General features: G+C 36.8%; 458 protein-coding genes, 17 tRNA genes, 3 rRNA genes, 1 other RNA gene, 1 pseudogene, 3 riboswitches and 1 other annotated feature (2 of these 484 running past the window's edge). Of the genes and pseudogenes, 119 read left to right on the forward strand and 361 right to left on the reverse strand.

Annotated features, from left to right (window positions below; translation table 11 throughout):
- Positions 1–642, forward strand: the 3' portion of a protein-coding gene (locus MKY76_RS17975; protein ID WP_004233792.1) for an MgtC/SapB family protein. It extends 81 nt beyond the left edge of the window; 642 of the gene's 723 nt are visible here — the last part of the coding sequence; the start codon falls outside the window, past its left edge; the stop codon is at positions 640–642.
- A gap of 14 nt (positions 643–656) precedes the next feature.
- Positions 657–1,640, forward strand: coding sequence for a cation diffusion facilitator family transporter (locus MKY76_RS17980; RefSeq protein WP_342556916.1), 984 nt, complete (start codon positions 657–659; stop codon positions 1,638–1,640).
- A gap of 53 nt (positions 1,641–1,693) precedes the next feature.
- Here MKY76_RS17980 and MKY76_RS17985 read toward each other — a convergent pair whose 3' ends face one another.
- From MKY76_RS17985 to pruA, 5 genes are all read right to left on the reverse strand, one after another.
- Entirely contained in the window at positions 1,694–2,392 is a 699-nt protein-coding gene (locus MKY76_RS17985) for a hypothetical protein (RefSeq protein WP_048395809.1), read from the reverse strand.
- Between the two features lie 360 nt (positions 2,393–2,752).
- Positions 2,753–3,916, reverse strand: coding sequence for an iron-containing alcohol dehydrogenase (locus MKY76_RS17990; RefSeq protein ID WP_048395807.1), 1,164 nt, complete (start codon positions 3,914–3,916; stop codon positions 2,753–2,755).
- 367 nt (positions 3,917–4,283) lie between these two features.
- Complete coding sequence (locus tag MKY76_RS17995) at positions 4,284–5,528, reverse strand: Glu/Leu/Phe/Val dehydrogenase (protein ID WP_004233781.1); 1,245 nt, start codon at positions 5,526–5,528, stop codon at positions 4,284–4,286.
- A gap of 83 nt (positions 5,529–5,611) precedes the next feature.
- Positions 5,612–6,805: an ornithine--oxo-acid transaminase gene (locus MKY76_RS18000; RefSeq protein WP_004233780.1), complete on the reverse strand. Its 1,194-nt coding sequence runs from the start codon at positions 6,803–6,805 to the stop codon at positions 5,612–5,614.
- Positions 6,806–7,054: 249 nt separating this feature from the next.
- Positions 7,055–8,599 carry an L-glutamate gamma-semialdehyde dehydrogenase gene (pruA, locus tag MKY76_RS18005; protein ID WP_279495853.1) on the reverse strand — a complete coding sequence of 515 codons (1,545 nt, stop codon included), beginning with the start codon at positions 8,597–8,599 and terminating at the stop codon, positions 7,055–7,057.
- A 145-nt stretch (positions 8,600–8,744) separates the two neighbouring features.
- Between pruA and MKY76_RS18010 the strand changes: the two genes are divergently transcribed.
- Positions 8,745–10,052, forward strand: coding sequence for a sigma 54-interacting transcriptional regulator (locus MKY76_RS18010; protein ID WP_103118704.1), 1,308 nt, complete (start codon positions 8,745–8,747; stop codon positions 10,050–10,052).
- Between the two features lie 41 nt (positions 10,053–10,093).
- Here MKY76_RS18010 and yugI read toward each other — a convergent pair whose 3' ends face one another.
- The 3 genes from yugI to MKY76_RS18025 all read right to left on the reverse strand — a co-directional run bounded on the left by yugI (position 10,094) and on the right by MKY76_RS18025 (position 12,751).
- Entirely contained in the window at positions 10,094–10,471 is a 378-nt protein-coding gene (gene yugI, locus MKY76_RS18015) for a S1 domain-containing post-transcriptional regulator GSP13 (RefSeq protein WP_004228409.1), read from the reverse strand.
- An 86-nt stretch (positions 10,472–10,557) separates the two neighbouring features.
- Positions 10,558–12,210 carry a hypothetical protein gene (locus tag MKY76_RS18020; RefSeq protein ID WP_103118705.1) on the reverse strand — a complete coding sequence of 551 codons (1,653 nt, stop codon included), beginning with the start codon at positions 12,208–12,210 and terminating at the stop codon, positions 10,558–10,560.
- Positions 12,203–12,751 carry a sigma-70 family RNA polymerase sigma factor gene (locus tag MKY76_RS18025; RefSeq protein WP_048394469.1) on the reverse strand — a complete coding sequence of 183 codons (549 nt, stop codon included), beginning with the start codon at positions 12,749–12,751 and terminating at the stop codon, positions 12,203–12,205. Before MKY76_RS18025 ends, MKY76_RS18020 begins: the two co-directional genes overlap by 8 nt.
- A gap of 200 nt (positions 12,752–12,951) precedes the next feature.
- On the opposite strand from MKY76_RS18025, the gene MKY76_RS18030 reads away from it, so the two are divergent.
- Positions 12,952–14,292, forward strand: a complete 1,341-nt coding sequence (locus tag MKY76_RS18030; protein ID WP_054549427.1) for a sodium-dependent transporter — start codon at positions 12,952–12,954, stop codon at positions 14,290–14,292.
- Between the two features lie 77 nt (positions 14,293–14,369).
- Here MKY76_RS18030 and MKY76_RS18035 read toward each other — a convergent pair whose 3' ends face one another.
- Positions 14,370–14,630 (reverse strand): DUF1871 family protein, encoded by a 261-nt coding sequence (locus tag MKY76_RS18035; RefSeq protein WP_004228396.1) that lies wholly within the window; start codon positions 14,628–14,630, stop codon positions 14,370–14,372.
- Between the two features lie 72 nt (positions 14,631–14,702).
- On the opposite strand from MKY76_RS18035, the gene MKY76_RS18040 reads away from it, so the two are divergent.
- Entirely contained in the window at positions 14,703–15,875 is a 1,173-nt protein-coding gene (locus MKY76_RS18040) for a MalY/PatB family protein (RefSeq protein WP_342556917.1), read from the forward strand.
- A gap of 110 nt (positions 15,876–15,985) precedes the next feature.
- Positions 15,986–17,413, forward strand: a complete 1,428-nt coding sequence (locus tag MKY76_RS18045) for a hypothetical protein (protein ID WP_342556918.1) — start codon at positions 15,986–15,988, stop codon at positions 17,411–17,413.
- Positions 17,414–17,463: 50 nt separating this feature from the next.
- Here MKY76_RS18045 and MKY76_RS18050 read toward each other — a convergent pair whose 3' ends face one another.
- Complete coding sequence (locus tag MKY76_RS18050) at positions 17,464–17,676, reverse strand: hypothetical protein (RefSeq protein WP_004228391.1); 213 nt, start codon at positions 17,674–17,676, stop codon at positions 17,464–17,466.
- Between the two features lie 22 nt (positions 17,677–17,698).
- The gene (locus MKY76_RS18055) at positions 17,699–18,286 is read right to left on the reverse strand and encodes a peptidylprolyl isomerase (RefSeq protein ID WP_004228389.1); all 588 of its coding nucleotides are present in this window, start codon (positions 18,284–18,286) and stop codon (positions 17,699–17,701) included.
- Positions 18,287–18,523: 237 nt separating this feature from the next.
- Here MKY76_RS18055 and MKY76_RS18060 point away from each other — a divergent pair, with 237 nt between their 5' ends.
- The gene (locus MKY76_RS18060; RefSeq protein ID WP_103118708.1) at positions 18,524–20,374 is read left to right on the forward strand and encodes a transglycosylase domain-containing protein; all 1,851 of its coding nucleotides are present in this window, start codon (positions 18,524–18,526) and stop codon (positions 20,372–20,374) included.
- 341 nt (positions 20,375–20,715) lie between these two features.
- On the opposite strand, the gene MKY76_RS18065 is transcribed toward MKY76_RS18060, so the two are convergent.
- Positions 20,716–21,279: a DUF5366 family protein gene (locus MKY76_RS18065; protein ID WP_048394459.1), complete on the reverse strand. Its 564-nt coding sequence runs from the start codon at positions 21,277–21,279 to the stop codon at positions 20,716–20,718.
- Between the two features lie 155 nt (positions 21,280–21,434).
- Between MKY76_RS18065 and MKY76_RS18070 the strand changes: the two genes are divergently transcribed.
- The 7 genes from MKY76_RS18070 to mnhG are packed head-to-tail and all read left to right on the forward strand — an operon-like array spanning position 21,435 to position 27,190.
- Positions 21,435–23,846, forward strand: coding sequence for a Na+/H+ antiporter subunit A (locus MKY76_RS18070; protein WP_342556919.1), 2,412 nt, complete (start codon positions 21,435–21,437; stop codon positions 23,844–23,846).
- Entirely contained in the window at positions 23,833–24,255 is a 423-nt protein-coding gene (locus MKY76_RS18075) for a Na(+)/H(+) antiporter subunit B (protein ID WP_004228380.1), read from the forward strand. Before MKY76_RS18070 ends, MKY76_RS18075 begins: the two co-directional genes overlap by 14 nt.
- Positions 24,255–24,596, forward strand: a complete 342-nt coding sequence (locus MKY76_RS18080) for a Na(+)/H(+) antiporter subunit C (protein ID WP_004228379.1) — start codon at positions 24,255–24,257, stop codon at positions 24,594–24,596. The genes MKY76_RS18075 and MKY76_RS18080 overlap by 1 nt, the downstream gene beginning before the upstream one ends.
- Positions 24,589–26,076: a Na+/H+ antiporter subunit D gene (locus tag MKY76_RS18085; protein WP_342556920.1), complete on the forward strand. Its 1,488-nt coding sequence runs from the start codon at positions 24,589–24,591 to the stop codon at positions 26,074–26,076. The genes MKY76_RS18080 and MKY76_RS18085 overlap by 8 nt, the downstream gene beginning before the upstream one ends.
- 4 nt (positions 26,077–26,080) lie before the next feature.
- Entirely contained in the window at positions 26,081–26,560 is a 480-nt protein-coding gene (locus MKY76_RS18090; RefSeq protein ID WP_048394455.1) for a Na+/H+ antiporter subunit E, read from the forward strand.
- On the forward strand, positions 26,557–26,838 hold the full coding sequence (locus tag MKY76_RS18095; protein ID WP_004228375.1) for a Na(+)/H(+) antiporter subunit F1: 282 nt from the start codon (positions 26,557–26,559) through the stop codon (positions 26,836–26,838). Before MKY76_RS18090 ends, MKY76_RS18095 begins: the two co-directional genes overlap by 4 nt.
- Positions 26,822–27,190 (forward strand): monovalent cation/H(+) antiporter subunit G, encoded by a 369-nt coding sequence (gene mnhG / locus MKY76_RS18100; RefSeq protein ID WP_004228373.1) that lies wholly within the window; start codon positions 26,822–26,824, stop codon positions 27,188–27,190. Before MKY76_RS18095 ends, mnhG begins: the two co-directional genes overlap by 17 nt.
- Before the next feature lie 44 nt (positions 27,191–27,234).
- Here the strand turns inward: mnhG and cysC are convergent, their stop codons facing one another.
- The 4 genes from cysC to MKY76_RS18120 all read right to left on the reverse strand — a co-directional run bounded on the left by cysC (position 27,235) and on the right by MKY76_RS18120 (position 30,813).
- Positions 27,235–27,828, reverse strand: a complete 594-nt coding sequence (gene cysC / locus MKY76_RS18105; RefSeq protein WP_048394453.1) for an adenylyl-sulfate kinase — start codon at positions 27,826–27,828, stop codon at positions 27,235–27,237.
- Positions 27,825–28,964, reverse strand: coding sequence for a sulfate adenylyltransferase (gene sat / locus MKY76_RS18110; protein WP_313870395.1), 1,140 nt, complete (start codon positions 28,962–28,964; stop codon positions 27,825–27,827). Before sat ends, cysC begins: the two co-directional genes overlap by 4 nt.
- A 70-nt stretch (positions 28,965–29,034) precedes the next feature.
- On the reverse strand, positions 29,035–30,099 hold the full coding sequence (locus MKY76_RS18115) for an inorganic phosphate transporter (RefSeq protein ID WP_048394449.1): 1,065 nt from the start codon (positions 30,097–30,099) through the stop codon (positions 29,035–29,037).
- 12 nt (positions 30,100–30,111) lie between these two features.
- Complete coding sequence (locus tag MKY76_RS18120; RefSeq protein ID WP_342556921.1) at positions 30,112–30,813, reverse strand: phosphoadenylyl-sulfate reductase; 702 nt, start codon at positions 30,811–30,813, stop codon at positions 30,112–30,114.
- A 462-nt stretch (positions 30,814–31,275) separates the two neighbouring features.
- Here MKY76_RS18120 and MKY76_RS18125 point away from each other — a divergent pair, with 462 nt between their 5' ends.
- Genes MKY76_RS18125 through MKY76_RS18140 form a run of 4 tightly spaced genes read left to right on the forward strand, consistent with a single transcriptional unit; the run spans position 31,276 to position 35,145 of the window.
- On the forward strand, positions 31,276–32,328 hold the full coding sequence (locus MKY76_RS18125) for a sulfate ABC transporter substrate-binding protein (protein ID WP_066038180.1): 1,053 nt from the start codon (positions 31,276–31,278) through the stop codon (positions 32,326–32,328).
- Positions 32,329–32,339: 11 nt separating this feature from the next.
- Complete coding sequence (gene cysT, locus MKY76_RS18130; protein WP_048394444.1) at positions 32,340–33,173, forward strand: sulfate ABC transporter permease subunit CysT; 834 nt, start codon at positions 32,340–32,342, stop codon at positions 33,171–33,173.
- 10 nt (positions 33,174–33,183) lie between these two features.
- On the forward strand, positions 33,184–34,059 hold the full coding sequence (gene cysW, locus MKY76_RS18135; protein WP_066038181.1) for a sulfate ABC transporter permease subunit CysW: 876 nt from the start codon (positions 33,184–33,186) through the stop codon (positions 34,057–34,059).
- A 15-nt stretch (positions 34,060–34,074) separates the two neighbouring features.
- Positions 34,075–35,145 (forward strand): sulfate/molybdate ABC transporter ATP-binding protein, encoded by a 1,071-nt coding sequence (locus MKY76_RS18140; protein ID WP_066038182.1) that lies wholly within the window; start codon positions 34,075–34,077, stop codon positions 35,143–35,145.
- Between the two features lie 43 nt (positions 35,146–35,188).
- Here the strand turns inward: MKY76_RS18140 and cysI are convergent, their stop codons facing one another.
- The 7 genes from cysI to MKY76_RS18175 form a co-directional block, all read right to left on the reverse strand.
- The gene (gene cysI, locus MKY76_RS18145; protein WP_066038183.1) at positions 35,189–36,904 is read right to left on the reverse strand and encodes an assimilatory sulfite reductase (NADPH) hemoprotein subunit; all 1,716 of its coding nucleotides are present in this window, start codon (positions 36,902–36,904) and stop codon (positions 35,189–35,191) included.
- Positions 36,905–37,027: 123 nt separating this feature from the next.
- Complete coding sequence (locus MKY76_RS18150) at positions 37,028–38,821, reverse strand: assimilatory sulfite reductase (NADPH) flavoprotein subunit (RefSeq protein ID WP_103118716.1); 1,794 nt, start codon at positions 38,819–38,821, stop codon at positions 37,028–37,030.
- A gap of 43 nt (positions 38,822–38,864) precedes the next feature.
- Entirely contained in the window at positions 38,865–39,014 is a 150-nt protein-coding gene (locus MKY76_RS18155; protein ID WP_004228347.1) for a YezD family protein, read from the reverse strand.
- Positions 39,014–39,754 (reverse strand): sirohydrochlorin chelatase, encoded by a 741-nt coding sequence (locus MKY76_RS18160; RefSeq protein WP_112116472.1) that lies wholly within the window; start codon positions 39,752–39,754, stop codon positions 39,014–39,016. The genes MKY76_RS18155 and MKY76_RS18160 overlap by 1 nt, the downstream gene beginning before the upstream one ends.
- Before the next feature lie 12 nt (positions 39,755–39,766).
- Complete coding sequence (gene cobA, locus MKY76_RS18165) at positions 39,767–40,540, reverse strand: uroporphyrinogen-III C-methyltransferase (protein ID WP_342556922.1); 774 nt, start codon at positions 40,538–40,540, stop codon at positions 39,767–39,769.
- A gap of 352 nt (positions 40,541–40,892) precedes the next feature.
- Positions 40,893–41,096 (reverse strand): hypothetical protein, encoded by a 204-nt coding sequence (locus tag MKY76_RS18170; protein ID WP_016991509.1) that lies wholly within the window; start codon positions 41,094–41,096, stop codon positions 40,893–40,895.
- A 135-nt stretch (positions 41,097–41,231) separates the two neighbouring features.
- Positions 41,232–42,740, reverse strand: coding sequence for a leucyl aminopeptidase (locus MKY76_RS18175; RefSeq protein WP_257962020.1), 1,509 nt, complete (start codon positions 42,738–42,740; stop codon positions 41,232–41,234).
- 123 nt (positions 42,741–42,863) lie between these two features.
- Between MKY76_RS18175 and MKY76_RS18180 the strand changes: the two genes are divergently transcribed.
- Positions 42,864–43,346, forward strand: coding sequence for a divergent PAP2 family protein (locus MKY76_RS18180; protein ID WP_048394429.1), 483 nt, complete (start codon positions 42,864–42,866; stop codon positions 43,344–43,346).
- 89 nt (positions 43,347–43,435) lie between these two features.
- Here the strand turns inward: MKY76_RS18180 and MKY76_RS18185 are convergent, their stop codons facing one another.
- From MKY76_RS18185 to MKY76_RS18210, 6 genes are all read right to left on the reverse strand, one after another.
- Positions 43,436–43,765: a YuiB family protein gene (locus tag MKY76_RS18185; protein WP_004228336.1), complete on the reverse strand. Its 330-nt coding sequence runs from the start codon at positions 43,763–43,765 to the stop codon at positions 43,436–43,438.
- 234 nt (positions 43,766–43,999) lie between these two features.
- Positions 44,000–45,793 carry a carbon starvation protein A gene (locus tag MKY76_RS18190; protein WP_004228334.1) on the reverse strand — a complete coding sequence of 598 codons (1,794 nt, stop codon included), beginning with the start codon at positions 45,791–45,793 and terminating at the stop codon, positions 44,000–44,002.
- 117 nt (positions 45,794–45,910) lie between these two features.
- Positions 45,911–46,654 carry a LytTR family DNA-binding domain-containing protein gene (locus tag MKY76_RS18195; protein ID WP_054549438.1) on the reverse strand — a complete coding sequence of 248 codons (744 nt, stop codon included), beginning with the start codon at positions 46,652–46,654 and terminating at the stop codon, positions 45,911–45,913.
- Between the two features lie 6 nt (positions 46,655–46,660).
- Positions 46,661–48,412: a sensor histidine kinase gene (locus MKY76_RS18200; protein ID WP_257962018.1), complete on the reverse strand. Its 1,752-nt coding sequence runs from the start codon at positions 48,410–48,412 to the stop codon at positions 46,661–46,663.
- 25 nt (positions 48,413–48,437) lie between these two features.
- Positions 48,438–48,935 carry an NUDIX hydrolase gene (locus MKY76_RS18205; RefSeq protein WP_036078588.1) on the reverse strand — a complete coding sequence of 166 codons (498 nt, stop codon included), beginning with the start codon at positions 48,933–48,935 and terminating at the stop codon, positions 48,438–48,440.
- A gap of 326 nt (positions 48,936–49,261) precedes the next feature.
- A complete protein-coding gene (locus MKY76_RS18210; RefSeq protein WP_269897702.1) occupies positions 49,262–49,636 on the reverse strand; it encodes an iron-sulfur cluster assembly accessory protein in 375 nt (124 codons plus the stop codon).
- A gap of 186 nt (positions 49,637–49,822) precedes the next feature.
- Here MKY76_RS18210 and MKY76_RS18215 point away from each other — a divergent pair, with 186 nt between their 5' ends.
- Positions 49,823–50,515 (forward strand): DUF2225 domain-containing protein, encoded by a 693-nt coding sequence (locus MKY76_RS18215; protein WP_342556923.1) that lies wholly within the window; start codon positions 49,823–49,825, stop codon positions 50,513–50,515.
- 50 nt (positions 50,516–50,565) lie between these two features.
- Here the strand turns inward: MKY76_RS18215 and MKY76_RS18220 are convergent, their stop codons facing one another.
- Positions 50,566–50,802 (reverse strand): NifU family protein, encoded by a 237-nt coding sequence (locus MKY76_RS18220; protein WP_004228295.1) that lies wholly within the window; start codon positions 50,800–50,802, stop codon positions 50,566–50,568.
- 83 nt (positions 50,803–50,885) lie between these two features.
- Between MKY76_RS18220 and MKY76_RS18225 the strand changes: the two genes are divergently transcribed.
- Entirely contained in the window at positions 50,886–51,221 is a 336-nt protein-coding gene (locus MKY76_RS18225; RefSeq protein ID WP_054549443.1) for a YuzD family protein, read from the forward strand.
- Positions 51,222–51,275: 54 nt separating this feature from the next.
- On the opposite strand, the gene MKY76_RS18230 is transcribed toward MKY76_RS18225, so the two are convergent.
- Positions 51,276–52,340 carry an NAD(P)/FAD-dependent oxidoreductase gene (locus MKY76_RS18230; protein ID WP_004228288.1) on the reverse strand — a complete coding sequence of 355 codons (1,065 nt, stop codon included), beginning with the start codon at positions 52,338–52,340 and terminating at the stop codon, positions 51,276–51,278.
- 269 nt (positions 52,341–52,609) lie between these two features.
- On the opposite strand from MKY76_RS18230, the gene MKY76_RS18235 reads away from it, so the two are divergent.
- Positions 52,610–52,846, forward strand: coding sequence for a YuzB family protein (locus tag MKY76_RS18235; RefSeq protein ID WP_004228286.1), 237 nt, complete (start codon positions 52,610–52,612; stop codon positions 52,844–52,846).
- 79 nt (positions 52,847–52,925) lie between these two features.
- Here MKY76_RS18235 and MKY76_RS18240 read toward each other — a convergent pair whose 3' ends face one another.
- Positions 52,926–53,678, reverse strand: coding sequence for a TIGR01457 family HAD-type hydrolase (locus MKY76_RS18240; RefSeq protein WP_066038189.1), 753 nt, complete (start codon positions 53,676–53,678; stop codon positions 52,926–52,928).
- The gene (locus MKY76_RS18245; RefSeq protein WP_048394413.1) at positions 53,675–54,127 is read right to left on the reverse strand and encodes a DUF86 domain-containing protein; all 453 of its coding nucleotides are present in this window, start codon (positions 54,125–54,127) and stop codon (positions 53,675–53,677) included. Before MKY76_RS18245 ends, MKY76_RS18240 begins: the two co-directional genes overlap by 4 nt.
- Positions 54,128–54,215: 88 nt before the next feature.
- Between MKY76_RS18245 and MKY76_RS18250 the strand changes: the two genes are divergently transcribed.
- Positions 54,216–54,482 carry a DUF3055 domain-containing protein gene (locus MKY76_RS18250; protein WP_009371988.1) on the forward strand — a complete coding sequence of 89 codons (267 nt, stop codon included), beginning with the start codon at positions 54,216–54,218 and terminating at the stop codon, positions 54,480–54,482.
- 83 nt (positions 54,483–54,565) lie between these two features.
- On the opposite strand, the gene MKY76_RS18255 is transcribed toward MKY76_RS18250, so the two are convergent.
- The 15 genes from MKY76_RS18255 to sufC all read right to left on the reverse strand — a co-directional run bounded on the left by MKY76_RS18255 (position 54,566) and on the right by sufC (position 68,543).
- Positions 54,566–54,760, reverse strand: a complete 195-nt coding sequence (locus MKY76_RS18255) for a hypothetical protein (protein ID WP_175400780.1) — start codon at positions 54,758–54,760, stop codon at positions 54,566–54,568.
- Between the two features lie 51 nt (positions 54,761–54,811).
- Entirely contained in the window at positions 54,812–55,339 is a 528-nt protein-coding gene (locus MKY76_RS18260) for an HAD family hydrolase (RefSeq protein ID WP_054549444.1), read from the reverse strand.
- A 114-nt stretch (positions 55,340–55,453) separates the two neighbouring features.
- Complete coding sequence (locus MKY76_RS18265) at positions 55,454–55,801, reverse strand: YutD family protein (protein ID WP_004228271.1); 348 nt, start codon at positions 55,799–55,801, stop codon at positions 55,454–55,456.
- A 33-nt stretch (positions 55,802–55,834) separates the two neighbouring features.
- On the reverse strand, positions 55,835–56,752 hold the full coding sequence (gene lipA / locus MKY76_RS18270; RefSeq protein ID WP_004228269.1) for a lipoyl synthase: 918 nt from the start codon (positions 56,750–56,752) through the stop codon (positions 55,835–55,837).
- A 107-nt stretch (positions 56,753–56,859) separates the two neighbouring features.
- Complete coding sequence (gene yunB / locus MKY76_RS18275) at positions 56,860–57,657, reverse strand: sporulation protein YunB (protein WP_048394406.1); 798 nt, start codon at positions 57,655–57,657, stop codon at positions 56,860–56,862.
- A 23-nt stretch (positions 57,658–57,680) separates the two neighbouring features.
- Positions 57,681–58,790, reverse strand: a complete 1,110-nt coding sequence (locus MKY76_RS18280; RefSeq protein WP_066038192.1) for an HD-GYP domain-containing protein — start codon at positions 58,788–58,790, stop codon at positions 57,681–57,683.
- 33 nt (positions 58,791–58,823) lie between these two features.
- Positions 58,824–60,191: a bifunctional UDP-sugar hydrolase/5'-nucleotidase gene (locus MKY76_RS18285; protein WP_048394403.1), complete on the reverse strand. Its 1,368-nt coding sequence runs from the start codon at positions 60,189–60,191 to the stop codon at positions 58,824–58,826.
- A 20-nt stretch (positions 60,192–60,211) separates the two neighbouring features.
- On the reverse strand, positions 60,212–61,036 hold the full coding sequence (locus MKY76_RS18290) for a sulfite exporter TauE/SafE family protein (RefSeq protein WP_054549446.1): 825 nt from the start codon (positions 61,034–61,036) through the stop codon (positions 60,212–60,214).
- Positions 61,036–61,893: a DUF72 domain-containing protein gene (locus MKY76_RS18295; RefSeq protein WP_054549447.1), complete on the reverse strand. Its 858-nt coding sequence runs from the start codon at positions 61,891–61,893 to the stop codon at positions 61,036–61,038. Before MKY76_RS18295 ends, MKY76_RS18290 begins: the two co-directional genes overlap by 1 nt.
- Before the next feature lie 156 nt (positions 61,894–62,049).
- The gene (locus tag MKY76_RS18300) at positions 62,050–63,048 is read right to left on the reverse strand and encodes an ABC transporter substrate-binding protein (RefSeq protein ID WP_342556924.1); all 999 of its coding nucleotides are present in this window, start codon (positions 63,046–63,048) and stop codon (positions 62,050–62,052) included.
- Positions 63,049–63,290: 242 nt separating this feature from the next.
- Complete coding sequence (gene sufB, locus MKY76_RS18305; protein ID WP_016993620.1) at positions 63,291–64,688, reverse strand: Fe-S cluster assembly protein SufB; 1,398 nt, start codon at positions 64,686–64,688, stop codon at positions 63,291–63,293.
- A gap of 99 nt (positions 64,689–64,787) precedes the next feature.
- Positions 64,788–65,213, reverse strand: coding sequence for a Fe-S cluster assembly sulfur transfer protein SufU (gene sufU / locus MKY76_RS18310; RefSeq protein ID WP_016993621.1), 426 nt, complete (start codon positions 65,211–65,213; stop codon positions 64,788–64,790).
- On the reverse strand, positions 65,203–66,432 hold the full coding sequence (locus MKY76_RS18315) for a cysteine desulfurase (protein WP_257962013.1): 1,230 nt from the start codon (positions 66,430–66,432) through the stop codon (positions 65,203–65,205). Before MKY76_RS18315 ends, sufU begins: the two co-directional genes overlap by 11 nt.
- A complete protein-coding gene (sufD, locus tag MKY76_RS18320; RefSeq protein ID WP_048394394.1) occupies positions 66,432–67,739 on the reverse strand; it encodes a Fe-S cluster assembly protein SufD in 1,308 nt (435 codons plus the stop codon). Before sufD ends, MKY76_RS18315 begins: the two co-directional genes overlap by 1 nt.
- 18 nt (positions 67,740–67,757) lie before the next feature.
- Complete coding sequence (gene sufC, locus MKY76_RS18325) at positions 67,758–68,543, reverse strand: Fe-S cluster assembly ATPase SufC (protein WP_088364074.1); 786 nt, start codon at positions 68,541–68,543, stop codon at positions 67,758–67,760.
- 635 nt (positions 68,544–69,178) lie between these two features.
- Between sufC and MKY76_RS18330 the strand changes: the two genes are divergently transcribed.
- The gene (locus MKY76_RS18330; protein ID WP_048394390.1) at positions 69,179–70,081 is read left to right on the forward strand and encodes a LysR family transcriptional regulator; all 903 of its coding nucleotides are present in this window, start codon (positions 69,179–69,181) and stop codon (positions 70,079–70,081) included.
- A 29-nt stretch (positions 70,082–70,110) separates the two neighbouring features.
- On the opposite strand, the gene MKY76_RS18335 is transcribed toward MKY76_RS18330, so the two are convergent.
- The 19 genes from MKY76_RS18335 to MKY76_RS18425 form a co-directional block, all read right to left on the reverse strand.
- Complete coding sequence (locus MKY76_RS18335) at positions 70,111–71,157, reverse strand: glycosyl hydrolase family 18 protein (protein WP_342556925.1); 1,047 nt, start codon at positions 71,155–71,157, stop codon at positions 70,111–70,113.
- A gap of 22 nt (positions 71,158–71,179) precedes the next feature.
- A complete protein-coding gene (locus MKY76_RS18340; RefSeq protein ID WP_269897706.1) occupies positions 71,180–72,931 on the reverse strand; it encodes a polysaccharide deacetylase family protein in 1,752 nt (583 codons plus the stop codon).
- Positions 72,928–74,796, reverse strand: coding sequence for a glycosyltransferase (locus tag MKY76_RS18345; protein WP_342556926.1), 1,869 nt, complete (start codon positions 74,794–74,796; stop codon positions 72,928–72,930). The genes MKY76_RS18340 and MKY76_RS18345 overlap by 4 nt, the downstream gene beginning before the upstream one ends.
- Entirely contained in the window at positions 74,793–76,226 is a 1,434-nt protein-coding gene (locus MKY76_RS18350) for a polysaccharide deacetylase family protein (protein ID WP_342556927.1), read from the reverse strand. The genes MKY76_RS18345 and MKY76_RS18350 overlap by 4 nt, the downstream gene beginning before the upstream one ends.
- 17 nt (positions 76,227–76,243) lie before the next feature.
- The gene (locus MKY76_RS18355) at positions 76,244–77,569 is read right to left on the reverse strand and encodes a nucleotide sugar dehydrogenase (RefSeq protein WP_342556928.1); all 1,326 of its coding nucleotides are present in this window, start codon (positions 77,567–77,569) and stop codon (positions 76,244–76,246) included.
- Between the two features lie 472 nt (positions 77,570–78,041).
- Positions 78,042–81,221 carry a hypothetical protein gene (locus MKY76_RS18360; protein WP_342556929.1) on the reverse strand — a complete coding sequence of 1,060 codons (3,180 nt, stop codon included), beginning with the start codon at positions 81,219–81,221 and terminating at the stop codon, positions 78,042–78,044.
- On the reverse strand, positions 81,218–82,639 hold the full coding sequence (locus MKY76_RS18365) for a glycosyltransferase (protein ID WP_054549456.1): 1,422 nt from the start codon (positions 82,637–82,639) through the stop codon (positions 81,218–81,220). Before MKY76_RS18365 ends, MKY76_RS18360 begins: the two co-directional genes overlap by 4 nt.
- Complete coding sequence (locus MKY76_RS18370; RefSeq protein WP_342556930.1) at positions 82,640–83,683, reverse strand: HEAT repeat domain-containing protein; 1,044 nt, start codon at positions 83,681–83,683, stop codon at positions 82,640–82,642. It lies immediately after the preceding gene.
- Positions 83,680–84,552 (reverse strand): response regulator, encoded by an 873-nt coding sequence (locus MKY76_RS18375; protein ID WP_342556931.1) that lies wholly within the window; start codon positions 84,550–84,552, stop codon positions 83,680–83,682. Before MKY76_RS18375 ends, MKY76_RS18370 begins: the two co-directional genes overlap by 4 nt.
- Before the next feature lie 202 nt (positions 84,553–84,754).
- Positions 84,755–85,606, reverse strand: a complete 852-nt coding sequence (locus MKY76_RS18380; protein ID WP_281217205.1) for a MetQ/NlpA family ABC transporter substrate-binding protein — start codon at positions 85,604–85,606, stop codon at positions 84,755–84,757.
- A 68-nt stretch (positions 85,607–85,674) separates the two neighbouring features.
- Positions 85,675–86,343, reverse strand: coding sequence for a methionine ABC transporter permease (locus MKY76_RS18385; protein WP_004228234.1), 669 nt, complete (start codon positions 86,341–86,343; stop codon positions 85,675–85,677).
- Positions 86,333–87,361 (reverse strand): methionine ABC transporter ATP-binding protein, encoded by a 1,029-nt coding sequence (locus MKY76_RS18390; protein ID WP_004228232.1) that lies wholly within the window; start codon positions 87,359–87,361, stop codon positions 86,333–86,335. Before MKY76_RS18390 ends, MKY76_RS18385 begins: the two co-directional genes overlap by 11 nt.
- An 82-nt stretch (positions 87,362–87,443) precedes the next feature.
- Positions 87,444–87,547: riboswitch (SAM riboswitch) on the reverse strand.
- Positions 87,548–87,603: 56 nt separating this feature from the next.
- The gene (locus tag MKY76_RS18395) at positions 87,604–87,915 is read right to left on the reverse strand and encodes a thioredoxin family protein (RefSeq protein WP_054549461.1); all 312 of its coding nucleotides are present in this window, start codon (positions 87,913–87,915) and stop codon (positions 87,604–87,606) included.
- A gap of 14 nt (positions 87,916–87,929) precedes the next feature.
- Positions 87,930–88,271: a hypothetical protein gene (locus MKY76_RS18400; RefSeq protein ID WP_004228229.1), complete on the reverse strand. Its 342-nt coding sequence runs from the start codon at positions 88,269–88,271 to the stop codon at positions 87,930–87,932.
- A 91-nt stretch (positions 88,272–88,362) separates the two neighbouring features.
- Positions 88,363–88,743: a glycine cleavage system protein GcvH gene (gcvH, locus tag MKY76_RS18405; RefSeq protein WP_004228227.1), complete on the reverse strand. Its 381-nt coding sequence runs from the start codon at positions 88,741–88,743 to the stop codon at positions 88,363–88,365.
- A gap of 81 nt (positions 88,744–88,824) precedes the next feature.
- Positions 88,825–89,181: an arsenate reductase family protein gene (locus MKY76_RS18410; protein WP_004228225.1), complete on the reverse strand. Its 357-nt coding sequence runs from the start codon at positions 89,179–89,181 to the stop codon at positions 88,825–88,827.
- Positions 89,182–89,364: 183 nt separating this feature from the next.
- Positions 89,365–91,149: an acyl-CoA dehydrogenase family protein gene (locus MKY76_RS18415; protein ID WP_066037171.1), complete on the reverse strand. Its 1,785-nt coding sequence runs from the start codon at positions 91,147–91,149 to the stop codon at positions 89,365–89,367.
- A 126-nt stretch (positions 91,150–91,275) separates the two neighbouring features.
- On the reverse strand, positions 91,276–92,448 hold the full coding sequence (locus tag MKY76_RS18420; protein WP_342556932.1) for an acetyl-CoA C-acetyltransferase: 1,173 nt from the start codon (positions 92,446–92,448) through the stop codon (positions 91,276–91,278).
- Between the two features lie 49 nt (positions 92,449–92,497).
- Positions 92,498–94,882, reverse strand: coding sequence for a 3-hydroxyacyl-CoA dehydrogenase/enoyl-CoA hydratase family protein (locus MKY76_RS18425; RefSeq protein ID WP_342556933.1), 2,385 nt, complete (start codon positions 94,880–94,882; stop codon positions 92,498–92,500).
- A 353-nt stretch (positions 94,883–95,235) separates the two neighbouring features.
- Between MKY76_RS18425 and MKY76_RS18430 the strand changes: the two genes are divergently transcribed.
- A complete protein-coding gene (locus MKY76_RS18430; protein ID WP_081010969.1) occupies positions 95,236–95,580 on the forward strand; it encodes a thioredoxin family protein in 345 nt (114 codons plus the stop codon).
- Between the two features lie 56 nt (positions 95,581–95,636).
- Positions 95,637–96,140, forward strand: a complete 504-nt coding sequence (locus tag MKY76_RS18435; protein ID WP_115672953.1) for a C39 family peptidase — start codon at positions 95,637–95,639, stop codon at positions 96,138–96,140.
- A gap of 90 nt (positions 96,141–96,230) precedes the next feature.
- Here the strand turns inward: MKY76_RS18435 and MKY76_RS18440 are convergent, their stop codons facing one another.
- From MKY76_RS18440 to MKY76_RS18480, 9 genes are all read right to left on the reverse strand, one after another.
- The gene (locus MKY76_RS18440) at positions 96,231–97,118 is read right to left on the reverse strand and encodes a 5'-3' exonuclease (RefSeq protein ID WP_004228212.1); all 888 of its coding nucleotides are present in this window, start codon (positions 97,116–97,118) and stop codon (positions 96,231–96,233) included.
- A 116-nt stretch (positions 97,119–97,234) separates the two neighbouring features.
- A complete protein-coding gene (locus MKY76_RS18445) occupies positions 97,235–98,221 on the reverse strand; it encodes an agmatinase family protein (protein ID WP_342556934.1) in 987 nt (328 codons plus the stop codon).
- A 391-nt stretch (positions 98,222–98,612) separates the two neighbouring features.
- Positions 98,613–99,605: a polysaccharide deacetylase family protein gene (locus MKY76_RS18450; protein ID WP_103118738.1), complete on the reverse strand. Its 993-nt coding sequence runs from the start codon at positions 99,603–99,605 to the stop codon at positions 98,613–98,615.
- A gap of 4 nt (positions 99,606–99,609) precedes the next feature.
- Complete coding sequence (locus tag MKY76_RS18455) at positions 99,610–100,356, reverse strand: hypothetical protein (protein WP_231595696.1); 747 nt, start codon at positions 100,354–100,356, stop codon at positions 99,610–99,612.
- Positions 100,337–102,010, reverse strand: coding sequence for a GNAT family N-acetyltransferase (locus tag MKY76_RS18460; protein WP_342556935.1), 1,674 nt, complete (start codon positions 102,008–102,010; stop codon positions 100,337–100,339). The genes MKY76_RS18455 and MKY76_RS18460 overlap by 20 nt, the downstream gene beginning before the upstream one ends.
- 1 nt (position 102,011) lies before the next feature.
- Positions 102,012–103,142: a glycosyltransferase family 4 protein gene (locus tag MKY76_RS18465; RefSeq protein ID WP_199768277.1), complete on the reverse strand. Its 1,131-nt coding sequence runs from the start codon at positions 103,140–103,142 to the stop codon at positions 102,012–102,014.
- A gap of 10 nt (positions 103,143–103,152) precedes the next feature.
- Positions 103,153–103,788 carry a sugar transferase gene (locus tag MKY76_RS18470; RefSeq protein ID WP_048394351.1) on the reverse strand — a complete coding sequence of 212 codons (636 nt, stop codon included), beginning with the start codon at positions 103,786–103,788 and terminating at the stop codon, positions 103,153–103,155.
- 141 nt (positions 103,789–103,929) lie between these two features.
- The gene (locus MKY76_RS18475) at positions 103,930–104,379 is read right to left on the reverse strand and encodes an SACOL1771 family peroxiredoxin (protein ID WP_054549471.1); all 450 of its coding nucleotides are present in this window, start codon (positions 104,377–104,379) and stop codon (positions 103,930–103,932) included.
- Between the two features lie 68 nt (positions 104,380–104,447).
- The gene (locus tag MKY76_RS18480) at positions 104,448–106,049 is read right to left on the reverse strand and encodes a Na/Pi symporter (protein WP_342557919.1); all 1,602 of its coding nucleotides are present in this window, start codon (positions 106,047–106,049) and stop codon (positions 104,448–104,450) included.
- A 224-nt stretch (positions 106,050–106,273) separates the two neighbouring features.
- On the opposite strand from MKY76_RS18480, the gene MKY76_RS18485 reads away from it, so the two are divergent.
- The gene (locus tag MKY76_RS18485; protein ID WP_259949670.1) at positions 106,274–106,891 is read left to right on the forward strand and encodes a 3-ketosteroid-delta-1-dehydrogenase; all 618 of its coding nucleotides are present in this window, start codon (positions 106,274–106,276) and stop codon (positions 106,889–106,891) included.
- A gap of 38 nt (positions 106,892–106,929) precedes the next feature.
- On the opposite strand, the gene MKY76_RS18490 is transcribed toward MKY76_RS18485, so the two are convergent.
- Together MKY76_RS18490 and MKY76_RS18495 are read right to left on the reverse strand one after the other, a co-directional pair.
- The gene (locus MKY76_RS18490; protein ID WP_342556936.1) at positions 106,930–108,543 is read right to left on the reverse strand and encodes a GNAT family N-acetyltransferase; all 1,614 of its coding nucleotides are present in this window, start codon (positions 108,541–108,543) and stop codon (positions 106,930–106,932) included.
- A gap of 133 nt (positions 108,544–108,676) precedes the next feature.
- A complete protein-coding gene (locus MKY76_RS18495) occupies positions 108,677–110,365 on the reverse strand; it encodes an FAD-dependent oxidoreductase (RefSeq protein WP_342556937.1) in 1,689 nt (562 codons plus the stop codon).
- Between the two features lie 655 nt (positions 110,366–111,020).
- Here MKY76_RS18495 and MKY76_RS18500 point away from each other — a divergent pair.
- Positions 111,021–111,707 (forward strand): zinc transporter family protein, encoded by a 687-nt coding sequence (locus MKY76_RS18500; protein ID WP_231595704.1) that lies wholly within the window; start codon positions 111,021–111,023, stop codon positions 111,705–111,707.
- A gap of 40 nt (positions 111,708–111,747) precedes the next feature.
- Here the strand turns inward: MKY76_RS18500 and MKY76_RS18505 are convergent, their stop codons facing one another.
- Complete coding sequence (locus MKY76_RS18505) at positions 111,748–112,806, reverse strand: S-layer homology domain-containing protein (protein ID WP_066037160.1); 1,059 nt, start codon at positions 112,804–112,806, stop codon at positions 111,748–111,750.
- 432 nt (positions 112,807–113,238) lie between these two features.
- Between MKY76_RS18505 and MKY76_RS18510 the strand changes: the two genes are divergently transcribed.
- Positions 113,239–114,138: a 3-hydroxyacyl-CoA dehydrogenase gene (locus tag MKY76_RS18510; protein ID WP_054549488.1), complete on the forward strand. Its 900-nt coding sequence runs from the start codon at positions 113,239–113,241 to the stop codon at positions 114,136–114,138.
- A 50-nt stretch (positions 114,139–114,188) separates the two neighbouring features.
- Here the strand turns inward: MKY76_RS18510 and MKY76_RS18515 are convergent, their stop codons facing one another.
- Together MKY76_RS18515 and MKY76_RS18520 are read right to left on the reverse strand one after the other, a co-directional pair.
- The gene (locus MKY76_RS18515; RefSeq protein WP_004228187.1) at positions 114,189–114,380 is read right to left on the reverse strand and encodes a hypothetical protein; all 192 of its coding nucleotides are present in this window, start codon (positions 114,378–114,380) and stop codon (positions 114,189–114,191) included.
- 3 nt (positions 114,381–114,383) lie between these two features.
- Entirely contained in the window at positions 114,384–114,932 is a 549-nt protein-coding gene (locus tag MKY76_RS18520; RefSeq protein ID WP_281217218.1) for a sigma-70 family RNA polymerase sigma factor, read from the reverse strand.
- Positions 114,933–115,105: 173 nt separating this feature from the next.
- Here MKY76_RS18520 and MKY76_RS18525 point away from each other — a divergent pair, with 173 nt between their 5' ends.
- Positions 115,106–115,261, forward strand: coding sequence for a YvrJ family protein (locus tag MKY76_RS18525; RefSeq protein WP_281217219.1), 156 nt, complete (start codon positions 115,106–115,108; stop codon positions 115,259–115,261).
- Positions 115,262–115,682: 421 nt separating this feature from the next.
- On the opposite strand, the gene MKY76_RS18530 is transcribed toward MKY76_RS18525, so the two are convergent.
- Positions 115,683–116,180: a GNAT family N-acetyltransferase gene (locus tag MKY76_RS18530; protein WP_279495972.1), complete on the reverse strand. Its 498-nt coding sequence runs from the start codon at positions 116,178–116,180 to the stop codon at positions 115,683–115,685.
- Positions 116,181–116,288: 108 nt separating this feature from the next.
- On the opposite strand from MKY76_RS18530, the gene MKY76_RS18535 reads away from it, so the two are divergent.
- Positions 116,289–116,867, forward strand: coding sequence for a DinB family protein (locus MKY76_RS18535; RefSeq protein ID WP_279495974.1), 579 nt, complete (start codon positions 116,289–116,291; stop codon positions 116,865–116,867).
- 76 nt (positions 116,868–116,943) lie between these two features.
- Here MKY76_RS18535 and MKY76_RS18540 read toward each other — a convergent pair whose 3' ends face one another.
- The 4 genes from MKY76_RS18540 to MKY76_RS18555 form a co-directional block, all read right to left on the reverse strand.
- Positions 116,944–117,864 carry a DMT family transporter gene (locus tag MKY76_RS18540; RefSeq protein ID WP_342556938.1) on the reverse strand — a complete coding sequence of 307 codons (921 nt, stop codon included), beginning with the start codon at positions 117,862–117,864 and terminating at the stop codon, positions 116,944–116,946.
- A 37-nt stretch (positions 117,865–117,901) separates the two neighbouring features.
- Positions 117,902–119,188, reverse strand: a complete 1,287-nt coding sequence (locus MKY76_RS18545; protein ID WP_342556939.1) for an McrC family protein — start codon at positions 119,186–119,188, stop codon at positions 117,902–117,904.
- Positions 119,172–120,668, reverse strand: a complete 1,497-nt coding sequence (locus MKY76_RS18550; protein WP_342556940.1) for an AAA family ATPase — start codon at positions 120,666–120,668, stop codon at positions 119,172–119,174. The genes MKY76_RS18545 and MKY76_RS18550 overlap by 17 nt, the downstream gene beginning before the upstream one ends.
- Before the next feature lie 261 nt (positions 120,669–120,929).
- Complete coding sequence (locus tag MKY76_RS18555; RefSeq protein ID WP_342557920.1) at positions 120,930–121,778, reverse strand: pyridoxamine kinase; 849 nt, start codon at positions 121,776–121,778, stop codon at positions 120,930–120,932.
- A 178-nt stretch (positions 121,779–121,956) separates the two neighbouring features.
- Here MKY76_RS18555 and MKY76_RS18560 point away from each other — a divergent pair, with 178 nt between their 5' ends.
- Together MKY76_RS18560 and MKY76_RS18565 are read left to right on the forward strand one after the other, a co-directional pair.
- On the forward strand, positions 121,957–122,511 hold the full coding sequence (locus MKY76_RS18560; protein WP_004228177.1) for an ECF transporter S component: 555 nt from the start codon (positions 121,957–121,959) through the stop codon (positions 122,509–122,511).
- 132 nt (positions 122,512–122,643) lie between these two features.
- Entirely contained in the window at positions 122,644–123,084 is a 441-nt protein-coding gene (locus tag MKY76_RS18565) for a cell wall hydrolase (RefSeq protein WP_004228176.1), read from the forward strand.
- A 153-nt stretch (positions 123,085–123,237) separates the two neighbouring features.
- On the opposite strand, the gene MKY76_RS18570 is transcribed toward MKY76_RS18565, so the two are convergent.
- From MKY76_RS18570 to MKY76_RS18580, 3 genes are all read right to left on the reverse strand, one after another.
- On the reverse strand, positions 123,238–125,460 hold the full coding sequence (locus tag MKY76_RS18570; protein WP_269897724.1) for a 5'-nucleotidase C-terminal domain-containing protein: 2,223 nt from the start codon (positions 125,458–125,460) through the stop codon (positions 123,238–123,240).
- A gap of 200 nt (positions 125,461–125,660) precedes the next feature.
- Positions 125,661–126,947 carry an MFS transporter gene (locus MKY76_RS18575; protein ID WP_342556941.1) on the reverse strand — a complete coding sequence of 429 codons (1,287 nt, stop codon included), beginning with the start codon at positions 126,945–126,947 and terminating at the stop codon, positions 125,661–125,663.
- A 134-nt stretch (positions 126,948–127,081) separates the two neighbouring features.
- Positions 127,082–128,542 carry an amidase gene (locus MKY76_RS18580; protein ID WP_342556942.1) on the reverse strand — a complete coding sequence of 487 codons (1,461 nt, stop codon included), beginning with the start codon at positions 128,540–128,542 and terminating at the stop codon, positions 127,082–127,084.
- Positions 128,543–128,672: 130 nt separating this feature from the next.
- Between MKY76_RS18580 and MKY76_RS18585 the strand changes: the two genes are divergently transcribed.
- The gene (locus MKY76_RS18585; protein WP_333880544.1) at positions 128,673–129,404 is read left to right on the forward strand and encodes a helix-turn-helix transcriptional regulator; all 732 of its coding nucleotides are present in this window, start codon (positions 128,673–128,675) and stop codon (positions 129,402–129,404) included.
- A gap of 164 nt (positions 129,405–129,568) precedes the next feature.
- On the opposite strand, the gene MKY76_RS18590 is transcribed toward MKY76_RS18585, so the two are convergent.
- From MKY76_RS18590 to MKY76_RS18615, 6 genes are all read right to left on the reverse strand, one after another.
- Positions 129,569–130,465: a hydroxymethylglutaryl-CoA lyase gene (locus MKY76_RS18590; protein WP_342556943.1), complete on the reverse strand. Its 897-nt coding sequence runs from the start codon at positions 130,463–130,465 to the stop codon at positions 129,569–129,571.
- Between the two features lie 19 nt (positions 130,466–130,484).
- Positions 130,485–131,840 carry a tripartite tricarboxylate transporter permease gene (locus MKY76_RS18595; RefSeq protein WP_016995237.1) on the reverse strand — a complete coding sequence of 452 codons (1,356 nt, stop codon included), beginning with the start codon at positions 131,838–131,840 and terminating at the stop codon, positions 130,485–130,487.
- The gene (locus MKY76_RS18600; RefSeq protein ID WP_131521180.1) at positions 131,837–132,277 is read right to left on the reverse strand and encodes a hypothetical protein; all 441 of its coding nucleotides are present in this window, start codon (positions 132,275–132,277) and stop codon (positions 131,837–131,839) included. Before MKY76_RS18600 ends, MKY76_RS18595 begins: the two co-directional genes overlap by 4 nt.
- A 3-nt stretch (positions 132,278–132,280) precedes the next feature.
- A complete protein-coding gene (locus MKY76_RS18605) occupies positions 132,281–133,537 on the reverse strand; it encodes a hydroxymethylglutaryl-CoA reductase, degradative (RefSeq protein WP_342556944.1) in 1,257 nt (418 codons plus the stop codon).
- Positions 133,538–133,675: 138 nt separating this feature from the next.
- Entirely contained in the window at positions 133,676–134,224 is a 549-nt protein-coding gene (locus MKY76_RS18610) for an XRE family transcriptional regulator (RefSeq protein WP_342556945.1), read from the reverse strand.
- 336 nt (positions 134,225–134,560) lie between these two features.
- Positions 134,561–134,938, reverse strand: a complete 378-nt coding sequence (locus MKY76_RS18615; protein WP_342556946.1) for a DUF3221 domain-containing protein — start codon at positions 134,936–134,938, stop codon at positions 134,561–134,563.
- A gap of 378 nt (positions 134,939–135,316) precedes the next feature.
- Here MKY76_RS18615 and MKY76_RS18620 point away from each other — a divergent pair.
- Positions 135,317–135,681, forward strand: a pseudogene (locus tag MKY76_RS18620) (IS3 family transposase); the annotation flags it as partial.
- A gap of 557 nt (positions 135,682–136,238) precedes the next feature.
- Here the strand turns inward: MKY76_RS18620 and MKY76_RS18625 are convergent.
- From MKY76_RS18625 to MKY76_RS18650, 6 genes are all read right to left on the reverse strand, one after another.
- Positions 136,239–136,388 carry a hypothetical protein gene (locus MKY76_RS18625; protein WP_004228154.1) on the reverse strand — a complete coding sequence of 50 codons (150 nt, stop codon included), beginning with the start codon at positions 136,386–136,388 and terminating at the stop codon, positions 136,239–136,241.
- A 540-nt stretch (positions 136,389–136,928) separates the two neighbouring features.
- Positions 136,929–137,642, reverse strand: coding sequence for a hypothetical protein (locus MKY76_RS18630; RefSeq protein WP_342556947.1), 714 nt, complete (start codon positions 137,640–137,642; stop codon positions 136,929–136,931).
- A gap of 130 nt (positions 137,643–137,772) precedes the next feature.
- On the reverse strand, positions 137,773–138,711 hold the full coding sequence (locus MKY76_RS18635) for a hypothetical protein (protein WP_342556948.1): 939 nt from the start codon (positions 138,709–138,711) through the stop codon (positions 137,773–137,775).
- A 319-nt stretch (positions 138,712–139,030) separates the two neighbouring features.
- Positions 139,031–139,789, reverse strand: a complete 759-nt coding sequence (locus MKY76_RS18640; protein ID WP_342556949.1) for an HNH endonuclease — start codon at positions 139,787–139,789, stop codon at positions 139,031–139,033.
- Between the two features lie 132 nt (positions 139,790–139,921).
- Positions 139,922–140,053, reverse strand: coding sequence for a hypothetical protein (locus MKY76_RS18645; RefSeq protein WP_342556950.1), 132 nt, complete (start codon positions 140,051–140,053; stop codon positions 139,922–139,924).
- A gap of 758 nt (positions 140,054–140,811) precedes the next feature.
- Positions 140,812–142,350: a hypothetical protein gene (locus tag MKY76_RS18650; protein WP_342556951.1), complete on the reverse strand. Its 1,539-nt coding sequence runs from the start codon at positions 142,348–142,350 to the stop codon at positions 140,812–140,814.
- A gap of 430 nt (positions 142,351–142,780) precedes the next feature.
- Here MKY76_RS18650 and MKY76_RS18655 point away from each other — a divergent pair, with 430 nt between their 5' ends.
- The gene (locus MKY76_RS18655; RefSeq protein ID WP_342556952.1) at positions 142,781–143,251 is read left to right on the forward strand and encodes a hypothetical protein; all 471 of its coding nucleotides are present in this window, start codon (positions 142,781–142,783) and stop codon (positions 143,249–143,251) included.
- Positions 143,252–143,812: 561 nt separating this feature from the next.
- On the opposite strand, the gene MKY76_RS18660 is transcribed toward MKY76_RS18655, so the two are convergent.
- The 7 genes from MKY76_RS18660 to MKY76_RS18690 all read right to left on the reverse strand — a co-directional run bounded on the left by MKY76_RS18660 (position 143,813) and on the right by MKY76_RS18690 (position 150,697).
- A complete protein-coding gene (locus tag MKY76_RS18660) occupies positions 143,813–144,637 on the reverse strand; it encodes a Shedu anti-phage system protein SduA domain-containing protein (protein ID WP_342556953.1) in 825 nt (274 codons plus the stop codon).
- A 27-nt stretch (positions 144,638–144,664) separates the two neighbouring features.
- On the reverse strand, positions 144,665–145,759 hold the full coding sequence (locus MKY76_RS18665) for a phosphatidylserine/phosphatidylglycerophosphate/cardiolipin synthase family protein (protein WP_342556954.1): 1,095 nt from the start codon (positions 145,757–145,759) through the stop codon (positions 144,665–144,667).
- Between the two features lie 41 nt (positions 145,760–145,800).
- Entirely contained in the window at positions 145,801–147,489 is a 1,689-nt protein-coding gene (locus MKY76_RS18670) for an RES domain-containing protein (RefSeq protein WP_342556955.1), read from the reverse strand.
- A gap of 94 nt (positions 147,490–147,583) precedes the next feature.
- Positions 147,584–147,751, reverse strand: coding sequence for a hypothetical protein (locus tag MKY76_RS18675; protein WP_342556956.1), 168 nt, complete (start codon positions 147,749–147,751; stop codon positions 147,584–147,586).
- A gap of 357 nt (positions 147,752–148,108) precedes the next feature.
- On the reverse strand, positions 148,109–148,909 hold the full coding sequence (locus MKY76_RS18680) for a GIY-YIG nuclease family protein (protein WP_342556957.1): 801 nt from the start codon (positions 148,907–148,909) through the stop codon (positions 148,109–148,111).
- A gap of 201 nt (positions 148,910–149,110) precedes the next feature.
- A complete protein-coding gene (locus tag MKY76_RS18685; RefSeq protein ID WP_342556958.1) occupies positions 149,111–149,638 on the reverse strand; it encodes a hypothetical protein in 528 nt (175 codons plus the stop codon).
- A 528-nt stretch (positions 149,639–150,166) separates the two neighbouring features.
- Positions 150,167–150,697: a hypothetical protein gene (locus tag MKY76_RS18690; RefSeq protein ID WP_342556959.1), complete on the reverse strand. Its 531-nt coding sequence runs from the start codon at positions 150,695–150,697 to the stop codon at positions 150,167–150,169.
- A 381-nt stretch (positions 150,698–151,078) separates the two neighbouring features.
- Between MKY76_RS18690 and MKY76_RS18695 the strand changes: the two genes are divergently transcribed.
- Together MKY76_RS18695 and MKY76_RS18700 are read left to right on the forward strand one after the other, a co-directional pair.
- On the forward strand, positions 151,079–151,936 hold the full coding sequence (locus tag MKY76_RS18695) for a DUF559 domain-containing protein (RefSeq protein WP_342556960.1): 858 nt from the start codon (positions 151,079–151,081) through the stop codon (positions 151,934–151,936).
- Between the two features lie 68 nt (positions 151,937–152,004).
- Entirely contained in the window at positions 152,005–152,592 is a 588-nt protein-coding gene (locus tag MKY76_RS18700; protein WP_342556961.1) for a hypothetical protein, read from the forward strand.
- A gap of 161 nt (positions 152,593–152,753) precedes the next feature.
- Here the strand turns inward: MKY76_RS18700 and MKY76_RS18705 are convergent, their stop codons facing one another.
- Positions 152,754–154,448: a DUF262 domain-containing protein gene (locus MKY76_RS18705; protein ID WP_342556962.1), complete on the reverse strand. Its 1,695-nt coding sequence runs from the start codon at positions 154,446–154,448 to the stop codon at positions 152,754–152,756.
- A gap of 181 nt (positions 154,449–154,629) precedes the next feature.
- Here MKY76_RS18705 and MKY76_RS18710 point away from each other — a divergent pair, with 181 nt between their 5' ends.
- Positions 154,630–154,755, forward strand: a complete 126-nt coding sequence (locus MKY76_RS18710) for a hypothetical protein (protein WP_342556963.1) — start codon at positions 154,630–154,632, stop codon at positions 154,753–154,755.
- 168 nt (positions 154,756–154,923) lie between these two features.
- Here the strand turns inward: MKY76_RS18710 and MKY76_RS18715 are convergent, their stop codons facing one another.
- The 17 genes from MKY76_RS18715 to MKY76_RS18795 all read right to left on the reverse strand — a co-directional run bounded on the left by MKY76_RS18715 (position 154,924) and on the right by MKY76_RS18795 (position 175,830).
- A complete protein-coding gene (locus MKY76_RS18715; RefSeq protein ID WP_342556964.1) occupies positions 154,924–155,703 on the reverse strand; it encodes a hypothetical protein in 780 nt (259 codons plus the stop codon).
- 399 nt (positions 155,704–156,102) lie between these two features.
- Positions 156,103–156,318, reverse strand: a complete 216-nt coding sequence (locus MKY76_RS18720; protein WP_342556965.1) for a hypothetical protein — start codon at positions 156,316–156,318, stop codon at positions 156,103–156,105.
- A gap of 452 nt (positions 156,319–156,770) precedes the next feature.
- On the reverse strand, positions 156,771–156,935 hold the full coding sequence (locus tag MKY76_RS18725; RefSeq protein WP_342556966.1) for a hypothetical protein: 165 nt from the start codon (positions 156,933–156,935) through the stop codon (positions 156,771–156,773).
- Between the two features lie 171 nt (positions 156,936–157,106).
- Complete coding sequence (locus tag MKY76_RS18730) at positions 157,107–158,555, reverse strand: protein kinase (RefSeq protein ID WP_342556967.1); 1,449 nt, start codon at positions 158,553–158,555, stop codon at positions 157,107–157,109.
- 1 nt (position 158,556) lies between these two features.
- Positions 158,557–159,162, reverse strand: a complete 606-nt coding sequence (locus tag MKY76_RS18735) for a hypothetical protein (RefSeq protein WP_342556968.1) — start codon at positions 159,160–159,162, stop codon at positions 158,557–158,559.
- Positions 159,155–160,843, reverse strand: coding sequence for a DUF87 domain-containing protein (locus tag MKY76_RS18740; RefSeq protein ID WP_342556969.1), 1,689 nt, complete (start codon positions 160,841–160,843; stop codon positions 159,155–159,157). Before MKY76_RS18740 ends, MKY76_RS18735 begins: the two co-directional genes overlap by 8 nt.
- The gene (locus MKY76_RS18745; RefSeq protein ID WP_342556970.1) at positions 160,840–162,000 is read right to left on the reverse strand and encodes a hypothetical protein; all 1,161 of its coding nucleotides are present in this window, start codon (positions 161,998–162,000) and stop codon (positions 160,840–160,842) included. Before MKY76_RS18745 ends, MKY76_RS18740 begins: the two co-directional genes overlap by 4 nt.
- Positions 161,981–162,790: a hypothetical protein gene (locus MKY76_RS18750; protein ID WP_342556971.1), complete on the reverse strand. Its 810-nt coding sequence runs from the start codon at positions 162,788–162,790 to the stop codon at positions 161,981–161,983. Before MKY76_RS18750 ends, MKY76_RS18745 begins: the two co-directional genes overlap by 20 nt.
- Positions 162,787–166,836: a hypothetical protein gene (locus tag MKY76_RS18755; protein ID WP_342556972.1), complete on the reverse strand. Its 4,050-nt coding sequence runs from the start codon at positions 166,834–166,836 to the stop codon at positions 162,787–162,789. The genes MKY76_RS18750 and MKY76_RS18755 overlap by 4 nt, the downstream gene beginning before the upstream one ends.
- Positions 166,837–166,850: 14 nt before the next feature.
- Positions 166,851–167,930, reverse strand: coding sequence for a hypothetical protein (locus MKY76_RS18760; protein ID WP_342556973.1), 1,080 nt, complete (start codon positions 167,928–167,930; stop codon positions 166,851–166,853).
- The gene (locus MKY76_RS18765; protein ID WP_342556974.1) at positions 167,930–169,012 is read right to left on the reverse strand and encodes a hypothetical protein; all 1,083 of its coding nucleotides are present in this window, start codon (positions 169,010–169,012) and stop codon (positions 167,930–167,932) included. The genes MKY76_RS18760 and MKY76_RS18765 overlap by 1 nt, the downstream gene beginning before the upstream one ends.
- A gap of 15 nt (positions 169,013–169,027) precedes the next feature.
- A complete protein-coding gene (locus MKY76_RS18770) occupies positions 169,028–170,491 on the reverse strand; it encodes a restriction endonuclease subunit S (RefSeq protein WP_342556975.1) in 1,464 nt (487 codons plus the stop codon).
- A 30-nt stretch (positions 170,492–170,521) separates the two neighbouring features.
- The gene (locus MKY76_RS18775; protein ID WP_342556976.1) at positions 170,522–172,405 is read right to left on the reverse strand and encodes an N-6 DNA methylase; all 1,884 of its coding nucleotides are present in this window, start codon (positions 172,403–172,405) and stop codon (positions 170,522–170,524) included.
- Positions 172,406–172,419: 14 nt separating this feature from the next.
- A complete protein-coding gene (locus MKY76_RS18780) occupies positions 172,420–172,779 on the reverse strand; it encodes a hypothetical protein (protein WP_342556977.1) in 360 nt (119 codons plus the stop codon).
- A 103-nt stretch (positions 172,780–172,882) separates the two neighbouring features.
- Complete coding sequence (locus tag MKY76_RS18785; protein ID WP_342556978.1) at positions 172,883–173,530, reverse strand: hypothetical protein; 648 nt, start codon at positions 173,528–173,530, stop codon at positions 172,883–172,885.
- Positions 173,531–173,545: 15 nt separating this feature from the next.
- Positions 173,546–175,459, reverse strand: a complete 1,914-nt coding sequence (locus MKY76_RS18790) for an N-6 DNA methylase (protein WP_342556979.1) — start codon at positions 175,457–175,459, stop codon at positions 173,546–173,548.
- 50 nt (positions 175,460–175,509) lie between these two features.
- The gene (locus tag MKY76_RS18795) at positions 175,510–175,830 is read right to left on the reverse strand and encodes a DUF2325 domain-containing protein (RefSeq protein ID WP_342556980.1); all 321 of its coding nucleotides are present in this window, start codon (positions 175,828–175,830) and stop codon (positions 175,510–175,512) included.
- 308 nt (positions 175,831–176,138) lie between these two features.
- Between MKY76_RS18795 and MKY76_RS18800 the strand changes: the two genes are divergently transcribed.
- On the forward strand, positions 176,139–176,342 hold the full coding sequence (locus MKY76_RS18800; RefSeq protein ID WP_342556981.1) for a hypothetical protein: 204 nt from the start codon (positions 176,139–176,141) through the stop codon (positions 176,340–176,342).
- Positions 176,276–176,710: a hypothetical protein gene (locus MKY76_RS18805; RefSeq protein WP_342556982.1), complete on the forward strand. Its 435-nt coding sequence runs from the start codon at positions 176,276–176,278 to the stop codon at positions 176,708–176,710. Before MKY76_RS18800 ends, MKY76_RS18805 begins: the two co-directional genes overlap by 67 nt.
- 1,920 nt (positions 176,711–178,630) lie before the next feature.
- On the opposite strand, the gene MKY76_RS18810 is transcribed toward MKY76_RS18805, so the two are convergent.
- A complete protein-coding gene (locus MKY76_RS18810; RefSeq protein WP_342556983.1) occupies positions 178,631–179,239 on the reverse strand; it encodes a hypothetical protein in 609 nt (202 codons plus the stop codon).
- A 485-nt stretch (positions 179,240–179,724) separates the two neighbouring features.
- Between MKY76_RS18810 and MKY76_RS18815 the strand changes: the two genes are divergently transcribed.
- The 3 genes from MKY76_RS18815 to MKY76_RS18825 all read left to right on the forward strand — a co-directional run bounded on the left by MKY76_RS18815 (position 179,725) and on the right by MKY76_RS18825 (position 182,631).
- Positions 179,725–179,937 carry a helix-turn-helix domain-containing protein gene (locus MKY76_RS18815; RefSeq protein WP_342556984.1) on the forward strand — a complete coding sequence of 71 codons (213 nt, stop codon included), beginning with the start codon at positions 179,725–179,727 and terminating at the stop codon, positions 179,935–179,937.
- A 23-nt stretch (positions 179,938–179,960) separates the two neighbouring features.
- Positions 179,961–181,139, forward strand: coding sequence for a site-specific integrase (locus MKY76_RS18820; RefSeq protein ID WP_342556985.1), 1,179 nt, complete (start codon positions 179,961–179,963; stop codon positions 181,137–181,139).
- Positions 181,140–181,464: 325 nt separating this feature from the next.
- The gene (locus MKY76_RS18825; RefSeq protein ID WP_342556986.1) at positions 181,465–182,631 is read left to right on the forward strand and encodes a site-specific integrase; all 1,167 of its coding nucleotides are present in this window, start codon (positions 181,465–181,467) and stop codon (positions 182,629–182,631) included.
- A gap of 145 nt (positions 182,632–182,776) precedes the next feature.
- Here the strand turns inward: MKY76_RS18825 and ssrA are convergent.
- The 5 genes from ssrA to secG form a co-directional block, all read right to left on the reverse strand.
- Positions 182,777–183,132: a transfer-messenger RNA gene (gene ssrA, locus MKY76_RS18830) on the reverse strand.
- 344 nt (positions 183,133–183,476) lie between these two features.
- Complete coding sequence (gene smpB, locus MKY76_RS18835; protein WP_016994795.1) at positions 183,477–183,944, reverse strand: SsrA-binding protein SmpB; 468 nt, start codon at positions 183,942–183,944, stop codon at positions 183,477–183,479.
- Between the two features lie 71 nt (positions 183,945–184,015).
- Positions 184,016–186,490 (reverse strand): ribonuclease R, encoded by a 2,475-nt coding sequence (gene rnr, locus MKY76_RS18840; RefSeq protein ID WP_258860342.1) that lies wholly within the window; start codon positions 186,488–186,490, stop codon positions 184,016–184,018.
- Positions 186,491–186,527: 37 nt separating this feature from the next.
- The gene (locus MKY76_RS18845; protein WP_004228103.1) at positions 186,528–187,274 is read right to left on the reverse strand and encodes a carboxylesterase; all 747 of its coding nucleotides are present in this window, start codon (positions 187,272–187,274) and stop codon (positions 186,528–186,530) included.
- A 188-nt stretch (positions 187,275–187,462) separates the two neighbouring features.
- A complete protein-coding gene (gene secG, locus MKY76_RS18850) occupies positions 187,463–187,690 on the reverse strand; it encodes a preprotein translocase subunit SecG (RefSeq protein ID WP_004228101.1) in 228 nt (75 codons plus the stop codon).
- 205 nt (positions 187,691–187,895) lie between these two features.
- On the opposite strand from secG, the gene MKY76_RS18855 reads away from it, so the two are divergent.
- The 7 genes from MKY76_RS18855 (at position 187,896) to dltD (ending at position 195,456) form a co-directional block, all read left to right on the forward strand.
- Positions 187,896–189,143, forward strand: coding sequence for a DUF5050 domain-containing protein (locus MKY76_RS18855; RefSeq protein WP_342556987.1), 1,248 nt, complete (start codon positions 187,896–187,898; stop codon positions 189,141–189,143).
- Positions 189,144–189,291: 148 nt separating this feature from the next.
- On the forward strand, positions 189,292–190,938 hold the full coding sequence (locus MKY76_RS18860) for an alkaline phosphatase (protein WP_342556988.1): 1,647 nt from the start codon (positions 189,292–189,294) through the stop codon (positions 190,936–190,938).
- A gap of 279 nt (positions 190,939–191,217) precedes the next feature.
- Positions 191,218–191,355: a teichoic acid D-Ala incorporation-associated protein DltX gene (locus tag MKY76_RS18865; RefSeq protein ID WP_004228095.1), complete on the forward strand. Its 138-nt coding sequence runs from the start codon at positions 191,218–191,220 to the stop codon at positions 191,353–191,355.
- 17 nt (positions 191,356–191,372) lie between these two features.
- Positions 191,373–192,848: a D-alanine--poly(phosphoribitol) ligase subunit DltA gene (gene dltA / locus MKY76_RS18870; RefSeq protein ID WP_342556989.1), complete on the forward strand. Its 1,476-nt coding sequence runs from the start codon at positions 191,373–191,375 to the stop codon at positions 192,846–192,848.
- Positions 192,845–194,008 (forward strand): D-alanyl-lipoteichoic acid biosynthesis protein DltB, encoded by a 1,164-nt coding sequence (dltB, locus tag MKY76_RS18875; protein ID WP_288579799.1) that lies wholly within the window; start codon positions 192,845–192,847, stop codon positions 194,006–194,008. The genes dltA and dltB overlap by 4 nt, the downstream gene beginning before the upstream one ends.
- Positions 194,009–194,050: 42 nt before the next feature.
- Positions 194,051–194,284, forward strand: a complete 234-nt coding sequence (gene dltC / locus MKY76_RS18880) for a D-alanine--poly(phosphoribitol) ligase subunit 2 (RefSeq protein WP_016994756.1) — start codon at positions 194,051–194,053, stop codon at positions 194,282–194,284.
- A complete protein-coding gene (dltD, locus tag MKY76_RS18885) occupies positions 194,281–195,456 on the forward strand; it encodes a D-alanyl-lipoteichoic acid biosynthesis protein DltD (RefSeq protein WP_048390889.1) in 1,176 nt (391 codons plus the stop codon). The genes dltC and dltD overlap by 4 nt, the downstream gene beginning before the upstream one ends.
- 418 nt (positions 195,457–195,874) lie before the next feature.
- Here the strand turns inward: dltD and MKY76_RS18890 are convergent, their stop codons facing one another.
- From MKY76_RS18890 to MKY76_RS18935, 10 genes are all read right to left on the reverse strand, one after another.
- The gene (locus MKY76_RS18890; RefSeq protein ID WP_342556990.1) at positions 195,875–196,405 is read right to left on the reverse strand and encodes a DUF6241 domain-containing protein; all 531 of its coding nucleotides are present in this window, start codon (positions 196,403–196,405) and stop codon (positions 195,875–195,877) included.
- A gap of 310 nt (positions 196,406–196,715) precedes the next feature.
- Positions 196,716–198,008 (reverse strand): phosphopyruvate hydratase, encoded by a 1,293-nt coding sequence (gene eno / locus MKY76_RS18895; RefSeq protein ID WP_342556991.1) that lies wholly within the window; start codon positions 198,006–198,008, stop codon positions 196,716–196,718.
- A gap of 2 nt (positions 198,009–198,010) precedes the next feature.
- Positions 198,011–199,552: a 2,3-bisphosphoglycerate-independent phosphoglycerate mutase gene (gene gpmI / locus MKY76_RS18900; protein ID WP_319839552.1), complete on the reverse strand. Its 1,542-nt coding sequence runs from the start codon at positions 199,550–199,552 to the stop codon at positions 198,011–198,013.
- The gene (tpiA, locus tag MKY76_RS18905) at positions 199,545–200,306 is read right to left on the reverse strand and encodes a triose-phosphate isomerase (RefSeq protein ID WP_048390882.1); all 762 of its coding nucleotides are present in this window, start codon (positions 200,304–200,306) and stop codon (positions 199,545–199,547) included. The genes gpmI and tpiA overlap by 8 nt, the downstream gene beginning before the upstream one ends.
- A gap of 19 nt (positions 200,307–200,325) precedes the next feature.
- On the reverse strand, positions 200,326–201,510 hold the full coding sequence (locus tag MKY76_RS18910; protein ID WP_342556992.1) for a phosphoglycerate kinase: 1,185 nt from the start codon (positions 201,508–201,510) through the stop codon (positions 200,326–200,328).
- A gap of 525 nt (positions 201,511–202,035) precedes the next feature.
- Complete coding sequence (gene gap / locus MKY76_RS18915; RefSeq protein WP_004228061.1) at positions 202,036–203,052, reverse strand: type I glyceraldehyde-3-phosphate dehydrogenase; 1,017 nt, start codon at positions 203,050–203,052, stop codon at positions 202,036–202,038.
- Positions 203,053–203,178: 126 nt separating this feature from the next.
- Positions 203,179–204,231 (reverse strand): sugar-binding domain-containing protein, encoded by a 1,053-nt coding sequence (locus MKY76_RS18920; protein ID WP_054549559.1) that lies wholly within the window; start codon positions 204,229–204,231, stop codon positions 203,179–203,181.
- Between the two features lie 175 nt (positions 204,232–204,406).
- A complete protein-coding gene (locus MKY76_RS18925) occupies positions 204,407–204,529 on the reverse strand; it encodes a hypothetical protein (RefSeq protein WP_004228055.1) in 123 nt (40 codons plus the stop codon).
- Between the two features lie 261 nt (positions 204,530–204,790).
- Entirely contained in the window at positions 204,791–205,024 is a 234-nt protein-coding gene (locus tag MKY76_RS18930; RefSeq protein WP_328012882.1) for a glutaredoxin family protein, read from the reverse strand.
- 52 nt (positions 205,025–205,076) lie between these two features.
- A complete protein-coding gene (locus MKY76_RS18935; protein WP_342556993.1) occupies positions 205,077–205,994 on the reverse strand; it encodes a DMT family transporter in 918 nt (305 codons plus the stop codon).
- A gap of 122 nt (positions 205,995–206,116) precedes the next feature.
- Between MKY76_RS18935 and MKY76_RS18940 the strand changes: the two genes are divergently transcribed.
- On the forward strand, positions 206,117–207,487 hold the full coding sequence (locus MKY76_RS18940; RefSeq protein ID WP_342557921.1) for a PLP-dependent aminotransferase family protein: 1,371 nt from the start codon (positions 206,117–206,119) through the stop codon (positions 207,485–207,487).
- A 54-nt stretch (positions 207,488–207,541) separates the two neighbouring features.
- Here the strand turns inward: MKY76_RS18940 and MKY76_RS18945 are convergent, their stop codons facing one another.
- The 3 genes from MKY76_RS18945 to MKY76_RS18955 all read right to left on the reverse strand — a co-directional run bounded on the left by MKY76_RS18945 (position 207,542) and on the right by MKY76_RS18955 (position 211,293).
- Positions 207,542–209,815, reverse strand: a complete 2,274-nt coding sequence (locus MKY76_RS18945) for a S9 family peptidase (protein WP_342556994.1) — start codon at positions 209,813–209,815, stop codon at positions 207,542–207,544.
- A gap of 147 nt (positions 209,816–209,962) precedes the next feature.
- Positions 209,963–210,712, reverse strand: coding sequence for a TPM domain-containing protein (locus MKY76_RS18950; RefSeq protein WP_257961928.1), 750 nt, complete (start codon positions 210,710–210,712; stop codon positions 209,963–209,965).
- On the reverse strand, positions 210,712–211,293 hold the full coding sequence (locus MKY76_RS18955) for a LemA family protein (protein WP_048390866.1): 582 nt from the start codon (positions 211,291–211,293) through the stop codon (positions 210,712–210,714). The genes MKY76_RS18950 and MKY76_RS18955 overlap by 1 nt, the downstream gene beginning before the upstream one ends.
- 133 nt (positions 211,294–211,426) lie before the next feature.
- On the opposite strand from MKY76_RS18955, the gene MKY76_RS18960 reads away from it, so the two are divergent.
- A complete protein-coding gene (locus MKY76_RS18960; RefSeq protein ID WP_004228038.1) occupies positions 211,427–212,041 on the forward strand; it encodes a spore coat protein in 615 nt (204 codons plus the stop codon).
- A gap of 51 nt (positions 212,042–212,092) precedes the next feature.
- Here MKY76_RS18960 and MKY76_RS18965 read toward each other — a convergent pair whose 3' ends face one another.
- The 7 genes from MKY76_RS18965 to MKY76_RS18995 form a co-directional block, all read right to left on the reverse strand.
- Positions 212,093–212,815, reverse strand: coding sequence for an amino acid ABC transporter ATP-binding protein (locus tag MKY76_RS18965; protein ID WP_048390865.1), 723 nt, complete (start codon positions 212,813–212,815; stop codon positions 212,093–212,095).
- Complete coding sequence (locus MKY76_RS18970; RefSeq protein ID WP_004228035.1) at positions 212,812–213,522, reverse strand: amino acid ABC transporter permease; 711 nt, start codon at positions 213,520–213,522, stop codon at positions 212,812–212,814. The genes MKY76_RS18965 and MKY76_RS18970 overlap by 4 nt, the downstream gene beginning before the upstream one ends.
- Before the next feature lie 86 nt (positions 213,523–213,608).
- Complete coding sequence (locus MKY76_RS18975; protein ID WP_004228033.1) at positions 213,609–214,406, reverse strand: basic amino acid ABC transporter substrate-binding protein; 798 nt, start codon at positions 214,404–214,406, stop codon at positions 213,609–213,611.
- 725 nt (positions 214,407–215,131) lie between these two features.
- Complete coding sequence (locus MKY76_RS18980; protein ID WP_342556995.1) at positions 215,132–215,452, reverse strand: DUF1827 family protein; 321 nt, start codon at positions 215,450–215,452, stop codon at positions 215,132–215,134.
- 2 nt (positions 215,453–215,454) lie between these two features.
- Positions 215,455–215,799 (reverse strand): aconitate hydratase, encoded by a 345-nt coding sequence (locus MKY76_RS18985; protein ID WP_342556996.1) that lies wholly within the window; start codon positions 215,797–215,799, stop codon positions 215,455–215,457.
- Positions 215,792–216,109: a YolD-like family protein gene (locus MKY76_RS18990; RefSeq protein WP_342556997.1), complete on the reverse strand. Its 318-nt coding sequence runs from the start codon at positions 216,107–216,109 to the stop codon at positions 215,792–215,794. Before MKY76_RS18990 ends, MKY76_RS18985 begins: the two co-directional genes overlap by 8 nt.
- Positions 216,110–216,145: 36 nt before the next feature.
- A complete protein-coding gene (locus MKY76_RS18995) occupies positions 216,146–216,418 on the reverse strand; it encodes a YolD-like family protein (protein WP_342556998.1) in 273 nt (90 codons plus the stop codon).
- Positions 216,419–216,580: 162 nt separating this feature from the next.
- Between MKY76_RS18995 and MKY76_RS19000 the strand changes: the two genes are divergently transcribed.
- Positions 216,581–216,703, forward strand: a complete 123-nt coding sequence (locus MKY76_RS19000) for a hypothetical protein (protein WP_342556999.1) — start codon at positions 216,581–216,583, stop codon at positions 216,701–216,703.
- Positions 216,704–216,903: 200 nt separating this feature from the next.
- Positions 216,904–217,098 (forward strand): hypothetical protein, encoded by a 195-nt coding sequence (locus MKY76_RS19005; RefSeq protein WP_342557000.1) that lies wholly within the window; start codon positions 216,904–216,906, stop codon positions 217,096–217,098.
- A 49-nt stretch (positions 217,099–217,147) separates the two neighbouring features.
- On the opposite strand, the gene MKY76_RS19010 is transcribed toward MKY76_RS19005, so the two are convergent.
- The 52 genes from MKY76_RS19010 to MKY76_RS19265 all read right to left on the reverse strand — a co-directional run bounded on the left by MKY76_RS19010 (position 217,148) and on the right by MKY76_RS19265 (position 252,722).
- Positions 217,148–217,864 carry an N-acetylmuramoyl-L-alanine amidase gene (locus MKY76_RS19010; protein ID WP_342557001.1) on the reverse strand — a complete coding sequence of 239 codons (717 nt, stop codon included), beginning with the start codon at positions 217,862–217,864 and terminating at the stop codon, positions 217,148–217,150.
- Positions 217,864–218,130, reverse strand: coding sequence for a holin (locus MKY76_RS19015; protein WP_342557002.1), 267 nt, complete (start codon positions 218,128–218,130; stop codon positions 217,864–217,866). The genes MKY76_RS19010 and MKY76_RS19015 overlap by 1 nt, the downstream gene beginning before the upstream one ends.
- A gap of 17 nt (positions 218,131–218,147) precedes the next feature.
- A complete protein-coding gene (locus tag MKY76_RS19020; protein ID WP_342557003.1) occupies positions 218,148–218,540 on the reverse strand; it encodes a hypothetical protein in 393 nt (130 codons plus the stop codon).
- 58 nt (positions 218,541–218,598) lie between these two features.
- Complete coding sequence (locus MKY76_RS19025) at positions 218,599–219,369, reverse strand: DNA methyltransferase (RefSeq protein ID WP_342557004.1); 771 nt, start codon at positions 219,367–219,369, stop codon at positions 218,599–218,601.
- Positions 219,370–219,522: 153 nt separating this feature from the next.
- Positions 219,523–219,678: an XkdX family protein gene (locus MKY76_RS19030; RefSeq protein WP_326140968.1), complete on the reverse strand. Its 156-nt coding sequence runs from the start codon at positions 219,676–219,678 to the stop codon at positions 219,523–219,525.
- On the reverse strand, positions 219,678–219,893 hold the full coding sequence (locus tag MKY76_RS19035; RefSeq protein ID WP_342557005.1) for an XkdW family protein: 216 nt from the start codon (positions 219,891–219,893) through the stop codon (positions 219,678–219,680). The genes MKY76_RS19030 and MKY76_RS19035 overlap by 1 nt, the downstream gene beginning before the upstream one ends.
- Entirely contained in the window at positions 219,893–222,280 is a 2,388-nt protein-coding gene (locus tag MKY76_RS19040; RefSeq protein ID WP_342557006.1) for an Ig-like domain-containing protein, read from the reverse strand. The genes MKY76_RS19035 and MKY76_RS19040 overlap by 1 nt, the downstream gene beginning before the upstream one ends.
- Before the next feature lie 2 nt (positions 222,281–222,282).
- Positions 222,283–222,882 (reverse strand): hypothetical protein, encoded by a 600-nt coding sequence (locus MKY76_RS19045; RefSeq protein ID WP_342557007.1) that lies wholly within the window; start codon positions 222,880–222,882, stop codon positions 222,283–222,285.
- Positions 222,875–223,183, reverse strand: coding sequence for a hypothetical protein (locus MKY76_RS19050; protein ID WP_342557008.1), 309 nt, complete (start codon positions 223,181–223,183; stop codon positions 222,875–222,877). Before MKY76_RS19050 ends, MKY76_RS19045 begins: the two co-directional genes overlap by 8 nt.
- Entirely contained in the window at positions 223,180–223,845 is a 666-nt protein-coding gene (locus tag MKY76_RS19055; protein WP_342557009.1) for a putative phage tail protein, read from the reverse strand. The genes MKY76_RS19050 and MKY76_RS19055 overlap by 4 nt, the downstream gene beginning before the upstream one ends.
- Positions 223,838–224,899 carry a baseplate J/gp47 family protein gene (locus tag MKY76_RS19060; protein WP_342557010.1) on the reverse strand — a complete coding sequence of 354 codons (1,062 nt, stop codon included), beginning with the start codon at positions 224,897–224,899 and terminating at the stop codon, positions 223,838–223,840. Before MKY76_RS19060 ends, MKY76_RS19055 begins: the two co-directional genes overlap by 8 nt.
- Entirely contained in the window at positions 224,899–225,309 is a 411-nt protein-coding gene (locus MKY76_RS19065; RefSeq protein WP_342557011.1) for a DUF2634 domain-containing protein, read from the reverse strand. Before MKY76_RS19065 ends, MKY76_RS19060 begins: the two co-directional genes overlap by 1 nt.
- The gene (locus tag MKY76_RS19070; protein ID WP_342557922.1) at positions 225,306–225,623 is read right to left on the reverse strand and encodes a DUF2577 domain-containing protein; all 318 of its coding nucleotides are present in this window, start codon (positions 225,621–225,623) and stop codon (positions 225,306–225,308) included. Before MKY76_RS19070 ends, MKY76_RS19065 begins: the two co-directional genes overlap by 4 nt.
- A 1-nt stretch (position 225,624) precedes the next feature.
- Positions 225,625–226,587 (reverse strand): hydrolase, encoded by a 963-nt coding sequence (locus MKY76_RS19075; protein WP_342557012.1) that lies wholly within the window; start codon positions 226,585–226,587, stop codon positions 225,625–225,627.
- Positions 226,580–227,257, reverse strand: a complete 678-nt coding sequence (locus tag MKY76_RS19080) for a LysM peptidoglycan-binding domain-containing protein (protein ID WP_342557013.1) — start codon at positions 227,255–227,257, stop codon at positions 226,580–226,582. The genes MKY76_RS19075 and MKY76_RS19080 overlap by 8 nt, the downstream gene beginning before the upstream one ends.
- On the reverse strand, positions 227,250–229,433 hold the full coding sequence (locus MKY76_RS19085) for a tape measure protein (RefSeq protein WP_342557014.1): 2,184 nt from the start codon (positions 229,431–229,433) through the stop codon (positions 227,250–227,252). Before MKY76_RS19085 ends, MKY76_RS19080 begins: the two co-directional genes overlap by 8 nt.
- Before the next feature lie 316 nt (positions 229,434–229,749).
- Positions 229,750–229,914: a hypothetical protein gene (locus tag MKY76_RS19090; protein WP_342557015.1), complete on the reverse strand. Its 165-nt coding sequence runs from the start codon at positions 229,912–229,914 to the stop codon at positions 229,750–229,752.
- A 29-nt stretch (positions 229,915–229,943) separates the two neighbouring features.
- The gene (locus MKY76_RS19095; protein ID WP_342557016.1) at positions 229,944–230,378 is read right to left on the reverse strand and encodes a hypothetical protein; all 435 of its coding nucleotides are present in this window, start codon (positions 230,376–230,378) and stop codon (positions 229,944–229,946) included.
- A gap of 61 nt (positions 230,379–230,439) precedes the next feature.
- A complete protein-coding gene (locus MKY76_RS19100) occupies positions 230,440–230,955 on the reverse strand; it encodes a phage tail tube protein (RefSeq protein WP_342557017.1) in 516 nt (171 codons plus the stop codon).
- Between the two features lie 13 nt (positions 230,956–230,968).
- Positions 230,969–232,297 (reverse strand): phage tail sheath subtilisin-like domain-containing protein, encoded by a 1,329-nt coding sequence (locus MKY76_RS19105; RefSeq protein ID WP_342557018.1) that lies wholly within the window; start codon positions 232,295–232,297, stop codon positions 230,969–230,971.
- Positions 232,297–232,524, reverse strand: a complete 228-nt coding sequence (locus tag MKY76_RS19110; RefSeq protein ID WP_342557019.1) for a hypothetical protein — start codon at positions 232,522–232,524, stop codon at positions 232,297–232,299. Before MKY76_RS19110 ends, MKY76_RS19105 begins: the two co-directional genes overlap by 1 nt.
- On the reverse strand, positions 232,511–232,954 hold the full coding sequence (locus MKY76_RS19115; protein WP_342557020.1) for a DUF6838 family protein: 444 nt from the start codon (positions 232,952–232,954) through the stop codon (positions 232,511–232,513). Before MKY76_RS19115 ends, MKY76_RS19110 begins: the two co-directional genes overlap by 14 nt.
- Positions 232,944–233,402 carry an HK97 gp10 family phage protein gene (locus MKY76_RS19120; RefSeq protein WP_342557021.1) on the reverse strand — a complete coding sequence of 153 codons (459 nt, stop codon included), beginning with the start codon at positions 233,400–233,402 and terminating at the stop codon, positions 232,944–232,946. The genes MKY76_RS19115 and MKY76_RS19120 overlap by 11 nt, the downstream gene beginning before the upstream one ends.
- On the reverse strand, positions 233,402–233,713 hold the full coding sequence (locus MKY76_RS19125; protein ID WP_342557022.1) for a hypothetical protein: 312 nt from the start codon (positions 233,711–233,713) through the stop codon (positions 233,402–233,404). Before MKY76_RS19125 ends, MKY76_RS19120 begins: the two co-directional genes overlap by 1 nt.
- A 47-nt stretch (positions 233,714–233,760) precedes the next feature.
- Entirely contained in the window at positions 233,761–234,156 is a 396-nt protein-coding gene (locus tag MKY76_RS19130; protein WP_342557023.1) for a hypothetical protein, read from the reverse strand.
- 15 nt (positions 234,157–234,171) lie between these two features.
- The gene (locus MKY76_RS19135) at positions 234,172–235,335 is read right to left on the reverse strand and encodes a phage coat protein (RefSeq protein ID WP_342557024.1); all 1,164 of its coding nucleotides are present in this window, start codon (positions 235,333–235,335) and stop codon (positions 234,172–234,174) included.
- A 25-nt stretch (positions 235,336–235,360) separates the two neighbouring features.
- Entirely contained in the window at positions 235,361–235,969 is a 609-nt protein-coding gene (locus tag MKY76_RS19140) for a phage scaffolding protein (protein WP_342557025.1), read from the reverse strand.
- A 109-nt stretch (positions 235,970–236,078) separates the two neighbouring features.
- Positions 236,079–236,309, reverse strand: a complete 231-nt coding sequence (locus tag MKY76_RS19145; RefSeq protein WP_342557026.1) for a hypothetical protein — start codon at positions 236,307–236,309, stop codon at positions 236,079–236,081.
- 159 nt (positions 236,310–236,468) lie between these two features.
- Positions 236,469–237,518, reverse strand: coding sequence for a minor capsid protein (locus MKY76_RS19150; protein ID WP_342557027.1), 1,050 nt, complete (start codon positions 237,516–237,518; stop codon positions 236,469–236,471).
- The gene (locus MKY76_RS19155; RefSeq protein WP_342557028.1) at positions 237,505–239,016 is read right to left on the reverse strand and encodes a phage portal protein; all 1,512 of its coding nucleotides are present in this window, start codon (positions 239,014–239,016) and stop codon (positions 237,505–237,507) included. The genes MKY76_RS19150 and MKY76_RS19155 overlap by 14 nt, the downstream gene beginning before the upstream one ends.
- Positions 239,017–239,035: 19 nt before the next feature.
- Positions 239,036–240,466: a phage terminase large subunit gene (gene terL / locus MKY76_RS19160; protein ID WP_342557029.1), complete on the reverse strand. Its 1,431-nt coding sequence runs from the start codon at positions 240,464–240,466 to the stop codon at positions 239,036–239,038.
- Positions 240,463–241,422, reverse strand: a complete 960-nt coding sequence (locus tag MKY76_RS19165; protein WP_342557030.1) for a terminase small subunit — start codon at positions 241,420–241,422, stop codon at positions 240,463–240,465. Before MKY76_RS19165 ends, terL begins: the two co-directional genes overlap by 4 nt.
- Positions 241,423–241,490: 68 nt before the next feature.
- On the reverse strand, positions 241,491–241,718 hold the full coding sequence (locus MKY76_RS19170) for a DUF4177 domain-containing protein (RefSeq protein WP_342557031.1): 228 nt from the start codon (positions 241,716–241,718) through the stop codon (positions 241,491–241,493).
- Between the two features lie 642 nt (positions 241,719–242,360).
- Positions 242,361–242,768, reverse strand: coding sequence for a hypothetical protein (locus tag MKY76_RS19175; protein ID WP_342557032.1), 408 nt, complete (start codon positions 242,766–242,768; stop codon positions 242,361–242,363).
- Position 242,769: 1 nt separating this feature from the next.
- Positions 242,770–243,060 carry a hypothetical protein gene (locus MKY76_RS19180; protein ID WP_342557033.1) on the reverse strand — a complete coding sequence of 97 codons (291 nt, stop codon included), beginning with the start codon at positions 243,058–243,060 and terminating at the stop codon, positions 242,770–242,772.
- Between the two features lie 163 nt (positions 243,061–243,223).
- Positions 243,224–243,778: a site-specific integrase gene (locus MKY76_RS19185; protein WP_328003809.1), complete on the reverse strand. Its 555-nt coding sequence runs from the start codon at positions 243,776–243,778 to the stop codon at positions 243,224–243,226.
- Positions 243,779–243,784: 6 nt separating this feature from the next.
- A complete protein-coding gene (locus MKY76_RS19190; protein WP_328003810.1) occupies positions 243,785–243,961 on the reverse strand; it encodes a hypothetical protein in 177 nt (58 codons plus the stop codon).
- A gap of 148 nt (positions 243,962–244,109) precedes the next feature.
- The gene (locus MKY76_RS19195) at positions 244,110–244,727 is read right to left on the reverse strand and encodes an RloB family protein (protein ID WP_328003811.1); all 618 of its coding nucleotides are present in this window, start codon (positions 244,725–244,727) and stop codon (positions 244,110–244,112) included.
- A 54-nt stretch (positions 244,728–244,781) separates the two neighbouring features.
- A complete protein-coding gene (locus MKY76_RS19200) occupies positions 244,782–246,224 on the reverse strand; it encodes an ATP-binding protein (protein ID WP_342557034.1) in 1,443 nt (480 codons plus the stop codon).
- A 350-nt stretch (positions 246,225–246,574) separates the two neighbouring features.
- On the reverse strand, positions 246,575–246,820 hold the full coding sequence (locus MKY76_RS19205) for a hypothetical protein (RefSeq protein ID WP_328003813.1): 246 nt from the start codon (positions 246,818–246,820) through the stop codon (positions 246,575–246,577).
- A gap of 24 nt (positions 246,821–246,844) precedes the next feature.
- Complete coding sequence (locus MKY76_RS19210; protein ID WP_155591872.1) at positions 246,845–247,024, reverse strand: hypothetical protein; 180 nt, start codon at positions 247,022–247,024, stop codon at positions 246,845–246,847.
- A gap of 79 nt (positions 247,025–247,103) precedes the next feature.
- Positions 247,104–247,352 carry a hypothetical protein gene (locus MKY76_RS19215; protein WP_342557035.1) on the reverse strand — a complete coding sequence of 83 codons (249 nt, stop codon included), beginning with the start codon at positions 247,350–247,352 and terminating at the stop codon, positions 247,104–247,106.
- A complete protein-coding gene (locus MKY76_RS19220) occupies positions 247,340–247,750 on the reverse strand; it encodes a hypothetical protein (protein WP_342557036.1) in 411 nt (136 codons plus the stop codon). The genes MKY76_RS19215 and MKY76_RS19220 overlap by 13 nt, the downstream gene beginning before the upstream one ends.
- A 9-nt stretch (positions 247,751–247,759) precedes the next feature.
- Complete coding sequence (locus MKY76_RS19225) at positions 247,760–247,900, reverse strand: hypothetical protein (RefSeq protein WP_328003816.1); 141 nt, start codon at positions 247,898–247,900, stop codon at positions 247,760–247,762.
- A gap of 2 nt (positions 247,901–247,902) precedes the next feature.
- Positions 247,903–248,367 carry a hypothetical protein gene (locus MKY76_RS19230; protein WP_216486633.1) on the reverse strand — a complete coding sequence of 155 codons (465 nt, stop codon included), beginning with the start codon at positions 248,365–248,367 and terminating at the stop codon, positions 247,903–247,905.
- Positions 248,364–249,650 (reverse strand): replicative DNA helicase, encoded by a 1,287-nt coding sequence (locus MKY76_RS19235; RefSeq protein ID WP_328003818.1) that lies wholly within the window; start codon positions 249,648–249,650, stop codon positions 248,364–248,366. The genes MKY76_RS19230 and MKY76_RS19235 overlap by 4 nt, the downstream gene beginning before the upstream one ends.
- Positions 249,647–250,366: a conserved phage C-terminal domain-containing protein gene (locus MKY76_RS19240; RefSeq protein ID WP_342557037.1), complete on the reverse strand. Its 720-nt coding sequence runs from the start codon at positions 250,364–250,366 to the stop codon at positions 249,647–249,649. The genes MKY76_RS19235 and MKY76_RS19240 overlap by 4 nt, the downstream gene beginning before the upstream one ends.
- A gap of 3 nt (positions 250,367–250,369) precedes the next feature.
- On the reverse strand, positions 250,370–251,020 hold the full coding sequence (locus tag MKY76_RS19245; protein ID WP_342557038.1) for an ORF6N domain-containing protein: 651 nt from the start codon (positions 251,018–251,020) through the stop codon (positions 250,370–250,372).
- A gap of 285 nt (positions 251,021–251,305) precedes the next feature.
- Complete coding sequence (locus MKY76_RS19250; RefSeq protein WP_342557039.1) at positions 251,306–251,533, reverse strand: hypothetical protein; 228 nt, start codon at positions 251,531–251,533, stop codon at positions 251,306–251,308.
- A 175-nt stretch (positions 251,534–251,708) separates the two neighbouring features.
- Entirely contained in the window at positions 251,709–251,996 is a 288-nt protein-coding gene (locus MKY76_RS19255) for a helix-turn-helix transcriptional regulator (RefSeq protein WP_342557040.1), read from the reverse strand.
- A gap of 162 nt (positions 251,997–252,158) precedes the next feature.
- A complete protein-coding gene (locus MKY76_RS19260) occupies positions 252,159–252,482 on the reverse strand; it encodes a DUF771 domain-containing protein (RefSeq protein WP_342557041.1) in 324 nt (107 codons plus the stop codon).
- A 39-nt stretch (positions 252,483–252,521) separates the two neighbouring features.
- Positions 252,522–252,722, reverse strand: a complete 201-nt coding sequence (locus MKY76_RS19265; protein WP_342557042.1) for a helix-turn-helix transcriptional regulator — start codon at positions 252,720–252,722, stop codon at positions 252,522–252,524.
- Between the two features lie 127 nt (positions 252,723–252,849).
- Between MKY76_RS19265 and MKY76_RS19270 the strand changes: the two genes are divergently transcribed.
- The 4 genes from MKY76_RS19270 (at position 252,850) to MKY76_RS19285 (ending at position 255,932) form a co-directional block, all read left to right on the forward strand.
- On the forward strand, positions 252,850–253,215 hold the full coding sequence (locus tag MKY76_RS19270) for a helix-turn-helix transcriptional regulator (protein WP_342557043.1): 366 nt from the start codon (positions 252,850–252,852) through the stop codon (positions 253,213–253,215).
- Positions 253,216–253,333: 118 nt separating this feature from the next.
- Positions 253,334–254,173, forward strand: coding sequence for a hypothetical protein (locus tag MKY76_RS19275; RefSeq protein WP_342557044.1), 840 nt, complete (start codon positions 253,334–253,336; stop codon positions 254,171–254,173).
- A 122-nt stretch (positions 254,174–254,295) separates the two neighbouring features.
- Positions 254,296–254,799 carry an ImmA/IrrE family metallo-endopeptidase gene (locus MKY76_RS19280; RefSeq protein ID WP_342557045.1) on the forward strand — a complete coding sequence of 168 codons (504 nt, stop codon included), beginning with the start codon at positions 254,296–254,298 and terminating at the stop codon, positions 254,797–254,799.
- A 23-nt stretch (positions 254,800–254,822) separates the two neighbouring features.
- On the forward strand, positions 254,823–255,932 hold the full coding sequence (locus MKY76_RS19285; protein ID WP_342557046.1) for a tyrosine-type recombinase/integrase: 1,110 nt from the start codon (positions 254,823–254,825) through the stop codon (positions 255,930–255,932).
- A 154-nt stretch (positions 255,933–256,086) separates the two neighbouring features.
- Here the strand turns inward: MKY76_RS19285 and MKY76_RS19290 are convergent.
- Positions 256,087–256,161 (reverse strand) — tRNA-Arg (locus MKY76_RS19290).
- 309 nt (positions 256,162–256,470) lie between these two features.
- Here MKY76_RS19290 and clpP point away from each other — a divergent pair.
- Positions 256,471–257,061 (forward strand): ATP-dependent Clp endopeptidase proteolytic subunit ClpP, encoded by a 591-nt coding sequence (gene clpP / locus MKY76_RS19295; RefSeq protein ID WP_004228025.1) that lies wholly within the window; start codon positions 256,471–256,473, stop codon positions 257,059–257,061.
- A gap of 55 nt (positions 257,062–257,116) precedes the next feature.
- Here clpP and MKY76_RS19300 read toward each other — a convergent pair whose 3' ends face one another.
- The 14 genes from MKY76_RS19300 to MKY76_RS19365 all read right to left on the reverse strand — a co-directional run bounded on the left by MKY76_RS19300 (position 257,117) and on the right by MKY76_RS19365 (position 269,659).
- Positions 257,117–257,374 (reverse strand): HPr family phosphocarrier protein, encoded by a 258-nt coding sequence (locus tag MKY76_RS19300; protein WP_004228023.1) that lies wholly within the window; start codon positions 257,372–257,374, stop codon positions 257,117–257,119.
- Positions 257,375–257,486: 112 nt separating this feature from the next.
- Positions 257,487–258,434, reverse strand: a complete 948-nt coding sequence (gene whiA / locus MKY76_RS19305) for a DNA-binding protein WhiA (RefSeq protein ID WP_004228019.1) — start codon at positions 258,432–258,434, stop codon at positions 257,487–257,489.
- A gap of 65 nt (positions 258,435–258,499) precedes the next feature.
- Entirely contained in the window at positions 258,500–259,495 is a 996-nt protein-coding gene (locus MKY76_RS19310) for a YvcK family protein (protein ID WP_054549565.1), read from the reverse strand.
- Positions 259,496–259,499: 4 nt separating this feature from the next.
- Positions 259,500–260,393 (reverse strand): RNase adapter RapZ, encoded by an 894-nt coding sequence (gene rapZ, locus MKY76_RS19315; RefSeq protein ID WP_054549566.1) that lies wholly within the window; start codon positions 260,391–260,393, stop codon positions 259,500–259,502.
- 9 nt (positions 260,394–260,402) lie between these two features.
- Entirely contained in the window at positions 260,403–260,870 is a 468-nt protein-coding gene (locus MKY76_RS19320) for an 8-oxo-dGTP diphosphatase (protein ID WP_048390859.1), read from the reverse strand.
- 348 nt (positions 260,871–261,218) lie between these two features.
- Positions 261,219–262,163 (reverse strand): thioredoxin-disulfide reductase, encoded by a 945-nt coding sequence (gene trxB, locus MKY76_RS19325; protein ID WP_054549567.1) that lies wholly within the window; start codon positions 262,161–262,163, stop codon positions 261,219–261,221.
- A 162-nt stretch (positions 262,164–262,325) separates the two neighbouring features.
- Complete coding sequence (locus MKY76_RS19330) at positions 262,326–263,849, reverse strand: tetratricopeptide repeat protein (protein ID WP_112116617.1); 1,524 nt, start codon at positions 263,847–263,849, stop codon at positions 262,326–262,328.
- Positions 263,850–263,939: 90 nt separating this feature from the next.
- Positions 263,940–264,557: a bifunctional phosphoribosyl-AMP cyclohydrolase/phosphoribosyl-ATP diphosphatase HisIE gene (gene hisIE, locus MKY76_RS19335; RefSeq protein WP_048390853.1), complete on the reverse strand. Its 618-nt coding sequence runs from the start codon at positions 264,555–264,557 to the stop codon at positions 263,940–263,942.
- The gene (gene hisF / locus MKY76_RS19340; RefSeq protein ID WP_054549568.1) at positions 264,554–265,315 is read right to left on the reverse strand and encodes an imidazole glycerol phosphate synthase subunit HisF; all 762 of its coding nucleotides are present in this window, start codon (positions 265,313–265,315) and stop codon (positions 264,554–264,556) included. The genes hisIE and hisF overlap by 4 nt, the downstream gene beginning before the upstream one ends.
- Complete coding sequence (hisH, locus tag MKY76_RS19345) at positions 265,309–265,941, reverse strand: imidazole glycerol phosphate synthase subunit HisH (RefSeq protein WP_342557047.1); 633 nt, start codon at positions 265,939–265,941, stop codon at positions 265,309–265,311. The genes hisF and hisH overlap by 7 nt, the downstream gene beginning before the upstream one ends.
- Positions 265,938–266,537 (reverse strand): imidazoleglycerol-phosphate dehydratase HisB, encoded by a 600-nt coding sequence (gene hisB / locus MKY76_RS19350; protein ID WP_004227994.1) that lies wholly within the window; start codon positions 266,535–266,537, stop codon positions 265,938–265,940. Before hisB ends, hisH begins: the two co-directional genes overlap by 4 nt.
- Positions 266,538–266,541: 4 nt before the next feature.
- Positions 266,542–267,816 (reverse strand): histidinol dehydrogenase, encoded by a 1,275-nt coding sequence (hisD, locus tag MKY76_RS19355; protein ID WP_328023601.1) that lies wholly within the window; start codon positions 267,814–267,816, stop codon positions 266,542–266,544.
- Between the two features lie 42 nt (positions 267,817–267,858).
- Positions 267,859–268,494 (reverse strand): ATP phosphoribosyltransferase, encoded by a 636-nt coding sequence (gene hisG, locus MKY76_RS19360; protein WP_328023599.1) that lies wholly within the window; start codon positions 268,492–268,494, stop codon positions 267,859–267,861.
- On the reverse strand, positions 268,487–269,659 hold the full coding sequence (locus MKY76_RS19365; RefSeq protein ID WP_328023597.1) for an ATP phosphoribosyltransferase regulatory subunit: 1,173 nt from the start codon (positions 269,657–269,659) through the stop codon (positions 268,487–268,489). The genes hisG and MKY76_RS19365 overlap by 8 nt, the downstream gene beginning before the upstream one ends.
- 562 nt (positions 269,660–270,221) lie before the next feature.
- Here MKY76_RS19365 and MKY76_RS19370 point away from each other — a divergent pair.
- Entirely contained in the window at positions 270,222–270,425 is a 204-nt protein-coding gene (locus MKY76_RS19370) for a hypothetical protein (RefSeq protein ID WP_257962194.1), read from the forward strand.
- A 93-nt stretch (positions 270,426–270,518) separates the two neighbouring features.
- On the opposite strand, the gene MKY76_RS19375 is transcribed toward MKY76_RS19370, so the two are convergent.
- The 15 genes from MKY76_RS19375 to MKY76_RS19445 form a co-directional block, all read right to left on the reverse strand.
- Positions 270,519–271,061 carry an acyltransferase gene (locus tag MKY76_RS19375; RefSeq protein ID WP_048390838.1) on the reverse strand — a complete coding sequence of 181 codons (543 nt, stop codon included), beginning with the start codon at positions 271,059–271,061 and terminating at the stop codon, positions 270,519–270,521.
- A gap of 5 nt (positions 271,062–271,066) precedes the next feature.
- The gene (gene ppaX / locus MKY76_RS19380; RefSeq protein WP_048390836.1) at positions 271,067–271,708 is read right to left on the reverse strand and encodes a pyrophosphatase PpaX; all 642 of its coding nucleotides are present in this window, start codon (positions 271,706–271,708) and stop codon (positions 271,067–271,069) included.
- 13 nt (positions 271,709–271,721) lie between these two features.
- Positions 271,722–272,543 (reverse strand): prolipoprotein diacylglyceryl transferase, encoded by an 822-nt coding sequence (gene lgt / locus MKY76_RS19385; RefSeq protein WP_328023596.1) that lies wholly within the window; start codon positions 272,541–272,543, stop codon positions 271,722–271,724.
- 43 nt (positions 272,544–272,586) lie between these two features.
- On the reverse strand, positions 272,587–273,522 hold the full coding sequence (gene hprK, locus MKY76_RS19390; protein ID WP_004227974.1) for an HPr(Ser) kinase/phosphatase: 936 nt from the start codon (positions 273,520–273,522) through the stop codon (positions 272,587–272,589).
- A gap of 142 nt (positions 273,523–273,664) precedes the next feature.
- Positions 273,665–273,988 carry a cytochrome c551 gene (gene cccB, locus MKY76_RS19395; protein ID WP_048390832.1) on the reverse strand — a complete coding sequence of 108 codons (324 nt, stop codon included), beginning with the start codon at positions 273,986–273,988 and terminating at the stop codon, positions 273,665–273,667.
- 48 nt (positions 273,989–274,036) lie between these two features.
- Positions 274,037–274,879 carry a YitT family protein gene (locus MKY76_RS19400; protein WP_004227970.1) on the reverse strand — a complete coding sequence of 281 codons (843 nt, stop codon included), beginning with the start codon at positions 274,877–274,879 and terminating at the stop codon, positions 274,037–274,039.
- A gap of 164 nt (positions 274,880–275,043) precedes the next feature.
- Positions 275,044–276,321, reverse strand: a complete 1,278-nt coding sequence (locus MKY76_RS19405) for an HDOD domain-containing protein (protein WP_342557048.1) — start codon at positions 276,319–276,321, stop codon at positions 275,044–275,046.
- 117 nt (positions 276,322–276,438) lie between these two features.
- Entirely contained in the window at positions 276,439–277,086 is a 648-nt protein-coding gene (locus MKY76_RS19410) for a VTT domain-containing protein (RefSeq protein ID WP_048390828.1), read from the reverse strand.
- 249 nt (positions 277,087–277,335) lie between these two features.
- A complete protein-coding gene (locus tag MKY76_RS19415) occupies positions 277,336–278,883 on the reverse strand; it encodes a fatty acid--CoA ligase family protein (protein WP_342557049.1) in 1,548 nt (515 codons plus the stop codon).
- Between the two features lie 142 nt (positions 278,884–279,025).
- Positions 279,026–280,960, reverse strand: a complete 1,935-nt coding sequence (locus MKY76_RS19420) for an ABC transporter permease (protein WP_066037085.1) — start codon at positions 280,958–280,960, stop codon at positions 279,026–279,028.
- A complete protein-coding gene (locus MKY76_RS19425; RefSeq protein WP_004230460.1) occupies positions 280,932–281,708 on the reverse strand; it encodes an ABC transporter ATP-binding protein in 777 nt (258 codons plus the stop codon). Before MKY76_RS19425 ends, MKY76_RS19420 begins: the two co-directional genes overlap by 29 nt.
- Before the next feature lie 12 nt (positions 281,709–281,720).
- Positions 281,721–282,146, reverse strand: a complete 426-nt coding sequence (locus tag MKY76_RS19430; protein ID WP_048390821.1) for a hypothetical protein — start codon at positions 282,144–282,146, stop codon at positions 281,721–281,723.
- A gap of 11 nt (positions 282,147–282,157) precedes the next feature.
- On the reverse strand, positions 282,158–283,141 hold the full coding sequence (locus MKY76_RS19435) for a sensor histidine kinase (RefSeq protein WP_048390819.1): 984 nt from the start codon (positions 283,139–283,141) through the stop codon (positions 282,158–282,160).
- Positions 283,141–283,845 (reverse strand): response regulator transcription factor, encoded by a 705-nt coding sequence (locus MKY76_RS19440; RefSeq protein ID WP_004230457.1) that lies wholly within the window; start codon positions 283,843–283,845, stop codon positions 283,141–283,143. Before MKY76_RS19440 ends, MKY76_RS19435 begins: the two co-directional genes overlap by 1 nt.
- 100 nt (positions 283,846–283,945) lie before the next feature.
- Positions 283,946–284,938 (reverse strand): lipoate--protein ligase, encoded by a 993-nt coding sequence (locus MKY76_RS19445; RefSeq protein ID WP_048390817.1) that lies wholly within the window; start codon positions 284,936–284,938, stop codon positions 283,946–283,948.
- Between the two features lie 144 nt (positions 284,939–285,082).
- Here MKY76_RS19445 and yhfH point away from each other — a divergent pair, with 144 nt between their 5' ends.
- Positions 285,083–285,208, forward strand: a complete 126-nt coding sequence (yhfH, locus tag MKY76_RS19450) for a protein YhfH (RefSeq protein ID WP_004230455.1) — start codon at positions 285,083–285,085, stop codon at positions 285,206–285,208.
- A gap of 399 nt (positions 285,209–285,607) precedes the next feature.
- Here yhfH and MKY76_RS19455 read toward each other — a convergent pair whose 3' ends face one another.
- From MKY76_RS19455 to MKY76_RS19480, 6 genes are all read right to left on the reverse strand, one after another.
- Positions 285,608–287,797: a YhgE/Pip domain-containing protein gene (locus tag MKY76_RS19455; protein ID WP_342557050.1), complete on the reverse strand. Its 2,190-nt coding sequence runs from the start codon at positions 287,795–287,797 to the stop codon at positions 285,608–285,610.
- A gap of 133 nt (positions 287,798–287,930) precedes the next feature.
- The gene (locus MKY76_RS19460) at positions 287,931–288,503 is read right to left on the reverse strand and encodes a TetR/AcrR family transcriptional regulator (protein ID WP_009373269.1); all 573 of its coding nucleotides are present in this window, start codon (positions 288,501–288,503) and stop codon (positions 287,931–287,933) included.
- Positions 288,504–288,624: 121 nt separating this feature from the next.
- Positions 288,625–289,149: a FixH family protein gene (locus tag MKY76_RS19465; protein ID WP_004230451.1), complete on the reverse strand. Its 525-nt coding sequence runs from the start codon at positions 289,147–289,149 to the stop codon at positions 288,625–288,627.
- Positions 289,150–289,152: 3 nt separating this feature from the next.
- A complete protein-coding gene (locus tag MKY76_RS19470; RefSeq protein ID WP_054549576.1) occupies positions 289,153–290,541 on the reverse strand; it encodes a HAMP domain-containing sensor histidine kinase in 1,389 nt (462 codons plus the stop codon).
- Positions 290,538–291,221 (reverse strand): response regulator transcription factor, encoded by a 684-nt coding sequence (locus MKY76_RS19475; protein WP_004230448.1) that lies wholly within the window; start codon positions 291,219–291,221, stop codon positions 290,538–290,540. The genes MKY76_RS19470 and MKY76_RS19475 overlap by 4 nt, the downstream gene beginning before the upstream one ends.
- Positions 291,221–292,189, reverse strand: coding sequence for a YncE family protein (locus tag MKY76_RS19480; protein WP_233436259.1), 969 nt, complete (start codon positions 292,187–292,189; stop codon positions 291,221–291,223). Before MKY76_RS19480 ends, MKY76_RS19475 begins: the two co-directional genes overlap by 1 nt.
- 183 nt (positions 292,190–292,372) lie before the next feature.
- Here MKY76_RS19480 and MKY76_RS19485 point away from each other — a divergent pair, with 183 nt between their 5' ends.
- Positions 292,373–293,458, forward strand: a complete 1,086-nt coding sequence (locus tag MKY76_RS19485) for a glycosyltransferase family 2 protein (RefSeq protein ID WP_342557051.1) — start codon at positions 292,373–292,375, stop codon at positions 293,456–293,458.
- A gap of 179 nt (positions 293,459–293,637) precedes the next feature.
- Positions 293,638–296,262 carry a collagen-like protein gene (locus MKY76_RS19490; RefSeq protein ID WP_342557052.1) on the forward strand — a complete coding sequence of 875 codons (2,625 nt, stop codon included), beginning with the start codon at positions 293,638–293,640 and terminating at the stop codon, positions 296,260–296,262.
- A gap of 139 nt (positions 296,263–296,401) precedes the next feature.
- Here MKY76_RS19490 and hemY read toward each other — a convergent pair whose 3' ends face one another.
- From hemY to hemE, 3 genes are all read right to left on the reverse strand, one after another.
- Positions 296,402–297,823 carry a protoporphyrinogen oxidase gene (gene hemY / locus MKY76_RS19495; RefSeq protein WP_048391734.1) on the reverse strand — a complete coding sequence of 474 codons (1,422 nt, stop codon included), beginning with the start codon at positions 297,821–297,823 and terminating at the stop codon, positions 296,402–296,404.
- 14 nt (positions 297,824–297,837) lie between these two features.
- Positions 297,838–298,758 (reverse strand): ferrochelatase, encoded by a 921-nt coding sequence (gene hemH / locus MKY76_RS19500; RefSeq protein ID WP_328013139.1) that lies wholly within the window; start codon positions 298,756–298,758, stop codon positions 297,838–297,840.
- A gap of 156 nt (positions 298,759–298,914) precedes the next feature.
- Complete coding sequence (gene hemE / locus MKY76_RS19505) at positions 298,915–299,964, reverse strand: uroporphyrinogen decarboxylase (protein WP_048391738.1); 1,050 nt, start codon at positions 299,962–299,964, stop codon at positions 298,915–298,917.
- Between the two features lie 233 nt (positions 299,965–300,197).
- On the opposite strand from hemE, the gene MKY76_RS19510 reads away from it, so the two are divergent.
- Positions 300,198–300,716 carry an antibiotic biosynthesis monooxygenase gene (locus MKY76_RS19510; RefSeq protein ID WP_054548640.1) on the forward strand — a complete coding sequence of 173 codons (519 nt, stop codon included), beginning with the start codon at positions 300,198–300,200 and terminating at the stop codon, positions 300,714–300,716.
- A gap of 67 nt (positions 300,717–300,783) precedes the next feature.
- On the opposite strand, the gene MKY76_RS19515 is transcribed toward MKY76_RS19510, so the two are convergent.
- Positions 300,784–301,965: an ABC transporter permease gene (locus MKY76_RS19515; RefSeq protein ID WP_048391743.1), complete on the reverse strand. Its 1,182-nt coding sequence runs from the start codon at positions 301,963–301,965 to the stop codon at positions 300,784–300,786.
- Positions 301,949–302,698 (reverse strand): ABC transporter ATP-binding protein, encoded by a 750-nt coding sequence (locus MKY76_RS19520; protein WP_066037077.1) that lies wholly within the window; start codon positions 302,696–302,698, stop codon positions 301,949–301,951. The genes MKY76_RS19515 and MKY76_RS19520 overlap by 17 nt, the downstream gene beginning before the upstream one ends.
- Before the next feature lie 104 nt (positions 302,699–302,802).
- Here MKY76_RS19520 and MKY76_RS19525 point away from each other — a divergent pair, with 104 nt between their 5' ends.
- The 6 genes from MKY76_RS19525 to MKY76_RS19550 all read left to right on the forward strand — a co-directional run bounded on the left by MKY76_RS19525 (position 302,803) and on the right by MKY76_RS19550 (position 306,156).
- The gene (locus MKY76_RS19525; RefSeq protein WP_328013138.1) at positions 302,803–303,216 is read left to right on the forward strand and encodes an HIT family protein; all 414 of its coding nucleotides are present in this window, start codon (positions 302,803–302,805) and stop codon (positions 303,214–303,216) included.
- A gap of 148 nt (positions 303,217–303,364) precedes the next feature.
- Entirely contained in the window at positions 303,365–303,901 is a 537-nt protein-coding gene (locus MKY76_RS19530) for a tryptophan transporter (RefSeq protein WP_342557053.1), read from the forward strand.
- A gap of 134 nt (positions 303,902–304,035) precedes the next feature.
- The gene (locus MKY76_RS19535) at positions 304,036–304,431 is read left to right on the forward strand and encodes a YtxH domain-containing protein (protein WP_048391751.1); all 396 of its coding nucleotides are present in this window, start codon (positions 304,036–304,038) and stop codon (positions 304,429–304,431) included.
- A 157-nt stretch (positions 304,432–304,588) separates the two neighbouring features.
- Positions 304,589–305,149 carry an HTH-type transcriptional regulator Hpr gene (locus MKY76_RS19540; protein ID WP_004230760.1) on the forward strand — a complete coding sequence of 187 codons (561 nt, stop codon included), beginning with the start codon at positions 304,589–304,591 and terminating at the stop codon, positions 305,147–305,149.
- A gap of 205 nt (positions 305,150–305,354) precedes the next feature.
- Positions 305,355–305,900 (forward strand): DUF3267 domain-containing protein, encoded by a 546-nt coding sequence (locus MKY76_RS19545; protein ID WP_016992098.1) that lies wholly within the window; start codon positions 305,355–305,357, stop codon positions 305,898–305,900.
- A gap of 70 nt (positions 305,901–305,970) precedes the next feature.
- The gene (locus tag MKY76_RS19550) at positions 305,971–306,156 is read left to right on the forward strand and encodes a hypothetical protein (protein ID WP_008173337.1); all 186 of its coding nucleotides are present in this window, start codon (positions 305,971–305,973) and stop codon (positions 306,154–306,156) included.
- A 245-nt stretch (positions 306,157–306,401) separates the two neighbouring features.
- On the opposite strand, the gene MKY76_RS19555 is transcribed toward MKY76_RS19550, so the two are convergent.
- Positions 306,402–306,506: a YjcZ family sporulation protein gene (locus tag MKY76_RS19555; protein ID WP_004230765.1), complete on the reverse strand. Its 105-nt coding sequence runs from the start codon at positions 306,504–306,506 to the stop codon at positions 306,402–306,404.
- A 143-nt stretch (positions 306,507–306,649) separates the two neighbouring features.
- Between MKY76_RS19555 and MKY76_RS19560 the strand changes: the two genes are divergently transcribed.
- Positions 306,650–307,630 (forward strand): peptidylprolyl isomerase, encoded by a 981-nt coding sequence (locus MKY76_RS19560; protein WP_048391754.1) that lies wholly within the window; start codon positions 306,650–306,652, stop codon positions 307,628–307,630.
- 63 nt (positions 307,631–307,693) lie between these two features.
- On the opposite strand, the gene MKY76_RS19565 is transcribed toward MKY76_RS19560, so the two are convergent.
- The 4 genes from MKY76_RS19565 to MKY76_RS19580 all read right to left on the reverse strand — a co-directional run bounded on the left by MKY76_RS19565 (position 307,694) and on the right by MKY76_RS19580 (position 314,203).
- Positions 307,694–308,998, reverse strand: coding sequence for a HAMP domain-containing methyl-accepting chemotaxis protein (locus tag MKY76_RS19565; protein WP_048391756.1), 1,305 nt, complete (start codon positions 308,996–308,998; stop codon positions 307,694–307,696).
- A gap of 165 nt (positions 308,999–309,163) precedes the next feature.
- Complete coding sequence (yhaM, locus tag MKY76_RS19570; protein ID WP_048391758.1) at positions 309,164–310,099, reverse strand: 3'-5' exoribonuclease YhaM; 936 nt, start codon at positions 310,097–310,099, stop codon at positions 309,164–309,166.
- Positions 310,096–312,984 (reverse strand): AAA family ATPase, encoded by a 2,889-nt coding sequence (locus MKY76_RS19575; RefSeq protein ID WP_342557054.1) that lies wholly within the window; start codon positions 312,982–312,984, stop codon positions 310,096–310,098. Before MKY76_RS19575 ends, yhaM begins: the two co-directional genes overlap by 4 nt.
- A 4-nt stretch (positions 312,985–312,988) precedes the next feature.
- Positions 312,989–314,203: a DNA repair exonuclease gene (locus tag MKY76_RS19580; RefSeq protein WP_066037075.1), complete on the reverse strand. Its 1,215-nt coding sequence runs from the start codon at positions 314,201–314,203 to the stop codon at positions 312,989–312,991.
- A 259-nt stretch (positions 314,204–314,462) separates the two neighbouring features.
- Here MKY76_RS19580 and MKY76_RS19585 point away from each other — a divergent pair, with 259 nt between their 5' ends.
- The gene (locus MKY76_RS19585; RefSeq protein WP_036075853.1) at positions 314,463–314,648 is read left to right on the forward strand and encodes a YhzD family protein; all 186 of its coding nucleotides are present in this window, start codon (positions 314,463–314,465) and stop codon (positions 314,646–314,648) included.
- Positions 314,649–314,700: 52 nt separating this feature from the next.
- On the opposite strand, the gene MKY76_RS19590 is transcribed toward MKY76_RS19585, so the two are convergent.
- Positions 314,701–315,483 (reverse strand): enoyl-CoA hydratase, encoded by a 783-nt coding sequence (locus MKY76_RS19590; RefSeq protein WP_048391764.1) that lies wholly within the window; start codon positions 315,481–315,483, stop codon positions 314,701–314,703.
- Positions 315,484–315,621: 138 nt separating this feature from the next.
- On the opposite strand from MKY76_RS19590, the gene MKY76_RS19595 reads away from it, so the two are divergent.
- Positions 315,622–316,593 (forward strand): rhodanese-related sulfurtransferase, encoded by a 972-nt coding sequence (locus MKY76_RS19595; protein WP_342557055.1) that lies wholly within the window; start codon positions 315,622–315,624, stop codon positions 316,591–316,593.
- 6 nt (positions 316,594–316,599) lie between these two features.
- Here the strand turns inward: MKY76_RS19595 and MKY76_RS19600 are convergent, their stop codons facing one another.
- Both MKY76_RS19600 and MKY76_RS19605 read right to left on the reverse strand, forming a co-directional pair.
- Positions 316,600–316,722 carry a hypothetical protein gene (locus MKY76_RS19600; RefSeq protein WP_255349860.1) on the reverse strand — a complete coding sequence of 41 codons (123 nt, stop codon included), beginning with the start codon at positions 316,720–316,722 and terminating at the stop codon, positions 316,600–316,602.
- Positions 316,723–316,735: 13 nt separating this feature from the next.
- Positions 316,736–318,385 (reverse strand): FAD-binding dehydrogenase, encoded by a 1,650-nt coding sequence (locus MKY76_RS19605; protein ID WP_342557056.1) that lies wholly within the window; start codon positions 318,383–318,385, stop codon positions 316,736–316,738.
- A gap of 404 nt (positions 318,386–318,789) precedes the next feature.
- Positions 318,790–319,031 (forward strand) — a binding site (T-box leader).
- A 159-nt stretch (positions 319,032–319,190) separates the two neighbouring features.
- Between MKY76_RS19605 and serA the strand changes: the two genes are divergently transcribed.
- From serA to MKY76_RS19620, 3 genes are all read left to right on the forward strand, one after another.
- The gene (serA, locus tag MKY76_RS19610; RefSeq protein WP_342557057.1) at positions 319,191–320,804 is read left to right on the forward strand and encodes a phosphoglycerate dehydrogenase; all 1,614 of its coding nucleotides are present in this window, start codon (positions 319,191–319,193) and stop codon (positions 320,802–320,804) included.
- A 96-nt stretch (positions 320,805–320,900) separates the two neighbouring features.
- Complete coding sequence (locus MKY76_RS19615; protein WP_233732853.1) at positions 320,901–321,404, forward strand: RNA polymerase sigma factor; 504 nt, start codon at positions 320,901–320,903, stop codon at positions 321,402–321,404.
- Entirely contained in the window at positions 321,394–322,317 is a 924-nt protein-coding gene (locus MKY76_RS19620; protein ID WP_115674058.1) for a hypothetical protein, read from the forward strand. Before MKY76_RS19615 ends, MKY76_RS19620 begins: the two co-directional genes overlap by 11 nt.
- Before the next feature lie 44 nt (positions 322,318–322,361).
- Here MKY76_RS19620 and MKY76_RS19625 read toward each other — a convergent pair whose 3' ends face one another.
- The 5 genes from MKY76_RS19625 to MKY76_RS19645 form a co-directional block, all read right to left on the reverse strand.
- Positions 322,362–323,150, reverse strand: a complete 789-nt coding sequence (locus tag MKY76_RS19625) for an HAD family hydrolase (RefSeq protein WP_048391774.1) — start codon at positions 323,148–323,150, stop codon at positions 322,362–322,364.
- Between the two features lie 132 nt (positions 323,151–323,282).
- Positions 323,283–323,531, reverse strand: a complete 249-nt coding sequence (locus MKY76_RS19630; protein ID WP_054548649.1) for a DUF3006 domain-containing protein — start codon at positions 323,529–323,531, stop codon at positions 323,283–323,285.
- Positions 323,518–324,708 carry an MBL fold metallo-hydrolase gene (locus MKY76_RS19635; RefSeq protein ID WP_342557058.1) on the reverse strand — a complete coding sequence of 397 codons (1,191 nt, stop codon included), beginning with the start codon at positions 324,706–324,708 and terminating at the stop codon, positions 323,518–323,520. Before MKY76_RS19635 ends, MKY76_RS19630 begins: the two co-directional genes overlap by 14 nt.
- A 69-nt stretch (positions 324,709–324,777) precedes the next feature.
- On the reverse strand, positions 324,778–326,124 hold the full coding sequence (locus MKY76_RS19640) for a GntP family permease (RefSeq protein ID WP_048391781.1): 1,347 nt from the start codon (positions 326,122–326,124) through the stop codon (positions 324,778–324,780).
- A complete protein-coding gene (locus tag MKY76_RS19645; protein WP_342557059.1) occupies positions 326,125–327,264 on the reverse strand; it encodes a glycerate kinase in 1,140 nt (379 codons plus the stop codon).
- A 165-nt stretch (positions 327,265–327,429) separates the two neighbouring features.
- Between MKY76_RS19645 and MKY76_RS19650 the strand changes: the two genes are divergently transcribed.
- Complete coding sequence (locus tag MKY76_RS19650) at positions 327,430–328,527, forward strand: sugar diacid recognition domain-containing protein (RefSeq protein ID WP_103118805.1); 1,098 nt, start codon at positions 327,430–327,432, stop codon at positions 328,525–328,527.
- A gap of 22 nt (positions 328,528–328,549) precedes the next feature.
- Here MKY76_RS19650 and MKY76_RS19655 read toward each other — a convergent pair whose 3' ends face one another.
- Positions 328,550–330,055, reverse strand: a complete 1,506-nt coding sequence (locus tag MKY76_RS19655) for a coproporphyrinogen III oxidase (RefSeq protein ID WP_342557060.1) — start codon at positions 330,053–330,055, stop codon at positions 328,550–328,552.
- Positions 330,056–330,220: 165 nt separating this feature from the next.
- Here MKY76_RS19655 and MKY76_RS19660 point away from each other — a divergent pair, with 165 nt between their 5' ends.
- Positions 330,221–330,619, forward strand: a complete 399-nt coding sequence (locus MKY76_RS19660; protein ID WP_054548655.1) for a hypothetical protein — start codon at positions 330,221–330,223, stop codon at positions 330,617–330,619.
- A gap of 50 nt (positions 330,620–330,669) precedes the next feature.
- Here the strand turns inward: MKY76_RS19660 and MKY76_RS19665 are convergent, their stop codons facing one another.
- From MKY76_RS19665 to MKY76_RS19680, 4 genes are all read right to left on the reverse strand, one after another.
- The gene (locus tag MKY76_RS19665; protein ID WP_288585657.1) at positions 330,670–331,581 is read right to left on the reverse strand and encodes a copper amine oxidase N-terminal domain-containing protein; all 912 of its coding nucleotides are present in this window, start codon (positions 331,579–331,581) and stop codon (positions 330,670–330,672) included.
- A 119-nt stretch (positions 331,582–331,700) separates the two neighbouring features.
- The gene (locus MKY76_RS19670) at positions 331,701–332,363 is read right to left on the reverse strand and encodes a ribonuclease H family protein (RefSeq protein WP_048391789.1); all 663 of its coding nucleotides are present in this window, start codon (positions 332,361–332,363) and stop codon (positions 331,701–331,703) included.
- A gap of 141 nt (positions 332,364–332,504) precedes the next feature.
- Complete coding sequence (locus MKY76_RS19675) at positions 332,505–332,852, reverse strand: YlbF family regulator (RefSeq protein WP_112116645.1); 348 nt, start codon at positions 332,850–332,852, stop codon at positions 332,505–332,507.
- A gap of 15 nt (positions 332,853–332,867) precedes the next feature.
- Positions 332,868–334,010, reverse strand: a complete 1,143-nt coding sequence (locus MKY76_RS19680; RefSeq protein ID WP_288585655.1) for a DUF445 family protein — start codon at positions 334,008–334,010, stop codon at positions 332,868–332,870.
- A gap of 208 nt (positions 334,011–334,218) precedes the next feature.
- Between MKY76_RS19680 and MKY76_RS19685 the strand changes: the two genes are divergently transcribed.
- The 4 genes from MKY76_RS19685 (at position 334,219) to MKY76_RS19700 (ending at position 337,852) form a co-directional block, all read left to right on the forward strand.
- Positions 334,219–334,422 (forward strand): YheE family protein, encoded by a 204-nt coding sequence (locus tag MKY76_RS19685; protein WP_048391848.1) that lies wholly within the window; start codon positions 334,219–334,221, stop codon positions 334,420–334,422.
- Between the two features lie 171 nt (positions 334,423–334,593).
- Positions 334,594–335,010 carry a hypothetical protein gene (locus tag MKY76_RS19690; protein WP_048391793.1) on the forward strand — a complete coding sequence of 139 codons (417 nt, stop codon included), beginning with the start codon at positions 334,594–334,596 and terminating at the stop codon, positions 335,008–335,010.
- A gap of 428 nt (positions 335,011–335,438) precedes the next feature.
- Positions 335,439–336,758 carry a hemolysin family protein gene (locus tag MKY76_RS19695; protein WP_004230815.1) on the forward strand — a complete coding sequence of 440 codons (1,320 nt, stop codon included), beginning with the start codon at positions 335,439–335,441 and terminating at the stop codon, positions 336,756–336,758.
- Positions 336,759–336,949: 191 nt separating this feature from the next.
- The gene (locus MKY76_RS19700) at positions 336,950–337,852 is read left to right on the forward strand and encodes a cation diffusion facilitator family transporter (protein ID WP_103118809.1); all 903 of its coding nucleotides are present in this window, start codon (positions 336,950–336,952) and stop codon (positions 337,850–337,852) included.
- 17 nt (positions 337,853–337,869) lie between these two features.
- Here the strand turns inward: MKY76_RS19700 and MKY76_RS19705 are convergent, their stop codons facing one another.
- Both MKY76_RS19705 and MKY76_RS19710 read right to left on the reverse strand, forming a co-directional pair.
- Complete coding sequence (locus MKY76_RS19705) at positions 337,870–338,607, reverse strand: effector binding domain-containing protein (protein ID WP_328013132.1); 738 nt, start codon at positions 338,605–338,607, stop codon at positions 337,870–337,872.
- A gap of 65 nt (positions 338,608–338,672) precedes the next feature.
- Positions 338,673–339,599 carry a YafY family protein gene (locus MKY76_RS19710; protein WP_112116648.1) on the reverse strand — a complete coding sequence of 309 codons (927 nt, stop codon included), beginning with the start codon at positions 339,597–339,599 and terminating at the stop codon, positions 338,673–338,675.
- A 555-nt stretch (positions 339,600–340,154) separates the two neighbouring features.
- On the opposite strand from MKY76_RS19710, the gene MKY76_RS19715 reads away from it, so the two are divergent.
- Positions 340,155–341,276 carry a response regulator gene (locus tag MKY76_RS19715; protein WP_342557061.1) on the forward strand — a complete coding sequence of 374 codons (1,122 nt, stop codon included), beginning with the start codon at positions 340,155–340,157 and terminating at the stop codon, positions 341,274–341,276.
- A gap of 48 nt (positions 341,277–341,324) precedes the next feature.
- Here the strand turns inward: MKY76_RS19715 and MKY76_RS19720 are convergent, their stop codons facing one another.
- Positions 341,325–341,972 carry a response regulator transcription factor gene (locus MKY76_RS19720; RefSeq protein ID WP_066038286.1) on the reverse strand — a complete coding sequence of 216 codons (648 nt, stop codon included), beginning with the start codon at positions 341,970–341,972 and terminating at the stop codon, positions 341,325–341,327.
- A 12-nt stretch (positions 341,973–341,984) separates the two neighbouring features.
- The gene (locus MKY76_RS19725) at positions 341,985–343,100 is read right to left on the reverse strand and encodes a GAF domain-containing sensor histidine kinase (protein ID WP_054548662.1); all 1,116 of its coding nucleotides are present in this window, start codon (positions 343,098–343,100) and stop codon (positions 341,985–341,987) included.
- Positions 343,101–343,288: 188 nt separating this feature from the next.
- Between MKY76_RS19725 and MKY76_RS19730 the strand changes: the two genes are divergently transcribed.
- Positions 343,289–343,714 (forward strand): disulfide oxidoreductase, encoded by a 426-nt coding sequence (locus MKY76_RS19730; protein ID WP_103118813.1) that lies wholly within the window; start codon positions 343,289–343,291, stop codon positions 343,712–343,714.
- 54 nt (positions 343,715–343,768) lie between these two features.
- Positions 343,769–344,608: an RluA family pseudouridine synthase gene (locus MKY76_RS19735; protein ID WP_342557062.1), complete on the forward strand. Its 840-nt coding sequence runs from the start codon at positions 343,769–343,771 to the stop codon at positions 344,606–344,608.
- A gap of 42 nt (positions 344,609–344,650) precedes the next feature.
- Here MKY76_RS19735 and MKY76_RS19740 read toward each other — a convergent pair whose 3' ends face one another.
- Both MKY76_RS19740 and MKY76_RS19745 read right to left on the reverse strand, forming a co-directional pair.
- Complete coding sequence (locus tag MKY76_RS19740) at positions 344,651–345,481, reverse strand: aldo/keto reductase (RefSeq protein ID WP_342557063.1); 831 nt, start codon at positions 345,479–345,481, stop codon at positions 344,651–344,653.
- A gap of 79 nt (positions 345,482–345,560) precedes the next feature.
- Positions 345,561–345,731 (reverse strand): hypothetical protein, encoded by a 171-nt coding sequence (locus MKY76_RS19745; RefSeq protein ID WP_004230831.1) that lies wholly within the window; start codon positions 345,729–345,731, stop codon positions 345,561–345,563.
- A gap of 391 nt (positions 345,732–346,122) precedes the next feature.
- Between MKY76_RS19745 and MKY76_RS19750 the strand changes: the two genes are divergently transcribed.
- Positions 346,123–346,968, forward strand: coding sequence for a VOC family protein (locus MKY76_RS19750; protein ID WP_054548665.1), 846 nt, complete (start codon positions 346,123–346,125; stop codon positions 346,966–346,968).
- A gap of 37 nt (positions 346,969–347,005) precedes the next feature.
- Here the strand turns inward: MKY76_RS19750 and trmL are convergent, their stop codons facing one another.
- Both trmL and queG read right to left on the reverse strand, forming a co-directional pair.
- Complete coding sequence (gene trmL, locus MKY76_RS19755; RefSeq protein WP_004230835.1) at positions 347,006–347,479, reverse strand: tRNA (uridine(34)/cytosine(34)/5-carboxymethylaminomethyluridine(34)-2'-O)-methyltransferase TrmL; 474 nt, start codon at positions 347,477–347,479, stop codon at positions 347,006–347,008.
- Positions 347,480–347,663: 184 nt separating this feature from the next.
- On the reverse strand, positions 347,664–348,794 hold the full coding sequence (gene queG, locus MKY76_RS19760; protein ID WP_225340470.1) for a tRNA epoxyqueuosine(34) reductase QueG: 1,131 nt from the start codon (positions 348,792–348,794) through the stop codon (positions 347,664–347,666).
- Positions 348,795–348,853: 59 nt separating this feature from the next.
- On the opposite strand from queG, the gene MKY76_RS19765 reads away from it, so the two are divergent.
- From MKY76_RS19765 to MKY76_RS19775, 3 genes are all read left to right on the forward strand, one after another.
- Complete coding sequence (locus MKY76_RS19765; RefSeq protein ID WP_342557064.1) at positions 348,854–349,543, forward strand: phenylalanine--tRNA ligase beta subunit-related protein; 690 nt, start codon at positions 348,854–348,856, stop codon at positions 349,541–349,543.
- Positions 349,544–349,558: 15 nt separating this feature from the next.
- Positions 349,559–350,068: a hypothetical protein gene (locus tag MKY76_RS19770; protein WP_048391820.1), complete on the forward strand. Its 510-nt coding sequence runs from the start codon at positions 349,559–349,561 to the stop codon at positions 350,066–350,068.
- Between the two features lie 297 nt (positions 350,069–350,365).
- The gene (locus MKY76_RS19775) at positions 350,366–351,952 is read left to right on the forward strand and encodes a catalase (protein WP_259949891.1); all 1,587 of its coding nucleotides are present in this window, start codon (positions 350,366–350,368) and stop codon (positions 351,950–351,952) included.
- Positions 351,953–351,995: 43 nt separating this feature from the next.
- Here MKY76_RS19775 and MKY76_RS19780 read toward each other — a convergent pair whose 3' ends face one another.
- Positions 351,996–352,397 carry a cytidine deaminase gene (locus MKY76_RS19780; RefSeq protein ID WP_048391850.1) on the reverse strand — a complete coding sequence of 134 codons (402 nt, stop codon included), beginning with the start codon at positions 352,395–352,397 and terminating at the stop codon, positions 351,996–351,998.
- 16 nt (positions 352,398–352,413) lie between these two features.
- Positions 352,414–353,319: an LD-carboxypeptidase gene (locus MKY76_RS19785; protein WP_313870509.1), complete on the reverse strand. Its 906-nt coding sequence runs from the start codon at positions 353,317–353,319 to the stop codon at positions 352,414–352,416.
- A gap of 121 nt (positions 353,320–353,440) precedes the next feature.
- Here MKY76_RS19785 and MKY76_RS19790 point away from each other — a divergent pair, with 121 nt between their 5' ends.
- Positions 353,441–354,340: a DMT family transporter gene (locus MKY76_RS19790; protein ID WP_112116653.1), complete on the forward strand. Its 900-nt coding sequence runs from the start codon at positions 353,441–353,443 to the stop codon at positions 354,338–354,340.
- 20 nt (positions 354,341–354,360) lie between these two features.
- On the opposite strand, the gene nagB is transcribed toward MKY76_RS19790, so the two are convergent.
- Positions 354,361–355,074, reverse strand: a complete 714-nt coding sequence (gene nagB / locus MKY76_RS19795) for a glucosamine-6-phosphate deaminase (protein WP_342557065.1) — start codon at positions 355,072–355,074, stop codon at positions 354,361–354,363.
- Between the two features lie 186 nt (positions 355,075–355,260).
- Between nagB and MKY76_RS19800 the strand changes: the two genes are divergently transcribed.
- Positions 355,261–356,007 carry an arylamine N-acetyltransferase gene (locus MKY76_RS19800; RefSeq protein ID WP_054548670.1) on the forward strand — a complete coding sequence of 249 codons (747 nt, stop codon included), beginning with the start codon at positions 355,261–355,263 and terminating at the stop codon, positions 356,005–356,007.
- A 38-nt stretch (positions 356,008–356,045) separates the two neighbouring features.
- On the opposite strand, the gene MKY76_RS19805 is transcribed toward MKY76_RS19800, so the two are convergent.
- Both MKY76_RS19805 and MKY76_RS19810 read right to left on the reverse strand, forming a co-directional pair.
- Positions 356,046–357,131 carry an S-layer homology domain-containing protein gene (locus MKY76_RS19805; protein WP_342557066.1) on the reverse strand — a complete coding sequence of 362 codons (1,086 nt, stop codon included), beginning with the start codon at positions 357,129–357,131 and terminating at the stop codon, positions 356,046–356,048.
- 82 nt (positions 357,132–357,213) lie between these two features.
- The gene (locus MKY76_RS19810; RefSeq protein WP_313870513.1) at positions 357,214–357,573 is read right to left on the reverse strand and encodes a VOC family protein; all 360 of its coding nucleotides are present in this window, start codon (positions 357,571–357,573) and stop codon (positions 357,214–357,216) included.
- Between the two features lie 176 nt (positions 357,574–357,749).
- Here MKY76_RS19810 and MKY76_RS19815 point away from each other — a divergent pair, with 176 nt between their 5' ends.
- Genes MKY76_RS19815 through MKY76_RS19825 form a run of 3 tightly spaced genes read left to right on the forward strand, consistent with a single transcriptional unit; the run spans position 357,750 to position 359,860 of the window.
- The gene (locus MKY76_RS19815) at positions 357,750–358,346 is read left to right on the forward strand and encodes a TetR/AcrR family transcriptional regulator (RefSeq protein WP_103118822.1); all 597 of its coding nucleotides are present in this window, start codon (positions 357,750–357,752) and stop codon (positions 358,344–358,346) included.
- Complete coding sequence (locus MKY76_RS19820; protein WP_103118823.1) at positions 358,347–359,048, forward strand: SGNH/GDSL hydrolase family protein; 702 nt, start codon at positions 358,347–358,349, stop codon at positions 359,046–359,048.
- Positions 359,049–359,050: 2 nt separating this feature from the next.
- Positions 359,051–359,860 carry an SDR family oxidoreductase gene (locus MKY76_RS19825; RefSeq protein WP_103118824.1) on the forward strand — a complete coding sequence of 270 codons (810 nt, stop codon included), beginning with the start codon at positions 359,051–359,053 and terminating at the stop codon, positions 359,858–359,860.
- Between the two features lie 40 nt (positions 359,861–359,900).
- Here MKY76_RS19825 and MKY76_RS19830 read toward each other — a convergent pair whose 3' ends face one another.
- The 24 genes from MKY76_RS19830 to MKY76_RS19945 form a co-directional block, all read right to left on the reverse strand.
- The gene (locus MKY76_RS19830) at positions 359,901–360,575 is read right to left on the reverse strand and encodes an ABC transporter ATP-binding protein (protein ID WP_048391842.1); all 675 of its coding nucleotides are present in this window, start codon (positions 360,573–360,575) and stop codon (positions 359,901–359,903) included.
- 2 nt (positions 360,576–360,577) lie between these two features.
- On the reverse strand, positions 360,578–361,609 hold the full coding sequence (locus MKY76_RS19835; RefSeq protein ID WP_103119109.1) for an ABC transporter permease: 1,032 nt from the start codon (positions 361,607–361,609) through the stop codon (positions 360,578–360,580).
- A 207-nt stretch (positions 361,610–361,816) separates the two neighbouring features.
- On the reverse strand, positions 361,817–362,689 hold the full coding sequence (locus MKY76_RS19840) for a GNAT family N-acetyltransferase (protein ID WP_342557067.1): 873 nt from the start codon (positions 362,687–362,689) through the stop codon (positions 361,817–361,819).
- A 102-nt stretch (positions 362,690–362,791) separates the two neighbouring features.
- Positions 362,792–366,976 carry an S-layer homology domain-containing protein gene (locus MKY76_RS19845; RefSeq protein ID WP_342557068.1) on the reverse strand — a complete coding sequence of 1,395 codons (4,185 nt, stop codon included), beginning with the start codon at positions 366,974–366,976 and terminating at the stop codon, positions 362,792–362,794.
- A gap of 640 nt (positions 366,977–367,616) precedes the next feature.
- A tRNA-Leu gene (locus MKY76_RS19850) sits at positions 367,617–367,697 on the reverse strand.
- Between the two features lie 47 nt (positions 367,698–367,744).
- Positions 367,745–367,818, reverse strand: a tRNA-Cys gene (locus MKY76_RS19855).
- 8 nt (positions 367,819–367,826) lie between these two features.
- Positions 367,827–367,901: transfer RNA gene (locus MKY76_RS19860), tRNA-Gly, on the reverse strand.
- 5 nt (positions 367,902–367,906) lie between these two features.
- Positions 367,907–367,981: transfer RNA gene (locus MKY76_RS19865), tRNA-Gln, on the reverse strand.
- A gap of 4 nt (positions 367,982–367,985) precedes the next feature.
- A tRNA-His gene (locus tag MKY76_RS19870) sits at positions 367,986–368,061 on the reverse strand.
- Positions 368,062–368,096: 35 nt separating this feature from the next.
- Positions 368,097–368,172, reverse strand: a tRNA-His gene (locus MKY76_RS19875).
- Positions 368,173–368,184: 12 nt separating this feature from the next.
- A tRNA-Trp gene (locus tag MKY76_RS19880) sits at positions 368,185–368,258 on the reverse strand.
- Between the two features lie 13 nt (positions 368,259–368,271).
- Positions 368,272–368,355 (reverse strand) — tRNA-Tyr (locus MKY76_RS19885).
- Positions 368,356–368,364: 9 nt separating this feature from the next.
- Positions 368,365–368,440 (reverse strand) — tRNA-Thr (locus MKY76_RS19890).
- Positions 368,441–368,452: 12 nt separating this feature from the next.
- Positions 368,453–368,525, reverse strand: a tRNA-Phe gene (locus tag MKY76_RS19895).
- 15 nt (positions 368,526–368,540) lie between these two features.
- A tRNA-Asp gene (locus MKY76_RS19900) sits at positions 368,541–368,616 on the reverse strand.
- A gap of 3 nt (positions 368,617–368,619) precedes the next feature.
- A tRNA-Met gene (locus tag MKY76_RS19905) sits at positions 368,620–368,694 on the reverse strand.
- A gap of 26 nt (positions 368,695–368,720) precedes the next feature.
- Positions 368,721–368,796, reverse strand: a tRNA-Val gene (locus MKY76_RS19910).
- A gap of 15 nt (positions 368,797–368,811) precedes the next feature.
- Positions 368,812–368,886, reverse strand: a tRNA-Glu gene (locus MKY76_RS19915).
- A gap of 24 nt (positions 368,887–368,910) precedes the next feature.
- Positions 368,911–369,002: transfer RNA gene (locus MKY76_RS19920), tRNA-Ser, on the reverse strand.
- A gap of 5 nt (positions 369,003–369,007) precedes the next feature.
- Positions 369,008–369,084: transfer RNA gene (locus MKY76_RS19925), tRNA-Asn, on the reverse strand.
- Positions 369,085–369,100: 16 nt separating this feature from the next.
- Positions 369,101–369,216 (reverse strand): 5S ribosomal RNA (gene rrf, locus MKY76_RS19930).
- A 112-nt stretch (positions 369,217–369,328) separates the two neighbouring features.
- Positions 369,329–372,256 (reverse strand): 23S ribosomal RNA (locus tag MKY76_RS19935).
- A 181-nt stretch (positions 372,257–372,437) separates the two neighbouring features.
- Positions 372,438–373,989 (reverse strand): 16S ribosomal RNA (locus tag MKY76_RS19940).
- Together the 16S, 23S and 5S rRNA genes with 16 tRNA genes alongside form the textbook arrangement of a ribosomal RNA operon.
- A 347-nt stretch (positions 373,990–374,336) precedes the next feature.
- Positions 374,337–375,224 (reverse strand): nucleotidyltransferase-like protein, encoded by an 888-nt coding sequence (locus MKY76_RS19945; protein ID WP_016994017.1) that lies wholly within the window; start codon positions 375,222–375,224, stop codon positions 374,337–374,339.
- 149 nt (positions 375,225–375,373) lie between these two features.
- On the opposite strand from MKY76_RS19945, the gene MKY76_RS19950 reads away from it, so the two are divergent.
- Complete coding sequence (locus MKY76_RS19950) at positions 375,374–375,724, forward strand: YgzB family protein (protein ID WP_048394737.1); 351 nt, start codon at positions 375,374–375,376, stop codon at positions 375,722–375,724.
- 22 nt (positions 375,725–375,746) lie between these two features.
- Here MKY76_RS19950 and perR read toward each other — a convergent pair whose 3' ends face one another.
- From perR to bcp, 3 genes are all read right to left on the reverse strand, one after another.
- Entirely contained in the window at positions 375,747–376,190 is a 444-nt protein-coding gene (gene perR, locus MKY76_RS19955; RefSeq protein ID WP_004230508.1) for a peroxide-responsive transcriptional repressor PerR, read from the reverse strand.
- 121 nt (positions 376,191–376,311) lie between these two features.
- Positions 376,312–377,256 carry a D-2-hydroxyacid dehydrogenase gene (locus MKY76_RS19960; RefSeq protein WP_342557069.1) on the reverse strand — a complete coding sequence of 315 codons (945 nt, stop codon included), beginning with the start codon at positions 377,254–377,256 and terminating at the stop codon, positions 376,312–376,314.
- Positions 377,253–377,729, reverse strand: a complete 477-nt coding sequence (bcp, locus tag MKY76_RS19965; protein WP_048394742.1) for a thioredoxin-dependent thiol peroxidase — start codon at positions 377,727–377,729, stop codon at positions 377,253–377,255. The genes MKY76_RS19960 and bcp overlap by 4 nt, the downstream gene beginning before the upstream one ends.
- A gap of 129 nt (positions 377,730–377,858) precedes the next feature.
- Between bcp and MKY76_RS19970 the strand changes: the two genes are divergently transcribed.
- Both MKY76_RS19970 and MKY76_RS19975 read left to right on the forward strand, forming a co-directional pair.
- Positions 377,859–379,145, forward strand: coding sequence for a glutamate-1-semialdehyde 2,1-aminomutase (locus MKY76_RS19970; RefSeq protein ID WP_048394744.1), 1,287 nt, complete (start codon positions 377,859–377,861; stop codon positions 379,143–379,145).
- A 135-nt stretch (positions 379,146–379,280) separates the two neighbouring features.
- Entirely contained in the window at positions 379,281–380,369 is a 1,089-nt protein-coding gene (locus tag MKY76_RS19975; protein ID WP_048394747.1) for an aromatic acid exporter family protein, read from the forward strand.
- A gap of 124 nt (positions 380,370–380,493) precedes the next feature.
- Here the strand turns inward: MKY76_RS19975 and MKY76_RS19980 are convergent, their stop codons facing one another.
- The 18 genes from MKY76_RS19980 to mutY form a co-directional block, all read right to left on the reverse strand.
- Complete coding sequence (locus MKY76_RS19980) at positions 380,494–381,528, reverse strand: toxic anion resistance protein (RefSeq protein WP_048394749.1); 1,035 nt, start codon at positions 381,526–381,528, stop codon at positions 380,494–380,496.
- 22 nt (positions 381,529–381,550) lie between these two features.
- A complete protein-coding gene (locus MKY76_RS19985; protein WP_313870518.1) occupies positions 381,551–383,182 on the reverse strand; it encodes a YceG family protein in 1,632 nt (543 codons plus the stop codon).
- 95 nt (positions 383,183–383,277) lie between these two features.
- Positions 383,278–384,093 (reverse strand): hypothetical protein, encoded by an 816-nt coding sequence (locus MKY76_RS19990; RefSeq protein ID WP_342557070.1) that lies wholly within the window; start codon positions 384,091–384,093, stop codon positions 383,278–383,280.
- A gap of 8 nt (positions 384,094–384,101) precedes the next feature.
- Positions 384,102–385,202 carry a cysteine protease StiP family protein gene (locus tag MKY76_RS19995; protein ID WP_269897857.1) on the reverse strand — a complete coding sequence of 367 codons (1,101 nt, stop codon included), beginning with the start codon at positions 385,200–385,202 and terminating at the stop codon, positions 384,102–384,104.
- On the reverse strand, positions 385,199–386,557 hold the full coding sequence (locus MKY76_RS20000) for a phosphoribosyltransferase family protein (RefSeq protein WP_342557071.1): 1,359 nt from the start codon (positions 386,555–386,557) through the stop codon (positions 385,199–385,201). Before MKY76_RS20000 ends, MKY76_RS19995 begins: the two co-directional genes overlap by 4 nt.
- Positions 386,538–387,731 carry an HpcH/HpaI aldolase/citrate lyase family protein gene (locus tag MKY76_RS20005; protein ID WP_103118831.1) on the reverse strand — a complete coding sequence of 398 codons (1,194 nt, stop codon included), beginning with the start codon at positions 387,729–387,731 and terminating at the stop codon, positions 386,538–386,540. The genes MKY76_RS20000 and MKY76_RS20005 overlap by 20 nt, the downstream gene beginning before the upstream one ends.
- 321 nt (positions 387,732–388,052) lie before the next feature.
- Positions 388,053–388,628: a TerD family protein gene (locus MKY76_RS20010; protein WP_016994007.1), complete on the reverse strand. Its 576-nt coding sequence runs from the start codon at positions 388,626–388,628 to the stop codon at positions 388,053–388,055.
- A 34-nt stretch (positions 388,629–388,662) separates the two neighbouring features.
- Positions 388,663–389,244 (reverse strand): TerD family protein, encoded by a 582-nt coding sequence (locus tag MKY76_RS20015; RefSeq protein WP_048394760.1) that lies wholly within the window; start codon positions 389,242–389,244, stop codon positions 388,663–388,665.
- A gap of 30 nt (positions 389,245–389,274) precedes the next feature.
- A complete protein-coding gene (locus MKY76_RS20020; RefSeq protein WP_048394762.1) occupies positions 389,275–389,892 on the reverse strand; it encodes a TerD family protein in 618 nt (205 codons plus the stop codon).
- A 277-nt stretch (positions 389,893–390,169) separates the two neighbouring features.
- Positions 390,170–391,066: a nickel transporter permease gene (gene nikC, locus MKY76_RS20025; protein WP_054549024.1), complete on the reverse strand. Its 897-nt coding sequence runs from the start codon at positions 391,064–391,066 to the stop codon at positions 390,170–390,172.
- A gap of 12 nt (positions 391,067–391,078) precedes the next feature.
- The gene (locus MKY76_RS20030; RefSeq protein WP_048394767.1) at positions 391,079–392,083 is read right to left on the reverse strand and encodes an ABC transporter permease; all 1,005 of its coding nucleotides are present in this window, start codon (positions 392,081–392,083) and stop codon (positions 391,079–391,081) included.
- 225 nt (positions 392,084–392,308) lie between these two features.
- Positions 392,309–393,925: an ABC transporter substrate-binding protein gene (locus MKY76_RS20035; protein WP_313870523.1), complete on the reverse strand. Its 1,617-nt coding sequence runs from the start codon at positions 393,923–393,925 to the stop codon at positions 392,309–392,311.
- Between the two features lie 30 nt (positions 393,926–393,955).
- Positions 393,956–394,936, reverse strand: a complete 981-nt coding sequence (locus tag MKY76_RS20040) for a dipeptide ABC transporter ATP-binding protein (RefSeq protein ID WP_342557072.1) — start codon at positions 394,934–394,936, stop codon at positions 393,956–393,958.
- A complete protein-coding gene (locus MKY76_RS20045; protein WP_115674528.1) occupies positions 394,911–395,924 on the reverse strand; it encodes an ABC transporter ATP-binding protein in 1,014 nt (337 codons plus the stop codon). The genes MKY76_RS20040 and MKY76_RS20045 overlap by 26 nt, the downstream gene beginning before the upstream one ends.
- Positions 395,925–396,220: 296 nt before the next feature.
- On the reverse strand, positions 396,221–397,966 hold the full coding sequence (locus MKY76_RS20050; protein WP_066037903.1) for an ABC transporter ATP-binding protein: 1,746 nt from the start codon (positions 397,964–397,966) through the stop codon (positions 396,221–396,223).
- 179 nt (positions 397,967–398,145) lie between these two features.
- Positions 398,146–398,697, reverse strand: a complete 552-nt coding sequence (locus MKY76_RS20055; protein WP_004230486.1) for a DUF402 domain-containing protein — start codon at positions 398,695–398,697, stop codon at positions 398,146–398,148.
- A 318-nt stretch (positions 398,698–399,015) separates the two neighbouring features.
- Positions 399,016–399,195 (reverse strand): gamma-type small acid-soluble spore protein, encoded by a 180-nt coding sequence (locus tag MKY76_RS20060; RefSeq protein WP_004230485.1) that lies wholly within the window; start codon positions 399,193–399,195, stop codon positions 399,016–399,018.
- 77 nt (positions 399,196–399,272) lie between these two features.
- Positions 399,273–400,322, reverse strand: coding sequence for an A/G-specific adenine glycosylase (gene mutY, locus MKY76_RS20065; RefSeq protein ID WP_048394777.1), 1,050 nt, complete (start codon positions 400,320–400,322; stop codon positions 399,273–399,275).
- Positions 400,323–400,519: 197 nt separating this feature from the next.
- Between mutY and MKY76_RS20070 the strand changes: the two genes are divergently transcribed.
- Complete coding sequence (locus tag MKY76_RS20070; RefSeq protein WP_066037902.1) at positions 400,520–401,506, forward strand: metal-dependent hydrolase; 987 nt, start codon at positions 400,520–400,522, stop codon at positions 401,504–401,506.
- Between the two features lie 36 nt (positions 401,507–401,542).
- Here the strand turns inward: MKY76_RS20070 and MKY76_RS20075 are convergent, their stop codons facing one another.
- From MKY76_RS20075 to recX, 3 genes are read right to left on the reverse strand one after another with little or no spacing between them, the layout of a single operon-like run.
- Positions 401,543–401,812 (reverse strand): YfhJ family protein, encoded by a 270-nt coding sequence (locus tag MKY76_RS20075; RefSeq protein WP_048394780.1) that lies wholly within the window; start codon positions 401,810–401,812, stop codon positions 401,543–401,545.
- Complete coding sequence (locus MKY76_RS20080) at positions 401,813–402,142, reverse strand: YfhH family protein (protein ID WP_342557073.1); 330 nt, start codon at positions 402,140–402,142, stop codon at positions 401,813–401,815.
- Entirely contained in the window at positions 402,139–402,942 is an 804-nt protein-coding gene (gene recX / locus MKY76_RS20085) for a recombination regulator RecX (protein ID WP_342557074.1), read from the reverse strand. Before recX ends, MKY76_RS20080 begins: the two co-directional genes overlap by 4 nt.
- 205 nt (positions 402,943–403,147) lie before the next feature.
- On the opposite strand from recX, the gene MKY76_RS20090 reads away from it, so the two are divergent.
- From MKY76_RS20090 to rlmD, 3 genes are all read left to right on the forward strand, one after another.
- Positions 403,148–404,056 carry a TIGR01777 family oxidoreductase gene (locus tag MKY76_RS20090; RefSeq protein ID WP_342557075.1) on the forward strand — a complete coding sequence of 303 codons (909 nt, stop codon included), beginning with the start codon at positions 403,148–403,150 and terminating at the stop codon, positions 404,054–404,056.
- A 67-nt stretch (positions 404,057–404,123) separates the two neighbouring features.
- Complete coding sequence (locus tag MKY76_RS20095; protein ID WP_342557076.1) at positions 404,124–404,948, forward strand: polysaccharide deacetylase family protein; 825 nt, start codon at positions 404,124–404,126, stop codon at positions 404,946–404,948.
- A gap of 37 nt (positions 404,949–404,985) precedes the next feature.
- A complete protein-coding gene (gene rlmD / locus MKY76_RS20100) occupies positions 404,986–406,365 on the forward strand; it encodes a 23S rRNA (uracil(1939)-C(5))-methyltransferase RlmD (RefSeq protein WP_112118004.1) in 1,380 nt (459 codons plus the stop codon).
- 325 nt (positions 406,366–406,690) lie between these two features.
- On the opposite strand, the gene MKY76_RS20105 is transcribed toward rlmD, so the two are convergent.
- The 3 genes from MKY76_RS20105 to MKY76_RS20115 all read right to left on the reverse strand — a co-directional run bounded on the left by MKY76_RS20105 (position 406,691) and on the right by MKY76_RS20115 (position 408,747).
- Positions 406,691–406,999, reverse strand: coding sequence for a hypothetical protein (locus MKY76_RS20105; protein WP_342557077.1), 309 nt, complete (start codon positions 406,997–406,999; stop codon positions 406,691–406,693).
- Positions 406,993–407,325, reverse strand: coding sequence for a hypothetical protein (locus MKY76_RS20110; protein ID WP_342557078.1), 333 nt, complete (start codon positions 407,323–407,325; stop codon positions 406,993–406,995). Before MKY76_RS20110 ends, MKY76_RS20105 begins: the two co-directional genes overlap by 7 nt.
- Before the next feature lie 237 nt (positions 407,326–407,562).
- Positions 407,563–408,747 carry an MFS transporter gene (locus MKY76_RS20115; RefSeq protein WP_257962103.1) on the reverse strand — a complete coding sequence of 395 codons (1,185 nt, stop codon included), beginning with the start codon at positions 408,745–408,747 and terminating at the stop codon, positions 407,563–407,565.
- A gap of 371 nt (positions 408,748–409,118) precedes the next feature.
- Here MKY76_RS20115 and MKY76_RS20120 point away from each other — a divergent pair, with 371 nt between their 5' ends.
- Positions 409,119–409,304, forward strand: coding sequence for an SE1561 family protein (locus MKY76_RS20120; protein ID WP_016995373.1), 186 nt, complete (start codon positions 409,119–409,121; stop codon positions 409,302–409,304).
- A gap of 40 nt (positions 409,305–409,344) precedes the next feature.
- Here the strand turns inward: MKY76_RS20120 and MKY76_RS20125 are convergent, their stop codons facing one another.
- Positions 409,345–410,145, reverse strand: coding sequence for a YwqG family protein (locus tag MKY76_RS20125; protein ID WP_342557079.1), 801 nt, complete (start codon positions 410,143–410,145; stop codon positions 409,345–409,347).
- 188 nt (positions 410,146–410,333) lie between these two features.
- Between MKY76_RS20125 and MKY76_RS20130 the strand changes: the two genes are divergently transcribed.
- Together MKY76_RS20130 and MKY76_RS20135 are read left to right on the forward strand one after the other, a co-directional pair.
- Positions 410,334–411,872, forward strand: a complete 1,539-nt coding sequence (locus MKY76_RS20130) for a fumarate hydratase (protein ID WP_048394791.1) — start codon at positions 410,334–410,336, stop codon at positions 411,870–411,872.
- 272 nt (positions 411,873–412,144) lie between these two features.
- A complete protein-coding gene (locus tag MKY76_RS20135) occupies positions 412,145–414,049 on the forward strand; it encodes a heavy metal translocating P-type ATPase (protein WP_342557080.1) in 1,905 nt (634 codons plus the stop codon).
- A 174-nt stretch (positions 414,050–414,223) separates the two neighbouring features.
- Here MKY76_RS20135 and MKY76_RS20140 read toward each other — a convergent pair whose 3' ends face one another.
- On the reverse strand, positions 414,224–415,141 hold the full coding sequence (locus MKY76_RS20140) for a YihY/virulence factor BrkB family protein (RefSeq protein ID WP_004225576.1): 918 nt from the start codon (positions 415,139–415,141) through the stop codon (positions 414,224–414,226).
- Positions 415,142–415,163: 22 nt separating this feature from the next.
- Positions 415,164–415,490, reverse strand: a complete 327-nt coding sequence (locus MKY76_RS20145) for a hypothetical protein (protein ID WP_048394796.1) — start codon at positions 415,488–415,490, stop codon at positions 415,164–415,166.
- 177 nt (positions 415,491–415,667) lie between these two features.
- On the opposite strand from MKY76_RS20145, the gene MKY76_RS20150 reads away from it, so the two are divergent.
- Positions 415,668–415,889 (forward strand): DUF1128 domain-containing protein, encoded by a 222-nt coding sequence (locus MKY76_RS20150; RefSeq protein WP_004225580.1) that lies wholly within the window; start codon positions 415,668–415,670, stop codon positions 415,887–415,889.
- A 55-nt stretch (positions 415,890–415,944) separates the two neighbouring features.
- Here MKY76_RS20150 and motB read toward each other — a convergent pair whose 3' ends face one another.
- Complete coding sequence (gene motB, locus MKY76_RS20155) at positions 415,945–416,709, reverse strand: flagellar motor protein MotB (RefSeq protein ID WP_342557081.1); 765 nt, start codon at positions 416,707–416,709, stop codon at positions 415,945–415,947.
- Complete coding sequence (motA, locus tag MKY76_RS20160) at positions 416,693–417,496, reverse strand: flagellar motor stator protein MotA (RefSeq protein ID WP_004225583.1); 804 nt, start codon at positions 417,494–417,496, stop codon at positions 416,693–416,695. The genes motB and motA overlap by 17 nt, the downstream gene beginning before the upstream one ends.
- Before the next feature lie 191 nt (positions 417,497–417,687).
- Between motA and MKY76_RS20165 the strand changes: the two genes are divergently transcribed.
- The 3 genes from MKY76_RS20165 to MKY76_RS20175 all read left to right on the forward strand — a co-directional run bounded on the left by MKY76_RS20165 (position 417,688) and on the right by MKY76_RS20175 (position 419,948).
- A complete protein-coding gene (locus tag MKY76_RS20165; protein ID WP_342557082.1) occupies positions 417,688–418,929 on the forward strand; it encodes an aminopeptidase in 1,242 nt (413 codons plus the stop codon).
- A gap of 140 nt (positions 418,930–419,069) precedes the next feature.
- Entirely contained in the window at positions 419,070–419,204 is a 135-nt protein-coding gene (locus MKY76_RS20170) for a hypothetical protein (RefSeq protein ID WP_004225590.1), read from the forward strand.
- Between the two features lie 180 nt (positions 419,205–419,384).
- Positions 419,385–419,948, forward strand: a complete 564-nt coding sequence (locus MKY76_RS20175; RefSeq protein WP_004225593.1) for a carbonic anhydrase — start codon at positions 419,385–419,387, stop codon at positions 419,946–419,948.
- 70 nt (positions 419,949–420,018) lie between these two features.
- Here MKY76_RS20175 and MKY76_RS20180 read toward each other — a convergent pair whose 3' ends face one another.
- Both MKY76_RS20180 and MKY76_RS20185 read right to left on the reverse strand, forming a co-directional pair.
- Positions 420,019–420,606 (reverse strand): GNAT family protein, encoded by a 588-nt coding sequence (locus MKY76_RS20180; protein WP_054549012.1) that lies wholly within the window; start codon positions 420,604–420,606, stop codon positions 420,019–420,021.
- A 159-nt stretch (positions 420,607–420,765) separates the two neighbouring features.
- Positions 420,766–421,590 carry a polyphosphate kinase gene (locus MKY76_RS20185; protein WP_048394803.1) on the reverse strand — a complete coding sequence of 275 codons (825 nt, stop codon included), beginning with the start codon at positions 421,588–421,590 and terminating at the stop codon, positions 420,766–420,768.
- A gap of 199 nt (positions 421,591–421,789) precedes the next feature.
- Between MKY76_RS20185 and MKY76_RS20190 the strand changes: the two genes are divergently transcribed.
- Positions 421,790–422,503 carry a hypothetical protein gene (locus MKY76_RS20190; RefSeq protein ID WP_048394805.1) on the forward strand — a complete coding sequence of 238 codons (714 nt, stop codon included), beginning with the start codon at positions 421,790–421,792 and terminating at the stop codon, positions 422,501–422,503.
- A 29-nt stretch (positions 422,504–422,532) separates the two neighbouring features.
- Here the strand turns inward: MKY76_RS20190 and map are convergent, their stop codons facing one another.
- A complete protein-coding gene (map, locus tag MKY76_RS20195; protein WP_048394807.1) occupies positions 422,533–423,288 on the reverse strand; it encodes a type I methionyl aminopeptidase in 756 nt (251 codons plus the stop codon).
- Between the two features lie 162 nt (positions 423,289–423,450).
- The gene (gene thiT / locus MKY76_RS20200; RefSeq protein ID WP_036076950.1) at positions 423,451–424,011 is read right to left on the reverse strand and encodes an energy-coupled thiamine transporter ThiT; all 561 of its coding nucleotides are present in this window, start codon (positions 424,009–424,011) and stop codon (positions 423,451–423,453) included.
- Between the two features lie 133 nt (positions 424,012–424,144).
- Positions 424,145–424,252: riboswitch (TPP riboswitch) on the reverse strand.
- Positions 424,253–424,377: 125 nt separating this feature from the next.
- Here thiT and MKY76_RS20205 point away from each other — a divergent pair.
- Positions 424,378–424,701 carry a DUF4870 domain-containing protein gene (locus MKY76_RS20205; protein ID WP_048394810.1) on the forward strand — a complete coding sequence of 108 codons (324 nt, stop codon included), beginning with the start codon at positions 424,378–424,380 and terminating at the stop codon, positions 424,699–424,701.
- Positions 424,702–424,756: 55 nt separating this feature from the next.
- Positions 424,757–424,879 carry a hypothetical protein gene (locus MKY76_RS20210; protein WP_004225603.1) on the forward strand — a complete coding sequence of 41 codons (123 nt, stop codon included), beginning with the start codon at positions 424,757–424,759 and terminating at the stop codon, positions 424,877–424,879.
- Positions 424,880–424,916: 37 nt separating this feature from the next.
- Here the strand turns inward: MKY76_RS20210 and MKY76_RS20215 are convergent, their stop codons facing one another.
- From MKY76_RS20215 to MKY76_RS20255, 9 genes are all read right to left on the reverse strand, one after another.
- Positions 424,917–427,997: an SMC family ATPase gene (locus MKY76_RS20215; protein ID WP_342557083.1), complete on the reverse strand. Its 3,081-nt coding sequence runs from the start codon at positions 427,995–427,997 to the stop codon at positions 424,917–424,919.
- A complete protein-coding gene (locus MKY76_RS20220; RefSeq protein ID WP_342557084.1) occupies positions 427,994–429,151 on the reverse strand; it encodes an exonuclease SbcCD subunit D in 1,158 nt (385 codons plus the stop codon). The genes MKY76_RS20215 and MKY76_RS20220 overlap by 4 nt, the downstream gene beginning before the upstream one ends.
- Positions 429,152–429,291: 140 nt before the next feature.
- Complete coding sequence (locus MKY76_RS20225) at positions 429,292–430,194, reverse strand: GDSL-type esterase/lipase family protein (protein ID WP_257962111.1); 903 nt, start codon at positions 430,192–430,194, stop codon at positions 429,292–429,294.
- A 31-nt stretch (positions 430,195–430,225) separates the two neighbouring features.
- A complete protein-coding gene (locus MKY76_RS20230) occupies positions 430,226–431,455 on the reverse strand; it encodes an aminopeptidase (protein ID WP_342557085.1) in 1,230 nt (409 codons plus the stop codon).
- 1 nt (position 431,456) lies between these two features.
- Positions 431,457–432,605, reverse strand: a complete 1,149-nt coding sequence (locus tag MKY76_RS20235; RefSeq protein ID WP_004225614.1) for a DEAD/DEAH box helicase — start codon at positions 432,603–432,605, stop codon at positions 431,457–431,459.
- 215 nt (positions 432,606–432,820) lie between these two features.
- Positions 432,821–433,522, reverse strand: a complete 702-nt coding sequence (locus tag MKY76_RS20240; protein ID WP_048394818.1) for an amino acid racemase — start codon at positions 433,520–433,522, stop codon at positions 432,821–432,823.
- A complete protein-coding gene (locus MKY76_RS20245) occupies positions 433,519–434,751 on the reverse strand; it encodes an ATP-grasp domain-containing protein (protein WP_328013152.1) in 1,233 nt (410 codons plus the stop codon). Before MKY76_RS20245 ends, MKY76_RS20240 begins: the two co-directional genes overlap by 4 nt.
- Before the next feature lie 55 nt (positions 434,752–434,806).
- The gene (locus tag MKY76_RS20250) at positions 434,807–435,889 is read right to left on the reverse strand and encodes a C39 family peptidase (RefSeq protein WP_233436262.1); all 1,083 of its coding nucleotides are present in this window, start codon (positions 435,887–435,889) and stop codon (positions 434,807–434,809) included.
- 117 nt (positions 435,890–436,006) lie between these two features.
- Positions 436,007–437,503, reverse strand: coding sequence for a long-chain fatty acid--CoA ligase (locus tag MKY76_RS20255; protein ID WP_342533458.1), 1,497 nt, complete (start codon positions 437,501–437,503; stop codon positions 436,007–436,009).
- A 244-nt stretch (positions 437,504–437,747) separates the two neighbouring features.
- On the opposite strand from MKY76_RS20255, the gene MKY76_RS20260 reads away from it, so the two are divergent.
- Positions 437,748–438,341: a metallophosphoesterase family protein gene (locus MKY76_RS20260; protein ID WP_112116686.1), complete on the forward strand. Its 594-nt coding sequence runs from the start codon at positions 437,748–437,750 to the stop codon at positions 438,339–438,341.
- A 40-nt stretch (positions 438,342–438,381) separates the two neighbouring features.
- On the opposite strand, the gene MKY76_RS20265 is transcribed toward MKY76_RS20260, so the two are convergent.
- The 6 genes from MKY76_RS20265 to MKY76_RS20290 all read right to left on the reverse strand — a co-directional run bounded on the left by MKY76_RS20265 (position 438,382) and on the right by MKY76_RS20290 (position 442,066).
- Positions 438,382–440,133 (reverse strand): protoglobin domain-containing protein, encoded by a 1,752-nt coding sequence (locus tag MKY76_RS20265; RefSeq protein WP_342557086.1) that lies wholly within the window; start codon positions 440,131–440,133, stop codon positions 438,382–438,384.
- 281 nt (positions 440,134–440,414) lie between these two features.
- Positions 440,415–440,999 carry a DUF305 domain-containing protein gene (locus MKY76_RS20270; protein WP_004225628.1) on the reverse strand — a complete coding sequence of 195 codons (585 nt, stop codon included), beginning with the start codon at positions 440,997–440,999 and terminating at the stop codon, positions 440,415–440,417.
- Positions 441,000–441,101: 102 nt separating this feature from the next.
- Entirely contained in the window at positions 441,102–441,290 is a 189-nt protein-coding gene (locus MKY76_RS20275) for a cysteine-rich CWC family protein (protein ID WP_048394824.1), read from the reverse strand.
- Positions 441,291–441,368: 78 nt separating this feature from the next.
- The gene (locus MKY76_RS20280) at positions 441,369–441,566 is read right to left on the reverse strand and encodes a hypothetical protein (RefSeq protein WP_048394825.1); all 198 of its coding nucleotides are present in this window, start codon (positions 441,564–441,566) and stop codon (positions 441,369–441,371) included.
- Positions 441,567–441,578: 12 nt separating this feature from the next.
- On the reverse strand, positions 441,579–441,788 hold the full coding sequence (locus tag MKY76_RS20285; protein WP_004225632.1) for a hypothetical protein: 210 nt from the start codon (positions 441,786–441,788) through the stop codon (positions 441,579–441,581).
- Positions 441,789–441,832: 44 nt separating this feature from the next.
- Positions 441,833–442,066 carry a hypothetical protein gene (locus tag MKY76_RS20290; RefSeq protein ID WP_016993469.1) on the reverse strand — a complete coding sequence of 78 codons (234 nt, stop codon included), beginning with the start codon at positions 442,064–442,066 and terminating at the stop codon, positions 441,833–441,835.
- 134 nt (positions 442,067–442,200) lie between these two features.
- Between MKY76_RS20290 and MKY76_RS20295 the strand changes: the two genes are divergently transcribed.
- A complete protein-coding gene (locus MKY76_RS20295) occupies positions 442,201–442,695 on the forward strand; it encodes a L,D-transpeptidase family protein (protein ID WP_048394827.1) in 495 nt (164 codons plus the stop codon).
- Positions 442,696–442,734: 39 nt separating this feature from the next.
- Here MKY76_RS20295 and MKY76_RS20300 read toward each other — a convergent pair whose 3' ends face one another.
- Positions 442,735–443,502, reverse strand: a complete 768-nt coding sequence (locus MKY76_RS20300) for a DUF2935 domain-containing protein (RefSeq protein WP_257962118.1) — start codon at positions 443,500–443,502, stop codon at positions 442,735–442,737.
- A gap of 209 nt (positions 443,503–443,711) precedes the next feature.
- Here MKY76_RS20300 and MKY76_RS20305 point away from each other — a divergent pair, with 209 nt between their 5' ends.
- Positions 443,712–445,385 carry a ribonuclease J gene (locus MKY76_RS20305; protein ID WP_342557087.1) on the forward strand — a complete coding sequence of 558 codons (1,674 nt, stop codon included), beginning with the start codon at positions 443,712–443,714 and terminating at the stop codon, positions 445,383–445,385.
- Between the two features lie 44 nt (positions 445,386–445,429).
- Here MKY76_RS20305 and MKY76_RS20310 read toward each other — a convergent pair whose 3' ends face one another.
- On the reverse strand, positions 445,430–446,083 hold the full coding sequence (locus MKY76_RS20310) for a hypothetical protein (RefSeq protein ID WP_315061658.1): 654 nt from the start codon (positions 446,081–446,083) through the stop codon (positions 445,430–445,432).
- Between the two features lie 211 nt (positions 446,084–446,294).
- On the opposite strand from MKY76_RS20310, the gene MKY76_RS20315 reads away from it, so the two are divergent.
- Positions 446,295–446,684 carry a helix-turn-helix transcriptional regulator gene (locus MKY76_RS20315; protein ID WP_004225641.1) on the forward strand — a complete coding sequence of 130 codons (390 nt, stop codon included), beginning with the start codon at positions 446,295–446,297 and terminating at the stop codon, positions 446,682–446,684.
- Between the two features lie 41 nt (positions 446,685–446,725).
- On the opposite strand, the gene MKY76_RS20320 is transcribed toward MKY76_RS20315, so the two are convergent.
- Positions 446,726–447,601 carry a radical SAM/SPASM domain-containing protein gene (locus MKY76_RS20320; protein ID WP_048394836.1) on the reverse strand — a complete coding sequence of 292 codons (876 nt, stop codon included), beginning with the start codon at positions 447,599–447,601 and terminating at the stop codon, positions 446,726–446,728.
- Positions 447,602–447,797: 196 nt separating this feature from the next.
- On the opposite strand from MKY76_RS20320, the gene MKY76_RS20325 reads away from it, so the two are divergent.
- A complete protein-coding gene (locus tag MKY76_RS20325) occupies positions 447,798–448,211 on the forward strand; it encodes a hypothetical protein (protein WP_048394838.1) in 414 nt (137 codons plus the stop codon).
- Between the two features lie 202 nt (positions 448,212–448,413).
- Here the strand turns inward: MKY76_RS20325 and MKY76_RS20330 are convergent, their stop codons facing one another.
- From MKY76_RS20330 to MKY76_RS20340, 3 genes are all read right to left on the reverse strand, one after another.
- Positions 448,414–449,817, reverse strand: coding sequence for a SpoVR family protein (locus MKY76_RS20330; protein ID WP_315061663.1), 1,404 nt, complete (start codon positions 449,815–449,817; stop codon positions 448,414–448,416).
- A gap of 44 nt (positions 449,818–449,861) precedes the next feature.
- Positions 449,862–451,019, reverse strand: coding sequence for a sporulation protein YhbH (yhbH, locus tag MKY76_RS20335; RefSeq protein ID WP_048394843.1), 1,158 nt, complete (start codon positions 451,017–451,019; stop codon positions 449,862–449,864).
- A gap of 239 nt (positions 451,020–451,258) precedes the next feature.
- Positions 451,259–453,154, reverse strand: a complete 1,896-nt coding sequence (locus MKY76_RS20340) for a PrkA family serine protein kinase (protein WP_039884612.1) — start codon at positions 453,152–453,154, stop codon at positions 451,259–451,261.
- Positions 453,155–453,366: 212 nt separating this feature from the next.
- Here MKY76_RS20340 and MKY76_RS20345 point away from each other — a divergent pair, with 212 nt between their 5' ends.
- Positions 453,367–454,362 carry a M23 family metallopeptidase gene (locus MKY76_RS20345; RefSeq protein ID WP_081010945.1) on the forward strand — a complete coding sequence of 332 codons (996 nt, stop codon included), beginning with the start codon at positions 453,367–453,369 and terminating at the stop codon, positions 454,360–454,362.
- 262 nt (positions 454,363–454,624) lie between these two features.
- Entirely contained in the window at positions 454,625–456,319 is a 1,695-nt protein-coding gene (locus MKY76_RS20350; protein ID WP_342557088.1) for a HAMP domain-containing methyl-accepting chemotaxis protein, read from the forward strand.
- A gap of 56 nt (positions 456,320–456,375) precedes the next feature.
- Here the strand turns inward: MKY76_RS20350 and MKY76_RS20355 are convergent, their stop codons facing one another.
- The 4 genes from MKY76_RS20355 to MKY76_RS20370 form a co-directional block, all read right to left on the reverse strand.
- Positions 456,376–457,050: a hypothetical protein gene (locus tag MKY76_RS20355; RefSeq protein ID WP_054548995.1), complete on the reverse strand. Its 675-nt coding sequence runs from the start codon at positions 457,048–457,050 to the stop codon at positions 456,376–456,378.
- Positions 457,051–457,187: 137 nt separating this feature from the next.
- Positions 457,188–458,678 (reverse strand): sodium:solute symporter family protein, encoded by a 1,491-nt coding sequence (locus MKY76_RS20360; RefSeq protein ID WP_048394850.1) that lies wholly within the window; start codon positions 458,676–458,678, stop codon positions 457,188–457,190.
- Positions 458,679–458,699: 21 nt separating this feature from the next.
- On the reverse strand, positions 458,700–459,452 hold the full coding sequence (locus MKY76_RS20365; protein WP_009374257.1) for an SDR family oxidoreductase: 753 nt from the start codon (positions 459,450–459,452) through the stop codon (positions 458,700–458,702).
- Entirely contained in the window at positions 459,442–461,193 is a 1,752-nt protein-coding gene (locus tag MKY76_RS20370) for a HAMP domain-containing methyl-accepting chemotaxis protein (protein WP_009374258.1), read from the reverse strand. Before MKY76_RS20370 ends, MKY76_RS20365 begins: the two co-directional genes overlap by 11 nt.
- 105 nt (positions 461,194–461,298) lie before the next feature.
- Positions 461,299–461,373: riboswitch (cyclic di-GMP riboswitch) on the reverse strand (it continues 11 nt past the right edge of the window).

Consider the following 461,373-nt stretch of genomic DNA (forward strand, 5'->3'; position numbering starts at 1 on the left):
GGTATCGAAAGGGAATTAAAGAAAAAACCAGTTGGATTAAAAACAAGTTTAGTTATTGCTACTTTCAGCTGCTTATTAACGATTATCTCCATCGAAACTGCCTACTCAACCCCCGCTAGAGAAGATATTAATATTACGATGGACCCTCTTCGTTTAGCCGCACAAATTGTTAGTGGAATTGGCTTTCTTGGTGCAGGAGTCATTCTAAGACGCGGGAATGACAGCATTACGGGTTTAACAACCGCTGCTATGATTTGGGGAGCCGCTGGTATTGGTATTGCGGTTGGTGCAGGTTTTTACATGGATGCAACACTAGCTGTTGTGATCATTGTTTTTGGAATTGAAGTACTATCACCTTTTCTTATGAAAATCGGACCAAAGCGAATTCGTATGCGGGAAATTTTGTTAAAAGTCCAAATTGATGATGACAACCATACAGAATCATTTCTATTATTTTTAAAGGACAACAACATTATCATTGAAAATATACGCATTAAAGATGTGCACTTAAAAAACGATAGTGTTTTACATGAGTTAGATTTACGTCTTTCCTTAATCGTCTCGGATAATTTGTTGTCATTTTATCGTTCATTACGAGCACTATCTTATATAGAAAAAATCGAAATGGAAATTTTAAACTAGTTGGAGGATTTTTTATGGCAGAACTATTTAAACTACTAAAAGACGGTAACAAACCCTCTCTAATGGCTGCATGTGTAAATGCATTTTTAGGAATTATTAAAGGAATCGCCTTTTTCTTTACAGGTAACGTTGCGATGTTTGCAGAAATGATGCACTCTCTAGGCGATGCAGCAAACCAATTATTTGTGTATATAGGTTCAGCACTCTCTAAAAAGGCACCTACAAAACAATTTCCCGGTGGCTTTGGTCGTATTGTCAATTTAGTATGCCTTTTCGCCGTAATAATTGTAGCTATCCTTTCTTATGAAACAATAAAAGAAGGTTGGCATCATTTTATTCATCCCACAGGAGAGTCTAGCGGGATATTGATTGCCCTAGGAGTATTATTCATCGGGATTGTTTTAGAAGGGACAGTGCTAGCTAAAGCGGCTGCAGAAGTGCTACATGAATCAGGTCAAGAAAAAGCAGGTATCGCATCTATTCCGAAAGCATTCACATACTTGAATAGAGCAAAACCGGCAACAAAATTAGTTTTTATGGAAGATTTAGTTGCTACTGGGGGCAACTTCTTAGCCTTTGCTGCTATTTTAATTGCTTATTTTACAGGTTGGGGTCGAATAGAAGGACTAGTTTCGATGATAATTGGGGTCATGATGTTTTATGTTGTAGGTAAAGTATTCCTTGATAACGCACGTGGTGTCATTGGTGAAACTGATGAAGAGATGTTAAACCATATCGCTCATCTCGTAATGGATGATCCAAATATCAAAGATATTGTGCGTCTTGAAGTGATTAAAGAAGGAGAATTTTTACATGTAGAATTAGTGGCTGAAGCTGATCCGCTTTTATCGTTAGCCTTTTTAGATGATGTTCGGGATCATTTAACAGAGGTAATCCTAAGCCAAAAAGGAGTATCTAAAGTAGCTATATTATTCGACGAAGATGATGGGAAAACAAGCTGGATACATGTTGGTGAAAAACCAAACAACTCCATTTAATACTTTATAAAAACAAATAGCCAATTGCCGTATTTCAGGCAGTTGGCTATTTGTTAGACTAATTTTAAATTAGGAATATCCTCATAACCTACATAAACATGGTTTGTAATCATAAAAGTAAGTAATTTATTACAAGCAATCATTTGTCTTTTACCATTCTGCTGAATAACGATTTTTGAAAATAGTAAGGAGGCTTGACGATTAGCTAATGCATATTCTTCTGCATTGAGAATATTTCTGCCATCCACATGACAACCCAACACGAAATTTCCTAAAAAAGAATCCTTTAATACATTCGGATGCATGGATTGGTAATGTACTTCAGCAATTGAATCTTCTATATTCATAAATTGATGGGCTACCAAATAATGTTTTAAAGCACCTTTTAAATCAATTGCAATAGCTGTATCTGCTAAAATTGTTCGATAATAAACAGGAACAATCTCAGCACCCCCCAAATACGGCTTAACTTCTACAACAATTTCTCCAGAAGGACGAACAAATAATTGTACAATTGCTTTATTTACACCATCCGAAAAAATAACATTCGTTCGCCCAAAACGCACGCTTTTAAAAAATATACTTTGATCTACAATGTATCCAGTGATAATTTTATCATTTTCAATTTGCAATGATTTGGCTTCAATCCCCAATACCTCTACACAATTTTGCATTTTATAAACATGTTGCTGAAATGGCATTTCTATACAACTTAATGTAACAATACGATCCTGTAGCAATTGTTTCAACATTTGATCCCTCTCCTCTTTGTTTAATATTGTAATTATTTTAGTAAAGGTGGCTGAACAACTTCTGAACATTGACACACGAATTGACTGATTACGACAAAAAACTATCCTTTTCTGTCATTCCATAAATCACCTTATAGCAAAACAATCTACAATATAGGTTGAATGACTCAGTTAAAAACATGACTTTCATCACATAAAATAAAGAAAAATACATTTATATTCCTTCTATTATGTATCTATCTTATTATATTGCAGGACTAAAGAAACTTCTACGACAAAATTCTACATTAATCGTTAATTTTTCTTAACCTTGCAATAAAAAAAGTATGAGGCTATTAGCATAGTCTCATACTTAAAGTATTAAAGAGAATTTCGTAAAATGGTTCTTACATCTTCCTCTTGCAATCGATTAAAGTTGCCAAAAGGGCCATTTTGCATAGCATGATCTACAATTTGCTGGAATTTCGAATCATCAATATCGTAATCTGCCAAACGACTAGGTGCCCCTAATGATGTCCAAAATGCAGATAAACGATCAATCCCCTCATAAGCAACCTCTTCTACTGTTTTACCTATTGCCTCGACTCCAAACACACGTGTTGCTATACCTGCAAAACGCTCAGGATTTACTGGTACATTTAAACGCATCCAATGCGGTTGAAGAATGGCTAAACCACCTGCATGTGGAATGTCATATACAGCAGATACAGCATGTTCAATATTATGAGATGCCCAATCCCCTCGTGAACCAATTGATAGGAATCCATTTAAACCAATTGTCCCTGCTAATAGAATGGTTTCGCGTAACTTCGTATTTTCTAGGTCCTCTAATAATTTTGGAGCTGTCGTAATAACTGTTCGCAATACCCCTTCACACATTTCATCTGTGATAGGAGTATTCGTTGTATTGTGGAAATATTGCTCAAATACATGCGACATCATATCCACTATTCCATACACAGTGTGATTTTTAGGTACAGTCACTGTATATGCTGGATTTAGTATTGAAAATTTCGGGAAGGCTGCTGGACTACCCCAACTTAGTTTTTCTTCTGTAGCAGCATTCGTTATCACAGATCCAGCATTCATTTCTGAGCCTGTAGCAGCAAGTGTTAATACCGTTCCTAGTGGTATAGCTTGTTCTACAAACACTTTACGTTTCACGATATCCCAAGCATCGCCATCATACTTAGCGCCAGCAACAATTAATTTAGAACAATCGATTACTGAACCACCACCCACAGCAAGAACTAAGTCAATTCCTTCAGTTTTGCATATCTCAATACCTCGTCTAGCTGTTTCCACTCTTGGATTTGGCTCTACACCACCTAATTCAAATACGGTTTTATCCGCCTGTTGTAATTTTTCTATAACAGCATCGTATACACCATTCGATTTAATACTTCCGCCACCATATACAACTAATACCTTGTTTCCAAATTGCTCTAATTCTTTCGGCAATTTTTCAAGTGCATCCTCACCAAAATGTAGTTTCACTGGGTTAAAAAAAGTAAATGAATCCATCTAATTCGCCCCTTTCTAGTTGGATTTTCTCATAATCACGCTAGAGAAAGCAAAGATTAAACGCTGTCAACACTTTGCTATTTCGAAAGCGTTTTTTCAAACTGTTCAGATTTTGTTCAGACAATAGTTGTATAGTACTACTCATTACATAAGATAAAAGGAATTTTTGCACATGCTTATTATTGTAATTGTTGTCGTAACCATAATTTTGGGCTTTTTTCTGCTAAGATTTTTTAAAATCAAAAAAATAAGAAACGAAAAAAAGATGCTATTAGAGCAGCGCCTAGACCACCTTCTTCAATCAAATAAAAACGAAAAAAATGAGTCATCCCAATAATATAGGAATGACTCATTATCTTCTTTTTACTTAAACCCAACCACGGAAGCGAGAAGCTTCTGCAGTACGGCGAACACCTACCATGTAAGCTGCTAAGCGCATGTTGATGTTACGTGTTGTTGCTGTTGTATATACATTATCAAATGCTTCGACCATTTTTTTGTATAGACGTTCTTCCACTTCTTCTTCTGTCCAATAATAACCTTGGTTATTTTGCACCCATTCAAAGTAAGAAACTGTAACTCCACCTGCAGAGGCTAATACGTCTGGTACAAGTAAAATGCCACGCTCTGTTAAGATTTTAGTTGCTTCAGCTGTTGTTGGACCATTTGCTGCTTCTACTACGATATTTGCTTTCACATTATGTGCATTGTCAGCAGTAATTTGGTTTTCAATAGCAGCTGGTACTAAAATATCACAATCAAGCTCTAACAATTCTTTGTTTGAAATTGTGTTTTCAAATAGAGTAGTTACTGTTCCGAAGCTATCGCGACGATCTAATAAATAGTCGATATCTAAACCTTCAGGATCATGAAGTGCACCATAAGCATCTGAAATACCGATTACTTTCGCACCTAAATCATGCATGAATTTTGCAAGGAAGCTTCCTGCGTTACCAAATCCTTGAATAACAACACGAGCACCTTTAATATCAATACCACGTTTTTTTGCTGCTTCTTCGATTACGATTGTAACACCTTGTGCAGTCGCACGGTCACGACCTTGAGAACCACCAAGTACTAGTGGCTTACCAGTGATGAAGCCTGGAGAGTTGAACTCATCCATTCGGCTATATTCATCCATCATCCATGCCATAATTTGTGCATTTGTAAATACGTCTGGCGCAGGAATATCTTTTGTTGGTCCTACGATTTGACTTACCGCACGAACATAGCCACGGCTTAAACGTTCGATTTCGCCCATTGACATTTGACGAGGATCACAAATGACACCGCCTTTACCACCGCCGTACGGTAGATCGACAATACCACATTTCAATGTCATCCACATTGAAAGCGCTTTAACTTCCTCCTCAGACACTTGTGGGTGGAAACGAACCCCACCTTTAGTTGGTCCTACAGCATCATTATGTTGTGCACGGTAACCAGTAAATACTTTTGTTGTACCATCATCCATTTTCACTGGGATACGTACTTGTAGCATGCGAAGCGGTTCTTTTAGTAATTCATACATTGCTTCATCATAGCCAAGTTTATTTAGAGCATCTTGAATGACATCTTGTGTTGATGTGAAAAGATTTAAGTTTTCAGACATTATTAAATCGCCTCTTTGTTTTTTTTAATGATAGTTATCGGCATCATTGTAACATACTTCCGAATTAAAATGTGAACATTTTGTTAAAGTTTAAATACTTTTTCAATTTGTTCAATTGACCAATCTAAATCCTCTTGAGAAATAACAAGTGGTGGTGCAAAACGAATTACTGTATCATGTGTTTCTTTACATAATAGACCTAATTCTTTAAGTTTTTCACAGTATGGACGAGCTGCTTCTGTTAGCTCCATACCGATAAATAAACCACGACCACGTACTTCCTTAATAACTGGGTTGTTAATTTCTTTTAATTTACCTTTGAAGTATTCGCCAAGTTCGTGTGAACGCTCTGCTAATTTTTCATCTAATAATACTTTAATTGATGCAATTGAAACTGCACAAGCTAAAGGATTACCGCCAAAAGTTGAACCATGTGAACCCGGGTTGAATACACCTAAAATACTACGGTTTGCAGCCACACAAGAAATTGGGAATACGCCGCCACCTAGAGCTTTACCCAAGATATACATATCTGGTTCTACTTCTTCCCAATCACAAGCAAACATTTTACCTGTACGTGCTAAACCAGCTTGAATTTCGTCAGCAATGAAAAGTACATTGTTTTCACGGCAAAGTTCACGAGCTGCTTTTAAGAAGCCTTCTGTTGGAATGACGATACCCGCTTCACCTTGAATTGGCTCAATTAAAAATGCAGCAGTGTTTGGTGTAATAGCCGCTTTTAAAGCTTCAAGATTACCATAATCTACTAATTTAACATTTGGTAGCATTGGACCAAAACCACGACGGTATTCTTCATCAGAAGATAAAGATACAGCTAGCATTGTACGACCATGGAAGTTACCATTACATGCAATAACTTCAGCTTTACCTTCTTCTACGCCTTTTACATCATATGCCCAACGACGAGCTGCTTTAAACGCAGTTTCTACTGCTTCAGCACCAGTATTCATTGGTAATACCATTTCTTTATTTGTTAATTTCCCTACTAGCTCATACCATTCACCAAGGTTTTCACTGTAAAAAGCACGTGAAGTTAACGTTACTTTATCAGCTTGCTCTTTTAAAGCAGCGATAATTTTTGGGTGACGGTGTCCTTGGTTTACTGCTGAATAAGCAGATAACATATCTAAATATTTGTTACCTTCTGGATCTTTAACCCAAGCACCCTCAGCCTCTGAAATAACGATTGGCAGTGGATGATAGTTTGCTGCACCAAAATTTTGTGTTTGTTCAATAACTTGTTGAGTTTTTGTCATATCCTATTCTCTCCTTACTAATCATGTTGAAAAACTTTATAAAAGAAAGGGACTATGTATCACTATAAGTAGAATGATTAAGAATATAGCAACAATTCAAACGGTAAATTTGCTAACTTCTCCAAGGTAAACTACGTCATGAAAGTCTACGGTTTTAGCCAGGTAGCGTTACCTGGAGAAGTGTCACAAATTCATTCAAAATGCCTCAATTTCTACCTACTTTGAACAGCCCTCACGTCAATGTGAAAATTAAAGCATTTCTGAAGTTGTTTTTGCTTGCATATGCAGTTGTAGGTAGTCTGGGCCACCTGCTTTTGAATCTGTACCTGACATGTTGAAGCCACCAAATGGTTGGTAACCTACGATTGCACCTGTACAGCCACGGTTGAAGTAAAGGTTTCCTACATGGAATTCTTCACGTGCTTTTTCTAGGTTCATACGGTTTGTTGTGATAACAGCGCCTGTTAAACCGTATTCTGTATCGTTTGCAATTTCAATCGCATGGTCGAAATCTTTTGCTTTTGCAATGGCTACCACTGGTCCGAAGATTTCTTCCTTCATAATACGAGCAGAAGGCTCTACGTCCGCGAATACAGTTGGTTGTACGAAGTAGCCGACTGAATCGTCTGCTGTACCACCAGCTACTAAACGACCTTCGCCTTTACCGATTTCGATGTACTCTGTAATTTTATTGAATGCTGCTTGGTCAATAACTGTTGCCATGAAGTTGCTATAATCAGTTGGGTCACCCACTGTTAAAGCGTTTGTTAACTCTTCTACGCGATTTACCACTTGCTCATACACATCTTCTACGATGACAGCACGAGAACATGCTGAACATTTTTGACCTGAGAAACCAAATGCTGATTTCACGATGGATTGTGCAGCTAATTCTAAATCTGCTTCTTTATCCACTACGATTGTATCTTTACCGCCCATTTCAGCGATGACACGTTTAATCCAAATTTGGCCTTCGTTTAATACAGATGCACGTTGGTTGATACGTAAGCCAACATCACGTGAACCTGTGAAGCTGATGAAGCGTGTTTTTGGATGATCGACTAAGTAGTCACCTACTTCAGCACCAGAACCTGGTACGAAGTTCACCGCACCTGCTGGAAGACCAGCTTCTTCTAATACTTCGATAAATTTATACGCTATAACTGGCGTTGTTGAAGCTGGTTTTAATAACACTGTATTCCCTGTTACTAAAGCAGCTACTGTTGTACCAGCCATGATTGCAAATGGGAAGTTCCAAGGAGAAATGACAATACCGATTCCTAATGGAATGTAGTCATAACGATTATATTCACCTGGACGGCTTTCGACTGGCTGACCGTTTTTAATGCGTAGCATTTGGCGACCATAGTATTCCATGAAGTCGATTGCTTCCGCTGTATCTGCATCAGCCTCTGCCCATGGTTTCCCCGCTTCTTTTGTTAATAGTGCAGAGAATTCATGTTTGCGACGACGGATAATCGCTGCCGCTTTGAAAAGAACGTCCGCACGAATGGCTGGATCAACTTTTTTCCATGTTTTGAATGTTTCATCTGCCGCTTGCATCGCTTTTTCAGCTAAATCTTTGCTTGCTTTCGAAACGCGACCAATGACTTCTGTTTTCTTTGCAGGATTGTACGAAACGATTTTATCTTCTGTTGTAATGCGCTCGCCACCAATAATTAGTGGGTAGTCTTGACCTAAGTAACCTTCAACTTTATTTAAAGCCTCTACATAAGCATTGTAGTTTGCCTCTTGTGAAAAATCTGTGAATGGTTCGTGTTTGTATGGAATCATACTTAATCCTCCCTTGTGAGATGTGTTTGGGTATGCAAAAAACATTGACGCAAAATATCTTTGCGTATAAAATATTCTTACACTTATTATAATGCAAAATTTCGTTGCATATTTCAAGTAAAAAATTTTTGAGGTGCACATTTTTATGAAAAATTCTGAACCTTTACTACCTTTTTATGAGTTTATTGCAACAAATGTATCCGTTGGTATTCATGCAGTAGACCTATCTGGCAAAACGATTATTTACAATACGAAAATGAAAGAAATTGAAGGATTTCATTTTGATGAACTTGCGGATCGTTCCATTATTGAAATGTTTTCCTTCCGTCAACATGAAAGTACGTTAATGCGTGTTTTACAAACGGGAAAAAAAGAAATTAACGTTAAACAATCCTACTGGAATAAAAATGGTCATGAAATTACAACAATCAATGATACTTTTCCACTTTTTGTTGAAGGCAAACTGATTGGCGCAATTGAATTTGCACGTGATATTACCTCTCTGGAAAAGCTTGTTTATCAACCCCTTCGTCGTTACGATGAACCATTAACATTTGATATGATTAAAGCTGATTCTGAATCCATGAAGCAGGTTATCGACAACGCTAAAAAAGCAGCTGCTGTAAAATTACCAGTATTATTAATTGGCGAATCTGGCACAGGGAAAGACTTAGTAGCAGAGGGCATTCACCACGCCGCTTCACCTGATCCTGATGCCTTTGTGACACTCGTTAGTCGCCGTTCAGCTCAATCGGTGCTTGATAAATTACAGCAATTATTAGAAGAAGATAAAGATTACACCTTCTTCTTCGAACGTATAGATTTTTTAAGCTTAGACATTCAAGAGCAACTTTTGGATATACTACATTCACTTCCACAGTCCAAATATATGCTAATTGGCAGTGTGGGCAGTGATCCCATTACATTGATTGCCGAAAAGAAGCTGTCAAAATCTCTATATTATTTCTTTGCTACAATGGCCATTACCATTCCTAATTTAACGGATCGAAAAGAAGACATTCTTCCATTTGTAGAAGATTATTTTAGTCGACATCGAGAACGATTTGCTTCACAAGTCACTGAACTTGCACCAGATGTACAGGAATTATTTTTACAATATGATTGGCCAGGAAATCTAAAAGAGCTTGAGCTACTACTGGATGAAATTGTTTCATTTATGACAACGGAATCCACTGTTACTTCGGATTTATTACCTTTACATTTCCGCTTCAAAGTGCAGCAGCAAGATACAAATAATCGTGAACCAGAATTTTTTATGTTCCATCAAAATCACAATGTCATGCCACTCGATGCCTATTTGCGTGAAGCCGAATCATATTATGTGCAAAATGTCTTAAATTTATATGAGGGCAATATTACAAAGGCAGCGAATGCACTTGGTATGAGCAGACAAAACCTGCAATATCGAATCCGCAAAATAAAAAAGCAATAGAAAAAACGAGGATACTTTCATTCGAAAGCATCCTCGTTTCTTTATTGACCAGATTGTTCAATCCAGTCCTGCAATTTATCTTTTAAGGAATTAAAACCATTTGCATCCGATTCATCTACACGGTCCTGCAATGATTTACGTGGTGGTGCATCTTTTTTTCTTACTGTTGCTGGGCGATCCTGTAGCGCTCTCATCGATAAACTAATTTTTTCGGCCTCTTCATCGATTTCAAGAATCTTGACTTCAACTTCTTGCCCAACAGCTAAAAATTCACTAACGTCCTTCACAAAGCCGTATGTTATTTCCGAAATATGCACAAGGCCTTGCGTATTGTCATCTAGTGCAACAAATGCACCGTATGGTTGAATACCTGTAACTTTTCCGGTCAACACGTCTCCTAATTCATATTTTTTTACCATAACCTTTGCCCACTTTCTTTTGTTTGCTACGTATATATCGCTTAAATTATAACATACGTGTAAAAACGGGGCAAAAAATCATCTCATCAATCCATGATACCAATTATACGGTAAAAACCATCTTCATTTTGAGATAATCTAAACAAAATTTGCTTGCCATACTCTTTTTGATGTTCTTCATCAAGTCGTACAGCCACCATTGGATAAATTCCATTGTATTGTGATATTTGGCTAATTATGGATAATCCTTTTACTTTGTTTAAAAAATCAGACTCTATTTCTACATTTGATAGGATTACTTTCTCTTGCAATGATTCATCTCCAATAGAAATTGCATATAAATAAAGGGATACCATATTTAAAGGACTGAGCTGATTAATAAATGGTTCAGGGTCACTTTTCAAATACTGATCATAAATTCTCTTAATTTGTGCAATCTCTGCATCATCGATGTCTACAATATTAAATTCTTCAACTGCCGTATCTTTCCTAACTTGCAAAATGGCCGTTGAAATATCTTGTATTGACAGCCCTACTAACGTTTCTGAGTTGTTATATTGGTGTAATTCATTTAAAATAGTTGCCGCATTCTTTGTCATTACCTCCCCATACTTTCCATTAGCAACTTTTTGTAAAAAATTCAGGTATTCTTTATTAACGATTCCCTTTTCAGCATACACTTGATAATTAGTGGATCCTTTCATTAGAGCTAACCAAGTATTTTCAAATACTGCCTTTAATTCCTTATAAGTAACATTCGCCGTATTGATATCAAACAACAATGAACGCTCCATAATTTTCAAGGATTCAGCTGTTTCTTCTCGTGTATACCTCAAGCCTTCTTCTCCTACTAAAAATCCTTTTTGTAAAAACTCAAAGTAACCAAAAATATCAGGGTGCATGTATTTTGTAGGCTCAAAAGCAAATTCCCCATCGATGGGATTAGCTTTAAAATAATAGGAACCATCCGTATCCAAATGAAGTTCCATATATTGCTTGCTTGCTGTTTCAATGATTGCTTTTAAATCTGATGGATACTGACTACGATCTATCTTTTTCTTGAAAAACTGTTCATAAGGTTCAAGTAAAGAATTAAAATACATTTCTATGTCATTAAGCGATTGCTTATATAAGCTAAAGATTCCGTAAGATTCATTAAAGGATAATGGCCCATATCCTTTGATTGTCTCTAAGGCTCGTCTTGGGGTCATTAATCCGTCTAAAATTTCTTTCTCCATTATTTGCAATTCCCAATCCTCTTCTATCGGACGTTCGTAACTCGTATAGAAGGCCAACATGGAATCTGCATTTTGAATATATGAAAAAGTATTCAGTTCTTCTACTGAAACTTTCAACTCTCTACTTATATCTTCTTTCACTCTCTTATATTTCTTGGTGATTCGCTCTACCCATTTTTCATACGTCCCTATCGTTTTGTCATCATTTTCTTGGGAAATCTGTTTATCACTGTTATTGTATGTTTCAGGCTGTCTAATCATATATGAAGTTCCTAATAAACCCACTAATAACACGCTCGCAATACTTACAAACCAAACAACCGACTTTTGCCATCTTGAGGGGCGCTGATGACCTTTATTGATAATTTCAAAAGATAATTCCTTGGATATATCCTCTTCTTCAATTTGTTTAAAGACAGTATCAGGATCAAGCTTCGCTTCCATTCGTTCATAGGATTTTTTCAGTAGTGCCATACGTTGGTCAAATTGCTTATCATCCATTTTCAACACTCCCATCTTGCATTAATGCTGCCTTTAGCTTTTCCTTCGCTCGTAATAATCGCACTTTCACCGTCGATAACGAAATATTTAAAACTTCAGCGATTTCTTCGTATTTTAATTCGTGGAAATAATACAACACGAGAGGATAACGGTATTTTTCGTCAAGTGCCTGAATAGCACGATGTAGATGCCTGTCCTCTTCAAACAAAAGAACATCCTCTTCAGCAGATGAATGAGTCTTCTGCTGTTGGGCTTGTAGCTTGTCCTCTTTAGCCTGCTGCCGTTGTTCCTTACGATAATAATCACGCGTAGCATTTAATGTGATTTTATAGAGCCACGTGGTAAATCGATCCTGTTTAAATTGGTGTAAAAAGCGATATAGTTTAACAAATACCTCCTGTGAAACATCAGCTAAATCATTTGTATGTACGCCACATTGAAAGGCAAACTTTTCAACGGTTTGCTGATGTATGCGGATAAGCTCGATATAGGCTTCTTTATCTCCTTGCTGCGCCCTTGCTATTAGTTCAACCTCCGTCATAGCTCTCCCCCCTTTTTGATAATGAAACGAAGTATTCTACCTAATTGTTACATAATTTAAATGTCTTTCCTCATATGTCATCTCTCTATATTTTTACTCCATCAAATGTCTTTCTTGCTATCATCAATTTTCTGATATTTGCTTGTGTTATGAGAATATTGAGGTAAAATAATACTTTAGTATAAGGAGGATTTATTTTCGTGTCATCGAGGGATCAATTTACAACAAAAATTGGGTTTATTTTAGCTGCCGCAGGAAGTGCTATAGGGTTAGGAGCCATTTGGAAATTCCCCTATATGGCGGGTACGAATGGCGGTAGTGTCTTTATTTTATTATTTATTTTATGTACTTTCTTTATTGGCTTACCCGTCCTCATTGCTGAGTTCATGATAGGTCGTCGAGGTCAAAAGGATGCCGTCACTTCCTTTAAGGAACAAGCACCAGGAAAGCCATGGTATTTGATTGGCTGGGGCGGTATGGTAATTGCAGGCCTTATCTTATCATTCTACAGCGTTGTTGGTGGATGGATTTTAAGCTACTTAGGTCGTGCCTTTACATTTAAGCTAACGAATGCTGGCTCTGACATCAACTACGCTGATTTATTTGGCGATATTATTTCAAGCCCTTTTGAAGCAGTACTTGTACAGGGACTATTTATGTTATTAACAGTAGTCATTGTGTCAGCAGGTATTAAGGGCGGAATTGAAAAAGCCAGCACATGGATGATGCCTCTCCTCTTTATTTTCTTTATTGTCCTAGTTATTCGCTCTTTAACTTTAGACGGGGCTATGGAAGGCGTTAAATTTATGTTTGTACCTGATTGGTCCTATTTAAATGCTGAAACATTTTTAATGGCCTTAGGACAAGCATTCTTCTCATTAAGTGTAGGTATTGCGGTTATGATTACATATGCTTCCTATTTATCTAAAACAGAGAAGATTGGTAACTCTGCGATTAATGTAGCATCTATGAATATTATTATCTCTTTACTTGCAGGACTTGTTATTTTCCCAGCAGTATTTGCGCTTGGTTATACGCCTGATCAAGGGCCAGGCTTAGTATTCATTATTTTGCCAGCTGTATTCGAGCAGTTACCTCTTGGTGGCTTATTCTTAACTATTTTCTTCATTCTATTGCTTTTTGCTACAGTCACTTCTTCCATTTCCATGTTAGAAATAGTCGTGGCAATCGCTATTGGTGATAAACCAGAAAAACGTAGAAAAATTGCTTGGATTGGTGGAATCATTATTTTCATCTTTGGTATTCCAAGTGCCCTTTCATTTGGCATATTAGCAGATGTAAAAATAGTAGATCGCTCTATTTTTGACTTTGTGGATTTTATGACTAATAGCATCGGAATGCCGATTGGAGCTTTGTTGATTTCAATTTTTGCAGGTTATTATTATACAAGGGATATTTCACGTAAAGAATTAGCTGCGTCTAGCTTCATGTTTAATATTTGGTACATTTTAATTCGCTACGTCTCCCCACTCGCCATTTTTATTATTTTCATTCAGGGGATTTTGCCTTTATTTAAATAAGTAATAGCCTCATGATGCATTAAAAAAGAGGTTGTCCATTGACAACCCCTTTTTTTATAAGGAATATGCAAAATATTTTAAATAATACATTTCGCTTCAAATTTAATGGCAATTAGTTTGTAAGAAATGGCTACACAATCTTCAAACGGTATCCATTGCTCAAACGAATGCTCATATGTTTCTTGAATAACTTTTGCAAGTGTTGATGGATCATCAATCCCTTGCAATGCTGCAACTACATCTGCTGTTTCTGTATCATAATGGTCTGGACCTAAGTGGAATGGATCCCACTCCTCTAGCAGATGGACAGCTGCTTGATTCATTTTTATATTTTCCAAAATACTCACCTATTATCCTTTGATCATACTCGTATGATACCATAGTAAAAAAAAAAGAAAAGAGTGATTTGCTTGTCTATTTTTGATCAAACTATCAAACGTCGATGTACAAACTCAGTAAAATGGGACGCAATGGAAAAGGTTTATGGCCTAAACGATGCCTCAGATATCTTACCAATGTGGGTAGCCGATATGGATTTTCCTGCTCCAATAGCCGTTTCAAAGGCTTTACAACAACATGCTGAACATACTATTTTTGGCTATAGTTATATGAGTGAAGAAGCGATACAATCCATTGTAGACTGGCAAAGTACTCGCCATGACTGGCACATAGAGAAAGAAGCCATCCTATTCTGTAATGGTGTTGTGGCTGCATTAGCTAACAGCATTGTTGCCCTAACTAACCCTGGGGACAAAGTACTCATTTCACCTCCAGTTTATCCGCCATTCTTTAACATACCAAAAAGTAATGGTCGTGAAGTTGTGAGCTGCCCATTAATTGAAAAAGACGGATTGTTTGTCTATGATTTTGAAGCCTTCGAGCAGTCTTTAGCTCAAGATGTGAAAGCCTACATACTATGTAACCCGCATAATCCAGGAGGCTATGTATGGGATGAAGCTACTTTAAAGGAAATTGTACGACTTTGCGCTAAATATGATGTCATCATTATTTCTGATGAAATCCATGCTGATTTAATGATTAATGGGGATAAACATATTCCTTTAGCTAAAGTTGCAGGTGATGAAATCAATCGCATTGTTACGTGTATGGCTCCTACTAAAACATTTAACTTAGCAGGAATTCAAGTTTCATATATGATCGTAACAGATAAGAAAAAACGCTTGAAGCTAGAGGCCATCAATATGGCAAGTGGTCAAGGCTCATTAAATACATTTGCCTCTGTTGCCCTTCATGCAGCATACACAGAAGGGGCTCCTTGGTTAAATGAATTACTTCCTTATATTTCTGCCAACATGGATTATGTGAAAACGGAGTTAGAGCAGATTCCAGGTATTCGTGTTACGATTCCTCAATCCACTTATTTAATCTGGATTGATTACCGAGAACTAGCGCTTGAAGAGAAGGAGATCATGAACCGCTTACTTGAAATCGGAAAGCTTGCTCTAGAACCAGGGACAAAATACGGAGAAGAAGGTCGTGGCTTCCTACGTATGAATGTTGCTTGTTCATTTGATACTGTGAAAGATGGAGTCGAGCGTTTTAAAAAGGTCTTTGCGCAATAAAATGGTTGAAAGGATATCTCTCCCCTTAGAGCTATCCTTTTTCTATGTTTAAAAACAAAATTTTGTGGAAAAGGTTCTTATCAATCGGATTTATACAGAGGTGATTTTACATGGACATTGTCCCATTAACGATTAAACGTGCTTATATGACATTCCTATTTCCCTTCGCCTATTCCGAAAAAAATCGTCAAAAAATCAGTGATATACTACTAAACGAGGGCTTTTCCTTTTTCACCTTAAACAATACATCTCTTGAAGACGCTTTTTATGGTGATATGACGATTATACATGAGGAGCTTGCCCAATTTTTCTATCCTTTTTTGGAGGATAAATTATTTCCAAACGAAATGAATAACCCTGACTTTATTCGTTTTTCGAAAGCTTTTTATACACAAGGCGCCTTACATCTGCAAGAAAGTCAAATCAATTATGATTACGAAGTGATGAGTATTGATGTGACATTATGTCCTTTTGGGAATGGGATTATAACAGTCAGAACAAATATTACAGATCAATCGCATGATCTAAGTGATATCTTAAATTTTATCCACTATTTTAGAGTATTAGAGGCTAAACTAAGAGAGGAAAAAGGTGCAAGTCATCATTTTTCATTTGGTCATTGTTCTTCTACGAGTGAATTATTATTTAAGTATTTTATACCTTATTTAAAACCCTTTCTATTACATCAACAAGACCATAGCTATGAAGGCTTACCTTTCTTTGAAGATGAGAGAATGTTTGCCTCAGCTTATTTAATTGCAGAGGAAGAAGCTAAAATTATACCTGAGCATTTATTTCGCTTAGGACAAGTAGACGGTAGGACACCTGCTGGCAAACCCTTTATTTCTAGCACTAATCCTTCATATATCTCTAATTATGTACAAGAGCATGCCCATACACGCTGGGCTCCTAACAGTTATATTATCACCTCCTCACAAGCACAAATAACGATTACAAATAGGCCGTTTGCCAAATGTACACATAGTATTCAAGAATTTATGGGTACGCACTATTACAATTTGTTCATTCATTATTTTTATAAAATGATGCTCTTAAAGCTTTCCTATGAGTATAGTGAAATAAAGTGGGGCAAAGATAAACAGGTTGTCAATGAACTAATCGAGCTGATTACAAAGTTTTCTGCACGCTATTATTTTGAAGAAGTCATCGTACGAACAGAAGGCAGAGAAATTGCTCAATTGCTACGAAAGTACTTCCGTATAAATGAACATTATGTAGAAACGAAAGAAACATTGAATAGTTTGTATCGAACACAGGAAGATCAATCCGATAATCGAAGTAATAATTTACTATTTATTTTAACAGTCTTTACTGTGGTATCGGGTATTTATGGGATGAACTTAGTCATTGAAGGCTGGAAAGATAGCAGTGATTTCGATAGCATTGGTAGTTATACACTCTTTGAATGGGTAGCCTTTATTACTGCATTGAGTGGGATTGGCTTGTCACTTGTACTGGTTTGTTTCACTGCCGTCAAGGCCCTGCAAAATACTATTCGACGCTTTAAAAAAAATTGATACAATAAAAAAGAATCTGCTCGCCCTCTGTGGCAAGCAGATTCTTTTTCTTATATATTCTGTTGATTGTTTGTGTTTTTCTTTTCTGCTAAAATACGTGCTTCAATTTCTTTTGATTTTAATTCTTGTTTCTTAGAAATTTTTCTGAAAAGCGTAAACACGATAATACATAAAATAAGCATAATTAAAAATTCAAATGCTGCTGGAATATAACCTGATTTGTCTTCTGGGAAATATAAAAATTGATACATAAAGTTCTGCATGTTCTACACGTCCTTATACGTATTATTCAAAGACTGTAATTGACTCAATTTTCACATCTTCTAATGGTTTGTCACGGAAATCTTTTTCCACATCTGCAATTTTATCCACAATGTCCATACCTTCTACTACATGACCGAATACTGTGTGTTTATGGTCTAACCAAGGTGTACCACCGTTTTGAGCATAAGCTTCGATGATCTCTTCAGGGAAGCCCGCCCCTTGTAATTGACGAAGCATATCACTTGGAAGGTGCTTCATTTGTACAATAAAGAATTGAGAACCATTTGTGTTTGGTCCTGCATTTGCCATTGAAAGCGCTCCACGTAGGTTAAACAATTGCTCTGAGAACTCATCTTCAAAGGAATTACCCCAAATTGATTCTCCGCCCATACCAGTACCAGTTGGGTCGCCACCTTGAATCATGAAGTCTTGAATAACACGGTGGAAAATAATGCCGTTATAGTAGCCTGATTTAGCATGACCTAAAAAATTCTCAACCGTTTTCGGTGCGTGCTCAGGGAATAATTTAATTTTGATAGCACCTAATGTTGTGTTCATTTCTACAAGCACTTCGCCTGCTTGTACGTCTGTTGTTAACTGTGGAAACATGGAAGTCTCTCCTTTAATGATAAATTTCAGTTTCAATGAAAAAGATGCCCTTGCACCTTTTCTGACCTCATTTTAGTCTAACATACTTCCTACTGGTTTTCTCCCTCTAAGTATTGACGATTTTTGCACTTTTACTATTCATGTTTAAAACTATGTAAATAGGTCTGAGCGAGTATTTGGAATCAATCCAAAATATGTTATTCTGATGAAGGATTTATAGAAAGAGTGGAGGCACACATGAAAAAGGCTTTTGGTTTTTTTATTATCGTTCTATCCCTTCCTGCTTTATGGTGGATTAGCACAAACATTAAAACAGAAATCAATATTGCACAAGCACATGAGGAACAAATGACTAATGCAATACATTTACCCGAGGTAGAGGCCCAACTACCTGTTACACTTATTGATCGAAATGGGCAAACATTTAGTGAGGAATATGTCGAATGGCGGCAGCCACTAAGTTTACAAGAAATTCCACAAATTGCCCAGGAAATATTCATTACCAGTGAGGATGCTGATTTTTATACGCATATTGGCTTTGATTTAAGTGCTATTATTCGTGCAGTTGTAGCCAATTCAAATAGCAACACAACCTCTCAAGGTGGTAGTACAATTACGCAGCAGCTTGTTCGGATGCGTTATTTATCCGAAGAAAAAACATATGAACGGAAATTAACAGAGCTTTTTTATGCCTATGAATTAGAAAAAGAATTTGATAAAGAAGCCATTTTAACGATGTACCTAAATGAGTCCTATTTCAGCAATCAAGTTTATGGCATTGGCGGAGCAGCCACCTATTATTTTCAAAAACCACTCCAAGAATTATCCATCGCTGAAATAGCTTTCATTGCTGCCATCCCAAATAACCCTTCCCTTTATAATCCTTTAAAGAATTATGATCAAACTAAAGCAAGGCAGGAGCGTTTGTTAGATACCCTTGCAGCAAATGGGGCTATTACAGAGGGAGAGGCAAAAAACTATAAGGCTGATGCCATTACATTAAATGTGAAAGATAAAATTCAAAGTTATCCAATGTATAGCACTTATGTTCTTCAAGAGCTAAAATGGCTTATTGCAGAAAAAGAAGGTTATGCGGATCGACTAAGCTCTACAGATAATGAGGAAGAAAAGAAAAAAATTAAAGCACAATTAGACATTCGACTCAATACATTATTTCAAAATGGACTCATCATTCACACAGCACTTGATCCTACTAAACAGCAACATGATGAGGAAAAAATGTCAGCTATTTTAGGTACTAGCCCATGGCAAGCTGCAGGTGCAGCCATTGAAAACCAATCAAGAGAAATAGTCAGTCTGTATGCAGGAAAGAACTATGAAAAATTTGATTTCCATCGTGCATTCCAAGGAACACGTCAGCCTGGTTCAGCTTTTAAGCCTCTGGCAGTCTATGCTCCATTCTTCGAAACAACATCTCATACACCTGATTCGATTGTCAATGGTGGGCGTTATTGTGTGGGCTCGTTTTGCCCACAAAACTATGGGGGCTATACGTATGGTGATGTGTCAATTCGTACTGCTTTTCGACATAGCTATAATACATCTGCACTTCGTCTCTTTCAAACCGTTGGCGTCGAGACAGCCTTTCATTACCTTAATCGCTTTCACTTCCGCTCGATTGTAGAGAAAGATTATAATTATGCTGCATCATTAGGAGGACTAACCTATGGTGTAACAGCATTAGAACTAGCAGATGCTTATACTAGCTTTATTGATGGCTCTTATGTACTTGCACATAGTATTCGAAAAGTCACAGCATTAGATGGAACAGAGCTTTATAGTTGGGATACACAGCGTGATCAAATTTGGTCTCCTAAAACAGTAAAATACATGCGTGAACTCCTTGCAGATGTTGTAGCAAACGGTACGGGTCAAGGTGTCTATAGTAATAGCAGCTACGTTGGTGCAAAAACAGGAACAACGAATGACTATCGTGACTACTGGCTTGCTGGACTCAATAATGAATATACTGCTGCTGTATGGCTAGGGTATGATAAACCTCAATCGATGCAGCAATTAGAAGAGTACAAAATTCATCACCAATTATTTAACGTGTTGCTTGAGTAGTGAAACATGCAAAAGGTAGTAGTCGCTAAGACTACTACCTTTTTAAGTGTTAAAAACAAAACCATCAATTAAATTTTTATTAAAGATGTAAATGGTTTTCCGTTACAGGCTACTTGCTTTCCTGTGGACGAGCGCCGAGCCGCTTCCTCCGCTCCGTACAGGGGCTCGTCTGTCTCACTATCCATGGGATTTAACGTCACAGAGGAGACCCTGGAGCGAATGAAATGAGTGAAGCGGCTCATCAACGCCCCCTGGAAAGGACGCTGGCGGAACGGAAATCAACCCCTCGCCTTTCAAACTCTCTTTTTCTACTATTAACATCACCATTTTAATAGTATGTATTAATTTGCAAACGGCAAACTTGCCAAAATGCCATTATATAGCTTTAATACGACATAAATAACTAATGTTAAAAGAATCGTCCACATAAAAAGCTCAAAGATTAATAGACCGATTGTGCCGCCCATTGATATAAAATGACTCATTTTATAAATCAGATAAATAAAGTAGGTAAATATCGTTATGACGAAAATACCTATTAAAACATAAATAAATTGGATGGCAAATGCAGAACACATAGCACCTACAAATAAGATAATATAGCCACCTCGAGCCTGACTAACTGTGGCTCCTTCGTTGTCCTTTGAAAAGAACAGCATTCCTACTTCATGAATGGTTTCGCCTACTAGTTTAAGGGCAGAAAATAACATAAAAAAAACAATGGCAAAGACGATGAGAAGAAATACACGTAACTCAAAATCTGATAAAAACTCTCGCATTCCTGAATACACACCGATGGCTTGAAAAATCTGTAAAGATTTACCAACAGCATACATCCCAAATGTCAAACTAAACAATAAAATTGTAATTAATGGTAGATAACCATAGATATATGGGTTCTTCATAAAAAATTTTTTTCCTCTATTTTTATTGATAACTTCCTATTTATAATATAACGAAAATTCTCCAACGACCGCAAGCTAAATCCCAATAGTACATATGCATTCCCAATTAAAGTACGTTATAATTGATTTACTTACCTGCATAAAGGAGGGTTTTTTTGTTACAAGTACTTTATATTTTTATTCCAATGCTTGTTGCAATATTAGTGCCATTATTATATAAACGCATGAATAATATTCACACAGGTTGGTTTGTTCTTGCTGTACCTGTTACGCTTGCTGTTATTTATACAACATATATTGCTCAAGTTGCTAAAGGTGAAGTATTTACTGCAGAGCTACCTTGGATTCCATCGCTTGATATTTCCATCATCTCATATTTAGATGGACTTAGCTTATTATTCTCATTACTCATTACTGGAATTGGCTCGTTAGTTGTGCTTTACTCCATTTTTTACTTAGATAAACATAAAGAAAAATTACATAACTTTTATGTTTACTTACTGTTATTTATGTCAGCCATGCTGGGAGTAGTACAGTCAGATCATTTAATTACTCTCTATTTCTTCTGGGAGCTAACATCCATATCATCATTTTTACTCATCGGCTATTGGTATAATCGGGATGCCTCACGCTTCGGTGCATTAAAGTCTATGATGATTACAGTTGGCGGCGGTTTAATGATGTTAGGTGGCTTCGTTCTTCTTTATTTAATGGGAGGAACCTACTCGATTCGAGAATTGATAGTCATGGCACCAAATTTAGTAGACCAACCTTTATTCACTTGGTCACTTGTCCTATTACTCTTGGGAGCATTTACAAAATCCGCGCAATTCCCATTCTACATTTGGTTACCAGATGCCATGGAGGCGCCAACACCAGTAAGTGCATACCTTCACTCAGCTACAATGGTCAAAGCAGGTATCTATTTAGTTGCACGATTTACGCCGATATTTGCAGCCTCTGAACTTTGGGTGTGGCTTGTAACAGGTGCAGGTATCTTAACTTTATTCTGGGGTTCCTTCTTTGCAGTGAAGCAAACTGATTTAAAAGGTATTCTAGCATTCTCTACAGTCAGTCAGCTTGGGCTTATTATGTCACTACTCGGGGCAAGTGCTGTTGCTTTTCATGCAAATGGCTCAATCGATACCATAAAATTTGCTGCATTTGCTGCCATTTTCCACCTTATTAATCATGCAACATTTAAAGGCAGTCTCTTCATGATTGCAGGCATTGTGGATCATGAAACTGGAACTCGAGATATTCGTAAACTCGGTGGTTTAATGAGTATTATGCCAATTAGTTTTACTGTGGCTGCAATAGGAAGTTTATCAATGGCTGGTCTTCCACCATTTAATGGGTTCTTAAGTAAAGAAATGTTTTTAACAGCCATGCTTGCACTTCAAAAGTTTGAATTCTTCGGCTTTGAAACATGGGGAGCACTCTTCCCTATTGTTGCGTGGATTGCTAGTATTTTTACATTTATCTATAGCTTCTATTTTGTTTTCCGAACATTTAATGGGAATTACAAACCAGAGCAGTTACCTCATAAACCACATGAGGCGCCGATTGGTATGCTAATTTCTCCTATTCTTTTAGCAACTTTAGTTGTGACAATCTTCTTTATTCCAAACTTTATCGGTAATACCTTTGTAAAACCAGCCGTTCAAGCAATACAGCCATTTTTGTATGATTCACCTCAAGCTGTTGATATTCATGTATCTGCTTGGCATGGCATCACCCCAGAGTTACTGATGACCATTGGAATTATAATAGTTGGGGTATTGTTATTTGTTGCCTTACCAAAATGGCAAGGGATGTATCAACGATTCCCGCAAGCGTTAACATTAAACAATGCCTATGACAAAATCATGCAGGGATTAGATGTTGGCTTAAATCGTATTTCCCGACGCTATATGACAGGTTCTATGCGTCACTATTTACTCTATATGTTTAGCGGAATAACTATTATTGTTATCGGCTCTCTATTCGTGAAAGATGCATTTAGTATTTCATTCCAAGGAGCCTCACCAATTAATTTGTATGAAATTATCTTGATCGTAGTTTTATTAATTGGTACTGCCATCACCATCTTGGCCAAATCACGTTTAACAGCCATTATTGGGCTTGGTACTGTAGGCTATACAGTAGCCTTATTCTTTGTCATTTTTAACGCACCTGATTTAGCGCTGACACAGCTCGTTATAGAAACGATTTCAGTAGCACTATTTTTATTAGCATTTTACCATTTACCTAAGCTTGGTAAACGCGAGGAGCGAATGAGGTTCCAGTTAAATCGTGCCATTATTTCCATTGCAGTTGGTGTGATGGTAACACTTGTTGCGCTATCAGCTCATTCCCAAAAACTAATTCCCTCTATTGCTAAGTACTACGAGGAAACCGTCTATTCATTAGCTGGTGGCGGAAATATTGTAAACGTAATTTTAGTAGACTATCGTGGTTTCGATACATTGTTTGAAATTACAGTACTCGGCATAGCTGGCATGGCCATCTTAGCTATGATTAAGTTACGTATGAATAGAAAGGAGAACACTCATGAAAACAAATGATGTGATAATACAATTTACAGCTAAAATTGTATTTTTCATTATTTTCTTCTTCTCCATTCATATTTTTTTAGCTGGTCACTATACACCTGGTGGAGGCTTTGTTGGAGGTCTGTTAACATCAAGTGCACTTGTTCTTTTAGTGTTAGCCTATGATATCAACACAGTCCGCCATATTCTACCTATTAATTACACATATTTAACAGCCATTGGCTTACTATTAGCCCTTGCTACTGCGGCATACCCAATGTTTGTGGGCAAACCGTTTTTCACACATTTCTTTGATTATTTCGATTTACCGCTTCTAGGCAAACAGTCATTACACACGGCTATGCTTTTTGATAGCGGGGTCTATTTGGTTGTTGTCGGCGTTACGATGACCATTATTCAAACGATTGGAGAGGATGAATAATGGAAATAATTATGGCCTTTGTGATCGGCTTTCTTTTTATGGCAGCGGTCTATTTAATCTTATCAAAAAGTTTATTGCGCATTATTATTGGAACAGGTCTGTTAAGTCATGGTGCTCATCTACTCATCTTAACAATGGGTGGTCTTGGTGGTGAAGCTCCACCTGTCTTAAACGAAGGAGCCAAAACATTTGCTGATCCCTTACCCCAAGCACTTATTTTAACTGCAATTGTTATAAGTTTTGGGGTGACAGCATTCTTCCTTGTACTTGCCTACCGTTCCTATCAAGAGCTTAACACGGATGATATTAGCTTAATGAGAGGAAGTGATGAGGATGAATAACTTCCTACTATTACCCATTATCATCCCGTTTTTCTTCGGTATGATTTTAATGTTTGGACAAAAAAATCTAACTTATCAGCGATTATTTTCATTACTTGGGATTGGACTAGCCCTCCTCTCTGCCCTCTCACTGCTTTTAACAGTGAAAGAAGATGGTATTCAAAAGGTCACATTTGGAAATTGGCCTGTTCCTTACGGTATTACAATGGTATCTGATATGGTGTCTGCATTGCTCGTTACAACGACATTGCTTATTGCACTATTTGTTGTTTGGTATGGCTTCGGTTCTATCACGAAGGAACGCGAACGCTTCTTTTATTACCCTGGTATTATGTTTATTTTAACTGGGGTCAATGGTGCCTTTACAACAGGTGATATTTTTAACTTATTTGTGTTCTTTGAAGTATTGTTAATGGCTTCCTATTTACTCATCGTTTTAGGTGGTGAGAAGGGGCAACTGAAAGGGTCAATTAAATATATTTTAATTAATATTATTTCTTCGGCCTTATTTGTTATAACCGTGGCCTATTTATATTCTGTAGTAGGGACATTAAATATGGCTGATATTGCGGTAAAAATTGCTGAAATTAATCAACCAGGGATTATTACTGTTATTGCCGTACTATTTTTAATGGTATTTGGACTAAAAGCAGCTATTTTCCCATTATACTTTTGGCTTCCTACTTCGTATGCAGCAGCCCCGATCCCTGTCTTAACTCTATTTGGCGCTCTGCTCACAAAGGTTGGGGTATATGCCATTACACGTACCTACACACTATTTTTTGTACATGATTTATCCTATACACATGATTTACTAATGGCATTAGCTATTGCAACAATTGTGGCTGGTTGTATTGGAGCACTCGCTTATTTTGATGTAAAGCTCATTATTATCTATAACATTGTCATTGCAGTAGGTGTCATTTTATTTGGTGTCTCTCAAATGAATGAGGCCTCTTTAAAAGGAGCGATGTTTTATTTAATTCACGATATGCTGATTAAGGCAGCACTCTTTATGTTAATCGGCATTGTCATCTACATTACTGGTACATCTGACTTGCGTAAAATGGGTGGACTTATGAAAAAATACCCTGCACTGGGTTGGTGTTATTTAATAGCAGCTTTCGGCTTAGCTGGAATTCCACCACTTAGCGGGTTTGTTGGAAAGCTGTTAATTGTTCAGGGAGGCTTTGAGGCTGGCAGTATATGGAGCAGTATTTTCATTTTAGCATCTTCACTGCTTGTTTTACTATCCGTGATTCGTATTTTCCTCTATGCCTTTTGGGGTGAAGAAAAAGAAATACAAGGTACCGTCGACAAATCTACCTATAAAATGCTGTTTATGCCTACTGCCTTGTTAGTACTTATTACGGTCGCATATGGTGTGGGTTCTGAATGGATTACGCCATTTATGGATGATGCTGCAAAACTATTAAATGATCCATCTATCTATATAGATGCTGTGATGAAGGAGGATTAGCACTATGGCATTTCAAATGATTTTAAATTTTGTACTTGCCTTTGTCTGGATGTTCCTTTCCTCTAATTACACAGCAACTGGTTTTATCATAGGATTCATGATGGGGATACTTTTACTTATTCTCATGCGGAGGTTTTTCAAGTCCCGTCTTTATGTCTATCGATTATGGGCCCTGCTAAAATTAACGTTGTTGTTCTTTAAAGAATTAATTTTAGCAAATGTTCAAGTGTTAAAAGTAGTGTTGAAGCCTAAACTGGACATGCAACCAGCCTTTTTTGCTTATCCAACTGTTTTAACACAAGACTGGGAAATTACGTTATTATCAAGTCTTATTACTTTAACGCCAGGAACAGTTGTAGTGCATGTTTCGGATGATGCGAAAACTTTGTATGTACATGCAATTGATATTAACGATGTGGATGAAGCCATTGCTTCCATTCGAGATTCATTTGAAAAAGCGATTTTGGAGGTGAGTAAATCATGACAACATTTATTATTGCTGTAATCGTAGTGATTTGCTTATCTATGATAGCGGTCATTTATCGAATGGTAAAAGGTCCTTCCGCATCCGATCGTGTTGTAGCTTTGGATTCACTTGGTGTTTCACTCATTTCCCTAATCGGACTATTTTCAATTTTAGTGGAAACAAGCTTCTTTCTTGAAATCATTTTATTGCTAGCAATTTTATCGTTTATCGGTACGATGGCTTTCTCTAAATTCATAGAGAAAGGAGATATCATCAAACGTGACAATTCTCGCTAATAGTTTAGTTATCTTTTTCATTACTGTTGGAGTACTCTTTATTGTCGTGACAGCTATTGGACTTGTCCGCTTACCTGATTTGTATACACGTGCACATGCCGCGTCAAAAAGTGCAACACTTGGCGTCATGTGTGTACTAATTGGTGTATTCTTTCACTTTTGGCTCATTGAAGATCATTTCAACCCTCGTATTTTATTGGGGATACTCTTCCTCTTTATTACTGGTCCTGTTGGCGGACACATTATGACACGTTCTTCCTATATTGCTGGTGTTAAGCCTTGGAAAGGTACCGTACGTGATGAACTAGGTCCTGAAATTGACAGAATGAAAAAGGAACAAGGTGTAAAATAAACGTAAAAATCTGCCCGATTACTAAATCGAGCAGATTTTTTTAGTTAAATATATCCCTTGGCAGTTAAAATATTTGTCAGTTGCTCCACACATTCTTCAATGGAATGCTGTTCTGTATCCAAAATAACTTCTGGGTTAATCGGTTCTTCATATGGAGCGCTAATCCCTGTAAAATTAGCAATTTCAGCATTCCTTGCTTTTTTATACAAACCTTTAGGATCTCTTTTTTCACATGTTTCTACTGAACACTTTACAAAGACCTCTAAAAATTCACCATCCTCTACAAGTTCACGGACTACCTGACGATCTTCTCGATAAGGTGAAATAAAAGCCGTTAGCACAATTTGACCGCTCTCTATAAATAACTTTGAGACTTCACCTATTCGACGAATATTTTCTTTGCGCCCTGCCTCATCGAATCCTAAGTCACTATTTAAGCCATGACGCACATTATCACCATCTAATACGAAGGCTTGATTGCTCCTTTCAAATAATCGACGGGCAAATGCATTAGCCACTGATGATTTCCCTGAAGCAGATAAACCCGTAAACCATAAAATAAAGCTTTGATGTTTATTTTTTGAACGGCGTTCTTCTTTTGTAATGGAGGCTTCATGCCAAACAATGTTTGAACTCATTTCACTACCTCCTTACTCATGCCTTTAATTAAAATGTCTACGACTTCTTTACGACTGAATGTACTTGGTGGTACTTCTCCATTTCGTAGCATCTCACGTACCTTCGTTCCTGATAGAATGACATGGGCAGAGCTATCATGTGGACACGTCTTTGTCGTCGCCATGCCTTCACATTGCTGGCAATAAAAGCTATGCTCAAATTTCAGTGGGACAATTCCTAATTCATCTTCAGTAAACTGTTCAAAAATCTTTTGTGCATCATATGTGCCATAATAATCACCAACACCTGCATGATCACGACCAACAATAAAATGAGTACAGCCATAATTTTTTCTAACAAGTGCATGAAAAATAGCTTCCTTTGGTCCTGCATATCGCATAGCGGCTGGGAAAATACCTAATTGTACACGACTTTCAGGATAATAGTTTTCTAATAAAACCTCATAGCTCTCCATACGTATAGCAGCTGACACATCATCTGACTTTGTTTCTCCAACAAGTGGATTTAGAAATAACCCATCAATCGTTTCAAGTGCTGCCTTTTGAATATATTCATGCGCCCTATGGACTGGATTACGTGTTTGGAAGCCAACAATAGTTTTCCATCCCTTGTCAGCAAATAATTGTCGCGTTTCTATTGGGTCAAATGAATAAGCAGGGAACTTTTGTGTAAGACGTTTAATTAACGTAATTTTCCCTCCAACATAAATGGCAGGACGATCAAAAAGCTTTTGAACGCCCGGATGTGCTAAATCCTCTGTTCCATAGACAAGTAAAGCCTCTTTTCGTTTATTCGGCTCATAAATATCTGCTACTTCAATAACGCCATATACTTCATCACCATAAACCAGCTTCACCTCGTCACCAGGCTGTAAAATGGACGCTTTCTCTTTTGTAACAGGTAATGTAATCGGAATACTCCATACTACACCTGATGCTAAACGACTTTGTGCCACGACTGACTCATAGTCTACTTGTGTTAAAAAACCTTCAATTGGGCTATACCCTCCTATAGCAATTAGCTCTAAATCACTCAACGAAATCGCATCCAACTCAATTTCCTTATGAATAGTTGTGATTTCTTTTTCCGGATTAAATGCTTGCACAAGTAGTCCACCATGTGGTTGTAGACTCATAAAAATATCCTCCTAATTCTAGTTAAATACTAAGTTTTGTAGTCAAAAGATAGTGATGATATGATTCAATTTAAATGCCTTCCCCTGCATCATAGATAGACTGCTCTTCTTCACGCATCGTACGCATCAGACTAATGACCCCTAGCGTCCCAACAATAATGCTGCCATTTAAAATAATGGCATAAAGGTCTTTTTCTAAAAATAACTGCACTAAAAAATAAGAAATGACTAATGAAAAGATGGGTGATACAACCCAAATACGTATAATTTTTTTCACAATATGCTTATGGAAGATTTGCTTTCCGTTTTTCGCCATCCCCATCCCAATGATGGATGAAGAAGTGACTTGTGTTAAGGGTACTGGAAGCCCAAAAATTGAACTTACGCCAACAAGCAATGCACCTGTACTTGAAATGAGAATGCCCTCTGCCTTTTGAAAGCGCACTATTTTTTTACCGTTTGTTTCAAGCACTCGTTTACCAAGTAGCAGAGCACCTATTGCGACAAATGCACCGCCAAGCACAATGCCCGTTGTCACATCCATCATTCCTGCTCCCACCAACGGTCCAACTGCATTGGCAACATTATTCATCCCCGCTGAAAATGCTTCGAAAAATCCTGCTAAAACGAGAAGAACAGTTAAAATTGGCCGATCTTTCAGCAACCCTGTGTTTTGTAACTTATATAATAACTTTCCACATACAAGAGCAATGACAAAGGCAACAAGCGGTACAATCACCCAAAATGATATAATGACAAGCAGCGAATTGACGAATAATACTTTATAGGCAATTCCTACACCCACGACAGCACCCACTGTTACTTCACTCGTTGATAAGGGAATGCCTAAAAGATTGGCGAAAAATAACGAGCTTGTCGCAGAAATCAAGATAATGATGACAACCTTTACCGTAATATATTCCTGGGGCATAATGCCTGAGCTTATCGTTTTGACTACTTCTCCTCCGCCTAATACAGCTCCACTGTAGACGCCTATCGCGCATAAAAGCAATGCTTGCCAAGCTTTTTTGATGGCACCTGCCCCATAAGCAACACCCATTGAGGCTGCTGCACCGCTTGCTCCTATGTTCATCGCAAAAAATAAACTAATAGCTATTGCAAAATATTCAAGCATGGCAGAACTCCTTTATTCATGTAACCCGCACTCGGTTTTACCAGAACCTTGCCATCTACCTGAACGTAAATCCTCCATTGTAAATGCTGGTTTCGTACAATGCTCACAACCGATGCTTGGATAGCCTTGATCGTGTAACGGATTATATGGCAAACTGTGCTTTGAAACATAGCGCCAGACATCCTTCCAAGTCCAATGAATCAATGGACAAACTTTAATCGATTTAAATTTATCGTCACGATTTAAAAAGTTTGTTTGTTGACGTGTTGGTGATTGCTCACGGCGTAAGCCTGATATCCAAGCCTTTTTACCTGATAAGGCTTCGTGTAAAGGTTTTATCTTACGAATATCACAGCACTTATTTGGGTTAGACTTCCATAGTTCTTCACCATGTTGTGTAGCTTGTTGCTCAAGTGTAAGGGCTGGCTTTTTCATGACAATGTTAAGTTGTGGATATTTTTCTTTGATTTTATGAATGGTTTCATATGTTTCTTTAAAGTGTACATCTGTATCTAAAAAAACAATCGTAGCGTTAGGCTTTACCTTTGAAATGAGATCAATTAAGACAATGCCCTCAATACCAAAGCTACATGCATAGACGATTTCATCTCCATATTCTTGATAGCTCCACTGTAAAACCTCTAGTGCAGCCTTATACATATCATCAACCTGAAAATCAATGATCGGTTCTTGCCAATTTTCGTAAGTTAACATCGAATCCCCCTCATAGCAAAAAAGGCGTTCTAACAAAAGACATAGGAAAAACAGGTCTTTGTTAAAACGCCTCTAGTTTGACTAGCCAGCTCTATATTTAATGATTGTTCACTAGTAGTTGTTACCTCGTACTACAATCATTCTTCTTATTACCAAATATATACTAAAGTACACCAAGCAGTCAACTAGGTTTTTTAAATATCTTTTCCATACACCCATTTTTTTTGCTCTTTGCTGCATATGATGAGTGGTATCTAAGGACACTTTTATTAATTTTCAAAATAAATAATCTTTTTTATAATTCCTTGTTGACTAATAGGAAATATATGTTTAATGTATTACTAAAGCTTTGACCTAAAAAAACGCTGATCAGAGGATCTGAAGGCCATCTACCCAATGTTGTCATGTCATTGTGGGTGATGGCTTTTTGCATTCTTAAGACAGAAAAGGGGCGGATTAACTATGAAAAAAAAGAGCTATGTTCTACAATCCTTGGCATTATTAACTATTCTAACGCTTAGTTTAACTGGCTGTGGAAGTGCTAACTCAGATGAAAAAGCAAGCGATCAGGAAGACAAGAAGTCTGTAGAGCTACTAAATGTTTCCTATGATCCAACACGGGAGCTTTACGATGAGTTCAACAAAGATTTTATAAAAAAATGGAAGGCTGATACTGGCCAAGACGTCACAATCAATCAATCACATGGTGGATCTGGCAAACAGGGGCGTGCAGTTATTGATGGTCTTGAAGCCGACGTTGTGACACTCGCACTCGCTTACGATATTGATGAAATTGCTCAAACTCGTGAGCTGCTGAATAAAGATTGGCAAACCGAATTTGATCTTAATTCGACTCCCTATACATCTACAATTGTTTTTTTAGTTCGCAAGGGCAATCCAAAAAACATACAAGATTGGGATGATTTGATTCAAGATGATGTATCTGTCATAACGCCTAATCCCAAAACATCTGGAGGTGCACGGTGGAACTACTTAGCTGCTTGGGCTTATGCCGGAAAGTTATATAACAATGATGAGACAAAAATAAAAGAATTTATGAAATCACTTTACAGCAATGTAGAAGTACTTGATTCTGGCGCTCGTGGAGCTACAACAACATTCGTAGAACGTAAAATAGGAGATGTCTTAATTGCGTGGGAAAATGAAGCATACCTCTCTCTCAATGAATTAGGTAAGGATGAATTTGAAATCATCACGCCTTCTTTAAGTATTTTAGCAGAGCCACCAGTTGCAGTTGTAGACAAAATCGTAGATAAAAAGGGGACACGTGAAGTCGCTGAAGCTTACTTACAGCATTTATATAGTGATACAGGGCAAGAAATTGCGGCGAAAAATTATTATCGACCACGTAGTGAAACGATTCTAGCAAAGTATAAAGATCAATTCCCTCAGCTTGAACTTGTTTCCATCGATGATTTTGGTGGTTGGTCACAAGCACAAGCAACCCATTTTAAAGATGGTGGTACCTTTGATGAAATATACGTACCTCAATAAGGAGCGTTTTGATGAGCAGTTTAATCATTCCTAAAAAATCGCGTCGAATTATTCCAGGCTTTCATTTATCTCTTGGTTATACAATGCTTTACGTAAGTTTACTAGTGTTACTACCACTTTCCATGATTTTCATTCATACCATGTCCTTAAGCTGGTCAGCATTTATAGATATCATTACAGATCCCCGTGCTGTTGCTTCCTACAAAGTGAGCTTCAGCACTGCACTGATTGCAGGCTTACTAAATGTTTTTTTCGGTACAACTATTGCATGGGTTCTCGTTCGCTATCAATTTCCCTTTAAACGAATCATTGATGGGCTTGTAGACTTACCTTTTGCATTGCCTACTGCTGTCGCTGGAATTGCTTTAACATCTCTTTATGCGCCAAATGGTTGGATTGGTCAATTTTTTGATTTTAAAATTGCCTTTACACCTCTTGGCATCATTATTGCTTTAACCTTTATCGGGCTACCCTTTGTTGTACGAACGGTCCAGCCCGTTTTACAAAATATCAGTGCTGAGGTGGAGGAAGCTTCGGCAAGCCTTGGAGCCAATCGTTTACAAACCTTCCGTAAAGTCATCTTACCAGAGCTAGTACCAGCTATTTTAACTGGCTTTTCCTTGGCCTTTGCGCGCGCTTTAGGTGAATATGGCTCGGTTGTTTTTATTGCAGGAAATATGCCGATGAAAACGGAAATTACGCCGTTAATTATTATGACAAAGCTTGAGCAATATGATTATGCGGGGGCAACTGCCATAGCTGTTGTCATGCTTGTGACATCCTTTATTTTGTTGTTCACCATTAACTTGATACAATGGCTAGCCAATCGTCGGTTTGTACATTAGGAGGTACTATATGGAACAATCAACTTTTATTCAGCAGGCTAGTACAGGAAAAAGGAAAGCAGCTACACAGACTGCTGCCTTACAGGAGCCTCGTATTATTCGCTATACGTTAATATTTATTGCCTTAGCTTTTTTAGCTTTCTTTATCGTACTACCTTTAGTATCTATTTTTATTACAGCCTTTCAAAAAGGATCCGATGTTTACTTTACTGCGATTACACATCCAGATGCATTAGCTGCTATTAAGCTTACATTAATCGTCGTAGCCATTACTGTACCCCTCAATGCGATCTTTGGCGTAATGGCTGCCTGGGCACTTACAAAGTTTAATTTTAAGGGGAAAAATCTATTACTTACTATGGTAGATTTACCTTTTGCAGTTTCACCTGTTATCGCAGGTTTAGTGTTTATTTTATTGTTTGGCTCACAGGGACTATTTGGTGAATGGTTGTTTGCACATGATATTAAAATTGTTTTTGCACTACCTGGCATTGTCCTTGCCACAATTTTCGTCACATTACCCTTTGTTGCACGTGAATTAATACCGCTGATGCAAACCCAAGGTATATCTGAGGAAGAAGCGTCCATTTCATTGGGGGCAAGTGGCTTTAAAACCTTTTGGTATGTCACATTACCCAATATTAAATGGGGACTATTCTATGGTTTGATTTTATGTAATGCACGAGCCATCGGAGAATTCGGGGCTGTGTCTGTGGTATCTGGTCATATTCGTGGCATGACAAATACGATGCCCCTTCATATTGAAATTCTCTATAATGAATATCAATTTGCAGCAGCCTTTGCAGTTGCTTCCTTAATGAGCGTAATGGCCATCTTTACATTAATTGTGAAAGACATTATTGCTTGGAAATCAAAATCTAGTTAAAAGGAGATGGTCTCAATGAGTATACAAATTCAAAACGTATCCAAAAAATATGGGTCCTTTCAGGCACTAGAGGATATATCCGTACATATTCAGTCTGGGGAGCTAGTAGCACTACTTGGCCCTTCTGGATCAGGAAAAACCTCATTATTACGTGTGATTGCTGGGCTTGAAACAACGGATGTCGGCAATATTTTATTTGATGGTCAATCCATCACAGATCGTCATCCAAAGGAACGCAATGTGGGCTTTGTCTTTCAACATTATGCGCTTTTTCGCCATATGACGGTCTTTGACAATGTTGCTTATGGCCTGAAGGTACGTCCTCGAAAAAGCAGACCTTCAAAACAACAAATCAAAGATAAAGTGATGGAATTATTGCAACTTGTGAAGCTTGAAAATTTCTCAGATCGATATCCAACACAGCTCTCAGGTGGGCAACGACAACGTGTCGCACTGGCAAGAGCGCTTGCTGTAGAGCCAAAGGTACTGTTACTAGATGAACCATTTGGAGCTCTCGATGCAAAAGTACGCAAGGAGTTACGTCGCTGGCTTCGAAAGTTACATGATGAATTTCATATTACAAGTATTTTTGTGACACATGACCAAGAGGAAGCTCTCGATGTTGCAGATCGCATTGTGGTCATGAATAATGGCAAAATCGAGCAAATTGGTAGTCCAGATGAGGTCTATACAAACCCCAAAAGTCCGTTTGTCTATGACTTCTTGGGCAATGTTAATCTATTTAAAGGTCGCTTACATAATGGTAAGCTCATGCAGGGTGAAGTTGCACTTGATGTACCTGATGCCCTAACACATTCAGAGGACAATGCGATAGGCTATGTACGTCCACATGATATTCAGATTGAGAAAACAAGTATTTCAGGTACAGTTCCTGTTAAAATCAGCCACATTCATTTACTAGGACCTATCGTTCAAATTGAACTACGCCGTGAGGATCTTGATGAATTTTTAGAAGCGGAGTTATCAAAAGAACAATTTCATCTTCTTCAACTGAAGGTGGGCGATCAGGTATTTGTAAAGCCGAAACAATTAAAGGTATTTATTCCTGAGGATTATTCTATATAAAAAACCATGTAGCAAATTTTTCTTTGCTACATGGTTTTTATTTTTAATGAAATTCTCTTCCATCATAGACAGCTGTGACATACCCAGCACGAATGACAAAGTCTCCAAAATGTTCGCCCTCTAAACGTTCCTTTGAAAAATGTAGAAGAATTGGTCGTAGCTCTGCTAAAATTTCCTCCTCACCAATATTTTCACGATAGATTTTATTTAAGCGATTGCCTGTAAAACTTGCACCAAGGTACATATTGTATTTACCTGGCCCTTTGCCAATAAAGCCGATTTCACCCATTGCTGCACGTGAACAGCCATTTGGACAACCAGACATGCGAATAACAATTTCTGTTTCATTTAAGCCAGCCTCATCAATAATGGCATCAATTTTTGTTATAAGAGAAGGTAAATAGCGTTCTGCTTCTGCCATGGCTAAGCCACATGTCGGTAATGAGACACAGGCAATGGAATTGCGGCGTAAGGCAGAATAATGCGCACCGTCTGTTAGCTTGTATTGTTTAATAAGCGTATTTATTTGTTTCTTTTTCTGGGGTGTTACATTGCTAATCATTAGGTTTTGGTTCGGTGTTAAACGAAAATCACCCGTGTGCACCTTAGCTATTTCACGTAAGCCAGTTAACAACTGATAATCCTCAAAGTCTTTTATACGGCCATTTTGAATAAATAACGTATAATGCCAATGACCATCTGCCCCTTTAATCCAGCCAAATTCATCACCTGTACGCTCAAAAGTATAAGGACGAGCCTGCTGAATTTCCCAGCCTAGACGACGCGTTAATTCTTCTTGGAACCATTCAAGTCCTCTCGCATCAATCGTGTATTTAAATCGTGCATTTTTACGGACAGAGCGATTCCCATAATCACGCTGTATCGTTATTATTTTTTCTGCTGTTTCTAATAATTTATCTGGCGTTATAAAGCCAATTTCACGAGCAAGCTGTGGATAGGTTTCATGATCACCATGTGTCATGCCCATGCCTCCACCAACCGCTACGTTAAAACCAACAAGCTGATTGTCTTCAACGATGGCAATCAGTCCGATATCTTGTGAAAAAACATCTACATCATTACTTGGTGGAATCGCAATACCAATTTTAAATTTACGCGGCAAATATTGAGCTCCATAAATCGGTTCAATTTCTACATCCTGACTATCTACTACCTTTTCTCCATCTAACCATAATTCATGATAAGCGCGTGTTCTCGGCAGTAAATGCTCACTTAGTTTTGCAGACCAATTATAAACCTCTTCATGTAATGCAGACTGGTTTGGATTGACATTACACATCACATTACGGTTCACATCTCCACATGCAGCAAGAGAATCCAATAACACCTCATTGATTTCCTGCATATATTTTTTAACATTCCATTTTAAAATGCCATGTACTTGAAATGCTTGGCGTGTTGTTAATTTTAAAGAGCCATTGCCATACTTTCTAGCCATTTCATCCATCACAAGCCATTGCGCTGGGGTAGCTGCTCCACCTGGTGTTCGTACACGTACCATAAATTGATAGGCCGGTTCCAGCTTTTGTTTCTGACGTTCATTCCGAAGATCTCGATCGTCCTGTAAGTAACTGCCATGAAATTTCATAAGGCGATTATCGTCCTCTGGGATACCAGAGCTTAATGGATTATTCATGGTACGTTCGAGTGTTCCACGTAGGTAATTACTTTCGGTTTTAATACGCTCTACATCACTTGGTTTCCCGGGCTGTGGAGGTAACACTATTTTTTCAGTCATTCTTTATCGCTCCTTTAATCCATTACACCTCAGCGTATTGGGCATACCTGAGGGTTTACTTGCTAACAAAGAGATCAACTCATTAATAAGGGAAGGTTTTTGAGAAATTTATGTTGAACTCCATTAATAAACGTCACGTTGGTAGCGTTTTTGCTGTTTTAATTCATTCACATAGGCTTTTGCGTCCTCTGGTGTTTTCTGTCCTTGCTGCTCAATAATTTGATGAATGGTTGCATCCACATCAGATGCCATTGATTTTTCGTCACCACATACATAAATGACAGCCCCCTGCTCCAGCCACTCATAAAAACTTGCGGCATTTTCTTGCAATTTATGTTGAACATAGATTTTTTGGTCTGTATCACGTGAAAAGGCTACATGCATGTGACTTAATGTGCCAGCAGCTAGCCAACGTTGCCAATCCGTTTGATAGAGGAAATCCGTAACAAAATGCTGATCACCAAAGATGAGCCATGCTTTCCCCTCAATCCCTAACTCTTCTCGCTCCTCTAGAAAAGCTCGATATGGTGCAACACCTGTGCCTGCACCAATCATAATAATTGGCGTTTCATTATTCTCTGGCAATCTGAAATTCGGATTTTTATGAACATAGATTGGTAATGTATCACCTATTTGTATTCGTTCTGCCACACTTCCAGAGCAAACACCAAGACGTTGTCTACCTGCTGTTTCATAGCTTACCTTGCCAATCGTTAAATGAACTTCTTCGCTATTGGCCTTTTGGCTACTAGCAATAGAATAAAGTCGAGCTGGAATTTTACGCAGTAACTCTACAAATTGCTGTGCACTCCAAGTAAATGGTGTAAATTCCTCTACTAGGTCGAGCAAGTCTCTTCCTTTTGCATAGTCCTTCCAGGCTTTTGGTTCTTCAAATAGCTTAGAAAATTCTTTATGCTCTGTATAAGCAGCAATTTTTTCGAGTAACGGTTTAGATAACACCGTAATTTCTAATTTTTTCTGTAGTGCTTCTTTTATTGTTATTGTTTCATCAAAAACAGTCACTTCTGTCTCCGAATCAAATTGAAGTGCTGTCAGCAATGCATTGACTAATTGTTCATCATTCTCTGGCAGAATGCCAATGCTATCGCCAGGTTCAAAATGAAAATTAGCTCCCTCAATCGATAATTCAAGATGACGCGTCTCTTTATTGGAGCCACGACCATTTAGATTTATATTTTCAAGTACTTCAGCGTAAAATGGATTTTTTCTTGAATATGTAGATTCTTCAAGTACTTGCGCCCCTTCGGTGTGTGCTGAAGTAGACGTTGCTGAAGTTGTATGCTGAAGAAATTCCTGTTGAACCGCGGAGAACCACTGTGCAGCTGCGTCATCATAATCTACATCGCAATCTATACGAGGAACAATTCTTGTTGCACCTAATTGCGCAAATCGCTCATCGAAGTCCTTACCTGTCTTACAAAAAAATTCATAGGAGCTATCCCCTAAAGCAAGAACCGAATATTGTAGGTGTTCTAATTTAGGCGCCCGCTTGCTATGCAAAAATTCATAGAATTGTATCGCTTGATCTGGTGGATCTCCCTCTCCATGTGTACTCACAATAAGTAATAGATTGGTGATCTTTTTTAAATTACTAGCTTTAAATTTCCCTAATGATGAGACAGTTACATCTACCTGCTGCTCTTTTAAAGCTGCTGCATACTTTTCAGCTAATCCTTGACTATTGCCTGTTTGGGAACCATATAAAATTGTTATTGTTTTGGTAATCGGCTGGGCTGCTGGTGGTGCCTGTTCAACAATTGCTTCAAGAGTTGCTTGGGGAGCACTTAGGTAACCGTTTAGCCAAAATTTTTGTTCAATTGTTAATTTAGGGAGAAGCTCGTTTAATAACTTCACCTGCTCTTCATTAAATGGACTGTTTATTACTTGTAATTTCAATCTTTGCCACCTCACGAATCATCTTCATTTCATATTTTTTAATTTATCGAAGCCTTATTTTTTCCTTTTTCTCAATCTGAACCACATAGGAATTTTGAACAATCAATGTAATTGATCCGTGGTTCACAGTATTTAACATTTGGCGGACATTATCTAATGCTAGATTTACATTTTCAGTTCTTTTATCTACCATTACGAAACACCTTCCTCTTTAAAATGTAGTAATTCATCAATACGTTCCACTAATACTTTTTTCACATTGTCGTCATAGCCTAAGCTTTCACATAACATAATGTTTTGACTGTCAAAGCCTTGTAATCGCTTGGCAATACTTTGTCTTAAAATGCCTGTAAATAATAAATAAGGGACAATAAAAACTTGCTGTTGCTTCCCTTTAACTTGCAGTAACCAGTCTTCAAAGGTTGGTCCCATTCCGTATAAGAAGCATGTATCAACGGCTTTATAGTGATATTTAGTACGTAGCCTTTTGGCAATTTTGGCTAAATCCCTCTTGACGGCTGGATCACTACTCCCACGTCCTATGAGTAAAACACTCGCATTGCTGTTAGGTTGCTGTTTTTCTATTATCCTAGCTTGTAATGTGTCAATTAATCGTTCATGAATGCCAAGAGGCTCACCATATGTAAACTTTACATATGGGTATAGTTTTTGAGCTTTTGCCATTTCTTTCGGAATATCATGCTTTGCGTGTTGAGCAGCTAGTAGGAGAATAGGCATTACGGCAATCGCTGTTGCCCCTTTCCGAATACAGCTAGCAATGCCTTCTGCAATGGTTGGTGTTGCCAGCTCTAGAAAGCATATTTCCTGAATAGGTACTGTCACTTCTTGTTGTACACCTTGAAGAAAGTTTACGGCCTGCTCTACACCTTCCTTGACACGACTGCCATGTGCAATATATAAAATAGCCTGCATAATCCCACAACCTTATCCCGTTATTTGGATTGGCTGTGCGGGGTTTTGCTCAAACCAATGAATGGTATCTCTTAAGGTCACAACCTTCCCTACTAATATGATGCTAGGGTTATGAATATTTTCTGTACGCACAATTTCCTCAATTGTAGCTAAAGTCCCCGTAACAGTTCTTTGCTTAGTAGAAACTGTTCCCCAGTGAATAACAGCCACAGGCGTTTTTTCATCACGGCCAAATTTGAGTAATTGTTGACGGATATACGGAAGATTACCAACACCCATATAAATGGCAATCGTATCAATTCCTTTTGCAAGACTTTCCCAACGGATAGCATCTTCTTTTCCATCCTGCATATGCCCAGTAACCATAGCAAAACTTGAACCTAAGTTACGATGTGTGACAGGAATACCTGCATATGCTGGAGCTGCTATACCTGACGTAATACCAGGCACAATTTCAAAGGGAATTTGATGCTTCGCTAACACATCTGCCTCCTCTGCCCCTCTACCAAAAACAAATGGGTCTCCTCCTTTTAATCTTGTGACAACATATCCTTGTTGGGCATAATCAACAAGCGTTTGGTTGATTTGCTCCTGAATCATGGCATGTTGCTGAGGCAATTTCCCGCAAAAGATTAATTTAGCGTCTTTCTTGGCATAGGCTAATAGCTCTTTATTAATGAGTCTGTCATATAAAATGACATCTGCACATTCAATGCAACGTAATCCTTTAATCGTAAGGAGGTCAACATCTCCAGGACCTGCACCAACAATATAAACTTTCCCCATTTCATCTCACTCCTTCTGTCAATTACGCCTCGTTGTCATGGCATTTCAGATTGATTAAACTTACTAATAAGGGTCCTCGATTTTCTAAACCTGACACTTTGCTTTCGGTACAAAAACCTTTACTAAATTAAGATAAAGAAAAAAGGCTAATATTATCCTTAGACACAAAAATGCCTATGAATAATAAAAGCCTCTAGTTTGCTAGTCAGCCACATATTTAATTCTTAGTAATATAATAAGAATAATAAATAATTTAGTATATTCTGTCAACACTAAATTTGATACTTCGTTAGGCACAATAAAAACCAGTTGTCGATATCAAGATCGACAACTGGCTGATCTAATTATGTGCTTACCATGGTCTACGATATCGCGGACCTGGTCGAAAATATGGACCTGGTGGATATGGTCGATAGTTTGGATAATATGGATTGTAAGGATATTGATTAAATTGAGAGCCAAGGAAACTGCCTAAAAAACCACCAAAAAACGGTGCGCCAAATGGCCAAATAAAGCCTCCAAATCCTCCGCCTGGATAACCTCCGAAATTGCGCATATGCTACCTCCCCTTTTTACTCTATCGTATGAAGGAAGATACATCTATCATATGTAGAATGCCTATTCTATCGGGATTAGTGCATAAATCACAAAAAATCAGCGAGAATAAACTCCCGCTGATTGACATGCTTTATTATTTTTCTTCCCCTAAACGTTGGACAAAATTCGCGAGTGTACGGACCATAACACCAGTACCACCCTTTGGTCCTAAATCATGTACAGCTACTGCATCAGATGTGCCTGCTATATCCAGGTGAATCCATGGTGTATCACCAACAAATTCGCCCACAAAACCGCCGCCGAAAATCATATGACCATCACGACCAGGTGAATTATTTAAATCAGCTACATCTGATTTTCGAATTCGTTTTTTATCATTTTCTGTTAAAGGCATACGCCAAACAAATTCGTCGGTCTCTTTTGCAGCTTCCATAAATGCTTCAAAAAATGCATCATCATTTGCAAGAGCACCTGTTTTATCCATACCTAGTGCAGTAATAACGCCTCCAGTTAAAGTAGCAACATCAATCAGTGATGTAGCCCCTTGCTGTTTAGCATATGTAGTTGCATCTGCCAGAACTAAACGCCCTTCAGCATCCGTATTTAATACTTCTACCGTTTTTCCGCTGTACGTCGTAATCACATCATCTGGTTTAAACGCTGTATCAGACACCATATTATCTGTAGAACCGATAACGGCTACAACATTTTTATTTGGACGTAATTCACCGATAATTTTCATCGCACCAAGTACAGCAGCGGCACCGCCCATATCACCTTTCATACCAACCATAGAGTCCTTTGGTTTTAAAGAATAGCCGCCTGTATCATACGTTACACCCTTACCAACAAGGCCAATTGGATCTTCAAAATCTTCAGTCGCTTTATATTTTAAGGTAATTAATCGTGGTTCTTCATAAGAGCCTTGGTTAACACATAATATACCACCCATACCTAGTTCCTCTAATTGTGCTTTATCTAATATCTCTACTTCAAAATCGTATTCCACAGCAAGAGATTGTGCATAGTTAGCTAAATCCGTAGCTGTTAGTAGGTTTGGAGGTAAATTAATTAAGCTACGAGCTTCATTGACAGCATCTGCATAAATCACACCTACCTCAAAGCTTGCTACCACTTCATCTAAATCCTCTGCTGTAGTCACAAGGTGAACAGCATCAATACGTTTATCTACTTCGTTTGAAGTTGTTTTATAATGTGGGACAGCATAATAGCCAAGGCCAATTCCTTCACCCGCTAAAAATGCTACATCTGCTGTTGAAATTGACTCTGTTGTAAATGATTCAAGCCAGATGGAATACTCTTTTACTTTTAAAGATCTTAATTCTTTTCCCACTAAACCAAATGCTGTGCGAATATCACCTTCTGTGAGGTTTTTACGCTCATCTAAACCTACAAATACAATGCGTTTCAGGTTGGCATGGTCTTTCACAAATGGTAATTTCGTTAGTTTCTTTAATTCAGTTGAGACGTCTCCTGCACTAATCCATGTATCAAGGGCTTCACCGTAAAAAGATGAAAAGCTTGCCCAGTCCTGCATTTGTTCACGATGTTTTGTGACTCCTACCACTAATAGTTCAGTAGAAATCGTATCAAATGTTTTTGCTTCTTTTACAATATGCATGTAAATTCCTCCATTCCATATACTATTATAACGAAGTTTCTGAAAAGCGCGTAATATTTGCCTATATCTTCTTTTAGAAAATAATGAATGTTATAATAAAAGCAATTATTTGCGAAGGTTGTGATGAAATTGAGTTTACTCCACAATACCCCATTACTAATTGCCCTCTTTGCGGTTCTCTTTGCACAGTTTGTTAAAATCCCCATTCATTTTTTAATGACCAGACAAGTAAAATGGGGACTTTTTACCTCAACAGGTGGAATGCCTAGTTCTCACTCTGCTTCTGTCACTGGATTGGCAACCTCAATTGCCTATGAGACGGGTTTGGAATCCCCCATTTTTGCGGTAGCCGCAATGTTTTCCATTATCGTGATGTATGATGCTAGTGGTGTTCGTTACCAAGCAGGTCAGCATGCAGCCATTTTAAATCAACTGCGTAAGGATTTCCAAACATTGCTTCATGATTTAAAAAAATGGCCACAGATGGACGGACAAGAAAAAATGGAGGAATTAAAAACATTATTAGGCCATAAACGAAGTGAAGTATTTTTTGGGGCTCTAACGGGTATTTTTATCGCCATCATAGCCTACGAGTTTTTCATCTAACAGACATCAACACATCCTCTAGAGGAGGCTGTGTTTTTTTGTATAAAAAAAGTATTCTTTCTTCAATTGAAGAAAGAATACTAAGCACGTTAGAACATTCGATAGCCACTTTTACGTAAATAAATCATCACGATACCAGCCACAATAGAACCCGCAAAGCCACCTGATAAAATAGCAATATCCACAAACTGAAGTGCCTGTAATTTATCAATTAATGCTGGGAATGCAGAGCCTGGCTTAAAAATATAATCTAAGAAGCTTACTTCATCTACAATAAAGATGACAACAATTGGATACACAATTGCCATTAACCATGTCATCCGTAACAGCATATTTAACAAGAATCCGATACCAAAGAACATGACGAAAAATAACAAAATAGAAATGATTAACTGCACTAATGAAACTGGACCATCCATGTATGTATAACCTCCGTTTTCCTCTCATTAGTTTACATGATTACGACACCGCTTTCAATGAACATATCCTTGTTTTCGCTTGTTCGTCATATTTAGGAAAATCATCAATCGATCATCTATGGTTGATCTTTGAATTTAGGGGTATATGCTTCTTCCGCGGGTATTTGCTTCTCCTTCGTCGTAGATGCAAAAACTATTGAAGACAAATGCTTATCTTCAATAGTTTCTATGATTTTATGAAGTTGATTGAGCTACTAAAAACTTTGGTGATTTCCAAAGCTGTGCCCATTTTTTAAATGCTGTCAGCACAATTAAGAAGCCAAGCATTAACATGATAACAGATAAAATCCCATTTAACATATTAAAGCCTGCAGCGGCTGGATTCCAGTATACATTTTTAATCATCCAATAGCCTGCAACGTTGACCGTAATGTATAAATAAGCCAATGGGATAAAGCATGTCAATGCATAGATGCGTTTATCTGCGACCTTCAATACCATCGTCACTCCACATACTAGACCAATGGCTGCCATTAGCTGATTGGATACACCAAATAATACCCAGATTGAGCTTATATCCCCTGAATACAATAAATAGCCCCACATAAAGCAGGCAAGTGCACTAGCAAAAATTGTACCTGGTACCCAATTGGTACGCTTCAGTGGTTTATAAACATTGCCACCAAAATCTTGTATTAAATAACGAGCTACCCTTGTTCCAGCATCAATGGCTGTAAGAATGAAAACCGCCTCAAACATAATGACAAATTGATAGAAGTACGAAGATAACTCTGCGAACCAAGGAATACCTGTAAAGATATCTGTCATACCAACTGCTAGCGTTACAGCACCTCCTGTTCGTCCTTCCAAGTCCATGCCGATACTTTGAGACAATGCTTGTAGATGAACCGGCTCCATTCCTAATGTAGCAAATACAGCTGGTGCTGAGTTAATCGCAAAATAGTCGGCTGGATGAAGAGCAGTAGCTGCGATTAAAGCCATCACACCTACTAGTGACTCTACTAACATAGCACCAAAGCCTACAATACGAATGTCCTCCCAACGATCAATCATCTTAGGTGTTGTTCCTGAGCCTACAAAAGCATGGAAGCCAGAAATGGCACCACAGGCAATTGTAATAGAAACAAACGGCCACACAGGACCGGCAATTACTGGTCCACCACCATGAATAAACTCTGTCAATGGTGGGAATTGAATAGCAGGATTAACAAAGAAAACGCCAATAATTAGTGCAATAAATACCCCAATCTTCATGAAACTACTTAAATAATCACGAGGTGCTAATAAAAGCCACACAGGTAATGCAGCGGCAAAAAAGGCATAGATTGGTAAGATGATAGCTAATGTATCCCGATCAAATGTTAAAAAATCACCGAATGCTGTGCCTTGAATAAGCGGTCCGATAAATACCCCAATCATTAATAAAATAAAGCCTATAGTAGATGTAACAATTAAATTGCCTGTTTTACGATAGGCAATACCCACAAGCATGGCGATTGGTATCGTAATACCTACAGCAAACGTTCCCCATGGATTGCGCTCTAAAGCACCTAACACCACCATCGAGAGACCTGCCATTGTAATCGTAATAATGAATAGCATCGCAAGGCCTGTACAGAAACCTGCGATAGGGCCTAACTCCTCCTTCATCACTTCCGATAGGGATTTACCACCATGACGCATGGAAGCAAATAAAACAACAGCATCATGAACTGCCCCACCAATTACTGCTCCGATTAATAGCCATAGAAGTCCAGGCAAATACCCAAATTGTGCAGCTAGGATTGGTCCAACTAAAGGTCCTGCTGCTGCAATCGCTGCAAAATGATGCCCAAAGGTTACCCACTTATTCGTCGGAACATAGTCTTTACCATCTTCCAAAGCGTGGGCTGGGGTGGGCGTATCATCTTTTATTTTAAGTACCTTCTTTGTAAAGAAAATGCCATACAAACGATAGCTGATCATCAAAATACAAATAGACCCTATCACTATTGTAATCGCATTCATGCAAACACCCCTTTTACTTTTTCCACATCATAGCAAAGGAATGTCCATATTATTCGTAAAATAACTGAAATGTCAGAAATTAAAGTTGAAAGGTAGTAGTTGTCCGTTGAAATGCAACTACTTCGATAGGTCAAAAATTTTCCGTACATCCTTCATATATAGCCTACTTACTGGAATGGAATGTCTGTTATGCACAATTAAATTAAATTTAGAACTACTCCAAGGCTCTAATTCCACAATATGCTCTAAATTGACAATATACGCGCGATGGACACGTACAAAGCCTTTTAAGGTAAGTCTTTTTTCTAACGCGGCCAATGATTCAGAAGCAAAAAAACGCCCCTGCTCTGTCACAACAACCGTTTTACTATCCTCAGAGGTACAATACAAAATATCCTGTATTTTCAATAATAAAATTCGATCGTTTACATAAACTGTTAACTTATCGAGCTTGTCCAACTGAGATGCCTTTAACTCCTCCATTGTTTTTGCTTGCGCAGCTCTTTTTTTAGCTAACAGTTTTTCGACAGCTGTTTGTACCCTTTCTGCCTCAAAGGGTTTCAATATATAATCAAATGCATTGACTTCAAATGCCTGCAAAGCATAGTCATCGTAGGCTGTAGCAAAAATAATTTCAGGTCTCTGTGCATTCAGTAATAATTGTTTAGCTAAGTCAAGTCCATTGTTCATGCCTAATTCAATATCTAGAAATATACAATCGACTTCTTCAAGCTGTGACGCTTTGCACAACTCCTCAAGATTTTCAGATTCACCACAAACATTCACTAATGCTGTTTGCTCTAATAAATATCGCAGTTCCGCGCGTGCTAAGGGTTCATCATCCACAATATATACATTCAAATTTTTCTACTCCCATCTAGTCGCCTTTAACGGCAGTTGAATCATAATTTTTGTGCCCACATCTAACGTACTTGTTATATGAAAATCCGCTTCAGAACCATAAATTTCATGGATCCTCTGATAAATATTCCAAAGAGCGGTTCCTGTCCCCTGTTCGGATTGCATTATACGCTTGCCAAGTTGTTTTACCTGCTCCTTCCTCATACCACAGCCGTTATCTTCCGTTAACAGGACCAGCTTATCATTCACACGTTGTACTTTGACATAGATTTTGCCTTCATTACGATTTTTAAAGGCATGATAAATAGCATTCTCGACAAGAGGCTGTAAGGTAAATGGAGGAATTTGCACATCAAAGAGTGTTTCATCCATGATAAATTCAACTTCGTAACGATTTGGAAACCGTGTTTGCTCAATAGATAAATAAGCTTCAACATGATCTATTTCATTTTTCAATGGAATGAGCATTTGCCGTGCGCCCTGCAAATTGCTTCTAAAAAATGTACTAAGCTTGATTAATAATGCTCTTGCCTCATCTGCATCTGTCCGAATCAAGCTTGAAATAGTATTCAGACTATTAAAGAAGAAATGTGGATGAACTTGTGCTTGTAATGCCTTGATTTCAGCATCCTTTAATAATTTACGCTGTTGCTCAATTTCAGCATATTCAAGCTGAGAGGAAAATAGTCTACTCAAACCCTCTGCTAGCTCCTTCTTCACCCCTGTCAAAGAATCCGCTTTAGTGAAATAAAGCTTTAAGCTTCCAACTGTTCGATGCTGTACCTTCAAGGGCAAGACAATGGCAGCACTTAATGGGCAGCTAGTGTGTGGACATTGAATTTCCTTTTGAGATGTAGCCATTAAAATTTTGCCTTCCTCTAATACTCGTTTTGTCAAAGCTGTCATGATTTCTCGATGAATTAAATGATGATCCTCACCAACGCCAACATGTGCTAACACCCCATTTTTATCGGTAATAGCGACCGCATCTACTTTTATTTCTCTTTTAATAATTTCTGCAACCGTTTGGCATGATTCTTCATTCAAGCCCTTACGAAAATGCTCAATTGTTTGTTGGGCAATTGAAAAAGCTTGATGGGTTTGTAATGCCTTTGTTCGCTCCTCTTCATCAATAAACGTTTTAATAATCATGAAAAATAAAAATATCCCAAAGGCATTCATTAAAATCATCGGCATTGCAATTAATGAGACTAACTGCAAGGCCTGCTCAAATGGCTTCGCGACTACTAAAATCACCAGCATTTGAATCGTTTCTGCACAGATGCCGATAATGACTGCTTTCTTATAGGAAAAAGTTTGACGTATTTTAAAGCGTTTACTTAAACCACCTGTAATAAAGCCAGCTAGAATCGTTGAAACACCGCAGGCTATTGCTGTAAAACCACCAAGTGTAATTCGGTGAATACCTGCAATAATTCCTACACATACACCAACAAGTGGTCCACCAAAAATTCCTGCAATGGCGACACCAATTAATCTCGTATTAGCAATGGCCTCCTCCGCATTGATCGTACTATGTATCATCTGATTTAAAGGATGGATTGTCCCACTTTCAATTTTAATCCCTGTATAACTGCTGATAATACATAGGCTACTAAAGATAATAATGAGCCATATTTTTTCTTTCGTTCCTTGCTCCTGAAACAGCTTTTCTCGAAAGAGTCGCCATCTTGACATTAAAAAGGCAAACACAATGATCAGCCCAACTCGCTCTAACATAAATAAAAACAGCTCCATCAAAGGTCACCTCCTAAAAGTCATATTATTTTTTAAAGAATAAACGATAAGAGGTATAACCAAAAATATCACCTGGATTAATCCCTTCTATCGCCTCTAATTGATGTCTTTCAAATTGATTGGAAGCCATTTCCTTTAACATCACAGAGGTTGTTTCATCTTGTGCTAGTTCCTGTGGATACAACCATTTAGCTTCTAAAATTTCTTTTTCTTGAATGGAAACCTGCTGCTGCTCATCTAGCATTCGACAATAAAAAATGGCCATATTATCACTGATGTCATCACGGATGACACCTGTTCTAAATCCAATTAAGCCTGAGACTCTACAATCGATGCCTGTTTCTTCTTTGATTTCACGAATGACCGCCTCATCTACCGTTTCTCCTGCATTAACAAAACCTGCTGGCAATGACCAACGTCCTTTCAATCCGCTATAAGCCTTTTTCACAACTAACCATTGTCCAAGCTCATTCACCGTAACTCCTGATACACCCAACCATATTTTCCCTCGATCTTTTCTCATAACCTTCACCTCTATCTACCTATTATACCTGCTCACTTTCTATGGAATGAAGCATTTATTCTGAATTTTACAGTTAATCCACAGTGAAAATGCTTCTTTCATTCAACCTCAATGAAAGAAGCTATTATACATTGCCTTGAATTTCACTAAATAAGGTCATAAAAATTTGTTGGAAGTGTCAGATGATTTTTAACATAGTTACGTTACTTACAAACGGGAAAATAAAAAGAAAGAAAAAAGCTCCTTTCATTCATCATGTTTTGCAACATCATCAATCAAAGAAGCCTATTATTGTTAGCCCATTATTCGAATGGATTTATTTACTTTTACTCACAAACCTCAGGTGTACCTTCACGCTTTGCTGTTCTGAAAGACGTACCGCAGCCACATGATGCAATGGCATTTGGATTATCGATTGTGAAGCCACCGCCCATTAGCGATTGTTTATAGTCAATTTTTGTTCCCATCAAAATCGGCGCATCTTCACGGGAAACAAGAATTGTTAAACCATGCTGAACATCTTCAAAATCATCATCTTTTTTCTCTTTATCAAAATGCATGCCATAGGATAGCCCGCTACAGCCGCCACCATTCACCACTACACGTAAAAAAGAACCTCGTTCTTCATTATGCTCCATCATTTCATTAATATGAAAGCCAGCAGCCTGTGTCACTTCTATAATTTGCTTTGTACTTGTCATCCCAATCACCTTCCTTCTTACGTATTATCATAACAATTTTGACCATTGTATGACAAACATTCAGCTTCAAGTCGATTATAAGTTATAATTCTCATATTTTTCACATTAATAGTATTTTTTATTCATGTTAATAAAAACATCATTGGTATAATAGTTACAACGAATTCTTGGCAGGGGGTAATATATATGGAGATTTCACCATATTATGAGAAAAAAATTCAATGTTTAAATTGCAAAAAAGAATTTCCAACATTAAAAGTGCGTTCAAAATTTATTAAAGTAGATCATACGGAAACAGATTTTCAACCTATTTATGCAGATGAAGTGAATGCTCTCTATTATAATGTTTTTGTATGTGAACATTGTGGCTTTTCCTTTACAGAAGACTTTACAAAATATTTTGCACCGGGTATCCAAGATGATATACGTACACAAATTACAGAAAAATGGGTGCATCATGATTTCAAGGGTGAACGTACAGTATTTCAAGCGATTCAAGCCTATAAGTTAGCGTTTCTTTGTGGCACGATTAAAAAAGAAAAAAATGTAGCGATTGCTGGACTAACTCTACGTCTTGCATGGCTTTATCGTTCCTTAAACAATAGTGGACAAGAAGAGCGCTTTACGAAATTAGCACGTGATTATTATATGGAATCTTATTCTACCGAGGACTACAGCTCTACACAAATGTCAGCTGTCCGAATTATGTATATGATTGCTGAATTATCTAGACGTATTGGAGATATTGAAAATGCGACACGCTTCTTTTCTAGAGTCATTGAAAAACAAAGTGTCGGTGGTGAGGCAAAAATTATAGATATGGCGAAAGAACAGTGGGCCATTATTCGTGAAGAAAAAGAACATGCGCGTCATAAATAGGTAAATAAAAAAGTTCTAGCTTGCAAACAGCTAGAACTTTTTAAAAAGGCTTAGAATACTTGCTCTACTTCCACGATACCTGGTACTTCTTCTAATAATGCTCGTTCAATACCAGCTTTTAATGTAATCGTAGAACTTGGGCAACTGCCACAAGCACCTAATAAACGTAATTTCACAACGCCATCCTCAACATCTACTAATTCACAGTCTCCACCGTCACGTAGTAAGAATGGACGTAATTTATCTAATACCTCTTGAACTTGGTCGTTAATTGTTGCTTCTGCCATTTATCTCGACTCCTTTCCTTATAATGATTATAATGTTAGCAACAGAAAAAATCCAATATTGAATCACAAGGAGAGAAAATACTATGCCATCAACAAAACCTATGATTGAAATTTATGGAACAGCTGTCATCTGTGCTAGTTGTGTCAATGCCCCATCTTCCAAGGATACATATGAGTGGCTACAAGCAGCCATCAATCGCAAATATCCAGATCAAGCATATGATATTCGCTATATCGATATTGAAGGTCCAATTGAGAATGAACGCGACCAAGAGTATGCGTCACGTATTCAAGACGATGAATTTTTCTACCCCCTTGTCCTCATTAACAATGAGGTAGTTGGAGAGGGCTATGTCCAATTAAAGCCTGTATTTACGGCCCTTGAAAATTTAGGGTTTGTCCCAGACGAAACGGTTTAATAAAAATAAAGGGATTGTTTCAAAATGATTTTTGAAACAATCCCTTTCAGCTAATTAATCATTTTGACGTTTGTAATACCATAATAATCCTGATTTCATTAAGCGAGCGATACGCCCAGTTACTGTTGTATCAGCTAAGTATACAAAGCCTTGTTTTTTACCAAGAGCTCCCATAAAGCCTTTTAATTTAATATCTGGCATCTTCTCTGGTAAATGTTCACCTTTCCAACGCATACGAAGTACTTTCACAATTTGCTCCGCTTGTTCCTCTGCTAATTGTGCTGTTGGGGCTAAATCTGATGAAGCACAATCACCTACAACATAGACATGTTCATCATCGAGTAAATTAAAATACTGTGTGACAAGTGGACGGTCATGTTTATCTTTCTCAACATCCATATCACGCACAATTTTGACTGGCTGGACACCTGCAGTCCAAACCACTGCATCGAGTAAAATTTCATCATCATGATTAAAAATTTTACCTGGCTCTACTCTTGTAATATTTGAATTGGCAACCACATCAACATTATGCTTAACAAACCAATCCTTTACATACTTACTTAGTTTTTCTGGAAAATCTTTCAATATACGTTGACCACGGTCAAATAGCTTGATTTTTAAATCTGAGCGACTTTCACGTAGCTCACTTGCAAGCTCAATTCCACTTAGGCCAGCCCCTATAATTCCAACTGTAGACCCAGCTGGTAACCCACAAAGTGCTTGGAATGTTGCACGTGATTTACCCATTGTTTGAATGCTGTACGTATACTCTTCCGCACCTGGTACACCATGATATTTATCTTCACAGCCAAGCCCAATGACTAAATCATCATATTCTATACGTTGTCCGTCTTCAAGAATGACTACTTTTTCCGCACGATTAATTTCAACGACTTCTCCATATACGGCTGTTAAACGTTCATGCTCTGGGAAGCTTACACGAATTTCTTTATCTGTTGCTGTCCCTGCCGCCAATGCATAAAACTCTGTTTTTAAACTATGGAAAGGGGCTCTATCTACTATAACTACCTCTCTGTCTAATGGTAGGCTGTTTAATAGACGAAGCATGACACGCATATTGCCGTAGCCGCCACCTAAAAGTACTAATTTTCCCATAATAGTCTCCTTTTATATCTCTTTTAATAATTGTTCACAAAGTATCCACAAACGAGTATAACCGATTGTGAGAAGTTTCACAATATCAGAATGAAATTTTGTGAAAGATTTCACAAAATAAACGAGAACCTGTTCATTTCTATTGATTTTTAAGCCATTAATAACAAATTCCCTTTATCTTTTATTAAAAAACGTTTTTTTTCTCTTAAACATAAATAATTGACGAAAATCGTAAAACCGAGTAGCATTACTTTGGTGAGGTGACATGGATGAATCCAATGGTTGAATTTTGTATAAGTAATTTAGCAAATGGCTCTCAAGCAACTTATGAAGTACTCGAACGCGATCCAAACATCGACGTTTTGGAATATGGCTGCCTCAGTTATTGTACAAAGTGCTCAGAATCCTTTTATGCAATAGTAAACGGTGAATTAGTAGAAGCAGATTCTCCTGATGAATTAACGAAAGCCATTTATCAATTTATTGAAGAAAATCCTTTATGGTAGTTTTCTAAAATACCTATATGAATAAATTTGAACAAATAAAAAGGATGTTATGCTGAAAATTAGCATAAACATCCTTTTATTACTTTAGTACGTCCACTACATATGTAGGTTGGCATTCTTTTTCGAGGACAATCTTTGTAGGCGTCACCCCAGTATTCACATGAATGGTGTCACAGCCAAATCGAATGCCACACATAATGTCCGTATCATAATTATCACCGATCATTACCATGTCTTCTTTCGCAATTCCATGTTCGGTCGCAATTACTTCCAGCATGGCTGGCGATGGCTTACCAATATAGATTGGTTCAACATCTGCAACTTCTCCTACCAAGCGTGCAAAAGAACCATTGCCTGGTAAGAACCCGTATTCTGTTGGGAATTTAATATCCTGATTCGTGGCAATAAAGGTCGCTCCTTGCTGAACAAAAACCGTGGCCCTAGCAAGTGCCATATAATCAAGCGTACGATCAATCCCCATAACAAATACATCGGGCTCATCCTCAACAGGCACAATATTTTCATTGAGTAGTGCCTGACGAATACCATCTGTACCCATCATCGCTACTTTTTTGCTTGGAAAATGTAGGGCCACATACTTTGCTGTGACCAATGCACTTGAATAAATATGCTCTAATGGCGCGTTCACGCCAATAGACAGTAAAGCTTCTTGCAGTTGTTCTCGCGTCTTCGAAGAATTATTCGTTACATAGAATGGCTCAATTCCTGCTTGCTGTAAACGATGAATAAAAGCTACCGCAGAAGGAATACCTTCCTTCCCACGGTAGACAGTACCATCTAAATCAAAGCAATAGGCCTTATATTGTTTCATTGATGATCCTCTGGCAAAAATGCTGAAACAGGTCCTAATTCATTTGTTAAATAATTATGAACTGCTGGCGAGAACTGCTTTAAAGCCATTAGATTGGCTGTTAGTACATGGATAACCTCTTGGATATCTACCTCTATAAACTCACGCACTAGCATTTTACGTAAGCCAACAACTGCTTTGTATGGTGCTTCCAAATCAGCAGCTACAACTTTTTCATCGACTAAAATATCAATAATATCCTCGTAGCTTCCTGGATCGCGCATAATGAAACCGTCAATCATTAAATTTCCTACATCCATCATTGACTCCATAATGTTGTGTCCAATTCGCTCGATAGCTAATTTCTTTATATCATTCTGAAGCCAGTTATCCTCTGTCTCCAAAATAGTTAATAGCCCATCTAAGTACTGTAAATTTTTTGTGATTTTATTACGATCTACAAAATACACAAGGAAAGCCCCCATTCAAATCTTTAAAAGTTGATAGTCTTTTCTCTTCTATAGTACCATAACTATAGGATTGGAAGGAGATTAAAAGATGGAACGTTTTTTTTTATATGATGATGTAGAAGATACGAAAACAAGATTTGTTAGTTTTGCTGGACAAAAGCTACGTTATGATTTAGCTATATTACAATCTGGCCGCTTCTTTGGAAAAGTGCTTGTCATGGATATCCAGTTCGGTCGCTTTGCTATTATTGGTCCTGATGATGTAGAAGAGCCTGGGTACTTAGAACATGTGTACAATCGCACAGAGGAAGAAACAATCGAATTACGGGAATACTTGCGTGAATTATTGAACTAACACCCATTTTATTGGGTGTTTTTTTATATAACATAAAAAAATTTCGCTAGCCATGGGCGATTGCGAAATCTTTTTACGTATTGTTATTTATTTAAAGTGGATGGATTATCTTTATTATGGGGCTTGTCTTTATTTTCATTATCATTTTGCTTTTTCGCTTGCTGATTTTGACCAATCACAGCTAAATCGTCTACACTAATATCAAAACCATACCCATATTCCTCTCGATCTAATGGCTTTTTATTGCGTTTTTCTTTTGCCAACATCATCACCTCCATTCATAAATTATCCCTTTTTTAATGATTTATACGCCCTTTTTCTCAATACGTTTAAGCTGTGACATCCTTAATAATCCACTGGGCAGCGCTTATTAAATCTGGAAAGACAGCATCTGCTAATGGATCTTGTTCCCCTAGGAAAACACCCTTTGTTCCTGCCCGTTTTCCTGCAATAATATCCGTATCTGTATCGCCTACCATATAGGATTTTGATAAATCAATGTTATATTTCTTTCCTAAATCCACAATTAATTTGCTATTGGGCTTGCGGCAGGCACAACCTGACTTAGGTTTGTGCGGACAATATACGACTTCATGGATCACTGCCCCTTTTTTCTTTAGCTCCTTCACCATATGTTCATGTATTTTCTGTAAGCCACTTTCCTTCATAAAGCCTAAACCAACCCCACCTTGATTTGTCACGACAAACACATAATCAAAATGCTTATTTAGCTTTCTGATTGCCTCAGGCACTTGCGGTAAAAAGTACAAATCCTTAGGCTTATTCACAAACTTCACACGATTGGTCAGTACTTCATTGATAACACCATCACGATCTAAAAATACGGCTCTTTTCATTTGCAACACACCTTCGATAAGCTGTTTTGTGCTTTAGTTTTCCCCAATTACACAAAAGCTAACAATCATGAAAAAAAACCTGATGCCTATCACATCAGGTTTTTGTATAAGAGTTTATTCTGCTAAAGGTTCATGGTCTGTTGGCTTTGTTACTTCACTCATATCCACTACTTCTGGCTGTTTCATAACTTTCCCCAATTTACGTAATACGAAATAAGCACAGCCAAAATTACAGTATTCGTATAGATAATCTTGAAGCGTACTTATTTTTGTATCAAAAGTGGATTTTTGATTTTTATCATCAAAAAACCCCTTTAAACGTAACTGGTTATAGCCCCAATCACCTACAATATAATCGTATCTGGCTAAGATATCTGAGTATCTTTCCTGAAAAACTTCCTCCTGAAAGGCCTCGCGATAATCTTCTATTAGTTCATATTCTAATCCTTCAACTATGATCAAAGTGACACCACCCTTTTCGTTCAGCCTTGACGTTTACACTTCCGCTTGTAATTGACGTTCTTTCGTTGCAGCATTTACTTGTTCGTCTGCATGATAACTACTACGTACAAGTGGGCCAGCCTCACAATGCTTAAAGCCTTTCTCCATGGCAATCTTACGCAGTTTACCAAATTCTATTGGTGAATAGTATTTTTTAACTGGTAAATGCTTTTTCGTTGGCTGTAAATATTGACCGATCGTCATAATATCTACATTATTTGCACGTAAATCGTCCATGACTTCTAAAATTTCTTCATGTGTCTCGCCTAATCCAATCATTAGTGATGATTTCGTTGGAATTTCAGGCTGCATCTCTTTAGCTAAACGCAGGAACTCTAAAGAGCGTTCGTATTTTGCACGAGCGCGCACTCTAGGTGTTAAACGGCGTACTGTTTCAATATTATGATTTAAAATATCTGGTTTTGCATCCATTAACATTTGAAGGTTCTCCTTCATCCCACCTAAATCTGATGGCAATACCTCAACAGATGTGAAAGGACTTTTACGACGAATGGCACGTACTGTTTCTGCTAAAACTTGCGCTCCGCCATCCTTTAAATCGTCACGTGCGACCATTGTAATAACAACGTGCTTTAAATTCATAATGGCTACTGAATCTGCAACGCGCTCTGGTTCTGCCAAATCTAGTTCATTTGGTAAACCTGTTTTCACTGCACAGAAACGACAAGCACGTGTACAAACGGAACCAAGAATCATCATGGTAGCAGTACGTCTCTCTCCCCAGCATTCATGGATGTTTGGACAACGAGCTTCTTCACATACTGTATGCAGATTTTTCTCACGCATCAGCTTTTTAAGCCCTTTATATTCATCATTCGTGTTTAGTTTTATTTTTAGCCAATCTGGTTTTCTTACATGTTCTTCTTTACTTGTAGGTTTACAAGATGTCATACGAATATCGCCCCTATCAAAAATATACATTTTTTAATATTAACTATCTTCACTGTTGTCAATGTAACATATTAAAGGCACTCCAACAACTATCACAACAAACATTTCTATTTATAAGGGACAGGTATCTCTATGGACGGTTGTGGCGCGTCACTACTATTGGTATAAATGTTTGGAACAGGTCCCCTTGTTAGGCCCATCGCTACAGGTATATCCTGGGCAACGGTAGAAGACTTACTAGCGAAAGGAACAATAATCTGAACATTTACCTCTAAATGAATACCTACCTCCACATAAGCACTATTGATCCCAAATTCTTGAATAGAGGATGTCACATTACTATGAACATTCCCAATCACGTGGAAGCGAATCGGGATCTTTGGCCCCAAATTTCCAAGCAAGGGAATATTGGCTGCTTGACCAAGCGGTACAAAAAAGACAATGCCATCACCATCTTGGATCCTGTTAATATCATATTCAACATTATCTAATTCAGGTAAATGGGATAGCTCTCCCTGTTCAGCTTGCTCCAAATACATTTTAACAAGCTCTAATGTCTCTGCTCGAACACGATTAATGATTTCTGTATTAAACTTAGTCGTCATCATTTCAGACGTACCTGGAGGAATATCTTCAATGATATCATTTACATCTAATACATTAGAGGTACGTGAATTAATGGCTTTACTCACAACATATGAGGCAATCTTCGTAGTTTGCACTTCCGCATATTGCAAATAGGTTGGCATGAGCCGTTCATTTAAATAATAAATAAATAATATAAGGCAAACAACCATACTAACAATTAAAATCGTTAATTTATTAAGACGCATTCCCCTTCTACCATATGAGCGTAATTTCATTCTTTTTCGAGGGAAAAACAAAAAAATCTCCTCCTGTTCCATAACGTATGAACAGGAGGAGTAATTTATTCTACTTTTGCGGGAACCACATAATCCGTCTCAACATTTTCAATTGTTACATCAGGATAATCCACTAAATTAATTTCATATGTAGCTGCGAGCAATTGATCTTGTTCTTCAAAAATACGAATCCATGGTAATGCCGCATCCAACGTGTTTTGTCTAGATACAATCCCACGGCGTCCATCTGATAATTTTAAAATAACACCATTTGGATAATGAACAACAGCTCTTTTTAAAGCTTTTACAATTCGAGCATCATAAAGAGTACCCGAGCCAGCTTCAACAATAGCTAGTCCTTGTGAAGGGAGCATCTTCTCCCGGTATACACGATTCGTTGTCACCGCATCAAAAACATCTGCAACACCAATTATCTTGGCAAATGGATGAATTTCAAAGTCAACAAGTCCTCTTGGATAGCCACTTCCATCAATACGTTCATGGTGTTGGAAAGCACAGTGCGCCACAAGCAGAGAGATTGAATGTAAATTCCGTAATAAATCAAAACCGTAACGAGCATGCATCTTCATCATTTCAAACTCATCATTCGTTAAACGTCCTGGCTTTGTTAAAATATCTTTCGGTACCATTAGTTTACCGACATCGTGTAATAATGCACCTATCCCGATCAAACGTAAATCCTCAGCAGAGTAGCCAAGTTCTTTGGCAATGGCAATAGAATACAATGTCACTTGGAAAGAGTGTTGATATAAATATTCATCAAATAAATAAGCATCTGTTAAAATGGTTAGAATTTCATTATTTCCAGTAACTGCAGAAAGTAATTCATCTACGATCGAAACAATTGTCTTTGATTGCTGATCTAATATATAAGAAGCATTTACTGGATTCAAACCATCAATGGACTGGAACGAATCCTTTATAGTTTTGATGACTTTATTTCGCATAGCAGGTGGAACGGTCTCTTCTACTTCTATTCCCTCAGAAATCTCATCGTCAATATATAAATAATGTGTATTTAACTGTTGAAGTCTTTGAATAATACGGTCATTAATGACAACATCTTTCTTTAAAAGCGGATGACCTGCCTCATTCCAAATGGTTCTTCCTAATACCATTCCTTCTTTTAATACATCGATTGAAATTAATCGCATGACTTCTTCCCCATTCCATTCTTTAAACTCTCTCTATTGTTTAAAGAATCTTTGACCATAATCTATCATAATGTTTCGTAAAAATTCAGGTAAAATATATTGTTTTTTTGCATATTTAAAACTTGGATAAAAATAACCAAATGTAAACAGATCCAATGTGACCAGTTTATAAATGTGATTTTGATCTGCTAGCTTACCATTAATTAATAATTGCCGATTTTCATTCATGGAAAATCCATATGTCAATATTTTTCCAAAAATGACGCCTCTAAACCCTAATCCTTTTAGTTCGATATAGGGCCATTCTTCATTTTTGGATTGCATATAAATTTCTTTCATTTCAGCGACGGATAATTCAATTGTACATAAATTAATTGGATGTGGAAAAATTCGGTGCAAATCTAAGGCAGTCACTATTCCCTTAGGAAGACCATCTAAAAATATTCCTGCATTGAATAATGCACAGTCCGCTCCGCTTTTTTCCAAAATTGCATGTGCAAATAAATCAGATAGCTGTGAATAATGGAACCATTCCTTGTTGTAGGCTTTCTTTGTTGTAAAAACTGGAGTATCCAATATTCTATTTCCTTCATCCTCCAAAAACTGTACCACTTTCTGTTCATTTTTAACAATTGGCAAATCCTTATTATGAATTAAAGTATCCTTTTTTTCAACAATTTTCCTCAATTTTTTATCATATTCTATGATAAGATGTCCAGTATATTGGCCAAACTTACCTCCACCTGTCAGTAAAACCCCATTAATCACTTTGCCCTCTGGTAGGACATGATGAGTATGAGAGCCGAATATAACATCAATTTCTGGACACTCATCCGCTAAGAGCTCATCCTCTGTAATGCCTAAATGGGATAAGCATACAACAATGTCTACTTCTTCACGTAGTTGATGCGCTAAACGTAGCAGTGTACTTCTAGCGTCGTCCATATGCCAATTTAATTCTTCATAATATACTTCAAACATGGCCGTGGCTGCAATGACGCCAATCTTCGTACCCATTGCTGTTGTTAAGATTACATAAGGCTTCATCCATGCTGGCTTCTTCCCGTGGGAGGCATATACATTTGCAACCACAACATCAAAATTAGCATTGTCATATAAGTGGAAGAGCTCTTCATGGGATAATGTAATACCTTCATTGTTGCCGATTGTCACCACATCGTAACCCGCCTCATTTAGCAATCGCACATTACCTTTCCCAACTGTTGCTTCTGTATAAATGTTGGAACGATCTAAATGATCTCCCACATCAAACAAATAGCTTGTTTCCCCGATATTCCCTAATTTATTGCGCATTTCTTTCACATAGCTTTGCATTCGTGGCCAATACTTAAAATGACTATGCAAATCATTTGTGTGAAAAATATGGATCTTTTCAAGCATTAAAGCCACCTCACTTCAAATTAAGCTAATATGCCTTCTATAATAGATCGAATTCCTAGTAATAATAGAATAATCCTTAAAGCTAGTACAAGTGTATCGGATTTAATCCTCTTATTTAACGCAGCACCCAGCTTTGCTCCAACATAAGCACCAGGAATAACTGGAATAGTATAAAGCCAGGGTACATGACCGAAATAAACATGGCTTGCAGAATTAACAATGGACGTTAAAAATACCATAAACATCGATGTTGCCACCGCGACATGTGGGGGGAATAAGAATAAAATAATCATTGCTGGCACGATCATGGAGCCGCCACCTATTCCAAATAAACCAGAAGCAAAGCCAATACCAAATGTTAATGTAATAGCAAACCAAATGGGATAGCCATATACATAGGTTTTTCCCTCAGAGTCAGTAAACTCTTGCTGCATACCATTTTTTACAAACCATTTTACAGGCTTCAGTTTGTCTCTCACAAGCAAAATAATCGATAAAATAATAAGTAAAATACCGAAATATAAATTAAAGGATGGTAAATCTAATCCTTTATTGACCCATGCGCCAAGGATTGTTCCTGGAATACTTCCAATAAAGAATATAAAACCACTTTTATAATCCACCGTTTTAGATTTCATATAGCTTAGCGTGGAGGCAAGTCCCGTGAAAATCATCATCACCACTGATAAACCGACTACTTTTTGTGGTGTAATATCTGGGATCATTCCTAAATTTAAGCCGATGTATAATGTTGCTGGTACTAATACTACACCACCACCTAGCCCAACTAATGAGCCAATTAGACCAGCAAGCAAGGCAATGATGACTAATAAAATAAACTCCATTATAGTTCCCCTTCAAACATGTTTAATTGTTTAGGTGCCAACCCGACATCGTTAATATTCAACATACCTTGTAGCTCCTTTGCGTTTTTCGCTGCATGATTACCAGAATTATTATTAAATAAAACGAAGAGTTCATTGACCTCTGGTTCAAGCTTTTTCATGCTATCCCCAAGCTGCTGTAATTCTTCTTTATTATAATCATATAAGAAGCGAACTTTACGCCAATTTTCTGCATTTCCTGTGTTCCGCCATCCATGTATATTGCGACCATGGAGACGAATCAACGCTTTATTTGCAGTCACTACAGGGTAGAAAGGAACAGATCCTACACCAGCCTGTGGTTCATCACAAATCGTATGGATAAATTGATGTTCTCGTAAGAAATCTATCGTCTGCTTGACAACATTTTCTGCATACCATGTTTGATTTCGAAATTCAATCGCTACTTCAAAATCCTTTAACTGCTGTCGGATATACAATAAATATTGCACATTTTTTCCTTGGCAATCAAACCATGGTGGAAATTGTGCTAATACCATGGCTAGCTTTCCATAACGTTTAAATTCATTGGCACATTCAATAAATGCATTGAACATATCATTTTTTGATTCAAAGGGAATCTCTCCACGTAAATGACCCGTCATTCCTTGGTAAGCTTTCACAACAAAACGGAAGTTTTCAGGTGTATCCTCACACCATTTCCGAACATGCTCTTTGGCTGGTATGGCATAAAAAGAAGTATCTACTTCAACCGTTAAAAAATGACCTGTGTAATCAAATAATTTATCCTTTGAAGTAGTCACTCCACTATAAAGTGAAGGGTGATCGCCCCAACCAGTTAATCCTACTACAATCATGTGACATCCTCCTCTATGTACATAATCATAGCACACAGTATGTCACTACAAATAAACATCATGTAAAAAATATACCTTCTTTTATCACTTAATTATGCCAAAGAAAAAGCATGAGTCCATATTCCATTGAACTCATGCTACTATAACAGGCGACGTTTATTTCACAAGATTTTGCTGAATAGCCTCTAAAAACTTAATTCGGCTATATGCAGGGCCACCTTCCATTAATGGATCTATTACATTAACAAATACTTGGTCATTTTTAAATGCAGTAATATTTTGGATGATTGGATTCTTTTTAAAGTCTTCTAAAGCATTCGGCGCGTCCGCATTTTCATCTGTTGAAAACTGCACAAATAAATAATCAGGATTCATATCTGCAAGCTGTTCCACAGAAATGGCCTCTTGAGATTTTGCTTTAGCAACTTCATTAGGTACTGCTAAACCAAGCTCTCCATAAAGAACTGCATTTAAAAATACTTCTTTTGGATAAACATACGCTTGTCCCCCACGAATACGAATAGCCGCTACTTTTTGATCTTGTAGTTTTTCAGTTAACGTGGACTTAGCAGCTTCAATATCAGCTTTATATGTAGATAAGATCTTCTCAGCATCTGCTTGCTTACCAGTTAGTTCTGCTAGTAAATTCAAATTAGATTCCCAGTTCGTCGAAATATGTGAAACTAAAATTGTAGGTGCAATTTTCTCTAATTTACTTTGTACCTCTTCTGGGAACTTTGTGGACCCTAAAATGACATCTGGATTTAATTCTAATATTTTTTCAAAGTTTGGTTTAATCTTCTCACCAATAGATTCTGCTTTGTCTGTTACAGAAGCATAGATCTCAGGGAACTTGCCACCAATAGCAATAGCTCCAACTGGGTGAACATCCAGCACAACCATATCCTCCATTGCTTCCATAGCTCCTGTTACAACAATTCTTTCAACTTTTTCTGGCACTTCATAGCTTTCACCAAGATATTCAATCGTTCTTGTGCCATTTTCATTTGTTGATTCTTCTTTTGTCTGTGTCACTTCTTCTTCTTTTGGTGTATCAGTGGAAGATTCCTCTTCTACTGCCTTCTTCTCTCCACATGCGGCGAGAATGAGCATAAATAATGCTATGAAACTAATAAATAAAAACTTCTTTTTCATTTACCTATTCTCCTTTGAATGATGATTAACTATCTCATCTTGCTTATTGAAGTACTGCACATCTTCTAGATTTACCTTCCCCCTTTTTAATTGATATTGATTCTCATTATCATTTTAGTATGTAATCTTAAATAAATCCAGTACTATTTCGATATATTATAATTATCCACTTTCTTTCACGACGTAAAAACACAAAAAACCCCTAGTCACAATTTATGTTGTGACTAGGGGTGGCTAATAAATTAACCGATAGAACCTTCCATCTCGAATTTAATCAGACGGTTCATTTCTACTGCGTATTCCATTGGTAGTTCTTTTGTGAATGGCTCGATGAAGCCCATTACGATCATTTCTGTTGCTTCTTCTTCGGAAATTCCGCGAGACATTAAATAGAATAATTGTTCTTCAGATACTTTTGAAACTTTTGCTTCGTGCTCTAAAGATACATTATCATTAAAGATCTCGTTATAAGGAATTGTATCAGAAGTCGATTGATTATCCATAATCAGCGTATCACATTCGATGTTAGCACGTGCACCACTTGCTTTAGGACCGAAACGAACTTGTCCCATATACGTTACCTTACCACCTTGTTTAGCAATCGATTTAGAAACGATTGTTGAAGATGTGTTTGGTGCCATATGGATCATTTTAGCGCCAGCATGTTGGTGTTGTCCTTTACCTGCTAATGCAATCGATAATGTCATACCACGAGCACCTTCACCTTTTAGGATACATGCTGGGTATTTCATTGTTAATTTAGAACCGATGTTACCATCAATCCATTCCATTGTACCGTTTTCTTCTACAACTGTACGTTTCGTTACAAGATTGTAAACATTGTTCGCCCAGTTTTGAATTGTTGTATAACGGCAATATGCATCTTTACGAACAACAATTTCTACAACTGCTGAGTGTAAAGAGTTTGTTGTGTAAACAGGAGCTGTACAACCTTCAACATAGTGTACGTGAGCGCCTTCATCTACAATAATAAGTGTACGTTCGAATTGACCCATATTTTCTGAGTTAATACGGAAGTAAGCCTGTAACGGTGTTTCTACTTTAACACCTGGTGGCACATAAATAAATGATCCACCTGACCATACCGCTGAGTTTAAAGCAGCAAATTTATTGTCTGTGTAAGGAATCACTTTGCCCCAATATTGTTTGAAAATATCTTCGTTTTCACGTAGAGCAGAGTCAGTATCTTTGAACACAATACCAAGATCTTCAAGGTCTTTTTTCATGTTGTGATAAACTACCTCAGACTCATATTGTGCAGATACACCTGCAAGATATTTTTGTTCAGCTTCTGGGATACCTAATTTATCAAAAGTTGCTTTGATTTCATCAGGTACTTCATCCCATGATTTTTGAGTAGCTTCTGATGGTTTTACATAGTACGTAATTTCATCAAAATCTAAATCCCCAAGATCGCCACCCCATTGTGGCATCGGTTTTGTATAAAATGTTTCAAGAGCTTTTAAACGGTATTCTAGCATCCATTCTGGCTCTTGTTTCATATTTGAAATTTCACGGACGATTTCTTCAGTTAAACCGCGTTTTGAACGGAAAATTGATACGTCCTTGTCATGGAAACCGTATTTGTAATCGCCGATATCAGGCATTTTTTTAGCCATCGTTTCTCCTCCGTTCATTGAGATGTATTTTTCTAGGTAATCATCCCTTGCTTTGAGTGAAGGCATAGTAGCTTTCACTCAAGAACAAGGAAGTAAGATTTATTTCACACCTTTTTCCATTGCTTTCCAAGCCAATGTTGCACACTTAATTCGTGCTGGGAATTGTGAAACACCTTGCAGTGCCTCAACATCCTCAAGGTCATATTTATCGCTGTACTCCTCACCCATCATCATTTTAGAAAAAATATCAGAAAGCTCAATAGCTTCCTCTACTTTTTTTCCTTTGATGAGCTGTGTCATCATTGATGCAGAGGACATAGAAATAGAACAGCCTTCACCATCAAATTTTGCATCCTCTACAACACCGTCTGTCACTTTCAATGTTAAGTGAATACGGTCGCCACAAGTCGGATTATTCATATCGATCGTTACAGCATTCTCATCTAAAGATCCTTTATTACGAGGATTCTTATAGTGATCCATAATGACTGAACGATATAGTTGATCTAAATTATTAAAAGACATCGCCAAAATACTCCTTCGCAGAACGTAACCCTGCAACTAAACGGTCAATATCCTCCTCTGTATTGTACAGATAGAAGCTTGCACGTGCTGTCGCAACTTGCTGAAGACATTTCATTAGTGGCTGTGCGCAATGATGTCCTGCACGAACAGCAATACCGTTCATGTCAAGCACCGTTGCCACATCATGTGGATGTACATCATCTAGATTAAATGTTACTAATCCACAACGCTTCATAGGGTCACGTGGGCCGAAAATTTTCAAACCGTCAATTGTCTCAAGTTGATCCATTGCGTAGCCTGCAAGCTTATGCTCATGCTCTAGAATGTTATCTAACCCGATATCAGTTAAGAAATCAATAGCGGCACCTAATCCTATTGCACCTGCAATAATAGGCGTTCCACCTTCAAATTTCCACGGTAATTCCTTCCACGTTGAATCATATAACCCAACAAAATCGATCATTTCGCCACCAAATTCAATTGGCTCCATCTTTTCAAGGTGTTCCTTTTTACCATATAGTACACCTATTCCAGTTGGTCCGCACATTTTATGCCCTGAGAAACCTAAGAAATCTACATCCAAATCTTGCACATCAATTTTCATATGTGGCGCAGCTTGTGCACCATCGGCTACCATGACAGCACCATTAGCATGTGCAATTTGAGCAATTTCTTTAATTGGATTTATTGTTCCAAGTACGTTTGATGCCATAGACACCGAAACAATTTTTGTTTTAGGTGTGACTGTCGCACGTACTTTCTCTAGGCTAAGAGTGCCGTCTGCTTCAAGCTCAATGTATTTTAAAGTTGCATTTTTTTCTTTGGCTAATTGTTGCCAAGGAATAATATTGGAATGATGCTCCATATGAGTAATGACAATTTCATCACCCTCAACAACATTTGCACGACCATAACTTGTCGCAACTGTATTTAAAGCGGTTGTTGTACCACGCGTAAAAATAATTTCCTGTGTTGATTGCGCATTAATAAACTTACGAACTTTTTCACGAGCACCTTCATATTTATCTGTTGCACGGTTTCCTAGTGTATGCACGCCACGGTGAACATTGGAATTATCAAATTCATAATAAGCTTTAATCGCTTCAATCACTTGAACAGGCTTCTGAGACGTCGCTGCACTATCAAGATATACAAGTCTATGACCATTTACATCCTGATTTAAAATTGGGAAATAGCTTTTAATGTCTTTATTCATCATTAGCGAACTTTCCTTTCAATAACCTCCGTCAGTTGCTTTTGAACGCCTTCAATTGGTAATTGCGTAACAACTGGCGCAAGGAATCCATGGATAACAAGGCGCTCTGCTTCTGCTTTCGAGATACCACGGCTCATTAAATAATAAAGCTGTAATGGATCTACTCGACCAACAGATGCTGCGTGTCCTGCTGTTACATCATCTTCGTCAATTAATAAAATTGGGTTTGCATCCCCACGAGCTTTTTCTGACAGCATTAATACACGTGATTCTTGTTGTGCATCGGCTTTTGTCGCACCATGCTCGATATAGCCAATACCGTTAAAGATTGACTGAGCTGCATCTTTCATTACACCATGCTTTAAGATATGCCCGTTTGAGTTTTTACCCCAGTGACGAACCTCAGTAGTGAAGTTAAGTTTTTGTTCTCCACGACCAACTACGACTGTTTTTGTATCTGCATGAGAACCGTCACCAATCAAATGCGTAATGTTTTCAGAGATTGTATCAGAATCATTCATTAGACCAAGAGCCCAGTCAACTTTTGCGTCACGCGCTAAACGTGCACGACGATTAACATATGTCGTAAATCCTTTTGCAAGGACATCTACTGCACCATATGTCACCTGTGCATTATCTTGAACAACGACTTCCGCAATAATATTCGCTTGCCCTTTTGCCTCTTCAACTGTTGAAACATAAGTTTCCACATATGTTACTGCTGAATTTGCTTCTGCTACTACTAAAACATGGTTATATAATGAAGCTTCCGCATTGTCATTAAGGAAAACAACTTGAAGTGGTTGCTCAATGATCACGTTTTTTGGTACGTATACAAACACTCCACCATTAACAAGTGCTGTATGAAGTGCTGTTAACTTATGCTCATCTACTTTAACAGCTTCTGTCATAAAGTATTTTTGTACAAGTTCGCCATGTTCACGAACTGCTGTGAAAATATCAGTAAAAATAACACCTTTATCAGCAAGTTCTTGTGATGCCTTAATATATGCTGGTGTATTATTACGTTGAATATATAGGTTTTCTTGTGCTTCAAGGTCAATTAAACCTTTTGCTTCTTCAGGTAGAGCATCCAATGAAGGGAATGCCTCACTATGAACTGCCAACACTGGGAAGTTCATGAAATCCCATTTTGTAATATTCGTTCTATCTGGTTTTGGCAAATCTAAACCAGCTACTTTGTCTAGTGCTGCCGCGCGAAGTTCTGTAAACCAAGTAGGTTCACCATTTGCTTCTGAGAACGAGCGCACGTCCTGTACTGTTACAGGCAAGTTAAGTTCCACTGTCATGCTAGTTCGTCCTCCTTCTTATGCTTCTTGTTCTTCTGTTTCTTCTTCGATTCCTAATTCTTTTTTAATCCAGTCATAACCTTCTGCTTCTAAGCGTTGTGCAAGCTCTGCACCACCTGATTTTACAACACGTCCTTGCATCATTACGTGTACATGGTCTGGTGTAATGTAGTTTAATAGGCGTTGATAGTGTGTAATCATTAAGCAGCCAAAGCCTTCACCGCGCATTGCGTTGATGCCTTTTGAGACAACTTTCAATGCATCGATATCAAGACCAGAGTCAATTTCATCTAAGATTGCAAATGTTGGTTTGATCATCATTAATTGAAGAATCTCATTACGTTTTTTCTCCCCGCCAGAGAAACCTTCATTTAAATAACGTTGAGCCATATCTTCGTTCATTTCAAGGAATTCCATGTTTTTATCTAATTCGCGGATAAATTTCATTAATGAAATTTCATCGCCTTCTTCACGACGCGCGTTAATTGCTGAACGTAAGAAATCAGCATTTGTAACACCAGCAATTTCAGATGGATATTGCATTGCTAGGAATAAACCAGCTTGAGCACGCTCGTCTACTTCCATTTCAAGCACATCTTCGCCATCTAACTCAACAGTACCTGAAGTTACTTCATATTTTGGATGACCCATAATAGCAGAAGCTAGTGTTGATTTACCAGTTCCGTTTGGTCCCATAATTGCGTGAATTTCGTTTGTATTAATTGTAAGATTTACGCCTTTTAAAATCTCTTTTCCGTCGATAGCAACGTGAAGATCTTTAATAACTAAAGTTGACATGAAAATACCTCCATAGTGTTCAGTGAATGGGTCAACCATTCCTTAATTATCATCATTCTAATCTTAACTGAAAATCGTTCTCTATGCAAACCATTTCAATTACTTTCCCATTCCTTAAATAAAATCTTTAAAAATAAAGACTTTGTAAGCATTTTCAGATTATTACTACTTCACCTAAACAATGAGAATAGACTTTCTTCATTTTCAATAAAATCTCCCTAATTGAGAATTGATTTCATCTAGCTACATAGTGAAAACCTCGAGAAAAGTGCTAATTGTAGCGGTTTTGTGACAAATTAGCATAAACAACATATCTATACTATAACCTATTTCATTAAAATGGAATCAATTTAAGTTCATATTGGAAGAAAGAAATTTTGCTATAAAAATTAATGGATTGTATCCTCAAAAGAAAGTAATTTTAGGTAAATGAAAAGACAGAAACGTAGATTGTATCCAACATTTCTGCCATTTCTCCATTAATTTAGATGATATGCCCATAAATATCCTTTAGATACAGTAAAAATGCATCTAACAGCTTATAATTTTTATTTTGACATAAACAGTCATTTTTCATCTTAAATAATATATAATTAAGGTATAATCAATCTTATTTTTAGATTAATAGAGGTGAAATGTTAGTGGAGTTACGTCAATTACGCTATTTTGTAGAGGTTGCTGAACGTGAGCATATTTCAGAGGCTGCTGAGCATCTTCATGTAGCCCAATCTGCCATTAGTCGGCAAATCGCAAATCTTGAGGATGAGTTAGGCACTCCGTTATTTGAACGAGTGGGACGAAATGTCAAATTAACACCAATAGGGAAGACATTTCTTGAGCATACCATTACGGCATTAAAGGCCATCGATTTTGCAGCAAAGCAAGTAGAAGAATATCTTGATCCTGCAAAGGGCTCAATTAAAATCGGCTTTCCAACAAGTTTAGCTAGCTATGTTCTGCCAACCGTTATTTCAGCCTTTAAACGCGAGTATCCTGATTTACAATTTCAACTCCGTCAAGGGTCTTATCGATTTTTGATTGATGCAGTTAAAAATCGGGAGTTGAATCTCGCCTTTTTGGGACCCCTGCCCCCGAAGGACGAATCCATTCAATCAACCATTCTGTTTACTGAAAATATTGCCGCACTCCTACCAGCCAATCATCCATTAGCTAAAAGAGAAAGCATACAGCTTGCAGAGTTGAAAAATGATTTATTCGTATTATTTCCAGATGGTTACATTTTGCATAAGGTAGCGATGGATGCTTGTCGAGCTGCAGGCTTTTTACCAAATGTCATTTCAGAGGGAGAAGATTTGGATGCACTAAAGGGCTTAGTCGCCGCTGGCATAGGTGTTAGTCTATTACCAGAGAGCTCTCTTTATGATTCAGCAGCTCGCTTTACCATCAAGGTCCCTATTGAATCTCCTACAATCCCTAGAACTGTTGGTATTATTTCACCCGTAAATCGAGAAATTGCACCATCAGAAATCATCTTCTTAGACTTTGTGAAAAACTTTTTTTCTCGCCTTTCACAATTCCAATAAAAAAATCGCCTTTTGGGCGATTTTTTTTATTATTCTGTTGATTGCTCAGCAATCCATTCTATTGTTTTCTCTCCTAAGCCTCCTGCACGCCATAATACAACGTCATGATAGCTTTTCTTTTGAACGTAAGTAACCCATTTTTCTAGCGTTTCTTGATCAGCATACCAAACTTCATGGCTGACATTATTGTCATCTACATATGAAAAATAAACGGCTCCACTTGCTTGATCACGCTGCTTAGCTGCTTTTTTATCGGCTAGTAATTGTTCAGCCTCCAGCTCTGTTAAAGCGACTATTTTGCCCTGAGCTACCCAATCAAAACCTCCAGTGGCAAAGGCGATAGCTAAATCTTGATTAGACTTCTTCATTTTTTTTACTAAATCATCTAGAAAAGAAAAAGTAGCTTTAGCACCTGGCCCACTGTGGTAACCATGAACATTATAGGCCATTACTGTATAGTGAGGTCCATCTGGCAATTTCACATCAAATGGAAAGCGTGGTTCGAGTACAACATGCAATGTAACATCCTTTTTGGAAAGCTCTTGGTAAAGCTCTTCTAAAAATAGGATATAGTTTTGAAGGTCATCTTTAGCCACCTTTTCATAATCAATCTCAATGCCATTTACTTGATATTGTTCCACAACCCGCAAAATATTTCCAATATGCTTTTGCCTTGCTGAGGAATCCTGCAATAATCTATGCAAAAGCGTGCTATCCTTTTGAACAGATGGAGCATTCTCTGTTACATAATCATTGATGAGTGTTAGGATCACATGATGGGAATCATTAAATTGCTGCTTGGTCTTTTGCAACATATCTACGGCATTTTCTGTTAACAATAGTTCATCATTGCTATTAAAATATGCGCCAAAAACACGTATATCTTGTAATCCAAGTTGAGAATTTTCTACATCTTTCATGGCGGATTTATTTTGCCATTCTGGTAACCAAATAGATAATCGGAGCTTCTCCTTATCGTTAAATTCTTCCTTTGCTTTAGCTGGCTGTTCTTTACTATTACTACAAGCTGTAATAAATAGTAGCGCAATACAAATAAATAACATAATGTTCTTCACTTGACTCTAATTTCACCCCGATTTAGAAGGTCTCGATAAAGAAATCAACGACATGATTAAATAACTCAGTGGATTTATACTTAACCTTCTCGAAATTCGTATATTGGTTCGTAAAAATAGTTTGATTGTTTTTATCTGTAATCAAAATATCTTCAATTAATGTATCGTAAATATCATCTGCATACTGTTCGTGTGAAGTGTTCTTATTACTGTACAACGCACCAAATCCAATCTGTGCCCCTTGTAATTTCGGATTTATTTGAACGGTCTCGGATAATACATTATCTACATCTATTTCTATTTTATCCTTATTTATAGCAATGTTAAATACTCTTTTTTCCGTTAAGTTTCTTGGGTACTCTTCTTCATCTATACGTGACCCTTTTTGCGTATCATGATAAGTGTAAACTGTTGCTTTATTAAATGCGTATTCTTCTTCATTCCACTTAATTTCATTTAATGGAAAGCGTTCTTTTTCAACAATTCCCCCGCCTGGTAATTTTTCACTTATTACAATCTCATTATCGACTAGTACAATTCGTAAATAACTATTTGTTTTTTCATCGTAATTTACATAGAAAGCTTGTTGGCCAACCACATTCCCTTTAAACGCAAAATTCACATTATATTGATCTGGCAGTTCCTCCTTTAAAAGAATTCTGCCTTCACTTGATGGAGCTGAAGTTAATGTAATCTCATTATTTTCATATTCTGCCGCACCATTTATCACTTTCCAGTGTTGTGCTACTTCCTGATCTCCTATCTTAAATTGTATGTTTTGCCTACTGGCCTGTCTGATCTTCATCATCACATGATTAGTTGACCAATATGGTGATACTTGTAATCGGCTTAAATTATAAATATCTGCCTCTTTATCATTGTAGGCACCTAATTCTAGATTAAAATGCATACGAAACTTGTCTTTAATTTCTTTGTTATTCACACTTTCCACGAGAGGATCCATATTGTTATAAAGTGAGTTTGCATGCATAATTGCGTAGGCTTTAGGGACTTCCCCCAACTCTTCATGATAGATATCCTGCATTAAATTGTAGTCCTTCTTAATACGAGCCTCCATCTCTTGTCGAGTTTCACTTGGTATCATATATTGATTACGAATAAAATCCATTAAATAATGATTATAGTATTCTATTGTTGTTTTATTAGGTACGTTATTTTCATCTATGACGCCTAAGGACTGTCCTTTATCATTAAAAATATTAATATAGGTTAACCTATATCCATTGGAGCCCATTTCCCAATAACCGCTTTTTTCCATCAGTTTTAAATCTTTGGGCTTTAAAAATTTATTATCGGTTGTATCCATTTTATTGGCATACGTAAACATCGTCGCCTTATAATTTAATTTTTCCATAATATTTTGAGCAAAAATACTAGAATCTGTACGTCCATCTTCAAATGATAGATACAAAGCTTTTTCTGGCAATGGTTTATCATGCTGATAGAAGTCTAAAATATCCTTTTGAGTAATGGTTTGATACCCTTGTTTTTCTAACAAAGTTAATTGTTCTTCTAAATTCTTTTTAGACACATATTTAGGTGATTCATTTCTACTGACACCAAAATAGGAAAGGGCAATAAAACCCTCTTTATTATTTAATGGAACTGTTTCAGCTCCCCTTTTCTCTGTTAGAAAAACAGCTTTAATTAAAATGACAGCTAACAATACTACTATAATTAATTGAGCAATCGAACGGATGATTTTCCGACGATTTTTTTTAGCTGGCTGAAGCTCTACACTTTTTCCGTTCATTCCTTCTCACCCTTTTTTCTAATTTTCACCATCGAAAATCGGGATTTTCGTAATTTTTGCTTTTCCATTTTCTTTTCCTTCGCTAGAACATCCTGAGGTGTTTCCCTTGTCCCCCATGTAGATTTCCAAAAAGTCACCCAAGCAACTGGCATCTGCCATAGCAAAATAAATTCATAATAGAGGACAAAGATAAAACCAAATCCCCATAGTTTACTTTTTCTAAAGAATAGATGAGCCAAACTCATAAGCATGGCCATTAATAGTAAACCTATTAAAAACGTTGTAGGAAAAATACCATACATGACTGGTACATAAATTAAGTTATAAACAACGACAATTGGTGCTGCAATAGGCACAATTAAACCAATAATGAAGAAAAGGAACATAAACGGTTCTTTTTTCCACATAAATAAAAATGCACGCAAAGATTCTCGAAGCCAAGAACGTTTCCATCTCATTTGCTGGGATAGAAAAACTTTTGTGTCAGATGGAACAATTGTTGAACAAATGGCATTGTCCTGATAGCCTGTTCGATGTGTTTTTAAAATATAGTTTGTCATACTACGGTCATCACCAAAAGTTGCTGGCTGACCAAGAAATTTTTGATTAAGCCATGCTGTTTCATTTTTTAAAATTAGCTCTTTCCGGTAACAGGCTAGTGGTCCTGATAAGCAAGTAACCGTATCAAACCATGCTTCAGCTGCTTTCATGATACGGAAGGCAATATAATAACGAACCGTCTGTAATTTAGTTAGCGCATTAGTAAATTTATTTTCAACCTCTGTTCGGCCAGCCACACCGCCCATTTTGGGATCTTGAAAAGGTTGCACTAAATTACGGATTGCATGTGGCTCTAAAAAACTATCGGAATCCACAAAAACAACTAAATCATGCTTCGCTTGATGAACACCCGCAACTAACGCTTCCCGTTTCCCACCGTTTTGCGGAAGCTTATAAAACTTTAATCGATCATTCGTCTTAAATCGTTCACCCTCTTGATGAATAAGGTTAATCATGTCGTATGCCTTTTCCTCTGTACGATCTGTTGAACAATCATCTACAACGATTACTTCTAATTTATCTACTGGGTAATATTGATTGATACAACTAGAAATCGTGCGATGAATCCACTCTTCCTCATTAAAGACTGGAATAATAATGGAGACACCTGGTTCAAACTTTGGATTGATCGGTACATTTTTATAGAAAATACCAAATAAATATCTACTTAATAGAAATGTTGCTGCAATAATACTATAAAGATATAAAAATTTATTAAACCTAAAGTAAATCACGCTTTCTGCTCTCATTAACATGACAATAAACGATACGACCAATAAAAATAAACTAGCCATAAAAATAGAAATGCCCCAACGTTTTTTTGTCATATATTCGTTTAAAGGCTGTAAAAATTCACAGGCAGCATAATAACGTAGTTCTCCATCCACTTCTTTCGTAAAATAACGGACAACCTTAGCCTTTAACTTCACTTTGGCTTCATAGCCCTCAGGCATTGCACCACCCGGTATGTTGAAATTCATTGTTAAAATTTCATTTATTAAAAATTCATGAGGTTGATGAGAGTAAACGAGGATACCCGTTACCGAAATATCCTCTGCAAAAAGTTTTTCTGCGTTCACTTGGTGTTTTGCCCTTTTAATATGAACCTCAAAATGAGTTTCGTAGCGTAAACTTAATTGTTGAAGTCGATAGATTTCATTCACATCTGTCGGATCAATTTCCTCTTTCTGATAGGATGCTCCACGACGATTCACAAGGCTCCTTACATTTTCGGGATCGGGAATATTTGAAAGAATCCGACGGTCAGAGCGTGGTATCGTTAAGATCTCTTTTTTTGTTTTCATTGTTCATTCACATCCCTATTTGAATCTTCTTCAATCCAAGTAGACATTTTGCTAAAGCTATAACCATCTTCTAGAAGTTTTTCAATGATGAGCGGAAGTGCTTCTACCGTATTTGTTCCATCTAGGATATGCATGACAATGACCTTGCCGGGCCCAACCCTAGAAATCACCCGTTCGTAAATGTCTTGTGCTGAGTAATCTAAATTCCAATCAAAAGAAGCGATATCGTACATAGCAATCGTTTTAATTCCCGCAGCAGTAATGATCTTGGCCGTTCGCTCATCCATTATTCCTTGGGCTGGTCGGAAATATAGAAGCGGGGGCTCTTGTAAAGCATAGGTTAATGCCTGATGTGCCTTCACTAAATCATCTTGTAATTCTTCGGGTGTCATTTTTGTAACATCTAAATGGTAATAGGAGTGGCTTGCTACCTCATGTCCTTCCTCTACAATCATCTTCGCTAATTGTGGATTCTTCTCTACTCCACTTCCTATTAGGAAAAAGGTACTTTTTATATTATATTTACGTAATACATCCAACACTTCTTTTACTCTTTTTTCATGTGCCCAATCATCAAAAGTAATAGCTATTTCCTTTTTGGTTGTCTCTTTTCGATAATATAAATTCGGCTTGACCTGCTCATAATTTAAATTGGGACTGACATCATCATATCCAGCAATCTCTTCCACTGACTTTGTTAAATAACGTTCATCTAATAGATCACTTAAGGTAGTAATGGTATACTCGCGTTCTTTAGCTAATTGAGCTAATAATGGTATAGCATCAATAATGGCAGGATTAATGTATGTGTTGAGATGAATAATAGAGCCCCTATCAATATATTTACTGATATAATTAATCAGTTCCTGAGCACTTTGCATTTTTCTATCAAGTGGGTTAATAGATAATCCAATAACGGCTTTCATATCAAGCGCCTTAGCTGCTAAGCGCATATTATCGGTAACATCGCCTGAACGACTACGAACAAATTTTGGCGTATAGCCTAAATTCTCTTCAAAAATTTGATTGGTTAACATGATTTCTTCATACGTTTGATCATAATTCAAAGTCGATATATCTGGAAATGTCAATGTACCGTTTTGCACCTCATGTCCTCTTTTTAAGATATCTTTCACAAGCTCAGGCTCCTGAGCAACACGCATTCCGTCCAGAAAAAAGGTAGCCTTCATATTCGATTCATCTAGTTTCGATAATAGCAATTTCATTGTGTCGTTATCTGCTAAACCATTAAATGTTAACGATACTTTCGGCACTACAATATTGGCATGACTGATTACATCACTTTTACTTCCATCAGATTTTTTAATCTCTATAGAAGAATCAATGGGATGAATCGTTTCTTGGGTCGCTGACTGACAGCCCACTAAGAATAGTATGATGAGCAGACCACATAGTTTTAGTAGTTTCATTTCCTATGAATTCCCCCTTACAGTTTGTAATAATTTTTATTTTCGAACAAAAAATGGGTATTACGTGTATCAAAAATTAAAGAAGCTTGTTGATCAATTAAAGAGTAATCAATAGTTGAATGATTCGTTAAAATTAATACTGCATCTGCTTGTTGGATTATTGGTGCTGTTAATGCAACCGTATCGAAATGGGATTGTTCGATAGTGAATGTTTGTATATAAGGATCAATGATTGTTAATTGGCATTGTTTATCTAGTAGTTGCTGAATAACATGAAGTGCTGGCGATTCCCGTGAATCGTTTATATTAGGTTTATAAGTCACACCAATGACAACAATATTGGCTCTATACAGCTCTTTATTTTGAATACGTAAGTAATTACTTAATCTCTCTACTACAAAGTTGGGCATTGAGTCATTGATTTTATCAGCTGCTTCAATTAACGTTGCAGAGATACCATGTTGTTGCCCAGCCCATAGTAGATATTTAGGATCGACTGGAATACAATGCCCCCCCACTCCTGGCCCTGGTGTAAATGGCATAAAACCATAAGGCTTTGTAGAAGCTGCATCAATAACTTCCCAAATATCAATGTTCATCTTATAGCAAATCTGACTTAACTCGTTTACAAGGGCTATGTTAATTTGGCGAAAAGTATTTTCCAGTAATTTCTCCATTTCAGCCACTCTAGGGCTTGTCACAGTACACACATGGGTATGAAGAACTGTTTCATAAAAAATCTTTGATAATTCTAGGCATGTGGCTGTTATTCCCCCAATCACTTTTGGTGTATTCGACACGGAAAAGTTGCTATTTCCTGGATCAACACGTTCTGGTGAATACGCTAAAAACAAATCATGACCAATAGTAAAACCATATTTTTGTAAAATAGGCTGGACCATTTCTTCTGTTGTCCCAGGGTAAGTCGTACTTTCAAGAATAACTAGCGCATTGGCTTTAATATTTTGACCGATGGCATGCGTTGCTTCTTCGATATATGAAATATTAGGTGTTCCATCAGGAGTAGTAGGTGTAGGTACACAAATAATCACAACGTCTGCTTGTGAAAGCATAGAAAAATCCTTAGTTGCTTCAAAATGTTTACTTTCGATCATTTGCTCTATATTTTCTCTCGGTAAATCAGCAATATAACTTTCACCATTTTGCAATTGTCTGATTTTTCCTTGATTCTTATCAAAGCCAACTACCTTAAATCCATTTTGAGCTATTTCCACAGCAAACGGTAAACCTACATAGCCAAGTCCAATCACTCCAATTGTTGCTTTTTTTGTTTGGATTTTTTTCAATAAAGCTGTACTTAGTGATTTCGTTTCGCTCGTCATTAAAATTACTCCTTTATTTAATCTGTATTTTCATTGTTTTTTATTTATTTAATTGAGGAACGCATTCCATAAAGCAATGGTTCAATTCTCGTCATCTTTTGTAAAAAAACCCCCTTCAACATTCAAACTTACATAGGACTCTTTAGTCGAAATAGATCAGTAGGATTACATATCACTCAAAATAAGTTTATTAACGTTTATATAGTACTAATTGAAGCTAAACAATTTCTAAACAATTACATTCAAGTTAATAAAAACCTATTTCCCTAAAAAATAAATCAAATTTTCATTATAAAAACACATCTATTTACGATATTTTTTACATTAACCATTAACTGTAAATTTTTTTGTTTAGAAAAATTTTTCTTTCTACAATTCTAAAAATCCCCTTAAGCCTCGGTTGTCCACCGACACTTAAGGGGATTGGTAAATAAAAAAGAGCTAAGGGCAGAACAATCTACCCTTAGCTCCTTTAATATGCTTTAAATAATTTTTGTAAAATATAATAGGATTGTTTTAAGCGCTCTTCATATTTTGGAACTTGCCATGTTTCCCATGTATAAGCAGACAGTGGTGGTAAAACATCATTAGAAGCTGCTGGCATAGATTGAACAACGTTGTTCTCTTTATCTACAAATAAAGCACCAATATAAATATTGTCTACTTTAACCGCCGCTTTATCGCCATCTTTATACAGGTTACCTATAAACTCACGCTGACTCGGATCTTTAGCTTGAATCAATAACCAAGGGATGCGAAGTTCGATAACATTGTCATCGGTCCAAGTATAATCAACTAAAGAATCATAATCTTTTGCTTCTGGATTAGCATTTCCTTGAAGTAATTTTCCTGTTTCGTAGATACTAAAATCAGTCGTTCTATTTTGCTCAGGTAAAAATAGTTGTTTATTTAACACATAGTAAATAGGGGCGAACTTTCCACTATTTTTCAAGGCATTTGCCATTCGGGGAGCAACTAAATTTAAACGGTGGCCATATAAATAATCATAGAAATCGTAGTATTCATCAATAACAACCCTAGATTGACCATTTTTATTGAGCTCAACTATAAAATCAACACCATTGGAAAACGTCATATTTTTTATAGATGTAGCAGACATATTTCCTTGACCTGGTACAACATCTAATAAAATGCGAGGGGAGGTATTGGCTAACTCCTCACTTTTTAATTTAATGTACAAATAGCGCTCATCATAGTCTACTGCAAAATCTGTTGGATTGTTTGGTGCAGTATCATATAGCTGTTTACCCGTCCATTCCGTTGTCTCTCCATCTACTTTTACCTTAAGTCTATCAAAGCTTAATAAACCAAACTGTTGCTCATTTGTTTGAGCATTGGACCAAAATGGTCGACGATTCGGATCATCATAATCCATCGTATTCCACGTTCGTTTAAACCACTCATCTTGCCATGTAAAAACAAGTCCTCCCATGAGCCCTTCATGCATAATATCCTCAAATAAATGTTGAAGTGTTTCTCCCTGAGCTTGCTCTGACATTTGCCCCTGATTCCAACCATATACATTATCATGTGTTTTACCACGTGATGCTGGGATACCAAATTCCGCAATAAGAACAGGCATAGTATGAGCTTCATGGAGCTCTTTTAAATAACCTGCATAGCTATTTTTGTTCCCTCGGAAATCGACATAATTTAAATAATCTTTATCGAAATTAAAGAAGTCAGGGTAATAAGGATACACATGATAGGAAGCAAATTGTCCTGGTGCAGTCATCTCTCCTTTTGTATAAATAACATTTGGATTGACCCCTACTAAATCTTCATCCTCAGATGGCTCTGACGGATGTTCAAGAATGTCAGTTGTGACCCAGTTCGTGAAACTCATTGGACGTAGCCAGTTATATTTTTCCTTTTCATAAACTGACACCACATCCATTTGTTCTGCTAGCCAATGCTCAAACGGAGATGCACCCTTGGTTTCAAAAAAAGTACCGTTGTATTGACCAATATTTGCATGTTTTTCATTCGTTCCCACAACCATGTGTGGATACCATTCAATTCCTAGTACCCATCCTATAACATATTTTGATACGTCTACATCATACAAGCCAGATGCATGTCCTGGGCGAGGCTCCACATAGATATTTCCATGAATGACATCTACCATTTGTTTCATTTCTAATTGGAAATCTTCTAACGTATCTTTGTCATAGGCATCCAATGAACCTGCTAAGCCCTCTTCATTAATCCAAACTCCATGTAAAACATATAATGTTTTTTTTGGATGTTCTTCATTATATTTAGCAAGCGCTCTATAAAAGCCTGGTGGATGTAATGTATAGACTCGTATCGTATTAGCATTCATGTCTGCTATTTGTTTAAACCATCGATAATATTCCTCTTCAGTAATTGCTGCTTCTCCAGGAAAGGCGCCAGGTTTCCCCATTCCGATATTGACACCCTTAAATACGATTGGTTCCCATTTGCCATCTCTTAGCACCTCAAAAGATTGTCCCTGAATTCGTGCATTATAGTTTAATTTCTCATGATTTACAGTGTCCTGAACCTCTTTGTGCTCAAATGAATCAAATATTTTATGCATTACTGGGATGTAAATGGACCAATAAAACGAACTGTCCGCATACTTCTCAGCATATTTATAGATTGTAGGTAACCCTTTTATTTTATAAATATTCGGTACCCGTGCGATATCATTAAAATCTCCCGCAAAATAATAACTAGATGTGTAGCTTTTATCTTGGCCTACAATTGCTGCAAATTGTTCTGGAATGCCATTAGCCTTTAACAGCTCTGTTCCTTTTTTTGTTAAATCCCATTTATAATTTGCAAGAGCATCTTCAGCATACTTAGGTGTAATAATATCAAACCAATAATCGTATTGCGCCCTTGCAGATGAATGAAAGAATTTTTTCCCATTTTCAGTAAACTGCACTTGAATGCCTTCAGATTTAACATGCTTGTCCATTTCTAGAACAAGAAGCTCCTCAGTTATTTCGTTAAATAGTAAAAAGCCTCCACCTTTATATGACCAATTATCGCCATGTTCATCGATCACCCATTGTGGTATTTCTAAATTTTTATGATAATCAAGCTCATCAAAATAACGTCCGATCCAGCCAGACCATGTGATTCCTAAATAATCCTGTAATTCTTTACGAACTTCCCCTGATGTTGGTGAAGCAAACGTGTTATACTCAGCAATTAACATGCTCTTTTTTTTGCTGGCTAAGCGTTCGACGATTGCCTGCCATTCTTTGTGTTCAAGTCCCCCAACAATTTTTTCTGAACGTTCACCTAAACGTTTTGTTTGTTGTAAATCATCTTTATAAACTCCGTACGTATCTGCCAAATAAATGACATCATAGTCACTATAATCATTTGGCAAATTCTTTTCTACAACACTTTTAGTTTCATCATTTGGGACCGTACCATAGTAATCGCGTTCTACGTCATAAGGTTCATTATTTAATCTATATTTATAATGGTTTAAAAACCAATTCACCCCTAAGTGCTCTCGGTAAGACTCATTCGGAACGGTTTTATCTATAATGGCCACATTAAGCTGTTTTTCATCTTCTAAGTACCACCATGTAATAGGGATTATCATGAGGACTAGTACGACCATAACCCCTATATAGATTCGTTTCATACACTTTTCTCCTTTTCAGCAATGCCGACACGTTTCATATTACCCCAATCACTTTTTCTTAAGACAAAACGAAGTAATCCCTCACAGCGCCAGAATAATGTTAGTGGGCGATACCAAAAAATTTCTGTAAACGCTAAAAGAATCATGCGTAACAACTCTCTTTTTTTCGGATACGTATTCATACTCCACGATTCAAATAATATTGCCGCTATTGAAAAAATAACACCATAAATAACGAATAGTAGTAGCAGCATGAGTGCAACCTCATAATAAATTTTCCCTAAGAAAAAGGCTATGACAATATAAATATATCCTCCTAACTCGACAAGAGGCCCTAGACATTCCACTAGCCAAAAATACGGGAACGAAAGAAATCCAATCATTCCATATCTAGGATTCAAGGTCATTTTTTTATGCTTCCATAGACTTTCAAATAACCCTTGATGCCACCTTCTTCGTTGATTGCGTAGTACTCCTAATGTTTGAGGTGCTTCCGTCCAGCAAACTGGGTCAGGTACAAATTCAATACGCTTATTTTCTTTTTTTTCTTTTATAAGTCGATGGATATTCACCACAAGTTCCATATCTTCCCCAATAATATTGGTTGAATATCCACCTGCTTCAACAGCCCATTTTTTAGAGAAAACACTAAATGCCCCTGAAATAATAAGGACTAAATTGAATTTACTTAACGCTATTCGCCCCATTAAAAATGCCCGCAAATATTCGATTACTTGCATGATTACTAGATAATTACTAGGTAATTGAGTCTCATAAATAGAGCCAAACTGCATCTTTGCACCATTTGCAATACGAATATTACCTCCTGCTGCAATAACCTCACCATCAGATAAAATGATAGGCTTCATCACCCGCAGCAAGGATTTTTCATCTAAAATGGAGTCCCCATCAATGGAGCAAAAATATGGATATTGAGATACATTAATACCCACATTTAGTGCATCAGCCTTACCACCATTTTCTTTATCAACTAAAATACAATTTTTATAGATTTCTGATTCATATATTTGTTTAATGTCTTTTGTAGGGATGTTAGTTCGAACAATTTTATTGATTGGCTTCATTTGAAAATGTTCGATGACCGTTTGAAGGGTTTGATCCGTAGATCCATCGTTAATAATGATAATTTCAGTTTGAGGATAACGTAAATTCAATAATGAATATACTGTATCTACAACTCCTACTTCTTCATTGTAAGCAGGAACAAGTAACGATACCGGTTTTGAATAAAAGGCATCGATATGTGCATCATCATACTCTGATAGATCGAGACGATAGCGTTTTCTTAAATCCAGCATAGCAATGATGAACATTGTACAATATGACACGATAACGAACAGCATATAAAATAAAATAATGCCCCCAAAAAACATCATGCAATAATCAATTATTTTCATTTACTTCCCCTCTTTTCTCGCTGCAATTTCTTGGGCCATTTCAATTGCATATTGATCATTTGAGGATTCAATGAATTGCTGTAATTTGGCAATACCATGTCGATCTTCTACAATCGTTTTTGCCGCTTGGGAACGTACCCACCAATTCTCATCTTGAAGAAGCTGCTCTAAATAACTATAAGTATAAGTAAGCGGTACATGCTTAAAAATTTTGGCAACCATTAACCTCGCTTCCCACATTTCAGAGGTCACAAAAGGGATAAAGGGATCCATTTCATCAATAATACCAATTTCATAAAGCCCTTTTAATGCTCTGATGTTAATTTCCGGTGTATCATGGTGTAATAATTTTTTTAATTCATCTAAATACTCCATCTTTCTTTTTACAGCAGCAGTATCAATAACAGCAAATTGCATTTTCGCCGACAAACTATTAAAATCATGGAAAAATCGAATAAATACATTATCATCTAATAAGATAAATAGTCTTCTATATTCACTTTCAGCGTAATTTACATTGGAATTTTTTATTTTCTCCATAAATAAATCTGGTTGGAAAAGCGAGTATATTTTCAATAACTGGAAATGTTCTTCATCTGTAATGTTATTTTTTTCGAATTCTTGGCACTTCGTTAGCAATTCATCTATTTGTAAGTCTGCAATTCGATAGAGGGCATTCATTCGAATACTCCATCGTTTACTGGATAAATCTTTTTCGTAGAATGCTTTTAAATATTGATTGGAGAATTGTTTAATTTTTAGTTCCACCTGTTCATTCCTTATATTCTTTAAATAGGATGAAAAAATTTTTTCAATAGCTTCTACTTGGGCGCTTCCTCTAGGTACCAATACGATACTAAATAATGCGTTATTGAATAAGTAATCATACCAAAGTTGAGAATAATTTTGTAAATAACGGTCACGAACTTTCTCAAAATAGCTTTCACGCTGCCGCTGAACAAGTAAATACATTAAAAAGATAAAGAGCACAACTAATAAGAAGGAAATTATTCCCAAAAGCGTCGAAACAGTCAGCTTGATCATTGCCAAAACCTCGCAAACGTTCTTTTAATTTTGGCTTCTAGCAAACGTAAATTAAATGGTTTGACAATATATTCATCAACACCGCCCTCATAAGCATTAAGCGCTGCTCCTTCAGAATTGCGTTCTGACATCATATAAATAATAAATTTCTTTTCATTTGGCATATGTCGTAAGATATGCAATATTTCTAAGCCATTTTTCAGAGGTAAAATATCATTCATAAGAATTAGATGCATATGCCCTGATTTATAATCATCCGATTGCAAAAAGCTATAGCCATCCTCATAAACCTTTACATCTAAAGAAAAATAAGGGATATTTATTTGCTTAAGCGTTGACTCTAATACTTGTCTAAAAATGGCGTTTTGCTCAATAATACTAACTTTCACTAATTCAGTTGGTTGCTCACAGTAATCCTTTACCTCTGCTATACTCCATGTTAATTGCTCATCCCCTGATAACATCTGTTTATTTTTATTTAACAGCTCTTCAAAAATAACGTTATTATTTCTTATTTCTGTTATAGAGGCCTTTAATGCAATCTGTTGGAACTTCCGTTCTGCTTTTAAGATGGCAAATATTCGTTTTAAAAACGCCCTAGCTTCTACATCACTACTTTGTAAAAAGAAGATGCCCCAATGATCCCCGTCGGATAATTGAAAAAGCAAGTCTGTCTTGCGTATTTTTGATTGTAAAAACGAGGTAACTTGATCATTCACATTTTCATTCAGTTGTGTAGCATTAGCTGTTTTTAAAAAGACTGCTGTTATAGTAAGGCGTGATCTAATAACACTTTCTCGCCATATTTTAAAGTAGCGCTCTACTTCATGTTCTTGCATGATGTCATGGGTGAATTTTATTTCATTCATTAGAATCACTCCATCTAGTTTTTTCTTATTATTACTTTCTATCATTTATTTCGTAGATTAACAACATTACTATAGTAATAAATGTGACTAAACAATAAATAGACGTCATAAAAAATACATAGTTTCTCATCAATTTAACTACAAATAAAAAAGAGTACATAAGTCGTTAAACTTATGTACCCTTTTATAAAATTTTTAATTCTTATTTTACCGGTACTACTGCACCTTTCCACTCTTCTAAAATGAAGTCTTGGATTTCTTTAGATGTTAATACTTCTAATAATTTTTTAATTTCAGGTTTTGATTCATCACCTGCACGTACAGCGATGATGTTAACATATGGAGATTCTTTATCTTCAAGAGAAATAGCATCTTCAATTGGGTTTAAACCGTTATCGATGGCAAAGTTAGAATTGATAAGTACTGCATCGCCTTCATCATTTTCGTACATTTGTACAAGCATTTCTGGGGCAGTATTTGCATCGAATTTAAAGTTTTTAGGATTTTCTTCAATATCCTTTAATTCTGCTGCTGTTTTATCAATGCCTTCTTTTAATTTGATTAAGCCTTTAGCCTCTAGCAATGACAGCATACGACCATGGTCAGATACTGAATTAGAAAGTAAAATTGTCGCGCCTTCAGGCAGGTCTTCTAACGTTTTATATTTTTTAGAGTAAATACCGATTGGTTCAATATGAACGCCACCTGCATTAACGAAATCATAGCCATTGTCTTTAATTTGTAGCTCTAAGTAAGGAATGTGCTGGAAATAGTTTGCATCAATATCTTTTGACTCTAAATCTTGGTTTGGTAGAACATAATCTGTATACGTTTCAATTTCAAGGTCTATGCCTTCTTTAGCTAAGATCGGTTTTGCTTTTTCTAAAATAACTGCGTGCGGTGTATTAGAAGCACCTACTTTTAATGTTACGTTTTCTTTGCTATCTGTTTGATCGCCAGATGCTGATTTTTCATCTTCTTTTTTATCTGTACCGCAAGCTGCTAATGCTAGTACAAGTATTGATAAAAATAATCCTGCTAATAACTTTTTCATTTATGACACTCCCTTTTATTTGTTTAAAATATGTTAGCGGTAAAAACCGGAATAACCCCTTTTTCTTGCTAGCGTTTATCAATTTTCTCGGTAATTAAATCACCAATCCATTGAATAATAAATACGACTACTAAGATCAAAATAGTTGCCATTAATGTCACATCTTGGCGATTTCGCTGGAAGCCGTCTAAGAAAGCTAAGTTACCAAGACCACCTGCACCAATAATTCCTGCCATCGCTGTATATCCTACAAGAGCAACAGCCGTTACAGTGATACCAGAAATCAAAGCTGGTAATGATTCCGGAACCAATACCTTCCAAATAATCGTAGAAGTTTTTGCTCCCATTGAACGGGCTGCTTCAATCACACCTTTATCAATTTCACGTAACGCAATTAATACCATACGAGCATAAAACGGTGCTGCACCGATAATTAAAGCAGGTAACGCCGCATTGGCACCGCGAATTGTACCTAGTAAAAACTTCGTAAATGGAATTAATAAAATAATTAATACGATAAATGGAATGGAACGGAAAATATTAACGAGTGATCCTGTTAAAAAGTTAACGATTTTATTTGCCCATAACTGATTGGGGCTAGTTAGAAATAGAACAATACCAATGACTAACCCAAGAATAAATGTCACAACCGTTGATATAGCTGTCATGTATAAAGTTTCATACGTAGCTTGCCACATATTTTCCCAGTCTACATTCGGAAAGAGATTAGTTAGCATTTTCAATCACCTCCGTCTGTACTTCCACTGTATTTAAATAACGAAGGGCTTCAGTGACGTTTGTCTGAGAGCCATCAATTTGCACAATCAATGTACCATATGCACCATTTTTTGTTTGCGAAATATTTCCGTGAACAATACTTACTTCTACATCAAATTGTTTCACAAGATGTGAGATGACAGGCTGTTCTGTTTTTTCACCAACAAAAATCAATTTGACAAGTTGTCCAGTTGGATAGTTTGTTTTAATTTGTGCTACCGTATCCTGTGTTTCCTTAGTGTCTGTAATTTGAGATACAAATTTCTTAGTAATAGCCGCCTGTGGGGCTTGGAAGACTTGTAATACCTCACCACGTTCCACAATTTCGCCTGCCTCCATCACCGCTACACGATGACAAATTTTGCGGATGACATGCATTTCGTGGGTAATCAGGACGATTGTTAAGCCTAAGCGTTCATTTATATCTACGAGTAAATCAAGAATGGCATCCGTTGTTTCAGGGTCGAGTGCGGATGTCGCCTCATCACATAGTAAAACCTCTGGATTATTCGCTAATGCACGTGCAATTCCTACACGCTGCTTTTGTCCCCCGGAAAGCTGGGATGGATATGCCTTATCGCGCCCTTCTAAGCCTACAAGGGCAATTAATTCCTTCACACGCGCTTCACGTTGAGCCTTTGGGAAGCCTGCGATTTCTAAAGGGAATGCAATATTTTCGGCAACTGTTCTTGACCAAAGTAAATTAAAATGCTGGAAAATCATACTTACCTTTTGTCTAGCTGCTCTAAGCTTTTGCCCTTTTATCGATGAAAATTCTTGATTGTTCACCGTTACTGTTCCTGCTGTCGGTTTCTCTAAACCGTTTAATAAACGAATCATGGTACTTTTACCAGCACCACTATAGCCGATAATGCCAAAAATTTCACCTTTATTAATAGTAAGGTTGACGTCTTTGACTGCCGTTAATTCGCCATTTGCTGTTTTGTATTTCTTTGTAATATTTTGAAGCTGGATCATAGCGAATACTCCTTTTCTCATATAGAAAACCCCTTCACTCACAGACAAGTAGAAGGGGTCACGTATGATACGTTAAACCGTTCTCTCATCTTTCAAAGAAAAATCTTTGGGTGATTTGGCACCTTTTCACATTGTGATGGTTGCCGGGCTTCATAGGGCACTTCCCTCCGCCACTCTTCATAAGAGTTCGATATATTTAATGTTTTAGTAATATATTTGATACTTTACCACGCTAGTAAAGTTCAGTCAATTGATTTTTTTAACAATTCATATAAAAATGGTACGGATTGAAAAGCATAAATCTTTTCTGTCACTTTTCCGCCATCACTGATGAGTAGACATGGAACACTTTCAATTTGATGCTCATAAGCAATGTGTTCCAAAAAGTTGATATTTGCTTTACCAATTTGTAGCTGTGGCAGTAATTGCTCAATAATGGACATCATTTTAGATGCCACTGCACACGTTCCACACATCGGTGTATATAAATAAAATGCAGTTTTCTCTCCCGACTGTTTAGCCGCTTCCCACTGCTCTATTGACCATTCTTCCATTTACTCACGCAACCTTACAAAATATATTCATTATGGATTGAAAAATGTGCACGCAGTAAGATCATTGCTAGCACTTTTCTTGGTGTTGTTTCTACTTCCTTGTATGTTGGCATTGTGCGCAGATGCTCAGCCTCTGGATAATGTCTGTCCATTAATGCACGTAGCTTATCACCAGAAGTATCTGCATCAAAAAAAGTAAATAGCTCACAGCCCTCATAGGGATCCAGTAGTTCTTCTAATTGATGCACACCAATTGTACCATTCGTACATAGTATTGTAACATTCTCATTCAAAATAGGCTCAATTTGTAGCTTATCTGAGCGCCCTTCTACTATCAAGCATTTTCCCTCGAACATTACGCCACCTCCATTTAGAGATCCCCACTTATAAGTCATTATATAACAAAAAACGCCGGTAGTTTCCGACGTTTTTCGATTATGGCTTGTCTTATTCAGCGATCATTTCTTCGTATTGCTCTGCTGTCATTAGTTTCTCAACTTCTGATGCGTCAGCAGGCTCAACAACGATCATCCATGCTTTTTCATATGGTGATTCATTAACGAATTCTGGGCTATCTTCTAAATCTGCATTTACTTCAACTACAGTACCTGAGATTGGTGCATATAATTCAGAAACAGTTTTTACTGATTCTACGCTACCGAATGGATCATCTGTTTTGATTTCGTCGCCAACTTGTGGAAGCTCAACGAATACGATATCTCCTAATTCAGATTGTGCGAAGTGAGTAATACCAATACGTACTTTTCCATCTTCTACTTTTACCCATTCATGTTCTTCAGAGTATCGTAAGTCTTTAGGTGTGCTCATGCAAAAAACCCCTCCATAAATATGTAATATATTCACTTTCAGTGTGCCATACTTCTCCTATAAATACAAGGTTTAATACGGTTATTTCCAAGCTTGCTCAAAATCTACTTCTTTAAAACCTAAAGTAACTTTTTTTCCATCTGTCACGATGGGACGTTTAATTAACATGCCATCTGAAGCAAGTAGCTCAAGCTGCTCATCCTCCGTCATTTCTGCTAACTTGTCCTTTAAACCAAGCTCACGATATTTCATGCCTGAGGTATTAAAAAATTTTTTCAAAGGCTGTCCACTAGCTTGCCAAATAGCTGTTAATTCTTCTTTAGTGGGAGGTTGCTCTGCGATATGTACCTCTTCATAGGAAACCTCATGCTCATTTAACCACTTCTGTGCCTTTTTACATGTTGTACATTTCGGATAATGGAAAAATTGAATCGTCATTACAATGCTCCTCTTCTGTCTTTTTCTGTAGTATACCATCATAGTTGTTTTCAATGGTGAACTTCACTCTTTTTTGTAAGTTTATCCACCAGTTGTGCAAATTTATCCGCTCCTTTTACGATTATCCATCTTATATAAAAAACCTAGCTATCTTTTGCAGATAGCTAGGTTAAATTTGCACTATTAAACAATATATTTTTCAGCATCAATTAATTTAACGGAAGCCTCACGCTTCTTCGCAATTAAATTATATGGATTATTACGCGTTAGCTTACGCAGTGCAGATAATGTCATACGGGCTGCATCGCCATCTGCTGAAGCAAGAATTGTGTCTTTTGCTTCTTTTTCGATTTCTGCGAATGCTTCTTGGCAGAAAATTTGTGTGTATAGCAACTTTTGATGTGCTTTTTCAGCACCGTCACGAGCAATTGCTTTTTCTGTACGTAAAACAGCTGATTCCATTGCAAATAATTGGTTAGCTATATTCGCAATGTTTACCAATACTTCTTGCTCTTGATCAAGCTTTGCACCAAAGCGTTGTGCTGCTAAGCCTGCAGCTAATACAGCAATCTTCTTGGCATTTTTCACTAAATATTTTTCTTGTGCTAATGGCTCTGTACCGATATCCTCTGGCATTAGCATAAGCAGCTCTTGCTGTAAATTTTGGGCAACTTGTAATAATGGTAGCTCACCTTTTAGCGCCTTTTTCATAAATGTGCCAGGTACAATCATGCGGTTAATTTCATTTGTACCTTCAAAAATTCGATTAATACGAGAATCACGGTAAATACGCTCTACCTCATATTCAGCCATAAAGCCATAACCGCCATGAAGTTGGACAGCTTCGTCAGCAATATAGTCTAAAGTTTCTGAACCGAATACTTTAGCAATAGAGCATTCAATGGCATATTCAGCAATCGCACCTGCAATCACTTTTCCTTGCTTTTGCTCTTCTAGGCTTAATTGGCTTAAGCGATCCTCAAATAGACCCACAGTACGATAGTTTAATGATTCTGAAGCATACAATTGAGAAGCCATCGTTGATAATTTCTCTTTTGTCAGATTGAAATCAGAAAGCTTTGTCTTAAACTGCTGACGTTGGTTTGTATACTGAATAGCTAACTCCAATGCACGTTTCGATCCGCCAATTGTGCCCACGCCTAGTTTATAACGACCAATGTTTAAAATATTGAACGCAATGATATGACCACGACCAATTTCGCCTAATAGATTTTCTACAGGTACTTCCGCATCTTCCAATACTAATGTACGAGTTGATGATGATTTAATCCCCATTTTCTTTTCTTCAGGACCAACTGAAACACCATTGTAGGCACGTTCTACGATAAATGCAGAGAATTTATCGCCATCAATTTTTGCGTAGACCACAAATACATCAGCAAAGCCTGCATTCGTAATCCACTGTTTTTCACCATTTAAAATATAATGTGTGCCAGCTTCATTTAATTTTGCAGTCGTTTTTGCACCTAGAGCATCTGAACCTGAACCTGGCTCTGTTAATGCATAGGCAGCGATTAATTCACCTGAAGCTAGCTTAGGTAAATATTTTCTCTTTTGATCTTCATTACCGAATAGAACAATTGGTAATGACCCAATACCAACGTGAGCACCATGTGTGATAGAGAAACCACCTGCAACAGACATTTTTTCAGCGATTAAAGCTGAAGAAACTTTGTCTAATCCTAGCCCTTCGTATTCTTCAGGCACATCTGCTCCAAGTAAGCCTAATTCGCCTGCACTTTTTAGGAGACGCACTGAATGCTCAAATTCATGGTGCTCTAAATTTTCCACTACTGGTAAAACTTCATTTGTAACGTATTCCTCTGTTGTTTTAGCAATCATTTTATGCTCGTCAGTGAAATCTTCCGGTGTAAATACACGATCTAATTCCACATCTTCAATAAGAAATCCGCCGCCTTTAATGAAATCAGTTGTTTTTTCAGTCATGATTAATTCCTCCCAATATATCTTTTTGTTAGTTGATTCCCCTAATGATCATGTATAGAAAAGCTTGACGTATACAATGTTCGGAGGCAACCGTAAACAGTACACCTCAAGCTGATCTAGCAAAAATTATAGAATTTCAAATACGCCAGCAGCACCCATGCCGCCACCAATACACATTGTCACTACACCATATTTCTTCCCTTGACGCTTCAATTCATGAATTAGCTTTAATGTTAAAATAGCTCCCGTTGCGCCTAGTGGATGACCTAATGCAATCGCTCCACCATTGACATTGACTTTCTCTTGGTCGATGCCTAAATGACGTACCACCTGTAATGACTGTGAAGCAAATGCTTCATTGATTTCCCATAAATCAATATCTTCGATGGATAAACCTGCAATTTCCAACACTTTTGGCACTGCCACGATAGGCCCGATACCCATTACTTCAGGAGGTACACCGCCAACTGCAAAGCCTAGGAATTTTGCCATTGGTGTCAGTCCTTGCTTGACAGCCTCTTCACGATCCATTACTAGTACAGCTGCTGCACCATCAGAAGTTTGAGAGGCATTGCCCGCCGTTACACTGCCTTTTACGTGGAAAGCTGGACGTAGTTTGGCTAAACCTTCAACTGATGTACCTGGACGTACACCTTCATCCATACTGAATGTGAATTTTTTCACTTGTGGTTTATTGTTATCGTCTACGTAGTGCTGTTCCACTTCAATTGGTACAATTTCATCATTGAATTTACCTTCTTTAATTGCCTTTTCAGCAAGCTCATGCGAGCGAACAGCAAAAGCATCTTGGTCTTCACGACTAACATTATATTGACGAGCTACTTCCTCAGCTGTATGCCCCATGCCCATATAATACTGTGGAGCCGTTTCTGCTAAAGTCGGATTTAAACGTGGTGTATTCCCTACCATTGGCACCATACTCATGGATTCTACACCACCAGCAAGAATAGCCTTTGAGTGTCCTAGCATAATTCGCTCTGCTGCATAAGCAATTGCCTGTAAACCTGATGAGCAAAATCTATTGATTGTCAGAGCAGGCGTTGTATCTGGTAATCCAGCAAGTGCCCCAATACTACGTGCTACATTCATTCCTTGCTCTGCTTCTGGCATTGCACAGCCTAAAATTAAATCATCAATTGGCCCTTCATAGCCTGCTCTTTTCAATGTTTCCTTGACTACAACAGCACCAAAATCATCTGGTCTTACTGTTGCTAAAGAACCTTTTTTTGCTTTTCCAATTGGAGTTCGTGCTCCTGCTACAATAACGGCTTCACGCATCGTATTAATCCCCCTTTGTTTCATGTGCAAGATTGATCTATTTCGTCAATTAGTTACGAAGTGGTTTACCTTTTAACAGCATGTGTTGCATTCTCTGCTGTGATAGCGGATCAGCAACAAGACTAAGGAATGCCTCACGCTCTAAGTTCAATAAATATTGCTCATCGACTAATGTGCCGTACGGAACCTTTCCACCTGCAATAACATAAGCTAATTTTTTAGCAATTTTTAAATCATGTTCGCTAATAAAGCCTGACTCAAACATCCCTTGCGCACCGATGAGTAATGTACCATAGCCTGATGCACCGACCACTGGCACTTTTGTTGGTACAGGTGGTTGATAGCCCGCTTCGTAAAGTGCTAATGCCGCCTGCTTCGCATCATACAATTGATGATCTGGATTAACTGAAATACCATCCGCAAAGTTTAGGAAATTATTTTCACGTGCTTCCTCACCAGATGTTGAAACCTTCGCCATCGCAATTGTTTCAAATACTTTATTAGCAATATGTTGATAGTCTACCTCTACGCCATTTGGTAAGCCCTTTAGGAATTTCTGATAGAGCGCTTTATTTCCGCCACCACCTGGGATTAATCCAACCCCTACTTCCACTAAGCCCATATATGTTTCCATTGTTGCTTGAATATGTGCAGCTGGTAAGCAAACCTCTGCTCCTCCGCCTAATGTCATGGCAAACGGTGCTGCTACAACAGGCTTACGTGAATATTTAATTTTCTGCATAGCATCTTGGAATGCTTTAATGACGAAATCTAGCTCAAATATATTATCATCCTGTGCTTCTACCAAAATCATTCCTAGATTTGCCCCAACACAGAAGTTTTTCCCCTGATTACCGATGACTAAGCCCTTATAGTTAGCCTCTACTTCATCTACCGCAAAGTTAATCATTTGAATAATATCCAAGCCGATTGCATTGGATTGCGAATGGAACTCCAGTAATGCAATTCCATCCCCTAAATCTATTAAACTAGCACCTGTGTTTGATTTAATCACACCATGCTTTTTCTTATAACGTTTTAAATTAATCTCTTTTTCATTGACTGGCACTTTCACATATTGTGAACCATTATAGTAAGCTAAATCTCCATCTAATTCTGTATAGAATGTCTCCACGCCATTTGCTAACATCTCTTTGACAAAAGCAGGTACCTCTCGGCCCTCAGCCTCCATTTTCGCCACAGAATCTTTTACGCCTATAGCATCCCAAATCTCAAATGGCCCTTGTTGCCAGCCGAATCCCCATTTCATCGCGTTATCAATGGCTACGATATCATCTGCAATCTCCCCATGCAGCTGTGCAGAATAAAGGAGCGTCGGTGCAAAAATCCCCCATAATAGCTCGCCTGTACGATCCTTTGCATAGGTTAACGCCTTCACTTTATTGGCCAATCCACGAGTTTGTTTTGCCATTTCAATAGAAGGTGTTTTTAATTTTTTGGCTGGACTATACGTTAAGGTTGCTGGATCAATCTCATGTATCTCTTTTCCTTGTTTTAAGAAGAAACCTTGACCCGATTTTGCTCCTAACCAACCGTTTGTGACCATTTTTTGTAAAAATTCAGGTACTGCAAATACTTGCTGCTCCTCACCTGTTGTTTGATCGTAAACATTTTTCGCTACATGAATGAATGTATCTAAACCAACTACATCTAGCGTACGGAAAGTTGCAGACTTTGGACGGCCGATAAGCGGACCTGTTACAGAGTCTACCTCACCAACAGAGTAACCACCTTTTAACATTTCCTGTAAAGTGATAAGTAAACCATATGTTCCGATGCGGTTGGCAATAAAGTTTGGTGTATCTTTTGCAAGTACAACTCCTTTACCAAGCACATCTTCCCCAAACGTTTTCATGAAGCTAACTACTTCAGGTGCAGTTGTATTGGCAGGAATCACTTCTAATAACTTTAAATAGCGAGGTGGGTTGAAAAAATGTGTGCCAAGAAAATGCTTTTGAAAATCATCTGAACGTCCCTCTGCCATCGCATTAATGCTAATACCAGATGTATTTGAACTAATGATTGTTCCTGGTGAACGAACCGCATCAATTTTTTCATAAAGACTTTGTTTAATTGATAAATTTTCTACAACAACCTCAATAATCCAATCGACGTCTTTTAGTTTCCCTAGATCATCCTCAAAGTTGCCAACCGTTAGTAGTAATAAATTTTTCTTAGAAGTAAGTGGTGCTGGCTTTTGCTTTAATAACTTTTGCAAAGCTCCGTTTACAATACGATTTCTAACAGCTGGATGCTCTAAAGAAAGGCCTTTTGCTTCTTCCTCTTGCGTCATTTCCTTTGGTGCTATATCCAATAGTAATGTTGGTATACCGATATTTGCTAAATGTGCTGCAATTCCAGAGCCCATCACCCCAGAACCTAGAACAGCTGCTTTTTTAATGTTGTAAGTCACAAGCAATTCCCCCTTATTCTCCCATTGAATGAATAGCCATTCATTTTTTGGCCAAAAAAATATCAAGTGTACCTTAGTGAATTTTTTGTCCTTTTGTTGAATGAGATTCCCTCCACTCAACCAAGCACGACTAAGGTTTATCTTCGCTCCAAAATGACACTTCTCAATGAATGAAGATAAAACTACTTTTCTGTTTTTAGTGTAGATTATTTTGTCTAATTTAGCAATCTTTTTTCAAGAATTATTTTTGCAGTATACATCTTTTTTTGTTTTTAACGAGCTAAAAGAGGACAAGAAGTAGCGATTGAAACGGCCAAACAGAAAACTTTCAGATTGCGAGAAAAATGTGTAGAATGGAAAGCAAGGAGAGTGAATACTTAATGAAAACTATTACTACTGCAGAACAATTTAACGAATTAATCGCTGGCGACCAAAAAGTTTTAGTGAAATTTTATGCTGGCTGGTGCCCTGATTGCACACGTATGAATATGTTCATCGATCCAATCATTGAAGAGTACAACCAATATGACTGGTATGAGCTAAACCGAGACGAGCTTCCAGAAATCGCTGATAAGTACGATGTTATGGGAATTCCAAGTCTATTGATTTTCCAAAATGGTGAAAAACTTGCACACTTACATAGTGCAAATGCAAAAACACCTCAGCAAGTAACAGAATTTTTATCTGCTCAACAATAATGGCGAGAGAGCTGCATTTCTTCTTGAAATGCAGCTCTTTTTGAAAGGAGTTTATCATGCGTCAACAATTGGCACTACGAGGGGCTTCACAATATGAGATTTCCATTGCACCAAGCTATCGCAATTCTGCCTGTGGACCTACTACGATTCATGTCATCTTAAAATTTTTAAATGAGTCAACTCCTTCCATTAATGAGCTATATAAACTGCTTGGTGGTACAAGAATTGGCTTATTCAAATGGAGACTGATTCACAATCTTCGTCAATTGCTTCCAACGTGGGATATTCGAACATGTTCATTAAAGGAAGCTCTACAGGAAATTGACGCAGGTCGACCAGTTGCTATGCGTTTTGATCGCTATTTTAGCCTTCAGTGGCAAGATAAAAAATCAACCTTTGCTTATCATTGGGTACCACTTATAGGCTATGAGATAAAAAATGATGAGCTATGGCTAATATTCCATGATAATGGTGGTCCACAACGTGATAGCCAAATTCGTCAGGCTCTCTATAAAGACAACGAAAAGGTATTATCCTTCGTGAAAATGGTTCCTTACTAGAGCAAATATCGATTAGCCTTCTTTTTGCTCTCTATTCTTTTCCTTACAATAAAAAAAGCAGAGCATATGACTATACTCTGCGATGATTGATTAAATAAGCGAATACAAAGAACGGGCGTGCTTGGCAATTAGTGTGTAGCCACGCTCTTCTATTGCTTTAAAAATATGTGGTTCGTAAGTTGGTAACACAAGGCTTGTAAAATCAGCGTCAATTGGTACATTGGTTTGAATCGTTGCAAGCTCATGTGATAGCTGCAACATATCTAAATTATCTTGAATTTTTGTTCTTTGACCTGGCTTCAATTCACCGAGTGATGCCAGTATTTTGTCTATTGAGCCATATGTTTGAATAAGCGTTAACGCTTGTTTTGGGCCAATCCCTTTCACACCTGGATAGCCATCACTTGAATCACCCATAAAGGCTTTCACCTGTGCAAACTGTGAAGGTTCAATACAATATTCTTCTTTAAAGCGAGCATGTGTATAAATATCGTATTCTGTATAGCCCTTTTTCATAAACGCAATTTCTGTAGATGGCCTTAAAAGCTGAAGTAAATCCTTATCACCACTAATGACCGTAATGTCTGCCTCGTCCTGCCATTTCGTTATCATGGAGCCAATTAAATCATCTGCCTCCATGCCCTTTACTCCGAAATTTTGCCAACCCATTTGCTGCGATAAATTTTTCGCCATATCAAATTGTGGTAGCATTTCCTCTGGAGGTGCTGGGCGATTCGCTTTATAGCCATCAAATAAATCATTGCGGAATGTATGTGCGCCCATATCCCAGCAAACAGCCATATGTGTTGGCTTCATAATAGTTTGTGCTGTTAGAACATGTCGCACAAATCCTTGGGCACCATTCGTAGGTGTTCCATCTGCCAAGCGAATAAAATGCCCCATGGCAGCCGAAGCGAAAAAAGAACGGAATAACAGTGCCATACCGTCGACAATCAATAATCTTGGTTTTGTTGTCATCATAAATTTCCTCTCTATTACAATACAAAGTTTGTATTTATTTATTGTTTTCTATATTAAACATTATAGCAAACTTTTAAAATTCAGCATTGTTAATACTCGGAAATACACTTGCTTTACAACATAACCTTTCCTTTTTTCGAGATACGATTGCGATGATCTAGTTGAATGCCTGTCAACCATTGTAAAAATGCAGTTACACCGATTTTAACAGTTTCTGGACGTAGTATACCTTCTTTAGGATCAGCATAAACAAAATCAATATGACGAACACCCTCATTTTCGCCAATAATCTTGAGGATATCGAATAACTCATAAGCCGTTAAACCACCAGGTGAAGCTGCAGGAACATCACAGGCAAATACAATATCAAGTGCATCTAAATCCACAGACACATAAATGCGATCTACTTCATACATAAGCTGACGCAGCATTTCACGTATTGTGAGTTGAATACCATCACGTCGCATTTGCTTTAACGTAATCATATGAATGCCTTGTTCTTTAGCATAATGAATCATTTCGGGTGAATTGAAAAAGCCATGCAAACCGACATTATAGACATGTCTCCCCTCAACAACCCCTGCTGCAATTAACTGATGAATTGGAGAATCTTGTGCTAAACCAATTTCCTCTTGGTTTCTTGCATCTAAATGCGTGTCAATCTGAATGATGCCAATGCGATCCTGTGGGAAGGCATTTTTTATACCTTTTATGGAGTGAGCTGTAATAGTATGATCTCCCCCAATCAAACAAGTAAAACTTCTTTGAAAGGCTATACTTAAATTTTCCGCAGCAGCCTCGATGGCAGATTCCGAAAGCATTCGATCATTTTCTAGAATCGCCACATCCCCAATATCCACAACTGAAAGGGCACGTAAATTCACCTGCTCATCTAAATTATACGATTGAAAACCTGGCCAAGCCTTACGAAAGGCTGTTGGGTATTGCGCTTTTGACGACGCACCATTGGTATATGATAAAAGCGCTCCATATACGACAATATCCACCTCATTCGGATACGGATTTGTTTGCTGCTTTATCCACTGATGCATAGCTGATCCATTCTCCTGCTTCCATTGGCATTCTGATTGTATAAACATATTCATCTACCACCTTCTTCTCTTTTCCATTCAAGTTCAATTGACCTAAATCAATTGGTGCTCCCCTGTAAATGTCCTAACATATTTTCTTTATAGTAATAGTACCATTCGTACAATGATTTTCGTCAAAGTTTTTCTTTTTTTCTCTTATATTGAAAATATTCTTTTGATCAAACAAAAAAAGCAAACTTGAAATCAGTTTGCTCAGAAATTACATGTTTCTTTTGTTAGGAGATTGTGGCTGTTCTCAAATTTTTGAGTGTTGTTCACCTACCTTGAGCGCTTTGACACTCTTAATAAATGACTTTCTCTCGTTTGCAAGCACTTTAATTACTCTTCAGAGAGCAAACCTCTTTTTTACCAACTCTTCGTACAGAGAGCTCTTCCATTATTACTTCTGCTGTTTCGAAAGGCTTTCGCAAAGTTCTGCTACCTCATACATGGAATAGCTTTGGAAATCATATTGACTACGCAGCTCTTGATGATAACTTAATAGTTCTTCTAGCATCGCCAAATTCTTATCAATATGCTTACCAAAATTATGAGGATGCCACCATAAATGATAAAAGGCTTGTGCCTGTGCAGCCTTGAGCATGCCTTCCTTTATTCGCTTTACTTTTAAATTTTCGAATATACGTAATGGACTACAGTATGGCCTTAAAAAAGCACTTGATCGAATATTAATCAGTTGCTCCTCTTGCATTTCTTCCAGGGTGGCTATATGATGACCAGTTATATTCCAATAGCTATCTATCCACTTCTTAGCACCTAAAAGTCTTCCCTTTTTCGTAAACTTTTGTGCGTCATATAGCTCATGATTTTCGGTGCCTCTATAGCAAACATATCCCTCTTCTAAACAAGCTGTAAAATAGTCTTTGTTTATTTGATTACGAGGAAAGACAATCGATTTCATAGGCGCAGTATAGCCGTCACTGATTGTTTTGGTTGCATGTAAATCCGCACAAAAGGCAGCTTTCGTTTGGCCCTTCTCCAAGCAATAAAAATGAGAAAAGGTATGACTTCCTATTTCCTGATGTGGTGTACGTTTAATTTCCTCAATTAATGATTTACCAAAATGCAGGAGATCTTCTTGTTCATTTTCGCCAACTTTTGCTAGCTGTGTATGTGCTGCAAAGCGCATATTTTCATATTTCACAGGGATACCTCGCAAATAATGAGCCATTTCTGCCTTTGATTCAGCAAACAATAATCCAACTGTAGCCCAAGTTGCATGGATGTCATATTGCTCAAATAACGCTAGTATCCTGGGCAAGGCTTTACGGACACCATATAGGTTTTTATTGTATTGGCCATAACGAAATACGTCATGGACACCCCAATTCAGCTCAAAATCTAATGAAATAACGAGACCCCCACCATTCATGTTGCTACTTCCTCCATTTTTGCACACCTAGTAAAAGTGCACGTATTTTTGATTGGATAATGTAGCCTGAGTAAACATGAACAACCTGGCCACCAAAGCTTAATTTAAAGGCTCGTACATTTCGATTGTCCGTTAATTCTCCCATATCATATAAGACAAAACCTTGCTCCTTTAGGTGTAGCAGGTTATGCCAAATTAAAAACCGATTTGCATAACGGAAAGGACGTTTTAATTGTGCAGGCAATGCGGTTGCATGACATGTTGCCTCAAAATAAGACATCGCTTTTTTCTCATGCACAATATCTAATCGATAACATAATGTCTGTCCACAAAAACTCTGGATCTCCGATAATAATAAGGCACCCTGTTCATTGAGGAGCAGAATGGTTTCCATTTGCGACTTGCCGATTGCTTCAATTTTTTTTCTTTTGGCAAATTGATTGTAAAATTGCTGAAAGGCTTTCAAATTTTCTATGGATGGCTCTTTATACAAAATGACTTGATAGGATTCTTTTTGGGCACGTCGTAAGATTTTACGATTACCTTCAGACAGTGCTAAATATAATGAAAGCTCATGCTCTTGCAAATAAATGTGAATCGTTTCGCTTTTTACAAGCTTCCGACTTGGTACTAATGAATGCGTATAGCCTACAACTTTCATAGACTTTCGAAAATTGGCTGGCTTTTCGAGAAAATAAAAATGCTGCATTGCGATATTCCATCGCTTACTTTTAATGGACAGAATGTACATCGCCCCCACTCTCTGTATATTTTTCTACACGGTGTCGCTCAAAACGAGCAAGTTTATAATGTTTCATTCGAGAAATAGGTTTATAGCCTAGTTGTACTAAGCGCTTGCGCTTGCGCCATTGCCAAAAACTTACCGATACCCACAATGTTTGTGCTGGTTTTATTTTCCGTAAAAAAGCTGTAATAATGTCGATTTGTTTGAAAACATCATAGGCTAAAAAATAGGTTTGCTTCGGTAAGGCTTCTACAATTTGCATTGAATCCACTCGCCAGTTTGTGGCATGTAATGCAAACGCCAGCTTATTCGTTTCCGCAAAGGAGTCTTTATAAATCGTATAGCCCTTATAAAGGAGGGCCATGACTTCTTCCTGATCAAGTTGCATCGCTTCCTGAATCGACATTTCTTCAAATAAGTTTCCGACAGGTTGCTGTGGTGATACGTCATCTGATGGGGATAATTCATACAGCTCCACTTGTTTCAAACGAATAAATTTTTCTACGAATTGTTGTCCATATTCTAGCCAATCTTTTACCTTTCCATACTTTACTAAATATCGTAAATGGCCCAGTGTGTTACGCTTCCAATCTACGACTCGTTGGTTCCCTTTCATAAATTCTTTGAGCCTTTGCTTTAACGATAAAAAACCTGCCAGTAGATTTGTACGTTTCGTACCGCTGCTAGCAAGCATCTGTCTTGTAAAATCAATGTCTGAGCGCCAATCAAATTTATAAGACTCATAGCCTATGCTCATATCATATAAGCGATAGTTAGCAGTAAACGTTCGCTGGATGGCTTCCTGAGTGACTATCCGACCAGCACCAAATAAATTAAAAGTTGGCTCATGTGCAAGGGCATAGGTTACATAGCGGCCACGACAGCATAATCCATAGGTAAAAGCAATCCACTGGTTTTCAAAGACAAGTGCATCGACCTCTACCTGTAACGCCTCACCTTTAAGCATCGTTAAACGCTCAAAAAAATCTCTTTTCTTGCCTTTTGTAAAGCCACTTGTATCTAGTTTTTTTGCCCAACGTCGATCAAATAACCGAAACATTTGCCAAAGCTCGTCCTGTGAAGCCTCACGTCTTTCTAAGGAGCCTAAATTTCTTAGTTTTCGTTCTCGTCGATCAACGCCATGCATTTTTCGACGTTGATTGAAATGGCGATGAAAATCAATTTCCGAAAAAGCAAGATAGGGTGTCACAACTCGGAACAGGCTTGTACGTAATTGTCTTTCTACAAAGTATTGCTCTAAGATCTTAGTAGACACCTTGCTTTCTAATAACCCATGCAAGGAAAAAAGAATATGCCGATGCTTTTTAATGAGCTCATCAAAAACAAAGGTTGTAACTTGCTGTAACCATTCCTTTTTAGCTACAACCCCTGTATAATTGGCGATGTTTTCTCCCGCAAAAGCATACACCCTTACCCCCCAACGAATAGACACTGTAAAAGGAAAAAAGGCCCTAATTGTCCCCTCATGTTCAATGGCGTAAAGCTCTACACGCTCTTTCCGTCCTACAATTTGCCACCAATTATAAAACCAAGCAAATTCTATAAATGGATTATCATTGTTCTCTTCTTCTAAAATGGCATCCCAAATTTCCTTGTACCACATAAGCTCATCATCAGTTCTAATGCGAATTAATTGCAATTTAATCCCCTTTCTTCACTAGTTCTGAAACAGCCTGTTGATAAACCATTAATGTTTTTTGATACATGGGGATGAAGGTGAAGTACTGTAAATAACGCTGCTCACTTGCCGTCCCCATTTCCCCTCTTAAAGGAGCATCCATTAATAATTGATGCAGCCTCTTCTTCAATAATTCATTATTCTCTCGCTCCACTAAAAACCCATTGTCACGATCAATAATAAGCTCTTTCACACCACCTACATTTGTTGCAATAATAGGAAGTCCTACACGCATCGCTTCAATAATCGAAATCGGCAAGCCTTCCCAATCTGATAACAGAACAAATAGGTGGCCTTTCTCAAGATAAGAATGAACGTCTAATTGATTACCTAAAAATGTTACACGATTTGATAATCGATTTTGTTCAACGAAATGTTCTAGAGCTGGACGCAGAGAACCATCTCCAATCAATTGAAGGTGCCAAGGGATATCTGTCAGTTCCGCTAAAGTCTTTAACAGGACATCTTGTCTTTTAGGCACTTCAAAACGAGCAACCATGACAATGACTGGCTGCTCCATGCATATCTTTTCAGTTGTCTTATTTCTCTCGATAGGGTCAATGCCGTTGTGAATAGTCAGCAATTTATGAGCAGGAGCGACCTTTTTCATTAGTGCTAGTTCCCGATCATATTCAGACACTGTAATAATTTTTGTCGTAAATGGCTGAATTGATCTTTCCATCCGTTGATAGAATAGCTTTTTCTTGTAAGGAACACCTTCTGTAAAGCTCCAGCTATGTGCCGTAAAAATAGTTGGAATTTGTAACAACCTACCAACTATGCGACCAATCACACCAGCCTTAGAGGAGTGGGTGGCTATAACGTCTGGTTGTAGATGTTTGAAAACGGCTCTTAATTGCCAAAATGCTTGAAAATCTTTCGCTAGATGAATAGCCCGTTGAAGAGCAGATATACTGATAACAGGGATTTTATGCTCTTGTAAGTGCCACAGTGATGGTTGATAGGAGCCCGTCACTACTGTGACATCATGCCCATCCTGTTTTAAGTGGATAGCAAGTGCCTCCACATGTTTTTGCGCACCTCCAACTTTATCCATTCGTGTAATAAGCTGAACGATCTTCAGTATGGCCACTCCTTATTTTTTAATAAGCACCTGTGCGTGCAACAACAACATAAATTGTCTTCAACAAAATTTGGACATCCAACCAAAAGGAATAATGATCAACGTATTCAATGTCATATGATATTTTTTGTCCATGTGAAATATTCGACCTACCATTAATTTGAGCGAGGCCTGTTAATCCTGGCTTTACCTCCAAACGCCGAGCCTGTAAGGAATTATATGCATTCGTGATCGTTGGTACTTCAGGACGTGGACCAACAATGCTCATATCACCTTTTAACACATTTAAAAGTTGTGGAATTTCATCAATACTGAGTTTTCGAAGAATAGCGCCCACTTTTGTGATGCGTGTATCTTGCTCTGTTTTAAAATAATAATCATCAGGGATACCATCAGCACAAATAGTCGGCATATTGACTGGAACTGCCTGAATACACATTGTTCGTAGCTTCCAAATCACAAAGCGGTGATGATCGAGGCCAGTTCGGATTTGTTTAAAAAAAATGGGGCGACCTGTCGTTATGAGTAAAATGAGGAATATAGCTAGCATTAGAGGAATTGTTATAAAAAGCAAAAATAATGCCCCAATAATATCGAATATTCTTTTGCCGTACTGACCATAGAATGTGAGATTCTGAGCTGTCTGAACGTGCAATACATCATCCTTTGCATTTTTTTAGCACTTAACTCTATATATTCATTTTGAACATTTCTAGAACTATTTTAGAAAAAGTGCTTATTTTATGAAAAAAAGAGTTATATCAGCGTTACTTGCTGAATAACTCTTGCTGTCTTATTATATGCTTGCTTCAAAAATTTGAACATCACATTCAATTACAACATTACCTTTTAATGCTTTACTGATCATACATGTTTGTTCAGCCTTGTGTGCTAAGCGTAGAAGTCTTTTTTCAAGATGTTCTGTTAGCTCTTGCACAATAATAGTCGGTTTATGGACAATTTTTTCATACGTAAAAATGCCATTTTCTACACTAACAAATCCATGGGCCTGCATGGATAATTCCAGTACATCTATTTCTGACCTTTCGAATAAAGCAGCTAGTGTAATTAAATAACAGGTTGCAGCTGCCCCTAAAAGCATTTCATCTGGATTTGTACCAATGCCAGGTCCATTCATTTCCCGAGGAATAGAAATTTGTGTTTGCAAATTACTAGCTTGGATATTTCCTGTACCGTTTCTTCCTTCTGACCAAGTTAAGTCCATTGTAAATTTATGCTGAACCATTCTAGATCCTCCTTTATTTGTAAAGCGAAGAAAAATGCCCGCTTACAAACGTAAGACGAGCATTCCATTTATTCAACTGTTACTGTATTTTTTTCTGTGTCAATATGACGACCTTTCTTAGTCACGGTTTGGTACTCTGCAAGACGAGCGGTCGTACGCCAATAGTGATAGACAAGTCGATCAATCCACAGCAAAGTCTCCACTTTCGATACAGCTGTCTCTAACTCTACCACATTTTCAACAGTGTGCTCAAAGTATGCGTTTCGTTTATCACGACGCACCGTAGCCATTTCAGAGGAAGTAACCTCAAGCAAGGTAGCAATCTCAGGTAGACGTTCATCCTCATCAATGATTAGTAGTACTTTTTCCAATACCTCTAACCACTTTTGGGTTAATGTCTCCTGTAATTGAAAGGCATTTGGATGTTGCTCACGTAATGCCTTTGACAAACGATATAAGTGGTCTAAAGCATGTAAAAGGGCAATATGCTTATACCGTTCTTTTTGAGAGGAAGATTGAATAGCATCCATAAATAAACGTGTTTTTTCGATTGCCTCATCTATTTGAGCCAATCTACTGTCTGTTTCAGCTGCGCGTTTTTTTCCTTGAATAAGGGAAACGAGTACTGTCGTCATTTCCTTAGTAATATCTTGCAATGTATTAAAGGATACCTCTACAGCAACTCCAGGTAGTTTGGCAACACTACTATCTAAATTACGAGTTAAATAATTTCCTTTTTCAGGGATCATTTTTTCAATGGCCTTTGCAAAAGGACGAACAAATGGCACAAAGAGTATCGCGCCAATCACACTAAATAATGTATGGAAAACAGCAATGCCGAGTGTTTCATCAAAACTACCATTGATGGATTTCGTGACAAACTCTGTAAGAGCAAACATAAACCTTGCACCCAATGTCACTAGTATAGCAGTGACTACATTGAACATTACATGTGTCACAGCTGTTCGTTTTGCAGCTGTTGATGCACCAATCGCAGCAAATAACGCTGTAGCTGTCGTCCCGATATTTTGACCAATGACTAAATAAGCAGCCTGTTCAAAATCAATAGCACCTGCATATAAAGCTGTTAAAGTGGCCGCTATTGCAGCACTAGAAGCCTGCATAATAACCGTCATGATAAGACCCAAAACAATTAAAACTAGCTTGCCACTAATAGAATTTGCACTAAATGCATCGAATGGAATTTTATCTTGTACCGCAGCCATTCCTCCCTGAAGAACATCAATACCTAAAAATAATAAGCCAAAACCAGTCACTAGCCCTCCAATTGCTTTGTAATCACGTGGTGCGAGCAATTGGACAAATACACCAAGCGCAATAAAAGGTAGTGACATTGTCTGCATATTGATCTTAAAGCCGATTAATGAAATAATCCAACCAGTACTCGTACTCCCGATATTGGCGCCAATAATAACGCCAATCGATTGGACAAATGTAAGAAGTCCAGCACTGACAAAACCTATCGTAATCAAGGTCGTGGCCGTGGAGGATTGTACAAGCATTGTCATAAATGTACCAGATAGTACCGAGCTAATGGTCCCACCTGTAAAACGATTGAGCCATTTTTTCAAGGCATCTCCTGCCAATTCCTTTAAACCGTTTGTTAGCATCGTCATTCCAAGTAAAAATAAACCTATGCCCCCAAGCACATTGATCAACCTATCAACACTCCCTACTAAAATTGTATCTCTATTAAGAAAGCTCCTTTTTAAAGGAGTTTTATTCCCCAAACATTCTTAATAGTACCATTATTAATTTTGAGAAAATAGGGATATTTCCCTGCATTGTACAAAATCATCCATTATTTTACGAAAAACAATGTGATAATTTTTATGGTAGAATAGAATAAATAATTCTTTAGGAGATTTTCAAAATGATTTTAACAAAGCAAGAAGCAATACAAGCACTTAAAAAGAACAAATTCATCGGTTTTACTATTACAACGGGTAATATTATTATGAAAAAGATTAATAAAACCGAGTATAATATTTTTGTTTTCGAAGAAGGAAGAGAAAAACCATTACGCTATGTAGGCTCTATCATGAACGTGATGGCGACAATGAGCGATAAAGCTTCAAAAAAAGATTTTGTGATTGTTGAACAACTACCAGCAGGAAACAGCGCTAAAGAAACTCAATCTTCTGAACAAGAAGCAACGACAGAGGAAAAAGTAGCACCACATGAAGAAAAGCCTTTAGTTGAAGGACAAGAAGAAAGCCGTGCGATTGCTGGCTATGAAGGCTTATATGAAATGACGGCAAGTGGTCGAATTATTACAGTAAGAGAAAACCGCCCATTGGCTCGCTGTAATGATGAATATGGCTTCCATATTGCGCGATTAACAAAGGACGGCAAAGCATCTAGCCATAATGTCTTTGAACTTTGGAAACAGACATTCCCAGAGCTGGAGCACACTCTTTTCAAAGGTGCCTTAAAAGCCAAGTATGGTACAGGCTGTAAGCTAATTGATAAACCTGGTATTCATTTTTAATGAAACACCCTCAGCAAATATGCTGAGGGTGTTGTTATTTACATATCGTATATTTTTTGCCACTTGAAAATCTTTATTATATTAATTTTAGCTACTTTATGGAAGCCTGCCTGCATGAGCTTTCTTCGTCTGGTTCTCTTATACCAAGGGACTATTGTGCAGACTGCTCTCCCTTCCCGCTGCACATCTGCAACGATCTCCTCTAGTCGCAAGCTATCATATTCTTTTATAAACGACATATTGTCTGACAGCTCATAGGAATAGTTAAATGTTTCTTCGGCTACCGTTTGATCGTGTCGCTTATAGATGACATGATCGCTATCTGCAAAGAGTCGATAGCCCTTATAGAAATCTGTAACATTTTTCTCTCGATCCTTCGTTGTCATGATGTCTTTCATTGATAATTCTTGAAATCTCACATTTCCGTTACTCTGTTGTTGCTTTGCAATATAAACATCTAAAATATGAATGGCTAGCATTCGTTGGAACATTTTTGTAAAAGCTCTTAGCCAATCTTTCGTGCTTGCATGCTTCAGAAAATAACGCAGTTCTCCTAATCGGTCTCGCTTCAATTTTACTAGCTGATGATTATTCGTTAATAGCCCTTTTAGGCGATCACGTATGACCATCCATAATCGAATACTACGCTCTTTAACTCCTTTTGTACTCATCACAAATTTCCTAGTAAAATCAATATGTGTATACCATTCAAACTTATATGGCTCATAGCCACTTCCTAAGTCATAATAACGATAGCCAGCTTGATGTGCTTTTAGCATATTTTCTTTTTCAATGAGGCGACCTGGACCAAATAGATTAAAATCTGGCTCATGGCCCATTGCCTGACAAAAATTGCGCTCTCTACAGCATAGGTCAATTGTAAAAGCAATCCACTGCCCTTCAAATTGTAAGCTATCGACTTCTACGCGAAGCTCCTTACTGTTGGTTTTAGCTAGCTGCTCATAAAATAGACGAGTTTGCTTTTCAGTAAAGCCACTTTTATCAATTTTCTTTTGCCATCTTCTCTTGAATAACGTAAACATGTTTTGTAGATGATTGTGATTCACTTCCTGAAAGGCGACATGACCAAGAGACTTTAATTTGTTTTCACGCCGTTTAAGGCTTTTGAATTTCTTACGATGCATCTTTAGAAATGTTTCCATAGGAATGGTTTGGAAATCAATATAAGATGTGACAGTTCGAAAAATCGAATGAGGCATCTGATATTCAATCGCATATTTTTCTAATACTTGAGAGGTATTTTTACTTTCTAATAATCCATGTAACACGATTAAATAACGCTTATATTTTCGTGAAAACTCCTTCAAAAGAAACGTAATCGAAGGTTCTAACCACTCCTTATCAGCAATCACTTCCATATAGGTCGCAAAACCTTGTCCTAAAAAGCTGAAATAATGGATTGTACCAAATCGTACAGAATGCACTAACGGAAAAAAGGCCACTGCTATACCTTGATGCTCCACTATGTAAATTTTGACATTGTCATGAATCCCGAGCGTTGTCCACCAAGTTGAAATCCATTCATACTCAATAAAAGGGTTATTATTATACTCTTTTTCAAGAATCTCTGACCAAATGCTCCGATAGGGCTCTAACTCTTCGATAGTCGTTATGAGTTTATAAGCTAGCAATGAACTAAATCGCTCCTTTTCACATGATTATCGCCATACATTTAGTAGCCACTATATTCCTAGCAAGAAAGTATTAGAACATTACACCAACGTAAAAACCCCTCCTTATTAGAAAGGAAGGGCTTCGTTTCATTTACACGTTTACAAGTGATACCTCATCTTTTGTCACTGCATTGGCCATATGTGCTGTCGCCACAAAGCTTAGTGTCATACCAGGCCCAATGGTTGCGCCTGGGCCAGGATACGTTTCCCCCATGATAGACGCTGAACAATTGCCAGAAGCATACAACCCCTCAATGGGTTCGCCATTCTCCTTTATTACACGAGCATATTCGTCTACTACGAGGCCACCTTTTGTGCCGATGTCTCCAGGATATAGACGCAATGCATAGAATGGTGCTTTCTTGATTTCTGCTAAATTTGGATTTGGTAGTGTCGGGTCCCCATAGTAATTATCGTAGGCACTATCTCCTCGATAAAAATCATCATCATGTCCGTTCCGCGCAAAGTCATTAAAACGATTCACCGTTGCTACTAGGTTCTCCGCTGGCACTTCCATTTGTTTGGCAAGCTCTTCAATCGTTTCCGCACTTTTTGCAACTCCATGCTCAAACCAACTTTTCGGGAATGCCTGTCCTGGGAACAATCCTGTAAAAATATAACGGCTTTTAGCTGAAGCATCAATTAATATCCAGGAAGGAACTGCCTGCTGTGTGACCTCTTGATGCTTATACATCGTATCCACGAATTCATGATATGGAGCCGCTTCATTGACAAAACGTTGCCCTGCACTATCCACTACAATCATATTGGGCACGCCACGATCTGCCACAAGGAAGAATGGATGTCCTTGTGGATCAATAACAGAAGGGGCTCCCCATACTTTATCCATTAAATCCAACGTTGCACCAATTTTTACGCCAGGTTCAAGGATGTCACCTGTTTGACCTTCTGGAGAAGAAGTCCATGCAGCATTCGTAGGACTTGGTAAATACTTTTCACGAAGTGTCTGATTATGTGAGAAGCCACCTGATGACAGAACAACACCTTTCTTTGCCTCAATTTTAAGCTCTTGTCCATCTCTTTCCACAATAATTCCTATTACTCTTCCTTTGCCCATAATGAAATCTTTAAAGGCCGTTGATAGCCAAAGCTCACCATTTGCTTCTGCAAGGGAGAGGCGTAAACGTGCAATTAAAGCTTCTCCTAAGGCTACTGGATCGCTCTTAGTTACCTTTGACTTGACTAAACGCGCCCCTAATTTCAGTGCAGTAGTTTTACCTTTTAGCGTCCGGGTAATCATATTCACTTTATGAAACTCGTAGCTATTCATCGTGAAGCCTTTTGTTGATAGAGTTGCACGACGCATAGAATTTGCTAAAGAGCCCATTTTTGTTAAATCGAAAATAAGTGGTTCAATGGAGCGTCCCTGTGACAACCCACCTGGTTTTTCTGGATAATAATCCGAGTAGCCTTTTGCATATTGGAAGCGCATATGCTTTGTTTTATTGTATAAAAAGCGTAACATTTCAGGCCCTCTCGTAATATAAGTTTCCTTTAGCTCTTCTGGCACACGATCACCGATTGTTGAATCTAGATATTGGCGTGCAAGTTCATGTGTATCTGGGACACCTGCACCTTTAATGATATGATTATTAGGAATCCATAAAGCACCGCCTGAAATAGCAGAAGCACCACCATAGCGATCTGTTTTTTCGATCACTAATGATTTCATTCCTTGTAACTTTGCTGTTAAACCTGCTGTCAATCCCGCTACACCAGAGCCTACTACTACTACATCATAACTAGCATCCCATTTCATTCAACCATTCCTCCCTATATGAGCTAAATCGATGAATCTGTCCTTTCTATTAAAAAGTATAGAATTAAACCAATATTCAGTCAATTTAAACCATTCCCTATATTTCCACAAAAAAGGAGCATACTCACTCGATTTAGGGTTTAGAATCACCTTTATACAGTTATCTTCCCGTCCACAAAATATTTCATAGGCTACTTGCTTCTTCTAATGGCAATTGATATGTAATGGTACGATACATTAAAAGGCAAGAGGACACAGTCACCCTTTTTCACTTTTGTCACATGCTCTTACCTATTACATAATTCTTATGTGAAGAAATAGCGCCTTGGAAATATGCAAATCAGTTCCACGAATAGCAGTAGAAGTGATTTTCACAATAATATCGTCCTTCTTTTAACAGTTGGACCCTCTAATATCTTTATTTCCATGATAGGTTACAGCCTTCACGACAACACTCCCTTTGCATAGTATCATCACAACAAGCATATATTTTCGACTCTATTCTTTCCTTCACTAACCTGCAGTATGTACATCTTTGTCATTATCGTTTTTATGCAGGCAATTCAATGTCAAGCATATTCATTTCTACTTAGCATATAGTTTGAAAAAGGCATTAAGTTGATGATAGGGCGGAGGAATTTTACAGGTGAGTGCAATGATACTTGGCGGTTTTCTATTTTTCAGTGTGAGCATTGGGGGCGCGATTGCCTGGATTTTCTCTAAGCTATTTCAGCATACGACACAGGGGTTATCATTATTGTGCGGAGGTTTTTTAGTAGGCTTACTTGTGCTAGATATCATCCCTTCTTCCTTTCAAATCTATCAATCATTTGGGATTATATTAGGTATTTTTATTGGTTATTTCATCTTCCAACTACTAGATACCTTATTTCATGCTTCTCATGCACAGAATCCCTCTGTCTCTCTATTAACACTAGCTATGATTATCCATACAATACCTATTAGTCTCACTGTTGGAAATTTACTTGGAAATGCTGCATTAAGTATTTCTCTCACAGCCTCCATTATTCTCCACCATGTTCCAGAGGGATTTGCATTATCTACTGCACTCATCTCTCAAGGTGAAAGGCTTTGGAGACTTTTCATTTATTTCTTCATCTTCTCTATTTTCTTTAGTATTTTCATCTGGTTTGGTCAGTATTGGGCTTTACCAGACAAAGCACAAGGGATCTTAATGGGCATTTCGATAGGATTGATTGCTACAGCTAGTATTTCTGAATTCATTTTGCATCAGCTACAGAAAGTCTCATTTAAAGCATTTTTTATGTATCTCTTTCTAGGTTATTTCCTAAGCTATATTTTCCATATACTTGTTGAATAACAAAGGGATGTCTCCGCGCATGAAACATCCCTTTCCTCTTTTATTTTTCTTCACTAACTAGCATTAAAGTAAGCGTTAAAATTTTAGAAACCTCTGCCCGAGTAAGATTACCTTTTGGGTTAAACTTACCATTCGTACCATTTAAAATACCTAGATGTTGCAATAGACCGATAGCCTCTACTGTTTCTTGACGCATTTGATTTTTATCTGTGAATGAATTGTTTTTGCTCACTTGCGCAACATTCACTTCCATACCTTCTAAATACCTAGCAGTAATATAGGCCATTTCCTCTCGTGTAACGGGCTTTTTCGGCTCAAATTTTTCACCATTGAAAATATCGATTAAGCCATACTCCTCAAGAATCGCTACCTCCTTAGCACCCCAGAAACCACTAAGATCAGTATAAGAAGCAGGACCCTCATAATCTTCATTCACATTTAAGCCAGATGCACGGAAAATAATAGCCGCCAGTTCTCCACGCGTCACTTGTCCATTTGGATTAAACGTAGTAGCCGTTGTCCCATTAATGATATCTGTTTGATATAGTAACTGAATATAGCTTTCAGCCCAATGACCAATAGCATCCTTGAAATATCCACCTGCTTTTAACTCAACGTCGGCACGAGCAAATACCTGTACCATATCATTTAAATCTTCTGCACTAACTGCTTCCCATTTGCCAGCTGTATATACCTCACTCTTATAGCCATTACTAGTTTGTGTAATTTTTATTTGAATCGCAGGCCCAAATAACTTCTTCAGTTCTTCATAGTTTTCCTTAAACTCTTTTTCTCCCTCTGGATAGAGGTTTGTACCATCTTTGTACGATTGAAGAATCGCCTCTAATGAAATTTTTACTGTAATACTATTTTTTGTTGTAACAATCGACACTTCGTTATTTTCAAAGCCTATTTTAGATAACAAAAGCATTTTATAAATATCTTGATAGGGCATGGCTTGTAACTGACTAGTGGCTGCAACATTCTGCTTTGGATGGATTATATTTGCCACATTTACTACATCCTGTGCATACGCCTGTCCACCAACCCCTGTAAAACATGCAATACTCAGTGCACCAGCTAACATTATTTTCTTCACTGTTTTTCCCCCTTCAATTCATAGATTCAGTGTACTAAAACAACAGTTTATAAATCTATAAAAATATGGGAATTAAACAATAATTATATAAAAGACCCATTTTTAACACATTATAATTTTCCTATTTTACTTTTGAGTTTGAAACTAGTTTAACAAAAAGACAAATTACAATGCTATCTACAACAATTACATATGTAATTAGATATATCTCTCAAATGAGGGCAGCTTAAAGGCTGTTCTTTGTTATATTTCTTTAACAGCGGGTACATACTTGGAAAGAAACTTCTTTCAATATACTTTATATTTATATAATGTTAGAGGCTTTCATTTGATTTTTATTCAACGGTAGAAGTAGTATGGAATTGTAACGAAGGATTGATCTACATATCCACACTATTATATTGATGTAACAATTTCAAAGGAGGAATTTCGATGAATTATCAAAACATTACGGTTGCAGGTAGTGGTGTATTAGGAAGCCAAATTGCTTATCAATCTGCTTTCAAAGGTTTTAATGTAACAGTGTATGACATTAACGATGAGGCGTTAAAAAATGCACAGGATCGTATTACAAAATTAAAACCATTTTATCAACAAGATTTAGGTGCTACACAAGAAGAAGTGGATGCAGCCTATGCACGTCTTACTTTTAATAGTGACTTGGCGCAAGCCGTTGCCAATGCTGATCTTGTTATAGAAGCAATCCCTGAAGTTGTGAGCATCAAAACAGAATTTTACACGAATCTTGGAAAAGTAGCACCAGCAAAAACAATTTTTGCAACAAACTCGTCTACTTTACTACCAAGCCAATTTGCTGAAGCAACTGGCCGTCCTGATAAATTTTTAGCTCTTCACTTTGCTAATACAATTTGGAAAAACAATACTGCGGAAATTATGAAACACCCTGGTACAGATATGAAAGTATTTGATGAAGTGATTGAATTTGCACGCGCCATTGGCATGGTACCACTACCATTGCATAAAGAGCAACCTGGCTATATTTTAAACTCATTACTAGTTCCATTTTTAGATGCAGCTGAATCTTTACTGGTAAAAGAAGTGGCCGATCCAGAAACAATTGATAAAACATGGATGATTGGTACAGGCGCTCCACTAGGACCATTTGCTATTCTAGACATCGTTGGCATTAACACTGCCTATAACATTGTGGAAGCGAAAGCAACTGCCACTGGTGATGAAAACATGAAAAAATTAGCTAACCTCTTAAAAACAGAGTACATCGAAAAAGGCAAATTGGGCCGCGCAACAGGTGAAGGCTTCTACACATATCCAAATCCAAGCTTTGCAAAACCAGATTTCTTAAAGGGTTAATGATTAAAAAGAGCAATTGTCCTTCTTAAAAGGGCATTGCTCTTTTTTTATCATACAAAAAAATTCCAAAAACTAGGTGTGTTTTCAAATTCCTTCGTTGTCAGCTTTTCAATAATTTTCAGCTTAATCTCCTGCTCTAAGTCTTCTCTATCCTGGTAACTTGTTTGATGAAGACACTGCTTAATTTTTGGCGTAAAATTTTCAATAATTATTAGCATCTCCTCATTCATATTGTTCTGCATTGACTAAATCTCCTCCTTTCTAATAATATGATGAAGCTTCTTTAAAGCCTTTCGATGCAGGTTGGATATATTCTGTGGTGTTGTTTTTAATGTTTCAGCGATTACTTTTATAGAATAGTCTTTGACATAAATCATTTCTAAAATTTGCAGTTGCTTGTCTGTTAATTTTTGCAAGCCTTTAAAGAGCTGTTCATTTTCAATTTTTTCTAATAATCCTTCTTCTTCTCTCTCTTCGTAACTTATACCGTCGTCCATTAGACCACTATCTGCGACTAATAAAAAGCGATTTTGCAATCTTCTCTTTTTTTTATCGAAATCCAAGCTAAAGAAATAAATTAAATTGCTGATATATTTTATTTTCTGTACCCTTTGATAATGAGCTTGAAATGTTTCATCAACCATTTTCAAATTACAATCATTGGGATGTAAGATTGCATGTTGTACCAAATAAAGATTTTGTGCATCTGCCAAAAAACTCCTGATAATTGGGTTTTTAACCTGTTCTCTATTTCTGTAAAAAAACTCTTCTATTATTTTGTACTCATTACACATTCGCATCACTCCTATATATTCGCCTTCTTGTTCATTAAAGTGAATATCATATATCTATTATAAACCAAAAACAGAACAAATGTTCCCTGATTTATTCATTCGTATTGATTTTATTAATCGTACGTTCACTTTTCATAACTGTAAGCATCACAATAATGAGGGAGGAAGATGTTATGATACCAATTGAAACTATACAAATGTGGGTTCACCTCATAGGTAATTCAGGTTTCCCTATTGCCATTACCATCTATCTCTTTATGCGCTTTGAGAAGAAAATAGAAAATTTGGAAGCAATCATCTTGAAATTGTTAGATAAAAAGGAAAATTAATAAGCCTATAAAAAAATATACGGCAGCATCCTTTAAAAAGGGTGCTGCCGTGTGACTTAAAGATGCTTCTGCATACCATATATGTAAGAACAAATATGTAGATGGGGGGATTTTATGGAGCTTATATTGACCATTTTTCTCATGCTAGATATTCCCTACAATTACTTTCACCATTCATTCCCCATTATGATTGAATACTTGGGGAATCTTGGATTTTGGCTGGCACTCCCATTATCAGTCCTTACTATCTTGCTAAGTCTATGGTTACTTATAAAAAAAGTGGGCATTGTTAGCTCTTTACTTATTCTTTTTATTACGGGGATTCTTTTATTCCTTGCTTTAATTCCATTGTTCCATTGTTACTCATCCTAATAAATTGAAGCCTTTGAAGATGGAATACTTCAAAGGCTTTTTAGCATTTTTAGAAATACAGCACCATATAATCCTCATCAAAATATTGCTGCCCTATTTTTAAGGCGTTTCGTTCTGTTCCAAAAACGTGAAAACCTAACGATTTGTATAATCCTTTTGCTGATTCATTGGAAGAAACAACTGTTAAATTAATTTGCTCGACGTCTACTAGTGTCTTTGCTTGATTGATGATCTCTACCATTAGTTGTTTTCCTATGCCCAATCCCCGCTTTTTTGTAGAAACATAAACGGCAAAAATACTCGCTTTATGCTTTAGCTTCATTTTATTTGCTTGCACCAATGTCGCCACACCGAGTAAATCCTCCTGGTCAAATGCCCCAAACGTAAATGTTCCCTGTCCTTCGAGCCTACTTGCAAACGACCCAATTGACAAATCCTTTTCTTCCTCGAAGCTAGCGCCAAAAGCTTCTGGATTTGTTTGCAATCCCTCTAATCTTAAATCTCTATATACTTCAGCATCTGCAGCTGTTAATTGTCTAATTTCCATGCCTTTTCCTCCTATCATACTTTTCCTATTTATCGGCCATAACGATTGGCATTTGATGTACTTTTCCAACAGTAATCCTTAAAATGGAAATAAGGGAGCTGAAAATCTATGGAATCTACTAATATGTCAAAACACTTTCTTACATTACATGCACAACGAGCACACTATCTACCAGCTATTCATTCACTTTCACAGGAAGAACTATGGCGTGTAACACGCGAGGGAAAATGGTCCATTGGTGAACACTTTTATCACCTTTATTTGATTCTCAAAATGCTCCACACAGCAACCAAATATTCTTTATTCCTTACGCCTATCGCTAAAATGCGAAGAAACAAGCCATTCTCTACTGAAATACATGATATTTATGAAGAATATCAATCCAAAAAAGGACATGGAATGCGAGCACCCAGTATTTTGATTCCACCTAAGAAAATACGCTTTGTATTAAACAGTTATGATATCGAGCAATTACTTATCAACGAGACACTTGCTTTGCAAAAGTTAGTACAAAATATAGACGAGGATGTTGCAGGGCATATTGTTTTTCCTGATCCCATTGCGCATTATCCTAATCTCATTCAAGCTATTCAGTTGCTGTCTATTCATGAGAGACATCACTTTAATAGGATGGAAGGGCTTTTAGGAGGAAAGAATTTGAAAGGTACAATTAAAGAAATCAAATAGAGCCAATTTGATTTTATGCCCATCATAACTGGCTCTGGATTTTTCAGTGTAGCAACTTTGTCATGGAAAAATTTTATTAGGAAACGCTACGAGCTCTTTGTTCTAGAACTACACTTAAAATTCCAAACAATAACAGTAACAACACACCCATTAACGTAATATTTGACCATTGTAACCGTGTATCGAATAGCTGAAAAAAGAAGGTGAATACAGGAATAAAACACAATGACATCATGACTAAAAATACTTCACAATATTGAATACCCTTCTGTAATAAATACATTGGTATCAACACACCGATGACTGTCATCAATAAAATCCAACCAATGTTTTCAAGCAAATAAGTAAACATGACATCATATGTAGCGATAAATGAAAGCAAAATGATACCATAAAATCTTTTTGATAAAATCATCGAGCTTGTCCATCCTAATTGACTGAGCTGCTTAGAATAGACTGTACATAATACTGCACCAAGTCCACACAATATGCTTGCCCCGACTCCTAAAATACTTGATTGATCCCATGTTTGTACAGCCGATTTCCCTGTAAAAATAGCACCAATCAGTAATAAACTAGCTGCAAATATGCCAATTGCAATACCCCACTGTGCATTTATCACTCGTTTTTTCTGCTGTATCGCAAGTAGCAATGCAAACAATGGACCTAGTCCCATTTCAAGAGAGCTCACTATCGCTGGTTCAATATATTTTAATGCAAAGTAAAACCCCATAAAGGCTAATATGGAAGCACCGTTTAACTTCCATAAAGATGATCGTGCCTCTTTCCAGCAGGGCTCTATCTTTTGCTTACTTGTGATTAATTGAAAGAAGACAGTCGTAAGAAAAAAACTAATACCGGTGAAGAGAAATGGATGCACTGCTTGTACACGGTTCGAGTAATACACTTGGCTAATAGACGTTAAAATGGCTGACACTAGTAAACTTATTACCCCTATTGCATATAGATGACGTTTATTTTCAACTATAACTCCCATAGATTCCCCCCTGATAGCATGTCTACTCATATGTTTACTATTGCGTTGCTAGAGTAAATTTTTTTACTAGTTTCTCCAAACTGTCCTCTACATGGTGACAGTCGACGAAGAACACCCTCACCTCGGCACTTTGATCCCCTTCATTTGTGTTAAAATAAATTTCTTTCATTTGTTCAACTTCCGTATTCAATGGATAAAGGAGCCATATTTCTTTAGCATGATATTTTTTAGCATACGCATACATTTGATACATATCGGCCTGTGAAATGCCATAGTTATTGTGTGGCGTGTTACTTAGCATTTTCCATTTTGTATCTAAAATAATTTTGCCAGTGCCATTTGTTAATACAATATCTGGTCGTAATGCAAATTTCCCTTGAAATAAATGATAGCCTTTATCCTGTAATTGTACCTGCCACGCTGTATCACTTAGTAGCTTTTTCAGATGAAAGCCAATATAAGACTCAAAAACTTTTTCCATTGGAAATAATAAGGCTTTAGCAAATGAATGTCCTGAAAAAGTTGTAAAGCTTTCATTATTTAAAAAAATTTTAGACCATTGCATAATCGTTTCATAATCTTTTAAGTTACGATCAATCTTTACCTGGGAAAAATCCTTATTGTAGTTTTTGGATTGCTCAATGGGTTCAAAGTGTATGAGTTGCTTACGAATTTCATTTATATTGTCATTGCTAGTAGATTGTTTCAACAAATAAAGCAATGTAGCCTTGATTAACCGATTTTCCGCTCGATTCATTCCAAACTCATCATAGCGTGTATAGAAACGTTGTCGATGAACTAGGTTATATTTTAATTGCTGTGAGAATACCATTTTTCCTTTGTATACATTTAAGTTATCCTCCATCGCATAATACGATGATTTAAGTCCTTTTTTAATCAATTTTTGTACTTCTTCAATGTACAATCGAATGAACATTTCCAATAACGACATATGATCTGTACGAAGACTAGTCTCATTAAAGGTTTTGCTAGGAAATTCTTGTAACGACTTAAGCATTTTCAAAAATGTTTTTTTAGGGTCAATGGCTGTTTTTCCATATATTTTTGGCAAAATTTGAATTTGTGTACCATTTTTCAATTGCACAATACCAACATAATTTTTTGCACGAATGACCTTTCCAACATGCCGCTTTGTGGAAACAGAGAAAAAATCGTATGCATCCACATCTTCCATATCATTACAGTTCAAAATCATATTTTCAAGCTGCTCGAAAGAATCATTGTCTAAGTATACATACTCATCTTTAAAAGCTTGATTGCATGTCAGGATATCGTATTCCTTTATTTCAATTAACTTCTTCATTCTCGACCCTTCCATATATGCCGATATAGCTTAAAGGTTCCTCGAATGCACTTGCTTGAAGATGGAATTTCGTTTCTGGGAGGTCTATATCAATGGCTCGACCAAATAATCCTTTTATACTTAATTTCTCATCCAAAATAAATCGATATTGCTGGGGTTTTAAATGATCTCCTAACACTAACTGAATCTTACTATAATCTTCATAAAAATATTCTTGGAGAAGTGGAATAATCGCATTCTTAAAAATATTAGCTAGATTTTCTAATGAACTGTCTTCTTTTAAGCTCATAAAATAGGCATGACCAATAGTATGTTCACGATCATACAGTGCTTCAATACGAGCGTTCATAACTTCCATTAGACGTTGAATATGGATATGCCCAACTTTTATATCAGCTACTGCATTCAAATTTGGCAGCATTTCAATAAAGTCAAAGCGTCTTCTCAGTGCTGTATCCATCAGTGCAATCGAACGATCTGCTGTATTCATCGTTCCCAGCAAATAGACATTTTGAGGGACACCAAAATCCTTTTTAGAATATGGAAGCTTCACATGCATTTCTTCTAGTGCTCCAATTCTTTTTGTCGGTTCAATTAATGTAATAAGTTCACCAAAAATCTTCGATATATTGCCTCGATTAATTTCATCGATAATAAAGACATAATTATTACTGTTTTCTTCCACATCGATTTGATTATTTTGCGAGTATTTTAAAATTAAATTATTCACATCATTGATTGATAGTCGCCAAAGCTCATAAATGGTTTGCTGCACTAAGTTCGTTTTGCCATTTAGCTCATAAATATTTTCATAGATATCCGTGGCAATCCACTCTACTTCACGACTTCTTTTAAAATCTTCCTCTGCCTCTAACCATTCAGGCTCTCCTGTGATAATACCAATTGCATCAATATGCTTTTGATCTCCTAAAGAAAAGACGATATCGCCAACACTCATTCCCTCATAGAAATAGTACAAGGTATCTGAAGGATATTCCCCATCCTCAATAAAATCAGTACCTTCCTCATCCCAGCCTATACGAATTTGATTGTCCTTAAAGCATTCTTCTTTCAGCCAATTCTTGCCACTGCCTCCTAAAGAAATCTTCCAAACTTTTTTATTTCCTTCCATCACCTGATCATGAGCAGTTAATTTTAATTGCTGCGCTTGCTCACAAAATTCTTTAAACACGCCTGATTCAATTTTATATTGAATGCTCTCTTCTGCTTCATCGTTTAAAACAGGCTTAATTCCCTCGATAAACTCTTCATATCCATATGATTGATGAAAAGTAACGAATCGAATCTGACCTTGCTTTTTATACGTAAGATAACGTTCAAAAACATCTTGATACGCTTCTGCGCAAATCGCCATAAATTCTTTATTCTCAATAATACTAACCGCGTAGTTCACCGTATTATAAGTTTTTCCTGTTCCTGGTGGACCGTACAGGATGGTATTGATATTGCATTGACTCATTTTTGGGGAATCCTCCTCTAAACTTCATATTTTTGGCAAACTTATATTGCTGAGGTGCCTTCTTTCAAGGAATTTATTCCCATAATAATACCATAAAATCACTCTAATTTTACTAGTTTTTTTATAAAATCACCCTATTTATCTAATAAAATCATCCTAGACTATTTAATTTTCCTTCAACAAAAAAATCCGTAAAGGTCAATATGAATCTGACATTTACGAATTTTTTATCACTATTACTTATTATGGGCTTATTAACGTTTACAGCAGCATACGTAAAAACTTTTCAAAATGCACGCCAGCCTCACGAGGTACTTGCTCCTTCGAAGTAGCTTCAATTGCAGCGGCTAAAAATGTTTCTGCTAGTTTCATTGACTCCATTAAATCTTGTCCACGCATCATGCCGCCCATCATGATGGATGCGAAGAGGTCGCCTGTGCCTGAATAGCTCTCACCATTATAGTTGCGGATACTATGAAAAGACCGCTCAGAATCGACAAACATATTCCCAACATAACGCTTGGCCGTATCACCTGCTGGGGGATTCAAACCAGTAATAATGACGTTTGCTCCAGTTTCTTGCTGTAACTGCTGACCTGCTTCCTTAAGGGCATGAATATAATCTGTATCATTTTGATAGCTCAATAGCCTTTCATAGGATAAACCTGTAAGCAAGCAACATTCCGTAACATTTGGCGTAATAATATCAGCACACTTTACTAACGCTTTCATACGATCAAGCAATTCACCAGTAAACATCTTATAGACCTCACCATGATCGCCCATTACTGGATCGACAAGCAACGTCGTCTTATTTGAGTGAAACACGTCTAAAAAGCGAAATATATTATCGATTTGCTCCTTACCTGTAACAAAGCCTGTATGAATACCATCAAAGGTAGCTCCAAGCTTACTCCACTCGTCTATAAAAGAGTCCATCTTTGACGTTAAATCTTCACAATAAAAGCTTGAATATCCTGTTTGTGCCGTTAAAATAGCTGTTGGTAGTGGGACTGCTTGCACACCCATCACAGAGAGTACAGGCATCGCAGCCGTCAATGAGCACTTTCCAAAGGACGACATATCTTGAATTACAGCAACTTTTTTCATCATACATTCCACCTAACTCATCCTGCTTTTACTCTCCCCATCGTATCACAATTAGAAAGATGCGAAAATAACCTCAAACTGACCCTTAACTTTTTTATGAAATTGACACTTTTACAATAGTCAGTCCTTTGTTAAAGTAAAAATCATCAAAATATTTATCATAGTGAGGAAGAGACAAATGCAAAATATACAAAGGCCAACATCCTATACAAAATCACGTACAAAAACATTTGATTTAGTCATTACAGCCATTTTAGCAGCACTTGTTTTCGTTGCTACAATGTTTATCAATCTTAAGCTACCGATTGGGCAAGGGGGCCTTATCCACTTAGGAACATCTATGCTGTTTATCTCCGCTATTTTATTCGGGCCTAAAAAAGGAGCACTTGCTGGAGCTATTGGAATGGGTTTATTCGATATCGTAGGTGGCTGGTTAATTTGGGCACCCACAACCATTATTTCACGCGCATTACAAGGCTTTATTGTCGGTAAAATTGCTTGGTCAAAAGGACATAAAGGTGATAATCTTGGGCTGAATATTTTAGGAGCAGTAGTATCAATGCCCGTGATGATCGCTGTTTACTATGTTGGGCAAGCCATTATGTTCAACAGCTGGATTGCCCCGCTGGCATCCATTCCTGGGGACGTCATTCAAAACATCGTAGGCTTAGTTATCGCCATCCCAGTATGTGTTGTACTGAAAAAAACGCCATACTTCAAAAATAATTTTTAATGAAAATACACCATCTTGCTGTTGAACAGTAAAGATGGTGTTTTTTATGGAGTGATATACAAAAACAACGAATTTCAAGATAAAGTGAAACTAGCCTTGTTCTTTTTCATACTATAAGGTGGAGGTGGAAAAATGCCAAGAGTAAAATACCGTGATGCAGACGTTGCTTTAATGGCAAGGATGATGAGAGCAGAAGCAGAGGGTGAAGGTCAACAAGGTATGCTTTACGTGGGCAATGTCATTGTGAATCGTGCAGTGGCGTCCTGTTTAGACTTCAATGATGTAAGAACGATTGAGCAGGTTATTTACCAGGTACAAGGCGGAAACTATTCTTTCGAAGCTGTTCAAAAAGGCAATATGTTTTACCAACGAGCAAGAGAAACGGAAAAAAGATTAGCGAAACAAAACTTAGATTTCTGGCGAGAACATCCAGCAAAATACGCACTCTGGTACTTCAATCCATATGCACCATGTCCCCCAACATGGTATGGTCAGCCGTTTACAGGACAATTTAAGAATCATTGCTTTTATGAACCTGCTCCAGATACTTGTGCTAGTGTATATATGGGATAAGGTTTTTTGACTTTTAATAACCTACATTCACAAGTTTAATAACGCTCTACTACAATGACAAAGCCCAACGTGTTAATTGACTAAAAATCGCCGTATGTAAAGAGGCTGAAGGAATAGATGCAAATCTAGTTTCCTTCAGCTTTATGCTAGCTCTTATTTTTTAATCGTTACATATTTGCTATAAACATACCCCGATTTATTATTATAAGATATCTTATACCAGCCTTGTATTTCCTCTAAAATTGTAATTTCGGTATTCTTTGAAATTGTCCCATATACTTTTCCTGAGTTCGATGGCTTTGAACGAACATTTAAGTGGTAAGCCGTAACAATCCCTTTAAGTGATTCTGACTGAGTAATAGTTGGCTTCGATTTGTCTGGTGTTGTCTTACTTGGATTCACCGGTTTTTCTACTGGCTCATCTTTAGGTTTATTCAATGCTTTTACCAGCTTTTGATAAAATTCACCTGACGTTTTTACCCCAGTAAATTGGCTAGCATCTACTTTTGCTTTTGTTGCTAGCATTTTTATTTCTTCTTCTGTAATCAAAGCTTTGACATTAATAGATGCTATATTTGTATATTTACCATCTTCCGTTGTAGGAATGGCTAAAATATCTTTATTGATTAATTCAACAACAGCAGCACGTGCAGGCGATTTCATATCGACACCAACGATTTTCCAGTTATGCTGGATCACTGGCTCATACACACCGTTCATCTCTTCTTTTAGATATCGAATGGCTAGATTACGGATTGTACCGCCTGTTTCTCCATAGGCACTTTCTTCTTTAGAAGACCAAATCATATTAAACTTACGCCCTTCAAGTGCCTGACCTTTTGATACAAGAAAATCCATCCGATAAGAGTTCATACCAAGCTTTAAGTTGTCTTCTAGCTTAATCGGGGTACCATCTAATTTGCGTAGATTTTTTATTCTGTTACCTGGCTGCTCAGTTAAATCGATGTCATATTTTACATTTCCGAAATAATCATTCGTACTATATTTAGAGGAACGACGCGTTTTATCAAAACTAATCGTCACATCTCCATCTCGTGTGCTATTAAAATAGCCAACTGCCCATTCCATATAATCTTTTAAATCTTTGCCCGTTACTTCATAAACTGATACTTCTCCACCAGCAAATTGATAATTATAGGCGATATCCTTTTTCTTAATAGGACCTACATCCAATGAAGCTTTGTCATTATCAATCTGATGTGCTACCACATCTGCCTTACTATAATGTAGCATGACCTCATGGAAAAAATCTGATAAAGGTGTTTCTTGGATGTGTACAGCTGGTATACCCTTAATTTCATTTTTGGGAACAAGATTTGTTCCTTTAAGCTGTGCTACTTCGATATTAGCATCTTCACGTGCATACTCATGGTATGGCTTCAACGTTTTTTCTAGGTCTTTATCCGATTCAACAAAGGTCCCGTCTTCATTCTTTACAGGAATAGTTGAAGCATCTTTTTCTTTAAGCAACAATTTCTCGCCTTGGCGAGTAAATGTTAAATCAATTCGTGAAATATGTGTTCCATATTTATTAGGCTCTGTTATAAAAACACCGTTCACTTCTTCTTTATTTATCAGTACATGATTGTGTCCTGCAAAAATAGCAGCTAGTTCTGGTACGGCATTAGCCATTTCCTTCACACCCGTTCCTGGAACACCATTTTCATTTTCCAATCCCATATGCATAAGGCCAATCATGACATCTACTTTACCCTCTAATTCCTTAACTGCCTTTTTAGTCTCTTCTATCGGGTTTTTGACAACTAAACCATCAAGATGATTTGTCCCCTTCTCATACTCTGTAATCAAAGGTGTTACCATGCCAATAACCCCGATTTTAACCCCTTCACGCTCAATAATTGTATATGCAGGTAAATAGCGTTCGCCATTTTCTTTATAAACGTTCCCAGCAAGTCTTGCTCCATTAAATTGACTGGAAACTTTATCTAATACATCCAAACCAAAATTAAACTCGTGATTACCATATGTCCAAGCTTCATAGCCCATTTCATTAACAGCCACCATCATTGGTGACTGCGGCTGGTCATTAAACAATTCTGCAGAATTATCCTGTATTAAATCTCCATTTTCCAATAGGATGGTATTCGGATGATCTTTACGGATATCTTTAATAATTGTATATAATTGCGTTAAACTTCCTGTGAGATTTGGTCCATCCACTGCGTAATCCCAAGGCATAGAGCGGCCATGAATATCTGACGTAGCCAGGAGTGTAATATGAATATCTTTCTCTTCCTCTTGTGCATTGACAGGCGTTTGTGTAAAGACAATTCCTGTTGCCAGAATCAATACAGCCATACTTAGTATTGTTATAACTTGTTTCAATTGATTCATTTCCTAGTTTTCTCCCTTTTTATTCTGAATTTTAAGATTCCTAATCAGTGTAGCATTTATGGAGATGTCTAACCAGGTAAAATCTATCATAAAAGTAATATTGTTTCATAAATTTAACAGATATTAGCGTGATTAAAGAGGAAAAAGCAATAGAAAATCGATATTCAACAAAAGTTTTACTCCCGTCCAATATCCCTATTTTAATAGGATTTATTTGATTCATCTGGATATGCTAGAGCCACTCTCACACGTTTTTCCTTTAATAACAGGACTCCCATCAAACCAATGAAGGAGAATATAACAGGCGAAATGAAGCCATAGTAGTACCCATCACTTACATTGCCTGTGGCAGCTTGAAAGTAATCTAAAATATACCCAAAAATAATGGGTAGCAATGCGGCACTTAGAAAGCCCCCTGTATTGGCAAACCCAGAAACAATGCCTGATTCATTTAAAGGGAAAGTTTGACGAACTGCCGCAAAGGTTAAAGCACTTGCACCATAGCCAAAGCCGATGATAAAGAACAGGACAATGAGCATGAAAATGGACGGATGCCCTTTCAATAAAAGAAAGGCAAACCAACTCGCTAAAACCGCAATATGCACAACAATATAGGGTCTCTTAATTGTACCTAAACAGCCAGCAATCCAGCTCATTAAAGGTGCTCCTATTAGTGCTCCGACTAGACCAATCATAATTAGCTGACTAGCCTCTGACCGTGACATCTCATACATATTGATCCCATATGGTACTGCCCACGAGCTAATAAAGCCAACATACCCGCCAACAACGCCAAAATGACAAAAAAATAAAGCCCATGCTTGCCTGCTTGAAAATATTCTTCGTAATAATCTGGAGCTTTTTTCACGTTGTATTTCTTCAGTTATGAAGGCTGGTTCCTTTGAAAAGATGCGTTTTGTGTTTTGTACGAGCACAAAATAAAGAAGTACACCACATAAGCATAGTAAAAGTCCTGTAGAGAAAAAGGTGATTCGCCAACCTAATAAAAGAATCAATGTAGCAAAAGGCACTGTTGCCAATAAGAAGCCTAAGCTCCCTATCATACCTGCAAAGCCAATTAATCGGACAAACTCCTTTTTATGAAACCATTGTGCCAAAATAAGTACCATATTCACCCATATGGTCGCATCTCCTACACCAGTAAGCATTCTAGAAAAGAATAGAATGAATTCATGTGTACCTAGACTGTAAAGAATGGTTCCTATACCTGTAAGGATGGCACCAATGATGAGGAAAAGGTTTGGCCCAAATCGGTCAGCTAAAATCCCCATCGGAATTTGCAAACTCGTGTACACAAAAAATTGAATACTCGTCAATAAGCCAATTGTCGAAGCCGTTACCCCAAAATCCTCCATCAATTGATCTGTAATTAACCCTGGAGCAGTTCGCTGACTTGCCATTAACAAATAGGTAAACAATACAGCAACAAACACAATCCATCTGTACTTATGTTGTTGTTTGTCCAATAATCACTACTCCTATTAGCTTTTATCTTATGTATATGAGTTCGAGGTCAGGATAAAACCTGCTTTTAAGGAAGCTTGAAAATTACGACCGCAAAAAAACGCACCTAGTCTCTACTAAGTGCGTTCATGCTATATTATACTGCTGGCTGAGGCTGTTCACTGACATGTACTGCTGGTTGTCGGTCTTTCCAAGGCATGGCTTCCTCTAGCTGTCTACCTAGCTGTAATAACGTCAATTCATCTGCAAATTTACCTGTCATTTGTAGACCAATTGGTAGACCTGATTTACTTTCGGCTAAAGGCAATGATATGGAGGGCTGACCTGTAGCATTGAATAAATTTGTAAACGGTGCATACGTGAAAATTTGCTCTGTCCATTCAACAGCCGAAATGTTAGGATTGTTGGCATTTAATTCACCAATTTTAGCAGGAAGTGTGCCAATAGTTGGACTCAATAAAATATCATAGTCTTCAAAGAAGCCTGCAACTTGACGTGAAACGACTGCATTTGTATGAATAGCTTCCAATAAATCAGCCGCCTTTAATTGACCACCGTATTCATAGCATTTCCAAATGGCCGCTTCAATATAGTCTGGAGAAACTGCTTTACCAGTTCCCGCTGCAGCCCCCTGAATCATGTGATAAATATTCGCTGTCCAAATAGCAACCGTCGCTTTTGTAAATGATGCTTGTTCATATTTCGGACGCGCTTCTACTACCTCGTGTCCTAGCTCCTTTAAAACTTGAACTGTTTTATGAACTGCTTCTATACATTCCGGATCGACAAATGCCCCAGAATTTGTTTCAGTTGTCCAAGCAATTTTTAGTGGGCGCACTGTTTCCTGGATAAGTTGTCCATACGGTGCATGTGTTACTTCTAATTTGGAATAGCTCCCTAAGTCCGGGCCTGCTACTTGATCCAATAAAACAGCTGTATCACGAATTGTACGCGTCACAGCGAACTCAATGGCAATACCATTTAAAGGCTCGCTATTGAATGGACCAGCTGGAACTCTTCCCCGTGTTGGCTTTAATCCCACTAACCCACTACAGGAAGCGGGGATACGAATAGAACCTCCGCCATCATTAGCATGAGCGATTGGCACTATACCACTTGCCACAGCGGCTGCTGACCCTCCACTCGAACCGCCTGGACTATGAGTTAAATTCCACGGATTGCGCGTTGCACCATAAATAACTGCTTCAGTCGCTGCATTATAGCCAAACTCAGGTGTTGTCGTAGTACCTGCTAAAATCAAACCAGCCCTTCTAAAGCGCGCCATTAATTCACTATCGACGGGTATAACCGTCTTTTCTCCAATACGACTCCCCATACTATGCGGAACACCCTCTGCATGTAGCACAAGCTCTTTAATTAAAAACGGAACACCTGCAAACGGCGCATTTTCATCAACCTTCTCAATTGCTTTGTCAGCCTGCTCTTCTAACACACTAACAACTGCATTAATGGATGGATTGACTCTTTTTATTCCTTCTAACGCTAGCTCCTTTAACTCCTGTGGTGTTACCTCCTTTGATTTTACTAGCTCTGCCAACCCAATACCGTCATAGGATGCATACTCTTGTAAATTCATATCATCACCTCGTATAGTAGTAATCTTGCAACTATAATGTACTGAATATTCTAAATTTAAGATACTACCCGAAAGGATAATTCTGTTTTAAGTAGAATATAAATGCATAATAGAGAAATGAGGTGTTTTCATGTTTTTAGAAAATGATTTAGAAAACATTCTTAAAGCAAGCTATCATATTTCAAATATGAATGTGAAACAAAGCAATGAATGTTTTAAACATGAACTATTGCAAACAATTAGTCAGCATCTCGGATATCAACATATGTTATTTTGGGAAATAGCAAATAATGAGCTAACCGCCCCTGTGCTTTTTAATATAGAGAGTCACACGATTAATGACTATTTACAAAGATATAAAAACTTTGATCCATTGCACCCCCAAAATATAAATACACAGCCTTCCATTCAGCTAATGAGTAGGAATGAAGTTATGTGCCTGCAAAAACAAACCCACTATAAAGAAGTTTTTTTGAAAGAAAATCGCTATGAAGATGAAATGGCCATGTATTTAAGAATAGACAATAGGCTCGTAGCAGTTATTGGTTTTTTAAGGAAAACCGGAGAGAAGCTATTTAATGAAAAAGATATTTTAAAGTTAGTGTATTTGAAAAGAAATATCGAAAACATGTATTCCTTACATCACTTTTCACAGCCCTCCATCGTGTTGGAAATGACAGATCGAGAACGAGAAGTTTTAAAGTTTGTATTCAAAGGCTTGAAAAACATAGATATCGCCCAGCAATTATTCGTCAGTGAAAATACAATTAAAAAACATCTTCAAAATCTATATAGAAAATTTCAAGTAACCAATCGTACTCAACTGCTGGCAAAGTGTTTGAAGTATAGTGATCATGTTTAGTAAGGTCATCTATTGAATTCAAAGGTAGTATGATTAATTTGCTGATTAATTGGCATAAAACTATTTTTCCTCAGTAAAAAAATGCCCCACCAATTGGTAGAGTGTGTCTAACAATTGGTGGGGCAGTTCTCATTTTAATTCTAACTATAGAGGTGCTCTTTTACTTAATTACTTTGCACTTTATACACTTTACTATCAAGCTGTCTATTTATTGCCTGCTGTAAAAATCGTGTGGCGGTAAATAGTTTTTCTTCATCAATATTCGTTTGCACACCTAAACGATGCAGGAAATTTACTAAATCATTTGTTGACACATTGCCACTTGCACCAGGGGCATAGGGGCAACCCCCTAAACCTCCAATAGCACTGTCGTATTTTGTAATCCCCAGCTCAAGTGCAGCAAAGATATTGGCTAAAGCACGGCCATACGTATCATGAAAATGAAGGGCAAACAAATCACGATCGTATTGAGTGAGTAGCTCTGATAAAATAGCCTTTACTTGTACAGGATCCGCTACCCCGATTGTATCACCGAGTGAAATTTCAGTAACGCCCATTGCTAGATAGGCATCAATGATATCCTTCACTGTTTGAAGCTTTACTTCATCACCAAACGGACTGCCAAATACAGTTGAAATATAGCCTCTTAACGATATACCTTCACGATTTGCTGCTTCAGCTACAGCTTTTAAGTTCTGTAAAGATTGGTTAATTGAAGCGTTTACATTACTTTGATTATGCTCCTCAGAGGCAGAGATAAATAACGCAATTTCATCAACCTTTTGTTGAATGGCTCCTTCTACCCCTTTCAAATTAGGCACAAGCGCTGCATACGTTATTTTTTCATCACGTGCGATTTGCTCAAACACTTCATGATGATCGGCTAAAGCTGGTATCCACTTGGGACTAACAAAAGAGGATACCTCGATATGACGGACACCTGTTTCACTTATTAAATTAATCCATTGCACTTTCAAATCAGTTGGAATAAAAATTTTCTCATTTTGTAAGCCGTCACGAGGACCAACTTCTCTTATTTCCACTTGTTTTGGTAAAGTCATAAAGATACACTTCCTTTAATTAAATGCCGAACAGCTGTAGCATAATCCAGCTTGATGCGTAGAATACCATGAATTGCACACCGGCCCCTACACCTAAAATACGATTTAATAAACCACCAACAGTTGCAACTGTAAATGTTAACACTACTCCTAGCAATTGTGCCTCGTTATAGGCAAGCAAAAATGCTAATCCGATGAACATCGCTACGATTGCTTCCTGGCTAATATATTTTAATACTAATACAGATGCTTTACGTGCATAATTCATCGCAAATGGATAAGCAATTAAAGCGGCTACACTAATACCGATTAACCCAAAAATGAAAAAGTCCCATGAAGACATTAGCGTGTGTAAGTTGTTAACTGGATCTACTGTAAAAATCGGTGGTGCATTAAATAAAGGTGATGCTGGTCCAAGTGCTACTGGGCTTAACGGAATACCGAATGCAATTAATGGAATAATCGCTTCAGCTATATATGTCGATTCCGTTACACCATTCATGACAGTAAGACTCGTTGTTGATTTTTTATAGGCACCTTTTGTACGTGAGCCTACAATTTCTCCCATCAATGACGTCATCCCAACAGGACTGAAAACAAATGTAAGGGAGGAAAGAAACGTTGTAATGCTCGTAAAAATGGTCTGCCTTTTCGATAAAATTTTAAATGGATTCGGGAAATAGCCTTTCCATGATTTCGTTTCGGGAGCAAGATTATATTGATTTGGCTTACTGCGTGCTAGATCATTTTTAGCAACAGAAGAAGCCGCCATTAAAATATTACAAAACATCGGTCCAATGGCAATTCCTAAAAAGAATGTAATACTTAAATGTTTATCCAGCATCGCGAAGCTAACGCTATCTAAAGCTTTTATGAAAAATGCAAATGGAATAATAATTAAAATACTTGCCCATTTTCCTTTTGAAAAGAATGCGATTAAAATAGCGGCAAGTGTAAAAATGATGCCTGATGAAGATTTAAAAAAGTCGGCAAATTGACCTAAAAACTGACCTAACAATACAGCGGTTGGTAGGGCGATAAATGCACCGATTACACCGCCAGAAATCATTTTACGTAGTGCAACGTGCGGCATCCCTAAACGGCGTAATGTATTGGCATGATCGATCAACGGTACAGCCGTTGTATCCCCTGGAATGCCTAATAACGCAGTTGGGACAGCATGTGTTAAATGCTTAGCTAACACGCCCGCCATGAAAAAGGCGAATACCCCTTCAGGAGGCGCTCCCAGCAAAATAACTAACAATGTAATTGGTACCATAATTGCTGTTTCATCTGTACCCGAAATAAGTCCAATTATAGTAAAGATAGCTGCACCAAGAAGTGCAAATAAAAGAGCTATTAAATAAATACTCATTTTTTATCCGCTCCTTTCAAGCCTTGTAAGCTAGAAAGAATACCAAAATCCTCAAGCTCTTTTTTTGTCACCGGATCTTCCTCGATTAAGCGTATTTCCTCGTCTATATCAATTTGTAAATCCTCAAATGCTTCCTTTAAAGAATGACTAGATGCCTCATCTTCTACTAAAATACGCTTTGGTTTAAAAAGAATCGTATTAATAGCGACAACAATCAGAATTCCCGTGATTCCTGTTAACAGTGAATAAGAGTTAATCATCTGAGGGTCTGCAAACTTCGGAAAAAACCACTGGCCAAACTGATAGCCTAAAAAGCTTGCGGCAACGCTTAAAATAATTGAAATAATTAACTGATTACCAGAAACCGTGTCTCCTAAAATTTCAATAAACTTCTTTTCCTCTACATTTTTTTGCTCATTGTATGGAGTATTCGCCATGTATTATTCACCTCGCAGAGAGTTTGTAATCTCTAAAACACGATCATAACGGAAATCCTTCTCTTCTACCGCCTGCTGCACAACACGATCAATAATATCGCCTGTAGCCCCAGCCATTACAGCCAAGTTTTTCGCATGCAGACGCATATGACCAGATTGAATACCCTCTGCTGAAAGTGCGCGTAAGCTTGCTAGATTTTCTACTAATCCTACTGCGGCAATGTAGCTGGCTAGCTCCTCTGCTGATTGCACATCCATAATTTTTAGCGCTGCTTTTGCAACAGGATGAGTCTTCGTAGCCCCTCCCACAATACCAACAGCTAATGGCAATTCCAACGTCCCAACAAGATTGCCTGCTTTATTCAGCTCCCACGTTGTTAAAGAACGATATCTACCAGAACGAGCAGCATAGGCATGAGCACCAGCCTCAACAGCACGTGTATCATTACCTGATGCTAATACCGCAGCTGTAATACCATTCATAACCCCTTTATTATGTGTGGCAGCCCGATACGGGTCAGCATCTGCAAATTCGTAAGCACTTACAATATTTTTCGCAATCTCTATCCCCCCGAGCATTTCTGTCGAGAATTCACCACGCGCACGAACAATACGCTTATCTGCTAAATTTGAAATAATCCGTAGCACAACTCGTCCATTTGTAATCCGTTCGATTAATGGTGACACAGATTCCGCCATCGTATTAACAGCGTTTGCCCCCATTGCATCCTTCGTATCTACGATTAAATGGACGACAACCATTGTTTCTTTTGCTGTGTCGATTAAGTGTACCTCGATATCCTTCACTCCGCCGCCTAACTTGACTAACGTTGGATCCTTTTCATTACAATGCTCGATGATCTCATTTTTATGTTCAAAAATTTTCGCCCTCGCTGCATGAGGGTCCTCACTATTTAATACCTGAATCTGCCCTCGCATAACTGTTCCAGAGCTGGAAGTAAAAATACCACCTAACTCATATGCTGCTCGTGCCGCATTACTAGCCGCAGCGATTACTGACGGCTCTTCCGTAGCCATTGGAATAAATACCTCTTTGCCATTCACCTTAAAGTTGGCCGCTACCCCTAGAGGCACCGAAATGTGTCCAATAACATTTTCAACCATTGCATCTGCAAGCTCTAATGAAATTCCACTTTTTAAAGCTTCAACTTCCTCATTGGTTAAATTTGATTTTTCAGCGATTAACTTAATTCGCTCTTCTACTGAAAGTAAATAAAATCCCTTAATACGTGAAGTCATCCCCATACCCCCAAAATTTAAAAAAGTGTAATATAATTCAACTTAGTTGAATAATATTACACCAATTGTAAATTGTCTGAATAGTATTGTAAACAAGAAATTTGTATTTTCGATAATATTTACGTTTAAAAGAAAGATTTAATCCTCAACATAAATCGTTAATACCTTTGAGTTTTCTGCAGAATTATTAATAAAGATATGCTCCTTTTTCCCAGAAAAATACGCAGAGTCCCCCTCTTCTAGATGGTAAAATTTCTGATCATATTTCAAGACGATACTACCCGAAATGACATAAATAAATTCATCATTATCGTGAGTATAAGGCGCTAAATTTTCCGCCCCATTATGTACAGTAACAATAGAAGGATTGATATTGCTCATATAGCTCTTATTCGCTAACAGCTCATATTGATAGCCAAGTTCATTCGTCTCAACCGTCTCATGGCGTTCTTTTTTCGATACAATCGAAATGCCATCAAATTGATCCTGAATAACAAACCAAGCCATTGGCACATCAAATATTTCCGCAATCTTGGACAATGTCACTAGACTCGGTGTCGCTTTGCCATTTTCTATTTTTGAAATATGACTTTTCGTTAAATTAATCTGCGAAGCTAAATCATCCTGAGACATTTTATTTTTCTTCCGCATCTGCTTTATTTTTACTCCAACTTCTAGTAAGTTCATCTATTCCAGTCCCCTCGATCATTTCGGTTTTTACAATAACTATACTATATTTTTAAATGATGGATAGAAAAATACGGGAGTATAGCCCTCCTTCATTTTCGTCTGTTCAATTAAATTCAAAAGGGTGTGCTGAAAGTTTCTCGACTTTTAGCACACCCTTCTACCATTATAGTGATGGGATTCACATCTTCATAGGCTGAATCCCGCGCGAGATTGTGGCATTATGCTCCATTAAAATTAATTTTGAGAAGCGATAATCAGCTTAAATAAAGGAAATAAATGGAATTTTAGTTTATAAATGGTATTAAATTATATTTAGTAAAAACGAAATGTTAGTCACAGTTTTTCTATACGAATAACTTTGATTTTTGCTGGATTTGACTCCAAAATTTCAGAATACCAAATCCTCACTTCATCTCCACTTTTAATTCCTTTCATAGAAAGTTTCGATTCATTAATTAAAATTGAAACTGTTTCAAATTTATTTAAGTACATGAGATTTTCGCTAGAGAAACTCCCTATATCTGATTGTTGAGCGTCCTTCCCTTGAATAAAATAAACTATTCCTTCATGCATTACTATATAACCAATTTCACTTTCGGTATTTTCTTTACTAGCAAACAGTTGGCTAACATTACCTAAGAGCCATAAAGCAACAAGAAAAAGTAACAATAAAACCGTGTTGATAATAGGTTTGGGGATTCTATTCTTCATTCAAACCACCACCTTATACATTTAGTAATTTTCATATCATTTTAAATGTACATAAATATACCAAATACTGTGCTCACCTCTATTCTACAATACAAAAAAATACTTCACTTGTTATACTTCCTAAAGAAGGAATAGAGAAAATATTTTGAAGTTTTCAATGCAAATGGATGGAATTAGGAACATAAAAAACTTGTATTGAACTGCCGAAGATAATTTCCAAGCTGTTGAGCGCTGCTTAAGAGGAATGGAAGGAAAGCTCCTATGCTATAGCTAAATCTTATGGGGACTAATAATAAAGCAATCCTTAAATGGATTAAGCAATATGAAATACAGTATAGTTGAGGCTATTATTCAGCCGTATACAAATTAAACACTAGAGTTTACTCTAGACCAACCTATTCACTTGTTTCAGACATGTTGAACAAAGCACTCGAACGTTTACCTGAGCACCACCAGTTACTTATGCATACCGATCAAGACTGGCATTATCAAATGAATAAATACTGTCGGGCCTTTGAATCAAGAGGGGGTGTTCAAAGTATGTCTCGTAAAGGAAATTGTTACGACAACTCAGTCATGGAGAATTTCTTTGGAAATCCGAATTCCTTTACATGAGGGAATTAGAAAGTATAGAGCATTAAAAATAGAATTAGAAAAATATATAAACTACTATAATATGAAACGGATCAAGGCAAAATTAAAAAACGAGTCCGGTGCAATACCGAACTCATTTACCCAAGTAGCCAAATGAAATAACGAAGCTAACATAAATGAATTAACTATTTAATTCATTTATGTGTAACCTACTTAATTGCGCTCTGATTTTAGAAATGCTACAAATAAAGATAATTTTTTATTAGAAAAACCTTAGTTACCTCTAAAGACATTACTCTCTATTATTGAAAGCAGATGCAAATAAAAAAAATACTAAGAGACTGAGACATTCAGATGTAAAAAAAATATATAAATTAATACCCAAAATAGAGCCTTTGAAGAGTTTGATATGCATATATTCACATGAATTCTTTCACATTTAACCAAAAACGATGGATATCAGTTGAAAGAGATAAACGGGTGGTTATCTCGCTTTATGACTACTCCCACTCAATCGTCGTTGGGGCTAAGATGTAGTTTTAAGATTATTATCAAAACAGAAAAATGCATTCAAATCATGTAATTTTTTGTCCTCAATTGTAGATGTTGACTCCCATTTATAAGTCTTTGTCGTCTCAATGTCTTTATTATCAATTTGAAAAGAAAAACATAAGGAAATTTTAGTCTTCCTATGTTTTCATTCAAGTTATTGATCTGTTTGTTCTTGCTTCTTTTTCAAATACTCCGCACGTATTTTCTCAAGTTGCTGCTTTTTATCAAATTTGGCCGGCTTGTTTTTTTCATGATACTTTGCCACAGCCACCTTACCTTTAGTATCCAATTGATATTTCCCCACTTTGGTTCACCTACTTTTCCTGCCTTTAAAGAAATCTATTCAACAAGTATAGTATACCTTATTTTGCTGATGTAAACCTCTTTCCTATATTGGTGTATTGCTTAACCTTAATTTCGGTAAAAGCTTAGTAAATCATTCATTGCCAAATGTATTGTCTGTATCCACCCATTTTTATATTATGATACCTTTATCATTATTTACCGCTACAATATTACTCAGCTTTATGTATGGAGACGGCGGGTGTTACTGATCTAAAAATCTAAAACCTTATAATACCAACGTTTACAAGGCTTTTTTGACCATTATAAAATGCTCTTACAAAGGAATTAATAAGGTTTACTCAAATTGCTTACGGAGACGTATTATTAATGGGTGTAATATAGAATAATTTTTTTGTAAAAGAAACGCTAAATCATATTGGGAAAACTATTAAAAGAATTACTTATGCTCCTTAATAGTTTCTTATATTTTTTGATATTAATACTAACTTTTTTAGTACTGAATTTTAGCACTTTTTTATAAAAAAAGTAGGAAATTAAATTAAGAAAGTTCTTTTTGAACCTCAACAACCTTTATCATTGTGTGTTTATCAATTAGATCTAATAACTCATTCTTGTAGCACTCAGTAAGTGGTACGGGTCTTTTCCCATTTTTCTTTTCATTAATAAGAGTGACTAAGTTATCGTTAAGGATTGAAGTAGGAAATGAAGTGCGAATACCACTATCTTTTAAAGGAAGAAATGAATAATTTCGCGTCACTGATTTGTCAAATTTCGGCGAAATATATGTATAATTACCTTTTTTGGGAGTATAATGTTGATTTTGAAAAGGATATTTCAAATGTCTTTCCCATAAAGGGGAACTATTATCTCCAAAATAATTTTCTAATTCATACGGAAGTTGCGGACCTGTTAATTGATTACTCACCCATTTATATGCGCCTTGAACAAAAAAGACTGTATCCAAAACAACCTCATTCTTATCAATATAGTCACCACTACAAAAAAATAATACTGATCCAGCTTGAACAAAGGGAACATTCTTCTTAAACGCTCTACTTAACTGTGTTGCATGGCAATATGAATATGCCCATTGTTGATTGTATATGAATGGATCCTCATTATGTTTTCGCTTATCAGACCATATCATACCTGTCCAATCATCTTTTAATTGATAATTAATAATAGCTTGTCCCCTTATTTTTACTAGCTCCCTCTCACGGTCTGGATGAAAGATTAAATAGTGTAATTTCATTGGTTGGCTCCTTAATTCATCAAAATAGCCCTTCATAAAACCTTAAAAATGGTTAAATAGGTATGTCCACATAAGATAGAAAGATCCACTTTTCAATGAAGAAAAAGACCAAAAGTTATTACTTTTAATATTAATCTTCCCCCCATAAAGATTCATAGAACTCTCGTCCTTCTCTTGATATATCCATATTATTTATTGAATTCTTTTCATAATTGAATTTCTTAGTTACCTCGCGGTGCAAAATAGGAAATTCGGATATATCTTCTATTGTAAGTGCCTGCCAAACTTTTTTTATTATTATCTGATTATCTAAATTATTATGCTTTTGAGTATTCATTATTGGTTGAACAGTCGATAGATATTGTTGTTCCTCATCCCATTTCACCCATTCTGCAATTACTCCAATGGTATTAAAATCCGTGTCTACTGGTAAAACTGACAGTATAATATCTTGGATTTGTTCCGGTAAATCATCCATCACGTCTTGAACCATACCTCTTGCGACCATATGATCCAAAGAAACAACAATTACTCCCTTTTTTCCTGACAATTCAATCTGTTTAACAGCTTTTAAAATATCCTGCAGTAGTGCTAATTTAGAAGCAGGCGCTTTTATTTCTATTACAAAGGTCTCTGTGGTTAAGATAAAATCAGGTTCCCCTTCTTTTCCCTCATTAAAATCTAAACCACCTTCAAGAAGTCTTGCTGCAAGAGCTAGTTGTAGTTCAAAATTCCTAAAATAATTACCTGATTCACTTGATTGATATGCAATAGTTTCTCCAAAATCCCCTCCTACCATCATATTTTTGGCTACAGCATCTGCTAAATTACTTTTTCCTAACTTATCCAATGCCCATATGGTGTATGAAGTTTCAAAAAAAGATTTTAACAAGTCCTTATTTTCCTCAACCTTCTTATCTGCAATTATTTTTTTTACATAACACAAAAAACCATATATGCCATCAATTCCATCTAAATTATTTTTATTACAAAATTTCTCCACAACATCTATTACAAAATAAATATTTTTGTGTTTCCATTCTTCTAGTAAAGGTTCAAAATTAATCAAATACTTCCCCCCCTAACATAAATACAACACTTTTTAGTGCCTCCTAAAACTATAAATAAATTATTAAAGCTCATAAAATATCATAATAAATTTTCCAAAAGTATCTGTAACCTTTTCTACTTTTTACCTCTCTAGTTCAAACATTCTTGAATCATATCTTTGTATCAATGATGGCCAATAATAGATGCTAGCGCTTTTGAAACTTATAATTATAATACTAAATAGTATAACTTTTTCTAGCAAATGAAATATTTCTTCAGTAGGGATATAACTTTAGTGAAGAGTAAGCAATTTGAATTCTTGGTAATTTAATTCTTAATTACAATCTAGACTTTAAAATACGTTCCCTTAATTGTTCTATCGATAAATACACCCCATTTTCTTTACGATGAAGCATCGAGTGGCAGTTAGGGCAAACAGGTATTAAATCTTTTATTGGATCTACGATATAGCCCTGTTTTATCTCATGAAGCGGCTTAATGTGGTGTACATGAATAAAATCTTTCCCCACTTCCCCGTAGGTTTTCTTAAAATCCAAATTACAAACTTGACATTGGACCCCATAATAATCAATACATTGTTTACGGGCAAATGGATTGCGTTCATAAACATTCACCATAACACTTTTACGCTTTCCTTCTTCTAATGTTTCGGGAACTTCATCAGGATAATAACCATCCGTTAAATCCTTTTCAAAGAATGACATAATATAATCTCGCAATATACCCTTTAATTTCATAGAACCTTGAATATTCCCTTTCAAACCCATCTCACGTAGATGTGTAAGAGACAGTTCAGAGGTATCGACTTCATCAACTAAGCGTACACGTGTCCAATCCCAAACTTTGGATTGCTCAAATTTTTGTTCATCCATCCAAAACGTTTTATTATATGTAACATCTTTAGTACGGACCAAACCTTCTACAACTTCAACTTTATACCGAACTTTCCTTATATTTCCTGAAACATATATGTATAAAATATCGCCATTTTCATAGTTATAAGATCGTTTCCAGTCTAATGTATCATAACGGGTAAACGCACTCTCTATGTCATATTCATTCGGATTTGCTGGCACTAACCAAATTCTACGAGCATTTTTATGATCTCTTTCTTCTAGTTCTTTTCGACGATTTGCCGCTATTTCATCAGGTGCAACAAAACGATACTCGTCTTCCTCAACAAAGAATGGAATGTTATATACATAGCCTCATTCAATTGGATCATAACATTTATTTTTTGTTGTATTTAGATGTTCGGCAAGGAATCCAGCTGCCTCTTGAATATTTGTTGCTTTAAATAAAAGCTCATTATTTTTAATTATAGTTATTGGACTTGCCACATAATTTCCTCCTTACGTTTAACATAACAACAATTGGCTGAAGCCAATTCTTTTTGCGAATCCATCTTATGCACCAAATACTATCTAACTACTCTGTAACATGAATAGAGGTCCTCGATAACCATGTTTAAAGATGGGATCCAAGACTCTAAGTTAGTTTCTAACATTTCACCAATACTTTTGGATTCGATTTACCACAAACTCCCGATAGCCCCATCAATTCAATAGTACCAAATTATTACAAAGTTTAAATCATTCAATAATAATTTTAATAGATTGAATATGCAACTATCTTATTTATAACAAATTAAATCTCAAATCAAATAAAATACAGTATTTCAAAACCAATAACAAAATACATTAGTGAAATTCATATCTGATAAAACATCCCTTATAAACCCTTGATATACAAGATTTTGGGCGAGTTTTTATATAAAAATCACTTTCCGACTTTGGATTATTATCAATATTATTAAAATGCGTATCTACTATTTTATTAATTCTATGTAACACAGACGTACGACTATAATCCCTTCTTATTCAAGTATAAAGGAAAAAAATAAGGGGGAAATTTCCTTTTTTGCATAAAAAAAAAGAACTTGATCTTATTAGGTCAAGTTCGAAAAACTGTTGGTACGCAAAATGTTCCATTGGTGTTGTAAGGCAGAAAATGAAGGCACAACAAATAAGCTGCCTGAAACTCATTTTTTAAAAATGAGCCATTAACAGCTTGATATTACATTTTTTAACAAGCTTTATTAATAGTCGAACTGTATATCTCCAATGTTTTGAGTTCTCGCCAACTCCTTGCCCTTTTCCGTAAGTTTTTTACGTTGTTCTCTTCTCTTTTGGGCGTATAAATCAATATTAGACGTCTTTTTCTTAATCGCTGGTTTAACATTACCAATTTTATAAACTGGACGATTGTTTACGAAGTTTACTTTGTGTTTAAGTTTTGTAATAGCATGTTCTAATGAATCTTTAACAGCTAAAACCCCTTCAGATGCCCACTGACGAATTTGTTCTTTTTTAGAAAACGAAATATGATCAAGTTGGAAATCGAATTGATTATAAATATCTGAAACAAGTTTATTTAATAAGGAAAGTGATTCCTCTTTTTGATTTGCTTCAATTGCGCGGTCTAATGTAAGGCCATGTTGTTCAAGTTCCGTATCCAATAAAATTTTATGGTTATCAGATGATTTTTCGATAAAATATTGAATTAAATTTGATACATGATTTTCCTGAGCGAAATATGACTCCAAATCATTTAAGTTCGATTTTTCAGTTAAAACTTTAACAATAATCTGTTGAACATTTTTAAGTAAATAGAAGTCCACCATTGTATTTACTGCTTTTGTTTCATCTTCTTTAGCTAGTAAATCATGATATAACACGTTTTCTTGTTCTGTAGAAAAATAGGATACAAGAGCATGACGATATAGTTCTAAACCAGTAGAACCAAAACGCTCAAATAAATCATTTTGAATGCTGCTAAAAAACCGAAATGTCTCAGGGCGCATCACTTCATGATAAATGTTAAATTCATTAGCAAAATGTTTAATCTCATCTTTGCTAGATTCATTTGGGATTACGTCCAGAAGAAGTCGCTCATGAATTCTAAGAGCAATCTTATGCGTTCTTTTTAGAGACATTCTTTTCTTTCCGGTTGCGGGATTGTAACCGCAATACGCATGGAATTTTTGTTTAAAGTCGCTAATTGTATTGTCAAAACGTTGCTTATTAATGTACACGACAAATAATCCTTTTTGCACAAATTCAAAAAGGATTTCAGATAATTCTTTATAGCTCTCGATGTAATTAACACCGGTATGATATTTGTTACTATACAATGCTTCCACAGACACGGGTTTAGGGACATCCATACGCGCAAAAGAAGCTACATATAAGAAGAAGCGTTTCTTCGTTTTATCCAATGTTAAAATTTCGGTAGATGTTAAAGCCCTGATATTACGAATGTAGCCCTTATCCTCTTTATCTCCGTTTGATAAGACATGAAAACGTGAATATAGGAATCCATCCTTTTCTGAGATTAAATTTAAAGACAGTAACTCATTGATTACACGGTTTAACGTTTTATTCTGCATATATAATGCGTTGCGCATATCATCTAAATTGCAATAAATACGGCCATCTTTCGCTACATATTTAATTGCATAGAGCATGAAATTAATCGCACTGTTTGAAATTTGAATGTTGCCTTTTGCAATTTGGAAAAATAACTCTCTATCTAGTTTTGCTGTTTTTGTACCTTTATTTGTTTTTACATTAAACATATTTATCGTCTCCTTTTAATTTTAAAAATAAAAAAAGAGTACCCCAAACTAATGCTATAGACTGCAAAATTCAGTCATATAACATCAATCTGGGGTACTCCCTTAATTTGATATTAATTTTAAATTTAGTTAGAAAAGCAAGAAGGCCCATTGTGACAATGAACCCTTCTCATATTACTAATAGACAAGATCAACTGTGGCTCTACCAAAACACACAGAGACCGCTTCATTACAATTATTATCTCATATCTTAATATTAAAAACAATTATTCACTATCTTAATGTACCACCCTACAGGCGAACAAACGTTTAATTAACATAAACTCAATTCTAAAATTACAAAAAATATTTTAATTTTTTTACTTCCTCCTATTCGAATATAAAAAATTACTAGCTATAATACTTAAAACTTTCAATGGAGGAATTAATCATGAACAAAATCCAAGAATATCAAGAAGTCATTGAGTTTTTAAATAATACCCAAATGAATTATCCACTTGACAATTATGAAATCAATCATGACTATGGAATTCTACCGGAATTTTACAAAAAGATTCTTTTATTATCAAAACATGAACTTATTAATACTAGTTATATTCACGAAGACTTACAAAGTCACTTTGAATCTGTACTAAATTATATCCTAGATAATTTACACTGCTTTAATATTACGGATTTTTCGGATATTGATGTAGAAGTTGATTTCAACGTTTTTATCTGGGATGTGACAAATGATCCTGTGCTACCATACCTTCTTGGGCTAACGCCAAAAACTTTTAAATCTTATTTTGAAAGTATCCACGGTCCAATAAAGAGTATCATCATTCGGTTATTTTATGAGGATTATTATCTTGAAAATAAGGAGATTTGGAGAATGAATATCTTTGATGTCAATGTTTGAACACTTTACATTTTGTATACATTTTAAAGAAAACAAAACTAAAGTATCAAACAATCATCAGTTAGTATATTAAGAGGTAAAAGCATTGAGAATACTGACTCAATGCTTTATCTATATGCTGATTTTTTACACAACAAATTACAACCATAAAAAGGTATCACCTCTGTCATGTTTTTATCAGTTATTTCTACCCAACTTACCATTTATCTACGATGCTTTTACCAATGCAAATGTCCAGAAAAGTGCATCTATACAATGTATGGATATTGAATAAGAAAAAGATTAATCCCTCCGTATTTTTGGAGGAATTAGACTTAATGATTTTCAACAAACGCGCCCTATTGTGGAATAAGAAAAAATCCTGCAAATCAACGCAGGATTTTCAATCAAACTTTATTTTAAAAAATCAAATTTTGTTTTACATGATCAATCTTGTTTATAAAACTAAACTCGATTTCCCCATCGAAAAATTGTAGGTTTAAAATAAAGTTTGATTAACGTTGTAAACATTGGTTTTAGGTAAAGTTGATTATTATAAAAGTAGATTGATTAAAACTTTGTTTAGTAAGTGTTTTTACCAATTAGTTCTTCTGTTAAGTCAATAAGATTATCATAATGAAGTAATTTTATTCTCGAATTTTTCTCTTCTTGTCTTCTAATAGCATAAGAGTAATCCGGATTAGACTCATAATGATCTCTCCTTCCAGCAACTACTATATAATGCCTTCGACTACTGTCATTATTAATAAATTCACTGTGTAGAGCTTGATTCATATTTTTTGCTTCATTAAATTTAGGTTGTAAACTTGAAAATTGTTGTTCTAAAAAACGTTCCCAACTTTTAACTTGATTTATTCCATTTTGATAATATTGGCTTAATTCAGTTCCGTTATTTTTAAAAGGATTATTGGATGGGCTCTCTAACTCAATAAATATAAATTCATAACCACCTGATCCTTTGCCTACCAAAAGGTAATCTGCTCGGTACTGAGTATTTAATGAAAACTCTTTAAACAAATATGCCTCATGATGCCCAAAATTGTAGTATGTAAACAATGAAGCGATAATTAAATAATTCTCATTTTCATTAATAAAATTTAAAACTGTTTGTTCATTCGGATTAGTATCTAATAAATTTTTAAAGTCAACTGCCATTTTGCGTATTTTATCGTGTTGTTGCAATTCAATAATATCTAAATAGTTATTAGGAAATAAATGAATATAATGTCTAATAGATTTAGGATATTCATGAAATTTATTAATTCTTACTCTTTTTAACATTCCTGTAGCTGTGGGATGAACTAGTTCAGACTCTCTGATTTTTTCATATTCTAATAAATCCTCTTTATCTACATCTAAATAATCAATATCTTTGTATAACTTCATCAATAACAACCTTTCTATAATTTCAAGTCAGTTTCCAGCTTCTAGAATAGCTCGGTTTCTTATATATACTTCATTAGTAATTATAGTTCTTGAAATCATAGCTTCCCTAATTTCATGAATTCCATCCAAAACATTTTGTATTTGCTCTTCGATATTATTAAATAATCCAATCAGTATATCAGATGAGTTTTCTAAATGATGAAATTCATCTTCTTTAAGATGCCTAACTGCACTTTCTGCTTTTTCAATATTCTCATCCAAATTATCACCCGTATCATTTTCGTAAAATTTATCCCACATCATGGATTCTTCAACAAACCTAGAGAATTTACTTAACTCTTCTAATTCTGAAATAAATTGAGTAATTGATAGACTTAGTTCATCCATATATGCTTGAATTGTTTCTTGATTTATTAGTTCGTGATATCCTTCGATAATCTCATTAACTACATCTTCAAAATTTCCAAATAGTTCTTCGAAATTTCTCCATTTTTGCTTATCAAAATACGCCTGATGTATATCTAATATTTCCTGTTCAGGAACAGGGTATCCATCACCTATTACAGTAAAGATTTGTTGCCTTATACCTCTAATCGAATTATTTAGCAGCGATGATAATTCTTCCATTCTCACATTGTATTCAGATGTGGAGTAAAGAATAGAATTTGCTTTTAGCTCCTCAAAAATCACTGAATCTATCATTCGTAATTGCTCTGATTCTCGAACTAAAACACCTAATTCATAATTATTTCTACTAGCATCCGAGAAATTTTGGGAGCCTATATAAGCAATCCTATCAGTCATTATAAGCTTAACGTGATTAGAAAAATTAAAATATACATTTAAGTTTCCAAATCGCTCTCGCTCTAATAAAGTTAAAACATAACTTATTCTTCTGGGATAATTTTGATATGGAACATTTAATATCAATGTTATGGGAATAGATATATCAATATTTCTCAACCCATTAACTAAGAAGCTGTCTCTAATAAAAGAGTTTATATTATAAGTTGCAATATTTATATAATTAGATTCATTAAAAGTATCTATTACTTCTTGATAACCATTCTCTTGGTAAGACAATATAACTTCTCCAATTATATTTGATACAATTCTTTTCATCTATTACTCCTATCATTTATAGTTAAACACTCTAATTAATTTTAAAATAGTTTATTCCAATCTACTGATAACATATTACTGTCACCGAAAAATGACCTTTCTTTTTCTTTATCTATAAATTGAAGATTTTTAGAATTTCGATCTTCCCAAAATGGAAGATTTCTTTTTATTATTATTTCGATAAAATGAAAGCCCTCGTTAGCAGATATAATGTATCCAGTATCCTTTGAAACATTATTTTGAATGAAGTCTTTTACTTCGGTTTCTATATCAATATTTTCTACATTGTACTTTGATTTTAAATACCCCTCTAATTCTTTTAGATACGCTGAAGCTTCTTCGTATCTATTGAATTTCTTTTTACTGTAGCCAGATTTTAAAGTAAACTCTTCTAAATGTTCTATTTCTGTGTTGTCATTAAGGGTTTTTAATGAGTAATTTTGATAAACTTCATTATTAGATACTTTTTTAAGAAATAACCATTCGTTGAAGTATGGTAATTCTAACTCCTTATATTCAAAATATTCATGATCATAATCTTCTCTAGATAACTCTGGATTAGGACCACAAAACAGAACATAATTAAAAGTCCCATTAATTAGACTACTTTCAAATTTAATTCCATCAAAACCTAACTTTCTAATAAATTCCGCTAATACTTGAGTGGCGATATATTCTATATTTTTTTCAACATTGCTTACGGGTTTACTTATTTCTTCAGTAAAGTCTGAGATAAATTCTTCTAACCAATTATCATTATGACGATATTCCTCATTAAAAATGCTTACTTTAGGTATTTTAACTTTCTTCGATAAATCTAATACACATAGTACAAATTTAGGATTAAATTCTCCTAAGATTACTTTATCTCTATTTTCAGCTCTTATTTCTTGAATTGTTGTCTGTATATTATCTGCTAAATATGTATATGAAATCCCTGAAGGGCTCATTCTATTATTAGTTGCATATTTAGCTGGAGCTGGCCCTAATTCTTTATACCAATTAATATTTTTTGATTCAGTAAATGCTTTTTCAACTTTTCTGGCTCTGTATAATTTTTGATCAGTATCAATAGTTTCACTCTTTAACTCAAAAATTCTGCCCAAGCTGTTTAATAGGTCAGTTCTCGAAGAATGCTCATTCCCTAAATCAAAATATCTGTTATAATACTTACAAGTATGTTTGAATTTTTTCCATACATAAAATTCTTCTGTTACTTCACTTCTGTATAAATCATTAATTGTAACAAATGAAGGACTATAAATATCATCTAACTCATCATAAGCTCCCTGCATTTTTTCTCTGTCAGAAGGTCCACTCTCCTCAATTAAGCGTTCTAATAAATTCGCTGCACTATCTACATCATATAATTCTGAAAAAATCCCTTCTGTCCAATATAAAATATCAAGAATAGACTCTCCTGCTTCTTCTCCTTTACTACCAATGTATTTCTTCTCTTCTGAATCCCAAATTGCTCCCGAAAATTCTTCAACGTGTTCATATGCTCTCTTAAAGCCCTCTCTCACAAAAGAACCTAATTCCTCCAATTTACAAACATTAATGTTTTTACTTTCGCAAAAATTACAATTACCAATTATATTATTACTCTTAATAAATTTTTGAATTTCTTTTTCATCAAAACATTCCGTACAACATTCCATAATATTTGCCCTCTCTTCATAATTAACTTCTTTTTTCTCACTATTTTTATATATTTTAATTTTCAGCACCACATAAACATTGTATTATTTCACCATAAGTAGTCGTATGTTTTTTAACTAAAAAGATGAGAACTGCCTTTAACAATTCTCACCATTCTTTAATTTATACAATTTTAATATCATTAGCTAATAATTTTGAACCAACCGTCCCTTTAGTATATTGTAAATCAAAACTAGCAGGCCAATCAATCTCACCTAAATTCAATAATTTGTTAGTAATCTTAACCGAATCCAGTTGTTGTGATTTCACTAAAAAGTTTTCATTAATCAATTCTTTCCCTACAATAGCTAACACATTTAATCAGGTAATATGAGTTAATTGTAACTTTGAAATAAAGTTTGAGCAAAAATACTCCGAAGACCCATATTTTTACGATAAATCAGAAGATTCATTTTGACAAAAGATTAATCAAAATGGATTCTTTTTCAGCAGATTTAAATTTGAATTTTATAAAAAAGTTTGATCATTTTATACTTGTTATCCTCAACAATAGCGCACTATAATCGAATAACTTAAAAATTTAAAATGGATGGTTTCTTTTTTTTTTTCAAGGGGTTTACTTGCTGATTATAAAAATAAATAATTTTACTTTTCCTTTTTGTTTAATTATAGATACACCACGTATTTCTATACTCTTATTTGGGTGAATTTTATAGCGTTCAAGTTAGGAATCTTTCTTTCTTTTTTTAACCCAATATTTATTGCATGCTTAATTATTTTTTCTTTTGTCCATCCCGATGATTTTGAAGCTATGTATTCAATAATCTCTTCTTTATGATTTAATTTACCTTTTCTCTTAGAAGGTTTAATAAACGATTTGAGGTCTGGGCAATTTTTCTTGATGTTCCCAGCTTTAGCCTCTTCCTGAAATATTTGCATTAATACTACATCTTCGATCTTAACTCCATATTCTATTACTCGTTTGCTTTGATAGAATTTCATGATTTGTTCATGATAATACGACCACTCAGAATCTTCACTACCTCTTTTACGTGTCTCATTTTCCTCAAAATATAAATCTAATCTTCTTTTATATTCCAGATTTAATTGTTTTGGGTCATCAGGTAAATCAGACCTAAACTCTTTATTAAATACTGGTTTTGGTTCGAGCCTAGCAATTACATACGCCTCCAACCATATAAAATCTTCTGTTGAAAGACTGATTAGTCTTACTGAATGAAGATATTTATAATGGTCTTTATCTATATAATTAAATTTATTTCTAGCTAATTCAGTGGTCTTTCCATGTATATGATTGAGAACTCTTTCACCAATATTATTTGATCTTCCAACATATAATGGTTCTCCATTTAAATCAAAAAATGTATAAACACCATATCCTTTTACATTCTGTATTTCTTGTTGCTCCCAAACGTAATATTCCTTTACTCCAAAGTCTTTATATTTAATTTCATTTACATTCATCATTAATACACCCTATCCCTTATCTGCCTCATCACTTTTGTGTTAATCTTTACACACATCCATATTAACATAATTATCCAGTCCGATTAAAGTTCTTTGTACCCACATTCTGACCCTTTAATGGAGTAAACGTAGATTATCTATTTGTTTAAAAAAAGACGCAATATACAAGTTATATTCACCTGTACATCACGCCTCATCAGATTAAATTTCATTATAAGTTGGTTTGTTATCCGTATCAGAACTTTTATTATCTACTATTTCAATATTATAAAATCCTAATCCCTTCGCCAGTAATACGTTTATTAACACATTGATTTTCATCGATTTCTTTTTACTTAATTCTTTAATGGTATCGTAGATCTCTTCATTTAAAGTAAAAGTCTTCTTTGAATTTAACTCTTTGTTGTTTGCATCGAGATAATCCTTAAATAGTGTGTACTCGAAATCGAAATCCTTCTTTGGAACATCTTTTACCTTCGTTGTTTGTTTATGCCGATCAACAAATGCCCTGTCTACGTCTTTTACTTTAACTGTTTTTTTAATGTCTCTATTTAGTGATTCTTCTGCATTCGATCCGTAGTAATCCCAAATTTTCTTAACCTCATCAAATTCAACTGCAGCATTCTTCAGTTTAGTATTTAACTTAATTACATCCATTCCTAATTCTTCTGCCATATTTTCTATACTTTTACCACGATTCATTTCAAACATTACTTTGCTTATAAACATACTTTTTTCCTCCTAAATGATTTTTAGTATTATAAACGGCATTTACTCATATTCGAATAAGATGCTAGGAGGAAATTCTTCAAAATCAACTTCACCATTATTAAGTTACAAATAGGAAAGGATTTTGATTTGTATTAAAATATTTTTAGATTTTGAAAGGAATCTTATTTATCGTATTAACGAGCTGCCTTTTTTCTTCAGTTTCATAGGATTAATTGGGTACACTCATCTATACCCAATTAACCCTATGAACGGCTTCATATACCTGATGTGCGCGAACCGTTGATAATACTGTATTTCACCATGTTTAAAATGACCCTTTCTTGACGACTATTATACTTCGCCAGCCTCAAAGTTTAACATTAAAATAGCCATTTTTGCATTGTAACAATGACCACAAAATATGATGTGTAATCATTGAAATAAAGCAATTCTTCGTTTTACTGTTCAAACAAAAATACATCCTTGATTAATGTTCAAGGAGATAAAATATTTGCTATCAAATTGATTTCGCTTTCTAGAATACTTTTATTCTTCTCTATTTTCTCTATCAAATTCTCCAAAATTTATTAATGGGTAATGATCTAGTTCCTCAGCTGCAGTATTGAATTTAAATAATTCAGTAAAGATTGGTGATTCTTCGTTTAAAATTTGTATGTCAATGACTGTGTCGTTTCCTAATATACAATAAATATTTTTTCTTCCATATTTTTGATTCCATCTGCAAAACTCTCTTAAAAATTCTAAAGTGTTATTATTACTTGGGTCAGTAATTTGCTCAAAATCGGCTATAATGATGGAATCATAATAAAAATCATACAAGGATTTTACTCTATCATTCGCTAACAAGTATTTTGCAATTTGGGCACTTTCCTCCCAATCTAATTCACAACTTTTCAAATCTAGATATTTATCAATAAATTGTTTTCCATGTTCTAAAGTTAAAATATTTACCCCTTTATTCTGATGCTCTCTTAAAGCCCTATACCATATTCCAACATCATCATAGGATGCATTCGGTTGTATACTTTTTGCAGCTATTTCTACATTCCCCCACATATTATCGCCACCTAAAATGAAACGATTTAGTTGTGCAGGATCATTTTCTACTGCACTTTTAAAAATAATGAATGAAATGTAACACTTTCTACTTTTTCAAGTAATTTACTATTTACATCCTTTTTTCTAGAAAGGTAACAAGTATTCGATATACATAGCTCAGCATCAGTAATCACTGGTACATCCCTCCACATAAAATTAGTAATTATTAATTTCCCTATAATTACTATAATACCTTCTATGTAAAGCTATACTATTAAAATCAAATTTTACTTTTGATATCGCATAAAAAGAACTTACCTTGAGTATTTCTTTTGGTAAAATATACATAATTAAACAACTATTATATTCGTTTTCTTAAAGGATGTGAAATCATGAAAAATGAAATCAACTGAATTAGAAATAATTATGCGGTATGTGTTATTGGAATTAGGATATGTATTTGATGAACAAGTCTATAAAAAAATCAATAATAAACAAGTCATTTATGATTTTGTAGTATATAGTGAATATGCCCAAATAATTATTGAATGTGATGGTTTTTATCATTATTTCATTGAGGATATCCAAAAAGATTATGAACGTGATAAATATTCTATTAATTATGGTTATGATGAAATATTACGCTTCACTAGTAGACAACTTCGAAATGATTTAGAGCATGTAAAAAATACTATTGTAAAAACGATAAAGCAATTAGATGAAAAGTTTTTAAATAATAATGAGAGAAAACAATTAAACGATAGATATAAGCAAATCATAAAAAGTAATAAAGCATCTGCCATGAACTATTACGGTCAAATAAATACTACTGTTAAAATTACAAAAGTTGAATCATCTCCTTATTTTAGGCCAAATGTTAGAATTACTAATAACTATACTTATAACCATTCACCAAAAATTTTCGAAAAAGAAACATTTCATATTCCAGCTAACAATGAGAATATCTATGAATATATTGATAGGGTTGGAGGTTCTAAAGAAATCGAAGGTATTAGGATAATTAAATCTCTTGAAAATGTAGATAAAAAAGTTCTATGGGATTTAATAAAAAATGGCACAAAAGATCAGAGTAGTATTTATAAAAACAATATTAATGATTTGGCACAGCTATTATCTACTAAATTAATAGAAATAAATCCATTTTATAAGGATACTTCTAATTCAAAAGGTGTCTTTATTCTAAGAGAATTTGGAAATTTGTATAAGTTAATAAAGAGAAAGCAAATTGATAAATAATTATATTTGTACTACATTAAATTTAGACTAGATTAATATCGAAGTATATTTTCGAATGAGGGATATTATTGAATAAAATATTAAAAGATTTAATACTGGGTATAATAGCATCTTTAATCGCCAGCCTTATATGGAATTATGTAACTATTTCACTTCAAATTAAAGCGTTTTCTAGAATAGAACAATTTTTAGAAATGATTAATGCATACCAGTTTATTGGATATTGGTTTAGTTTTTTAGTGTTAATGGTTATAGTAAGACATTTTATAAGAAATAGAATTGACAAATTACAAGAACCTTTTCCAATGGTATTTTCTATACCCTATAGCCATGACTTTAAGGGTGAAGTAAAATATGAAGGTTTCTTATGGAAGGTAAAAGGTGATATAAAATCATCACTATTACGACGTGATATTAAAGAATTAACAAATGAAGAAGTCGCTATTTCATCTGTTGATGGGCCCTATTGTATTTATGATTATCGTAAAATGAAGGAACAACGAACATATTTCGGGTTATATAAATACACTTGCACAAAATGTAGTTATAAAAGGAAATTATTAAAAAATCGTTGGACTTTAGAATGTGAATTAACAGATGAACTCGAATCTGAACAACGGATGAAAAATACAAATATCTTAATTAGTAAAGTATAAAAGGTAAGGATAGTAAGACAAAATTTGATCCTACATTTTATAAAAAGCCTATTCAAAAATTTTTGAATAGGCTTTAATATTAAATATTTATAAACGGCGGCGCTTATCTTATTAGAAACGATGGTCTACCATTTTTCTCTCACTCAAATGGTACAAAGTTATCACCCTAACAATTCACGTATCTTTTCTGCAAGTATTGTTTTTCTAGCCTCATAAAACTTTTCGAAGTCTTCAATTTCTAGTGAAACATCATGAGGAATCATAGCCTGTTTACAAAATTCCACCTTTTGTTCTTCGTTCATATCGTTATAGTAATCAACTAGTCTCATATCACTTTTGCCTCCATTACTTCTTCCCTCAAGCAAATGTAGATTAGGGAGACGATTACGCATTCCACGCCATCTTTTCCATTCTTCTAAAGTAACCGATACAGGTTTATTTCCGTTAAACCTGTTATCCGGGTGAAGATGGTCTTGTTCATATTTAAAGTTCTTATTTGTCCAGTCAAGATTCAAATAATAAAGAACCTCGCCAGCAACTCTGCTGCCTTTTTCTGAATTTAGGACATCTTCAATTTTACCATCTGTGACTCTCAGATCATTCATCTGATCGAGCATTTCAATAGTAATTTCGTAATCAAAGCTATTGATGTTGCTCTTCATCTGTTGTAGCTTACCTGTAGTGCCTGATTGGAAATAAGTAAAGAATATCGCCCTCAGTAAATAAGCACGAACACCTTTGATGTTTTTGCCGAAATGATCAGGATTATAATAAATATAATAAATGATCGGCAACAGTACGTTCCAACTGCTTGAGAAACGACTTACATCAATATTCATTTCCTTCAGAAGACTTTCTGTATTTGTCAGTGCTTTCTTGAAGCCGTTCCAATCGTTTTTTAATTCCTCTGCAATCTTTTTGTTAATGTTGGATTTTACAACATCACCATACAGCATCAAGGCTGCTCGGATAATAAAATCCGTATCAAAACGCGCATACGAGTCAACAAGGATTTTCCCAAACTCAGTTTTCGCACTTGGCCAGTATGCCTCCAGAATTGACATCGTTATTTCAGATTTACGCAGTGCCTTTCCACCACTGTTGAACCTTACAAACATCTCAAGCGCATCATCTTGTTTCATGTCAATAATCTCAGTGTATCTGATCAGTTTTTCTACAAAAACTTTGTTATACAATTTTTTCAGAATGTTTCGCGCATAATCCTTGCTATCTGCCGGAACATTCACAATGGCTTCTTCAATTGCTTTTTCTCTTGTCGTTTCATCTTGGAATTTCTCATCAAGTATATTTTTAATCTCAAATTGGGTTGGACTTAATCTACCAATTTTTTCACTAAACTTAATATCGAATTTCTTGCTATTATACTCATCCTCAACCACTGAAATCTTATTTTTGTTCAGTTCGATTAGAAGTTTCGTTAAAATCTTATCCCCAGTGATCCTTCTGGCATTTTTCGGACGTATGTATGCTTCCCCGAACAACGATAAAAATAATGATGTTAGCCTTTGCTGTCCATCCAATACGGCCGTATCAGTATCCTTGACATTTATGCCGGTCAACTCGTAATTAACACTATCAGCTTGTTTTCTGCTGTCAAACGTAACTTCCGATAAAAAATTGCAAAAATATGTATCCCACGTCACATTGGAATCATCAACACACCAAAGTAGAAATGTAGCAATAGGGTAATCCAACAAAATGGAATCCCATAGTTTTTCAATTTGCTCCATGCTCCAGACATATTGTCTTTGAAATGCTGGCATCACATATTTTCCGTCTTTAATGTATTGTAAAGCCTCATATATAGATATACTGTTATCTATTAATCTACTCATTTTCGCACCCCTCAATAATTCCGAATACTAAAAAAGAACTATACTATTTCAATTATACATGATTTGGAAATTTATATTCTATTTGATTTCATAGAAATGAAGCTCTTCACCCGTTTATTAGTAATTAATTATCTAAATTTGCATACATTTTCTATAAAGAAGTCTATTAGGAGGATGAGAAATGCTAATGTGGAAATTTAGAAAGAGGAAAAAATCAGAGGATGGAATCACAAAATTATTTTTAAATGAATTGCTTAAAGCAAATATAAGAAAAGAAATGAAAATTGTTAGAGTAAGAAAAACCTAAGCTTAATAAAAGCATAAACACTCAATTGACAGTGTTTATGCTTTCTATTTAGGATAAAACTACTTTAAATGCTTATTATGTGAGTTTTTTTTGGGCTGCATGTCTTATCTACTAAATATCAACCAACTTTGATTTATAAAACAAAGTTTGTTTATATCGTTTAATACACTAATATATCTCATCTATATATTTTATTTCATTAATTGATTTATGAATTAACATTAGAGCCTCTAATAGCTTGTAACCCCAACCATTATCTACTTCAAAACTATGTTTCCATTCAGAGATCATCCCGGCCAATTCAGCTTGGCTTACATCAACATCCTCTATAAAGTAACCAAAGCCAAAAATGTTATCAAATATGTCATTAATTAATTCTGATATTTTAAGTAAGTCTACGCGATATTCTATATAATATTTCATTAACTGTTCTTCACTAAAAATCTTTAATTTTTCAACGTTAGTATAATCTATACCAGAACAATATTCACCATAAGGTAATTTCCATGCCTTTTCGTAAATTTCCGACAAAGTCTTTGCTAATGCTAAAAGTGTATCTAGTACTGGTGAGTGTTGGGCAGAACTTACTACATGATCCAAATAATGAAATAAGGAAATAAAATCCTGTATTTTTCTATCTAATACCCACTGGTTATCTACATAAACAAATATATCTGGATATTTAGACATTCTAATATAACCACTAATGTCTTCTCCCGAGTTAAACATCTCATATATTTCAGTTGCTTCATTTGATTGATCAACAGGAACATCTAAAGTTACATATGCTGTCAATTCTCCACTAAGCGTTTCGTAATCATGCCAATGAGTAGACCAATTTATAAAAGGTGCTTTCTCTTTTAATTCATTTAACATTTCATCTAGTGTGTCTAAATCATTGGTACTAAAATTATCAACACTTTCGTAAAATGTCTCGTCTGAATACATAGCTCAGCGGACCCCCTTACAGAAATACTGTTTAAATATATTACTCATTATGTGATTTATCAGCCAAATACCGTATCTAATTATAGTTACTAATAAAGGTATCTATTATTAGTTTCCAAACTGGATTCACTTCAAAAAACCTTAGATGTTTTGAGTTGACCAAACTATTAGATACGAATAATAGTCACTATAAAATATATTGGTCCCTCTATGGTAAAACACTTTTTAGTAAAGTAAATTTTAATAGATACGATTAATGGTCTCTAACAATAGTAACTAATATTGATTTTTAAAAGATATTTCTTTTCATGATCAGCATCGATAACACAACAAATTAAAAGCACTAAATTGCAATGCATATGACACATTATGAGAATATTTTTAGCAATCATTTTCTAATCATTCAGAATAAACCGAGTAACTAAAATCAATATAATCGTCTAGCTCTGATTTTTCATCGTTTTGATTCATTCCCCAGCCAAAACGTTGAAAATCTGTCCCACCGTCAATAAAAATGCTACCGCAGTTGCATCTGCGAAAATCATTATTATATTTTGATTCGATGATATCATTACACTTTTTGCAACGTACTTTGTTTACAAGTACTTTTCGCACAAAATCACCTTCTGTAGAATTTGTCACTAATTAGGCGTACTTTACAACTAAAATTTTTAATATTCTTATTCGAAATAAAAGTTCAAGTAAGAAGGGCATTGATAATTAAACTAGGTTGGGTTCATCTATTTTTGTAATACCTATAACTTTGGAACATAATAAGCTTGAGATTTATTATCCAGTTTCATACCCTTAATTGGGTACACTAAACTATACCCAATTAAGGGTATGAACGACTTCATATACCTGAAGTGATAGAACAGTTGGTATTACTGTATTTATCGATAACTAAACTGACCCTTTTTCGCCGACTATTATAAGTCTGAAACCCCAAAGTTACCTTTAAAAAATATAGAAATTTCAATGGGAACTTAGAGGTTGGTTTAGGATTGCTTTCATAGGTTATAAATTTAAAAATAATCGCATTGTTGTAAAACGTTCAATAGTTATTTTTACTCAATTGTTTCGAACTTTTCTATTATTTCCAAAATCACTTCTTGTGATATTTTTAAATCAGAAGATATCTCATTATATGACTTACCATCTAAATGAAGCTTAATAATGTTTATTGTAGTATCTTGAACTTTTATTAAACTTTGCTCAAAGCCACTGATCATAAATATACTTCCCTCTCTTTAATTGTAATTAGAATTATTGGGAGCAATTAGAGGATGTAAGAAATAACTATAGAATTCAAAAGTAGGTCTAGGAAATAATTAGTATGGTTGCTCCTGACTATAAGAGATATAAAATGACTATCAGGATTTCAATAAATTTTATATTTATATTTACAAATAAAATTCAAACCTCGCCAATTTATCTTTTACAGACTGATCGTCTGGTTTTAACCGAAGAGCATATTTATAATATCCTCTTGCTTTTTCAAATTCTTTTTTTTGTTCATATGCTTGACCTAATTTTTTAACAACAATCCAAATACCCGGTGTATTATGATTTATTTCTTCTAAAAGAGTTATCGCCTGATCTTCCTTGTTACATAGGCCATAACAAGATGCTAATCGATATCGATAATCCACGCTATCAGGTTTTTGTTGCACCAATCGTTGATATATCTGCAGGGCTTCTTCATATTTTTTTAAAGAGAATAAGATTCTTGCTTTTAATTCCTCTAATGAAAATAATAAGTTTTCTCTTCTTGCTTCTTCAATTTCATTCGTAGATATATCGTTTAACATCTTGAGTGCTTCAAATCGTCGATCCGTTTTAAAGTATATATAAGATAATTGGAGAAGCAAATCGGGAAAAACATGTCCATTAGCAATCTCATTCTGAAGAATCTTCTCAGCAAGTTTAAATTTCCCTAATTTACAATTTGTTATTGCTAACTCAAGAGCATCACGTTTTTCAACAAGGGTAGTTTTAGGTACGTACCTCTCAGTTGTATCTTGTTGAAGTTGTTTTTGAACAGCTTGTTTAAACTCATATCGAAAATCATGAACAGTTTGATATCGGATTTTAGGATTACGTTCTAATGCCTTCATAATCACTTGTTCCATTTTTTCATGAATAGACTTATTTAATTCTCTTGGACGTGGAAAAGGTTTATTATGAATAACATCTAAAAATGTATCATGCGGTGTTTTCCCAGTTAAAAATTGATAAAGGATTACACCAAGCGAATAGATATCAGAGTTTAAATAACGTTCTTTTGAATTAACTACTTCCGGAGCAATGTATGCGTAAGTACCCACTCCATCAATTGTCCTAACAAAGATGTCTTCAATCAAACGACTTGTCCCAAAATCGGTAATTTTCACTTCTTTATTCTTAATCAGTATATTATCCGGTTTAATATCACCATGAACTACCTTTAACTTGTGCATAAATTCTAATCCATTCAATATCTTTTCAAATATTTCATAAACAGTATCAAATGTGCGTAATGAAGATAGTCCATTATCTGTCATCTCATGTGATAACGGATGACCCGCAAAATACTCCATCTCTATAACAAAATACCCGTCAATTCGGCCCATATCGTATATTTGTATAAGATTAGGATGAACTAAACCCTTTAACTTCAATCCCTCAGCTAAAACTTTATCCCCTTTTTCTTGGCTTTTTGGAATCTTTAAAGCAACTGTTTCACTATCTTCACATCGAATCGCTCTCCATATTTGCCCAAATGTCCCTTCATTAACATACTCCTGCAAAACATATTTATTCGCTAATTCCATATCCTTCTTTAAATCTAAAATATAGCGCTTACGAACCATATCATTTCACCTGAATCCATTGATTAATTGTTAATCTCTCTTTCCCACCTTGAGCAACAGCTTGAAAAACTAAGTAATCGCTTATAAAAGAATTAATTCCATTTATATATGTGCCATTTGGGAGACGAAATCCTTCATCAAAAATAGAAATATACTTTTCAATATCTCTCGGTATAATTCCATTGTACGACCAATAAACAAATAATATAATTGGGATATCCCCACCTAATTGATGATAGGCAATTAATAAGTTTTCTATTTTTTCTCTCAATTTATCATTTTTAGCTTTAGAATTCTCAAATCTTTCGAACTCAGAAACTAACACTGGTTTTAAACTATCTTTATCATACCAAATGGAATCAGGTCGCACTTCACGTGTTAGAGAATGACTGAATTTTTCATGAACTGGATATACAGGATATTCAGACAGAGCCGTATATCCATCTAATTGCCTTCCCATTTCAGTAATATAGTTTAAACCGGTAGAATGAACTGTTTCTGAATAATCCCGCATACCTCTAGTTGTTAGCATCGGAAACCAAGTATGTCTTATATAACCATTTTTAAATTCATGAATAATCCAGTCTTTTATTTCTTCTTTAGTCATTAAATATGCCCCACTCTTTTACAACCTCTGGTGATTGACCACCATGAACAAGTGCCTTCGTACCAACTTTAACTAATAACGGTGCAGGTATTGAACGCCCAGTAAGTAGAGCTTCTCCTGTTGAGAGTGTTGGCAGCTCATCAATATCCGCTTTTGTAAGCATATCCGATGTTTTTGTGATGAAGCGTTGATCATCTGGGTTTTTCAAACGCATTGTTATTATAGTATTGCACTGAGATGTTACATCCGCATCTAATTTTGAAGGACGCTGAGAAACAATCGCAAAACCAACTCCAAATTTTCGACCTTCAGCCGCTATTTTCTTAATTATTTTTTTAGAAATAGTCGGTGTACCTGCAGGTGCGTAGTTATGACCTTCCTCATAAACTAAAAAACAAGGACGTATTGAACGTTGTTTATCAGCAGCTGCACGCATAATTTCACTAGATACAAGAGCAGTTACAATTTGTTTTGCATCATCCGAAATACCTTGTAAGTCAATAATTACTAATCGACCATTTTTCTCATTCATCTCACCTATTAAGTTGTATATATCAGTCGGCTCACCAATTGCTTTCGTATAAAAACTCTTTGCCTCATTTATAACTCGTTTTAATTTCATTGATGCAACAGCAGCACTTCTACCATTTAAAGCGCGTGATTCAGCATCCGAAAGATCGTCCCAATTCTTTAGTTCTTCTAAATCTCCAGATAGTAATTCTCTAAGATCATTTATATCTCTTGGTGGATGCGGATATTTGAATTTCCAATAGCGGAGTGCAACATCAAGCACACGTTGTTGCGGTTCTGTAAGACCCGGTAAAATTTCTTCAAAATCATCCATTTCAAAACGATCAAACTGTAATGCAAGGTGGCTATTCTTATCTGAGTATTTATAATCAAATTCCTCCATTTGTGGAGTATAGACTTTGATTCCTCCCCCGGCTTCCTGTAATCTTTTTAATCTTTCTTGAATAAAAAAGATACTATCTTTTTCTTTTTGGTCCTCAATATGACTTAATTCATTATTAAAGTGAATAGTTCCCTTTTCGAACGCTTTCCCGTACTCACCATGTGTATCAAAAACAACAACAGTTCCATTCATTTGAGCAACTAATCTTTCAATAATTCGTCCAACAGTGTATGATTTTCCCGATCCAGTCATAGCTAAAACTGCTAAGTGTTCTGTTACTAGTTTGTTAACATCCATATAAACAGGTACGATATTTTCTCCACGCTCATATCCAATTAAATTACCAATAGCAATACTTCTATTCTCATCAAACTGATAAAATTTCGCTAAAAATTCATAGTCTACACCTAAAACCTTACTACCCGGATCAAGTGGCCTTCTTGGTATACGAATTTGACCAGTATTTTCCTCTTTGTAACCTACAAGGTCAATAGTACCAAATAAGGTTTCCCCAGTCATTTGTACCCCCGGTAATAATTCTATTTCATTTAAATCGTTACCCATTTCACTGTTATATAGAATGTTACTTCTTGATATGGATGTTATTCGTCCAAGAACATAGGTTACTTCCTCATCTAACCGCTCTTGATGAGATATTTTTACAAACTCCCCTCGTCTTGCAACAAAGCTATCATGAAGAATCATTTTTAATTCATTGGGATTTCCCGTATTTCCAATCAATTTTCCTATATATTTTTCTTGAGTCATACATTATCCTCTCCAAACAAATCGACTTCCTCAGTCCATATATTTTCAACTTCTTCATTTTTAATCATTTGTTGTGCTTGTGCTTTATAATAATGAATAATTGTACCAGTTTTAATCGGTTTTAATCCATGACTTGCATACCAAAGTGGTAATGGTAAAGCTTTTAACTGATCGATTGTAAATAATGAAATTAGATCAGATGTTAACTCATCTATTGAATTTGTATTCCAATCTCCTGTATGCCCTATTATTTCCACTAATAATGGCATTGTTTGCATTCCTGCACGGAAATGAAAATTTATAACACCCAAATCTCTTACAAATTGAGGCTCTAATCGATTATTGGAAGTTAATAGGTCGTATTCATAAGCAGCTGTCCTAGTTCTTCTTGTTAATACTCCATGTAACAATTTTTTGATTCCTACTTGTTTAATTTTATTGAAGGACATATTAAACTCTGTAAGTTTATCAGTATCTATTTTATCAATTAAGTATTTTTCTGTTAGGTCAGATGTTAAACCATAAAATATTGATCCAAAGCGTTTAGAACTAACCGAAACAACCTTGACTCCATTAGGATTAAAAGGATAAATATCATTCTTATGTTCTTTCCAGAATTGCTCAATTCTTTCCCTACATGAAACATAATCATAATGAAGATTTACGTGCGATTCTAATGGTTCATCACTTCTCTCTAATATTAAGGGTGTATCCACAATCACTAACTCTGGTTTATGCGATTCATATAATAACTCTTCCAATAAATCATACATTTGTTTAATATGAACAAATTTTAGTTTTTTAGTTATATCAATATCGTCTGCTTCATCGATATCAACCAAACTATCCTGAAAAGTTTGATAAATTACCCCCTCTTGAATGGATAAGTCCTGACGTAACGCTCCAGCACTATATAGAAGTCCTCCAAAAGCAGGTATAGTCTTACTAGCAGTTGCGATGCCCGTTGCATTTAAAGTTAAAGGAACTTTCTTTATTATTGGTCGTATGACACCACTATTTCGGAGTTTTGGAGCAATTTGATCAATAAAACGCATTTTAGATCCGAGCTTTGCAACTGTACTAGGTAATCCCAACTGTATTTTCGCTACTAAGCTATTTGTGATGGTTATATCACGTTTATCTCCATTCTCCATCATTATTCCCCCATCTCTTAATCTCCCGAACAAATGCTTGATATCTATTTAGTTTTAAATATTCTTCTCCTGAACTTGTTAAGACACAAGATGATTCTAGGAATTTTTCATTAATTAATTGCTGAAACATTTCCGTTAAAGTTTGTTGCGGTATGTTTTGGTTAAAGTATTTTTTAATTTGTTCATTTAAAATCGTAGTATCTAATACCCTTGAAGCTGCAAGAATTAGTATGAAAGCATGAATAGGACTAAAAATAACAGATCTTTCAGCTGGTACAACTGATTCTTCAATATCATTTTCATTTATTAATTCATAAAACAATTCTGTACAAACTGTACGATGAGACAATAATCGATAATCTAGTAAGGGTAACGTGGTTAAAGTGACACATCCAGTTCCGGAATTTTCATAATAATCTAAAGCTATTATTTCACTATTAGTTGTCCGCCATTTTGGCCTAACATTAGTTTTAAATACTTCCATAACCGGAATATTATTAAATGATTGAGTTTCTACTTCTTCTACCGTTAGACATACATTTAATTGTAGCAATGAAGCAATGTCAATTTGATGAAAAGGAGGAAAAACAATGAGTTGATTTCCCCATTGTTTCCACCATTTATTTAAGGTCTGAAGTTCTGTTTCGGATAATTTTAGCAATATAATCGCCGGAACAACACAAACCCCTTCATTTAATTCATTTATATTCCGTTCATCTACACTTGCCCAGTCTTTTAACACCTTATATTCGGTTCTATTGGAAAACTCTTTAATGATTTGGATGTACATCATAATAGCACCACTTTAGTTTTTATTAATCCGAAGTTCTCCAGTTCTTCTTTCTCTCTAGGATAACTACCCCAATCAATATCTGCGTTGCTATTAACAACTTCTTTAAAAAATTCAAAACGAACAAATTTGGCATTCTTATTAGAAAAAAACTGACGACCATCCTGATCTAATTGCTCCATTTTCCTTACTATGTTTTCAATTGTTTTTTCATAACTATCTTCTTGGATAGCTATACTTACTTCTGCTTCATAAGGTATCTTATTTTGTAATCGATATATATAATTTACGGTATCAATTAGTTCTTGGTCATAGTGTTCATTTCGAATTTTTCTCATTGAACTCTCTATTTGCTGAAGCATTGCAATTAAAGTTACTACTTTACTGTTTTGTTCTTTTAATAAGCCTTCTGCAAACTGAATTAATGGAAGAGCGTCTTTTTTGTGTGCTAAATAGTAATCGTCAATTTGCTGATCAAATCCTAAATTTAAAAATGTTTCTATTTCATTATTAGATATCTCTAAATCATCAAATTTTACTCTTTGCTTTATTTCCGATGGTGCAGATTCAAAATAAGTTAGCCATTTTTTTACCTTAGATTTATTTTCTACGAAATTATCAACTATTTGCTTAAATTTGCCGTATACTTCTTCATATCGTCCAACAATTCCATTATGACCTTTCCATTCTACAGTGTTTTGACCATCTTTAATTAATCCGATTTCGTTAATTATCGTGTTTAATCTTTCAATAGCTTCTTTATACATTGCTAACCATAAAAGATGTGCTAAACTATCTGATTGTTTTACCATCGTTTCACGTTTTGAAGATTTAATATAATCTTTTGCATATAATATTTCTGTTTGATAGCGTTCTAATGCATTAGTAAATGGAACTATAGGTAATAAATAGTCTTTATATAAGCTATTTTGTTTTATGAATTCTAGTTTTTCATTTAACTTGGAAAGTATATTCTTTTGCAAAGTTGAAACATAATCATGGAATAATTGAACTAGTCTCAACTTTCTCCATATCGGCATATTTTGATCTGAAATATTTAAATTACTAATCATTCGCTCGTTAAATTGCAATGAATTCCATTGCTCTTCATCATATATAAAGTTGCATTCTTCATGGAAGATTTGAAGCAATTTTAATTGTTCTCTCCATGTAATAATTGGATTTACGGTATCAGCTTGTAATGAAGAGATATTGATTTCATTTAATGTTTCATCAATAATATCTAAACGACTACGATATTTATCATCTTTTAAAATTCCTAATCTGTTTTTATCAATAGTTTCTTTAAATTCATCAACTAGTTTATCGTATTCTTCATCACGCCATTTTTGGACTTTATCACGTTGGTACTGTAAAGTTTGTTTCATAACATTTTGTATATGATTACCATTCTGTAATTCAATTACTTTCAAGTTCTGTAAAAAGAAAATCCATTGTTCTACTATTTTATTCGGTTTTGTTAATTCAGCCGAACTAAAGAAGAATTTTTCTTGAATATCCTTTAACACTCGACGCGTATTTCCAATATAGCTCAACAAAGTAGTGAAGGTTAGAGGAACTTGAACTTCATAGTCGTCTTCACTGGTTTTAATAAACAAATTTGCACCTTTATAACCATCTTTTTCAAGCTTGGCTCTTACTTCAGTAGCTTTTAAAACTTGGCAAAACCGATTATAATCTTCACTTTCTGAAAACTTAATTTCTTGTTTAATACCAATTTCTATAGATGTTGCGTTATTAATTAACATTTTTTTATATCCTTCAGCTAACAAAGGTAAATTATCTTCTTCTGATTTTGTAAAGATAATTGGTCTTAATACGTATCCTGATTGATCTATTTGTTCGAACCATATTCTAGCTTTATTAACTATTTCATCACGTAACGCACGGATTTTAGATCTAAAAGGTGTCGTTAACTGATTTTCAACTAGACGTATATCCATGACATCCCGATCAACCGATAGTACTTCTAAAACATTTTTCTGCAAATTTGTAACTTGGAAAAAGATTATACACCTACCCGCAAGCGGATAATCACGTTTGAATTTGGAAATATCATTTTCTGTGTCCGCAGTAGGAGATAAAATAAATATTGGATGTACACCAATATCTAGTAGATTACTTTCAGTTAGGTCGCTTAATTTTTCTAAACGGCTTGACCAAATAACATCTACTACTTTTTTAGGATGAATTCCTAAATGAATATTGCTTCCAACATGCGCCCTAAAGCCACAAAACTGTCCTTTAATTTTAAGTATTTGTATATCATCAGGATAATCTTGTTCTATAGCCCGAATAAATCCTAAAACTGTTCTCTCTATATCTTTTCCATAATCCTTTTTACGCTCTTTTAATAGTTCCTGTAATTCTTGATCTTTTTCCTCTATTAATAAATAGTTTGCAATACCCGTTTGAACAGCATATCGACGATTTAAACGTTCAAGGAATGTGAAATTGGGTCCGATATATGTTTCTTGTAGTGCTTGCTCGACTTTTTGTTCTAAATAACCAAATAAAATCTCTGCTGCATCTACTACTTCATCTTTCGGATATAGGGTTCTTACTTGTGCAAGAAAAGTTTCTCTTTCTTTACCGATAATAAAATAGTTTTCTGGAGCATTAATAGAAAATGTTTCTAAACTACGAATTAAAACGTCTAAATTAAACGATTCACCTGTTGTTTCATTTACAAATAAATGATTCGCGTCTGAACGATACTTATTATTAACAAGATAAAATCCAAGATCATTCTTTGTAAGAGGAATTGCTACAAATTCCCTAAATAGTGCAATACCTTCAATATGTTTTGCAGTTAATAATACTTGTTGCTCTTGTTCTGAATACGTATGTTTCGGAACAGGTAATTGACGTAATAAAGCCTTTTTAATCAATGGTTGATAAACAGGATCCGAATCAATATATTCAAGCTGCGAAATATCAATTAAACTGTCTTTAAAACGAGGTACAGAATTAGCTAAATCAATTAGTATCTGACCTACATCTGTATCAGGTTGACTGTCCAAATACTGATCGCAATGAGCCATTACAACATTTAGCCACCCGAAGTTTCCTGCTGCTATCGTATATGCTGCTTCAACTAAACCTTCAGGATACTGACGTACTTTTCCTTGCTTTTGTAATGATTCAATATAATCAGAAATATCTGCATATGAATTCTGTGTTATCTCTAACTTATCTCCACGGCGATCTAACGCTTCAAGAGAGCGGATTTGATCACCAATTGCAGGAGAACATAATAATAAGAACGAAACATTAGGGTGTCTAGAACGACTATCTTCATGTTTAATAGCGGATGTTATTACTTTTATAGCTTCCCCATCCAATTTCTTTTTACGTTCTTCGCTATTTTCATAAATACCATCTTGAAACAATTCATATTCAGATTCCACTTCATCCACAATAATATGTAGGTGATCAATGGCGAATTTGCTCAGATACTTCATACCATCTTTAACAAGTTTGTCTAATAATTGAATATCTTCTAGCAATTTTTCTGGAGAATGTTGACCTTTTTCTATGATCTCACCTAACTTTTCCGGAGAGAAACCAAGTGGAAGCAAATTACTTTGTAGATGTTTTATTATATTTCCTTGTATAGTCGATTCAGGTTTATCGTTTGCTAATTTAGATAAAGATATATAAGCACCATACCCCACCCAATTCTCACCATATAGGTAGTCTTCATTCATTTGTTCATAACGAATATAAACCGGCAAAATTCGATCTCCAAAATCTTCTTTTAAGAGACGAACTGTTTGTAATTCTCCTTCACTATTTCGGATTGTCCAACCTTTATCATTACCAAGAACTTCACTTATAAGTTCATAAGCAATTCTTGATTTACCGATACCCCATTTGGCAATTAAAGTAAAAATACGAGACATCGGCGCTTCTTTAATATCACTTAAAAAGTTTTGATAAGCTTTATAAAATTCATGCTGTCCTACCATAGGCTGTACAATAGGAAAGGTAGATACACCATCTTTTAACCAAATTGATTTATTCATGAATTCAACACTCCTTATCGATGAATATCAAGTTTTAATAACTGATACTCTCTTTTTCCCAGATACCCCCTACCATGACGAGGTTGACCGGATTCATGTGCGACTATAGTAAATAGTCCTTTGTGCATACCATTTGTTACATAAAAATCAACAAATTTAGATAGATCTTTTTCCCAAGTTGGATAATGTTTTTTTAATACTTGTTCCAAAACAGGTTCAAGAGGGAAAAAACCTCGATTATCTGAAAATAAATGAATATTCTCTTTTAAAGTACCTAATTCATCTACTGTCTCTGTTTCACAAATAGTAAATAATGAATCTAAATCATCAATATCAGTAGCTATTTTTCTTTGATTCAATATAACTTTTCCAACTTCCACTTCATAAAACCAATCAAGATAATCAAATAATTGCATTGGAGAACGCATAAAAGCTGTTAGATTGTTAATGGCTGGTTCTTTTCCGCCTGAGCCAATAAAAGACCAACCTTCTTCTAATTCAATTTCCATCTCTCCTAAAATCTTTATCCACTCACTACCTAATGCTGGAACTTTAAACGTCTCTAGTAAACGATTCATATCATTTTTTTGAGGATTACTGGCGAATGGATGATATGACATACCTTCTTTTTCAAGTTTCCATTTTCCAATAAAATCTATGGAAGTACCACCTGTTTTAAAATAACCACCATTTAAAAGTAGATGAATGATTACTCTAACTCTTGGCGAGAAACGAAGTAACTGTTTAGCTAATCTCAGTTCCCATCCGTTATTATTTTGATAGGAAGTTACAAGGTTTTGTGCATCCTCAGTTAAATGTAAATAACCCTCTTTTCTTTCTAGCAAGTAGACACCTTTAATTTCAAATTGAGCCGTACCTTCAAAATACTCATAGCCAAGTAATCCGAATAACTCTTTTGAACGGTCTAATTTTTTGTCCTTTTCAACCACATCTTTGTTTAGGTATTTTGCTGCTATTTCCTTCATTGATTTAGCTTCTGTTTTTTTGGGAATTCGAGATAAATGTTCACACCATAATTCAAAATTCCCCGATTCAATCCAGAAGCGTTCAATTGATAGGCGAATGTGTTTCATTATTTTTCCCTCAATCCATCAATCCATTGCTCTATTCTACTTCTTAGTTGTTTACTCTCAGCGATGAGCGGTATATAAATATTGTTATTATAAATTACATCCTCTACCTCCGAGGGTAAACGGTATTCTCCATCTACTATTGCCAATAATTTATGTTCTTTCAGATCCTTAAAAATGGTTTGTAAATTTTTTATTTCATAAGGAAATAACTGATACTTGCTTACCTTACAAAATTCAATTGCAAACTCATCAAAAGCTCCATAGCGATATTGCTGATGATTACTAGATGTTAATAAAACGTCTACTTCATCTCCTATTGCTTGAAAGCGAATAGCCTGTACTCCTTGTGCTTCAAAATGCTCACGTACGATACAACAAATAAATACAAATAACTTCCACGGGTAAGTAAAGAGTTGTTGAAATTGCGGCTGATCTATCTTACGTTCAGGAATGAAAGGTACTAACATATACAATGGTCTTTCTTTCAAAGGAGTAAGGGACAGATTAGTTGAAATCTTCCTCCCTTTTCCCCACTGATCATCTATTTTCTTTCCAAGTTCTATATCTTCTATCACATTTTCATGCTTATATGCTTGAACATGCGTTAAATAATACATTACGCGTTGATAGTGTGGAGGACCATCAAAGATAAACCTATTGAGATCTTGAAACTGGTGTTCTTTTAGTTTTAATCGATTATACAATCGCGCAATTAAAAAATGACTATCCTCTTTAATATCTGCTAATACAGAAATAGCATAGGCAGAAAGCTTTGTTAAGTTCCTTACAAAAGTTTCGATTCCTTCTAAATCCTCTGTCTCACTCATCTTTATAGCTGTTAAAAGAGCGACTTCTACTAAATATTTTTGATAGTCTTCCTCAAAACAGAAGAGGGATAATAAATAATCCTGTTCAGACCCGAATCTATGACCATAAGAAATCCAATTGTTTGTAATAATGTATCTATCATGTTTCAGTTCAAGTATATGTTGGTGCTTTAGAAATGACATTAAATGATGATACTCTATTTCACCGTAGTCATATAACCGTTTTAATAATTTATAATTGATCTTTTCGTCCAAAAAGCCGCCCCCCCATTACAAGACATTTTTGATAACAGATTCATCCAAATCCCCTTTAATTAGAGTTTCAATATCGTTCTTTGCGGATAATATTAGTTCATTAGCTTCTATAGCATTTTTATTTGCATTTTTTATTAAGTCATTCACCTTCTTACGTATTTCTAGAGGTACTATTGGAATTTTTAGTTCTAATACTGATTGGCGATTTAAAAAGTTAGTCCCACCACCACTATTTATAGAATATTTGATTTGAATTTGAATTAGCTTTGTTCTTAGAATTAAAGACATAAAATATGGCGGATAATCCTCTTTAAATTTCATTCGTAATAATGTGTAGTCAAAAGTAGCATTTTTCAAATCTTTATTTAAAACATCCACTTTCCCAATTGAAGTTGCCCCGTACATTGTTAACAGCACGTCTTCAGATGAAAGGAATTTATCATCTGGGATTGAATCGAGTGTATACTTTTCAATTTCTCCTAAAAATTCATTATTAATTGTTCCAGTGGATACCACTCCAACCCCCTCTTCTGAGTAATTTAACTGTGACATTCCTGTGTCATATGATAGAAGTAAGTTCATTAATTTTTCTGTTTTAAATTTATCAACCTTTTTAAGTGTATCTAAAAGTTCTGAATGATACGCCTTAGCATCTAAGCGTTCAAAAATATACTCAGTTGGTACGTAATTATAATTTGTTTTATATTCTGAATCTGTTTTCAATTTACCTGCGTGACCCTTAAAAAGCATATTTCCATCTTCAAATTCTAATTCTTTAGCCAATATTGCTTCAGCATCACTAATGAAACTCTTGGCTTCTTCACGTAACTTTTCCGCTTTTCTAATTTTATTTCCAATGTAATTTTGAATTTTAATATTAGGTAATGGAAACTGAATATTTCTAATTCTGTCCATATTAACTGTAGGTTGAGCTGATATTGTCTTTTCACGATCCATATAGACTTGACCTGTATAGGAATTCAAGTATACGCATAAAAAAGCACTATCAACATTAGAATTCTTTGGAGACAATTTACATACGTTTGGACCTAAGTGTAGTTTTTGATTAATATTTTCTAAAATTAATGCGGCGCGTCTGTAATGACCTGTATATGATAAAACTACATCATTATAATTTAATTGTGATCTAGTAAGTTCATTATGAAGCTTACTAGGAATTTTCATTGTTTTTTCTTCTTTAATGTCTAGATTACAATCTCCAACATTTTGACTCGTTATAGCAATAATTTCGCCATTTTTTAATGCTTCATCGGTAAAATACTTAGTATATTCAAATCCTGATAACTTGGTCACATTAAAATGTTCACCGATTACGCCAACATTTCCATTAATCATTTGAGTATATTGTTTAATAAATGTTGGGTTATAATAATATGAGTCTAATCTTTCTTCAAGTGCCTTAGTACCAATCCATACAATCGCAGGTAATTCATTAATAATTTTATTATTCACATCCATATTAATCCCCCCTAAACCTAACTAATTAAATTAATTAGTAATACCTTTTTTATATACATCCACAATTTTTAATAAGTCATTTCGATCATTACCCAACTGAACTTCTACTTTATTCCTAACATCAAAGCCTATTTCGTCTGCTACCGACATAAAAACAGGTCCTTGTTTTTCATTCTCATGTTCTTTTTTCTTAATATATAAGAATGAAGTTTTTGCCCCTGTACCTGATAATTGAAATGTGACAGTTGGAAGTGACACAACTGCTTTAACAATTGCTCTACCACCTTCAAATTCACCTGTTACTTCATTTTTCTTCCCCATTAAATATTCACGCACGTGTTTATAACCTGAGTTACTTAAAATTCCATCTGGTAGGACAATAATAAGTTGCCCACCGGGTCTTAGTAATTGTAAGTTGCGGTCAATAAAAAGAATAGCTTGATCTGTAGAATTGACTTCTTTCCATATTCCTTTAGCATTTGGCTTCGAACCTAAGCAAATACCATCTTTTTTCGGTTTACCTGTTTCATCAATCCCAGTACTAAAATGTCTAATAATATCTTTTCCTTCATCCGTTTTATTAGAAACTGAACCAGACCCAAACGGAGGGTTTGTTACAATCAAATCAAAACTTTCAGGTCTTAATGATTCAGTCATTAATGAATCAGTAACCCAAAATATTGGTGCTTTTGGTAACCCATGCATTGCCATATTTAAACGAGCTTTAAGAACCATGTTTCTAGTTTTATCTGCCCCAACAAAACTGTGTTCTTTCATTTGTTCAAAATGTTTTTCCATTTTTTCTTTCATTGTTCCAGTAAACTGAGAAAGCATATATTTTTTTACTGCTTCATAACCTTTAATTAAAAATCCGCCGGAACCACAAGTGATGTCTCCCATTCTAAATGTTGGTAGCCCTTTTTCATCAACGGATATTAATTTTGCGGCTTCTTTTGGATTCTCTGTTAAATCATGCATTACCATCTCAATCATTGCTTCTGTTACCTGTCTAGGAGTTAAGTAAGTAGCCTGACCAATTTTATTGTCATATTTACCACGCATTAGTACATCAAATAAACGCCCTAGTATATCCGAACTGACATTCTTTAAAGTCGCTTTTACACTATTTCCATTCTCATCTTCAAAGTAATCAAGTTCTTGAAAAGTTTCAAAAGCTGCGATAAAATTCGCCGGGTTTTCCAATCGAATATATTCATCCTCACTAAAGATAAAACATTCTTCACCAAGATCATTGACAGCAACATAATCTTCATGATTTTTTATTTCTTTAAAAGCATCTCGAATTTGTCTAACAGCTTCTTTTCCATTCTCTTTAATGTATTGATGTTTCAAAATATCAAAAATTCGTAGTCCCGTATTTTTCCCTTCTCTTAATACGTAATCGGGGTGATACAAGCGGAATGTCTCCATGAATAGCAATTTACTAAGTTCATCTATAGCTTCGTTTGTACTACTGATGTTATCAGCCCCACCCGGTCCATATAAACGTTCATGCAAATCATCAAAACGTTTTTGAAGAGTAGAATACATTTTTCTTGACCATTCATCCTGTTTCGAAAGTTGTCGCTTTTCTTTTCTAGTTACATCAATAACAGCTGGAATTTCTGCAAGAGGATCTGATTCAATACAGTCTGCATAATAATTAATTTCACCATTTGTTGCCCAAATAAAATCCGGGGCATCCTCATGGTATTGTGCTTCTATTAAAGCCGCATCTTGTACTTCAAAAGATAAATTTGCATCTTTTTCAAAAACTTTCACATAAACAATTTTGTCATCACCAGTTGCAAGAACAATTGTTGTTCCATCCTCTTCATGGGTTTCTGGTTCAGAAAATGAAACATACCCTTTCATCATAAGTTGTTCTTTTAATTCTTCAATTACTGCCTTCATTACGGGTTCCTCCCTTATTTTCGTTTCATTCGGATAATATTTTCTCTTGGCGATTCATAACGTCCAGTACTAACAGCTACTTCAATTACTTCATTATGGGACACAATCATATCATTCGGTAATTCAGCAATAATATTAGGATCAATTTTAGTCATTGGACGATTTTCTAATGCTCTTTCAATTGCTTCTTTTATAATTATACGACGATCATCAACTTTAACTGTCCATTTTCCCGAATCAATTTGATAAATATTTGGGTCCAGTAAACTATAAAGTTCAACTTGGTTTTCATTCCAATCTAGTCCATGCTCTTTTGCAATATTTACCAATTGCTCCGTGGTTTTAGGTGAGGTTAAATATTCATAGAAAATCATTATGGGTCACCTCCAAACTTAATTAACTAAACAATGTAATAATTTAACAATATCTAATTGTATTATATCAGTTCAACTTACTAAGACAGTCATTTTCTCCTATTTAATTCATCGAAGTTTCCCTTAATTTAAGAAATGATTTTGTAAGAGCTAAGACATCATCTTGAATCTTACATACATCCCAATTATCTTTAGCTAACCTTTTTCTAGCAGTTAAAGTAAAACCTACTCTTTCATTTTTCACTTCCCAATCATATGCAAAACTATTTTCTTTTGAGGTTACGAACAAAAGATTACTCATTTCTTCAATATATTGCTGGTGATTAAACCACATATTGGGTTCAATTCTTCCATGTCCATCACAGCTCATGGAAGTTTGAAATCCAATTTTATTTAACGCAAATACTAAGATTGCAATTCCGTAGTCTAAATCTAAAATTGACAAATCATTTCGTTCGTTATATTTCCACAAAGCTGGTATTAGAATTGTTGGATCATTATGCATCATATCTTCCTTTGATGTTGTCTCAATTTGCTTTAACAAGTTGGATGTTAAGGAATCCGAATTCACTCGAATTCCCTTTTCACCAACCTCAATAGACAATTGAAGGTGATTTAATAAACTTACTAGTTCTTCAAAGTTGGACTTGGAATACCATGAATCTAGTACTAATTCGCTATCCAAAATATCTACCCAAAAACCTCTTCTACGTATGCTATCTCTTAATTCCAACAGATTTCTTTTATTCATAAAAGTCATCCTTCCCTAATTTTTACGAATAGCCGATCCAAAACCTACATTTTGATAAGCAGAAAAGTATAGGTTCTTTCTTTCTTCATGCGCTTTACGGATGATGTCATCTGCTTTTTCTAGTTCGCTTATAAATTCAGATTGTTGATCAATTGATAACAAAGGAATCTCAATTGTTTTAATGTCATTAGGTGTTAAAACTGTCACAACCGTACCACTTTGATTTACCTCAAAAAAGTACTGACCTACCGGACTTTCTAAAATCCTTTTTACATACAACGGATTTACCTTATCGGATGACAATCGAATAATTATAAACATACTCGATACGAGAACTTGTTCCGTATTTTTAGGTACAATAGCGATTTTTTGTTGAGTCCCTCTACTAGATACAAGAATATCTCCGGGTTTTGCCGTTACGCGTTCTATATCTCTGGGCTGGATAGGAAACTTATCTATATTTTTGAATTGAATTTCTCCATCTTCAATGTCACGAATTTGAATAACAGGATATAACTCACCATCAGCATTCTCGATTTGTCTACGACTTGGTAGATTAACACCTCGTATTACATCTGCAATCTCTCTGATTGGAACAAGATTTTCCGTTTCTGTTTCATATTTTTTTCGATTAAATAAAACCTTACCGAATTCGGTCTCAAGCTCGATATTTACAAAGTATAATGAAGGATTTAAATCAAACTGATTCTCTTCGATTTCTTCCACTGCAACTATTCTTGAATATCTTTCGATATTCTCGAAACGCTCTAATACATCAACGATTCTATCTACATGTTCTGGCATTAAGAATTTTTGTGTTCTTGTTCGTTCATAATCTCCTTCAGCATTGATAAATTGTACTTTCCCCTTTTTCTCATTCGGCTTATTTTTATTTAAAATTAGAAGAGCAACTTGTATCCCTGTTCCAACAAATAAATTAGAAGGTAAGGCAATAATACTTTCAATTACATCATCTTTTAATAAAATTGAACGAATTTTTCTTTCTGCAGCTCCCCTTACGAGGGTTCCAAATGGCACAACTAAAGCAGCTTTTCCAGTATTCTTTAATGAAGCAAGTGCGTGTAGAATAAAAGCGTAGTCACCATGAGCTTTAGAAGGTATATCATATAATTCAAATCTTCCATAAGGGTCATTCACAGCAAATTCATAGCCCCAGTCTCTCACTCCGAAAGGATAATTCATTAATACATAATCAAATTGCTGCGTACGCCCATTTTCTATCCACTTTGGATCTCGAATCGTATCACCATAATGAAGATTACCCTGTACTGGGAGAATTTGATTTAAAAATAAATTTAGTTTACCAAGTACAAATAGCTCTGGATTCAATTCCTGCCCAAATACAGTTACTTTTTCATTATTATTTGTTGCGTTCCCATAAGCTTGAACGAGTATATTGGCTATTCCTGCTGTACCGTCATAAATACTGCCATGTAGAGGTTTTATTGATTCAACCATTAACTGAATTAATCCGTCAGGTGTAATTTCAAAGCCCTTTGCTTCGTTAATGAATTCTTTTAAAATGTTATTGAAAAACGAAACAATTATTTCTTTACTTTGGTATTCATCTTTTGTTAGACCGTATCTTTCAAATAAAACAACTAGTTTGTAAAGATCCTTCTCATCTATCATTAAAAATGAATCGTTTATAAATACTCCCAATAAAGATGGTTCAAGTTTTTCCATCTCAAGATAAAGTTCATTAAGTGTACTTTTCACAGCACTCCCAGCATTTTTTACATCTTCTCTTGTCGCAACTTTTGAAAGTGAACCTTTATATTTTTCTATCTCCATTGCTGCATAAATAGAGTGTATTTTCCCTACTTCACTGATTAAAGTAAAATCGATTTCTTTTTTACTAAATTGACTCTCTAATTCATTTACAAATTCCATTGTATTTACCACCATATTTTACTCCCCCTAAATATCTTGTTAAAGTATTTTGAATTCCTTTTTTATTATGAGGCAAAAAAAGAGACTTTATTATTTAATAATTCAACTGCAGAATTGATCACTTCAGAAAGCCCACGATTTCTTGGATAAGCAACGGGAACCGAGTACTTCTTAGAAAGTTTTTTCACTTCCCACATGGTATTATGAGAACAAGCTGATTGAATCAAAACTACGCAATCAGCTTTCTTAACCAACTTTTCAAATACTGAAGTACTTTGTCTTTTTATTATACCATTATGAAATAAGATATCCATATTTCCTTTTTTCTTACCCATTACTTCATAGCCCTTTTGATTAAATCCACCAATTATAAGAACTGTACTCATTTCGCCATTACCTCCTTTTTAGTTATGCATTTTCTTTGTTGATTACCTCTGTGTATATAATATAACACTTACACAAATTCTTGTAAAGGGTATTTTGAATTCTTTTTAAATTAAAATTAAATTCCTTATAGAATTAACACCGAAACTATTATTGCCTGTTCTAAGTGGGAGAGACCAAATGTTTAGGACATTTCTTCCTACACATCCTGAATAAATATAAATATTAATATTTAATCATCTTCTCCCCTTCGAATTAAAAAATCCTTCTATTATAATATTTAAAATTCGAAAGGATTGAAAATAGGAAAATGAATTTAACAATCGCACAATATAAAGCACTATATGAAGAAATGTTAGAAGTAAATGAAGAAAATATACAAGGGATGTTTTTTGTATCTACTGAAGAGGAACTTAAAGTACTGGCAATGCAGTTTTTAATTAATAAGTGGAAAAGAAAAATTATTACGAAGAAGATGCGTACTACTATGAAGATGCCGAAGATGTTGTATTAGAAATACGATGGAAAGGCGAAGGGTTATACACATTTTGGGGACTTGATTTTACGGGTGAGTATACATTAGCACACATCACGGAAATCTTTGATGCTGAAACTAATGTGAACCATTTAATCTTTCTAGAAAACGAAGAAGAAATAGAAAAAAGGAAAAAAGAATTGTATTCCTCTTATGATTCTAGCTATATCTATGCTGTTTGGAAACCAATAACTTTAAAATTAGTAGATGTCCTGTATTTAGACGAAGAACTAGATATAAACAATAATAAACATTTGTTTTATTATGCAGTCACTGAAGTAAGTGAATTAGATTATTATAATTTTTATGATTTTCTGAGACATTCAATACTGGAATCTAGTAGATAATATATTAAAAACAGTGGGCATTTCAATTCTGAATCCACTGCTTTTTCCTTATTAGAAGTCGAAAGAAATTATTAGTTTATTATTCAAACGTTGAGCCAATAGAACTTCATTATTTGCCTTCAAACTTCTAGTTTCTTAAACATTCTAAGTATGAATCTATTAGTAATATTCAATTAGTTATATAAAATTTGGAAATATGCATCTTCTAAGAAATTTTAGGGATATTTTCTAGTCATACTTCAATTTCACGTTTTGATATATCACTCTTAATATGTCCTCAAAAATGGGATGAAAAAGCTAATAATAAAATTACCCTAATAATATGTAGAGAATAAGAAGTAAAAAAAGTCACTCTTATTAATTATTGGTTAACTTGCATCAAAAATGAGTTCATTTGAAAAAGTAATCTAAATATGTCCTCAAAAATGGGACGAGAAAGCTAATTAATAAAAATATCCCTGAAAATATGTAGGGGGAATAAGGAGAAAAGAAGTTACTTTTTTAAGTATTGGTTAACTTACACCACAAATGAAGACATATAAAAAAAGTAGTAGCTAATTAGACCTTAAAATGAAGACATTTGAAATTTGGCTTTTATTTCGCCCTAAATTTGAGGACATTTGAAATACGGCTTTTATTTCATCCCAAATTTGAGGACATTTGAAATACGGCTTTTATTTCACCCCAAATTTGAGGACATTTGAAAAGTCTATGTCTGTTTTCACTTAATAAAGTATGAGAATGAGTATAAATTATGTCTCCCGCAGTATTTGCAAAGAATTTAGTTTTTTGGGCGCGGCGAAAAACATCCTTATCTGCAAGGCTTGGTTCTTATATTCGCATAGTCATGTAGAATAACAAACGCTTTATTAAACATTAAACAGAATATCTTCACATGACGTATATCGGTCATCACTTCTATTAAAAACATCCTTATAACCGAATTCTGATCTTTTTACATATTTCCCGTACTAGACCTAATTTTTTTACATTTTTTCCGAAATAGACTGACTTTTTACTTTTTTTCCGAACCAGACCTAACCTTTTTACATCTTTTCCAAACTAGACCTAACCTTTTTACACTTTTTCCGAACTAAACCTAACCTTTTTACATTTTTTCCGAACTAGACCTAACCTTTTTACATTTTTTCCGAACTAGACCTAACCTTTTTACATTTATCCCCTACTAGACCTAACCTTTTTACATTTTCTCCGTACTAAACCTTACCTTTTTACATTTTTTCCGAACTAGACCTAACCTTTTTACATTTTTTCCGTTCTAGACCTAACCTTTTTACATCTTTTCCGAACTAGACCATACCTTTTTACATTTTTTCCGAACTAAACCTTACCTTTTTACATTTTTTCCGAACTAAACCTTACCTTTTTACATTTTTTCCGAACTAAACCTAACCTTTTTACATTTTCTCCGTACTAAACCTTACCTTTTTACATTTTTTCCGTACTAAACCTAACCTTTTTACATTTTTTCCGTACTAGACCTAACCTTTTGTATATGCGATTATTCAAATGTACAATAACGCTCGTTTAACCGAGTACATTTTTTATTCCCACAGTATATTACAACTTTACTTGGATAGGCGAGCATGTTTGGTCAGCCAGCCCTTGTAATTGCAGGCTTTTGGCTGACCAATAATGCTAGTAGAGGTCTCCATGTCAAGTTTTAATTATTCATAAACATGTATAGTGAAACACATTTAAAGCGAAAGTGTACATGCTTAGACAAGCAAAATGTACATTTTGATTCAGACATTTATAACCTTTTTATATATTTTCCGAACCCGATCTAACTTTTCTGCAAAATCACTGAACTTAGACCAAAAAGTTAACTTTTGGAGCGAACAAACGTTTAGCACACAAGTTCCTATATATTCCGATAGTAAAAATTATAATATGTTATTATCGAAACGTTGAACCAATATAAAAGTTTTCTATCACTTTACCATTAGATAATAAGATTTTAGTTTCAACCTCATAAGAAGAAATCACGTGAGTTAAAATTAATTCTTCACTCCATTCTTTAGCTAAGGAAGACAACATATTTTTTACTTCTTCTTCTGTTAACTGGCTACTATCAATACTGTAAACGATATCCCCCACTTCAATTGACAGGTAAGAAAATACTTCTTCTTTTATATTAACTTTGCATTTTTCACGTAACACATCTAGTTTTGATTTATATTCTTGCTTAATTGTATTTGAGATGATTGAATATTGTTCATCTACTAAAATTCGTTTATTTCTGTCGTTTATATGAGAGTACTTACTGCTTTTCCCTTCTTCTGATTCTAAATATGCATCAAACGCGTTTTCAATTTTATCCTGCATTTCTGTTAACAATGCGCGGTAATTGATTTTTTTAAGATTTTCTTCATACATACGTTTTGTCTTACTTTCAATATAACAAGTTTGCAGGTACTTATATTCTGCTTTAGTACTTTGATCTAATAGGACCGCATGTACTTCCACTCGTTCCACGGGATTAATTTGTAAGATTTCATTATTCATAACTATCATTCCTTCAAGTTTTATTGAGCTAGCTAGCATACTTCTATTGTAGAACGGTTATCACAATAGCGGAAATGAGAGTTTGAAAGTCCTTTTTACAATATTAAATTAAATAATAGTTTCTTAAATATATCCTCTGAATTATTCCACCTTCCACTCTATGTATCTCACTACCATAAAAATTAAATTCTACTTTTTTTGAAAATGCTATTCGAATATTAAAATTTACACGCTATTATATTTGCACATTCGCTTAGCAAATGGTTCAAGTCTTTCAAAAAACCTTTTAATTTTCTTTTGAAACGCTATTTGAATATTGAGAATCACAAGCTATTATAATTGCACATTCGCTTAGCTAATAGTTCAAGTCTTTCAAAAAACCTTTTAATTTTTTTAAAATGCTATTCGAATATCCGAGAACAGTAGCTATTATGTTTTATGCTTGCAAGCACACAAATCATCATGAACTGAAGGGAGATATATTAATGCCAAGTAAAAATACAATAGAGGAAACAGTAGAAACAAACAATTTTAAAGGTGAGTGGATGGATTTAAAGACAGCTGCTGCCTATTTAAATGTCTCATATAAAACTTTAAGAACTTTTCAAACAATTGGTTTAGAAATTGTAGAAATCGGGAGAATCCGTAGAGTTTCTAAGACCGCATTAGATGAATTTATGAATAATCATACTATTTAACAAAAAATCGGGGGTAAATTAATATGACAAATAAATCAAAATATCATCCAGCAATTAAGGAATATCATTTAAAAGACGGTTCTAAATACTATCGTTTCACAGTTTATTTGGGCGTCGATTCGTATACAGGAAAAGATAAAATTGTAACTCGTAGCAAATTCCCATCACTCAAAGCAGCTCAAGTAGCAATTGATAGACTAAAGTATGAATTTAACAACGGCCAAAAACCAGAAGATTTGCGAAAAACGTTTTCAGATGTGTATGAAGAGTGGGAGGTGACTTATAAAGATTCTGGGGTTGTTATGAGTACTTATTCAAAAACGGAAGGCTATATTAAAAATCACATTCTACCATTCTTTGGACACCTGAAAGTTTCTAAAATTACTGTTCGTCATTGTGAACAATTTGCTTCGCAACTTTCAAAAAAACTAAAGTATTTTCATCATATTATTAATTATGCAGCGGATGTTATGAACACAGCAGTACGTTATGAATACATTAACTCAAATCCATTCAGTACCGCTAAAATCCCTAAAGAATCCGTGCATGAAATTAGTGATAATTATCTCGATGTTGAAGACTTTAAACTGCTAAACTCTCATTTAGCTTCTCTAGATACAATGGTGCAGGCATTATTACGCGTACTGATGTTTACAGGCATTCGTAAAGGTGAACTATTGGTATTAACATGGTCAGATATTAATTTTAAAAAGAAGACACTTGCTATTCGTGAGGCATATTCTTATTCCAAACATAATAACGGAAATAATGTTGGTCTTCCTAAACCAAAAGTTAGCCGTAACATTTTACTTGACGATGTTACAATAGATATTCTAAAGCAATGGAAACAAGACCAAGTTTTACGATTAACTCAGCTTGGAATCAAACTTAATAAACCATCTGACCAATTAATTTTTAATAACTCTGTTAATAGCTTCTTAAATTCGTATTATCCAAACGAACAGCTTATAGAGGCAATTGAGAAATTGAATATCAAGTTTATTACTGTGCATGGTTTAAGACATACTCATGCAACACATTTAGCCGAAGCTAGTGCAGATTTTGCTGGAATTCAAAATAGACTTGGCCATGTAGTGTCTAAAAACACTACTGGAAAATATTACTTACATGTGACTAATACAATAAAACAGAATACTCTGCAGTCTTTAATTAACTATTATAAGGACCATGACATTCAATAATTTTTAAAAGAAAACGAAATTTATAATAAAGGATTAAAACAAGATAATATTCGAGAAATTACTAAGGAACAACTATTAATGCTTTGCTATGATCTTTATTTACTTGATGAATTTAAATTAGAGTTAGAAATTGAAAGATCTAATTCTAAATAAAAATAAATCAGTAAAAAATCAGATGAACCGCTATGGAGTATCAAATTACTCCCAAGCGGTTATTTTTTTGCTATTCTCTTCTTTGCCAAAGCTAATTCCATCAACTAAGCTTAAATTGTAGTAAATTTTGCTACACCTCTATGTCTCCGTAAGCAAAAGACTGGAGGAATATATGACAACTATTAAAAGTTACCAACTCAAAAACAAAGAAACGAGATACAAATTTCACGTGTACGTCGGTGTAGATCCTTTAACTGGTAAAGAACAAACGACAACCCGAAGTGGATTTAAAACGAAAAAAGAAGCTAAAGAAGCCCTTATTCAAATCCAGCAAGAAATTCGTAATGGTACTTTTCGTAAACAGGCCGTTGAATCATATCGTGACGTTTATGAATTATGGATGAAACATTACGAAAATACAGTTGAAGACAGTACATTGTTAAAAACGAAGCGGATTTTTAAAAATCATATTTTGCCGATGTTTGGTGACTATAAGATTGCCAAAATTGATGCAGCCATTTGCCAAAAGCATGTAAATCAATGGGCAAAGAAGCTCCAGCGTTTTCGTATGGTTAAAAATTATGCTGCGTTAGTCATGAAATACGCAATCAAACATGGTCTAATCGATAAAAACCCCTTTGAGCTTGTAGAAATGCCCATTATCAAATCAAAAATCAGCTTAGATGATGAGGATGAAGAGTTTGAGAACTTCTATTCACTTGAACAATTGATTCAATTCTTAAATTGCCTAGAGCAAGATAACAATTTAAAACGGACTACTGTCTTTCATCTTCTTGCATTTACAGGGATGCGTAAAGGTGAAGCTTTTGCACTTCAATGGAAAGATATTGATTTTGAGTCGCAAGAAATCCGAATCACTAAAGCTGTAAAACGTGGGGAATCTGGATTATATTTAGGCCCTACCAAAAATGGTGAGTCTCGAACAATTAAAGCTGATGATAAAACGATGAGTCTTTTTAAACTATGGAAGAGTGAACAGACGGAAATTTATAAAGAAAAAGGTTTTAATACAACTACTAAAAAGCAACTAGTATTTCCAAATGAACATAATGTGTTACAAGATCCAAATAAAACCGTCCAATGGCTTTCATCATTTCTTCAAAAGTATGATCTTGATTACATTACAGCACATGGTTTACGTCATACCCACTGTTCCTTACTATTTGAAGCAGGGGCAACCATTAAAGAAGTACAATACAGACTTGGTCATAGAGATGTAAAAACAACATTAGATGTCTATGCTCACGTTACGAAAAAAGCGAAAGCAGAAACAATCGATAAATTTACAAACTTTCTACATGAGCCTGATAGCGATTAATTTTCTAACAAAGGATTAACAAAGGTTAATAAGGTTTTTAATAAGGTTTCAGTCCAATTCAGGACAACTCAAAGGCATTAAAAAGTGCCACAAACGTTGATAAATCAACATTTGTGACACTCCATGAAATTCAGTACATTTCACTGTATGGAGACGGCGGGAGTCGAACCCGCGTCCAGAAACTCCAATACTTCAGCTTCTACGCGTGTAGTTTGCCTATTTACGATTCACGTAACATTATGCCGACAAACAGGCGTCCTGTACGCTAACCTGGAAATCTCTTGCCGATGACTCATGTGGCACCATCGACCGTATCCCACTAAAGTTGGGCCCCACGTTCTCTACATGGGCGATAGAGAGGCAGAGCGCTTACGAGCTTACGCTGCGAAAGCTAAGTTTTGTTGTTTGCCAGTTATTATATAACTGTCGTTGATGACGGAGCCGAGCCCTCCGACGCGCGACCAAAGCTTGAACCATCCCTGTCGAATCCGTAACGTCCCCTTGAATATGAAGCGAAGCGGCTTGGCCTCGTTCAAACAAAGAGCTAGAATTGCTTCTAGTACGGTGGGAGCTTAAAAGTACGCTTCCATGAAATCTGGCAATCAGTAATACATATTATAAAACAAAATGAGAGAGAGTTCAAGTGTACCGCTTTAATAGAAAAAATTGGCTTAGCTATAAATACTATCCGTCAGATTAAGTCTGCTATCCATCACTTTTGCAATGCTATCCACCACTTTTCAACCTCTATCCGTCACTTTCGCCATTCTATCCGCCACACTCACTCGCCCCACCCAACAACGAAAAAACTCACCGCTATTCGCAGTGAGCTTTCTCCAAATCTATTAAAATTGATTTTTTGCCTTGAAGGCACGTTCCATCTCGCGTTTGGCTTCTTTTTTGCGCATGTCGTTGCGCTTGTCGTAGTCTTTTTTCCCTTTACCGATGCCAATTAGGAGCTTGGCGTAGCCATCCTTGATGTACATTTTCAGTGGAACGATTGTGTAGCCGTCACGTTTTACGGCACCGACTAGCTCGCCGATTTGCTTTTTGTGGAGCAACAGCTTGCGGGTGCGTAGTGGATCGTGGTTGAAACGGTTGCCTTGTTCGAATGCGCTAACGTGCATATTGTTGATCCATGCTTCGCCATTACGGACGCGGACAAAGGAGTCTTTCAGTTGGACTTTGCCTGCACGGATGGATTTGATTTCTGTACCTGTTAGGACCATGCCTGCTTCGATTGTTTCTTCAATGAAGTAGTCGTGGCCTGCTTTTTTGTTTTGTGCTAATACTTTACCAGAACCTTTTGCCATATCTTTCACCCTCTACTTAAAAGGTTGAGCTTAAGCGAAAGCACCCTTTCAATGGATACTTTCGCTTAGGCTTATTTACGTTTTGTTTTTTTCTTTTTGCCTTTTTTGGCAATGCCCTCATAGAACTTTTGCTTTTGTTTCACGCGTTTTTTAGGACCTGGGCTTGAGTCATCTTTGCGGCGTCCACGTGGATCACGGTCGCTTTCGCGTCGTTCACCTTGCTTTGATGATGAGCTACGAGTTCCACGGTCATCCTCTTGACGACCGCCTCTACGATTGCCACTACGTCCGCCTTTTTCCTCATCACTGCGTGTGCTTCGGCGACTGCGTCCACCTTTGTTATCGCTGTAATTTTTACGTGCATGGATAACAGTTGGTGCTGCTTTGCGTGTTCGTCCATATGAAGTTACCATTCCAACGATTTCAAAGTCAATGGATGACTCCTCAATAATGACATTTGCCACACGAACTGTCACTTCATCACCAATACGGAATTGGCGATTAGTTCGTTCACCGATCATAATCATTTGACGATCATCGAAGCGGTAGTAATCATCTGTCATATTGCTAATATGGACAAGTCCTTCGATGGTGTTTGGTAGCTCCACGAAAATACCGAAGTTTGTAATGGATGAAACAATTCCTTCGAATTCTTCGCCAATTTTGTCGGACATATATTGTGCTTTTTTCAGTGCGTCTGTATCACGTTCTGCATCAACAGCACGACGTTCACGCTCAGATGTATGGTCAGCAATTTCATCCATTGCCATACTCCACTGTGCAACGGTTTCTCTCGATGTATCCTTGTTAATTAAATACGTACGAATTAAACGGTGTACAACTAAGTCAGGATAACGACGAATTGGTGATGTGAAGTGTGTATAGAAATCCGTTGATAAGCCAAAGTGTCCAAGACTTTCAGGATAGTACTTCGCCTGCTGCATGGAACGTAAGAGCATCGTTGAAATAACAGGCTCCTCTGGCATCCCTTCAATTGCCTTCAATACATCCTGTAATGCCTTAGGATGAACGGTATTACCAGTACCTTTAATTAAAATACCGAAGTTCGTGACAAATTCAAAGAAGCGTTGAAGCTTTTCAGGCTTTGGATCTTCGTGAATACGGTATAGAAACGGTACATTCATCCAGTGGAAGTGCTCTGCCACTGTTTCATTGGCAGCTAGCATGAAGTCTTCAATTAATTTCTCCGCTACTGTTCGTTCACGTAATTCAATATCAACTGGCCATCCTTCTTCGTTTACGATCACCTTGGATTCTTTGAAGTCAAAGTCAATGGCTCCTCGCATTTCGCGTTTACGGCGTAAAATACCAGATAGCTCAGCCATGTTTTTAAACATTGGAACAAGTGGCTCATAGCGTTCAATTAGTGCCTCATCCTGCTCCTCTAAAATCTTGTAAACGTCCTTATACGTCATACGCTCAGTCGTTTTAATGACACTTTGGAAAATTTCGTGTGCAACCACATTACCATTCGCATCAATAATCATTTCACAGGATAGTGTTAAACGGTCAACCTGTGGATTTAATGAACAAATGCCGTTTGATAAGCGATGTGGAATCATTGGAATGACACGGTCTGTTAAATAAACACTTGTCGCACGATCGTAAGCTTCAATGTCAATGACTGAGCCTTGCGTTACATAATAACTTACGTCTGCAATATGTACGCCAAGCTTATACGTACCATCTACATTTTTTGTTACGGTTACAGCATCATCTAAATCCTTTGCATCTGCCCCATCAATTGTCACAATCGTTTCATGACGTAAATCACGACGACCTACTAAATCGGCCTCGGTAATTTCATCGGGCACGCGCTGTGCAGCAGCAATGACTTCATCAGGGAATTCAGGTGGAATGTCATGCTTATATAAAATGGATAAAATGTCCACACCTGGATCATTTTTATGCCCTAAAATTTTTGTAATATAGCCTGTAGCGGATTTTAAATCCTCTGGCCATGTTGCTACCTCAACAACAACCTTATGTCCATCGACAGCTCCTAATGTATCTCCTTTGGCAATAAAGATATCCATTGGTAGCTTTTTATCGTCTAGGACAACAAAGCCGAAGCCACGGTTAGCCTGAAATGTGCCGACAAAGCTTGTTTGACCGCGCTCAACGACCTTTGTAACCGTACCCTCACGTCGATCACCAAATGATTCCTTTAAAACACGAATCAGAACGATGTCTCCGTTAATGGCACCGTTAATTTCATGCGGCGGAATGAACACATCATCCATGCCCTCGACATCAGGTGTCACGAAGCCAAAGCCCTTCGCATGTCCGATAAATTTACCTCTTAGCAAATTCATACGCTCTGGTAGGCCATAGCGATTGGAGCGAGAGCGTACAACTAAGCCCTGCCCCTCCATGCGGACAAGTGTTTTCACAAGCTCCTTGAACTCCTCCGCATCCTCAAAGCCGAATTCATCCTCGATTTCACCGACGGTTAGTGGTTTATAATCATCTTTGCTGAAAAAATCGAGTAAACGACTTTGTAGTGTATCTTTTTGATCTTTCATACATATTCCCTCCTTCATGAGAAAATCCTATTTATAATTATTGTGCCCAATTTAGGCTTTCTAAAAAGCGATAAATGTCCTCATGTAATTGATCTTTTTCTTGATCTAATGTAATAACATGTTTTGAGTTTTCATACCACTTGATGTGCTTTTCAAGTGACTCAGTTTGATTATATATAATGTTGGCAGATTCTGTCTCTATTACTTCATCATTTGTAGCTTGTACGACGAAAATAGGCGCGTAAATCATGTCAATTTCTTGACGAGTGCGAGCTATAAATTCTCGTAGCTGCTGTAGAGATGGCATGCCTTTGTCAGCAATGCTTGCAACTTCAGCTTCAATTTGCTCTTCCTGTTTCCCTTGGAACTTTTTATAGTCCCTTGCATATTTCAAGACACCCTCAAACATAACGTCGGTTGTACGCATTGTCATAGGGGCACACATTGTCACAATTCCTTTAACAGGATTATTTAATGCAACGTTTAATGCCATAACACCGCCTAATGAAAGGCCAGCAACGGCTATTTCCTGATAGCCAGCATCCTGTAACTGTTTGTAGGCGGCAATAACATCCTGCCACCAGTCTGCTGGACCTGTTGTGATTAGTTCTTCTGGTTCCACACCGTGACCTTTATAGTGAGGTGCTAATGTAGTATACCCTTTTTTCTCTAAAAATCTACCAAGCATTCGTACGTCTGCAGAGCTTCCTGTGAAGCCGTGTAATAATAAAACAGCACGTGGTCCTGCCTGAAAGAAAAATGGCTGTGATAATGATTTGTTCACTGTAAGCACTCCTTCATTCTAAAACACTTATACATACTATACCCATTCTCGTCATCTCAATGATGCCCAGCGGATGACATTGGTTATTGCATTACCATTCATTTATTACTCCAGAGAGAGAATTTACCATTTAACAATGATAAAAGAAAACGCCCAACCAATTCGGTTAGGCGATATATCTTCAACTATTAGATTTTTGTAATAGCGATTGCTAATAAAAAGAACACTATAGCTAACACAATTGTTGCACGGTGAAGGATTAAATCCATACCACGTGCTTTTTGCTTTCCAAATAGTTGCTCAGCTCCACCCGAGATGGCACCTGATAAGCCTGCACTTTTACTAGATTGAAGTAATACCACAACGATTAACGCTAATGATACGATAACTAATGAAACTAATACTACTGTATGCATTCACTGCACCTCCCGAACTTTGAAACATCACAACAGACTACATTATAACAAAAAAAGGTTACGATGACAAACTTCGCTTTATGTTTTGCTGGAAAATTTCCGCCTCATGCTTCCATCCTTGTCGACTTATGCTACTATTTGTGGATGTCACTCCCTATAAATTAAATTATAATGGCAAAAATGAATTTTTTTGGAGGGTGGGAAAATGAATAAAAAAATAGCAGCGCTGCTTGTGCTATGCTGCATGATTCCGTTTCTTACTGCATGCTCAAAGGCCATTGACCTACTTCTTGAGGAAGAGGATGTAACAACTACGACCTTAGCAGAAGAAACAGAGAATGATATGAAAAAGCCAGAAAGTAAAGCGTTATCTGCCTCTTTTTCACCTAATGATCTTTTTTCAACCTCATTATTTAAGGAAGATCCTGCCTTACTACAATTCACTAAAAAAGTCGAAAAACAAGTAGCAAAGTTTGAACAGCACTTTGAAGTCCCTTATACCGGGAAGCTACACTTCGAAGATTTTGAGGTGCAGCTGAATGACTTAAATAGCCTGCTTTCTTTCGTTGATCCCTATACAGCTGGTTATTTTCTTACTTATGAATGGACGGCTTGGGAAACCGAGGATGGCTATTTGGTAGAGTTGTCGATTGATTACTTAACAGATGCCAAAAAGGAGCAAAAGGTCGATCAATATGTAGAGGCTTTTGCTGACCAGTATATTACTACAGATATGACAGATTTTGAACGTGCTAAAATCATTAATGATACGGTCGTACAGTTAGCCACTTATACAGAACAAGGCTCTACTGAGGGACAAACGGTTTTTGAGCTGATAGACGAGGAAACTGCGGTATGTCAAGCCTATGCTCTACTAGCTTATCGCCTACTATTAGCATCGGATGTAGAAGCTAAATACGTATATGGCTATAGTGAGGATCAGCTGCATGCTTGGAATTTAGTCAGTATCGATGGCAATTGGTATCATCTTGATACAACGTGGAATGACGTGGATTCAGCGGAGCCTTATGCGATTTCCTATGAATACTTTTTAGTCAGTGATGAAAAACTAAGCCAAGATCATTTATGGGTAAATGAAAATTATTTTACTGCTACAAATAACAATTATGATTTTATGCATGATATGTGGTATGCCAATACTGTGGATGATGTGATTTATTATAATAGTATCAATGATAATATGGTCTATTCCTATAATTTAGACACAAATGAAAACAATCAAATTACAGAAACGGCATGCTATTATTTAGCTACTTATGATGATTCCATTTATTGCAGTGACTATGACAATGCCGGTTATTTAACAAAAATTAATGTCCAGGACGGCTCCGAAGAAGTCTTATTTGAAGATGAAGTCCTCAATTTGTACATTGAAGAAGACATTTTATATTATGAAACAATTGATGGCGCACAACATCAGGAAAATTTGTAATGCCCCAAAAGAATCTGTGTGACATTTACACAGATTCTTTCCTTCCCCAATATTTACATAATTACCATATTCCATTAACAAACCTTTAACGCTAGCTTTACACCATTCCTTTACACTTACAATTGAATTCACCTAAAGGAGGAAAATCATGAAATACGCAAAAAAATGGACTTCATTGTTCTTAGCAAGTGCAGTGACTTTATCCGCAGTTAGTATCCCACAGCAAGAGGTACATGCAGCCGAAGTAAAGAAACCGACGAATGTCATTATGCTTGTGATGGATGGTAGCAGTAATAATGCTGTCACCCTTTCTCGCTGGTATAAAGGTGAAAGCCTAGCAATGGATGAAATTTTATCGGGTGCTATGCGCACATATTCTGCTGAATCTGCCATTACCGATTCCGCGCCTGCTGCGACAGCATTAGCAACTGGGCATAAATCGAACGATAAATATATAGGTGTGCTGCCCTCTGTGATCAACTCCCCTGGATTAACGCAAATCGCTAAGGAAGATGCCTTCCGACCTGTAGCCAATGTGCTAGAAGGAGCTAAGCAGCAAGGTAAGGCCACTGGATTAATTTCTACTTCCGAAATTCAACATGCTACACCAGCTGGTTTTTCTGCCCATGTCAACAATAGAAGTCAATATGGGGATATAGCAGAGCAGCAGGTTTATCAAAATATTGATGTTGTCTTAGGCGGTGGATTGGAATCACTATCACCAGGCACATCGAAAAATGCTCGTCAAGATGGCGAGGATTTAATCAAGGTTTTGAATGAAAAAAATTATGATCTCGTTAAAACACGCGATGAGCTATTTAATAGTCAATCCTCAAAAATTTGGGGAAGCTTTGCGCCAAGTGCACTTGCTTATGATTTAGATCGTGCCAAAACAAGAGCATCTGAGCCTACACTTGCTGAAATGACAAATAAAGCAATCAATACGCTGAAAAAGGATGAGGATGGCTTCTTCCTCTTTGTAGAAGGTAGTAAGGTTGACTGGGCTGCACATGCCAACGATACTATTGGTATTATTAGCGATATTTTATCATTTGATGATGCAGTGAAAGAAGCGGTTGATTTTGCGAAGGAAGATGGTAATACTTTAGTCATAGCAGTAACTGATCATGGAAATAGTGGCATTACGATGGGGAACGCTAACACTACTAGTACCTATTCCAGCATTCCAGTCTCTTCGTACATCGACCCGTTAAAAAAAGCTACAATGACCATTGAAGGAGCTTTAAGCCAACTAAAAGAAGATCGCTCGAATTTAGTTGAGGTCGCTGCTCTTTATGGCTTAGATTCATTAACGGAGGACGAGCTTAAAACATTACAGTCTGCTAAAGACTTAGGCAATGAAATGGTAAAAATGCTAGCCAATCGTGCAAACATTGGTTATACAACAGGTGGCCATACGGGTGAAGATGTATTCTTATATTCATTTGGTCCTTCTAAATTGACAGGATTAGTAGAAAACACTGATTTAGCCCATACAATGGCACGCTTTATGGGCTTCGACTTAAACACATTAACAAATGAATTATATGTGCCTGCAACGAAGGCATTTACGGAAAAAGGATTTACAACAAAAATTGACTTATCGGATAAAGAAAACCCAACATTTATTGCACAAAAAGCAGATGTTACAGTGAAAATTCCAGTCAATAAAAACACGATGATCTATGAACAAACTTCAACAAACACCGCAAAGACTCATACATTTGATACAATCAATGTCTACAATGGCTCTGAATTTTATGTATCTAAAAAAGTTATTAATGAAGTGAAATAAAAATAATAGCGCGAACATAAGTTGAGATTATTCCCTTATGTTCGTGCTTTTTTTACATAAGTAAACCAGCCAATAATTTGTAAACTCTACGTATCCCCCCAAAACCTTAAATTTACCTTAAATTAATCTTATGATTTACTGAATTCATCTTAATTCAGCAACATTTTTCTCCACATTCCGTCAAATCAGTGTTAAAAACATAAGGTAAGGATTTTTAACTAGTAAATTACTATTTTTTGAAAGTTTAATCCTATACTTTTTTTCATTGGAGGTGGACAAATGCAATCCATCAAAAATAATGAGTATCTACGCTTCATTGGCTTCACGTTGTTTTATTTGATTGTTTTGGTACTGTTGTTTCTTATACATGGCTTCCATGATATGAACGCCGGACCATTTATATATACGGAATTTTAAATAAAGGAGATTAAAATATGTTAAGTATTTTGGCAGCTATTGAACGTGTGGCCCTCCAGCAGCCACAAAAAACTGCTTATCAGACTCACAATGCCTCCTTAACTTATAGTGAGCTTTGGCATTTATCGGATCGTCTTGCCGATTATTTAATGAAGCTTAAGTTGCGGAGACAACAGCCTATTGTCATTTATGGACATATGTCCCCCCTACAAATTGTTGCGTTTATCGGAGCTGTAAAAGCTGGCCATCCATATGTGCCTGTTGATTCGTCAACACCATCAGAAAGATTACAGCTCATTACAGAAGCTTCTGGAGCAGGTTTAGTATTGACAACAGAGCTATTACAGATGCAGTTGAACCTGCCAGTTATGGCAGTGCATGATATTCTGGATGCCTCCTCAAAGGACGTGATCCTATCATCCGCAACATGGGTTCGAGATGAGGATATCCATTATATTATTTACACTTCTGGTTCAACAGGTCAACCAAAAGGGGTACAAATAACAGCTAGTAATCTAACACACTTTGTTAGGTGGATGCAGGAACACTTCCCTTTACAGCAAGACGGCGTATTTTTAAATCAAGCACCTTATTCCTTTGATTTATCTGTTATGGATCTCTACCCAGCTCTTGTTGGTGGACACACGCTTTATGCGATTACACAGCAAGAAATTGCCAATCCAAAAGCATTGTTTGATTCATTAGCGATGTCAAATACTCGTGTATGGACTTCTACACCTTCCTTTGCCAAGATGTGTTTGATGAACAAAGAATGGGATCAAAAACTCATGCCTGCATTGGATACTTTTTTATTTTGCGGAGAGGTTTTACCGATAGCAGTATGTAACGAGTTAATGCTTCGTTTTCCACAGGCAACAATTTATAATTTATATGGTCCTACAGAAACAACCGTCGCTGTATCCTATGTAAAAGTAACAAAAGAGCTAGCAGCACACTTCGAACAATTACCGATTGCCCCTAGAACGGAGCCAAACGTTTCTGTAGCAGAAGATGGAGAAATTATTATTTCAGGGCCAACCGTTAGCGCAGGATATTTGGGAGCGCCTGAATTAACAGCGAAGGCTTTCCCGATCGTGGATGGCGATCGCATCTATCAAACGGGTGATATAGGCTATGAGCAGGATGGTTATTTGTTCTTTTCAGGTCGTAAGGATTTCCAAGTGAAATTACATGGCTATCGTTTAGAGATTGAAGAGATTGAAAAACAAATCAATAACCTGCCACCTGTTTCAAGTTGTGTTGTTGTACCTGTTTATAAAGAGAAGGAAATCATTTCTCTTAGTGCCCATATTGTTTTACGTGAGCCATTAACAGGAGCAGCCTTCAAAACGACAAAGCAATTGAAGGCACTTTTATCGGCGTACTTACCTGCCTATATGATACCGAAAACGTTTAAATATATGGACGCTTTACCACTAAATCCAAATGGTAAGGTAGATCGTAAAGGATTGGCGGTTATGGAGACAGTATGACGCCTTATGGAAATATAGCATTTTTTGTGATCATCGGACTTTTATTACTACCTACCATCCTCCTAGGGTTACGAGGCAAATCCTCGAAACGCTATAATCTTTTTATATCGGTCATTGTCTTAGCATTAATCTTCGGACATTCATTGAATGGGACCATCTCGCTCGTATTATTTACTGTCTTTCAGGTAGTTCTTATTGTGGCTTATCAGCGTTACCGACTTCAGCAAAATAGCGGAACCATTTTTATAATAGCAGTGCTTTTATCCATATTACCCCTGATTCTTGTGAAGGTTTTGCCGATTCTCGGGTTACATCATGTATTTGGCTTCCTTGGTGTATCCTACATTACGTTTAAAGCGGTGCAAATGATTTTAGAAACTCGTGATGGCTTGATGAAAGAGAAAATTTCTGTAGTAGAGCTAGTTTATTTCTTATTATTCTTTCCTACCGTATCATCGGGACCTATTGATCGTTGGCGTCGTTTTACAAAGGATTTTCATACCGTACCTTCCTCGGAGGATTACCAAAAGCTGCTATTGAGTGGCATTAACTATATTTTTGTTGGCTTTTTATATAAGTTTATTTTGGCTTATTTAATTTACAACTACACGCTTATTTATTTACCTAACCATACGTATAACTATTTGACACCCTTTCAGGGACAGCTAGCGTATATGTATATGTATAGCTTTTACTTATTCTTTGATTTCGCTGGCTACAGTGCATTTGCTGTTGGTGTGAGCCGGATAATGGGTATCCAAACACCGATTAACTTTAATCGCCCTTTCGCCAGCCGCAATATTAAAGATTTTTGGAATCGTTGGCATATGAGCCTTTCCTTCTGGTTTAGGGATTATGTCTATATGCGCTTTGTCCTTTGGATGACAAAGAAAAAATGGCTAAAAAATAAATTTGCTATTTCGTATATAGGCTTCTTTTTACTATTCTTTTTAATGGGTATTTGGCATGGTCTGGAATGGCACTTTGTGGTCTATGGACTCTATCATGCCCTATTGATTATCAGCTTTGATAAATTTGAACGCTGGAATAAAAAGCATAAGCGTTGGCCAAAAAATAAATGGACGCATGCTATTGGTGTAATCATTACGTTTCATGCTGTATGCTTCGGCTTTTATATTTTTTCTGGCACATTATTTTAAACAAAGGGCTATAAGAGCCTGTTCACTAAAGGAGAATTATTAATGGATCAACAACAAGTTTTAGAAATGCTAGTCGAGTTATGTGAAGATGAAATTATTGTAGAAAATCCAGATATTGATTTATTTGAAGAAGGTTTACTAGATTCGTTTGGGACAATTAATTTATTAGTTGAAATTGAAAACCGTTTTAATATTTCTGTCCCTATTACTGATTTCAATCGTGAAGAATGGAATACGCCTAATCGAATAGCAGGGAAATTAGCTGAAAGACAATGATCAAAAAAGGCTTTCTTTCTTTATTTATTGCATTTGCTCTTTTTACTGGCTTTGTCTTTTTTCCTAATGCTTGGATTAAAGCATGGATATCCAATGAGGATGTGGAGCAAGCCAAAACGAACATGTCTCCACTTGTATTTCAGGGAACCTATTTACAGGAGCGAATGTTGCAGGAGCCTAGTTCCATGCCACTTTATGGCTCCTCGGAATTAAACCGTTTTGATCCGTTCCATCCATACAATTATACGCGAGCAACTGATGCTCCGTATTCGACATTTATGATTGGGCGTGGAGGCATGCAGTCCATTACCCACTTCTTGAATTTCGCAGCACAAGAAAAGAATTTAAAGGATAAAAAAGTGGTCTTTATCATCTCCCCGCAGTGGTTTACAGAGAAGGGCATGGGTGAATTTCACTTTTCACCGAATTATTCCATGTTACATGCTTATGATTTAGCCTTTAATCAGGAGATGGATGCCAACCTTCGAAAAAGAGCTATGGAGCGCCTACTTGAATTTGATACTGTCAAACGAGATCGCCTCTTAAAGACCATGTACCAATATCAAATGTCTAACGGCAAGGAAAAACCAATTACTGGACGTATGGCCATGGTCGCGGGGCGTTTCCACAAGGAGTTACTAGAAAAGAAGGATTTATATTATTCCCTTTTCCCACGTAAAGGTCATGCATTAAAAAGTAATGACAAGCTCATTGCCAATCAAAGCTTTGAGCAACAATTGCAGCATGCAGAGGCATATGGGGAGAAGCGTGTATCCAACGACTATATGATTGAAGATCGCGCCTATCAGCGACTTGTAAATGCTAAATTTTCAAAGTTTAAAGATATACGAAAAAAAGAGGATTATACAAACTCTCCTGAATATGAGGATTTCCAACTAGTTATCGATGTTTTAAAGGATGCAGGTGCCAAACCACTATTCGTCTCCATTCCAGTTAATGGCTATTGGTATGATTATAATGGCTATCCTGAGGAACGTCGTCAAAAGTATTACGATAAAATGGAGCAAGTATTAAAGGATGCAAATGTTGCCTATGTTGATTTTTCAGATCATGAATATGATCCTTACTTTATTATGGATACGATTCATATTGCCTGGAAGGGCTGGGTCTATCTCGATCAAGAACTAGATCAGCATTGGTCACAGCCATAACAATAGTCAGGACAGTCTAATATTAGTAGACTGTCTTTTCTTATTATCGTAAGAGACCTTTTATGTAAAGCGCCATTTGCTCACTTATATCTCATTTAGGTTTTTCAATAGCTTCACTAAATTGTTGAACCTGCTCTTCCTGATCATTAGAGGCTGCTTCAATTTGCTCCATGCTTTCCATAAGTGCTTGAATATTACTCGTGATCGTTTTAAGGGAGGTTTCAATTTGTTCTGTTGCTGTAGCTGTCTCACTAAAAAGCTTCCTTACCTCTTGCGCTACGATGTTGAAACCTGCACCTTATTGGCCTGCTCGTGCCGCTTCACGTTAATCTTTTTTATATGTTAAAATGCCTCAAAGTTTGAATTAACTTTGAGGCATTTTTTGAAATTCGCCTATTTATCTTTCGCAAAATGGTATTCAATATAAGTCATATTCTAAATTGTGTTGAATATAAGCTTGCTCTTCAGATGGAGTTAATAGACGAATTGCTTTCCCTGAAGCATCTTCATCGCCGCCTTGCATTTCCCATATGGAATTGTGGTCGTCAACTGCATTTGAAAAATCACCCTTCGACCATCTTTCCAATATTGAAATGTAAAGCTCTTTATATTTATAATTTCTTTCTTTGGCTATAGCTAACAATCGGTCAACCTTTTCTTGTGTTATTTGCTCGTGACCCCATTTTATTTCCGCTTCAACCTTCTGATGAGACATGCTATGAATGGTTTCGTTCATTTTGTGTTCTATTAAGTCATCTGGATATAATTCATTTTCTTTTTTTAGAACAGTTCCATCCTTAGAAGTTACTTCAACATATCCAGCGATTGTTTTTTCTTCCTCGGGAGTAGATTTATTCATATGCTCAGTGAATTTGATGTAACCAAATGCTCCACCGAAAATAATTAATATTACAATGATACTAATAACCGATTTGGTTTTTCTCTTCATGTTATTACCCCTCAGTAATTTTTTATCATTATGTAAAAATGGTTGATATTAGTTAATTAGGTTAAATAATAACAGAATGTTGGAATAGGTTTCAATGAATAGATACTTAATGTCCACCGCTTTCGGTTGTTCTAATTGAATAAGCTTACTCTGTAATTAGATAAGTAACTAAAAAACCCCCAATCTACAAGTGTTTATCACACTTATAAATCAGAGGTTGAAGCAATACATAAGCCTAAATGTACAACATGGTTCAAATATAAAAGCTGTGTATTACTAAGTTCAAAGTATTTTCTCTTCAATCAAATACTTATTTTAAGTTATAGAATGAATTTAAACCAAGATACTCTGCTGTTGAACCAAGTTGATCTTCGATACGAAGAAGTTGGTTGTATTTAGCTACACGGTCTGTACGTGATGGAGCACCTGTTTTAATTTGACCAGCATTTGTTGCAACAGCAATATCAGCAATTGTCGCATCTTCTGATTCACCAGAACGGTGAGAAATAACCGCTGTGTAGCCTGCACGTTTCGCCATTTCGATCGCTTCAAATGTTTCAGTTAACGTACCGATTTGGTTTACTTTGATCAGAATTGCATTTCCTACGCCTTGCTCAATACCTGCTGATAATTTTTTCGTATTTGTTACAAATAGGTCATCACCTACTAATTGTACGCGATTGCCGATACGGTCTGTTAATAGCTTGTGTCCAGCCCAGTCGTTTTCGTCTAAGCCATCTTCAATTGAAATGATTGGGTATTTATTTGTTAACTCTTCGTACCAATCCACCATTTCCTCAGAAGTTTTGACAACACCTTCACCATCTAAGTGGTATTTGCCATCTTCTTTATTGAATAGTTCAGAGGATGCTACGTCCATTGCAAGTTTCACTTCGTCACCTGGTTTGTAGCCTGCTTTTTCAATCGCTTCTAAGATCACTGTAATTGCTTCTTCGTTAGAGCCTAGGTTTGGTGCGAAACCACCTTCATCACCTACTGCTGTGTTGTAACCTTTTTCTTTTAGAACAGCTTTTAGGCTATGGAAAATCTCAGCGCCAATACGTAATGCATGACGGAATGATTCTGCACCAACAGGCATAACCATGAATTCCTGAATGTCTACATTGTTATCTGCGTGAGCACCACCGTTTAGGATGTTCATCATTGGTACTGGTAATTGCTTAGAATTGAACCCACCAAGATATTGATAAAGAGGTACATCTAAATAATCTGCCGCAGCATGTGCAACTGCCATGGATACACCTAGAATTGCGTTGGCACCAAGCTTGCCTTTGTTTTCTGTGCCATCTAGCTCGATTAAAGCTTTGTCGATGACAACTTGATCAAGAACAGAATAGTTACCTTCTAATTCTTCCGCAATAATTGTGTTTACATTTTCAACTGCTTTTAATACACCTTTGCCTAGGTAACGAGATTTGTCACCATCGCGTAATTCTACCGCTTCGTATTCACCTGTTGATGCACCTGATGGTACGATTGCGCGGCCAAATGCGCCTGATTCTGTAAATACTTCAACCTCTACTGTTGGGTTCCCACGTGAGTCTAAAACTTCGCGCGCATAAACTTGTGTAATAAATGGCATAATTAATTCTCCTCTTTTTCAATTAATGATTGTCCTGTCATTTCAGTAGGCTGTGACACCTCTAATAATTCTAACATGGTTGGCGCTAAATCGGCTAAAATACCACCATTTCTTAACATTATATTTGGTTTTGTCACAATTACTGGAACAGGATTTGTTGTATGAGCTGTCATTGGCTCACCTGCTAAAGTTAACACTTCATCAGAGTTGCCATGGTCAGCTGTAATAATAGCTGCGCCACCTTTTACAAGGAGTGCGTCTACTACTTTCCCTAAGCATTCATCTACTGCTTCAATGGCTTTAATTGTTGGCTCCAGCATTCCACTATGACCAACCATATCAGGGTTGGCAAAGTTAAGAATAATGCCATCAAATTTTTCAGCCGCAATTTCTGCAAGTAAGGCTTCTGTCACCTCATAGGCAGACATTTCAGGTTTTAAATCGTATGTCGCCACCTTTGGAGAAGCAATTAAAATACGTTCTTCACCAGGGAATTTTTCCTCACGTCCACCACTCATAAAGAATGTAACATGTGGATATTTTTCAGTTTCCGCAATCCGCAACTGTGTTTTCCCATTCGTCGCTAATACTTCACCAATTGTATTTTTCAAGTTGTCATTTTCATAAGCAACCTGTGCGTTGACTTCATCACTATAGTGTGTGAAGGACACAAATTTTAAATTCTTTGGATGATTTGCAGATATAGCAAAGCCATCGAATGCTTTATTTGTAAAAACTGTTGACAGCTGAATAGCACGATCGGGACGGAAGTTAAAGAAAATCACTGCATCATGATCGCCAATTGTTGCTACTGGCTCACCATGCTCTTGAATGCTAAATGGGATGACAAATTCATCTGTTACCTCACGCTCATAGGATGCTGCTACACCACTTTTAGCACTTTCTGCTGTTTGACCGACGCCATCCACCAGTACATTGTAAGTCAGTGCCACACGATCCCAACGTTTATCGCGATCCATTGCATAGTAACGTCCATGAATAGAAGCAAATTGCCCTATGCCTATTTCAGCCATTTGCTTTTCCGTTTCTTCGATATAGTCTAATGCTGTTGTTGGACCAACATCACGACCATCTAAGAAGCCATGTACATAAACTTCCTCTAATCCTTGCTGTTTAGCTAGCTTTAATAGTGCAAACATATGCTCATAATGACTATGAACACCACCGTCTGATAATAAGCCCATAATATGTAGCTTTGACTGATGAGCTTTCACATGTGCTACTGCATCTAAAAAGGCTTGATTCGTAAAGAAATCTCCATCACGAATAGATTTATTTAAGCGTGTTAAGCTTTGATAGACGATACGTCCTGCACCGATATTTAAGTGCCCCACCTCAGAATTCCCCATCTGTCCTTCAGGTAATCCAACGGCTTCTCCTGCAGCTGTTAATGTCGCATGAGGAAATTGATGCCAATATCGATCAAAATTTGGTTTATTCGCCTGTGCTACTGCATTCCCGAATGTTTCATCTCGAAATGCAAAGCCATCTAAAATAATTAATGCTACTGGCTTTTTAGGCATTTGCTGCCGCCTCCAATAATGTTAAATAAGATTCTGGTTGTAAGCTTGCTCCACCAACTAAAGCACCATCAATATGTTCTTTCGATAAAAGCTCCTGAATGTTATCAGGCTTAACACTGCCACCATATTGAATGCGCACAGCATTCGCAGTTTCAGCATTATATAGCTCTTCTACTACTGCTCGAATCGCTCCGCATACTTGATTTGCATCGTCTGCCGTAGCCGTTTTACCAGTACCAATCGCCCAAATCGGTTCATACGCAATGACCATATGCTCAACTTGCTGTGCTTCAAACCCAGCAAGTGCCGCTTTAATTTGACCAGCCACTTTTTGCTCTGTTGTGCCTGCTTCACGTTCTTCGAGTGTTTCGCCACAGCAAATAATAGGTACGATAGTATGTGCAAGTGCTGCTGCTACCTTCTTATTAATCGCTTCATCTGTTTCATTGTAGTATTCGCGACGTTCAGAGTGTCCTAAAATGACATAGTCAACATCCACACTTGCTAGCTGTGCTGGACTAATTTCACCCGTAAAAGCACCTTCATTTTCATAGTGCATAGTTTGTGCACCAATTGCCAGCTCTGACTCACTAGCAACTTGCACAAGTGTAGGTAGGTAAAGAGCTGGTGCGCAAATAACAGCATCTACTTTGTCATTGGAAGGAAGTTTCTCTTGTACAGCATCTACAAACTGAATAGCCTCTTCAAATGTTTTAAACATTTTCCAGTTACCTGCAATAATTGGTTTACGCATCATTTTGCCTCCGATTAGCTTATTTATCGTTTAGTGCTACAATCCCTGGAAGCTCTTTGCCTTCCATTAATTCTAAGGAAGCACCACCACCTGTAGAAATGTGATCCATCTTATCTGCTACTTCAAATTTTTCAACTGCTGCAGCTGAATCACCGCCACCGATTACTGTGTAGCCAGCTGTTGTTGCCATTGCATCAGCAACTGTTTTTGTGCCGTTTGCAAATTTGTCCATTTCAAAGACACCCATTGGTCCATTCCAAATGATTAATTTAGAGTTTTTGATAACTTCTGCATAGTTTGCAGCCGTTTTAGGTCCAATATCTAGACCCATCCAATCAGCTGGAATAGCATCTACATCAACGATTTGTGTTTCAGCATCCTGTGAAAATTCATTTGCCACAACAGCATCGACTGGCATATGTAATTGCACACCTTTTGCTTTTGCCTTCTCAATAAAGGACTTTGCTAGCTCAATTTTATCTTCCTCTAGCAATGATTTACCGATATCGTGGCCTTGTGCCTTAATAAAGGTAAAGGATAAACCACCACCGATAATTAAGTGATTTACTTTTTCTAATAAGCTTTCAATAACACCAATTTTATCTTTTACTTTGGCACCACCAATAATGGCTGTAAACGGATGCTCAGGGTTAGACAATGCCTTACCTAGTACATCTAATTCCTTTTGCATTAAGAATCCAGATACAGCTGGAATATGCTTAGCAATTCCTTCTGTAGAAGCATGAGCTCGGTGGGCTGCACCAAAAGCATCATTAACATAAATATCTGCTAGCTGAGCAAATTGCTGTGCTAATGTAGGATCATTTTTTTCTTCACCAGCATGGAAGCGTACATTTTCAAGCAGTAGAATGTCTCCATCTTGCATGTTTGCAACGGCTTCTTCCACCGCTTGCCCAATGGATTCATCAAGCTTCGTAACAGGCTTGCCCATTAGTTCTGCTAAGCGAATGCCAACAGCCGTTAAACGCATATCCTCTTTCACTTCACCTTTTGGACGACCTAAGTGAGAAGCTAGAATAACTTTAGCACCCTGCTCTACTAAATACTCAATTGTAGGAATAGCTGCACGAATACGCGTCTCATCTGTAATAGCACCGTCTGCCATTGGTACATTAAAATCTACACGTACAAAAACGCGTTGACCCTTAACATCAATATCTTTCATTGTTTTCTTATTTAACATGAAGAAACTCCCTTCAAAGTTTGTTTTAGTCTTACACTTTTGTGTTTTACCCATCTTGGCTCTACACCATGCTTACTAAATTCAATAGTCATTTTGGTACTTTTTCGCGTCACTATCTCGTGTAAGTATGATTCTCCAACTTTTGATAATGAACCCTAATACTTGTTTTTATAGTAGCAAAAGTTAACTGTTATGTCTTGCAATCAACATGTATCAATTACGCCTCAGTGTATTTATTTTTTCCGAACTTGTTCCTCTTCAAAATCTGTGACATTCGCTGAGGCTTTTACCTTAATTCAGTCGGTGATTTTACATCAATGAATCAAGAGAGTAATTTGTGTATTCATCTCACCACCTATAGAGGTGGGTTTTTCTGCTGAATCTAGAAAAAAAGGAGTAAGGGTTATCCCTTACTCCCAATACCCTTGTATATTATATCTATTCGATATTATAAAGGCTATACTTTTTGTACATAAAAAGCAGTAATATGTCACACTTTTTACTCAAAATGTCGAAATATGATACTTATTTATGGTTTAAGCCTTGTTCAGCAATGTATAAAGCTAGGTCCATTAAGCGAGTAGAATAACCAATTTCGTTATCATACCAAGCTAAAACTTTCACCATTTTGTTTTCTAACACCATTGTGGAAAGGCCATCTACCGTAGAAGAATAATGGTTACCGTTATAATCAATTGATACTAATGGTAGCTCATTGTAATCTAAAATGCCTTTTAATTCATTTTCAGAAGCTTCTTTTAATGCTGCATTAATTGTTTCTTTCGATACATCTGCTTTTAGCTCTACAACTAAGTCAACACATGATACGTTAGGCGTTGGCACACGCATAGAGAAACCATCTAGCTTACCTTTTAATTGTGGTAATACTTTTGATACAGCTACCGCTGCACCTGTTGTTGTTGGAATCATAGACACCGCTCCAGCACGTGCACGACGAGGGTCAGAGTGTGGGAAGTCTAGAATTCGTTGGTCATTTGTATAAGAGTGAATTGTTGTCATCATACCACGTTCAATGCCAAATTTCTCATCAAGCACTTTAGCTACTGGTGCTAGACAGTTAGTTGTACAAGAAGCATTGGAGATCACATCATCAGTTGCTGGGTTATAATCCTCATGGTTTACACCCATAACAAATGTAGGCATTGCGCCTTTTGCTGGTGCCGATAGAATCGCTTTTTTCGCCCCTGCTTCAATATGCTTGCCTACTTCTTCCATTGAACGGAATCGACCAGTACATTCAAGCACTACATCTACGCCTAATTCGCCCCATGGTAATTGGGCAGGATCTTTTTCAGCATATACTTTTACACGTTGACCATTTACTACGAAAGAATCTTCATCTGCATTGACTTCAGCATCATAGATACCGTGTACTGAATCATATTTCAATAAGTGCGCAAGCTGACCAGCATCTGTTAAGTCGTTTACGGCTACTACTTCAAATTCATCATGCTTCATTGCCTCACGAAATACTAAACGTCCAATACGTCCAAATCCATTAATCGCTAATTTTAATGCCATTGTTAATTCCTCCAATAATGTGTGATGTCTGTCTCTATGAATAGAGACATCAAAATTTACTTTATGCTCATTCAAAAAATGCTTAAGCACTTTCTGAGATCGAGTGACATGTTTACAACTTTGCCATCATTCAAGATGCTTATTTTCTATAGAAGATATTTTAGCAGCAATTGCTTTGGCCGCTGCTTCATCTGTTACAAATATGGTTTGCTTAGGTGCTACTTTGAAATAAGAAAGCATTGCATTGACCTTCTGTTTTCCTGCTGCAACTGCAATGACCTGCTCACTGTTTTGTACCTGCTCAAGCTGGATACCAATTGTGCGTATACGATGTACTATTTCTCCATCTGCATTGAAATAATAGCCGAAAGCCTCACTCACAGCGCCTTTTTCCTCAAGAATTCGCAAATCCTCAGGAGATGAGTTACGACGAATCGCCATTTCCTCTGCAGAGCCAATCCCATGAATGACGCAATCTGCTTGATCATAGAAGGCCATCATTTCTGTTACCATCGGCTCTGTTAGCATCGCTTGATAAGCTTGCTCACTTAAATGCTCTGGTAAAAATAAAGTACGGTATTGTGTTTCCATTTGCATGGCAAATGTTGCAACAAGTGTATTGGCCTGCATTTGCATTTCATGTCCAATCCCCCCGCGTGCAGCTACAAAAGTGATATCCTTTTGTCCGTCTAAAGGATGTAAAAACTGCGCAAGTGAGGCAACAGATTTTCCACCAGTGACAGCTACAACTTGCTCATCAAAAGCAGCCGACATAAATTGCAATGCTGCTTCTTTGCCTAGCATGCTTAGGATTGTATGATCCTCATTGTAATCACCAGGAACTACGACTACACGTTGGATGCCAAAGTGGCTTTCAAGCACTTTTGCAAGCTGGGTTAAACCAGACCATTCATAAACGATAGCTCTTAATTTTTCAATGACTATTTCACCATCATCTGTACATACCATACCCGACTTTTGCGCATCTAATAACCCTTGTTCACGTAAAATATCAGTTTCTTTGCGTATTTCTCTTTCTGTCATTTTCAGTGAATCAGCTAGTGTACGTCGCCCGATTGGTTGCATAAGTTGAACGGCTTGCAATATTCGATATCTTGCTTGCAGAAGCGGATACATTTCAGGAAGTAGCCTTTGCTGTGCCTCTGGAACAGTTAACATATCTATCTACTCCCCTAATTAATAGTGGTGGGTTTATTTTTAACCCACTTAATTATTTTATGTCCCACTTATGCTTTTATTATAATATGCATTGTTTTAAAGTGCAAGTAGTTGTATTGTTCTGGATAAAAAAAAGCCTCATAGCTCTAAAAACAGCTACAAGACTTTGTTGAACTTATTTAGTGAAAGATAAAATCGCGTTCTTTTTAAAACCTTCTAAAGCTTTTGTTGCTTCAGTTTTATTTGTAAATTCAAAAATACGAACGTCCTTTTTCTCAAATACTGTAATAACCCACATTGTAAAATCTCCCTTCACATCATTCATTTTTGTAATATAACAACCACTAAAATTTGTGATACATTCGCTAAACTGTTTTATAACAACTTCTTACTTGATACCTATTCTACTCCGATTTTTAGGAAAAGAAAGTCTAATGTGAAGGTCTTCACAAACTGTTCAAATTCAAACCGCTTTCATTGAACAATTTGTGAATTGTGAGAATGACAGCTAATAATAAAGTCATTTATACCGTTAATAACTCTTTATACTTTCAGTAGATTAACTGCCTAATCGCTCCATTAACGTGGCATAATCTAAATGACCATACTGAATGACGACACCCTCTTTTTCAACAACCGGAATCATTAGCATATATTTTTCATGTATACGATCATCCTGCTCTATATCAATTATTTCAATATCAAATAGAACATCTTCCTGAACAAGCTTTAATGTCTGTAGCCCTTCTACACATAAAGGACAATTCACCCTACTAAAAAATTTAATTTTCATAGATAGCACCTCCTCCTTTATTATAAACGATGTGGCAATGAAGAAATGGCTACTATTCTTTGATGATGTTTATTTGAGCTGTCTTAGCATCCTTCTTTGTAATGGTTGTATTTTTGCCAACAATGACGGAAATTACGACAATCATTGCCACAACGATCGTAAACCAAGAGATGGATTCATTTAAAAATAGCGTAGCAAAAAGAATCATTAAAAATGGCTGTAAATATTGGATCTGACTAACTCTTGCAATACCTCCTAAAGCCATTCCCCCATACCAAGCAACATATGCTAAAAACTGACTGACAACAGCTAAATATAACAGGCTAACCCACGCTGTAAGAGGAGCATGAAGCATTTCCAAGGAAAATTGGGAAATGACAGGGACAATAAAAAAGGGAGCCGCCATCAAAATAGCCCAAGCAATCACCTGCCAGCTCCCTAATTCCTTCGCTAACTGTCCTCCTTCTGCATAGCTAAGACCTAATATTACAACTGCTGCTAATAATGCTAGATCTGCCATATGTAATTGGCCTAAGCCTAAAAAGCTAGCATAAATAATAACGGCTATAGCCCCAATAACACTCGATAACCAAAACTTAAATGAGGGACGTTCACCTGCTCTGAATAAAGCAAAGCCCGCAGTCGCTAAAGGTAAAAGTGCTAATTCTACCGCTCCGTGAGAAACTGGTAACCTTGTCATTGCCCAAGATGTAAGTAAAGGAAACCCTAATACAGCCCCAAAAGATACTATTATCAAGCTTTTAACTTGTCTAGCAGTCGGTAGTCTTTCTTTTCTTACAAGTAAAACAATGGTTACGATGAACGCCGCAATGACAGCTCTCCCCAATCCTACAATTGTCGCTCCAAAATATGGTACAGCTGTACTTGTTGCGGGTAACGTTAGACTAAAGCAAATTACGCCCACAAATCCTAACAGCAAACCTATTTTTTCTTTTCTTTTATCCTGCATGTTCTCATCCTTTCATTTTCCTCTCCATCTGTCCCTGGTATAATCCATAGTAAGTGGCGGTACCTCAAAAATAAACAGAATTTTCTACCAACTGTCCTGGTACAGATAAAGGAGGAAGGATGATGATTGCAAAATATTTAGAAGTTGTAGAGGACATTAAAGAGCAGCTTGCTAATGGTGCACTCCTTGCAGGCAGTAAACTACCTTCCGTTCGACAACTGTCTGAGCAATTTTCCTGCAGTAAAAATACAGTGATAAGAGCGTATAATGAATTAGAAAAGGAGCACCTTATTTTTTCCAAACCCAAAAGTGGCTATTATGTTGTGAATAACATAGAGCAACCAACTACAAACCAACAAGTTATTGATTTTTTATCAGCTGGTCCAGACAAAAGCATTATGCCCTATATTGAATTTCAGCATTGCATCAATCAAGCTATTGACACATATAAAGAAGAATTATTTAGTTACAGTGATCAGCAAGGGCTTTACTCGCTGCGTGTACAATTGGTTAAGTATCTACAGGACTTACAGGTCTTTACTAAACCTGATCGATTATTTGTTGTTTCGGGTTCACAGCAAGCATTACATTTACTAGCGGCAATGCCTTTTCCGAATGGTAAAAATAATATATTAATAGAACAGCCTACCTATTTTGGTTTTATAGAATCTGTCCATCTGCAACAAGCTACAACTTTTGGGATTGATTTAACAATGGAGGGCATTGATTTAGATCGTCTTGACTATATTTTTCGCAATAATGACATTAAGTTTTTCTATACTGTGCCGAGATTCCATAATCCTCTTGGTCATAGCTATACAAATGACGAAAAAAGAAAGATCGTGGAATTAGCAGACAAATACGATGTTTATATTGTGGAGGATGATTTTTTAGGAGATTTAGATCCTAACACAAAAGCGGATCCGTTATTTTCTTTTAATCCCACTGGCAGGGTTATTTATATTAAAAGCTTTTCAAAGGTATTTCTTCCAGGTTTAAGAGTAGCCACAGTCGTCCTTCCCACTATAATGACAAATCATTTTCTACGTTATAAATTTAGTGCTGATTTCAATAGCTCTGTGCTCTCGCAGGGTGCCTTAGACATTTATTTAAAAAGCGGTATGTTTAATAGTCATATTAAAAAGATTAAAGAGCTTTATGTAAGAAAAATGAGCGTTTTACAGGAGGCTTGCGAATCATTACTTCCCACCTCTACTAACTATACGAAACCAGTATCAGGCTTTTATCTTTCCATTATTCTTCCTGATAATGTAAGTGCTAGGCAGGTGGTTCATTTATTAAAGGAAAAAAATATATTGATGGATGACGCTGCTAGAATGTATCTACCAGAATTTAAAAAGGATAATCTTATTCGTTTAAGTATTTCTCAGGTAGATGAACCATTAATTTATACTGGTATTGAGGAACTAGCACTGTGCATTTCATCATTTGAAAGTAAAATGCGCTATCCAAATCCCATACACCTATTGTAATAAAAAAAGGCATTGATTGTGAGCAAGCTACACATCAATGCCTTTCGTTTTAAATTATTTTAAATGACTATCGAAGAATCTTACCATGGCATTATAGAATTCAATTCTATTTTCCTCATTTGCAAAGCCATGTCCTTCATTATCTTTTAGCATGTACTCTACATCCACACCTCTAGCGCGTAAGGCTTCCACAATTTGATCGGATTCTGCTTTGTTCACACGTGGGTCATTTGCTCCTTGTGCGACAAATAATGGTGTTTTGATTTTATCTGCATGGAAAACTGGTGAAACAGCAGTTAACAATTCTTTGTCTTTCTCTGGATGACCTACGCGCTCATAAAACATGTTACGCATAGTTTCCCAGTAAGGAGGGATGGTATTTAATAATGTAAATATGTTAGATACCCCTACATAATCAACTGCAGCAGCATATAAATCAGGTGTATACGTAATACCCGCTAATGTTGCATAACCACCAAATGATGCCCCATAAATACCGATGCGATCAGGGTCGGCAATGCCTTGGTCAATTGCCCATTGGACACCATCAGTGATGTCATCTTGAATCTTCAGACCCCACTGTTTATTACCAGCCTGAAGGAATTCTTTACCATATCCAGTTGACGAACGGAAATTCACCTGTAGCACTGCATAGCCACGATTAGCTAATAATTGTACTTCTGGATTGAAGCCCCACATATCACGTGCCCAAGGCCCACCATGAGGATTGACAATAAGAGGGAGATCTTTCGCTTCTTTATTTTTCGGTAAAGTTAAATAGCCATTAATCGTTAAGCCATCTCGGCTCTTATATGAAATTGGATGCATTTCTGCCAGTTCATTCGGATTTAACCAAGGGCTTAAAGTGGCCAACTCGGTTAATTCATCTGTCGTAGAATCGTAATAATAATATTTTCCATAGACAGTATCACTTGAAACACTCACAATAAATTTTGTCATTTCTTTATTGTAATCGTTGATACCAAGCTCACTTTCATGCACATTCAGCTTGCTTTGGATTTTACGGAAAAGCTTTTCAAAGTTCTCATCAAAGAATTGGTAATGTGGTTTATCTGTTATATACGCACCATATAGCAATTTATCGTGTTCGGCACTATATAAGACACCAGAAACATCTACTTGATCATTAGACATAATTACTTCTTCATTACCTTTTAAGTCGTATTTCACAACTTCTACTTTGTCTCTACCTTTGTTAGATGTAGCGTAAATGTATTGATTGTCTTTTGAGAAAGCTAGTGGCATTACTTCATCTCCAGCTTCCATTTCAATAAATGGCTTGAATTCATCCTTTTCAGAATCTCGATAAAGAATCGTTCCTTCCACACCATCTGAGGCTACAGCAATTCGTACATTTCCATTGCGATCTGCTAGCCAGCTCGTAATATTACCCGGATTTTTTGCAACGTGAGTTGTTTCCCCAGTCTTTACATTCAACTTGTAGACATCAAAAACTGTTGCATCTTCCTTATTCATCATGATAAGAATTTCATCTTTAACACCCTGTAGACCACTTAATATCCCAACTGTGACGTTTGGATATGGCGTTAGATCTTTTTCCTCAGAGCCATTAAATGTTGTAGAATAAATATGGAAATTCTCATCTCCACCTTTATCCTTTACGTAGAGTAAATTATTATCCTTCCAGTAAAATCCTGCAACGTCCCGATCTTTTGAATTGGAAACACGAACAGGCTCACTATCATCATTCATCTTTTTCACGAAAACATTCGCTCTGTTCTCCCAAGCAGAGGAAAAAGTAATGTAATTGCCATCTGGGGAAAGTTCATAACCAAAATTACCAGGATTTTTCATAAAGTCTTCAACTGAAATTTCCTTTACACCTTCATGATTGGAACCATTTTTTATTTGTTTTGCATTGTTTAATATTTTTACTGCATCTTGTTTTGAAATTGCTTCTGTATTTAATGATAAGCCATTAAATAAGCCAATCTTATTGGCCTTCTCTAAATAGTCAGCAAGCGAAGCTTCTTTTTCTTCTTTATTTAACGCTCTAACTAAAATACGAGCCGCTTCCTCACGTTTAATTGTCAAACTTAAATCTGTGAATTCTCCAGTCTTTACCCATTTATCAATAATTTGTTGACGCATTGAATCAGAACCGTGCTGGAATGTTAAAGTTGTTACAGCTAAATTCAAAAATTCCTGCGCTGACACACGTTCTTCTTGTGCTGTTACTGTGCTATTAGTTTCATTTGCAGCACGGACTTCTTGCATTGTTGCAGGAATAACTACAGAGGTTGTTAAAATAATTGCTAACGATGCAGATAAAAATCTTTTTTTCAAAATGATTCCTCCCTATATCAGTTTACGCTATATCGTTTGTCGATATATTTAAATTATAACAATTCTAGCATTATTGTCAATAATTGAGAGGTTTTTAATTACGCCAAAATGAAAGCGAACTATATAGAATAGTTCGCTATACCTCTATTAAAATTTCCTGCTTGCTCCCCCACCAGCAGAAGATCCGCCACCAAATCCACCAAAGCCCCCTCTACTCGAGTGTCCTCCACCAAAACTTCCTGGATAACCGCCATAGCCTCCAGAGCGAGGACCTCCGCCGCCTTTCGAAAAGAATGAATAGATAATAATAACAACGATAATGATTAGGATAATTAACCAAGTGGGTATGTCATCCTCTTCTTTTGTTTGCGCTGGCAAATCACCGTTCCAATTATACTCTTGGGCAACAGCGCGGAAAACTTCAGAATAGGTTGCTTGAAAAGCTTGATCTAGATTACCAGCACTTGCTGAGGGATAAAATGCATTATCTAAAATGCGTCCTAATTTACCATCTGGTAATGCTCCTTCTAATCCCTGACCCACGGCAATTACAACATCGTTATTTCCTTCCCCTTGACCTAAGGTAGCTAAAATCAGGACACCGTTATTTTTTTCCTTGTCACCAATGCCCCATGACCGAATCAATTTTGTCGCATACATTTTCGGCTCTTGTCCATGAAGACTATTAACTGTGACTACCATGATTTCAGCACCCGTGCCTTGATCCAACTGCTCAGAATATTGATTTATCTCTTCTTTGACATTCGCAGAAATTACATTGGCAAAGTCATGTATATACGTATTTTTCATAGGTGATGGCATCGTTGCTTCTGCTAGATTCGAGAAAAAAAGAAGCACCGAACAAACGATGATCATCTGTACAATGCAGCGTTTCATTAATGTGTACCCGATTGACTAAAATCGATAGATGGTGCTTTGTCAGCTCCTGCTGTGGCTTTAAAGTATTCTTTTTGTTCAAAGCCAAACATCCCTGCCATTAAATTCCCCGGGAAACGTTTAACATGTTTATTGAATTGCTGCACCTCATTATTGTAATCCTCACGTGCTACTGCCAGACGATTTTCCGTACCTGCTAGCTCATCCATTAACTGGCGGAAGTTTGCATCTGCCTTTAAGTTTGGGTAATTTTCTACAACTACTAGTAAACGACTAAGAGCGCCAGTTAAAGCATCATTGGCAACAGCTTGCTCCTCTGGTGAGCTTGCACTTCCCATTTGTGCACGTGCCTCCGTAATATTCGCTATCACCTCTTGCTCATGATTCGCATAGCCTTTCACAGATTCCACTAGATTGGGAATCAAATCATAGCGACGTTGGAGCTGATTTTCAACTTGTGCCCATTTAGAATCAACATTTTCCTCGGCTGTCACCAGACTATTGTATTTAGGTATAAATAATAAGGCGATTACAACAAGAATGATGACAATTATTCCAATTGGTCCAAGTAACTTTTTCAATTTTAATCCTCCTTGACTTGCTTTTCCTTCTATCTTTAGTCTACATTTTTACCTTTACATTTATACCGTATGAAATTGAATTGACACGACATACTAAATACTGCAACAAAAAATTATTGAGGAGGCGTTTTTTTTGTCACAATCGTTTTACAATGAATCATCAAACCAAACAAATTTAAATCAACAACATAGCCTAAATCATGGTGGACATGAAATGATGGACATGCATGAAACAATTGGCGAAATTATTGCAGGTATGAACCAAGCGATTATTTTGCGTCCCCATGTAAAAGATCCTGAATTACTCAACATTTTGGATCGCCAATATAATTTCACTCTTGGTATGTACAATACGATCGTAGAGTCCTTTAAAACAGGACACGATCCATCTGTTCCAACAGGACGCTACCAAATGGAAACAGGAAATGATTTCAAATATGGCCTAAATCCTGGTCAACCAAAAAAACCGATGCAAAACGCTAATGAAATTAATGATGAAGCTATTTCTGGATTTTTACTTGGAGCTCAAAAGGGAGCAGCAAAATGTATGACAACTGCTGCGTTGGAGACAACAAACCCTGTAGTTCGTCGCGTTGTTGCGGATAGTATTCCTAACTGTATTGAGATGGGATACGAATTATCCATTTATCAAAATAAACACGGCTATTATCAGGTGCCTCAGTATTCCCAACAGGATATGCAAACGATGCTGAATGCATTCGACACAACATCTAATCCCCTTCATTAAATAAGAACAGCACAAAAAAAGCGAACGAGCATGTCGTTCGCTTTTTCAGCTTTATAATACTTTTCCTAAAAACGCTTTCGTACGGTCGCTTTGTGGATTGCCGAATAGTTCCTCTGGAGACCCTTCTTCTACAATATAGCCCCCATCCATGAAGACTACTCGATCACCTACTTCACGAGCAAAGCCCATTTCATGTGTCACAACTACCATTGTCATCCCTTCAGCTGCTAGATTTTTCATAACATCTAGCACCTCTTTTACCATTTCAGGGTCAAGTGCTGAAGTTGGCTCGTCAAATAAAATAGCTTTTGGCTTCATTGCTAAGGCACGAGCAATCGCCACACGCTGTTGCTGACCACCTGATAGCTGCTCAGGATAATTATAGGCCTTGCTGTCGAGCCCGACCTTTTTTAATAGCTCATGTCCTAAAGCTTCTGCGTCTGTACGATTCATTTTACGAATTTGCATAGGTGCCATCGTGACATTATCAATAACCGTCATATGCGGGAATAAGTTAAATTGTTGGAACACCATACCCACTTCAGCGCGAATTTCATTGATATTCGTTTTAGGATCATTAATTTTTACATTTTCAATATAAATAGCACCATCCGTTACTTCTTCTAACATATTGATGCAACGGAGAAATGTACTTTTTCCTGAACCAGACGGCCCAATAACACAGACAACTTGTTTTTCTTGAATTTCATAATCGATTCCTTTTAATACTTCAAGCTTGCCAAAGTATTTGTGTAGGTTTTCAATTTTTATCATCTAGCTTCCCGCCCTTCTACCTTAGCTTTACGAGGGACATAGCTATTGCTAAATCGTTTCTCGATAAATGCTACAATCTTCGTTACACCATATGTCAACACTAAATATAATAATGCTGCAACGATATACGGTTCCCAGAAGCGGAAGCTTGCACCAGCTACGACCTTACTAGCGTATAAAATATCTGGTGCTGCAATTACAGTTACGAGTGAAGAATCTTTTAATAATGCAATAAATTCATTGCCCAATGGCGGAATCATACGTCTAAATGCTTGAGGTAAAATGACCTTACGCATCGCTTGGTTATGCGTTAATCCAAGAGAGCGAGCAGCCTCCATTTGCCCTTTTGCAATACTTTGAATCCCTGCACGGAAAATTTCCGCATTATAAGCAGCACAGTTTAAAATAAGCGCTGTAATCCCTGATACCATATAACCTAAAGAATGACCAAAAATTGTTGGAATAACTGCTAAGTGAATTAACAAGATTTGTACAAGCATCGGTGTTCCACGGAATAAATCGATATATAGTTTAGATGGCCAATAAATCCATTTTTTACTCGATAATTTTCCAAGGCCTAAAAATAGTCCTAATAGAATACCGCCAAAATAACCACTAAGTGTCAAAATAAGTGTTACGCCAATACCTCGTATAAACATATCTCGGTAGTTCCAGACAATGTCCCAGCGTAAATCAAAGATGTCCATCCGAAAACCCCATTCCCCTTTAAATTACGATTAATAAATGAGCCGTTAGCACAGTTACTATGTTAATAGCATCATTTCATTCATTTTTATTGAAAATCAATGCCTGTAATTTCTTTTAATTTACCGTTTTCTTTAATCTTTTTAAGACCTTCGTTTAATTTATCTAGCAATTCTTTATTCCCTTTTTGAACCATGAAGCCATAGTATTCTTTTTCGAATGCATCATCTTCAATTACTTTTAGTTTTTGATCTGGGTGAGCTTTGATATATTCATAAACTACTGCATTATCTCCGATAGCTGCATCAACATTACCATTTAGCATCTCTTGGATAGCGATTGGCTGACTTTCAAACGCCATAATATTTGTACTTGCTTCCCCTTGTAGCTTTTTCGCTGCCATATGACCAGTTGCATTGATTTGTACAGATACTTTTTTATCTTTTAATTCATCAAGAGATTTAATCTTTGAATCTTCTTTCACAACAATTAATAACTGAGACTCATAATACGGTTCTGTAAAATCAAATGATTCTTTACGCTCTTCCGTAATTGTGATTCCAGAAGCACCGATATCTGTTTCACCGTTCTTAATTGTTTGGAACACTGGCTCCCATCCAATATTATTCCACTCAACCTCAAAGTCCATCTCATCTGCAATAGCTTGTAGAATATCGACATCAATCCCTACAATTTTCCCTGAATCGTCAACAGATTCAAATGGTGCAAAAGTTGCCTCAGTACCTACTTTGTAAACCTTTTTGCCATCTCCACCATCTTCTGAAGATGAGCTACCTGAAGATGCATCATCTTTTGTACCACAACCTGCAAGTGCTAATGTTAAAGCTGCAATAATCATCAGTAACATCCAACCTGTTTTTTTCATTGTATTTCCCCCTAGTTCGATAATTTTCCGAATTACGTATTATTTTTCGCAATTCGGAAATGTTAGACTATTAGGTCAATTATATTAACATTATAGTATTTAGACAACAACTTTTCGCATAAAATTAAATATTTTTTCATATAAATTTATAATAAATTCATATAATTTGAAAAAACATGTATAAATAACAAGAAAATTAACCTAAAACTAATATATATACAATTAGAACCATGCCAAATTTCGATAAATTTAGGCAAAAAAAAAGAATCCCCTCAGATAGGATTCTTTTTTTCGACTATTACTAGTCTCACGTACAGTATGTTCACTAAAAAATAATTTGGAGTTGTTGCTTTTTTGAAGGTTTGAAAGGAATAAATAGGGGAATAATGCCAACTAGGACAGTATTCCCTTTATTCTTCCTCTCGATCTCCAGTAAGCAGGCTGCTAAACTACTTATTAGGAGATGAGCTATAACAGTATATCAATTAATCAGTAAAATGGCGCCCTCGGAGGGCATAGTAAAAGTGCATAATATCAACGTTTCATAGGGTTATTGTGTAGCATTTGTGTTGCGACAATAAATCCTTGTTATTTTGCACATAAATTACTTCTCTTACTCTACTAGGAATCACACTCTTAATCAATAGAAAAAAATCATTTTTAAATTAAAAGATAATTTAATATATATATAAAAAGTCACTCTGTTAAATGAGTGACTTTTTATTTTAAATTACACATTCTTCTTTAGTACTTATATGAACAATTCCATTTCCTCTTGTATATAAAGACACATCTTTTTCAGTAACTTTTAATATATGTTCTATTATATATGAAATTTCCCAGTCTCTTATTTGTCCTTTACCTTTAGAAATACTAGCATGATTAGTTACTTCGTTTTTGCTATGAATTACTAAAGTGTTTTTCCGTTCATAGATAGTTATAATTGTATCCTTGGTTTCAGCTCTACTTACAATTGTAACAATATCCGACCTTGCTTTTGTGGTATCACGAAAAGTTCTATCAAAAAACTTAGATTTAATAGCCATGCTCAATCTCTCCTTAAATATCTAAATATCAGTTCTTCTGTATGGGTTTTTAAGGCTTGGTTGGCATACTGATGCACTTCATCCTCGCCAGGCGTTCTTATTGTTACCTCGCTAAAATGCTCACTTATTTTCACCCACCTTACTACTTCAATCTTTTGATTAGCTAGAAAACGCTTTTTGTTGTAATAATCGTTTCTTATATCCTTTAAAAGTGCATCTACAATATTGATGTATACTTTGCCCATTTTTAAATTTGTTAAGCTGTCATAATCACGCTGCAATGATTTGATTGCCATATCTAGTTTTATAAATTCGTAAAGTACTTGGCGATCTTCTCTTTTAATCATCGGCGTTTAATAAAGAAGCTTTTTGAATCTGATTAAATGTAATGCGCTTCACAGATAAATCAGTGTCTAACAGCAACTCTTTTTTATAAACGTCAGTACCAGTGACTGTGCCTACCTCATCATGCAATTTATTTTGGTCCCATAATGTCAATCTCACAAGCTTTTGCATCTTATAAGCACGCTGGATGGTTTGCTCTATTTCTTCAAGTTCCCACTCCGTTAATTCTCGCTTTTTATCGTAAAATTGTTCCTCTTTCCACTTCTTAATCTCTACAAGATGCTCTGGTAGCATCATAGCTGTCCACTTCATGTTTCCACGGTCTCTTAACATCCCAATCACTCTCCACTAATATTCAGTATCTGAAATACTTAAAATATCTAAGAAATGTACCTTATGAATATTCATGTACTTATCTTTAATATGGATTAGTTTTGTATTTGCATCCATTTTTGTTATGGTACCTTCTAATGACTCATCGCGTTTGTAGATGGTAAAGACTTTGGTTTGTTTTTCTTCCATTGCTTCAGTTAATGCATTTGCGATTTCTTCTAAGTCAAATTCATCGCGGTCTGGATGTTTTGGTTCCTTTTTCTTAGTTGGTGTTTTTATTTTAGCCATTTTAACATCTCCTTATAGAACGTTTGTTTGTATATATAATAGAACAAACGTTTGTGTTTTGACAATGAAATAAAATTGATTTTAAGGAAAATAAATGAAGAAAAGTGTTGACCATATATATACCATGGTATATAATAAAAGTATAGAGAGGAGGTGATAATCATGAGTCGAATGGAACGTAGACGCTTTGAACAAGAGCGTAAAAAAGAAAAAGCAATGATAACGATAGCTGTCACTAACGTTATCACTGCAATTCTAAATTTCCTAAAAGCCTTCCTCGGGTAAAAGGAAATTGGGATGAGGGGAAACCCTCTCCCACCTTTATTATACAAAATTTGAAAGGATGATGCACATGAAATACAAAGTACTGGTAGTTATATCATTTGTCGCTTTGATTTTATCAGTGATAACATTCTTTTTATGAGATAAAAAAATTCCATTCGACTCATAAACCTATCTATAAATTACTTTTGGAGGGAAACATAATGACAGAGAAAAAAACATCAGAGGCTCAAAAACGTGCTACACAAGCTTATCGAGAGAAGAATCGTGAAAAGACACGAAAACAATCTGCAAAAAGCTCTGCGAAAACATATATCAATAATTACTGTGATTTAGAAGATTTAAATGAATTAAAAGAGTTGATAGCAGCTCGTGAACAGGAATTAAAAAATGAATAAACAAAAAGCCCAGGTACTCATGTTTGAATGAGCGCCTGGGCTTTTACTATTAAGTATTACGTTGAGAAATGATAATTTTTAAACCTTCAAAATCTCCACTTGTCATAGTACCAGCATCGAATTTATCAAGCCAAGATTTATCAATCTTGCCTTTATCTACGGCCTGTTTAATGAAATCACGTACAGCATTTTCAGTTGTTGGGTTTGTAAACCTCATTGTTTCATCATCCTTTTCGGTTAGTTTTTGTATTTCCATTGGCTTCATTGCTTCTTTAATTCGATTTAAAAAACTGCCCCAACGATCTTCCGCTAAAATTCGATGAGGACAGTATTTACCGTTCCAGTCCTGATGTTTCTTCACTCTCTCAATAGCCCATCCATATCGCTTTAAAAGCTTTGCAATGTATTGAACAGCATTTTCTTCTGCAACTCCATAACGAACACCACCACTTTTGCTGTAACAGATTTCGATACCAATAGAAATACGGTTACCCTTCTTGTTTGCATTAGGATCCGTGCTACCTCCGCCATCTCCACAATGCCAAGCATTACGGTTAAAAGGAATTGCTTGAATAACCTCTTTATCATCTACAGCAACATGGTAAGATACCTGATTGTTATTATTTATCATATAAGCAATTTCGTTAGTAGCTGGTGCATCATTTGCTGTGTTGTGTACTGTGATATATTGAGGCACCATTATGTATGGCGCCTTGATAGAGTATTTGCTTGAAGGTAATAAGGTTTGTTTAAAAGTGTAAGCCATTACTGCTCACCTTCTTTTTTTGCCGCCTTGAGCAAATCAAAGGTGCCTGATGCTGTCAGCCCTGCGATAAAGCCAGCGATCAACATGACATACACTGGATATTCAGATAACGGCCATAAAACTAAACCAATAAAAATACCAATCACTACAGACGCGATTGGCATGTATTGTGTATTAAGATTAAATGTCTTTTTAAGCACCTCTGCAACTGCTAAGACAATTGCAACCATCATCATTGCAATCATAAAAATGTTTGTTAAATCCATATAAATCCCTCCAAAGTTTAATTTTTAAGTAAAGATTCAATCAATAAGTAGATTAGTCCACCTGCAGTAAGTAATTTAATAAACAGCTCAATTGCTGCATTAAATTTTTGCTTCTTAAATTCAATAGCATCTTTTCTTTCTGATGCATTTAATTCATATTCACGAATTTCTTTTGCTTCTTCTGCCTTTTCACGACCTTCGATTAAAGACCACTGTCGATCCGTCAGCTCCTTGAAAAGATTGCGTGTTTCCTGATTCTCTTTAAGAATTGTATTTTCTAGTTTCGTGAAGCTTTGTTCCATGTTTTCAAGTCGTTTGTCTTTCTTGATGTCTTGTTTTTCTAAATGCTGTAACCTTTTCTCATGGTCCGCTAGGCGGTACTCTACAGTTGGTGCTTGTTCCAATGTCATCACCAATCCTTTACTTCTTTAAATTAAAAACCACTTCTAATATAAAGAAGTGGCCAACTCATATTTTCATAATTTCTACTTGCTGTAATCCTAAAATTTCCCGATTTTCGTTAATGCGATCTTTCCCCTTTTCACAGTATTCAGCTTCTAATTCAAAGCCAATCCAGTTTCGTCTTGTATTGTCGCATGCTACGGCAGTAGTAAATCCACCCATACAGTTGTCTAAAACTGTAGCTCCTTCATTGGTATAGGTACGCACTAGGTATTCAAAAAGTGCTATCGGCTTTTGTGTTGGATGCCATGTACCACTATCACGTGGAATATCAACAACCGATTTAGGAAAGTTTTTCTTTTTGACAACATGAGGTTTTGTCAATGTAGCATTTTGATCACCTAAGACCTTCATATTTGGCGAATTTTTTACAAGCACAGGCTTAATGTGTTGCACACCTTGGGGATTGTAGGTTGGTAGTTTTTTATAAAATACGCATACATTTTCATGATTTTTCATTGGCATGCGATTTGCATTTGGGAATCCTGTTACATGATTTCCCTTTTTCCAGACCCACTCGTATCTAAATAATTTTAGTTTGGACATAATTAATTTACTTGTAAATGGTTGGCTTGCTGTTAAAACAATCGCTCCGTTGTCTTTGATTATGCGCTCATACTGCTGCCATAAAAGGTCAAATGGAATAATCGAATCCCACTTGCATACTGTGGTGCCATAAGGTAAATCGCACAGGATCATATCAATCGATTGGTCTGGTATATACTTCATACCTTCCAGACAGTCCATATTGTAAATCGTGTTATTGCAAATTTTCATAGCTTTTTTCCTCCCGATGTGTAATAATTGGTATCGGATAGGAACGTTTGTTCTTATTTTGTGATTGAGAGGCTCATTTATTTGAGCCTCTTTTTTACGTTTATAAAATGGTCAAATTAACAAAAGCTTGGGAGTTTGGATATAAAAATAACGCTAAGCTTCTGCCTGCGTCTCGAATTCTTGTTTAGTTATAGCTTTGTATTGTTCTGGTGTAATCTCACCAAACGGATTTGTATCAGTTTTCACTGCAATTCTTAATTGTTCAGCAGTCACCCACTTGAACATAAAAGCGATTTGCCAAAACTCCATCATTCGCCACCACCCTTCATTGTAATTACATCTAATTTTAGTTGGGTTAACTGTGAACCTAAGTTATTAATCAAGAGATCTTTTTGGATATTCTTCATTTTCTCTTGTGCTAGTTGTTCGCCTAATGACATGACTTGTTCTTCGGTAGTTGGTATTGAACCTACTTTTTCAAGTGGACCCCATGAGCCATCAGGTAACCTTCTACGTCTTTGCATTATTCAACCACCCCCATGATTAAATAGATTTTATTGTCAATATTTATGTTAGGTCTAGTTGTAGTTAATTTAAGAATGATATTGTCCTTAGGTTCAATTGTTTCATGGTAATATTCATCCTCAACAATCCCATCAGTAACAGGTACTATCTTGTCTGGTTCTGCTTCAAGTAATACATATTGCTCCTGCTCGCCAACCAATGTCATTGATAATTCAACTTTTAAATCCAATTCCTCGTCACGTTGAACCCATATTAAAACGCCTCTTGCAGAACCTTTAGGTGGCTCGATTTTATAACGAGCTACAGATTGTAAAATAGGCGTTTTCACTTCATTTTTATTCAGTTTGATTGTCTTGCTAGTTTTAGCACCGTAGTTGTCAATTACCTCTACAATGATTGAGTTTTCACCAACTTTTAGTTGTTCTAATACAATTTCAAACTCCCATGCTCCACCTGTACCAGTGTAAATTTCAATCGGATTCGCTGCATTGATTCTATAGTTTACTTTAACACTCGAATTAGCGTCTTGATCCGATGCTGTACCACTAATTTTAAATTTATCAGTATTAATAATTCCACTTGGCACAATGGCATCTACCGATAAAAGTGGAGCTCGGTTAGGTACGACATAAAATGTTCTCTCAATAGTAGCAGACTGGCTATTTTCATTATCTACTGCCCAAACCTTCAAGGCATGTGGTACACCTTCTGCTAATGCATCTGTTAATACTACCTCGCCATCAAACAGTTTTCCACCTTTAAAGGTTAGTCGTTTCGATAAAGTAATTTGAGTTTTACTTAGATTTGTTGCTAAGACTTTCCTTTGCTCACTATTGATTTGGTAATACACTGTTACAGATTGGTCTGAATCCGCATCATAAGCTGTTCCAGCAATGGTTAACGTATCATTCTCATAAAGTGTTGAATTATCGCTAGGTCCCGTTAATGAAACTGTTGGTGCTACATTATGTTCGATTTCAAACGGTTCTGAATACACGTAATCCGAATACACATTGCTAGTATTTTTTGCTCTCACCCTTAATTCAAGTGTTTTAAATGTCTTATCTGTAGTAATTGTCAAACTTCGAGTTAGTGTGTTGTTGTATGGTAATGGTGTCCATGTACCTGTAGTGTTGTATCTGTAATCTACTTCGTAAAGAGATAGATTAGTAGCATTTGAAGCTCCAAAAGTAATAGTGGCAGCCTCGTTCGGCTTAAACTTTTTCGATGGTGCAGGTAATGTAAATGGCGTTGGTGGAGTAATAGATTGATTAACACGTGATCCTCTAATATACCAAAAACCATCAGTATGTTTACCGTTAGTCGGATACGTCCCATCTATTGCATTAATACCTGATTGGATTAAAGAACCTGCAACTTGAACTGTGCCAAGTGTTCCTATATCCTCCTCAACTTTATTAGATGCAACAAAACGGTATCTACTTATTGACAGTGCTGATGTTGCATTACCATAGATTACTCTCCCAACAGGTAAACTACCCCAATTGTGATATTCATACACTCCTGTTGAATACAATGTACTGCCTCTAATCTCATAGGATGGCCATCCATTAACTGCAGATGATTCACCTCTGTATGTCCAGTTTACCACTTGCTGATTAGCGACGTTATATTTTGAATAATAATACGTTGGTTTTGTAACAGTGTACAAACTACTCTCACGATATGCACTTTCTAATCCTGCCAAATCTACAGCTTTAACACGCATTTTAAGATTTGTAGCTGTTGGTATAGTGTACGCTAGACTGTTTGCTGTAGTTTCCCCAACTTTTGAAAATGCCCCACCATTTATAGATGCTTCCCAAATGTATTTGGATAAATTACCTTCTGCATCAGATGCAACACCAACAGCAAAAACTTTTGAATCACCTATTTCGAGATTTCCTGAAGGTTGAGTAAATGCACCTGGCATCGTTGGTGCTGTGTTAACTACCGCCCCTTTGACGTACCAATAACCGTCCGTATGACGTCCATTGGCTGGATATGTGCCGTCCTCTGCCGAGATGTTGGATTGCACTAGCGAGCCTTTTGAATAATCTATAATGGTAGATGTGTTTTTCGTGGCGTCTTTATAGATAGTATTAACAGGGACGGTAACTGTTGGATCATAAGTATATTCTTTCGCCGAATGCCTATACAAAAAATTACCAGATAAAGAATAAACAATGCTACCGATATTAACAGGGCCACCATCATAACCCCATGCTGGGCCTAAAATATACTTATTATTAACTCTATCAAAACTGTAACTCTTGGCATATGACGAAAACGGCCCAATGGTTGCACTAGAATTTGTCCATGGAGCATCGTCGTTATATAGTTTGTTTTCAATAGCCGCAAACTTATCATAATAATACTTAACCATCTCTACACCACCTCCACTAACTCAACGCTATATGTCTGCCAATCACCGACACCCATTTCAGCATTTGTTGTATCGATTACCACATTACTTCGAGCCACTTTTGCACCTTTTTTGTATTCATTTTTTAGAGCTTGCACCTTCATAGTGTTTGTTCCTACCTCAGTGATCACAACGTCCTCAATGTGTTCATCATCAAAAATAGTGACCTGTGTGAAAGCTGCAAAACCTTCAACACTGGCCACTTTTAAAGTAGTTCCGCCTATTTCAACAGCCTCAATAATGTCCGTTAAGGCTTTATCCAAGCTGATTTTGTTTGAGCTGCCATCTAAAACATCAGCAAATGTCCCAGAGTTCCCAGGTACTCGCCCGTCCAATTCCAATTGCACACGCATACGCTCCTGCTGACGGTATACTTCACCTATAAAGCGAAAAGCATTATATATTCCCCACTCAAAGTTATTCGCGAATTCTGACATGAATGGTGTGCCATCATTGATAATTTCACCTGTCACAGGATCAGTAACGTCATCCTCCCATTGTGTTCGCTCATACGGATTCTTTTTTAAATTTAAAGGTACTTCACCATTCATTTGATTACTCACTTACTTTCACTTCCTTCGCTTCCAGTTGCAGAGGAAATGCGATAACATACCCCTGTGAACCTTTTTGATAGTTCATTGTTTTCACATATAATTCGCGCCCATAACTATCGACTAAAGCAGCACGTGTAACTAACCCTTGTTCAAGAGATAATTTCACATACTTTCTTAGTCCATACTTTGTACTAGTATGATAAATTTCCTTGTCATAAACGACTTCATCAATTGTTACCTTTGCACCTGCAACAAGGTTACTTAAAAATTGTTGAGTTAAATCAATCATCAATGGTTGTATTTCATTCAATTCCTCACACCTCCTGCTCTAAATCGACCACAAATGCGTGTATTCATATCGAAATCATAAATTCCATAAGTGACATTAACTAATTCATTTCCTAGTGCTCCATATGTTGGTGCTGTTTTAAATCGGCCACATATTTTTGTTGGTAACGTCCATGAATAAGATCCACCAACCATTTGAATTACCTCTTTTAAAATTCCTTCTGCGATGATCATATAAATATTTAAAGGAATCATAGGCTCTAAAATTTCTGATACCTCACGATAATAATTTTGTTCACTGGGTATTAGTAATTCTAAAATGTATTCTTGTGGGTCTAAGGTAATTTGATAATTACCCTCATCAAAAATAGAATTCAGTAATTGTTGTAACGAACGCCAAGTATATGGAAGTTTGTTATTAATTTTTGCAAGAACTTTCATTCGACGGGTTTCAAGTGTATCTGATGGACGTCGTTTTAATTTCAGCATTTTCTCCCAACGAACAATACCTATTCCGTCCGTTTCGTTTACAAATCGCATAGAAAACATTTGCAATAACTCAACTTTAACTCGATTAAAATTAGAGTTTTCTACTTTAGCAATTTCAATAAATTCCTCAAAATCACTAATAGTCATTGGGTAAAGTTTGGAAATATCAATATCATTTGTTAAAGGTTCATACATTAGTAACCTCACCTCTTTTTGGAATAGAATCGTTGTCTAAAGTAAAATTACTTGCAGTTCCGTTAATGGTTGTATTTTGTACATCAATTATTCCATTGATCTCAACCATTCGAGATTCTAAATGAACTATTCGCAAAATTAGTGGTGATGTTTCTTCCCAACTTTTTTTAAGTTCAAGAAAATAATCATCTATCATATGTTGTACATCTATTTCAACATCTGCCCACTCAAACCCCTCATCAAAACTGATGTTAGGGAAGTTAATATCAATTACAGTTCTACTTACACCTACAACTAATACGGTATGTCCGATTGGTGCAATACCTAACCCCTCCCCTTGATTGGTTACCGGGTCTATAGCAGTCTGCAATGATTCTAGCAATGTTGGTGAAGGGACATTGTAAGTTGCATCTAAAACAACCAATTTCGCATTGTAAATTCCTTCTCTTATGCGGTAAGCCTTTACACCACCCACACCTTGAAGTTTATGAACTTTATCCAAATAATCTTTTCGGTTTCCTCCATAAGCTAATGCTTCAAAACTGTCTAAATACCGTTTACGTAAGCTTTCTGTATCTTCCTCATCTTCACCTGGTATTAATAATTCAGTTAGTTCGGCATTTGTTAAACCATCTATATATTCAATTGGAATTAATGGACCGAAATAATTGTTACCAATCATTCCTGGCGTTTCACATTCCAATTTAAAAACACCGAAACTGATTTTTTCAGTAACTGTGTAATTGTGAATATCTAACGAAAAACGGCTTCCAATAGGTACGTCTAAATTAAATATTCCTTTTAAGATTGCCTTTTCAGCAGAATAGGGTGATATACCTCTATCTTTACATAAGCGAATTAAAAATTCTCTAGATGCTGTATCACCAAACATTTCTTGTAGCATACCTTCCATAGAAAGATATAACTCATATAACTGTATTGTGTGAGGTGAAAGTGCATCCCAGATAATTGAACCTTCTCGTTTGTCTACGTTTGATTTCACCATGTCTAGTGCATCATCTAGTAATTGCTCCTGCGTAATATGTTCAAACATTATGCAACCACCACCTCTTTTGTTACTTCTATTTCACCTACAATCGTATGTGCTATAAATTGAACATGTACTTTATGCTTCACATGACTAAAAGAAAAGGCATCAACACTTTCGATGCGATCATCTTGTGTCAATGCTTCCGTAATCAATCTTTTAAGTCCGCTATAGACATAGGGTATAGGCTGACCGAATAATTTTGCTATTTCAGCGCCATAATTCCATGAATATATTAGATGGTCATAACGCTCTGTACTTAACGCTTTATATATAGCCTGTTCAATAGCTTCTCGCCCATCTGCATAGCCAATAATACGCTTTCGTTCTAAATCTAATTTATAGGTGCGAGAGGGTTGAACCACTTCTTCAAAATCTGCTGTTAATTCTTCTTCAAATTCATTTTGCGGAATCATTCAACCACCTCTTTATCTATGATTAAATATTGTTGGCCACCATGCACACGAATCATTGTCACTTTGTCACCCTGTATTAGGGCATTGTGAACTTTATAAATCTGATTAGTTCCACCATTCACACTCATTTCAACCTCGTGGTCCATAACAGCGCGAGTTAGTTTTAATTGTTCCTCTCTAAGTGTTAACTTTTGATCAATTTGGATTTCTAATGGGTTTGCACTTAAAACAGTGCCATAAACAACCGTAGTGAGCTTTTGAGCATTGATAACACCCAAAACTAGCTTTTGGATTTCTTTTAATATGTCCTCCATACTACGCAATGAAATCACCGCCAATCAATTTTAAATCCATGCGATGATCAGACTCTTTGAAGGTATGCTTCACTGTTTCAACCATCATGAAATTGGCTACCGTAAGATCACCAACATACAATTGTACAGCTACTTGACTACCACCTCGTATAATTGGATTTCCAAACACTTTATTGATGTGTAACTTTCGTGTTTTTTGGTTATAAAGCTTTAACATACCATCAGCTTTAGCTTTACCGTTATCCTTTTCTCCAAGGTTATCAGTTAGTTGAAGTACACCCCATTGATTAATATGGCTTCCATCTTTAACGATGTAGACATCACGCCTACCTGTCTTTTTATTCTCACGCACTAATTTAATTTTGTTGTACGTATTTTCGTCTATGGATGTCGTGTATTCAAATGACTCACCTGATTCTTGATCTATCAACAAATCTGTTTTAAGTGTCCTAGCTTCACGTAAATTCAAAGCTCCGAAGTCATCATATAGTACATATAACCTTTTAGTATTGAGCGTTGTTTCAGCTAATGCATTTGCCATGATAGTAAAAAGCTCTTGGTTATCCTCGACCATATAAGGGATAACATGCTTTGTATTATCTACCGTGCCGGTCTTTAACCTAAAGTCTTTTGCGATCATTTGAAGTACTTGGGCAGCTGTCTTTTTGGAATACTCATAAGTGTTTTTATTTTTAAAGTAGCGCAGCTGATCGTAGCAAGTAACAGTGATAACCCTGTTATTCGTACGCTTCTTGGTAAAAACAAATCCGTAAAATATCTTGTGACCGTCATATTCGAAACGAACTGTATCACCCTCATGAAAACTAAGTACATCATCTTTAATCACATTGAACGTTAATTTACCCGGTGTACCTTTCCGGTGTGTTTCCCATACAATTCCTTCCTCTACAGCACATTCATACATTTGCCCTTTACTCGATATATACAATTGTGATTTAGCCAAGTTTTATCACCTGCCCTGCTTTAATAGTGTTTGGATTACTGATATTATTAATTTTTGCTAATTCGTTGTATTTAGAGCCATCCCCTAAATACTTCTTAGCAATGGCCCACAATGTTTCGCCTGATTTTACAGTATGTGTTTTTGGTGTTTCTTTGCCTGTTGTCGGCCTTTTTTGCTCTACCACAGCTTTAGTTGCCGTCTTGGATGTACTACTATTGGGCATTGTAGCAGCTTTCAAATTGATTTTTTTATTACCATAATCTCGATACTGCTTTAACTGGATTCGTACATTGACATCAAAGCCGTTTTCAGCAGATTCTAATATTTCATAATCTTCAAGTGTCACGATCATATTGGTGTCAAAAAGTAGATTGCCATTTGGCATCATACGATTAACAATAAACTCAAAGGGTTTGTCGGAGTTTTTTAATTTCTTTAGTTTATCCAGATAAAATGTCGCTGGTTGAAAACCACTCGGATAAACAGAAAACGGATATTTGACGTTTGGGAGTAATACCTCAAACTCAATATCCGTTAACCCTGTTTTCTTTATTATATTTACTTCGCCTTCATTCATAAGTACTGTCGTCTCGTTACGTCCGTTTATCTTAGTACTAAGCTCGGAGGGTGCAACAGGAAACTGTACACCATCCATAAAAAAGTTATACACCTTCCATTGGACCTCCTTCGGCTAGCATTTCTGATACTTCCTCAACACGTTCTCCAAATCTATCAATAATTCCATCAATATCTAATTCACTGTTTATATGGTTTTCATTCTTCATGTCCACTTTTATTTCGGCAGTAGTATAACGGTTGATGGCTTCACGTTCTGCAATATCACGTAGGTATTTTAAATCCTCATTCATCATTTTAATGCCGTCAGCTGCTTTCTTTGTATTGTCAGCTGTTTTCTTACCTGCCTCATTGCCTTTATCGAGTTTTTCACCTAATCCCATAGCATCATTGATTGACTTCATAAGGGCATTGGTATTGCCACCTGTTCCTTCTTTTGAGTTAAGCAAATTAGCTCCCCAATCATAGCCTGTATCCCAAGCATCCCCTAAAGATTTCATTTCCATTTTAGGGGCTTCCCAGTAATCGTCAGGAGGTTCTCCAACCCAATCACCTAGTGCACCTTTAAGGTTTTTCAAGTCACTGGTAATAGACTTACTCTCGCCGAATTCTGTACCTACTTTTAAACCTATACTCGATGCAATATTATCTGGTAATAAATCTATAAACCGGTTCCAAGCTTGTATTGCTTTGTTTACTGCCTTAACAATGGCATTAACAAAGCTTGTAGCAAATCCATCCCAACCACTAGTCATTGAAATAATTACATCTAACACGTTTGTAGCCAAATTGTAAAATAGGCGCCTCACTGCATAAGTCCTGCCTTGTGTGATATTAACAAAAAATTCAATGTAGGATGCCCACATATTCCACAGGTATGCGATCACATTAAAAATTGCAGAACCAAGGACCATAAATGCTCCAGCAATAATGCCTGTTGCACTTATAGAGGAACCTGTAAAATCATTTATTGCAGCTACAGCTAAGTATATTATTGCGATTAAAGCAATAATAGCTATTACTACCCATACAACAGGATTAGCAGCAAGCGCAGCATTCCAAGCCCAAACTGCCGCTGTTTTTAACAAAATAGCAGTTCGAACTAAAATAATGTAACTAGCAAGAATAAGTAATGCACTTCCTACACCAAAGATAATAGGGGCAATCCATTGCCAATTATCATAAATAAAGGCTCCTGTTGAAGCAATTGCATTCATTACAATGCCTATAACTCCAGCTATTAAATACAAAGCTTGCGTTGCGCTAGAAACAAATTCTTTAAATCTCTCACTATTTGCAACGTCATTTATTTGTTTTAAGACTGGACCAAATGCACGCAAGGCTTCATTTTGAAAATAAGTCCACATTTGCGACCAAGTTACTGGCATGCTGTCAAACTTTTTATTTATTTCATCAGTTGCCGCAAACATAGCGTTTTTTACAATATCAGCTGTAATCATGCCGTCAGCAGCTAAATCACGAATCGCCCCTAGGGGTTCACCCATGTAGTCCGCGATAGTAGATATTAAGTTTGGTGCTTGTTCAAAGATCGAGTTAAGCTCATCACCACGTAAAACACCTGAAGCTAAAGCTTGTGATAACTGTATGGTTGCATTACTTGCTTCAACTGCGCTTGCTCCAGCAATACCAAATTGCTTTTGTACTAGCTCTGTAAATGCTACCACTTCACCCAAACTTCCAAATGAATCGCGAGCATTAGTACCAATTCTTGAAACCATGTCAGCTGTATCCTTAAATGAAGAGAACGATCGTTGTGCAGCATCGTGTATAAGTTGTTGTGCAAGTTCTATATCGCTCATATCTCCGAGGCCGAAATCGACTTTAGCTAATTGATCTGGAATTACAGGCATTTCCTCTACAAGTAGTTGTACACGTGCCTTGGTATTTGTTAATTCGTCAGAAATATCAATTAATTGACCCAAACCACGCAAAGATAAATATGCGCCTATTAAAGCCATCACTTTACTAAGTAAACCATTCATCGCATCTGTACCATCACGTATACGATTGTTTAGCCCACCTTGCGCGTTATTAGCTGCATGAATTTCTTGTTCAATCTGATTCATCGAGTTGGCTGCATTAGCTAAATTTCTTCGCATCAACTCAATAGAAGAACTATCGAACATATCGCCAGAAGCCACATTCATATGCTCCATTTGGTTAACCATCATAGAAATAGCATTATGCATAGCTCGAATTGGCTGGCTTAAACGATCTTCAATTTGAATTGCGGTACGTATTGTAGCCATAACTACACCTCTTTTCAGGCATAAGAAAAAGCACTCATAATTGAGTGCTACTCTTTCGTGATATATGTTCCATCTGGTTGTTTATAATACTTAGTATGACAGAATGGACATTTTACTTTATCTCCAAGCATTTTAAATTTCTTTCCGCATTTATGACATTCTGATGATTTTGAAATCCCGACTTTTATTAATGCGAATAAAAACATAATTATCAAAAATATAATTATGAGTGCTAACATTTGTACCCCTCCTCATACACAAATATACATAACACAGAGGGATTTCACTATAGCTATTTAGCATAATTAGCTAATTCCTATCGTCTCTTTCCTTTTTTGGAACCTCGTTTTGCTTCACGCTCTTGCTTTTTATCTTCTTCAATCTTGATCTGTAGCGAAGCAATAATACAAGCCTTATCTGCTAGCGATAGAGACATATATTCAGACGGTAAGCGACGCATTTTATGGACCCACCAATGCATGATATTAGCGTCACCATCACCGTCCTCAATTAGTTTTTTACTTCTTCAACCAAATCCTCCAAATCAGCTTCATAACCATTAGCCTCTTGTGCCGCAGCTGATGCATCTGCAATTTCACCAATTGTCAGCATCTTACCAAGTAGTGCATCTGCACCCATTGCTTTATAAGAATCTTGTAACTCTTTATCGTTTAGATTTGGAAATACAATAGATTCAACTGTTAATAAACGTTGGTATTTAAAATGGTCAAAGTCCGTGTTAAATTGTCCTTTACGTTTTCCTTGTGTAATCATAGAACGTTTTGTACATTCAGACTTTAATTCAGCATCACGCTCTGGCGAAACTGGCGCAAACTCCCATTCAATAGGTTTCCCTTGTTCATCCACAAAACTTTTAGAAACAGCTCTCTTAATATTTCCATTTTGCTTTTTATTGTGTGCGAAAAATGCAGTTAAGTTTGTCATTTATAATCACCTTATCCTTTTTAATTAAAATTAAAAGAGCTCACATATTGTGAACTCTTTTTTATTGCATTTCTGGTAAAACAGTGAATTCTTCTGGCATTTCAAATCGTTCAAATGTGAAATCAAATGAATCCTCTAAATACTCTGCATCTGCATCTAATAAGGCAACTATACCGCCATCAATATTACAATCAACTAAAATTGTTGTTTGTCGTCCAACTTGAGAAGAACCATCTTCATTGGTTACTTGGATATCAAAGTAAGTATCCTCGCCAGTCTCTTGATAGTGCAACAACATTTTTCGGAAAATAGACGTATTAAAGTGGAATGTAGCACTACCGCTATATTCTAGACCAGTAGCTTTATTCCCCTTCCCTACTTGGCCCATGATAGGTATTTTCGTTTTTGTTTTTTCGGATCGTGCCTCTAAGTTAATTAACTGTGCAAATTTATAACGATTTCCATTAATTGTGACCCATGCCACACCTTGCGCACCGTGAATTGCATCACGAGCATGCATGGTATCTTCTGCGAAATACTGTAGATCTAAAGGGATTAATACTTTGTTTTTATCCAATTGCTTCTCCTCCTTACGCTACCATCGTCGTCACATAAAGTTGTGACATCGTTAGTGTATTTATTACTTCCTCTTGTACAACAACTGCTCGTTTCGATTCACCTTGTCCAACTAACAGCTTTTCTTTATCGTAATTTTGGATTGCTCGAATACGTTGCATTTCTCCACGATGTTTACCAATATCATTCCACAATGAAATACGGCCATCTGCATCATTTGGCACTTTACCAAGATAGCGAGTATTGAATAGATGAGCTGTATCGATTGCAAGCTGATCTAGAACCCGAATCGTTTGGTTATATGAGAAGTCCTCATTTTTATCTGTGCTGAATGATGTAAATGTATTTACATCTTCTAACACATTAAAGTCATCACCCACTCGATGGAAAACGTATTTTCCTGCGTTAAGTAATAGTGTTAATTGTGGTTGAGTCTTTGTTTCTGACATATCAAGCTCATGTTCACCATCATACGTACGGTTTGTATTTGATTGATTAACGGCAACTCCTGCTTGTACACCTGTAACCCAATATACAGCTCCAAAAACTTCTTCATCTGCACCAATTGCATCATTTTGAATATCTATAATACCTTCATGATCTGCTTTTCCAAGTTTATGACCGATTAATTGGAACTTGCCCCCTACCTCATCTCGAATACGCTTTGTATACTCTATATATAGTGATTTAATAATAGAGTCCTCTGATAAACAGCCCAATGTGTTAAAACCATAAGCCTCTAATTCATCTAATGCCATTTGGTGAGGTGTTCCTGCTGTTAGTGCAGTTGCTCCGTTATTTCCGCCTGATAGTTTTGTCCCTGCTGTTGCTGCTAGGGTAGCATCCTTTTTAAAATCAACAAAATCATTATTTTTTAACTCAGCAGCAGTTGAAACAGCATTTTGCTCATCGATTAAAGTTCCTGCAATTAGGGTTTTTACGTCCCACTTGGACGGTTCGTCTACATTTGCTTGAATAACGATAGTTATATCGTTTCCACGTTCACCTTTGTATTTCGCTGTAGCAAATTCATTAGTTGCCTTTGCTCCTCCAAGGTTTAGTCTGCAGAAAAATATTGTAAGGGCTCCTTTAAATAAATCCCTAATACCTTTTAGCTTTGGATGAGTGTAATCGTAGCCGAAGATTTTTAAAGATTCTTTCTGCATGTCCTCTTTAGTCACTGTCATTACTGCATCGTCTACTCCCCAATCAAGAGCAATTGGTAATGCAGCATAACCTCGATCAGATAAATTTAGGAATGCTCGTGCCTTACTAATAAAATTGTGATACGTACCTGGTAACACTTTGTTTTGTGTTAACCAAAAGCCTCCACCTAATGCCATTAAGCTTTCCCTCCTTCTTCAAACTGTTTTAAAATGCCCTCCACCTCGGTGAATGAGTACAATTTATTGTCCTGCAACAACGCATTCAAAGCATCACGCCGATGTACGTATTTATTACTTTTGACTAGCTGTTCTTTTGTGAAGGTTTGCAATGTTGCTGTTATAGCCTCTTTTACATCTTCACTTTTTACAGATTCAATTTTTTCCTGTATCTTATTTGTCGCCATTTGGAATCACCCTTTGTTTATTGATGTATTGCTCTAATGAGCCCATGAAAATCTTTTCTTCTACTTCCTGTAGAAAGAAATTAAAATGAATAAAGTTATGTCCAATACCGTCAACAACTTCGCTATTTGCCCCTGTACCAAGCATTAGAGAGCCATTTAACAGAGTTATTTCTTTAATTGCTTGTTGTATTTTCAGAGTCATATTTGAAGCCTCTGATAAGCTGTTTATAGGGAAATATTGAACATCAAATAATGTTGTTACTTTCCACCGTTTACCGATTTGTCTGATCTGTTCTAGGTTTAAAAATTGAATAAAAAAAGCAGGAGTCACGAACCCCTGCGGTACTTCATCTATATATTTTTTGTAATCTGCTCCGAAAGCTTCATGGAGCTTAACTGATATTGCATTCTGAATATCATTAATTTCCATCGAAAGCCTCCTTTAACATGGTATACAGTTTCTTTTCTAAAATGTTAGGTGCCTGTTGTTCAAGCTCATCTGCCGAAATCGTCATCATGAATCGGCCATTAACCCACCCAATATTACCTTGCAATCGGTGTCCAAATTCAACATAAGATGAATATGAAACTGGATTTATAATCTCAATCTCATACATATTTCCAACAGCTTTAATACTTAATTCTTCTGCAAAACTTACAGCACTTTTTTTTCCACCAGCTATAGCTTCTTGTTCACTTTTAGAAGTCCACCCACGTCTTAAAACTCCATCATCAACTGGTGTGCGTTTAATTACTTTAGCCAATAATCTAGCTGCTAGTTCTTTAGCGCATGCTTCGCAAAACTTTTGATAATCCGCAGTTGCTAACTTAGCTAACTTTCGTTCAAATCTTTTTAACTGTTGGTAATTAACGCTCATTATGCGTACTCCTTAAATAACTCTAGGACAATTTCTTGATGATCCATAAAGATACCAGGTTTGCCCGAACGAGTGTATTCTTCTGTTACATTATCTTGTGTCACGATAATTTTACATCCAGCAGGTATTTCAAATTCGTTACCTAATGATAACTTGATTTGTTCATATATTTTTGCTGGCCCACCATTTGTTGAAGCGCTCGTTAACTTTTCATGAGACAACTTACATTTAAGGTCATCCTCATACAGTGCTACTTCTTTATGCGTTGTAACATGGGTTATTGGGTCTTCTACTTCTTTCCATATCATCACTTTGCAATTGCCTCTCCAAAGCCTCTCCAAAGCCTTACGTCTTGCACCTACCATACAAACACCCTATAACGAGTAAAATCTACCTCATTGTGTTGCAAATAGGATAAAAAACTATTGAATTGAGCTTCTGGTGTATTATTAGCATCGATAGCAAAAATTACATTGGTGTCTCCATCTTGAACTTGTTTTGCAATCAGTTCAAAATCCAATGTATCAACTGTTAAAGCACCCATTACTTTTTTGGCATATAAGAATTCCCCAACGACCATATCCACTGCAATTTCATGGAGTCCTTGGGGAATATCAGATAGATTTGTTTGATTGTTGATGTGACTTGTCACTTTATCGATGCAAAAGGACAACATCACTTCATCTGGACTATTAGGTTCACTAGAAATACTAATGCCTAAAGATTTTAAACGTGTTTTAACGTCCTCCAACATAGGTTTCACCGCCTATCATCCACGAGAAATAATACGAGCGATTGGAATTGCCTTGTGATCAATGTATTTACGGTTAGCACCTACGCTGTTTCCATCGTTAACAAGTGTCCAGTTAGCTCCATTTGCAAGCTCTGCATTAGTAGGTGACAACGTTGCTTGAGATGATTTTTCATAAGAAATACCCGTTGGAGCAAACACTTTACGTTGACGAGAGTACAATGTGTCTTGACCACCATTTTTCGAAGCATCACGAGCCATTTCGTAAGGTACTTTTGCTCCAATATCCTCATAACTAAATGCACCTTCACCTAATGCATACGTTGTGTATTTTGTGTAAGCAGGTACTTCTCCTGCTGCATCTACCTCTTCGATTGGCATAGAATCATCGATTAATACAACACGGCCATTCCATGTTCCAATAGTAAGATCGCGTGTAATGCCATCTGCATCAGTATACTGCATGTATTTAAATAGCTTTAGGTTTTCCAGATTAGTGGCAACGGCAGAATGCATGATTACGATTGCAAACTTCCCTTTGTTTTGACCACAAGCTTGTTGCATTGCTGTATTTAAGGTAGCTGGACCAACAGCATTTAATGGGTTGCCTTGTCCGTCATTACCTTCTTTATCAGTAATATCGAAAGTATGTTTATTAACGAATTCAAGGTTTTTAGTGCCTGTCATTGCAAAAATACCACTTAAAATTGATAAAAGTGTATCTTGGTCAACTTCCTCCCAGTATTGCGCTACTTGTTGCGCTACGTTATCCATGAATTTAACGCCACCAGTAATATCTTCTGAGAAGTCTCTTTCCACCCATGCTTTAGCCCGACCTACTACTACAACACCTTGCTCATAGGTAACAGTACTTGTAGCAGTGATGTCAGTAACACCATCGTAGTTAAGTGGTGTCCCATCAAGGTTACCAAACAGTGGAATATGGCCATAAGCTGTTGTTGTTTGAGAACTGAATAGGTTACGAATCTCTGTATTTGGTTGTAATGCACGAGACTTTAATAATTCATTACGTTTAAGATTCGGAATACGGTTTACGTAAGCACCAAAAGCTTGAGGATTAAATGATTTAGCATCAAATTTATCCCCTGCAAACATTTGAATATTCAATGGCATTAACATTTTAGGCATTGTACTAGCAATAATTGATTGTAATTTAGTCATTTAATTTCCACCATTCCTTTAGTTTTTAAATTTGAGCATCTGGATTTTTTGCCATATACTCACTTAATTGTGAATATGTCATTTTTGATGTATCAACTGAACCTCCACTCCCACTAGGTTGTCCCCCTGGAATAGCACCAGCAATTACAGTTTCAGTAGATTCGAACACAAATTTAGTTTCTTCACTTTCGACAAGGGCTTTTACTTTATCAGCTAGACCAATGACTGTTTTACCGTCTTTGTCTAGAGACAATCCTTCACGATCTAACAATGCTTTAGCAGCCGTTAAATTTTTCGCCTTAGCAGCTGTGAGCGCTAAATCAATAGCACTTTCAATTTTTGATGCTTCTAATTCTTCTTGATGTTTTGTAGCAGCTAGTTTGTTAGCATCTTGAAGTTCCTTTATCGTATTTTCAAGCTCTTCATTGCCCTTTACTTGCTTTTGTAAATCTGTAAGCTGTGTATCACGCTCTGATAGTTGAGTTTCCAGTGAGCTTTTAGCAGTCGATAATTCGTTATATTTTGCTTTCGGCACCACATGTTTCGGAGCTTCTTTCGCTGCATTTGCCACAATTGTTTCAATCTGATCATCCGCAATACCTGCATTTTTAAGTAATTCTTTTAACCATTCCATTTCCATAACCTCCATACATTTTTATACAGGTCTGTGCCTGTTGGTGGTATACGCCTCTTTATGGTCTAGCCTTTAAAAAGACCAAAATAAAAAGCCGTATAAATACGACTTATTGTTCTTCATACATACCATTAATGACATCTACTTTGGCGCATTCTAATAAACCTAAAGCCTCTACCGACTCTCCATCAGATGAAACTACTTTGATAGTGCCATCTTTCGTTTTAATAACGCTTATTATCATTTCGATATCTTCAACATGATCTAAAGTATCTTCCAACGACGCCCTCGGTGTGATAATACCATCACGAATTGCTTTCTTTTCTCGAAAATCAATCAAAGAACATCACTCCTTGGCACACCAATAATGCTACTTAATTTACCATCTATAAAAATAGCGATTGTCTTTGGCGTTAAATATTCAATAGTCAGAAGATAAGACCGTTTTATTTTCATGCAACAAACCTCGCTCCCCATTTCCACCTTTTTGTTATAACAATTACTGCTGCTTAACACCAAAAATACGGAACCATTCGTTATAAGTCATATTTGATGGTACATAGTAAACGTCATCTGGATCACTATTATTTCCCCTACTAGCTGCTCGTTCTCCATAATTATCATCGAAATAAGGAACTGTGACTGTTCTACACCATGCATGAAATGGTGGAGCTGTAATGCCTGGTGCATAGTCACTCATGGGCAGTACTTTACCATCTAACTGTCTACAAATAGCACTTGTACGGTGATCTAAAGCAGATACAATTTCATATCGTTCTACATCTAGTTCTTTAAAAGCTTGTTGCTGTCCAGCAGACGCAAAAAAAGCAGATTCCGTCATGACTAGACGGCCTGCCTTCTTTGTACTCACATCAAATTGTTTAGAAATCTTTGCTATAACATTATTCAATGATTCGCCTTGAATTGTAGCTTGCGTGAGCTCCTTATGCAGCATATTGACTAATTCGTCCTTCGCTCGCCAAATACGAGTACTAAAAGTTGCACCATCAGCTGTCCAAGGTTTAGATACCATCATACTCAACTGTCGTTTATCAATAGAATGAAGACTATAACCAACTCCATAACCTACTTGTACCTCATAAGCTGTATGATAATAAGCTGAATGGTAAACTTCCTTTGCTAAACGCTCAACACCACCAATTTGCTGTCCATAAAGCATTTCCACATGTTGTTGGGTTTGAAGCTTAATAGCTTCTAAACGTGAAATATGGACACGAGCAGATGCGTTTTCTAGCTCTTTAGCCCAAGCAGCATTTATTCCATATTCTTCACCACGTCTAATGTATTCATGGACATCCCACTTAAACTCTTCTAAATCAGCGCCCTTAATCCACTTTTTAGCATCAGCAAGTGTAATTTCGTTATTATCAGCAAAGCGAACATACCAGTACGTAATATCCTTTTCGATAGCCCTCAAGGTATCCCGATAAATTCGCTCTAAATCCGTATAGTAGGCTTCTCCCTTACTCATTTCCGCATCAGCAAGCATTGTAAAACGCTTTTGCCAATAATCTCTACTCTTTGCCATTTCCAACGCCGCCTTTTAATTGATTAGGGAAATTAGCACGATAATCATCAGCTGCCTGCTGCTCTTTTTGTTTTTCCTTTTCTAGACGATCTAATTCTTGTTGAACATCAGTTACATAAGGATGTTGTTCTAGGCGTGATTCTAGTGGTAAATCCATAGATTTATTTAGACTATCAATTACCTCGGATTCATTTATCAAAATGTCTCGATTAAAAATTAGATCTACTAGTTCATCATCGAAATTTCCTAACTTTTTATGCTCTAAGTGCTTATTGATGAACCATAGCAATTCTTCAAATGACGCTTGAAATTCTGTCTCAATCCCATTTGCGTCAAGATCAATATCTAAATACATCGACTGTAGATTCATCTGATTAGGATTATTGCTCATTCTGTCATCTTTAGCATCATAGCCTCGACCATTCTCAATAATAGCCTTTTTTAACAAACTAAGAATTGATTCATAATTGTCTTTATTAACCTCTATATGAAGAGTTTCAACCTTTCCGTCTTTACCTGTAGCAGTTGTACGCACTTTAATAGCCCCGTATTGTGCTAAGTTCTTACGGAATTGCCCAAGGTCTTGTCCATCATAGTTATGGATAATCAATACAGTGCTACGAGCATCCTCCTGCATATTGTTATTGAAGTCGGATAGGATTTCGTTAATACCATCCTGCAAGCTTTTGACACGCTTAATCAATGGTATTTCACGATTGTTATAACGAAAAGGAATAAGGGGCACTCTCTCCCAATTAAGCGCTGTTACATTATCATCCGTTTTTGCTGTTAGATATGTTGCAAACTCTCCAACTTCAACATCAGGAACTAACTCACCATTTTCTAAAATGTATCTTTCAATCCCATTCAAGGTATAAATTTCAACCTTTTCAATGGTTTCTTTTTTGTCGCCTTTCCAAACCTCAACGGGAAATATTCGGACTGCATAATCTAATATGGTCTTTTCTCTATCCTTCCAGTAAGGAAGAACTTCATAAGCAGGTAATAACATAAAAGTGAACTGTCCATTTTGGTTGTAATATGGATAAAGCCACGATATACCATGATTTAGTACATACTCACCTAAATAGCGAAATGTTTTGTGGAATCGTTTGTTGAGTACAAGTTTCAAGGCTTTTTGGTATTTTTCGTTTTCTGTTTTAATGGTTAAAGGCTTTGCTAGAAGGTAGTTTACTTTTTGATCAACTAGTTTAGCGTATTGATTATCCAAACGTTTATTGTTTGGTAAGTTCTCAACTTCCTCTAATTCACCCTGATCGTTAAGAATTTTACGTTTACGAGTTAAAATATCCTGTTCACCTTCAAAGTACTTATCTCCAATAAACATCCATTCTCGCTCTCTAGATGTTTTAAATTGTCCAATTTCAATTTCTAATTGTTTTTTATGCGTGATTCCCTTCATGGCCCCTTCTTCAATGATACTTTTTAATCTGTCATTTTCTGTGCTAGCACCTTGAAATGGGAAATATCCTGCCATTTTATTCACCTCACTTTATTTAAAAATCATAAGGACTTCCACTACCCACAAATTCCGCAACTCCAGTAGTAGCATCTGGTGCATCATCATGAGCATTTTTACCTTCACGTTGATACTCTGTCATCGCTTTATAGTAATCGGGCCATTTATCTTTCCAATTGATCGGGAAGTAAATATGATTCATCACCCATGTAGAGTTCGATAATATACGAGCAATTTTATTGTTGGATTGATGGAATGGTTCAATATAAGTGTAGTTACTACTGTATTTTTCCATCAGTATTTTCTCTACAGAACGAGCAAAACCACGCCCACCACCGTTTGATTCGATGTAAGCATGGTTTACTTTGTTGTCATATAGTATTTTAGCTGTAGCTGGCTCTGTTTCTTCCATCGGTGCTTTCGTATACAACACATCAAGAATATAGGCTTCATTATCAAAAGTAACACCGTATACGATACTACATAGGTAATCATCACCTTCATCTGCTGTATCAGTGTAGTTCTGAATAACTTTGAATGTTGGTAAATCTCCATCATACGTTTTAAATGCTTTGTATAATCGGCCTTTTAAATCTAGTGGTTGTTGATAATAGTTAGCATTTAAAATAGCCTCGTCCATAAAATCGGCCAAGGCATCAAAGTTTTTTCTATTCAATAGTTCTGGACATAACATATTACCTTCATCATCCATAGCTGGCATCATCAGTACATACCATTCACTAGCACGTTTCCCATCAAGGATACGACCACAAATATCTTTTTTACTCCATCTCGTCATATTAACGATTTTAATGGAACGATCCGTTTGCTCTTGCCGTGATAAGAATGTATCAGTGAACCATTGCCACTGTTTGTCTAAGGCATTTTCGTTTTGAGCTTCGGCAGCATTCTTGATAGGGTCATCAACGATAAGGATATTACCACCCTTACCAGTAATGGAACCACCAAGACCTGCGCCTTTATAATTGAAATGCTGTCCTTCTAATGCCCACTGACGGTATGATGAATCGCCCTTTTTAACCTTTACTCCTGGAAAGATATCGCTATAGACAATTTCATGAGGATATACTTTCTCTTCACTGATTCCGTCACGAGTATAACGACTGAAAACAGTTGCTAAATCTTCGTTATATGACGCTGTGATAATACGGTTTTCCTGTCTATCTCCTAGCACCCACTCACAAAAATGAATTAATGTACGTGACTTACCATGACGTGGAGGTATGTTCATAATCATATTTTCATATGGGACACCATCTTCATTTAGCAAACGCCCTTCATACAATGCTTGGAGCGTCTCACAAATCTTTTCTAGGTGAGTGCGTCCATCAATGTAGAAATCAGGTGCTCTTGTCTTGCAATACTCCCAAAACGATTGTCGAGAAAGGTATTTACGCTCTTCAATGAGTGCATCGAGTAGTTCGATTTCAGCTTGTTCAGCATTCATTGTTTCGTCATTCCTTTCAATCGTTCTATCGCTTCTCGACGCTGTTCTGGTGTCATATAGGAGTATTTATTATCTTCTGGACCAACAACATTTTCTTTTTTGTATTGTTCTATTTCGATGCGTTTAGCTTCGTTAGAACACTTCAATTGCTCATTCTGTAGCTGCTTACGCTCATTTTCATTAAGTAAGTCAGTATATTTTGCTAAGAATGCCAGTGCTGACATCTTGTCAGCGAGTTTAACCTTAAACATACCGTCTTTTCCTTTTGATAGTTCGGTAATGAGTGTCCCGTCAATCTCTTCTGAATGATGCATCGAGAATTTAGTATACGTGTATGGTACTATTTCTGTTTTCTCTGACTTCTTTGAACCATCTGGGTTAAACTCTAATGTTGTTTCTGTTGATTCTGACTCGACTTGAGTAAAGTCTATGAAGTCTGTTATATCTGCAAAAGCAATAGCTTTATATTTCTCTAGCACATCGAATTTATCCAAATCCAAATTCTCAAGCCTTTGCCTTTTTAATTCTGCAACGGTCTCTTTCACCTTAGCATTACTTAGCAATCTACTTCCGTTCGCCATCGCTGTTCGATAGCTGCAATCATACACTTTTTTATATGCACTTGTAGCATTCAGTGAACGAACATAGTACATACAAAAAAGTCGTTGTTTATCAGTTAATCCGTCCTCTGTTACCAAAGTGGAAATTTCATCTAATTCAACGACTTTTTCTTTACTTTTTTTCGGTTGCTTTTTTATCGGAGTACTCCGTTCGTCTGATTGGAGTACTCCATTGAGTTTTTCATTCCAATTATCTTTGGCTTTAGACTTCCATGAGCCAATAGTCTTTTCAGGAACACCCAACATTTCAGCTATTGCTCTATTTGTAATGTCCCCATTATGTTCCTTGTAAATTTCAAATGCTTTATCACGATTAGGATCTCTTGCTCTAGCCATATCTCATACACCACCACCTCCAACACAAAAATAAAAAGACACTCAATTTTGAGCATCTTTTACTTTGATTAAACTTCTTGATATTCTCTTTTAAAAACGATAACAATCGAATACGTTTCAACAGAACTGACTCCGTTAGTGTCAGAAATTGCGGAACTATCAACTTGATGTGTCATTGAAACAACTTCCCAACCATCGGAACCGTATTCATTTAACATCTGATCGAAATCATCAGAGTCTTCTATACTTGAAATCGCTGAATCCCAATAAACAGTTTCATATTCCCATTTCTTCACTACACTCACCCCCTGCCGTTCAATCATAAACCAGAAGATGAAATATATGTAATAACTTTTTGCTCTCAAAACAACACCAAACTCCGCCCTATCGGTTACTAGTACATGACAGTCTTTTTCGATATCTAATATTCCTAAGATACTTACTCACCCGTAAACCAGTCCTTTTTATTTGTATGGCTGTTTGATGCAGTTTTCAAAGCAAAAGAAAAAGCATCATAAAGCTTTTACAGCTATTACAATGCTTTTATAGTTCCTGTTTAGACAGGAATAATTAATTAGTGAAGTAGACAAGGATTTGCACCTTGTATGGTAATTTTCGTGGTATCTCGTTTATGCCCGATATTGCTGAAGCTTCAGCGCCCTATTACCAAGAGCCATTAGCTAAACCACTACATTGCGTCTACCTATTCCGCCACTACTCCTTCATTCAAGCCTCCATCCTAAGATGAAAGCTTTGATATTGTTATAAATTTATCCAGAGCTCACTTGTGACTCATGGCGGAGCGTACCACGTTATTTTGTAACAAATTGTGTTTAGTGCATTTCCGTTCACTTTTTCAATTTGGTTGTTCTTTCCTATTACCTCATTTATGAATGTACTACATATTGTCAATATATAATGTGGCATGATTGTGGCTTTTAAGTAAATGAAGCCTCTTTTTTATTACTTTTAGAAGCTACACGACGAATATGGTCATATGAATATTCAAGTTCATCAGCAATTTCTTGATATGTCATGCCATCAATGAAGCGAAGTTTTGCTATTTTATATTCTAGTCCTTCTAATTTATCAACGTTCTCTCGAATCTCTTTTTCAATCTCTTGGTATGCTTTTAGCCGTTCTTCTAATTGATCCATACGAGCATATAGAAAGTCCACACGTTTTGCTGCTATATCTAGGCCGTATTTTCTTGCACCTTCACTAAATAATGGATGCTTGCTGCTCTTACCTAACCAATAATCCAGATCTAATTGAACAGCTTCTATCTCAGCCTTAATAATATCAATTACCTTTAATATATCTGCATAACTCTCCATGATTAACATATTATCGCCCCTTAACCATTTTCTTGTTTTGTTTAAATAACTTAACTGCCAGTTCATGTAATTCATCTGTTGGTTTGGCACGTAGTATGTCTGATACGTCTGTTCCAATCACTTTTCGTTTGCCAATGCGAAATCCTAAATCATTCAACAGATTGGCTACTCTTGCTACATGTTCATGTAAGACATAGAGCTTAATAGCATATTGCTCAAATGTTTCAGGCACGTATCCTTCAACCAACTTGATGTAATCCTCTAGCTTTTTTATCTGCTCCCTTGCTTCATCAATGGTCATACTCTCACTTGCCCCTCTCTACTGCACTTCAAAACATAGACTGGTGCACTCGCCCTTTATCACAAACCCTGTACTATCAATGCTTCAACCTACTTCTAAATATGAGTACACGCTACTCTTTTTTATGTTGTACTGTATAAATAAAAAAGAAATTGTTGTTTAATCATTTCACCCAATCAGGTTTAAAATTATCCATCGCTTTATCCAATACATCTTGATTGATTCCTACATATCTCAATGTTGTTTCTGGTGAAGAGTGATTGAATAAAGCTTGTAATGCTACTATGTCTTTTGACTTTAAATAGAAATGATAACCAAATGTTTTGCGTAATGTATGTGTCCCGATTTCTCTAATTCCACATTCCTCTGCTGCTTTACGCAAAATACGATAGGCTGTTGATCTATCAATTGGTCGATTGTCCCCTTGTCTACTTCTAAATAGATACTCACCTTCACTCAAACCTTGTATATAGCGTTGAACATCTTTCCTTATATATGGTGGGAAAGTGAAACGTTTTGGCTTGTTTGTCTTTTTTTCCACAATATCTATATGAGCGTATTGAACATCTTCTTTTCGAAGCTGTAACATGTCAGATATTCGAAGACCAGCACTTATACCGATATAGAACAACATATAATCTCTTTCATTCATGCTTTTTAAATATTGAAGCATTGCATTTACCTTTTCTGGATCACGTATAGGCTGAACAACTTTCATTTACAATCATCCTTTCTGTCTAAATGCTCCATTTACTCTTTTGTAAGTGCTTCTCCTAACTCCCATTAATTCTTCAATTTCTCTTTGACTCATCTTCTTTTTAGGTTGGCGTCTTTTTGACGCTTGCCCTTCAACTTCTTTACTTAATCCCTTTTGTACCAACTCTGTTTGTAACGTTCGCACATATTTCACCCCTATATCAAAATAAAAAGAGGCACCAACAAAACAGGTCATTTGCCTGTTTGTTAGTGCCTCCGGTATTTTCCGTAAAGACATAATTATATATTTCTAAATATAAATAACTTCAAAACAATTTACTTTTCACGAGAGATTAGTTATATCTTCCTTTAAACTTACTAATTTTAAAAATATCTTCTACTACATTATGTATATTATGGAAGGGATTTTTGGATAAAAAATTAATTAAATTTCCCGTTTGATTTAAATGGGGACTATCTAAAGAATTACTTATAGCGTTGTTAACTTTGTCACTTAAATAATCCCCAATTTTAGCATTATTCTTCATATCATCTTCATAACTTGTACATTTAAAATGTTTGTTTAATTTCTGAATTATATTTGGTTGTGTTTTATAAGAATCAACTTTTTCAAAATGCATCAATACCCACAAATCAAAAGAGATATTTGAATATCCAACATCTATGCCATTTTGGTTAGCTGCATTTAATGCATTTGTTAATTCTTGAATAGTGTTTCGATCTTTATCAAAAATTGCATATACTTTTTTAGCACCACTAATATGAGGTGAATTTATGGCTGAATGCACTACTCCATAAGCATTAGTTCTTTTAGATTTATGAGGTTCTACATGAACGTTTCCACCTCTGTATTTCCTTTTTAACATATTAAAATAATGAACTTCGGTATATCCTTCGCAGAAAATAACTATTTTATCTTTCTCTTGAAGATTTTTAGACTTCCTTGCCATCAAATAACCTCTTCCAAGTATTTTTAATTAATTATTAATGTAATTTTTTACATTTTATTTATCTTTTATTTTTATTATTTCTTTTTTTTCTTTTATTTCTTTTATTTCTTTTATTTCTTTTATTTCTTTTATTTCTTTTATTTCTTGTTTTTCTTGTTTTTCTTGTTTTTCTTTAGTTGTGCTCCCATAATATTCAGCCATTGTATCTACTAATGATTCAATTCGAACTTGTGGATTAGCTCCAAATCGACCATCAATATACCTTTTGAAAAAAGAAAGATCATGTCTAGAGTTTTTATTAAAATAAGAATTATATCCACTTGGCTCTAGATTGTTGAAATCAAACAAAGAAAACAAATTACTCTCTCCATCATAATCTTTCTCCAATAAATAGATTTGGTCCTTTCTTATATCACAATCTAAATGTTGTAGTTCATGTGATGTTAAAATAAACTGATTATTATTAAATTCCGAATTAAATAACTTTATAAGAGCCTGGGATACAGCCAAATGGAATGAATCATCAAACTCATCAAAGATTAATACTTTTCCTTCTTGACCAGCATTCAAAATGGATAAAATAATCCTAATAAACTTTCTAGTCCCTGACGATTCTAATTCAAGCGGCAACCTTGCTTTTCCAATATTTTCTTGTTCATCATTATAAAGATTATAAACAGTTCTTAAATCAGTTTCAACTCTTGTTTCAGGTATTGTTAGCTCACCTTCATTAGCTTTAACTAATGGTGATAAAAGTTTCATCATTAATTCTTGCTGTTCATTAGAGAATTTTTTTATCTTTTTGTCTACCTCGATATCTTTAATATTAAAGTCTGCTACTTTCAATAATCTCAAGAATAGATCTTTAATTTCTTTATTCTCTAAAATATCTATATCGTCCTCGATATTACTAAAATCACATAACTGCAAGTAATCCGAGAACCATAGTGTTACATTTATTGCATGTACATCGTTATTATCTTGTAATAAATATAAAAACAATGTATTTTTCCTTGTTTTTTGTGCAATACTTTCTGTCCCTAAAGGAAGTTTTTCAAATTCATTATTAATCCTTTTAAAGTAAGTTTTGTATTTCTTATTTCCAGTAGAATACTCTAAATGTTCATAAGTAAATAGTTCTTCATTGTAACTGATTGTATAACGATATTTAATATTATTAATAATAAATTCTATTTCAAAGGTAGTGGGTTCTGCTTGATTTTCTATATTAAGTAAAAATGGAACGTATGGTAAATCTGTAGTAATAAATGATGCTTTTTTTAAAACCAAATTCTTAAACGTTTGTAAAGCATTAATGACGTTACTCTTCCCAGAACCATTAGGTCCGAATAAAACAATATTCTTTAAAAGGCGTATATCCTTTACCTTCATTGTATTAGTATCATTAAATTTCCTTAATCTTTCACCAGATTCTAATGAAAGCTCTGTTTTGCTTTTAAATGATAAATAATTTTCTATTGAAAATTGTATAATCATAAAATAAACACTCCCAATTCTAATTGTTTATACTAAAAAAATACACTTTTTATCGATAAAAGTACAGTTTAAATACAAAAAAATGTATTTAAAACCCATTTTTGTTATTCCCTTATTTAAAATATGGTGTAGACTTATTAAATCTATACATAATCTTAAAAAATCATGTTATGTTTTCTTTTATATGAAATATCATGCTTTTTAGAACCAACACTGCGATAAATATTAGCTCTACAATAATTCAATTGTTTAATTAGTTCACATTAGACGATTAATCTAACCAGCCCATCTTTCAAAAAATTTCTATTAAATGTATCATATAGCAATAAACTAACTAATTAATTCTTCTTTCAATACTTCCTAATCGAATATGAACCCTCAACCAAAACTGGCACTCCACCTTGTTGGGTTATGTGCAGTTGATGCATTTCTTTTTCACACCAATAAACATGTATTTCTTGACCTTCAACCTGAATTAAACCTAAGTGTTCGTAAGTATCTTTTCCAAAGAAGATTACTGGAAGGGCCTCTGTGAACTCGTTATATATTGCTTTTAAATCTACAAAATTATTTTTTGGTGCTACTATTACTGTCATTAGTAATCACTCCCCTGTTCACTCTCATTTCTTCACTGCTCCAACGCGTCTACGCTTGCTCTCGCTCACTTCAAATACCTTGCCGTGCTGCCACTGGATAGAATCTTGTCCATACTCTTTAGGCTCTAGAACCTCTACAATTGCACCTTGTTGAACGATGTAAACACCATCGCCTAATGCCCCTAAATTAACTGTATTGCCCATATTAGCCCCTCCCTGCTATAATTGCTGTAGTGTATTTAGCAAGAGGGTTTAAATGTAGGGTTACGGTTGCAGCCGTACCCTACGCAATCCATTCCAGCTCACACGCCTCACATTGAATGATTTCTTCACTAATTTGCACCATAATTGTATTTCCTCTAACTTCAAGCACAGTCCCCATTTTTCCGATGAAATGATCGTAGTAATATTTTCGATAATTATAGATTTCAAAGTTGGTTGACTCATCCACTAACTGTAACTTCACTTTGTCATAAATCTGAAAAGTATGTTTTTCAATTACTGGACAATCAAAGATACTTAACTGTTGCATAAGTCTTGTCCTTTATTTTTTCTAGGTCTAGCTTTAATTAACCCTCGATGCTTTTTCCAGTCATACAATTCTTTTTTCGAAAGCCCATACTTTTCCTCGATTTGATAAGTCCGAAAACCTGCTTTCTCTAATATGCTAAGTCTTTCTGTTGTAAGTACTAAGCCGTATGGAGTTTCTGATTGCCTTAAAATTTCTTCAGCAATTGTATTTGCTTTTGTAGACTTTCGTATTTGACTTAGATGTTTGCCTATATAATTTAACTCTTCTTTTATGGAACATTTGTTACAAGCAGATACTCCACTTTCACGAATCTTGATACAAGGATTACAATGATTGTCGTTCAAACTTTTTTGCATTTCTAGGAGGTTCAATCTTTCATTTCGCTCTTTATTCCTCATGAAATCACCTCATCCATAGATTGCTTTGCTCATTTGTTCGTCATAGACTAACCACAATTCAGCATCCGTCATATTTTCAAAAAAGGACTCTGCTTTCCCAGTCAGTAGGCTACATGTAAAAATCAGTTCTGAACGTTCTACTTGGCTCATTTTCACACCCCCAATCGATACAGGACATTCTCTTTTGCCTTGGCATGTCCCAAATATGCAGGAAATTGAACTAGCTTTTTTCTATACTCGAACAAGGTCATTTCTAACCCTGTATCTGCAAAGAGCATTTTGTTTGGTAAAAGTCGAGTAGCATTAATGACCTTTTCACATTTACCAAATTTGTCATTGTGAAGTATGGTTGCGTCAAGCGATTGTTCAGCTAAATAAAATGCATATAAATCAGAATTAGGCGCTTTGACGACAAACAACTTTACTCGTCCAATACCAAGTGTATTATTCGAAACTAATTCTTTAATTGCTTCACAGTCCACAGGAATGTTCTTTAGCTTATCTACATCATCTTGAAGCTTTATGCCTTGCTGTGTAATTGCCCACCATGCATGATGCGCTACACCACTCATATCGCATTCAACTGCCAAATCTAATAATTCTTTTACTGTTGTCACTTTGAACCACCCTGCCCCCATACCACATTAGCAAGTCGCCCTGTCTCTTTAATGTAAACAGCCATTACAGTACCAGTTGGACCATTTCTATGCTTTGCAATGATGAACTCTAGCATATTTTTACTCTCTGATTCTTTGTCATAGTAATCATCTCTGTAGAGGAACATAATTACATCTGCATCTTGCTCGATATTCCCTGAATCACGTAAGTCACTCATCATCGGACGTTTATCTTGCCTTGCTTCAACACTCCGATTTAACTGTGATAAACATACAACTGGGCAATCAAATTCTTTTGCCATTTGCTTTAAGTCCCAACTGATTTGCCCAATAATTTGTGTTTGATTATCTTTAGGATTCGCCCCACGAATGATTTGTAGATAGTCGATAAAAATGATTGGCTGTCTGTTTGGGTTGGCCTTTATAATCTTTCTAGCGCTTGCACGTATTTGTGCAACTGTTAATCCTGCTCGGTCATCGATTTCAATTTTTGTATTGCTTAAATGCGTCAATGTTGGTAGCCAATTATTCTTTTGTTCCTCTGAAAAATGCTCATATGGATTACGCATTTTTAATCGGTTAAAGTTACCTGCTGCTGCTATTAATCTGTTAAGTAATGTTTCTCGGCTCATTTCTAACGAAAAGATAATTGGTAAGTACCCTGCCCATCCAGCTGCCATTGCAAAATGATCAAGCGTGTCCGTCTTCCCCATTGAAGGACGAGCAGCAACTATAGTTAACTCTTTTCGTTGAAAACCATTTAACATTTTGTCTAAATCACTTAATCCAGAAGTTACACCTTTTCTGACAGCACTTTTTTTATATGGGGTATCTCCTAGTTCAACGAGATCGATCATGATACTTGTGTTTTGCTCTGTATCACTTCCTTGAATATCATCTAGAGCTTTTTGAATGTTATCAATTGTCCAAGCTTCTTGTTGTGCTTGTTGAAGAATAAAGGCTTTTTTTCGCTCTCTCCAATGGGCTACTAGAATTTCACGATAATTATCAAACTTTACTGTATTTGCAAAGTTACTTAGTTCTGCTAGATAATTGGCTCCACCCAATTCCATTGGCTCACGCATCGTCATTAGCGTGATATAATCAATGGTTTTCCCTGCTGATGCTAGTTCTTGCATACAAGAGAAAATGTTACGGTGTATTTGACTTGTAAAATGTTCTGAATCTAAACCACTATCAGAAATTAAGTAGTTTTCTACTAGCATTATTCCTAGTAAGCTTTTTTCTGCTAATTCAATACTAAGCTCATGCGTTTGGATCATCCGTAATCTTCTCCTTCGTTAAAATTCAACTCCACTGGCTTTGCAACAGGTGTTGCTACTTTTTGTTTAGGTGAAGTATTTTCGTTCAGGTAGTTTTCAAAATTTTTCGGAGCAAATAAAGTGCTCGGTCTTAAGTAGGCATTCATATCTGGGTTGTTTAGCCATTGAGCAACCTTTATATCAATAACTCTCTTAAAGTCATCTACTGAATATCCTTCTGCCAATCGACCATTAATAAATTTTTTTGTAGCGCCAGTAGATGCCTTGAAGTTTTTAGAAGCACTGACGTTTAAATACTCGATGATTAACTCGATATTCTTTTTATCATTACTTAGTAAAGAATCAGTAATTAGTAGTGCTTCCTTTCGTACATCTTCATTACCTACTTGTACATTTTGGGAAAGTAGAGAGTCCTCTTGCGTTTGTGGCACTTCAAAAACTACAGTTTCCCAATGATCTATTTTTTTATCTTTGTAGACTGGAAATCGTTTAACATAACCATGTGTTTTCAACTCATTAAAACCAGAACGAAAGGACTTTTCTCCGTCTGTAGAATGCTTCATAAGCTCATTCATATGGAAAACCCAATTGTCTGGCATCGATAACATATACGCTATGATTCCTTTTGCTTTCCAACTAAGACGGGTATCCTTTAGTGCTGCTTTATGAAGGACTGTGTAGTTACTATTTTTCTCAACCCTAACTATTCCTTGCATTTTCTAGCCCTCCCATGTTGCTACAAACTTCAATGCATCCTGCAACTCATGCTGTTTAACATCACGATATGAGCTCACTTGATAGTGCTCTTTAATTGCTGAATAGATTGCTCTGAACATTGCTGGACGTGTACCTTTATCTTTTGCTAAAGCATGCACACGCTCTCCTACGGCTGCTCGTAATCGGCTCTGCTCACCTGAATGCAATGTAACCTGTTGTTTTAACATGTCCTCCAATGTAGTCACCCTGCTTTCTAATTGCTGATAGTCTTCTAGAGTAATAGCCAAAGGAGCTTGTCCCTGTTGCATTGTTTGCTGTGGTGTAGTTTCTAAGATGCTGTAATAACTGTTTACAAGGGTTGTAAAAGCTTCTTTAGCTCGTTTACTTTTTAGAAAGCTAGAATGGAGCCAAGCACCCTTTTCAGTCCATAGATTCAAAGATGATGCAAATTTTAGGCTAGCGTCATCTGGACGCTCGGCTTTAAATGCCTTTAAAGATTCACCTGTTAATTGAAAATAATGCTCACCTTCAAGGAATTGATCTTGGTTACGACCAAAATTACGATTGATGATTTTTGCGTTTGTATGGTAGGATTCTGCAAGTTGTGCGCTTGTTAGAACGCGCATTCCACCATGTACGATAAGTTGTGACATACAATGCCCTCCCTTGCCATTAGGCTTCAAACTTGATATAATTTTGTTAATGTATTTTTCTAAGTTGCTTACTCGCATGCCAGTGCTTGTAAGCTTTTTTTGTGCCTACTTTTAAGGGTAGCGTCATTTTGACGTGCGGCTTTGTAAATTGCCATATACTGTTCAACAGGTTTCATTAGTCGCCAAGCTTTAACGTCAATCCTCAACTAAATCACCACCTTCTGATGCAATCATTCGCATCATCGGACTCACAAACATATTTGTGAATCCTGTGATAAGAATGAATTAAACAGCTTTTAATGATCTTGTTACTGATAGCATTTTTTCTACTTCATGAATCGTATCCTCAATGCCTGTTACCAGACCTTTTTGATAGTTGTATTCAATGAATTTCTCTAGATGTGTCTCTTGATCTTTACTGTTTGATAAATCGGCGACTGCACGAGCACATTTGTTTAATGTAACCTTCGCTTGATTTAGATTTTCATTTAATTGTTCTAGAATACGGTCCATTAATAAATCCTCCCTGTATTGACTATTTACGAAAGTTTGTTCATAATAAAAGGACAAGGTTTGTAATATATTTCGTTGAACTGTTGACCCTCGGAAGTTACAGTTCATCCAATGCAGGTACTTATGTGCTTGCATTTTTTTATGCCTTTTTTTACTTCCACAATTAACACTCCTTTTATAAAAAGAACCACCATCCAAATCCACCAACTATGGGCATTAATGATTGAACAATTATGTTAATATCAATCCCATTGATCATTTGCTGTGATAACAGCATGCCAATTTCCTGTGTATTTGTTTGTTTAAACCATTCCATAAAAGTGAAAATATCAGGTGGTTTACGGTTGTTTTCGTATTTAGAAATACATGTTTGGCTTCTATTCATTTGAGCTGCCAAATCTTCCTGTGACATACCACTTTTAATTCGACATGCCTGTAATAGTGCTCCCAACCCCAACTTCAAACTCTCACCACCTTTTTATGCCGATTTGGAATACTCCGCTAAGTTAGAAAATGTTAAAATTGTTAATAAGAAGGAATAACAAATTACATATATCCTCGTTTGTTTCTCTCCAAGCTTTTCCTCAATCAAAGACCACTTTTGAAGGGTAGCGTCAGAGGGACGTTACCCTCTCCAAATTAAATGGAAGTTATCATCGAGAAACTGCGCCATTTTTGTTGCTTGGAAAGCCCAAGGTGATCCTTTACCTTTTGGGTAGTAAACAAATCCTCCATTACGAGTGTCTAATTTTTCTTTAAACTTAGGAACAAAAAGGATGTTCTCTTGTAGCCATTCAGATTTTCTGCCTGTTTGAGCCTCCAAATCTTTCATCGTCCAGAATTTCCCTTTTAATTTTGTTCTTTGTAATTCCTCTAGCTCAACTTTGCTTATTAACACTTGATCTTCTGGAATATGAATAGTTAGTTGGACATTTAATTGCTGCTGCATAAAATACCTCCTTTATCAAAACCGCACATTTTGTGTTGTCTAAGAGTAAAAAATTTCTCCTACTGTTTTTTTAAAGTAGGAGGCAATTCTAACCTTGACCTCATCTTTTGGAATGCGTTGTCCATTCTCATACATTTGCCAAGCGCTAACACTTACACCAACCGCCTTGGCAACCTCTTCCCGTGATGCTTCACCTCTCAAATCAGTGAGGATTTGACCAATTTTTTCTTTATTCAACACTTCACCTCCCAACACAATACGTGTTGTTATTAACTAATATAAACCACACGAATTGTGTTGTCAATAAATTATATAAAACAATTTATTTAACACAAATTGTGTTAATATGAAAACAGGTGATAATAATATGACAGAACTTTTTGGAAAAAAATTAAAGGCTCTCCGTTCGAGTAAAAAAATTTCACAAAAAGAGTTCGGAAAAATTTTTGGTCTTGCAGAGAGTACAATTGGAATGTATGAACGAGATGAGAGAAGACCTGATTTTGAGTTACTAAATAAGTTTGCTGATTATTTTGAGGTTAGCACTGATTACCTTCTTGGTCGAACGGATATGTCTGAAATATCCAAAGAAGAAAAAGATGAAGCTGAATTTCAAGCGTTTGCTAATGATCCAGAATTAAAACGGTGGTATAGAGAATTACCTAAGTCGAAAGAAGAAGATTTACGAATGCTACGTAGTATGTGGGAAGTCATAAAAAAAGAAACAAAATAAAAGGACATGCAGTTATTTGCATGTCCTTTTATTCAATATACATATGTATATTAATAACATTAGAATTAATACTGTAAAAAGAATATCAAATACATAATAGTAGTAGGAGAAGAATTTTATGTTAGAAATATTAAATAAACTTGGTGAAAAAGATGTAAAGAGTATACTTGTGAATCTTGGTTTATTAGTTGCATTATTGTTACCTATTATTACATTCCTTGCTCAATCCTTTAAAAGTCTTATTTATGATTCATTTGATTTGCAGTTAATGTCAAAAGAGAGAAAACAACAATTTTACTTATCTAGACAATTATTATTGTTTTTTCTGGGTAGCTTATTATTTGTTGGATCCTTTATATCACTTGCTTTTTGGATTACAGAATTTAAATTATTTACTCCATTTTACTTTGCATTAGCCATCAATTCCATTTTATTTGTATTATGGAGTATTTTTTATTTTATTATTTTCCCTTTCTTTTTAATTAATAAACTAAGTAATTTTGAAGATACGTTTAAAAAATGTAACTATGCTATTACTGTAGTTCTATTAATTCTAATTGGGACATTCTTTGGTTGTGCTTTTGTTGACTTTTTACTAGTAGGTGATAATAACCCTTTAATGTACTTTACATTCTTCCCTATGTTTATAATTGGGGTTTCAATATTTATGGTAGGTAATTTAAACATTCCTTTAAAAACAGCAAAATATAAATTTAAAAATTTTTATAAAGGTGAAACACCACATGATTTATTTTTAGACTATCAAATTGATAGTAATACATCGGTTCTTTCTTCTTTAGATGGTAAATTTAAAGCAATTAAATATAATCAACTTGAATCATCCGATTATATTATTGAACTTTATGAAAAAGTAACTATTATAAAGCACTTTAATCAAGATAACTCTTATCAGGAAATAATAGAAAATAGTAATAGTACATCTGAATCCAATCAATGAATCAAGAATTTACAATAGCTAGTAATAATACATTATAAAACCCTACTTCCAAATAGTAGGGTTTTATTATAAACTTAATAGGAACACACGTTCTTATCAGTTAATCATTGGAGATGTTTTATATGAATTACACAACACACACAGAAGATTTTGTAAAGGAATTATATTTAAAAATCGGTATCAATCAACCTCACCAACTAAATTACAAAACAATTGCAAGCGCTCTGGGAATAAGAGTATTCCCTGCCACTTATGATGGTCCAAGCCAGGCACTTTTTTTTAAAAATATCCCTTTTATTTTTCTAGGTAGGGATCTTACACAACCTCAAATTTGGCAAGATTTCTGTCATGAACTAAACCACATCCTTCTACATACTGGTAATCAGAGCTATATGCAAAGTACATGGATAGAATATCAAGAAAAAAAAGCAGACACATTTATGTATCATGCATGTATGCCTACTTTTATGCTTGATGAATTAGTCGAAAATGACCCTTCACTTACAATAAAAGATTTACAGTTGATCTTTAATGTTGAGTATGACTTTGCAGTAAAAAGACTAACTCAATACTTTAATAACAAAAATATGCCGAAATGGAATAGTGCATTTCTATTGTATTTTTAACAATAGAATTGGAGGTGTTTAATGTGGCAAGTGTAACAAAGCGTGGAAAGACATGGCAGTATACTGTAAGTCGGTATACAGATGGAAAATATGATCCTGTAAGAAAAGGTGGTTTCGCAACAAAGAAAGAGGCACAGGTAGCAGCAACAGCTATAGAGATGCGACTACAAAAAGGTGGGAATGTTTTAACACGTGATAAAGCATTTACAGAGTACTTTGAGGCTTGGATTGAGAAATATAAAAGCATTAAACATAAAAACACTTACAGACGTTACCAGGACTCATTAAGACGTGCTCAAGAGTATTTTAAAGACAAGCCTATTCAAAAGATTACTAGTGATGAATATCAAACTTTTTTGGATGTCTATGCTAAAGGACGTTCAAAAGAGTCTGTGCGAAAATTAAATACCCACATTAAGGCGTGTATTAAGGATGCAATTGATGACGGTTATCTTGCAATTGATTTCACTCGAAAAGCTGTAAATAATGGCTCTGTGCCTGCTAAAAAGGATAGTGAAAAACATATAAGTTACGCAGATAGTCAAAAGCTATTAAACTACCTTATTAGCCACTTAGAACGTACAGAAGATTATTTATTACTCCTAGCTCTTGTATCAGGTATGCGTTTTGGTGAACTAGTTGGCCTAACAATGCCTGCCTTTAACTTTAAAAATAATACAATCAGTATCTTTCAAGCTTGGGATTATCGAGAGGGTAAAGGTTATACAGACTTAAAAAACACATCATCTGAAAGAATCATCGTAGTTGAGGATATTGTCATGCGCTTATTAGAGGAATATGCTAAGCAATTAAAAGAAAACGAATATGGTTTATTTTTCTATGTAGGTGGGAATATTAAATCTGTAACAAATGAAGATGCTAACAAACGATTAAAGAGTATACTGAATGAGCTTGAAATTCAAGAAATAACATGTCATGGACTTAGACATACTCATGCAAGTGTACTTTTATATGAAGGAGTAGATACTCAATATGTTTCTGAACGTCTTGGGCATGAAACCATTTTTACAACAATGCACACTTATGCTCACGTTTTAAGAGAGCTTAGAACACGTGAGGAACAAAAGGCATTGAGTATTTATAAGAAGATGTTGGATAGAAAAGATGAGTAGCATGTGTAGTATTTGTGTAGTGTAGTTCCTTTTTTTATCGTTTTTTAACGACTTCTCACGCAATCATTAAAAAGTAGAAAAACCTCATAAACGTTGGTACAAGAACGTTTGTGAGGTTCTTCTGAAATATAACAAGGTTTTCTTAATTGTAAAATGGCGCCCTCGGAGGGAATCGAACCCCCAGTGCAAGAACCGGAATCTTACGTGTTATCCATTACACCACGAGGGCAAAAGACACAAAAAAAAAGTACTCACTCTAGGCTTACGAAAAGCATGATGTAGATAACCCTCATTTTTGAAGCATACCTGCAAAATAGTGTCCTGTACTTTAAACCTTATAACCTTAATCATTATACAAGCCTATCCTATATAATTCAACCATAGAATGCAAAAACAATTTATTTTTTTTAATTTCACTTTAGCAGGGTTAATATTTGACCTTCCCTGACTATAATGTGTATGATAAGGATACAGCTGAAATACAAAGGAAAATTTTCAGCAAAGGTATTCGAATTTAGCTTTTTAAGGAGGATTTAACATGAATTTAATTCCTACAGTTATTGAACAAACTAGTCGTGGTGAGCGTGCATATGACATTTATTCACGTCTACTTAAAGACCGTATTATCCTTTTAGGAAGTGCTATTGATGACAATGTTGCTAACTCCATTGTCGCTCAGCTTCTTTTCCTACAAGCAGAAGATCCAGATAAAGATATCTCTCTTTATATTAACTCACCTGGCGGATCCATTACGGCTGGTATGGCTATCTATGACACAATGCAAATCATTAAACCACAGGTACAAACAATTTGTATTGGTATGGCTGCATCAATGGGTGCTTTCCTACTTGCAGCTGGAGAACCTGGTAAACGTTTTGCCTTACCAAATGCTGAAGTCATGATTCACCAACCACTAGGTGGTGCACAAGGTCAAGCGACAGAAATTGAAATTGCTGCTAAGCGTATTCTATTCTTACGTGAAAAATTAAATGGCATTTTATCTGAACGCACTGGTCAACCACTTGAAGTCATTGCAAGAGACACAGATCGTGATAACTTCATGACTGCTGAACGTGCAAAAGAATACGGTTTAATCGATCATATTATGCACCGTAGCGATAATAAATAAAAAAATAGAAGGCATCACAGAATTGCTCTGTGATGCCTTTTGTATTTAATGAATGTTAATCTTCATTTTCAATAATTGTTGCCAATGCTGTAACCGCTTGCTCAGCATCGTTACCTTCACTGCTTAAAGTCACTTCGGTACCTTTAGCAACTGCTAAGCTCATAACACCCATAATGGATTTGGCATTTACTTTTTTCTCATCTTTTTCTAGAAAGATATCAGCACTAAAACGATTTGCTTCTTGCACAAATAGTGCTGCTTGTCTAGCTTGTAGTCCTAATTTTAATTTAACCTGGACTCTTCTCTCAATCATTCTCAAAACTCCCCTTCACTACCGTTCGTCTATTAGTTTTATCTTACCTTACTTACTGGCAAAAGAACAATAAGCGATTAGCATGACATTCATACCTGAAAAGTATGATAACTTAACCACCTATTTTTTCACCACGCCTTAATGCATCCGCAATCTCATCAATTTTTCTCAATCGATGGTTAACACCTGATTTACTAACCGTTCCACTAGATACCATTTCACCAAGCTCTTTTAATGTCACATCTTGGTATTCAACACGGAGACGTGCTATTTCACGAAGCTTCTCTGGTAGTTGATCAAGACCAATTGAATTTTCAATAAATCGAATATTCTCAACCTGCCGTAATGCTGCTCCAATGGTTTTATTTAAATTGGCAGTTTCACAGTTCACAATACGGTTGACACTATTACGCATATCTCGCAAAATCCGAACATCTTCAAATTTCATCATAGCCTGATGCGCTCCAACAATATTAAGGAAATCTGAAATTTTTTCTGCTTCTTTTAAGTAAGTTACAAAGCCTTTTTTACGTTCAATTGTTTTGGCATTGAGTTCAAATTCATTCATCAAATCCATTAATGCCTCACCATGTTCTTTATATAAAGAATAAACCTCTAAATGATAAGCCGATGTTTCTGGATTATTGACGGAACCTCCTGCTAAAAAGGCTCCTCTTAAATAAGCTCTTTTTTGGCCGCTCTTTTGAATGAGCTTTCTTGAGATAGTATGGTTAAATTGAAAGTCGTCTGAGATGATTTCTAAATCAATTAATAGCTCACGCGCTCCTTCTCTTACACGGCATATATACACATTATTTTTTTTCAATCGCATTTTCTTACGAACAAGTAATTCAACATTGTACGGATACAATTTTTTCATAATCGTATATAGTCTTCTGGCAATTGCAGCGTTTTCGGTTTGCACGTCTAAGCTTAGTTGTTTATTTGCAAAGGATAATGAACCATTCATACGAATTAGGGCAGAAACTTCTGCTTTCATACAATGATTGTCCGCTTCTATTTGTGTCAATTCTTTTTTTGTTTCAGAAGCAAAAGACATATCACGCCCCCCTTTCAATCATGATTTCTATGTATATGTTCATCTTACCATATACAATAAAGCCATTATGTTTCTATTATTGGTCCTCTTACTTTTTGATGGTAAATATCAGCATAATCTACCAGCCATTCTGCAACATTTGTAGCATTATGTCGAACCGTTCCATCAGGTCGAATTGTAGCAATGTCTCGTTTGATAACTTCTAATCCCATACTTTCAAGCTTTGCTACGTCAAATGTTACTGGTTCCGCTCTTTCTTCTTTATACAGTTCTTTTACAGGGTTAGGGAGTTCTTCATCATTTACTAAGATGGAATCGATAAAATCATGGCCAACATGCTTATGTATGGCTGTTACATGATCACCTGCTGTATAAGAAATGGTTTCACCCTTTTGTGTCATTAAATTACAAACATATATTTTTCTTCCTTTAGCCTTAACAACTGCTTCACCTATTTCCTTAACAAGCAAATTCGGAATAATACTTGTATATAAGCTTCCTGGTCCTATTAAAATATAATCTGCACGAAGTATTGCACGAATAGCTTCTGGCAACGGTTGCACATTTTCAGGTACTAAAAAAACGCGATTAATGCGTTTCGTCGCTGTCGGGATTTTTGATTCTCCCTCGATAATTGAACCGTCCTCAAGCACAGCATGTAGGGTGATTTTTTTATTAGCTGCTGGAATAACTCGACCATGAACTTTTAAAACCTTTCCCATCTCACTAATAGCATGATTGAAATCACCAGTAATATCAGTAAGGGCTGTAAGCATTAAATTCCCTAAGGAGTGACCTCGTAAGTCTTCAGATGCCGAAAAACGGTATTGAAACATTTGCTCTACAAGGGGCTCAATATCTGATAATGCTGCAATCACATTGCGTACATCACCAGGCGGTGGGATATCGTAATCATCACGTAAACGACCTGAAGATCCACCATCATCTGCTACTGTTACGATAGCAGTAATATCAAATGGGTGATGCTTCAGACCGCGAAGTAACGTGGAGAGCCCTGTGCCACCACCAATTACCACAAGCTTTGTTTGCTTTTTCCCCATTCACTCATTCCTTTCTACGATTAATATCACGATGCGTAATAACCGTATTTTCCTTGCCCGCAAAATATGCACCAAAAAATTCTGCTAATGTCACTGAGCGATGCTGGCCCCCAGTACAACCAAAAGCAATAACAAGCTGTGATTTACCTTCTTGTCGATAGAGAGGAATCATAAAGTCTAATAAATCCGTCAGTTTTTGTATAAGGATTTGCGTATCTTCCAACGCTAACACATAAGAAGATACCTCTGTTTGAAGACCCGTTTTTGGACGTAGCTCCTCCACATAGTATGGGTTTTTAAGAAAACGAACATCAAACACTAAGTCCGCATCAATCGGCATACCATGTTTAAAGCCAAAGGACATAATGTTAACGGTAAAAATAGTATCTGCCTCACTTGCAAATTCTTTGACGATTTTCTCACGTAATTGCTTTGGTTTCATGTTAGATGTGTTATAAACAAAATTGGCACGACCCTTTACTTCAGATAAAAGTACTCGTTCCTGTTTAATTCCATCTAGAGGTAAACCATTCACTGCTAATGGATGTGCACGTCTCGTTTCTTTATACCGTCTGACTAATGTGGCATCATCTGCATCTAAAAATAAAATACGAGCAACAATATCGCCTTCTTTTAGTATATGGTCTAATGCGCCAATTAGAGCATCAAAAAAGTCGCCTCCGCGCATATCCATTACTGCTGCAATTCGGGTACTGTTTTTACCAGAATCTCTTAATAAGGTTAAAAAAGTTGTAAGTAACGCAGGTGGTAAATTATCAATACAGTAATACCCTAAATCCTCAAAGCTTTGAATAGCTACTGTTTTCCCAGCCCCAGACATTCCTGTAATAATAACCAATTCATGTGTACTTTGTTGGCCTTCAACCACCACTGTCATGCAACTCCTTTATTGTTCTTTTGAAATTTGTATTTTCTGATGAAGTAATTCAAAATTCGTTGTATAGTCAAACGTGCCATACTGAATGCCTGATTGCGAAACAGCAAATTGTAAATTAGTTCGATCTCCTTCAGCCATTGGCAAATGTGCTAAATCCTCTACTGGGTGCCATGCAAGTTTGCCTTCTCTTGTTTCTTCGAATGGTACTCCATCTACATCCTTTGCAACAAATGTATAGAGCATCCATTCATCCACTACGTCATTGTTTTCTTTAATGATCATCGTATAAACACCCTTTAAATGAACATGTAAAGGTATGACGTTTGTCTCTTCTTGAAACTCTCGAATAGCAGCCTCGAAGATTGACTCGCCACTCTCCATTTTCCCTCCTGGAGCTACATACCAGCCTCGTCTTGGTTTCTGAAGTAATAATACTTTACCGTCTTTTACGGCAATTAAATTTGCAATTCTTTGCATAGGCACACCTCTAATCACTTTTGCATTCTACTCTTCATTATAACAAGACCTTGTAAGTTTTGTCCTCATTTACAACTCTTGTACGCAGACAATTAACAATTTAGTTCTATTCAAAGATAACCATTTCATCTTGGGCGAAATTTACGTTTATCGTGATATTATTATTTGATTTTTTACACATAAAAAAGTAGGTTGCTCCCACCTATTGGAGGCGGAAACAACCTACTAAACAAAATAAAAGGGGGATTGCTAATTACATTTTTAATCATACACCTTTTATATGTCATTCAAGTTACAGCAATATTAAAAGCACATTAAAATTGTATTTTTTTCCTTAAAATAGCCATATTAGGCATTAATTTTCTCTAATAGCTCTTCTACATAATGTTGAACAGCTTGCGCGGCAATACTACCGTCACCAGTTGCTGTTACAATTTGACGAAGTGATTTTTCACGGACATCTCCAGCTGCAAAGATACCTGGGATTTTTGTTTCCATCGTTTCATTTGTCAAAATATAGCCAGCCTCATTTAAAATACCTAATGACTCAAATGGTTTCGTTAAAGGAAGCATACCTATATAGACGAAAACACCATCTGTAGCAAATTCAGATTCTGTACCATCGACAGTTGATTGTAGTGTTACACTGCCAACTTTACCATTCGCTTCATTGATTTCTTTTACAGTTGCATTCCAAATGAAATCAATTTTTTCATTGGCAAAGGCACGATCTTGGAGAATTTTTTGTGCACGTAATTTATCACGACGGTGGACAATTGTCACTTTATCAGCAAAGCGAGTTAAATAAACACCCTCTTCAACAGCTGAATCTCCGCCACCTACGACAACTAGATTTTTTTGTTTAAAGAATGCTCCATCACATACTGCACAGTAGCTGACACCACGGCCACCAAGCTCTTTTTCACCAGGCACACCCATTTTTTTATACTCAGCACCAGTGGTGATAATAATGGCACGTGTTTTATATTCTTTTGCACCTGATTTAATTGTTTTATATTCTTCTCCATCGATGATTTCCGTTACATCACCATAGGCATATTCAGCACCAAATTTTTTAGCATGCTCAAACATTTTTGTAGAAAGCTCTGGTCCTAAAATTGTCTCAAAACCTGGGTAGTTTTCTACTTCTTCTGTGTTTGCCATTTGTCCACCAGGAATGCCACGTTCAATCATTAAAGTAGACAAATTTGCACGAGATGTATAAACAGCGGCAGTCATCCCAGCAGGACCTGCACCAATAATTACTACATCATAAATTTTTTCTTCCGACATAAATACTTCCCCCTAAACAGAATACTTTTTATCTTCATTCAACCAATACATCTAACGTCATCTATAGAAGAAGATCAATGACGCTAAGGAAAAATTGGTGATAGCGTTAGTATGTTCATCGTATGTGAAAGTATAAAGTTATTCAACTATGTTGCTCACACATTAATCATGACTGTTTGGCAAAAACGTTAAGATTTCGTCAATATACTTTGATAAAGTAGATACAGAAACGCCATATTGCTGCGCAATTTCCTTTTTTGTCACTTTAAGCATTTGTGAAGATCTGAATAAATAATCATTTGCTCCTGCAATTGCTGTTGGATTTGTAAAACGATAATTTTCTATTAAAGCTTGTTCACATAGCACAAACCACATTTGAAACAGCGGTACAATTAATGATGATAGCTTTCCATATTGTTCTAATAAAATTTCTGAGACCTGTACTGATCGTAAAAAGCTTGCTTCTACTTTATTTTTCTTATCAAATTCATGTCCAAGTGCATAAGCTAAAAATAATTTTTCAAAAGAGCCTAATTGTTCAATATTAATCCATTTCGGATGGGCGATAATTTCTTGCTTATGCGCTGTACCTTTCAGTAAAAATAAACCAAAAATGCGTTCACTCGTATAAGTGCTCTCTAATTTTTCAACAATAAAATCACGATCATGCTCCAATGCATCAAGTCCAAATTCATTTTCTTGTTGGCGCCAAGGTTCGAAGCCCTCTTTGTCTGGGTCTAGCTCTAGAAGCTGATCCCAAGCACTTTTCGAAATCTCCTCATGTCCTGAGAAATAGGCAGCATGTGACAGCCAAAAGTAAAATCCTGCATCTCCTACATAGCCTCTCTTTTGCATGCTACGCAACCATTTATAGGCTAATTCATATTGGCCGATTAAGGCTAAGGTAGCACCAAGTTTATAACGATGCTCCCAAGTATAGGGTTGAATTTTAACAAGAACATTTAACAGTTCTTGTAAATCATCTTCATTTTTTTCATAATACGCAATTACCGTTAAATTGCATAATGCATGTAGATTGCCCTTATTTTCACGTAGCACTGTATGCAAGAGAGCCTTTGCTTGCTCTTCTTCTCCAACATAAAAATAAGCGAGTGCTAGATTATTATAGGCTGACCAAAATGCTGGTCGATCTTCAATTAAATCTTCTAAAATAGTAATAGCTTCAGGAAAATCTCCCTTTTCCATACAACGACGAGCTTGCTCCTGACGATATAAATCCTCACCAGAGCCTTCAAGCTCTTCAAAATCATCTTGCTCAAAAGCGACAAACTCTAATATTTCTGCTGCTTCATCGGCATAAGCACCCTCAGGTTCTAGCTTTAAATATTCTTCTGCAAAGCGTTTTGCATCATGCATGATGCCTACACACCCTGATACTTCTGCCATGTAAAATATGATTTCTGGATTATCTGGATCAATTTGATAGGCGCGACGAAGTAGGTCATACGCTTCCTCAAAACGTTGACCTTCTAACTCTACTATGGCTAACTGCAAGATAATCATTGGATCGTCGGGACTTAAATCTACCGCACGCTGTAAATATTTATAGGCTTTATTCATTTGTCCACTGTTCATTGCTTGAATTGATTTCTTATAATAATAGTCGCCTGTTGGAATGAACGACACTATATTCGATTGAGTCTCATTTTGACGTTTCTTTTCCAATATATTTCCTCCGAAACAAGAAATAAGGAACGTATTCTACGTTCCTTTACACAGTAACTCCTATTATACCACACAATCAATAATATGCTGTTATTTCTCCTCGTGACGTTTTTCCAACACATGCAGAACATCATAAATGCTTACTTTTTGTTCTTGTAATAATACGAGTAGGTGATAAATTAAATCAGCTGCCTCCCATTTTACTTCCTCAGCATCTCGGTTTTTGGCACCAATGACCACCTCTGTTGCTTCTTCCCCAACCTTTTTACAGATTTTATCAATGCCCTTATCAAATAAATATGTAGTGTACGCTCCTTCTGGCATTTCCTGCTCTCGCTTTTCGATGACACGAGCAAGTTTAGAAACGATGTCCACAGAGCCTACCTTCTCTTTTTGCTGAATAACCTCAGTGAAGCAAGAAATTGTCCCATTATGACATGCTGGCCCTGTCGGTAGAACCTCCACTATTAAAGCATCTTGATCGCAATCCGCTTTGATTGAAACCACCTGTTGTGTATGGCCACTTGTTGCTCCCTTATGCCAAAGCTCTTGACGGGAACGAGAATAAAACCAAGTTTCCCCTGAGTCAATTGTTTTAGCTAATGACTCCTTATTCATATAAGCTACTGTTAATACCTCTTTTGTATTGGCATCTTGTACTACAGCTGTAACAAGACCTCTCTCATCAAATTGAATGTTCTCTATCATCTTACTGCCACTCCTTTTTCACGTAAGTATTCCTTTACTTGCGCTACACTTGTTTCTTTATAATGGAAGATAGAGGCTGCTAGTGCAGCATCTGCATCTACCTCTTGTGCTAATACTTCGTAAAAATGTTCGGCATGTCCCGCTCCACCACTAGCAATCACAGGAACTGTCACAGCTTCACGCACTGCTTTGGTTAAGGCTAAATCAAAGCCTGATTTTTCTCCATCTTGATTCATACTTGTTAATAAAATCTCACCAGCTCCTAAGCGTACAGCCTCTTTGGCCCACTCAATGGCTGACCAAGGGGTTTTGTTGCGACCACCATGTGTATAAACCATCCATGTGCCATCTTCCTCACTATAGCGAGCATCGATTGCTACAACAATGCATTGTGCGCCAAAGTAATCAGAGCCTTCCTGAATAAGGGCAGGTCTTTCCAGCGCGGATGTATTCACTGAAACTTTATCAGCACCTGCTCGTAAAATACGCTTCATATCATCCAACGTACGAATGCCTCCGCCAACAGTAAAGGGTATGGCAAGCGTAGCCGCTGTTTGACGAACGACATCTACCATCGTTTCTCGACCTTCATGTGATGCAGAAATATCTAAAAATACAAGCTCATCTGCTCCTTGTTCATCATAGAACTTCGCAAGCTCCACGGGATCTCCTGCATCTCGGATAGAGACAAATTGTATACCTTTTACAACACGACCTTCCTTCACATCAAGACATGGGATAATACGTTTTGTTAGCATGCCTTCACACCTTCCAACCATTGCTCTAATAAATAAACACCTAATTCCCCTGATTTTTCAGGGTGAAATTGCATGCCAGTCACAGAACCATTCATCACAATACCAGGTACTTGAATGCCGAAGTAATCAGCATAGGCAACAAGCTCTGATTCTACGATATCTGTTGCATAAAAGGAGTGAACAAAATAGACATGCTTCGCTGATACTTCATTGTGTAACCATGCAGGACGATTTGTCACAATTAGTTCATTCCACCCCATATGTGGTACTCTGTATGCATGGCCCTCTTGGCTACCACTAAAGCGTTTAATACACCCCTTGAAAAACCCTAGCCCTTTTGTTGGGGTTACTTCATCACTTTGCTCGAATAATAATTGCATACCTAGACAAATTCCTAAAAGTGGACGGTTTTCTCTTTGTGCCTTCTGTAAATATTGATCTAAGTTTGTTTCAGCTAAACGCTTTCTGGCATCAGGGAATGCACCCACCCCTGGTAATAAAAGTGCGTCAGCTGTATCTAATGCCTTCTCATCAGCAGTTATAATAACTTCACAGTCTAGCCTTTTTAATGCCTGCTCCACACTAAATAAATTACCCATTCCATAATCAATGACACCTATTTTCACGTCAACAGCCCCTTAGTCGATGGTACGCCTTTAACACGCGGGTCAATTTCCACAGCGGCATCAATCGCACGTGCTAATGCTTTGAAAATTGCCTCAATAATGTGATGTGTATTTTGTCCATAAGGTACAATTACATGAACATTCATCCTTGCCTCAAGGGCAAATTTCCATAAAAATTCATGCACTAATTCTGTATCAAACGTTCCTACTTTTTCTTTTAATGCTGGCACACGGTACTCTAGATGAGGTCGATTCGAGCAATCGACCACTACCTGAGCTAGTGCGTCATCCATCGGTACAAAGGCGTTACCATAGCGTTTTATGCCTTTCTTATCACCAAGTGCTTCTCGAACAGCCTGTCCTAATACAATACCAAGGTCCTCTGTTGTATGGTGATCATCAATATAAGTATCGCCATTTGCATGTATTGTGCCGTTAAATAGTCCATGCTTAATAAATAAGTCAAGCATATGGTCCATAAACCCCACGCCTGTTTGGATATCTGCCTTGCCTTCACCATCTAAATCAATTGCTACAGAAATTTGCGTTTCATTCGTTGTACGCTCTATCTTTGCATATCGTTTCTTTTCTGTCATCGTCCTATTCCTTCTCCCATCCACGTGATTCCACTGCACGAGCATGGCCCTCTAAGCCTTCCATACGCGCTAAACGTGCAATTTTTGGTGCGTTGTCTCTCCAGGTTTTTTCACTATAGTAAACAATACTTGATTTTTTCACAAAATCATCAACATTTAAGCCACTTGCAAAACGAGCCGTACTATTAGTTGGAAGTACATGATTGGTCCCTGCAAAATAATCACCAACTGGCTCAGAACTATACCGACCTATAAAAATACCACCAGCATGTCTTATTTGCTCAGCTAACGCCTCCGCATTTTCCATCACAATTTCTAAATGCTCCGGTGCTAATGAATTAATGGCTTCCACTGCATCTGCCAATGTTTCAGCTACATAAATTACCCCAAATTTCTCTATGGAAGCACGAGCTACTTCTTGACGCGGTAAGTTCAGCAGCTGCTTCTCTACTTCCTCAGCTACTTTTTTGGCTAATTGCTCTGAGGTTGTGACAAGAATTGAACAAGCTAGTGGATCATGCTCTGCTTGTGATAAAAGGTCTGCAGCAATTTCATCAGGATAGGCTGTGTCATCAGCCAGCACAGCAATTTCACTCGGTCCCGCAATCATATCAATGGCTACTTCTCCAAATACCTCTCGTTTGGCAAGTGCCACATAAATATTTCCTGGACCTGTTATTTTATCGACTGGGGAAATTGTTTCCGTGCCATAGGCAAGTGCAGCTATTGCTTGTGCCCCACCAACTTTATAAATCTCATCAATCCCTAAAAGGTGAGCCGCCACAAGTACACCTGCTGGTAGTTTCCCATTTAGCCCTGCAGGTGAAGTAATAACAATACGTTTCACCCCTGCGACCTGCGCTGGTATTACATTCATCAAGACTGATGAAGGGTAGGCAGCTGTACCACCTGGAACATATAGTCCTACTGCATCTAAAGCTGTTACCCGTTGGCCTAACCAAGAACCATCTCCCAGTTCTAGGTGATACCCTGAACGTATCTGTTGTTCATGATAAAAACGAATATTTTCTGCTGCTTCCGCTAAGTCCTTATATAGTTGAGGATCGAGTTCACTTACTGCTTCTTGTATTTCTTCTTCAGAGATACGTAAATTTTTAGGGACATAGCCATCCCATCGCTCAGTATAGGTGCGTAACGCCGCATCTCCCTGTGTCTTAACATCCGAAAGCACTTGTCGTACAACTTTTATTTGTTCTTCATTCCCTCCTTCAAGTGGTCTTTTTAAGGAAATGCCTTTTTCAAGCTTTGTTATTTTCATAGGATTAATCCCCTTTAGTCCTTCATATGTAGCTACAAATGATTACTTTTTCTGCTCATTTACACATTTCTTTAACCGCCTCACAAGATCAATAATACGCTCACCTTTCATACGATAACTTACAGGGTTTGCAATTAATCGAGAAGAGACAGCAGTAATAAATTCATATTCTACTAAGCCGTTCTCTTTTAATGTACGACCTGTAGAGACAATATCGACAATTCGATCAGCTAAGCCAATCATTGGTGCTAATTCAATAGAACCGTTGAGCTCGATAATTTCCACTTGCTCTCCAATGCCTTTGTAGTACTTCATGGCAATATTCGGATATTTCGTAGCAATTCTAGGCGCAATCTCATTCATGGAGGTGTTTGGTAGGCCTGCAGAAGCGATATAGCAATTACTAATTTTCAAATCAAGTAATTCGTGCACTTCTCGCTGTTGCTCTAACAAAACATCCTTACCAGCAATACCAATATCAGCAACACCATGTTCAACATAGACAGGAACATCCATTGGCTTTGATAAAATAAAGCGAATTTTTTCCTTTGGTATTTCAATCATTAATTTACGTGACATTTCTACTTCTTCTGGTAAATTAAAACCTGCCTCTAACAACATTTGATATGCCTCTTCAAAGATTCTTCCTTTGGGCATTGCAATCGTTAATTCATTCACCGCCAACTTCCTCCTGTCCAACTACCACCACTTCTGTAAAGTGTGCTAAAAAGGCCGCCTCATCGACTAGACTACTACGTAACTGCAAAGTAGCTAATTTTCCTGCTGCTCGTAAATTTTTAACCTTTAGTAAAGCTTCCTCAAATTGTTCTTCTTCAAAAAGAACAACTGTTGCTTCCTGTCGTTTCACTGATTGCCCGTTTAATGTTTCTAATAAACGATCCACACGAATACTAAATCCTGTAGCACCAACCTTTGAACCAAAAACTTCTAACAAGCCATCATAACGACCACCATTTCCTAATAAAAAGCCACTTCCCACAGCAAATACTTCAAATAGCATACCCGTGTAATAACTCATATGACTCGAAAGTGTGAAATCGAAAGCTACATAATCAGCTAAATCAGCCATTTCAAGTAGTTGAGCAAGTTGTTGCATATATTCTAATGCATCATTTTTGCGGACATATTTTTCAATATCTCGTATATCTCTGACATTCATGGCTTCTTCAATAAATTGTAAGAGGGCATCGGATTTAGCTTTAGGCAGATCAAATGACTCTACTGCTTCTTCAAACCCTACGTAATTTCGTTGGACAAGCAATGTTCTAAGCGTTGTTTGCTGTTCGATACTCTCTGTGTAATCTTGTAAAATGCAATTTAATATACCAGCATGTCCAATTGTGATTTTAAACTCTTCCAATTTAAAATGCTTTAATAGCTCCATTGCCGTTACAATAACTTCTGCATCGGCAAAAACTGATTGATCACCTATTAACTCAATCCCCATTTGATCAAACTCAGCAGGCCTGCCTCCCTCTGCTTCCTGAGCCCGAAAAACGCTTGCAAAATAGGCAAGACGTAGTGGGATCATTTCCTTTAATAGTTTCGATGTAGCTACTCGAGCAATCGGTGTAGTCATGTCAGGTCGCAGCACTAACGTATTTCCTTGGCTATCCACTAGCTTAAATAAATGAGCATCAGCAATCGCTGAAGCCTTCCCCACTGTATCGAAATACTCCACCGCAGGCGTTTTAATAAACTCATAACCCCTTTTATATAAAAAGTCTCTGCCCGCATGTCTAACTGCTTCAACTTTCTCATAGATTTGCGGGAATGTATCGCGCATTCCAAGTGGCTTTTCAAACATTTTTATCGACGACATATGGACACTTCCTCACATTTCACTTTAATTCACTAGAGTATTAGAGAATTAGATTATGAAAGAATTTTAACTTATTTCATTAATACAGTCAACGATATCCTTATTAATTATCGAAATCTTTAAATACTTATTATTCTGTTAATTATACACATTGAATTGCAAAGACTTCCAAAAAAAGCATGACTCATTTTACTTATAATTTGACAAAATACTTTAGTGACAATGAGAATATGTCCAAATTGTGACAAACTAATTTTTAATCACTTTAAGTATTCGCTAAAAATTGATAATGATTCTCTCTTAACAAATCATTGATAAAAATAAAGAGTTTTCAATAGAGTATTCTCAATATCGAAATCCAATAATTATATCTATATAATTATTTTTAGCCAATCACTTAAAATGATTCTCAATCTCATTATCATCAATAATACTTTTATATCAATACATTTATTGATTATTACTCTCATTCTATTTTCCTTTTTACATTTCAAAAAACTTAATATAGAATAGCATTAATAACAAAAAGAACCACATACATTATGCATTGGAGGGATTTATTATGGCATGTCCATTCGTACAAATTAGTGAGCAAATGATCGTTAGTATTTGTAAAGGCGAGTTTTATCCTGGTGACAAGGTAACACTTCACACAACTGAAGACATTGATGGGACTGCAATTAAATCAACTTTTGTTGAAACAACTTGCTTAGGTGATCATGACACTTGTGAATTCAAATCAGATTATGACGCAGCTCTTGCTTAAACAGTAAAAGCTACTCCAAAAACTAGTGTTTTTGGGAGTAGCTTTTTATGCAAAAAACTCACGAAGTATATCACTATACTACGTGAGTTTTTATTATTTCTTTGGTGTACACCACTCTACAGCCTCATTACGTTTGCGCTCAGCCATTTGTTCAGCAGTATATATTATTCGCATTGGATTACCCCCTGCTAAACAGCCTGCTGGCACATCCTTATGTACAAGAGTGGCAGCTGAAACAATAGCACCATCACCAATTGTTACACCTGGTAAAATAGTTGTATTTGCCCCTATCATTACTTCTTTTCCGATATGAACATCACCTAAGCGATATTCCTCTATTAAATATTCATGCGCTAAAATGGTTGTATTAAAACCAATCACAGTATTGTCTCCAATGAAAATACGTTCAGGAAACATGGTATCTGGCATGACCATTAAGGCTAATGACGTTTGCTTACCAATAGTCATGTTTAAAAAAGTACGATATAGCCAGTTTTTCACACGTAAAAATGGTGTGAAGCGTCCAACTTGAATGACAATGAAACACTTCATCACCTTCCAAAAGGACACCGTGTCATATATATTCCAAAGTGAATTGGCTCCTTCGACACGGTAACGTTCTGTCTTACGCGCCATCTACCTTACCCCTCTTTCACAATATCAAATAAATCTGACATATGCTGCAACATATATTCTGGTTGATACTGCTGTAAGTAAGCCTCTCCCTTAATTGCCCAAGCAACACCCGCTGCTCTTACACCAGCACGATGTCCAGCTTCAATATCGTGCGAATTATCACCAATCATAATCGCATAGTCTTTTTCTATCCCTAATCGTTCCAACGCAAGCAATACTGGCTCTGGATCAGGCTTCACATTGTTCACATCATCTGTACCAATACGCACATCAAATAGATGCGTTGCACCAAGAATAGCAAGTCCACGATCGATGGTCTCATTACGTTTCGTCGACACAATAGCCAATTTTATACCTTGAGCTTTTAACTGCTCTAGAGTTGACACAACATCAGGATATTGGCTGACTAGGTCATCATGGTGTGCAATATTCCAAGCGCGATACATCTCTATCAAATCGTCTTCTTCACCTGGTGCAATGTCATTAAATGTCTGTTTCAATGATGGACCAATGAATTTCAGGCAATCTTTTGGCGAATATTGCCCGGGAAATCGCTCATTTAATACATGCATAAATGTTTGAATGATTAAATCATTTGTATTTAGTAAAGTCCCATCGAAATCAAATAGTAGTGCCTTAACAGCCATCTTTTACAACCCCTTATTTATTATCCAAGTATTTTACGGCTGGTTTCACCTTTATTCTACGATAAATAATTGCACCTAGACCAACTACAATACCGATAATGGATACAACCTGTGCTGAACGTAAATCTCCCACTAAGTAAAGGCTATCTGTGCGCATTCCTTCGATATAGAAACGACCAATTGAATACCAAATTAAATAGCTAAAGAATATTTCTCCACGATGTAAGTTCACTTTACGCAAAGCTAATAGAATAATAAGCCCAATTAGGTTCCAAATCGATTCATATAAAAAAGTGGGATGAACATATGAACCTAATTCTTCAATATACATTTGATTAATAATCCAGTCTGGTAGCATTAGGTTTTCTAAAAATGCTTTTGATACCTCGCCACCATAGGCCTCTTGGTTCATAAAGTTGCCCCATCGACCAATAATCTGCCCGATTAAAATACTAGGTGCTGCAATATCTGCTACTCGTAAAAAGCTTACATTTTTTATACGAGTATATATGTAAGCTGTGACAAATGCCCCGATGAGTGCACCATGGATGGCAATACCACCATTCCATATCTCTATGATTTTGCCTGGATTTTCGCTATAGTAATCCCATCGCATTGACACATAGTAAATACGTGCACAGATAATGGATATAGGAACTGCCCATAATAATAAATCTGCAAGAAAGTCTTCAGGCAAACCTCGCTTAACGGCCTCTCTTTGCCCAACAACATAAGCTAAAATGATTCCCGACACAATCAGCAATCCATACCAACGAACTGGAATTGGTCCTAAATGAAAGGCAATCGGGTCAATTTGCAATAGTAATAAATCCATCTTCTACTCCTCTCAATATGTCATGAACAATGTTGTTCGCTTTTTAATCGTCTAACACATCATTTGATGAAATCACTTCATCTAAACGTCTTGAAAATTCCTCTGCCGCATTGACGCCCATTTTCTTTAAACGATAGTTCATCGCTGCCACTTCAATAATAACGGAGACATTGCGTCCAGGTCTTACTGGAATTGTTAATTTTGTTAGTTCCGTGTCAATTATTTTCATTTTTTCTTCTTCTAAGCCCAATCGATCATAAACTTTTTGTGGATCCCATATTTCGAGCTCAATGATGAGGGTAATACGTTTATAGGGGCGTACTGCACTTGCACCAAAGAGTGTCATAATGTCAATAATGCCAATGCCTCGTATTTCCAATAAGTGCTCTAACAAAGGTGGAGGGCTTCCAATTAATAGGTTTTCTGATTCTTGACGAATTTCAACACAATCATCAGCAACTAAACGATGACCCTTTTTTACAAGTTCAAGTGCTGTTTCACTTTTACCTACGCCGCTTTTACCGATTATAAGCACACCAATGCCATACACATCGACAAGTACACCATGTGCTGCTGTCATTGGAGCTAAGCGCCCCTCTAAGTAGTTCGTCAATCTACTCGAAAATTTGGTTGTTGTCATATGTGTTTTAAACACAGGTACATGCTTTTCGTTTGAGGCCTGAATAAGCTCCTCTGGTACTTCTAAATCTCTAGAAATAATAATAGCAGGTGTATCCTGTGAACAAAGTAAACGCATACGCTCAAGCTTAACATCCGCTGGGAGCATTTCAAAAAAGGAAAGTTCAGTCTTGCCAAGCAATTGTACTCGATTTGCTGGATAATGAGTAAAGTATCCTGCCATCTCAAGCCCTGGTCTTGAGATATCACTTGTCACAATTGTCCTGCCTATTCCTTCTTCACCAGCTAATAACTCTAATTTAAATTTCTCCATAACATCTCTTGTTAATACTACGACCAATGAAAAAGCCTCCAATCAATGGATAAGGTTCATCTTATTTTAGCATGTCTATGTGTAAAAGAAATGTATTTACTCTCAATACAGCGTTTACTTGCACTAAAAAAACTAGCGGCTCTCCAGCCCGCTAGTTTTTAAAAAGCAATTATTTTTGAGTTGCTAACCATTTAGCAACAGCTTCAGCATCTGCACCTTTTACTAATCCTGCAGGCATGCCGTTTTTACCATTATTTATAATATCTAAAATTTCTGATTCAGACAAACGTGAACCTACATCATTTAATGCTGGACCATTTGCACCTTGTAGCTCGCCACCATGACAAGTAACACAAGATTTCATCGCTATTGCTTCGCCATCTGGCTCTGTAGCAGTTTCATTACCATTATTAGATGCAGTTTTATCTCCGCCGCCACATGCTGCTAAGAAGATTGCTGATCCGAACACTAATGTTAACATTGCTTTTTTCATTAGTACCCCTCCTCATAATAAATACCTTACGCCGCCATTATACCAAAATTATGCACGTTTGAAACCTTCTCCTAATACCTCATATGCATCAGAAACGATAACAAACGCTGATGGGTCAACGCTTTTAATGAGTTGTTTCAGCTTTGTGAATTCTGTTTGATAAACAACAACCATCAGAACTGGTCGTGCTTCTCCTGTATACCCTCCAATTGCTGGTAACTTCGTTACACCTCGATTAATTTCAGCATAAATGGCTTCCCTTACCTCATCTTGTTTCAATGTAATGATATAGACCATTTTAGACTGACTAAAACCTAGCTGAATAATATCAATCGTTTTTGTGGTAACATAAAGTCCAATCAGAGCATACAAACCTTTTTCTAAGTCAAAAACAATTGCTGCACTAATTGCGATAACGCCATCTATTAACAGCACACTTGTTCCAAGCGACAATCCTGTAAACTTCGTAATGATTTGCGCCAGTAAATCAGTGCCACCAGTTGAAGCATTCCCCTTAAAGACCAGTCCTATTCCTAGGCCAACAACAATTCCACCAAAAAGAGCACCCAATAAAGGATTATCAGTCCAAGGCTCCCAGCTATTTGTTAATAAGACGATAAAAGGTAATGTAATTGTCCCAATAAAGGATTTTATTCCAAATTTTTTGCCCAATAATAAAACACCAGCAATAAAAAGCGGAATGTTAAATGCATACTGAACAATTCCCGGATTCCAACCAAATAAACCATGCAAAATCGTACTTATTCCACTTACCCCACCTGAAGCGACTTGATTTGGTAATAAAAAGACATTAAAACCAATAGCAATTATTGCCGCTCCTACAATGACATACACATACTCCACAATGCTATCTCTCACATCATGTTTCATTTCCCCACGCCCACTTCAACTATCAGAATTTTTTAAAGACGAGATGATTATAGCAAATACTTTTAGCATTGAGAACTTCATCATGATGAAGGGATACTAGATTGTGGAAGGTATAAAATAAGCTATCTTACAGTATTCAATAAGATAGCTTTTGTTGATTTGGTTTAAAATGATTTTTCTGCCCATTCGATGGCTTCATAATATAAAAGATCAATGTCAACTAACTGAATATTCAACTGTACAGCTAGCTCTTCTAATCGCGGCCAATCAAGTTTACTTAACGCAATACTAAACTCCAAATATGGGGTCATTTCCGTTTCAAAGCCTAAAATAGTATTCGTAATAGCCTCTGAGAATGGTAGCTGCTGTAAAATAACATTCATCGGTCTTTGAAGTAATGTGTCAATTAGAGAAAACATGCCGACTAAAAAATATTCTGAGAAATTCTTTTTATAAGCAAGCTTAGCTAGTTTTTCACAAACCTTAGCTCGGAATAAAGACGTACACATCACTTCTTTAAAAAGATCAGAATCAGCATCAATATCAATTTCACGCATGGCCAATAAATAAATCCATTTTCGTAAATTGGATACGCCCAATAACACAATCGCTTGCTTGATGGAGCGCACTTTAGATTTAGAACGTTTAGATGAGTTATTAATCATTTGCAATAATTTGTATGTCAATGAAATATCACGTTCAATATTTTCCGCTAACAAATGAATATTTGGTTCTTCCTCTTTTAGTAAAGAGATAATGTGAATATATTGAATCGCATTTGCTGGAATGTCTGTTGCTCGTATTATTTGCGGTTGTTCAAAAAAATAACCTTGAAATAACACATAGCCTGAGGATTTAGCGACTTCAAATTGATGACGCGTCTCTACCTTTTCAGCGAGCAATTGAATATGTGGAAATTTCTCCTTAACTTTATTTTCGATTTCCATTCTTTTTACGATAGAAGAAGCTAAAAAATCCACCTTAATATAATCAATTTGTGCAAATAATTCATCATAAACTTCCACCTGATCATCCATCATAAAATCATCCAAGGCAATTTGAAACCCCTGTTTTTTTAGCTCAATTACACGCTCCACTAATTGAGAGGTAAGTGGAACATCCTCTAATATCTCAATCACTACCTGTGAGGGATTTAAAAATTCATGTATAGAGCTCATCAATAAGTTTTCAGTAAAATTAACAAAGCCAGGCTTACCTTTCGTTACCTCTTCAAAACCAATTGAAAGAAATGAGTTCACAAGTACATCAATCGTTGCTGCATCTGAATCGACCATTGGAAAGGCATTTACATTTTTGCTACGGTATAACAATTCATATGCAACGACTTGCTCATGAAGATTAAATATAGGCTGTCTGCCAATGAATACTTCCATTCCATTGTCCCCCATTTCTCCATTTTCTAGTAATTTATAGTATAACATTTTTTACGACCTGATGCTTATACTTCAAGCTAACTTAACATGCCAACTTGGCTTTTTCAGCAAATAATAAAGAAAGAACAGTCCCCGTGATGATGAATCACTTAAGGACTGTCCATATTATTTACCGACTTTGGATTTTATTGCACCGATCACTGCAGGCACAACTGATATAAAGATAATCAGAATCAGTACAACTGAGAAGTTATCTTTAATAATTGGAATATTCCCAAAGAAGTAACCTAATAACGTACAACTGAATACCCATAAAATTGCACCAAAAATATTATAAAATAAGAAATAACTATATTTCATTTTACTTGCACCCGCCACAAACGGGATAAATGTACGAATAAATGGCATGAAACGTGCGATTACGATCGTTTTCCCACCATGTGTATTAAAGAATTTTTCAGCTGCTTCCATACGCTCTTTCTTAACAACTCTACCGAGGAGGCTCTTTGGCGGAATAGATGTCCCTACCTTATGTCCAATATGATAGTTCATCGTATCTCCCAAAATAGCTGCAGCTAAAAATACAGGGATTAAAATCCACATATCGAATGCGCCCATTGCCGCAGCTAATGTTCCACTTGCAAATAACAAGGAATCACCAGGTAAGAATGGGAAAATAACAACCCCTGTTTCTACAAAAACAATCGCAAATAAAATAAGATAGCTCCAATTGCCAAAATCACGAATAATTTCTTCTAAATGCACATCGATATGCACAATAAAACTTATTAACTCCTTAATGAGTTCTAACATGTTTTTGTATGCTCTCTTTCAATAGTATTTTTACCTAAAAGCTTTGACGTGGCTTCACCTCAAAGGGTTCCAGTTTTGTACGTCTTTTTACATTACTTCCTCACTATATGACAAGCTCTTGAAAAGTATGTAGAAGATTTCACAAGTTTGATTTTATCACTTACAGACATCTACTCTCAACTGATTTTACTATTATAAGAATAATGTACAAAAAAAGAGCTACCATTTTTCAATAGTAGCTTTTCTCGTTTAAACTTTTTCTTTTAATGAGCGTCTTAATATTTTTCCTGTTGTGTTTTTTGGTAGTTCATCCAGTATTTCAATTACTTTCGGAACCTTATACTTCACCATATGTTTAGCACAATAGGATAGTAGATCGTCTGTTGTAGTAGCAGCCACTTCTTTCAACACAACGTAGGCATGTACAGCTTCCCCTAAGTTAGGGTCTGGGAAGCCTACCACCGCTGCCTCTACAATATTATTATGGGCAAACAGCACTTCCTCCACTTCCCGAGGATAAACATTAAAGCCCCCTACAATAATCATATCCTTTTTGCGGTCAACAATGTAAAAATACCCTTCTTCATCTACCTTTGCTAAATCTCCTGTATAGAGCCAGCCGTCACGAATCGCCATCGCCGTTTCTTCAGGCATTTTATAGTATCCCTTCATCACATTTGGACCACGTACAATTAGCTCTCCAACTTCGCCCACAGGTACTTCCTGACCATTAACATCAACAACTCTATTCTCGACATTGCTAATGGATGTTCCAATAGAGCCAGCTTTACGATCACGATCTAATGGGTTAAAACATGTCACGGGTGAAGCTTCGGATAAGCCATAGCCCTCTGACACACGCACATTAAATTTCTGTTCGAAATTATGTAGTAGCGCAACAGGCAAGGAGGCACCACCTGAAATAGCTAAACGAATTGTCGAGAAATCTTCAGGATTGCCCTCAGGTAATTGGTACAAGAAATTATACATAGTAGGAACACCAGCAAATACCGTTGCTTTTTGCTCTCGTGCTAAAGCAAAAATTTCGCTAGGGCTAAAGCGTGGTGCAAGTAAAACTGTTGCCCCACTTAATAAAGGCGCATTCACCACTACCGTTAAGGCAAATACATGGAATACAGGTAGTGTCGCAATAACACGGTCCTCTGCATTAATGCCTAAATAATGCGCAACATCACGTGCATTTGAGTACACATTGCCATGTGTCAGCATGGCTCCCTTTGGACTACCTGTAGTTCCTGAAGTATATAAAATAATAGCATTGTCATCCTCTGCAACTTCAACAGGTTGTAAAGATTGAGTGGTTTTGGCGATTACATGTGTAAATAAATATGTTTTTTCTTGTGCTTGTGGTGATAAAGCTGCCACTTTTTCCGCTATATCTGGTGTGGTTTCACAAACTATAAATGTTTTTACCTGTGGAAATGCTTGTACACCTTTTTCAACCAATGGCAGCAACATATCCAGAGCAATGACTGCTTTTACATCTCCATTATGCAAAATGTAAGAAATTTCATCCGGTGTATAGATTGGATTAACAGGTATTGCTGTTGCCCCTAAGCGCATTGTTGCATAGAGGGCAATTAAGTAGTGTGGCGTGTTGCCGAGTAAAAACGCCACATGATCCCCTTTTTCAACGCCTAAATCTTGTAATCCCTTTGCAAAGCGGCCAACTGTATGCTCAAATTCCCCGTAAGTCGTATCTTTCCCCATAAAATGATACGCCACTTTTTCAGGTTGTTCTGTTGCCTGTTGACGAACACGTGAAACTAAATTCAATTACACCATCCCCTTATCGTATAAAATGAATCGTTATTCAGTAATATTATATAAGAAATATATCTAAAAAACAATGAGTCTTTTTATCTCATGTCATAAATTACGTTAAATAATTCATTTTTTTCTCTTTTAAACCATTACTTCATGAGCGAATATGGGAGATATAGCGCCATCGAATTAAATAAAAATAAACCACTTGTATTAATACAAAAAAGCCAAAAGCAAAGAATACTTCTTTTACAATCGATATATTCGCAATGTCCCTTAAAATACCTTGAACCATTAGAAAAGCAAAGGCACTATGCATCATCGCAACACCCCAAGGTAAAAAGAATTGGGGAAACAAATGGCGATTAACTAGCTTTTTTAACTCTGTATCTGTTAAACCCATACGTTTTAATACATCAAATTTACGCTTTTCACGTTCGAGGGATGTATGCAATTTAAAATAGATAAAGCTACCAGCTGCAAGTAAAAATACAGTGGCTACTAAAACACCCACTAATGTAAATAATGAGTAGGTAGCTAGTATATAAGAATAATTTAATCCTGCATTTTCAAAGTAAAAAGGGCTAAACTTATCCTTTTTAATAAAATATAAATTGGATTCTAGATGATCGATATCCTTACCAATATCCTTCGTTTCCATCCATTGAGGAATAACAAATGTAAATAGATGATAGCTTGGTTGAATAATGTCTTGATCGGAAATCGGATGAATAAGCTTCGCGAAGTCTTCATCACTAATGACAATCGAATTGACACTGACAATCGAGCCTGGAAACACTATTTTTGGATAGACACTATCAATAGTGAGCGGTATATTGTTTTCTTCTAAAACAGTATGCACAACTCGATCTTTTAATTTTTTTAGGGAATCCTCCGAATAAGGAATGAATACTGCCTCACCTGCTTCCAGATTCAATAATGGATAACTGTAGGAAGAAAGCAGGACATTCATATCGGACTCTCGAAAAACCTCCACTTCATTTCGAGTGAAAGAGGAGGTTTGCTTCACAACAATAAAACGGGATAGCTGATAAGATAAACCTTTTTCCTCTAATTGCAGCCTTAAAGAATTGATATGCTCCCGTTCATATGGATTATCGACATCCCCTTTATAAACCAACCCGAGTGGATTTAATCGATCATATTGCGTTGTATAGGAGGACATTGTTGCTAAAACACCAACAGATAAAAATGCAAGTGTCGATACCATCGTCACAACGAAAAACATTTTCACGTTATCCATCATTATATGCGTTTGTTCTGCTAGCGATAGTAGACGGTAGCGTTGCCAATGATATTTGCGTTTCCCACGTGCTAAATCTAAAAAACAAGGTACAGAATCACTGAAAAAATAATAGGTGCCAAATGTTGCGGAAAATGGTATTAACAGCGTTAGCCCAATTAGTGATGTATGTCCGACAACAAACGCGAGAATATACGTCGTTACAATTAAAGCAATACCATAGAAAGCTCGTATTTTGGAATACGTTGTTAAGCTATTTAAATAATCACTGCCTTTTATAAGATCTCGTAATTTTCTCTCTCGTGTAAAATACACACTAATAAAGGAAATGACGAAAAATGCACTTGTGAAAACACCAATCGTTAATAAAAATGGCTCCCATGAAATATAGAGTGGTAAATCTTCTAAATGTAAAATTTCTCGAACAATCATAAAAAAGAATTTTGAAAAGGAGAAACCAAAGACAATCCCTACAATAATGGAGCCTGTTCCAATAATCATTGTCTCTAAAAAGACAAGTTTATTCATCTGACGTTTTTCCATTCCCAAATGCAATAAAATAGCAAATTCATGTGATCTGGCCTCTAAAAAGGCACTCATGGAATAATATAAAAAGAATAATGTAAACAGGACGAGAACAATTTCAGCCCCCACCATCCCAATGAGAGACATCTCCCCTAATATCCCACGTTCAATATCAGGGTGAAACATCAGCATGGAATAGATAAAAAATACAGCCACAGAAAAAAAGCTTGCCATGAAAAAGGCGCCATATATCCGGCTGTTCCGCACGACATTACGGTAAGCGAATTGTCGAAAGGTCACCTACTTGCCCTCCTCCTAGTAAGCTCAAAACATTTAAAATACGTTGGAAAAACATCTGACGGCGGTCATCTCGATAAATTTCATTAAAAAATTCACCATCTTTAATGAATAACACTCGATCACAATAACTTGCTGCAATTGGATCATGCGTGACCATCACGATTGTCGTTTGTTTATCCTGATTCACCTTTGTCAATAGTTCAAGCACATCACGTGAAGAATTTGAATCTAAATTACCTGTAGGTTCGTCCGCTAAAATGAGACTAGGATTATGAATAAGCGCACGACCAATTGCTGTTCTTTGTGCCTGTCCCCCAGATATTTCATTTGGACGTTTATGAAGGAAGGAAGTTAAATCTAGCTTTTCTACAATACTTGCCAGACGCTCCTCCATTACCTCTAGCGGCTGTTGATCTAACGTTAAGGGCAACACGATATTTTCCTCGACCGTCAGCATATGCAAAAGATTGAAATCCTGAAACACAAAGCCAAGCTGTCTTCTTCTAAAATAGGCAAGCTCTGTTGCATTCAACTTATGTGGATTCATTCCATCTAAAATGATTTCTCCACTAGTTGGTTCATCGATGGTCGAAATAATATTCAACAATGTCGTTTTACCGCTTCCTGAGGGCCCCATAACAGCTAAAAACTCGCCTTCTTCCACGTCAAAGCTCAATTGATTTAATGCACGATGCGTTACTTTACCTTCGTACACTTTTGTCACATCTTTAATTTGTAAAATAGGCATACTTCATTCACCTTATTTCTTCATTAATTCTAAGGATTGGGGTAAAAGCCACTGTAAAACGACCTCAAAACCAATGTGAAAATGAGGCTCTGTTAAAGCCAGTATTGACTCTTCCTCTACTAAACTAAAGCAATGCTCCCCAATAATCACATCCCAAGCATCCATTTCTCCCTCTACGATTTCCCCACATACAGTATAATACCCACTATACATAATCTGTTGACCGTCTACAGGAAAAGCATTCAATAATGTTGGTTGCTGTAAGTTTAACCCAAGGCTCTTTGAAAAATGCAGTAGTTCTTCATCTAACTTTTCATTTGCCAGGATAAAATTTTGATAGGCTAATGGATCTCCCGCTTGCAGATGTGTCATATAAAGCGCATTTGTTTTCTCCTTATCAATCGTTAGTTTCCAATCTTCTATACGTACCTCTACCATCCTAGTGCCCCCTAATTTGTAAATGTTACTGTCACAATCGTCCCTTTTCCTACCTCTGATGTAATAGCCAGCTCATGCCCTAGCTTTTCACAGATTTCTTTGGCTAAATAAAGGCCCATTCCAGTTGATTCACCTGTTTTCCGCCCATTTTCGCCAGTAAAAAAGGCTTTCGTAACACGAGAAAGATCGGAAGCTGGAATCCCAATACCCTCATCACAAATCGCAAGTTGTACATAGTCATCCTTTTCAATGGCAGAAATAACAATTTTTTTATTGGCTTCAAACGTGTATTTCACTGCATTGGTGATAAATTGTCCAAGAATGAAACGAAGCCATTTTGAATCACTGGCAACAATTAGATCGTCGTCAATATGAATTTCCGGGAAAACTCTTTTCGTAATAAATAAACGTTTATTTTCATTAACAGTTGCAGTTACAATACCTTTTAACGCAACTCGCTCTACTTGCATATCATCCTCAAAATTTTCTAGGCGTGCATTAACAAGTACCATGTCTAATCCTCTACGCAAGCGATCGATTTCCTCCTGAACATTCTTTTTATCAAGAGGTCGGTCATCTTGTAATAATAATTCAATCACTGAAATAGGTGTTTTCATTTGATGGACCCACTGGTTCATAAATTGATCATGCCTTTTTTGACTTGCATATAAAGCATGCAGCTCATGTTGATAAAGTCGATACAATTCATGCATATACTTCTCAGTTTGTATAGCTTCTGGCGTTTTTGCATTTTTTTGTAGCACATCCTCCATTGCTGATGGAAGCTGAGTTATCTTCAATAAGTAGCGTTGCCGCATTAAATAGCGGACAAGTAAAAAAGATGCTAATAGCACAAGGCTAATACAAAAGGAATAAATAGCCGTATCAATATTTCGAAAACCGTCTAGTGCATAGATAACCATGATGAAGCCAACTAATAAGAGCTGGAACACAATAAATGATGCATAATCACGTAAAAAAAGTTTCCAGCCCACTATAGCTCACCTGCACTTAATATGAATCGATAGCCTGCACCACGTACCGTTTCGATTGTTGACGATATATGATAATCCGCTAACTTTTTTCGAACTCGGGTCATATTCACATTCAAAGTGTTTTCATCGACAAATGCTTGATCGTCCCAAAGCTCCTCTAACAATTGCTCACGCGAAACTACTTTCGGTGCATTGCCCATCAATAGCTCTAAGATGATACATTCTTTTTTCTGAAGTGGAATTTCTAAATCATTTTTATGTAGCTCCATTCTTTCTAAATGAAGTACAAGCTGTCCTTGCTTGATTGTCCGTTCTTCTTGCCTTGCTGCATATTCACCATATGTACGGCGTAGATGACTACGGATTTTAGCCAACACAATTTCGTAGTTAAAAGGCTTTGTAATAAAATCGTCGCCCCCATTTTCAAGTGCAAAGATTTGGTCCATTTCTCCTGAGCGTGCAGAAATGAAAATTATTGGACATGTTGTATGCTGACGTAGCTGGCGACACCAATAATAGCCATCGTAAGCGGGTAAATTTATATCAAGCAGCACCATATGTGGATTAAATGCTGTAAATTCTTCTATAAGATGATCAAATTCTTGAATTGTTGCAACTTCGTATTGATATTTTCTAAGCGTTTCCGCTAGTAATGATGCAATCTTGACATCATCTTCAACTATGAATATTCGATGCTTTTCCATATCAACACTCCTTTCTTTCTATATTGTATCAAAAAAAGGTTCGACGACATAATTGTCAGCGAACCTTTAGGCTAAAACATTACATGAAACCGTATTTTCCTTAATAAATTAATTGTAAAAAGTCCTCAGTTGAAATTCCACCAAAATATGTAGGGATATCAATGTCTGCTAATGCCTTAGCAATTGCCGCTCTGTCATAGTTTGTCCCAACTAAGCGCTGTTCTATATCAGCCATATCACCGACACCAAAGAAATCTCCAAAAATATGCACTTCTTCCATCACACCATGATTTACTTCTAGGCGAATGTCAATGCCTCCTGTTGGGAATCGGTGTGTTTTTTGAATATTAAAGCGTGGTGATTTCCCAAAATTCCACTCCCATGTTTGATAGCGTTCCTCTGATAGCTTGTGGATATTTGCCCAATCATCTTCGGTTAGCTCATAATAACGAATATTTTCTTCCCCGCCAAAAATGGATTTTAAAATTTCAAGACGGAATTCCTCAACTGTCATTTGCTCTTTTAAAAACTCTGAAATGTTTGCTACTCGAGAGCGAATTGATTTAATACCTTTTGATTCGATTTTATCCTTTTTGACCTTTAAGGCTGAGACAACCGCATCGATTTCTGTATCAAACATCAATGTACCATGGCTGAACATACGTCCTTTTGTAGAGAACTGAGCATTTCCTGAAACTTTACGTCCCTCTGCTAGTATATCATTACGTCCTGAGAGCTCTGCATTCACACCCATTTTTGCTAGAGCGTCAACGACTGGTTGCGTGAATTTTTTATAGTTCATAAAGCTATCGCCATCATCATTTGTAATAAAGCTGAAGTTAAGATTGCCTAAATCATGATAAACAGCACCACCACCTGAAAGACGGCGCACAACAATAATGCCATTGTCCTCTACATAGTCTGTATTGATTTCTTCAATCGTATTTTGGTTTTTACCGATGATGATAGACGGTTGATTAATGTAGAAAAGGAGCACTGGCTCTTTCTCAACGTCCATTGTTTTTAACAAATACTCCTCAATAGCAAGATTAATGCGTGGATCATGGATCCCTTTATTATCAACGAAAATCATAGTTCACGTTTCCTCCTTCACAAAATATCCATATTTATTTTACCGTAAATTAGGCATTTTGTGTTGACGAAAAGCATCTGTTATAATACACTAGAAAATATCAAAACAGTAATAGTACAGATGAACTTAAAGGAGGAGTCCACAATGTTAGAAAACGTAGTTGAATTTTTCAAGAATTTACCTGCTAAGCAATGTACTGAGTGCGGTGAAAAAATGGAAGAACAAAGCGAATGCTACAGCAACACTTGTGAAAAATGTAACCACCTATAAGCATTTGCCTATTCTGATATAGTCATATACGTGCCCCACACGTAGCAATCATGACACCCTTCATCATATTTTGATGAACCCTTAATTAAATCTCTTACACTTACAAAAAACAACAGCTGATACGCTCATATCAGCTGTTGTTTTTATGTTTTTGAAAAAGACAATCACTAGCAGAGAAAGACCTTTTGGCAAGGGAAGGGGGATTTCCGTTCTGCCAGCGTCCAGAGGGAGCAGCTCACCTACTTAAAAACAAATGGCCGCAATGGAAATCCATACTTTTCTTCATAAAATTTCTATAGATAGCTTCGTTTTTATTTATGTCATTTGAGGCTGAAGAATTATTACATAACCCCTATGAACAACAAAGCACTCACCGTACATTAGGTGAGTGCTTCATGATTAGTTTTCTTCAGCTACTTTAGAGTAACGTTTATTGTGCAGTAGCATAAAGTAACCAAATGTGATCGCTAAGAATGCTACTAAGAAGCCAGCTAGTACTCCATAGTTTTGCATTAAGAATGACGTATCACCAGTAGAAATACTTGATTTAAATGCTTGAACTGTATATGTCATCGGTAATAGCTTGTTAAATACTTGTAATGGTGAAGGTATTAATTCTAATGGGAATGTACCTGCACTTGTTGTTAATTGTAAAATTAGTACAACAATTGCCATGAAACGACCAGGGTCACCAAAGATCGAAACAAGCATTTGGATTAAAGCTAAAAATACATAGCTTGTTAATAAGGCTGTTAAAATAAAGTAGCCCATGCTATTCACTTCGAGGCCTAGACCCCATTTGACAATAACTACTGTTAGTAATGTTTGCACTAAACCTACGACTGCTAGTACAGTCACTTTACTTGTAAACCAAGATGCCCCGTTTTTAGGACGAATAGCAGGTTCAACAAGTGGGAACACAATTGAAATTAATAATGCACCTACGAATAAACCTAGAGAAATAAAGTACGGTGCAAAACCTGTACCATAGTTAGGAACATGGTTTACAGACTCTTTTTCAACTTCAACTGGACTACCTACCATATCATACGTGTCTTGATTTGCTTTAACTTCATTTGCTTTTTCACTAGCCTCACCTAATTTACCAGATAAAGTAGCTGTACCATCTGCAAGCTCCGTAGAACCATCTGCTAGTGTTGCAGATCCTTGTGCTAGCTCACCAGATTTTGAAGCAAGTGTTGAAGTACCTTGATTTAATGTTGTTGTACCATTTGCTAATTCATTTAAACCAGATGCTAATGTTTTTGAACCTGTTACAGCTGTATTCACACCGGCATGTAGTTCACCTAATTTTGCAGCTAATGTAGCATTACCTGCTTGTAGACCTTTTGCACCTTCCAATAAAGCATTACTTTTAGCTGTTAATGCATTCGCACCAGCTAGCACTTCTGCTTGACCTGCTGCAATTTGAGTTGCCCCAGAGCTTACTTGATTGGCACCAGCTTGTAATTTTTCTGTACCAGCTGATAAAGATGTTAAACCGTTATGCACACTAGCACTACCTGCCTGTAGTTCCGCTAATGTTTGGTTCAACGCTGCTGCTTGCTCTTCAGGCATTGAAGCCATCATCGTTTGTAATTGATTTGATAGGGCTGTAATGCCTGCCTCTACTTTTGCAGATCCCGCTGTTAATTGAGTTGCCGCACCATTCAATGCACCGGCATTCTCAGCAATAGATGCTGCACCTGCACTAATTTGCTGTTGTTTGTCGTTTAAAGTGTTTAAACCAGCACCAACTTTTGCAACACCTTGTGTATATTGTGATAACCCCTGTTCAAGGCTCGTTGCTCCATTTGCAGCTTGCTGTGCACCCTGTTGTAATTGAACAGTACCATCTTGTAGTTTGACTAAACCACTAGATAAGTCATTCGCGCCTTTTGCGGCATCTCCCGCACCTTTTGTTAATTTATCAGTACCATTTGATAGTTCAACTGTGCTCGATGCTAGTTGCTCCAGATATCCTTTTAAATCTTTTGCACCATTCGCTACTTTTTGTGCACCCTCATCTAGCTTATTTGAGCCATCTGCAGCTTCTGTAAAGCCATCTCCAAGTGTTGCAATGGAATCAAATAATTTTTCAGCATAAGTCGCTGATACTTGAGAATTTACTTCAGCGCGTACACGATCCATTGCAGTCTCACCAATTTGAGCACCAAGGAAGTTCAATCCCTCGTTTGGAATGTAGTTCATTACTAATTTTGATGGTTTGTCATCTAATAGTGTTGTTGCATGTTCAGAGAAATTTGTTGGAATTTCTAAAATCATATAATAGTCACGACTATTTAAGCCTTTTTCAGCTTCATCTTTTGAAACTTCTATAAAGTTAAATTGCTCGCTATCTATCAATTTATCGACCAAGGTATCCCCTAAGTCTAATTTAACGCCATCCATCTCAGCACCAGTATCCTCATTAACAACAGCTACTGGAAGATTAGGAAGCCCCGCATAAGGATCCCAAAACGCCCATAAAAACATACCCGCATACATTACTGGAATAAATAATACAGCAATGATTGACACAAGCATTTTTCTTGTTTTAAAGATCTTCAGCCACTCAGCTTTAATCATATAATATCCTCACTCCTAAACTATTTGACCGAAAACGTCATTTGGTCATTTTCATTCAAAAAAAATAATCAACCTCGACAATATTGCAAAAAGAGCACTTGATTCAATACTTATACAGCTGTATTTTATCGAATCAAGTTAAAATCAAACCTCGAAAGATAGTTTCCTTAAAAAGATTAAGAATCTTTTCTTCAGGGATTACATCACCATGTAACTCATGCCAATCGACAACAAAAGCAAGATATGCCTTCAGCAATAAGTAACTAACTAGCTCCGCATCACACTCTCTAATTTCACCTTTATTAATACGTCGTTGTATTAACTCTGCGACATACGATAAGATTTCAGTCTCGATACGTAGTAGCACCTGTTTAACTGCTGGTGTTCGTAATTCTTTTTCTTCCTCGATTAGCTTTGCAAATAAAAGATGTTTTTCTCGGAACTGTAGCATTTTCATTAAAGCATTATGCGCATTATCCATAAAGCTTGCTGATGCATCCAACACTGCATCTGCTTCCGCTTTCATCTCTCGTACAAGTGACATTGCGATCTCTTGAAATAAAATTTCTTTATTTGCAAAGAATGTATAAATCGTACCTTTACCGACATTGGCGATTTTAGCCACTTGCTCCATTGTTGTTGCCTTGTAGCCAAACAATGTAAAAGATTTTGCAGCTGCTTCAAGAATTTCCTGCCTACGATCCATTAGTAACATCCTTTCTAGTTAGGTTATGTACATCTCTCGTACACTTTAATAAAAATGACCAGAAAACCATTTCGGTCATCTGGTCATTATCATATTCCTATTTCAAAAAAATTGCAAGCCTTTAATGATGATTTTTTTCATCTTTTTTCTCTTCCTCATGATCCATATCATCTGAAGTGTCATTATTATGATCCATCATGTTATTATCCATGCTGTTATTGGCTTTTTCATCCTCTGGGACAACCTTTGTCATATCAGGGCTTCCAGCAATAATTTGTTGCTTTGGCATATTATGAACACCGTTAGCTGTTGTATGTGCATACATATAATACACACCATCATGATCAAAAGTAGTCGTTGCTTTATATACACCGTCTTGCTCTAATTTCCCATCAATCATTTGTCCTTCATCGCGTTTTCCTGATTCCCAAACTTCAAATTCTACTACAGCATCATCGACATTTTTTCCACCTTGTTCAACATGTGCTGCCAGCTCAATCGTTTCATTGAGTGCTACTTCTTTTGGTGTTAAAATTTCAACTTCTGGGATCTGTGGTACTTCTGGTTCTGGCAATGCCTCTTTTTTTTCTCCACATCCTACTAATAATGTAGGGACTGCAATTAGCGCAAATAACCACTTTTTCATTTTTTAATCCTCCATTAATGGCAACCGTATCTTCACGGATGTGCCTTTTTCAACAACACTTTCAATTTCTAACGTTCCCTGTAACTGTTTTAATAACTGTTCAACAATCGATAAACCTAGTCCACTACCACCGTCCGCACGACTTCGAGCTTTGTTAACACGATAAAATCGTTCAGTGACATGGGTTAAATCCTCGACAGGAATACCAATTCCATAATCCCTAATGGTAATTTGTGCACTACCAGCCTTTTCAGCAGCAACAATTTCTACCTTAGAATTTTCATGCGAGTAATTTATCGCATTTTCAATAATGTTAATAAAAATTTGTTTTAGTTTTACTTCATCCGCTTCAATAATTAGGGCATCATCTACATCTAAATATAAAGTTATGTTCTTTTTATTTGCTTGATGCGTTAAGATTTTTTGAACCTCTCGTAATGTTTCACCTAACGGAATTGGATATAAATCAATGTCAGTTTGTTCATTTTCTGTTCTTGCCAGTTGAAGTAATTCGTTTGTTAAGCGTTCCATGCGATTGGCCTCACGGACGATTAGCTGAATGGTTTCTTCTTTTTGGCCTTCTGTGATGATGCCATTTTGCATGGCTTCGCTATAGCCCTTTACATAGCTAATTGGTGTTCGTAATTCATGCGAGACTGTTGCCAAGAATGTTTTTTGTGCTTCATCCTCTTGCTGAATGGCCTCTGCCATTTTATTAAAGGTACTAGATAATTTACCGATTTCATCTCGTGAATTGACAGGTACACGAGTCTCATAATTCCCATAGGACATCTGCTCCACTGCAAGCTGTAAATCGTTTAATGGTCGCATAATATGTCGAATCCCTTTATAAATTAAATAGCTAACAACTACTAAAAATATGAAGGCACTAATAAACAATAAAATAACGCCACTATTTGCCAATTCACTAATTTTGGCCAGTGGGAAATAAATATAAATAATACCTTCTAATCGATTTTGATCAACAAGTGGTACAACCACCGAAATAAGTTGTCGATCAAAGCGAGGCTCGTACCCAATTTTTTGTACATACTTTCCTGCCAATAATTTTTGTCTTTCCTCAGGACCAATCAATGTCTCATAATCGATATCAAATGGAACACAGGCACTTAATTCACGAGGATTCCTTACCGCAAATATATTCAAATTGGAATAATCATTAAATTCTTCAATATCTGCAATAAATTCATCCGTTACCTTGCCATTGTCATACATTGTTTGTAGCTTCAATCCAACTTCGACCATTGTATCTTCTGTATCTTGTACATATAAACGTTGATATAAAAAATTTGTGAGAACATACATAAAGACGACGGTAATAATTAAAAAGGCGAAAATTAACAACCAAATGCGCGTGGCAATTTTTTTCATTCGCCAGGATCAAAGCGGTAGCCCACACCCCAAACGGTTTGAATATGCGAAGCCGCATCCTTTCCAAGCTTTATTCGTAAAGTTTTAATATGTGTATCTACCGTGCGTGTTCCACCTACATAATCAATATCCCAAATGCGTTCTAATAATTGCTCTCTCGAATAGGCATTTCCTGGATTTTTCATAAATAAGTGTAAGAGTTCAAATTCCTTTAAAGTAAGTGGAATACTCTTTCCATCAACGGATACTTTTCGTGCTATTTCATCTATTTTAATAGAGCCAAAAATTACGTACTTTTGCTGTAGTTCTGTAATATTTGCACCACTTCGTCTTAATACAGCATAAATTCTGGCTACGAGTTCATCATGTGTAAATGGCTTAACAATATAATCATCTCCGCCAAGTGTAAGACCTTTCACTTTATCCTCATTCGCATCACGTGCAGTTAAAAAAATAATGGGCACATTGGACATAGCCCGAATACTTTGACAAACAACAAAACCATCCTCATGTGGCATCATTACATCAAGTAATACTAAATCTATATTTTCACGCACTATTACATCGTAAGCCTCAGTTCCACTAGCGGCAGTAAATGTCTCTATATCAGAGTTATTGAGCATCATTTCAATTAAATTACGCATATCCTGCTCATCATCAACTATTAATACAGTTGTCATCATTGTTCCTCCCTTACTAACAGCTGAAAAGCACCTTTCCCCACATCAACTGTTTTTTCCTTCTGGCCATCTTTTATAAAATACAATGTGTGATCATCATAGCCAGCGACAACAATATAATCTTTAAATTGATCCACTACAAATGGATTTGCCCCAACCTCTTGCTGCCATTTGATATGGCCATCAAAGTCAGCCACATATAACTCGTTGTGACCATGACTTACAACAAGAACAGCATCTTTGGTCTTTTTTAATCCTACTGGCATCAAAGGCATATCAATCTCTCCATGCAGTTGACCTGTAGTCAAATCATATTTTTTAACAGAACTATTTGGCTTACTTCCTTCCCCATGACCGCCTACCCATAGCTCATGTGTTTCTTCTAGAACAGCTATTCCATGTGCAGATTTTTGAATCGGCCACTCTTGCTCAATTTTTAAATCCTTCATATTTAACACAGATAATTTTGTATCTTTAAAATTAATAACATATAGTTTATCCCTATACGATGTCATTGACATTGGATAATTGCCAAGTTGTTGTGAAGCTAGCTGATTGCCTTCTTGATCAAAGCTTGTCACTGTATTGGTTTTACTATTCGTGATAAAAAATTGCTTGATGTTGTCATCGTAGTATACATTGGTCGTACCAATCTCTACTTTTTTTGAATAGAGCTTTTCTCCGGTGGATATTGTATAGACGTCGATGTTATTTAGTTGGTGTCCATATAATAAAACTTGGTCATCTCCTAATAATATGGCCCCTGAATAAGCCTTATCAAATAACCATGTCGCAAGCATATTCCCATCCTCATCAATAAAATCTAATGATGGCTCTTGTATGTTCAATGAAGCTATAAAACTTCGTTCCCTTTCAATGGGTTCATATGACTTTTCAGCGCAACCCGCTAACCATATAATTTGTAGTAACGAAAAAATGAAGAATGCCCATTTTTTCAACTTTATCACCTCTGCCCCTTTACTATACTTCACAATTGTGAAATTCGGGTGAAACTTGGAAGGTAAATTTATGACAAACCATGAAAATACATTTCACATATCAGGCGCGCAATTCTTCTAACAGTTCAATCATCCAACCAATATTTCCGTCCTTACATATATTACAAAGATAATGGTAAGGAGGAATAGAGTATGATATCCATTAGCTTATGTATGATTGTAAAAAATGAAGAAGATGTTATTGGTCGATGTCTTGACTCTGTCAAAGATATAGTAGATGAAATTAATATTGTTGATACGGGATCAACAGATAGTACAAAGCAAGTGGTTGCACAATATACAGACCGAATTTTTGATTTTAAATGGATACATCACTTTGCAGCAGCACGAAACTTTTCCTTTCAACAAGCAACAAAAGAATACATCCTCTGGCTTGATGCTGACGATGTTTTTTTAGAGGAAGACCGCCAAAAATTAAAGGCACTCAAAGCATCTCTTACTTCCGACATTGATGCTGTTTCTATGAATTATCATTTAAGTTTCGATCATGAGGGAAATGCAGATGCCTTAATAAGAAGATATCGCCTTGTCAGGAGGGAAAAGCAATTTCAATGGATTGGTGCAGTTCATGAATATTTAGAAGTTTGTGGTATGTTGTTTGATAGTGATGTAGCTGTCAGCCATTTACCGTTAACCCATGATCACTCCCGCAATATTACGATTTATAGACAATTGATTGAAACGGGAGAAACACTATCACCACGTGATACATTTTATTTTGCTAATGAATTAGTAGATCATGGCCTGTTTGAGGAAGCTATTTATTATTATGAATTATTTTTAACGTCCAAATTAGGGTGGGTTGAAGATAATATTCGTGCCTGCTTAAAATTAGCAGATTGCTATTCCCATTTAAACGATAAAGAAAACAATTTCAGCGCTATACTACGAAGCTTTGAATACGATATCCCCCGACCAGAAGCCTGCTGTCGCCTAGGTTATCACTTTATGGAACAATCCAGAAATTACGAAGCTATATTTTGGTATGAGCAAGCTCTAGTGATTAAACAGAAGCCAAATGCGCCCTTTCAAAACAAAAGCTTTTCTACATGGCTACCCCACTTACAGCTCTGTGTTCTTTACGATCGCTTACAACAATATGAACTAGCCAATGCCCATAATGAATTAGCGGGCTCGTTTATTCCGAATGACCCAAAAATTCTACACAATAAAGAATACTTCAAGCGTATTTTAACAATCAATCAAAATGACTCTTAAAAAATATCAATCACCATCTAAAAAGTTTCGTCTCCTATTCGCAGGATAAACATCCAATTATCTTAAATACAGTTGCAACGAATCTATAAATAACTCTCTATTTACAAGTAATTAATAGTTATGTGTCTACCTCCCTTATCATTCATCAGAATACGATATTTGAGAGAGGAGGTGAGATTATGCATTTTGGAAATTTTATAGATAGAGTTTGCAGTAAGTGCCATTCATTTCCTTGTTGTTGTAAAACTGGTCCTATTCCAAGTTGTCCAATTTGGCCAGTGAAACCTACAGGACCGACTGGGGGGATAACTGGACCTACAGGTAGTACAGGTGTGACTGGCGCTACTGGCGTTACTGGGGCTACTGGCGCTACCGGCGTTACTGGCGTTACCGGCGTTACTGGCGTTACTGGCGCTACCGGCGTTACTGGCGTTACTGGCGCTACCGGCGTTACTGGCGCTACTGGTGTGACCGGCGCTACCGGTGTTGCTGGTTCTACGGGAGTGACCGGCGCTACTGGTTCTACGGGTGTAACCGGGGCTACTGGCGCTACTGGTTCTACTGGGGTAACCGGCGCTACTGGGGTAACCGGCGTTACTGGTTCTACGGGTGAGACTGGGGTAACTGGGGCTACCGGCATTACTGGAGTAACCGGCGCTACTGGCACTACTGGAGTAACTGGGGCTACCGGTGTTGCTGGTTCTACGGGCGTTACTGGAGTAACCGGGGCTACTGGCGCTACCGGGGCTACCGGCGTTACTGGCGCTACCGGCGTTGCTGGGGCTACGGGTGTGACTGGCGCTACTGGCGTGACTGGTTCTACGGGTGTGACCGGCGCTACTGGTTCTACTGGTTCTACGGGTGTAACCGGGGCTACTGGCGATACTGGAGTAACCGGCGCTACTGGCACTACTGGAGTAACTGGGGCTACCGGTGTTGCTGGGGCTACTGGCGCTACCGGCGTTGCTGGTTCTACGGGTGTAACCGGGGCTACTGGCGCTACTGGCGTGACTGGGATAACTGGGGCTACTGGCGTTACTGGGGTAACCGGGGCTACTGGCGCAATCGGACCTACTGGCGTTACTGGAGCTACCGGCGTTGCTGGGGTAACTGGGGCTACTGGCTTGACTGGTGCAATCGGACCTACTGGCGCTACCGGTGTTACTGGCGCAATCGGACCTACTGGCGTTACTGGTTCTACGGGCACTACTGGCGCTACTGGGATAACCGGGGCTACTGGCTTGACTGGTGCAATCGGACCTACTGGCGCTACTGGGGTAACTGGGGCTACTGGCTTGACTGGTGCAATCGGACCTACTGGCGCTACTGGGGTAACTGGGGCTACCGGTGTTGCTGGTTCTACGGGCGCGACTGGCGCAATCGGACCTACTGGCGTTACGGGTGTAACTGGCGCTACCGGCGCAATCGGACCTACTGGTGCTACTGGAGTAACCGGGGCTACTGGCGTTACTGGAGCTACCGGTGTTGCTGGTTCTACGGGCGCGACTGGCGCAATCGGACCTACTGGCGTTACTGGTGTAACTGGGGCTACCGGCGCAATCGGACCTACTGGCGTTACTGGAGCTACCGGCGTTGCTGGGGCTACAGGTGAGACCGGCGCTACTGGGGTTACTGGTTCTACGGGTGTAACCGGGGCTACTGGCGTTACTGGTGCAATCGGACCTACTGGCGCTACTGGGATAACCGGGGCTACTGGCTTGACTGGTGCAATCGGACCTACTGGCACTACTGGGGTAACTGGGGCTACCGGTGTTGCTGGTTCTACGGGCGCGACTGGCGCAATCGGACCTACTGGCGTTACTGGTGTAACTGGCGCTACCGGCGCAATCGGACCTACTGGTGCTACTGGAGTAACCGGGGCTACTGGCGTTACTGGAGCTACCGGTGTTGCTGGTTCTACGGGCGCGACTGGCGCAATCGGACCTACTGGCGTTACTGGTGTAACTGGTGTAACTGGCGCTACCGGCGCAATCGGACCTACTGGCGTTACTGGTTCTACGGGCACTACTGGCGTTACTGGCGTTACTGGCGCAATCGGACCTACTGGCGCTACTGGGGTAACCGGCGCTACTGGCTTGACTGGTTCTACGGGTGAGACCGGGCCTACTGGCGCTACTGGGGTTACTGGTTCTACGGGTGTAACCGGGGCTACTGGCTTGACTGGTGCAATCGGACCTACTGGCGCTACTGGGGTAACCGGGGCTACTGGCTTGACTGGCGCAATCGGACCTACTGGGGTAACCGGGGCTACCGGCGTTACTGGTGCAATCGGACCTACTGGCGCTACGGGTGCTACTGGGCCTGCGTTTACTGAAGGATTCTCTGCCTTTAAAAACACGTTGGCTGTTAGTGGATCTACTTCAATCACTAACTGGAGTGTTGCTTCACCATACTTTACAACACCTGCTTTCAATCCAACAACTGGGATATTCACTGTACCAACTACAGGTAGGTATTCCTTTGAAGCAACCATTAACTACTCCACTGCTGCGGCTATTACCGTTACTTTAGGAGCAGGAATAAACCCTTCATTTGCAATTAGACAAAATGCTACTACAAATTTAATTAGTGGCTTGTTCCCTGTACTAAACGTCAATGTGGCGCTTGTATTAACTTTACGCGCAGTTCTTGGAAATGGCACAATCACTTTAGCAGGAGAAGTGAATTTAAATGCTGGAGATATGATTGATTTGTTCTATGAAGCAAATGGATTGACTATCTCTCTTACATTAGGCGGCGCTAACTCTGGTGGTATTGTTTGGTCATGTCATCGAATTTCTTAGAGTTAGGACATTAATCAGCAATACAGCTCTTAGTAGAAATAGCAAACCACAAAATAGTGGTTTGCTATTTCTTTTTCATGTAACAATATAAAAAATAGTACAAACATTGATAATAAATGTTTGTACTATCTGATTTGCATTACTTGAACATTTCCATTAATACTTCATTCGCAACCTGTTTACCTTGCTGTACACATTCTGGAATTGATATTCCTTCAAACGAGCTTCCTGCAAGCTTTACAGTTGGAAAATGTTCTTGTAATTCTTGTTTGATACGAAGGACTTTCGCCTCGTGGCCAACTGTATATTGTGGCATCGCATTTTTCCAACGTGTTACAACCGTTGTGACAGGTGCGCCATCGATACCAATCGTTTTCTGTAAATCCTGTAGCACGGTTTTTTCGATCTCCGTATCCGATAAAGCCACAATCGCTTCGTCGCCCACTCGACCAATATAACTACGTAATAATACAAAATCCTTTGGTGAAGTACCTGGCCATTTTCGATTCATCCAAGTGCAGGAAGTAATTGAAAAATCACTATTTCGAGAGACATAAAAAGAAAGTGCATCTAAATCACCGAGTTGTTCCTTTTTAAAGGCCATTGTAACGGTTGCAATAGTAGCAGCCTTCATTGTGCCCAATTCATGTAATAGACTTAACTTACTAAACATTTTTTCAGCCATATTAAAGGGGGTGGCAATAATAACAGCATCTGCTTTGATATGTGAAAAATTATTGAGCATCACCTGAACTGAACCATCCTTGCCATGCTCTATTTCCTCTACTTTGACACCCTTCATCACTGTCCCCGGAAGTAGTGATTCTTCTATACTTTCAATGAGTGTTTCAAGGCCATTGCTAAAGGTTTGAAAGATACCTTTATTTTCAGCTATGTGATGATTGCTTAAGAAATTCGTGCCTGACTTCTTCATACCAATCAGCAAACTACGATATTGTTGTTCTAAACTATAAAGCTGTGGGAAGGTTGAGCTCATACTTAACTGCTCAATATCCCCTGCAAATGTACCTGCTAGTAGGGGCTCTACTAGATTTTCCACTATCTCAGCACCAAATCTTCTTCTAAAAAAAGCGCCTAACGGTTGATCGTCATCCTGTGTAGAACGGGGAATGAAAAAGTCCCCCGCCGCACGAACTTTACCACTTAGTGAGAACAAGCCTGAAGTTATGAATGAAGAGATATGTGGTGTCTCTCCAGATAAGAGATGACTAGGTATTGGATATAACTGACTACCAACAGCTATATAGTTTGGACCCGCATTACTTGTTAATAGTTTCTGTTCGATCCCAAGATCCTTTGCTAAATCATTGACATAGTTTTCACGATCAAAAAAAGATTCTGGCCCACGCTCAATAATAAAGCCATCTTTTCTTAGAGTTTGAATTTTTCCGCCAAGACGTAATGACGACTCGACAAGTACGATATCTAATGGCAATTCTTTTGCGCTTGCTTCTTTTTGCATATAGAATGCAGCTGTAAGGCCTGTAATGCCACCGCCTACGACAACTACCTTTCGTCTTTTCTGAGTCACCAACATCATCACTTTCTTTTCGCTTAGCTTAATTTTTTATGAATCGCCTCTACCATCGCATCAATAAATAAAGGATGTGTATTTGGCATCGCTGGACGATAGTATTTTGCACCAAGTTCATCACAAACAACTTTACATTCAAAATCGTTGTCATACAACACTTCTAAATGCTCTGTTACGAAACCTACTGGTGTATAAACAAATGAACGGAAACCTTTTTCTTCGAATAGCTCACGTGTTAAGTCTTGAACATCTGGACCAATCCAAGGCTCTGGTGTTTGGCCTGCTGATTGCCAGCCAACCTCTACATTTTTTAAACCAGTCGCAGCTTGAATAAGACGAGCTGTTTCAATTAGTTGATCTTCATATGGATCACCTAAGTTTTTAATTTTTTCAGGCAATGAATGTGCTGATACAATTAGACAAGCTGTCTCACGTTCTTCTTCTGACATTGCATTGAATGTCTCATTCACTTGTTGTTTCCAGTATTCTATGAATTTTGGCTCGTCATACCAAGATTCCACAGAAGTTATCTTTAAGCGACCTCCTGCGGCCTCTTCAGCACGACCATTATAAGACTTAATTGAGAAAGTAGAGAAATGAGGAGCTAAAACAATAGAAACCGCTTCTTTTATGCCCTCCTCCACCATTTGCTCTACTGCATCTTCTATAAATGGATGAATATGTTTTAAACCAATAAACAATTTATATTCTACAGCATCCTGTACTTCGTTCAAACGTTTACATAATGCTTCAGCTTGTGCTTGTGTTGCCGCAGCTAATGGGGATAAACCACCGATTGCTTCATAGCGGCTACGTAAATCTTCTAAATGCTCTGCAGAAGGTTTACGTCCATGACGAATATGCGTATAGTAAGGTTCAATATCTTCTTCTTTATAAGGTGTTCCATATGCCATTACTAGTAAGCCTTTAACTTCTTTCATTACCCTTTTCACCTCTAAAATTGTTTTATGTTTTTCATACATTATGTGATAAAAAGAAGCTGCCCAATCTTGATTGTTGGACAGCTCCTTTTCTACATTGAAATTAAAATTCCCTATGTAGAAAAGGACATATTATTCACGCTTGATTGACTTCCATTAAGAACGAGCTTGAATTTGTTGAGCACTATATTCATGAATAAGTGTTGTAAGACGTTTTAAGACATCTGGGTCAACCTCTGGGAAAACACCATGACCAAGATTAAAGATATGACCTGGCATTTCTAGACCTTGATCAATAATATCTTTTGTTCGTTTTTCAATAACTGACCAATCTGCAAGTAATAGGGATGGATCTAAGTTTCCTTGTACAGGCTTGGTAATACCATTGGCACGTGCATCTTTAATCGGTAAACGCCAATCTAAGCCCACAACATCTATCGGTAAATCATTCCATTCCTTTGCTAAATGGCTAGCACCCACTCCAAATTGAATTAATGGTACATTTTCTTTTTGCAACTCTGCAAAAATACGAGTCATAATCGGTTTAATAAATACACGGTAATCCTCTACATTTAAGGCTCCAACCCATGAGTCGAACACTTGGATAGCTTTTGCCCCAGCTTTAATTTGAGCCGTTACATCTGCAATAATCATGTCAGCGAGTTTATCCATTAAAGCAAACCAAGCTTGAGGTTCAGATACCATAAATGATTTTGTTTTATTATAGTTTCTTGAAGGACCACCTTCAATCATGTAGCTTGCAAGTGTGAATGGGGCTCCAGCAAAACCGATTAGAGGTACATTTAATTGCTCTTCTGCAAGTAACTTGATTGTTTCTAATACAAATGGTGTATGCTCTTTAGCATTGAATTCACCTAATTTTTCTACATCCGCTACTGAACGAATAGGATTTGAAATAACAGGACCAACACCTGCCTTGATTTTCACATCTATCCCAATTCCAGGGAGAGGTGTGACAATATCTTTATATAAAATAGCAGCATCTACATTGTAATTTTCTACAGGTAGACGAGTGACATACGCACATAGCTCAGGTTGATGTGTAATTTCCTCTAAGGAATACTTTTCTTTAATGGCACGGTATTCTGGCTGAGAACGTCCTGCCTGACGCATATACCAAACTGGTGTATGTGCGGTCCTTTCTCCACGTGCAGCACGTAGAAGTGTATCATTAAAAGTTGTCATGAATAGTTCCTTCCCCTCGTTAAATTCTTACTATAAAAAATCGCATGTTTATTCCTTTATTATTGATATCCGTTTCCAATAGTAAACGCTTCCTCTGTTATTGTATAGTTTTCCTAGTGAAATGTCATAAAATTGTTCTTTCTCGGCATATTCTTTTTAAGCGGAGCGTTAGACTTACGCCAGAAAGGGTATAATCACGCTATATTAGTAAGATTCATAAGGAGGATAAATTCATGTATATTTATTTAACTTCTGGTACTGGCGATTTTTTGGAACAAGTAAAAAATAAGTATTCTAATGAACATATGATTTTAATTCATGGGGAAGGTAACTCTGTACTGATACATGAAACAGAAGGAAAAACAGTATTTGCGACACCTCGTAAATTTGAAGTGCTAGATTCAGTAAATGATTTAGAGGAACACGGTTTCTTTGTTTTCAACAATATTCCTGTAACAGATGAGGGAAGACCAGTTTTCGAGCATCGCTTTTTAGAACGTTCACGCGCTATTGAAAACGAGCCTGGCTTTGTTGCCTTCCGTTTATTAAGGCCTATCAAGAGTGATACTTACATTGTCATGACTCAATGGCATGGACCTCATTCATTTGACGCATGGAAGAGCTCTAAAGCCTATGAAACTGCCCATGCTAGAAGAGATGATTCAACTGGGATACGCCAGCAAAACATCTTCTCAGCAGCTTCTTATGTAACAACCTATAGTGCTATACCGAAAGAAGAAGATTCACAATAAGTTTAAATAATTAAAAGCTCATTTATCCAACAATATCATTGGTAAATGAGCTTTTTAGTATTCTATTCTACTTTGAAACCTTCGACGTTAATTCACTAATCACCAAAACAATGATAAAGGCAATATAAAACATTGGTTGTGTCATAGCACATAAGCCCACAACAATAGCTTGTGTAATCATGGCTAAACGCACAATTTGCTTCACAGCTAGTTGACGAGCATGATCTGGTAACGGATAGAGCATGTCCATTCGAAATTCGCCGCTGGATAACAGAGCTTGTTTTAACTGAATAGTTGTCGCAAAGCTGAGTGCACCTGCTACAATCCATGTAACGACAGGAATATCTACAAATGCTGCAATGATTGCTGAAATAGCAGTAAGGCGTACCCATAAATAGAAATGGTCATCTGTTCGAATAAAGGTACGAAATACCAAGTACTTTTGAGCATTTTCCTTACCATATGGTACAAATTTATAGAGCCAGTCCATCCAGCTTCGACGCCGAATGCTACCGTGTAAATGAGGTACGTCTGTAAAATAATTTGCAAAACGATAGAAGCTCATCATACGATTCTGTTCAAGCTTGACAAAATGCTCATACGGCACTGGTTCACCAACTGATTTTTTACTAAAGACTATCATATAAATAACACTAATAACTGTCGCGATTACTGCTAATAACAACTGTGCATGGAGCCCCATATAAATAGCAGCTGCAAAAATGACAGCTCGAATAAACCTATCCACCCAAACCATCTGCCCTCGTTCACTATAACGATAGCTGAATTCTCCTCGAACACTTAGATATTTCAACACAATAGTAAGTAAAAATATTGTCCATATTTCGACCGTTGTTAATTCAGTCACGGCTTTTAATAAAGGGATACTAACAATATAGACAATCGCTACAATCCACACCTGAGACCAAAACGTCCAAGCCAACGCCTTGCTGAAGTACAAAGACATCTTTGATTCTAAAGGTAATAAGTATACTTGATCTGGCTCTCTCAACAATGTAGTCGGACGGCTAAAGGCCAATAAAATCCCGATGATAACAGCTATCAGGACTTCTGCTGGAAAGTCTGTTTGAACAACTTTCAGCCATTCGCTATATTGATAGCCCCCTGCTCCTATTAGAAATACAAGTACGATAGCAATATGCCCTGTAAAAATAAATTGCATATATTTTTGTACTTCTCCTATATAATGCATGAAGCGAGAGGACCATACATCACGCAAGTTCTTCATGGTCCCGCTCCTTTGTCATAGCAATATAGAGGTCATCTAATGTCGCATACGGCATAGCAAATGATTGACGTAAATCAGCCATTGTTCCTTGTGCTCGAACTCTTCCTTCATGCAATAAGATAATGCGATCACAATGCTTTTCAGCTGTTGATAGAATATGTGTAGACATTAATATAGAAGCGCCTTCTTTTTTCTTTTCATCCATTTGATCTAATAACGATTGAATACCTAATGGATCCAATCCCACAAAAGGTTCATCAATAATATATAGACTTGGATTCACTAAAAAGGCACACATAATCATAACTTTTTGACGCATTCCCTTTGAAAAATGTGAAGGGAACCAATTTAATCTTTTCTCCATTCGAAATTCTTTTAACAGTACCTCAGAACGAGCATCGAGTGTTGCTTTGTCAATACCGTAAGCCATTGCAGTTAATTCTAAATGCTCTCTTAATGTTAGCTCATCGTACAATACAGGGGTTTCAGGAATATAAGAAAAAGCTGTACGATACTTGTCCGTATCTTCCTTTAATGTTACACCATTTAAACGAATGTCACCTTCCTTTGGCAACATTGTTCCTATAATATGTTTAATCGTTGTACTTTTCCCAGCTCCATTTAAGCCGATTAAGCCAACTAGTTCACCTTCTCCAATCGTAAAAGATAGATCTTTAATAACAGGTTTTCTTGTATAACCACCTGTCACATGCTGTACCTCTAATACTGACATATCCTCACTCCTCTTCTTGAATTATATTTTATCAAAAATTAGCAAATGATACAGGTTTGAGTATGATAGAATGTACTTACATATACGTTAAGGGGGAAATTCTTATGAGCGATTGCCTATTTTGCAAAATTATTGATGGTTCCATTCCAAGTACAAAAATTTATGAAGACGATCATGTCTATGCATTCACAGACATTTCACCTGTTGCAAAGGGCCATACACTATTAATTCCAAAGCATCACTGCAAAGATTTATTTGAAATGCCAGAGGAAGTGGCTCGTAATCTATATGCTGTAGCACCAAAAATTGCAAATGCAATTAAAGCAGCATTTCAGCCGATTGGTTTGAATACCATTAATAACAACGGTGCTGCTGCTGGACAAACTGTTTTCCACTACCACTTACATTTTATTCCGCGTTACGATGAAAAAGAAGGGCTAGGCTTAATTTGGCAAACACAAAAGTACTCACCAGAGCAGTTGTCAGAAGTAGCAGAAAATATTAAAGCCAATCTATAAGCCATTTGTAATATATTAACATCTGAATGTTCAGAATGCTGTATTGCAAATTTTTAAAATTTAGCGTACAATCACAAATAAGTTTCGCTAGCGGTCAAGAGGACACGTTAGGAGATAAATAGATTAGCATAGTCGAGGAGAGATTCAAATGAATACAAAGAATTTAGTATTAATGGCACTGTTAGTAGGTGTCGGTGCTGCACTTTATGTGGTTACACCAGGAATGGTGAATGGAATGAAGCCTGATTTTATGTTAACCATGATGTTTATTGGTATTCTATTATTCCCAACAGTGAAAGAAACGTTCCTACTTTCTCTTTCAACAGGGGTGCTTTCAGGTTTATTTACAACATTCCCAGCAGGTCTAGTTCCAAATATTATTGATAAAGCTGTTACTGGTTTTGTATTTTTAGCTGCTTTAATCATTCTCAAAAAACTGGCAGGTCATTTCGCCGTATCTGCTGTCTTAGTTGGCTTGGGAACAATTCTTTCAGGAACTGTCTTCTTAGCAGTAGCGCTTTTTGTGTTTAATGCAAATGTTGGCGCGACGTTTGCGATGCTATTTATTGGCGTTGTCCTTCCAGCTGTCGTATTTAACGTTGTTGCGTTTGCCGTTATTTATCCAATTGTTTCAAAATTAGTGAAGCTCTCTAAATTCAATACAGCTATTTCTCAAATTTCGTAAATAAACACTTTAAATAATCAAAAGAAACTAAACTGTGACGGTCAAATCACTCGTTTAGTTTCTTTTTTCTTTTTGTATTGGTGCATTTCATGGTTTAATAGTAAATAAACATGACTAGAAATGAGGTATCTAATATGAAAGCAAAACCATTTTTACTTGGACTAACGACAGGAATTATCGGTGGGACAATCGCTGTACTTTTCTCCACGCCACAATCTGGGCAACAGCTACGTGCTTCTGTTAAACAAAATGTTGACCAAACAAAGGGTATGCTCCTTGATGTAAAACAACAAGTAGGAACTGTTAAACAATCTGTTAACACATTAACAAATGAAGTAAAAAATAATATCCCACAAATAATAAATGATTTAAAGCAAACAATTACGACTTTTACTGAAGAAATCGAACCAACGAAAAATAATTTACAACAAGAATTAGATGCTTTACAGAATTCGATAAGCGAAATCGAGAAAAACATTGCACAAATTACAGAAAATAAGAAAAAACCTCAAGAAAAAGTTAGCGACTAAAGTCCTTATTGATAGTTAGATAATCTGTATTTTTATCAAAAACTATTGCTATAATATTATTTTTTAGCCACTTTTCAATTTTTTAATTTTTCTAACTTTAAACTTTTTTCCTTTACTGCTATAATATTTTTAAAAATGTGAAAGAAAGCAGTAGGTGATGGCTTTGTCAGAGGAATTATATACACAAAAAGAAGCGATGCTTTATAGTCAAAGAATCGCACAGTTATCAAAAGCGCTGTGGAAAGCGGTTGAAAAGGATTGGCAACAATGGATTAAACCTTATGATTTAAATATTAATGAACACCATATTTTATGGATTTCATACCATTTAAAAGGCGCTTCCATTTCTGATGTTGCGAAATTTGGCGTGATGCATGTTTCTACAGCATTTAATTTCTCCAAAAAATTAGAAGAGCGTGGCTTTCTTAAGTTTTCCAAGCGTGATGACGATAAACGTAATACGTATGTTGAACTTACAGAAGCTGGCACAGAGCTCATTATAGAGATGAATAAAAACTACCATAATACGTATCATTCCGTACTGGAAGGATCATTAGCATTAAAAGATTTATATGGCCGTTTCCCTGATTTTTTAGATGTAATGGCTGTTATTCGTAATATCTATGGTGAAGATTTCATCGATATTTTCGAACGCTCTTTCCAACATTTCCGTGATTCCTTTGACACACTAGAAGAACGCACACCTGTAAAAGGATAAGACGAAGCTTCAAACTGCACATAATTTTTCCTGCAATTATTTATAAGTTGAACAAAAATGAGTTATACTACTGTTCATTCAGGAATGAGTCATGTGAAAGGAGGTATTTCAGAAATATTTCTGAAGTACCTCCTTTTTCTTGCATTCTAACATAATTCAATTTACATTAAATAGGACACTTCCTATTCGGAGTTGATAAAAAACCATGCATTGCTGGAAAATTTTAAATTTAGAACATCATTACGGTACTACGCGTATTATTATAATGGGTGTCATTACTTTTTTATTGGTCTTTTCTGTTTCGTATGTAACGTTTAATTTATTTAATGAAGAGCATTATACAGATCGACTATTCTGGCTCTTTGTGATAGCTGTGCTAACACTTTATCCCATTCACAAATTTTTGCACTTTGTGGCCCTATTTGATTTACGCCAACATTTAAAATTACGTGTACGTAGTCAGTTTTATATAATTCCTGTTTTACACATGCGAATTCGAGAGCCATTATCTAAAAATCGATACATCTTAGCATTACTTACGCCTTTTATCGTTCTAAATACTAGTATTATAGTTGGAACATGGCTTTTACCAGCCTATACCCATTATGGAACATTGCTGTTAGCCTATCACTGTAGTCTATGCCTGATTGATATCCTTTACGTAAAGTATCTCTTGAATTCACCTAAAAATTCACAAATAGAGGAAACACCTAAAGGCTATGAAATTTTAGTTCCACCGACCGTTCACTAAATTGCTTGTACTTGTTTTTTATTGACGTTCTTTGTTATGCTATTACTATTGAAAGAGGGGAGGAATAGACTTGCTATTAATGATTGTAGTTCTATTCTCGGTATTCTATTTATTTCAAATTAACCGCATGACATATGCTCTATGCATGCGACGTGAAATTCCCGAAGAAAACCAACCAAAAATATTCCGAACTATAAATATACTTATTACTATCCTACTTGTCTCATTCTACATTGAAATTTTATATGCAGTTTAACAGAAGATTCCATTACGCCGAGGCGTAATGGAATCTAAATTTTTTCGGGCTTTTTTGAAAAGCCCCTTTCAAAACATGTGCACCATCCGCGCCCGTCCGCACGCTTGAAGATAAGTCGAGCCCCCCATGCAACAACTTTTACTAAACAAATAAATTGTTTAGAACCTAAGGCATGCGGCGCGAATGTCTAACATTGTTAAGAAAAGCTAAGAGTTAAAGCTCTTAGCTTTTCGCTGTTTTATTAATTAGTATAGGAACGCTGCACCAACGATAATTAATAAAATAAATAACACAACTAATAAAGCAAAGCCTGAGCCGTAGCCACCGCCACCGTATCCTCCGTTGCCCATAACTTCACCCCCTTTCTTTTCTATATCCTATGCGCTTCAAAATTTGAAATATAGGCAATACTCAAGGGGGAACCATTTTGTTTTTAAAACGTTTATGTTATAGTAAAAAATGGACGAAACCATGTTAGGAGAGAATATCCACTATGAAAAAGACAGTTTTATCTTTAACTTTAGCTGCATCTGTATTAGCGCTTGGTGCTTGTAGCGGCGGAGACAGCAAAGCAATCGTTACTTCTAAAGTGGGCGATATTTCAGTAGCTGATTTTAATGAAAAGGCAAAAGCTTTAACAGGCTCATATGTAATGCAGCAAATGGTGACTGAAAAAGTTTTAGCTGACAAATATGAAGTAACAGATAAAGAAATCAAAGAAGCGTATGACACAACTGCATCACAATTTGGTGATGGCTTTACACAAGCGCTTGCTGAAAGTGGTTTAACAGAACAGGGCTTTAAAGATTCTTTACGTGTTCAACTTCTTCAAGAAAAAGCTTTAAAAGATCAAGCCATTAAAGAAGAAGATGTGAAAAAATACTACGAGCAAATGAAAACAGAATTAAATGGTCGTCATATTTTAGTAGCAGATGAAAAAACAGCAAAAGAAGTAATTGAAAAAATTAAGGGTGGCGCTAAGTTTGAGGACGTTGCAAAAGAGTACTCAACAGATACTGGCTCTGCTCAAAAAGGTGGAGAGCTTGGATGGTTCTCTGTAGGTTCAATGGTAGATGAATTTAACGATGCCGCTTATGCTCTTGAATTAAATACATTAAGTGAACCAGTAAAATCTAGCTTTGGTTACCATGTAATTGAAATTACGGACAAGCGTGATGTAAAAGGTGTTGGTTCATTTAAAGACGAAGAAGAAAACATTCGTTCAACTATGTTAAGTAAACTGAACCAAACTGGTGAAGCTCAAACGATTCTTAAAGATATCGTTGCAAAAATGGCTAAAGATGCCGATGTGAAAACATCTGATAAAGATTTAAAAGAACCGCTTAAATTCTTTACAACAACAAGTGAAGAACAAGCAAAAGCAGCTGAAGAAGCAGCTAAAAAAGCTGAAGAAAATGCGCCAAAAGAGGATTCCGAAGATAAAGCAGAAGATACTGACAAGGAATCTAAATAATTAGAGTATAGTATATAACAAAAGAGAAGCACCCTGATACATCAGATGCTTCTCTTTTTTACTCTATTTTACTTTAAATTGGCTAATTTCAGTTTGTAGGTCATTTGACATTGTCTGAAGAACATTTGCAGCACTTGCTATTTCCTCATTAGAAGCACTTTGTTGCTCGATAGATAAAGCAATATGCTGTATGCCCGAAGATGTGCCATTTGCTATGCCAACGACTTCTTTTACAGCCTCATCTGTTTGACTAGCTTTCTCATTGACACGCAAGACAATATCCTTTACCTCCGTTGTACGATGACTTATCTGTTGCAAATATACGACTATATTTTTAAAGGTATCGCCTGTCTGTTCAACAGACTCACGGCCTTCCTCCACAAACTGTGTACCGCTATTAATAGCATAAACAGCACTGGAGGTTTGGTTTAAGATATCATCCACCAATGTTCGAATATTATCTGCAGCCTTTCCAGATTCCTCTGCTAGCTTTCTTACTTCATCTGCTACTACTGCAAAGCCTTTTCCAGCCTCTCCTGCACGAGCTGCTTCAATAGATGCATTTAATGCAAGCAAGTTTGTTTGATCTGTAATACTTGTAATCAACGCTACAATCGTACTGATTTCCTTCGATTTTTCGCCTAAAGCATTTACAACTGCAGTTGACTGATGAACAGATTCATTAATGGTATTCATTTTTGCAATCGTTTGCTCAATTAACTGTAATCCTAAATCAGCCTTTTGGTTCGTTTCATTTGCTATTGAGGCAACTTCCTGAATAGCAGAAGATGCATGATCCATATCTTTAGTAATTAAATGTGCTGATTCAGATAATAAATCCATTTGCCTTAATTGTCCTTCTGCACTGGAGGCAATTTCCCCAATGGCACCCGAAATAGTTTCAACTGTTTGACTGCTTTGTTCGGTAATCGTTGTAAATTCCTTTGTAAAGGTTGATACATCTGTCGATGCTTTATTCGTCTTTTCAATGACCGTCCCAATTTGTTCTAGCATATGATTAAATTCAGTCGATAATTGACCAATTTCATCTTTTAATCGATCATCAATACGAACAGTTAAATCGCCATCAGCAGCCTGGGTCATAGCATTTAACACACGCTTTACACGCCTTAAGACAATATACCTTGTACATAAAGAAATAATTACTGTGCCAATAAATAACGAAATAAATGTATTAATGGCAACCCCAGCACTTCCATTCAAATGCACTACCTTCTCGAATTGACGACTAACAAATTCTGAAATATGGGAGCTAATAAATAAACTTATGCCGATAGCTAGTATCATTTTGAAAATTAAACTTTTCCAAAACTTAATTTTCCGTGAAAAAAGTCCCTCTGTATCCATTACTTTTCCCCATTCCTATAATTTCTCTCTCTATTCTAAATTAAATATTCACATTGGTACAATAGTTAGGCACTACAATTAAATATATGAATACTTAGACTCAGAGAAATTAATATCGAATAGCTAGACAGCAACGTTAGTTTATGGGACGATTGATATTGCTTTTTAAATAGTAGGCTTATAGAATGAACGATTATCAAGTGGGAAGAGTCTCTCTGTAAATTCGCCCGGTGTCGTTTTACCTAATGCCCTTGTTAACATATTCATCTTTGCATCAATGTTATCGATATAATGCAAAATTTCTGCTTCCTGAATCATAGGTTTTTTCGGGCTACCCCACTCTTCTTTCCCATGGTGTGACAATACCATATGCTGCAACAGCATGACTTCTTCACCTTCAATTTCAAGCTCACTAGCAATCTTAGCAATTTCATTTACCATAATCGTAATATGACCTAATAAATTGCCCTCCACTGTATACATTGTGGCAACTGGGCCTGATAACTCTACAACCTTGCCTACATCATGTAAAATAATTCCAGCATATAATAAGTCACGATTTAATGTTGGATATAGGTCAGCAATGGCTTTACCTAGTTTGAGCATGGAGACCATATGATCTAATAAACCTGATGCATAGTCATGATGATTTTTAGTCGCTGCTGGAAAAACTAAAATAGCCTCTTGATGTTTTTTAATTGCTGCTCTAGTAATCCGTGAGATATTAGGGTTTTTAATGTCAAAGAAAAATTGCGTTAATTCTTCATATAGTTGTTCTTTTGGTGTTGCAGAGGATGGCACTAAATCGTGAATAGCAATTCCTTCCTCTGGCTTAGCAACACGGATAGATTTAATACGCAATTGATTCTTTCCTCTATAGTCATGAATCTCTCCGCCAACACGTACAATGGCTTCCGCATGGTACATCTTTTCATGATCCTCATTCGTATCCCATAGCTTTGCCTCTATATCCCCACTCTTATCTTGTAATATTAGCGACATAAATGGCTTCCCAACGGTTGTAACCCCTTTTGTCGCTTGTTTTATTAATAAAAATTGATCAACTACTTCTCCAACTTGGAGCGTCGTAATCCCTTTCATGTTGTCGCCACTCCCCTTTCATTTGCTAATGCTCCTATATCGACAATCTGGTTTTTTTGCCAATAGTTGAGCATTGTGTCATGACAAGTAAAATATAAAATTTGACGTTCATATCCTACTTCTTTCATTAATTGTACCATTTTGTCTGTGCGGTTTCGATCAAAATGGACAAAAGGATCGTCCATAATCATTGGAAATGGTGCAGCGCTCACTAGGGTTTTTGCTAGAGCCATTCTCAATGCAATATAAGCTTGCTCTTTGGTAGCCTGGGACAACTCCACCATTTGATAACGTATCCCTGCAGCATCCTGCGCTACAAAATAACCATCCTCATGAATCGAAATTTTGTCATAGTTTCCTCCTGTTAGTAAACGGAATATAGCATTTACCTCTTCAAGGACATGAGGTAATTTTTCTTCACGAAGACGGAATAGGGTTTCATGAATAGCTGTCGCCACAGCTTTTTTAGTTGCCCACTGCTCAATTAACTGCTGCAATTCCGTTTTCTCCTGCTCAAACTGTTGAAGTAATTGACCATACTTTTCATCATTTAATAGCTGTTCTTTTTCCATTAGCAAAGCAGCACGTTGTTCCAGACATTGATCAATTTCTAGTTGCAATGATTGCTGCTCTTGTTCTAAAGCACATATGCGTTCGCTAACAGAGTCCTCAATCAGATTTTCCTTCTGTTGAAGATCGAGTGAAGATAATTGAGCCTGGACGGTTTGCAATTCTGTCTCAATTTTTCTTCTCTGTTCAAATTGCTCATGCATTTCATAATAAGCCTGTTCATTTTGGATCTTTGCTTCTTTGAATAGCTCGTACATTTCAGCAGTATAACGATCCATTCTTGATTGTCCACCTTCTATTTTTATTTGAACGCTGGCTAGCTGATCTTTTGCATGCAGTGCTTGCTGCTGTTGCTGTTGTGCTTCAAGGTAGGCTGTTCGTAAATGCATATAAATTTCATGTTCATTATAGGCTCCCTCTAAAACCCGTTGAAGCTGCTCATAAATGTTGTTCTTTTCTACCTGCGTTTCTTGCAACAGACTTGAGGTACTGTTTCTTTTAGCTGCTAATTCTTGTACACCACGAATACGCATAAATAATTCGGGCATTAGCGATCTGGCTATCGTTCCTTGTAAGCGATAACGCTTTAAAAAATGTTGGAGCGTTTGAGTGGCCTCTTCACTCTCTACCTCCGTTAGTTGAATTTTATATTCAAGAGAAGTATATTGCTGCTCCTTCTCTTTCTGCTGTTCATTGATGTGCAACCAGCGATCTTCATATCTTTGCTTCTTTGCAAGAACTGCTTGTACTGTCAATTCCTCTTGCTCTAACTCCCGTAGGAGGATGCTATGCTCTTTATTAGTAGGTTCATTTGCTTGCTTAACATATCGAATAAACAAAAAAGTTAGCAATGATAAAACTGCTCCAATTAGAATTACAACTATGTTTTTTTCAAATACACCATAAGCAAACGACATGAAGCAAATCAGTAGTACAAGCCAGATAAAGTCATGAGGCTGCTTCTGCTTACTGCGTTGCGATTTGGCAGAACGTAGTTGCTCAAGCCTCCGCTTTTGTTGAGGCCATTGTGCTAAAATATGTTCTTCCTCACTTGTTAATGACTCACGCATTAGCTGTTGCTTCTGTTTGGCTATTGCATCTAATTCTAGGTGTACTTGCTCTAGTGAACGTAGATGAAATTTTAGCTCTTCCTCCGCCTCCTCTAATTTACTTAATTGAAGCTGAAATTGTTGCTCCTGTTGGAGTGAAACTGTTTCGTTCAAAAGATTTTCTTGTGCTTCTTTCTCTGTTACACCTAGTAAACGAAACTGTGCTTCAATTTCTTGTTCGAGCAAAAATAGATCATCCTGTAAATTTTGCTCTTTCACCATTAGCTGATGCCACGTTGCCTCTTTTTGCATAAGATAAGCCATTTCATTGACCTTTTGCTCATCCACTGTTGCAAGTATTTTCTCCTGCAATATTTGATGCTGCTGCTTTAATTGCATCAGTTGCTGACTTTCATGTAACAGACGATCCTTTACCTGCTCATACCGTCTGATACCCTCTGATGGAAACTGAACATGTTGAAAATTGGTCATTGTCTGTTGCAATGTCTGTTGCTGCTTGAGGAGAGGGAGTGCTTGCTTTTGAATAGTTAATTGCTGCCATTGTTGCTGTTGCCGTTTTTGCGTACCAAATAGCTGTTCTAAATTTTGCTCAAGTAATTGTAATTGCTGTAATTTATCCTCAAAGGTTTGAATCTTCCCCTGTTCCTGTTTAATTGTCCGCTCAAGCTGCTTTAGTTGTTCAATCTTTTGATTAATCAATGGCACTTTACCTGTCTTTTTAAACAGCTCACTAGCCTCTTTATCCATTTTCTTTTCAAGTGCGGATAAATACTGAATACCTGTTGTACCTGAGGCAAGTAGCAAATGGGTTAGCTCCTCTTCAGACATTTTTTCAATACCTTGTAGTTCATGCAGCGAAAAAGAAAAAATGGCTTCAAAGGATGCCCTAGAATATCCATATAAAAGCTTTACTAACAACTCCTCATGCCCCGTCGTTCCATCCTCTAGGTAGACAGTAACATCACCAGCAGCCTTTCCTTTCACACGTTCAATTGTACATTGACCATAAATAGGGTGTAAAAGTGTCAGCTGACCTCCATATTTCGTTGAAATTTTCGGCTCATATTTGCGCTGTATCTGCTGCCTTGTTGGGAAACCAAAAAGCATTTGTAGTATAAACTGCTGTATCGTCGTTTTTCCTGCTTCATTTAATCCATAAAAAATAGTGACACCATCATTTAACGAAATGGAGATATTTTCATGCTTACCAAAGCCATAAATTTGGATTTTCTGTATTGTCAGCATGTAATCACGCCCTTTGAATTTCTTCTGCTAATAATGTCTGTGCACGATGGGTTAAGTTCTCAATATCCTTTTCACTAAGTGGCTCTATCAGCCTCGCACCACCAGCATATTGGTACAAATCTTTTAGAATATCCTTCCATTCATTACTGTCCCATTGTTCCATTAAGCTCACAACGGATTGAGTTGTTGCTGTATGCTCATAAAATCTCGCTGCCTTTTGCAACACCATCTTTTGTACCCAACACATTGGGTCAATACCTTCCTCAGCCTCTCGAATAGTCTCTAACCATGCATCTACTGTTGCATGTTCAAATAAAGCTTCCGTTTGTTCGTCAATATTTTGCAAATGAAGCTCTACTACCGATGCGCCATACTTCTTCCTATTAGCTGTAATAGCTTCTGCACATCTCTTCAATAATTCATTGGCGTGTACCACATTCGTACAATCCACCTCAATGGTGCTATAAACAACAGCAGAGGTAGAGATAAAATCAAGCTCAGTCGATGTTTTGGATAGCGTCACATCATAAAAGCCTTTCATTCCTTGTTCTTTACGATGTCGACTTTGAATATTGCCTGGATAAACAATTGGAGGGTTTTGATGTAAAAGCTGTCGTTTATGAATATGGCCAAGCGCCCAATAATGATAGTTCTTTTCAAGTAACTGTTGTTTTGTAAAAGGGGCATACACATCATGTGTTGTATTGCCTGCCTCACTGCCATGAAGCATACCAATATGAATGGCATGCTGATCATGTGCAGTTGGATAGCTTTCAATAACAGATTCCTTTAAATGACGTTCAGGATAGCTAAAACCATATATATTCACTTGTTGACCCCGTATTTTTAATTGAACTACACTCGTTTCAGCTGGTAATTCATAGACATTACTTGGTAAAGAAAAGCGTGTCCATGTACCATTTAAATGATCATGATTTCCGTAGCTCACAATGACAGGGATATTGTGTTGAAAAAGCTTCTCCATTGCATCTTGAAATCTTCGTTGTGCTTGCAAGCTACGATTTTCACCATCATAAATATCCCCAACAATTAGTAAAAAATCAGGTTTTTCCTGAATCGCTTTAAGGATAATTTTATCAAACGCTTCAAAAGTGCTTGACCGTATTTTCTTTAAAATGGGTTCGGGTAGACCAAATAAGCCCTTAAATGGACTATCTAAATGTAAATCTGCCATATGGAAAAAACGAATTGCTGACATCCAATCACCTCAAATAGTAGATAATTCTCTCTTTAGTACAAAACCAAAGTAATAATATGTTGTTTATTCAAAACCGAATATTTGTTCTATTTTATCATAACTCATGTTTGATGAAAAATGCTATTACGGAAAAAAACAACATTGCCTTACTTTTTCCACAATTTTCGTAATTTATCAAAAAATCCACTAGTTTTACCGTGAAGTTTATAAATCTTCTATGTATAATAGAAATATATTCAAGTAAAAGGGTGGGGTCTGTATGGAGAATTATCGTTTTACAGCTTTTGAAAAAACAGGGGAAACATTGTTTGATGAAACTTGGACTTTTGAAAATGATGAGGCTGCTAAACTAAATGGACAACAACAAATTGAGGAAAAAGGTGTTGCCGATAAAACTCATCGTCTTGTAAACGCTTCAGGTAAATTAATTTTATTCCATGTTTAGTGGCTAATAAAAGGCACGTAGTCAATAGTTTGCTACGCGCCTTTTATTATTTTTATTTGCCTACAAAGACAGGCGTTCTTTTCTCTACAAATGCATGAATGCCCTCGACATGATCTGTTGTTTTACGCATTGCAGACTGGCCCTCAGCCTCTAATGCTAAGATATTTTCTAACTGTGGCATATTTTGTGCATGTAGAATTTTTTTCGTTGTAATCATGGAAGAAATCGGGGATGCAAGCATTTTCCCCACCACCTGATCTGCCATTGCAAATACAGTGCCCTCTGGTGCAATATAATCAATTAACCCTGCATCTAATGCTTCTTTTGCTGTTAATACCTTTCCCTCCCATATCATTTGTTTCGCTTTAACAGTACCTACACGCTCCTTCATGAAGAAATGACCGCCCCCATCTGGAATCAGTCCAATTCCAATGAAATTCATAGCAAGTTTACTATTTTCACAGGCTACAATAATATCTGCCCCTAGTGTTAGACTAAATCCTAAACCTGCTGATGCACCATGAACCGCTGCAATCACAATCATTGGTAGCTGATAATATGCCTTCACGATACGTGTCAGATAAACCATTGCCTCATCAATATTCAGTGGTTTGCTTTCATCTAGCATTGCTTTTATATCACCACCCGCAGAAAAGACCTTTCCTTCTCCACGAATAACAAGCACCTGAATATCTTTTTCCTGCTGTAGAGCCTCAAAGCATTCTGCAAGTTCACGCATCATGACATCATCCATTGCATTCATCGCCTGTGGACGATTCAATGTTAAGGTTGCTCGACGTTCTAATTTTTCTAATGTAATCGTTGAAAATTCCATCTCTATAACCCCCAAATATGAATAGTCATTCACTATGTATAATTCGTGTTTTTTTAGAAAACTCCTTCTCTCTAAGCAAAATTGCTCCTGTTATGCTATATTAAAGGACGAATATCGAGATAAAGGTGGTAATGTATTTTGACACAAAAAGACTATCGTGTATTACTTTATTATAAATATATTACGATTGAAGATCCTGAAGCGTTCGCAGAAGAACATTTAGCATTGTGTAAAGAGATAGGGCTTCTTGGTCGTATTTTAGTAGGTTACGAAGGTATTAATGGAACTGTATCAGGTACCATTGAGCAAACAGATGCTTACATGAATCATATGAAGGCAGATGCTCGTTTTAGCGATATGATGTGGAAAATTGATGAGACTGAAGGGCATACCTTTAGAAAAATGCATGTACGTCCTCGTCGAGAAATTGTTCACCTCGGTTTAGAACAGGATATCAATCCGTTAGAAATCACAGGTGATTATTTAACACCTAAAGAATTTATGGAACAGATGCAAGATGACAACACCGTGGTTATCGATGCCCGTAATGACTATGAATATGATCTCGGTCATTTCCGAGGGGCTGTTCGACCAGATATTGAAAACTTCCGTGACCTACCTGCTTGGATGGAGGCGCATAAAGAAGATTTTGCAGATAAAAAAATCTTAACTTATTGTACAGGTGGTATTCGCTGCGAAAAATTCTCTGGTTGGCTAAAACGCGAGGGCTATGGTAAGAGCGTAGGTCAATTACACGGCGGTATTGCTACATATGCGAAGGATCCTGAGGTAAAAGGTCAATTATGGGATGGTCAAATGTTTGTTTTTGACCGCCGTCGAAGTGTACCGATTAATCAGGTGGAACATGTTATTGTTGGGAAGGATTATTTCACCGGGGAGCCTTCTGAGCGATACACAAACTGTGCAAACCCAGCGTGTCATAAGTTAATGCTTTGTGAAGAAAAACATGAGGCATTTTACATGCGAAGCTGTTCAAATGATTGTCGCCGTGCAGAACGCAACTTTTTCGTGGAGGAAAACGGTTGGACAAAGGAACAGGTTGAAGAACAAATTGCTAAGATTGCAGAGGTCCAACAATCAAATTGTTAATCCATTTCATAATTTAATCAAGGTGCGCATTGCTGTTGGATTTCTGCTCAAAACTTCAGCATAGTGATCTACTCCAACATTATCAATCCATTTAAAAAGAGCATCGTTCATCAAAACGATGCTCTTCATTCATTTATGCACTTTATCCTTGCCCTAAATAACGCCCTACCTGGCGTCCACTAAATAAACAACCACCAACAAATGTCCCTTCTAAAGCGCGGTAGCCATGGACGCCACCGCCACCGAAACCACTTACTTCACCAGCAGCAAATAACCCAGGAATTGACTGACCGTCCATGCCCAAAACAGCGCCATTTAAATTTGTTTGTAAGCCACCTAAAGTTTTCCTTGTTAGAATGTTTAAGCGAACAGCAATTAAAGGCCAATTTTTGGTATCTAAAATTTTATGTGGCTTGGCAACACGCACCCATTTATCCCCAATATAATTTCTTGCTCCATGAATAGCGTTTACTTGCAAATCCTTTGTAAACTTATTGTCCATTTCCCGATCTCTTGCCAAGATTTGCTCTTTAATCTTCATGAAATCAAGTAGCTCATTCCCAGCAAGTTTATTCATTCCATCTACAAGTTCCTTTAGATCATGTGCAATCACAAAATCCTCTCCGTGATTTTTAAAAGCTTGGATAGGAGCAGGTGGGCCTGGTAAAATGCGTTTTAGAACATTGCCAATGCTTTTGTTTGTTAAATCTGGGTTTTGTTCCGAGCCAGATAAAGCAAATTCTTTCTCAATAATTTTCTCCGTTAAAATAAACCAGGAATAGTCATAACCTGTTTTTTGAATCGCCTCTAACGTACTGAGTGTATCAAAACCTGGAAAGTTGGGTGCATGAAAACGATTCCCCTCTGCGTCAAACCACAGGGAGGAGGGACCAGGCAATATCCGAATTCCATGGTTGGGCCATATTGGATCCCAATTTCTTAAACCCTCTGTGTAATGCCACATGCGATCACGGTTTACAATGCGTCCCCCAGCATGTTCCGTGATCTCTAGCATTCTTCCGTCAACGTAAGCTGGTACACCACATACCATATTTTTGGGAGGGGTTCCTAATCGAGCAGGCCAATTTTTTCTCACTAAATCAAAATTTGCCCCAATACCACCACTTGCCACAATCACAGCTTTAGCTTCGTAGGAAAATTCACCGATTCCTAATCTCGAACTTTTTTCACCTCGATTAATAAAGGTTTCAGCTAGCACCGTTCCGCTAATTCCTATAATCTTCCCTTCTTGCTGCACAAATTCATCCACACGATGTCTTGGCTTGAAGTCAATGAATCCTTCTTTCATAGCCTGTTTTACTTTATCTACAAATGGCTTTACAATGCCAGGGCCTGTTCCCCAGACAATATGAAATCTAGGTACTGAATTGCCATGCCCTCCTGCCAATGAGCCTCCACGCTCTGCCCATCCAACAACAGGGAAAAACTTTATACCTTTTGACTTTAACCAGTCGTATTTTTCACCTGCAGCAAAATCGACATATGCTCTTGCCCATTTATACGCCCAGGAATCCTCATCTTCTAAACGATCAAAACCTGCAGTTCCTTGCCAATCCTGCCATGCAAGCTCCTTACTATCTTTAATTCCAAGCCTTCTTTGCTCTGGAGAATTTACTAAAAATATTCCTCCAAAAGACCAATATGCCTGTCCTCCGATTGAATTTTCAGGCTCTTGATCTACTAAAAGAACTTTTTTCTTTGCATCGATTAATTCACAAGCTGCGACTAATCCTGCGAGACCAGCACCGACTATTGCAACATCGTACTTCATTCTTACACCCCCAAATCAATCATCCTTAACTAACATTCTTCTCTCACAGTCTGTTTACCTTCTACTTTTTATGTTTTTGTCTAAAATGTGACAAACAAAAACGTTCGCTTTCTTAGAACAAATCCATGGATAATTAGCATAAACCCTCTATTTTATTCCATTTAATTCCCATATAATTTTTCATGCTAAAACTACACAGAAACCTGATACTATCGGACTTTTCAAATATCGTTAGCGCTTTCATTGTATTCCCCAAAAAGACGAACAATACAACAGTATTATATAAATAATATTCGTTTTTAGTTATTTTTCAGACTTTTGAAGTCAGTATTTTTAAAGTTTTTAAGAAATATCGTTGACAAAGGTGAACAATAGGGATTATGATGTTAACAAATTTAATCACAAAAAATATAACGACGGAGACACACTAGTCGCAAGAAAATCCAAAGAGAGCTGATGGTTGGTGCAAATCAGTGATTTCTACGATAATAGTTCCACTCCTGAATAGATAGGCTGAACAACTTAAAAGTAAGCTTATCCGTCTCATGCACGTTACGCATATAGCTAAGACTGCCAGAATAAATTTTCCAGCAGTGATTAAGGGTGGTACCGCGAACCAAAGTTTATACAGCCTTTCGCCCCTTACAACACACTAACTGTGTTTGTAAGGCGTGGAAGGCTTTTTATATTGTCTTCGATTTAGAAAGGAGATTGTTTGTATGCTGTAAGATGTTCGAATTTTACAAATTTCAGACTATCGTAGATAAAGCCATAGCCAATAATGATAAAAAAGGAGCTAATTATAATGACTACTGCAACAAAAACAAAAACTATTAACGTATTTATCGCTGATCCACTAAGTGAGGATGGTATTTTCCCATTACGCCAGGAACAAGATTTAGATTTAAACATTATTGTAGACACAGGTTTAGCACCAGAAGAATTAATCGCTAAAATTGCTGATGTAGATGTATTACTTGTTCGTTCTCAAACAACGGTAACACGTGAAGTAATTGAAGCAGCAAAAAGCTTAAAATTAATTGGTCGTGCTGGTGTTGGTGTCGATAATATTGATCTTGCTGCTGCTACAGAACACGGCATTATCGTGGTAAACGCACCAGATGGTAATACTAACTCAGCTGCCGAACATACAATTGCGATGATGACTTCACTTGCCCGTCATATTCCACAAGCTTTTAATACATTAAAAAATGGCAAATGGGATCGCAAATCTTTTGTTGGCGTGGAGCTAAAAAATAAAACTTTAGGCGTTGTAGGTTTTGGTCGAATTGGTGTTGAAGTAGCTTATCGTGCTAAGGGTCAACGTATGAATGTTATGGCATACGATCCTTTCCTAACAGATGAACGTGCCAAAGAATTAGGTGTAACAAAAGCAACGGTTGAAGAAATCTGTGTAGCTGCAGATTTCATTACAGTTCATACACCACTTTTACCTGAAACTCGCAACCTTATTAATAAAGATAAATTTGCGATGATGAAAGATGGCGTACGTATTATTAACTGTGCACGTGGCGGTATCATCAATGAAGACGATTTATATGATGCAATCGTAGCAGGTAAAGTGGCTGGAGCAGCTCTTGATGTATTTGTTTCTGAACCAGCAACAGATCATAAGCTACTGACTTTACCACAAGTTATCGCAACGCCTCACTTAGGAGCATCTACAATCGAGGCACAAGAATCTGTAGCGGTTGACGTATCAAATGACATCATTAAATTTTACAAAACAGGTACTGTAACAAATCCAGTAAACATGCCATCTATACCTAAAGAGCTTCTTGCACAAGTTGAGCCTTTCTTTGAATTAGCTGAAAAACTTGGTTCATTCCTATCACAAGTGACAACAGAGCCAGTCAAAGAAATCAATCTATCTTATGCTGGAGAAGTAGCAAACTATGATGTTCGTCCATTAACTTCAAATGCGTTAAAAGGTTTATTGTCTAAAAATCACGGTAATCATGTCAATGATGTGAATGCTCGTTACTTATCTGAACGTATAGGTATGAAAATTAATGAGCACAAAACAACAACAGCAAAAGGCTTTACAAGCTTAATTACTATTGAAATTATTACTGCTAACGAAACACATACTGTAGCGGGTACACTATTAAACGGTTTAGGTGCACGTATTGTAAAAGTAGAGGACTATGTTGTTGACGTCATTCCACAAGGCCACCTTCTTTACATTAAAAATACTGACAAACCAGGTGCAATTGGCCGTGTAGCAACAAAGCTTGCAGAAAAAGAAATCAATATCGCAACAATGCAGGTTGGTCGTGCACAGGTTGGTGGTACAGCGGTTATGATGTTAACGGTTGATAATGTTGTAACAGAAGAAGATTTAGTTTTTGTGGCACAGCTTGAAAACATTGATGAGGTAAAAGCCATTAACCTATAATTAATAATAGCAAGAAGCAGGGAGTCTCTACTCTCTGCTTTTTATTTTGGGAAAATGATACTTTTCTATGAGTTCTTCGTCATTAAAGAAAAGGAGGTGTTCAGCTTGAACATAGAAGAAATATTTTACTTACATAATCACACCATTTTTAAATACTTATATTACTTACTAAATGATGAAAAATTAGCGGAGGATTATACACAGGAAACCTTTGTCCGTTATTTGAACCATCACCAAACAATAAAAGAAGGAGCCGATCTCGCTTGGTTGCGGTGCACTGCACGCAACCTTGCCTATGATCATTATCGTCGGAAAAGGATTATTCAGTTTGTCCCTTTTTTACAACAGCATGAAGAACAAGCGTCACCTTCTCCTCATCAATGGCTGATGCAACGAGAAGATGCCAAGATACTGTATCTTGCAATTCGAAAACTAAAAATTACCTATCGTGATGTGATCATTCTGCGCAAAATAGAGGGGCTTTCCATCGAAGAAACCTGCGCTATTCTTGGCTGGAATGAGGGGAAAGTAAAAAACACATTAAAACGAGCACTCATCGCATTAAAAAAACAGTTAGGAGGTGAGATGGATGAAGAATGATAAGAAGACATGGCAACACTTAGATGATTTAATGTTATCTGATCAGCAGCAAAAAAAATTATTACGCAATATGACAGAGCCCTCAGTAATTAGTAAACAAACTACTGGAAATGGATGGAAAATTCCTTCTGTGTCAGTGCTATTTATAGTAGTTCTTTCTTTATTAATTTTAACTTTTGTTCAACGTCCGACTGATTCTCCTATGACAATGGATTCCTCCAAAGCCATCCAACGTGTCTACTTAAAGGAGAATCTGAACAAGGATACCTTTATAGCAAAGGATTCTTGCCTTTATGTTCCTCAGCAATGCTATGCTCATTCAAAGGCTATCACACAGCTACAACAGAATTGGGACAACGCTTCTCCTATAACAATATCCGCTAGTCAATGGAAAAGTGGTACTATCTATGATATTTTGATTCTCTATAATGACCGTACACAAGAGAAATGGAAGGTACTCAATAACAAGATTTTCTTCAATGTTGAAACCCAGCAAGCCTTTCTGATTGAAGAATCAATTGACTCTCTACGCTATTTTTATGATGAGAAGCGGTCGACGAAACTTATTTTAGGGAACATTTTCATCCTACTTATGCATTTCATCCTATGGATTGCTAAAAAAAGAATGCCTTATACAGAACGTCGCTTTTTCGCTGCGACAGTTGAGCATGCTATTGCCAATGCCATCATGCTCGTGTTGTTTGGAGGTATTTCATTTGGTATCTATCTTGTCCACCATACAATTCATGCAACAATTATTTATGGCCTTTTCTCACTCTACTCCTTTATGCAAATCTATTATCGTAAAAAGGCTGGTGAACCTAAGGGTTACTTAATTGCTAGCGCTCTTGTTCAGCTTTGTATAGCGATAGCTTTTACATGTTTATACCTTGGACTGAATGTCTATTTTTAATAAAAAAATGTACTGACTCCATGAAGGGTCAGTACATTTTTATACTATAGCTTATTTACAAGCTCCAACAACGCTGTCAAAGAATCCACCTCATAGGTAGGTGTCACAGCCCCGTTGGCGATATTGCTTTCACGATTAATCCATACATTGCGCATTCCCACACGAGATGATCCTAAAATATCAGTATTAAGATTGTCGCCAACCATAATTGCCTCGTCCGCTGTAATACCTGCTTTCTCCATCACAAACTCAAAAATAGATGCGTCCGGCTTACCTTTACCAAAGTCACCTGAAATAATAATATGATCAAAATATGGGGCAATTTCTGGTGTGATTTCTAGCTTTAAATTTTGCAAACTTGGTGCGCCATTTGTAAGCAATACAAGCTGATATTTTCCTTTTAATTCATCTAACACTGCAAAAGTATCTTCGTATAAAAATGGCGCTACTTTACGCTCGGCTACAAAGCGCTCTCCTAGCTCCTCTCCAAACGCTGTATCTTCAATACCAAGAGCAGCTAACCCTTTTGTCCAAGCCGCTGCACGATAGCTAGGAACAATTTCCTTCATTTTTTGGAAGGAGTCCGTCGAGTCGTCAAACGTTCCCCAAAGTCCTTCAAATGGATTGATACCAATTAATACCGTATAATCATATGTTTCATAACCCTCATATAAAGCACGTGCCTCTCGGCGAACAGCTTCCTCTAGCTCAGTAGGATTCACATTATGTACTGTTGCTGCATAGTCACATGTTTTTTCAAATGCAGTTTTGACTGATTTTTTATCCCATAGTAGTGTATCATCTAAATCAAAAATAATTGTATTTATCGACATTTTTGTCCGCTCCTAGCTCCCGATTAATACTACTATTTTAGCATATTTTCAAAATATTTAGGATAACAATTTAAGTACAATTCCTGTATCTAAAAACAAGCTGTACGTCAAATCTTCACAGCTTGTCATGTATTAATTATTTTTATTTCGTAAACGATTCATTAAACTCTGAAGGTCTGCTCTTTTTTGTTGTGTTTCTTCTTTTAAAATTTCAATATGGTAAATACCATCTTTTTCTTCTATCTGAACACGATCACCTACTTGCACAGGCTTGTTCATGGCTGACTGTGAAATAATGAGTTGTTCCTCTTCTGCTGGAAAATTTAAGAAAACCGCATAGCCATCTTCAATACGGTCCAATGTGTATTTACTCAAGCTCACTTACAAGTTCCCCTTTCTCATTCCGTAATTGCGCTGCATCTCCAGCATTTAACCAAATTTGTTTAGTTGTCCATTTCAAATAATTTTGCCCTTCCCGTGCATTGGTTCCACTAGTAATATAAATCGTTTTCCCTGGCTGTAAAGAAAGATTAGGGAAGTTATAAACTTGATGCCCTTCAATTGAAATAAGCTGCCAATCTTTTAAAGATACTGCGTGTTGTCCACTATTTTTAATTCCTACAATTTCAGTAACTAGATCCTTACTAACGATTTCAATAGCTGTTGTCGGTTCTTCTTTAGATAGTATATTACCAGTTTCTACACTAAAAGTTTCCTTACCGTTCACCGTATAGTTTACCCCATCTGTGGACACCGTAATCGTTCCTAAATCCGCGGTGGCATATATTTTACTACCAATAGCCTGCAAACGGTCCACAATTTCTGCATGTGGATGTCCATACTTATTATCCTCTCCATAACTTAATATCGTGACCTCTGGTTTTACAGCCTGAATGAACTCCTCTGAGCTACTTGTGTTAGAGCCATGATGTCCAGCTTTTAAAACTGTTGCTTTCACATCATACTGCAACATTTCCTTTTCTAATGCCACTCCCGCATCTCCTGTCAATAAAAAAGAGACATTCCCATAAGTCATTTTTAAGACAATGGAGGCATCGTTATTGTCTGTAGCCTGATCATTGGCATTTAAAACTTTCACATTTACATCCTTATCAAATTCGATATCATCGCCGATTTTTGGCACATGATAAGGAATATTTTTTTCATCGATACGTGTCAGCATCTCTTCAAAGGTTTGCGATGTATGTACTTTTCCCGAATCATAAAATTGCTCAATCGTCATGTTATCTAATACAGGAATAAGCCCTCCAATATGATCAGCATCTGGGTGTGTTGCTACTACAATATCAAGCTTATTTATCCCAAGTTCTTTTAAATAAGAGACAATCTGTTGCCCTGCGCCCTTCACTCCCCCATCTATAAGCATCGTTTTACCACTTGGTGATTCGATCAGTATAGAATCCCCTTGTCCTACATCAATAAAATGAACCTGCATTTCATGACCAGCTGTTACAGGAATTTTCTCTGTCTTGACTGCCTCGTTACAGCCGGCTAATAAAAAAAGACAAAGGAGTAATACCTTTATTATTTTTTTCATCTACTAACTTCCTTTCTATTTTCCTATTATACAAAAAGAGAGCTAGCCATGGGCTGCTCTCCTTTTACTTTAAACAAATATCCACCATAAAATCATCGTAATAATAATAGTCACAAGCCCTTGAAGTAATGTGGCCACCGTTTGGGCTTTATAGGCTTGTGTTACTTCCATACCACTATACTGCGTAATCACCCAAAAGAAGCTATCATTCACATGGCTAACTGTCATTGCTCCTGCACCTATTGCCATCACCACTAATGCTAATGGTACCGCTCCATCAATTCCCAATGTCACAAGCATTGGGGCTACTAAAGTAGATGTAATCACAAGAGCTGTTGTAGAAGAACCTTGAGCCGTTTTCAACGCTGCTGCTACTATAAACGGCACAAGAAGGAATAATGTACCTGAGGCAAACATACCTAAATCCATTTCTTGAAGCATTTCTCCAACACCAGCATTTTTTATAACAGTTCCAAACGAACCACCAGCCCCTGTTATAAGTAAAATTGGTGCTGCTTCTTTTAGACTTTCGCCAATCCAACCTGTTAATGTCGTTTCATTGATTTCAGGTAATAATAAAAAGGCTGCTGCTACACCTAAAAATAAGGCCACTGTTGGAGAACCTAAGAATTTAAAGATGGTATTGAAAGTCGCTTCCGTATCACCAACTAATGCTGCTATAGAACCCAAACCAATTAACACAATCGGCAGAACGATTGGTAAAAATGCTTTAAATGTTGAGGGCATTTTACCAAAGGATTTAATGACTTCCTCATAATCTAATGCCTCTACCTCATCTTCAGGAACGCGAATTTTTGTCGCAACTTTTACTGACCATAGATAACCTACGAATGTCGCTGGTATCGCGACTAATAAACCAATGACAATGACTGTTCCTAAATAATCTGCTGCGCCAATATTTCCTGCTGCTGCAATAGGACCTGGAGTTGGTGGTACTAATACATGCGTCGCAAATAAGCCAGTTGCTAAAGCTACTGCCATAGATGCAATCGTAACATTTGCTCGCTTTGCTAATGATTTTTGCAAGCTGGATAAAATAATAAAGCCAGAATCACAAAATACTGGTATGGATACGATATAGCCAATTAAAGACATCGCTAATTGTGGACGTTTAGGTCCTACAATTCTTAACACTACTTCTGCCATTCGATAAGCAGCACCTGATTTTTCTAATATTAAGCCTATAATAGTACCAGCAATAATGACTAAACCAATACTTGTCATTAAGCCTCCAAATCCAGTATTAATGCTTTCCACTACTGTCAACAATGGCATACCTGAAGCAATTCCAACGAAGAAAGCACTGATTAATAAAGCTAAAAACGGATGAAGCTTTAACTTAGCTGTTCCTAAGACAACAAATAATACCCCTATTAATATAATAATGAACAACATCTAGACATCCCCCTTTTGTAAGTAACGCTCTATCATTCTTTTAGTTTTTAACCGAATAAAGTGTGCAGGTTCTTGCATTGCCTGCTGCACATCAATCTCCTCATCTACCAATGACTCAACAGCTGTAAAATACGCTTGTAATGCTGCATTTGCCTTGGTATCAATTCCTCCAGACAGCAGCATCGCCTCTACATTCGCTTGCTTTGCAGCTTTTGCTACACCTAATGGTGCCTTACCATGTAATGTTTGAAGATCAGATTTTCCTTCACCCGTTATCACTAACTGTGCTTCTGCTAAATGAGCCTGAAGTTGTACAGCGTCCAGCACAAGGTCAATTCCTGCATGGAAGGTTCCTTTTAAAAAAGCGATTAATGCGCCCCCCATTCCCCCAGCGGCTCCAGCACCTTTATAGTCATGTAATCGTATAGCAAATTGAGCTTCAACAATATCTGCAAAATGCTTTAAACAACGATCAAATTCAGCGACCTGGTGTTTTTGAACACCCTTTTGTGGACCAAAGATGGCAGTGGCTCCTCGTTCACCAATAAGCGGATTATCCACATCACAGGCAATCGTAAATGTGGATTCTGCTAATCTAGTGTCTAGTAGACTCATATCTATGACATCTAATTGCATAAGGTTAGAAACACCAGCCTCAAGTTCCACCCCTTCCGCTGATAATAACCGCACACCTAATGCTTGTAACATACCAGTACCCGCATCATTTGTAGCACTCCCACCAATGCCAATAATAAATTTTCTAAAACCTTGATCAAGTGCGGCTTTAATTAATTGTCCTGTGCCATAAGATGTAGCAAGTTCAGGATTTTTCTCACTTTCTTGTAACAGCATAATACCAGATGCTTGAGCCATCTCTATTACACAGGTTACTTGATCGCCCAGTACACCATATTGAGCCTGGATAGCTCTTCCCAATGGATCAAGCACAGTTGCTGAGCAATATCGACCATCTGTAGAGGCAATAAGTGAGTGCAGTGTACCTTCACCACCATCTGCCACTGGTAGTATAATTGTTTCAATTGAATGATCCACATCTAAGATTCCTTTTTGCATTGCCTTTGCTACTTCAACTGCTGACAGAGTACCCTTGTAGGAATCTGGACTAATGATAACTTTCATGTTATACCTCCACTTATGTCGTCCATTGACATTTACGTAAATTTTCATATCCCTAAGTTAAGCGCTTACAATTTATTATAATGACAATAAATTCAGAAAACATTATAATAGGTGTACAATTTATCTGTCATATAACAGGCTGTTTTTTATGAGAGGTGTATAAACATGTTGACAAAAAAGTTAGCAGAAGACATCGTCCATCAAACGATGTTGCGCTTGCGTCACAATATTAATGTTATCAGCCCAAGTGGAGTCATTTTAGCTTCTGGGGATAAAATGAGGGTGGAAAATATTCATGAAGGTGCACTATATGTAGCACAGACAAAAGAGACTCTAATTATAAATGAGGAAAATATAGCACTTTATCCAAACACAAAACCAGGCATCAATATGCCAATTATGTATCAAGATGAGGTTGTAGGTGTTATAGGTATTACAGGAGATTCAGACGATATGCTTGAAATTGCTAATCTCGTTCAACTCACAACAGAGATTATGGCCCATCAAGCGATTGTTGAATCTAAAAGCGAATGGCAACGAAAGAATAACGATTACATATTTGAAGCACTCGTTCACGGAAGTAAGCTAGACGGAACCTTAACTGAACGGATTCAGAAATTACCATTTGCTCTTTCGGGCCCTTTTCAGGTGATTTTAGTGAGCTTAAATGAAGCATCCTACGCAGAAAATACAATACCCTTCTTTTTTGAGGATCTATTTTACAAACAGCCTATTCTTGCTGGTCATAGCCAATTACAGGAATACTATATCCTACTAACAAATTGTATGGAGCAAAATTGCCGTCCTATTATAAAAGCACTGCGTAAGCAGAAGCAGAAACTTCCCTCCCTTCAAATTGGTGTAGGGCCTGTGGTTCAGCATTTATCACAGCTTCCCTATAGCTACCAAGGTGCCGGAACAGCTCTAAAATTTGCTACAATCAATAATGAATTGACTTTTTTTGAAGATGTCGAGTTATATTCCCTTTTTAAACCTCGTGAATCGGAGGAGGTACAAGCATTTTACCGTCGTGTACTCAAAAATTTAGACGCTAAACAATTGGAAACATTACAATCGTTTTTTGATTGTAATTTACAGCTAAAGCATTGTGCTCAGCATTTGAATATTCATCGACATACACTTACTTATCGTTTAAATAAAATAAGGGAATTAACAGGCTATGATCCGCAATACTTTGAGGATGCTGTTCTGCTAAAAATGGCCTGTACATTACGAACACTACAAACAATGAAGGCAATCTGAACAGATCAGATTGCCTTCATCATTAAGCCTTATATAATTCATTTAAAAATTCTATTTTCTTCCCAATAGCCTCTTCAAAGGTCATGATATAGGCAGCAGGATCTTTCGGATTATGGAATTGTGTAATTCTCCCTGTTTCGGGATGAACAAATTTTGAGGATGCCCCACAGCCAATTCCTAAGATTGTCTGCACTTCTTCCATAATAACGATATTATAAATACTTTCTTCTCCCGCTTTACTATAGCCGACATTTTCTAAATTACCTAAAATATTTTTCTGACGATATAAATAGTATGGAACATAATCATTTTCTTTTGTCCAAATTTGTGCCATTGCCATCATTTCAGCTACCGTATCACGGTCGGCTACTTTGTATTTATCCTTATTACGCGTCATCTCTGAAGCACGTTTAAATGATAGCGTATGAACAGTTAAAGACTCTGGCTGCATTTTTGCCGATTCCTCTAATGAATGTTGGAATTCTTCAATCCCTTCATTCGGTAGCCCAATTATAAGATCCATATTGATATTGTTCATACCTGATTCTCTTGCAAGCCAAAACTTATCAATGGTTTCCTGGACTGTGTGATGACGACCAATTGCTTTTAATGTTTCATCAGTATAAGATTGTGGATTTACACTAATACGATCAATACCCCATTTTTTTAGTACTTCTAATTTTTCTGGTGTGATGGTATCAGGTCTTCCTGCTTCAACTGTCACCTCTCGAATTGTTTCAGGGTTAGGGAATGATTCATACATCGTTTGATATAAGGCATCCATTTCATCGGCCTCAATTGAAGTCGGTGTACCACCACCCCAATAAATGGAGGTGATTTTCATATCATTGTCCTTCAGCCATTTGCCCATTTCGCGCAATTCAATATGCAAGCCATCTAAAAAAGTCGTAACACGCCCTTGCTTACGATTACTACCAATCGCATAGGCTGGGAAAGTGCAATATGCACATTTGGTAGGGCAGAATGGAATACCAATATAAACACTGATTTCTTGTCCAATGGCATCAAGATCAGGAATGGTCACTAGTTGTCGGTCCACAATTTTCTTTAATAGTCCAACTTTTTCCTTTGATAAGCGGAAATCTCGAATTAATAGATCAGCAATTTCTTGCTCACTTTTACCTTCTTTTCTAAATTTATGATACAGCTTTGTTGGGCGTACACCCGTTAAAATCCCCCATTGCTGATGCACTCCAGTATGCTGTTCAAGAACATCTAAAAATACATGTGACAATGCACGTTTTATGCGAATATTTAGCTCACGATCTGTTGCTGGGGACTCATATTGAATACTGTACTCATTCGTGTATTGCTTACCATCTACAATCAAGTTTGCTTTTGTAGAAATGGAAAAATCGTCTCCAGTCTGATAGTCAAATGAAGCAGACATATCTGCTCCCATTGGTTCAACCTTCAGCTTGGAATCCTCAAAAAATAAATTCGCAATATGATTTAATACGCGAATCCAATCTTCAGGATATTTTTGATCTATATGAATAATTTTCATTTCGTTTCGCTCTCTTCTTTTATATATTGCAGATTTAAGTTTAACAAATTTCTATGACTATAAGCAAAATAACAATTAGAATCTATAAAATAACAGAATATTCAGTTTAAATATAGACAAACTATTTTTTTGTCATTATAATTTTCAGAAAAGGTGGTGTCGAGAATGTTTATTTTAAAAAATGACAATTATACATCTGTTTCGAGCTTTATTCATCAAGTAGAAGTAGCATTCCACCATTTTGATTTAGAGCGCTGTGACGAAAAAACATTATATGTCACGGTAAAACTTAATTACGGCACACATAAAGTACTTTGTGATTTTATTTATATTATTGATCAACAAGAAATCTATGGCGCTATTTCAATTAACAAGCATTATGAAAAGACAAGGGTATTTATTCAACAGCATTTTCAGCAATTTTTATTGTATTCAGATGAAATGGTATTAGCTAAAAACTTCATGAGTACAATATCCTTTAAACAATGTCTCCAACAATTTGCGAAAAAGTATCCAGCCTTTATTTCCTCAAAGAACCATTACGCTCTAGCAATGGCTGAGTAACCACAAATAAAAATAGTATGCCAAGCATTGTTGGCATACTATTTTCTTAATTATTTTAAATATTCATCCACAAATTCAACAGGTACATATGTCTTTGTATCTTTTAAGGTCGGTGCGACTGTTAGTGTACGTAATGCCTTATTATAGCCAAATGTTTTTTCACCGCGAGTAATTGTGTAAGACATATTCCCTTTTGAAAGGATTGCCCCCTTGCCTGTAGAATCCACTTTGAAGCCAAGCTTTTCAGCGATCACACGTAATGGCACCATTTTTGTACCAGCTACTTCATAAGAATCTGATGCGATAATATTATCAATTTCTTCATTTATTGGATTCTTAGTAGTTGAGGAATCATCGTCCAGTACAATTACTTTAGATGGTGTTGTTTGAGCTGGGATACTTTTAGTAGAGGCCTTATAGAAAACAATCAGATGCTTCTCTGCTAAATCTTTAGCGTCCACCTTTTCACCTTTTTCATTGAATAGCTCTGTTTCTTTCCCAATATTTAATTTTAAAATATCATACGTATTAGTTAAATCTTCAAAGAAATAATCCACTTCTACAAAACCAACTTCTTCTGTTTCAACGATGACAACCTCTGGATTGAATTGTGGTGGATAAATATATTTTTGCGGTTTGTTAGCAAAGGTATAAGCTAATACTTTATCACCCTTTTGTAGCTCCACTTTCTTCCCAGTATTGTCGAACACGAGAGTATCTTTAGTAATTTCTAATACATTTGTTTGCTCGCCTTCTTTTACTGTGTAATATGTAATATTTTCCCCAACACGAACATCTTCCACAGTACCACGAGTATCATTAAAAATGTGTACGGGATCAATTTGTATTTGTGGTACCTCTGCTTCTGTAGATTGCTGCTCATTTGCTGAAGCTACCGGTACAAGGGCACTTCCAAATAATAATGCAGACATAGCTGCAGGTGCTATTTTTTTCATGTTCATAAAATCTCTCCTTATTGTTTGGATTCATAGTAGTAGTAGTTTTAAAATGGAAAAAGTTTCAGTGCAAACCGAGGATTTTATGAGAAAGAGGTGGCAGTATCTACTGCCACCTCTTATTCCTATTCTTTAACAATCTCGCTCAAACCAGTAATATCGATGCCATTTAAAGCTTGAGTAGCAAGGCGATCAGCTTCCGAATTATCCTTACGTGAAACAAGCTGGTATTCGGCTTGAATGTGAAGTTGCTCCAGCTTAGCATCAATTTTATCTGCCCAGCTTGCTAGTTCTTTTTCCAATGCTGGCCATTCCCCATTCAGCTGATTGATGACCACTTGTGAATCTCCTATAATACGCACAGGCAAATGGTGGACATTTAAAAGTTCTAGCTCTACTAAGGCTAAATAAAGCGCTGCATACTCTGCCTCGTTATTTGATTTCAATTCAGACGAAAAGGCATTCCTTCTCAATCGTAAAGGTTTACCATTTTGTTCGTAATAAATGGCGCAGCCTAGTCCTGCTTGCCTTGTCCCACGATCAAAACCTCCATCAAAATAGAGCGTAATATTATGAGGCTCTGTATCAATTTCCTTTAAATATGCTTTTAGCTCTTTAAGTGACCAATTTGTATCTTGCCGATCCATACAATGTAGCGATTTTACCCTTCCCGTTCTTTCCATATCCTCTGCAAGTAAAAGTGCTTGAGCTGCAGGCATTTCAGCGGAACGTAAAACTGTTGTTGCTCCTTTTGGTGTTTTATAGGTCCATTCAATGATGACATGCATATTCATAACCTCCCATACTCTTTAACTGGTACATAAAGCAAAAACGTGTACCGACCAATAGCGGATACACGTTTTCCTCTCACTTGTTATATGTGCAATTCCTAGAAAAATTATTCCTTTTTAAATTGCGATTATCACCTATTATTGAATTCCTTCATATAAACCTTGGATAGGTTTTATTAAAATGCGATTTACTTCTTCGATTACTTTACTTACCTTCATTTCTGCCTCAAGCATCGTTGAAATTTTTTCATTTTGCTGTGCAAGCTGTGCCGCTTTTTGTGCATAGACAAGCTCATCCTCCAAAATATCCTCACCAGCTAATTGCTTTTTCTGTAATTCGATTTGGATTTTACGGAAGTTTTTAAAGACATTTAATGCATCTTCGTCATTTTTAACAACTTCAACAGCAGCTTTTAACGCTTCAAATTCTGGAATCTTACGGAAAGTTGCTTCTAACGCATTAATGTCATTATAAATATTAATCATTCATACAATCTCCTTTTAAATAAAGTAAACAATCAAGCCTTGCACAATCCCAATCAATCCACCAAGCACTGCACCTAATACAGTAATCATTTTAAACTCACGTTTTGAAATACCTAATACAAGCTCCTCTAATTTCTCTACTGGGAATGAATCAACCTGCTCTCGCACAACCTCTTGTAAGTTTAAACGTTTTAGTACATCCTCAAGTTTTTCCTCTGCCTTCACAAAAGCTTTTTCTATAGCTTGTGGAATCACGGTATACTTCGCCCAGTCATTTCCTTCTGGCCAATAATAAGAAATCGGTTGATTTAAACGTTCAGAGATTGCTAATTGTTCTTTCACGTACACTTGTAATTTCGATAAAATGGGGTCAAATTGAACATCTTGCAAAAAGTCCATAGCTGGTCGATCTTTAAGTTTTTCCCATTCCTGTGAAAATATTTTTGTTAGTAATGTTGTTGTTCCTGGTGCTTGTAAAAACTTCACAAGCTCACGTTGAACTTTCCCAACTAATGAAGAGGAATCACCTAAGAACATATTGATCATGCCGCCTAGAGACCCTTTTGATGATAAAAAGTCATCAATCATTGCCTTAATCGTCATTTCACCTTCTGGTGATAAAAAATAATCCTCGCCTTTTTCTAAAATGTGCTGAACTGCTACTGGAATTTTAGCATCAATTGTATTTTGGATATCATCTGATAGCAGCGTACGAATTGATTTTGTTGATAGTGTATTCTTTACCGACGAAAATTGTCCCTCAACAATTGCTTCAACCTTCTGTTCAATGGTAGTAGGTAGATGAGCAAACCCAGCTAAGTTTAGCCAATCCTGAATTGTTTTGTCGTTTGTAAAGATTGTTTCTTCAACTTTTAATTGCACAAAGTGTTCTACTTTGTCTTGAATATCCTTAGAGAAAAACTTTTTTCTAAATGTTTCAGGCGTTAGTAAATAATTTACTACTGTAAGACCCAGCTGTTTAGCTAATTCATCACGTCGTTTGGGTATAAGCCCTGGTGTAAACGGTACACGCCAATTTTTAATATATATCGCTTTATATGGACGAAAAAGCATTTTAATGGCTAAGTGATTTGTAACGCCCCCAATTGCAGCCCCAATGATAGCCATAAAAAGTAATGTCACTATAAAATTATCCATTAGTATCCTCTCATTTCAATTGTATTCAAGATTGGCGTATTTTGTCGCCTTCTGCACTCATTATAGCAGAGCAATGATTTTCAACGAAAGAAATACCCCTTTAGAATTTCAATCTCATCCTATTTACTTCTATGAAAAGTGAATAGTTGCAAAAATACCTTTATACTTGAATAATATGACTACATACTTTAAGAAGCGAGGTTTGATGATGATTCAACATTTCAGTTTTAAACCACTATTTGAAAACACGCAACTACCTGGGTGGTCTATTTCGTTTTTTTATCAACGAGAACGATACCAAGCGGAATATTTAAAGGACGGTACGATTGAGTGGATAGGAGCCATTCCATCAGACGAGGAGGTTGTTAAAAAAATGATACATGAACTTATGCTGTTTCATGTATACGATTGAATTTGATAGTCAATTTTTCGTTGTGATCCCGTATAAAAATACCTATATTTACTATTAATAGCACGCCATTTAAGCTAATTATGTTGAATCCTGTTGAAATTTGTATATTTTTCTTATACATTTATGATATCAGCTTAATAGTAAATGTTTTTTATGCAGGGGGCCATTTCAATGAGTAAAGTCACACTTTCGGATGACTTAAATAGCTATAATTCAAAAGCGTTAATTCGTGTAAAAGTAAAAGAATTTTTTTCAGAATTTTCCGCTAAAATATTCGAATTAGTGGATGAAGCGGGTGCTGTTAATAGTAAGAAATTCGAGGAACTTTCTGGCTATAAAAGCGACTTTTACAATGAGTATTGCAGTCAACTAAAGGGCTTCTTTGATTCTTCTACTAGCTCTTTCGGCAAGAAATCGATTAAAACGTTCTATTTAACGTATAATAACAAGAACTATGTTTTAACACAGCAAGGCATAACGGAAAAAGCACCTGTATCTATCGCTCCGTTTACAGGTGAAATACCTTTAAAGGAAACGGTTCATGATGTTGAAAAAGCGTGTTTAAAATTACGCTTCCAGCAAGAATAAATAGGTCAAACATTTAGAAAGGGGGAGTCTCAAATGATGATTGAGACTCCCCCCTTTCTATAAAAAATAATTCATTTAAAAAAATCCGCAAGCTAAAGCACTCTTGAGATTTTTGACGTGTCGTATTATATGAGATGCAAAATGCTTCTTTCCCTAAACAAACTATCTTTGATCTTTCTAAAGTTAGCATATAGCCATGGTAATTACAATGTTTTGGTATTTGAATCTAGTTGCATTTTTTCAAAAGATCCATGAAAAACAAGTGAAAAAGTTGTTGTCAATATTTGTGTTTTTCTTTTAAATAATTTATGATTGAAACATCCAACAATTTTTTAAATCATAGGAGGTGTACACTTTGTTTACTTCCCTCATTCGGGCGGGAACAAAGGAATTATTTGGACGGAGACATATTGGAGATAACCATTAGGTTGGCGGCATTCGCCCTACTAATTATAATGACTGGATTTTTCGTTGCAACTGAATTTGCAATCGTAAAAGTGAGATCTACCCGCATTGATCAATTGCTCGCGGAAGGGCATAAAAAAGCGAAAAATGCAAAACGTGTTGTTTCAGATTTAGATGAGTACTTATCTGCATGCCAGTTAGGTATTACCATCACTGCACTTGGTTTAGGTTGGTTAGGTGAACCTACATTTGAAATCATTTTACACCCAGTGTTTGAATTTCTAAATTTGAATGGTAGTATTACATCTATCCTTTCATTCATACTTGCATTCTCAATCGTTACGTTTATGCATGTTGTTATTGGGGAATTGGCGCCAAAAACATTAGCCATCCAAAAAGCAGAATTTGTCACATTAAACTTTTCTGGCCCATTAATTATCTTCCACAATATTACGTATCCCATCATTAAGCTATTAAATGGCTCTGCCCGTGGTTTAACAGGTCTTTTCGGCTTAAAAATGATGTCAGAATCAGAAGTTGCTCATACAGAGGAAGAGCTGCGTATGATTTTGTCGGATAGTTTAAAAGGTGGAGAAATTAATAACTCAGAATATGAATATGTTAACAGTATTTTCGAGTTCTCTGATCGTCTTGCAAAAGAAATTATGGTTCCTCGAACTGAAATTGTCGGCATAGAAAAAGAGCTAACAATTAAAGAAGTGTTTGATTTAATGGGTGTTGAGCAATATACTCGTTATCCAATTCTGGATGGAGATAAAGATCATATTATTGGATTAGTTAACATGAAGCATTTATTAACCGCTTACATTAAAGATCCTAAAAATGGTGATAAGCCAGTCATTGATTATATGCAACCTATTATTCGAGTGATGGAAACAACGCAAATTAACGATCTATTACTAAAAATTCAACGTGAACGTATTCATATGGCCATTTTAATGGATGAATATGGCGGAACATCTGGTTTAGTGACGATTGAAGATATTATTGAGGAAATTGTCGGCGATATTCAAGATGAATTTGATGAAGACGAAATCCCGGAAGTACAAGAAATTGCAGAAAATCATTTTATTTTAGATGCTAAGATGCTTCTTGAAAATGTAAATGATATGCTTGGTACTGACATAGAAGATGATGATATTGATACTATCGGTGGTTGGTTCATGACGAAGCGTTTTGATGCAGTCGAAGGTGACAGTATTGAAGAGCAAGGTTTTGAATTTATCGCAAAAGAATTAGATGGTCACCATATTTTATACTTAGAAGTTCTGAAATTACCTAACAGTGATTTATCAAATGAATATGACGCAGTCATTGACTAAAATTGAATTGATTTACCATACTTGTCGTGGTACTATTAGAAGCACGCTTGTATAATCTAGGCTATAAATATGGTCTTTTTTTCACACCTTATATAGGTGGGAGCAACGACTGTAATAAATAGATGAAACGACTCCCTTTTTAAAAGGGGGTCGTTTTCTAATGTCCGAAAGTTTTGCGAGGAGGAAACAAAATGGAGCTCTATACAAATTTACGTCAAGGGGAAAAAGGTGCATGGCTATCCATTGGTACATATCTAATACTAAGCTCTGCTAAGCTTACAATAGGCTACATTGGTACATCTGAGGCCCTAAAAGCAGATGGTTTAAATAACACAACTGATATCATTGCTTCCATCGCGGTACTGGTTGGTTTACGCATTGCCCAAAGACCACCTGATTCCAACCACCAATACGGACATTTACGAGCTGAGACTGTTGCCTCTTTAGTCGCATCGTTCATTATGCTTGTTGTCGGTCTCCAAGTATTAGTTAGTTCCCTAAAAAGCTTGTGGGAGCCCACTGGTACAACACCTTCACTATTAACAGCCTATGTAGCAATAGGTAGTGCAGTTGTCATGTATGTGGTTTATCGCTATAATTTGGCACTATCAAAGAAAATTAAGAGTGCCGCTGTTAAAGCTGCTGCCTTTGACAATCGCTCTGATGCACTTGTCAGCATCGGTACAGCCATTGGTATTTTTGGAGCCATTTTCGGCTTTCCGATCATTGATTCACTTACAGCTCTCATTGTTGCCTTTTTAATTATTAAAACAGCAGTAGAAATTTTTTGGGAAGCTGTTCAAAGTCTTACAGATGCATTTGATATTGATGAAGTTGAAACGTTATCGGTCTTAATCCGTAACGTGGACGGGGTAATGGAGCTTTTAGACTTTAAAGGACGTGCCCATGGCAATATGTATTTCATCGACGTAACTGTCACAGTAGATCCTTATTTAAATGTCTTTGAAAGTCATCGCATAACCGAAGAAATCGAACATACCATTATGCGTGAAAATCGCTTTTGTCAGGTTCTTGTGCATATTGAGCCATATATCATTCCTCCGCAAAACGAAGAAAAGTCTCCTACCAGTTGATTGGTAGGAGACTTTTCTTATTTAATAGCTATATAAATATCCACTTGTGATTCATGTGGATTAGCGCATCGTTCATCATACAGTTCAAAGTCGCCTGTATATGTTCGTTCAACTTTAGAATTTGCAAACCATGCCCAAATCTCTTGCCAAGTTTGGATGACAACTTCAGGCATCGTGCCTTTATCTGATGTAAATACTAGATACTTAGCTGCTGGAATCATTTTAACTACTAAATCTGTTGGAATGTCATCATTATTTACTTCTACTCCTAGTGTAAGAGTATAATTACCATTCACATCCGTTTCATAGTCTGAATACAAACCAAAGACATGGCCATTTTTTCGTTCGGCTATTTGGCCCGCAATATTTTGCTGATAAAAGTCATCCCATAATTGTGGAATTTTAGCATGCTCTGTTATTTCATTTGCATTACTTGTTTGAGTTGAAATACCTACGATGTTAAATGCGGTTAATTCAACTACTTTTGGTTCCTTCCCTTCACTTTTTCTCCATCGCTTCAAACTTGGCAAAAAGGAAGTCAGCATATTCCGTGCCTCATTTTCTGGCATACCACCTTCCTTAAGATGCGGTACACAAATTTCGATCATTTCTTCTACTGTTAACTGGGGTTGTTTAAACTTGCCTCCCTCGTAACAATATATACAATACTCCAGAATTTTGTCCCCATCTTTTTCAGTACCCAATAATGCCTCTTCTACTAAAGGCATACCGCAGCTTTGACAATAGCTTTGCATCGTCATTCCACCTTTCGCTTTATTTGTACTTACTATAGCAAAGGAAACCTGACAACTGTCTGTCATCAATTATCTAGATTTTTATATAATTGAACAATTTCTAAAGCTCGTTTTTGAATAATATCTCTTATATAAAGTGGTTCCATAATTTTAATGCGATGCCCAAAGCTTAACAAGAAACCATAAAGCCATTCATCTTCGGGTATAGATATATGAATCATAGATTGTTCATGGTCTATATGTTCTGCACCAAAGGATTCCTCCACTAATGTTGTAATGTCTTTATCAAAAGAAATGACTAAATCGACTACGTTTTGTGGTCGATGCCATTCTTTACCCCAAGGGAGTTCACTTAAATTCACTTCCTTACGCTCAAAGGTAGAATCAGCTTGAAGCAAATGTTTCATTCTCGCAAGCTTAAATAAACGAAAGTCCTTTCTTAATGTACAATAGCCATACAAATACCATATCTTCCCTTTTTGAACAATTGTATGTGGTTCGACTATTCGGCTTGTTTGTTCACCATAAGTAGTAGAATAATGAAAGCTTATGCAACGATTATTCTCTATAGCTGTCTTGAGCGTCGTAATAAGCTCTTTAAAGAGAGCGTTTGGTCCCCATGGACTAAGATCAACAAATAGATGGTCCATCGATTGTTTTACATGATCATCAGCAATACTCGTTATTTTCTCGAGCACGGCTTCAGCGTGGGAATCTTCATAGGTAGTCAAAGCACTTTTAATCGCAATAGAAAGTGACGTGAGCTCATCCTTCGTCAACACTTGCTTATCAACACGATAACCATCGATTAAACTAATGCCACCATTTACACCTTGCTGACTAATAACAGGTACACCAGCACAGCTCAATGTTTCAATATCTCGATAAATGGTACGAATCGAAACATTAAATAACTCTGCTAATTCCTGTGCCTTAACCTTTTTACGGTTGATTAATATCATCGTCATGGTTAGAAGTCTTTCTAATTTCATGGTAAAATCTCCTTTCTTGCCATCCCATTATTCCTATATATACTTCTATTTTAATTAATAACCTATCTTTTTAAGTATTTTTTAAGTACTTTTTGAGTATTTTTTAAGACAAATGTACTATAATAACGCCTAATTATTGTTACAACAATTATACTATTTTAACAATAAAAGAAAAAACAAGGCTTATGCCCATATGCAACTTTCATTAACAATACTATGTTGTTTCATTTTTGTATAAGAATAGTTTGATTTTAACGCCTAAGCAATTATTTCAATTCTCTTAACACAAACTAAAAAACTTTTATCTTCTATATAATGAACGGCGAAATTTTCTTTGAATGGATTTGACGCGATGTGACAAACACATCGGGATTCATTGACTCTCACCCGTGAAAGAACTACACCATAAATTGCTTTTTTCTGGCATCAAATTTTTAATAGAAAAGTTGAGTGATTTTCACTTTTCTTGCCCTTCACTATATATAGGAAGCCTTTTCACCCAAAATGAACTAGAGTTTAATGTTTTTAATTTAATTGTATAAAGGAGAGTTTGATGTGATTCGAGCCGTTTTAATAGACAATGAACCGTTAGCTTTACACTATTTTCAAAATAAACTACATGCCTTTCAACAAATACAGGTGATGCAAACCTTTACAAGCGTAGAAGTATTTCTGAATGAACTACCAACTATGGAATTTGAGGCTATCTTTTTAGAAGTAAAACTTCAAGAATTATCAGGACTTGAAGTTGCTGATATTATCAAAACGGAACGCCCACAAGTCAGTGTAATTTTCATTACCGCCTATCATGAATTTGCATTACAAGCCTATGAAATTGGCAGTCTCGACTATGTATTAAAGCCTATCAGTCATGCCCGTTTAGAAAAAACTGTAGCCCGTATTGAGCATGAATTTTCCATTCAGCAAATGCTTCAACAGGATACACAAACTGTCTTAAATGTACAATGCTTCGATCAATTTGCCGTCTATAGTAACAATAGTTTAGTGGCATTTAAAACAGAAAAGACAAAAGAATTGTTTGCTTATTTTATTTTGCATCCAAATATACCGATTCATCGAGATTATTTAATTGAAATTCTATGGCCAGATTTAGATTATGTACGAGCCAAATCAAATCTTCATACAGCTCTATCTTATTTAAGGAAAACTCTAAATACAATTGGCTACGAAAACTGTATTGTCTTTTCAAATAAATACTATATCTTCGAAAAGCCAAATATCGTATGTGATTTATACGATTTTCAAAAACTTCATGAGGATTTTTCAAGACTTGAATTTCCTTCTATTTCTTTGATTAATCAATGTCTTTCTATTTATAAGAATGGCTTATTTGTTTTTGATGATTATGAATGGTCAACTGCCTATAAAGATAAATTAATGAAATCATACATAGAGCTATTAGAAAAAGGGTTTCAAACAACGGTCTTTTCAGATACTGAAAGAGCTATGGAATTTTTACATGCATTAATAGAGTATGATCCCTATAATGAACAAAAACTTGAGCACTATTTATATACGTTAATACAGGCAGGGCTTCATGAACAGGCACTCAAAATTTTCCAAACATATACGCAAAGACTAGAGGAAGATTTAGCACTAACACCTAGCTCTACATTATTAGAGATATCTAAAAAATTATTTGTTCAACATAAATAATGTAAAAAACGGCGAGTGCTTCTATGTGAGTAGAAGCTCGCCGTTTATTTATATCCCACTACCTTCAGTTAGCCCGTGTTTAACAGCATACAGCGCTGCCTGTGTACGGTCTTGTACTTGTAGCTTTGTAAAAATATTCGAAATATGGGTTTTCACTGTCTTTTCTGTGACAAATAGTGAGGATGCAATTTCCCGATTACTCTTTCCTTTTGTAAGCTCTGCTAGCACATCCTGTTCACGAGGTGTCAGCGGATTTATTAAATGGGGTGCATTCTGAGACTCCTGGCGATCCATTTCAAGCGTTGACGTTGCTTCAGGATGTAGAGTGTTTTCACCACGCATAATACGACGAATGGATAAGACCAATTCATCTGGCTCAATATCTTTTAACTGATAGCCTGCCGCTCCTGCCTCCATTGCTGGAACCACATGATCTCGATCAGAAAAGCTAGTGAGCATTAAAATTTCTATTTGTGGAAACTTCGCTTTGATGCGTTTAGTCGCCTGGATGCCATCCATTTCAGGCATGACTAAATCCATTAAAATAATATCTGGTTGAATGCTTTCTGCTAATGCAACAGCTTCGTGCCCATTTTTGGCCTCTCCAACAACCTCAATATCCTTTTGTGTCTTTAAGAAAAACAGTAGTCCTCTACGCACCACGTGATGATCGTCTGCAATTAATACACGTATCATGTCCTCTCCCCCTTAATATGGCAAGCGGATTAGCAGCTCCGTACCTTTGCCAATTTCACTTACCCAGTCGGCAGTTCCACCAACTGATTTTGCACGATCCTTGATAGATTGTAAGCCCATTGAAAGCAACTTTGTATTGTTGTCAATGACAAAGCCCCGTCCCTCATCACGAATAACCAACAAAATATCTGTTGATGTAACAGTAATATACAATGCTGCCTCTAATACACCTGCATGGCGACGTACATTATTTAACGCCTCTTGGGCTACGCGAAATAATGTTTCTTCAATACGTGAGGGAAATTGCAATACGCCTGAAACCGTAACATGTAGTTTTAAGCCAAGCATTTCAGCGTATACTTTCATGGCCTCAAGTAAACCATTTTCCAATCCTTTAGGTCGCAATTGCCAAATTAACGCACGCATCTCTGTAAGTGCATCTTGTGTTAAATGCTGAATCTCTTTAAATGTTTCTTTCACTTCGCAATCATCCGTCATTTCAATGCCAGCCCTAGCTGTTAACGTAACCGAGAATAGTAGTTGATTAACTGAATCGTGTAAATCACGAGCTAGGCGATTACGTTCCTTCACAAGTGCCATTTCCTGCTCCTGCTTTGTCAATAAAATTCGCTTAATAGCTGACCCCATCTGAAAGGCAACTGATTCTAATAAAGCAAGCTCCTCCTCTGAAAAGCGTACTGTATCCTTAGATGCGACATTTAATACGCCAAAACGTTCTTGTCCAGATTGAAGGGGTACTGTCGCATGATGTGTGATTCCTTCATGATCCCCAACATTTGCAGCTATGGCACTTTCAATACGCTGACACTCGATAATATTGGAGGCTTTTTTTAGCTCTTCATTACGATAACGCGATACACACCAACAACCGCCCTTTTTTAAATAATGGCAATTGTTATATTCCAATGCCTCTGGTAGATTTTCATGGACAACAAGTTCTGAACGCCCCTTTGCATCAATAAAAAAAATCCAGCCTGTTTCAAAATTGGTGCCATTTAAAAATTTGATGAGCGCACCTTTTAGCATTGTGACAATTTCAGTTTCTTCATTTAATAGTTCAGCAATCTCTTTTAAAATACTGATATTGGAATGCTCATTCTCCCTCACGAAAACACCTCTTCTTTAGCATTACTATTGTTAATGATACCATTAAGCTATTGAAAGCGTCTGCTTCCACCGTTCATACTTTAGACTGAAATTCATCACATACCTTATTTTGTGTAAGTTGATTTACATATAAAACTAGAACCACTATAATCGAACAAGGACATGGTTTTATGAAGGGAAGATTGAATATGTCTAAAAAAGAAGAAAATGGCTTATTATTTATTTGGATTGTTTCTGCTATAGCAACACTAGGTTCGTTATATTTTTCTGAGATTCGTCATTATGAACCTTGTAAATTATGTTGGATTCAACGTATTTTTATGTACCCAATTGTTATAATGACGACAGTAGCATTTATACAAAAAAATGCACGTATTGCTGTCACAACAGCTGTATTTTCTGTGGTTGGCGGCTGTATTTCACTTTACCATTACGGAATTCAAAAGCTTAGCTATTTAGCTGAAAATGCTCCTTCCTGTGGCGCAGTTTCTTGTACAGGACAATATATTAATTGGTTAGGCTTTATTACTATTCCGTTTTTAGCATTAACTGCATTTATTTTAATCGCAGGGGCAAGCTTTTATTTAATCAAAGCTTCTAAAGCTGCAAAATAATCGGAAGACCGTGTTCTACCTTTGGAATACGGTTTTTTCTACGGAGGAAGATCTATGTTTCATTATGAAATTGCTGAAGATAACTTAAGTGTGGAAGAATTGCTACGTAATCATTGGCGACTCGGTAAAAAACTCGTTCATGAATTGCGTATGGCCAAAGCCATCACATTGGCAAATGATGAGCTGGTTCAATGGAATACACCTTTACAAACTGGAACAATAATCAAATTTACGTTTCCTGTTCCAACTTCTAGCTACAAACCAACACCTGTATGTGCTATTGATGTAGTCTATGAGGATGACCATTGTTTAATCGTATCAAAGCCAAAAGGTATGGCAACACATCCTAATGATGCTCGTGATACACATACATGTATGAACCATGTCATGGCACATATCAAAGAACAGGGTGGCATTTATGCTGAACATGTTCATCGTCTTGATAAAGGGACACAGGGCTTATTACTAGTAGCAAAGCACCCTTTAGCAAAGTCCATTTTCGATCGAATGATTGAGGAAAAAACCATTATTCGTACGTATGCAGCAGAGGTGCAAGGTAACTTACGAACGTCTTCTGGAACGATTGCTGAACCAATTGGCAAAGACAGACACCATGCCACAAGACGTGTTGTGTCCAAAACTGGGCAGCATGCTGTAACACACTATGAAGTGGTGGCGCGTTACAAAAATTCCTGTGTCGTTCATCTCATACTTGAGACTGGGCGAACACATCAGATCCGTGTGCATTTAGCCTATATTGGCCATCCAATTATTGGGGATACAATGTATGGTGCACGAGAAGCAGTAAGTGATGACTACGAACTACATGCCATTCAATTAGAATTTGACCATCCTTTTTTAAATAAACGTATTATCGTCAAGGACGAGCAATAAGAAAAATCCCGCCTCTATAGGAGTGCGGGATTTATTCTTTTTTTAAAAATCAAATTTAAAATGATCAGGATCTTGTCCAAATCGTTGGTTACGATTTAATGTTGCCATTTTCTCCATTTGATCTTGGGTTAATTCAAAATCAAAAATCTGTGCGTTTTCCTCAATTCGGCTCGGTGTTACGGATTTGGGAATAACGAGTGTATCATTTTGTAAATGCCAACGCAGTACTACCTGAGCAGGGGTTTTATCGATTTCTTTCCCAATCTCAATAATGGTAGGATCAGCAAGTACACCACCACGTCCTAGTGGAGACCATGCAGTAACAGCAATTTGGTGTTCACTACAAAATGCGCTTAATGACTGCTGTTGTAAATATGGATGTACCTCCACTTGATTAACCATCGGTGCAGTATTTGCCTTAGCCAATATTTTTTCCAAATGATGCTCATGATGATTCGATACACCTGTTGAGCGAATTAATTTTTCATCGTAAAGGCGCTCAATAGCTCGATATGTTTCTTCAAATGTTTCAGGGACAGCCCAATGTGTTAAATATAAATCTAGGTAATCCATATTTAAATTCTTTAGCGAAACCTCAAAAGCACGTAATGTTGCATCATATCCTTGGTCATTATTCCATACTTTTGTTGTAACAAAAATATCTTCACGACGAATGCCTGAATGACGAATAGCTTCTCCTACTTCTACCTCATTCCCATATAAGGATGCTGTATCAATAGCTCGATAACCGTATTGAAGTGCTTTATCAATAGCCTGTAATGTTTCCTCACGTTCTGTCATTTTGTAAACACCTAAGCCAAAACGAGGCATTTCTACACCATTTGATAATGTTTTTGTTGATTGTAAATTCAAAAAGCACAACCCCTTTCTTATCCTCGTTCCATTATACAAAAAATTGGATTTAAGAAAAATAAAGCGGCTGGTTTATATACTACTTTTTCTTCTGTTCAACATCTTCCAATTGAATTGGATCAGCGATTCGCTCATCCTCCGCAAGCTCTAGACCATCACGTAAATGCTCCATCTGCTTGCCCAAATCTTTTAATTCTTTCATATCTCTCACCATTGTCCCATTTTCAATATTTGGCACCTTTTTTTCCATACTAATCACCTCACTTTTAGTTTTCCCGATATCAAGCTGTTTGAACCATTTCTGACATATTTTATTCTGCTATGTCGTTTCATTTTTAAAGTAGATAGGCTATACTAAAAAGAGATTTCTTTATAACATGAGGAGGGTTACTTCCATGAAATTATTATTAATCATTGGTGTAACAGTTGCTTTCTTAACAGCTATTTTCACTGCTGGATACGAAGGCGACTACAAAGCTGACAAATAATATCTCAAGAAAATCACTAAGCTTTTCGAAAAGCTTAGTGATTTTCTTTTTTTGTGGAACAATAGAAATACTTGACTTTCCTTTATTTTTAAAATAAACTAACTTACATAAAGTAACTTAATGAAAAAAGATAACTATTCGGAGGTATTCAAAATGCATTTTCATGAAAAACCAAACACCTATGTAACGAATGTTGAAATAAAAGTGAGTGATTTACACCGCTCTTTAACCTTTTATCAAGAAATTATTGGCTTTAAAGTGTTACAACAAGATTCACATAAAGCTATGTTAACTGCCGATGGAGAAACAGCTCTATTAACTCTTGTTCAGCCTAAAACCGTAGAAGATAAGCTTAGCATGACGACAGGACTTTATCACTTCGCCCTATTATTACCTAGTCGACGTGACTTAGCTAATGTTATTTCTCATTTTCACGAAAAAGGTGTGTACCTTGGGGCTTCTGATCATGCTGTAAGTGAAGCACTCTATTTAAATGATCCTGATCATAATGGAATCGAGATTTATGCAGATCGTCCTGAAAGTGAATGGACATGGCATAACAATCAGGTGCATATGGTGACAGAACCACTCAATATTCGTTCTATTTTAGAAGAGGGCGATGGCAACTGGCTTGGTCTGCCTGCTGGCACAGTAATGGGCCATATTCATTTATCGGTCTCTAACTTGGCTGAAGCCGAGCAATTTTATACAAAGGGATTAGGTTATGATATTGTCACACGCTACGGGTCCCAAGCATTATTTATTTCTACAGGCCGTTACCATCATCATATCGGCTTAAATACTTGGCACTCAGAGAATGCACCAAAGCTTGGAAAAAATCAAGTTGGCTTAAAAACGTTCTCATTGCGTTTAGATAACGAAGAACAAGCGGCAACTATGAAAGATAATCTTCGTGGTATAGGTGCACCCGTTACGGAAATCGTCGGAGGGTTCCAAACAGAGGATCCTGCGGGGAATGTTGTGTTATTAAAGTTTTAATATTAAAAAGCAGTTCTCACAAGCGGAGAACTGCTTTTTAATGTAACCCTGGATATCCTTGTTGACGTAATGCCTCATAAATAACAATTGCAGCCGTATTGGACAAATTAAGTGATCGCACATGATCACTTTGTGGAATACGTAAACACATATCTCGGCGTTCATAAGCAAAGTCCTTCGGCAAACCTGTAGTTTCTTTTCCGAACATAAAATAAATATCTCGGTCTTGATCACTAAAATCATTTTTCGTAAACGGCTCATCACTGTATGTTTCGATTAAATAAACATCTCCATTTTTAGAGTACTCTATAAAATCCTCAAGTGAATCATGATAGACAATATTTACACTATGCCAATAATCTAAGCCCGCCCGTTTCAGCATTTTATCATCCGTTGAAAAACCTAGCGGACGAATTAAATGGAGCGATGTATTAGTACCCGCACAGGTACGTGCAATATTCCCCGTATTGGCTGGTATTTCTGGTTGATATAAAACGATATGCAATGGCATAACGACACACTTCCTTATTAAAAAATTCTTTAAGATGACTCTTTAAAAAGTTAACGAAGCCTTCCTCTTTTGGAGCGACTCTTCTCACAATTAGAGCGGATCCGCTCTCAATCATAGGAACTCCAAGCAATTGATTTCATCCCTACATTAAACTGTAGTTAGTCAATTGCTTCTACATCCAATACTACTTAAAAAACTGCAACCCTTTATAAATTTCACTTCGCACTTCTTCGTCCTGCTCTGTAGCTTCTGCTTCATGTAAGGCAGTTTGTGCAGTATCCCCGCCAATCTTACCCAAAGCCCATGCGGCTGTGCCTCGAATGACAGGACGGTCATCTTTATGAAGTAGAGCAATCAAATCTGGTATGGCGGCTTCCTCTTTAAAATGAGCAAGTGCCAAGATGGCATTACGCTGGATAGGCTTTTTTCCACGCCATGAGCCTGAAACATGACCAAATCTCCCCTTAAATTCCCGATTAGTAATCTTTAAAAGCGGTGTCAATAATGGTTTGGCTAGCTCTGGATCTGGTATAAATTCTTCATGAATCCAATTAATTTTCCCTTTATTTTTAGGACATACTGTCTGGCATGTATCACAGCCATAGAGTCGATTACCGATATGACTACGAAACTCATCTGGTAATGTACCCTTCGTTTGAGTCAGAAAAGCAATACAACGCTGTGCATCCAATTGTCCACCTTGAATTAAGGCTCCCGTTGGACAAACATCCAAGCACAGTCGACAATCTCCGCATTCATCCTCCATTGGCTTATCTGGCGCAAATGGAATATTTGTAATGAGCTCTCCTAAATACACATAGGAACCAAATTCAGGCGTTATAATCGAGCAATTTTTTCCGCTCCACCCAATGCCTGCACGTTCAGCTACCGCCCGATCTACAAGGGCTCCTGTATCAACCATTGATTCAATACGTACACCTTTGACATGTTCCTCAAGCCAAGTAGATAATAGCTTTAAACGCTCACGTAATGCTGTATGATAATCGACACCCCATGAAGCACGGCAGAAAATTCCACGTCGCGCACCCCTTTTACCAATTGGTGCATTTTGCATACGTGAAGGGTAAGCCACAGCTATCGCTACAATACTCTCTGCTTCATCTAGTAATTGAAGGGGTTCTGTACGTTTTTGAATATCACTTTCTTCAAATCCAGACTGATAACCAAGCTCCTGCTGGCGACGCAATCTGTTTTTTAATTCTGTAAAGGGAGCTGCTGTTGTAAAACCTATTTTATCAACACCAATGGACATCGCATATGCCACAAAATCACGTTGCAGGTCGTGTATGTTCATTTTATTTCCAACTCCTTACATGGTACAATATTAGAAATAGATAAAGTAGGTGATGTTCATTGGAAATTTCCATTAACCCAACTCTATTAACACAACATCCCGAGCTAAAAATCGGCATTATTCATTATACCAAAATTGTTGTAGCAGAATCCCCTCAAATGATTAAAGGGCGTATGCAATTGTATCAGGAAAATCTTTTTCTTGAAATACAGGAACTTCCTGTAACACAGCGTGAGGGGATCGCAGAATGGCGACAAATTTGGAAAAAGCTTGGTGCTGATCCAAATCGCTATCGTCACTCAGCAGAAAGCCTTATGCGTCGAATTAGTAAGCAAAATTATTTAACGCCAATTCATTCAGGTGTTGATTTAAATAATTTCTTTTCACTTCAATATGAAATGCCAATTGGGCTATATGATGTTGCTCAAATCAAAGGGTTTGTAACAATTGATCTTGGTCATGACGAGATTGGTTATGAAGGTTTGAATGGGCGCTTTAACACATTAGAAAATATTCTGTATAGTCGTGATGAGGTAGGAGCATTTGGCTCACCTTTTGTTGATTCTAAACGCACAGCTGTCACAGAGGAAACAACTGATGCGTTACATATTTTTTATTTCCGCCCTTCCTTAACAAATGATGCAGCGAATGAACTGCTAGCGTCAGCTGGGAAAATGTTTAATCAAATTCATGGCGGACATTATCAAATCGCAATTATATCAAATGATGTACCATCTAAAACACTATAAAAAGGACGTGTTTTCGTGATTAATCTTGCAGAAGCTGTTAAACTAAAAAGTATTTTAGGAAAGAAAACTCAAGAGCTAGTAAACGAACTACATCGCAGTGCCTTTGTAACAGTTGAAAAGGGACAAGCCCCTAAAACAAGTAATCGAGCACTCCCCCTTATTGAAGCTGACTTAGCCCAAGTTCGTCTAGATACTCGTACATTAGACCGCCTCGTTTACGAAGCAAACATCCAAAACACAGTAGACTTTAAAGGTCAAAAGCTAGCACTAGTAGAAGCCATCGAACTAGCAACACAACTTCGTGCCGAGGCTGATATGTGTAAAGATTTCAGTATGCGAGAAAAAGAGAGTGTAAGATTTGGCTATGGCGAAAATACAATGTTATATGAAATTGCTTTGTATGAGCCAGATGAATATCGAGAACGAGCTACAAAGCTTGAAAAAGATGCACATAAGCTATCTAATCTTATTAATTCAAAAAATTACAGTATTCAAATTAACTTTGACGATTCCCGTTATTTCTAGACTCGGGACGGTGAGACTCCAACCCGAGTTGGATGTGCTGTTTTCAAATCTAGCTTTTCAGCTAATTAGTTAAAAACCAATAACAAGTTACCTGTTACTGTATGACCGATGACTAATGACCAACTATAAGCAATGGCCATACTCAAAACAACTTGATTCCATTTGAAAACGCCATCCAGGGCTCTCCTACATTTATGTATGGAGAGCTTTTTTAAGTAGTTCAAAGGGATAATTTGGATGACTAGTTTGCCCCTTTCAAGGACAAAATGGAAGTATCTATAGGAAAGGGGTCATACTATGACACAGCAAGATGATGCAACACATGAGCAAGATATGACATTGACCAACAGACAGGGACATCCAATTACCAACAATCAAAATTTGCGAACAGTCGGTAATCGAGGTCCTGCAACATTGGAAAATTATGATTTTCTAGAAAAAATGAGTCATTTTGACAGAGAGCGAGTTCCAGAACGGGTTGTGCATGCTCGTGGAGCTGGAGCACATGGGTATTTTGAAACCTATGGTGTTGTTGGCAATGAACCTATCTCTAAGTATACACGTGCAAAAGTCTTTCAGGATAAAGGGAAAAAAACACCTGTCTTTGTGCGTTTTTCAACTGTTATACATGGTGGTCACTCCCCAGAAACATTGCGTGATCCCCGCGGTTTTGCAGTAAAGTTTTATACAGAGGATGGCAATTGGGATTTAGTGGGCAATAATTTAAAGATCTTCTTTATTCGTGATGCGCTCAAATTTCCAGATATGATTCATGCTTTTAAGCCTGATCCCATTACTAATATTCAAAACGTTGAACGTTTTTTTGATTTTTGTGCTAGCTCACCAGAAACCTTCCATATGGTAACATTCGTTTACTCTCCTTGGGGGATTCCAGCAAATTATCGTATGATGCAGGGCTCTGGGGTTAATACGTACAAGTGGGTGAATAGTGAAGGCAAGGCAGTCCTTGTCAAATATCATTGGGAACCGCTACAAGGTATTAAAAATTTAACACAAAAAGAAGCAGAGGAAATCCAACAGAAAAATTTCAATCATGCTACACAAGATTTATATGATGCTATCGAACGCGGAGACTTCCCCGAATGGGAGCTACATGTTCAAATTATGGAGGATGGTTCACACCCTGAGCTTGATTTTGATCCATTGGATGATACAAAGCTTTGGCCAAACGATCAATTTCCATGGTATCCAGTTGGCAAAATGGTGTTAAACAAAAACCCTGAAGACTATTTTGCTGAGGTGGAACAGGCTACTTTCGGGACAGGGGTGCTTGTTGATGGCTTAGACTTCTCTGATGATAAAATGTTGCAAGGTCGTACTTTCTCTTATTCTGATACACAACGCCATCGTGTAGGCGCCAACTACTTACAGCTTCCAATTAATGCACCAAAAAAACGTGTAGCGACCAATCAACATGGTGGACAAATGATGTATAAGCGTGATTTGGCACCGGGACAAAATCCACATATTAATTATGAGCCATCCATGCTGAATGGATTAAAGGAAGCAACACAAGCTGGTAAAGAATATACACCATACATTGAAGGGAACCTTGTTCGTGAATCGATTGATCGTCAAAGTAATACGAAACAGGCTGGTGAAACCTATCGTAACTTTGAACAGTGGGAACGCGAAGAACTTCTTAAAAATTTAATACGTGATCTATCGGTCTGTCATGAGGATATTCAAAATGCCATGATTGCTTTGGCACAAGAAGCCGACGAAGAATATGGTCGCTTACTCAAGGAAGGGTTGCACAACGCTAAAAAAGATTCCTCTGCATCAAAACCACTTGGCAATATCAATGGTGATCAAGCACCTCAAGATGCCATGAATAAAGGACACGATGCTGAGCCTTATTAACGAAGCTAAAAAAGACATTACATTTTTTGTAATGTCTTTTACTTTATTGTTCATATGCCTTATACCAATGATAAGGTTGAATTTCCTTTAATGATTTAAATACCAATTCTCCATCTGCATTCGTAATCGCTGCCTTTACATTTTCTCCCCAATAAAAAAGTCTTTCCTGACAGACTCCACAGGGTGTCAGCACTACAAATTTAGATGTTTCATCTTCCCTAGCAACACAAATCGAATGCGTTACTTTTGTATTCAATTTATGTGCCTCTAAAATAGCACCTGTTTCCATACATAATTCAGTAGCAGCATTCATTACCTCGGGTGCGACACTTGTTAAAATTTGCCCATCCGCGGTATATAAGGCTGCAGCTCCTCCCCATCCAGTGGGATATCTTTTTTCTGCTAGTGCAACCGCAGCTTCATACAGTACTTTTTCAATATCCATATTTCCTCTCTCCCTATCATACATGCACACCTGGTAATATTTTCAACACCTTTTCCTGTGCGTCTAAAATTGCCTCTGTTCCTAATGGAATGGCTATATTCGTTGTTTCATGTCCGAACTTAAAACCTGCCACGACTGGTATTCCTAAATCTGTAAAATACTCCTTCATTAACGAATGAAGTGCTTCTTCATCAGATCCTGTCTGTGTAAATGAACCAATGACGACTCCTGCTAATTGCTCAAATTTCCTTGCTTGTTTTAAATGCTGAAGCATTGAGTCAATAACTGGTATTGTTTCATTTACATCCTCTATTAATAAAATCCTACCTTCAGTTCTTACTTCAAATTTGGTACCTAGTGTGCTGACAAGACGATAGAGATTTCCTCCGATCATTTCACCACGTGTGATGCCCCCAGCAATCGTTGTTAGCGGAGAAATTGCCTCTGTATACTGAATTTCCATAGGGGAAAATAGCTGTAAAAACATTTTTTTTGATAAATCATCCATCTTATTAGCTGACATCAACATTGGCCCATGAAATGTCACCATATTGGCATACTCATTAATCGCACAATGTAAATATGTAACATCAGAAAAGCCCCAGAAAATCTTAGGATTTTCTTCTATTAAAGCATAATCAATTTTATCAGCAATTCTGGCAGAGCCATAGCCTCCCTTTACACAAAAGATTGCTTTCACTTCTGGGTTTTTTACCATCTCATGAAAATCAGCTAGTCTGATTTCATCACTTCCTGCCAAATATTCATGTTTTGCATGAATCGTATCACCCAGAATATAGCGAAGACCCAATTCGTCCAAAAAAGCTACTGCTTCTCCTAGTTTTTCAGGCTCTACAAGACTTGAAAGTGCAACAACACCGACTAAATCTCCCTTTTGTAAACATGGTACGGTACTTTTCACAGTTATTCCTCCTCTTGTTGTCCTTATTTTAGCATAGCAAAACTTCAGAGGCATTGATTATTGCTATACTGACTGCCTATAATTAACTTTACTATTCAATTAATAAAGGGGTTAAAGCATCTTGAAAATTCCACCATATATATTATTAGTACTCGCAACTCTTTTATGGGGTGGTAATTTTGTTATTGGACGTGCCGTTAGTGAAGATATTCCTCCCCTAACACTTGCCTTTTTACGCTGGTGCGTCGCATTTATTATCTTTTTTCCCATTGCATTTCACCAATTAAAACGTGAATGGCGGTTACTGAAAAGACATTGGTTTATTGTCATCATTCTTTCATTAACAGGTGTTACAGCATTTAACACACTTGTTTACATTGGATTACATTACACAACGTCCATTAATGCATCTTTAATGAACTCTTCTACGCCCATAATGATTTACATACTTTCCTTTATTTTTTTGAAGGAAAAACTATCAAAATATCAGTTAATAGGGACCGTTCTATCACTGAGTGGAGTTGCCTTTATTATAATGGGTGGCTCTTTTACAAGGATTGTCGATTTTACTTTCAACAAAGGGGATTTAATTGTAATCGCAGCAGTATTATGTTGGAGCATATATTCATTACTCATTAAACAATATGCAACTCGCTTACCAGGGCAGTCTACCTTTCTAGTGACGATTGGACTTGGGGCTATGATGTTATTTCCTTTTTCTCTCTATGAAACACTGTCTAGTGCAACAGCAATTCATTGGGAATGGTCAACCTTTGCTGCTATTTTATATGTTGGTATTTTTGCCTCTATCATTGCTTTTCTCTGCTGGAACAGTGGTGTTATACAGCTGGGAGCGAACAAAGCAAGTATTTATTTAAATTTCATTCCTGTTTTTGCCTCCATTTTCGCTGTTCTTTTTCTAAGTGAAAGATTGCACTCTTTTCAGCTTATAGGTGGACTAGCCGTTGTAGCAGGGGTTATTTTATCAGGAAAAATAAATAAGCAAAGACTTCAATCCTAAGAAGTCTTTGCTTATTTTTGCTAATTCGTACCACCATAAATTACTGTAACATTAGGATGGTTTAATAATTGGCTTGCTGGGAATTCTTCTGTAATATGACCACTTTTCAATTTCTCAATCGCCGCGAGCTTTTTTTCACCAAAGGCAATGAGAACGATTTCCTTTGCCTTCATTATGGAGTGGATGCCCATTGTAATGGCATGTGTTGGTACTTCAGATGGATCATCAAAATAAATAGCATTTTCTATTCTTGTTGACTCTGTTAGCTCCACAATATTCGTCTTGGCATCAAACGATGCGCCTGGTTCATTAAAAGCAATATGTCCATTTACACCGATTCCTAGAAGCTGTAAATCAATGCCTCCTGCTTCTTCAATGCGCTTATCATATGCAGCACATTCTTCAACTAAATTGGCTGCCTGTCCATTTGGCAAATGGACATTTTTCGGCTGTATATCCACAAAATTAAATAAATTCTCATGCATAAATGTAAAGTAGCTTGCTGGACTTGATTGCTCAATGCCAACATACTCATCCAAGTTAAAAGTTTGTACTTCCTTAAAAGATAAATGGCCAGCTTGGTGTCGTGCCACTAATTCTTTATACATGCCTACAGGTGATCCACCAGTTGCTAAACCTAAAACACTATCAGGTTTCTCTTGTATTTGTTTTGAGAAAATAGTAGCTGCCACTTCACTCATTTCCTCATATGTATTCACTTCTATCCATTTCATTCTTTATACGATACCTACCTTACCATTAATATTATTAACTAATATGTAAAATATTTCACTTTATAGTAGCTAATATATTAATCTTACTAGTTATTTAGCTATTTTTCTATCATTTCCTACTTCAGTTTATGCGTGTAATCTAAGACTATTTCGGTTATGTTATTAATAAGGAAGTGAGGCGATTTTATGAATGAACAGATTCAGCACTATTTACAGTATATTCAATTTCAAGGAACGTTAGAGCCATCTATTCAACTACTTGGACAACTACAAACTAAACATCTATTAACCATTCCCTATGAAAATTTAGATGTTGCCTTGAATCGTGGTATCTCCTTCGCTATTCCTGATATATTTAAGAAAATAATTATTGATAAACGTGGTGGCAATTGTTTTGAATTAAATATCTTATTCAGCTGGCTTCTACGAGAGCTTGGCTTTTCTGTCACCAATCGTTATGCCCAGTTTTGGCGCAACGTAGCGGAAAATACCCCTCCAGAGGAAATTCCTATGCATCAATTATTACTAGTAAATATGAGTGGACAATACTATATCTCGGATGTAGGTGTCGGTGCATTAGCACCCTGTAAACCAGTGCCACTGATTGCTGGCTATCAACACCGTGAAGGTAAAGAGTTATATAAAATAGATTATGATGAAGCGAATGGTTGGATGCTGTTGGAACAAGCTAAACATAGTTGGCGTTTGCTTTATAGTTTTCACGACGATGCCAATGATGCAAAATTTGCACCACGACTTTCCAAGCAAAAAAATAAAATTGCTATGATTCGAACCATTGGTGGCCGTCATACCATGATGAACAACGAATTTAGAATTTATGAAGGACAATCCTTAACTACCTATACAACAAACACTGAGAAGGAATGGCTGCAAGCTCTACAGCGTTTTTTTCATATCTCTATACAACAATAAGGAAAGCAAGTCCATCGGTGGCTTGCTTTCCTTTCACATTATTCCATTGTCCTATTGAGCAATTCAAACACAACTATGTCATTGTGTAGCTCTTTAACTAAACCTATATCATCTACAAAGTAATAAGTTTTCACTACATCACTAAATTCCGACCTTTTCTCGACTATAACCACGCCCGTAAATTGCACATCACCAGCTTGTACCGTACCATCAGTAGATTTTACAGTTACTCGTTCCCCTGCTGAAACCCCTGGATCATCTTCATGTAAAACAACGCCTATTCTAAGTGGGAGTTCTATATATAAATCATAATGTGTGTTAGCTTCACTAGCAATGGCTTGTCCGTATGCACGATCATGACCATATAAAAGCTCATCAGAGATAGTTTGTCCTGTACTTACATTTTTGACTGTCCATACATCATTTTTACCGTCGTGTTGCTGATATTGATAGTTTAAAGTATAACGCTTATTGTCACTTAAAGAATAATAGGCATACGTATATTCAAATGCGGGATCCCTTAGCAAGTTAGGTTTAGAAAGAGTCATTGCTCTCGCTAAAAACGCTGAGAAATGGGCGCGTGTAACAGGGTCATTAGGTTTAAACGAACCATTCTCATAGCCCCTTACTAAATGATTATGGGCCAGTGTTAAAATTTCTTTATAACCTGGTGTCTGCTTACTCACATCTGTAAAATAATAAGGATCTGAACCTTTTAATTGAAAGGCCCTATTTAGCACAATCGCCATTTCCCCCCTAGTAAGCGGTGCATCTGGATGAAATTTATGGGCAGTATCAAATATACCTTTATTTTGCACAGCCGCAATTTCTTTATAAAATTTATGAGTGGTTGTGATATCTTGATAGTTTGGATTTTGCACATGGATCGTGTTTAATCCTAAAGCACGTGTTAGCATTACAGCTACTTGTGCTTTCGTAATAAAATCATTTGGCTTGAACAAGTTATTCGAATACCCTTTCGCAATATCCTGTTCTACTAAATAATGAATTTCCGTCATTAATGTATCATCCGTTAGATCGATAAAGCTGGCTGCCTGCACTTCCTTCGGTAATATACCAATCGTTATCAGGATCAAACATACTAGCTTCAATATGTTCTTCACATTATCCCTCCTCCTTCGATTCTATACCCATAAAGACGTACCCATATGCTTAAAATGAAAAAAGCCTCTATTAAAAGAGACTTTATTCGTTATTTTTATATTGAATTAATCCAATCCCTATTCCAGTCGGATCGACCAAATAAGCTAGATAGAAATCATCAAACGCCATTTTGTCACGCAAAATAGTAGCACCATTGTGTTTTGCCTGTGCAATGACTTCGTCAATTGCATCCACTTCAATTTGAATTCTTGTACCATGCGGAAAATCGCTTGGTCCTTTACCAATGCCACCATTAATTCCAGCTTTGTCTTTATTCCCAGTCATAACTGCCCAATAATCCCACTTTGGAGCTGCCACCTCCCAGCCAAACACTTTACTATAAAAAGCTGCCGCTTTCTCCGGTTCCTGACTATTTAATTCAAAGCCAATCACTTTTCCCATACATATACCCCCTCATTTTTAGCATAACAAATAATTCAACAATTAATTGGAATTCCCTTCCTGCAACTTTAGAAATTTGACAATATTCCAAATAAAAAATTTATGTATTTAATTAGTTAGAAAATTATGTATAATTAAATTAGAACGATTGTTCAAATCATTAAAGGAGTACAACATTGAGTAAAAGACGCTATGACAGTGACAAGGCAAAGATTGAGATTATCAAACATGCCATCCAATTATTTTCTCAACATGGCTATAATCAGACATCTGTTGGTGATATTTCGAAAGCCTCTGGTTATAGTAAAGGACATATTTATTATCATTTCGAAAATAAAGAAAAGTTATTTGTGCTTTTGGCGCAGCAATCGATGAAAAATTGGCATGACAAATGGTTGCAACAAGAATCTTCATACACCACATCCACAGATAAATTGTATGGTATGGCCATGCATGTCCTCTATGAGTATCAAACACCCTTACTAAAGTCAGGTCAGGAACTGGCATCTAATCCCAAATCAAGTCCTGATTCAATACAACAGTTATACAATTTAGCTATTACGCCAATGAATGCTTATCGAGCAATTCTTCAAGAGGGCATCGACCAAAACGAATTTGTTCATGGCAGTGTAGATACATGGACCGTCTTACTTGGCACATGGCTAGGTGGATTATGTCAGCTGACCAATACTCATAACTTGAAATCATTAGAACCACTCTTTCAACAGGCAATAACGATTTTCTTAAAAGAAATTAAAAAAGGTGGGGTTTAAATGAAAGTAGGTTTAATAGGTGATAGCTTAACAGAAGGTCGTCCAGGCGTTTCATTTTATGATCTCTTGAAACATCAATATCCCCATATTTCATTCGATAATCTTGGAAATCCAGGCGAGACGATTAAAAGTTTATTTACTCGCTTGGAAAAAATGCCGCTCCAATCTTCCTATGATCTCCTTATTCTTTGGATAGGCGTCAATGACGTCTATTCAAAATTATTAAAGGTGCAAGCACAGCCTGTGGCGAAGGACCACATTGAATTCGAAGAGTACTGCCTCAAGGTATTAGAGAAAGCACATGACGCTTCCAAAAATGTTGTATTAGTATCTCCAGCATTAGTAGGAGAAGATCTTCAAAATCCCTCTAACAAAGAAATAACACAATTAACGTCTGTTATGGAGTCTATTTCAATGAAATCTGGCAATGTTTATTTTGTAAATATGCAAAATCTCTTTAAAGAGCATTTAGAACATTTGGAGTGCTCAGGCTTTATTAATACGAATGTAATAAGAGTCCTACTGGATGTTTTATTTTACAAAAGTCCTTTACGTATCGATAAATTATCTCAAAAAAGAGGGCTACATGTAACTTTAGATGGTGTTCATTTGAATAGTAAAGGTGCTGATATAGTGGCACAGCAATATAGCTCTATCATTGAACTTTATAAAGTCGAAGGAGACAAAATCGGGAGGTCCTAAAGATGAGGAAGATTGCTGTTGTTACTGGCGGTGTTTCAGGGATAGGAAAGGCTATTTGCCAAGAATTAATTGCTCGAGAAATATTTGTCATTATTGCTGATATTCAAGATCATGAGGGTCGTGTGTTAGAAGCAGAGTTAAATAAGGATATCGCCCATGTAAAATTTGTACATTTAAATGTAACCGATTACAAAAATGTAGCTTCTGTCATTCATGATGTATTTGAAGAATTTCACCGTATAGATTACCTGTTTAATAATGCTGGTATCGCTATGTATGGGGAGATGGGTGAAATGACTATTGAGGATTGGAAGGAAATTATGGCCATTAATTTATGGGGTGTCATTTATGGGACTCAAATAGGCTACCCACTTATGAAAAAACAAGGTTTTGGTCATATCGTCAATACCTCCTCTGCTGCAGGGTTAGGACCTTCTCCTTTTTCTACTGCATACGCTACTACCAAACATGCTGTTATAGGACTAACAACCTCTCTACACTATGAGGCTGAGGAATTCGGGATTAAGGTGAGCACTTTATGTCCAACGTTTGTGGATACACCAATTTTCGATAATGCAAAGGCGATTCATATGGATAAATCAATTATCACCAAACAATTAAAGCAGCAAAAAATGATCTCACCTCAGCGAATTGCAAAAATGGCTATAGAGGGTGTTCATCAAAATAAGCCTATCATTTGTCCAATGCCAATGCGCAAAACACTGGATGTTGTTTTTACTATTTTTCCTTTTTTACACAAAGCGTTAATGAGAATGGTTTGTAAAGTGAGTCGTAATGCACGTTTAACCTAATGTTTCACAAGGCTCCCTACTAATGGGAGCCTTGCTTATTTTATAATACGACACCATCGCTCATTTTAATAATACGATCTGTATATGCCAACATTTCTTCGTCATGCGTCACTAATAATGTTGTTATATTTAAAGTTTTTGTTAATGTTCTTAATAACAACATAATCTCTTTAGAGCGCTGTGAATCTAGACTAGCCGTTGGTTCATCAGCAAACAATACTTTCGGTTGATGAATAATAGCACGTGCAATTGCTACACGTTGCTTCTCTCCCCCTGACAAGGAGGAAGGATAGGCAGTTTTACGATGTTCCATTCCAACTAACTCCAATAGCCGATTGACTTCATATTTCTGTTCATTCTTTTTTAATGGAGATTCAGCTACATCTAGCATTAATAGCAATTGTTCCTCCACTGTCAAAAATGGAACGAGATGTGCAAATTGAAAAACAAAACCGAATTTACTTGCACGTAATTTTCGTACCTGGTCGGTTTTCATCGTCGTAAGATTCTGCTCTTCAAATAACACTTGCCCATCTGTTGCGGGTTGTAGTCCTGCAGCGATCGTTAATAATGTACTTTTCCCAGAGCCAGAAGCACCTACCAATGCTGTAATCTCTCCTTCATTTAAAGAAAGATTGATGCCCTTTAAGATCTCTTCCTCGACTTCACCATTCTTAAACGTTTTTCGTACTTCATCAATTGTAAATAACGTCATGATTAAGCCTCCCCTTGCTGTATTGCTTGTAACGGTTCAATTTTTTTAATTTGCATTCCTGACAAGGTCGCACCAATAAAGCCTATGAGGAGGAATACAACGGATAACTGTGTTGTAGTGCCTATTGTTAAAGTGAATGGCATCCCCTTAGGAGCAACTATATTAAATAGCTGGCTAAGACTGACAGATACCACAAGTGAAAAGATTGTAATAATAGCCATCTGTGTCCAGATCATTTTAAATAGCTTACTTGTTTTTAATCCAATCGCTTTTAAAATGCCATACAAGCCAATTTTTTGCACATTCATCATATAGAAGAAAATAGCAAACAACATCCCACTAATGACAACTAAGAACCATATAATCATATTTAAAGATAATTGTTCCGCATTATAACTAGGGATAGTATTGAGAAACTCTTTATTGCTATATGCTTGCAATCCCTTAATATCATTTGGCTCACTATTTGGTACAAAAATTAATTGTTTATCAGCTACCCGATACATCTCCTGATAAGCCTCTTCACTAATATAAGCAACGGGAGCATGGCTATATTTTTTTTGCTCTACAAAACCTTTTACAATGAACTTTCCACTGTATTGATTATTCGTTAATATATCTCCAACTTGTATTCCTTTATCTTGTAGTGAGCTATCCAAAAGCAACTCGTCTTGATGCACATTGCTAAAAAGTGTAGATTCCGTTGATGTCACAAATGCTACACTTTGTTGTTTATCATCCTGATCATTTAAAAAGCCCATCTGGATCGAAAAAGCTACTGCCTCTTTTTCTTTACTTATGACTTTCTGTTGCAGGTCGCTATCGATTCTTGAAAGATTAAACGTGCCATCCGCATCCTCAGCCATATAAAATTGTCCCTTCGGTAAATCCTTAATTAAAGCTGCATTATCCTGTGACAGACCATTTGCTAAACCCGAGATAATAAACGTTAAAAAACTAACTAGGAAGATAATGGAGCCCAAGATTAAAAACCGTACTTTATTCTTCTTCATTTCTTTCCAGGCAAGATTCATCACTAACCCCTCCATTTCTTTGATTACTCCTAGCTTAAAATTGTTAAATGAACAGAGCATGAACTAATCGTTAAAATGTAGTGATTATATAAAAAGCCACTCTATAAAGGCATTTTTATCCCATAGAGTGGCATCTTTTTTGAATCTTATTTATCTTTACTTACTAAAATCCCTCGCCTTGAATGAATTGATATTTTTGATTTCTAATCAAGGTCTTAATATTTTATACGAACTGTGAATTTCAATTGTAGTATGAATATAGGATCTAAAAAAACTCTTAAAGAATTTCAATACCTTTTCATCTTCATTTCTTACATCAAAACAAGCATACGGTATATTTAGTTGAATTTGATTTTTAATAACCTCGCCCAGTAAAGGTCTTAAAATATAATGATTTCTTCTATCTTCTTTAATAAAGAGGGAAGTAATAAATAAATGTTCATTATTCACATTTGTACTTAATATCCACCCGATGATTTCCTCTTTGTAGTAAACCCAAAAACTCGTTTGTGGACTAGCTTCACCAAATTGAAAATCCTCTAAGGGTGATAAATGCTTAGGATACCAATCAACATTGCGTAACGACTCCAGTTCCGCTTCATGAATTTGATTCAACGCTTTAACAGAGATGTCTTCTGGAAATGTGTTTTTTTCGATCCATTTTTCTTTGCTCATATCTTTCACATTAATCATAAAGTGAGTTTTGTCTAAAATTGGTGGAGTCCACGATTGCTTTCTTAATGTGTATTTTACATTCGGACTAGTTTCAGGAAAAACATTTGTATATAAAACATTTGCACCTTTTGCTTTTAGTTCTTTTTCGGCAAACTTTAGTAGTTTTTCTTCTATGTTTTTATTTTTAAACTTATCTCTAACATTTACTGAGTAGACGACGCCCATTCTATCTAACGCTTTGTATTCCGCCAATATTGCTCCGAGAACTTCACTATTTTTATCAACTGAAACGCCTAGGACAAACGAGTCATTGTTTAGGTCATTAAATAAAAAGTCACCTTTAATATTTTTAAAATGCAGTAATACTTCATTAACTTGGGTTTCATTTATTCTTTGGATTAGCATGATATTTACCTTCTTAATGAAAATAGTCTATTTTATTTGAGGTTTAGTAAAAAAGGGAAATGGATCACCTCGATAAGTGATCCATTCCAACTAAGGATTTACTTAAGGTCCCTCATTTCCAGTACCTTTAACACTTTTTATATAAGACGCTGGCTTTTCTGCGGTTGCTTTTATACGGATATGAATATATTGCGAAGTATTAGCTTGGATCTCAATAGAAGTAACACCAAATATAGTTGGAGCATTTGACCATTCTACTGCATCATCTGCTGCGTTTGGATTACTATCCACAAAATACTCATATGTCTTCTGAGTTTGTAAATTTGATAATTTTGTATACCCAGCAACACCTACCGCTACTGTAGGTTCAGGTGCAGCAGCAGGTTTGATATCGTTTAACTCAATTTGCGTTAAATCTTGTACATCATTTGCTGGTTGCCCTCCTGCTGAAGCTATACGAATATGCACAAATTGACCCGCATTTATCGAAATATTATCAATTTCTGTTGTTCCTGATAGGGGTATTAATGTTGCGCCTGCCCAGTCTGTGCTAATAGATGTCGTAGCATTACTATCTATTATATATTCATACGTCACACCATCTGTTAATCCTGTCAGTTTCATTGTTCCTGCATTCGTTCCTTGTGCTTTCATTGCATTAGGTGCAGTAATTGGATTTACAATTGTTAATGGTATATTCGTTATATTTATTGTTTTTGCATCAGAATAGACTGTTTCATTCACAAATTCTTTTTGAGGCTTCGCTTTATTCAAAGCAGCGTCTTTTAAAGAAATATTGTTACCATTTGCACTCATCGTGATGGTTGTATTTTGTTCAATTTTTGATACGGTTGTTGCACCTAACGTGACAGTTACGGTATTTCCTAAAAGTTCAAAGGAATCATCATTAGCAAAAGCAAACGTAGAATTTGTTTGATTACTTAAAGTAAAATCATTCGCTAAATCAATTAGATTAGCCAAACCAAGATTTACATCCTCTGAGAAGATAATCGTTAACTGATCCCCTACATCTACACCGTTAGAACCCTTATCTATGAAGCCTGAACTAATAATAACTGGTGCAGCCTGATCAACTGCTGTCACATGAATCCCAGCTATATTCACTCCATTGATATCTATGATAGATTCATTTGGATTTTGAATAACCTCTGGTGTGAAGTGAGTACCAACCATTGGTTCCACTCTAATTGTAATATATTTGTTTTCACCTTGTGTATATAATGGATTAGGATTACCATTGCTAAGCAGTGGCGTTCTTCCATTTTTGTCTGTTACTTTTATAGATTCTACAGTAAAGCCAGGGACTGTAAATGAATCCTTAGTTACTGTCGTGGGATCAATATTTGCTGAAAATTTTAGGCGAATGGTTTCCATTTTTCCATCTTGTGAGCTGACCCCATCTTTACCATCTATCGTAACCGTTTCTAGCAATGGGTTATTTACTATTGTATTAGCAACTACTTGTCCAATCTTTTTTGCGATTTTACCTGCTGACGTTCTTTCTACTACAACAACTACCTTACCAGCAGCTGATGAAATTTTACCATCAGGCGGAAGTGTTTCCCAAGAAGATACATCAGCATTTAATGATGGCTTTCCAGCGTCTGCTGCATTCGCATCATCAAAAACTTTAAAAGCAAACTCATTACCTAAATCTACAGGTTCACCAACTGTAATATTTATTTTATCGTTACTGAATGGATCGTCCACTGCCGTAACAGCTAATGGGCTTAAAGATCCGATGCTAACTCGTGTTCTTAAACTCTCTGCATATTGAGTACCATTGTCTGTTACTTTTATAATCGCTACATCAATTTCAGACATCCCATTAGCAAAACCAGAGGAAATCGCAATTGATTTTTCACCATTTCCGTCAGGAAGTATACCCCATTCTAATTGATTGCCTGAAACATCGTATACAGAAATCATATAATCACCTATTGGGGAAGGGAGTTTAACTGTCACTTTGTCTGCCCCAGTAGCATTGTCAGTAACAGTAATATCACTAACTGCTGGCGCATTCGGGAAAGTCGTTGGTACTCCTTTTTCGGCTCTTGTGCTTTCTGTTTTTCCGTTTTCTGTAACTGTTACATAGACTTTATCAAGTCCTAGAGGAAATCCTCCTAGAATCTCTACTATACTAAGTGCAGTTGACGTTGTTACTGAAAAGCTTCCAAGGATATTTCCATTTGTACTTGCATCATACACTTTAATTAATGAACCTACTTGTAATGAAGGTAAAGCAATCATATCCTTGCCTGCTGTCGCGTAATTAACCAATTGTATGTGTGAAGGAGCTTGTGATTGATTTGAACTTTGAACATATACCGTCGTTGATAAACTTGCTGGTATGTTCCCACTTGCTGCATACCGTACTTCATAGTTTCCTGCACCTAAGCCAATAATTTCTGTTGCTAATAAAGGTACATTCGTCCAACTTGTGTCTGTAACTAGTTTATATTGATATTTCTTACTTGCATTTAAACCTGTAATCTTACCATCATTTCCTACTAAAGTTGGAGACACCCCTTGTAAACCCTTTGGTGCTGATGGTGCTACGGGAACTGTTGTATCAATAGACCCGCTACCTGAGTTATCAGATGACGTATCGGATAAATCTGGGTTTTTTGTTCCAGCAACTCGTTCGACATTGCCTTTTACAGAATTATAATTTTGAATTATATCAGCAGGTTTTGAACCTGTTGGAATAACAAGGTTGCCAATTTTGGTTTCTGTTCCTATTGTAACTTTTGTTTCTCTATTAAGTGTTTCAAGATTATTTACTCGACCGATTGTTTGCAGATTTACATTTGCACTTGTCATAAGAGATAGATTAACAATGTCACTTTTACCAGATAATTTAACCTCACCTGTAGTTGTTACTTGTAAAGAAGTTACATTTGAGTTAATGACAACGTCAGTAGCTCCCTGGACAATCAATACTTTAGGAAGCACCACTGAACTTCCAGCAGTTAATATTGCATTGCTATTAACAACAATCTCTCCCACTGTAGATGCTCCAGATGTTTTCGATAGGAAAATAACATCAGCATTTTTATCGACACCCACATCACCCAATTGAAATTCACTGAAAACTACTCTTCCTCTTACTTTAGTTTCATTCGCAGCTATAGGTAAGTTATTCATAGATGCAACCTTTGCTCCAAAAGATTTATATGCATTAGTTTGATTTGCTAGTTGCAAAGTATCATCAATCGTCGTTTTACCTTCCACTTTCAAGAATTCAGAGTAGAAAGAATTCTCAACGCCTTTACCCACATGTAAATCGCCTTTAATGGTGATATTCTTCATTGTGATGTAATCGCTATTTACAATGACAGTAGAATCGATAGTTGCACCTTTTCCATCAAACACAGCATGATTTACATAGGGGTTATTAGTATCAGTACTTGGTGTACCTTTTGCAGTTAATTCAATAGATTGTATTTGTTCAATTTTATTCTCTTTTATAGTTAGTTTTAAGTTGGCACCTTTTAATGTCGCTAGATTACTCGGATTAATCCATTTCTTTTGATCATCTGAAAGTGTATATGTACCTTCAGAAGTCACCAGTGTCTCATCTGTAATATTGGAGATCGTCTCATTCAAATGAACAGGAACAGGTGTTATTTTGTTTTCACTACGGTAAATTAACGCTGCTAGTTGTCCACGAGTCACACTTTTATTAGGCGAAAATGTTGTTGGGGTTGTTCCGGATGTGATTTCATTTTCAATCAATACCCCAACATAATTATTAAACCAATCATCTTGACTCACATCTGTAAAGTTTATTTTTTGTTGAGAATTTTCTGATTTTAAATCATAGGCTAATGAGATAATTTTTGCCATCTGTGCACGAGTCACAGGATCATTCGGTCTGTATTCACCTTCAGATCCCACAATAATTCCTTTATCGGCTAATGCAGCAATATATTTATAGAAACTATGCTTTTCAGAGACATCTTTAAATCCTGGGTTCTTAATATTAGTTGTATCTAAATCTAATGCAAGTGCGATGATTTTTGCAGCATGGGCGCGAGTTAAAGGTTCGTTTGGACGGAAAGTACCATCTTCATAGCCACTTATAATATTACGTGCATGTAAACTATTTACTGCTTCATAAAAGTATGCATTTGACTGTACATCTTTGAATTTAGTTGCAGCTGCGTTAGCATTTGGTATCACTGTCACTAAACTACCTACCACAACAGATGCTGTAACTGTAGATGCTATTATCTTGTTAAAATTTTTATTCTTTTTTTTCATAATCTCACATTCTTTCCCTCATTATTGATGGTGACTTATTTACTAATAAATAGTAATTTACGATATATCTTTTTGCATATTTTTTTAAATTGGAATATCTCCCTTTCTTATTATAATTCCACAATGGTTTTTGGGTAGTTATTACCAAATATTTTAGATATATCCTTTTTTACTTTCCATTTTAGAGAAATTAGTCTACCTATCATACAAATGTGGTAAAAATATTTTATAATAAATAGTAAAATTAATATATATAAATTTTGAATTAATAGAACAAAAATTTTAGTTCAACTTCATGCATGACCCATACGTTGTGATTGATGTTTTCATGTTTCATCGATACAAAACATATCTTAATGCCACTTGTTTCTAAGTGAAGGAAGAAACTAAACTCTGTCTTGTCATTTTCTGCTTTTAAGAGGCAAGTACACATTAATTTATCAGTTAACGTTACCATAATGAAGGTAGATTATATTAAATAACTTTAGTTTGCTAATACAGCGCAAAATATAGCTGCTGTAAAGGCAAAAATATGACCCATTCAGTCCCCCGCTCCTTTATCTATGTTTATATACTTTCTATAATTTTTTACAACAAAAAAAGAACCCCTGATATATCAAGGATTCTTCGTTGTAATTGATACCGGTGGTCGGGGTCGAACCGACACTCCAAAGGAACACGATTTTGAGTCGTGCGCGTCTGCCAATTCCGCCACACCGGCATAATGGAGATAAAAAAAATCGGATAAACCGATTAACAGTTAAAATATGGAGGCGGCAACCGGATTTGAACCGGTGATAAGGGTGTTGCAGACCCGTGCCTTACCACTTGGCTATGCCGCCGTCATACATGGAGCGGAAGACGAGGTTCGAACTCGCGACCCCCACCTTGGCAAGGTGGTGTTCTACCACTGAACTACTTCCGCAAAAATGGCTGGGGTACTAGGATTCGAACCTAGGCATGACGGAATCAAAATCCGTTGCCTTACCGCTTGGCTATACCCCAACAATGGGGCGACTGATGGGAATCGAACCCACGAATGCCGGAACCACAATCCGGTGCGTTAACCACTTCGCCACAATCGCCATTGTATTATGATGTTTATTAATTTTATATGAGATGGGGCGACTGATGGGAATCGAACCCACGAATGCCGGAACCACAATCCGGTGCGTTAACCACTTCGCCACAATCGCCATAAAATTAATTGGCAGGGGCAGTAGGAATCGAACCCACACCAAAGGTTTTGGAGACCTCTATTCTACCGTTGAACTATGCCCCTAAAATAATAAAACTGGTGGAGGGGGACGGATTCGAACCGCCGAACCCTAAGGAGCGGATTTACAGTCCGCCGCGTTTAGCCACTTCGCTACCCCTCCGGGAATATCTGGTGCCGGCTATAGGAATCGAACCCACGACCTACTGATTACAAGTCAGTTGCTCTACCTGCTGAGCTAAACCGGCAAAAAAATAAGATGGGTCAGGACGGAATCGAACCGCCGACACTTAGAGCTTCAATCTAATGCTCTACCAACTGAGCTACTGACCCATATTTTAAAATAAATGGCGGTCCCGACCGGGATCGAACCGGCGATCTCCTGCGTGACAGGCAGGCATGTTAACCGCTACACCACGGGACCATTTGGTTGCGGGGGCTGGATTTGAACCAACGACCTTCGGGTTATGAGCCCGACGAGCTACCACTGCTCCACCCCGCGATAATACTATAATATTGTTAAAATAATGGTGGAGGATGACGGGCTCGAACCGCCGACCCTCTGCTTGTAAGGCAGATGCTCTCCCAGCTGAGCTAATCCTCCATCTGGGTATTGAATTGGTGACCCCTACGGGATTCGAACCCGTGTTACCGCCGTGAAAGGGCGGTGTCTTAACCACTTGACCAAGGGGCCATCGTTTGGAACACATCAAAGTGCTGGCGGAGAGTAAGGGATTTGAACCCTTGAGACAGTGTTAACCGCCTACACGATTTCCAATCGTGCTCCTTCGGCCACTCGGACAACTCTCCAAGAATGGCTCCGAAGGCAGGACTCGAACCTGCGACAACCTGATTAACAGTCAGGTGCTACTACCAACTGAGCTACTTCGGAATAATTTTAGTATATAGCCTAGCGACGTCCTACTCTCACAGGGGGAAGCCCCCAACTACCATCGGCGCTAAAGAGCTTAACTTCCGTGTTCGGTATGGGAACGGGTGTGACCTCTTTGCCATCATCACTAGACTATTTGAAAGACAATACTTATTATAACATATCTTATAAAAATTACAAGTATATTCTAATATTTTATTCTTTCAAAACTGGATAAACGGTGCATTGAATGTTTCAAACTTTTTTGGTTAAGTCCTCGATCGATTAGTATTCGTCAGCTCCATGTGTCACCACACTTCCACCTCGAACCTATCTACCTCATCGTCTTTGAGGGATCTTACTTACTTGCGTAATGGGAAATCTCATCTTGAGGGGGGCTTCATGCTTAGATGCTTTCAGCACTTATCCCGTCCACACATAGCTACCCAGCGATGCCTTTGGCAAGACAACTGGTACACCAGCGGTGTGTCCATCCCGGTCCTCTCGTACTAAGGACAGCTCCTCTCAAATTTCCTACGCCCACGACGGATAGGGACCGAACTGTCTCACGACGTTCTGAACCCAGCTCGCGTACCGCTTTAATGGGCGAACAGCCCAACCCTTGGGACCGACTACAGCCCCAGGATGCGATGAGCCGACATCGAGGTGCCAAACCTCCCCGTCGATGTGGACTCTTGGGGGAGATAAGCCTGTTATCCCCGGGGTAGCTTTTATCCGTTGAGCGATGGCCCTTCCATGCGGAACCACCGGATCACTAAGCCCGTCTTTCGACCCTGCTCGACTTGTAGGTCTCGCAGTCAAGCTCCCTTGTGCCTTTACACTCTACGAATGATTTCCAACCATTCTGAGGGAACCTTTGGGCGCCTCCGTTACCTTTTAGGAGGCGACCGCCCCAGTCAAACTGTCCGCCTGACACTGTCTCCTGCCCCGCTAAGGGGCATGGGTTAGAATTTCAATACAACCAGGGTAGTATCCCACCGACGCCTCCTTCGAAGCTGGCGCTCCGAGATCTCTGGCTCCTACCTATCCTGTACAAGTTGTACCAAAATTCAATATCAGGCTACAGTAAAGCTCCACGGGGTCTTTCCGTCCTGTCGCGGGTAACCTGCATCTTCACAGGTACTATAATTTCACCGAGTCTCTCGTTGAGACAGTGCCCAGATCGTTACGCCTTTCGTGCGGGTCGGAACTTACCCGACAAGGAATTTCGCTACCTTAGGACCGTTATAGTTACGGCCGCCGTTTACTGGGGCTTCAATTCGCAGCTTCGCTTGCGCTAACCACTCCTCTTAACCTTCCAGCACCGGGCAGGCGTCAGCCCCTATACGTCACCTTACGGTTTTGCAGAGACCTGTGTTTTTGCTAAACAGTCGCCTGGGCCTATTCACTGCGGCTCTCATGCGCTTGCACGCTCAAGAGCACCCCTTCTCCCGAAGTTACGGGGTCATTTTGCCGAGTTCCTTAACGAGAGTTCTCTCGCACACCTTAGGATTCTCTCCTCGACTACCTGTGTCGGTTTGCGGTACGGGCACCTCTCACCTCGATAGAGGCTTTTCTTGGCAGTGTGAAATCAGGAACTTCGTCCATACGGACTCGCCATCACAGCTCAACGTTACAGTGTGCGGATTTGCCTACACACACGCCTTACTGCTTGGACGCGCACAACCAACGGCGCGCTTACCCTATCCTACTGCGTCCCCCCATTTCTCAAACGGTGAGGAGGTGGTACAGGAATATCAACCTGTTGTCCATCGCCTACGCCTATCGGCCTCGGCTTAGGTCCCGACTAACCCTGAGCGGACGAGCCTTCCTCAGGAAACCTTAGTCATACGGTGGACGGGATTCTCACCCGTCTTTCGCTACTCATACCGGCATTCTCACTTCTAAGCGCTCCACCAGTCCTTCCGATCTGACTTCAACGCACTTAGAACGCTCTCCTACCACTGACATCGTAGATGTCAATCCACAGCTTCGGTGAATCGTTTAGCCCCGATACATTTTCGGCGCAGCGTCACTCGACCAGTGAGCTATTACGCACTCTTTAAATGATGGCTGCTTCTAAGCCAACATCCTGGTTGTCTGTGCAACGCCACATCCTTTTCCACTTAACGATTACTTTGGGACCTTAGCTGGTGGTCTGGGCTGTTTCCCTTTTGACTACGGATCTTATCACTCGCAGTCTGACTCCCGTGTATAAATATCTGGCATTCGGAGTTTGTCTGAATTCGGTAAACCGGGATGGCCCCCTAGTCCAAACAGTGCTCTACCTCCAGTATTCTCATCACGAGGCTAGCCCTAAAGCTATTTCGGAGAGAACCAGCTATCTCCAAGTTCGATTGGAATTTCTCCGCTACCCACACCTCATCCCCGCACTTTTCAACGTGCGTGGGTTCGGGCCTCCAGTAAGTGTTACCTCACCTTCACCCTGGACATGGGTAGATCACCTGGTTTCGGGTCTACGACCACGTACTATTTCGCCCTATTCAGACTCGCTTTCGCTGCGGCTCCGCCTTCTAAAGCTTAACCTCGCACGTAATCGTAACTCGCCGGTTCATTCTACAAAAGGCACGCTATCACCCATTAACGGGCTCTAACTACTTGTAGGCACACGGTTTCAGGATCTCTTTCACTCCCCTTCCGGGGTGCTTTTCACCTTTCCCTCACGGTACTGGTTCACTATCGGTCACTAGGTAGTATTTAGCCTTGGGAGATGGTCCTCCCGGATTCCGACGGAATTTCACGTGTTCCGCCGTACTCAGGATCCACTCAGGAGAGAACGAACTTTCGACTACAGGGCTTTTACCTGCTCTGGCGGACCTTTCCAAGTCGCTTCATCTAACTCGCTCTTTTGTAACTCCGTATAGAGTGTCCTACAACCCCAAGAGGCAAGCCTCTTGGTTTGGGCTCTTCCCGTTTCGCTCGCCGCTACTCAGGGAATCGATTTTTCTTTCTCTTCCTCCAGGTACTTAGATGTTTCAGTTCCCTGGGTCTGCCTTCAAGACGCTATGTATTCACGTCAAGATACTACGCGATTAAACGTAGTGGGTTCCCCCATTCGGAAATCTCCGGATCAAAGCTCACTTACAGCTCCCCGAAGCATATCGGTGTTAGTGCCGTCCTTCTTCGGCTCCTAGTGCCAAGGCATTCGCCGTGCGCCCTTAATAACTTAACCAAGTTATTAAGCCTATAAAAAACTTAAAAAATAAATGTGTTTGTTACAATTTCAATGTCGTTTTATCCAGTTTTCAAAGAACAAGTTTTGAAGTGTTTCATTCAGATAGAATGAACCTTCAAAACTGAACGCAAAACGTAATCTTACAAACCCAAGGTTTGTATTCCGAAATAATCCTTAGAAAGGAGGTGATCCAGCCGCACCTTCCGATACGGCTACCTTGTTACGACTTCACCCCAATCATCTATCCCACCTTCGGCGGCTGGCTCCAAAAGGTTACCTCACCGACTTCGGGTGTTACAAACTCTCGTGGTGTGACGGGCGGTGTGTACAAGGCCCGGGAACGTATTCACCGCGGCATGCTGATCCGCGATTACTAGCGATTCCGGCTTCATGTAGGCGAGTTGCAGCCTACAATCCGAACTGAGAACGACTTTATCGGATTAGCTCCCTCTCGCGAGTTGGCAACCGTTTGTATCGTCCATTGTAGCACGTGTGTAGCCCAGGTCATAAGGGGCATGATGATTTGACGTCATCCCCACCTTCCTCCGGTTTGTCACCGGCAGTCACCTTAGAGTGCCCAACTAAATGATGGCAACTAAGATCAAGGGTTGCGCTCGTTGCGGGACTTAACCCAACATCTCACGACACGAGCTGACGACAACCATGCACCACCTGTCACCGTTGCCCCCGAAGGGGAAACTATATCTCTACAGTGGTCAACGGGATGTCAAGACCTGGTAAGGTTCTTCGCGTTGCTTCGAATTAAACCACATGCTCCACCGCTTGTGCGGGCCCCCGTCAATTCCTTTGAGTTTCAGTCTTGCGACCGTACTCCCCAGGCGGAGTGCTTAATGCGTTAGCTGCAGCACTAAGGGGCGGAAACCCCCTAACACTTAGCACTCATCGTTTACGGCGTGGACTACCAGGGTATCTAATCCTGTTTGCTCCCCACGCTTTCGCGCCTCAGCGTCAGTTACAGACCAGAAAGTCGCCTTCGCCACTGGTGTTCCTCCAAATCTCTACGCATTTCACCGCTACACTTGGAATTCCACTTTCCTCTTCTGCACTCAAGTCCCCCAGTTTCCAATGACCCTCCACGGTTGAGCCGTGGGCTTTCACATCAGACTTAAAGGACCGCCTGCGCGCGCTTTACGCCCAATAATTCCGGACAACGCTTGCCACCTACGTATTACCGCGGCTGCTGGCACGTAGTTAGCCGTGGCTTTCTAATAAGGTACCGTCAAGGTACAGCCAGTTACTACTGTACTTGTTCTTCCCTTACAACAGAGTTTTACGATCCGAAAACCTTCTTCACTCACGCGGCGTTGCTCCATCAGGCTTTCGCCCATTGTGGAAGATTCCCTACTGCTGCCTCCCGTAGGAGTCTGGGCCGTGTCTCAGTCCCAGTGTGGCCGATCACCCTCTCAGGTCGGCTACGCATCGTCGCCTTGGTGAGCCGTTACCTCACCAACTAGCTAATGCGCCGCGGGCCCATCCTATAGCGACAGCCGAAACCGTCTTTCAGTCTTTCACCATGAAGCAAAAGAGATTATTCGGTATTAGCCCCGGTTTCCCGGAGTTATCCCAAACTATAGGGTAGGTTGCCCACGTGTTACTCACCCGTCCGCCGCTAACGTCAAAGGAGCAAGCTCCTTTTCTGTTCGCTCGACTTGCATGTATTAGGCACGCCGCCAGCGTTCGTCCTGAGCCAGGATCAAACTCTCCATAAAAGAAATTTGATTAGCTCAAATTGTTTTGCTGGCATCATGTTTGATGTCCAAAATTTTTGTTTTGTTCACTAGCAAAACTAGCTACTTAAAACTTTATTGATTACGTTTTGTTTGTTCAGTTTTCAAGGTTCATTATTTAAGTCGTTTTTCAGCGACTTCTTTATATTAACATCTCACTCAAAACATGTCAACAACTTTTTAAAAAAGTTTTTTGTGTTTTTCTGAGTTATTCGTTTATGTCTTAGCGACAATTAATATAATACAATACTAAGATATTATTCGTCAACTACTTTTCTAAAAAAATATCGAGGTATTTTTTAGATACCTCGATTACAAGCATACTACAGTCATTGTCCCATTTCTAGAGCATCTTTATTTACCTTGTAATGACGGTGAAATATCCTATCATTTTTCGCTGCAATGGGTTCAATTTGAATATAGCCTTTATCCACTAGATACTCAACAAACACTTCTAAATCCACTGAGTAGTTAACAAGTTCATGATGATCATGTAATTCCTGAATAGTCCACATTTCTTTTGTTTGCATGACTTCTAATATATGCTGTGCTCCATCTCGTGTACGAGAGTGGATTAAAAACTCACTTGCTAAAAACAACAATTCTAAGCGCTTTTCTATTGGCTCATTACTTGTCACTAGCTCTTCATACAGCTTATAGATGGCTGGCTCGATTTTTTTCACCTGTGCCCAAACAGTTACTTCAGGATACAGGCCACTATCGATAATAGATAGGCGGCCTAGATGATGTAGGGAATCCACAACGTGATTATAAGCATCTAAGTAACTTCCTTTATCAAAGTATTCTTTCCCCTCCAAATAGCGACGAATTAACTTTGAAAATTGAATACCTGTTTTAATTTTACGACCACTATACGGAAATTCCTGCAATTCTATTTTTAGTTTATGCAGAAATTCATTCCGATCAAATAATACTCTACCGAAGAATATCCAATCAACAACCTTTCTATTTGAACCGATGAGTAACCATTTTCGAATTAATTTCTCCGTAACAGTATGTAGAGCGATTTTATTTCCTTCATATAAGTAATGTTTTGAAAAGACTGGTTGCTCTGCTTCTTTTACGATAATGAGTAAAACCGTATCAAATGTATCTGTAACGTTACTTTGTTCTTCACGCTTTTCCACTAAAATTACGCCTAATGTATTCGACTGACTCGCACGTTCTTGATATATCGGACGCAGTACTTGCTCCATGTTCAGCCCTCCTTTATTCATATAGGTTGTTTTGTTCCGTTAAAAATTCGACATACTCTAAAAGTATTCCTTCTTTCATTCAGTTCAAAGCTAAAATACTTTGCCCTTATATGTTATAGTAGATTTTAGATTGGGAGGCAAGATGAAATATGAAACCTTATAAAAGTAAAATTAATAAAATTCGTTCATTCGCATTAGCACTAATCTTTTTTGGTTTTATTGTCATGTACGGAGGCATTTTCTTTAAAAACAGCCCGATATTAGTTTTAATTTTCATGTCACTAGGTGTTCTTTGTATTATCGGTAGCACAGTTGTATATGCGTGGATCGGATTACTGTCAACAAGAGCTATTCAAGTAGAGTGTCCTAATTGCCATAAACATACAAAGGTTTTAGGCCGAGTAGATATGTGCATGTACTGCAATGAGCCATTAACACTTGATCCTACTCTAGAAGGTAAAGAGTTCGATCAATCCTATAATAAAACAAAAAAATCCTAGCCCTTTTTAAGAGCTAGGATTTTTATTGTACTTTAGCAGTAGCAACTTTACATGATGGACAAGTGCCGTATATCTCTAAGCGATGCGAATGCACATCAAAGCCTGTTACCTGTGATGCAAAATGCTCTATTTCGTCGAGTCCAGGATAATGGAAATCGACGATCTTACCACAGCATTCACAAATCATATGGTAATGATCGTTTGTCACGAAATCAAAGCGACTTGAAGCATCCCCGTAAGTTAGCTCTTTCACAAGACCTACTTCACGAAATACACGCAGGTTGTTATAAACAGTCGCTACACTCATATTAGGGAACTTACCCTCAAGAGCTTTATAAATTTCATCGGCAGTAGGATGTGCCATTGATTGAATTAGATATTCCAAAATAGCATGACGCTGAGGAGTAATACGTACACCAGTTGTTTTCAACGTGTCCAGTGCATCTTGTAAATGCGTTGCAGACATCGTCATGCACCTCTTCCATAAGTATTATTAATTTATAATTGTTATAAATAGTGTATCCAATTCGTACTACTTCGTCAACAATCACACATTGCTTATCCTCAATAAATCAATGGTTTTTTCCTTAATATCCTCTTGATAAATCCATAACATTTTCTAAATCCGTGTCACCCTTTAGCCATTTTGTTAGGCTTGGCTTGAAAATTTCTAAGCTACGCTCAACATAACGAGAAGAATGACTGGATACATGAGGTGATACTATAACATTTGGTAATGTCCATAATGGATTGTCGGATGTCAGAGGCTCCTCTTCAAATACATCTAAAACTGCGTGTCCTATTTGCTTTCTTTCAATCGCTTGAATGAGTACGGTTTCATCAACTAAATTACCTCGACCAAAATTCATGAAGATCGCATTGTTTTTCATCGCAACAAAATGCTCTTCTTTTAATAAATTGGTCGTTTCTGTTGTTTTTGGTAATACAGAAATAACGATATCTGCAAGAGGTAGTGCTTCTTTCAAATTGGTAAAACTAATCATCGTATTCATATAGGCCGCTTCTTTACCAGAGCGATTACAGCCAATTGTTGTAACACCAAAAGCTTGCAATAAACGCCCAACTTCCGAACCAATGGCACCTGGCCCCAAAATAAGTGCCGTACTATCTCGTAATTCAGTTTGTTGCGTTTTTTTCGACCATTCATTTTTCTTTTGCTGCTCATACATCCAAGGCAAAGCTCGTTTAATGGCTAAAATATGAGCAAGAATCGATTCAGCCATGGGCGTTTTATGAATGCCACGAACATTTGAAACTAGAATCCTGCGTTCAATAATAGCCTGAGCTGGCATTCTTTCTATACCTGCCGATGCAACAAAAATCCATTTTAGCTTTGTCGCAGATTGAATACTCTCTTCTGTTAAATCTTCACCATATGTAACTAATACATCCGCTTGTTGAAGCTCTTCATTTGATATGCTCTTTTCAAAGATAAATTCAAGCTGTGGAAATTCTGCTACTAATGGTTCTCGTAAATCTGGTCTAGGTTCAAATGTAAAATAGATTCTCATTGTTTTGCCTCCTGTTCTGCTAAATAAGCATATACTTCTTCAATATGATTTTTCACTCGAACTTTGCGCCAAGCTTTTACAAGCTTCCCCTCAGCATCAATTAAAAACGTTGAACGCTCTATGCCCATATATTCACGTCCATACATTTTCTTTAAAACCCATACATCATAAGCTTCAGCAATAGCATGGTCCTCATCCACTAATAATGAAAATGGCAAACCATGCTTATCAATAAATTTTGTATGCTTGCTTGCGTTATCTGGGCTAACACCCAGAACAACAGCATTTAAATGACTGAAGTCCTCAAACTTATCGCGAAAATCACATGCCTCCGTCGTGCAGCCTGGTGTCATATCCTTTGGGTAAAAGTATAAAATAACATTTTTTCCTTTAAAATCAGCTAAATGCACCATCTCGCCCTTTTCGTTCAATAGAGAAAAATCCGGCGCCTTTTGTCCTTCTAGTAATGTCATACAATCTCCTCCTCTGTAGGTCCTATTTTACTCTAAGTAACAAATCAAGTCATATCCCTTAATTTCTTTGGATTTCTTACACCGATAGGTCTACAATAGATTACGTATAAAAAGTTAGGAGGCAATTCTATGAATCATGCAAAATCTGAAGCAATACATGAAGAGGCATTACAGCATATTGTTGGTGGTGTAAACAGCCCTTCTCGTTCATATAAAGCAGTAGGTGGCGGTTCTCCTGTATCCATGGCGCGAGGAAAAGGCGCTTATTTTTGGGATGTAGATGGCAATCGTTATATCGACTATCTAGCAGCATATGGTCCAATCGTTACTGGTCATGGTCATCCTCATATTGCAAAGGCCATTACGCACGCAGCTGAAAATGGTACATTGTTTGGGACGCCGACTGAGTATGAAGTTACTTTCGCAAAAATGTTAAAAGAAGCCATTCCGTCGATGGATAAAGTACGTTTTAACAACTCTGGTACAGAAGCTGTTATGACAACGATTCGTGTGGCACGTGCCTATACAGGACGTACAAAAATCATGAAATTTGCTGGTTGCTACCACGGGCACTTTGATTTAGTATTAGTGGCTGCAGGATCAGGTCCAGCAACATTAGGAACACCAGATTCAGCGGGCGTGACAACTTCGACTGCTGAAGAAGTTATTACTGTACCTTTTAATAACCCTGAAGCCTTTACAGAAGCCATGGATAAATGGGGCGAGGAGATTGCAGCTATTTTAATCGAGCCAATAGTAGGAAACTTCGGTATCGTTGAACCAAAGCCAGGCTTTCTTGAATTAGTACATGCTATAGCAAAGGAAAAAGGGGCCCTAACGATTTACGATGAAGTCATCACGGCCTTCCGCTTCCACTATGGTGGCGCTCAAAATTTACTTGGCCTAACACCTGATCTAACTGCACTTGGTAAAGTTATTGGTGGTGGTTTACCAATCGGTGCATATGGCGGACGTAAAGAGATTATGGATACTGTTGCACCACTCGGCCCAGCATACCAAGCGGGTACGATGGCTGGAAATCCTGCATCTATGCAAGCGGGTATTGCTTGCCTAGAAGTACTACAAACACCAGGTATATATGAGGAAATGGATAGATTAGGCGCAATTTTAGAAGAAGGTATTTTAGCTGCTGCTAAAAAACATGGTGTAACCATCACGTTAAATCGACTTAAAGGAGCGCTTACTATTTACTTTACAGATGTGAAGGTAGAAAACTATGAGCAAGCTGAAAACTCTGATGGTGAAATATTTGGACGCTTCTTTAAACACATGCTTGAGCAAGGTATTAATCTAGCTCCTTCAAAATATGAAGCATGGTTCTTAACAACTGAGCATACAGAAGCAGACATTCAGGAAACAATTGAAGCAGTAGATATTGCGTTTTCTCAATTGTAATCTTGACAAGAAAAAGGCGACTTGCAAGTAGAAGTCGCCTTTTTCTTATTCATCCATGCAAATCTATGTATTTTATGAGCACTTCCTTCTATAATGTAAAGAAGCTAAAAAATATTAGACAGAAAGGACATCTTTATGAAATTAGGTGCCCGTGTATTTAAAACTGGTGTAGCTATCGTATTTGCATTATTTATTGCAGAGTTGTTAAAACTACCTTCACCTGTTTTTGCTGGAATTGCAGCTATTTTTGCTATTCAGCCTTCTATTTATCGTTCTTACCAAACCATTGTGGAGCAAGTACAAGCGAATATTATAGGTGCGACAATTGCCGTCATTTTCGGCTTGCTTTTTGGACACCATGTCGTTGCCATTGGTATAGCTGTCATAATAGCTATTGGTTTAATGTTAAAGTTTAGACTCGAAAAATCACTTTCGCTAGCGTTGGTTTCAGTTGTAGCTATTATGGAATTTCAAGGGGATGACTTTTTAACATTTGGTTTGATACGCTTTGTTACGATATTAGTTGGGGTATTAGCAGCATTTGTCGTAAATCTTGTGTTCTTACCACCTAAATACGAGGTAAAACTATTTCGCAAAATTTATATTTTACAAGATGATATTATTCGTTGGACACGACTGGCTGTACGGCAAGCTTCTGAGCATACATCCACAAAAACAGCATTAAGTAAGTTTAAAAACCGTATGCTACGAGTGGATACGCTGTATGATTTATATAAGGAAGAGCGTAATTACTTTAAAAATAAAAAATATGTCAAAGCTCGCAAACTAGTAGTCTATCGTCAAATGATTTTAACTTCCAAGAAAAGCTTGGAATTGCTACAGCGTTTGCATAATCACGAAAATGAATTAGCTCAGCTCCCTACCCAATTTCATTTAATGATTCAGGAGAGACTTGATTCCTTGCTAACGTACCATGAGCAATTGCTCTTAAAATATACAGGGAAGCTAAAGCCTGAGCATTCGGAGTGGAGTAAAAGCATTGACTATGTCCAACGTAATGAGCTGATGGAAATTTTCATCAAGCAAATCAACTTTGCTCGTGAAGAAGGCGATACGGAGTTTTCTAGCTATCACCTACTCTATATTTTATCGCGTATTTTAGATTATGAGGAAAACTTAGAACATCTTGATACACTTATTGTTTCTTACCAAAGCTATCATGGACATGAAATCAATGTAGAATTTGAAGAAGAATTCATATAGCTAACATTTTGGCGACAGATTACCTTGATTCAGTGGGATTTTGATCACCCATTGAATAAGATAAGTCTGTCGGCTTTTTTTATACAAAAAACCTCCAAGTAGTAATCTACTTAGAGGAAAGGAGCTAAGAACGCAATGTTAGCAATTGTTGCTCTGCTTGTTGGCGTTTGACCGTTTGTTCAGCACGTAAATGCTGATAATTGGCAATGCCTGATACAATAGTATCCCACATTTCTTCAAGAGTCTTGGTAGTGTTGGATTGTTGAGCCATGGCAGTACTTAATTGCACCGCTTCCTTGCTAGCTCCCCCAAATTGCCTCATACGATCTTCAAAGGCAGAGGCTGATTGACTTTGTAATTGTTGACGTCTTTCATTAACTGCATTCATCAAACCCATTTTAAAAACAGGAATGGTTTTAACAAAAGCCCCATTAATTTGTTCCATCAATTCACTGTTACCATTACGTAGCATATCGATTTGAGGGGCTGTGATAATAGCCACCATACGCGATTTTTCTAAGTCATCTATTTTTTGCTGGAGCATCTCTGCAATACCTTGCAAACGATTTAGCTCCATTTTCGCCAGCTGATTTCCTGCTTCACTCTGTTTTTCATACATCGGAATCAATGTTGTTTGGACCTCATGAAGCTTCATGTCAGTTGCTACGATATACTTTTCTAGCTCAAGATAGTACATGAGGTCTTCTTGATATAAGCGTGCAAGTACTCGGTTATCCTTTGCTAATTCCTCTTCCATCAGTACAAATTGATAATGGATTTTCTCAATATCTCTCCCCAGTCCATTATATTTCGTAAATAAATCGCCATCATTTTTGGTCTTACGTGCAAACAGCTTTTTAAAAAAGCCCTTTTGCTCTGTAAAATCTTGTTTGTCGAATGTCTGCATAAGGGCTTCAAGCTGCTTAAATAATTCATTTGATTCGAAAGTTGTTGACTGGGTGATGATGGCTAAAATTTGATCTGCAAAAGTAGCTAATTTTGTAGACGGCTCTTTTCCCAAAGCTAATAGCTCTATCTGATTTTTTATATTGATTTGATTGGCAATTTGCCGTACCTCTGCATGATCCCTTAACTGTTCTTTGAAGGCTTCTGCTGTTTCCAGTGTCAGCTGCTTCAGCGTCAACGAGTTATTCGACATTCGTGCCGCCTCCTTCCTATCATCAGAAAAAACGATTAAAGAGTTTTTTTATGATTTTGTCGGGTGCAGTTTTCTGTGGCTTTGGTTCTTCATAGTGCAAGTCAAACAGCATATGCTCTAAACGGTGTACATCATAACTATCCTCTTGCAAATGCTTTTCTAAATCTAGTTGTCCTGTCGGATTATAAAAAACAATATCCACACCAAATCGATTTAAAAAGGCCAATAACGCTATATCTTCACGTGATAAAGCTGGTTGTTGAGGTGCTTGGTATAATACCAGCTTCGGTACCTCTTGGGAATAGTCAAAGCTTTGTAGTAATCTTAGGATCTCCTGTGGAATCATCGACATTTGTTTAAATAAAAATAACTGTAAATCATATAAGGTCTCATTTGGCTGCTGTTTCAACATGGGCTGCTCACAGGAAGTTTTTATCGTGTGTGCAATCGCACGCTGTAGCTCCAATGTTAACTCACCGTATTGCCACCAATCACTTTGCATAATACGCTCTACTGATAGTTCTCCATTTACTAGGCAATGCTTATAGTGAAAGTGAAAATTGGCTCTACTCGTTGGTGCATAGGGGAATTTTTGGACAAAAACAGTTTGCGGATTTGCTAATAACTGATGCATATAATACCAGTATTCTTCCCGTCTGCTCGAAACCCCACTAATTTTGGCAAATATGACTGGAATGACAATCTCATCCCCAATTACTTCAAACTGTGGTCGAACCAAAGCTTTCTCTTTTGCATAAATAAAAATATCATCATATGTCATCCGTAATGTTAAGGAGCGTGGCATAAAATCTTTAAACTGCCAAGGCTTATAGACACCTGATTGCTGATCATGCATTAATTGCTCAAAATGCTGACTAGATCGATATCCAACCGTTGCCTGCCGATCACGCAACTTATCAGGAAATGGCTGTAAAGTTGTTTGATTGGTATACGCATATGTGATAGAGAAAGTATCATTAGGATCAATCTCAGCAAATTCATCTATTTTAGCTGGATGAAAAATTAACACATCACAACCGAGCTCCATTAATAACAATAAGAAATAGCGCTGACTTAGAGTTGCTTCCCCATACCAAACTACTTTAGGAAAATCGTCTGTTGGTTTCATGGATTTTGTCCATAGAATCCAATGGTTTTTTAGCCATTTCACCATATCAATTAGAAAACGGCGAAAGTCATTTGCTAGTAAACCTAATGATTGCTGTTTTTGAAAGAGCTCTACTACTTTAATGGTTGCTAACTGTAAATGGCGATTCATTACACTGTCATCATGCTTAGGAATTAATTGATAACCATACATCATTGCCACTAAACGATTAATAGATAGACCTTGTGGAGTTTGTTGATGCTGCGAAAGGATTGTTTGTATTGCCTGAAAGTCTTTTGGTTCAATATGTTTATTTAATTCTTCACTTAAAATATGGATGTTAGTGTTCTGTGACAATGTAAATAATGAATTGAAATAATCATCTTCTTCGATTGGTACGCCCAATACACGAACAGCAATTCTACTAAAGCTCACTTGCTGCTCTGTTGTTTCATAAAATGCACGATCCTTTGGTGTATCTTGAAACGCCTGTAGCCAATCATCAGGATGACGCTCCAACACTGATTTAATTGTGATTGTTTGCATACAAACGCACCTCCTAAAAATCATCCTCAGCCTATGCTAAAGCATTCATTTGTCATAGGACGTCTCACCTAATGACAACAAAAATATTTGAACATCTATACGATCGTTTGTTGTGATGCCATCTGTAAAACTGTTTCCAATAAATTCTTTGTAAATGCTTCACCATTGTGAGGCGAGTAAGTTGTATTTTGTAAAAACTTTGGCTGTTTATCCTTTAAGTCTCCATGATTTGGTGTAAAACCTAAATCAGCCATTGCAAGCATGCCATAATCCATAATAGAATCACCTGCTGCTATATGCACATCGTATGTACAGAACTCTTTTATATATTCTATAGCCGCTTCCTTCGTCAGCACCTTGGGCATAAAATACAATTTTTTTCCTTGTAGCAGAACATGCCAACCATGCATATCAAACTCTTGAATCATCGCTTGTAATTCATCGTATGGTAAAATATCAATATCTACATGATGTACATAAAAAAGATCATCTATATACAGAGATCGTTGTAGCCATGTATCAGATTTAATCGTCTGAAATAGCTTTAGCATATCCATACGAGGGATCGAGGAATCTTCAATACGTCTAGATAATGTTTGTGTCCATTTTTCATATGGCTGACCCATTTCTACTATTGTACCCCCATTGCTTGTAATTGCAAAAGCAGGGCATAAATCATGAATAAAATGGATTCTTTGATATTGATGTAAAGCTCTTGTCGTAACAGGTACAAATAAAGTATGTTGGTGTACCTGTTGCAATAGGGGTGCTGTTGCCTGTGTCATCATACTCATTGCTGTTTCGTCCTTGTGTTCAACGACGATTGTCTCTGTAGCTGGCGGAAACATCTCCATCATGCGTTTAGAATAAATAAGGGTTCTATCTAAATCAGATGTAAATAATATCATCATATTCTCCTCTATAATTCTTTGATCAAACCACAACATGCATAGGACATATTCGAATACTCTTCAATCAATACATTTTTTTCCTGCGCTAATAATAAAATATGTTTCAATTCATGCATGTACTGTGGATTAATTAAAATCTTCCAAGGTATCCTTCTCAGCAAAACTCTTGTCGTTTCCCCAACACCTGGCTTAATGAAATGAATATTATCAATACCAAAATCTCGTTGAATTATTTGCACGGACTTCATACCCTCCCATGTAATTGGAGAGATTTCTTGCTCTTGAATTTGTTGCACAATTTTACTCTGTACTTGTTCAAAACATGTGACGATACGCTCTATGTACAGATTGGAGACATCTATTGCCTCTAATTCTTTGTAGTATTTTGCACCATGAAAATCGTTTGCATCCATAAACTGCAAATTTAATACCGTTCTACTTACTAATCCAGATACAGTGGAATTTAAACAAGCAGATGGTATTAAAAAATCCTCACGAGTTCCATAAATAGCTGCACAATGGCCAGGATCAGCCAAAACAGCTAAATCGGCACTTAACTGTTCTTGATATCGTAAATTAAACTTTTGGCAGGATTGAATTAATTCATTGGTAATTGCCCCTTTTCCTGTCCAACCATCAATAAATTGCAGACTTCCTAGAGGATGCTGTGTCAAAATATAACGAATTGCCGCTTCATCAAACCCACGACCTCGCAGTATAGAAATGGAGTAATGTGGAACATTCACATGATAATGCATGGCTATATACCGTTTGATTAAAATACCAATGGGTGTACCTGCACGAGCTAAACTCACAAGAATTAAATTTTCTAATCCTCTATTTTCAACGATTTGCTCTGCCACTACTCCAACTGCGATTGCTATTCTTTCTGCATGAACATCTAGCGCTTTATAAAAAAGATTCATGTAGGTATCCGATGGTTGCTTCTCCACTGGCAGCATTTCCGAATAATGTATACCCGATTGAATGAGTTGTTCACGTTTCTCATTATCCATTTCAAGGAATGCACTTCCAATATCACGCAATAAAAAAATAACGTCCTCTGGTGCATAACTCCCCATTTTATCTGGCCGCAAAGTCGATATCATCGTTCTACCTCCAATTCATGCATACTAATTACATATACTTTGGCGTTAGTGGCTTCTTGTAATGCCTTTACCACACGAGCAACTACCTCTTTACTTGCTATACGTTCCACTATGAAAAAAAGTTCCGTGTAAGACTGGCTTTGAAGATTGTATAAAAAATTAGTGACCCCGTTATTTTCTGGACTTTCAAAGGCTATTTTATCGTTAATCGTATATCCTAAATCATCCGTACAATAGATTGGACTACGAGTAGTTGACTGAAAATAAACATCATTTCCTAAATAAGAGGCAATTTGCATAGGAACATACATGAACTCACCCGTGCCAATAACAAGCGCTGGTCCATTTGTTCTTAGCTCTTGTAATTGCATAGCAATAGCTTGTATCGTTTGCTTTTGGTCAACATGCTGTTTTGACGTGAGCATAAATCTCCCTGTTGCTAGTAAATAGGGGTACTTATTTATTAATCCATTCTCCGCAACAGAACGATAGAATTTGCGATCAACAGATACTTGAATCGGACAAATGTCCATATCTCGTGCAACCTGTGTTAGTAAGTTTGGTTGTGTACTGGTTAAGCTTGGAATGCCTGAACAGCTAAAATTCCCACACATAATGGAGATGAATTCTATAGAGATACCCCATTGTACTTCTAATTGCTTAAAGATTGTTTGCTGCTGTTGGGAACGCCAATCTAAAATAGATAGTACCGCATATTGTCTCACTAAAGGAAATTTCTGTATTAAAGTCTCAATAATATTAATGACCGTATTTCCAGTAGTAATCTCATCATCAATTAACACAATGCGCTTAGCTTGCAGTAAAAATTCTGGTTCCTCTGTATAAATTCTATGGCTTGTCGCATGTGAATGTTCTTCTTCAAACGTAACAAATGGCTCAAAATCGGGCAACACTTCACGTGTTGTGTGGATATACATAGCATTCGAGTGAAAGGCATTAAATACTGCGTGTCCAAGTGCTGTTGCTGTCTCAGCAAAGCCAATAAACAATGTTTCATCCGTTAATTCTAGGGTTCCTTCTATGGATTTTTGTACTTCATCCAAATTAGCTCCGTCTTTTAAAGCTTTAACGACAGACGAAGCCATTACCTTTTGTCCCGTAAGATGCTGCTGATACATCATTGCTAAAAGAGTTCCTGTCAGTAAAGGGATTTGCGGACGGACAGCCAAATGTTTGCCTAGTACCGTGCTTACAAACAAAAATTGTCTCTTCTTATTAATCCGAGCCGCCATTCTAAACAAATCGGTTAGCGCAAAATTATGGGGATTGTAGGTAATTTCAATATCAATTGAATAATTCGGTAAAATGCTTAATTTACTCATTTGTTGTTGCATATACACTACCACCTATTTCAGACTGTAATAAAAGTGAGGCAAAATCGACAGATTCATGATAAACACCATAGACATGAGCCTGTTTTAAAATCCGTTGTGCCCATCTCATATGTGGCTTAATTTCATTCATTTTATTAGCATAGTGACTTTTCATAACACCTTTTTGTCCATCATTATTTTCTATAATACTTAGCGCATCTAAGTATTCCTCATACGAAATAGCATACAGGGCATGCACAACACGGATATGGCTCGGATGAATAATTGTTTTTCCCACTATGCCATTTTGTTTATCCATTAAAACTTCTTTCATTAATCCATCTAAACAATCGTCTAATAACGCTTTCCTTGTATCAAGCGCGCCTTTCTCACTAAATGGTGTCACTCTAAGCGCGGGCTTTAATACACGCTGATTATTAAAATACTCCCACACAGGCCCAGAAATAATAAAACCATCTTCCTCACGACCTAAGATATTGACAATATCTGCAATACAATCTCGTATGACACTAATATCATAAATGGTAGAATCCATACGCCTGCGAATTCCGTAAATACCACAAAAATCGGTAGCACCAATTCGTACATTTAATACACGGGCTTTGTATTGATGTAGAACCGCTTTAATGTCTAATAACGCTTCCATGCGAGATTCCTTATATAGTACCTCACGACTTTCTAAAATTGGCATACCATATAAAATTAAATCATTTTCTAAAATGGTTTGTTCAAGCAACTCGAAATAACGGGCACCCTGTTCTGCTGTAAACTTTGGAAAGACATAGCCAGTTAATATTTCTTGCTTTTTCCCTAAAACAGTTGTTAGCCTTTGAAATTGCTCAACATGACGTACTCGAACAAAAAGTAAAGGGAGCTCCTGAAGTAATAGCTGTTTTTGCTGATAGAGTGCATATAATTCACTAATATCCTCTATCAGCTTAGCTTCACAATCTACTAACTCTGCATCTCCAACTGCATCCTCCAAATCAATGACAAGTGATGTGAGTTCCTTATATTTTTGTGATCGGATCAAGCTCACAATCGTAGGCATGGAAGCTGGCATATACAAAGTCGCACCTAGGGCATATGACAAAATATCCGCCGTTTCCCATTTTGTAAACGGCTGTGGCTTCTTATAAAAAATCATCTCTGCTTCTGTTGCAAAATGTTGCATCTAATCCTCTCCCCAGTAACTATGCCTTTTGTGAAAAAAGCACTGTATCAGCCTGTTCCATACAGACTAATACAGTGCCTTGTTTACACTGCTGTTTTCTTCTTCAACTTGTAAATAACAAATGTCAATAAGAATGCAGCTATTAAAATAATAACGAAAATTTCATGCGAAGGATGGTAGCCCCAATATACTAACACACATTTTCAGTGTATTACGATAAGCCCCTGTTACATCTGCTAGTTTAAAAACTGTGCATATGTATTTAATATCTCATTTAATACATCCACATCAGATCCTCCACCATGCACCTACGTCTCATAGTTACTGTAGGCCATATGCATTGATTAAAGCAGCTAGTCCACCCTGGTAACCTGAACCTACTGCAGCAAATTTCCACTCACCATTATGTCGGTACAGCTCACAAAATACTACAGCCGTTTCAATACTGAAATCTTCACCTAAATCGTAACGCAATACCTCTGATCCCGACTCTTCGTTCGTCAATCGTACATAGGCATTTAAGACTTGCCCGAAGTTTTGATGACGTCCCTCGGCATCGTAAATAGTAACCGTCACTACAATTTTTTCAATTTGAGGTGATACTTGCTTTAAGTTGACAAGAATTTTTTCATCATCCCCATCCCCTGCACCTGTACGATTATCTCCCGTATGGACAACAGACTGGTCTGGGCTGGCTAGATTATTATAGAAAATAAAGTCCTGTTCATTACGACATTTACCTGAAGCATCTAGTAAAAATACAGATGCATCCAGGTCAAAGTCTTGTCCACCATCAAATTGCTTTACATCCCAGCCTAAACCAATGCCAATGCTATTTAAGCCTGGATCTTGCTTTGTTAAATCAATACGTTGCCCTTTACTTAATTGTATAGCCATTCAAAAATCTCCCTTTCTGTCCAAAGATGAAATTTTAGTTTACACTTAAGCCATAATCATTACATAAAGCAGCTAAGCCACCTTGATAGCCTGCACCAATCGCATTAAATTTCCATTCTCCGTTATGACGATATAATTCCCCTACAACAATAGCTGTTTCAATACTGAAGTCCTCGCCTAAATCATAGCGAATAATTTCTTCGTTGGAAGCAGCATTCATAATACGAATATAGGCATTAGACACCATACCGAAGTTTTGACTGCGAGACTCTGCATCATGAATGGTTACTGTGAAGGCTAGTCGCTGAACATGAGCAGGTACTTGAGTTAATGCCACTTTCACCACTTCATCGTCACCTTCGCCTACACCTGTTAAATTATCGCCTGAATGCTCAACTGAACCATTGCCACCTGTAGTGTTGTTATAAAAAATAAAATCATTTTGATCTGCAACTTTACCTGTATCAGCAAGTAAAAACACAGAGGAGTCTAAGTCAAAATCATGACCACCATCATATTTATTTGTATCCCAGCCTAAACCTACAACCACATTCGTTAATCCTGGATTTGTTTTAGTTAAATCTACCTTTTGACCTTTTTGTAGTGAAATGCCCATAATTTTTATTCCTCCTATTTAGTCAATTATTTATTGATATCTTCGAACAACGTCGCCAAGCTTTATGTCATTTGTTCCCGTACCAACCGCAGCAAATTTCCATTCGTTATTATGACGGTAAATTTCTCCACATACTAACGTCGTTAAATTCGAATAATTATCAGTTAAATTATAGCGAATTAGTTCGCTTCCTGTCCTGTCATCATACACACGAATATATGCATTATGAATCATACCAAAGTGTTGATTGCGACCTGCCGCATCATAAATGTTTACAACAAACACAAGCTTGTTATATTGCGAAGGTACAGACGATAGTTCAATTGTAATTACCTCATCATCACCATCACCATCACCTGTTAAATTATCACCTGAATGTCGAACAGAACCGCAGCTACTTGTTAATTTTCCGAAATAAACAACATCGTCACCCGCTACAACCTTATCATCTTGTAACATTAATACCGAAGCATCACAGTCGATACTTCTGCCACTGCCACTATTTCTGCTAGAAAATAAACCACCTAAAAAGCCGCCACTTTTCTCTTGGCCTACAGGGTCCCACCCTAAACCAACTTTAATTTTATTTAATCCTGCGTTACCCTTTGTTAAATCAACTCTTTGTCCTTTTTGTAAATTAATCCCCAATTCTAACACCCTCCTAAAATATGTATTTCAGTCGAAAGATTTTATGGTAAGCAATAATCTACTAAGCTAAAAGATTTCTACTTAAATTAAGTCTAAAATAACGTGACAAAAAATTCAATTAATGGCTCCGAAAAGGTGTTTTCTCTTATTTTTGAAAGCCCCTCACGTCTTTTTCTATACTATAGAACGTTTTTGTAGTAAAAATGTTCCTTTTATATCCAATGGTCCAAGCAGCTAAAAAAACCTTCTAACTTGTAGAAGGCTATTGTCTTATTTACTAGCTTTTCATTTTTGGATCCAGCGCATCTCGTAGTCCATCACCCATTAGATTAAAGCCTAAAACTGTTAACATAATAGCTAAACCAGGGAAAATCATCGTCCACGGAGCATTTAATAAAAACTTCCGTGCATCCGCTAACATTTTTCCCCATTCTGGTGCTGGAGCTTGAGCCCCTAGCCCAAGGAAACCTAATGCTGCCGCTTCAATAATGGCTGTCGCAATTGCTAGTGTTCCCTGTACAATTATTGGGGTTATGGAATTCGGCAAAATATGGGAAAATAGAATTCGTGCATCACGCATACCAATTGCTTTTGCCGCTACTATATATTCCTCTTCCTTGACACTTAAAACCTTAGAACGGATTAAGCGCCCAAAATTCGGTACGTTAATAATAGCAATGGCGATTAATGCATTTTGTAAAGATGGACCAAGCACTGATACTACTGCAATCGCTAGTAGCATACTAGGGAAAGCTAGCATAATATCAAAAATACGTGAAATTATCGTATCGATCCATTTTCCATAATAACCTGCAATGATGCCAAGTAAACTACCAATTATCACGGACAAAATAACAGAGAAAAAGCCTACCCATAGCGAAATCCTTGCACCGTGAATGATCCTCGAAAAAATATCCCGTCCAAAATCATCCGTTCCAAACCAATGATCAGCGGATGGTGCCAGTAAACGCTTCGTTAAATCTTGTTCATTGATGCCCTGTGGTGCAATGAACGGACCAATGACAGCTAGTATAATAAAAAATATAACAATTCCTGCTCCAACAAGGGATACTTTACTCTTTTTAAAACTACGCCACCCTTCGAGCCATGGACCTACTGCCTTCTCTCGAACCGGTGATACTTCTTTTTTTATATCGATTGCTCCAGTCATCATTGCAACTCCCTTCTATTTGTATTTAATCCGTGGGTCGACTACTGTGTACAGTAAATCCACGATTAAGTTAATCATGATGAAAATAAATGCAACGACGAGAATACCTGATTGAATAACGGGATAATCCCTGAAGCCAATCGCATCATAAATATAACGACCAATTCCTGGCCAACTAAAAATCGTCTCTGTTAAAATGGCACCACCTAGCAGTAATCCAGTTTGTAGACCAATTACCGTTAACACAGGAATAACTGCATTCTTTAATGCATGCTTATAAACAACAATAAACATTTTTTGTCCTTTTGCTCTTGCAGTCCTTACATAATCTGAACGCATAACTTCCAGCATGGAGGACCTTGTGATTCTGGCAATGATAGCCATCGGAATCGTTGCAAGTGCTACTCCTGGTAATATTAATCGCTTTATGACTTCGATGAATTGATCAAAGCGGCCTTGAATGAGCGTATCCAATAAATAGAAATGGGTTATGGCGGTAATTGGATTTCGCACATCTTCTCGACCAGATGTAGGCAGCCATCCAAGCTTACTACTAAATGTCCATTGCTCCATCAATCCAAGCCAGAACACGGGTACAGATACACCGATTAACGCTATAATCATTGCTGTATAATCAAACCAAGAATTTTGGAACCACGCAGAAATAATGCCCGCATTCACACCAATAACAATCGCAATGATCATCGCAAATAGTGCAAGTTCGGCTGTTGCTGCTAAGTATGGGAAAATTTCTTCTGATACAGGTAGTTTCGTACGTAGGGAAACCCCTAAATCTCCCTGAAAAATACCTGCTAAGTAACTAAAATATTGTGTATACCACGGCTTATCTAATCCTAAACTTGCGTTTAACGCCTCGACCGCCTCTTTTGTTGCCTGTTGTCCTAAAATAACCTGTGCTGGATTTCCAGGAATTGCCCGTATCAACATAAAGACGATAAAAGTCATTCCAAGCAAAACTGGGATTAGTTGAAGTAAACGTCTCCCCATATAGTGAAGCATTTTCATCACCTCTCTATGATTTTCATAATCTACTGTGAAGTCTTTATATACTGTTGAAAGGTTGAGCCTTCACTAAACGGTTTTGAATGTTTAGTTGAATTCTTTCATACAGGAAATAATCATTATCTTTACTTGAAAAGAATCTGCGAGATTTCCACGGCTTACCCGCAGAAAAGCAAGCAGATTCTTCACATTCCTTTGTTCAATTAAAAATGATGAAATTTACTATTGAATATCTACTGCATCTAAACGGTCAGAACCAGTAGGATGCGCAATGTAATTTGTAACTTTCTTGTTAGCAGCTAAAATTGGAATAGAGTGAGCAAGTGGAACCCATGGAGCATCCTCAGAAATAATTACTTGAGCTTGCTTATAAAGTTCATTACGCTTGTCTTCATCAATCTCAGTTTGAGCAGCTGTTAATATCTTGTGTAATTCTGGATTATCATAGAACGTATAGTTATTAGAACCAATATTATCGCCGTCTAATAACGTGTATAGGAAGTTATCCGCATCCCCATTATCGCCTGTCCAGCCAAGTAGGAATGCATCCGCTTCACCGTTTTGAGCTTTTTCTAAATACGTAGCCCATTCAAATGACACAATTTTAGATTTAATACCCACGTCTTCTAAGTTCTTTTGAATCGCTTCAGCCACTTTTTGTCCGTCTGGCATGTATGGACGTGGTACTGGCATTGCCCATAGCTCAATTTCCTTGCCATCGTAGCCTGCTTCAGCAAGTAATGCTTTCGCTTTTTCAGGATCATACGTATAGCCTGTCACTTCATCGTTATAACCAGAAATTACTGGTGGCATTGGGTTTTTCGCTGGCTCAGCTAGCCCTTCATAAAATGCATCTACTAATGCTTGTTTATCAATTGCATAGTTGACTGCTTGACGCACTTTTACATTATCAAAAGGAGGACGTGTAACAGTTAAACCAAGGTAACCAACGTTCATAGATGGACGTTCGATTAACTGTAAATTTGCATCGCCTTCGATTGTTGCTTTATCAGATGGGCTTAAGCCATCAGCTACATCAATATTGCCTGCTAATAAATCATTTAAACGTGCTGAGTTTTCTGGAATAGAACGATAAATTACTTTATCTAATTTAGGATAGCCATCAATATAGTAATCTGGGTTTTTCTCAATTGTGATTGCATCATTACGTACCCAGCTAACAAATTTGAATGGACCTGTTCCTACAGGATTTGCAGATAAACCTTCTTCATCTGCTTCAAATGCTGTTGGAGAAGCAATCGCAAATGGAGACATTGCTAAATTTTTCAGGAATGGTGCTTGAGGTTGGCTTAACTTAAAGACAACTGTGTAGTCTCCCTCTGCAGTTACTGATTCAATTACTTGCTTGTCACCAACGACAAATTGCGAACTAAAGTAAGGGTGTTTATCTGCACCTGTTTTCCAACGTTCAATATTTTTAACAACAGCCTCAGCATTGAAATCTGTGCCATCATGGAATTTCACACCTTCTTGTAGCTGGAAAGTATACGTTAAACCATCCTCTGATGCCTCCCATGATTTAGCTAAGCCTGGTTGAATTGTTACATCTCGCTCTCCAAAGTTTACAAGTGTTTCATAAATATTAGCTGTCACCGTGAAGGATTCACCGTCTGTAACAACAGCAGGGTCAAGTGCTACAGAATCTCCACCACGACCATACACTAAAATTTTTGGTTCTCCACTGCTAGCTGTATCGCCACCAGTTGAAGTATCTTTACTACCCGTATCCTTAGTATCTGAGCCGCCACAAGCTGCTAAGATTGTCGAGAGAATAAGGAGTAGCATTACACCTAAAGTCCAAAACTTCTTTTTCTTCATCGAATTTCCCCCTATGAGTTTTTATATCATTTAATGTTGGAGTGCCTCGTAAAGATGGCAAGCAACATAATGACCTGGTTTCACTTCTTGCATTTTAGGTACTACCTGTGAGCACTGATCCTTTTTAAACGGACATCTCGTATGGAAAGTACAACCGCTTGGCGGGTTTGATGCACTTGGAATATCTCCAGAAATGATGATCTGTTCCCGTTCAAACGTAGGATCTGGAACAGGAACCGAAGATAAAAGTGCTTGTGTATATGGATGAAGCGGTTCAGCATATAAATCCTCACTCGCTGTCAGCTCAACTAATTTACCTAAATACATAACGCCAACTCGATTACTAATATGACGCACAACCCCTAAATCATGGGAAATAAAAATATAAGTTAGCCTTAAATCCTTTTGCAGCTTTTGCAATAAATTCAAAACCTGTGCCTGGATGGATACATCAAGTGCAGATACTGGCTCGTCCGCAATAATTAAGCGTGGATTGGTCATCAGGGCTCTAGCAATGCCAATACGTTGCCTTTGTCCTCCACTAAATTGATGCGGATAGCGCTTGATATGATATTCATTCAATCCAACAATCTCAAGTAGCTCCAACACTTTTTGTTTTCGCTCTTTGGCATTACCTATCCCATGAACAATAAGAGGCTCCTCTAAAATTTTGCCGATGTTATGGCGAGGATTTAGTGAGGCATAGGGATCCTGAAAAATCATTTGAATATCTCTACGTGCCTTCCTCATTTCATTATTGGATAATTCTGAAATCATTTCGCCTGCGAATTCTATCTTGCCTCCAGTGGGCTCTAGTAAACGCATTAATAAGCGACCCGTTGTGGATTTACCACAGCCTGATTCGCCAACAATTCCTAATGTTTCTCCTTCAAATACTTCAAAGGAAACATCATCTACAGCCTTTACATCCCCGGCATGTGAATTAAGGACTCCTTTTCGAATCGGAAAATATTTTTTTAACCCCTCAACCTTTAATAACGCTTTCGACACGTTGCTCCACCTCCTGCTTTTCTAGTAAAAAACATCTCGATTTATGATTCTCTGCTGCTTCAAATAAAGGTGGTGTTTCCTGTAAACAACGTTCCATTGCATATTGACAGCGTGCTGCAAAACGACAGCCTACCTGAATACTCCCTGGTTTCGGTACACTTCCAGGAATGGAGTATAAATTTTCCTTTTTATAACGCATGTCAGGTACTGATTGAATAAGCCCTTGTGTATAGGGATGTTTAGGATTAGTGAAAATTTCATGAATCGGCGCCTCTTCCACTATTTGTCCTGCATACATAACAATCACTCGCTCACAGGTTTCCGCGACAACCCCCAGATCATGTGTAATTAACAACACAGCTGTATTCAATCGTTTATTTAAGTCTTTCATAAGCTGTAAAATTTGGGCTTGTATTGTAACATCCAATGCAGTTGTAGGCTCATCCGCAATCAATACTTGAGGGTCACAGACAAGTGCCATAGCAATCATCACACGTTGACGCATACCGCCAGACAGCTGATGTGGGTAGTCCTTTAGCAATTCCTCAGCACGTGGTAGACCCACTAATTTCATGATTTCAACTGCTCTTGCAAACGCTTCCTTTTTCGACCATTTTGGATTATGGATTAATATAGCCTCCTTTAACTGGTCACCAATCGTGAACAAAGGGTTTAGCGAAGTCATTGGCTCTTGGAAAATCATTGCAATGTCTTTTCCACGTATTTTTTGCATTTGTTTATCCGTACATTTAGCAATATTTTTGCCATCTAGCAAAATTTCTCCACCCGTTATTTTACCTGGTGGTGATGGAATTAATCCCATGATGGACAGCGACGTAACACTTTTACCACTTCCCGATTCTCCTACAATCCCTAAAATTTCCCCTTCATGGACAGAAAAATCGATATCGTCTACAGCAGGAATTTGCCCATTATCTGTGAAAAAGGTTGTTTTCAAACCTTTTATTTCTAGTAGTTTTTTCCTCATGTGTAACGCCTCACTCTACCTATATTTTACTTAAATGTATAATAATATTAATAGAATACTATAACTTTCGTTAAATTCCTTATTTTCAGATAATTCTAACTAAAAATCATTGCTCTTTCAATCATTAATATTCTGCAAATTACATAGAATTTCTACAATAATCGCCTTCCATAATAATAAAATCTTATAAAGAGATAGTTTTTTACATTTTTCAAAAAAAAATAGCCTTCCATTTTCGAATAAATGAAAGACTTTTTTTGAAAAAATTTCTTAAACCGTGTAATTTTCGGAAAATTTTAATCTAAGTGCTGTACTTGGAATAAATTATAATATGTTCCTTGACTGTCCATTAACTGTTCATGTGTTCCACTTTCGATTAATTGACCATGATCGATGACGAAAATCTTGTCAGCATGGGTAATTGTAGAAAGACGGTGCGCAATAATAATAGTTGTTCGTTCATGAGCAAGCTTGTCTAATGATTCTTGAATCAGTGCTTCACTTTCTAGATCTAATGCAGAAGTAGCCTCGTCCAGGATTAGAATTGGGGGATTTTTTAAAAATACACGCGCAATGGCAACTCGTTGTTTTTGTCCGCCAGAGAGCTTTACTCCTCTTTCTCCAACCTTTGTGTCATAACCATTAGGTAGACTCATAATAAAGTCATGGGCATTAGCCGCTTTCGCTGCTTCGATGACTTGTGCATCTGTTGCATCTGGTCTCCCCATTAAGATATTCTCTTTGACAGAATCACTAAAAAGTATATTATCTTGCAGGACAATACCAATTTGAGATCGTAAGGAATGTAAAGTGACATCCCGTACATCTTTTCCATCAATGGTCACTTGCCCGCTTGTTGTATCATAAAAGCGAGGAATTAAACTGATAATCGTTGACTTACCACCACCACTCATCCCTACAAAGGCAACAGTCTCCCCAGGATTTATCGTTAAATCGATAGCATCTATAATAGGTGAGCCAGTTTCTTCATATTGGAAGGATACATTGTGAAAGCGAACCTGCCCATTTGCACGTGGGAGTTCACCAGCATAGTCCTTATCCTTCACTTCATAAGGTTCATCTATTAAATCGAACATTCGATCCATTGAAGCGATTGACTGTGTTAAAGTTGTGGACGAGCTAACAAGTCGACGAAGTGGGCCATATAAACGTTCAATATAAGCAATAAAAGCAACCATTGTTCCAACTGAAAGTGACCCATTTATTACTTGATAGCCCGCATAGGCTATAACTAGTAATGGCGCTACATCTGTAATGGTATTCACGACAGCAAATGATTTTGCGTTCCACTTTGTTTGATCAAGCGCTTTTTCTAAAAACTCACCGTTTGCTGAATCGAACAATTTTTGCTCATGCTTTTCTAAAGTAAAGCTTTTAATAATGCTCATACCAGCTACACGTTCATGTAAATAGCTTTGTACACCTGCAAGTGCTTGGGAACGTTTCCGTGTCAAATCTCTCAATTTGCCAAAGAAGTATTTCACACTGAAAGCATAAAATGGAAATGCGACCAACGCTACTAGTGTTAGCTTCACATCCATGGTTAGCATAATGGCAATCGCAATTACAATCGTCGCCAAATCTAACCAAACATTCATTAACCCCGTCATGACAAAGGTTTTTGTTTGTTCAACGTCATTAATTACCCTTGAAATAACATCCCCTGCCCGTGTATTGGCATAATACCTTAAGCTTAAACGCTGTAAATGTGCATAAATTTCCTTACGAATATCAAATAGTACCTTGTTGCTTACGTGTTGTGCAAAATATTGTCGATAATACTCAATAGGTGGACGGATAATAAAGAACACAATAATAGTTCCACCTAGCCAATAAAATAGTTCTTTTGTTTTTTCTACATCTGTTAAGTCATCTGCTGCAATAATATCGTCTAGCACAATCTTAATGAGCAGTGGAATAAATAGTGGAATAGCAAATTTTACTATACCAATGATAATCGTTAAAATAATTTCCCATGTATATGGTTTAACAAAGCGCATATATCGCTTAATGCTTCCCAATTTATCATCACATCCTTACAAAAAGAAACAGACATTCGAAGATGAATGCCCTAAGTATTATAGCAATATTTTGATTAAAATACAGTTATGATGACTTTATAGCGAACTATTTTACCTTTACCTTAACAACACTCTGTTCCCTCCAATAAAAAAACACCTATTAGTTAAACTAATAGGTGTCATGATTGATCATCTGACTGCATATCAAGCTGGAACTTGTAACGATTTGTCCAGACATCGATGAAATCGGGTGCAAATGGTCCTCTTTTTTGTTGAATCCAGCTTATTAATTTATCGACATTGCGCTTTAAAATCTTATCTATGACATCAGGATAAGACATTTCCTTACGATGGAGCTCATATTCATCCTCGTCTAAAAGGGTATAAGACATGTCAGGAAAAACTTTAATATCTAAATCATAGTCGATATATTTAATGGCATTATTATCGAAAACAAATGGTGAGCTTAGATTGCAATAATAATACACACCGTCTTCACGTAGCATACAGATGATGTTAAACCAGTGTTCCGCATGGAAGTAGCAAATAGAGGGCTCTCTCGTTAGCCATGTACGACCATCGGATTCTGTCACAAGTGTCCGTTCATTCGCACCGATTACGATATTTTTCGTTCCTTTTAAAACCATCGTTTCTTGCCAAACACGGTGGATACGGCCATTGTGCTTATAACTATGTATTTGTATCGTTTCTCCTTCTACCGGTAATGCCATTTTGTTAGCCCACCTTTTCGTCTATGCTACCTAAATCTAGCAGTCTCTAGTATATTATAGCAATGTGTACGCGAAAGGTGTAGTTAGAAAACCACAAATTTCACTACGCTATTTTGAATTTGTATAAAATTTAGTCAATTATAAGCGAATTTTATTATAATGTCAGCTTTGATGGGATTTTTTAGTTAATGCCATAGAGAATTTCCTTTTAAGCGAACGATTTACTTACCTAAACAATTTGAAAGGGGCTGTCTTTTTCATCTTTTCGGATTTAAGACAGCCCCTTAGAGGTAAATGCAATTATGCAGTTACAAAGTGTTACTCACCTAGATCTTGGTTAGTTTTTGAGAAACGGCCAGAAGCTGGAGCTTTCTTTTGCTCTGCTTTCGCATTTTGCTTTTGCACTTCATTTACGTCCGTTTCATAACCAAACTCTTCACTTTGACGTTGCATGTTTTTATTCGGTTGGAAATTTTGGTTGTTTTGTTTTTTCATCATTCATTCACCTCCACGCTAGTTATTGTGTACGGAGGTGATGACTTTTATGCTCATGAATCAATGATTTTAAGAAGGATTTATTTTCCTGCTGTTTGCTTTTTTACTTCATCCCAAATTTTTAGCATAGGCACAGGCATCGGTAAGAGTTCTATTTGCTCACGATTTAGCCAATCACCTAGCTCAGTCGATTCGCATTTTATATAATAGCTATTTAAATGCCAAGTTAAATGTGAAAAAACATGTTTAAATGTAAGTAATTCATGTTTGGCTTGGACAATTACTTTATATTCCATTGTAAAGTTTTCTACCGAAGATTGGCTTGTATCAATCATTGGAAATTGCCATAGATTAGCTAGCAGGCCTTGCTCAGGACGTTGTTGCATTAAAAATTGTCCTTTGTCATTTTCATATACGAGAACATCATATGTGAGATGCTTCATTTTTATCTTTTTTGATTTGACAGGTAATTTTTCTGGTTCTCCCTCATTAAAAGCTGTGCAATACTCTCTGACTGGGCATAATAAACATTTTGGAGAGGTAGGTGTACAAATAAGTGCACCCAGCTCCATTAAGCCCTGGTTAAACGATGAAGCATGATCAGGATCAATTAGTTCCTCAACCGCACTTTCGAAAATTTTCTTCGTTTTGGGAATAGCTATATCTTCATGTATATCAAGCACTCTACTTAGAACCCGCATAACATTACCGTCAACTGCATGTTCAGGCTTATTATAGGCAATACTTAAAATAGCACCTGCAGTATAGGGACCAACACCTTTTAATTTAGATATTTCATGGCGATTGTCAGGTACTATACCACCGTAATTTTCTATAACCTCACGAGCACCTGCTTGTAAATTGCGAGCACGAGAATAATAGCCAAGACCTTCCCAATGCTTTAATAAGTATTCTTGGGGTGCTTCCGCAAGCAAATCTAATGTTGGAAAACTTTCCATAAAGCGATTGTAATAAGGAATAACTGTGTCGACACGTGTCTGTTGTAGCATCACTTCAGATACCCAAATTTTATAAGGATCTGTTGTGTGTCTCCACGGTAAATCACGCTTCTCTGTGTTAAACCAGTCAACTAATGATTGTCGAAATTCTGTTACATATGGGTAATTCACAGTGACCTCCGTTGTTTTTACGATTTAATTTATGATGAAAAGGGTATACAATGAAGAAAAGAATATTCGTGGAAGATCGACAATAATCGTCGCTTACGCACGAGTGTCAGAATATTTCAATATACCTTTTATTATGTTCGAAATAAAGTTGTATGCACATTGTACTCGATTTTAATGCATACTAGGAGTGGATATTTTTGGATTCAGGTACACATTTCGTTATGGGTATTGCCCTTGGCGGTCTTGCATTAGCTGACCCTGTAGTAGCCAATCATTCAATGACTTTTACAGCAGTAATGGCAGGTACAATTATTGGCTCACAAGCTCCAGATGTCGACACTGTGTTAAAACTACGTAATAACGCCATCTATATCAGACATCATCGAGGAATTACACACTCACTACCAGCTGTAGTTTTATGGCCAATTTTAATTACAATTGTTTTATCACTGATTTTGCAAGATGTGAATGTGTTACATTTATGGCTTTGGACATTTTTAGCTGTTGCACTTCATGTTTTTGTCGATATTTTTAACGCGTATGGTACACAAGCAATTCGACCTTTCTCTCGAAAATGGGTTGCGTTAGGTGTCATTAATACCTTCGATCCCATCATTTTTACCTTACATTGTGTAGGTATTGTGTTATGGGCATTTGGCACAAATCCAGTATGGACATTCAGTATCATGTACGTGGTTATCGTGATTTACTATATTTTGCGTTTTGCTGTGCAAAAAGCAGTAAAAAACGCGGTGCATCATACTATTCAAGATGAAGAATATGTCATTGTAGCACCTACTATGCGCTTCTTCCACTGGCGAATCGCAGCAAAGTCCAAAACTCATTATTATGTTGGCCGTGCTTATGGAAGGACTGTTAATATTTACGATAAATTCGAAATTAAGCCTTTGCCTAAAACTGCGCTTGTAGATGCTGCAATGAAAGATCCTAACTTAGCTGCATTTGTGTCTTTCTCTCCTATGTATCGATGGGAGATTTCCGAGCTTGAAAACGGCTTAATAGAAGTAAGGTTAATCGATTTGCGTTACCGTAGTGACAATCGCTATCCTTTCGTTGCCGTAGCACATTTAAATGATGCGAATGACATTATTACGTCTTACACAGGCTGGATCTTTACAGAAGATAAGCTCCAGAAAAAACTACAAATTGGTGCGAGTAATTAAGCAGTAAACCCTGACCAATATTGGTCAGGGTTTTTATTATTGAACCATATCATCACTAGCATCTAGTAAATGTATATACTTCGGATTGCGCCCTGCAAAAGCATGTAGTTTATCACCATAGCTAGCAATTAATTGACGAACAAGATTTTCTGTATACTCTGCCCCACGATAATCATACCCTGCTTTCGCGGCAGTTGATTCAAAGTCACTCCATAACAACTCCACCCAAACCTGTGCCCGTCCAACAGACATCTGAGGATTCTTTGCAAGTAACTCTTGTGTTAGTTTCTCAATTTTTTCATCCATTTATTTGCCCACCCTTACTGGTGAAAGGATAGATACTGGTAGTGCCTCTTGGTACTTGTCTCCGCCTAAACGATGACCCCAGGCAAAGCGTCCCTTCAAATAATCTACTTGGAAAAACTCATTATCTGAACCATCAATACGATACATTTCTCCTGGAACGATTGTATCAAGATCCACTAAATAAGCCGCAGCCATTAAAGCTTTGCGTTCATAAACAGCAAACTCATTGATGATTCCTAGCTGTTCTGCCTTTCGAGCTTTCTCTTTTAGAAAAGCAATTTCCTCTCGCAATTCATGTTCAGACATAGCTGCATAATTTTTTTCACTCATTCTTCATTCTCCTTCTCTTCTATAAAACGATCTATTACTTCTATAGGAAAACCCTTTTGATAGAGCGCCTGTTTAACCTTCATTTTTAGCTCATAACCAGTATACTTCGATAAATACTTTTTCCAAACTTTTTCGCCTTGAGCATCAAGTAGCTGCTGCCAGTTGTCATCATCCTGCCCTATCTCAACTTGGCTAAGCACCTCTTCAACAATCGAGAAAGCATACCCTTTTCTTAATAAGTAATCCTGAATTTTGGTCTTAATTTGAGTTGGGGTCTTCTTGCTCTCCGCTCGAACAATTTTCTCTGCCAGTTGCTTCGCCAGTTTTACTTGTTCCTCAAAACTATATGTAGCAAGCACCTCATCCTGCAAGTTTTTCTCAATGCCTTTTTTGATCATGTCTTGTCTAATGGCTCTTGGTCCTTTTTTCATAGTAGCTTTCTTTGTATCAAGCAGAGCCTTTGAAAAGTTTTCATCATTAATAAAGCCATAGGATTTTAACTTTTGGATTGCTTCTAACACTACAGCTTCTCCAAATTCTAAGTTGAGCAGTTTTTTCTTAACCTCATGCTCACTTCGCATTTGATATGAAAGGAAGTTTAACCCCTTATTAAATGCCTTACGTATCTCATCTTCATAGGCAATCTCTTGAATTTCGAATTCATCGAGCACTTTTCCCTTTGTTAAACCAAATTGAATGAGAATGGCTTCATCAACCGGAAAAGCATACTCTTCATTTAAATAGATATTATAGCGTTCAGGATTGTTTTTTTGACGTGCAATTTTCGTAATCATATGCATAGCAAACACCTCACTATTATCATTATAGCATTTCTTTATGGGGGATCTGACTGTTAGCACGGTTAATTTCCCTATGTTCGCGGGCATTCTTTTCCCTTCCACAGGTAAACTTCCTTCTCTGCAATTAATGCCTAAAGATGTTTACTTTTTGGTTACATGATAAACTTAAAAGTAAGCGTTTTATTCGAGAAAAGAGGTGCTTGTTATGAAAATAGTGATTGCAGGTGGCACTGGCTTTGTTGGAAATGCTCTTATACAGCTATTGCAGCACAACGGACACGACATTTTTGTCTTAACGCGTCATAAGTCAAAGCTAGAAAATGGCGTTCACTATGTTCAATGGCTACATCAGCATGAGCAAGCTTTGGAAATCTTTGAAGGTGTAGATGCCTTTGTGAATTTAGCAGGTGTTTCATTAAATAATGGTCGTTGGACAAAAAAGCAAAAGAAAGCTATCTATTGGAGCAGAATGAATGCCACATTAGAGATTATACGTATAATGGACATGCTCACGATAAAACCAAAAGTCCTTGTCAATGCTAGTGCAGTTGGTATATACCCAACTTCCACACAAGCCATCTATGATGAAGATTTTACGGATTACGCAACTGATTTTTTAGGCTCTACAGTCCACGATTGGGAGCGACATGCGAAACGAGCAGAAGCATTAGGTATTCGTGTGGCTCTTGCACGTTTTGGTGTCATTTTAGGTAGAAAAAGTGGCGCACTTCCACCAATGCTATTGCCCTATCAAATGCATATAGGTGGAACGATCGGCTCTGGAGAGCAATGGCTTTCATGGGTACATATTGAAGATGTAGCACGTGCTATTTATTTTGCTATTACAAATGAAAATATTCATGGACCATTTAATATAACAGCCTCGCATCCTATGAGAATGAAGGAATTTGGTCAAACGATTGCCGAAGTCATGGGCAGACGTCATTGGCTGCCTGTTCCTAGCTTTGCGATGCGTTTAGCTCTCGGCGAACAAAGCACACTTGTTTTAGAAGGACAACAAGTGCTACCAACCCTATTAGAACAACAACATTTTATATTTAAATACCCTTATTTAAAGCAAGCACTTGAAAATTTGTTAAAGGCTCAAAATTAGAAAAAATTAAGTTGGATAATTTTTTTAGTAATTACGCATTCTAATGAAAAAGAAAGGATGCGTTTTTATGTGGAAACAACATATTGTTGGTGCGGTAATTGCTACTTTTATTATTGCCGCAGGAATTAGCTTTAATCCATTTTTTGCTGCTGGTTCTGATGAACACCATTGGGGCTTTAAACGTGCTAAAAACGGTGAGCAGGCAGAGGCAGGAGCACAGCTCGATCAGTTACTTGACAAATATGGTGCGATTTATAAAGGGAAGGCAGATAAAAAAATTGCCTATTTAACATTTGATAATGGCTATGAAAACGGCTTTACTGAAAATATTTTGGATACATTGAAAAAAGAAAATGTACCTGCTACTTTCTTTTTAACAGGCCATTACTTAGACAGTGCAAGCGACTTAGTGAAACGCATGGTGAAGGATGGTCATACTATCGGGAATCACTCATATGGTCACCCAAATATGGCTCGACTTTCACCAGATGGCATGCGTGCAGAATGGCAAAAGTTCGATGGCAAGTTACGTGAATTGACAGGCATCGATCGTACAACATATGCTCGTCCACCTGAAGGAATTTTTAATGCAAAAGTGCTAGAGGTGGGTAATGCAGAAGGTTATCGCCATATTTTCTGGTCTGTGGCCTTTAAGGATTGGATGAAGGATGAGCGTCGTGGGGCAGATTATGCTTATAATGCACTTATGGAACAACTGCATCCTGGTGCCGTTATTTTAATGCATACCGTAGCACAGGATAATGCGGAAGCATTACCAATGTTTATTGCAGAAGCTAAAAAGCAAGGTTATACGTTCTTATCGCTTGACGATTTAGTATTAGAATATGAAGATTTCCCTGTTGCTTTGCAATCGCCTGCTCCTTCGCTATAATGGGGAGATGACAATATAGAGCAGGGACGTGGAACGTTTGACGCAGCAAACAACAATGACCGTGGGACAAAAATTCCCACTAACAATAAAAAGGCTAGGCATTAATGGTGAAGGTGTAGGTTTTTATAAACGTAATGTGATATTTGTAAAAGGAGCCATTCCTGGTGAAGAGATCACAGCTCAAGTAACAAAAACACAACGTAATTTTGCTGAAGCAGAGATATTAGCCATTCGTAAAGCTTCAAAACATCGTCAGGAAGCACCTTGCCCAGTGTACAATGAGTGCGGGGGCTGCCAGCTTCAGCATATGACCTATGAAAAACAGCTAATAGAAAAGCGAGACATTGTTATACAAGCATTAGAGCGTTATGCCAAACCTTTACTCGAAACAATTGAAGTGAGAAAAACACTTGGCATGGATGATCCTTGGCATTATCGTAATAAAAGCCAATTCCAAGTACGTAAAGAAGGCAAGCGTGTTTACGCAGGTTTATTTGCTGAAGGAAGTAATAAGCTGTTAAACATTAATGATTGCCTTGTTCAGCACCCAATTACTTCCAAAATCACCGTTGCCACTCGAAAAATTTTGCAAAAGCTAAATATCACTATTTACGATGGTCGTACGCTAGATGGTTTAGTGCGTACGATTGTTGTACGTACAGGTATTCGTACCGGGGAGACACAAGTCGTTCTTGTCACAACAAGGAAAGAAATCCCTCATTTAGCTGAATTGATTACACGTATTAAAAAAATTGATCCGAGTATTGTATCCATTGCACAAAATATTAACCGTGAAAAAACATCATTAATCTTCGGTGATGAAACTGTTGTACTTGATGGCAAAGAAACCATTCATGAAGAGCTTGGCGAATTGGCCTTTGATTTATCTGCCCGCGCCTTCTTCCAACTAAATCCAAAGCAAACAGTTCATCTTTATGATGAAATTAAAAAGGCTGCTGCTTTAACGGGAAAAGAAACAGTGGTTGATGCATACTGTGGCGTTGGCACAATTGGATTATGGTTAGCGGATAAAGCGAAGGAAGTTCGTGGAATGGATGTCATTCCTGAAAGCATTCAGGATGCTCGTAAAAATGCTCGAAATCATGGCTTCAAGCATACGAAATATGCAGTCGGTACAGCGGAAAGTGTTCTAGCGAAATGGCGTAAGGAAGGATTTACTCCTGATGTGATTACGGTAGATCCACCACGTACAGGACTAGCACCTGAATTTATTCGAACAGTCCTTAAACTAAAACCTAAACGTTTTGTTTATACCTCCTGTAACCCATCCACTTTGGCAAAGGACTTACAACAATTATCTAAGCTTTATCATGTTGAGTATATTCAGCCTGTGGATATGTTCGCACAAACGGCGCAGGTGGAATGCGTTGCAAAACTTGTTTTAAAAAACAAATAGTATGAAAAGGACGTTTCCCTAGGAGACGTCCTTTTTCTAATGCACAGCACAAGCTGCCTGGTGGATGATGGATGGTCCAGAAAAGTCGATACCTTAACCAATAACCCAGGTTTTAAATGATTATTAAATGTTAAATTTTCAGCTTTTATTCAAAGAACTTTAAAACGTAAGCTTTGTACTTTCACCTTTTACCTTTGAGCTTTCAAATCAGTTTAGTTGAAAGTTACCATTGGAGTAAGGCATGTTTTACGTTTTAACTCGCACACATGCCTTGAAGCGCGAGCGACTTTTCGTTTTCCATTTTCGCTAGGACATGCAAATCTTTTTAACCTTGTACTTCAATAAAGGTTGTGGCATTCGACTCTGATAAGACAGCGTCCACCTCTGATTCAAATTCTTCAATTCGATTGCTCAATTTCTCAATTTGTTGTTTAACATTTAGGGGATCAATGATTTCAAACTCATTTCTTTTCATAAATGTTTCGGTATGTAATTTGACTTCCTCTGGTGATTGTTTATCTTTATTGCCCAATATGTTAATTAAATAGGTTTCCAGCTTTGCAGGTAATGCATCATTTTCTTTGGCAACCGTATTGATAGCTGAACGATGCTGATGTTGTATAACTTCTAGCAAATTCTTTTCGTATTGAATGGATTGTTTCCGTTCAATGCCTCCGCTACAGTCATTTCCTCTTTGCCCACCAACACCTTTGTGTTTGCATTGGACTGCACAACTAGTGCTTTTATTTTATTTCGATAGGAAATTAAACCTAGCACTTTATCATAGGATGCTTGCATTTGTTTTTCATATCCAGGAATGTCTACACCATTAATTTTACGATTGCTTTTTCGATTAGCTACGACTGCGCTAACCTCATTTGTTGCTGCTTCAATTCGCAGAGTCAGCATTTTTAATTCTGTTAAAGCACGGTGGATAGATAGTTTTTTCATTTCTGCCATGTAAAAACCTCCTTTTTAAGCAAGTGTTCTTTTATTATAAATAGAAAGATGGATAATGTCCAAAAATACCCATTTTCTTTTTTATTGCTTTCATTAGAACATGTCTGTATAATAATTTTCTAGGTGCCAAACCTATGTAACTTGGACGGAACATCCTTGTTACGCAAAAAACGCCATAACAGCACGGATTTGCTGGGCGTTTTTTGTTTTTTGAGCGGGAGATGAGCCCCGCTCTTTTTATTTTGCCATCGTTGGTTGTTGATGCTTGCGGCGTCCAAATATAAATAAAACCATTGCAACGACTAGCAAAAGCATAGCCACAAGTAAAAGAAAGCTATAATTTTTTACATATTCTAAATAAACTCCACCTAAAAATGGACCTGTTAAGCTACCAATACTTAAAGCAATTCCGCAAAGTAAATTCCCCGTAGGCAGTAGCTCCTTTGGTGTCAAATCAGCCATAAATGTAATCCCTAAAGAAAACATCGAGCCAACCAGCGTACCCGTTAAGAAAAATGCGACAGCCACAGCGAATTGTGAATGCTCTAAAAAGCTTGCAATCGCAAAAATAATTGCGCCACCAAATGACCCAATCATCAAAATATTCCTTCTCCCTACTTTATCTCCTAGTGCACCAAGCGGCACTTGCGTTAAAATACCACCAAATGTAAACACAGATAAAATGATAGGAATCATGCCGACTTCAAAGCCCTTGCGTAGTGCATAGACAGGAAACAAGGCATTTAGTGAAGACTCCAGAAAACCATAAACAAATGGACCTAAAAAAGCAATCCACCCAAATAAAATAGCCATTTTATACCGTTGCCATCCTCTGGCATTTAAATCACCTGTTAAACGCTCAGGCTTTTCGTTTTGTAAGAGAAATACAAAGGACCATGCAAAGAGGCACATTATTGAAGATACGATAAACGGTAGCGCTTCAGCAATTTCAATGAGCTTCACCATAAGTGGCCCAACAGCAAAACCTATGCTAAATGATAAGCCATAAATGGCCATCCCCTTCCCTAAGCTTTTATGATCTGCAGTACTAGTAATCCATGTTTGTGTGGCATAATGCAAGGCATGATCGCCTACGCCAATTAATAAACGAAGGACAAACCAAAAGGTCACACTTTTCCATAGAGGAAATGCAAGTAAAGACGCAAAAACTAGTGCTCCACCAATTAAAATAATCGGTTTATAGCCCCACCTGCGTAAGGGCTGCTCGATAAATGGTGAAATCAGTAATGTTCCTATGTATAAGCCTGTTGCATTCAAGCCATTCAATGCAGAGGATACCCCATCACGTTCAAATATTATCGAAATAAGCGGTAATAGCATCCCTTGTGAAAAGCCTGATATGGATACAATTACTACTAAAATGGTAAATCTTTTTTTGCTGTAATCTGAGAAGTACGTCATTTTTCCCTCCACTATCTAGTCATTCTTCCAAAGAACAGCATACCAAAAAGCCTTAGCGCTCACCACATGTGATTTTACGCTAAGGCTTAACTAATACTTATCCTCATTTAATTGTATAAACACGATTTTCGGCTTTTGAATATTACCGATTACTTGTTTAAACTCCCTCCTTTTCGAGTTAGCGTTGCAGATGACTTTTTCCAATCAGCTCCTTTACTTTATCTTAAAACAACTTTAACATACATCCTCAATATTGTAAATATTCTGTTTATTGTTTTTTAAAATTAATCTCTTAGTCCTAGGTGTTTCCCTAAACATTGAAATTTAAGCTCAAATCGGCTACGATGAAAGGGATGAAATGAGGTGTACGAATGTCAAAGCCAATCACTGATAAAGAGCAACAAGTAACCTATTTAAAAGAGCGTCTGGAGATGTTTTTAGAAGTATTAGATGCCCTTGATCCTGAAACAGCTGAGTTAGAAGATATTGATCGCTTAATCCAAATGATGGATGATTTAGAGGACAAAATGGAGCAATTTCATGCTCGTGAACAATAATGAATAAAAAACAAGCGAGCATCGTGTGCTCGCTTGTTTTTTAATGGCAATCCCAATTATAAAGTACCTTGCTAAAATCTTTATTCATTAACTCTCCCTCTGTGATAAAGAAATTGCCAACGCCACAATCGCCCCAAAGAATATTGTCGCCGACACTATCAATCTGTAACAGCAAAATGATTGAATCTTTATAATCTCCATATGCTCGAGGATCCTCTTGCGTAAAGAATGGATACCCTCCAATTTTATGACCATCACCAGTCATAGCATCGTAGAAGCTGTCTTCTAATGCTTCGTCATCCTCCAAAGCTGTTAAGATGCTAGCATACTTTTCATTGCTTCTAAAATCATCAATCGACATCGGCTCAACGCCTGTAGTAAAGGATAATGCCATTTCACGCTCGACAGGAAAATATAATTCTTCATCATCTATTTCTATAAAAGAAAAATCTTGAATAAGCTGTGCTTCATCTTGTATAACTTGTTCATGAAATATTACACGAAAGCCTTCTTGATTTTGTCCATTATCAAAATCCATTCCTAAAACATCGTCATAACCATCAATATAAAACTGCAATATTCCCTCTTCTGGGAAATTGGGTAAATGCATAGGAACCTCTGCAAAGTTAATTTGAGCTAATAGCTTTAACGGTTGTCCCTTCATGTTTTTTGGATAGTCCATTCCCAATGGGAAATAAGGATCTCCTGCAAACTTACTTTGAAATAAAGTTGTTTTACTTATTTCCGTATTAACCAATACAACAGGCTTCATTGTCCCTTCTATTAATGGTCTATATTGCTCGAATGCTTCGGGTAATTCAAGTAAAGTTTTAGCAGTCATGCAAGTTCCTCCTAATATTGGATTTATTCTATTTTAGAACAAATGTTCTATAAAATCAATACTCTCCTTCTATATTATTAAAATATGCTTTAATTTAGCGGTCTCAGATAAGGACTCTTTTTTTCATTAGTTGAAAAGAGTATAATGTAACGTGGAAATAATCAATTTTTCTATGGGGGGCAATACCAATGAATCTACAAAATTTGGAGAAGAGTCTTTACGATTTAATTACTGAAACATCTACGAATTTACCTAAGGATGTACGTCGTGCTATTAAAAAAGCAAAAGAAGCTGAGAATGCTGGTACTCGTGCAGCAATGAGCTTAGACACAATTGCAAATAATATTATTATGGCAGAAGATAACGTGTCACCAATTTGTCAGGATACAGGGCTACCAACTTTCAAAATTTATACTCCTGTTGGCGTAAACCAATTAGAAATTAAAGCTGCAATCAAAAAAGCAATCAACGATACAACTGCAGATGCTAAATTACGTCCTAATGCGGTGGATTCATTATCTGGTGCAAACAGTGGTAATAATCTTGGTGATGGTTTGCCAGTAATGAAATTTGAGCAATGGGAAAAAGATTACATTACAATTAAGTTAATTCTCAAAGGTGGCGGCTGTGAAAATAAAAACATTCAATACAGTCTACCATGTGAATTAGAAGGTCTTGGTCGTGCAGGGCGTGACTTAGATGGTATTCGTAAATGTATTTTACACTCTGTATACCAAGCACAAGGTCAAGGGTGTTCTGCTGGTTTCATTGGTGTAGGTATTGGTGGAGACCGTTCTTCGGGCTATGATTTAGCAAAAGAGCAATTATTCCGCCATGTTGAAGATACAAATCCAAATGCAGATCTTGCTAAGTTAGAAGAGTATGTTGTTAAAACGGCTAACACATTTGGTATCGGTACAATGGGCTTCGGTGGTGAAGCAACATTATTAGGCTGTAAAATTGGCGTAATGCACCGTATACCTGCCTCTTTCTATGTATCAGTAGCATATAATTGTTGGGCTTACCGTCGTATGGCTGTGGACATCGATCCTCAAACTGGCGAAATTTTGAATTGGCACTATCAAGAGGGTGAAAAAATTACCTTCAAAGAGAATGAAGTAGCTGCTACAACAGAAGATACAACTACAGATGTAGTAGAACTTACTGCGCCAATTACTGAAGAACAAATTCGTTCATTAAAAGTTGGAGATGTCGTTTCTATTACTGGTCGTATGTATACTGGCCGTGACGCCATCCACCACCATTTAATGAGCCACGATGCACCAGTTGATTTAAATGGACAAGTTATTTATCACTGCGGACCTGTAATGGCTAAGGATGAAGAAGGCAATTGGACAGTGAAAGCTGCTGGCCCAACTACTTCAATTCGTGAGGAGCCTTATCAAGGCGATATCATGAAAAAATTCGGTATCCGTGCTGTTATTGGTAAAGGTGGAATGGGACCAAAAACATTAAAAGCGCTTAATGAGCATGGTGGGGTTTACTTGAATGCAATTGGTGGAGCAGCACAATACTATGCGGACTGTATTAAAGGCGTTGATGGTGTTGATTTAATGGAATTCGGTATTCCTGAAGCTATGTGGCACTTAAATGTTGAAAAATTTACAGCAGTTGTAACAATGGATTCACATGGTAACTCACTACATGCAGATGTGGATAAATCATCATTAGAAAAACTTGCTCTGCATGCAGAAAGAGTCTTCTAATTAAATAATAGATAGCAGTAGTAACTCATTTTTTTGCACAATTTTGTAAGGCACAGAATATTCCTAGTGAATAGACTGTGCCTTTTTCAATCCTTTCGCAAATTGTTTAAAAATCTCCATCAAACTTCCTACTTTATTTTTACAAATTCCTTTGTTATAATAATTCTAAACAAAAGAGATGGTAATTGAAATCCATTTTCAAATGAATAGCTCAAAACAACGCTAATTTATAAAGGTTTTGATATTGATTTTCATTATCAGGAGGGATACAGATGGAATACTCTAATCGAGAAAATATAAACATAATTGAGAAAATAAAAGAACATGCAGAATTAATTGCTGCATTAATGGCTGGAATTTTCATCTTACTAGCATGGCGTTTAGACACAAGTGGACAAACAACGGCTTCTGTTCTACTATATTTAATTGCCTTTTGTGTAGGTGGTTTCGCGAAAGCAAAAGAAGGCATTGAAGAAACCATAGAAGAGCGAAAGCTAAATGTTGAGCTGTTGATGGTATTAGCTGCAATTGGCTCAGCTGCAATTGGCTATTGGACAGAGGGGGCCATCCTAATATTTATTTTTGCAGTAAGTGGTGCACTTGAAACTTATGCGATGAATAAAAGTCATCGCGAAATATCTGCACTTATGAATTTACAGCCAGAAGAAGCTTGGTTAGTGCGTGGCGGATTTGAGCCTATGAAAGTATCAGTTTCCACATTACAAATCGGGGATCATTTATTGATTAAACCGGGCGAACGAATTCCAGCAGACGGCATTATTTTTAAAGGCCAATCTTCTATTGATGAGTCAGCTATTAGCGGTGAGCCACTGCCAATCTCAAAAAGCGAAGGAGACGAAGTTTTTGCAGGCACAGTCAACTTAAATGGTGCTATTACTATGGAAATGACAAAGGCGAATTCAGAGACCCTTTTCCAAAAAATTATACAGCTCGTTCAAAGTGCCCAAAGTGAAAAATCTCCCTCTCAACAATTCATCGAAAAGTTTGAAGGGACTTATGTAAAATTTGTTTTACTTGGTGTTGCCATTATGATGGTTCTTCCCCACTTCTTACTCGGCTGGGACTGGACAACAACCTTTTACCGAGCAATGGTGTTATTAGTGGTTGCTTCACCTTGTGCACTCGTTGCCTCCATTATGCCTGCAACACTCGCTACTATATCAAATGGTGCAAAAAATGGTGTGCTATTTAAAGGTGGTTTACATTTAGAGCATCTTAGTGTGTTACGTGCATTGGCGGTCGATAAAACAGGTACTTTAACGCAAGGAAAACCAGTTGTTACAGATTTTATTGTCCGTGATGGAGTAGAACGTGAGACGGCTCTAGCAATTCTTGCAGGAATTGAATCTCAATCCAATCATCCCCTTGCCCAAGCGATTACCTCCTATGCTAAGGCTGAAGGAATCGACATACTGCCACAAGCAACAATTGAAGATATTCCTGGCTGGGGTATTAAAGGAACGATTCAAAACAAGGAGTATCAAGTAGGCAAACCAGAGTTTGTTGATGTACAACTTGCTAACAGTTTTGCAAATGGTGCTGTAACTAAACTTACAGAAGAGGGAAAAACAGTTATTTTCATTCGCGATCAACATGGTATTGTTGCATTAACAGCATTAAAAGATACTGTGCGCTCTGAAGCTAAGAAAGCTGTTACATTATTAAAAGAGCTTGGTATTCAAGTGGTGATGCTTACAGGTGACAACGAAAAAACAGCGAAAGTTATCGCGAAGGAGGCTGGCGTTACTGAATACGTCGCAGAATGTCTGCCAGAAACGAAGGTAACTGAAATGAAACGCCTACTTACACAACATCAATTTGTTGGCATGGTCGGCGACGGTATTAATGATGCCCCTGCATTGGCTACCGCAACTACTGGCATTGCTATGGGGGAAGGTACAGATGTGGCGCTTGAAACAGCGGATGTCGTGCTAATGAAAAATGACTTATCAAAAATCGCCTATGCTGTTCGTTTATCACGTAAAATGCAACGTATTGTGAAACAAAATATTTTCTTTTCTATCGGGGTTATTATCTTATTAATCGCCTCTAACTTTTTACAAGTTGTCGACTTGCCATTAGGCGTAATCGGGCATGAAGGTAGTACAATTCTAGTTATTCTAAATGGTTTACGTATGCTCAATAAAAATGTTTAACATCAAGTAAGCCTCAGTATAATTGAGTCCCGCTTGCTTGAAGCTACTCTTCCTGTGACATGCGCTGTGGCTTTCATTGAATAATTGATGCATTTAATCAGGTAAAATCAAGTAAAATAGCCTCGCTACTCTTTATGAGTTTAGCGAGGCTATTGTTAATAAATGATCATTTCCTTATCGACGAATTTCCTTTTGAAGTGCTCTTTTCTGCATTGTAGCATTTAATACGCCACCAAAGATTAAAATGATTCCCGTAAAATATAACCAGAGCATTAAAATAATGACGCCACCAATACTACCGTATGTAGCAGAATAATTTGCAAAATTATTAATATAAAAAGAGAAACCATATGTGACTGCTAACCAAGCAAGCGTGGCAAATAACGCTCCTGGCCATACGCCCATTATTTTCAAACGAGGACTTGTATTTGGCACAAACCAGTAGATGCCCATTAATACGATGAAAATCAATAATGGCGGGATTGACCATCTTAATCTATGCCAAACTGATTCAAATTGCTCCTCTATTCCGACGATTGAGAATAGGAAATGTCCAATTTGCTGACCAAAGACCGGTAATAAGAGCGCAACGGCAATAACAATAACGAGAGCGATTGTAAAAACAAGTGATAAACCCCTATCTAATATGCCTGCTCTCCCTTCTGTATCGTAGGCTTTATTTAAAGCACGAAGTAATGCATTAATGCCTTTAGATGCAGACCAAATAGTACCTAAAACCCCAATGGACAGTAAACTACTGTTGCGATTTGTTAAAATCTCATTCAGTGTATTTTCAATCAGCTTATACACTTCATCAGGTAAGATATTCACTAAAAATGAATAGACCTGAGTGGTTTCTAAGTTAAGATATGGTAATAGTGTCACCAAGAAAATAAGTAAGGGGAAGAACGATAGTAAAAAGAAATAAGCCAATTGTGCAGCAAGCGCAGATATTTCAACTCGCTTGAGCCGACCTATTAAATCTTGGATAAAGCCTTTGGATGTCATAATATCAATCGCTCCCTCCTCTGGAGAAACAAACGATTTTACAAACCCAAAAGCGTTATGCAATGTTGCTTTATTCTTTTCCATACAATTCCTCCTAAAACGACCTTTACTCCTTATGAGGTAAAGTAAAGGCTGATTTCGTATCTTCAATCATTCCCTGTATCGTGGAAGGTAAATCCTTAAATTCATCCACCTTTTCAGCAATTGTGTTGACATTATCTGACACACTTTCACAAAGCACCTTTGCCGCGAGTACTTTTTCCTCTACCAAAACCTGCAATTCTTCTCGATTTGCTGCATAGTATGAGATGGCTTCCTTCATCTTTTTTGTTGAGGCAATTGTTTTTTCTCGTGTAGTACGATCTAACATACTTAATGCTGCTCCTACTGCTGCTCCTGCTACAATAGATGCTAATAATTTACTTTGACCCATATTAAAACCCCCTGCTTGTATAGTTGCATATTCCCTATTATTTCATAAATAAACAGTCTTCTGCACTTATTCTACCCAATAACAGTCTATTTTTAAAGCAATGCCCAAATACGGAGTTGACATTTTTTTTATTCAATGAAATGATATGTGCGAGGATGACGAAAGGTAGGGTAAAAAATGGATTTATCAGTTCCATCTAAAGAAAACGTTATGTATATGGTTGATCAAATGAAGGACAAGCTTCGTATGGTGAATGTCGATGCAATGAAATCAGAAAACTTCGATGAAGCAAATTATGAAGATTTAGTGTATCTATATGAAATGGTTATGAAGAGAGAAACTTTTAGTCCAAGCGAAATGCAAGCGATTGTTGCTGAATTAGGATCTTTACGTAAATAGGTAAAACAAAAAGCTATTAGCTCAAGACATTTGTCTGCTGCTAATAGCTCTTTTATTATGGTGTAGTCTTTGTTTCAGAACCATCCTCTGTAACTAATGGTTGAATTAAAACTTCTACACGACGATTCTTTGCGCGTCCTTCGGCTGTGTCATTTGGTGCAATTGCACGATACTCACCGTTTCCTTTTGCACTAAAGCGCGTAGGATCTAACTGGTCATTACTTTCAATAAGAAGATTTAAAAAATTCGTTGCACGCAAAACAGATAGTTCAAAGTTTGATGAGAAATTCGGACCTGCTGGTACATTATCTGTATGACCTGTGATGACAATATTTCGAGCTGGATCAGATACCAGCATAGTTGATAGCTCTTTGGCAATAGAGACATACTCAGGTTTAACTTTTGCCTGCCCTGGGTCAAATAAAATACTATCGCGGATTGTCACTAGTAATCCCTCATCCGTCATTTCTGTGGCAAACTGATCTTCCATTTCATTGACTGCAATAAAATTATCCACACTATCTTTTATTTCAGCTAACTCCTGTTGATCCTTTAAATAGGCAGAGTTTTGCTGTGGCGTTTGGTCGCTATCCGCATTCGGAGTAGGGACTGGTGCAGGTTGCTCTAGAAAACTAGTTCCACCATCAAAGACTTGACTAAAAACTGCCGACATTCTTTCTAGCTTTTCTTGATCGACTGAACTTGAGGCAAACAAAATAATGAACACGGCTAGCAGCAAAGTTAAAATATCTGCGTATGGCACTAACCAAGACTCATCAATATGTTCATCATGCTTTTTCTTCTTAGCTTTCTTTGCCAAGGCCACCCGCCCCGCTTTCACCAGAAATTTGACGACGTTCTTCCATCGTTAAGTATGATGATAGTTTCTGTTCAATTACACGTGGAGCCTCCCCTTCTAATACTGAAAGGATACCCTCAATCATCATTCTCTTTTGTTTTACCTCTAAAGCAGATTTACGTTTTAGCTTGTTCGCAAATGGATGCCATAAAACATACCCTGTAAAGATACCGAGTAATGTAGCCATGAAGGCAGCTGAGATAGCATGTCCTAGCTTTTCGATATCATTCATATCAGCCAATGCGGCGATTAACCCTACTACTGCACCAAGAACCCCTAAAGTAGGTGCATATGTACCTGCTTGTGTAAAAATAGCTGCTCCACTAGTATGTCGCTCTTCCATCGCTTCTACTTCTTCTGTTAAGACATCACGTATGTAATCAGCATTTTGACCATCAATTGCTAATGTAAGGCCATTTTTCAAAAATGGATCTTCAATCTCTGAGGCCTTACTTTCAAGTGCTAATAGCCCTTCGCGACGAGCTAAGTCAGCCCATTGTGAAAACATTTTAATAATCTCTATATCATTTGCTAATTTTGTTTCTTTAAAAAGAATCTTAAATAGCTTCGGCACACGCTTTAACTCCTGCATAGGAAAGGCAATTGTTACTGCGGAAATAGTACCAAAAATGATAATTAGGATAGCTGCAGGGTTATAAAATGCAGATAAACTTACACCCTTCATTACCATCCCTGTTAATAGTGCTACTAAAGCAAGTATTAACCCTATAATTGACGACTTATCCATTCTAGAACCTCCAAATCTACTATCTAATGTTATTTCGTCTTTTTTTCCATATTTTAAATATATATATTCCTAGTATAAATGTATTTCATATATTTTTCGATGTAATTAATGCTTTTTATTCACATTTCGACCATTTTTGATTATATTGAATTAAGAATATTACACTTAACTGTCTTAAATTGAAAGGGGATATGATTTTGTTATTATCGTTTGACACAAAATTACTAAAATATGCCGAGTTAGCGGTGAAAGTAGGAGTAAATATCCAAAAAGATCAGTATCTTTATATAAGCTGTTCGACTGATAACCTAAAACTCGCACAAATAATTACTAAAATTGCCTATAAAAATGGTGCTAAACAAGTTTTTGTCGATATATCCGATGATGAACTTGTACGTGCTCGCTATGAAGGGGCACCAAAAGACTCATTTGATTTCTTCCCACCTTGGAAAGTGAAGGAACGTGAATGGTTAGCTGAACATGGTGCTGCTTTCTTAAGCATTAGCTCACAAAATCCCGATTTATTAAAAGGTATTGAGCGTGATAGAATCATGGCATTTCAAAAAGCATCTGGCCAAGCACTTGCCAACTATTATCAATGGTTACAAGCAGATAAGTTTAGCTGGTCTGTCATTGCTGCTCCATCTAAAGCTTGGGCAGCAAAGGTTTTTCCTCACCTTCCAGAAGAACAGCAAATGGATGAATTATGGGAAGCTATCTTTGCAGCCACACGTATAGACGTTGAAAATCCTGTTGAAGCTTGGCATACACATGATCAGGAATTACATAGCAAAGCTGATTATTTAAATGCAAAGCAATTTAAGTCACTGCACTATACTGCACCAGGCACAGATCTAACAATTGAGCTGCCTCCACACCATGTGTGGACAGGGGGTAGTAGTATAAGTACTCAAGGCCAAACATTTATGGCCAATATGCCAACTGAAGAAATTTTTACAGCACCGTTAAAAACAGGTGTTAATGGTTATGTATCAAGCACTAAGCCTTTAAGCTATGGTGGCAATATTATAGATAATTTCACACTAACATTTAAAGATGGTCGAATCATTGACGTCAAGGCGGAGCAAGGCCAAGAAATTTTAGCTTCTCTTATTGAAACAGATGAAGGTTCTCATTACCTTGGTGAGATAGCATTAGTACCACATCAATCACCTATTTCACAATCCGACCTATTATTTTACAATACATTGTTTGATGAAAATGCATCCAATCATTTTGCCATTGGTAGTGCATATGCTTTTTGCATTGAGGGCGGCAAAGAAATGACTTCTGAGGAACTAAGCGCGCATGGTCTCAATCAAAGCTTGACACATGTAGACTTTATGATTGGCTCTACCAAAATGAATATAGATGGAATAACACATGATGATCAAATAGACCCAATATTCCGTGATGGAAATTGGGCTTTCTAAATAATCCATTCCTACTAATAGTATTCTAGGCTAAGTATGTTAAGGTTGTCATAAATTATCCTTAGATTTTCCTAGTAACCTATTGTATAATTGTTTTAGGGAATTTTAGTAGATCATTTAAGTAGAGAGGAGCTCTAATAATGTTCATTACAACTGTTCTTGGCTTTTCAGCAGTTTTATTAATTTCAACGGGATTCTTCATCCACTACCTACAAGTTGGTTTAGATAGCAAGTCTTCAGTAACTGTAGATCCAAAGCCAAACGAAAAATTTTAATGTGTAAAAAACAGCTACTATTTATAGGTAGCTGTTTTTTTATAGCTTACAAGTTATTTCATCTACTAAAGCGTATGAAACTGCTCCTTTATTGTAAAAATTATCTGAATAAAGTCTTTATTGTTTGCATATTGAAAATTTTGCTCTACAATATTTTTTGTAAGGAAGGGAGCAATATTCATGACAATGTTACAAGATATTCTAGAATTTAACAAAGAGTTTGTACAAGAAAAAAAATATGAGCCATTCATCACTACGAAATATCCTGATAAACGTATTGTTGTTTTATCTTGTATGGATACTCGTCTTGTAGAGCTTTTACCAAAAGCGATGAATTTGCGTAATGGCGATGTAAAAATAGTGAAAAGTGCTGGTGCGTTAGTGAGCCATCCTTTCGGTGCAGTTATGCGTAGTTTATTAGTTGCTGTCTACGGCCTACAAGCTGATGAAGTGTATGTTGTTGGACATTATGACTGTGGTATGAGTGCGGTTGATCCTGACGCCATGCTTAGCGAAATGGTACAACGAGGCATCGATCCAGAAACAATCAAAATGTTGGAATATTCTGGTTTTGATTTGAAAGAATTTTTACGAGGTTTCGGTGATGTAGCAACAAGTGTTAAGAAAAGTGTCGATACAATTCGTAATCATCCATTAATGGTAAAAGACGTACCTGTTCATGGTTTAATAATTGATCCAAATACAGGTCATCTAGATTTAATTGAAGATGGAAATAAACAATAAATATTTCTTCATACATTCATAAAAGAGCAAGTGCCTATCCTCTCTATGTGGAAGATAGGCACTTATTTTTCTATTCATCCTCTAAACGTGCATACATATAGTGATCTACCCAATGACCATTGATATACAGTAGCTTTCTTAGCAGACCCTCCTGCTGAAATCCAGCCTTCTCTAATACACGCATGGAGGCATTATTTTGTGTCGATACGTAGGCCTCTACACGATGTAGACCAATTTGTTCAAATGCAAATCGGACCACCATATTCACAGCTTCTGTGACAATGCCCTTTCCAACATAAATCTCATCCATCGCATAGCCAACAAATGCACTCGAGTACGGTAAGCGTTTGACAGCATAAAGTGCAATATGCCCTATTAGATTATTTGTACTATGCTCAAAAATACCAAAAGTAAATTCACGCTTAGACTCCATTAAATAGAGACTTTCTTGAATTTTTTTGTATTGAGCATCGACTGTATAGTATTCAGGTCTTTGCAGTGGCTCGTATATAGACCAAAAGTATTTATTACGGCTTACGAGACCCGTTAAACTTCGTGCATCTTTTTCTTGGAATGTGCGGATGTAGCATTTTTCCCCCTTTATTGTTACCACATTCCCACCCTTTTTTCTTAATAGATTCCAAATTTTAAGCACCATTTCTCCACACTAGCCTTCCAATAAAAATCAATACGTTTCTCTTTGTTTCATTGGCTACAAGCCATAATTGCAAACCCTATTTAATTTCATTGTATGTAAAAAAACAGGCTGCTACAACCAAAACAGCTTATGTCTTATTGTCATAGCAGCACAATTCAATTATTTAGTTTTTTGTTCTTTCTTTTTCTCGTTTACTATTTCTAAGCTGGAGGAATCAGCATCCTCTAGTTGAGTATTGTCTAACACATTTGTTAAATGAAGACCACGTCTTTGAGCCTCTCGTTCAATGTGTGCAATAGTTTCCTGTAGCACCTGAACACGTGCATACTTTTTGTCATCTCCAGCGACTAAGACCCATGGTGCATCTTTTTTATCTGTCTTTTCAAACATCGCATTTGCTGCTTCAATATACTGAGGTGTTTTATCTCGATTGCGCCAATCCTCGGCTGTTAACTTCCAAGATTTATAAGGGTTTTGTTCACGTTCTTTGAAGCGTTTTAATTGCTCCTCATCTGAAACATGAAGCCAGAACTTAATAATTATGTAATCTCCAGCAGTTAAAATCTTCTCGAAATTATTAATTTCTTCATAAGCACGAGACCATTCATCCTTTGTTGCGAATCCTTCGATGCGTTCTACTAGTACGCGGCCATACCACGAGCGATCAAAAATAGCGATTTGCCCATGTTGAGGCAATTTTCTCCAAAATCGTTGTAAATAATTGTAGCGTAATTCATGAGCTTGAGGAGCAGAAATAGGATGTACAACATAACCGCGGGGATCGACACGTTCGATTAATCGTTTAATAGCGCCACCTTTACCAGCTGCATCCATTCCTTCAAATACCAAGATCAAGCCAATCTTGTTTTTTAATAAAAATTGTTGTGCGTTCAACATTTCATATTGGAGTACTTTTAATTTCTTTTTATACATCTTTTTGTCTAGTTCAACAGTTAGATCTAGATTTTTCAAATTTTGTGTCATGAAACTTCACTCCTTTTATTTGGCTATTCTTATTGTACTAAAGAAATATATGGATGCCTATCAGACATGGTAAATTGTAGGTATTAATAGTAAAACAACACGATACATTGTTGGAAATTTCCGTTATAATAAAAAAAGTGACAGTACTATACTTATTTGTCTTTTCCCTATACAATCTAACACGAAGGGAGAGGAAAACATGCCTCGGTTTATCTTGATGACAATCTCTTATCTTGTCTCAATCATCCTAACCTTTTCATCCTTTTTCGTGAACATCAACGGTCAATCTTCGCTAGAAATCGCTAATCGTTTTTCTGTTGTATTTGCACCAGTTAGTGTAAGTCATGTAATTTGGATTATCATTTATTTTTTACTCGGTTATTGGTTAGTTATGAACATGAAAAAGACAACTTTGAAACAGTCTGCGCTTTTTAGTTGCATAAATATATTACAAGCATTGACGATATATGTCTGGCACCATGAGTTATTTATTGTTTCTCTTGGCATTACATTACTCTTAGTCTTGTATTTGTTTATGTTGTATAATACGTACCCTCTTCAGGACAAATCCTTGTTTGGTCGTATTCCTTTCTCTATTTATTTAGCATGGATGACATTTATTTTTATCACAAATACAAGCTTTACGTTAACGGCTTATGGTTGGAACGGCTTTGGTCTTAGTACGCCTCTTTGGGCAGTGATTTTACTTACTTTAGGAGGAGCCATTGCGCTACATATCCGTTTCCATCACTTTGATGTTATGTATCCAAGTGTTTTTATTTGGGCTTATATTGGAATCGCCATACATAATGGTTTTGATGAGCTACTTGTCACTACAGCCGCTTTATTTTTATGCGGTGTTCTCTTTGTTGGCATTTTATTTATTAAAAAAAATCCTGCCTACCAAAAATAAATTGGTTAGCAGGATTTTTTCATTGCATCCTATTCTTCGTCTAATGACGTTAAGATAATTGGTTTATCTTTTGTTACAATGACTGAATGTTCGATTTGAGCTACAAGTGATTTATCAGGTGTCACGAATGTCCAGCCATCACCTGCTTCTACGATATGCTCTGCATTTGCTGAGATAAATGGCTCAACCGCAAGGACCATACCTTCTTTCATAATAGTAGTATCCCATGCATCGTAATAATTTAAAATATGGTTTGGTTCATCATGTAAAGATTGACCTAAGCCATGACCTGTTAAATTCATAATAACAGTTAACCCATTAGCATTTGCCTCGCGTTCAACAGCTTTACCAATTTGATTTAATTTAGATCCAGCCTTTACCTTTGTCATTGCTCGATCAAAGGCACTTTTAGCAACACGGCAAAGCTTTTCTTTGTCCTCATAGCCATCACCCACAACAAATGAAATACCTGTGTCAGCAAAATAGCCATTTAAAGAGCCTGAAACATCAATATTTACGATATCTCCCTCTTGAATAACACGCTTTCCTGGAATACCATGTGCTACTTCTTCATTGACGCTAATACATGTATACCCTGGAAAATCATATTCTCCCTTTGGTCCTGAAATAGCACCAGCCTCTGCAAACATGCGACCAGCAATTTCATCAAGCTCAAGTGTTGTAACACCTGGTTTTGTGGCAGCTTTCATTGCTTCGCGAATTTCAGCACAAATGCGTCCTATTTTTTTAAAAGCTTCAATCTCTTCTTGCGTTTTTACAATCATGTATAACGTCCCTTTCATCTAATATCTATTCTTTAATATAACATAACTTTTTATGCGTATAACGATAAACGCTTTAAATATTGTATGCTTTCCTACTTTGCAAAGTGCTAAAAGAGTTATTCACGACAAAAAAGTCCCTCCACTCCTGTGAAGGGACTAGCATTAAGCTTTTCTTTGCATTAATTGGGGAGCGGCTGTAAATAAAAGAACACCAACGATAGCCGTTAAAATGGTTGCTGGTAGCATATATGTACCATTGTAGATGATGGAATAGATCCATGCATTTTGGTCACCCGCATATTCGGCAAAAAATACAGCACCAGCGATTGTATGTGCTGTGTATCGTAAGAAGCCTGCGAAAACGGTACCTATGATTATATAAAGTGCCATTTTTGTTTTGTTCATATGTTTAGCAGCGTCTAACACTGGTCCACGTACAACCGCCGCTAATCCTACAACAGTAAAAGCAACGCCATAATCCAGTAATCCTTGTAGCCAGTGCACGATATAAGAACCAAACATTGTTTGCATAACACCCACAAGTAGTCCCGTAGTAAGACCAGCTACTAAGCCCCAGCGAAATGCTATTAACATAATCGGTACCATAACAAGACTAACTGAGCCGCCTTGTGCCCATACTTTAAAGGAAACCTGATCCAGTACGAGACCTATCGCTGCAAAAATCGCAATCTCCACTAGCATTAATAGTCTTTTTTTGTCCATACATATTCTCTCCTTTGTTCCGATGTAGGATACAAGAGCAGGAATAGAAAAGCGCTGATATGTCTCTTTCTGACACCTTTTTCCTTTAAGGACGAAAAAACGATGTCAGGACAGAGCCTCACATCGTACAAGTGTCGGTTTCTATCCACATCCCTACGCAAGCGTTAACTTACAGGTTCGAAGAGTCAAGGCATTACGTGCCCAGTCTCAGCTGACATCATCAGCTCCCCTTGTGGTCGTTACATCTGAATTTATTTGAACACTCTCATTGTACGCAAAGGATTGAAGGATTACAACCTTCCATACATCATTTTTTTGAAACTTTGCTGTTTTTCATGCGTAAATATTTAAAAAGGAGGTACAACTATGGAGAATCAAAAAATTTTAGCTGCCTTTAGTTATCTTAGTATTTTCTTCGCCCCTTTTATCGTTCCATTAATTGTATATTTCGTGACAAAAGACAGTGATGTAAAAAGCCATTCGATTCGTGCACTTGTCTCTCATTTAATACCCTTTGTTTTTGGCATTCTATTCTTTATTGTCTTTGTTTTTTCTACATTTAGTTTAGATCCAACCTCCAGTAACAAGACAGTGATGATTATTTGGTTTGCTTCATTCGCCATCTATGCTCTCGTCTCACTCGGTATTGTGATTTGGAATATAATTCAGGCTGTTCGTGTTATCCGTTAATGTTTTATTTTTAAGTGAAACAGGTAGTAGTAATTGTAAAAGGAGCTGTTTTGGGATGAAAGTATCAAACGTTGTAAAAACTGCCGTTAAGTTAGCACCTATTGTTATTCCTATCGTAAAAAAAGTAATGGCTGCAAAAAAGGGCACAACGCCTACAACCACAACTCGAAAAAAATAAAACGAAGGCGTATTCCTTTTAGAAATACGCCTTCGTTTTATTTCACTTCAAAATGGGTTTGACTATGGCCATTTAATGTTTTTTCCACATGTAAAACTGCTGGCATCGCAGATTTCAATTCAGGTACATGCGAAATAACGCCAATCATACGACCAGAATCCTGCAAATCAATTAATGTATCGATTGCTTTATTTAGTGATTCCTCATCAAGCGAGCCAAAGCCCTCATCAATAAACATCGTTTCAATATGAATATTACCTTGGTAGCTTTGAATCACATCTGCCATCCCCAATGCAAGGCTCAACGAAGCATTAAATTTTTCACCACCTGATAAAGTTTTGACATCTCGTAATTGATCTGTATAAGCATCATAAACATCAAGACCAAGGCCACTTTGCTTCGCATGCTTTTCTAATCTATCTGAACGTCTAAGCTCAAATTGACCGTTTGATAAATGATACAGACGTATATTTGCGGCTTCTGTAATTTGATCTAAGTAGTTAATTTGTATATAACGCTCAAAGGATAGCTTTTTCGAATTTTGTCCATTTAATAATCCATAGAGCTCCTTTACTCGTCCTGCTTCTTGTTCAAGTAAATGAAGCTCTTTCGCTATTTCTTCCACCCTTTCACTAAAGCCTTGGCATGCTTGTATAAAGCCATTCATCTGTTGCAAACGTTTAAATGCTTCCTCATAGGAAATTCGCTGCTGTTCTACTCTTGCTTCCATCGCCTCTAAATCTTGCTTCTCTTTTCCTTGAAGGTATGTAGCCCCTTCGGTAATCTGAATTTGCAACGTGTGTACTTGTAAAGCATAGTCGCTACATGCTTTTCGAAGTGCATCCAATTGTATGGTACTCCGTTTAGCAGTTGCATAAGCCTCATAGCTTTCGAAACCTATTTCTTGCATATCTGCTGAAAATTGCTGAAGCTTTTCATTCATTTTAAGCTGTAATTCCTCAAAGGACTGTTTGGCAATTTCTACAGTTAGTGTTGCATTGCTAGCTGCTTCCTTTGCTGCATGCAAATTTTCTTGACTCACTTGCCAACTTTTTTGAAGCTCTTCTTTCTGTTTACTAACTTCATTAAGTTGTTGCTTTAATTGCTGTAAAGTTGGTAAATTAGGGGGCATCTGCTTAAGTTGTTCGTCTACAACCGCTTGTAATTTTGTCCATTCTTTTATCTGCTCTGCTAAATATTGCTCTAGCTTCATATGCTTATTTCGTAGCTGCTCTATTCGGTCATGCTGATGCTTTATTTTTAATCGCACATCAGCTAATTGATGTTGAATAATTTTTAATGCAGCAATCTCTTGTTCAACTTCATGTAAAGTAGCGGTGATCTGTGGTTGGTCTTCTTGTTTAATATGTTGAGCATCGAGTTGTCGCCATGTATCTTGAAGAAGTTGCTGCGCTGATGCTAAAAATGCCTCTTTCTCCAAATACTTACGCTCGTCTGATGATGCCTTCGCTCTTAATGCTTCCACTTGAGCAAGCTCAATAACTTCCAGTTGCTCATTGTGTGCTTTCTGATGTGTCATACTACCACAAACAGGACAGGGTTCTCCTTCCTTCAGTTGTTCTGCTAAAATACTAGCTTGACTCGCCAGCCATCGTTGCTGCAAAAGTTGAAGAGCCTCTTTACTTTCTTGATAGAGACTTTCTGAAGCAACTACATCCTGCTTAGCTAAATCTACGGCATGTTTATATTTATCCGCTTGCTTGATTAAAGCAACCTGTTCCCGTAGTTTCGGTAATTGTTCTAAATAGCTTTCATAGGGTTCAACCTGTTTTTCATAGCCTTCTAATGATTGAGAAAAATGCTGTAATTGCTCTTGTTCATTTTCCAAAAGTTTGACGTTATCATTTACTGCTCGTTTTGCATTTTCAGCATATTGCTCCGCTATTTGCAGCTGCTGTATATTGTTTTCATAGGCTTCAAATTTCGGTAAAAGCGCTAGCATCTGCATTTCCTGCTGTAAGATTTGCTGTCGTTCAGATTCTTTAGCCTGCTCTATCTCATATTTTTCTTGCGCTTCTTGCAACTTTTCTTGTGACTGCTGTTGCTTAACCTTTGCTTGTTGAAATGCTATCTCTTTAACATTCAGTTCAGCACGTAAATCCTTGCATTGTTGTTCGAGGAGCACCAGTCGCTCTGCTTGTTCTGCTAAAGCAATCTCCTTCTCCTTTGCTTGGTATAAATCCTGCTGTTGTAAAAGCATTTGCAGCCGTTGCTGTCGATTAGCTTGTTCATCAAATTGCTCATTTAGCGTTTTTGCTAAGCGATAATATTCCTGCTCTTTTTGATGAAGGCTATACGCTTCTTCATAGTATGACTGTTCATCTTCTCCACATTTCTTATAGTAGTTAAGCTCCTCATCAAGTGCCTCTGTCAGTTGATGTAAATTTTCGGTATTATCAGCAATCAATGTAAATAAAGCGGAAGAACGTTGTGGTAAGGCGCCCACAATTTGACCAAGTAAATGTTCTTTTAATTGTTTGGCACGCTCAAGATCACTTTCTGCTTCTTTACGCTTGGCATCAAGCTTTTTCGCCATGACACCGAAACGATCTGTTTTAAAGATTTTCCGTAAAATTACTTCTTTATTTGTTGAATCAGAGGTTAATAGTTTTCTAAATTCACCTTGAGGTAGCATGACAATTTGGCTAAATTGATCTTTTGTGAGACCTATGATTTCCTGCACTTTCTTATCGACTTCAAGCGTTTGCTGTTTCTCTACAATGCTATAATCTAGCTTTCCGTCTTTTACTTCTGCTAGCTCTATTTTCTTTCCAGTAACCGTTTTATTTTTTTCTTTAATATGACCTGGCTGTCGTACTATTCGATAGACCTTTCCATGCATTTCAAAGACGAGTTCTACAGCTGTATAAACTTCATCATGTGCAAAGCCGCTTCTTAGTAAAGCTGTATCCTGCCGGTCCTCCCCACTACCTGATCCGTAAAGAGCATAGCAAATAGCATCGAAAATGGTTGTTTTACCAGCACCAGTTTTTCCAGAAATGGCAAATAATCGATGCTCCCCTAGCTCTTGAAAATCAATTACTTCCGTGTCTTTATATGGACCAAACGCTGTAATTGTTAACTTTAAAGGCTTCATTTTACAGTCTCTCGCTCCTCATCTAATAACTCCTGTAACATCTCTGTGAATAGGCGTTCCGTATCTTCATCAGGCTGAATGCCAATAATATTGGTGAAGAATGAACGGAATAAATCAATATCTTCTAGTTTTTCAGCTTCTACTACTTGTAGTTCACTTGGCATATCTTGTCTTAGTACCTTCCGCTCCACATGCATAGCGTGCGGAAATACACTACGAATACGTTCCATCGGTGAAGTCACAGATATTTTATCCGTCAATCTAACAAATACATAATCCTCACTTGGTGTGAACGTTAATAACTCCTCTAATTGACCTTCTACTACTCGTAGATCTCTTCTTGGCACAAGCTTTCTTTTACTTACTGTGGTGTTACCTTGCTCATCTAATTCGATGATTAAAAATCCTTTCTCATGTAAATGCTCAGATAACGAGTACTTTAAGATAGAGCCTGCATAGCATATGGTTTCGTTTAAAACAAAATGTGCCTTATGTAAGTGCCCAAGCGCCGTATAGTGAAAAGGTTTGAATAAAGCTGCATTCACACAATCTGAGCCTCCAATGGAAAGGGATCGCTCGGAATCACTAGTATTTGCTTCCTCCTCACCATACTTCGTCACAAAGGCATGTCCAACAAAAACATGACGCTTACTTGTGTCCATGTCTTCCGTGATATACTCAATAATTTTTTGCATGGCGTCTTGATGAGAACGGATTGATTCATCTTCAAAGATGTTGCGAATAGCAGCTGGCTCTACATAGGGCACTAGGTGAAAATGTACTTCCCCATGTTGATCATTCAAAACAATAGGGGCATGATTTTTTGTAAATTGGCCCTTAATATATAAACCACTATCACTCATTAAACGGCTACCAAAATTTAAACGACCTGCACTATCATGATTTCCCGCCACTGCTAGAACAGGAATCTTCTTCTCTAATACTATTTTCGCTAATACATCATTTAGTAAATTAACTGCCTCAATAGGAGGCATCGAACGATCATATAAATCACCTGCGATGATAATTACATCTGGTTTTTCCTCATCAATCGCTTGTATAAATTGTTGAAGAATATAATGTTGATCTTCTGTCATATAGACACCTTGAACAAGCTTTCCTAAATGCCAATCTGCTGTATGAAATATTTTCATTCTAGTACCTCCTAGTCTTCTCTATATTTTAGCATGACTATTCCCAATCTAGTGAACACTAAAGGTTTAGTAGTTCTAGCCAAAATTGGTTTTCATAGAAAAAAGCATCTTATAAGTAAGATGCCTTAGATACCTGCTATTTAGATATATTTGATAAATGCCTTATATCCCGGGAATCCCTGAATTACGTAAGTCATACGAGGAGATTGATGTTGTGTCACATTTTGCTTCTGAGGTTTCGCTGATGATTGTTGCTTTAGGATTTCCTCAAATGACTTGGGATTTGGCTTTGGCAATTCTGCTGAAGAGATGTTTAAAGCATCACTACCACTATAAACTTGTAAAAATGAGTTAGCCATTTGTCGATAGCCTTCAATATTTGGATGAACATCAGCACTATTTGGTAAGTAGTTGGTTGCATTCAATCCAAAGGCATCATAGACATTTATATAAGCTGCGCCAGCTATCTCTGCTTGTTGTTGTAAAATCGTATTTAATCTAACTAGCTGGGCATTGGTTCCTTCTTTTTGCGTCGGATGAACTGTTGGATAAGCAAAATAATACCCTATAACATAGATTTTTGCTTTAGGCGCACGTTCTTCTAATTCATCCAAAATCGATAGCATATTTTTTCTTGCCAAATTTAAAGCGTAATCTGCCTGAAGCTGTGAAAAAGCTAAGGTCCCTGCATTTGGGTTTACCTGGACAAGACGTAATAAATCATTAGCCCCTGCCGAAACTGTAATAAGCGTCGCATTTGCTAATAAATTTTGCGCTTCCTCAGATCGTATTCGTTCTAATACATCTGTCGTAGTAAAGCCAGGAAAAGCAAGTTCTTTTGTATAAAATGATAATTGACCAATCGAACTTAATTTCATGGCAATCAAATCACTATACCCTACATCAATTTCTTTGTAGGGTGTTTGACCTGCTGCTAAGGAATCGCCAATAGCCACATAGGTTTCTGTTTGAGCAAAAGCAGATGAAACCCCAATTGTCATGAATACTATTGTCATACCTATCAAGCTACAAAATCGTTTCATCTGCTTCCCTCTTTTCTTATTGACTAAAAATTTAAAATGCCCAGCTACCCTTGCGGAAAATTGGCTCAACCGTACCATCTGGTAAAATACCATCGATGTCCATTTCACCACTGCCAATCATGAAGTCTTCGTGTGTCACAGAAATATTGGCACCCAATGCTTCAAGTTGACCGTTTTCTAGGTCTCTACCACCCTCTAAGCAAGTCGGATATGCCTCACCAATAGCTAAATGGTTTGAAGCATTTTCATCAAACAGCGTATTAAAATATAAAATTTCCGACGCTGAAATTGGTGACTCGTGAGGGACAAGTGCTACTTCACCTAAGTAGCTTGAGCCTTCATCCACTTGAATAAGCTCTTGCAATAAATCATGTCCTACTTCAGCCTCTGCCTTAATAATTTTGCCCTCTTCAAATGTTAATTTAAAGCCATCGATGATATTGCCCTGATAGACTAATGGCTTCGTATTACTAACATAACCGATTACACCTTGTTTCATTGGCAGTGTATAAACTTCTTCTGTTGGCATATTGGCCACAAAGACATTATCTTCTGGTGTTTTACTACCACCAGTTAGCCATTTATGTTGTGGTGCTAAAGCTATTGTTAAATCTGTACCAGGTGCTGTATAGTGAAGCTTTGCATACTTTTTATTATTTAAAAGCTGTGCACGAGATTCTAAATTAGCTACATGCTGACGCCAATTATCAACGGCATTGCCTTCTCCAATATGAACCGTTTTAAAGATAGCTTCCCATAATGCAGGTACTTGCTGCTCCTCTGTTAATTGAGGGAAAACCTTTGCTGCCCATTTAGCTGAAGGAACTGCTACGATGGACCAAGCAATTAAATCCTTCATGACTGCATTGCGATAGTTTTTTAATGCTGCCCCTGATACTTTTTGATGTGTTGCTAGTCTGTCTGCTGGAATTCCTGTTAGCTTATCAGGATCTGCTGCATCAATCCATAATAGAGCTCCTTTACGTTCAATCAGTTCATCACGCATTTTCACAACCCATTCAGGGAAGCGATTAAATTCCTCATCGGATGCATGCTCAAAATAAGCACGATCCAATTCATCATCGGAAAAGTTTACATGAACACGGCCTGCTCCAGCCTTGTAAGCCTCTTTTACAACTAAACGGGCAAAATCTAAAGCATCCACAGATGTATTGACTAATAAGTACTGACCTGGTTGGATATTCACCCCAACTTTTACTGCAAGCTCTGCATATGCCTGTAATTTCTCTTCAAATGTCATACTATTTCCCTCGCTTCTGTCCAATTGTTTTAGAATTACCTTCAATCAGCTCGCCATCATGCCATATTTTTTGCACAGGCTTGCCCGGAATTTCCCTTGTCCATTTTTTATAGGTTTTTTCATCACGATAAGATAATAAGGTTAATACTTCACCATCAGCTCCAGCACGCCCCGTACGACCAGAACGATGCAAATACTGTTCAATAGTTCGTGGGACATCAACATGAATAACATGTGTTAAACCAGCAATATCTAAACCACGAGCTGCAATATCTGTTGCAATTAAAATACGCGCATCTCCTTTACGGAATGCATCTAACGCTTTTTTACGTTCTTCTTTCTTCATATCAGAATGGAGCGTGACAATCGGTGCTGAACGGTATTGTAGTTTTGTTTCCTTCATTAATAATTGATCGATATTATTAACAAAAGCCAACGCTCTTAAACCCTCTGTATGGGAAAGTCGGCGCAGGAAATCCGTTTTATCACGTTCTTCTACCTTCACAAAAGAATGGACAACTTTACCGACCTTTAACATGTCCTCAGGCTTAATTTTAAAACGCAGTGGCTCAAACATCATACGACTTGCCACTAATTCAATTTCCTCTGTAATCGTAGCCGACACAACAACAACTTGTCGGCCATAGGCAGAACCTTCGATAAAGGATTTGATAACAACACGGTATTCACGACTTAGTAATTGATCACATTCATCTAAAATAACTGTTTCGACTTCTTTGAGTTTTAATTTTCCTGCTCGTGCTAATTCGTTTAAACGACCAGGTGTGCCAACAACAATCGTTGGCTTTTTCTTCAACTTTTCAATTTGACGAGCAGAATTGGCACCACCAATCAGCTGTTGAACAGTAATGTCTGTTCCAGCTGTCCACTCACGAATAACTTCTACGATTTGCATAGCGAGCTCTTGCGAGGGAGCTACGATCAGTCCTTGTGTTTGCTTTTTTGCCCCATTCACTTTATTTAATAATGGTAAGACATATGCTAACGTTTTACCTGATCCTGTTGGTGATTCCGCCACAATATCTTTGCCTTCAAGCATAGCTGGTATCATTTCATCTTGAATTTTCATGGGTGTTTCAAAGTTCCATTTTGCTTGTAGTTCTTCTTTTAATAAATTTATGACTGACATGTTATTTCCCACCTTCTATCTACTTGACACTAGTTTAACACACTCCGTAGGTTCCTACTTTATATGTACGTAAGCAATTTTCTAATCGTTTCAAGAGAACATTGCTTCCTTTCATAAAAAATCTGCTTCACTCAACACGGAAAGTAAGCCTGTCCACAACTCTTTCAAGAATTGTAGCTTACCCGTGAAAAGCAAGCAGATTCTTTTCAATTCAACTAATCGACTAATTCATAACCACAAGCTAAAATGGCACATTCAGCTAAAACGATTAATGAATCAATATAAATGTCACTTAGCTTTAAATCTCTGTTTACAACAGATAGCTCTGTACAACCTAATACAATTCGATCACAATTTAGTGCTAGCATCGCCTCTTCTATCGGTTGCCAATCTTCTAGCGTAACATCCTTCCCAGCCTTGACATAATCATAAATGATCGACATCACATAGGATCTCATTTCATTATCTGGAACAACTGGTGTAATACCAAACTCCTCAAGTGCTTCCTGATACATCCGTGATGTTAACGTGCCTGTTGTTGCTAAAATACCTACTCGCTTTGCTCCTAAATCAGCAGCACGCTTCGCTGTTTCGCGAATCATATGCAAGATAGGTATAGGAGAACCCTCTTCAATTTCTTGATAAAACGTATGCGCCGTATTACATGGGATCGCTATTATGTCTGCTCCTACCGAAGCTAGTTTTTTTGCATCCTCAATAATGACTGGAACTGGATTGTCCTTTGTATTATCTAAAATAAAGGCCGTACGGTCAGGAATATTTGTATCATTATCAATAATGGTATGTAAATGATCCTGATCTTTTTGTGCTTTCGTACGTCTTACAATCATTTCTCCTATAAACATTGTTGCAAGTGGACCAACGCCACCAATTATACCTAAAGTTTGTTTTTTCATGTGTTAGACAGACCTTTGTTATTAAAATATTTCTTATAGCTACGATAAAAGCTTAAATTATCAAGCGTGACATTCAACCAACGTTTTGCATTCATATCCTTATAATTAAAAATAGAATCTGTAGCCATACCTTGACGAATTAAACTTTTCGCCTCCATTACTAGTTGTTCATTTTGCACATATTTGAACAGCACACCATTCGGTACAATTGTCCAAAGATGCTTGTTCCTCACATATGTTAGTTGTTGTTTACTTCCTCGAACATAATCGTTCGCTACATACTGCATTAAATTAAAGCCACTGGCCGTCACATAATAATTGGAAAGTTCATTATGTAATTCAATACTCAACAATTTATATTGACCATCACGATCATCATATTTCATATCAAATGTGGCAAAGCCTTGAAATTGTATCGCTTCAAGGAATAGCTTAACATTATCCATTAATTCCTGATGATAGGTTGTCATAATCGCTACATAACGTCCTATCCCTTCTGGAGAATGCTCTTCTAAAATAGGGTTTCCTACTGCAAGAAGTTTTGCCTTCCCATCTTGTCCTATATATGCATTAACAACACGCATGTTAGCGTCTTCACCTGGTATATATTGTTGAATCATCAGATCATCACGATAAGCTGATTCTTTATAGATAGCACATAATATACTGTCCTTTTCGTCCTTATCATATGCAATATATACTTTTTTCTTACCAGGAAAAATACAAGTAGCATATTTTGTCATATTCATGGGCTTAATGACAACTGGATAATCAAATGGCATGTTGTAGTCTTCATAATCATTCACCGTGCATACATGTGTAGCAGGGTATTGAAAACCAAATTGTGCACATAGCTCATACATGCTTTCACGAGTTAAAAGTTGATGCGCAAGTGTGGCGTCTACATAGGGAACTAGAAAATCCTCTGCTAACTCTTCTTTGTGTTCTACGATTCTTTTGACATAAAATTCATCACAGGCTAATAGCAGTAATTTTTTGTCTCGGAACTCCTCCGCTATGGCTTTTAGGGCGGTCACAAATCTTTCTTCGATATGAAGTCGCGGTATCTCGCGAAAAGTCCATAAATCACTTTGTTGAATTTTTTCCATGTTCGTATGGTTTAGTGCAAGTGGCTTCACACCATAGGCTTCGTAAAATGCTCTGGCCATGCCATAAGCATTCATTTCATCTCCAAGTAAAACAGGTAAAAAAACGTGCTCAATGGCCATTCTACTCAACTCACTTTTACTTTTTTATTAGTGTAACATACTAATGATTTATAGCTTATTTATGAACAGCTACAGCTTGTTTGCCTAATTCCTGATAACTTTTGAAAAATTGATCGACATTGTAAGTAACATACCCTTTTAAAGGATCCATTACGACTACCTTATCACCTAAATGTCCCGTTAAGACGACTGCATGTAAGTTCATAAAAGCATCATGTCGAGTCGTTTCCCCTGTATAAATCCAGCCTCTTTCTGCTTTTCGTTTAGGCTTTGATAAATCTAGCGTTACCCATGTCACGACAGGAATACCTTCACGCACAAGCTGTAAAATATCATCCTGTGAGGCGTTACTCATATTTTTGACATGTAAGCCAGCTTGTTTATCTGTAATAACTGCCTCAGCCGCTTTGACAATTGGAGCAGCAAAAACATACATGCCACGAGCTTTATCACGAGGATTACCTGCAAAAGCATCATTGGGATTTGGTCCAAAACGTTGATTGCCTACTGTTCGTATTTCTTGCTTTGGTAAATACTTGTCAGTCATTTCGAGCTTCGACACATTCATTCCAAAATAATTTAATACGGCTGTAAGTGAAGTAATTTCACAGCCATGTGGCAGCTCGGGGTTTTGCATGACAACAGGGACATCTAACTCCTGATCGTCTCTTAAAAAGTGTGTTTGCAATCGATAATAGGGCTTTGTTGTATCGTAAGTGAAATTCTCGATTGTTGTATACCCATTATTTGTCGTACTATTTTCAAGTGTTGTTGCCGCAATTGCATATTCTCTCCCTGCCTTGAGCTTCGAAAATATAGCTTCTCCCTCTTCTGAACCAATCGCTTCTTCCACTACTTCACCTGTTTGTACATCTGTAACCGTAAGGAAGAGATTTGGAATAGGTGCCCCGCTATTAAATTCTACTGTTAAAACCGTTAATTGATTTTTTTGTTCAGCATCTTGCTGAGAAAATGGCTGACAGCCTGAAAGTAACATAATAATCAAAATGCCAATAAGTAAAAGGCGTTTATACCCCGTCCACAAGACAAATTCCGCTCCTATTCTAAGGCGAAGAGCAGCCCCTTCGCCATTCTCATTATTCAATTTGTCGTAGACTCTATTATACGATACTTTCATAGCCGTTCCTATTTTATCTTGATTTAGTAACTATTTTTTGTACTAATATCGAGTTACACAAGACAGTGAACCCCAAAAATCTGGATAGCAATTATGCCAAAGGATAATTGAACTGTCTTAAATTGTTGTCACTTTCGGCCGTAATGTATGCTTTAGTACCTTCCCAGAGGCATTTCGTGGCAATTCTATTAAAAATTCAATTTCATAAGGTACTTTGTATTTGGCAAGTCGTGTTTGACAATAGGATAGTATCGAATTTTCATCAAGAGACTTCCCTTCCTTTAACACAACAAATGCTTTTGGTACTTCTCCATATACTTCATGTGGCAATCCAACCACTGCTGCTTCTAAAATTTCCGGCATTTGATATAGAACTTCTTCTATTTCGATTGGGTAAATATTTTCTCCACCACGAATAATCATATCTTTTTTTCGATCTACAATATATAAATAGCCTTCCTCATCAAAGCGTCCTAAATCGCCTGAGTACAACCAGCCATCCCTAATCGCTCTTGCTGTTTCCTCTGGATTGCGTAAATAGCCCTTCATTACTTGTGGTCCTCTTACGCATATTTCGCCCACCTCTCCAGCTGGTACGGTCTTTCCGTCACTATCAACTACACAAACCTCTGTCTGTGCTAATGGTTTTCCAACTGAGCCAATTTTCGTCAATGCATCCGTATCTAATAAAGAGGTAGCTGCAGGTGAATTTTCAGTTTGACCATAAAGATTTTGAACCTTTACATTTGGAAATGCTTCTTTCACTTGCTTTACAAGCTCATAAGGCATCGGGGCAGCACCGTAACATAATAAACGTAAATGATTAAAGCTATGTTCCTTGAATCCAGGAGTATTTAATATAATGGTATACATAGATGGAACACCAAAGAAAATTGTCGCCTCAGTAGCTACAATTTGAGCTAACGTTTTAGTTCCTGAAAATGCTTCTTCAATGACCACTGTTCCCCCTCTATAAAACATAGGCATAGCAAATACATGAAGACCTGCACAATGAAACAAAGGCGTACAAATAAACATTTTGTCCCTGCTAGACATATTCATAGAAGACGACCAAATATCTGCTGTAGCCACGATATTCTGATGCGTTAGCATGACGCCTTTGGGTTTACCTGTTGTTCCCGACGTATACATGACCACTGCCGTATCGTCAGCCTCTAATTGCACAATTTTTCTAGCACGATTATCATATTCAATTATGTTTTTCATTTCTTGAAATCCGATTGTATGTTGGAATGAATAAGAAACGTCCTCTAATACCTCTGTTAATCTTTCATCAAAAATTAAGCCCCTTGCTTGTGAATGATTAAAAATAAAATCAACCTCAGGAGCAGCTAATTTAGTGTTAATTGGCATCACAATAAATCCAGCTAATTGGACACCTAAATATGCGATTAAAAATAAATCTGAATTGAGCGTATATAGGGCAATCACATCATCCTTTTTAAAATCTTGTTCCTGCAAGTAAGTCGCAAATCTTTCTACACGTTGGTAAAAATCATGATAGCTTATTGCCTTTCCATCATACAATGTTGCAATTGCATTTGGTTGTTGCCCTGCATAGTCTTCAAGAATATCTGTCATCAACTTCGTCATTATAAGCCCTCCATACTTTCATTTTATTATTATTGAATAAACAAGAATGGGAAACTATTAAACTTCTTAAAATTCTGAAAATTACGATTATATTTTATCAAGCAATGTATTTCTTGGCAATTTTTCCACACATTCAAAATATGTAGCTGAAGTAACGAAATATTCTTAGACATTTTACTTTTCTAGTAATTTCTATTAGGTGTATGATACTTGTACGATTATTATTAGGAAAGGCCGGGTTTAAATGCTTTATGCACTTTTAGGAGATTTACATTCTAATATAGAAGACACTAAAGCTGTTCTAGCTCATATTCAACAAACAGCAGAGGAAGCAACAATCATTGGGTTAGGGGATTTATATGAATGCACTGTAAGTAAGAAAAAGGCACAAACCATATCTGGCTTACCTTTGCAAAAGGCGGCCATAGTAGAAAGTGAATTTGAAAAACTGCTAACCTTCCCCTCTATTCGAGGCAATCAAGAAGAACGTATTACTCAGGTCACTGGCATTGAACGTTTTAAAGCTTTACCAGAGACAATAGAGATTGATGGAGCCACGCTTATGCATGGACATCAATTTAGGTGGAATGTAAGCTGGCAACCGACTTTTCCACCCTTTCAAAAACCATTATTTTTCTTCGGGCATAGTCACGAATCAGGTCTTTATCATCAACAAAAAAAGCTGCCGATTCGTATTCGCTATGGGCAACCAATTGCGTTACAAGACAAACAATATGGTGTGAATGTAGGCTCTGTTATCAATCACCGTGAATGGTGTCTTTATGATAGCCAAAAGCGTACAGTGACATTTATGTGTGTTCCACCTATTAATCTATAAAAGAGCAAGCTAGTATGTAGACTAGCTTGCTTTCCATTTTTTAATGAATATATTGCTTTTTCTCACTCAATAAAATTTCCTTTAACTCTTTTAATTTTTCAATTACAACATACGATTCATCCGTAATTTCTTTCAGGTATTTTTCAGCGCCCGTTTTATTGCCTACATTGTACTCACGCACTGCTTTTTTTGCTATATCATGCACGTGAATAAATGGTTGTTCTAACTCTGCGTAGACACGCTCCTCACCTAACAGTTTCTTTCCTGTGCCATAGTACCATTCGCCAAGGCGTGATTCTTTTGGAGACCCTACATCCTGCTCCGTCATCGTTTCAAAGCCTAGTAGCAAATTGTAGATTTTCCATCTCCACAATAGGTGATCGGTAATAGCTAATTCAATAATATCCTCTTGGCTAATAATAAAGTTTTTAGAAATTGTTGTGGATCGGTATCCATCAATCATTTTACTTAATTTATAAATGGCGGAGCCCATATCAAAAACGATTACCTTACTTTTTTGCATGCTCTCTGTAATTGTATGGTTACGTTCAGAAATAGTAGTAGCAGATTGTGCCTGAACCTTTGTCATTGTAGCTATTTCCTCAAAGCGCGCCCCCTGCTGCTGTAAGTTTTTATTTAGCTCAGCTAGCGTCTGTGATATATATAAGGTATCTGTAACACCTTGATGTAAATCTTGGGAAAATTGAGTCGTCAATGAACTAATATTATGGGTAATATGAAGTAACTCCTGTATATCTGTATGTATAGATTTGACAGATGTACTTGTATCATCAGCAAGTTTCCGAACTTCCTCTGCAACAACCGCAAAACCTTTTCCTGCTTCTCCAGCACGAGCGGCCTCTATTGATGCATTTAAAGCCAACAAATTTGTTTGATCTGCTATTTTTTTTATTAATTCCATTAATTTCGCTACACTATTTACACGCTCAACTAAACGCCTAATATCTTCCTGCATTGATTTATGGCCTTCATCGGTTGTCTGTAAAATAGATGATACTTGTTGTAATGATTCCAAATCCTGATTTAATTTTTTAAAGGCATGCTTTGTTTGCTCTGAAATATCACCCACTGATGTGGCAATTTCTTCAATACTTTCGTCTAACTCATGCATTAATTGATCTGCTGCAACAATCTCCTGTTGCTGAATCTCCTGAAATTCAATCAGTTCCTTAATGGTATCTAACTGTGTATTATAAGTAATTATTTCACCTAATCCATTTACTACAGATCCTGCTTGAATTTCAATATAGGTCTCCAAAATAATTTGTTGATCAATTGTTACTAAGCTATCGTAAGACAATAAAACATCCAGCATTTTTTCTTCATCACGAGATAGTTCTTTGACAATAAGTGGAATGATTAATTGATTAATCAGTGTATAGGCAGATATCATCCAATTCGGTAGTACACCAATTCTTGCATGAACATAAGCAATTTTACGACGCTTAAAGACATAATCTAAATCTAATTCATCATCAAATAAGCTAATAAAATGTGTATCAAATAATCCTTTTAAGCGCTCTACTGTCGAATGTGTATTGATGACATGATTAAACTCTGGGATTTCCAGTAGACGAGCATAAAAATTATCGAGTATATGCTGTCGATTATTCTCATAAATTTTACGTAAAAACCCAACAGATTCTCTTCTAATTCTAGATAAAGCAAGGAAATCCAATTTTTCTTTAAAGCGTTCATTTGTTTCGATGTCTGAATTTTTCGTAGCCGAAAAATAATCATAACTTTGATTAATCTTCTTCCTTTTGAACATAGCTCCCACTCCTAGTTGTATTCAAGTAAAATAAAATTACCAATATTTTAAAGCCAATTATAGATTTCTCTTCATTACCTTCAACTAATAAAACATATATATTTTACCAACAATAGAATAACAAAAATAGATTCTCATTTAATTCTTTACACTTTATTATTTTTCCGTCCACTTTATTGACAATTTCTTATTTTCTTAGTTAAACACTGTCTTTACGCAGAAAAAGCGCTAAAATCCCGATTGATTTAGCGCCTTCTTCCCATATAAACTTCTCGTTAGTGCTAGCACTCGCAATCGCAATTTTGTAAGCTATCCAGTAGCTTTTCCATGGCTTCTAGTTGCTCACACAACGTTTGAATCATGCAACGTAGGATTGGAATTAACTCTTGACAGATGCAGAATCTAAGCACATTTTGTGCCAGTCGTATACCACCCTGATGATGGACGATCATTTCCCGAAGATAATTGATATTAATGCTATTAGAGACTGGTGGAGCACACATTGCGTTGAACATAGCTTCTGTAATTTCTTTGTAAGCACACATATACTCGTATAATTCATACTCTGAATTTTGTACGACACAACATCGATTTTGTATCGCTTCAAGACTCTCAACCATTTCTGTATGTGTGCGAATGATTTCTAAGGCGAGATTTTGCACAGGTATATTCGTTGTATAACGTAAAACATTTTCAGACATTTGTATTGCTGCAACTTGATGAGGGATGATTTGCTTAATAAAATTTTCTGAGATACTACAAGTAATGGTTACATAGGTCATACCCTGCATCATTTTTTTGAGGATTCGCTGATATTCCTCTAAATATGCCTTTGTCACATTACTGAGTTCAATTGGTTTAGCCATTAGACACACTCCTTTCAGAGTAATGTATGCCTGCTAGGTTGTTGTGCGATAGACAATTGTACCAATTGCTCAATTTTTACCAACCTTTATCATCGTAAAAAACTATACTTGCTCTTTCTTATATGTAGCTATGCATGTTGAACAAATGCATAGATTTGGCTCTCTTTGCACTGTAGTTAACAGGGTTTCTGGAATGCTAACTGTCATACACCAGCACTCTTTTTCACCTTTTGCCACGCCACAATGGTTTTCGCCTCCGCATAATGGACATTTTATTTCTCCAGTTGACATGCTTTTACAACTCCTTTATTTTTCATCATTGTAAAATAAAAAGGGAAGAGCGCTCAATACCTTGCTCCTCCCAAAACTTTAATGTTGATGCTTGTGTATATCTTGTTTTACTTCTTCAATGTCAGTGTCACTATAAATAGATGTTCCACGTCCGCCACTTTTTGCTAACAGGGCCTTCACTTCATTATAGGATAATCCTGCCTCTGCATTTTTTTGCTTCACTTCGTTAATATTTGTGCCTGCAGATGTAAACTGGATGTCTTTTTCACGATTCATCATTTTTACCTCCTATAATTCATCTGGCTGCATTTCAATTAATTCGTCGCCTTCTCTTTTTACACGCTTATTGAGTTCCTCTATCGGAATGGCATCTACAGTTTGCATATCCTCATGCAGATCGAAAAGACTAATCGTATCTGATTCAACCATGTCAGGCTTGTCCTTACTATTTAAATTCATGAACATTTTCTTTTCATGTGGTATTTTTTCGATGTCCATTCTGTCACACTCCTTTTCCTATAATGTGTGTAATGCTGAACAGATTATGTGTCTTTCTCTTTCGCACTTTTATCAATTCGATGATACTCAGCTATTTGAATAACTCGTACATGTTTTGTGTGCAGTTCATGGTATATCCCCCTACTATCCGTAAAGGAGATATATTGATCACGTTCATTTTTCACTAATTTTTCTGCCTCTTGTTGCGATTCAATAAAAATGAATCTTCGTACATAATGTACCTCATCAAAAAAATACGTAATTTTAAATTCCTTCATCTTTATGCCCCTTAATCCTGCAATGTCACTGCTTATTCTGTCCAGAAACTGAAAAACCTTGCATTCCTAAAATTACATAAAACATCTGATGCATATAGTAGAGCAATAAATCTTTGCATTGGAGGGAACAATAATTGATTCATACTGTCAAAGCTGGTGAAACCCTTACTCAAATTTCTCAAGATTACCGTACATCTTTGGCATCCATTCTCGCTGCTAATCCAGGAATTCAGCCTGATCATCTTTTCATGGGTCAACAAATCGTCATCCCTGGCTTGCCTGAGCCCGACACAATTCCTTACCGTATTGAGATATCTACCAACAATCGCTGGCTCCGTTTATATAGAGACAATATCCTTCAAAAACAATACCCAATTGCAGTTGGACGCATGCTTCACGAAACACCAGTAGGTAGTTTTATGATCATCAATAAAGCGCCAAACCCTGGTGGTCCTTTTGGCACGATGTGGATGAGTCTTTCTAAACAACACTACGGAATTCATGGCACAAATGATCCTAGCTCTATTGGGCATGCTGTTTCACATGGGTGTATCCGCATGCAAAATCGAGATGTTGAAGAGCTAGCCAGTATTGTGCCAATAGGTACAGAAGTAGTGATTCATCCCTAACTTAAAAGGCTATCTAGTTAGTTTAGATAGCCTCTTGTTTTACTTATCTTGTTCTCTAGCCTGTGCGAGCTTCGTTAAATAGTATTGCTCCTCACGCCACATATGATCCGCCATAGGAGCTGTAAATGTACCTAGCACCTCTGCACTTAGCTCCATCTCTTCTAGCTCTCTTAAAAATGTTTTAAATAATGTCATTTCAAGCTCAACATCTTTACTAAAGCGTTTTAAAGCAGGAAAGGAATTCATATTCGTACGTAAATAGCCTGTTAATTCAACAGCCTTTAAATAAAATTGCTCAAAGTGTTGAGCAAACTCATGGCTCTTTTGCTTCAAACGCTTCTCAACACCATCTAAATCATCATTAATAATGCCTGCATGACCGGAGGCATCTAAAAGCCAAACTAAATGATGATGAAGCTCATGAAAAATAGGTGGTGCTTCTCCTTTTTTTAAATAACCCAGCACATTTTGATATTCTTCTAATTCATTAACCATATGATTGACAAACGTAGGCGTTAAATGAATCCCAATATCCCCCAATAGTTGATGTCTGAGTAGACGAAGCTTGAACTGCTTAAATTGCTCAACATTGTCGTCCACGGACACTGAAAAGGATACAGCATTTGAATCATCGAGTGAAGGGACATAGGTAAGTAGCTGCGAGAATTGATAAATATACGTATGGGCTCTTTGAATATCTTCTTCTTCTGAGGGATAAAGGGCGTCATGAATAAATTGAGCGTGGTTTTGCATGATTTCTAGCCAAAATCTATGCTCGAAAATGGCATGTTGCACAAAATTTGACAAAGGTCTACCTCCTCTTATCTTGATTTTAGAGAAATAAACTAAAAAACTTCCCTCGAGCTGTCTTTGCTTTCTGTTATCTCCCCATTCTATTCTTCGTGCTATACAATTAGTCTTACTGTAAATTTCGTATAGGATGAAATGCTAAAAGCTATACTACCTATGGCAAAACCATTTAGATGGCTTTATTTAAAACTATAGGAGGGAAATACGTGTCAACAAGTAAACAGCTATTATCCATATTCGCCCTAGGTGGGATAAATGAAATTGGTAAAAATATGTATGTAGTACAATATGCAGATGACATAATTATTATTGATTGTGGAGCAAAATTTCCGGATGAAACCCTGCTCGGAATTGATTTAATCATTCCTGATATTACGTTTTTACTTGATAATAAGGAGAAAATTAAGGCATTAATTGTCACACATGGACATGAGGATCATATTGGTGGAATTCCCTATTTATTAAAAAAATTAAACGTCCCTGTGTATGCTACCCGATTCACCCTCGGACTTATTGAGTTAAAGCTTAAGGAACATAAACTTTTAAGAGAAACGGATTTAATTGAAATTCATGCTGATTCAGCACTACATTTAGGACAAATCGATATTAGTTTCTTTAGAACCAATCATAGTATACCCGATTGTTTAGGAATCGTTTTAGCTACCCCTGAAGGAAATGTTGTCCATACGGGAGACTTTAAATTTGATCTAACGCCCGTTAACAACCAGTTTGCTGATATTCATAAAATGGCTGAAATCGGTTCAAAGGGTGTGCTTGTCCTTATTTCAGAAAGTACAAATGCAGAAAGACCAGGTTTGACCCCTTCTGAGCAACTTGTAGGGCATCATATCGAGGAAGCCTTTTTACATGCTGAACGAAAAGTAATCATCTCAACATTTGCTTCAAATGTTAATCGCATCCAACAAATCGTACATGCTGCAATTACCACCAATAGGAAGCTAGCTTTAGTAGGGCGTAGCATGGTCAATGTCGTTGATGTCGCGATTGAACGAGGTTATTTATTTGTACCAGAAGATCTGTTAATTGATGCACGAGAGGTCAAATACCTCCCACCAGAAGAGGTCGTGGTCCTCTGCACAGGTAGCCAAGGTGAGCCTCTAGCTGCACTAGCAAGAATAGCAAATGGTAATCATCGTGAAATTAAGGTTTTACCAGACGATACAGTCATTCTTGCGGCTTCACCAATCCCAGGTAATGAAAAGGGCGTTTCTCGCATTGTAGACAATTTATTTCAGCTTGGTGCTAAGGTTATTTATGGTTCTTCCAGTCATACAGGTATGCATGTATCAGGACATGGTCATCAAGAGGACTTGAAACTTATGCTGACGTTTATGAAGCCTAAATTCTTCATCCCTATTCATGGTGAGTATCGTATGTTACATCAACATCGTTTATTAGCAGAATCTATTGGCGTTCAAAAGGGACATACATTTATTATGAAAAATGGTGATGTAGTTGATATTGAAAATTCAAAGGCAAGGCAGACACGGAAAATTCCTGCTGGGGATACCTATGTTGATGGGATTGGCATTGGTGAGGTGGAAGGTATTGTCCTCCGTGATCGCAAGCAACTTTCAGAAGACGGAATGCTTGTTATTATGTTGACACTCAATAAAGCTGACGGAGCTTTTATTTCAGAACCCGATACCATTTCACGTGGTTTTGTTTATGCTAAAGATTTCGAGGCACTGTTAACTAAAGTCAATGTGCTTACCAAAGAAATCGTCAATGAGCTTCAAGAAGAGGGCAGACAGCAAATACATGTCCTTCGCCGAGAAATTAAAAGAGCTGTTGGACAATATTTATTTACCCAAACAAAAAGAAAGCCCATGATTTTACCAATTATTATTGAAATTTAACAAGTCGGTGCAAGGATTGCCCAATCCATTTGCACCGACTTATGTTAATTGCTCAACCTTTGAAAGGAATCATTTAATAAATCTCCATTATAAACCTTATGTAACATATCAGCATATAAATATTGGAGCTGTTCAAAGCTATGATGTAAGTTTTTTGAATGCTGATTTACTTGTTTTGATACATTATCGAAATACTGTGGAAGTTTTTCCACCGCTGTGACTAAAGAATCTTTATTCATTAATAAATGTTGAATAGCGTTTAATAGTTGAGCTGCTCTATGCTGTATATCAAGAGGAGGTAATTCAATTATTATACGAAGGATATGACGCCTCTCTTTATTTATTTGATACCATTTAAAAAAGTGAAATAAATAGTCACTAACAACAATGGATTCATTTGGAATAATGGCAATGATATCATGACCGATGCACACAGCTTTTTTACATTGATAAATAATGGTTTCCTTTAAATTTAATTTGTTGAGAAGAATGCTTTTTGCAGGTACCAGTGACAAATTTAATGAATCAACCGTGTGATCAATCTTTGGCACTTGACTAGCATCATCATCTACCAATAATTTCAAAAGTGTTGCTTTGGTGATAAAAGGAGTACCTTCCCTAGTAAAACATTGATCGTTCAAAATTAAATGACCAATTTGGACTTTTGCTATTTCTTCTAAAAAAAACTGCTTCACCATGTATGAACCCTCCAATCCTCTGTCCCAATTAATACCCTAAATACAATCTTCATTAACGCATACCTAGTTATTTATTTAGGTCATTTGTCTGGATAAAAGTATTACTCTAAAGATTGTACCATTTTAATGTAACTTTTTCTCTATTATACCACTATAATAGTATAGTCATTTCCATTGTTTTTCACTAGCTTTTAACATAGAGGTGAATCATATGTCAGATTTTTTAAAGCTAGTAGGTGAACAACTTCGGATTATTCGATTATCTAAAGGACTTAGCCAAGAAGAAGTGGCTGAAAGAACAGGGAAGTTAGGTTTCAGTAAAGGAAGAGTTTCCAATATTGAGCATGGACAATCTAATATTACCTTAAGTACTTTGGAAACAATCATGAAGGCATTAGACATTACCCCTGAGGAGCTATTTAATTTTCAAAAATTATCTGGCGTTACTGATATTGAGGAGAAAAACCTCATGCTAGACATTCATCGCTCATTATTAAGAGAACGAAATTTAGACGAGGTAAAATATGTAGTTCGTATAACGAAGGATTTTTTAGATACGATTGATTCTCAATCAAAGAAAAACAGCTCTAACGGTCAATGACCATTGGAGCTGCTTTTTTATTTCAAAGTAACTTTTAGTAGCTACATACCAAACTTTTGACGATAGCCACATTTTCTACATAATTCTTCCACAGCTTCTCTTCTCGAGAAGCCTTCAACAATCTTATTGGCACGCTCCCCTTCTACAATGTCGGAGAAGGATTTTTCATGTACATTTCCTAAATTAATGACACCTTCCCCATCCAAACAGCAAGGTACTACGGTACCATCCACCAATATAGCTGCTTGACTACGCAGTGCATGGCAAAAACCCTTACCTTCATCCTCTGGCTCTAGGAGACTTGGCCATCTAAACTCATGATCCTGATTTAAATATACATGAGGCGCAATTTTTACCCCTTTACCAGGTTCTACTTTTTCTTCTATACGATAATCAAGATGATACTCATTTTCTAATATTTCTAAAGTCTCGCGGTTGCGACGAGCTGCAACATCCGAAACATGATCCTGTTGTAGATTCCATAAACGATAGGAAATAATCGTATTGTATTCCCTAGAATCTCGCACAAAATCCAATATATCCTCTAAATATTTTTCACGATTTTCAGAGCCTTCATGCCCATCAAAGCTATGCAACGAGAAATTAATTTGACGTAATGCTGGCTTTCCTAATATTTTCTCGCGATTTTTTTTGATTAGCGTACCATTCGTTGTAATATTGACTTTGAATCCTTTTGCATGGGCAGCGTCTAATAGCTGATCAATTCTTGGATGTAGTAATGGCTCTCCTTTCACATGCAAATAAATATATTTTGTATGTGGACGAATTTCATCTAATATTTTATTAAATTGTTCGACTTTTATAAGCCCCTTTGCACGCGCTGTAGGTGGACAAAAACTACATGCTAAATTACAAACACTCGTAATTTCTATATAAACCTTTTTAAATGTTCTCAATGTTGCTTCTCCGTTCCCATTCACTAAATAATCAAATCTCATTCATTTTAACAAATTTATTGGATAGATAGCAAAAATCGTTGAGCTTCCCTCTGGACACTCCTACCTTTTCTCTAGGTAACATGGCTACACGTACAGGTGGGTTCAAGAAGCGCTAATATCTTAATAGTAATAGGAAAGGAAGGGAGGAGAAACGATGTCTGGTTTTAATTCTAAAAAATTTTATGGACCTGACGAACCTGAGCAGGAATCCTCTAACAAACAAGGGAAAAATCATATAACAATAAACTTCACATTCAATATAGGAAATACAGATTTTCACTTTGAGCAACGTGCAGAAGGCGGAGGCCAAATCAATCATGATGTAGGCACAAATGCCAACCAAGGTGGACAAAATGCTAGTAACGGTAGTCACACACGCAACGTCAATTCGCAATTTGCTGACGGTAATGGAAGAAGTGGTATTGCTGGTAATAATAATGACGAGGCTGGTGGGCAACAAGGCATTAAAGTACGGGATAGTCTTGTCATTGAAAGTGATATTCATTCATCCTCTAACCATAGTGAAAGTAATGAAGAAACTGATGTATTAACTGAAGAAGATGAGTAGATTGGTTTCAAAAAGATCATGTCAGTAGCAAAAAAAAGGCCATTTTACACGAAGAGGCTCTGTGCTCTGCCACTGGAAAGCAAGTAGCCTGCAACCGATTGTTGACCTTTCAAAAAAAATACTATTGATGGTTTTGTTTTTTGACACGATAAAAAAACTTCTATCTGCTTGATGGTACCCTCAACAGATAGAAGTTTTTTTATTATACATTGCGTTTATAATTTTTTGTGCCGTCATATGAATAGAGCATCGGCTTTTTATCGACAAAGGTTTCTAAATGAACAGGACGTCCCCATAGCTGGTAAATATAAGGTAATACATTTTCTAAATAGTGTGGATCTAACTCCATCCCTTCATAGCCATGAACTAAATATAGCTCGCCATTCCGCAAATAATCGCCATTTTTTACAACAATATATGGGAAGCCTCCGTTTACACGCATGGATACGAGTTGATCGCGAACCATCTCATGATCCTTATCCGTTATACGGTATTCATTCCCTTTCTTTTGGAACAAGTACAAATCTTCACGCTTCGCTAAATCCTTTGTTAAATAGTTTCGAATAAAGGAAATATCTGATTCTACCTCTCTTACCTCAAAAATCTTTTCACGTCCCGTATTTGGCAAAACACCTAACCGTTTCATTTCCTCGGTAGGATTATTATAGCGATTTTCAATATCCTCGAAAATTTTAATCCCAAGATAATATGGATTAATCGATGTTTTGGAGGGCTGCACAACCCCCGCATTTAATTTGGCATATTCGATAGTTTCAGCAGTAGTTAACTTTAGCTCCCGCATGATTCGTTGATGCCAGAATGAGGCCCAACCCTCGTTCATTATTTTAGTCTCTAATTGAGGCCAAAAATAAAGCATTTCCTCTCGCATCATTGTTAATATATCTCGTTGCCAGTCTTCCAATTCACGGCTATGTTCCTCTAAGAATAACAACAGGTCCTTTTCTGGCTGAGGAGGAAATTGCTTTAATCTGCGTCGAATTGGTTTATAAACTTTTTCTTTTTCTTCTATACTCCATAAATCATCATACGGTGATTTTGTTGGTGGTTTTTCCTCCTCAAGCTCATCCTCCTCACTCCAGGATAGCTTCGGTCTTAAAATTGATGGATCAATATGTTCTTGAATAGCTAAAACAGCATCTAAAAACTGCTCCACCTCATCCTTGCCATACTCTCTCTCATAGCCAGCTATTCGCTCCGCAGTTGCGGTCATACTTTCTACCATATCTCTTCTTGTATTAGAAAAACGTATATTATTTTTGAAGAAATCGCAGTGTGCTAGAACATGGGCAATAATCAATTTATTTTGGGTTAAAGTATTGGTATCGAGTAAAAATGCATAGCAAGGATTTGAATTAATGACAAGCTCATAAATCTGACTAAGTCCTAAATCATATTGAAGCTTCATTTTATGAAATTGTTTTCCAAAGCTCCAATGGGAAAAGCGCGTGGGCATACCGTAGGCGCCAAATGTATAAATAATATCTGCTGGACAAATTTCATAACGCATTGGATAAAAATCTAAGCCAAAGCTTGAGGCAATTTCGGTAATTTCATCTATTGCACGATGAAGCTCTTTTGTGTCCATTTTACGCCCCCTCCTTTGAACGTGGTGCTGAGGATATTTCCATGTTACTCTTCACTTTTCTTGAAAAAGCTCTTTAAGGCGTCATACACATCGCCTTTTTTTCTCAAAATATGGTATCTGAATTTAGGATCATCAATTTTTTTATACGTATACATAAGCGTTGAGAAACGGTTATGCTGATTCACCTCACCATAGCCAAACATGCTGGATACATCCATTAACTCTCCTACTAACTTCAAGCACTTTTCATTGTCCATGGATATATTTTCACCATCTGAAAAATGGACAGGATAAATATTGTAGCGAGACGGATGATATTTATCCTGAATTAATTCCAATGCCTTTTTATAAGCTGAAGAACAAATGGTTCCACCACTTTCGCCCTTTGTAAAAAACTCCTCTTCTGTGACAACCTTTGCCTCAGTATGATGAGCAATAAATTCAATTTCTACTGTTTCATATTTTGACCGTAAAAACTTCGTCATCCAAAAGAAGAAGCTTCTCGCACAATATTTTTCAAATGCGCCCATTGAGCCACTTGTATCCATCATGGCGAGCACTACTGCTTTGGATTCTGGCTTCTCCACTTCATCCCATGTTTTAAAACGTAAATCGTCATTGTGGATTGGCGTTATTTCTGCTTTCCCATGCATCGCATTGCGCTTTAATGCATTTAAAATGGTACGCTTTTTATCGACATTACCCATGAGTCCTTTTTTACGAATATCATTAAACTCTATTTTTTCTGTTTTAATATCTGCCTTTTCTTTTTGCTGTAAATTAGGTAACTCTAGTTCATGAAATAAAACATTTTGAATTTCCTCAATACTGACTTCCGCTTCATAATAATCTTGGCCAGGCTTGTCACCCGCTTCTTTTCCTTTACCTGGAGCCTGATTGGCCTTACTGCCATCCCGCGCTACTACATCTCCAACACTACTATCCCCTTGTCCCTGCCCTACATGCTTAGAGTTATCATAGTTATATCGAATTTTATATTCATCAAGTGACCGAATTGGTATCTTAATAACCTCGCGACCATTGGACATCACAATACTTTCTTCGCTAACTAAATCAGGTAAATTATTTTTAATCGCATCTTTCACTTTTTCCATATGGCGTTGTTGGTCCTGGTGCCCTTTACGATGGAGGGACCAATTTTCCTGAGAAATGACAAAGCGTTTATTTTCGTGTTCAGTCATTTTTATCCTCACCCATCTATCAAATTCGCTTTTTCTATACTATGCTTGTGAGCTAAATTTTTGAACTTTTTTCATAAAATCAATTGTATATTTATCAATCACGCCTCAAACGTCCAGATTTTTTTCGACCATGCTCTAAAGTATCTCTTCAAAGTCTCGGACATCTTCTCCTCCTGATAATAAAAGGAGTGCCCTAAAAATGGGACACTCCTATCTTAATTGGAACAATGCACATCAAGTTATCGATTGAGCAAACTTCCTACATACTGTAGCAACTCATTTGCTGATGTTGTATTATAGCCATGTTCATCAACAAGCCTTGCCACAACCTCATTAATCTTCTTCAGTTGAGATTCATCTGGCATTTTAGAAGAAGTAGTAATTTTAACGATATCTTTTAAATCTGCAAATAATTTCTTCTGAATGGCCTCTCGTAATCTTTCATGAGAATTATAATCAAAACGTTTACCTTTTCGTGCATAGGCAGAAATTCGAATGAGAATCTCTTCACGGAATGCCTTTTTAGCATTTTCTGAAATGCCAATTTGCTCCTCAATCGAGCGCATTAATTTTTCATCTGGATTCATTTCTTCCCCAGTAAGTGGATCATAAATTTTATTTTTATTACAGAATGCCTCTACATTATCAAGGTAGTTATTCATCAATGTTTTTGCCGATTCCTCATAGGAGTACACAAAAGCCTTTTGTACTTCATTTTTAGCAATCTCATCATATTCTCTACGAGCAACCGCAATGTAATTCATGTATTTTTCACGATCCTCTTGAGAAATCGATGCATGCTGATCTAACCCATCCTTCAATGCTCGTAAAACGTCTAATGCATTTATCGATGGTATCTCTTTGCGGATAATAGCAGAAGAAATACGGTTAATAATATAGCGTGGATCAATACCGTTCATGCCTTCATTCGGGAACTCTTTCTTCAGCTCCTCTAAGTCAACGGAATTAAATCCCTCCACATTTTCTCCGTCGTACAAGCGCATTTTTTTAATTAGATCCACACCTTGTTTTTTCGGAACTTCCAAACGAGTGAGAACCGAAAAGATTGCTGCGGCCTTTAAAGCATGCGGTGCAATATGGACATGGGACATATCGCTCTCTTTTATCATCTTTTCATAAATATGCTCTTCCTGACTAACTTTGAGGTTGTAGGGAATTGGCATAACGATAATTCGAGAATGTAATGCCTCATTCTTTTTGTTCGAAATAAATGAACGATACTCTGTTTCATTTGTATGAGCAACGATTAACTCATCTGCACTAATTAAAGCAAATCTTCCTGCTTTGAAATTTCCTTCCTGCGTTAATGATAATAAATTCCATAAGAATTTTTCATCTAGTTTTAGCATCTCCTGGAATTCCATCATTCCTCTATTGGCCTTATTCAGCTCCCCATCAAAGCGGTAAGCACGAGGATCCGACTCTGAACCAAATTCACCAATTGTAGAAAAATCAATACTTCCTGTTAAATCTGCAATATCCTGTGATTTAGGGTCTGATGGTGTAAATGTCCCTATACCCACACGTTTATCTTCTGAAAAAGTAATACGTTCAATCATTACATTTTCAATGCGTCCATCGTATTCCTTTTCAAGACGCATTGTATTTAAAGGCGATAAACTTCCTTCAATTCTAATCCCATATTCCTCAAAGAACTCATTACGCAAATGATGTGGAATTAAATGGAGCGGATCTTCATGCATTGGACATCCCTTAATTGCGTAAACTGCACCTTCATCAGTTCGCGAATATTGCTCTAATCCGCGTTTTAGTAAGGTAACGATAGTTGATTTACCACCACTAACTGGTCCCATTAATAATAAAATACGTTTTCTAACATCTAACCTGCGTGCTGCTGGATGGAAATATTCCTCCACCAGTCTTTCAATTGCTGTTTCAAGCCCAAAAATTTCTTGTCCGAAAAATTTGTACATTTTTTGCCCATCGCGTTCCTCTACACCAGAACTTTTTATCATATTGTAGACGCGTGAATGGGCTGTTTGAGCAACTTCAGGTCTTTCCCTAATGATGTTTAAATAATCTGCAAATGTCCCTTCCCACTTCAGCCTGTTTTCTTCTTCGCGATAGTTTTTCACTTTATCTAAAATGTTAATAGCCTTCCCTCCATTCAGGGCTTGATTTATAACATAGTATGAAGTTAATGGCATGATGATACCATTACTTTTTCTTTGATGAAGTTTCTTCTTATTATTTCTATTTTTGGGGGCAAAAAAATTGCCGATATATCAACTGTTTTCATACATAGAACCTTACTGAATGAAGATAAAAATTTCGGTTATTCTAACGTTAGAAAGGAGGTCCATCATTGCATCGCCATTTTATATTTCTTTTCACATTTTTATTTTTAGGGATTATGCTGTACCCTTCTGCCTCTTTTGCAAAGGAGGATCTTACAGAAGAAGAAATTTTACAGCAGCGTATGTCCTATTATGTACAATTCGATGAATTACTCATTCCATGGCATTTTTTAGCTGCTATCGATCAGTATGAGAGAAACCTACAATCAGTTCGTAAAGACATCCCTAAACGAGAAGGCTATTTGGCTATCCAATTTTCTGATGAATACTGGTCAGGTGCATTAAATCCTGTAAAGGAAGACACTTCTCCTGAGACAATTAGCTATTTCGGAGGAATGGGCCTTGACGGTAATCATGATGGAATCGCTAGTCCAAAGGATGATGAGGATGTCATTTTTTCGATGGCTAGTTATTTAGGGAAATTTGGAACAACAGATGAGGATTTTAAATTAGCATTATGGGAATATTACGGAAGCGAAGAAGCAGTCAATCAAATATTTACCATCTCCACATTGTACAGACATTTTAAAACTATAGAACTTGATGCACATACCTTCCCGCTAAATATCCGCTCTGATTACAGTTACAGGGGCACTTGGGGCGCCAATCGTGGTTGGGGTGGACGCCGTATTCATGAGGGAACTGATATTTTTGCCAGCTATGGAACGCCTGTATTATCTACCTCTTATGGAATAGTGGAGGTAAAAGGATGGAATCAATTTGGTGGCTGGCGTATTGGTATTCGCGACAATCATAATTCCTACCACTATTATGCCCACCTCGGTAGCTATCATAAGGAAATTGAAGTAGGTACAATTGTTAAACCTGGTACTGTTCTTGGCTATGTTGGAAGCTCTGGATATGGGAAAGAAGGTACATCGGGCAAATTCCCTCCACATCTCCATTATGGTATTTATAAATTTAATGGAAAAACTGAATGGGCTTTTGACCCTTATCCTTCCCTTCTACAGTGGGAACGCCAGGCGAAAAATCAAAAACAATAGAGAATCCTTTACTTATGGCACTTGAAGCATTTTGCTTCAGGTGTATTTTCTTTCTATATAGGAAATTCTACATAAACATATAAATTAGTTGTTAGACATCTATATATATTTAACTATTAAGAAAAGGAAAATAATTATATCATTGTACTAAAAAACTATTTTTAAATATTTCTATCGAAAGGCTTATTAATACACATAATTAGTTATAAAATAATACTTGTGTTGAAAAAATTTCTCAATGAGATAGTAAAGGGATGGGAAAATGAAAGGCATTATCAAGTTTAAAACACTTAAAACACGAATTTTAAGTGCATTTATTCTTTTGTTAGTTTTAGTAGTTAGCTTTACAACCTACACTTACAATTCCAATACAAATATGGAAAAACAGGCAAAAGATTTAGTGAAAGAAGATTTAGTTGTTTTAAATGCAAGTAAAAATTTAGCACTCTCTATGAGTGTCCGTCTATCTGCAGCGTTAAATTATGTGTTGACAGGCGACGAAAAATACAAAGAATCATTTGATGAGTATCGCAAAATGGCTGAGGAAAATAATGCTATTCTAGACAAATATGAAAAATCAGATGAACGCGATCAACTTGTAGTAATCGCTCGTGATTGGAGTACCCTTGTCAATACAGAGGTATTTGATATCTACCAAAAGGGCAATAAAGAATTAGCTTTAGAAAATTTAATGGATACACATGAACTCGTAACGAAAGTGCGATATGGTTACGAAAAACTGGCAGATGAACGAGCTAAAGCCATTACAGATGTCGGTAATGATGTTGTATCAACTAGCTCTGAGAATCGAACAATTGGTATCGCCTTTAGCTTGATTCTAACTATAGCTGGTATTCTAATTGCCTTTATCACAGCCAGTACCATCTCTAAACCTGTTACAGTAGTAGCCGACCGGATGAAAGAATTAGCAGATGGAAATTTGCAACTAGAGCCTCTGCCTGTAAAAGCCCGAGATGAAATTGGAACATTAATGGTAGCAGCCAATGACATGAACGAAAAATTAAAACAAACGATCCAGTCTATCTACTCGGTTTCTGAAACAGTAGCAGCTAGTAGTGAAGAACTTGCTCAATCATCGAATGAGGTACAAGCAGGTACTGAGCAAATTACAGTAACGATGCAAGAGCTGGCATCTGGTACAGAAACACAAGCATCTACCACAGGTGATTTGGCAGAAACAATGACAGCATTTAAGCGTAGCATTCATGAAACTACACAAGAGGGCATTGAATTAAGCGAACATTCTAGTCATGTTCAAAAATTAACGGTTTCAGGGAAAAGTTTAATGGTGCAATCTACCAAACAAATGGCTACAATAAATGAAATTGTATTAGACTCTGTGAAAAAGGTAGAAAATTTAAATGAACAGTCTGCCGAAATATCCAAGCTAGTGTCAGTTATCGATGATATTTCAAACCAAACAAATTTACTTGCATTAAATGCAGCAATCGAAGCAGCACGAGCAGGTGAGCATGGCAAGGGCTTTGCTGTTGTGGCAGATGAAGTCCGAAAGCTTGCTGAGCAAGTACAGTTCTCTGTCACGGATATTGCAACAATTGTCCAGCGTATTCAAGGTGAAACTGGCAATGTAACATCTGCCCTTCAGACTGGCTATGAGGAAGTAAGAAGAGGAACCACACAGCTCGATGAAACTAATGAAACATTTGAAAAAATTTCTGATGCTGTTGGGGATATGATAGTTAATATTTCAACGATTACAACGAATTTAAATCAGCTTGCTCAAAATTCGGAAACCATTAATGCTTCTATTGATGATATGGCCTCCATTTCACAGGAATCCGCTGCTGGCGTTGAGCAAACAACAGCAACTGTTGAGGAAACCGCCGCTACAATGGATGAAATCGCTAGAAGTGCAAATCAGCTTGCTGGAATGGCCGAAGAGTTAAATACGCAGCTACAGCAATTTAAAATTTAATCATCTAAACAACAAAGGCTATCTCAAATTTTTCTATTTTGAGATAGCCTTCTCTCTTATTGCCAATGACTTATTGGCACTCGTTCCAGTTCATGACGTTTAATAATAACACTTATCTTTTGAAACCATTTCTCACAAAGCTCTATGGCTTCTTTATAGTCATCCTCCTCTTTTGATATTGGATCTTCACTATTATCCATGAACATATATTCTTGAATAGGCTCTGATAAATGATCTACTACTAACTTTAGCGATAGCTGTGAAATTGTATCTTCTTCTACCTCCTCTTCTTCTATTTCATCTGCTTCAGCAAGTAAGGAACCACTCATTAGATGATTCTTTGTTCTAACCGTAAATACTTCATCTTCCATGATGGCAACCTCATATATTCTGTTAAATGGAACCTCTATAATTTTTAGTTCTTCGTCTAAAGCTTCTCTTCGGGCGAAAATAAGCATGTTTGTCTGTTCATTTAACAGTAAAGCATTTAAAGCATCATTGGAAACTGTACATTGTGTATGAGGAATAGCCATTATCTCCTCCTCACTAGCTTCCGTCATGGCTGTCAAAGTTTGTATGGCAATATAACGCTCTTTTAAATAACGGATACTCCCTAGACCGACTAAAGCCAGCCCGATTAAAAAAAATAGTTGCTTAATAATGACTAATTCAATGGCATTTGCTAGATAAAGATAGACAATCCCTAATAAAATGAAGAAAATATTTTTCATCCAATTCCCGCCTTTATCAAGATAATCACTAGAAAAATTCAGATGATGTACTAGCAATAGTATTCTTGATTCTATCGTTTCATTCTAATAAAAAACACGAATTCATTGAACTTTACAATGAATCCGTGCTTTTGCTTTTAACGACCAATTAGCTCTTCTTTACTACTTACGTCGTCTAATGTTTTATCTTTTTCTATTTTATGCATCTCAAGAACATGCTCAGATGGCGGAACGAGTATGCTCACCACGACAATTGTGATACCAGTTATAACAACACCTGAAAATACAGGAGCCTGCCATAATTCATTTAATAGACCTATGAAGCCTTCTGATTGGATTGTCAGACTAGGTACGAATGTTAGTGATGTCACAATGTAATAAACTAAGCCAACGGAAATACTTGCCCAAACTGCTGGTGTACTGACACGTTTCCAAAATGGTCCTAAAACGATTGGCCAGAATATTGTTACGAATATAATATCCCAAGCTAAATAAGCTAAATCAATTACTTTTTGGAAGCTTACAGCTAGCACTAAACCTAATAAAGCACTAGCTAGAATAATAGATCGCGAAAATCTTAATAGCTTCTTAGGATCAGGATTGTGATTAATAAAATCTAAATAAATATTCTTTGTCACAATCCCTGAAGTCGCTACATAACATGCAGCTACTGTAGACATCCCCATGGCTGCCATGGCTGTTAAGAAAATAGCTGCTAATAAAGGAGGAAAATAACCTTGTGCAAAGGTAAGCATCAATGTTTCTGGGTTTGTGCTTTCAGGATAAATAGACTTAAAGGCTTCCCCTAGCATCCCTGGAATCCAGCTAATTGCAATGACAATAATACCAGCAATAATCATGCTTCGTTGTGCCACCCGTGGACTTTTTGCAGCAGCTACCCTCTGCCCAAGGTCAACTGCAGGGATATCTCCAAGTGCTAGTACAAGATACAAAGTCCAGAATTCTGCTCCTGCCTTCTCAAATAATGTACTGATATTCCACCACTCGGGATTAAATGTAACGTCTGGATAGTAAAACAAAATAAAAATGGTAATACCCAAAATACCTGCCACTGCAAGCGCACCTTGTACGATTTCAGTATAGGCTACTGCCCATAAACCACCAATAACTGAATAAATAGCCGTTAGCGATACAAATAGAAGCGCCGCAGGTATAAAATCAATTTGCAACAATTGCTGAATAATATACGTTCCACCAACTGTTAACGCCGCTGCATTAAAAACTCCAAAAGCAATTGCCATAACAACCCCTGTATAGGCTCCTAGCTTTTTACTGCCATAGCGTAAACCGTAGTAATCTGCTAATGTCCAGCCCTTTAAACGTCGTAATGGCTTTGTCCAAATGAGTGCTCCAAGAATCATACAAGTCCCTAAACCACCCATTGTTGCCGAACCTTCAAAGCCACCACTTGTATAGCCAGAGCCTACCGCTGCAAAAAAGAAGGGAGCTGCTAATAATGCAGCAACTAAACTACCCGTTACAACGGATAAAGGCATGCTCCAGCCAGCAACAATTAAATCCTCGGCTGTGTTGACACGCTTATAGCCTTTATAGCCAATATAATAGATAAATAATAAGTATAAGCAAAAGATAATAATATTTAACATTATTTACTCCTTCGTTTTCCATTAACCGTTCATTACGACCCCACCATTTGGCGTTAAAATTTGGCCTGTATAGAAGTCAGCATGATTAGAGGCTAAAAACAATACACTTTTCGCAATTTCTTCTGGTTGTGCTAAACGTTTTAATGGATATTTTGCGGATTCTTCCTCCACATAGTTATCGCCAAACTCTTGTAGAATGTCCGTAAATGTTCCACTAGGAGCAACTGCATTGACAAGTATAGAAGGTGCTAATTCTCTTGCTAAAGCTTTTGTAAAAGCATTAATAGCACCCTTTGCAGCTGAATAATGCGTGAATTCTTCACAACCCAAGCTACCAATATCAGATGAAATATTGATGATTTTTCCTGTATTACGTTCCTTCATTCTTTTAGCTGCTTCACGGCAATTATAGAAACAGCCATATAAATGAACTTTAATCATACGATCCCACTGCTCATCCGTTAAATCTGTAATGCTGGAACCCTGTGCAAATCCAGCGTTATTTACAAGAATATCAAGATTTCCGAGATGCTCGTCCATAAATTGATGCATCGCTTGTACTTCTTGAGAGTTAGAAACATCTGCGTGGAATATTAAAGCTTTCACACCCAACTTTTCTGCTTCTGCACGTACAGCTTCTGCCTCTTGCTCATCCCCAATATAATTAATTAAAATATTGGCTCCATGTTGCGCAAAGCCTAAAGCAATTGCTTTACCGATTCCTTTACTAGAGCCTGTAATTAAAACATTTTTTCCTGTAAAATTAATGTCCATTATGATCATTCTCCAATTTGAATTTTGCCACTAGACCTTGCAGCTCTTCTGCTGTTTTGCCCAGTGATGAAGAGGCATCCTTTACTTCCTGCATGGTAGATAATTGCTCTTGTGTAGAATTCGAGACATTTGAAGAGAACTCTGCTGACTGCTCTGCAGATTGTTTAATATTATTAACAGATGCCGCCACTTCTTCTGAGGATGCAGAAATTTGTTGTGAGGCTGCTGAAATTTCACGTATTTGGCTAGCTACTTCTTCTGAGGAAGTAAGAATTTCTTTAAAGATTTCGCCTACTTCATTGGTAAATGCCATCCCTACCTTAACATCCTCTTTACCTTTCTCCATAACCGTGATAGAAGCGTTTGAATCAGACTGAATAGAACTAATTAAATTGTAAATTTCTGTTGCTGATTGAGAGGATTGTTCAGCTAAGCGTCTCACTTCATCCGCAACAACGGCAAAGCCTTTACCGTGTTCACCTGCTCGTGCCGCTTCGATCGCAGCATTTAAAGCTAATAGATTTGTTTGATCAGCTATAGCAGTAATTAAGCTAACAATTTCACTTATTTTTTTAGTATTAACATGTAGTCCATTAATGGTTGTCCCTATTTGTTCAACAGAATCATTAATTAACTCCATTTGAGCAATAACTTGTTGTACAACTTCATTGCCTCGTTCAGAAGCCTGTGATGCTGAAATAGAGGATTCCGCAGCTACATTTGCAGAATCAGCAATTTGCTGAATACCTGTTGCAGTTTCTTCCATAGCAGCAGCTGTTTCCTCTGTCATGGTCATCGAGGCCTCAGCATTTTGTGTAATTTGATTCATGTCTAGTGCAATATTTGTTGAGCTGTTATAAGTTTCACCAGCATGTACCGTTAATTGATTGGCTGCTGAAGAAACGTGATTGGATGTATTGCGTATGTTTAAAATAATATGTTGCAAATTAGCCACCATTGTACGAATGGATTCAGATAATTTACCAATTTCATCCTTCGATGTCTCTAAATCCACATCTATTAATTCACCATTTGCCACTTGATTGGCAACGTTCACTACTTTTTTCAGTGGCTTTAATAGTCGATCTATAATTATGTAAACTAAAACTAATAAAATTAAAATGCCGATAATGGCAATGACAATTTGCTTAATCACACTTGTTTTAATAATCGTATTGATATAATCAGCGGAGTAATCAATCCCTAATAGGGCAATCAGTTGGCCATTATCATCTTTAATAGGACTAAAAACCGTTCTCCAAGAACCAAAAGGATCCTCGAATATATCAGTTACCTCTGTACTATTATTTTCAATAGCTAATTTTGCTGTTTCTACATGTTCATCCGCTAAATCAGTAAAAATTTCACCGGCTTCATATACTTCATTTAGATTAGAGGTATAGCCAATTGGATTGACGCCACCCTCATCCTTGACATCCCAAATATAACTCCAGCTCATAATACCTTGCTGGTCCTGAATCATATCAAGTTGCTTTTGGATCTTTGTAAACTTTGCGTTTGTTTCCCCTTTTTCGGACAGCAAATCTTTTACTTCATCACTGTCTAAGTTCATAGCTGTTAATAAACCAACACTTTTTAATTCTTGCTCCAAATCCACATTCATCCGATTATTCAATTCACTAATACTTTGCGTCGTAATAATAGCGATAAGCAGTAATACAACGATAGAGACTGTTAGTAAAAGCTTATTTTTTAATGATGTGTTTTTTAACAACTTCATTTCCCCTTTTCCTCCTTTGAACTTTACTTGCAAAAAAATGCCTATTTCAAAAGAAATAGGCATAAAAGAACAAAAACTAGAATGAGAATGATACAACTAGCACTCTTTTGCAACTCAGCCGCCATAGCATTTATTGCCTTAGACCTGTAGCTTTGCGTCTTTACTTTTCAGTAAATTTGC

The organism is Lysinibacillus sp. FSL P4-0201, assembly GCF_038593425.1.
In the GTDB taxonomy this organism is placed as follows: Bacteria; Bacillota; Bacilli; order Bacillales_A; family Planococcaceae; genus Lysinibacillus; species Lysinibacillus capsici.

Coding starts and splice junctions, on each gene's coding strand:
- MKY76_RS19210 (WP_155591872.1), bottom strand. CDS start 247,024: ATGGGCAATACAGTTAATTTAGGGGCATTAGGCGATGGTGTTTACATC.
- trmL (WP_004230835.1), bottom strand. CDS start 347,479: ATGCCATTGCATATCGTTTTATATCAACCAGAAATACCAGCCAATACG.
- MKY76_RS20310 (WP_315061658.1), bottom strand. CDS start 446,083: ATGGTGAAGCAGTTTTTTTTAGAAGAAATAGCAAAAGTCCAAATTGGT.
- MKY76_RS18420 (WP_342556932.1), bottom strand. CDS start 92,448: ATGCGTGAAGCCGTTATTGTAGCAGGAGCACGAACTCCAATTGGAAAA.
- MKY76_RS19195 (WP_328003811.1), bottom strand. CDS start 244,727: ATGGCAAGGAAGTCTAAAAATCTTCAAGAGAAAGATAAAATAGTTATT.
- MKY76_RS19220 (WP_342557036.1), bottom strand. CDS start 247,750: ATGAGGAATAAAGAGCGAAATGAAAGATTGAACCTCCTAGAAATGCAA.
- MKY76_RS19580 (WP_066037075.1), bottom strand. CDS start 314,203: ATGTCAGCAATTCGTTTTTTCCATATGGCAGATTTACATTTAGATAGT.
- MKY76_RS18050 (WP_004228391.1), bottom strand. CDS start 17,676: ATGCAGAACTTTATGTATCAATTTTTATATTTCCCAGAAGACAAATCA.
- MKY76_RS18820 (WP_342556985.1), top strand. CDS start 179,961: ATGACAAATAAATCAAAATATCATCCAGCAATTAAGGAATATCATTTA.
- MKY76_RS19400 (WP_004227970.1), bottom strand. CDS start 274,879: ATGAAACATGATGTGAGAGATAGCATTGTGGAGTATGTGTATGTCATT.
- MKY76_RS19825 (WP_103118824.1), top strand. CDS start 359,051: ATGAGGAAGATTGCTGTTGTTACTGGCGGTGTTTCAGGGATAGGAAAG.
- yugI (WP_004228409.1), bottom strand. CDS start 10,471: ATGGTAAAAAAATATGAATTAGGAGACGTGTTGACCGGAAAAGTTACA.
- MKY76_RS20230 (WP_342557085.1), bottom strand. CDS start 431,455: ATGACATTTGAAGAGAAATTACAGGCATATGCAGAGCTTGCAGTAAAA.
- gpmI (WP_319839552.1), bottom strand. CDS start 199,552: ATGCCTAAAAAGCCAGTAGCATTAATTATTTTAGATGGCTTTGCATTT.
- MKY76_RS19520 (WP_066037077.1), bottom strand. CDS start 302,698: ATGTCAGTATTAGAGGTACAGCATGTGACAGGTGGTTATACAAGAAAA.
- MKY76_RS19490 (WP_342557052.1), top strand. CDS start 293,638: ATGCATTTTGGAAATTTTATAGATAGAGTTTGCAGTAAGTGCCATTCA.
- MKY76_RS18510 (WP_054549488.1), top strand. CDS start 113,239: ATGAATTATCAAAACATTACGGTTGCAGGTAGTGGTGTATTAGGAAGC.
- MKY76_RS19485 (WP_342557051.1), top strand. CDS start 292,373: ATGATATCCATTAGCTTATGTATGATTGTAAAAAATGAAGAAGATGTT.
- MKY76_RS19735 (WP_342557062.1), top strand. CDS start 343,769: ATGTTTCATTATGAAATTGCTGAAGATAACTTAAGTGTGGAAGAATTG.
- MKY76_RS19165 (WP_342557030.1), bottom strand. CDS start 241,422: ATGGCTAGAGCAAGAGATCCTAATCGTGATAAAGCATTTGAAATTTAC.
- MKY76_RS19150 (WP_342557027.1), bottom strand. CDS start 237,518: ATGGCAAAGAGTAGAGATTATTGGCAAAAGCGTTTTACAATGCTTGCT.
- MKY76_RS18235 (WP_004228286.1), top strand. CDS start 52,610: ATGAATCCAATGGTTGAATTTTGTATAAGTAATTTAGCAAATGGCTCT.
- MKY76_RS18370 (WP_342556930.1), bottom strand. CDS start 83,683: ATGATCAAGCTGACTGTTTCGACGCTTTTGGGAATAATTTCCTTCTTA.
- MKY76_RS18660 (WP_342556953.1), bottom strand. CDS start 144,637: ATGAAGTTATACAAAGATATTGATTATTTAGATGTAGATAAAGAGGAT.
- hisF (WP_054549568.1), bottom strand. CDS start 265,315: ATGCTAACAAAACGTATTATCCCATGTCTTGATGTGAAGGAAGGTCGT.
- MKY76_RS19535 (WP_048391751.1), top strand. CDS start 304,036: ATGAAAGCAAAACCATTTTTACTTGGACTAACGACAGGAATTATCGGT.
- yhaM (WP_048391758.1), bottom strand. CDS start 310,099: ATGAAAGGGATTACGACGCTCCAAGTTGGAGAAGTAGTTGATCAATTT.
- MKY76_RS19970 (WP_048394744.1), top strand. CDS start 377,859: ATGAATCATGCAAAATCTGAAGCAATACATGAAGAGGCATTACAGCAT.
- MKY76_RS18790 (WP_342556979.1), bottom strand. CDS start 175,459: ATGGTGGTAAATACAATGGAATTTGTAAATGAATTAGAGAGTCAATTT.
- MKY76_RS19270 (WP_342557043.1), top strand. CDS start 252,850: ATGACAGAACTTTTTGGAAAAAAATTAAAGGCTCTCCGTTCGAGTAAA.
- MKY76_RS18775 (WP_342556976.1), bottom strand. CDS start 172,405: ATGAAGGCAGTAATTGAAGAATTAAAAGAACAACTTATGATGAAAGGG.
- MKY76_RS18455 (WP_231595696.1), bottom strand. CDS start 100,356: ATGTACATTCTGTCCATTAAAAGTAAGCGATGGAATATCGCAATGCAG.
- MKY76_RS19015 (WP_342557002.1), bottom strand. CDS start 218,130: ATGGATTTAACAAACATTTTTATGATTGCAATGATGATGGTTGCAATT.
- MKY76_RS19300 (WP_004228023.1), bottom strand. CDS start 257,374: ATGATTGAGAGAAGAGTCCAGGTTAAATTAAAATTAGGACTACAAGCT.
- MKY76_RS18525 (WP_281217219.1), top strand. CDS start 115,106: ATGATACCAATTGAAACTATACAAATGTGGGTTCACCTCATAGGTAAT.
- MKY76_RS19555 (WP_004230765.1), bottom strand. CDS start 306,506: ATGGGCAACGGAGGATACGGTGGCGGTGGCTACGGCTCAGGCTTTGCT.
- MKY76_RS19240 (WP_342557037.1), bottom strand. CDS start 250,366: ATGCAAGGAATAGTTAGGGTTGAGAAAAATAGTAACTACACAGTCCTT.
- MKY76_RS18390 (WP_004228232.1), bottom strand. CDS start 87,361: ATGATCCAGCTTCAAAATATTACAAAGAAATACAAAACAGCAAATGGC.
- MKY76_RS19260 (WP_342557041.1), bottom strand. CDS start 252,482: ATGCAGCAGCAATTAAATGTCCAACTAACTATTCATATTCCAGAAGAT.
- MKY76_RS18630 (WP_342556947.1), bottom strand. CDS start 137,642: ATGAAATTACACTATTTAATCTTTCATCCAGACCGTGAGAGGGAGCTA.
- MKY76_RS20055 (WP_004230486.1), bottom strand. CDS start 398,697: ATGGCATTACCGGTAGAAGGAGAAACGATACAAATACATAGTTATAAG.
- MKY76_RS19775 (WP_259949891.1), top strand. CDS start 350,366: ATGACACAGCAAGATGATGCAACACATGAGCAAGATATGACATTGACC.
- MKY76_RS18055 (WP_004228389.1), bottom strand. CDS start 18,286: ATGTTTCCACAGTTAACAACAGACGTACAAGCAGGCGAAGTGCTTGTA.
- MKY76_RS18080 (WP_004228379.1), top strand. CDS start 24,255: ATGGAAATAATTATGGCCTTTGTGATCGGCTTTCTTTTTATGGCAGCG.
- MKY76_RS18980 (WP_342556995.1), bottom strand. CDS start 215,452: ATGGCTATTAAATCTAAGTTTTTTGATAGAACTTTTCGTGATACCACA.
- MKY76_RS20175 (WP_004225593.1), top strand. CDS start 419,385: ATGACAATGTTACAAGATATTCTAGAATTTAACAAAGAGTTTGTACAA.
- MKY76_RS20135 (WP_342557080.1), top strand. CDS start 412,145: ATGGAATACTCTAATCGAGAAAATATAAACATAATTGAGAAAATAAAA.
- MKY76_RS19085 (WP_342557014.1), bottom strand. CDS start 229,433: ATGGCTACAATACGTACCGCAATTCAAATTGAAGATCGTTTAAGCCAG.
- MKY76_RS19540 (WP_004230760.1), top strand. CDS start 304,589: ATGGCTTTGTCAGAGGAATTATATACACAAAAAGAAGCGATGCTTTAT.
- MKY76_RS18730 (WP_342556967.1), bottom strand. CDS start 158,555: ATGGTTCGTAAGCGCTATATTTTAGATTTAAAGAAGGATATGGAATTA.
- MKY76_RS18045 (WP_342556918.1), top strand. CDS start 15,986: ATGGACATTGTCCCATTAACGATTAAACGTGCTTATATGACATTCCTA.
- rapZ (WP_054549566.1), bottom strand. CDS start 260,393: ATGACAGTGGTGGTTGAAGGCCAACAAAGTACACATGAATTGGTTATT.
- MKY76_RS19515 (WP_048391743.1), bottom strand. CDS start 301,965: ATGAAGAACTTGCGTGATGTATGGTCCTCTCGCTTCATGCATTATATA.
- MKY76_RS18180 (WP_048394429.1), top strand. CDS start 42,864: ATGAAATTGAGTTTACTCCACAATACCCCATTACTAATTGCCCTCTTT.
- MKY76_RS18120 (WP_342556921.1), bottom strand. CDS start 30,813: ATGTTAACTTACGAAAATTGGCAAGAACCGATCATTGATTTTCAGGTT.
- whiA (WP_004228019.1), bottom strand. CDS start 258,434: ATGTCTTTTGCTTCTGAAACAAAAAAAGAATTGACACAAATAGAAGCG.
- dltB (WP_288579799.1), top strand. CDS start 192,845: ATGACGCCTTATGGAAATATAGCATTTTTTGTGATCATCGGACTTTTA.
- MKY76_RS20090 (WP_342557075.1), top strand. CDS start 403,148: ATGAAAATAGTGATTGCAGGTGGCACTGGCTTTGTTGGAAATGCTCTT.
- MKY76_RS18485 (WP_259949670.1), top strand. CDS start 106,274: ATGATTTTAACAAAGCAAGAAGCAATACAAGCACTTAAAAAGAACAAA.
- MKY76_RS19095 (WP_342557016.1), bottom strand. CDS start 230,378: ATGACAAACTTAACTGCATTTTTCGCACACAATAAAAAGCAAAATGGA.
- MKY76_RS19985 (WP_313870518.1), bottom strand. CDS start 383,182: ATGCAAACAATCACAATTAAATCAGTGTTGGAGCGTCATCCTGATGAT.
- MKY76_RS18355 (WP_342556928.1), bottom strand. CDS start 77,569: ATGACGAGCGAAACGAAATCACTAAGTACAGCTTTATTGAAAAAAATC.
- MKY76_RS18910 (WP_342556992.1), bottom strand. CDS start 201,510: ATGTTAAATAAGAAAACAATGAAAGATATTGATGTTAAGGGTCAACGC.
- MKY76_RS19455 (WP_342557050.1), bottom strand. CDS start 287,797: ATGATTAAAGCTGAGTGGCTGAAGATCTTTAAAACAAGAAAAATGCTT.
- serA (WP_342557057.1), top strand. CDS start 319,191: ATGACTACTGCAACAAAAACAAAAACTATTAACGTATTTATCGCTGAT.
- MKY76_RS19665 (WP_288585657.1), bottom strand. CDS start 331,581: ATGAACATGAAAAAAATAGCACCTGCAGCTATGTCTGCATTATTATTT.
- MKY76_RS19625 (WP_048391774.1), bottom strand. CDS start 323,150: ATGTCGATAAATACAATTATTTTTGATTTAGATGATACACTACTATGG.
- MKY76_RS18760 (WP_342556973.1), bottom strand. CDS start 167,930: ATGAAACACATTCGCCTATCAATTGAACGCTTCTGGATTGAATCGGGG.
- MKY76_RS19845 (WP_342557068.1), bottom strand. CDS start 366,976: ATGAAAAAAAAGAATAAAAATTTTAACAAGATAATAGCATCTACAGTT.
- MKY76_RS19060 (WP_342557010.1), bottom strand. CDS start 224,899: ATGTTTGAACATATTACGCAGGAGCAATTACTAGATGATGCACTAGAC.
- MKY76_RS18745 (WP_342556970.1), bottom strand. CDS start 162,000: ATGATGGAGAATGGAGATAAACGTGATATAACCATCACAAATAGCTTA.
- MKY76_RS19035 (WP_342557005.1), bottom strand. CDS start 219,893: ATGCAAAGACGTAGAAGGTTACCTGATGGCTCATGGGGTCCACTTGAA.
- MKY76_RS20005 (WP_103118831.1), bottom strand. CDS start 387,731: ATGCAACATTTTGCAACAGAAGCAGAGATGATTTTTTATAAGAAGCCA.
- MKY76_RS20325 (WP_048394838.1), top strand. CDS start 447,798: ATGTCTGGTTTTAATTCTAAAAAATTTTATGGACCTGACGAACCTGAG.
- MKY76_RS18440 (WP_004228212.1), bottom strand. CDS start 97,118: ATGACAACAAAACCAAGATTATTGATTGTCGACGGTATGGCACTGTTA.
- MKY76_RS18020 (WP_103118705.1), bottom strand. CDS start 12,210: ATGGATGATAAGCAATTTGACCAACGTATGGCACTACTGAAAAAATCC.
- gcvH (WP_004228227.1), bottom strand. CDS start 88,743: ATGAGCACACCTAAAGACTTACGATACTCTGAAGAACATGAATGGGTA.
- MKY76_RS19680 (WP_288585655.1), bottom strand. CDS start 334,010: ATGGATAATTTTATAGTGACATTACTTTTTATGGCTATCATTGGGGCT.
- MKY76_RS20060 (WP_004230485.1), bottom strand. CDS start 399,195: ATGATGAAAAAACAAAACAACCAAAATTTCCAACCGAATAAAAACATG.
- MKY76_RS18705 (WP_342556962.1), bottom strand. CDS start 154,448: ATGAGTAGATTAATAGATAACAGTATATCTATATATGAGGCTTTACAA.
- MKY76_RS18530 (WP_279495972.1), bottom strand. CDS start 116,180: ATGGAAATTAGACAATTAACAGCTGCAGATGCTGAAGTATATAGAGAT.
- MKY76_RS20260 (WP_112116686.1), top strand. CDS start 437,748: ATGCTTTATGCACTTTTAGGAGATTTACATTCTAATATAGAAGACACT.
- MKY76_RS18930 (WP_328012882.1), bottom strand. CDS start 205,024: ATGAAAATTAAATTTTTTAGTAGGGTGAATTGTCCTTTATGTGTAGAA.
- MKY76_RS18155 (WP_004228347.1), bottom strand. CDS start 39,014: ATGGTAGATAAAAGAACTGAAAATGTAAATCTAGCATTAGATAATGTC.
- MKY76_RS18295 (WP_054549447.1), bottom strand. CDS start 61,893: ATGATTGTAGTAGGATTAACTGGTTGGGGCGATCACCCTTCACTTTAT.
- MKY76_RS18065 (WP_048394459.1), bottom strand. CDS start 21,279: ATGAAGAACCCATATATCTATGGTTATCTACCATTAATTACAATTTTA.
- hisB (WP_004227994.1), bottom strand. CDS start 266,537: ATGACAGAAAAGAAACGATATGCAAAGATAGAGCGTACAACGAATGAA.
- MKY76_RS19810 (WP_313870513.1), bottom strand. CDS start 357,573: ATGGGAAAAGTGATTGGCTTTGAATTAAATAGTCAGGAACCGGAGAAA.
- MKY76_RS19105 (WP_342557018.1), bottom strand. CDS start 232,297: ATGGCATTAGGTGGAGGCTTTTGGTTAACACAAAACAAAGTGTTACCA.
- MKY76_RS19055 (WP_342557009.1), bottom strand. CDS start 223,845: ATGTATGAACCTTTAACAAATGATATTGATATTTCCAAACTTTACCCA.
- MKY76_RS18515 (WP_004228187.1), bottom strand. CDS start 114,380: ATGCAGAACAATATGAATGAGGAGATGCTAATAATTATTGAAAATTTT.
- MKY76_RS18990 (WP_342556997.1), bottom strand. CDS start 216,109: ATGAAGTGGACAGCTATGATGCTACCAGAGCATCTTGTAGAGATTAAG.
- MKY76_RS20355 (WP_054548995.1), bottom strand. CDS start 457,050: ATGAAAAATATTTTCTTCATTTTATTAGGGATTGTCTATCTTTATCTA.
- MKY76_RS19690 (WP_048391793.1), top strand. CDS start 334,594: ATGAGTAAAGTCACACTTTCGGATGACTTAAATAGCTATAATTCAAAA.
- MKY76_RS18755 (WP_342556972.1), bottom strand. CDS start 166,836: ATGAATAAATCAATTTGGTTAAAAGATGGTGTATCTACCTTTCCTATT.
- MKY76_RS18435 (WP_115672953.1), top strand. CDS start 95,637: ATGCGTCAACAATTGGCACTACGAGGGGCTTCACAATATGAGATTTCC.
- MKY76_RS20180 (WP_054549012.1), bottom strand. CDS start 420,606: ATGGTGCTTAAAATTTGGAATCTATTAAGAAAAAAGGGTGGGAATGTG.
- MKY76_RS19320 (WP_048390859.1), bottom strand. CDS start 260,870: ATGCAAAGAATTGCAAATTTAATTGCCGTAAAAGACGGTAAAGTATTA.
- MKY76_RS18140 (WP_066038182.1), top strand. CDS start 34,075: ATGAGTATACAAATTCAAAACGTATCCAAAAAATATGGGTCCTTTCAG.
- dltA (WP_342556989.1), top strand. CDS start 191,373: ATGTTAAGTATTTTGGCAGCTATTGAACGTGTGGCCCTCCAGCAGCCA.
- MKY76_RS19585 (WP_036075853.1), top strand. CDS start 314,463: ATGGAGAATTATCGTTTTACAGCTTTTGAAAAAACAGGGGAAACATTG.
- MKY76_RS19475 (WP_004230448.1), bottom strand. CDS start 291,221: ATGACAACTGTATTAATAGTTGATGATGAGCAGGATATGCGTAATTTA.
- hisIE (WP_048390853.1), bottom strand. CDS start 264,557: ATGATAGAGAACATTCAATTTGATGAGAGAGGTCTTGTTACAGCTGTA.
- MKY76_RS18085 (WP_342556920.1), top strand. CDS start 24,589: ATGAATAACTTCCTACTATTACCCATTATCATCCCGTTTTTCTTCGGT.
- bcp (WP_048394742.1), bottom strand. CDS start 377,729: ATGACATTACTAGAAGGACAAAAGGCGCCGGATTTTTCTCTATTGAAC.
- MKY76_RS18940 (WP_342557921.1), top strand. CDS start 206,117: ATGATTGCAAAATATTTAGAAGTTGTAGAGGACATTAAAGAGCAGCTT.
- MKY76_RS19175 (WP_342557032.1), bottom strand. CDS start 242,768: ATGTTAATCATGGAGAGTTATGCAGATATATTAAAGGTAATTGATATT.
- MKY76_RS18715 (WP_342556964.1), bottom strand. CDS start 155,703: ATGTATTCAGACGAGACATTTTACGAAAGTGTTGATAATTTTAGTACC.
- MKY76_RS20250 (WP_233436262.1), bottom strand. CDS start 435,889: ATGAAAGTATCGTATAATAGAGTCTACGACAAATTGAATAATGAGAAT.
- recX (WP_342557074.1), bottom strand. CDS start 402,942: ATGCATATGATTACGAAAATTGCACGTCAAAAAAACAATCCTGAACGC.
- MKY76_RS20185 (WP_048394803.1), bottom strand. CDS start 421,590: ATGACACAAAATTTGAAAAATCTAGATCTAACTGTTGAACTAGACAAA.
- MKY76_RS18125 (WP_066038180.1), top strand. CDS start 31,276: ATGAAAAAAAAGAGCTATGTTCTACAATCCTTGGCATTATTAACTATT.
- MKY76_RS19115 (WP_342557020.1), bottom strand. CDS start 232,954: ATGGAAATTAATGATATTCAGAATGCAATATCAGTTAAGCTCCATGAA.
- MKY76_RS18395 (WP_054549461.1), bottom strand. CDS start 87,915: ATGGAAGAATGGTCAATAGAGCAGTGGGAAGCGGCTAAACAGTCGGGA.
- MKY76_RS18655 (WP_342556952.1), top strand. CDS start 142,781: ATGAACAAAATCCAAGAATATCAAGAAGTCATTGAGTTTTTAAATAAT.
- ppaX (WP_048390836.1), bottom strand. CDS start 271,708: ATGGCTGTTAAGGCACTACTATTTGATTTCGATGGGACTTTACTAAAT.
- MKY76_RS18450 (WP_103118738.1), bottom strand. CDS start 99,605: ATGAATGGTGGGGGTCTCGTTATTTCATTAGATTTTGAGCTGAATTGG.
- MKY76_RS19780 (WP_048391850.1), bottom strand. CDS start 352,397: ATGGATATTGAAAAAGTACTGTATGAAGCTGCGGTTGCACTAGCAGAA.
- cysW (WP_066038181.1), top strand. CDS start 33,184: ATGGAACAATCAACTTTTATTCAGCAGGCTAGTACAGGAAAAAGGAAA.
- MKY76_RS19525 (WP_328013138.1), top strand. CDS start 302,803: ATGAGCGATTGCCTATTTTGCAAAATTATTGATGGTTCCATTCCAAGT.
- MKY76_RS18000 (WP_004233780.1), bottom strand. CDS start 6,805: ATGACAAAAACTCAACAAGTTATTGAACAAACACAAAATTTTGGTGCA.
- MKY76_RS19155 (WP_342557028.1), bottom strand. CDS start 239,016: ATGGCAGGATATTTCCCATTTCAAGGTGCTAGCACAGAAAATGACAGA.
- MKY76_RS17985 (WP_048395809.1), bottom strand. CDS start 2,392: ATGTTGAAACAATTGCTACAGGATCGTATTGTTACATTAAGTTGTATA.
- MKY76_RS19120 (WP_342557021.1), bottom strand. CDS start 233,402: ATGAGCGTTAATTACCAACAGTTAAAAAGATTTGAACGAAAGTTAGCT.
- MKY76_RS20095 (WP_342557076.1), top strand. CDS start 404,124: ATGTGGAAACAACATATTGTTGGTGCGGTAATTGCTACTTTTATTATT.
- MKY76_RS18815 (WP_342556984.1), top strand. CDS start 179,725: ATGCCAAGTAAAAATACAATAGAGGAAACAGTAGAAACAAACAATTTT.
- MKY76_RS19645 (WP_342557059.1), bottom strand. CDS start 327,264: ATGAAAGTTATCATTAGTCCAGATTCCTACAAGGGTACTCTGTCAGCA.
- MKY76_RS19010 (WP_342557001.1), bottom strand. CDS start 217,864: ATGGCTTACACTTTTAAACAAACCTTATTACCTTCAAGCAAATACTCT.
- MKY76_RS20140 (WP_004225576.1), bottom strand. CDS start 415,141: ATGGAAAAGAATAAAGCAACATTGCATAACGCTTTTGGGTTTGTAAAA.
- MKY76_RS18935 (WP_342556993.1), bottom strand. CDS start 205,994: ATGCAGGATAAAAGAAAAGAAAAAATAGGTTTGCTGTTAGGATTTGTG.
- MKY76_RS18570 (WP_269897724.1), bottom strand. CDS start 125,460: ATGAATCAATTGAAACAAGTTATAACAATACTAAGTATGGCTGTATTG.
- MKY76_RS18250 (WP_009371988.1), top strand. CDS start 54,216: ATGGAACGTTTTTTTTTATATGATGATGTAGAAGATACGAAAACAAGA.
- MKY76_RS19545 (WP_016992098.1), top strand. CDS start 305,355: ATGCATTGCTGGAAAATTTTAAATTTAGAACATCATTACGGTACTACG.
- MKY76_RS20015 (WP_048394760.1), bottom strand. CDS start 389,244: ATGGGCATTTCACTACAAAAAGGTCAAAAGGTAGATTTAACTAAAACA.
- MKY76_RS20215 (WP_342557083.1), bottom strand. CDS start 427,997: ATGAAGCCTTTAAAGTTAACAATTACAGCGTTTGGTCCATATAAAGAC.
- MKY76_RS18750 (WP_342556971.1), bottom strand. CDS start 162,790: ATGATGTACATCCAAATCATTAAAGAGTTTTCCAATAGAACCGAATAT.
- MKY76_RS19110 (WP_342557019.1), bottom strand. CDS start 232,524: ATGGCGACAAATAAGATACAGGAAAAAATTGAATCTGTAAAAAGTGAA.
- MKY76_RS18115 (WP_048394449.1), bottom strand. CDS start 30,099: ATGCTTGAATATTTTGCAATAGCTATTAGTTTATTTTTTGCGATGAAC.
- MKY76_RS20125 (WP_342557079.1), bottom strand. CDS start 410,145: ATGACTGCTAAAACTTTACTTGAATTACCCGAAGCATTCGAGCAATAT.
- MKY76_RS18735 (WP_342556968.1), bottom strand. CDS start 159,162: ATGACTAAAGAAGAAATAAAAGACTGGATTATTCATGAATTTAAAAAT.
- MKY76_RS18690 (WP_342556959.1), bottom strand. CDS start 150,697: ATGTGGGGGAATGTAGAAATAGCTGCAAAAAGTATACAACCGAATGCA.
- MKY76_RS19070 (WP_342557922.1), bottom strand. CDS start 225,623: ATGGAGGACATATTAAAAGAAATCCAAAAGCTAGTTTTGGGTGTTATC.
- MKY76_RS18240 (WP_066038189.1), bottom strand. CDS start 53,678: ATGAAACAATATAAGGCCTATTGCTTTGATTTAGATGGTACTGTCTAC.
- map (WP_048394807.1), bottom strand. CDS start 423,288: ATGATTGTAAAAACGCAAGAAGAGATTGAAGCTTTTAAAAAAATAGGA.
- MKY76_RS17995 (WP_004233781.1), bottom strand. CDS start 5,528: ATGTCTGAAAACTTAAATCTTTTCACATCAACACAAGATGTCATTCAA.
- MKY76_RS20110 (WP_342557078.1), bottom strand. CDS start 407,325: ATGGCAGAAATGAAAAAACTATCTATCCACCGTGCTTTAACAGAATTA.
- MKY76_RS20030 (WP_048394767.1), bottom strand. CDS start 392,083: ATGCTTCACTATATGGGGAGACGTTTACTTCAACTAATCCCAGTTTTG.
- MKY76_RS18650 (WP_342556951.1), bottom strand. CDS start 142,350: ATGTTTAATGTAAAAACAAATAAAGGTACAAAAACAGCAAAACTAGAT.
- MKY76_RS19365 (WP_328023597.1), bottom strand. CDS start 269,659: ATGTCGTCGATAAAAATGTTTGAAAAGCCACTTGGAATGCGCGATACA.
- MKY76_RS18680 (WP_342556957.1), bottom strand. CDS start 148,909: ATGATGAATGTAAATGAAATTAAATATAAAGACTTTGGAGTAAAGGAA.
- MKY76_RS19560 (WP_048391754.1), top strand. CDS start 306,650: ATGAAAAAGACAGTTTTATCTTTAACTTTAGCTGCATCTGTATTAGCG.
- MKY76_RS19375 (WP_048390838.1), bottom strand. CDS start 271,061: ATGGCGCGTAAGACAGAACGTTACCGTGTCGAAGGAGCCAATTCACTT.
- MKY76_RS20235 (WP_004225614.1), bottom strand. CDS start 432,605: ATGTCAGTCATAAATTTATTAAAAGAAGAACTACAAGCAAAATGGAAC.
- MKY76_RS18740 (WP_342556969.1), bottom strand. CDS start 160,843: ATGACTCAAGAAAAATATATAGGAAAATTGATTGGAAATACGGGAAAT.
- MKY76_RS19530 (WP_342557053.1), top strand. CDS start 303,365: ATGAATACAAAGAATTTAGTATTAATGGCACTGTTAGTAGGTGTCGGT.
- MKY76_RS18855 (WP_342556987.1), top strand. CDS start 187,896: ATGAATAAAAAAATAGCAGCGCTGCTTGTGCTATGCTGCATGATTCCG.
- MKY76_RS19445 (WP_048390817.1), bottom strand. CDS start 284,938: ATGATTTTCGTTGATAATAAAGGGATCCATGATCCACGCATTAATCTT.
- MKY76_RS20165 (WP_342557082.1), top strand. CDS start 417,688: ATGATTTTGTTATTATCGTTTGACACAAAATTACTAAAATATGCCGAG.
- MKY76_RS19605 (WP_342557056.1), bottom strand. CDS start 318,385: ATGAAGTACGATGTTGCAATAGTCGGTGCTGGTCTCGCAGGATTAGTC.
- cysC (WP_048394453.1), bottom strand. CDS start 27,828: ATGAGTTCAAACATTGTTTGGCATGAAGCCTCCATTACAAAAGAAGAA.
- MKY76_RS18985 (WP_342556996.1), bottom strand. CDS start 215,799: ATGATTAAAAGAGAAGATCGCCAAGTACTTTACGAATTTATAAAACTA.
- MKY76_RS18580 (WP_342556942.1), bottom strand. CDS start 128,542: ATGAATTTACAAGAGTATGCATCCTATGACGGTATTGGGTTGGCAGAG.
- MKY76_RS18725 (WP_342556966.1), bottom strand. CDS start 156,935: ATGATCAGTGGCTTTGAGCAAAGTTTAATAAAAGTTCAAGATACTACA.
- MKY76_RS18965 (WP_048390865.1), bottom strand. CDS start 212,815: ATGATAAAAATTGAAAACCTACACAAATACTTTGGCAAGCTTGAAGTA.
- nikC (WP_054549024.1), bottom strand. CDS start 391,066: ATGATGACTGGAGCAATCGATATAAAAAAAGAAGTATCACCGGTTCGA.
- sat (WP_313870395.1), bottom strand. CDS start 28,964: ATGAGTCTACAACCACATGGTGGACTACTTGTGCAAGCATTTAATCCG.
- MKY76_RS20145 (WP_048394796.1), bottom strand. CDS start 415,490: ATGGGTCAAAGTAAATTATTAGCATCTATTGTAGCAGGAGCAGCAGTA.
- MKY76_RS18340 (WP_269897706.1), bottom strand. CDS start 72,931: ATGAACGGAAAAAGTGTAGAGCTTCAGCCAGCTAAAAAAAATCGTCGG.
- MKY76_RS18495 (WP_342556937.1), bottom strand. CDS start 110,365: ATGAAATGGGATGCTAGTTATGATGTAGTAGTAGTAGGCTCTGGTGTA.
- MKY76_RS18380 (WP_281217205.1), bottom strand. CDS start 85,606: ATGAAAAAGTTATTAGCAGGATTATTTTTATCAATACTTGTACTAGCA.
- MKY76_RS18685 (WP_342556958.1), bottom strand. CDS start 149,638: ATGTTTATAAGCAAAGTAATGTTTGAAATGAATCGTGGTAAAAGTATA.
- MKY76_RS20350 (WP_342557088.1), top strand. CDS start 454,625: ATGAAAGGCATTATCAAGTTTAAAACACTTAAAACACGAATTTTAAGT.
- MKY76_RS18290 (WP_054549446.1), bottom strand. CDS start 61,036: ATGGAGTTTATTTTATTAGTCATCATTGCCTTGCTTGCTGGTCTAATT.
- MKY76_RS18385 (WP_004228234.1), bottom strand. CDS start 86,343: ATGCTAACTAATCTCTTTCCGAATGTAGACTGGGAAAATATGTGGCAA.
- MKY76_RS18175 (WP_257962020.1), bottom strand. CDS start 42,740: ATGCATATTGTAAAAGAAGCAAAAACATTTGATACGATTTCTACTGAA.
- MKY76_RS18595 (WP_016995237.1), bottom strand. CDS start 131,840: ATGAGTATTTATTTAATAGCTCTTTTATTTGCACTTCTTGGTGCAGCT.
- MKY76_RS18160 (WP_112116472.1), bottom strand. CDS start 39,754: ATGCAGGCTATTTTATATATTGCACATGGCAGTCGTGTCAAGGAAGGT.
- hemH (WP_328013139.1), bottom strand. CDS start 298,758: ATGAAAGAAGTTAAAGGCTTACTAGTAATGGCATATGGAACACCTTAT.
- MKY76_RS19280 (WP_342557045.1), top strand. CDS start 254,296: ATGAATTACACAACACACACAGAAGATTTTGTAAAGGAATTATATTTA.
- MKY76_RS19310 (WP_054549565.1), bottom strand. CDS start 259,495: ATGGGGAAAAAGCAAACAAAGCTTGTGGTAATTGGTGGTGGCACAGGG.
- MKY76_RS18170 (WP_016991509.1), bottom strand. CDS start 41,096: ATGCGCAATTTCGGAGGTTATCCAGGCGGAGGATTTGGAGGCTTTATT.
- MKY76_RS18770 (WP_342556975.1), bottom strand. CDS start 170,491: ATGGATGTGAATAATAAAATTATTAATGAATTACCTGCGATTGTATGG.
- MKY76_RS20360 (WP_048394850.1), bottom strand. CDS start 458,678: ATGTTAAATATTATTATCTTTTGCTTATACTTATTATTTATCTATTAT.
- MKY76_RS19655 (WP_342557060.1), bottom strand. CDS start 330,055: ATGAAAATTATTCATATAGATCAAAAATATCCTGAAGATTGGATTCGC.
- MKY76_RS18925 (WP_004228055.1), bottom strand. CDS start 204,529: ATGTGGGTTATTACAGTATTTGAGAAAAAGGACGTTCGTATTTTTGAA.
- MKY76_RS19200 (WP_342557034.1), bottom strand. CDS start 246,224: ATGATTATACAATTTTCAATAGAAAATTATTTATCATTTAAAAGCAAA.
- MKY76_RS19980 (WP_048394749.1), bottom strand. CDS start 381,528: ATGTCGAATAACTCGTTGACGCTGAAGCAGCTGACACTGGAAACAGCA.
- MKY76_RS18550 (WP_342556940.1), bottom strand. CDS start 120,668: ATGAGTCAATGCAATATCAATACCATCCTGTACGGTCCACCAGGAACA.
- MKY76_RS19685 (WP_048391848.1), top strand. CDS start 334,219: ATGATTCAACATTTCAGTTTTAAACCACTATTTGAAAACACGCAACTA.
- MKY76_RS19640 (WP_048391781.1), bottom strand. CDS start 326,124: ATGTTGTTCATTATTATATTAATAGGGGTATTATTTGTTGTCTTAGGA.
- perR (WP_004230508.1), bottom strand. CDS start 376,190: ATGTCTGCAACGCATTTACAAGATGCACTGGACACGTTGAAAACAACT.
- MKY76_RS18535 (WP_279495974.1), top strand. CDS start 116,289: ATGGAATCTACTAATATGTCAAAACACTTTCTTACATTACATGCACAA.
- MKY76_RS18410 (WP_004228225.1), bottom strand. CDS start 89,181: ATGACGATTCAATTTTTCCATTATCCGAAATGTACAACATGTAAAAAG.
- MKY76_RS18785 (WP_342556978.1), bottom strand. CDS start 173,530: ATGAATAAAAGAAATCTGTTGGAATTAAGAGATAGCATACGTAGAAGA.
- MKY76_RS20075 (WP_048394780.1), bottom strand. CDS start 401,812: ATGGATGAAAAAATTGAGAAACTAACACAAGAGTTACTTGCAAAGAAT.
- MKY76_RS19835 (WP_103119109.1), bottom strand. CDS start 361,609: ATGAATCTTGCCTGGAAAGAAATGAAGAAGAATAAAGTACGGTTTTTA.
- MKY76_RS18190 (WP_004228334.1), bottom strand. CDS start 45,793: ATGAATGCGATTACAATAGTGATAGGGTCTATTTGTATTTTGATGATC.
- MKY76_RS18600 (WP_131521180.1), bottom strand. CDS start 132,277: ATGGCGAATACTCCATACAATGAGCAAAAAAATGTAGAGGAAAAGAAG.
- MKY76_RS20315 (WP_004225641.1), top strand. CDS start 446,295: ATGTCAGATTTTTTAAAGCTAGTAGGTGAACAACTTCGGATTATTCGA.
- MKY76_RS19040 (WP_342557006.1), bottom strand. CDS start 222,280: ATGGTTAAGTATTATTATGATAAGTTTGCGGCTATTGAAAACAAACTA.
- cysI (WP_066038183.1), bottom strand. CDS start 36,904: ATGACTGAAAAAATAGTGTTACCTCCACAGCCCGGGAAACCAAGTGAT.
- MKY76_RS18200 (WP_257962018.1), bottom strand. CDS start 48,412: ATGGAGCTGTTTTTATTTATGTTAGAGCGAGTTGGGCTGATCATTGTG.
- MKY76_RS20280 (WP_048394825.1), bottom strand. CDS start 441,566: ATGAATCGTGAAAAAGACATCCAGTTTACATCTGCAGGCACAAATATT.
- MKY76_RS18220 (WP_004228295.1), bottom strand. CDS start 50,802: ATGGCAGAAGCAACAATTAACGACCAAGTTCAAGAGGTATTAGATAAA.
- MKY76_RS19250 (WP_342557039.1), bottom strand. CDS start 251,533: ATGGACCGTATTCTAGAACAATTAAATGAAAATCTAAATCAAGCGAAG.
- MKY76_RS18605 (WP_342556944.1), bottom strand. CDS start 133,537: ATGACTTCACGTATTAAGGGATTTTATTTACTTTCAGTAGAAGAGCGA.
- tpiA (WP_048390882.1), bottom strand. CDS start 200,306: ATGCGTAAACCAATTATTGCAGGTAACTGGAAAATGTTTAAAACATTT.
- MKY76_RS18995 (WP_342556998.1), bottom strand. CDS start 216,418: ATGGCTAAAATAAAAACACCAACTAAGAAAAAGGAACCAAAACATCCA.
- MKY76_RS20205 (WP_048394810.1), top strand. CDS start 424,378: ATGGAGAATCAAAAAATTTTAGCTGCCTTTAGTTATCTTAGTATTTTC.
- MKY76_RS20240 (WP_048394818.1), bottom strand. CDS start 433,522: ATGAAAAAACAAACTTTAGGTATAATTGGTGGCGTTGGTCCACTTGCA.
- MKY76_RS18225 (WP_054549443.1), top strand. CDS start 50,886: ATGCCATCAACAAAACCTATGATTGAAATTTATGGAACAGCTGTCATC.
- MKY76_RS18090 (WP_048394455.1), top strand. CDS start 26,081: ATGGCATTTCAAATGATTTTAAATTTTGTACTTGCCTTTGTCTGGATG.
- hemE (WP_048391738.1), bottom strand. CDS start 299,964: ATGACAACTTTTAATGATACACTTCTACGTGCTGCACGTGGAGAAAGG.
- MKY76_RS18520 (WP_281217218.1), bottom strand. CDS start 114,932: ATGTGTAATGAGTACAAAATAATAGAAGAGTTTTTTTACAGAAATAGA.
- MKY76_RS19670 (WP_048391789.1), bottom strand. CDS start 332,363: ATGCATGTCATCATTGAATGGACCTATAAAACACCAAAAGGAGCAACA.
- MKY76_RS20285 (WP_004225632.1), bottom strand. CDS start 441,788: ATGGACATCGAAAAAATACCACATGAAAAGAAAATGTTCATGAATTTA.
- MKY76_RS19700 (WP_103118809.1), top strand. CDS start 336,950: ATGGAGCTCTATACAAATTTACGTCAAGGGGAAAAAGGTGCATGGCTA.
- MKY76_RS18185 (WP_004228336.1), bottom strand. CDS start 43,765: ATGGATGGTCCAGTTTCATTAGTGCAGTTAATCATTTCTATTTTGTTA.
- MKY76_RS18950 (WP_257961928.1), bottom strand. CDS start 210,712: ATGAAACGCTGCATTGTACAGATGATCATCGTTTGTTCGGTGCTTCTT.
- MKY76_RS20210 (WP_004225603.1), top strand. CDS start 424,757: ATGAAAGTATCAAACGTTGTAAAAACTGCCGTTAAGTTAGCACCTATT.
- MKY76_RS19995 (WP_269897857.1), bottom strand. CDS start 385,202: ATGATATCGACTTTGCGGCCAGATAAAATGGGGAGTTATGCACCAGAG.
- MKY76_RS18710 (WP_342556963.1), top strand. CDS start 154,630: ATGCTAATGTGGAAATTTAGAAAGAGGAAAAAATCAGAGGATGGAATC.
- sufU (WP_016993621.1), bottom strand. CDS start 65,213: ATGTCTTTTAATAATTTAGATCAACTATATCGTTCAGTCATTATGGAT.
- MKY76_RS20245 (WP_328013152.1), bottom strand. CDS start 434,751: ATGGCCATTGAGCACGTTTTTTTACCTGTTTTACTTGGAGATGAAATG.
- MKY76_RS20190 (WP_048394805.1), top strand. CDS start 421,790: ATGCCTCGGTTTATCTTGATGACAATCTCTTATCTTGTCTCAATCATC.
- MKY76_RS19945 (WP_016994017.1), bottom strand. CDS start 375,224: ATGGAGCAAGTACTGCGTCCGATATATCAAGAACGTGCGAGTCAGTCG.
- hisD (WP_328023601.1), bottom strand. CDS start 267,816: ATGAAAATAACAAAGCTTGAAAAAGGCATTTCCTTAAAAAGACCACTT.
- MKY76_RS18500 (WP_231595704.1), top strand. CDS start 111,021: ATGATACTTGGCGGTTTTCTATTTTTCAGTGTGAGCATTGGGGGCGCG.
- MKY76_RS18665 (WP_342556954.1), bottom strand. CDS start 145,759: ATGAAAAGAATTGTATCAAATATAATTGGAGAAGTTATATTGTCTTAC.
- dltC (WP_016994756.1), top strand. CDS start 194,051: ATGGATCAACAACAAGTTTTAGAAATGCTAGTCGAGTTATGTGAAGAT.
- MKY76_RS19600 (WP_255349860.1), bottom strand. CDS start 316,722: ATGAAGAGCATCGTTTTGATGAACGATGCTCTTTTTAAATGGATTGAT.
- MKY76_RS19745 (WP_004230831.1), bottom strand. CDS start 345,731: ATGGAAAAAAAGGTGCCAAATATTGAAAATGGGACAATGGTGAGAGAT.
- MKY76_RS19130 (WP_342557023.1), bottom strand. CDS start 234,156: ATGTTGGAGGACGTTAAAACACGTTTAAAATCTTTAGGCATTAGTATT.
- hemY (WP_048391734.1), bottom strand. CDS start 297,823: ATGATGTTGGTGACTCAGAAAAGACGAAAGGTAGTTGTCGTAGGCGGT.
- lgt (WP_328023596.1), bottom strand. CDS start 272,543: ATGGATTTATTACTATTGCAAATTGACCCGATTGCCTTTCATTTAGGA.
- MKY76_RS19510 (WP_054548640.1), top strand. CDS start 300,198: ATGTATATTTATTTAACTTCTGGTACTGGCGATTTTTTGGAACAAGTA.
- sufD (WP_048394394.1), bottom strand. CDS start 67,739: ATGACAGTGGAACTTAACTTGCCTGTAACAGTACAGGACGTGCGCTCG.
- MKY76_RS19065 (WP_342557011.1), bottom strand. CDS start 225,309: ATGATTCCGCAAAATGAATTTGAAGAAGAATTAACAGCAGATTTTGAA.
- MKY76_RS19635 (WP_342557058.1), bottom strand. CDS start 324,708: ATGAAAAAAATAATAAAGGTATTACTCCTTTGTCTTTTTTTATTAGCC.
- MKY76_RS18285 (WP_048394403.1), bottom strand. CDS start 60,191: ATGCTTGAAAAGATCCATATTTTTCACACAAATGATTTGCATAGTCAT.
- MKY76_RS18375 (WP_342556931.1), bottom strand. CDS start 84,552: ATGAATGAAATAAAATTCACCCATGACATCATGCAAGAACATGAAGTA.
- MKY76_RS19180 (WP_342557033.1), bottom strand. CDS start 243,060: ATGACCATTGATGAAGCAAGGGAGCAGATAAAAAAGCTAGAGGATTAC.
- MKY76_RS19620 (WP_115674058.1), top strand. CDS start 321,394: ATGAAGAATGATAAGAAGACATGGCAACACTTAGATGATTTAATGTTA.
- MKY76_RS19215 (WP_342557035.1), bottom strand. CDS start 247,352: ATGCAACAGTTAAGTATCTTTGATTGTCCAGTAATTGAAAAACATACT.
- MKY76_RS18825 (WP_342556986.1), top strand. CDS start 181,465: ATGACAACTATTAAAAGTTACCAACTCAAAAACAAAGAAACGAGATAC.
- MKY76_RS19750 (WP_054548665.1), top strand. CDS start 346,123: ATGCATTTTCATGAAAAACCAAACACCTATGTAACGAATGTTGAAATA.
- MKY76_RS18540 (WP_342556938.1), bottom strand. CDS start 117,864: ATGGGAGTTATAGTTGAAAATAAACGTCATCTATATGCAATAGGGGTA.
- MKY76_RS18095 (WP_004228375.1), top strand. CDS start 26,557: ATGACAACATTTATTATTGCTGTAATCGTAGTGATTTGCTTATCTATG.
- MKY76_RS17990 (WP_048395807.1), bottom strand. CDS start 3,916: ATGGATTCATTTACTTTTTTTAACCCAGTGAAACTACATTTTGGTGAG.
- MKY76_RS18075 (WP_004228380.1), top strand. CDS start 23,833: ATGAAAACAAATGATGTGATAATACAATTTACAGCTAAAATTGTATTT.
- MKY76_RS18365 (WP_054549456.1), bottom strand. CDS start 82,639: ATGAAAATAATTGATTATTGCATGATGTTTTTTGGGGGCATTATTTTA.
- MKY76_RS19565 (WP_048391756.1), bottom strand. CDS start 308,998: ATGGATACAGAGGGACTTTTTTCACGGAAAATTAAGTTTTGGAAAAGT.
- MKY76_RS18260 (WP_054549444.1), bottom strand. CDS start 55,339: ATGAAAAGAGCCGTATTTTTAGATCGTGATGGTGTTATCAATGAAGTA.
- MKY76_RS20000 (WP_342557071.1), bottom strand. CDS start 386,557: ATGCAACAACAAATGAGTAAATTAAGCATTTTACCGAATTATTCAATT.
- dltD (WP_048390889.1), top strand. CDS start 194,281: ATGATCAAAAAAGGCTTTCTTTCTTTATTTATTGCATTTGCTCTTTTT.
- MKY76_RS20010 (WP_016994007.1), bottom strand. CDS start 388,628: ATGGCTATACAATTAAGTAAAGGGCAACGTATTGATTTAACAAAGCAA.
- MKY76_RS19575 (WP_342557054.1), bottom strand. CDS start 312,984: ATGCTGACAATACAGAAAATCCAAATTTATGGCTTTGGTAAGCATGAA.
- cysT (WP_048394444.1), top strand. CDS start 32,340: ATGAGCAGTTTAATCATTCCTAAAAAATCGCGTCGAATTATTCCAGGC.
- MKY76_RS18810 (WP_342556983.1), bottom strand. CDS start 179,239: ATGAATAATGAAATCTTACAAATTAATCCCGTGGAACGAGTGGAAGTA.
- MKY76_RS19005 (WP_342557000.1), top strand. CDS start 216,904: ATGACAGAGAAAAAAACATCAGAGGCTCAAAAACGTGCTACACAAGCT.
- MKY76_RS19650 (WP_103118805.1), top strand. CDS start 327,430: ATGTTGACAAAAAAGTTAGCAGAAGACATCGTCCATCAAACGATGTTG.
- MKY76_RS18315 (WP_257962013.1), bottom strand. CDS start 66,432: ATGATGAATAAAGACATTAAAAGCTATTTCCCAATTTTAAATCAGGAT.
- MKY76_RS19590 (WP_048391764.1), bottom strand. CDS start 315,483: ATGGAATTTTCAACGATTACATTAGAAAAATTAGAACGTCGAGCAACC.
- MKY76_RS19820 (WP_103118823.1), top strand. CDS start 358,347: ATGAAAGTAGGTTTAATAGGTGATAGCTTAACAGAAGGTCGTCCAGGC.
- MKY76_RS18215 (WP_342556923.1), top strand. CDS start 49,823: ATGGAGATTTCACCATATTATGAGAAAAAAATTCAATGTTTAAATTGC.
- MKY76_RS19425 (WP_004230460.1), bottom strand. CDS start 281,708: ATGCCTATTTTACAAATTAAAGATGTGACAAAAGTGTACGAAGGTAAA.
- MKY76_RS18060 (WP_103118708.1), top strand. CDS start 18,524: ATGAAAAAGGCTTTTGGTTTTTTTATTATCGTTCTATCCCTTCCTGCT.
- MKY76_RS18920 (WP_054549559.1), bottom strand. CDS start 204,231: ATGTTAACTGTTCCAGAGGCACAGCAAAGGCTACTTCCTGAAATGTAT.
- MKY76_RS18975 (WP_004228033.1), bottom strand. CDS start 214,406: ATGAAAAAAACAGGTTGGATGTTACTGATGATTATTGCAGCTTTAACA.
- MKY76_RS20045 (WP_115674528.1), bottom strand. CDS start 395,924: ATGAGGAAAAAACTACTAGAAATAAAAGGTTTGAAAACAACCTTTTTC.
- MKY76_RS19370 (WP_257962194.1), top strand. CDS start 270,222: ATGGCATGTCCATTCGTACAAATTAGTGAGCAAATGATCGTTAGTATT.
- MKY76_RS19840 (WP_342557067.1), bottom strand. CDS start 362,689: ATGCTAATCCAAAGAATAAATGAAACCCAAGTTAATGAAGTATTACTG.
- MKY76_RS20115 (WP_257962103.1), bottom strand. CDS start 408,747: ATGACGTACTTCTCAGATTACAGCAAAAAAAGATTTACCATTTTAGTA.
- MKY76_RS19950 (WP_048394737.1), top strand. CDS start 375,374: ATGAAACCTTATAAAAGTAAAATTAATAAAATTCGTTCATTCGCATTA.
- sufB (WP_016993620.1), bottom strand. CDS start 64,688: ATGGCTAAAAAAATGCCTGATATCGGCGATTACAAATACGGTTTCCAT.
- MKY76_RS19000 (WP_342556999.1), top strand. CDS start 216,581: ATGAGTCGAATGGAACGTAGACGCTTTGAACAAGAGCGTAAAAAAGAA.
- MKY76_RS19245 (WP_342557038.1), bottom strand. CDS start 251,020: ATGTCACAACTTATCGTACATGGTGGAATGCGCGTTCTAACAAGCGCA.
- MKY76_RS19025 (WP_342557004.1), bottom strand. CDS start 219,369: ATGAAAATTTGCAATAACACGATTTACAATATGGACTGTCTGGAAGGT.
- MKY76_RS19460 (WP_009373269.1), bottom strand. CDS start 288,503: ATGGATCGTAGGCAGGAAATTCTTGAAGCAGCTGCAAAATCTTTTACA.
- smpB (WP_016994795.1), bottom strand. CDS start 183,944: ATGGCAAAAGGTTCTGGTAAAGTATTAGCACAAAACAAAAAAGCAGGC.
- MKY76_RS19140 (WP_342557025.1), bottom strand. CDS start 235,969: ATGGAATGGTTAAAAGAATTACTTAAAAATGCAGGTATTGCGGATGAT.
- MKY76_RS19440 (WP_004230457.1), bottom strand. CDS start 283,845: ATGGAAAAGCATCGAATATTCATAGTTGAAGATGATGTCAAGATTGCA.
- MKY76_RS18795 (WP_342556980.1), bottom strand. CDS start 175,830: ATGAGTACAGTTCTTATAATTGGTGGATTTAATCAAAAGGGCTATGAA.
- MKY76_RS20225 (WP_257962111.1), bottom strand. CDS start 430,194: ATGAAACGATTTTGTAGCTTGATAGGTATGACAATAGTATTCATGACA.
- gap (WP_004228061.1), bottom strand. CDS start 203,052: ATGGCATTAAAATTAGCGATTAATGGATTTGGACGTATTGGACGTTTA.
- MKY76_RS18860 (WP_342556988.1), top strand. CDS start 189,292: ATGAAATACGCAAAAAAATGGACTTCATTGTTCTTAGCAAGTGCAGTG.
- eno (WP_342556991.1), bottom strand. CDS start 198,008: ATGCCATTTATTACACAAGTTTATGCGCGCGAAGTTTTAGACTCACGT.
- MKY76_RS19235 (WP_328003818.1), bottom strand. CDS start 249,650: ATGATCCAAACGCATGAGCTTAGTATTGAATTAGCAGAAAAAAGCTTA.
- yhfH (WP_004230455.1), top strand. CDS start 285,083: ATGTTAGAAAACGTAGTTGAATTTTTCAAGAATTTACCTGCTAAGCAA.
- MKY76_RS19185 (WP_328003809.1), bottom strand. CDS start 243,778: ATGAAAGTTGTTCAGCCTATACGTGATCCAGAAAAGGTAAATGCAATG.
- MKY76_RS20080 (WP_342557073.1), bottom strand. CDS start 402,142: ATGAGTGAAAAAAATTATGCAGCTATGTCTGAACATGAATTGCGAGAG.
- MKY76_RS20035 (WP_313870523.1), bottom strand. CDS start 393,925: ATGAAGAAAAAGAAGTTTTGGACTTTAGGTGTAATGCTACTCCTTATT.
- MKY76_RS18970 (WP_004228035.1), bottom strand. CDS start 213,522: ATGGACATCTTTGATTTACGCTGGGACATTGTCTGGAACTACCGAGAT.
- MKY76_RS18230 (WP_004228288.1), bottom strand. CDS start 52,340: ATGGGAAAATTAGTACTTTTAGGTGGCGGCTACGGCAATATGCGTGTC.
- MKY76_RS18415 (WP_066037171.1), bottom strand. CDS start 91,149: ATGACTGAAAAAACAACTGATTTCATTAAAGGCGGCGGATTTCTTATT.
- MKY76_RS20290 (WP_016993469.1), bottom strand. CDS start 442,066: ATGAAGGAATTTAAAATTACGTATTTTTTTGATGAGGTACATTATGTA.
- MKY76_RS19030 (WP_326140968.1), bottom strand. CDS start 219,678: ATGGAGTTTTGGCAAATCGCTTTTATGTTCAAGTGGGTGACTGCTGAA.
- MKY76_RS19470 (WP_054549576.1), bottom strand. CDS start 290,541: ATGAAAAAAATTGCCACGCGCATTTGGTTGTTAATTTTCGCCTTTTTA.
- MKY76_RS18560 (WP_004228177.1), top strand. CDS start 121,957: ATGCAAAATATACAAAGGCCAACATCCTATACAAAATCACGTACAAAA.
- motA (WP_004225583.1), bottom strand. CDS start 417,496: ATGGATAAGTCGTCAATTATAGGGTTAATACTTGCTTTAGTAGCACTA.
- MKY76_RS20150 (WP_004225580.1), top strand. CDS start 415,668: ATGGATTTATCAGTTCCATCTAAAGAAAACGTTATGTATATGGTTGAT.
- MKY76_RS19800 (WP_054548670.1), top strand. CDS start 355,261: ATGAATGAACAGATTCAGCACTATTTACAGTATATTCAATTTCAAGGA.
- MKY76_RS18565 (WP_004228176.1), top strand. CDS start 122,644: ATGCCAAGAGTAAAATACCGTGATGCAGACGTTGCTTTAATGGCAAGG.
- MKY76_RS18555 (WP_342557920.1), bottom strand. CDS start 121,778: ATGAAAAAAGTTGCTGTAATTCAAGATATGTCGTCCTTTGGAAAGTGC.
- MKY76_RS18610 (WP_342556945.1), bottom strand. CDS start 134,224: ATGAACTTACTAGAAGTTGGAGTAAAAATAAAGCAGATGCGGAAGAAA.
- MKY76_RS18430 (WP_081010969.1), top strand. CDS start 95,236: ATGGAAAGCAAGGAGAGTGAATACTTAATGAAAACTATTACTACTGCA.
- MKY76_RS19720 (WP_066038286.1), bottom strand. CDS start 341,972: ATGATACGTGTATTAATTGCAGACGATCATCACGTGGTGCGTAGAGGA.
- MKY76_RS19135 (WP_342557024.1), bottom strand. CDS start 235,335: ATGACTAAATTACAATCAATTATTGCTAGTACAATGCCTAAAATGTTA.
- MKY76_RS19660 (WP_054548655.1), top strand. CDS start 330,221: ATGTTTATTTTAAAAAATGACAATTATACATCTGTTTCGAGCTTTATT.
- MKY76_RS18345 (WP_342556926.1), bottom strand. CDS start 74,796: ATGAAAACAAAAAAAGAGATCTTAACGATACCACGCTCTGACCGTCGG.
- MKY76_RS20255 (WP_342533458.1), bottom strand. CDS start 437,503: ATGACGAAGTTGATGACAGATATTCTTGAAGACTATGCAGGGCAACAA.
- MKY76_RS18475 (WP_054549471.1), bottom strand. CDS start 104,379: ATGGTTCAGCATAAATTTACAATGGACTTAACTTGGTCAGAAGGAAGA.
- MKY76_RS18800 (WP_342556981.1), top strand. CDS start 176,139: ATGAATTTAACAATCGCACAATATAAAGCACTATATGAAGAAATGTTA.
- MKY76_RS18780 (WP_342556977.1), bottom strand. CDS start 172,779: ATGATTTTCTATGAATATTTAACCTCACCTAAAACCACGGAGCAATTG.
- MKY76_RS18255 (WP_175400780.1), bottom strand. CDS start 54,760: ATGGAGGTGATGATGTTGGCAAAAGAAAAACGCAATAAAAAGCCATTA.
- MKY76_RS19710 (WP_112116648.1), bottom strand. CDS start 339,599: ATGAAATTAGAAAGACTTCTAACCATGACGATGATATTAATCAACCGT.
- MKY76_RS20120 (WP_016995373.1), top strand. CDS start 409,119: ATGTCAAAGCCAATCACTGATAAAGAGCAACAAGTAACCTATTTAAAA.
- clpP (WP_004228025.1), top strand. CDS start 256,471: ATGAATTTAATTCCTACAGTTATTGAACAAACTAGTCGTGGTGAGCGT.
- MKY76_RS20275 (WP_048394824.1), bottom strand. CDS start 441,290: ATGTCAACTGGAGAAATAAAATGTCCATTATGCGGAGGCGAAAACCAT.
- MKY76_RS19090 (WP_342557015.1), bottom strand. CDS start 229,914: ATGCATTGGTGGGTCCATAAAATGCGTCGCTTACCGTCTGAATATATG.
- cobA (WP_342556922.1), bottom strand. CDS start 40,540: ATGGGGAAAGTTTATATTGTTGGTGCAGGTCCTGGAGATGTTGACCTC.
- secG (WP_004228101.1), bottom strand. CDS start 187,690: ATGCATACAGTAGTATTAGTTTCATTAGTTATCGTATCATTAGCGTTA.
- MKY76_RS19275 (WP_342557044.1), top strand. CDS start 253,334: ATGTTAGAAATATTAAATAAACTTGGTGAAAAAGATGTAAAGAGTATA.
- lipA (WP_004228269.1), bottom strand. CDS start 56,752: ATGACATCTTGTAAACCTACAAGTAAAGAAGAACATGTAAGAAAACCA.
- MKY76_RS19830 (WP_048391842.1), bottom strand. CDS start 360,575: ATGACGTTATTTACAATTGATGAAGTACGAAAAACGTTTAAGAATGGT.
- MKY76_RS19430 (WP_048390821.1), bottom strand. CDS start 282,146: ATGGTAGAGGTACGTATAGAAGATTGGAAACTAACGATTGATAAGGAG.
- thiT (WP_036076950.1), bottom strand. CDS start 424,011: ATGGACAAAAAAAGACTATTAATGCTAGTGGAGATTGCGATTTTTGCA.
- MKY76_RS18300 (WP_342556924.1), bottom strand. CDS start 63,048: ATGAAAAAGAAGTTTTTATTTATTAGTTTCATAGCATTATTTATGCTC.
- MKY76_RS18695 (WP_342556960.1), top strand. CDS start 151,079: ATGAAATCAACTGAATTAGAAATAATTATGCGGTATGTGTTATTGGAA.
- pruA (WP_279495853.1), bottom strand. CDS start 8,599: ATGATTCCATACAAACACGAACCATTCACAGATTTTTCACAAGAGGCA.
- terL (WP_342557029.1), bottom strand. CDS start 240,466: ATGAATGCTGAACAAGCTGAAATCGAACTACTCGATGCACTCATTGAA.
- nagB (WP_342557065.1), bottom strand. CDS start 355,074: ATGAAATGGATAGAAGTGAATACATATGAGGAAATGAGTGAAGTGGCA.
- MKY76_RS18280 (WP_066038192.1), bottom strand. CDS start 58,790: ATGCGATTAATTTCAATCGATGTATTAAAAGAAGGAATGGTATTAGGA.
- MKY76_RS19675 (WP_112116645.1), bottom strand. CDS start 332,852: ATGATTAATATTTATAATGACATTAATGCGTTAGAAGCAACTTTCCGT.
- MKY76_RS20330 (WP_315061663.1), bottom strand. CDS start 449,817: ATGGACACAAAAGAGCTTCATCGTGCAATAGATGAAATTACCGAAATT.
- MKY76_RS20365 (WP_009374257.1), bottom strand. CDS start 459,452: ATGGACATTAATTTTACAGGAAAAAATGTTTTAATTACAGGCTCTAGT.
- MKY76_RS19465 (WP_004230451.1), bottom strand. CDS start 289,149: ATGAAAAAGTGGTTATTTGCGCTAATTGCAGTCCCTACATTATTAGTA.
- MKY76_RS18360 (WP_342556929.1), bottom strand. CDS start 81,221: ATGAAACGAATCTATATAGGGGTTATGGTCGTACTAGTCCTCATGATA.
- MKY76_RS19020 (WP_342557003.1), bottom strand. CDS start 218,540: ATGACATTGGAACAAGCACCAACTGTAGAGTACCGCCTAGCGGACCAT.
- MKY76_RS20220 (WP_342557084.1), bottom strand. CDS start 429,151: ATGAAAATATTTCATACAGCAGATTGGCATTTAGGAAAGCTTGTTCAA.
- MKY76_RS19205 (WP_328003813.1), bottom strand. CDS start 246,820: ATGACAGTAATAGTAGCACCAAAAAATAATTTTGTAGATTTAAAAGCA.
- MKY76_RS19730 (WP_103118813.1), top strand. CDS start 343,289: ATGTCTAAAAAAGAAGAAAATGGCTTATTATTTATTTGGATTGTTTCT.
- MKY76_RS17980 (WP_342556916.1), top strand. CDS start 657: ATGGCAGAACTATTTAAACTACTAAAAGACGGTAACAAACCCTCTCTA.
- MKY76_RS19405 (WP_342557048.1), bottom strand. CDS start 276,321: ATGTTATACTATAAATTACTAGAAAATGGAGAAATGGGGGACAATGGA.
- MKY76_RS18585 (WP_333880544.1), top strand. CDS start 128,673: ATGTTTTTAGAAAATGATTTAGAAAACATTCTTAAAGCAAGCTATCAT.
- rnr (WP_258860342.1), bottom strand. CDS start 186,490: ATGAAAGATCAAAAAGATACACTACAAAGTCGTTTACTCGATTTTTTC.
- MKY76_RS18590 (WP_342556943.1), bottom strand. CDS start 130,465: ATGACTTTACCAAAACAAGTGGAAATAAGAGAAGTTGGTCCTCGTGAC.
- MKY76_RS20170 (WP_004225590.1), top strand. CDS start 419,070: ATGTTCATTACAACTGTTCTTGGCTTTTCAGCAGTTTTATTAATTTCA.
- trxB (WP_054549567.1), bottom strand. CDS start 262,163: ATGTCGGAAGAAAAAATTTATGATGTAGTAATTATTGGTGCAGGTCCT.
- MKY76_RS18010 (WP_103118704.1), top strand. CDS start 8,745: ATGAAAAATTCTGAACCTTTACTACCTTTTTATGAGTTTATTGCAACA.
- MKY76_RS18890 (WP_342556990.1), bottom strand. CDS start 196,405: ATGAAGAGAAAAACCAAATCGGTTATTAGTATCATTGTAATATTAATT.
- MKY76_RS18615 (WP_342556946.1), bottom strand. CDS start 134,938: ATGAAGAATAGAATCCCCAAACCTATTATCAACACGGTTTTATTGTTA.
- MKY76_RS20370 (WP_009374258.1), bottom strand. CDS start 461,193: ATGAAGTTGTTAAAAAACACATCATTAAAAAATAAGCTTTTACTAACA.
- yunB (WP_048394406.1), bottom strand. CDS start 57,657: ATGGAACAGGAGGAGATTTTTTTGTTTTTCCCTCGAAAAAGAATGAAA.
- MKY76_RS19705 (WP_328013132.1), bottom strand. CDS start 338,607: ATGCAAAGCTATTGTCAAAGCTGCGGTATGCCTTTAGTAGAAGAGGCA.
- MKY76_RS18210 (WP_269897702.1), bottom strand. CDS start 49,636: ATGACAAGTACAAAGCAAATTATAGAAGTGACACAGGCTGCTGGCTTT.
- MKY76_RS18400 (WP_004228229.1), bottom strand. CDS start 88,271: ATGTTCGAGGGAAAATGCTTGATAGTAGAAGGGCGCTCAGATAAGCTA.
- MKY76_RS20270 (WP_004225628.1), bottom strand. CDS start 440,999: ATGGCTAAACCAATTGAACTCAGTAATGTGACAAAGGCATATTTAGAG.
- MKY76_RS18205 (WP_036078588.1), bottom strand. CDS start 48,935: ATGAGAAAAGATCGAGGGAAAATATGGTTGGGTGTATCAGGAGTTACG.
- MKY76_RS19225 (WP_328003816.1), bottom strand. CDS start 247,900: ATGAGCCAAGTAGAACGTTCAGAACTGATTTTTACATGTAGCCTACTG.
- yhbH (WP_048394843.1), bottom strand. CDS start 451,019: ATGACTGAACACGAAAATAAACGCTTTGTCATTTCTCAGGAAAATTGG.
- MKY76_RS18445 (WP_342556934.1), bottom strand. CDS start 98,221: ATGTTTATACAATCAGAATGCCAATGGAAGCAGGAGAATGGATCAGCT.
- MKY76_RS19410 (WP_048390828.1), bottom strand. CDS start 277,086: ATGTTAGAACTCATTAAGGAGTTAATAAGTTTTATTGTGCATATCGAT.
- cccB (WP_048390832.1), bottom strand. CDS start 273,988: ATGAAAAAAGCAATGTTAACATTAGTGTTCGGATCAGCAATCTTCTTA.
- MKY76_RS20265 (WP_342557086.1), bottom strand. CDS start 440,133: ATGTTCAAAAGGAAGAAGATTAATCAAAGTTATGATTATTTTTCGGCT.
- MKY76_RS19990 (WP_342557070.1), bottom strand. CDS start 384,093: ATGATGATATTATTTACATCTGATTTAGATAGAACCCTTATTTATTCT.
- MKY76_RS18865 (WP_004228095.1), top strand. CDS start 191,218: ATGCAATCCATCAAAAATAATGAGTATCTACGCTTCATTGGCTTCACG.
- MKY76_RS20130 (WP_048394791.1), top strand. CDS start 410,334: ATGAATCTACAAAATTTGGAGAAGAGTCTTTACGATTTAATTACTGAA.
- queG (WP_225340470.1), bottom strand. CDS start 348,794: ATGAACATACACGACCTGCAACGTGATTTTGTGGCATATGCGATGTCC.
- MKY76_RS18025 (WP_048394469.1), bottom strand. CDS start 12,751: ATGACGGAGGTTGAACTAATAGCAAGGGCGCAGCAAGGAGATAAAGAA.
- MKY76_RS19960 (WP_342557069.1), bottom strand. CDS start 377,256: ATGAGAATCTATTTTACATTTGAACCTAGACCAGATTTACGAGAACCA.
- MKY76_RS18350 (WP_342556927.1), bottom strand. CDS start 76,226: ATGAAACTACTAAAACTATGTGGTCTGCTCATCATACTATTCTTAGTG.
- MKY76_RS18545 (WP_342556939.1), bottom strand. CDS start 119,188: ATGAAGAAGTTAATTGAAATAAAGGAATACGATATCCTGACATGCAAT.
- MKY76_RS19975 (WP_048394747.1), top strand. CDS start 379,281: ATGAAATTAGGTGCCCGTGTATTTAAAACTGGTGTAGCTATCGTATTT.